The sequence below is a fragment of the Mycobacterium sp. IDUB_9 genome, from assembly GCF_055419505.1.
The window spans coordinates 1-461,373 of record NZ_JBVAXU010000003.1; the positions used below are offsets into that span (position 1 = coordinate 1).

The 461,373-nt window shown below is 66.4% G+C and carries 415 protein-coding genes, 5 tRNA genes and 6 pseudogenes (1 of these 426 only partly in view); 160 read left to right on the forward strand and 266 right to left on the reverse strand.

Going from position 1 to position 461,373, the window contains the following annotated elements:
- Positions 1-1,531 (reverse strand): condensation domain-containing protein (locus ACZY08_RS14465; RefSeq protein WP_463745952.1); only part of this gene is annotated, 1,531 nt, incomplete at its 3' end.
- Between the two features lie 31 nt (positions 1,532-1,562).
- Positions 1,563-1,793 carry an MbtH family protein gene (locus ACZY08_RS14470; protein WP_166904687.1) on the reverse strand — a complete coding sequence of 77 codons (231 nt, stop codon included), beginning with the start codon at positions 1,791-1,793 and terminating at the stop codon, positions 1,563-1,565.
- 661 nt (positions 1,794-2,454) lie between these two features.
- Between ACZY08_RS14470 and ACZY08_RS14475 the strand changes: the two genes are divergently transcribed.
- A complete protein-coding gene (locus ACZY08_RS14475; RefSeq protein WP_463745951.1) occupies positions 2,455-3,861 on the forward strand; it encodes a cytochrome P450 in 1,407 nt (468 codons plus the stop codon).
- A gap of 16 nt (positions 3,862-3,877) precedes the next feature.
- Here ACZY08_RS14475 and ACZY08_RS14480 read toward each other — a convergent pair whose 3' ends face one another.
- From ACZY08_RS14480 to ACZY08_RS14490, 3 genes are all read right to left on the reverse strand, one after another.
- Positions 3,878-5,143 (reverse strand): glycosyltransferase, encoded by a 1,266-nt coding sequence (locus tag ACZY08_RS14480; protein ID WP_463745950.1) that lies wholly within the window; start codon positions 5,141-5,143, stop codon positions 3,878-3,880.
- Between the two features lie 20 nt (positions 5,144-5,163).
- A complete protein-coding gene (locus ACZY08_RS14485; RefSeq protein WP_463745949.1) occupies positions 5,164-6,003 on the reverse strand; it encodes a TylF/MycF/NovP-related O-methyltransferase in 840 nt (279 codons plus the stop codon).
- 217 nt (positions 6,004-6,220) lie between these two features.
- Positions 6,221-7,129, reverse strand: a complete 909-nt coding sequence (locus tag ACZY08_RS14490) for a class I SAM-dependent methyltransferase (protein ID WP_463746003.1) — start codon at positions 7,127-7,129, stop codon at positions 6,221-6,223.
- A gap of 279 nt (positions 7,130-7,408) precedes the next feature.
- Here ACZY08_RS14490 and ACZY08_RS14495 point away from each other — a divergent pair, with 279 nt between their 5' ends.
- A complete protein-coding gene (locus tag ACZY08_RS14495; protein WP_463745948.1) occupies positions 7,409-8,197 on the forward strand; it encodes a GAP family protein in 789 nt (262 codons plus the stop codon).
- Positions 8,198-8,237: 40 nt separating this feature from the next.
- Here the strand turns inward: ACZY08_RS14495 and ACZY08_RS14500 are convergent, their stop codons facing one another.
- Together ACZY08_RS14500 and ACZY08_RS14505 are read right to left on the reverse strand one after the other, a co-directional pair.
- Positions 8,238-9,020, reverse strand: a complete 783-nt coding sequence (locus ACZY08_RS14500; RefSeq protein ID WP_463746002.1) for a methyltransferase domain-containing protein — start codon at positions 9,018-9,020, stop codon at positions 8,238-8,240.
- Positions 9,021-9,180: 160 nt separating this feature from the next.
- Positions 9,181-10,461 (reverse strand): glycosyltransferase, encoded by a 1,281-nt coding sequence (locus tag ACZY08_RS14505; RefSeq protein ID WP_463745947.1) that lies wholly within the window; start codon positions 10,459-10,461, stop codon positions 9,181-9,183.
- A 261-nt stretch (positions 10,462-10,722) separates the two neighbouring features.
- Between ACZY08_RS14505 and ACZY08_RS14510 the strand changes: the two genes are divergently transcribed.
- Positions 10,723-11,478: a GAP family protein gene (locus ACZY08_RS14510; RefSeq protein ID WP_463745946.1), complete on the forward strand. Its 756-nt coding sequence runs from the start codon at positions 10,723-10,725 to the stop codon at positions 11,476-11,478.
- A gap of 21 nt (positions 11,479-11,499) precedes the next feature.
- Here ACZY08_RS14510 and ACZY08_RS14515 read toward each other — a convergent pair whose 3' ends face one another.
- The 9 genes from ACZY08_RS14515 to ACZY08_RS14555 all read right to left on the reverse strand — a co-directional run bounded on the left by ACZY08_RS14515 (position 11,500) and on the right by ACZY08_RS14555 (position 24,176).
- Positions 11,500-12,777: a glycosyltransferase gene (locus tag ACZY08_RS14515; RefSeq protein WP_463745945.1), complete on the reverse strand. Its 1,278-nt coding sequence runs from the start codon at positions 12,775-12,777 to the stop codon at positions 11,500-11,502.
- 108 nt (positions 12,778-12,885) lie between these two features.
- Complete coding sequence (locus ACZY08_RS14520; RefSeq protein WP_463745944.1) at positions 12,886-14,316, reverse strand: hypothetical protein; 1,431 nt, start codon at positions 14,314-14,316, stop codon at positions 12,886-12,888.
- Between the two features lie 3 nt (positions 14,317-14,319).
- Positions 14,320-15,288 (reverse strand): sulfotransferase family protein, encoded by a 969-nt coding sequence (locus tag ACZY08_RS14525; protein WP_463745943.1) that lies wholly within the window; start codon positions 15,286-15,288, stop codon positions 14,320-14,322.
- 49 nt (positions 15,289-15,337) lie between these two features.
- On the reverse strand, positions 15,338-15,676 hold the full coding sequence (locus tag ACZY08_RS14530; RefSeq protein WP_463745942.1) for a hemophore-related protein: 339 nt from the start codon (positions 15,674-15,676) through the stop codon (positions 15,338-15,340).
- A 100-nt stretch (positions 15,677-15,776) separates the two neighbouring features.
- Complete coding sequence (locus ACZY08_RS14535) at positions 15,777-18,644, reverse strand: MMPL/RND family transporter (protein ID WP_463745941.1); 2,868 nt, start codon at positions 18,642-18,644, stop codon at positions 15,777-15,779.
- A gap of 40 nt (positions 18,645-18,684) precedes the next feature.
- Positions 18,685-21,585, reverse strand: a complete 2,901-nt coding sequence (locus tag ACZY08_RS14540; RefSeq protein ID WP_463745940.1) for an MMPL/RND family transporter — start codon at positions 21,583-21,585, stop codon at positions 18,685-18,687.
- Positions 21,582-21,992: an MmpS family transport accessory protein gene (locus ACZY08_RS14545; protein WP_463746001.1), complete on the reverse strand. Its 411-nt coding sequence runs from the start codon at positions 21,990-21,992 to the stop codon at positions 21,582-21,584. The genes ACZY08_RS14540 and ACZY08_RS14545 overlap by 4 nt, the downstream gene beginning before the upstream one ends.
- 491 nt (positions 21,993-22,483) lie before the next feature.
- The gene (locus ACZY08_RS14550) at positions 22,484-23,269 is read right to left on the reverse strand and encodes a hypothetical protein (RefSeq protein WP_463745939.1); all 786 of its coding nucleotides are present in this window, start codon (positions 23,267-23,269) and stop codon (positions 22,484-22,486) included.
- Positions 23,270-23,279: 10 nt separating this feature from the next.
- Positions 23,280-24,176, reverse strand: coding sequence for a hypothetical protein (locus tag ACZY08_RS14555; RefSeq protein WP_463745938.1), 897 nt, complete (start codon positions 24,174-24,176; stop codon positions 23,280-23,282).
- A 266-nt stretch (positions 24,177-24,442) separates the two neighbouring features.
- On the opposite strand from ACZY08_RS14555, the gene ACZY08_RS14560 reads away from it, so the two are divergent.
- Positions 24,443-25,729 (forward strand): adenylate/guanylate cyclase domain-containing protein, encoded by a 1,287-nt coding sequence (locus ACZY08_RS14560; RefSeq protein WP_463746000.1) that lies wholly within the window; start codon positions 24,443-24,445, stop codon positions 25,727-25,729.
- Here ACZY08_RS14560 and ACZY08_RS14565 read toward each other — a convergent pair.
- From ACZY08_RS14565 to ACZY08_RS14600, 8 genes are read right to left on the reverse strand one after another with little or no spacing between them, the layout of a single operon-like run.
- Positions 25,726-26,211 (reverse strand): Dps family protein, encoded by a 486-nt coding sequence (locus ACZY08_RS14565; RefSeq protein WP_463745937.1) that lies wholly within the window; start codon positions 26,209-26,211, stop codon positions 25,726-25,728. The genes ACZY08_RS14560 and ACZY08_RS14565 overlap by 4 nt on opposite strands.
- A gap of 59 nt (positions 26,212-26,270) precedes the next feature.
- Positions 26,271-28,055 (reverse strand): DUF2339 domain-containing protein, encoded by a 1,785-nt coding sequence (locus ACZY08_RS14570; RefSeq protein WP_463745936.1) that lies wholly within the window; start codon positions 28,053-28,055, stop codon positions 26,271-26,273.
- A 43-nt stretch (positions 28,056-28,098) separates the two neighbouring features.
- Positions 28,099-28,758: a response regulator gene (locus ACZY08_RS14575; RefSeq protein ID WP_463745935.1), complete on the reverse strand. Its 660-nt coding sequence runs from the start codon at positions 28,756-28,758 to the stop codon at positions 28,099-28,101.
- Positions 28,758-29,915, reverse strand: coding sequence for a MacS family sensor histidine kinase (gene macS / locus ACZY08_RS14580; RefSeq protein ID WP_463745934.1), 1,158 nt, complete (start codon positions 29,913-29,915; stop codon positions 28,758-28,760). The genes ACZY08_RS14575 and macS overlap by 1 nt, the downstream gene beginning before the upstream one ends.
- Positions 29,916-29,971: 56 nt before the next feature.
- On the reverse strand, positions 29,972-30,829 hold the full coding sequence (locus ACZY08_RS14585) for a sulfurtransferase (protein ID WP_463745933.1): 858 nt from the start codon (positions 30,827-30,829) through the stop codon (positions 29,972-29,974).
- Positions 30,830-30,839: 10 nt separating this feature from the next.
- Complete coding sequence (locus ACZY08_RS14590) at positions 30,840-31,592, reverse strand: amino acid ABC transporter ATP-binding protein (protein ID WP_463745999.1); 753 nt, start codon at positions 31,590-31,592, stop codon at positions 30,840-30,842.
- Positions 31,593-31,609: 17 nt separating this feature from the next.
- A complete protein-coding gene (locus tag ACZY08_RS14595; protein WP_463745932.1) occupies positions 31,610-32,515 on the reverse strand; it encodes an amino acid ABC transporter permease in 906 nt (301 codons plus the stop codon).
- A gap of 7 nt (positions 32,516-32,522) precedes the next feature.
- On the reverse strand, positions 32,523-33,410 hold the full coding sequence (locus tag ACZY08_RS14600) for an ABC transporter substrate-binding protein (protein WP_463745931.1): 888 nt from the start codon (positions 33,408-33,410) through the stop codon (positions 32,523-32,525).
- 207 nt (positions 33,411-33,617) lie between these two features.
- Here ACZY08_RS14600 and ACZY08_RS14605 point away from each other — a divergent pair, with 207 nt between their 5' ends.
- The 6 genes from ACZY08_RS14605 (at position 33,618) to ACZY08_RS14630 (ending at position 40,545) form a co-directional block, all read left to right on the forward strand.
- The gene (locus ACZY08_RS14605; RefSeq protein WP_463745930.1) at positions 33,618-34,208 is read left to right on the forward strand and encodes an HdeD family acid-resistance protein; all 591 of its coding nucleotides are present in this window, start codon (positions 33,618-33,620) and stop codon (positions 34,206-34,208) included.
- Positions 34,209-34,293: 85 nt separating this feature from the next.
- Entirely contained in the window at positions 34,294-35,793 is a 1,500-nt protein-coding gene (locus ACZY08_RS14610; protein WP_463745929.1) for a cytochrome ubiquinol oxidase subunit I, read from the forward strand.
- Positions 35,794-35,804: 11 nt separating this feature from the next.
- Positions 35,805-36,854 carry a cytochrome d ubiquinol oxidase subunit II gene (gene cydB / locus ACZY08_RS14615; RefSeq protein ID WP_463745928.1) on the forward strand — a complete coding sequence of 350 codons (1,050 nt, stop codon included), beginning with the start codon at positions 35,805-35,807 and terminating at the stop codon, positions 36,852-36,854.
- Positions 36,855-36,904: 50 nt separating this feature from the next.
- Positions 36,905-38,458, forward strand: a complete 1,554-nt coding sequence (gene cydD / locus ACZY08_RS14620; protein ID WP_463745998.1) for a thiol reductant ABC exporter subunit CydD — start codon at positions 36,905-36,907, stop codon at positions 38,456-38,458.
- Positions 38,445-39,977, forward strand: coding sequence for an ATP-binding cassette domain-containing protein (locus tag ACZY08_RS14625; protein WP_463745927.1), 1,533 nt, complete (start codon positions 38,445-38,447; stop codon positions 39,975-39,977). The genes cydD and ACZY08_RS14625 overlap by 14 nt, the downstream gene beginning before the upstream one ends.
- A 10-nt stretch (positions 39,978-39,987) precedes the next feature.
- Positions 39,988-40,545, forward strand: a complete 558-nt coding sequence (locus tag ACZY08_RS14630; RefSeq protein WP_463745926.1) for a DUF4190 domain-containing protein — start codon at positions 39,988-39,990, stop codon at positions 40,543-40,545.
- Between the two features lie 6 nt (positions 40,546-40,551).
- Here the strand turns inward: ACZY08_RS14630 and ACZY08_RS14635 are convergent, their stop codons facing one another.
- The 12 genes from ACZY08_RS14635 to ACZY08_RS14690 all read right to left on the reverse strand — a co-directional run bounded on the left by ACZY08_RS14635 (position 40,552) and on the right by ACZY08_RS14690 (position 57,483).
- Positions 40,552-41,424, reverse strand: coding sequence for an acyl-CoA thioesterase domain-containing protein (locus tag ACZY08_RS14635; protein ID WP_463745925.1), 873 nt, complete (start codon positions 41,422-41,424; stop codon positions 40,552-40,554).
- A 15-nt stretch (positions 41,425-41,439) separates the two neighbouring features.
- Positions 41,440-42,858 carry a pyruvate kinase gene (gene pyk, locus ACZY08_RS14640; protein ID WP_463745924.1) on the reverse strand — a complete coding sequence of 473 codons (1,419 nt, stop codon included), beginning with the start codon at positions 42,856-42,858 and terminating at the stop codon, positions 41,440-41,442.
- A 24-nt stretch (positions 42,859-42,882) separates the two neighbouring features.
- A complete protein-coding gene (locus ACZY08_RS14645; RefSeq protein WP_463745923.1) occupies positions 42,883-44,385 on the reverse strand; it encodes a glutamate synthase subunit beta in 1,503 nt (500 codons plus the stop codon).
- Complete coding sequence (gltB, locus tag ACZY08_RS14650; protein WP_463745922.1) at positions 44,378-48,943, reverse strand: glutamate synthase large subunit; 4,566 nt, start codon at positions 48,941-48,943, stop codon at positions 44,378-44,380. The genes ACZY08_RS14645 and gltB overlap by 8 nt, the downstream gene beginning before the upstream one ends.
- An 85-nt stretch (positions 48,944-49,028) precedes the next feature.
- Entirely contained in the window at positions 49,029-49,442 is a 414-nt protein-coding gene (locus tag ACZY08_RS14655) for a DUF2752 domain-containing protein (RefSeq protein ID WP_463745997.1), read from the reverse strand.
- Positions 49,432-49,830 (reverse strand): TM2 domain-containing protein, encoded by a 399-nt coding sequence (locus ACZY08_RS14660; RefSeq protein WP_463745921.1) that lies wholly within the window; start codon positions 49,828-49,830, stop codon positions 49,432-49,434. The genes ACZY08_RS14655 and ACZY08_RS14660 overlap by 11 nt, the downstream gene beginning before the upstream one ends.
- A 27-nt stretch (positions 49,831-49,857) precedes the next feature.
- Positions 49,858-52,350, reverse strand: a complete 2,493-nt coding sequence (gene lgt, locus ACZY08_RS14665) for a prolipoprotein diacylglyceryl transferase (RefSeq protein WP_463745920.1) — start codon at positions 52,348-52,350, stop codon at positions 49,858-49,860.
- The gene (gene trpA / locus ACZY08_RS14670; protein ID WP_463745919.1) at positions 52,347-53,135 is read right to left on the reverse strand and encodes a tryptophan synthase subunit alpha; all 789 of its coding nucleotides are present in this window, start codon (positions 53,133-53,135) and stop codon (positions 52,347-52,349) included. The genes lgt and trpA overlap by 4 nt, the downstream gene beginning before the upstream one ends.
- The gene (trpB, locus tag ACZY08_RS14675) at positions 53,132-54,397 is read right to left on the reverse strand and encodes a tryptophan synthase subunit beta (protein ID WP_463745918.1); all 1,266 of its coding nucleotides are present in this window, start codon (positions 54,395-54,397) and stop codon (positions 53,132-53,134) included. Before trpB ends, trpA begins: the two co-directional genes overlap by 4 nt.
- Positions 54,398-54,434: 37 nt before the next feature.
- Complete coding sequence (trpC, locus tag ACZY08_RS14680; protein ID WP_463745917.1) at positions 54,435-55,253, reverse strand: indole-3-glycerol phosphate synthase TrpC; 819 nt, start codon at positions 55,251-55,253, stop codon at positions 54,435-54,437.
- Positions 55,254-55,336: 83 nt separating this feature from the next.
- The gene (locus tag ACZY08_RS14685) at positions 55,337-55,957 is read right to left on the reverse strand and encodes a TIGR02234 family membrane protein (RefSeq protein ID WP_463745916.1); all 621 of its coding nucleotides are present in this window, start codon (positions 55,955-55,957) and stop codon (positions 55,337-55,339) included.
- Positions 55,954-57,483: an anthranilate synthase component I gene (locus tag ACZY08_RS14690; protein ID WP_463745915.1), complete on the reverse strand. Its 1,530-nt coding sequence runs from the start codon at positions 57,481-57,483 to the stop codon at positions 55,954-55,956. The genes ACZY08_RS14685 and ACZY08_RS14690 overlap by 4 nt, the downstream gene beginning before the upstream one ends.
- A gap of 70 nt (positions 57,484-57,553) precedes the next feature.
- Here ACZY08_RS14690 and ACZY08_RS14695 point away from each other — a divergent pair, with 70 nt between their 5' ends.
- Entirely contained in the window at positions 57,554-58,009 is a 456-nt protein-coding gene (locus ACZY08_RS14695; RefSeq protein WP_463745996.1) for a peroxiredoxin, read from the forward strand.
- On the opposite strand, the gene ACZY08_RS14700 is transcribed toward ACZY08_RS14695, so the two are convergent.
- Positions 57,996-59,654 carry a 2-isopropylmalate synthase gene (locus ACZY08_RS14700; RefSeq protein WP_463745995.1) on the reverse strand — a complete coding sequence of 553 codons (1,659 nt, stop codon included), beginning with the start codon at positions 59,652-59,654 and terminating at the stop codon, positions 57,996-57,998. The genes ACZY08_RS14695 and ACZY08_RS14700 overlap by 14 nt on opposite strands.
- A 242-nt stretch (positions 59,655-59,896) precedes the next feature.
- Between ACZY08_RS14700 and ACZY08_RS14705 the strand changes: the two genes are divergently transcribed.
- Together ACZY08_RS14705 and ACZY08_RS14710 are read left to right on the forward strand one after the other, a co-directional pair.
- Positions 59,897-60,568 (forward strand): FadR/GntR family transcriptional regulator, encoded by a 672-nt coding sequence (locus ACZY08_RS14705; protein ID WP_463745914.1) that lies wholly within the window; start codon positions 59,897-59,899, stop codon positions 60,566-60,568.
- Positions 60,565-61,362 carry an ABC transporter ATP-binding protein gene (locus ACZY08_RS14710; protein WP_463745913.1) on the forward strand — a complete coding sequence of 266 codons (798 nt, stop codon included), beginning with the start codon at positions 60,565-60,567 and terminating at the stop codon, positions 61,360-61,362. Before ACZY08_RS14705 ends, ACZY08_RS14710 begins: the two co-directional genes overlap by 4 nt.
- On the opposite strand, the gene ACZY08_RS14715 is transcribed toward ACZY08_RS14710, so the two are convergent.
- Positions 61,359-62,366, reverse strand: a complete 1,008-nt coding sequence (locus ACZY08_RS14715) for a hypothetical protein (RefSeq protein WP_463745912.1) — start codon at positions 62,364-62,366, stop codon at positions 61,359-61,361. The two genes, ACZY08_RS14710 and ACZY08_RS14715, sit on opposite strands and share 4 nt — an antisense overlap.
- Positions 62,356-64,017, reverse strand: coding sequence for an N-6 DNA methylase (locus ACZY08_RS14720; protein ID WP_463745911.1), 1,662 nt, complete (start codon positions 64,015-64,017; stop codon positions 62,356-62,358). The genes ACZY08_RS14715 and ACZY08_RS14720 overlap by 11 nt, the downstream gene beginning before the upstream one ends.
- Before the next feature lie 457 nt (positions 64,018-64,474).
- Here ACZY08_RS14720 and ACZY08_RS14725 point away from each other — a divergent pair, with 457 nt between their 5' ends.
- Complete coding sequence (locus ACZY08_RS14725; RefSeq protein ID WP_463745910.1) at positions 64,475-64,885, forward strand: hypothetical protein; 411 nt, start codon at positions 64,475-64,477, stop codon at positions 64,883-64,885.
- A 425-nt stretch (positions 64,886-65,310) separates the two neighbouring features.
- Here ACZY08_RS14725 and hisI read toward each other — a convergent pair whose 3' ends face one another.
- Genes hisI through hisD form a run of 8 tightly spaced genes read right to left on the reverse strand, consistent with a single transcriptional unit; the run spans position 65,311 to position 71,745 of the window.
- The gene (gene hisI, locus ACZY08_RS14730; protein WP_463745909.1) at positions 65,311-65,652 is read right to left on the reverse strand and encodes a phosphoribosyl-AMP cyclohydrolase; all 342 of its coding nucleotides are present in this window, start codon (positions 65,650-65,652) and stop codon (positions 65,311-65,313) included.
- Between the two features lie 34 nt (positions 65,653-65,686).
- Complete coding sequence (gene hisF / locus ACZY08_RS14735) at positions 65,687-66,472, reverse strand: imidazole glycerol phosphate synthase subunit HisF (protein WP_463745908.1); 786 nt, start codon at positions 66,470-66,472, stop codon at positions 65,687-65,689.
- Positions 66,469-67,299: an inositol monophosphatase family protein gene (locus ACZY08_RS14740; protein WP_463745994.1), complete on the reverse strand. Its 831-nt coding sequence runs from the start codon at positions 67,297-67,299 to the stop codon at positions 66,469-66,471. The genes hisF and ACZY08_RS14740 overlap by 4 nt, the downstream gene beginning before the upstream one ends.
- Positions 67,296-68,030, reverse strand: a complete 735-nt coding sequence (gene priA / locus ACZY08_RS14745) for a bifunctional 1-(5-phosphoribosyl)-5-((5-phosphoribosylamino)methylideneamino)imidazole-4-carboxamide isomerase/phosphoribosylanthranilate isomerase PriA (protein ID WP_463745907.1) — start codon at positions 68,028-68,030, stop codon at positions 67,296-67,298. The genes ACZY08_RS14740 and priA overlap by 4 nt, the downstream gene beginning before the upstream one ends.
- On the reverse strand, positions 68,027-68,644 hold the full coding sequence (gene hisH, locus ACZY08_RS14750) for an imidazole glycerol phosphate synthase subunit HisH (protein WP_463745906.1): 618 nt from the start codon (positions 68,642-68,644) through the stop codon (positions 68,027-68,029). Before hisH ends, priA begins: the two co-directional genes overlap by 4 nt.
- On the reverse strand, positions 68,641-69,249 hold the full coding sequence (gene hisB / locus ACZY08_RS14755) for an imidazoleglycerol-phosphate dehydratase HisB (RefSeq protein ID WP_463745905.1): 609 nt from the start codon (positions 69,247-69,249) through the stop codon (positions 68,641-68,643). The genes hisH and hisB overlap by 4 nt, the downstream gene beginning before the upstream one ends.
- On the reverse strand, positions 69,246-70,385 hold the full coding sequence (locus ACZY08_RS14760) for a histidinol-phosphate transaminase (protein ID WP_463745904.1): 1,140 nt from the start codon (positions 70,383-70,385) through the stop codon (positions 69,246-69,248). The genes hisB and ACZY08_RS14760 overlap by 4 nt, the downstream gene beginning before the upstream one ends.
- A 31-nt stretch (positions 70,386-70,416) precedes the next feature.
- Positions 70,417-71,745, reverse strand: coding sequence for a histidinol dehydrogenase (hisD, locus tag ACZY08_RS14765; protein WP_463745903.1), 1,329 nt, complete (start codon positions 71,743-71,745; stop codon positions 70,417-70,419).
- A 104-nt stretch (positions 71,746-71,849) separates the two neighbouring features.
- On the opposite strand from hisD, the gene ACZY08_RS14770 reads away from it, so the two are divergent.
- A complete protein-coding gene (locus ACZY08_RS14770; RefSeq protein ID WP_463745902.1) occupies positions 71,850-72,260 on the forward strand; it encodes a nitroreductase family deazaflavin-dependent oxidoreductase in 411 nt (136 codons plus the stop codon).
- Between the two features lie 21 nt (positions 72,261-72,281).
- Positions 72,282-72,917, forward strand: coding sequence for a LysE family transporter (locus ACZY08_RS14775; protein ID WP_463745901.1), 636 nt, complete (start codon positions 72,282-72,284; stop codon positions 72,915-72,917).
- A gap of 115 nt (positions 72,918-73,032) precedes the next feature.
- Here ACZY08_RS14775 and ACZY08_RS14780 read toward each other — a convergent pair whose 3' ends face one another.
- Positions 73,033-73,443, reverse strand: coding sequence for an SRPBCC family protein (locus tag ACZY08_RS14780; protein ID WP_463745900.1), 411 nt, complete (start codon positions 73,441-73,443; stop codon positions 73,033-73,035).
- Positions 73,444-73,542: 99 nt separating this feature from the next.
- On the opposite strand from ACZY08_RS14780, the gene ACZY08_RS14785 reads away from it, so the two are divergent.
- Positions 73,543-74,364, forward strand: coding sequence for a helix-turn-helix domain-containing protein (locus ACZY08_RS14785; RefSeq protein WP_463745899.1), 822 nt, complete (start codon positions 73,543-73,545; stop codon positions 74,362-74,364).
- On the opposite strand, the gene nadC is transcribed toward ACZY08_RS14785, so the two are convergent.
- The 3 genes from nadC to nadA are packed head-to-tail and all read right to left on the reverse strand — an operon-like array spanning position 74,361 to position 77,859.
- Positions 74,361-75,218 carry a carboxylating nicotinate-nucleotide diphosphorylase gene (gene nadC, locus ACZY08_RS14790; protein WP_463745898.1) on the reverse strand — a complete coding sequence of 286 codons (858 nt, stop codon included), beginning with the start codon at positions 75,216-75,218 and terminating at the stop codon, positions 74,361-74,363. The two genes, ACZY08_RS14785 and nadC, sit on opposite strands and share 4 nt — an antisense overlap.
- The gene (locus tag ACZY08_RS14795) at positions 75,218-76,819 is read right to left on the reverse strand and encodes an L-aspartate oxidase (protein ID WP_463745897.1); all 1,602 of its coding nucleotides are present in this window, start codon (positions 76,817-76,819) and stop codon (positions 75,218-75,220) included. The genes nadC and ACZY08_RS14795 overlap by 1 nt, the downstream gene beginning before the upstream one ends.
- Positions 76,816-77,859, reverse strand: a complete 1,044-nt coding sequence (nadA, locus tag ACZY08_RS14800; protein ID WP_463745896.1) for a quinolinate synthase NadA — start codon at positions 77,857-77,859, stop codon at positions 76,816-76,818. Before nadA ends, ACZY08_RS14795 begins: the two co-directional genes overlap by 4 nt.
- A 46-nt stretch (positions 77,860-77,905) precedes the next feature.
- Between nadA and ACZY08_RS14805 the strand changes: the two genes are divergently transcribed.
- The 4 genes from ACZY08_RS14805 to ACZY08_RS14820 are packed head-to-tail and all read left to right on the forward strand — an operon-like array spanning position 77,906 to position 81,277.
- Positions 77,906-78,598 (forward strand): NUDIX hydrolase, encoded by a 693-nt coding sequence (locus ACZY08_RS14805; protein WP_463745895.1) that lies wholly within the window; start codon positions 77,906-77,908, stop codon positions 78,596-78,598.
- Positions 78,599-78,637: 39 nt separating this feature from the next.
- Entirely contained in the window at positions 78,638-79,972 is a 1,335-nt protein-coding gene (locus ACZY08_RS14810) for a lipase family protein (protein ID WP_463745993.1), read from the forward strand.
- A gap of 30 nt (positions 79,973-80,002) precedes the next feature.
- Positions 80,003-80,818 (forward strand): DUF6597 domain-containing transcriptional factor, encoded by an 816-nt coding sequence (locus ACZY08_RS14815; RefSeq protein ID WP_463745894.1) that lies wholly within the window; start codon positions 80,003-80,005, stop codon positions 80,816-80,818.
- Between the two features lie 48 nt (positions 80,819-80,866).
- Positions 80,867-81,277 carry a VOC family protein gene (locus ACZY08_RS14820; RefSeq protein WP_463745893.1) on the forward strand — a complete coding sequence of 137 codons (411 nt, stop codon included), beginning with the start codon at positions 80,867-80,869 and terminating at the stop codon, positions 81,275-81,277.
- On the opposite strand, the gene ACZY08_RS14825 is transcribed toward ACZY08_RS14820, so the two are convergent.
- Genes ACZY08_RS14825 through bioB form a run of 3 tightly spaced genes read right to left on the reverse strand, consistent with a single transcriptional unit; the run spans position 81,258 to position 83,253 of the window.
- Entirely contained in the window at positions 81,258-81,998 is a 741-nt protein-coding gene (locus tag ACZY08_RS14825) for a DUF2567 domain-containing protein (RefSeq protein WP_463745892.1), read from the reverse strand. The genes ACZY08_RS14820 and ACZY08_RS14825 overlap by 20 nt on opposite strands.
- Positions 81,995-82,234: a biotin synthase auxiliary protein BsaP gene (gene bsaP / locus ACZY08_RS14830; protein WP_064930455.1), complete on the reverse strand. Its 240-nt coding sequence runs from the start codon at positions 82,232-82,234 to the stop codon at positions 81,995-81,997. The genes ACZY08_RS14825 and bsaP overlap by 4 nt, the downstream gene beginning before the upstream one ends.
- An 11-nt stretch (positions 82,235-82,245) precedes the next feature.
- Positions 82,246-83,253: a biotin synthase BioB gene (gene bioB / locus ACZY08_RS14835; protein WP_463745891.1), complete on the reverse strand. Its 1,008-nt coding sequence runs from the start codon at positions 83,251-83,253 to the stop codon at positions 82,246-82,248.
- 94 nt (positions 83,254-83,347) lie between these two features.
- On the opposite strand from bioB, the gene ACZY08_RS14840 reads away from it, so the two are divergent.
- On the forward strand, positions 83,348-83,965 hold the full coding sequence (locus ACZY08_RS14840; RefSeq protein ID WP_463745890.1) for a TetR/AcrR family transcriptional regulator: 618 nt from the start codon (positions 83,348-83,350) through the stop codon (positions 83,963-83,965).
- Between the two features lie 8 nt (positions 83,966-83,973).
- Here ACZY08_RS14840 and ACZY08_RS14845 read toward each other — a convergent pair whose 3' ends face one another.
- The 4 genes from ACZY08_RS14845 to ACZY08_RS14860 form a co-directional block, all read right to left on the reverse strand.
- A complete protein-coding gene (locus ACZY08_RS14845; protein ID WP_463745889.1) occupies positions 83,974-84,483 on the reverse strand; it encodes a 2'-5' RNA ligase family protein in 510 nt (169 codons plus the stop codon).
- A 1-nt stretch (position 84,484) separates the two neighbouring features.
- Positions 84,485-85,162: a dethiobiotin synthase gene (bioD, locus tag ACZY08_RS14850; protein WP_463745888.1), complete on the reverse strand. Its 678-nt coding sequence runs from the start codon at positions 85,160-85,162 to the stop codon at positions 84,485-84,487.
- Entirely contained in the window at positions 85,159-86,307 is a 1,149-nt protein-coding gene (locus ACZY08_RS14855; RefSeq protein WP_463745887.1) for an 8-amino-7-oxononanoate synthase, read from the reverse strand. The genes bioD and ACZY08_RS14855 overlap by 4 nt, the downstream gene beginning before the upstream one ends.
- Before the next feature lie 79 nt (positions 86,308-86,386).
- Positions 86,387-87,685, reverse strand: coding sequence for an adenosylmethionine--8-amino-7-oxononanoate transaminase (locus ACZY08_RS14860; protein WP_463745886.1), 1,299 nt, complete (start codon positions 87,683-87,685; stop codon positions 86,387-86,389).
- Between the two features lie 91 nt (positions 87,686-87,776).
- Here ACZY08_RS14860 and ACZY08_RS14865 point away from each other — a divergent pair, with 91 nt between their 5' ends.
- Genes ACZY08_RS14865 through treZ form a run of 4 tightly spaced genes read left to right on the forward strand, consistent with a single transcriptional unit; the run spans position 87,777 to position 96,122 of the window.
- Positions 87,777-89,954: an acyltransferase family protein gene (locus ACZY08_RS14865; protein ID WP_463745885.1), complete on the forward strand. Its 2,178-nt coding sequence runs from the start codon at positions 87,777-87,779 to the stop codon at positions 89,952-89,954.
- Positions 89,955-89,958: 4 nt separating this feature from the next.
- On the forward strand, positions 89,959-92,124 hold the full coding sequence (gene glgX, locus ACZY08_RS14870) for a glycogen debranching protein GlgX (RefSeq protein WP_463745884.1): 2,166 nt from the start codon (positions 89,959-89,961) through the stop codon (positions 92,122-92,124).
- Between the two features lies 1 nt (position 92,125).
- Entirely contained in the window at positions 92,126-94,396 is a 2,271-nt protein-coding gene (treY, locus tag ACZY08_RS14875; protein ID WP_463745883.1) for a malto-oligosyltrehalose synthase, read from the forward strand.
- Positions 94,389-96,122 (forward strand): malto-oligosyltrehalose trehalohydrolase, encoded by a 1,734-nt coding sequence (treZ, locus tag ACZY08_RS14880; protein ID WP_463745882.1) that lies wholly within the window; start codon positions 94,389-94,391, stop codon positions 96,120-96,122. The genes treY and treZ overlap by 8 nt, the downstream gene beginning before the upstream one ends.
- Here the strand turns inward: treZ and ACZY08_RS14885 are convergent.
- Positions 96,116-96,574: a winged helix-turn-helix transcriptional regulator gene (locus tag ACZY08_RS14885; RefSeq protein WP_463745881.1), complete on the reverse strand. Its 459-nt coding sequence runs from the start codon at positions 96,572-96,574 to the stop codon at positions 96,116-96,118. The genes treZ and ACZY08_RS14885 overlap by 7 nt on opposite strands.
- Before the next feature lie 85 nt (positions 96,575-96,659).
- On the opposite strand from ACZY08_RS14885, the gene ACZY08_RS14890 reads away from it, so the two are divergent.
- Together ACZY08_RS14890 and ACZY08_RS14895 are read left to right on the forward strand one after the other, a co-directional pair.
- A complete protein-coding gene (locus ACZY08_RS14890) occupies positions 96,660-97,826 on the forward strand; it encodes an MFS transporter (protein WP_463745880.1) in 1,167 nt (388 codons plus the stop codon).
- Between the two features lie 280 nt (positions 97,827-98,106).
- Positions 98,107-99,708, forward strand: a complete 1,602-nt coding sequence (locus ACZY08_RS14895; RefSeq protein WP_463745879.1) for a M4 family metallopeptidase — start codon at positions 98,107-98,109, stop codon at positions 99,706-99,708.
- Between the two features lie 25 nt (positions 99,709-99,733).
- Here the strand turns inward: ACZY08_RS14895 and ilvA are convergent, their stop codons facing one another.
- Positions 99,734-101,014, reverse strand: a complete 1,281-nt coding sequence (gene ilvA / locus ACZY08_RS14900) for a threonine ammonia-lyase IlvA (protein WP_463745992.1) — start codon at positions 101,012-101,014, stop codon at positions 99,734-99,736.
- 149 nt (positions 101,015-101,163) lie between these two features.
- On the opposite strand from ilvA, the gene ACZY08_RS14905 reads away from it, so the two are divergent.
- Positions 101,164-101,601 carry a lipoprotein LpqH gene (locus ACZY08_RS14905; RefSeq protein ID WP_463745878.1) on the forward strand — a complete coding sequence of 146 codons (438 nt, stop codon included), beginning with the start codon at positions 101,164-101,166 and terminating at the stop codon, positions 101,599-101,601.
- Positions 101,602-101,678: 77 nt separating this feature from the next.
- Positions 101,679-101,909 (forward strand): hypothetical protein, encoded by a 231-nt coding sequence (locus tag ACZY08_RS14910; protein WP_463745877.1) that lies wholly within the window; start codon positions 101,679-101,681, stop codon positions 101,907-101,909.
- Here the strand turns inward: ACZY08_RS14910 and ACZY08_RS14915 are convergent.
- Positions 101,903-102,282: pseudogene (locus tag ACZY08_RS14915) on the reverse strand (SRPBCC family protein). The gene ACZY08_RS14910 and the pseudogene ACZY08_RS14915 overlap by 7 nt on opposite strands.
- An 83-nt stretch (positions 102,283-102,365) precedes the next feature.
- On the opposite strand from ACZY08_RS14915, the gene ACZY08_RS14920 reads away from it, so the two are divergent.
- Positions 102,366-103,199 (forward strand): class I SAM-dependent methyltransferase, encoded by an 834-nt coding sequence (locus ACZY08_RS14920; protein WP_463745876.1) that lies wholly within the window; start codon positions 102,366-102,368, stop codon positions 103,197-103,199.
- 11 nt (positions 103,200-103,210) lie between these two features.
- Here the strand turns inward: ACZY08_RS14920 and ACZY08_RS14925 are convergent, their stop codons facing one another.
- Entirely contained in the window at positions 103,211-103,600 is a 390-nt protein-coding gene (locus ACZY08_RS14925) for a MerR family transcriptional regulator (RefSeq protein WP_463745875.1), read from the reverse strand.
- Positions 103,601-103,655: 55 nt separating this feature from the next.
- Here ACZY08_RS14925 and ACZY08_RS14930 point away from each other — a divergent pair.
- A pseudogene (locus tag ACZY08_RS14930) lies at positions 103,656-104,102 on the forward strand (PPOX class F420-dependent oxidoreductase); the annotation flags it as partial.
- A gap of 17 nt (positions 104,103-104,119) precedes the next feature.
- Here the strand turns inward: ACZY08_RS14930 and dnaE are convergent.
- The 7 genes from dnaE to lspA all read right to left on the reverse strand — a co-directional run bounded on the left by dnaE (position 104,120) and on the right by lspA (position 112,708).
- On the reverse strand, positions 104,120-107,677 hold the full coding sequence (dnaE, locus tag ACZY08_RS14935) for a DNA polymerase III subunit alpha (RefSeq protein WP_463745874.1): 3,558 nt from the start codon (positions 107,675-107,677) through the stop codon (positions 104,120-104,122).
- Positions 107,678-107,755: 78 nt separating this feature from the next.
- The gene (locus tag ACZY08_RS14940) at positions 107,756-108,400 is read right to left on the reverse strand and encodes a TetR/AcrR family transcriptional regulator (protein WP_463745873.1); all 645 of its coding nucleotides are present in this window, start codon (positions 108,398-108,400) and stop codon (positions 107,756-107,758) included.
- 69 nt (positions 108,401-108,469) lie between these two features.
- A complete protein-coding gene (locus ACZY08_RS14945; protein ID WP_463745872.1) occupies positions 108,470-109,672 on the reverse strand; it encodes an RNA polymerase sigma factor in 1,203 nt (400 codons plus the stop codon).
- 29 nt (positions 109,673-109,701) lie between these two features.
- A complete protein-coding gene (locus tag ACZY08_RS14950) occupies positions 109,702-110,079 on the reverse strand; it encodes a YciI family protein (protein WP_463745871.1) in 378 nt (125 codons plus the stop codon).
- 30 nt (positions 110,080-110,109) lie between these two features.
- Positions 110,110-111,009, reverse strand: a complete 900-nt coding sequence (gene rarD / locus ACZY08_RS14955) for an EamA family transporter RarD (RefSeq protein ID WP_463745991.1) — start codon at positions 111,007-111,009, stop codon at positions 110,110-110,112.
- A 50-nt stretch (positions 111,010-111,059) separates the two neighbouring features.
- A complete protein-coding gene (locus ACZY08_RS14960; RefSeq protein ID WP_463745870.1) occupies positions 111,060-111,983 on the reverse strand; it encodes an RluA family pseudouridine synthase in 924 nt (307 codons plus the stop codon).
- Positions 111,983-112,708, reverse strand: a complete 726-nt coding sequence (lspA, locus tag ACZY08_RS14965; RefSeq protein WP_463745869.1) for a signal peptidase II — start codon at positions 112,706-112,708, stop codon at positions 111,983-111,985. Before lspA ends, ACZY08_RS14960 begins: the two co-directional genes overlap by 1 nt.
- 53 nt (positions 112,709-112,761) lie before the next feature.
- Between lspA and ACZY08_RS14970 the strand changes: the two genes are divergently transcribed.
- From ACZY08_RS14970 to ACZY08_RS14980, 3 genes are read left to right on the forward strand one after another with little or no spacing between them, the layout of a single operon-like run.
- Positions 112,762-113,733 (forward strand): asparaginase, encoded by a 972-nt coding sequence (locus ACZY08_RS14970; protein ID WP_463745868.1) that lies wholly within the window; start codon positions 112,762-112,764, stop codon positions 113,731-113,733.
- Positions 113,734-113,756: 23 nt separating this feature from the next.
- Positions 113,757-114,224 (forward strand): hypothetical protein, encoded by a 468-nt coding sequence (locus ACZY08_RS14975; RefSeq protein ID WP_463745867.1) that lies wholly within the window; start codon positions 113,757-113,759, stop codon positions 114,222-114,224.
- A 26-nt stretch (positions 114,225-114,250) separates the two neighbouring features.
- Positions 114,251-114,709 carry a hypothetical protein gene (locus ACZY08_RS14980; RefSeq protein ID WP_463745866.1) on the forward strand — a complete coding sequence of 153 codons (459 nt, stop codon included), beginning with the start codon at positions 114,251-114,253 and terminating at the stop codon, positions 114,707-114,709.
- Here ACZY08_RS14980 and ACZY08_RS14985 read toward each other — a convergent pair.
- On the reverse strand, positions 114,691-116,073 hold the full coding sequence (locus tag ACZY08_RS14985; protein ID WP_463745865.1) for a DNA polymerase IV: 1,383 nt from the start codon (positions 116,071-116,073) through the stop codon (positions 114,691-114,693). The genes ACZY08_RS14980 and ACZY08_RS14985 overlap by 19 nt on opposite strands.
- A gap of 33 nt (positions 116,074-116,106) precedes the next feature.
- On the opposite strand from ACZY08_RS14985, the gene ACZY08_RS14990 reads away from it, so the two are divergent.
- Complete coding sequence (locus tag ACZY08_RS14990) at positions 116,107-116,325, forward strand: RNA-binding S4 domain-containing protein (RefSeq protein WP_463745864.1); 219 nt, start codon at positions 116,107-116,109, stop codon at positions 116,323-116,325.
- 52 nt (positions 116,326-116,377) lie between these two features.
- On the opposite strand, the gene ileS is transcribed toward ACZY08_RS14990, so the two are convergent.
- Together ileS and ACZY08_RS15000 are read right to left on the reverse strand one after the other, a co-directional pair.
- Entirely contained in the window at positions 116,378-119,521 is a 3,144-nt protein-coding gene (gene ileS, locus ACZY08_RS14995) for an isoleucine--tRNA ligase (protein WP_463745863.1), read from the reverse strand.
- A 287-nt stretch (positions 119,522-119,808) separates the two neighbouring features.
- A complete protein-coding gene (locus ACZY08_RS15000; protein WP_463745862.1) occupies positions 119,809-120,375 on the reverse strand; it encodes a hypothetical protein in 567 nt (188 codons plus the stop codon).
- Positions 120,376-120,511: 136 nt separating this feature from the next.
- On the opposite strand from ACZY08_RS15000, the gene ACZY08_RS15005 reads away from it, so the two are divergent.
- The 3 genes from ACZY08_RS15005 to ACZY08_RS15015 all read left to right on the forward strand — a co-directional run bounded on the left by ACZY08_RS15005 (position 120,512) and on the right by ACZY08_RS15015 (position 124,803).
- Entirely contained in the window at positions 120,512-120,880 is a 369-nt protein-coding gene (locus tag ACZY08_RS15005; RefSeq protein WP_463745861.1) for an XRE family transcriptional regulator, read from the forward strand.
- A 48-nt stretch (positions 120,881-120,928) separates the two neighbouring features.
- Entirely contained in the window at positions 120,929-121,663 is a 735-nt protein-coding gene (locus tag ACZY08_RS15010; protein ID WP_463745860.1) for a hypothetical protein, read from the forward strand.
- A 140-nt stretch (positions 121,664-121,803) separates the two neighbouring features.
- Positions 121,804-124,803, forward strand: coding sequence for an MMPL/RND family transporter (locus ACZY08_RS15015; protein ID WP_463745990.1), 3,000 nt, complete (start codon positions 121,804-121,806; stop codon positions 124,801-124,803).
- A gap of 15 nt (positions 124,804-124,818) precedes the next feature.
- On the opposite strand, the gene ACZY08_RS15020 is transcribed toward ACZY08_RS15015, so the two are convergent.
- The 10 genes from ACZY08_RS15020 to mutA form a co-directional block, all read right to left on the reverse strand.
- Entirely contained in the window at positions 124,819-126,036 is a 1,218-nt protein-coding gene (locus tag ACZY08_RS15020; protein ID WP_463745859.1) for a PE-PPE domain-containing protein, read from the reverse strand.
- Positions 126,037-126,086: 50 nt separating this feature from the next.
- Positions 126,087-126,791 carry a GAP family protein gene (locus ACZY08_RS15025; RefSeq protein WP_463745858.1) on the reverse strand — a complete coding sequence of 235 codons (705 nt, stop codon included), beginning with the start codon at positions 126,789-126,791 and terminating at the stop codon, positions 126,087-126,089.
- Between the two features lie 30 nt (positions 126,792-126,821).
- The gene (locus tag ACZY08_RS15030) at positions 126,822-128,546 is read right to left on the reverse strand and encodes an AMP-binding protein (protein ID WP_463745857.1); all 1,725 of its coding nucleotides are present in this window, start codon (positions 128,544-128,546) and stop codon (positions 126,822-126,824) included.
- Positions 128,547-128,582: 36 nt separating this feature from the next.
- Positions 128,583-129,998: a condensation domain-containing protein gene (locus ACZY08_RS15035; protein ID WP_463745856.1), complete on the reverse strand. Its 1,416-nt coding sequence runs from the start codon at positions 129,996-129,998 to the stop codon at positions 128,583-128,585.
- A gap of 34 nt (positions 129,999-130,032) precedes the next feature.
- A complete protein-coding gene (gene pks2, locus ACZY08_RS15040) occupies positions 130,033-136,311 on the reverse strand; it encodes a sulfolipid-1 biosynthesis phthioceranic/hydroxyphthioceranic acid synthase (protein WP_463745855.1) in 6,279 nt (2,092 codons plus the stop codon).
- 929 nt (positions 136,312-137,240) lie between these two features.
- On the reverse strand, positions 137,241-138,506 hold the full coding sequence (gene lipL / locus ACZY08_RS15045) for an esterase/beta-lactamase LipL (protein WP_463745854.1): 1,266 nt from the start codon (positions 138,504-138,506) through the stop codon (positions 137,241-137,243).
- A gap of 74 nt (positions 138,507-138,580) precedes the next feature.
- A complete protein-coding gene (locus ACZY08_RS15050) occupies positions 138,581-138,919 on the reverse strand; it encodes a DUF4333 domain-containing protein (protein WP_463745853.1) in 339 nt (112 codons plus the stop codon).
- A gap of 25 nt (positions 138,920-138,944) precedes the next feature.
- Positions 138,945-139,916 carry a methylmalonyl Co-A mutase-associated GTPase MeaB gene (gene meaB / locus ACZY08_RS15055; RefSeq protein WP_463745852.1) on the reverse strand — a complete coding sequence of 324 codons (972 nt, stop codon included), beginning with the start codon at positions 139,914-139,916 and terminating at the stop codon, positions 138,945-138,947.
- Positions 139,917-139,956: 40 nt separating this feature from the next.
- Positions 139,957-142,218 (reverse strand): methylmalonyl-CoA mutase, encoded by a 2,262-nt coding sequence (scpA, locus tag ACZY08_RS15060; RefSeq protein WP_463745851.1) that lies wholly within the window; start codon positions 142,216-142,218, stop codon positions 139,957-139,959.
- 1 nt (position 142,219) lies between these two features.
- Entirely contained in the window at positions 142,220-144,085 is a 1,866-nt protein-coding gene (gene mutA / locus ACZY08_RS15065) for a methylmalonyl-CoA mutase small subunit (protein ID WP_463745850.1), read from the reverse strand.
- Between the two features lie 138 nt (positions 144,086-144,223).
- Between mutA and ACZY08_RS15070 the strand changes: the two genes are divergently transcribed.
- Positions 144,224-144,979 (forward strand): TVP38/TMEM64 family protein, encoded by a 756-nt coding sequence (locus ACZY08_RS15070; protein WP_463745849.1) that lies wholly within the window; start codon positions 144,224-144,226, stop codon positions 144,977-144,979.
- An 11-nt stretch (positions 144,980-144,990) separates the two neighbouring features.
- Entirely contained in the window at positions 144,991-145,467 is a 477-nt protein-coding gene (locus tag ACZY08_RS15075; protein ID WP_463745848.1) for a nitroreductase family deazaflavin-dependent oxidoreductase, read from the forward strand.
- Between the two features lie 12 nt (positions 145,468-145,479).
- Here ACZY08_RS15075 and ACZY08_RS15080 read toward each other — a convergent pair whose 3' ends face one another.
- The 4 genes from ACZY08_RS15080 to ACZY08_RS15095 form a co-directional block, all read right to left on the reverse strand.
- Positions 145,480-146,106, reverse strand: coding sequence for an RES family NAD+ phosphorylase (locus tag ACZY08_RS15080; RefSeq protein ID WP_463745847.1), 627 nt, complete (start codon positions 146,104-146,106; stop codon positions 145,480-145,482).
- Positions 146,103-146,630: a hypothetical protein gene (locus tag ACZY08_RS15085; protein ID WP_463745846.1), complete on the reverse strand. Its 528-nt coding sequence runs from the start codon at positions 146,628-146,630 to the stop codon at positions 146,103-146,105. The genes ACZY08_RS15080 and ACZY08_RS15085 overlap by 4 nt, the downstream gene beginning before the upstream one ends.
- Before the next feature lie 75 nt (positions 146,631-146,705).
- Positions 146,706-147,902, reverse strand: coding sequence for an SPFH domain-containing protein (locus ACZY08_RS15090; protein ID WP_463745845.1), 1,197 nt, complete (start codon positions 147,900-147,902; stop codon positions 146,706-146,708).
- Positions 147,903-147,943: 41 nt separating this feature from the next.
- The gene (locus ACZY08_RS15095; protein WP_463745844.1) at positions 147,944-148,378 is read right to left on the reverse strand and encodes an NfeD family protein; all 435 of its coding nucleotides are present in this window, start codon (positions 148,376-148,378) and stop codon (positions 147,944-147,946) included.
- A gap of 57 nt (positions 148,379-148,435) precedes the next feature.
- On the opposite strand from ACZY08_RS15095, the gene ACZY08_RS15100 reads away from it, so the two are divergent.
- Positions 148,436-149,293, forward strand: a complete 858-nt coding sequence (locus ACZY08_RS15100) for a hypothetical protein (protein ID WP_463745843.1) — start codon at positions 148,436-148,438, stop codon at positions 149,291-149,293.
- Here the strand turns inward: ACZY08_RS15100 and ACZY08_RS15105 are convergent.
- The 9 genes from ACZY08_RS15105 to ACZY08_RS15145 form a co-directional block, all read right to left on the reverse strand.
- A complete protein-coding gene (locus tag ACZY08_RS15105; protein ID WP_463745842.1) occupies positions 149,290-150,321 on the reverse strand; it encodes a ferrochelatase in 1,032 nt (343 codons plus the stop codon). The two genes, ACZY08_RS15100 and ACZY08_RS15105, sit on opposite strands and share 4 nt — an antisense overlap.
- Before the next feature lie 4 nt (positions 150,322-150,325).
- The gene (gene inhA / locus ACZY08_RS15110; protein WP_463745841.1) at positions 150,326-151,135 is read right to left on the reverse strand and encodes an NADH-dependent enoyl-ACP reductase InhA; all 810 of its coding nucleotides are present in this window, start codon (positions 151,133-151,135) and stop codon (positions 150,326-150,328) included.
- A gap of 64 nt (positions 151,136-151,199) precedes the next feature.
- Positions 151,200-151,976: a 3-oxoacyl-ACP reductase FabG1 gene (gene fabG1, locus ACZY08_RS15115; protein ID WP_463745840.1), complete on the reverse strand. Its 777-nt coding sequence runs from the start codon at positions 151,974-151,976 to the stop codon at positions 151,200-151,202.
- A gap of 98 nt (positions 151,977-152,074) precedes the next feature.
- Positions 152,075-153,082 (reverse strand): VWA domain-containing protein, encoded by a 1,008-nt coding sequence (locus tag ACZY08_RS15120; protein ID WP_166904584.1) that lies wholly within the window; start codon positions 153,080-153,082, stop codon positions 152,075-152,077.
- Positions 153,083-153,218: 136 nt separating this feature from the next.
- On the reverse strand, positions 153,219-154,172 hold the full coding sequence (locus tag ACZY08_RS15125) for a DUF58 domain-containing protein (protein ID WP_463745839.1): 954 nt from the start codon (positions 154,170-154,172) through the stop codon (positions 153,219-153,221).
- Positions 154,169-155,329 (reverse strand): chaperone MoxR1, encoded by a 1,161-nt coding sequence (moxR1, locus tag ACZY08_RS15130; RefSeq protein ID WP_463745838.1) that lies wholly within the window; start codon positions 155,327-155,329, stop codon positions 154,169-154,171. The genes ACZY08_RS15125 and moxR1 overlap by 4 nt, the downstream gene beginning before the upstream one ends.
- Before the next feature lie 136 nt (positions 155,330-155,465).
- Positions 155,466-156,161 (reverse strand): NlpC/P60 family peptidoglycan endopeptidase RipB, encoded by a 696-nt coding sequence (ripB, locus tag ACZY08_RS15135; protein WP_463745837.1) that lies wholly within the window; start codon positions 156,159-156,161, stop codon positions 155,466-155,468.
- Between the two features lie 10 nt (positions 156,162-156,171).
- Positions 156,172-157,590, reverse strand: a complete 1,419-nt coding sequence (ripA, locus tag ACZY08_RS15140; RefSeq protein ID WP_463745836.1) for an NlpC/P60 family peptidoglycan endopeptidase RipA — start codon at positions 157,588-157,590, stop codon at positions 156,172-156,174.
- A 230-nt stretch (positions 157,591-157,820) separates the two neighbouring features.
- On the reverse strand, positions 157,821-158,399 hold the full coding sequence (locus ACZY08_RS15145) for an Rv1476 family membrane protein (RefSeq protein ID WP_463745835.1): 579 nt from the start codon (positions 158,397-158,399) through the stop codon (positions 157,821-157,823).
- Between the two features lie 226 nt (positions 158,400-158,625).
- Here ACZY08_RS15145 and ACZY08_RS15150 point away from each other — a divergent pair, with 226 nt between their 5' ends.
- Positions 158,626-161,466 (forward strand): aconitate hydratase, encoded by a 2,841-nt coding sequence (locus ACZY08_RS15150; protein WP_463745834.1) that lies wholly within the window; start codon positions 158,626-158,628, stop codon positions 161,464-161,466.
- A gap of 68 nt (positions 161,467-161,534) precedes the next feature.
- On the forward strand, positions 161,535-162,113 hold the full coding sequence (locus ACZY08_RS15155) for a TetR/AcrR family transcriptional regulator (protein ID WP_463745833.1): 579 nt from the start codon (positions 161,535-161,537) through the stop codon (positions 162,111-162,113).
- Between the two features lie 29 nt (positions 162,114-162,142).
- On the opposite strand, the gene ACZY08_RS15160 is transcribed toward ACZY08_RS15155, so the two are convergent.
- The 5 genes from ACZY08_RS15160 to ACZY08_RS15180 all read right to left on the reverse strand — a co-directional run bounded on the left by ACZY08_RS15160 (position 162,143) and on the right by ACZY08_RS15180 (position 166,473).
- Complete coding sequence (locus ACZY08_RS15160; protein WP_463745832.1) at positions 162,143-162,337, reverse strand: helix-turn-helix domain-containing protein; 195 nt, start codon at positions 162,335-162,337, stop codon at positions 162,143-162,145.
- A gap of 129 nt (positions 162,338-162,466) precedes the next feature.
- The gene (locus ACZY08_RS15165) at positions 162,467-164,095 is read right to left on the reverse strand and encodes an ABC-F family ATP-binding cassette domain-containing protein (protein WP_463745831.1); all 1,629 of its coding nucleotides are present in this window, start codon (positions 164,093-164,095) and stop codon (positions 162,467-162,469) included.
- A 12-nt stretch (positions 164,096-164,107) separates the two neighbouring features.
- Positions 164,108-164,938: an enoyl-CoA hydratase gene (locus ACZY08_RS15170; protein WP_463745830.1), complete on the reverse strand. Its 831-nt coding sequence runs from the start codon at positions 164,936-164,938 to the stop codon at positions 164,108-164,110.
- Positions 164,939-164,956: 18 nt separating this feature from the next.
- Entirely contained in the window at positions 164,957-165,331 is a 375-nt protein-coding gene (gene trxA, locus ACZY08_RS15175; protein ID WP_463745829.1) for a thioredoxin, read from the reverse strand.
- 44 nt (positions 165,332-165,375) lie between these two features.
- Positions 165,376-166,473 carry an oxidoreductase gene (locus ACZY08_RS15180; RefSeq protein ID WP_463745828.1) on the reverse strand — a complete coding sequence of 366 codons (1,098 nt, stop codon included), beginning with the start codon at positions 166,471-166,473 and terminating at the stop codon, positions 165,376-165,378.
- A 118-nt stretch (positions 166,474-166,591) separates the two neighbouring features.
- Here ACZY08_RS15180 and ACZY08_RS15185 point away from each other — a divergent pair, with 118 nt between their 5' ends.
- On the forward strand, positions 166,592-168,160 hold the full coding sequence (locus ACZY08_RS15185) for an HNH endonuclease signature motif containing protein (RefSeq protein WP_463745827.1): 1,569 nt from the start codon (positions 166,592-166,594) through the stop codon (positions 168,158-168,160).
- 46 nt (positions 168,161-168,206) lie between these two features.
- On the opposite strand, the gene ACZY08_RS15190 is transcribed toward ACZY08_RS15185, so the two are convergent.
- The 10 genes from ACZY08_RS15190 to ACZY08_RS15235 form a co-directional block, all read right to left on the reverse strand.
- Positions 168,207-168,899, reverse strand: coding sequence for a heme peroxidase (locus tag ACZY08_RS15190; RefSeq protein ID WP_463745826.1), 693 nt, complete (start codon positions 168,897-168,899; stop codon positions 168,207-168,209).
- A gap of 102 nt (positions 168,900-169,001) precedes the next feature.
- Positions 169,002-169,529 (reverse strand): hypothetical protein, encoded by a 528-nt coding sequence (locus tag ACZY08_RS15195; RefSeq protein WP_463745825.1) that lies wholly within the window; start codon positions 169,527-169,529, stop codon positions 169,002-169,004.
- A 21-nt stretch (positions 169,530-169,550) separates the two neighbouring features.
- The gene (locus tag ACZY08_RS15200) at positions 169,551-170,531 is read right to left on the reverse strand and encodes a hypothetical protein (protein WP_463745824.1); all 981 of its coding nucleotides are present in this window, start codon (positions 170,529-170,531) and stop codon (positions 169,551-169,553) included.
- A gap of 69 nt (positions 170,532-170,600) precedes the next feature.
- Entirely contained in the window at positions 170,601-170,942 is a 342-nt protein-coding gene (locus ACZY08_RS15205; RefSeq protein WP_463745823.1) for a metal-sulfur cluster assembly factor, read from the reverse strand.
- Positions 170,939-171,391 (reverse strand): Fe-S cluster assembly sulfur transfer protein SufU, encoded by a 453-nt coding sequence (gene sufU, locus ACZY08_RS15210; RefSeq protein ID WP_463745822.1) that lies wholly within the window; start codon positions 171,389-171,391, stop codon positions 170,939-170,941. Before sufU ends, ACZY08_RS15205 begins: the two co-directional genes overlap by 4 nt.
- 2 nt (positions 171,392-171,393) lie before the next feature.
- Positions 171,394-172,650: a cysteine desulfurase gene (locus tag ACZY08_RS15215; RefSeq protein ID WP_463745821.1), complete on the reverse strand. Its 1,257-nt coding sequence runs from the start codon at positions 172,648-172,650 to the stop codon at positions 171,394-171,396.
- Between the two features lies 1 nt (position 172,651).
- Positions 172,652-173,425, reverse strand: coding sequence for a Fe-S cluster assembly ATPase SufC (gene sufC, locus ACZY08_RS15220; protein WP_463745820.1), 774 nt, complete (start codon positions 173,423-173,425; stop codon positions 172,652-172,654).
- Positions 173,425-174,633, reverse strand: a complete 1,209-nt coding sequence (sufD, locus tag ACZY08_RS15225) for a Fe-S cluster assembly protein SufD (RefSeq protein ID WP_463745819.1) — start codon at positions 174,631-174,633, stop codon at positions 173,425-173,427. The genes sufC and sufD overlap by 1 nt, the downstream gene beginning before the upstream one ends.
- Positions 174,633-176,063 (reverse strand): Fe-S cluster assembly protein SufB, encoded by a 1,431-nt coding sequence (gene sufB / locus ACZY08_RS15230; RefSeq protein WP_463745818.1) that lies wholly within the window; start codon positions 176,061-176,063, stop codon positions 174,633-174,635. The genes sufD and sufB overlap by 1 nt, the downstream gene beginning before the upstream one ends.
- Complete coding sequence (locus ACZY08_RS15235) at positions 176,060-176,836, reverse strand: helix-turn-helix transcriptional regulator (RefSeq protein ID WP_463745817.1); 777 nt, start codon at positions 176,834-176,836, stop codon at positions 176,060-176,062. Before ACZY08_RS15235 ends, sufB begins: the two co-directional genes overlap by 4 nt.
- A gap of 116 nt (positions 176,837-176,952) precedes the next feature.
- Between ACZY08_RS15235 and mptB the strand changes: the two genes are divergently transcribed.
- The 4 genes from mptB to ACZY08_RS15255 all read left to right on the forward strand — a co-directional run bounded on the left by mptB (position 176,953) and on the right by ACZY08_RS15255 (position 181,337).
- On the forward strand, positions 176,953-178,629 hold the full coding sequence (gene mptB, locus ACZY08_RS15240) for a polyprenol phosphomannose-dependent alpha 1,6 mannosyltransferase MptB (RefSeq protein WP_463745816.1): 1,677 nt from the start codon (positions 176,953-176,955) through the stop codon (positions 178,627-178,629).
- Positions 178,626-179,558: an ABC transporter ATP-binding protein gene (locus ACZY08_RS15245; RefSeq protein ID WP_463745815.1), complete on the forward strand. Its 933-nt coding sequence runs from the start codon at positions 178,626-178,628 to the stop codon at positions 179,556-179,558. Before mptB ends, ACZY08_RS15245 begins: the two co-directional genes overlap by 4 nt.
- Positions 179,555-180,337, forward strand: coding sequence for an ABC transporter permease (locus ACZY08_RS15250; RefSeq protein ID WP_463745814.1), 783 nt, complete (start codon positions 179,555-179,557; stop codon positions 180,335-180,337). The genes ACZY08_RS15245 and ACZY08_RS15250 overlap by 4 nt, the downstream gene beginning before the upstream one ends.
- A gap of 97 nt (positions 180,338-180,434) precedes the next feature.
- The gene (locus ACZY08_RS15255) at positions 180,435-181,337 is read left to right on the forward strand and encodes a COX15/CtaA family protein (RefSeq protein WP_463745989.1); all 903 of its coding nucleotides are present in this window, start codon (positions 180,435-180,437) and stop codon (positions 181,335-181,337) included.
- On the opposite strand, the gene ACZY08_RS15260 is transcribed toward ACZY08_RS15255, so the two are convergent.
- On the reverse strand, positions 181,338-182,276 hold the full coding sequence (locus ACZY08_RS15260; protein ID WP_463745813.1) for an ATP-grasp domain-containing protein: 939 nt from the start codon (positions 182,274-182,276) through the stop codon (positions 181,338-181,340).
- Between the two features lie 32 nt (positions 182,277-182,308).
- On the opposite strand from ACZY08_RS15260, the gene ACZY08_RS15265 reads away from it, so the two are divergent.
- Positions 182,309-183,283, forward strand: coding sequence for a quinone oxidoreductase family protein (locus ACZY08_RS15265; RefSeq protein WP_463745988.1), 975 nt, complete (start codon positions 182,309-182,311; stop codon positions 183,281-183,283).
- Here the strand turns inward: ACZY08_RS15265 and ACZY08_RS15270 are convergent.
- Both ACZY08_RS15270 and ACZY08_RS15275 read right to left on the reverse strand, forming a co-directional pair.
- Positions 183,280-184,209: a DUF1254 domain-containing protein gene (locus tag ACZY08_RS15270; RefSeq protein WP_463745987.1), complete on the reverse strand. Its 930-nt coding sequence runs from the start codon at positions 184,207-184,209 to the stop codon at positions 183,280-183,282. The genes ACZY08_RS15265 and ACZY08_RS15270 overlap by 4 nt on opposite strands.
- A 60-nt stretch (positions 184,210-184,269) precedes the next feature.
- Positions 184,270-185,202: a heme o synthase gene (locus ACZY08_RS15275; protein ID WP_463745812.1), complete on the reverse strand. Its 933-nt coding sequence runs from the start codon at positions 185,200-185,202 to the stop codon at positions 184,270-184,272.
- 232 nt (positions 185,203-185,434) lie between these two features.
- On the opposite strand from ACZY08_RS15275, the gene tkt reads away from it, so the two are divergent.
- From tkt to pgl, 5 genes are read left to right on the forward strand one after another with little or no spacing between them, the layout of a single operon-like run.
- A complete protein-coding gene (tkt, locus tag ACZY08_RS15280; RefSeq protein ID WP_463745811.1) occupies positions 185,435-187,525 on the forward strand; it encodes a transketolase in 2,091 nt (696 codons plus the stop codon).
- Positions 187,526-187,548: 23 nt separating this feature from the next.
- Positions 187,549-188,664, forward strand: a complete 1,116-nt coding sequence (gene tal, locus ACZY08_RS15285) for a transaldolase (protein ID WP_463745810.1) — start codon at positions 187,549-187,551, stop codon at positions 188,662-188,664.
- On the forward strand, positions 188,661-190,211 hold the full coding sequence (zwf, locus tag ACZY08_RS15290) for a glucose-6-phosphate dehydrogenase (protein ID WP_463745809.1): 1,551 nt from the start codon (positions 188,661-188,663) through the stop codon (positions 190,209-190,211). The genes tal and zwf overlap by 4 nt, the downstream gene beginning before the upstream one ends.
- The gene (gene opcA, locus ACZY08_RS15295) at positions 190,208-191,119 is read left to right on the forward strand and encodes a glucose-6-phosphate dehydrogenase assembly protein OpcA (protein WP_463745808.1); all 912 of its coding nucleotides are present in this window, start codon (positions 190,208-190,210) and stop codon (positions 191,117-191,119) included. The genes zwf and opcA overlap by 4 nt, the downstream gene beginning before the upstream one ends.
- Positions 191,116-191,847: a 6-phosphogluconolactonase gene (pgl, locus tag ACZY08_RS15300; protein WP_463745807.1), complete on the forward strand. Its 732-nt coding sequence runs from the start codon at positions 191,116-191,118 to the stop codon at positions 191,845-191,847. The genes opcA and pgl overlap by 4 nt, the downstream gene beginning before the upstream one ends.
- 9 nt (positions 191,848-191,856) lie before the next feature.
- On the opposite strand, the gene ACZY08_RS15305 is transcribed toward pgl, so the two are convergent.
- A complete protein-coding gene (locus ACZY08_RS15305) occupies positions 191,857-192,006 on the reverse strand; it encodes a hypothetical protein (protein ID WP_463745806.1) in 150 nt (49 codons plus the stop codon).
- A 56-nt stretch (positions 192,007-192,062) separates the two neighbouring features.
- Here ACZY08_RS15305 and ACZY08_RS15310 point away from each other — a divergent pair, with 56 nt between their 5' ends.
- The 4 genes from ACZY08_RS15310 (at position 192,063) to ACZY08_RS15325 (ending at position 196,318) form a co-directional block, all read left to right on the forward strand.
- Positions 192,063-192,440: an ATPase gene (locus ACZY08_RS15310; RefSeq protein ID WP_463745805.1), complete on the forward strand. Its 378-nt coding sequence runs from the start codon at positions 192,063-192,065 to the stop codon at positions 192,438-192,440.
- Positions 192,441-192,609: 169 nt separating this feature from the next.
- A complete protein-coding gene (locus ACZY08_RS15315) occupies positions 192,610-193,902 on the forward strand; it encodes an MFS transporter (protein ID WP_463745804.1) in 1,293 nt (430 codons plus the stop codon).
- Positions 193,902-195,176 (forward strand): ABC transporter substrate-binding protein, encoded by a 1,275-nt coding sequence (locus ACZY08_RS15320; protein ID WP_463745803.1) that lies wholly within the window; start codon positions 193,902-193,904, stop codon positions 195,174-195,176. Before ACZY08_RS15315 ends, ACZY08_RS15320 begins: the two co-directional genes overlap by 1 nt.
- 17 nt (positions 195,177-195,193) lie before the next feature.
- Complete coding sequence (locus tag ACZY08_RS15325; RefSeq protein WP_463745802.1) at positions 195,194-196,318, forward strand: FAD-dependent oxidoreductase; 1,125 nt, start codon at positions 195,194-195,196, stop codon at positions 196,316-196,318.
- 22 nt (positions 196,319-196,340) lie between these two features.
- Here the strand turns inward: ACZY08_RS15325 and ppc are convergent, their stop codons facing one another.
- The 13 genes from ppc to uvrC all read right to left on the reverse strand — a co-directional run bounded on the left by ppc (position 196,341) and on the right by uvrC (position 212,576).
- The gene (ppc, locus tag ACZY08_RS15330; protein WP_463745801.1) at positions 196,341-199,157 is read right to left on the reverse strand and encodes a phosphoenolpyruvate carboxylase; all 2,817 of its coding nucleotides are present in this window, start codon (positions 199,155-199,157) and stop codon (positions 196,341-196,343) included.
- A 52-nt stretch (positions 199,158-199,209) separates the two neighbouring features.
- Positions 199,210-199,443 carry a preprotein translocase subunit SecG gene (secG, locus tag ACZY08_RS15335; RefSeq protein WP_166904538.1) on the reverse strand — a complete coding sequence of 78 codons (234 nt, stop codon included), beginning with the start codon at positions 199,441-199,443 and terminating at the stop codon, positions 199,210-199,212.
- A 45-nt stretch (positions 199,444-199,488) separates the two neighbouring features.
- The gene (gene tpiA / locus ACZY08_RS15340) at positions 199,489-200,274 is read right to left on the reverse strand and encodes a triose-phosphate isomerase (RefSeq protein ID WP_463745800.1); all 786 of its coding nucleotides are present in this window, start codon (positions 200,272-200,274) and stop codon (positions 199,489-199,491) included.
- Positions 200,275-200,296: 22 nt separating this feature from the next.
- Positions 200,297-201,532, reverse strand: a complete 1,236-nt coding sequence (locus ACZY08_RS15345) for a phosphoglycerate kinase (protein ID WP_463745799.1) — start codon at positions 201,530-201,532, stop codon at positions 200,297-200,299.
- A gap of 3 nt (positions 201,533-201,535) precedes the next feature.
- Positions 201,536-202,558 (reverse strand): type I glyceraldehyde-3-phosphate dehydrogenase, encoded by a 1,023-nt coding sequence (gene gap, locus ACZY08_RS15350; protein WP_463745798.1) that lies wholly within the window; start codon positions 202,556-202,558, stop codon positions 201,536-201,538.
- Positions 202,559-202,639: 81 nt separating this feature from the next.
- Positions 202,640-203,632, reverse strand: coding sequence for a phospholipase D-like domain-containing protein (locus ACZY08_RS15355; protein WP_463745797.1), 993 nt, complete (start codon positions 203,630-203,632; stop codon positions 202,640-202,642).
- Complete coding sequence (locus tag ACZY08_RS15360; protein WP_463745796.1) at positions 203,629-205,404, reverse strand: ABC transporter ATP-binding protein; 1,776 nt, start codon at positions 205,402-205,404, stop codon at positions 203,629-203,631. Before ACZY08_RS15360 ends, ACZY08_RS15355 begins: the two co-directional genes overlap by 4 nt.
- Positions 205,405-205,534: 130 nt before the next feature.
- Positions 205,535-206,449, reverse strand: coding sequence for a sterol desaturase family protein (locus ACZY08_RS15365; protein ID WP_463745795.1), 915 nt, complete (start codon positions 206,447-206,449; stop codon positions 205,535-205,537).
- Between the two features lie 5 nt (positions 206,450-206,454).
- Positions 206,455-207,099, reverse strand: a complete 645-nt coding sequence (locus tag ACZY08_RS15370; RefSeq protein ID WP_463745794.1) for a TetR/AcrR family transcriptional regulator — start codon at positions 207,097-207,099, stop codon at positions 206,455-206,457.
- A 372-nt stretch (positions 207,100-207,471) separates the two neighbouring features.
- Positions 207,472-208,449: a DNA-binding protein WhiA gene (gene whiA / locus ACZY08_RS15375; RefSeq protein ID WP_463745793.1), complete on the reverse strand. Its 978-nt coding sequence runs from the start codon at positions 208,447-208,449 to the stop codon at positions 207,472-207,474.
- Entirely contained in the window at positions 208,446-209,507 is a 1,062-nt protein-coding gene (gene yvcK, locus ACZY08_RS15380) for a uridine diphosphate-N-acetylglucosamine-binding protein YvcK (protein WP_463745792.1), read from the reverse strand. The genes whiA and yvcK overlap by 4 nt, the downstream gene beginning before the upstream one ends.
- Entirely contained in the window at positions 209,504-210,418 is a 915-nt protein-coding gene (gene rapZ / locus ACZY08_RS15385) for an RNase adapter RapZ (RefSeq protein WP_463745791.1), read from the reverse strand. The genes yvcK and rapZ overlap by 4 nt, the downstream gene beginning before the upstream one ends.
- A gap of 37 nt (positions 210,419-210,455) precedes the next feature.
- Positions 210,456-212,576, reverse strand: coding sequence for an excinuclease ABC subunit UvrC (uvrC, locus tag ACZY08_RS15390; RefSeq protein WP_463745790.1), 2,121 nt, complete (start codon positions 212,574-212,576; stop codon positions 210,456-210,458).
- Positions 212,577-212,626: 50 nt separating this feature from the next.
- On the opposite strand from uvrC, the gene ACZY08_RS15395 reads away from it, so the two are divergent.
- Positions 212,627-214,570 carry a gamma-glutamyltransferase family protein gene (locus tag ACZY08_RS15395; RefSeq protein WP_463745789.1) on the forward strand — a complete coding sequence of 648 codons (1,944 nt, stop codon included), beginning with the start codon at positions 212,627-212,629 and terminating at the stop codon, positions 214,568-214,570.
- A gap of 10 nt (positions 214,571-214,580) precedes the next feature.
- Here the strand turns inward: ACZY08_RS15395 and ACZY08_RS15400 are convergent, their stop codons facing one another.
- The 4 genes from ACZY08_RS15400 to ACZY08_RS15415 form a co-directional block, all read right to left on the reverse strand.
- Positions 214,581-215,045 (reverse strand): PH domain-containing protein, encoded by a 465-nt coding sequence (locus ACZY08_RS15400; RefSeq protein ID WP_463745788.1) that lies wholly within the window; start codon positions 215,043-215,045, stop codon positions 214,581-214,583.
- A gap of 7 nt (positions 215,046-215,052) precedes the next feature.
- A complete protein-coding gene (gene ribH / locus ACZY08_RS15405) occupies positions 215,053-215,532 on the reverse strand; it encodes a 6,7-dimethyl-8-ribityllumazine synthase (protein ID WP_463745787.1) in 480 nt (159 codons plus the stop codon).
- The gene (locus ACZY08_RS15410) at positions 215,529-216,857 is read right to left on the reverse strand and encodes a bifunctional 3,4-dihydroxy-2-butanone-4-phosphate synthase/GTP cyclohydrolase II (RefSeq protein ID WP_358018203.1); all 1,329 of its coding nucleotides are present in this window, start codon (positions 216,855-216,857) and stop codon (positions 215,529-215,531) included. The genes ribH and ACZY08_RS15410 overlap by 4 nt, the downstream gene beginning before the upstream one ends.
- 95 nt (positions 216,858-216,952) lie before the next feature.
- Positions 216,953-217,552 (reverse strand): riboflavin synthase, encoded by a 600-nt coding sequence (locus ACZY08_RS15415; RefSeq protein WP_463745786.1) that lies wholly within the window; start codon positions 217,550-217,552, stop codon positions 216,953-216,955.
- Positions 217,553-217,626: 74 nt separating this feature from the next.
- Here ACZY08_RS15415 and ACZY08_RS15420 point away from each other — a divergent pair, with 74 nt between their 5' ends.
- Both ACZY08_RS15420 and ACZY08_RS15425 read left to right on the forward strand, forming a co-directional pair.
- On the forward strand, positions 217,627-218,340 hold the full coding sequence (locus ACZY08_RS15420; RefSeq protein WP_463745785.1) for an LppX_LprAFG lipoprotein: 714 nt from the start codon (positions 217,627-217,629) through the stop codon (positions 218,338-218,340).
- Entirely contained in the window at positions 218,340-219,995 is a 1,656-nt protein-coding gene (locus ACZY08_RS15425) for an MFS transporter (protein ID WP_463745784.1), read from the forward strand. Before ACZY08_RS15420 ends, ACZY08_RS15425 begins: the two co-directional genes overlap by 1 nt.
- Positions 219,996-220,000: 5 nt before the next feature.
- Here the strand turns inward: ACZY08_RS15425 and ACZY08_RS15430 are convergent, their stop codons facing one another.
- The 8 genes from ACZY08_RS15430 to ACZY08_RS15465 all read right to left on the reverse strand — a co-directional run bounded on the left by ACZY08_RS15430 (position 220,001) and on the right by ACZY08_RS15465 (position 227,590).
- On the reverse strand, positions 220,001-220,156 hold the full coding sequence (locus ACZY08_RS15430; RefSeq protein WP_463745783.1) for a hypothetical protein: 156 nt from the start codon (positions 220,154-220,156) through the stop codon (positions 220,001-220,003).
- A 153-nt stretch (positions 220,157-220,309) separates the two neighbouring features.
- On the reverse strand, positions 220,310-221,311 hold the full coding sequence (gene ribD / locus ACZY08_RS15435; protein WP_463745782.1) for a bifunctional diaminohydroxyphosphoribosylaminopyrimidine deaminase/5-amino-6-(5-phosphoribosylamino)uracil reductase RibD: 1,002 nt from the start codon (positions 221,309-221,311) through the stop codon (positions 220,310-220,312).
- The gene (rpe, locus tag ACZY08_RS15440; protein ID WP_463745781.1) at positions 221,308-221,985 is read right to left on the reverse strand and encodes a ribulose-phosphate 3-epimerase; all 678 of its coding nucleotides are present in this window, start codon (positions 221,983-221,985) and stop codon (positions 221,308-221,310) included. The genes ribD and rpe overlap by 4 nt, the downstream gene beginning before the upstream one ends.
- A 5-nt stretch (positions 221,986-221,990) precedes the next feature.
- Positions 221,991-223,400, reverse strand: coding sequence for an RsmB/NOP family class I SAM-dependent RNA methyltransferase (locus tag ACZY08_RS15445; RefSeq protein WP_463745780.1), 1,410 nt, complete (start codon positions 223,398-223,400; stop codon positions 221,991-221,993).
- Positions 223,397-224,326, reverse strand: coding sequence for a methionyl-tRNA formyltransferase (fmt, locus tag ACZY08_RS15450; RefSeq protein ID WP_463745779.1), 930 nt, complete (start codon positions 224,324-224,326; stop codon positions 223,397-223,399). The genes ACZY08_RS15445 and fmt overlap by 4 nt, the downstream gene beginning before the upstream one ends.
- A 33-nt stretch (positions 224,327-224,359) precedes the next feature.
- Complete coding sequence (locus ACZY08_RS15455; protein ID WP_463745778.1) at positions 224,360-224,896, reverse strand: LemA family protein; 537 nt, start codon at positions 224,894-224,896, stop codon at positions 224,360-224,362.
- Positions 224,890-226,710, reverse strand: a complete 1,821-nt coding sequence (locus ACZY08_RS15460) for a DUF2207 domain-containing protein (RefSeq protein WP_463745777.1) — start codon at positions 226,708-226,710, stop codon at positions 224,890-224,892. Before ACZY08_RS15460 ends, ACZY08_RS15455 begins: the two co-directional genes overlap by 7 nt.
- A gap of 91 nt (positions 226,711-226,801) precedes the next feature.
- Positions 226,802-227,590 carry an SDR family NAD(P)-dependent oxidoreductase gene (locus ACZY08_RS15465; protein ID WP_463745776.1) on the reverse strand — a complete coding sequence of 263 codons (789 nt, stop codon included), beginning with the start codon at positions 227,588-227,590 and terminating at the stop codon, positions 226,802-226,804.
- Between ACZY08_RS15465 and ACZY08_RS15470 the strand changes: the two genes are divergently transcribed.
- Complete coding sequence (locus tag ACZY08_RS15470; protein WP_463745775.1) at positions 227,589-228,146, forward strand: MarR family winged helix-turn-helix transcriptional regulator; 558 nt, start codon at positions 227,589-227,591, stop codon at positions 228,144-228,146. The genes ACZY08_RS15465 and ACZY08_RS15470 overlap by 2 nt on opposite strands.
- 44 nt (positions 228,147-228,190) lie before the next feature.
- On the opposite strand, the gene ACZY08_RS15475 is transcribed toward ACZY08_RS15470, so the two are convergent.
- Positions 228,191-230,191 carry a primosomal protein N' gene (locus ACZY08_RS15475; protein ID WP_463745774.1) on the reverse strand — a complete coding sequence of 667 codons (2,001 nt, stop codon included), beginning with the start codon at positions 230,189-230,191 and terminating at the stop codon, positions 228,191-228,193.
- Entirely contained in the window at positions 230,188-230,946 is a 759-nt protein-coding gene (locus tag ACZY08_RS15480) for a lysoplasmalogenase (RefSeq protein WP_463745773.1), read from the reverse strand. Before ACZY08_RS15480 ends, ACZY08_RS15475 begins: the two co-directional genes overlap by 4 nt.
- On the opposite strand from ACZY08_RS15480, the gene ACZY08_RS15485 reads away from it, so the two are divergent.
- A complete protein-coding gene (locus ACZY08_RS15485) occupies positions 230,909-231,856 on the forward strand; it encodes an alpha/beta hydrolase (RefSeq protein WP_463745772.1) in 948 nt (315 codons plus the stop codon). The two genes, ACZY08_RS15480 and ACZY08_RS15485, sit on opposite strands and share 38 nt — an antisense overlap.
- A 3-nt stretch (positions 231,857-231,859) precedes the next feature.
- Here the strand turns inward: ACZY08_RS15485 and ACZY08_RS15490 are convergent, their stop codons facing one another.
- Both ACZY08_RS15490 and ACZY08_RS15495 read right to left on the reverse strand, forming a co-directional pair.
- On the reverse strand, positions 231,860-232,426 hold the full coding sequence (locus ACZY08_RS15490) for a cytochrome b (protein ID WP_463745771.1): 567 nt from the start codon (positions 232,424-232,426) through the stop codon (positions 231,860-231,862).
- A complete protein-coding gene (locus tag ACZY08_RS15495) occupies positions 232,423-233,502 on the reverse strand; it encodes a catalase family peroxidase (RefSeq protein ID WP_463745770.1) in 1,080 nt (359 codons plus the stop codon). Before ACZY08_RS15495 ends, ACZY08_RS15490 begins: the two co-directional genes overlap by 4 nt.
- A gap of 239 nt (positions 233,503-233,741) precedes the next feature.
- Between ACZY08_RS15495 and ACZY08_RS15500 the strand changes: the two genes are divergently transcribed.
- Positions 233,742-234,884: a suppressor of fused domain protein gene (locus ACZY08_RS15500; RefSeq protein ID WP_463745769.1), complete on the forward strand. Its 1,143-nt coding sequence runs from the start codon at positions 233,742-233,744 to the stop codon at positions 234,882-234,884.
- A gap of 16 nt (positions 234,885-234,900) precedes the next feature.
- On the opposite strand, the gene ACZY08_RS15505 is transcribed toward ACZY08_RS15500, so the two are convergent.
- Positions 234,901-235,947: an AraC family transcriptional regulator gene (locus ACZY08_RS15505; RefSeq protein WP_463745768.1), complete on the reverse strand. Its 1,047-nt coding sequence runs from the start codon at positions 235,945-235,947 to the stop codon at positions 234,901-234,903.
- An 85-nt stretch (positions 235,948-236,032) separates the two neighbouring features.
- Here ACZY08_RS15505 and ACZY08_RS15510 point away from each other — a divergent pair, with 85 nt between their 5' ends.
- The gene (locus tag ACZY08_RS15510) at positions 236,033-237,412 is read left to right on the forward strand and encodes a cytochrome P450 (protein WP_463745767.1); all 1,380 of its coding nucleotides are present in this window, start codon (positions 236,033-236,035) and stop codon (positions 237,410-237,412) included.
- Complete coding sequence (locus ACZY08_RS15515) at positions 237,412-238,884, forward strand: flavin-containing monooxygenase (RefSeq protein WP_463745766.1); 1,473 nt, start codon at positions 237,412-237,414, stop codon at positions 238,882-238,884. The genes ACZY08_RS15510 and ACZY08_RS15515 overlap by 1 nt, the downstream gene beginning before the upstream one ends.
- Positions 238,885-238,888: 4 nt before the next feature.
- Here the strand turns inward: ACZY08_RS15515 and ACZY08_RS15520 are convergent, their stop codons facing one another.
- Positions 238,889-239,362, reverse strand: a complete 474-nt coding sequence (locus ACZY08_RS15520; RefSeq protein WP_463745765.1) for an SRPBCC family protein — start codon at positions 239,360-239,362, stop codon at positions 238,889-238,891.
- Positions 239,363-239,461: 99 nt separating this feature from the next.
- Here ACZY08_RS15520 and ACZY08_RS15525 point away from each other — a divergent pair, with 99 nt between their 5' ends.
- Positions 239,462-240,061, forward strand: coding sequence for a TetR/AcrR family transcriptional regulator (locus ACZY08_RS15525; protein WP_463745764.1), 600 nt, complete (start codon positions 239,462-239,464; stop codon positions 240,059-240,061).
- A 132-nt stretch (positions 240,062-240,193) separates the two neighbouring features.
- On the opposite strand, the gene metK is transcribed toward ACZY08_RS15525, so the two are convergent.
- The 5 genes from metK to mihF form a co-directional block, all read right to left on the reverse strand.
- On the reverse strand, positions 240,194-241,393 hold the full coding sequence (metK, locus tag ACZY08_RS15530) for a methionine adenosyltransferase (protein WP_029107520.1): 1,200 nt from the start codon (positions 241,391-241,393) through the stop codon (positions 240,194-240,196).
- A gap of 143 nt (positions 241,394-241,536) precedes the next feature.
- On the reverse strand, positions 241,537-242,784 hold the full coding sequence (coaBC, locus tag ACZY08_RS15535; protein WP_463745763.1) for a bifunctional phosphopantothenoylcysteine decarboxylase/phosphopantothenate--cysteine ligase CoaBC: 1,248 nt from the start codon (positions 242,782-242,784) through the stop codon (positions 241,537-241,539).
- A 19-nt stretch (positions 242,785-242,803) separates the two neighbouring features.
- The gene (gene rpoZ / locus ACZY08_RS15540) at positions 242,804-243,124 is read right to left on the reverse strand and encodes a DNA-directed RNA polymerase subunit omega (protein ID WP_463745762.1); all 321 of its coding nucleotides are present in this window, start codon (positions 243,122-243,124) and stop codon (positions 242,804-242,806) included.
- Positions 243,125-243,218: 94 nt separating this feature from the next.
- Entirely contained in the window at positions 243,219-243,812 is a 594-nt protein-coding gene (gmk, locus tag ACZY08_RS15545; protein ID WP_463745761.1) for a guanylate kinase, read from the reverse strand.
- A gap of 11 nt (positions 243,813-243,823) precedes the next feature.
- A complete protein-coding gene (gene mihF, locus ACZY08_RS15550; protein WP_003880790.1) occupies positions 243,824-244,138 on the reverse strand; it encodes an integration host factor, actinobacterial type in 315 nt (104 codons plus the stop codon).
- Positions 244,139-244,636: 498 nt separating this feature from the next.
- Here mihF and ACZY08_RS15555 point away from each other — a divergent pair, with 498 nt between their 5' ends.
- A complete protein-coding gene (locus ACZY08_RS15555; protein WP_463745760.1) occupies positions 244,637-245,179 on the forward strand; it encodes a hypothetical protein in 543 nt (180 codons plus the stop codon).
- 192 nt (positions 245,180-245,371) lie between these two features.
- Here the strand turns inward: ACZY08_RS15555 and pyrF are convergent, their stop codons facing one another.
- The 10 genes from pyrF to ACZY08_RS15605 form a co-directional block, all read right to left on the reverse strand.
- Positions 245,372-246,199 carry an orotidine-5'-phosphate decarboxylase gene (gene pyrF, locus ACZY08_RS15560; protein WP_463745759.1) on the reverse strand — a complete coding sequence of 276 codons (828 nt, stop codon included), beginning with the start codon at positions 246,197-246,199 and terminating at the stop codon, positions 245,372-245,374.
- Positions 246,200-246,201: 2 nt separating this feature from the next.
- Positions 246,202-249,555, reverse strand: coding sequence for a carbamoyl-phosphate synthase large subunit (carB, locus tag ACZY08_RS15565; RefSeq protein WP_463745758.1), 3,354 nt, complete (start codon positions 249,553-249,555; stop codon positions 246,202-246,204).
- A complete protein-coding gene (gene carA / locus ACZY08_RS15570) occupies positions 249,555-250,721 on the reverse strand; it encodes a glutamine-hydrolyzing carbamoyl-phosphate synthase small subunit (RefSeq protein ID WP_463745757.1) in 1,167 nt (388 codons plus the stop codon). Before carA ends, carB begins: the two co-directional genes overlap by 1 nt.
- Complete coding sequence (locus ACZY08_RS15575; RefSeq protein ID WP_463745756.1) at positions 250,718-251,218, reverse strand: PH-like domain-containing protein; 501 nt, start codon at positions 251,216-251,218, stop codon at positions 250,718-250,720. The genes carA and ACZY08_RS15575 overlap by 4 nt, the downstream gene beginning before the upstream one ends.
- Positions 251,215-252,549: a dihydroorotase gene (locus tag ACZY08_RS15580; protein WP_463745755.1), complete on the reverse strand. Its 1,335-nt coding sequence runs from the start codon at positions 252,547-252,549 to the stop codon at positions 251,215-251,217. Before ACZY08_RS15580 ends, ACZY08_RS15575 begins: the two co-directional genes overlap by 4 nt.
- Complete coding sequence (locus ACZY08_RS15585) at positions 252,546-253,502, reverse strand: aspartate carbamoyltransferase catalytic subunit (RefSeq protein ID WP_463745754.1); 957 nt, start codon at positions 253,500-253,502, stop codon at positions 252,546-252,548. The genes ACZY08_RS15580 and ACZY08_RS15585 overlap by 4 nt, the downstream gene beginning before the upstream one ends.
- Entirely contained in the window at positions 253,499-254,056 is a 558-nt protein-coding gene (gene pyrR / locus ACZY08_RS15590; RefSeq protein ID WP_463745753.1) for a bifunctional pyr operon transcriptional regulator/uracil phosphoribosyltransferase PyrR, read from the reverse strand. The genes ACZY08_RS15585 and pyrR overlap by 4 nt, the downstream gene beginning before the upstream one ends.
- A 100-nt stretch (positions 254,057-254,156) precedes the next feature.
- Positions 254,157-255,440 (reverse strand): MFS transporter, encoded by a 1,284-nt coding sequence (locus ACZY08_RS15595; RefSeq protein ID WP_463745986.1) that lies wholly within the window; start codon positions 255,438-255,440, stop codon positions 254,157-254,159.
- Positions 255,441-255,557: 117 nt separating this feature from the next.
- A complete protein-coding gene (locus ACZY08_RS15600) occupies positions 255,558-256,970 on the reverse strand; it encodes an aldehyde dehydrogenase family protein (RefSeq protein WP_463745752.1) in 1,413 nt (470 codons plus the stop codon).
- Positions 256,971-256,987: 17 nt separating this feature from the next.
- Positions 256,988-258,115: an NDMA-dependent alcohol dehydrogenase gene (locus ACZY08_RS15605; protein ID WP_463745751.1), complete on the reverse strand. Its 1,128-nt coding sequence runs from the start codon at positions 258,113-258,115 to the stop codon at positions 256,988-256,990.
- Between the two features lie 158 nt (positions 258,116-258,273).
- On the opposite strand from ACZY08_RS15605, the gene ACZY08_RS15610 reads away from it, so the two are divergent.
- Together ACZY08_RS15610 and ACZY08_RS15615 are read left to right on the forward strand one after the other, a co-directional pair.
- A complete protein-coding gene (locus tag ACZY08_RS15610; protein ID WP_463745750.1) occupies positions 258,274-259,476 on the forward strand; it encodes a serine hydrolase domain-containing protein in 1,203 nt (400 codons plus the stop codon).
- 48 nt (positions 259,477-259,524) lie between these two features.
- Positions 259,525-260,739: an FAD-dependent monooxygenase gene (locus ACZY08_RS15615; protein ID WP_463745749.1), complete on the forward strand. Its 1,215-nt coding sequence runs from the start codon at positions 259,525-259,527 to the stop codon at positions 260,737-260,739.
- 7 nt (positions 260,740-260,746) lie between these two features.
- Here the strand turns inward: ACZY08_RS15615 and ACZY08_RS15620 are convergent, their stop codons facing one another.
- Both ACZY08_RS15620 and ACZY08_RS15625 read right to left on the reverse strand, forming a co-directional pair.
- Entirely contained in the window at positions 260,747-260,950 is a 204-nt protein-coding gene (locus ACZY08_RS15620) for a hypothetical protein (RefSeq protein WP_463745748.1), read from the reverse strand.
- Positions 260,951-261,005: 55 nt separating this feature from the next.
- Entirely contained in the window at positions 261,006-263,612 is a 2,607-nt protein-coding gene (locus ACZY08_RS15625) for a LuxR C-terminal-related transcriptional regulator (RefSeq protein WP_463745747.1), read from the reverse strand.
- Positions 263,613-263,807: 195 nt separating this feature from the next.
- Here ACZY08_RS15625 and ACZY08_RS15630 point away from each other — a divergent pair, with 195 nt between their 5' ends.
- A complete protein-coding gene (locus tag ACZY08_RS15630; RefSeq protein WP_463745746.1) occupies positions 263,808-266,078 on the forward strand; it encodes a hypothetical protein in 2,271 nt (756 codons plus the stop codon).
- Positions 266,075-266,374, forward strand: coding sequence for a hypothetical protein (locus tag ACZY08_RS15635; RefSeq protein ID WP_463745745.1), 300 nt, complete (start codon positions 266,075-266,077; stop codon positions 266,372-266,374). Before ACZY08_RS15630 ends, ACZY08_RS15635 begins: the two co-directional genes overlap by 4 nt.
- Before the next feature lie 75 nt (positions 266,375-266,449).
- Here ACZY08_RS15635 and ACZY08_RS15640 read toward each other — a convergent pair whose 3' ends face one another.
- The 7 genes from ACZY08_RS15640 to ACZY08_RS15670 all read right to left on the reverse strand — a co-directional run bounded on the left by ACZY08_RS15640 (position 266,450) and on the right by ACZY08_RS15670 (position 273,775).
- A complete protein-coding gene (locus tag ACZY08_RS15640) occupies positions 266,450-266,944 on the reverse strand; it encodes a DinB family protein (RefSeq protein WP_463745744.1) in 495 nt (164 codons plus the stop codon).
- Between the two features lie 90 nt (positions 266,945-267,034).
- Positions 267,035-269,731 (reverse strand): fumarate reductase/succinate dehydrogenase flavoprotein subunit, encoded by a 2,697-nt coding sequence (locus ACZY08_RS15645; RefSeq protein ID WP_463745743.1) that lies wholly within the window; start codon positions 269,729-269,731, stop codon positions 267,035-267,037.
- Positions 269,728-270,501, reverse strand: a complete 774-nt coding sequence (locus tag ACZY08_RS15650) for an ABC transporter ATP-binding protein (protein ID WP_463745742.1) — start codon at positions 270,499-270,501, stop codon at positions 269,728-269,730. Before ACZY08_RS15650 ends, ACZY08_RS15645 begins: the two co-directional genes overlap by 4 nt.
- Positions 270,498-271,310 (reverse strand): ABC transporter permease, encoded by an 813-nt coding sequence (locus ACZY08_RS15655; protein ID WP_463745985.1) that lies wholly within the window; start codon positions 271,308-271,310, stop codon positions 270,498-270,500. Before ACZY08_RS15655 ends, ACZY08_RS15650 begins: the two co-directional genes overlap by 4 nt.
- 44 nt (positions 271,311-271,354) lie before the next feature.
- Positions 271,355-272,785 (reverse strand): ABC transporter substrate-binding protein, encoded by a 1,431-nt coding sequence (locus ACZY08_RS15660; RefSeq protein WP_463745741.1) that lies wholly within the window; start codon positions 272,783-272,785, stop codon positions 271,355-271,357.
- Between the two features lie 10 nt (positions 272,786-272,795).
- Complete coding sequence (locus ACZY08_RS15665; RefSeq protein WP_003880761.1) at positions 272,796-273,023, reverse strand: 4Fe-4S dicluster domain-containing protein; 228 nt, start codon at positions 273,021-273,023, stop codon at positions 272,796-272,798.
- A complete protein-coding gene (locus ACZY08_RS15670) occupies positions 273,020-273,775 on the reverse strand; it encodes a GntR family transcriptional regulator (protein WP_463745740.1) in 756 nt (251 codons plus the stop codon). Before ACZY08_RS15670 ends, ACZY08_RS15665 begins: the two co-directional genes overlap by 4 nt.
- A gap of 266 nt (positions 273,776-274,041) precedes the next feature.
- On the opposite strand from ACZY08_RS15670, the gene ACZY08_RS15675 reads away from it, so the two are divergent.
- Complete coding sequence (locus ACZY08_RS15675; protein ID WP_463745739.1) at positions 274,042-275,610, forward strand: HNH endonuclease signature motif containing protein; 1,569 nt, start codon at positions 274,042-274,044, stop codon at positions 275,608-275,610.
- Positions 275,611-275,673: 63 nt separating this feature from the next.
- On the opposite strand, the gene ACZY08_RS15680 is transcribed toward ACZY08_RS15675, so the two are convergent.
- The 4 genes from ACZY08_RS15680 to ACZY08_RS15695 all read right to left on the reverse strand — a co-directional run bounded on the left by ACZY08_RS15680 (position 275,674) and on the right by ACZY08_RS15695 (position 280,182).
- Complete coding sequence (locus ACZY08_RS15680) at positions 275,674-277,929, reverse strand: molybdopterin-dependent oxidoreductase (RefSeq protein ID WP_463745738.1); 2,256 nt, start codon at positions 277,927-277,929, stop codon at positions 275,674-275,676.
- A 91-nt stretch (positions 277,930-278,020) separates the two neighbouring features.
- Positions 278,021-278,506 (reverse strand): transcription antitermination factor NusB, encoded by a 486-nt coding sequence (gene nusB / locus ACZY08_RS15685; protein WP_463745737.1) that lies wholly within the window; start codon positions 278,504-278,506, stop codon positions 278,021-278,023.
- Between the two features lie 2 nt (positions 278,507-278,508).
- The gene (efp, locus tag ACZY08_RS15690; RefSeq protein WP_463745736.1) at positions 278,509-279,072 is read right to left on the reverse strand and encodes an elongation factor P; all 564 of its coding nucleotides are present in this window, start codon (positions 279,070-279,072) and stop codon (positions 278,509-278,511) included.
- A gap of 24 nt (positions 279,073-279,096) precedes the next feature.
- A complete protein-coding gene (locus ACZY08_RS15695; RefSeq protein WP_463745735.1) occupies positions 279,097-280,182 on the reverse strand; it encodes a M24 family metallopeptidase in 1,086 nt (361 codons plus the stop codon).
- A gap of 33 nt (positions 280,183-280,215) precedes the next feature.
- On the opposite strand from ACZY08_RS15695, the gene ACZY08_RS15700 reads away from it, so the two are divergent.
- A complete protein-coding gene (locus ACZY08_RS15700; RefSeq protein WP_463745734.1) occupies positions 280,216-280,785 on the forward strand; it encodes a B-4DMT family transporter in 570 nt (189 codons plus the stop codon).
- Between the two features lie 57 nt (positions 280,786-280,842).
- Here the strand turns inward: ACZY08_RS15700 and aroB are convergent, their stop codons facing one another.
- The 9 genes and pseudogenes from aroB to ACZY08_RS15745 all read right to left on the reverse strand — a co-directional run bounded on the left by aroB (position 280,843) and on the right by ACZY08_RS15745 (position 290,199).
- Complete coding sequence (gene aroB, locus ACZY08_RS15705; protein ID WP_463745733.1) at positions 280,843-281,922, reverse strand: 3-dehydroquinate synthase; 1,080 nt, start codon at positions 281,920-281,922, stop codon at positions 280,843-280,845.
- 181 nt (positions 281,923-282,103) lie between these two features.
- Positions 282,104-282,628: pseudogene (locus ACZY08_RS15710) on the reverse strand (shikimate kinase); the annotation flags it as partial.
- Positions 282,628-283,827: a chorismate synthase gene (gene aroC / locus ACZY08_RS15715; RefSeq protein ID WP_463745984.1), complete on the reverse strand. Its 1,200-nt coding sequence runs from the start codon at positions 283,825-283,827 to the stop codon at positions 282,628-282,630. The gene aroC and the pseudogene ACZY08_RS15710, both read right to left, overlap by 1 nt.
- Before the next feature lie 118 nt (positions 283,828-283,945).
- A complete protein-coding gene (locus tag ACZY08_RS15720) occupies positions 283,946-284,368 on the reverse strand; it encodes a prepilin peptidase (RefSeq protein ID WP_463745732.1) in 423 nt (140 codons plus the stop codon).
- Positions 284,369-284,377: 9 nt separating this feature from the next.
- Positions 284,378-285,211 carry a shikimate dehydrogenase gene (locus tag ACZY08_RS15725; protein ID WP_463745731.1) on the reverse strand — a complete coding sequence of 278 codons (834 nt, stop codon included), beginning with the start codon at positions 285,209-285,211 and terminating at the stop codon, positions 284,378-284,380.
- A gap of 37 nt (positions 285,212-285,248) precedes the next feature.
- A complete protein-coding gene (locus ACZY08_RS15730; RefSeq protein ID WP_463745730.1) occupies positions 285,249-286,493 on the reverse strand; it encodes an endolytic transglycosylase MltG in 1,245 nt (414 codons plus the stop codon).
- On the reverse strand, positions 286,486-287,004 hold the full coding sequence (ruvX, locus tag ACZY08_RS15735; RefSeq protein WP_463745729.1) for a Holliday junction resolvase RuvX: 519 nt from the start codon (positions 287,002-287,004) through the stop codon (positions 286,486-286,488). The genes ACZY08_RS15730 and ruvX overlap by 8 nt, the downstream gene beginning before the upstream one ends.
- 5 nt (positions 287,005-287,009) lie before the next feature.
- Complete coding sequence (gene alaS, locus ACZY08_RS15740) at positions 287,010-289,700, reverse strand: alanine--tRNA ligase (protein WP_463745728.1); 2,691 nt, start codon at positions 289,698-289,700, stop codon at positions 287,010-287,012.
- Positions 289,701-289,809: 109 nt separating this feature from the next.
- The gene (locus ACZY08_RS15745) at positions 289,810-290,199 is read right to left on the reverse strand and encodes a secondary thiamine-phosphate synthase enzyme YjbQ (RefSeq protein ID WP_463745983.1); all 390 of its coding nucleotides are present in this window, start codon (positions 290,197-290,199) and stop codon (positions 289,810-289,812) included.
- Positions 290,200-290,326: 127 nt separating this feature from the next.
- Between ACZY08_RS15745 and ACZY08_RS15750 the strand changes: the two genes are divergently transcribed.
- Positions 290,327-290,947, forward strand: a complete 621-nt coding sequence (locus tag ACZY08_RS15750; RefSeq protein WP_463745727.1) for an antibiotic biosynthesis monooxygenase — start codon at positions 290,327-290,329, stop codon at positions 290,945-290,947.
- A gap of 88 nt (positions 290,948-291,035) precedes the next feature.
- Entirely contained in the window at positions 291,036-291,344 is a 309-nt protein-coding gene (locus ACZY08_RS15755) for a GlsB/YeaQ/YmgE family stress response membrane protein (RefSeq protein ID WP_463745726.1), read from the forward strand.
- Between the two features lie 65 nt (positions 291,345-291,409).
- On the opposite strand, the gene ACZY08_RS15760 is transcribed toward ACZY08_RS15755, so the two are convergent.
- Both ACZY08_RS15760 and ACZY08_RS15765 read right to left on the reverse strand, forming a co-directional pair.
- Positions 291,410-292,717, reverse strand: a complete 1,308-nt coding sequence (locus tag ACZY08_RS15760; protein WP_463745982.1) for a replication-associated recombination protein A — start codon at positions 292,715-292,717, stop codon at positions 291,410-291,412.
- 108 nt (positions 292,718-292,825) lie between these two features.
- Entirely contained in the window at positions 292,826-293,659 is an 834-nt protein-coding gene (locus ACZY08_RS15765; protein WP_463745725.1) for a DUF3097 domain-containing protein, read from the reverse strand.
- Positions 293,660-293,716: 57 nt separating this feature from the next.
- Between ACZY08_RS15765 and ACZY08_RS15770 the strand changes: the two genes are divergently transcribed.
- Entirely contained in the window at positions 293,717-295,033 is a 1,317-nt protein-coding gene (locus ACZY08_RS15770; RefSeq protein ID WP_463745724.1) for a serine hydrolase domain-containing protein, read from the forward strand.
- Here the strand turns inward: ACZY08_RS15770 and ACZY08_RS15775 are convergent.
- From ACZY08_RS15775 to ACZY08_RS15785, 3 genes are read right to left on the reverse strand one after another with little or no spacing between them, the layout of a single operon-like run.
- Positions 295,020-296,045 (reverse strand): zinc-binding metallopeptidase family protein, encoded by a 1,026-nt coding sequence (locus ACZY08_RS15775; RefSeq protein WP_463745723.1) that lies wholly within the window; start codon positions 296,043-296,045, stop codon positions 295,020-295,022. The genes ACZY08_RS15770 and ACZY08_RS15775 overlap by 14 nt on opposite strands.
- Positions 296,038-296,967: a transglutaminase family protein gene (locus ACZY08_RS15780; protein WP_463745722.1), complete on the reverse strand. Its 930-nt coding sequence runs from the start codon at positions 296,965-296,967 to the stop codon at positions 296,038-296,040. The genes ACZY08_RS15775 and ACZY08_RS15780 overlap by 8 nt, the downstream gene beginning before the upstream one ends.
- Complete coding sequence (locus ACZY08_RS15785) at positions 296,964-299,675, reverse strand: circularly permuted type 2 ATP-grasp protein (protein WP_463745721.1); 2,712 nt, start codon at positions 299,673-299,675, stop codon at positions 296,964-296,966. The genes ACZY08_RS15780 and ACZY08_RS15785 overlap by 4 nt, the downstream gene beginning before the upstream one ends.
- A 163-nt stretch (positions 299,676-299,838) precedes the next feature.
- On the opposite strand from ACZY08_RS15785, the gene ACZY08_RS15790 reads away from it, so the two are divergent.
- Entirely contained in the window at positions 299,839-300,558 is a 720-nt protein-coding gene (locus tag ACZY08_RS15790; protein ID WP_463781820.1) for a GAP family protein, read from the forward strand.
- Here ACZY08_RS15790 and ACZY08_RS15795 read toward each other — a convergent pair.
- From ACZY08_RS15795 to ACZY08_RS15805, 3 genes are read right to left on the reverse strand one after another with little or no spacing between them, the layout of a single operon-like run.
- Positions 300,545-301,477 (reverse strand): DUF389 domain-containing protein, encoded by a 933-nt coding sequence (locus ACZY08_RS15795; RefSeq protein WP_463745719.1) that lies wholly within the window; start codon positions 301,475-301,477, stop codon positions 300,545-300,547. The genes ACZY08_RS15790 and ACZY08_RS15795 overlap by 14 nt on opposite strands.
- A gap of 56 nt (positions 301,478-301,533) precedes the next feature.
- Complete coding sequence (locus ACZY08_RS15800) at positions 301,534-302,895, reverse strand: DUF4253 domain-containing protein (RefSeq protein WP_463745718.1); 1,362 nt, start codon at positions 302,893-302,895, stop codon at positions 301,534-301,536.
- On the reverse strand, positions 302,892-303,365 hold the full coding sequence (locus tag ACZY08_RS15805) for a winged helix-turn-helix transcriptional regulator (protein ID WP_463745717.1): 474 nt from the start codon (positions 303,363-303,365) through the stop codon (positions 302,892-302,894). Before ACZY08_RS15805 ends, ACZY08_RS15800 begins: the two co-directional genes overlap by 4 nt.
- Before the next feature lie 96 nt (positions 303,366-303,461).
- On the opposite strand from ACZY08_RS15805, the gene ACZY08_RS15810 reads away from it, so the two are divergent.
- On the forward strand, positions 303,462-304,649 hold the full coding sequence (locus ACZY08_RS15810) for a thiolase family protein (RefSeq protein ID WP_463745981.1): 1,188 nt from the start codon (positions 303,462-303,464) through the stop codon (positions 304,647-304,649).
- Positions 304,650-304,746: 97 nt separating this feature from the next.
- On the opposite strand, the gene ACZY08_RS15815 is transcribed toward ACZY08_RS15810, so the two are convergent.
- Together ACZY08_RS15815 and aspS are read right to left on the reverse strand one after the other, a co-directional pair.
- Positions 304,747-305,208, reverse strand: a complete 462-nt coding sequence (locus ACZY08_RS15815; RefSeq protein ID WP_463745716.1) for a nitroreductase family deazaflavin-dependent oxidoreductase — start codon at positions 305,206-305,208, stop codon at positions 304,747-304,749.
- The gene (gene aspS, locus ACZY08_RS15820) at positions 305,205-306,980 is read right to left on the reverse strand and encodes an aspartate--tRNA ligase (RefSeq protein WP_463745715.1); all 1,776 of its coding nucleotides are present in this window, start codon (positions 306,978-306,980) and stop codon (positions 305,205-305,207) included. Before aspS ends, ACZY08_RS15815 begins: the two co-directional genes overlap by 4 nt.
- A gap of 85 nt (positions 306,981-307,065) precedes the next feature.
- Here aspS and ACZY08_RS15825 point away from each other — a divergent pair, with 85 nt between their 5' ends.
- Positions 307,066-307,998: an oxidoreductase gene (locus ACZY08_RS15825; protein WP_463745714.1), complete on the forward strand. Its 933-nt coding sequence runs from the start codon at positions 307,066-307,068 to the stop codon at positions 307,996-307,998.
- 36 nt (positions 307,999-308,034) lie between these two features.
- Positions 308,035-308,538, forward strand: coding sequence for an SRPBCC family protein (locus ACZY08_RS15830; RefSeq protein ID WP_463745713.1), 504 nt, complete (start codon positions 308,035-308,037; stop codon positions 308,536-308,538).
- A gap of 4 nt (positions 308,539-308,542) precedes the next feature.
- Here the strand turns inward: ACZY08_RS15830 and ACZY08_RS15835 are convergent, their stop codons facing one another.
- Positions 308,543-310,018 (reverse strand): carboxylesterase/lipase family protein, encoded by a 1,476-nt coding sequence (locus ACZY08_RS15835; RefSeq protein ID WP_463745712.1) that lies wholly within the window; start codon positions 310,016-310,018, stop codon positions 308,543-308,545.
- Positions 310,019-310,092: 74 nt separating this feature from the next.
- On the opposite strand from ACZY08_RS15835, the gene ypfJ reads away from it, so the two are divergent.
- The 7 genes and pseudogenes from ypfJ (at position 310,093) to ACZY08_RS15870 (ending at position 317,088) form a co-directional block, all read left to right on the forward strand.
- On the forward strand, positions 310,093-310,986 hold the full coding sequence (ypfJ, locus tag ACZY08_RS15840; RefSeq protein ID WP_463745711.1) for a KPN_02809 family neutral zinc metallopeptidase: 894 nt from the start codon (positions 310,093-310,095) through the stop codon (positions 310,984-310,986).
- On the forward strand, positions 310,979-312,613 hold the full coding sequence (locus ACZY08_RS15845) for a DUF885 domain-containing protein (RefSeq protein ID WP_463745710.1): 1,635 nt from the start codon (positions 310,979-310,981) through the stop codon (positions 312,611-312,613). The genes ypfJ and ACZY08_RS15845 overlap by 8 nt, the downstream gene beginning before the upstream one ends.
- A 153-nt stretch (positions 312,614-312,766) precedes the next feature.
- Positions 312,767-313,648, forward strand: a pseudogene (gene sigJ, locus ACZY08_RS15850) (RNA polymerase sigma factor SigJ).
- A gap of 17 nt (positions 313,649-313,665) precedes the next feature.
- Positions 313,666-314,094 (forward strand): annotated as a pseudogene (locus ACZY08_RS15855) (SRPBCC family protein); the annotation flags it as partial.
- A 32-nt stretch (positions 314,095-314,126) separates the two neighbouring features.
- Positions 314,127-314,711, forward strand: coding sequence for a TetR/AcrR family transcriptional regulator (locus ACZY08_RS15860; RefSeq protein WP_463745709.1), 585 nt, complete (start codon positions 314,127-314,129; stop codon positions 314,709-314,711).
- Between the two features lie 2 nt (positions 314,712-314,713).
- Positions 314,714-316,273 (forward strand): flavin-containing monooxygenase, encoded by a 1,560-nt coding sequence (locus tag ACZY08_RS15865; protein ID WP_463745708.1) that lies wholly within the window; start codon positions 314,714-314,716, stop codon positions 316,271-316,273.
- Complete coding sequence (locus ACZY08_RS15870) at positions 316,270-317,088, forward strand: mycofactocin-coupled SDR family oxidoreductase (protein ID WP_463745707.1); 819 nt, start codon at positions 316,270-316,272, stop codon at positions 317,086-317,088. The genes ACZY08_RS15865 and ACZY08_RS15870 overlap by 4 nt, the downstream gene beginning before the upstream one ends.
- Before the next feature lie 16 nt (positions 317,089-317,104).
- Here ACZY08_RS15870 and ACZY08_RS15875 read toward each other — a convergent pair whose 3' ends face one another.
- Positions 317,105-318,001, reverse strand: coding sequence for an acyl-CoA thioesterase (locus tag ACZY08_RS15875; RefSeq protein ID WP_463745706.1), 897 nt, complete (start codon positions 317,999-318,001; stop codon positions 317,105-317,107).
- A 13-nt stretch (positions 318,002-318,014) separates the two neighbouring features.
- On the reverse strand, positions 318,015-318,851 hold the full coding sequence (locus ACZY08_RS15880; RefSeq protein ID WP_463745705.1) for an LLM class flavin-dependent oxidoreductase: 837 nt from the start codon (positions 318,849-318,851) through the stop codon (positions 318,015-318,017).
- Positions 318,852-318,961: 110 nt separating this feature from the next.
- On the opposite strand from ACZY08_RS15880, the gene ACZY08_RS15885 reads away from it, so the two are divergent.
- The 5 genes from ACZY08_RS15885 to ACZY08_RS15905 all read left to right on the forward strand — a co-directional run bounded on the left by ACZY08_RS15885 (position 318,962) and on the right by ACZY08_RS15905 (position 323,929).
- Positions 318,962-319,600 carry a TetR/AcrR family transcriptional regulator gene (locus ACZY08_RS15885; protein WP_463745704.1) on the forward strand — a complete coding sequence of 213 codons (639 nt, stop codon included), beginning with the start codon at positions 318,962-318,964 and terminating at the stop codon, positions 319,598-319,600.
- Between the two features lie 112 nt (positions 319,601-319,712).
- Positions 319,713-320,942, forward strand: coding sequence for an amidohydrolase family protein (locus tag ACZY08_RS15890; RefSeq protein WP_463745703.1), 1,230 nt, complete (start codon positions 319,713-319,715; stop codon positions 320,940-320,942).
- A 39-nt stretch (positions 320,943-320,981) separates the two neighbouring features.
- Entirely contained in the window at positions 320,982-322,142 is a 1,161-nt protein-coding gene (locus ACZY08_RS15895) for an acyl-CoA dehydrogenase family protein (RefSeq protein WP_463745702.1), read from the forward strand.
- Entirely contained in the window at positions 322,139-323,413 is a 1,275-nt protein-coding gene (locus ACZY08_RS15900) for an acyl-CoA dehydrogenase family protein (protein WP_463745701.1), read from the forward strand. Before ACZY08_RS15895 ends, ACZY08_RS15900 begins: the two co-directional genes overlap by 4 nt.
- An 81-nt stretch (positions 323,414-323,494) precedes the next feature.
- Positions 323,495-323,929 carry an SRPBCC family protein gene (locus tag ACZY08_RS15905; RefSeq protein WP_463745700.1) on the forward strand — a complete coding sequence of 145 codons (435 nt, stop codon included), beginning with the start codon at positions 323,495-323,497 and terminating at the stop codon, positions 323,927-323,929.
- Here ACZY08_RS15905 and ACZY08_RS15910 read toward each other — a convergent pair.
- Positions 323,926-324,936, reverse strand: coding sequence for an Rv2578c family radical SAM protein (locus ACZY08_RS15910; protein ID WP_463745980.1), 1,011 nt, complete (start codon positions 324,934-324,936; stop codon positions 323,926-323,928). The two genes, ACZY08_RS15905 and ACZY08_RS15910, sit on opposite strands and share 4 nt — an antisense overlap.
- 232 nt (positions 324,937-325,168) lie before the next feature.
- Positions 325,169-326,356 (reverse strand): hypothetical protein, encoded by a 1,188-nt coding sequence (locus ACZY08_RS15915; RefSeq protein ID WP_463745699.1) that lies wholly within the window; start codon positions 326,354-326,356, stop codon positions 325,169-325,171.
- 143 nt (positions 326,357-326,499) lie between these two features.
- On the opposite strand from ACZY08_RS15915, the gene ACZY08_RS15920 reads away from it, so the two are divergent.
- Positions 326,500-327,933 carry a hypothetical protein gene (locus ACZY08_RS15920; protein WP_463745698.1) on the forward strand — a complete coding sequence of 478 codons (1,434 nt, stop codon included), beginning with the start codon at positions 326,500-326,502 and terminating at the stop codon, positions 327,931-327,933.
- 61 nt (positions 327,934-327,994) lie between these two features.
- Here the strand turns inward: ACZY08_RS15920 and ACZY08_RS15925 are convergent, their stop codons facing one another.
- Positions 327,995-328,429 carry a hypothetical protein gene (locus ACZY08_RS15925; RefSeq protein ID WP_463745697.1) on the reverse strand — a complete coding sequence of 145 codons (435 nt, stop codon included), beginning with the start codon at positions 328,427-328,429 and terminating at the stop codon, positions 327,995-327,997.
- A gap of 236 nt (positions 328,430-328,665) precedes the next feature.
- On the opposite strand from ACZY08_RS15925, the gene urtA reads away from it, so the two are divergent.
- The 5 genes from urtA to urtE are packed head-to-tail and all read left to right on the forward strand — an operon-like array spanning position 328,666 to position 333,450.
- Positions 328,666-329,934 carry an urea ABC transporter substrate-binding protein gene (urtA, locus tag ACZY08_RS15930; protein WP_463745696.1) on the forward strand — a complete coding sequence of 423 codons (1,269 nt, stop codon included), beginning with the start codon at positions 328,666-328,668 and terminating at the stop codon, positions 329,932-329,934.
- A complete protein-coding gene (urtB, locus tag ACZY08_RS15935) occupies positions 329,935-330,819 on the forward strand; it encodes an urea ABC transporter permease subunit UrtB (RefSeq protein ID WP_463745695.1) in 885 nt (294 codons plus the stop codon). It begins immediately after the preceding gene.
- Positions 330,816-331,946: an urea ABC transporter permease subunit UrtC gene (gene urtC, locus ACZY08_RS15940; protein WP_463745694.1), complete on the forward strand. Its 1,131-nt coding sequence runs from the start codon at positions 330,816-330,818 to the stop codon at positions 331,944-331,946. Before urtB ends, urtC begins: the two co-directional genes overlap by 4 nt.
- Before the next feature lie 56 nt (positions 331,947-332,002).
- Positions 332,003-332,758 (forward strand): urea ABC transporter ATP-binding protein UrtD, encoded by a 756-nt coding sequence (urtD, locus tag ACZY08_RS15945; RefSeq protein WP_463745979.1) that lies wholly within the window; start codon positions 332,003-332,005, stop codon positions 332,756-332,758.
- The gene (urtE, locus tag ACZY08_RS15950) at positions 332,758-333,450 is read left to right on the forward strand and encodes an urea ABC transporter ATP-binding subunit UrtE (protein ID WP_463745693.1); all 693 of its coding nucleotides are present in this window, start codon (positions 332,758-332,760) and stop codon (positions 333,448-333,450) included. Before urtD ends, urtE begins: the two co-directional genes overlap by 1 nt.
- 13 nt (positions 333,451-333,463) lie before the next feature.
- Here urtE and hisS read toward each other — a convergent pair whose 3' ends face one another.
- Together hisS and ACZY08_RS15960 are read right to left on the reverse strand one after the other, a co-directional pair.
- Positions 333,464-334,726: a histidine--tRNA ligase gene (gene hisS / locus ACZY08_RS15955; RefSeq protein ID WP_463745692.1), complete on the reverse strand. Its 1,263-nt coding sequence runs from the start codon at positions 334,724-334,726 to the stop codon at positions 333,464-333,466.
- Entirely contained in the window at positions 334,723-335,403 is a 681-nt protein-coding gene (locus ACZY08_RS15960; protein ID WP_463745691.1) for an MBL fold metallo-hydrolase, read from the reverse strand. Before ACZY08_RS15960 ends, hisS begins: the two co-directional genes overlap by 4 nt.
- A 134-nt stretch (positions 335,404-335,537) precedes the next feature.
- On the opposite strand from ACZY08_RS15960, the gene ACZY08_RS15965 reads away from it, so the two are divergent.
- From ACZY08_RS15965 to ACZY08_RS15975, 3 genes are read left to right on the forward strand one after another with little or no spacing between them, the layout of a single operon-like run.
- The gene (locus ACZY08_RS15965; RefSeq protein WP_463745690.1) at positions 335,538-336,413 is read left to right on the forward strand and encodes a peptidylprolyl isomerase; all 876 of its coding nucleotides are present in this window, start codon (positions 335,538-335,540) and stop codon (positions 336,411-336,413) included.
- 7 nt (positions 336,414-336,420) lie between these two features.
- Positions 336,421-337,422, forward strand: a complete 1,002-nt coding sequence (locus ACZY08_RS15970; protein ID WP_463745689.1) for a peptidylprolyl isomerase — start codon at positions 336,421-336,423, stop codon at positions 337,420-337,422.
- A gap of 19 nt (positions 337,423-337,441) precedes the next feature.
- Positions 337,442-338,542 carry a preprotein translocase subunit SecD gene (locus ACZY08_RS15975; protein ID WP_463745688.1) on the forward strand — a complete coding sequence of 367 codons (1,101 nt, stop codon included), beginning with the start codon at positions 337,442-337,444 and terminating at the stop codon, positions 338,540-338,542.
- Here the strand turns inward: ACZY08_RS15975 and ACZY08_RS15980 are convergent.
- The 6 genes from ACZY08_RS15980 to yajC form a co-directional block, all read right to left on the reverse strand.
- Positions 338,518-340,887 carry a RelA/SpoT family protein gene (locus ACZY08_RS15980; RefSeq protein ID WP_463745687.1) on the reverse strand — a complete coding sequence of 790 codons (2,370 nt, stop codon included), beginning with the start codon at positions 340,885-340,887 and terminating at the stop codon, positions 338,518-338,520. The genes ACZY08_RS15975 and ACZY08_RS15980 overlap by 25 nt on opposite strands.
- 41 nt (positions 340,888-340,928) lie before the next feature.
- Entirely contained in the window at positions 340,929-341,486 is a 558-nt protein-coding gene (locus ACZY08_RS15985; RefSeq protein WP_463745686.1) for an adenine phosphoribosyltransferase, read from the reverse strand.
- Positions 341,453-343,120, reverse strand: coding sequence for an ABC transporter substrate-binding protein (locus ACZY08_RS15990; RefSeq protein WP_463745685.1), 1,668 nt, complete (start codon positions 343,118-343,120; stop codon positions 341,453-341,455). The genes ACZY08_RS15985 and ACZY08_RS15990 overlap by 34 nt, the downstream gene beginning before the upstream one ends.
- Positions 343,121-343,126: 6 nt before the next feature.
- Entirely contained in the window at positions 343,127-344,392 is a 1,266-nt protein-coding gene (gene secF, locus ACZY08_RS15995; RefSeq protein ID WP_463745684.1) for a protein translocase subunit SecF, read from the reverse strand.
- A gap of 4 nt (positions 344,393-344,396) precedes the next feature.
- Positions 344,397-346,211: a protein translocase subunit SecD gene (secD, locus tag ACZY08_RS16000; protein WP_463745683.1), complete on the reverse strand. Its 1,815-nt coding sequence runs from the start codon at positions 346,209-346,211 to the stop codon at positions 344,397-344,399.
- A gap of 72 nt (positions 346,212-346,283) precedes the next feature.
- Positions 346,284-346,637 (reverse strand): preprotein translocase subunit YajC, encoded by a 354-nt coding sequence (gene yajC / locus ACZY08_RS16005; RefSeq protein ID WP_463745682.1) that lies wholly within the window; start codon positions 346,635-346,637, stop codon positions 346,284-346,286.
- 182 nt (positions 346,638-346,819) lie between these two features.
- Here yajC and gabT point away from each other — a divergent pair, with 182 nt between their 5' ends.
- Entirely contained in the window at positions 346,820-348,160 is a 1,341-nt protein-coding gene (gabT, locus tag ACZY08_RS16010) for a 4-aminobutyrate--2-oxoglutarate transaminase (protein WP_463745681.1), read from the forward strand.
- Between the two features lie 4 nt (positions 348,161-348,164).
- Here gabT and ACZY08_RS16015 read toward each other — a convergent pair whose 3' ends face one another.
- Positions 348,165-348,785, reverse strand: a complete 621-nt coding sequence (locus ACZY08_RS16015; protein ID WP_463745680.1) for a hypothetical protein — start codon at positions 348,783-348,785, stop codon at positions 348,165-348,167.
- A 67-nt stretch (positions 348,786-348,852) separates the two neighbouring features.
- On the opposite strand from ACZY08_RS16015, the gene ACZY08_RS16020 reads away from it, so the two are divergent.
- From ACZY08_RS16020 to ACZY08_RS16035, 4 genes and pseudogenes are all read left to right on the forward strand, one after another.
- On the forward strand, positions 348,853-349,488 hold the full coding sequence (locus ACZY08_RS16020; protein ID WP_463745679.1) for a maleylpyruvate isomerase N-terminal domain-containing protein: 636 nt from the start codon (positions 348,853-348,855) through the stop codon (positions 349,486-349,488).
- 180 nt (positions 349,489-349,668) lie between these two features.
- Positions 349,669-353,154, forward strand: a complete 3,486-nt coding sequence (gene car / locus ACZY08_RS16025) for a carboxylic acid reductase (protein ID WP_463745678.1) — start codon at positions 349,669-349,671, stop codon at positions 353,152-353,154.
- Positions 353,155-353,336: 182 nt separating this feature from the next.
- Positions 353,337-356,810, forward strand: coding sequence for a carboxylic acid reductase (gene car / locus ACZY08_RS16030; protein WP_463745677.1), 3,474 nt, complete (start codon positions 353,337-353,339; stop codon positions 356,808-356,810).
- Positions 356,811-356,913: 103 nt separating this feature from the next.
- A pseudogene (locus tag ACZY08_RS16035) lies at positions 356,914-358,180 on the forward strand (HNH endonuclease).
- Here ACZY08_RS16035 and ACZY08_RS16040 read toward each other — a convergent pair.
- The 4 genes from ACZY08_RS16040 to ruvC are packed head-to-tail and all read right to left on the reverse strand — an operon-like array spanning position 358,177 to position 360,777.
- On the reverse strand, positions 358,177-358,563 hold the full coding sequence (locus ACZY08_RS16040) for a DUF1304 domain-containing protein (RefSeq protein WP_463745676.1): 387 nt from the start codon (positions 358,561-358,563) through the stop codon (positions 358,177-358,179). The pseudogene ACZY08_RS16035 and the gene ACZY08_RS16040 sit on opposite strands and share 4 nt — an antisense overlap.
- A 5-nt stretch (positions 358,564-358,568) precedes the next feature.
- The gene (gene ruvB / locus ACZY08_RS16045) at positions 358,569-359,624 is read right to left on the reverse strand and encodes a Holliday junction branch migration DNA helicase RuvB (protein ID WP_463745675.1); all 1,056 of its coding nucleotides are present in this window, start codon (positions 359,622-359,624) and stop codon (positions 358,569-358,571) included.
- A complete protein-coding gene (gene ruvA / locus ACZY08_RS16050) occupies positions 359,624-360,211 on the reverse strand; it encodes a Holliday junction branch migration protein RuvA (protein ID WP_463745674.1) in 588 nt (195 codons plus the stop codon). The genes ruvB and ruvA overlap by 1 nt, the downstream gene beginning before the upstream one ends.
- Positions 360,208-360,777 (reverse strand): crossover junction endodeoxyribonuclease RuvC, encoded by a 570-nt coding sequence (gene ruvC, locus ACZY08_RS16055; protein WP_463745673.1) that lies wholly within the window; start codon positions 360,775-360,777, stop codon positions 360,208-360,210. Before ruvC ends, ruvA begins: the two co-directional genes overlap by 4 nt.
- A 94-nt stretch (positions 360,778-360,871) precedes the next feature.
- Between ruvC and ACZY08_RS16060 the strand changes: the two genes are divergently transcribed.
- A complete protein-coding gene (locus tag ACZY08_RS16060; RefSeq protein WP_463745672.1) occupies positions 360,872-361,531 on the forward strand; it encodes an NAD(P)H-binding protein in 660 nt (219 codons plus the stop codon).
- Here ACZY08_RS16060 and ACZY08_RS16065 read toward each other — a convergent pair.
- The 5 genes from ACZY08_RS16065 to ACZY08_RS16085 all read right to left on the reverse strand — a co-directional run bounded on the left by ACZY08_RS16065 (position 361,500) and on the right by ACZY08_RS16085 (position 365,859).
- Complete coding sequence (locus ACZY08_RS16065; protein WP_463745671.1) at positions 361,500-361,901, reverse strand: hypothetical protein; 402 nt, start codon at positions 361,899-361,901, stop codon at positions 361,500-361,502. The two genes, ACZY08_RS16060 and ACZY08_RS16065, sit on opposite strands and share 32 nt — an antisense overlap.
- Positions 361,901-362,656, reverse strand: a complete 756-nt coding sequence (locus ACZY08_RS16070; RefSeq protein WP_463745670.1) for a YebC/PmpR family DNA-binding transcriptional regulator — start codon at positions 362,654-362,656, stop codon at positions 361,901-361,903. The genes ACZY08_RS16065 and ACZY08_RS16070 overlap by 1 nt, the downstream gene beginning before the upstream one ends.
- 77 nt (positions 362,657-362,733) lie before the next feature.
- Positions 362,734-363,060 carry a hypothetical protein gene (locus ACZY08_RS16075; RefSeq protein ID WP_463745669.1) on the reverse strand — a complete coding sequence of 109 codons (327 nt, stop codon included), beginning with the start codon at positions 363,058-363,060 and terminating at the stop codon, positions 362,734-362,736.
- A 28-nt stretch (positions 363,061-363,088) separates the two neighbouring features.
- Positions 363,089-364,525, reverse strand: a complete 1,437-nt coding sequence (locus ACZY08_RS16080; protein ID WP_463745668.1) for an acyl-CoA reductase — start codon at positions 364,523-364,525, stop codon at positions 363,089-363,091.
- A complete protein-coding gene (locus ACZY08_RS16085) occupies positions 364,522-365,859 on the reverse strand; it encodes a hypothetical protein (RefSeq protein WP_463745667.1) in 1,338 nt (445 codons plus the stop codon). The genes ACZY08_RS16080 and ACZY08_RS16085 overlap by 4 nt, the downstream gene beginning before the upstream one ends.
- A gap of 75 nt (positions 365,860-365,934) precedes the next feature.
- On the opposite strand from ACZY08_RS16085, the gene ACZY08_RS16090 reads away from it, so the two are divergent.
- The 4 genes from ACZY08_RS16090 to ACZY08_RS16105 are packed head-to-tail and all read left to right on the forward strand — an operon-like array spanning position 365,935 to position 368,751.
- Entirely contained in the window at positions 365,935-366,567 is a 633-nt protein-coding gene (locus tag ACZY08_RS16090; protein ID WP_463745666.1) for a TetR/AcrR family transcriptional regulator, read from the forward strand.
- A 48-nt stretch (positions 366,568-366,615) separates the two neighbouring features.
- A complete protein-coding gene (locus ACZY08_RS16095; protein ID WP_463745665.1) occupies positions 366,616-367,008 on the forward strand; it encodes a carboxymuconolactone decarboxylase family protein in 393 nt (130 codons plus the stop codon).
- Entirely contained in the window at positions 367,001-367,891 is an 891-nt protein-coding gene (locus ACZY08_RS16100; protein WP_463745664.1) for an NAD(P)-dependent oxidoreductase, read from the forward strand. The genes ACZY08_RS16095 and ACZY08_RS16100 overlap by 8 nt, the downstream gene beginning before the upstream one ends.
- Positions 367,888-368,751, forward strand: a complete 864-nt coding sequence (locus ACZY08_RS16105) for an SDR family NAD(P)-dependent oxidoreductase (RefSeq protein ID WP_463745663.1) — start codon at positions 367,888-367,890, stop codon at positions 368,749-368,751. The genes ACZY08_RS16100 and ACZY08_RS16105 overlap by 4 nt, the downstream gene beginning before the upstream one ends.
- On the opposite strand, the gene ACZY08_RS16110 is transcribed toward ACZY08_RS16105, so the two are convergent.
- From ACZY08_RS16110 to ACZY08_RS16165, 12 genes are all read right to left on the reverse strand, one after another.
- Complete coding sequence (locus ACZY08_RS16110; RefSeq protein WP_463745662.1) at positions 368,741-370,627, reverse strand: ArnT family glycosyltransferase; 1,887 nt, start codon at positions 370,625-370,627, stop codon at positions 368,741-368,743. The genes ACZY08_RS16105 and ACZY08_RS16110 overlap by 11 nt on opposite strands.
- Before the next feature lie 61 nt (positions 370,628-370,688).
- Positions 370,689-371,270 carry a pyridoxal 5'-phosphate synthase glutaminase subunit PdxT gene (pdxT, locus tag ACZY08_RS16115; RefSeq protein WP_463745661.1) on the reverse strand — a complete coding sequence of 194 codons (582 nt, stop codon included), beginning with the start codon at positions 371,268-371,270 and terminating at the stop codon, positions 370,689-370,691.
- A 22-nt stretch (positions 371,271-371,292) separates the two neighbouring features.
- Positions 371,293-372,141 carry an acyl-CoA thioesterase II gene (gene tesB, locus ACZY08_RS16120; RefSeq protein ID WP_463745660.1) on the reverse strand — a complete coding sequence of 283 codons (849 nt, stop codon included), beginning with the start codon at positions 372,139-372,141 and terminating at the stop codon, positions 371,293-371,295.
- Positions 372,142-372,174: 33 nt separating this feature from the next.
- Positions 372,175-373,086: a pyridoxal 5'-phosphate synthase lyase subunit PdxS gene (gene pdxS, locus ACZY08_RS16125; protein ID WP_463745978.1), complete on the reverse strand. Its 912-nt coding sequence runs from the start codon at positions 373,084-373,086 to the stop codon at positions 372,175-372,177.
- Positions 373,087-373,187: 101 nt separating this feature from the next.
- Positions 373,188-374,246 (reverse strand): NUDIX hydrolase, encoded by a 1,059-nt coding sequence (locus ACZY08_RS16130; RefSeq protein ID WP_463745659.1) that lies wholly within the window; start codon positions 374,244-374,246, stop codon positions 373,188-373,190.
- Between the two features lie 2 nt (positions 374,247-374,248).
- Positions 374,249-375,373 (reverse strand): glycosyltransferase family 4 protein, encoded by a 1,125-nt coding sequence (locus ACZY08_RS16135; protein WP_463745658.1) that lies wholly within the window; start codon positions 375,371-375,373, stop codon positions 374,249-374,251.
- Between the two features lie 34 nt (positions 375,374-375,407).
- Positions 375,408-376,250 (reverse strand): phosphatidylinositol mannoside acyltransferase, encoded by an 843-nt coding sequence (locus ACZY08_RS16140; RefSeq protein WP_463745977.1) that lies wholly within the window; start codon positions 376,248-376,250, stop codon positions 375,408-375,410.
- Positions 376,251-376,315: 65 nt separating this feature from the next.
- A complete protein-coding gene (gene pgsA, locus ACZY08_RS16145) occupies positions 376,316-377,002 on the reverse strand; it encodes a phosphatidylinositol phosphate synthase (RefSeq protein ID WP_463745657.1) in 687 nt (228 codons plus the stop codon).
- Positions 376,999-377,616: an ATP adenylyltransferase gene (locus ACZY08_RS16150; protein ID WP_463745656.1), complete on the reverse strand. Its 618-nt coding sequence runs from the start codon at positions 377,614-377,616 to the stop codon at positions 376,999-377,001. Before ACZY08_RS16150 ends, pgsA begins: the two co-directional genes overlap by 4 nt.
- Positions 377,613-379,673 (reverse strand): threonine--tRNA ligase, encoded by a 2,061-nt coding sequence (gene thrS / locus ACZY08_RS16155; RefSeq protein ID WP_463745655.1) that lies wholly within the window; start codon positions 379,671-379,673, stop codon positions 377,613-377,615. The genes ACZY08_RS16150 and thrS overlap by 4 nt, the downstream gene beginning before the upstream one ends.
- Positions 379,674-379,734: 61 nt before the next feature.
- Positions 379,735-380,166, reverse strand: coding sequence for a TIGR02611 family protein (locus tag ACZY08_RS16160; RefSeq protein ID WP_463745654.1), 432 nt, complete (start codon positions 380,164-380,166; stop codon positions 379,735-379,737).
- Complete coding sequence (locus ACZY08_RS16165; protein ID WP_463745653.1) at positions 380,163-380,795, reverse strand: PaaI family thioesterase; 633 nt, start codon at positions 380,793-380,795, stop codon at positions 380,163-380,165. The genes ACZY08_RS16160 and ACZY08_RS16165 overlap by 4 nt, the downstream gene beginning before the upstream one ends.
- Positions 380,796-380,826: 31 nt before the next feature.
- Between ACZY08_RS16165 and ACZY08_RS16170 the strand changes: the two genes are divergently transcribed.
- From ACZY08_RS16170 to ACZY08_RS16195, 6 genes are all read left to right on the forward strand, one after another.
- Positions 380,827-381,324 (forward strand): DUF1990 domain-containing protein, encoded by a 498-nt coding sequence (locus ACZY08_RS16170; protein WP_463745652.1) that lies wholly within the window; start codon positions 380,827-380,829, stop codon positions 381,322-381,324.
- Positions 381,325-381,443: 119 nt separating this feature from the next.
- Complete coding sequence (locus tag ACZY08_RS16175) at positions 381,444-382,091, forward strand: ABC transporter permease (protein WP_463745651.1); 648 nt, start codon at positions 381,444-381,446, stop codon at positions 382,089-382,091.
- Positions 382,084-383,271, forward strand: a complete 1,188-nt coding sequence (locus tag ACZY08_RS16180; protein ID WP_463745650.1) for an ABC transporter ATP-binding protein — start codon at positions 382,084-382,086, stop codon at positions 383,269-383,271. The genes ACZY08_RS16175 and ACZY08_RS16180 overlap by 8 nt, the downstream gene beginning before the upstream one ends.
- Entirely contained in the window at positions 383,268-384,047 is a 780-nt protein-coding gene (locus ACZY08_RS16185; protein WP_463745649.1) for an ABC transporter permease, read from the forward strand. The genes ACZY08_RS16180 and ACZY08_RS16185 overlap by 4 nt, the downstream gene beginning before the upstream one ends.
- Positions 384,047-385,006, forward strand: coding sequence for a glycine betaine ABC transporter substrate-binding protein (locus ACZY08_RS16190; RefSeq protein ID WP_463745648.1), 960 nt, complete (start codon positions 384,047-384,049; stop codon positions 385,004-385,006). Before ACZY08_RS16185 ends, ACZY08_RS16190 begins: the two co-directional genes overlap by 1 nt.
- Positions 385,007-385,095: 89 nt before the next feature.
- Complete coding sequence (locus tag ACZY08_RS16195; protein ID WP_463745647.1) at positions 385,096-386,163, forward strand: NAD(P)H-dependent amine dehydrogenase family protein; 1,068 nt, start codon at positions 385,096-385,098, stop codon at positions 386,161-386,163.
- Here ACZY08_RS16195 and ACZY08_RS16200 read toward each other — a convergent pair whose 3' ends face one another.
- From ACZY08_RS16200 to ACZY08_RS16215, 4 genes are read right to left on the reverse strand one after another with little or no spacing between them, the layout of a single operon-like run.
- On the reverse strand, positions 386,164-386,961 hold the full coding sequence (locus ACZY08_RS16200; RefSeq protein ID WP_463745646.1) for an SDR family NAD(P)-dependent oxidoreductase: 798 nt from the start codon (positions 386,959-386,961) through the stop codon (positions 386,164-386,166).
- A gap of 10 nt (positions 386,962-386,971) precedes the next feature.
- Positions 386,972-387,904 carry a metal-dependent hydrolase gene (locus ACZY08_RS16205; RefSeq protein ID WP_463745645.1) on the reverse strand — a complete coding sequence of 311 codons (933 nt, stop codon included), beginning with the start codon at positions 387,902-387,904 and terminating at the stop codon, positions 386,972-386,974.
- 57 nt (positions 387,905-387,961) lie between these two features.
- Positions 387,962-388,759: an NADPH-dependent oxidoreductase gene (locus tag ACZY08_RS16210; RefSeq protein ID WP_463745644.1), complete on the reverse strand. Its 798-nt coding sequence runs from the start codon at positions 388,757-388,759 to the stop codon at positions 387,962-387,964.
- Positions 388,759-389,697, reverse strand: coding sequence for a TauD/TfdA dioxygenase family protein (locus tag ACZY08_RS16215; RefSeq protein WP_463745643.1), 939 nt, complete (start codon positions 389,695-389,697; stop codon positions 388,759-388,761). Before ACZY08_RS16215 ends, ACZY08_RS16210 begins: the two co-directional genes overlap by 1 nt.
- Positions 389,698-389,994: 297 nt before the next feature.
- Between ACZY08_RS16215 and ACZY08_RS16220 the strand changes: the two genes are divergently transcribed.
- The gene (locus ACZY08_RS16220; RefSeq protein WP_463745642.1) at positions 389,995-390,927 is read left to right on the forward strand and encodes a LysR family transcriptional regulator; all 933 of its coding nucleotides are present in this window, start codon (positions 389,995-389,997) and stop codon (positions 390,925-390,927) included.
- Positions 390,924-391,940, forward strand: coding sequence for a ketopantoate reductase family protein (locus ACZY08_RS16225; RefSeq protein WP_463745641.1), 1,017 nt, complete (start codon positions 390,924-390,926; stop codon positions 391,938-391,940). The genes ACZY08_RS16220 and ACZY08_RS16225 overlap by 4 nt, the downstream gene beginning before the upstream one ends.
- Here ACZY08_RS16225 and ACZY08_RS16230 read toward each other — a convergent pair.
- Together ACZY08_RS16230 and ACZY08_RS16235 are read right to left on the reverse strand one after the other, a co-directional pair.
- Positions 391,937-393,238 (reverse strand): cytochrome P450, encoded by a 1,302-nt coding sequence (locus ACZY08_RS16230; RefSeq protein ID WP_463745640.1) that lies wholly within the window; start codon positions 393,236-393,238, stop codon positions 391,937-391,939. The genes ACZY08_RS16225 and ACZY08_RS16230 overlap by 4 nt on opposite strands.
- A 119-nt stretch (positions 393,239-393,357) precedes the next feature.
- The gene (locus tag ACZY08_RS16235) at positions 393,358-394,227 is read right to left on the reverse strand and encodes a polysaccharide deacetylase family protein (protein ID WP_463745639.1); all 870 of its coding nucleotides are present in this window, start codon (positions 394,225-394,227) and stop codon (positions 393,358-393,360) included.
- 59 nt (positions 394,228-394,286) lie between these two features.
- Here ACZY08_RS16235 and ACZY08_RS16240 point away from each other — a divergent pair, with 59 nt between their 5' ends.
- Positions 394,287-394,643 carry a MerR family transcriptional regulator gene (locus ACZY08_RS16240; RefSeq protein ID WP_463745638.1) on the forward strand — a complete coding sequence of 119 codons (357 nt, stop codon included), beginning with the start codon at positions 394,287-394,289 and terminating at the stop codon, positions 394,641-394,643.
- Positions 394,644-394,651: 8 nt separating this feature from the next.
- Here ACZY08_RS16240 and ACZY08_RS16245 read toward each other — a convergent pair whose 3' ends face one another.
- Positions 394,652-395,056 (reverse strand): DUF302 domain-containing protein, encoded by a 405-nt coding sequence (locus ACZY08_RS16245; protein ID WP_463745637.1) that lies wholly within the window; start codon positions 395,054-395,056, stop codon positions 394,652-394,654.
- A gap of 90 nt (positions 395,057-395,146) precedes the next feature.
- Here ACZY08_RS16245 and ACZY08_RS16250 point away from each other — a divergent pair, with 90 nt between their 5' ends.
- Positions 395,147-395,860 carry a TVP38/TMEM64 family protein gene (locus ACZY08_RS16250; RefSeq protein WP_463745636.1) on the forward strand — a complete coding sequence of 238 codons (714 nt, stop codon included), beginning with the start codon at positions 395,147-395,149 and terminating at the stop codon, positions 395,858-395,860.
- 3 nt (positions 395,861-395,863) lie between these two features.
- Here ACZY08_RS16250 and ACZY08_RS16255 read toward each other — a convergent pair whose 3' ends face one another.
- Together ACZY08_RS16255 and ACZY08_RS16260 are read right to left on the reverse strand one after the other, a co-directional pair.
- Entirely contained in the window at positions 395,864-398,254 is a 2,391-nt protein-coding gene (locus ACZY08_RS16255; RefSeq protein WP_463745635.1) for a Tex family protein, read from the reverse strand.
- A 105-nt stretch (positions 398,255-398,359) separates the two neighbouring features.
- Positions 398,360-398,434 (reverse strand) — tRNA-Val (locus tag ACZY08_RS16260).
- A 211-nt stretch (positions 398,435-398,645) separates the two neighbouring features.
- On the opposite strand from ACZY08_RS16260, the gene ACZY08_RS16265 reads away from it, so the two are divergent.
- The 5 genes from ACZY08_RS16265 to ACZY08_RS16285 all read left to right on the forward strand — a co-directional run bounded on the left by ACZY08_RS16265 (position 398,646) and on the right by ACZY08_RS16285 (position 399,931).
- Positions 398,646-399,056, forward strand: a complete 411-nt coding sequence (locus tag ACZY08_RS16265) for a hypothetical protein (RefSeq protein WP_463745634.1) — start codon at positions 398,646-398,648, stop codon at positions 399,054-399,056.
- A gap of 109 nt (positions 399,057-399,165) precedes the next feature.
- Positions 399,166-399,238: transfer RNA gene (locus ACZY08_RS16270), tRNA-Gly, on the forward strand.
- 31 nt (positions 399,239-399,269) lie between these two features.
- Positions 399,270-399,343: transfer RNA gene (locus ACZY08_RS16275), tRNA-Cys, on the forward strand.
- Between the two features lie 17 nt (positions 399,344-399,360).
- Positions 399,361-399,435, forward strand: a tRNA-Val gene (locus ACZY08_RS16280).
- A 169-nt stretch (positions 399,436-399,604) separates the two neighbouring features.
- Positions 399,605-399,931, forward strand: a complete 327-nt coding sequence (locus ACZY08_RS16285; protein WP_463745976.1) for a hypothetical protein — start codon at positions 399,605-399,607, stop codon at positions 399,929-399,931.
- A gap of 64 nt (positions 399,932-399,995) precedes the next feature.
- Here ACZY08_RS16285 and ACZY08_RS16290 read toward each other — a convergent pair whose 3' ends face one another.
- On the reverse strand, positions 399,996-401,705 hold the full coding sequence (locus tag ACZY08_RS16290) for a serine/threonine-protein kinase (RefSeq protein WP_463745633.1): 1,710 nt from the start codon (positions 401,703-401,705) through the stop codon (positions 399,996-399,998).
- A 182-nt stretch (positions 401,706-401,887) separates the two neighbouring features.
- Here ACZY08_RS16290 and ACZY08_RS16295 point away from each other — a divergent pair.
- A tRNA-Gly gene (locus tag ACZY08_RS16295) sits at positions 401,888-401,960 on the forward strand.
- 11 nt (positions 401,961-401,971) lie between these two features.
- On the opposite strand, the gene ACZY08_RS16300 is transcribed toward ACZY08_RS16295, so the two are convergent.
- Positions 401,972-402,424, reverse strand: coding sequence for a hypothetical protein (locus ACZY08_RS16300; protein WP_463745632.1), 453 nt, complete (start codon positions 402,422-402,424; stop codon positions 401,972-401,974).
- 38 nt (positions 402,425-402,462) lie between these two features.
- Positions 402,463-404,100, reverse strand: coding sequence for an alpha/beta hydrolase (locus ACZY08_RS16305; protein WP_463781822.1), 1,638 nt, complete (start codon positions 404,098-404,100; stop codon positions 402,463-402,465).
- A 160-nt stretch (positions 404,101-404,260) separates the two neighbouring features.
- Here ACZY08_RS16305 and ACZY08_RS16310 point away from each other — a divergent pair, with 160 nt between their 5' ends.
- The 4 genes from ACZY08_RS16310 to ACZY08_RS16325 all read left to right on the forward strand — a co-directional run bounded on the left by ACZY08_RS16310 (position 404,261) and on the right by ACZY08_RS16325 (position 408,323).
- The gene (locus tag ACZY08_RS16310) at positions 404,261-404,827 is read left to right on the forward strand and encodes a TetR/AcrR family transcriptional regulator (RefSeq protein WP_463745630.1); all 567 of its coding nucleotides are present in this window, start codon (positions 404,261-404,263) and stop codon (positions 404,825-404,827) included.
- A 91-nt stretch (positions 404,828-404,918) separates the two neighbouring features.
- Entirely contained in the window at positions 404,919-405,572 is a 654-nt protein-coding gene (locus ACZY08_RS16315) for a biliverdin-producing heme oxygenase (RefSeq protein WP_463745629.1), read from the forward strand.
- Positions 405,573-405,796: 224 nt separating this feature from the next.
- A complete protein-coding gene (locus ACZY08_RS16320) occupies positions 405,797-407,395 on the forward strand; it encodes a PPE domain-containing protein (protein ID WP_463745628.1) in 1,599 nt (532 codons plus the stop codon).
- Positions 407,396-407,513: 118 nt separating this feature from the next.
- Positions 407,514-408,323, forward strand: coding sequence for a hypothetical protein (locus ACZY08_RS16325; protein ID WP_463745627.1), 810 nt, complete (start codon positions 407,514-407,516; stop codon positions 408,321-408,323).
- Here ACZY08_RS16325 and ACZY08_RS16330 read toward each other — a convergent pair.
- Complete coding sequence (locus ACZY08_RS16330) at positions 408,320-409,378, reverse strand: 3-deoxy-7-phosphoheptulonate synthase (protein WP_463745626.1); 1,059 nt, start codon at positions 409,376-409,378, stop codon at positions 408,320-408,322. The genes ACZY08_RS16325 and ACZY08_RS16330 overlap by 4 nt on opposite strands.
- A 269-nt stretch (positions 409,379-409,647) precedes the next feature.
- Between ACZY08_RS16330 and ACZY08_RS16335 the strand changes: the two genes are divergently transcribed.
- Positions 409,648-410,595, forward strand: a complete 948-nt coding sequence (locus tag ACZY08_RS16335) for a LysR family transcriptional regulator (RefSeq protein WP_463745625.1) — start codon at positions 409,648-409,650, stop codon at positions 410,593-410,595.
- A 64-nt stretch (positions 410,596-410,659) separates the two neighbouring features.
- Here ACZY08_RS16335 and ACZY08_RS16340 read toward each other — a convergent pair whose 3' ends face one another.
- Both ACZY08_RS16340 and ACZY08_RS16345 read right to left on the reverse strand, forming a co-directional pair.
- Positions 410,660-411,793, reverse strand: a complete 1,134-nt coding sequence (locus ACZY08_RS16340) for a TDT family transporter (RefSeq protein WP_463745624.1) — start codon at positions 411,791-411,793, stop codon at positions 410,660-410,662.
- Positions 411,794-411,860: 67 nt separating this feature from the next.
- Positions 411,861-413,114, reverse strand: a complete 1,254-nt coding sequence (locus ACZY08_RS16345) for a CynX/NimT family MFS transporter (RefSeq protein WP_463745623.1) — start codon at positions 413,112-413,114, stop codon at positions 411,861-411,863.
- 47 nt (positions 413,115-413,161) lie between these two features.
- Here ACZY08_RS16345 and ACZY08_RS16350 point away from each other — a divergent pair, with 47 nt between their 5' ends.
- Entirely contained in the window at positions 413,162-413,824 is a 663-nt protein-coding gene (locus ACZY08_RS16350) for a FadR/GntR family transcriptional regulator (RefSeq protein WP_463745622.1), read from the forward strand.
- Between the two features lie 11 nt (positions 413,825-413,835).
- Here ACZY08_RS16350 and ACZY08_RS16355 read toward each other — a convergent pair whose 3' ends face one another.
- Positions 413,836-415,179, reverse strand: a complete 1,344-nt coding sequence (locus tag ACZY08_RS16355; RefSeq protein ID WP_463745975.1) for a sensor histidine kinase — start codon at positions 415,177-415,179, stop codon at positions 413,836-413,838.
- Positions 415,180-415,345: 166 nt separating this feature from the next.
- Here ACZY08_RS16355 and ACZY08_RS16360 point away from each other — a divergent pair, with 166 nt between their 5' ends.
- Genes ACZY08_RS16360 through ACZY08_RS16375 form a run of 4 tightly spaced genes read left to right on the forward strand, consistent with a single transcriptional unit; the run spans position 415,346 to position 417,699 of the window.
- Positions 415,346-416,092: a Clp protease N-terminal domain-containing protein gene (locus ACZY08_RS16360; RefSeq protein ID WP_463745621.1), complete on the forward strand. Its 747-nt coding sequence runs from the start codon at positions 415,346-415,348 to the stop codon at positions 416,090-416,092.
- Positions 416,093-416,131: 39 nt separating this feature from the next.
- On the forward strand, positions 416,132-416,557 hold the full coding sequence (locus ACZY08_RS16365) for a PPOX class F420-dependent oxidoreductase (protein WP_463745620.1): 426 nt from the start codon (positions 416,132-416,134) through the stop codon (positions 416,555-416,557).
- Between the two features lie 46 nt (positions 416,558-416,603).
- Positions 416,604-417,137: a hypothetical protein gene (locus ACZY08_RS16370; protein WP_463745619.1), complete on the forward strand. Its 534-nt coding sequence runs from the start codon at positions 416,604-416,606 to the stop codon at positions 417,135-417,137.
- Between the two features lie 28 nt (positions 417,138-417,165).
- Positions 417,166-417,699, forward strand: coding sequence for a GNAT family N-acetyltransferase (locus tag ACZY08_RS16375; protein ID WP_463745618.1), 534 nt, complete (start codon positions 417,166-417,168; stop codon positions 417,697-417,699).
- Here ACZY08_RS16375 and zapE read toward each other — a convergent pair.
- Entirely contained in the window at positions 417,696-418,733 is a 1,038-nt protein-coding gene (gene zapE / locus ACZY08_RS16380; protein WP_463745617.1) for a cell division protein ZapE, read from the reverse strand. The two genes, ACZY08_RS16375 and zapE, sit on opposite strands and share 4 nt — an antisense overlap.
- Positions 418,734-418,767: 34 nt before the next feature.
- Here zapE and ACZY08_RS16385 point away from each other — a divergent pair, with 34 nt between their 5' ends.
- From ACZY08_RS16385 to aftC, 3 genes are all read left to right on the forward strand, one after another.
- On the forward strand, positions 418,768-419,538 hold the full coding sequence (locus ACZY08_RS16385) for a pyrimidine reductase family protein (RefSeq protein ID WP_463745616.1): 771 nt from the start codon (positions 418,768-418,770) through the stop codon (positions 419,536-419,538).
- Positions 419,539-419,625: 87 nt separating this feature from the next.
- Complete coding sequence (locus tag ACZY08_RS16390; protein ID WP_463745615.1) at positions 419,626-421,203, forward strand: alpha/beta hydrolase; 1,578 nt, start codon at positions 419,626-419,628, stop codon at positions 421,201-421,203.
- 33 nt (positions 421,204-421,236) lie between these two features.
- Positions 421,237-422,529 (forward strand): arabinofuranan 3-O-arabinosyltransferase, encoded by a 1,293-nt coding sequence (aftC, locus tag ACZY08_RS16395; protein ID WP_463745974.1) that lies wholly within the window; start codon positions 421,237-421,239, stop codon positions 422,527-422,529.
- Here aftC and ACZY08_RS16400 read toward each other — a convergent pair.
- Positions 422,521-423,093 (reverse strand): class I SAM-dependent methyltransferase, encoded by a 573-nt coding sequence (locus ACZY08_RS16400; RefSeq protein ID WP_463745614.1) that lies wholly within the window; start codon positions 423,091-423,093, stop codon positions 422,521-422,523. The two genes, aftC and ACZY08_RS16400, sit on opposite strands and share 9 nt — an antisense overlap.
- Before the next feature lie 92 nt (positions 423,094-423,185).
- Between ACZY08_RS16400 and ACZY08_RS16405 the strand changes: the two genes are divergently transcribed.
- Both ACZY08_RS16405 and msrB read left to right on the forward strand, forming a co-directional pair.
- On the forward strand, positions 423,186-423,929 hold the full coding sequence (locus ACZY08_RS16405; protein WP_463745613.1) for a helix-turn-helix transcriptional regulator: 744 nt from the start codon (positions 423,186-423,188) through the stop codon (positions 423,927-423,929).
- 71 nt (positions 423,930-424,000) lie between these two features.
- Entirely contained in the window at positions 424,001-424,417 is a 417-nt protein-coding gene (msrB, locus tag ACZY08_RS16410) for a peptide-methionine (R)-S-oxide reductase MsrB (RefSeq protein WP_463745612.1), read from the forward strand.
- A 9-nt stretch (positions 424,418-424,426) separates the two neighbouring features.
- On the opposite strand, the gene ACZY08_RS16415 is transcribed toward msrB, so the two are convergent.
- The 4 genes from ACZY08_RS16415 to hemE all read right to left on the reverse strand — a co-directional run bounded on the left by ACZY08_RS16415 (position 424,427) and on the right by hemE (position 428,404).
- Positions 424,427-425,170, reverse strand: a complete 744-nt coding sequence (locus ACZY08_RS16415; RefSeq protein WP_463745611.1) for a class I SAM-dependent methyltransferase — start codon at positions 425,168-425,170, stop codon at positions 424,427-424,429.
- 120 nt (positions 425,171-425,290) lie between these two features.
- Positions 425,291-425,986: a hydrogen peroxide-dependent heme synthase gene (hemQ, locus tag ACZY08_RS16420; protein WP_463745610.1), complete on the reverse strand. Its 696-nt coding sequence runs from the start codon at positions 425,984-425,986 to the stop codon at positions 425,291-425,293.
- 4 nt (positions 425,987-425,990) lie between these two features.
- On the reverse strand, positions 425,991-427,346 hold the full coding sequence (locus ACZY08_RS16425; protein WP_463745609.1) for a protoporphyrinogen oxidase: 1,356 nt from the start codon (positions 427,344-427,346) through the stop codon (positions 425,991-425,993).
- Entirely contained in the window at positions 427,343-428,404 is a 1,062-nt protein-coding gene (hemE, locus tag ACZY08_RS16430; RefSeq protein ID WP_463745608.1) for a uroporphyrinogen decarboxylase, read from the reverse strand. Before hemE ends, ACZY08_RS16425 begins: the two co-directional genes overlap by 4 nt.
- 111 nt (positions 428,405-428,515) lie before the next feature.
- Here hemE and ACZY08_RS16435 point away from each other — a divergent pair, with 111 nt between their 5' ends.
- Positions 428,516-429,097, forward strand: a complete 582-nt coding sequence (locus ACZY08_RS16435; protein ID WP_463745607.1) for a DUF3000 domain-containing protein — start codon at positions 428,516-428,518, stop codon at positions 429,095-429,097.
- A 6-nt stretch (positions 429,098-429,103) separates the two neighbouring features.
- Positions 429,104-430,375 (forward strand): HRDC domain-containing protein, encoded by a 1,272-nt coding sequence (locus tag ACZY08_RS16440; RefSeq protein WP_463745973.1) that lies wholly within the window; start codon positions 429,104-429,106, stop codon positions 430,373-430,375.
- Between the two features lie 12 nt (positions 430,376-430,387).
- Here ACZY08_RS16440 and ACZY08_RS16445 read toward each other — a convergent pair whose 3' ends face one another.
- Complete coding sequence (locus ACZY08_RS16445) at positions 430,388-431,287, reverse strand: alpha/beta fold hydrolase (protein WP_463745606.1); 900 nt, start codon at positions 431,285-431,287, stop codon at positions 430,388-430,390.
- Positions 431,288-431,365: 78 nt separating this feature from the next.
- On the opposite strand from ACZY08_RS16445, the gene ACZY08_RS16450 reads away from it, so the two are divergent.
- Positions 431,366-431,872: a phosphate-starvation-inducible PsiE family protein gene (locus tag ACZY08_RS16450; RefSeq protein WP_463745605.1), complete on the forward strand. Its 507-nt coding sequence runs from the start codon at positions 431,366-431,368 to the stop codon at positions 431,870-431,872.
- Here the strand turns inward: ACZY08_RS16450 and dxs are convergent.
- Both dxs and nhaA read right to left on the reverse strand, forming a co-directional pair.
- Positions 431,869-433,782 carry a 1-deoxy-D-xylulose-5-phosphate synthase gene (dxs, locus tag ACZY08_RS16455; RefSeq protein WP_463745604.1) on the reverse strand — a complete coding sequence of 638 codons (1,914 nt, stop codon included), beginning with the start codon at positions 433,780-433,782 and terminating at the stop codon, positions 431,869-431,871. The genes ACZY08_RS16450 and dxs overlap by 4 nt on opposite strands.
- Before the next feature lie 27 nt (positions 433,783-433,809).
- Positions 433,810-435,102 (reverse strand): Na+/H+ antiporter NhaA, encoded by a 1,293-nt coding sequence (gene nhaA / locus ACZY08_RS16460; protein ID WP_463745603.1) that lies wholly within the window; start codon positions 435,100-435,102, stop codon positions 433,810-433,812.
- A 190-nt stretch (positions 435,103-435,292) separates the two neighbouring features.
- Between nhaA and ACZY08_RS16465 the strand changes: the two genes are divergently transcribed.
- Positions 435,293-436,381 carry a GGDEF domain-containing protein gene (locus ACZY08_RS16465; protein ID WP_463745602.1) on the forward strand — a complete coding sequence of 363 codons (1,089 nt, stop codon included), beginning with the start codon at positions 435,293-435,295 and terminating at the stop codon, positions 436,379-436,381.
- 20 nt (positions 436,382-436,401) lie between these two features.
- Here ACZY08_RS16465 and ACZY08_RS16470 read toward each other — a convergent pair whose 3' ends face one another.
- Both ACZY08_RS16470 and ACZY08_RS16475 read right to left on the reverse strand, forming a co-directional pair.
- Positions 436,402-437,631 (reverse strand): class I SAM-dependent RNA methyltransferase, encoded by a 1,230-nt coding sequence (locus ACZY08_RS16470; RefSeq protein WP_463745601.1) that lies wholly within the window; start codon positions 437,629-437,631, stop codon positions 436,402-436,404.
- Entirely contained in the window at positions 437,628-439,622 is a 1,995-nt protein-coding gene (locus ACZY08_RS16475; RefSeq protein WP_463745600.1) for an APC family permease, read from the reverse strand. The genes ACZY08_RS16470 and ACZY08_RS16475 overlap by 4 nt, the downstream gene beginning before the upstream one ends.
- A 108-nt stretch (positions 439,623-439,730) precedes the next feature.
- On the opposite strand from ACZY08_RS16475, the gene ACZY08_RS16480 reads away from it, so the two are divergent.
- Both ACZY08_RS16480 and ACZY08_RS16485 read left to right on the forward strand, forming a co-directional pair.
- Positions 439,731-440,405, forward strand: a complete 675-nt coding sequence (locus ACZY08_RS16480) for a potassium channel family protein (protein WP_463745599.1) — start codon at positions 439,731-439,733, stop codon at positions 440,403-440,405.
- Positions 440,405-441,073, forward strand: a complete 669-nt coding sequence (locus ACZY08_RS16485; protein WP_463745598.1) for a potassium channel family protein — start codon at positions 440,405-440,407, stop codon at positions 441,071-441,073. The genes ACZY08_RS16480 and ACZY08_RS16485 overlap by 1 nt, the downstream gene beginning before the upstream one ends.
- Here the strand turns inward: ACZY08_RS16485 and ACZY08_RS16490 are convergent.
- The gene (locus ACZY08_RS16490; protein WP_463745597.1) at positions 441,070-441,792 is read right to left on the reverse strand and encodes a DUF3159 domain-containing protein; all 723 of its coding nucleotides are present in this window, start codon (positions 441,790-441,792) and stop codon (positions 441,070-441,072) included. The two genes, ACZY08_RS16485 and ACZY08_RS16490, sit on opposite strands and share 4 nt — an antisense overlap.
- The gene (locus ACZY08_RS16495; RefSeq protein ID WP_463745596.1) at positions 441,789-442,160 is read right to left on the reverse strand and encodes an OB-fold nucleic acid binding domain-containing protein; all 372 of its coding nucleotides are present in this window, start codon (positions 442,158-442,160) and stop codon (positions 441,789-441,791) included. Before ACZY08_RS16495 ends, ACZY08_RS16490 begins: the two co-directional genes overlap by 4 nt.
- 134 nt (positions 442,161-442,294) lie before the next feature.
- Here ACZY08_RS16495 and ACZY08_RS16500 point away from each other — a divergent pair, with 134 nt between their 5' ends.
- Complete coding sequence (locus ACZY08_RS16500; RefSeq protein WP_463745595.1) at positions 442,295-443,014, forward strand: alpha/beta fold hydrolase; 720 nt, start codon at positions 442,295-442,297, stop codon at positions 443,012-443,014.
- Between the two features lie 12 nt (positions 443,015-443,026).
- On the opposite strand, the gene ACZY08_RS16505 is transcribed toward ACZY08_RS16500, so the two are convergent.
- Both ACZY08_RS16505 and dut read right to left on the reverse strand, forming a co-directional pair.
- A complete protein-coding gene (locus tag ACZY08_RS16505) occupies positions 443,027-443,833 on the reverse strand; it encodes a DUF3710 domain-containing protein (protein WP_463745594.1) in 807 nt (268 codons plus the stop codon).
- Complete coding sequence (dut, locus tag ACZY08_RS16510; protein WP_463745593.1) at positions 443,833-444,297, reverse strand: dUTP diphosphatase; 465 nt, start codon at positions 444,295-444,297, stop codon at positions 443,833-443,835. Before dut ends, ACZY08_RS16505 begins: the two co-directional genes overlap by 1 nt.
- Positions 444,298-444,322: 25 nt before the next feature.
- Here dut and ACZY08_RS16515 point away from each other — a divergent pair, with 25 nt between their 5' ends.
- Entirely contained in the window at positions 444,323-444,805 is a 483-nt protein-coding gene (locus tag ACZY08_RS16515) for a DUF3093 domain-containing protein (RefSeq protein ID WP_463745592.1), read from the forward strand.
- 19 nt (positions 444,806-444,824) lie between these two features.
- Here the strand turns inward: ACZY08_RS16515 and ACZY08_RS16520 are convergent, their stop codons facing one another.
- Positions 444,825-445,127 (reverse strand): DUF4193 domain-containing protein, encoded by a 303-nt coding sequence (locus ACZY08_RS16520; protein WP_209917335.1) that lies wholly within the window; start codon positions 445,125-445,127, stop codon positions 444,825-444,827.
- A 165-nt stretch (positions 445,128-445,292) separates the two neighbouring features.
- Here ACZY08_RS16520 and cei point away from each other — a divergent pair, with 165 nt between their 5' ends.
- Positions 445,293-445,940: an envelope integrity protein Cei gene (gene cei / locus ACZY08_RS16525; RefSeq protein ID WP_463745591.1), complete on the forward strand. Its 648-nt coding sequence runs from the start codon at positions 445,293-445,295 to the stop codon at positions 445,938-445,940.
- Here the strand turns inward: cei and ACZY08_RS16530 are convergent.
- Positions 445,914-446,771: an inositol monophosphatase family protein gene (locus tag ACZY08_RS16530; RefSeq protein ID WP_463745590.1), complete on the reverse strand. Its 858-nt coding sequence runs from the start codon at positions 446,769-446,771 to the stop codon at positions 445,914-445,916. The two genes, cei and ACZY08_RS16530, sit on opposite strands and share 27 nt — an antisense overlap.
- A gap of 168 nt (positions 446,772-446,939) precedes the next feature.
- Here ACZY08_RS16530 and ppgK point away from each other — a divergent pair, with 168 nt between their 5' ends.
- Together ppgK and ACZY08_RS16540 are read left to right on the forward strand one after the other, a co-directional pair.
- A complete protein-coding gene (ppgK, locus tag ACZY08_RS16535) occupies positions 446,940-447,761 on the forward strand; it encodes a polyphosphate--glucose phosphotransferase (RefSeq protein ID WP_463745589.1) in 822 nt (273 codons plus the stop codon).
- Between the two features lie 205 nt (positions 447,762-447,966).
- Entirely contained in the window at positions 447,967-449,406 is a 1,440-nt protein-coding gene (locus ACZY08_RS16540; RefSeq protein ID WP_463745588.1) for an RNA polymerase sigma factor, read from the forward strand.
- A gap of 65 nt (positions 449,407-449,471) precedes the next feature.
- Here ACZY08_RS16540 and ACZY08_RS16545 read toward each other — a convergent pair whose 3' ends face one another.
- A complete protein-coding gene (locus ACZY08_RS16545) occupies positions 449,472-450,944 on the reverse strand; it encodes a histidine phosphatase family protein (RefSeq protein ID WP_463745587.1) in 1,473 nt (490 codons plus the stop codon).
- Between the two features lie 176 nt (positions 450,945-451,120).
- Positions 451,121-452,767, reverse strand: coding sequence for a flavin-containing monooxygenase (locus ACZY08_RS16550; protein WP_463745586.1), 1,647 nt, complete (start codon positions 452,765-452,767; stop codon positions 451,121-451,123).
- A gap of 204 nt (positions 452,768-452,971) precedes the next feature.
- On the opposite strand from ACZY08_RS16550, the gene ACZY08_RS16555 reads away from it, so the two are divergent.
- Positions 452,972-453,748 carry an SDR family oxidoreductase gene (locus ACZY08_RS16555; RefSeq protein ID WP_463745585.1) on the forward strand — a complete coding sequence of 259 codons (777 nt, stop codon included), beginning with the start codon at positions 452,972-452,974 and terminating at the stop codon, positions 453,746-453,748.
- A gap of 5 nt (positions 453,749-453,753) precedes the next feature.
- Positions 453,754-454,545, forward strand: coding sequence for an SDR family NAD(P)-dependent oxidoreductase (locus ACZY08_RS16560; protein ID WP_463745584.1), 792 nt, complete (start codon positions 453,754-453,756; stop codon positions 454,543-454,545).
- A gap of 31 nt (positions 454,546-454,576) precedes the next feature.
- Here ACZY08_RS16560 and ACZY08_RS16565 read toward each other — a convergent pair whose 3' ends face one another.
- Entirely contained in the window at positions 454,577-455,644 is a 1,068-nt protein-coding gene (locus ACZY08_RS16565) for an acyl-CoA dehydrogenase family protein (RefSeq protein ID WP_463745583.1), read from the reverse strand.
- A gap of 134 nt (positions 455,645-455,778) precedes the next feature.
- Here ACZY08_RS16565 and ACZY08_RS16570 point away from each other — a divergent pair, with 134 nt between their 5' ends.
- Positions 455,779-456,669 carry an IclR family transcriptional regulator gene (locus tag ACZY08_RS16570; protein WP_463745582.1) on the forward strand — a complete coding sequence of 297 codons (891 nt, stop codon included), beginning with the start codon at positions 455,779-455,781 and terminating at the stop codon, positions 456,667-456,669.
- Positions 456,670-456,680: 11 nt separating this feature from the next.
- Here the strand turns inward: ACZY08_RS16570 and ACZY08_RS16575 are convergent, their stop codons facing one another.
- The gene (locus ACZY08_RS16575) at positions 456,681-457,817 is read right to left on the reverse strand and encodes an acyl-CoA dehydrogenase family protein (RefSeq protein WP_463745581.1); all 1,137 of its coding nucleotides are present in this window, start codon (positions 457,815-457,817) and stop codon (positions 456,681-456,683) included.
- Positions 457,818-457,853: 36 nt separating this feature from the next.
- Here ACZY08_RS16575 and ACZY08_RS16580 point away from each other — a divergent pair, with 36 nt between their 5' ends.
- A complete protein-coding gene (locus tag ACZY08_RS16580; protein ID WP_463745580.1) occupies positions 457,854-458,867 on the forward strand; it encodes an acyl-CoA dehydrogenase family protein in 1,014 nt (337 codons plus the stop codon).
- Here ACZY08_RS16580 and ACZY08_RS16585 read toward each other — a convergent pair.
- The gene (locus tag ACZY08_RS16585; protein WP_463745579.1) at positions 458,814-460,253 is read right to left on the reverse strand and encodes a wax ester/triacylglycerol synthase family O-acyltransferase; all 1,440 of its coding nucleotides are present in this window, start codon (positions 460,251-460,253) and stop codon (positions 458,814-458,816) included. The genes ACZY08_RS16580 and ACZY08_RS16585 overlap by 54 nt on opposite strands.
- Positions 460,254-460,400: 147 nt before the next feature.
- On the opposite strand from ACZY08_RS16585, the gene ACZY08_RS16590 reads away from it, so the two are divergent.
- Positions 460,401-461,373, forward strand: partial view of an AMP-binding protein gene (locus ACZY08_RS16590; RefSeq protein WP_463745578.1) — the 5' portion only. The gene runs 674 nt beyond the window's last position; 973 of the gene's 1,647 nt are visible here — the first part of the coding sequence; the start codon lies at positions 460,401-460,403; its stop codon lies beyond the right edge, outside the window.

Below are 461,373 nucleotides of genomic sequence, written 5' to 3' on the forward strand. Positions count from 1 at the left end.
GCGGAAAAAGCACCGCCACCCGCCGACCCGGACCGACACCCAGCTCGACAAGCAAGTGCGCCAACCGATTCGCAGCCGCATCCAGCCCGCGATACGACATCGAACGATCGCCGAAACTGACCGCCACCGCACCAGGATCACGAGCCACCTGCGCGGCGAACAACGCGGGGATTGCGGCTGGAGACCCCGCCGCCGCCCCATTTAGCGCCGCCCGGTTATCCCAGCTGTCCAGCTCGGTGAGCTCATCACGGACGCCGATCGCGGAAATCGACCGTCCTGGGTCGACTGTCATAGCCATCAGCACCCGTTGGAAACGGTCCGCCAAGTCGCTTGCGTCGCAGCCCGCGAACAGCTGGCCTACGCCAGTCATGCTGAGAAGGAGATCTTCACCCTCCTGGAGGAACACGAGACCGAACTGATCCACCAGACCGGTGTGGGTCACCGTCCCCGACCCGAAGGCACTGCCGAAGTAGGCCACGGGGATCGTCGGGATGAAATTGATCGCGGCCCGGGTCGACGGCTGTCCTGTCCCCTGGAAGCGCGCTTTGTTCTCGATCGCGCGGAGCGGGAATCGCTGATGGCGCATCGCTTCCTGGATCCGCGTGTCGACATGCTTGCAGAACTCGGCCACCGTCGACTGCGGTGACGTTGTCAAAACCAATGGCAAAACTCCGGAAACCATCCCGGGCATCAGCAGTACTTCGGGACGCACCCGTCGACTCACCGGAAAGTCGAGTACAACCTCGGATCCTCCGGCCTCGCCATGTACGAGCAGCGCGTACGCCGCGGCGATGACCGACGCTCGACGCACCCCGAGCGCTTTCGAAAGCTCGCGCGCCCTGCCAACGGCGAAACGATCCAACCGGATTGGCGCAGAAGGCTCGTATTCATCGACTGGGTTTGCGACTCCGGAGGCCGGTCCAGGACGAGGCTCAGCTTCAGGCGGTACATTCTTGGACCAATAAGCCTGATCATCGAGGTAATCGTCGGTAGCCTCGTATTCGGACTCGCAATCGATGATGCTCTTCAGTGGCCCGAAGATCGTGGGCGGTATCGGCTCGCCGGCATCGATTGCTGTATAGGCAGCGGCAATCTGGTGAATGACGAGACCCATGCCGATGCCGTCGATCGCGATGTGGTGGCAGCACACAAAAAAGTAGGACTCGTCGGCTCGCGTCTGCATCAACGCGAACTTGAACAGCGGACCGTCAAGCGGCATCGGCGTTCGCCGGATCGCTGCAATCACCCGATAGGCGTCCCCTACCGGGTCGGTCGACCCTGTCAGGTCGTAGCGGGCAAGCTCGACATCGGGATCAACGACCCTCTGGAAAACCTGGCCGTCTGCCTCGAAAAAGGTAGCTCTGAGGGGTTCGGCTTCATGGACGACGTGACGAATCGCCCGCTCGAGCACGTCATGTTCGATGGCGCCGTCGAGCCGCGCGAGCATGCCGAGCTGCCACTTGACACCAGCGCGCCCGGACTCCTCGGAAAGCCAAATGTCCAGCTGGCCCCGGGTGAGCGGAAGTACCACAGGATCACTTCCAGAAGTTCCAGCCGGCGGCTTACTGATCAACAGTCCGACCCTGTGCCAACCTCTCGCGAAGACTCTTCGGCCGGATGTCGGCCCAGTGTTGCTCGATGTACTCCAGGCAGGAGGCGCGATCCGCCTCGCCGTAAACCACGCGCCAGCCGGCCGGAACGTCTGCAAAGGCCGGCCACAAGCTGTGTTGCTCCTCGTCGTTGATCAGGACGAAAAAACTGCCGTTGTCGTCGTCGAATGGATTGATGCTCACCAGTTCTCCAGACCATCTGGGCGAGTTAAATGGAACACGTTCTAAACCTAACCCAAACACGGCGATCAGCAACCAGTTTTAGGAAAATCGTCAATATTTGCTGATACCCGCCCAGCCGACGACGCGCGGTGCCGCGCCACCCGCCACGGGCACCGTTAACATAGGGAATTAGCCACCAGCACTTGACTTGCGACGGGTTACGCCGCTGCGCACGCAGCCACCACCGCTGATCCGCATGGCGGGCCCGGTCGGTCGAAAGTTTGCCGAGTGACGAATCCTCTACCCCCGCCCGCCGGCCTCGCAGCACCGATTCGACCCCTTCGAGTCGCCGGAGAGACGAATTCAACTGATCAAATCTTGCTGAGCACCAGCACAGCATTTCGCTCGAGAAATGCGAACTAGAGGCCGTCACCCGGACCGGTTGCAGACAAACGTGCTCGTCACCCACCGGGGGTCGCCACGGCAGGTGGTGTCTCCGCCCGAAAGCGCCCCGTACCCAACCCGACACCGTACGGTTGGGAACTACCGTAGAACCCGGATCTGCGACCGTGGATCGAGCCGGGGCGGGTGTTCCCCCCGACCGGTGATCGGCGTCAGTTGCAGTCCGAGGCTGTCGGCCCGTCAGCACCCGTACCGTCTAGTAGCTAGGGATCACGAAAAAGTGAGCTATGCCGCGAAAACCGAACTGCCGCCTGGACCGCCCCTTCCCATGGTGGTGCAGTCCGCGTTGATGGCCGGCTTCGGTTTGCGCTTTCTGCGCGGATGTCAGCGTCGCTACGGGAAGATGTTCACGCTGCGTATTCCGCTGTCGGGCACGGTCGTATACCTCGCAGATCCCACCGACATCAAGTCGGTGTACGGCGGCGACCCTCGGGTCTTTCATTCCGGCGAGGCACATTGGTTTTTTCGTGGACTTTTAGGTGAGAGCTCGCTGTTTGTGCTCGACGGGGACGCCCACCACACCCTGCGCCGCCTGACGATGCCGGCGTTTCATCGCGACGCCGTCGCAAACCAGGCTGCTCAGATGGTCGAGATCGCGGCTGCGAACGTCGCCGGCTGGCAGGTCGGCAAGAGCTTCCCGGTGGCGCCCAAGACAACGGAGATCACGCTCGAGGTGATCTTGCGGACAGTCATCGGCGCCAGCGATCCGGCGCGTCTGGCTGCCCTGCGCAAGGTGGTGCCGCGGTTGCTGTACATGAAACCGTGGGAAACACCGGCGATTACGAAGCCGAGCCTGCGGCGCCATCGCCCGTGGCGAGGAGTTGGCCGGCGGTTCGCCGAAGCCGACGCCCTGCTCTACGCCGAAATCGCCGACCGCCGTGCCGACCCGAACCTGGCCGAACGTACCGATGTGCTGGCCATGCTGGTCCGCGCCACCGGCGATGACGGCCGCACGCTGTCTGACAGCGAACTACGTGACCAGCTCCTGACGGCCATCGCGGCCGGACACGAGACCACCGCGACGGCCCTGTCGTGGGCGTTGGAGCGGCTCACCCGCCATCCGGCAGCGCTGGCCAAGGCGGTGCGCGCCGCAGATGCCAGCGCAGCAGGCGACGCCGCCGGAGACGAGTACCTCGACGCGGTGATCAAGGAGACGTTGCGGATCCGCCCGGTTTTGTTCAGCTCGGGCCGGGTTCTCAAGGAGCCGACCGAGATCGGCGGCTACCGGCTGCCGTCCGGCGTCATGGTCGACCCGGCGATCGGCTTGGTGCATTCGAGCGCCGATGTGTACCCGGATCCGGATCGGTTCGACCCGGACCGAATGCTCGACGCCTCGCTGAGCCCGACCACTTGGCTGCCCTTCGGCGGCGGAAACCGCCGCTGCCTCGGTGCCACGTTCGCGATGGTCGAGATACGACTCGTGCTACGTGAGATCCTGCGTCGGGTCGAGTTGAGCACTACCACTGCCGCAGACGAGAAGCAGCGGGCGAAACATGTGACGTTCGTTCCGCATCGTGGTGGGATGATCCATGTCCGCGCGATCCGAGACACCGCGCCGGCATCGCAGCCGGCAATGACGCAGCATTGCCCGGCGAATGTTCACGGGCCGCGCGACTCGCCGCAGTAACGCACGACGACTGGTGTCACGGCCGACCGCGACAAGCCAGTTTCTCCACGAGATCGGCCGTGGTCGCAATACTGTCGGCGGCGTCGGTCATCTGGGTGGACACCTCGCGGGCCCGGACTGCATACTGCGGCTCGAGGATCGTGCGCAGATCCGCGACCAGGGACTTTTCGGTGGTGGTCGAAAAGCGCCGGGCAGTGCCCACTTTCAGTCGTTTGACTCGAGTTCCCCACAGCGTCTGGTCGAGATCCGTCGACAGGATCAACGTGGGGACCCCCGCACGTAAGCCCGCGGCGGTGGTACCCAACCCGCCGTGGTGCACGACCGCGCGGCAGGCGGGAAAGGCGCACGAGTAATTCATCGCACCGACGATCTTGACATCTTCAGAATGCGGGACGTGGCTGAAGTCCGTTCCGGCAGAACACACCAACGCCCGCTCCCCCAGCTGCGCGCAGGCGGAGCTGATCATGGCAAGGGTTTCAGCACCCGATTCCATCGGCAAACTGCCAAAGCCGAAGAATATGGGTGGGGTTCCGGCGGCGATCCATGCAGCAACCTCGTCATCTGAATCCCCGGGCAGATTCATCGTCAAGGCACCGACAAAGGGGCGTTGTCCAGACCATTGGGCCCATTCGGCGGCCAACCCGGGAAAGCAAGCTTCGTCATACCCCTGGATTTCCAGGCAACCGCGTTCGGTGAGCCGCCACGGCGACGGTGACGTGGCCTTCGGCAAAGCCAGTTCGCCGCGCTGAATGCCCTCGACTTTCTTGGCGTTGCGCCAGGCAACCCATTCGGAGGCTTTCATCGCGGTCCGGCCCAACGGCCCCGGCAGGAACGGTATGAACTGGCCATTGGCCCGAAGCGGGAACAGGTGCAGCGTGGCCAACGGAATGTCGTAGTACTCGGCGACGTTGCCCGCGGCATCCTCGAAATTCACGCCGGTGAACAGCAAGTCCGCACCATCGGCGAGCGATGTCAGCGTCGCGATGATGTCCTTCCAGCACTGATGGAAGGGCGCCACAACTTCGCGGCGCAGCCGGATCATTTCGCGGACCTTCCAGAAATTACGGAAGAAATGTGTCCAGAAGTCGCGGTGCGCATCCAGCACCGCCTGCAGATCCGGTCCGTACGGCACCGCCGTCGCCCCGGCCGCCTCGGCGAAGGCGACGAGGTCGGGCGGGACAGCCATGTGCACGTCGTGTCCCCGGCGCAGCAACTCGCGACCCACGGCGACACAGGGTTCGATGTCACCGCGTGTTCCGTAGCTTGCCAAAACGATCTTCATTGCAGACTCTGGTCTCTCACCTACTTGCGCCAAAGCACAGCAGTCCCGTCGATGTCGACGATCTCGGCAGTGATCCCATGTTCCTCCCGGTAGTCGGTGACGGCCTGCCGGCATGGCTTGAGATCGTGATAGTCGTCGATGATGCAGAAGCCCTGCGGGGACAGCCGCGGGTAGAGCGCCTCGAGTGCTTGGATCGTGGATTCGTACAGATCGCCATCGACCCGCAGTACGGCGATGCGATCGATCGGCGCATCGTGCAGGGTGTCCTTGAACCAACCGGGAAGAAAGCGGACCCGCTCGTCCAGGAGTCCGTAGCGCTGAAAGTTTGCCCTGACCTCAGTTTCGGACACACCGAGGATTCCGGCAAGGCTCTGCGTCCTGAGGCCCTTGTCCGCTTTGTAGTTCTCGGGGTCTGCGGGTGGCAGGCCCTCGAATGAATCCGCCACCCAGACACTTCGCGTCTCATCGCCATAGGCGGCCAGTACGGCACGCATCAGGATGCAGGCCCCGCCGCGCCACACGCCACATTCGATCAGGTCGCCTGGGACGTCCTCAGCCAGTACGGTCTCGACGCAATGCTGCAGGCTGGTGAGCCTCTGCATGCCGATCATGGTCTCGGCCTCGGCCGGCCAATCTATGCCCAAGTCTCGCTTCTGCTGAGCGACCGCGCCGTAGTCTCCGTTCGACGTAGCGCGTGCGAGTCGATGTGCCCCGCCGCGAACCATCATGCGATTGAGAGTTTTGAAATAGAGCCGCCGCCGCAGGGTCCACTGGGCGGGCATGCGCTCCGGCATCCCGTACCTGGTGAGGTTGCCTCGGATCAGGTCGAGATACAGAGATCGAACGTCGTGGTCGGTCACGTGAAATGGGGCCCCTAGTTCGTATTCCAGTAGGTTCGAGTGACTCTAGCCTCGAGCCGGCACTACCCGGATCGGTTTGCTGATTGACTCAGCAGAAATTGATGCACCCGTTGCACGGGACAAGATGAGCCAACCGCAGCGCCTCGCACAGAACAGCTGGATCGATTGTGGCAGAGACGTTTTCCGGCATCAGTATCGCTCGCAGTGGTCCGATGCCTCACATCGCCTGTAAGACAAACCCCGTCTGGTCGCCGCGGCTCTGCCGGTTGAGCATTTGTGCGCGTTTCTCCCAGTCCCACAGCTGCTTGGGTCCAAACATCCGAAGAACCTTGGGGTCGGTCACTGGGACGTCCCGTCGATAGGCTTCGCTGCCGAGGAACTGACCCAAATTCGAATCATCGAACGTCCGAACCACGCGCATTCCAGCCCTCTCTGCCGCCATCGCCATTCCCTGTCGTGAAGGTATGACCATGTGACGAGGTGCGTCGGCCTGCACCCAATCGGCCTGGTAGGTGGTCCAGGCTTCTGATGAGGTCGTCGGCACCCGCGCCAGGCACATGCCTCCTACCGCGAGCTTCTCGGAGGCGACCTTGAGCGTCTCGACCGGGTCGGGAACGTGTTCGAGCGAATGATTGAACATGATGAGGTCGTATCTGCCGGCGACATCGGGCAAATCTGCCTTCATCAGTGGCACGCCTTCAGCGGACTCGCCATCGGCCTCGATGAACGGGTCCGCGCCGCACAAATTATTGAATCCAATTCTCGTCAGACGGTCCAACAGTCCCCCGGTGCCGCACCCTACGTCCAGAATTCGCGCGTCGTGCTCAACCGGCAATTGAGCGAGCATCCTTACGACATCACCGCCGAGAAGCACACGGAAGATCCCCTCAGACAGCCTCGACGTCATGAATGCACGGAGTATCGGGTTGCCGCCGCGCAGCTTGCATTCGTCATGCTGTGTGACCAGCCATCGAAAAGTGCCTGGTTGCGCTGATGCGTTGTGCGAGTAGTAATTTGAGGGATAGTGGCGCATGAGCTCGGCGCCCTCGAGCGCATTGTGAATCTGCAATGTGTCGCACTCAGTGCAGCAGAAATATTCAAATGATTCCCGAGTGCCGAACATCATCTCGCGGACTTCGATTGCCGGATGGGGGCCAGTCGATCCGCATAACCGGCAATCTCTGGTTATCGCGGACACTCGGCCATCCTCAGAGAACTCCATGCCACCGCGGCAGCATAACGGGTGCGGCCCGCTGCCGGGCCGAAACCGGCACACCGCCCGAGCCTGTGCATGAGCCAAGTCTGCCCTGGCAAACCGACTTTGGCGTACCGGGACGGGACCGCTGCGGGCACCGGCAGAGTGAAAACAGCTGACCGGTACGAGCAACCGGGTAGTGTTTCGGCCGTGTGGGGATCGGTGCTTGCGTTAGGGATTCTGGTCGGCCTCGATCCCATGCGCATCGGCATCACCCTTCTCGTGATCTCACGGCCGCGCCCCGTGCAGAACCTGCTGATGTTCGGCGCCGGGTGTATGACTGCATGCATTCCCACGCTGATAATTCCGCTGGCACTGTTGCACGCGACTCCGATGTTCAAATCGACTGCGGAAGCCTGGGCCAAGAGTTCCACCGGCGGTTATATACAAATCGGCATGGGTGCCATCGCGCTGACGACTGCGACGCTGCTGACAGTGCACTTCTGGGTGCGCCAGCGGGCGAAGGTGCCGACCACCGACGGTGGGGCGTCGACCATGGTCCTGGACAGCGATACGGCAACGCCCGTCTCGCGGCTCCTGGCCCGCGCGCAGGAAGTACCGGAAGGCGACATGTCCTTCTTCCGGCGCCTCCTCCGGCGCGGCCACGATGCGTGGGAGAGCGGAGCCTTGTGGGTTTCGTTCGTGATCGGCCTCTCGTTTGCCGGGGCACCACCCGACGTAGCGCTGTTCCTGCTCGCGATCGTGGTCGTCTCGGGAGCAGCGGTCGGCACGCAGATCACCGCTGCCATCGCCTTCATCATCGGAATGCTTGCCGTTGTCGAGATCGTCCTCGTCAGCTATCTGGCCGCACCTACGAAAACCGAAGCCGTCCTGCAACGGCTACACGACTGGGCATGGGCCCATCACCGGAAGATCCTGGTGGCCATGTGCGTATTGGCTGGTGTCATGTTGATTGCCAAGGGTTTGAACACCATCTGAGTCGGGACACGAACCGACGTACCGGAAAATTCAACCCCACTCAGCTGTCGCTGTGCCGGGAGCGGCTGGCCACCGCCACCGTCGGACCCAGCCCTCGCCTGGTCCGAAACTCGACGGTGATCTCCGGGTCCGCATGCCGGCCCAGCGCACGCAGCGCCGCCGGACTGTAGGCACGCAGTGAGCTGATGAACCCGTCATGTTGCAGCGGCGAAACCTTGACGAGTGGGAGCACCACCGCCAACAGCGCAACGTGCAAAGGCGCCGGCGGCCTGGGGAGGTCGACGATCAGTAGTTTCCTCGCCGCCCGCGTACCCGCCGCAAACACCCGCGCGGCCAGTTCGGGGGCCAGGTGGTGCAACGACAACGCAAACACCGCCAAGTCGTAATAGCCTTCCGGCGCATCGATTTCGGTGGCGTCCATCTCCCGGACCACCGCGCGCGGGTGACGGCCGAGATCGCCGGCGGCCATACCCGCGACAAACGCGGGCTCGACGTCGGTGACCGTAATCTGAGCGGTGGGATGCATCTCCAGCAGCTTGCGCGACAGCCCGCCGAGGCCCGCCCCGAGTTCTAGGATCTTCGGGGCAGGCACCTCGGCCACCTCGCGAATCACCATTCGAGCACACTTTTCGTGGATACCGATCCTCCGCCGCCCTCCGGCGCGGTCGAGCGAATCCATGACCTTGCGTTTGAGGTCATCGACGTCGTCGCGGTCCAGATACTCCAGCCGGTTGGTCTGCAATCGCCGGTCCAGCCAGGACGCGTCCGGGCCACCCCGGGGCATGTTCGCAATGTCGGAGGTTCTGCTGTTCACGTCGACCATCATGGGTCATCGCGGTGGCGATGAAGAATAGAAGTCGCAAAGTCACCGCGATTACCGACTGCCTGGATCGCCCAACGCGCTAATACTCAGAGATCAAAGGGTTTTGAGGCACGACGAAGGCCCTCCACCGCAGCGATGTCATTGTCGCGGGCTGGGGCGATCAGCCGGCCCGGTTGAGTCGGGCGAACTTTTCCAAGAGATCGGCGGTCTTCGCCACGCTTTCGGCGGGCTTGGTCATGTGAGTGGCCACCTCGCGGGCGCGAGCCCGATACTCCGGCCCGAGTACGGTACGCAGGTCTGCGACCAACGTCTTCTGGGTCGTGGCCGAAAGACGCCGAGCGGTACCTACTTTCAAGCGTTTGATGCGAGCTCCCCACAGGGTCTGATCCAAGTCCGTCGAAAGGATCAGGGTGGGAACCCCGGCACGTAGACCCGCGGCGGTGGTGCCCGCGCCGCCGTGGTGCACGACCGCGCGGCAAACCGGGAAGGCCGCCGCATAGTTCATCGTGCTCACCACCTTGACATGATCGGAATGCGGGACGTCGCTGAAGTCACTCGCGCCGGCGCACACCAGCGCGCGTACGCCCAACTCGACACAAGCGGCACTGATCATCGCCAGTGTCTCAGCGCCGGAGTCGACCGGCATACTGCCGAAACCGAAGCAGATCGGCGGAGTTCCCGCGGCAATCCAGGCAGCGACCTCGTCATCCGTATCGGTCGGCAACTCCATCGTCAATGCACCGACAAACGGCCTTTGCCCCTCCCATTGCGCCCATTCCTCCGCGAGCCCGGGAAAGTAGATCTCGTCGTAGGCCTGTATTTCCAGCGAGCCGCGGGCGGCCACCCGCCACGCTGAGGGACCGGTTGCCTTTGGCAAGCCCAGATCGCGGCGCTGCGGATCCTCCAGCCTTTTCATCATGGGCCAGCTCAGCCACTCCGAGGCCTTCATCATCGCGCGAGCCAGCCGTGCCGGCAGCGCCGGAACCAGCTGCCCGTTGGGCCGCATCGGGAACACATGCAACATGGCCAGCGGAACGCCGCAACCCTCCGCGACATTGCCGGCGGCCTCCTCGCCGATCACCCCGGTAAAGAGCACATCAGCCCCGTCCACCAACGACGTCAGCGTCTTGCTGACGTCCTGCCAGTACTGGTCGAAGAGATGCCAATCCTCGCGCAGCAAATCCGCCAGATCCCGGACCCGCCAGAAGTTCTTCCAGAACTTGCGCAAGAAGCGCGCCCAGAAGTCCCGGTTCAGGTCCTGCCACACCCGCACATCTGGCCCGCAGGCAATGGCTTCCGGGCCGGCCGCCGCCACGAAGTCGACCAGATCGGGCGAGACGGCCATGCGTACTTCGTGACCGCGCCGCACCAACTCACGACCGACCGCCACTCCAGGCTCTACATCACCACGAGTCCCATAGAAAGCAAGCACAAATTTCATCGCGGAGCCTCAAGCCCTTTCAGTTGTCGCACCCGTAAGCCGGCCGAAGACATCGGTCATTATCCCCATCCCCTCTCCGTTGCGTTTCAAAACGGCGGAGCTGAATCCGGAAGAAGCTACGCAAGATTCGAGCGAGCTCCGGGGTGTCCGGCACCCCGTTGGTGGTGTCGACCCGGAGCAAGGTCAACCAGGTTCCAAAAGGCCCAAAAAATAATTAACTACCAGGTAATGTTCCCCGCCGTGTGGGGCTCACTGCTGGGTATGGCGATTCTGATGGCGTTCAATCCCGCGCTTCTGGCACTCATCCTTCTCGTGATCTCTCGCCCGCGGCCGGTACAGAACCTACTCGTATGCTGGATCGGCTGCCTCACAACGAATATTCCCGCTCTCGTGGTCCCAGTGGTGTTGCTGCACCGTGCGCCGATGTTCAGTCCTCAGGCTCCGGCTGCCAGCGCCGCAGCCCGGCACATCCAACTCGGCATGGGGGTGCTCGTGCTGCTGGTCGCTCTGCTCATCGCAGTGCGTTTCTGGGTGCGTCGGCGAGCGCCGGTGCCGGCAGCTGTCGGCAACACCTCCGGCTCGGGGCTGGAATCCGAGGGGCCCGGCCAAATCTCGTCGCCGTTCGCCGGCGTGGGAGATGTGACAGACGGCAAATCTGCAATTCGGCGTCTGTTCGGTCGTCTTCAAAAAGCCTGGGACAGTGGCGCCTTGTGGGTCGCACTGGTGTGCGGCATGGGATTTTTGCCCGGGTTTCCCCTGGTCTTCTTCGTGGCGACCACTGTGGCCTCTTCCGGGGCCACCACGGGCACGCAGATCATTGCCGTCATCATGTTCGTTGTCGCGATGTTCGCAGTTTTCGAGGTCGCTGTCGTCAGCCATCTGATTGCCCCCGTGCGAACCCAAGCTGTGTTGCAGCCCGTGCACGACTGGGCGCTGGCCAACCGGCGCCAGGTGATGATCGGCATCTTCGTGATGATTGGATTACTGCAGGTGGTCAGAGGTCTCGGCATCATCTGAGCGGAAGCTCAGATGGCCGGGTCAGGCAGATCGCCCGGTTCGGGCGAACCGTTCCAGGTGGTCGGCCGTGCTGGCAACGCTGTCGTCCGGTTTGGTCATCTCGGTAGCGATCTCGCGGGCCCGGGCGACGTACTTCGGGTCGAGAATCGTACGCAGGTCTGCCACGAGCCGTTCCGTGGTAGCGGCCGAGATACGCCTTCCGAAACCAACTTTCAGCTGTTCGACGCGGCCTGCCCAGATCGCCTGATCGAGCGCCGTCCAGTAGACGAGCATCGGCACACCGGCGCGCAGACCCGCGGACATGGTTCCCATCCCACCGTGGTGCACAAGTACGCGGCAGGCCGGAAACACGGCCGCGAAATTCATCGTGCCCACGACCTTGACCTGGTCGGAGTCAGAGACCTGGCTGAAGTCGCTGGAGCCGGCGCACACCAACGCCCGCTCCCCCAGCTCCGCACAAGCCGCCTTGATCATCGCCAGCGTGTCAGCGGCAGATTTGACCGGCGTACTGCCAAAGCTGAAGAAGATGGGCGGTGTTCCCGCCGCAACCCACGACGCGACCTCGTCATCCGTGTCGGTTCTCAGCTCCATCGTCAGCGCACCGACAAAAGGCCTTCGGCCATTCCATGGCGCCCACTCCGCAGCCAGACCGGGAAAGCAAACCTGATCGTAGGCCTGTATTTCCAGTGATCCTCGTTCGGTGATCCGTCGTGTCGAGGAACCGGAGGCCTTCGGCAGACCCAGTTCGCGACGCTGCGCGTCGTCGAACTTCTTCACCCCGCGCCAATTCGCCCACTGGTACACCTTCAACGCGGCTCGGCCCAACGAGGGCGGTAGGAACCCCAGCATCCGACCGTTGGGCCGTACCGGTGAGACATGCACCGTGGCCATCGGAATGCCGTAGTACTCGGCGACATTCACTGCGGGCGGCTCGAAGTTCAGAAAAGTGATGAGCAGGTCCGCCCCGTCGGTCAGCGACGTCAGCGTCGAAGTGATGTCCTCCCAGAAACGGACTACCGACTCGCCGATCTCACGCATCTCGCGAGTCAGTTTGATCAGTTCTCCGATCTTCCAGAAATTACCGAAGAACCGGACCCAGAAGTCCCGGTGCGCATCCGCCCACACCGCCGTGTCCGGACCGTAAGGGACTGTCGCCAGCCCAGCCGCCTCAGCGAAGGCGACCAGGTCGGGCGGGACGGCCAAGCGCACGTCATGTCCGCGGCGCAGCAGCTCACTACCCACTGCGACGCAGGGCTCCACATCACCGCGGGTGCCATAGCTTGCCAGCACCAACTTCATCGCGCATCTCTCGACATGAACTCTCCAGTCCGGCCGGTTGCGAACAACCCTGTGGCACTCGATCTTCGGGATTGAACGGTCAAGGCTGACCACACCTCAGCAGGTACGTCAGTGGATCTCGCCGGTGAGGTCGAAATCAGCCAACGTGCGCACAGCCAATTCACGCAACGCGAATGTCGTATTCTCCGCGCCGGGTTGGTAGGCGCCGACGCTGATGAAGATCTTGCCACTCAAACGTCCAGAGAGAATGACCATTCGGCCACCGGTCCGCTCAAGGAGCTGTCGCGATTCTCGCTGACCGGTGGTTCGTGCATTGGCGAATTCGGCTACGGTGCCATCGGCTTGGCTGATCAACGAGCTGAGATCGCCTAGGTAGGAACAAAACACCGCTTGGTCGGGGTCCGCGGGCGCTCTGGCGACCATTTGTTTCAGCATCCGCTTCGGCACAAACGACGGCAGCCACAGGAGCTGCTTGGACTCCTCTGATGTCTCCTTCAATGTCGCCAGCGTCTGCTTGATGGCCGCGCGGACGTCGCGCAGATCCGTTGTGACCGGTGTCGGGTCGATGGTGACACGGGCGTACGACAACGCCATCGCGCGGGTGTCGTCCTCTGTGCGGTCGCTCATCGGGATCTGAAGGGTGACGGCGCCATCCGGCTGGCGTACGCGGCCGATGCGCTCGCCGAACTTCGCGGCAAAAGCTGCGGCCAGGGTGTGGCTCGCTCCGCCGAGAGCTGCTGCTCGCGCGTCCCAGTCAGCCAGGTCAACGTAGATGGTCAGGGCCGGCACGAGGACAACGGCATCGGCATCGGCGACAACTGGCTTACCCGGGACTGGCCGCGGCACCGACGAAGGTTGATCCTCACCCTTGGCGCCTTTGGTGCGAGTCTGCTCGCGGGCCGATTTCACTGCCGTGACAAGTGCTCGGGCGACCTGGGGCACGTCGCGCGCTGTTTGCCGGGCATCTTGGGCCAACGCTCGCAGTCGAGTACGTGACCGTGGGGGCGGGTACCCGAGATCGCGCGTTTTGCCCAGTGTCCCTTCGACTATCACCAGCGCGAGCCCAAGCCCGTCGATCAAGTTGTGCGAGAGCACCAGGCTGATCGCAGTCGAGCCATCATCGAGAGGAAGCACACCGATGTGCCAGCCCCGACCCGATTCGGCATCGACGGGAAGCTGCGAGCGTTCATCGACCCAGTTACTGAGATCAGCGCGTGGGCGGGTCGACTCGGCGATGTCGACATCTGACGGCCCCCGGTCCAGGACCCATCGATGCCGGGCGACGGGCAGCGCCGGACGCTCTATCCGTCGACCCAACAACCCCTCGCCCAGATGGTGGTGAAAGCGTCGTAGCCCATCGAGATCGATGGCGCGGTCGTATAGCCACGTGACCTGTATGACCACGTTCATGCCGGCTGCGTGATGTTCTGCCAACAGCGCTTCGTCTGCCAACGCGAGCCGATTATCCGGTAGCACCGGATCTTTGACTGCGCGCCGCGCTCTCAACGATTCGCGTGCACGCGTTATTCGCCCTGGCACCGGTTAAGCCCAAGTTCCGCGACGCCGGTGGGCCAGTGCAACGGCCTCGTAGCGAAACTTCAGGAGTGACGGCCGGACGAATCTGTTGAGCTTGTTCAAGCGGACGGAATTCTCGAACACCGTCCGGAAACCCTGTTCGCTCGCGCGATATGCCGCATAGACGCGATCCAACGCGGGCTGGTCCAGGGGCTCATCGCGGGCGGCCGCACTCAGTGCCCCGTACACGACGGAAATCCAGTCTGTCCCGAAGGTTTCCGTCACCGGGCCGGTGTGTCGCTGGCGGTGGAGATCCGGGGTGAGGAACTCCTCGATTGCGCCCTCGTCCCGGCTGTCCAGATCGATCCCCAGTGCTACTGAAATCCGTTTGACTTCCCGCCGCCAATCCTCGAGGAGGTTGGCGTACTCGACGAACACACGCGGCAGGTCGCGGGTGTCCCTCTCGGCCAGCAGATTGAATTTCAGCCACAGCGCGCTCCCGAGCTCCGGTGAGGTCAGAAAGTCCGCCGCACCTGAAGCGATGACTTCCTGCGGGGGGCGCACCATGTTCACGACAGCGATATCGAACCCGGCCTGCCGCGTGGCTTCGAACCACAAACTGGACAGCAGCGTTATCTGCAGGTCCTTGATGAGCACGAGAGGCGCATCCGGCAACGTGGCCAGAAACTGTCCAATCTTGTTGATACAGGCGGCCTTCTGGCTGGCATCAAACCCGCCGTCCTCCTGCAGACGCAGCGACGAGTCGAACACCGCGCTCCCGTGGCTGCGCAATATCGTGTTGTTGAGATGGAGGGATGCTCGCGGCTCCCAGTAGCCACGCGGGTTGCGCGGGTCCGCTCCCGACAGCCCGGCCGGGAGCGTAGCGCCGCACAGGGAGAGGACCCGCGTCACCGCAGAGGTTCCAGATCGAGGCACACCCAACACGAACAATGCGACCGGACGGGCCGCGGAACCGCTGTTACCGGCAGGGTTCACAAGCACGACTCCTCGAATGGCGCGGTGGTACGACGCTGCTCACTTCAGATCAGAAGTTGCTGCAGGTGTTGAAGGCTTGTTCGATGGTGCCGAGGTACGGCTGAAACATCGGGGCATTCACCACATCTTGGGCTGTCCTCGCGCGCTTGGCCGGTGCGTCCGTGAGGAATTCACGCAGGCCGCGCTGCAGGATCGGCGATTGGTCAAACGCCATCCGGACTTGTGGATCCTGCGCATCGAGCGCTGACACCAACTGCGGATAAGTGCATGTCGTGTTGATGGCCGAATCCAGATTCGGCCCCGCGGACGCGATCCCGGCCCCAGCGGTCAAGGACAAAGCCAGACCCCCGAGCCCTACGGCCAGTCTGGTCAACGACAGACGGAACATATTCAAAACTCCCTTCCTACCATTGCTCCCGACCAGTCCGACTGTAATCGGCTTGGCCTGATATCACCCGTGGTTTGTGCAGGTCGACGATGGTTCGAAATCAGGCCTCCTGCTTGACCAGTGGATCAGCAGGAACTGTGACCGGGCCGAGAACCGCACTGGAAGGCCGCTGGCGAACCCTCAGCGGCCACCAGAACCAACGCCCCAGCAGCGCGGCGATCGCCGGTGTCATGAATGCACGTACCACCAGGGTGTCGAACAACAACCCCAAACCGATGGTGGAACCCACCTGACCGATGATGCGCAGATCACTGACCACCATCGACAACATCGTGAACGCGAACACCAGGCCCGCAGTCGTCACCACTTTGCCCGTGCCACCCATGGCCCGGATGATGCCCGTGTTGATGCCGGCCCCGACCTCTTCTTTCATCCGCGACACCAGCAACAGGTTGTAGTCGGAACCCACCGCCAAAAGGACGATCACCGACATCGCCAGGACGAGCCAGTGCAATTCGATGCCCAGAATGTGCTGCCACACCAGCACCGAAAGCCCGAACGCCGCACCGAGAGAGAGCGCCACCGTACCCACGATCACCAGAGCGGCAACGAAACTACGTGTGACAGCCAGCATGATGCCGAAGATCAGGCAGAGCGCCGCGACACCCGCGATCAAGAGGTCGTACTTTGACCCGTCTCGTAGATCCTTGTATGTCGCAGCGGTTCCGGCGAGATGGATGGAAGCGTTCTGCAGCGGCGTCACCTTGATGGCTTCCTCGGCTGCCGTCCGCACGGCGTCGACCCGAGAGATGCCCTCGGGAGTTCCAGGATCACCCCGGTGCGTGAGGATCAGCCGGACGGCCTTGCCGTCAGGCGAGAAGAACAGGCTCATCGCCCGTTGGAAGTCCTTGTTCTCGAACACTTCCGGGGGCAGATAAAAGGAGTCGTCGTTCTGGGCGCCGTCGTAGATCTTGCCCATCGCGCTGGCGTTCGACGTCGTCTCCTCCATGATGGCGATCATCCCGGACATGGTGCTGTGCATTGTCAGCATCATGGCTCGCATCGACTTCATGATCTCGATCATCGGCGGCAACTGAGTGACAAGCTGCGCCTGTAACCCGTCGACTTTCACCAAGTTGCCGAGAAGTTTGTGCATCTGAAGGCTGAGCTTGTCGGTGCTGTCAAGCGCGTCGAACACTGATCGAATGGCGAAGCAAATGGGAATGTCGTAGCAGTGGCCTTCCCAATACAGGTAATTGCGAATCGGCCGGAAGAAGTCGTCGAAATTCGAAACGGTGGCCATCAGATCATCAGTGAGTTCGGCTGTCTCCCCGGTCACCTCGACCGTGTTGTGGGTGATCGAGCCGATCAACTTCATCAGATTGTGAGTGCCCTCCATTTGGGTGATCATTCGCTGCATGTCGTCCGCCTGCTTCAACATGCCATCCATGCGATCTTTCGCGAAGGGCACGATCTGACGGAGGCCGGCGCTCTGCAGGCTGATTTGGAACGGTATAGACGTGCGCTCGATCGGGGTGCCCTCAGGCCGGGTGATGCTCTGCACCGTGGCAATCCCGGGAACCTCGAAGATCTTCTTGGCCAGCTTGTGCAGAACCAAAAAATCTGTCGGATTCCGCATATCGTGATCGGCTTCGAGCATCAGAATGTCGGGTGTCATCCGCGACTCGGGAAAATGTCGTTCGGCAGCCGCATACCCGGCGTTGGCCGGGATATCTTGGGGCACATAGAGGCGGTCGTCGTAGCTGGTTTGGTATCCGGGCAACGCCAATAGTCCGATAAACGCCACCGCACATGCTCCGGCGAGAATGGGCACCGGCCATCGAACCACCGCGGTGCCGATCTTGCGCCACCGGCGGACCAAGAGCCTGCGCTTCGGTTCGAACAACCCGAAACGGCCGCCGACGGCAATGACGGCCGGAACCAGTGTGACCGCCACTGCGACGGCGACCGCCATCCCCACAGCGGAAGGAATGCCCATCGTTTCGAAATACGGCAGCCGGGTGAAGCTCAGGCAGTAAATGGCTCCGGCAATCGTCAAACCTGAGGCCACGACCACCTTGGCCACACTGCGATAGGTGGTATAGAACGCTGTTTCGCGATCTTCGCCGGCCTGACGTGCCTCGTGATATCGCCCGATGAAGAAAATGCCGTAGTCGGTACCCACTGCGATTCCGAGCGATACCAGCAGATTGACCGCGAAAGTCGACAGTCCGAGAATCTGGTGATCGCCGAGGAAGGCGACCACTCCCCGAGCCGCCTGCACCTGTATTCCGACCATCGCCAGCAAGAGAACGACGGTGATGATCGAGCGGTACACGAAGAGCAGCACCGTGCAGATCACCACCAGCGTCACCAGCGTGATTTTCATGATGGACGTATCGCCGGCGTGGTTCATGTCGGTGATCAGAGGGGAAGGGCCCGTCACATAGGCCTTCACTCCGGGCGGCGGTGGCGTCCGGTCCACGAGCCCCCGGACCGCTTCCACAGACTCATTCGCCAGGGCTTGGCCCTGGTTACCCGCGAGATTCAGCTGCACATAGACACTCAGATCATCGGCACTCTCAACACCCGATGCGGTGAGTGAATCCCCCCAGTAGTCCTGCACGTGCTGAACGTGTTTCGTATCGGCTCGCAACTGCCGAACCAGATCGTCGTAGTAGCGGTGCGCGTCCTCGCCGAGGGGTTTGTCTCCCTCCAAGACGATCATCGCCACACTGTCGGAATCGGATTCCTTGAACTTCTGCCCCATGCGCTGCATCGCCTGAAACGACGGCGCATCATTGGGAACCAGCGATACGGCGCTTTCCCGCCCGACTTGTTCCAGGGAAGGGACGGCGAATGTGACGACGGCGATGATCGCCAACCAGCCGAGAATGATCGGTACCGACAGCCGATAAATCACCCGAGCGATCAACGGCGGCCGGTCGCTTGTGTGCCGACTGCTCATACGGCCTTCACCGCACAGAAGGAAGACGCATCCATGGCTGTCAGCGCTCTTCCCTCTGCAGGATCGACCGCACAAGCTGGCCGCGCCCCGAGGGGCGCCCCGCTGCACTGAGCGGCCGTGGATGCACCTGCTGAGGCCACCAGAACCACCGCCCCAGCAGCGCCGCGATCGCCGGTGTCATGAACGCGCGCACGATCAGGGTGTCGAACAACAGGCCGACGCCGATGGTGGCACCCAGCTGCCCGATGGTGACGAGGTCACTGACGACCATCACCAGCATCGTGAACGCGAACACCAGGCCGGCGGCCGTCACCACCTTGCCGCTGCCGCCCATGGCCCGGATGATGCCGGTGTTGATCCCGGCACCGATCTCCTCTTTCATCCGGGACACCAGCAGCAGGTTGTAGTCGGAACCCACTGCCAACAGAACGATCACCGACATCGCCAGCACGACCCAGTTCAACGGCATACCGAGGATGTGCTGCCAGATGAGCACGGAAAGACCGAAGGCCGCGCCGAGCGAAAGTGCCACCGTGCCCACGATCACGAGGGCCGCGACAAAGCTCCGCGTGACCACCAGCATGATGCCGAAAATGAGGCAGAGCGCAGCGACAGCCGCGATCAGCAGATCGTATCTGGATGCTTCGACCAGGTCTTTCACCGACGCCGCGGTGCCGGTGAGATAGATCGAGGCATTTTGTAGCGGCGTGCCCTTGAGCGCTTCTTCGGCCGCGGTTTCGATCGGGTCGACCAACGACATGCCCTCAGTCGTCGCCGGATCGCCCCGTTGGGTGATGAGCATGCGGGCCGCTTTCCCGTCCGGTGACAGGAAGATGTCCATGACGCGCTGGAAGTCCTTGTTCTCGAAGACTTCCGGAGGCAGATAGAAGGAGTCGTCGTTCTGAGCGGCGTCGAATGCCTTGCCCATCGCGGTGGCATTGTCGTTCGACGTCGCCATTTGATCCATGATCCCGGACATGGTGCTGTGCATCGTCAGCATCATGGTTCGGGTGGATTCCATGGTCGAGATCATCACCGGAAACTGAGCCGCCAATTGCGGCAGAATTGCGTCGAGTTGATCGAGATTGTCGACCAGGCTGACCATCTTGACGGTAATTTGGTCAATACCGTCGAGCGTGTCGAAAACCCCTCTGATGGACGAACATATCGGAATCGTGTAGCAGTGCGGTTCCCAGTAGAAGTAGTTCCGGATCGGCCGGAAGAAATCGTCGAAGTTCGCAACGTGATCGCGCAGTTGATTGGTCACCGTTTGCAGCTCGTGGGTATCGGCGACCATTTGATGCGTGGTGCTGACCATCTCTTCTGTCAGTGCCTGCATGCGCTTGACGATGGCGATCGTTTTGGTCATGTCGTCGGCCTGCACCAGCAGGTCTTCCATTCGATCCTTCTGGAACGGCATCAAATGTGTCTGAGACGCGTTGCTCATGCTGAGCATGAACGGAATCGTCGAGTGTTTGAGCGGCTCGCCGGCGGGACGCGTCGGCGCCTGGACCATGGAGACTCCTGGCACGGATTGCACACCCTTGGCCAGTTTGTTCAGGACCAGAAAGTCGATCGGATTCCGCATGTCGTGGTCGGCCTCGACCAACAGAATATCGGGCGCCATCATCAATGATTGCGGAAAATGTCGGGTCGCCGCCGCGTACCCCACATTGGCGGGGATGTCCTGCGGGATGTAATTCTGGTCGTTGTAGCTCGGTTTGTACGCGGGCAGCGCCAAAAGGCCGATGAGCGAAACTGCGCATGTCGCTACGAGAATGGGCCCGGGCCAGCGAACGACCGCCGTGCCCACCTTCCGCCACCGACGGGTGGTGAGCTTGCGCTTGGGTTCGAACAGCCCGAAGCGGCTACCCACGGCGATGACTGCGGGAACGAGTGTGACGGCGACCAAGACGGCGGCAGCCATGCCCACGGCAGTGGGAATGCCGAGAGTTTGATAGACGGGCAGCCGGGTGAAGTGCAGACAGAGAATCGCCCCGGCGATCGTCAGACCGGAACCCACGACCACCTTCGCGACGCTGCTGAACGTCGTAAAGAACGCCGCCTCTTTGTCCTCGCCGGCTTGGCGTGCCTCCTGGTAGCGCCCCGTGAAGAAGATGCCGTAGTCGGTTCCCGCCGCGATCGCGAGCGCTACCAACAGATTCACGACGAACGTCGTGATACCGATGACCCCGAGACTGCCGAGTAACGCCACCACCCCTCGGGCCACCGTCAATTCGACGCCGACAACCACCAGCATGAGAATGACGGAGATGATCGACCGATAGACGAGCAGCAGCATCACGAAGATGACAGTGAGGCTCAAGGAGGTGACCAGCCCCACCGTCCTGTTGCCGGCCGGGCCCAGATCCGCGGCGAACGCCGCGGGTCCCGTGACATAGGTCTTGACTCCCGGCGGCGCCGGTATCCGGTCAACGATCGCCCGCATCGCCTCAACGGACTTGACTGCCGAAATGTCCTGGTTGCTGGTGAGGGTCACCTGTACGTAGGTGGCCTTGCCGTCGACACTCTGCGCGGCGCCCTGGGTCATCGGGTCGCCCCAGAAATCCTGGACGTGCACCACGTGCGTGGTGTCGGCCTTCAGCTGACGAACCATCTCGTCGTAATAGCCGTGTGCAGCATCACCGAGGGGTTGATCCCCCTCCAGGACGATCATCGCCACGGCACCCGACCCGGCTTCGCCGAACAGTCGCCCCATGCGCTGCATCGCCTCGAACGACGGTGCGGCGGTGGGATCCATCGCTACCGGATGCTCTTTCTCCACCTGCTCGAGCGAGGGCACGGCAACACTCAGAAGGACCGTGATCGCCAACCATCCCAGGATGATCGGCACCGACAGCACCCGGACCATGCGTGCGATGAACGGGCGGCGCCTGGCTATGGGCAACGGCTCCGTTATCGGCTCACTGTCCGTGCTCATGCGGCCTTCAGCTGACAGAAGGTGAAGGCACTCACGCCAGTCCGGACCTTCTCGTCCTTCACCTCGTCGCCGACGAGGATGCGGCATCCGATCGAGTCAGTATTGCCTTGAGCGGAGATGTTTCCCATCGCCGTCGCATCGGAGATCGGGAAGTCCATCGACCATGGCAGCGGCGCATCCCTGACGAGTTTCGGTTCGGCATCGGCATCGAAATAACTGATGGTCGCCAGCGTCCCCGGAGGACCGAACACCTCGTAAACCAGGTGCTTGGGGTCGTGGGGCCGCTTCTCCTCACGCTCGGCGCTGGTGTACGCGGGGCGGCTCTGGCTGCCGAAGACGCCGTGCAGCCGCGACACAGTGAATCCGCCTGCGACTGCCACAACCACCAGCACGAGCGGAATCCACAGCCGCTTCAGGATCCTGAAAATCGCGCGTTCCTCCGACTGTCTCCGTGCCGGCACCCCGGCGGGTGCTCACTCATGCATTTGCAGATCGGATGCGAACGATCAAGCCCGGAATGCCGTGGCATTCCAGGCCAGACCCTGCACGAAGCTTCCGCAAACGTGCCGCGCCCCTCGATGAGCGCACCCGATCCCGAAGAGTAAACCATGCCCGCGCGTCAATATGGCGCAAACGACTCAGATGATCGGAATCGGTTCAACGCCTTGACAATCACCCAGATGCTGCATCGCTGGCACACCGGCTGGTACCGCCGATGGTCTCCACTGTTCGGGCACTGTTCGGCTGGTGCCAAACGGCCCTGAATATGGGAACCAGCTATGAATCACCGATGAAAGGCCCAGGAAGTGCGCCATTGGTGCAGCCTGCTACCCGGCGGTGATGAATCCATCCAAGCACACGCCTGGAGCCGCAATCATGGCGGCAGCCCCGACGGCACTCAGGTCACCTCGACGGCCGGCGCGAGTTCCCGGATCGCCTGGCGAATAAATCGGGGCCGGGGCACCGCGCCCGCGGGGTACATGACCGTGATGTGTGATCGCGGGTTGATGGTGCGGATCGCCCATACGTGGGTGTACGCCACGCCGCGGGCATCGTGGGACGAGTGGGCGACAGCCGTGACACTGTCCCATCGCCGGAATCCCGGATCCTCCTCGGATGGCGGCGAGTAGCCGATCCCCTCGTGAGACAGCCAGAGGTGGGTTCGCCCGTACGACCGGATGGTTCGCGCTGGTATCGCAACGGCCGCCGCAACCAATCCCAGCACAGCCATCGCGGCGATGACCGTCATCCCGACCGCCGCCAACCCCGTCGTGTCAGGGCGGTCGAGACCACCGTGCTCGATCGCTCTCCGAACGAAACGGCCAACACCGGATGCCGTGACGGCGAGGACAACCGCGGCCATGGTCGCGAAGAGCCAGAACACCAGACCGAGCGGACTGCGAACCTGCAGCATGGCGTCGTCAGGGGCGTCCGGCGGTTCAGCCTTCGGTTCAGCGGTGGACGCGCAACGAAAGGCGACGACACCGAATCCCGTCGCCATGATCAGGACGCCCATCAGCGCGGCCCACGGTGAGCCCGACAATTCTCCGCGAGCCCAACCCAGCACTGCGAGTAGACCCCCGACGACCGAGGTGAGGGCCGCGGCGATGAACACCCAAACCAGTGGACCCATCCGGTACACGTCGGCCGTGGACCGCCTGCGGTCGTGCTTGCCGCGCGTCATCGCGGTGCCGCTATGGCAGGAACCGGGCGATCTGCGGTGACGGCAGCGTCTGCGCGGCACGCGCCTGCCGGAATCCCACAGCTCCACCTGCTGCAGTCATCAACAGCATGCCGCCGAGTCCGGGCAGCACCGCGAACAGCAGGTCACTTGTGCTCGCCATGCGCAGATAGTCGGCGTATCCGAGCCGGAAGGATTCCGGCACGGCAGGTACCGAAAGCGGTTGCGCCGCTGGCGGTTCTGACCGCGGTGCAGGATTGATCGGCGCGCTCGGGACCGCCGGCGGCACCCCTGCCGGCGGTCCCGCGGGCACCGGGACCGAGATGACCGGAGCGGGAGGCGCCACCACCGGCGCCGGAGCGGCCGGGGGTGCAGCGATCACCGGAGCGGGTGCGGCGGGAACCTTGGGCGGGGCCGACCGGATGACGATCGTCCGACTGCTCGGGGCCGTTGGCACCGGCGCGAGGTTGGGTGCCCGGCCGAGGTTTCCGTTGGTCGATACCCCTGCCGCTCCGCCTCCTCCGCCACCGGTGACGGCCGCAGTGGGCGCCTGCGCTGTCCCGCCCGACAGGACTGCCGACGGAGCCTGCCCGCTCGTGCCGACCCGGGCCGACTGCGGCGATTCGGCTAATGTCCCTGAGCGGGCCGCCGTCCCCTGAGCCTCGCCGACGCCCGCCGCGGTGGTTTCGGTCTTGGTGGTCCCGATCTTCGATTCGGGCTTGGAGTTCTTGGAAGCGTTCGGCCCGCCGAGGGCGCCACCGGAATTCTTGACTCCGCCGCGCTGCGGGCCCAGCTTGGCCGCGGGACCGGACTTCTTGTTCTTTTTCTTGTGATCGAAGATGTCGTGAATGTCGATACCGAACAAGTGAGCCGAGGCCACCGCGGTGCCGGTCACGCCAGGTCCGGCCACCATGGCACCACAAGCGATCGCACAGCCAGCTGCAGTGTTACGCACCCATGACTGATCCACGAAAGAGATCCCCCCAGAAGAGATCGGCGGCAGTACTGCCGCGCCCGCTGGAACAAGTTCCCATTCTGACATACCGACATTTCGCCGGGTTTGCTGGACCAGATTCGAAATAGCGGTTGCGTCAATGTCGGCCACCCCGTGGCCCACGGCGATAGGCTTTGTCAGTGGCGGTCAGCGAGTTCCGCCGCTCGGTGTGCATTCCCGAGATGGCGTTGGACAACCGCGTGCCGGCCCGCACTCGGCATTACGCCGAGAGCGTGTCGAGCCGACTTCGGGTGCTGACCATCGCGACGTGGATTGCGGCCGCGGTGTCCGGAGGATTCGGGGTCTTCCAACTGGTCCTCGGCGGGCCGATGTGGCGGTTCGGATTCGTCAACCTCGGATCCGCCGCGTTGTTCCTTCTGGTGCCGCTGCTGTACCGGTTCGGTGAACTGATTGCGCCGCTGGTGTTCTTCCTGTTCGCCTACGTATCGGTGTCGGTGATGTGTTTCGCGGTCGGGACCGGCTCGGGCCTGCAGTTCTACTTCGTGGTAGCGGCGTCACTGGCAGTGCTGGTGTTGGGAATCGAGCGCATCGTGCTGGCGGGAACATTGGCGGCACTGGCAGTGGCCGCCGCGATCGTGCTGGAGGTCCTGGTTCCCAACGATCGGGGCCTGGGGCCAGCGTGGGCGCTGACAGCGGGCTTCGTCCTGTCAGCCGTCTCGGCCGGAGTAATGGTGTTTGCCACAGTCTGGATTTCGCTACGTGAGATCGCTCGGGCCGAGCACGCGATGGAGGCCGAATACCAGCGCTCAGAGCAACTGCTGGGCAATATCCTGCCCATCACGATCGCGCAGCGGCTCAAGGACCCTTCACGGACCATCATCGCCGACAACTACGACGACGCGTCGATCCTGTTCGCCGACATCGCCGGCTACACCGAACGGGCCAGCGACCTCACCCCGACAGATCTGGTGCGCTTCCTCGACCGGCTCTACACCGACCTCGATGCGCTGGTGGACCGCCACGGCCTGGAGAAGGTGAAGACCAGCGGTGACTCCTACATGGTGGTCGCCGGGGTGCCCAAGCCACGCACTGATCACATCGAGGCACTCGCCTGCCTGGCCCTCGATCTGGCCGACGCCGTAGCCGACCTCAAAGACCCGCGGGGACGCGCGGTGCCATTGCGGATCGGCCTGGCAGCCGGACCCGTGGTGGCCGGGGTGGTCGGGGCCCGCGAGTTCTTCTATGACGTCTGGGGCGACGCGGTCAACGTCGCCTCGCGGATGGAGACCACCGACGTGGCGGGCCGAATCCAGGTGCCGCAGAACGTCTATGACCGCATCAGCCACGCGTTCGTGCTCGAGGAACGCGGCGATGTCGAGATCAAGGGCAAAGGTGTCATGCACACCTGGTACCTGGTGGGGCGCCGCGACGACGAAGCGGCACGCGCCCGGCTGGAGAATGCCGGTCCGACGCGTGCCGCCTCCTTCGTGCCGCCGATCAGTGGTTAAACCTTGCGGTTCTCCGACTTGATCAGCCACGCCAGCTTTTCCAAACCGTCGATCAACTGGTGCAGGATGTCGGCGGTGGTCGGGTCGAGCGCATCGACCTCATCGTGTGTCCCGCGCATGGCCTCCACGGCCGCATAGATCCGCGTGGTGATGAGGTCGACCACCTCGTCGGTGCTGCGCTCGTAGGCCGGGAACTCCGGCAACGTGGTGCTGCCGACGACCGTGTCCGACCGACCGTCGGGTACGGCGTCCAGTGCGCGCATACGTTCGGCGATGGTGTCGCTGCCCTCCCTGGCGAAATCTACGAGCTCGTCGAGCTGCAGATGCAGATCCCGGAAGTTGGTGCCGACCACGTTCCAATGTGCCTGCTTGCCCTGTATGGCCAGCTCGATCAGGTCGACCAGCACCTGCTGCAGGCGGCCACTGAGCTCGGGCGCGGCCTGGTACCCCTTGATATCGGATTCGATGCGTCGTGTACTCATGCCACCTACAACGGCCAATAATCTGGAATCACTCCAATTTAGGGTGGATGTGAGCACGTTCACACAGGCCGCTGGTCGGCCACCTGATCCTGCTGATTGAGCAACCGCGCATATCCCGCCCCCATGCCCAGCAGCGCCAAGCCGACCACGATGAACACCGCGACCCGGAAGATTCCGTCAAGAGTCCCCAGATCGAACAGGAACAGTTTGGCCATGGCCGTCGCCACTAGCGCCATGCCGCCGCCGATCGGCAGCGACCGCTGCGCCTTCGGGCGTCGCGCCGCATGGCCGAGCAGGCCGGCCGCCACCGCGATCCAGCAGATGGTCGCCAGCATGTGACCACCGAAGAAACCGGCCCCGGTGCCGGCGATGGCGACACCGGCCGTCACGGCGAACACGGTGACCGCATATCCGGCCACGAGAGCCGCCGCCACCCACACCAGCCGAACCACTTCCTGATCCCCCACTCCCTCGAGAGACCATGCCCAGGAGATCGCAGCGGCCGCGGCGATCGCCAGTACGCTGCCGATCAGCACCGAAACCGTAAGCGCTGCAGACAGTTTCGTGGCTTGGATCAAGGTGTCGGGGCCGCCGGAGTCGAGATAGATCAGGCCCCCGATCACAGCCAGCCCGATCGCAATCCAGCGCGTCACACCCTGGCGACGCCCGGCGACGGCGACCACCGTAGCCATCGCCAACAACACCGGACCCGCCACCGGTCCGTCGAAGGCCACCAGCACCGCGATGAGCGCGGCAACCGCCGCGAGTACAGACCAGATCTGACGGACCACGACGCTCACCCCGGGAATGCGCTCGCCGATCGCCACGATCACCACCAAGGCCGCCGCCAGCGCCATCACCATGAGGGCGGCGATCGCGCGATCGACGCCGGCAGCGGCGACACACAGCACCGGCAGAACGCCGCAGGCGGTCAGCGCCGCCGTCGCCGACGGTCTGGTGCTCCAGCGCAGCACAAGCAGCCCACCCACCAATGCCAGCACTGCAGCCAGCCCGCAGGTCAGCACGAGTACGAGATCATGCCGACCATCGATTGAGGCCCCAGCCAGCGCGATCAACAACGGCAACGTGACCGCGGCGGTACGCGCGGCGTACAACCCGGTCCAGTCCCTGCCGTACTGGACCGGAAGTGCGGCGGCCGACAACGCCAGCATGAAACCGATCAACAACAGCGTCACGCCGTCGGTCACCACGGGCGCCAGCGCGATCAACGGCACCAGGACCAGCAATCCCAGCTGTTCGGAATTCCACCGCCGCGCCAGCATCAGTCCGCCGCCACTGATTCCGGCGGCCAACATCAGACCGACCGGCGCCGACACCCAGTCATAGATCGTGGTCACGGCGATGACGTCCATGTAAGCGGCCGCAACACCGGTCGCAGCCAACGCGATCGCCCCGATCCGGCCACCGGGCCGGCGATACAGCCGCCGCCCGGCCCCGACCAGCCCGGCCGCCAGCACCGCACCTGCCGCGACCCGGAACTCCGGGCGCAGGATGCCCGCCTGGGCGGCCAGCACCAGCAGCAGCACCACACCGGTGAGCGTCACCGCCACCCCGGCCACCGCGAGCGCCTTGCCGATCCAGCCTTCCGAGCGCTCCGGACGGAACGCGGGCACGGGCCTCGGCGGCACCGGCGCGGGAGCGACAGGAGCGGCAGGCCAGGCGACAGGAGCCACAGAAGGCGCCGGGGGCGGTACGGCGGCCGGAGCCTGATCGAGCATTCGCCCCAACTCCCCCAGATCCGCGGACACCCGGTTCATGTACGCCGAGATCGCGGCAAGATCGGACGACATCCTGGCGATGACGGCGCGATGCGGTTCACTCATGGGCTCATCGTGACAACAAAACCGGCTGCCGGGATGAGTAGGACTACTCGTCGAGTCCGTGTTCGATGGCGTAGCGGGCCAATTCGACACGGTTGGCCACCTGCAACTTACGGAACGTCGCCTGGACGTGGTTCTCCACCGTGCGATGGCTCAGGGACAGGCGCGTCGCAATCTGCTTGGCCGTCAACCCCTTTGCCACAAAACGCAGCACCTCGGTTTCCCGCTCGGTCAAGCTGGGGGTGGCCGGACCGTCGTCCGGATGTTGCGCGATGCGTCGGTACTCACCCAGGACCAATCCGGCCAACCCGGGGGTGAACACAGCACGACCCTCCGCGGTGGCCCGCACCGCGTCGGTCAGCTCGGCTTTCGACGCGCTCTTCACCAGATACCCGGTGGCCCCGGCTTTTACCGCTTCCAGAACGTCGTCACGCTCGTCAGACGCCGAAAGCACCAGAACCCGCGACGACGGCGACACGGTGAGCACCTCCGCGGTGGCCGTGGCGCCGCTGCCATCGGACAGGCTCATGTCCATCACCACGACGTCGGGCAGCACCACCCCGGCCCGCCTGCGGGCCGAAGCCACCCCATCGGCGGTGGCCACGACATCGAATCCCTCGTCGGCGAGGTCGCGCGCCACCGCGTCGCGCCAGATCGGATGATCGTCGACGACCATCACCTTCAGTGTGGTCTCCGTCTCCGTCATCACTGTCCTTTCTCGAGCGCGTCACGGCCTCCCGATGAGCGGGGCAGCGTGAGTTCCCATTCCGTGCCACATCCTGGCGCGGTGTTCAAATGTGCCTGCCCGCCCAGCCAATCCATGCGACCCACAATCGATTTCGAGATTCCCACATGACCTTCGCGGGCTGCCTCCGCCAGCCGTCCGTCACCGATACCGACACCGTCGTCGCGAATGCTCACCGTCACCGAATCGCCCAGGTCCTCCAGCAGCACGAAAACCCGGGCGTCCGGCCCGGCGTGTGCGGCGGCATTGTCGAGGGCATTACCGGTCGCGGCGAACAACTCATGGGCGACGTCGTGTTCGAGCAGCACTGGATCGGCCGGCAGGCTGACCGAGACCCGATCTGAGGCCCGCGACCGCAGCAGGGCACCGATATCGGTGACGCCACCGGTGTGAACCTCCGGTTCGGGGGCGCTGACCAACCTGCGCAACGCGCGCTCCTGCTCCCCGGCGAGCTCAGCCAATTGAGCTGTCTCACCACCGATTTCCCGACCTCGTCGCGAAACCAGGGCGAGCACCTGAATGGCGCCGTCGTGGACCCTTCGTGACAACCGCTCGCGCTCTTCCAACGACGCCGCCAACCGCACCGCACGCTCCAATTCGGCATGTGCGCGGCGCGCGGTCTGAGCGGCCATTCCCACGGCGAGGCCCACCGCCAGCTCGATGACGATGGTGGCGTTGCGGCCGAGATTGATGCTGACATAGCCCTTCAACGCAGCCGCGGCAGCCATCACGGCCAGCCCGGCTCCCATGCCGCCGACCGGACCGAATTGCAGCGCCGCCGAAATGGTGGCGTTCGTCGCCCACAAAGTGGTGGGCCACGACTGGTTGTCGGCGATCCAGTGCTCGGGTGCCACCAACTCGGTCGAGAGCATGAGCGCCAGGACCACCACGATCTCCGCGATGACCCACGACGGACGGCGCCCGAAACCCTGCAGGTAGGCCACCGCACACGCGATGCTCCAGGCGATCAATACCGCGCACAGCACGCCGGCAAGTACCGGACTCGTCAGGTCATCGTTGATCGCGATCTGAAACCCCAGCGCGTACAGGCAACTCAGCAGCCGGAAGATCTGCGCGGCACGCCACAACGGAGTGACCGGGTCCGGGCGCCGTTGCATTGGCCCAGCATAAAGTCGCTCACCGCCACGCAGGTGCACCGATCGTGAACCTGCGGCTACTGCTCTCCGAGCGCCACCGGCCGATCCGGATCCGACACCCACTCCGACCATGAACCCGGATACAGCGCGGCATCCACGCCGGCGGCGGCCAGACCGGCCACCGCGAGCGCCGCGGTGACCCCCGACCCGCAGTAGGCACCGAGATGGGCGTCATCGGCCACACCCCGATCGGCGAGCAGCGCCCGTAGCCGGACGTCCGCGACCAATGTGCCATCAGGGGAAAGCAACTCGGTGCTGGGCAGATTGACGGCCCCTGGAATGTGACCGGCCACCGGGTCCACGGGCTCGACATCGCCGCGGAACCGTTCCGGTGCCCTGGCGTCCAACAACACCTCGACCCCGCTCGCCGCCTGTTCGGCGGTCAGGGTGCGCAGTGCCCCGCGGTACAGGTCGTCATAACGCACCACGACATCTCCGGGCTGCGGCGTGACCGGACCGACCTGCAGGGCTTCACCCGCCGCGGACCACGCCGCCAGACCTCCGTCGAGAATGCGGACGTCCTCGATCCCGGCCGCGGTCAACACCCACCAGGCCCGGGCCGATCCGGCACGGTTCCAGTCGTCATAGACCACGGTGGGCACACCCGTCCGCATCCCCCAACCGCGCGCGGCCACCTGCAGGTCGGATCCCGACGGCAGCGGATGACGGCCCCGACCCGTGACGCGATGGTCGGTCAGATCCGCGTCCAGCGAGACATAGACGGCGCCCGGCAGATGACCACTCAGGTAGGCCTGTTCACCATCGGGCTCGGCCAACGACCAACGCACGTCCAACACAGTGACCGGGTCCCCGGAAGCGACGAGCTCACGAAGTTCACCGGCCGTGACGAACACCTTGTTTCGCGCGGAAGCCACATAGTCGAAGCTACATCACCTTCGACAGAAACTCCTTTGTGCGTTCATGTTTGGGGTTGGCCATCACCTCACGAGGATTACCGGTCTCCACGATGACTCCGCCGTCCATGAACACCAACTTGTCGGCGACTTCACGGGCGAAACCCATCTCGTGGGTGACCACCACCATCGTCATGCCCTCGCCCGCGAGTTTCTTGATGACCGTCAGTACCTCCCCGACCAGCTCGGGATCCAGTGCCGACGTCGGCTCGTCGAAAAGCATCAGCTTGGGGTTCATCGCCAGCGCCCGGGCGATGGCCACCCGCTGCTGCTGGCCGCCCGACAGCTGCGCGGGGTACGCATCGGCCTTGGCTGCCAGACCCACCTGATCGAGCAGATCCTTGGCCCGGGCCAGCGCGGCGTCCTTCTTCACCCGTTTGACGCGCATGGGCGCCTCGACGATGTTGTCCAACGCCGTACGGTGCGGGAACAGGTTGAAATGCTGGAACACCATGCCGATGTCACGGCGCTGCCGCGCGGCATCTCGCGGCGCCATCTCGTGCAGCTTGCCGCCACGTTCGCGATAGCCGATCAGGTCCCCGTCGACGTACAGACGGCCGGCGTTGACCTGCTCGAGATGGTTGATACACCGCAGGAACGTCGACTTGCCCGAACCCGACGGACCGACCATGCACAACACCTCGCCCCGGCCGACGTCCAACGTGACGCCTTTCAGGACCTTCAGGGCACCGAAGTTCTTGCAGACGCTCTCGGCCCGCACCATCGGTTCGGCGGCGGCGGTCATGGATGTGGCTCTCCCATCTGCGCTTTGGCCAGGGCCTGCAGCTGCTTGGAGGTCAGCTTGCGGGACGCACCACGCGCATAATGCCGCTCGAGGTAGTACTGGCCGACCATCAGAATGCTCGTGATCGCCAGGTACCAGGTGGACGCCACCAGTAGTAGCGGGACCGGCTGAAACAGACCGACACCGATATCCTTTGAGCGGCCGTACAACTCGAAGCTGTACGGAATGGCGGTGACCAGCGACGTCGTCTTCAGCATGCTGATGAACTCGTTGCCGGTGGGCGGGATGATGACCCGCATGGCCTGAGGAAGCACGGTACGTCGCATGGTCATGGTCCACGACATGCCAAGCGCGACCGAGGCTTCCGTCTGCCCTTCAGGCACCGAGTTGATACCGGCTCGGATGATCTCCGCCATGTAGGCGGCCTCGTTGAGACCCAGGCCGAGAACCGCCAGCCAGAACACATTCGGATCGGACAGGGTGAATTCGAAAAGCTTGGGGCCGAACGGTACGCCGAACTGAATGTTCTTGTAGATCACGGGGACCAGGCCCCACAGCACCAACTGGACATAGATCGGGGTGCCGCGGAAGATCCACAGGTAGGTCCAGGACACCGCTTTGAGTACCGGATTCGGTGACAACCGCATCACCGCCAGGAGCACCCCCAGAACGAGCGCCAGAACCATCGAATAGATGGTCAGTTGCAGCGTGTTCCAAGCAGCTTCCGAGATGCGCTGATCGAACAGGTACTTGCCGTACGTCTCCCACCCGTACGCCTCGTTGGTCGCCGCGCCCCACAGGAACAGCCCGATCAGGACGAGGATGAGGATCGCCGCCACCCAACGCCACGGATGTCTCAGCGGGACGGCGTCGATAGCGGCCGGCGACGATTCATCACTCATGGGCGGCTCAGCTGGTCGCACCGTTGACGACTGGCTTCTCGATCATCCCGTTCTCCGCGCCCCAGTTCGCGGCCACCTGCTTGTACACACCGTTGTCGATCAAATGCTGAAGTGCCTGCTGCAGCGATGCTGCGAGAGGAGAGCCCTTCTGCACCGCCCAGCCGTACGGAGCGGAGTCGAAGATCTCCCCGGCCGCTTCGAGCTTCCCGTTGCTCTGTTTGATCGCGTATGCCGTCACCGGCGAATCAGCCGACATGGCGTCGGCCTGCCCCAGCATCACCGCACTGGTGGCGGCGGTCTGGTCATCGAACTTGACGACGTTGATGGCGGGCTTGCCCGCGTCGACGCATTTCTTGCTGCGCGCCGGCATTTCCTCGGTGTCCTGCACCGTTGCCGTCTGCACTGCGACCTTCATGCCGCACGCATTTTCGGGGTTGATCCCCGCACCGACCTTCTGCGCCCATGCGGAACCGGCGCTGAAATAGGTCACGAAATCAACCTGCTCTTCGCGCTTCTTCGAGTCGGTGAACGACGACATGCCGACGTTGTAGTTCCCGCCCTGAACCGAGGGGATGATCTTGTCGAACAACGACGCCCGGTACTCCGGAGCGAGACCCAGCGTGGCGGCGATCGCATTCATCAAATCGACATCGAAGCCGATGATCTGGCCGCCGGGATCCTTGAATTCGTTGGGCGGATAGGACGGGTCCGTCCCGATGACCAGCTTGCCGCTCGACTTGATCGGCTCCGGCACCGAATTGGCGATCGCATCGACCTTCTCAACCTTGGCCGCCGTCGTCGCCTTGGTTTCGGACCCACCGGATTCGGTATTGTTCGCGCAGCCCGACATCGCGAGCGCGCCACTGGCGGCGACCACCACCGCGAAACGCCACATCTTGCTCCGTCTGGGACGACATCCAACTGTCACGGTTGTCTCTTTTCTCTGTCTGCGGCTGCGGTCGGGCTGTTCCAGATCGAAGACGTTAACGGCCGCCGGGCTCGGATGCAGCGCCGGTAACGGAACCTTAACTACCAGGCTGCAACACCACAGCCTTAACGCAAAAACCGCGATCTACATCTGTGTTTGTGTCAAACTGCCTGCATGGAAACCACTGCTGCCCCAAGCTTGTTGCCACATCTGTGGAAATCGACGCTGGTTTCGGGAATTCTCGCCGTCATCCTCGGCATCCTGGCGTTGGTATGGCCCGGAATCACCATTCTGGTTGCGGCGATCTTCTTCGCCGCCTACCTGTTGATCACCGGTGTCTCCCAGCTCGTCCTGGCGTTCAGCATCCGGTCATCGGTCGGTGGGCGGGTGTTGCTGTTCATCGGTGGCGCCGCGGCGCTCGTGCTGGCCGTGCTCTGTTTCGTCAGCCTGCAGAATTCGTTCGAACTGCTGGCGATCTGGATCGGTGTCGGGTTCATCTTCCGTGGTGTCGCCACGGCGATGTCGGCCATCGGTGATCCCTCACTGCCCGGTCGGGTCTGGGAGATCATCATCGGCATCATCAGCGTGATCGCCGGCATCATCATGTTCGTGGCCCCGAAGGACGGCTTGGTCGCCCTCGCTCAGGTCAGCGGCATCATCCTGATCGTCGTCGGGGTATTCGAGGTGATCTCGGCGTTCGCAATCCGCAGCGAGGCCAAGAAACTCCACTCCTTGATCTCGCCGGAGTCCCCCACCGTGACGTAAGACACCGGTCACGGTCGGCGCTGGGATCCGGGATATCTACTACACTCCGTCGTAGATTGATCTGAGACCTCGAAAGTAGGGCCAGATGGACGCTTTGGACGTATCACGGTGGCAATTCGGCATCACCACCGTGTACCACTTCATTTTCGTTCCGCTGACCATCGGGTTGGCACCGCTGATCGCCATCATGCAGACGGTGTGGGTGGTCACCGGAAACGACAGCTGGTACCGGTTGACCCGGTTCTTCGGCAAGCTCTTCCTCATCAACTTCGCGATCGGCGTCGCGACCGGCCTGGTGCAGGAATTCCAGTTCGGCATGAACTGGAGCGAATACTCGCGATTCGTCGGAGACATCTTCGGTGCCCCGCTGGCCATGGAAGGCCTCGTCGCATTCTTCTTCGAATCCACATTCATCGGATTGTGGATCTTCGGCTGGTCGCGGCTGCCCCGGCTGGTTCACCTGGCCTGTATCTGGATCGTGGCTCTCGCAGTGAACATGTCGGCGTTCTTCATCATCGCCGCGAACTCGTTCATGCAGCATCCCGTCGGGGCGCAGTTCAATCCGGAGACCGGCCGCGCCGAACTGACCAGCATCGTCGCGCTCTTCACCAACAACACCGCGATCGCCGCCTTCAGCCACGCTGTCGCGGGCTCATTCCTGACCGCAGGCACGTTCGTAGCGTGCGTATGCGCGTGGTGGATGGTGCGCTCGCGGCACCGTGGTGAAGACGCGGAGGGCGCAAAAGGCACGGCCGCCGCTAACCCGATTGCCGGCACCGCCGGCTCGATGTTCCGCCCCGCCACGATCCTGGGCTGCTGGGTCATGCTGATCTCCGCGGTCGCGTTGTTCTTCACCGGAGACGCACAGGGCAAGCTGATGTTCCAACAGCAGCCCATGAAGATGGCCTCGGCAGAATCCTTGTGCAACAGCAAGACCGATCCCAACTTCTCAGTGCTGACGGTCGGCACCCACAACAACTGCGACAGTGTCGTACACCTCATCGAGGTGCCCTATGTGCTGCCGTTCCTGGCCGAGGGCAAGTTCACCGGCGTTCACCTCGACGGTGTCAAGGACCTGCAGGCGCAGTTCGAGGAGAAGTTCGGCCCCGGTGACTACCGTCCGAATCTCTTTGTCACGTACTGGTCATTCCGGGCGATGATCGGATTCCTGGCGGTGCCTGGGTTGTTCGCGCTCGCCGCGCTGTGGCTGACCCGGGGCGGGAGGATCCCGCGACACCGCTGGTTCAGCTGGTTCGCCCTGCTGACGATTCCCACCCCTTTCCTGGCCAACAGCGCCGGTTGGGTGTTCACCGAGATGGGTCGCCAGCCCTGGGTCGTGGTGCCGAATCCGACCGGTGATCAAGACATCCGGTTGACTGTCGCCCAGGGTGTCTCCGGGCATTCGGCGGGGCTGGTATGGCTTTCACTGATCACCTTCACCCTCCTGTACGCGGTACTGGCGGTCGTGTGGTTCTTCCTACTCCGCCGCTACATCGTCGAGGGACCGCTGGAACACGACTCCGAACCTGCCCCGCCGACGCCACCGGGCGATGACGAAGTCGCGCCGTTGTCGTTCGCCTACTGAGGAGCGGATCGATGGGATTACAAGAACTCTGGTTCATCCTGCTGACAGTCCTGTTCCTGGGATTCTTCATCCTCGAGGGATTCGACTTCGGCGTCGGGATGCTGATGGCATTCTTCGGCCGAACCGCCGCGGGCCGAGGCGAGGACCCCGAACCGTACCGCCGTGCCGCACTCAACACCATCGGCCCGGTATGGGACGGCAACGAAGTCTGGCTGATCACCGCGGGCGGAGCGATGTTCGCCGCCTTCCCGGAGATGTACGCCACGGTGTTCTCCGGGCTGTACCTACCGCTACTGGCCATCCTGTTGTCGATGATCGTCCGCGTCGTGGCGATCGAATGGCGCGGCAAGATCGACGACCACGGGTGGAGGCGATGGGCCGACATCGCCATCGCGATCGGCTCCTGGGCACCCGCCATCCTGTGGGGCGTCGCGTTCGCCGGACTCGTGCGTGGCCTGCCGGTCGACGCCGATCGGCAGATGCACCTGTCGTTCGGTGACATCCTCAACCCCTACACACTGCTCGGCGGCTTGGCGACCGGTGCACTGTTCGCACTGCACGGCGCGGTGTTCGTCGCACTGAAGACCAGCGGCCAGATCCGCACGGACGCATTCCAATTCGCCACGCGGTTGGCGATTCCGGCCACGGTTCTGGTGGCCGGTTTCGGCATCTGGACACAATTGGCCCACGGCAAGAGTTGGACGTGGTTCCTCCTCGCGGCTGCGGTGCTGGCACAGCTGGCGGCCGTCACCCGGATTTACCAACGCAGTGGCGAGGGATGGGCCTTCATCTATACGACCATTGTGGTTGCCGCCGTGATAATTCTGCTGTTCGGATCGTTGTTCCCGAATCTGGTGCCTTCGACCCTGAACCCCGACTGGAGCCTGACCATCCACAACGCCTCGTCCTCGCCCTACACGCTCAAGATCATGACGTGGGCGGCGCTGGTTTTCGCACCACTGGTGGTGATCTACCAAGCTTGGACGTACTGGGTGTTCAGCAAGCGGATCTCCGCCGATCGGATACCGGCACCGGTTGGACTGTCGCGGCGGTCAGCCTGAATCTCTGGCGCGCACTCGGCATCCGGGGAGCCACCGGGTCCACGGCGGCGCTGCGGCGCCACCTACTGGCGACAGTCGTATGCGGCTTCACCGTCAGTGCCTGCACCATTGCCGCAGCCGTTGTGCTGGCGCACATCGTCGCCGCGATCATCACCGAACCGGGCTCGGCGGCCGGCCACGGCGGTGCGCTCGTCGCGTTGTCGGCGCTCTGGATTCTGCGCGCCGCCGCCCACTGGCTTCAGGGCCGGCTCTCCCAGCGCGGCGCCACCGCGGTGATCGGAGAATTGTCCAGCCAGGTGCTGCGCTCGGTAACCGCGGCACCGCCAAGGCAATTGGCGGCCGACCGTGACGCCGCCGCCGCAGTGGTCACCCGTGGCCTCGACGGGCTCCGGCCCTACTTCACCGGCTATGTGCCCGCAATGGTGCAGGCGGCGGTCCTCACCCCGTTGGCAGTGGTGGTGATGGCGTGCTACGACCTTCAGGCCGCGGCGATCGTGGTGATCGCACTCCCCCTGATCCCGGTGTTCATGGTGCTGATCGGACTGGTCACCGCCGAGCGGTCGGCGGCTTCGCTGGCCGCGATGACGACGCTGCAGGCCCGGCTACTCGATCTGGTGGCCGGGATTCCGACGCTACGCGCCCTCGGCCGGGCTGCCGGTTCGGTCCAACGGATCACTGACTTGGCTGCCGCACACCGGCGTTCCGCCATGGCAACCCTGCGGATCGCATTCCTCTCCTCGTTGGTGCTCGAACTGCTGGCCACTTTGGGTGTGGCGCTGGTAGCAGTCAGCGTCGGCCTGCGACTCGTCTACGGCGAGATGACCCTGACGGCCGGCCTGACAGCGCTCCTGCTGGCCCCGGAGGTGTTCTGGCCGCTGCGCCGCGTGGGCGCGGCGTTTCACGCGGCACAGGATGGCAAAACCGCAGCAGAACAGGCCTTTCGGTTGTGCGATACGCACGCACCGACCGAAGGTGTTGTGCGCCCGAGCAATACCGCACCGACGATCGAGTTGAGCGGCCTGGGTCCAGTGGGCGAACCCGGTCGGGTCACCGTGCTGACCGGACCCAACGGGGCGGGAAAATCGACTGCGCTGCAAGCCATTCTCGGATTGGCCACGCTGCCCTCGGGGCCCGTGCGGGTTGACGGAGTTAATGTCGTGGACCTGGACCTGACGGCCTGGTGGCACTGCGTCGCCTGGCTGCCCCACCGGCCGGTGCTGATCCCGGGGACCGTCCGCGAGAACCTCGAACTACTCGGACCACTGGCCGACCCGGACCGGGCCTGCCGCGATTCGGGATTCGACGACGTGCTCGATGACCTACCCGACGGGCTCGACACCAGGATCGGCCGCACCGGGGTCGGGCTGTCACTGGGCCAGCGACAACGGTTGGGGCTCACCCGCGCACTCGGGTCATCGGCACGGGTGCTGCTGCTCGACGAGCCCACCGCCCACCTCGATCTCGCTCTGGAACAACGGGTGTTGCAGGCCATCGTCGCCCGGGCCCGTGCGGGCGCAACGGTCGTGGTAATCGGGCATCGGGATCCGGTGCTGGCCATCGGCGACCAGGTGATCACGATTGGTGCCGCACATGTTTCGTCGTGACCCGCTGCTGCGACTGACCCTGGACCTGCTGCGGCCCCGGTTGAGCCGGCTGATCCTGGCCGGCGTCCTCGGCGTGCTCTCACTGGGCAGTGCGCTGGCCCTGGCGGGCGTCTCGGCGTGGTTGATCACCCGGGCCTGGCAGATGCCTCCGATCCTGGACCTGTCGGTGGCCGTGGTCGCGGTTCGCGGGCTGGGCATTTCACGCGGGGTACTCGGGTACTGCCAGCGGCTGGCCGCCCACGACACGGCGCTACGGGCGGCGGCTAACGCCCGCACCGGGCTGTACCGCAGGCTCGCGACGGCACCCGACGACGACGCGACGCGGATGGACAGTGGCGAATTGGTGTCCCGAGTCGGTAGTTCCGTCGACGAACTGGCCGATGTAGTGGTGCGCTCTGTGCTGCCGATCGTGGTGGCCACAGTGCTCAGCGCGGTGTCCGTCGGTGTCATCGCGATCATCTCGCCCAGCGCGGCGGCGGTGTTGACGCTCTGCCTGCTGATCGCCGGCGTGGTGGCCCCGGCGCTCACCGCCCGCGCCGTGGCAGCCGCGGAATCCGTTGCTGTCCAACATCGTGGTGACCGCGACTCCGCCACGATGCTGGCCCTGGAGTACGCCCCGGAATTGCGGGTGAGTGGACGGCTCGACGACGTCATCGCCACCGCGGAGCACCACCACCGCGACTGGGGGCACACCGCTGACCGGGCCGCTGCCCCGGCAGCGCTGGCCGCCGCGATGCCCAGCATCGCCATCGGCGCCGGCGTTCTGGGCGCCGTCGTCGCGGGCATCGCACTGGCCCCCACGACCGCTCCGACCACCCTCGCCATCCTGATGCTGCTGCCGTTGTCGGCCTTCGAGGCCACCACCGCCCTTCCCGACGCCGCCGTCGGACTCACCCGATCTCGCATCGCGGCACGGCGTCTGCTCGAACTCACCGAGGGCGATCCTCTGGCCCGACGACGACCCCCGGCCCCCTCGGTCGATCTGCCCGACGGGGGTCGGCTCGCCGTCGTCGGACCCAGCGGCTCGGGAAAAACCACGCTGCTGATGGAGCTGGCCGAGCGGCTCGATGAAACCCCTGGACGCGCAGCATTTTTCGCCGAGGACGCGCACATCTTCGAGACCACGGTGCGGGACAATCTGCTTGTGGCCCGCGGGGATGCCACCGACCCCGAACTGCTGTCCGCGATCGAGCGTGTCGGCCTCGCCGAATGGCTGACCGCGCTGCCAGACGGGCTGTCGACCGTGCTCGAAGGTGGGCACACCGCGTTGTCGGCCGGGCAACGACGCCGGCTACTGCTGGCGAGGGTGCTCCTGTCAGATTTCTCTGTCGTCCTGCTCGACGAGCCGACCGAGAACCTCGATGCGGCCGACAGTCAACGCATCCTGGCCGAAATCCTCACTCCGGGTGACTGGTTCGCCGCAGACCGGACCGTCGTCGTCGCGACCCACCATCTGCCGGATACGCTCGGCTGTCCTGTCGTCCACTGCCCGCAACCCGGCGCCGTCATCGGCGGGTAGCCTCGCAGACATGACCGACGAGCGATCAAACCCGCCCGGGTCTGAGGAGCCACAGCCGACCGGACCTCCCCCACCACCGGCGTATCCCTACGGGCCGCCCCCTGGCGCATTTCCCTGGGCCTACCCGACACCTCCGCAACCGTACGGTGGGTACCCGATGCAGCCCAGCCCGCGCGGGCCGGCCAACGGGCTCGGTACCGCCGCCCTGATTCTGGCCATCGTTGCCCTGCTGCTGACGTGGTCGGTGATCGGTGGGCTGATATTCGGCATCGTCGCGCTGGTTCTCGGATTCCTCGCCCACGGCCGCTGCCGACGAGGAGAGGCCACCAATAGCGGGGTTGCCGTCACCGGAATCGCACTCGGCGCGATCGCCTGTGTGCTGTCCCTGGTATTCGTCGGCATCTGGGTGTACTTCGGCCAGCGCTGGTTCGACGATATCGGCGGCCGCGACTACGTGCACTGCCTGCAGCGGGCGGGCGACGACACCGCGGCCCAGCAGCGCTGCGAGAACGAGTTCGAGCGGCGGGTGGAGGATTCGTTCGGCGTGACGCCGACCACCAGCCGCTGAGCCGGCTCACGACTTGGCGGCGCCTGGGAAATGCTTGACGATTCCTTCTTGCACCACCGTCGCCACCAAGTGGCCCGACGCGTCGAAAAAGTGTCCGGTACCCAACCCCCGGGATTCCGCGGCCACCGGCGACGTGGTCGAGTACAGCACCCACTCGTCGAACTTGATCGGTCGGTGAAACCACACGGAGTGATTCATCGTCACCGCAAAGATCCGATCGAAACCCCATGACAACCCGTGGGTCGTGATGATCGAATCGAGCACCGTGGTATCCGAGGAGTACACCAGCGCCGCACCGTGCAGCACCGGATCGGAGGGCATGATGCCTTCGGTCTTGAGCCACACGCGGTTGTAATCGAGCTTGCCGCCCTTGTCCCGCATCACCCAGGACGGGTCGTTGGTGTACCGCCATTCGATCGGGCGCAACGCCTCGACGAACAACGGCACCGTCTTCTCGTAGCCGCGCAGCAGTTCATCGATCTTGGGCAGCGTGTCCGGATGCGGAACCTCAGGTGCGGGCACGCTGTGCTCCAGCCCGCGGCCGGCGTTCATGTAGGACAGCATCACGGTGGTCAGCAGGTTGCCGTCCTGCATGACATCCACCCGGCGGTTGGCGAACCGGCGCTCGTCACGCAGCCGCACCACGTGGAACTCCAGATCCTTCTCGGGATCGCCACCGGCGATGAAGTGCGCATTCAACGCACTCGGTGCCAGCTTGTGTTCCAGCGTGCGCCCGCCGGCGACGAACGCCTGCGCGATCATCTGGCCGCCGAAGGTACGCACCGGGTTCTTACTCGGATGTGAGCCGGTGAACAGGTTGTCGTCGACGCGATTCAGATCGAGAACAGCCAGCAGCTCCTCGAAATCCGGGTGTGTCAAGGAATGCCTTTCGCGCTAGACGTCGTCCTCCCCGATGCGGTGCACATGGATCAGATTCGTGGAGCCTACTGTGCCCGGAGGAGCGCCCGCGACGATGACCACCAGCTCACCGCGCTTGTAGCGGCCAAGATCCAGCAGCGACTTGTCGACTTGGCGGATCATGTCGTCGGTGCTCTTCATCTGAGCCACGATGAACGTCTCGGTGCCCCAGGTCAGGGCGAGCTGGCTGCGCACCTCGGGAAGCGCCGTGAACGCCAGCACCGGAAGCGGGGTGTGCAGCCGGGCCAAGCGTCGCACCGTGTCCCCGGACTGGGTGAACGCGACCAGCGCCTTGGCGTCGAGCCGCTCCCCGATATCGCGGGCCGCGTACGAGATCACCCCGCGCTTGGTGCGCGGCGTGTGCGTCAGCGGCGGCACCGTCACCGAGTTGTCCTCGACGGCCTTGATGATGCGAGCCATCGTCTTGACGGCCTCCAGCGGGTACTTGCCGACCGAGGTCTCGCCCGAGAGCATCACCGCGTCCGCGCCGTCCAAGACGGCGTTGGCGACGTCAGAGGCCTCGGCCCGGGTGGGCCGGGAACTGTCGATCATCGACTCCAGCATCTGAGTGGCGACGATGACGGGTTTGGCGTTCTCCCTTGCCATCTGGATGGCGCGCTTCTGCACCAGCGGAACTTCTTCCAGCGGCAGCTCGACGCCGAGGTCACCTCGGGCCACCATGATCGCGTCGAATGCCAGCACGATGGCCTCGAGGTTTTCGACGGCCTCGGGCTTCTCCAGCTTGGCGATCACCGGCACCCGCCGGCCGACCCGGTCCATGACCTCGTGCACCAATTCGACGTCGGCGGGTGAACGCACGAACGACAACGCGACCAGGTCCACACCGAGCCGGAGCGCGAACTCGAGATCGTCGATGTCCTTCTCGGACAGCGCCGGCGCCGTCACGTTCATGCCGGGCAGCGACATGCCCTTGTTGTTGCTGACGGGACCGCCTTCGGTGACCGTGCAGACCACGTCGTTGCCCTCGATCTGGTCAACCACCAGACCGACGTTGCCGTCGTCGACAAGGACCCGATCCCCGGGCCGGGCATCCTCGGCCAACCGCTTGTAGGTGGTCGACACGCGATCGTGCGTGCCCTCGCAGTCGTCGACGGTGATCCGCACCGATTCGCCGCTCGCCCAGTACGTCGGGCCCTCCGTGAAACGGCCCAACCTGATCTTCGGCCCCTGCAGGTCAGCCAGCACACCCACTGCGTGGCCGGTGGCATCCGATGCCGCCCGGACCCGCTTGTAGGCGGCCTCATGGTCTGTGTAGTCACCGTGGCTGAAGTTCAGCCGAGCGACATCCATCCCGGCCTCGACCAGGGCCCGTACCGTGTCATCGGTGCTGGTAGCCGGGCCAAGCGTACAAACGATTTTTCCGCGTCTGCTCACGTCGTGCCAGTCTAGTTGATCGATTCAGAGAACGGCCAGAGGCAGGGTGCCGGGCCGTACCGGGGACGGCAGATCCGACTCACCCATCAGGTAGGCGTCCACCGCATGCGCCGCGCTACGGCCCTCGGCGATGGCCCACACCACCAGCGACGCGCCACGGTGCGCGTCACCACACACGAACACCCCGGGTGCGTCGGTCTGCCAGTCCGAACCACAGGACACGGTGCCGCGGGGGGTCAGTTTCAGGTCCAGCCCGTCGAGCAGCGCCATGTGCTCGACGCCCTCGAACCCGATGGCCAGCAGCGCCAGGTCACAGGGAATCTCCAACGACTCGCCCACCGGGGTGATCTCACGGCGCCCCTCCGCGTCGCGGGTCACCTGGACCTCGGCGATCTCGATGGCCCGCACATGACCGCTGTCGTCGCCGATGAACCGCTGCACCGCCACCTCGAACCGGCGCGCACCCCCTTCGGCATGCGCCGGGGAGGTGCGCAGCACCAACGGCCACGTCGGCCACGGCGAAAGGTCGTCGTCGCGGGTCTCGGGCGGCTCGGTGTTGTAGTCGAGCTGAGTCACCGAAGCCGCACCCTGGCGGTGTGCGGTGCCCAGACAGTCCGCGCCGGTGTCGCCGCCACCGATGATCACCACGTGCTTGCCCGCCGCCGAGATCGGTGAGGACGCGTCGCCCTCGCATTCGCGGTTGGCGGGCACCAGATGGTCCATCGCCAGGTGCACGCCGTCGAGTTCACGGCCGGGCACCGCGTTGTCGCGGCCGCGCAGCGCGCCGACCGCCAGCACCACCGCCTGATGGCGCTGACGCAGCTGCTCGACGGTGACATCGACCCCCACCTCGCACTCGGTGACGAATCTCGTTCCCTCCGCCCGCATCTGGGCCAAACGCTGATTAAGTACCGACTTCTCCAGCTTGTACTCGGGGATCCCGTAGCGGAGCAGCCCGCCCACCCGGTCGTCACGCTCGTACACCGTCACCTCATGACCGGCGCGGGTGAGTTGTTGTGCGGCAGCCAGACCCGCAGGGCCCGAGCCGACGACTGCGACGCTCCTGCCCGTGGTGATCGCGGCGGGCTGTGGTTCCACGGTGCCGTTCATCCACGCGTGGTCGGCGATCGTCTGCTCGATCCGCTTGATCGTCACACTGCCGCCGGTCTGCTCCTCCGAGATCGAGAGCACGCAGGCCGATTCACACGGCGCCGGGCACAGCCGTCCGGTGAACTCCGGAAAGTTGTTGGTGGCGTGCAGGCGATCACTGGCCGCATCCCAACGCCCCCGCCGGACCAAGTCGTTCCATTCCGGGATCAGATTGCCCAACGGGCAGCCTGCCTTGCCGGAATGACAGAACGGGATCCCACAATCCATACAGCGCCGCGCCTGCTGCGACACCTCACCGGCGCGCGCATTGGGATCCTCGCGCTCGTACACCTCGCGCCAGTCCCCCACCCGCTCCTCGACCGGCCGCTTGGCCGCCTCGATCTTGGGAACACGAAGAAATCCGGTCGGATCAGCCACGGCTGGCCTCCATGATCGCGCTGTCCACATCACGTCCCTCGGCCTTGGCCATCCGGGTCGCCTGCAGAACACGCTGGTAGTCGGTGGGCATAACTTTGGTGAATTGCGCGCTTCGCCTTGGCCAGTCGGCCAGAAGCGAGTACGCCAGGGTGCTGCCGGTGTAGCGCGCGTGGCCGGCCACCACATCGTGCAGCCAGGCCAGATCCTCTGCTTCCAACTGCTGCAGCTGCACCATTTCGGTGTTGACCTTGGTCGGGTCCAGACCGAGCACGAACGCGATGCCACCGGACATACCGGCAGCCAGGTTGCGCCCGGTCCTACCCAGGATCACCACGCGGCCGCCGGTCATGTACTCGCACGCGTGGTCTCCGACACCCTCGACGACGGCCAAGGCCCCGGAATTGCGGGCGCAGAAGCGCTCACCGACCCGGCCCCGCAAGAACACCTCGCCCGAGGTCGCGCCGTAGAGCAGGGTGTTGCCGGCGATGACGTTGTCCTCGGGCAGGAACAGCACATCGTCGGGCGGCCGCACGATAACCCGACCGCCGGAAAGCCCTTTGCCCACATAGTCGTTGGCATCACCGATCAGATCCAGCGTGACTCCCGGCGGCAGAAATGCTCCGATCGACTGGCCGGCGGACCCGGTGAGGGTGACGTGAACGGTGTTGTCGGGCAGTCCGGCGGCACCGTAGCGGCGCGTGACTTCCGACCCGAGCAGGGTACCCACCGTCCGGTTGACGTTCCGGACGGGAAGCTCCAGCCGAACCGGTAGAGCATCCTCGAGTGCGCCCTCGGCAAGTTGGATCAGGGTCCGATCGAGGGCTTGCTCGAGTCCATGATCCTGATCGCGCACCCGTCGCCGCTGCGTCATGTTGCCGTGGGCATCGAGCGGTACGGCGAACACCGGACTGAGGTCGAGCCCCCGGCTCTTCCAGTGCGCCACGCCGGGTTCGGTGTCGAGCACCTCGGCATGGCCGACGGCCTCGTCGATGCTTCGGAATCCCAGCTCGGCGAGGTATCGGCGGATGTCCTCGGCAATGAACGTGAAGAAGTTCTCCACGAACTCGGGCTTGCCGTTGAACCGCGCCCGTAGTTCGGGGTTCTGTGTGGCCACCCCGACCGGGCAGGTATCCAGGTGACAGACCCGCATCATGATGCAGCCGGACACCACCAGCGGTGCCGTGGCGAAGCCGAACTCCTCGGCACCCAGGAGCGCCGCGACGATCACATCGCGGGCACTGCGCATCCCGCCGTCGCACTGCACGGTGATCCGGTCACGCAAACCGTTGAGCACCAACGTCTGCTGGGTGTCGGCGAGGCCGATCTCCCACGGCGCCCCGGCATGCTTGAGCGAGGTCAGCGGTGCGGCACCGGTGCCGCCGTCGTACCCGGAGATCAGCACCACATCGGCATGCGCCTTCGACACCCCGGCCGCAACCGTGCCGACCCCGACGCTGCTCACCAGCTTCACGTGAATCCGGGCGTCGGCGTTGGCGTTCTTCAGATCATGGATGAGCTGGGCCAGATCCTCGATCGAATAGATGTCGTGGTGCGGAGGCGGCGAGATCAACCCCACACCCGGTGTCGAGTGCCGGGTCTTGGCGATGTTCGGATACACCTTGTAGCCCGGAAGTTGACCGCCTTCACCCGGTTTGGCCCCCTGCGCCATCTTGATCTGGATGTCGGTGGCGTTCACCAAATAGTCGCTGGTGACGCCGAAGCGGCCCGAAGCAACCTGCTTGACGGCGCTGCGCCGCCGCGGATCGTAGAGCCGGTCGACATCCTCGCCGCCTTCGCCGCTGTTCGACCGGCCACCGAGGTTGTTCATGGCGATGGCCATGGTCTCGTGAGCCTCCGCCGAGATTGACCCGTAACTCATTGCACCGGTGTTGAACCGGGTCACGATCGACTCGACCGGCTCGACCTCGTCGAGCGGGACCGGGGGTCGCAGCCCCTGCTTGAACTCGAACAGGCCACGCAGCGTCCCACCTTCCCGGGACAGCCGATCGACCTCCTCGGAGTATTTGGAGAAGATGTCACGGCGCCCGGTACGGGTTGAATGCTGCAGCAGGAACACCACTTCCGGGGTGAACAGGTGCAGCTCCCCTTCCCGGCGGAACGCGTATTCGCCGCCGACCTCGAGACGACGATGCACCCGTTCGGTGGGGTTCTCCGGATACGCGCGCCGGTGGCGTAGCTTGACCTCCTCGGCCAGCACATCCAGTCCCACGCCGCCGAGCTGGCTGGTGGTACCGGTGAAGTACTCATCGACGACTTCGCGGCTCAGCCCGATCGCCTCGAAAACCTGCGCGGCGGTGTACGACGCGACCGTGGAGATGCCCATCTTGCTCATCACCTTGACCACGCCCTTGCCGAGCGCCTTGACATAATTGCGCACCGCGGTGGCGGTTTCGATACCGGTCAGCTCACCCTCGCGGACCAGGTCCTCGATCGACTCGAAGGCCAGGTAGGGATTGACCGCGGCGGCCCCGTACCCGATGAGCATGGCGATGTGATGGACCTCGCGGGCATCACCGCTTTCCACCACCAGCGCCACCTTGGTGCGTTCCTTGGTCCGCACCAGGTGGTGGTGTACCGCCGAAACCGCCAGCAGCGACGGGACCGGAGCCCGCGTGTGATCAGAATCGCGATCGGAGATCACCAGTGTGCGAGCACCTTTGGCGATCGCCTCGGTGGCCCGCAACTGCAGGTCATCGAGCGCTTCGGCCAGCCCCTCGCCGCCGGCCTCGACGTCGTAGAGCGCACGCAGGACGGCCGTCCGCAGACCCGGATGGTCGCCGTCGTCGTTGATGTGGACGATCTTGCTCAGCTCATCGTTGTCGAGAACCGGCCAACGCAAGACGATTTGGCGGCAGGACGCGGCCGAGGGTTCCAGCAGATTCTCCTCGGGCCCCATCACCCGCGCCATCGAGGTGACCACCTCCTCGCGAATGGCATCCAGCGGCGGGTTGGTCACCTGGGCGAACAGTTCGATGAAATAGTCGTAGAGCAGCCGTGAGCGCTTCGACAGCACCGCGACGGGGGTATCGGTCCCCATCGAGCCGAGCGGCTCTCCACCCGACGCCGCCATCGGGGTCAGCAGGATCCGCAGTTCCTCCTCGGTGTAGCCGAACGCGATCTGCCGCCGCACCACCGAGTCGTGATTCGGCTGAATCCGGGACCTTTCGGGCAACGTGCCGAGATCCAGCAAGCCGGCATGCAGCCACTCACCGTAGGGTTCGGCCGCGGCCAGCTGCTCCTTGATCTCGTCGTCTCCGATGATGCGGCCGGCGGCGGTGTCGACCAGGAACATCTTTCCGGGTTGCAGCCGGCCCTTGGCGACGATCTCGCCCGACGGCACGTCGAGTACGCCGCTCTCACTCGCCAGGATGATCCGATCATCAACCGTGCGCCACCAGCGTCCCGGCCGTAAACCGTTGCGGTCCAACACCGCTCCCACCACCGTGCCATCGGTGAAGGTGACGCAGGCCGGCCCGTCCCATGGTTCCATCAGAGAGGCATGGAACTTCCAGAACGCGCGCTCCGCGGCATCCATGGTGGTGGCGTTCTGCCACGCCTCCGGGATCATCGTCAGCACCGCGTGCGGCAGGCTGCGTCCGCCCAGGTGCAGCAGCTCGAGCACCTCGTCAAAGGACGCCGAATCGGAGGCATCCGGGGTGCAGATCGGCGACAACCGGCTCAGGTCACCGGGAATCCGGGCGCTGGCCAGTAGCGCCTCCCGGGCATGCATACGGTTGCGGTTCCCGCGAACGGTGTTGATCTCCCCGTTGTGCGCGACGAACCGGAACGGATGCGCCAGCGGCCAGGACGGAAATGTGTTGGTGGAGAAACGACTGTGCACGATCGCGATCGCACTCATGCAACGCGGGTCTCGCAGGTCCGGAAAGTATTGCGGCAGCTGCATTGTCGTCAGCATGCCCTTGTAGACGATTGTCCGGCTGGACAGCGATGCAAAGTACACCGCGTCGACACCGGTGCCCTGCTCGGCCCGCTTGCGCAGCGGGTAGACCTTGCGGTCCAGATCGATACCGCCCGCCCGGACGCCGTCGGCCTCCGGCGCCGCGATGAACAACTGGGCCATGTGAGGCATGCACCCCAGCGCAGTCAGGCCGATACCGGCCCCGTCGGGATCGACAGGCACCGCGCGCCAGCCCAGCACCTCAAGACCTTCTTCGGCGGCCAGTGCCTCGATGCGGGCGCGCGCGGCACTGCGCGCGTCCTCATCCTGTGGCAGGAAACAGATGCCGGTGGCGAAGGTATTGCTGCCGTCGGCGGCGGGGCCCGGCAGTGCGAAGTCGACCACGTGCCGCAACAACTCGACGGGCAACTGCAGCAGGATGCCGGCGCCATCCCCGCTGTTGGGCTCGGCCCCGGCGGCACCGCGGTGTTCGAGGTGTTCGAGCGCGGTCAGACCGTCACTGACGATGCCGTGGGAACGGCGGCCCTGAATATCGGTGATCATGGCCACGCCGCAGGAATCGGCCTCATTGGCCGGGTCATAGAGCCCCTGCGCGTCTGGCAATGCCGAGAACAGCACTTGATCGCACCTCCGCAAGTCCGGAACATCCTGGTCCCGGGACTGCACCGGCCCGAATTTTCAGTGTATCAGCGCAGGTGGGCTACTACAGAGTGCTTATCGTCGGGACCAACGGAAAGCCCGGGAGGTTCCGCACCACCGTCCAGACCACCACCGTGACCACGATCGTCACCACCGCCGCCACTGGGAACAGCGGCTTGCCCAGCCGCCACCGGACCAGCATCCACACGATCAGGACCGGAAGTCCCACCAGGGCGAATACGTTGTCGACGACAGCCGCACCAATATCACCGTGCAGCAGGTCATGGGTCATCCGCAGACCACCGCAGGCCGGACAATTCCACCCGGTCAGAGCCTTGAACGGGCACTCAGGGAACAGAAAACCCGGGCGGTGTGGATCGGCCACACCGATATAGGTCAACGCGCCGGCACCGAGCACTCCCGCGGTCAGCAGCGAATACCGCCCCGCCGTCGTGGTGGTGAGGCCGCTAGGTTCCATCACGCAGGGGACGCCCGTACGGGTCGCGGACCCTGTCGGTGAGGATCAGGATCGCATCGATGAGCCCCCAGATTATGGCGCCGATGCCACAAGTGGCCAAGCCCACGATCAGCTGGGCGACGCCCAATCCGGTCTGGCCCAGGTAGATCCGCCCGATGCCCACAAACCCGAACAGGCCGACCAACTGCAGCAGACCGGCAACCACCTTCGACTTGTCGGAGAGCGGCTCGCCGGTGAACGGATGACGACCAAATGGCGCACTCGGATCCACAAACGACGGCGGATACGGCTGGTAGCCGGCCGGTGGCGGCGGATATCCTGCGGGCGGCGGAAACCCGCCCGGCGACGGGATATCCGAGGGGCCTTCGGACTGCGACGGATCGGTCATACCGTCAGGATGCCAGACACCGGATCCTTACCGGTTACGGCGCAACCAGCGACGTACCCGGCCACCCTGCTTCACCGGTTCGGGATGCGCGACAGCAGCGTCCGCCTTCGGCTCTGGCTCGGGCTCCCCCGCAACCTCGTCCTCGGATTCGTCGTCCGCTTCATCCGCATCGTCAGCTACTTCGGCCTCAGATTCGTCGTCGACGTCATCGGTCACTTCGGGGTCTGACTCATCACCGGAGACCTCGTCGACTTCTTCATCGGTCTCTTCGGACGTCTCTTCGGCCGGCTCAGCGTCGTCTTCAGCCTCCACCGATTCGACAGATCCGGATGCGTCTTCGGCGTCGTCTGACGCTGCGGCGTCGGACTCTTCGACCTCATCGGTCACCGACTCGTCATCGGTATCGGTCTCCGTCGGAGCCGCACCCTCAGCCACAGCCTCTTCCGTAACGGCAACCTCTTCGATGTCGTCCGCCGATTCAGGCTCAGCCTCGTCTTCGGTGCCCGTGGACTCCTCGTCGGTGCCCGTCTCGGACTCCTCGGTGGCCTGCTCGGCTGCAGCTTCGCCTGCTTCTGCGTCGTCGGGCTCCACGGCTTCGTCTACGGGGACCTCAACCTCGTCGACCTCGTCGGCGACATCCTCGTCGGCCTCAGCCTCGGTACCGGCGACGATTTCTTCGGCGTCGTCCGCCGATTCAGGCTCAGCCTCGTCATCGGTACTCGTGGACTCCTCGTCGGTGGTCTGCTCGGCTGCAACTTCGTCTGCTTCTGCGTCGTCGGACTCTTCGACCTCGTCGGTGCCCGACTCGTCGTCGGCATCGGACTCCGTCGGAGCCGCACCCTCAGCCACAGCCTCTTCCGTAACGGCAACCTCTTCGATGTCGTCCGCCGATTCAGGCTCAGCCTCGTCTTCGGTACTCGTGGACTCCTCGTCGGTGGTCTGCTCGGCTGCAGCTTCGCCTGCTTCTGCGTCGTCGGGCTCCACGGTTTCGTCTACCGGGACCCCAACCTCGTCGACCTCGTCGGCAGCATCCTCGTCGGCCTCAGCCTCGGTACCGGCGACGATTTCTTCGGCGTCTGCCTCCGACTGGGCGGTATCGGCGCCAACGGCCGCCTCGGCAGCCTCTAGGTCTGCGTCCTCGTCAGCTGCCGCACCGTCGGTGACTTCCTCGGATTCGGCGTCCTCGTCGCTTTCAGCTTCCGGCTCACCTTCAGCGGCGTCGGAATCATCGGCCTCTTCGAGGGACTCGTCGACGACGACAGCGTCAGGTTCAGCGGCTTCGTCCTCGGTCTCGGCCTTAGCGTCGGCGGGCTCGTCGTCGTCAGCATCCTCGTCAGCGACCTCATCGGCCTCATCCTCAGATTCGGCTTCGGGCTCACCTTCGGCTTCTGCGGACTCCTCTTCGTCGCCGGCGTCCTCGTCGGCGTCGTCATCAGACTCTGTGCTGATCGCCTTCAGTTCGATGGCCGCGGCCGCCTCGGCTCCGTCGTCTTCGCTGGCGCCGACCTCATCGGGATGCATGTGGTCGGCATCCTCGGCGTCCTCGTCATCGTCTTGCCCCGCCGCCGTTGCCGCCGCGACAACACCGGTGGTGGCCGCCGCGGCAACGAGTTCCTTGCCGAGTTCGTCCAGCGCCGACTCGTCCTCTTCGTCCTCGCGCTTACCTGCCAAGGTCGCCGGGTCTTCCCGGCCCTTGGTCGCCAACATGATGTAGACCACGGCGCCGATGAACACGAAGGTCGAGGTGAACGTATTGATACGGATGCCGGCGAACTCGGTTGCCGGGTCGCTGCGCATCAACTCGACCAGGAAACGGCCCGCGCAGTAGCCGGCCACATAAAGCGCGAACAGCCTTCCGTGGCCGAGTTTGAACTTGCGGTCGGCCCAAATGAGCAGCGCGAAAACCAGTAGGTTCCACAGCAATTCGTAGAGGAAGGTGGGGTGCACCACCCGTAGGACCTCGCCGGTCGACACTCCGTTGAGATCATCGACCCGGCCGAGGGAGTTCACGCGTTTGTAGATCTCCAGGCCCCACGGCAATGTGGTGTCGCCGCCGTACAGCTCCTGGTTGAAGTAGTTGCCGAGCCGGCCGATCGCCTGAGCCAAGATGATTCCCGGAGCGATCGCATCACCGAAGGCCGGCAGCGGAATTCCGTGCGAACGGCAACCGATCCAGGCTCCGACGCCGCCCAGTGCGACGGCGCCCCAGATTCCCAGACCGCCCTGCCAGACCTGGAATGCCGCCCCGAGTCCCTTTCCGGTCGGCCCGAAATAGGTGGGCCAGTCCGTCATGACGTGATACAACCGGCCACCGACGAGCCCGAAAGGCACTGCCCACAAGGCGATGTCATAGATGACGCCGGCCTGCCCACCCCGCGCCTGCCAACGCCGGTCGCCGATCACCAGCGCGGCGATGATGCCGACGATGATGCACAGCGCGTACGCGCGGATCGGCACCGGCCCCAGATGCCAGACGCCCTGCGACGGGCTGGGCAAATACGCGAGCACGGTAGTGGTCAAGCTGAAATCCTCTGCCTAACGCCGATGGCCAGTTCTTCGGTGAGGCGACGGACGGCGTCCAACCCCTCGCTCAGGGCCGACACCAGGGCCGACCCGACGATGACGCCGTCGGCGTAGGCGCCGATCTCGGCGGCCTGCGCTCCCGAGCGCACACCCAATCCGACCCCGACGGGGATGTCGGACACTTCCTTGACGCGCCGCACCAACTCGGGTGCCGCGTTCGAGACCACATCGCGCGCGCCGGTGACGCCCATCGTCGAGGCGGCGTAGACGAAACCTCGCGATGCTTTCACCGTCGCCGCGAGCCGTTCCGGCGTCGAGGACGGGGCGACCAGGAAGATCCGGTCCAGATTGTGTTCCTCGGAGGCGGCGATCCAGTCGACGGCTTCCTCGGGAATCAGATCGGGGGTGATAAGTCCGCATCCACCGGCGGAGGCCAGGTCGCGGGCAAATGTGTCAACACCCTTGCGCAGCACCGGGTTCCAGTAGGTCATCACCACGGCGCGGCCACCGGCGTTGCTGATCGCCTCGACCGCGGCCAGGGTGTCGCGCACCCGGACGCCGCCGGCCAGGGCAGCGTCGGCGGCGGCGGCAATGGTGGGTCCGTCCATTCCTGGATCCGAGTAGGGAACGCCGACTTCCACCAGGTCGCAACCGGACTCGACCATCGCCGTCATCGCTGCGATCGACGTCTGAACGTCCGGGAACCCGGTCGGCAGGTAGCCGATCAGCGCGGCACGGCCCTCGGCGCGGCAGCCGTCGAACATTTCCGCCAGCCGGCTCATCCCGCGCTCCCCTCATCGAGCAGCCCGAACCACGTGGCCGCCGTCTCGACGTCCTTGTCACCACGTCCGGACAAGTTCACCACGATGATCGATCCACTGCCCAGTTCAGGTCCCAGCTTGAGTGCACCGGCCACCGCGTGCGCCGACTCGATCGCCGGAATGATGCCCTCGAGGCGGCACAGCAGCGAGAACGCATCCATCGCCTCGGTATCGGTGATCGGGCGGTACTCGGCACGGCCGATGTCTTTCAGGAAAGCATGCTCAGGTCCGACACCCGGATAGTCCAAACCGGCCGAGATGGAATGCGATTCGATCGTCTGGCCATCCTCGTCCTGCAACAGGTAGGAGAATGAACCCTGGAACGCACCGGGCGAGCCACCCGCGAATGTCGCAGCGTGCCGCCCTGTTTCGACACCGTCGCCGGCGGCCTCGAAACCGACCAGCCGGACCGCCGGGTCATCGATGAACGCGTGGAACACGCCGATGGCGTTCGAACCGCCACCGACACACGCGGTGACCGCGTCGGGCAACCGACCGGCCTGATCAAGGATCTGCGCTCTGGCCTCCAAACCGATCACGCGCTGGAAATCACGCACCATCAGCGGGAACGGATGCGGGCCGGCAGCCGTCCCGAAGCAGTAGTAAGTGTCATCGGCGTTGGTGACCCAGTCCCGGAATGCCTCGTTGATGGCGTCCTTGAGGGTCTTGGAACCAGCCTCGACCGAGACAACGGTGGCTCCCAGCAGCCGCATCCGCGCGACGTTGAGGGCCTGGCGGGCGGTATCCACCGCGCCCATGTAAATGATGCATTCGAGACCGAGCAGCGCGCACGCGGTGGCAGTGGCCACGCCGTGCTGACCGGCGCCGGTCTCGGCGATGACGCGAGTCTTACCCATCTGCCGCGCGAGCAGCGCCTGCCCCAGAACATTGTTGATCTTGTGAGAACCGGTGTGGTTCAGATCTTCTCGCTTGAGGAAGATGCGCGCGCCGCCTGCATGCTCGGACAGGCGGGTGGCCTCGTACAGCGGGGACGGCCGGCCACTGTAGTGACGCTGTAACCGGTCCAGCTCATCGAGGAAGGCTTGATCACCGCGGGCCTTCTCGTAGGCCGCGGTCACCTCCTCGATGACTGCCATCAGCGCCTCGGGGACCAACCGGCCACCGTAAGAACCGAAATGTCCCAGCGCGTCGGGATCGTGAACGGTCGGTTCGGCCACGCCTGCGCTGGAACGGGGCAACTCGGGCCCCGCGAGATCCGCCATCAAACAGCCTTTTCGTGCAAGCGGCTCATCGCCTGGTTCAGCGAGCCGGTTTCGGGCAGGACGGGTGCGTACCGGCGGTGACCAGGTCGGCGACCGCGGTGCGGGGATCCCCGCTGGTCACCAGGCCCTCACCGACCAGCACGGCATCGGCACCCGCGCCGGCATACGCCAGCAGATCAGCGGTTCCACGAACTCCGGACTCCGCGACACGGATGACATTGCTGGGCAATCCCGGCGCGATCCGACTGAAGCAGTCGCGGTCGACTTCGAGCGTCTTGAGGTCGCGGGCGTTGACACCGATCACCGTGGCGCCGGCCTGCAACGCCCGGTCGGCCTCTTCTTCGGTGTGCACCTCGACAAGTGCCGTCATCCCGAGAGATTCCGTGCGCTCGAGCAGCGATTCCAACACCGGCTGCTCCAGCGCCGCGACAATCAACAGCAACAGGTCGGCACCATGGGCCCGGGCCTCATGGATCTGGTATGGCTTGATGACAAAGTCTTTGCGCAACACCGGGATTGACACCGCGGCCCGCACTGCGTCGAGGTCCTCCAGAGATCCGTTGAACCTGCGCTGCTCGGTGAGCACGCTGATCACCCGCGCACCACCGGCCTCATACGCCTGCGCCAGCTTCGCCGGATCGGCGATGTTGGCCAGCTCGCCCCGAGACGGACTTGCGCGCTTCACCTCGGCGATCACGGCAATTCCCGGTTCCCGCAACGCAGCCATCACGTTGAGGGGAGGAGGTGCGTCCTGGGCCCGCGCCTTGATATCAGCCAAGCTGATAACGGCCTCGCGGGCGGCAACGTCGGCGCGGACTCCCTCGATAATGGAGTCGAGCACTGTGGCCGAACTCATCGCCCGTCGGTTCCTTTCTGGTGCCTCCGGGCCGGTCCCGGTTGCCCTCCCTCGAAGGGTAGCCGTCGCCACACCTTCACCATTCACCGGCCCTTACTGTCCGGATCAGTGCCCTCGCCGGTCGGATCGTGACCTTCGTCCAGCGCATCCCACAGCATTCGCTCCGACATCGGCTCATCACCGCCGTCACCCCTGACTGCCTCCCGCCGCGCCGCGGGTGCCGAATAGCGGCCCGCATTGCCGCCCTTCGCGCTGTTGGCCGACCGCATCAGCAGCACCGCACCGACCAATGCACACACCGCTGCCACCAGGGTCAGCACTGCGCCCCCGAAGGAACGACTGGTCCCGCCCCCAGCTGCGGTCAGCTGGGAAACCGGAACAACTGCCAGGTCAGCGGCCCGCTGCGCCACATCCTTGACCACCCACAGGCTGATCCCCAGGTACCCCATCCCGGCGCTGGCAGCAGCGATCAGCAGGGCCAGTAACCGCAACGCCCAGCCGTGCACGGCCAGCACCGCGACCGCGGCCGCCAGCACCAGCAGTGCCAGCGGGATCAAGGCCGTCGACCAGGATGCGCCCGTCAACGCCGTGGTCTTGGGCTTACCCAGCCCATCGAACGACGTCACCGATACCCAGGTCATCCGCGACGCGACCCACAACATCACCGCCGCGACGACGAACAGCGCCTGCGCCACCCGGGTCACGGCTCGGCCAATGTGTCAGCGGCGGCAATGGCGTTGAGCACGGCTTTCGCCTTGTTCGCCGATTCGTTGTACTCGTAGGGGCCGTTGGAATCGGCCACAACTCCCCCTCCGGCCTGCACATAGGCCGTGCCGTCCCGCATCAGTGCGGTCCGGATGGCAATCGCGAAGTCGGCGTTTCCGGCGAAGTCGAGGTAGCCCAGCACGCCGCCGTATAGGCCGCGCCGGGTCATCTCGACCTCCTCGATCAACTCCATGGCCCGCACCTTGGGTGCCCCGGAAAGAGTGCCGGCCGGGAAACATGCCGTCACCGCGTCCAGCGCGGTCTTCCCCTCGGCCAACTCCCCGGTCACCGTGGACACCAGGTGCATCACATGGCTGTAGCGCTCGATATGGCTGTAGTCCTCGACCCGCACGGTGCCCGGGCGGCACACCCGCCCCAGATCGTTGCGGCCGAGATCGACGAGCATCAGGTGCTCGGCGCGTTCCTTCTCGTCGGCCAGCAGTTCCTTTTCGAGCAGCACGTCTTCTTCCTCGGTGGTGCCGCGCCACCGCGTACCCGCGATCGGGTGGGTGGTGGCCCGGCCGTCTTTCACTGTGACCAGAGCCTCGGGACTGGAGCCGACAACCGAAAAGTCCAGTCCGCCATCGGCATCGGGAACGTTGAGCAGATACATGTACGGGCTCGGGTTGGTCACCCGCAGCATCCGGTAGACATCAATAGGATCCGCTCTGGTGGTCATCTCGAACCGCTGTGAGGGCACCACCTGGAACGCTTCGCCGGCCTCGATGTCGCCGACGAGCTTCTCGACGATCGCGGTGTACTCCTCCACCGTGCGCTGCGCGCGGTGATCAGGCACAGGGCGGCTGAACGTCGCCACGGTGGACGACAGCGGCTGCCCGAGGGCGGTGGTCATCACATCGAGGCGTCGCACCGCATCGTCATACGCCTCGTCAACCCGTTCGTCGGTGCCGTTCCAGTTCACCGCATTGGCGATCAAGGTGATGGTGCCCTCGTGGTGGTCGACGGCCGCGATGTCGGTGGCCAGCAGCAGCACCATGTCCGGCAGTCCCAGATCGTCGACAGCGAGCTCTGGGAGCCGTTCCAGCCGGCGCACCATATCGTAGGCGAAATAGCCCACCAACCCCGATGACAGCGGCGGCAGATCGGGCACCGCCTCGGTCTGCAGCAGATCCAGCGTGGCTCGCAAAGCTGCCAACGGCTCGCCGCCGCTGGGTGCGTCCTTGGGTGCCGTACCCAGCCACACCGCCTCGTCGTTGCGGACCGTCAGGGCCGAGGGGGCACCGGCGCCGATGAACGACCATCGTGACCACGAGCGACCGTTCTCGGCCGATTCCAGCAGGAACGTGCCGGGACGGTTGGCGGCGAGCTTGCGGTACGCGGACAACGGCGTCTCGCTGTCGGCCAGCACCTTGCGCGTCACCGGGACCACGCGGTGCTCGGAGGCCAGCGCCCGGAAATCCTCGCGCGATGTGGTGCGGGTGAGGCTGTCGGGGGTGGTTTGCACAGACCAATCCTCCCAGATCGACGTAGCAGGACTGGCATGCAGACGGCTAGCGTGGGCGACCATGACACAGATCAGGACCGGTGACACCGTTCCCGACTTTGAACTCCCCGACCAGACCGGCACGATTCGCAGTCTGACGAGCCTGCTCGCCGACGGCCCGGTGGTGCTGTTCTTCTATCCGGCGGCGATGACTCCGGGATGCACCAAGGAGGCCTGTCACTTCCGCGATCTGGCCGGCGAGTTCACCGCCGCCGGGGCGAACCGGGTCGGGATCAGCACCGACCCGGTCGCCAAACAGGCCAAGTTCGCCGACATCCAGAATTTCGACTACCCGCTGCTCTCGGATGCCGACGGCAAGGTGGCGGCCCAGTTCGGGGTCAAGCGTGGCCTGCTGGGCAAGCTCATGCCCGTCAAGCGGACCACGTTCGTCATCGACACCGACCGCACCGTGCTGGCGGTGATCTCCAGCGAGATCAGCATGGACACCCATGCTGACAAGGCACTGGAAGTGCTCAAGGCGCGTTGACCGCCCGCAGCACCGCCGCCATCGACGCCGCGAGTACCGAATCGCTGCGCCCGCACGCCCATCCGGTGCGAGTGGCCGACCGGTACTCCAGGTAGCTGACGGCGGTGCTGCCGATCGACTGCTGGGTCAGACTCAACACCTCGACCGAATGGCCGATCTCCTCCAGCGCGGCCCGCAGTGCATCCACCGGGCCGATGCCACGATGGCTGCTGGTCACGGTGCGGCCGTCGCACACCAGCGTGAGGTCGGTGACCGCGGCTGCACCGTCGCCGCCGGTGTGCCAGTCCTTGAGGTGCACCGGCCCGGCGGGATCGAGATAGGCCGCTTCGAACAACTCGAACAGTTCGGCGGCGGTGATCTCGGCACCACTCTCGTCAGTGTGCGTCTGGACGTGGCGGGCGAAATCGATCTGCAGGCGGCGCGGCAGTTCCAGTCCGTATTCACCTGCCAGCAGGTACGCAATCCCACCCTTGCCTGACTGCGAGTTCACCCGGATCACCGCGTCATAGGTGCGGCCGATGTCGGCCGGGTCGATCGGCAGATACGGTACCCGCCAATCGATTTCATTCTCCGGCCGCCCCGTGTCCACGGCGCGTCGGCGATGTTCGGCGAACCCTTTCTTGATCGCATCCTGGTGTGTTCCCGAAAACGCCGTGTGCACCATGTCCCCGACATACGGATGGCGCTCGTGGATCGGCATTCGGGTGCAATGACTGACTGTCCGCGCGATCTCGTCGATGTCGGAGAAGTCGATCATCGGGTCCACACCCTGCGCATGCAGATTCAATGCCAAGGTCGCGATGTCGACATTGCCCGTGCGTTCACCGTTGCCGAACACGCAGCCTTCGACCCGCTGCGCCCCGGCGAGCACCGCCAGTTCGGCACACGCGATGCCCGTTCCCCGATCATTGTGCGGATGCACCGACAAGATGACGCTGTCACGGCGAGATACGTTGCGGTGCATGTATTCGATCTGATCGGCATACACATTCGGGGTGGCGACTTCGACGGTGGCCGGCAGGTTCAAGATGACCGGACGATCAGGCGTGGCTTGCCACCGCACCGTGACCGCGTCGCACAACTCCAGCACATAGTCGGGCTCGGTGAGGTTGAACACCTCCGGCGAGAACTCGAATCGCACATTGGGCATGCCGTCGGTGCATTCCAGGACGTCTTGCGCGCCGTTCAGAATGAGATCCCGCAGTTCGGTACGGGTTTTCCCCAGCACCACGTCGCGCCAGGTCGGTGCGGTGGCGGTGTACATGTGGATGACGACGTCGTTGCCGATGCCACGAACCGAGTCCACGGTCCGTTCGATCAGATCGCGGCGCGCCGGCACGAACACCACGATGGTGACATCCGGCGGGGCGATGTCGGATTCCGCCAGCAGCCGGACGAAGTCGAAGTCGGTCTGCGACGCGGATGGGTATCCGACCTCGATCTCCTTGTAGCCCATGGCGACGAGCAGTTCGAAGAACCGGCGTTTACGGGCCGGATCCATCGGCTCGGCCAGCGCCTGGTTGCCGTCCCGCAAGTCGACCGGAACCCACAGCGGCGCGGTAGTGATGCGTGCGGTGGGCCAATCGCGTTGCACCAGAGGGACTTCAACACGGTCGTAGATGCTGGCGTAGCGATGTGATGGCATCTGGGATTGCCGCTGCCGGTTCCACGTCGGTGCGGTCGCCGGGACTTCCCCGGCCGGGGTGTCGATGGTGGGAAATGCTGACGTCATCAGGGTGCCTTCGGTCGGATGGGTTTCGACCGGCGCGACACAGCCCCACGGCAGGGGGCCGGTCGATTCAGGCCCCGCCGCGGCGGCTAAGCAGGAGGACGCGCGTCATGATGCGTAGACTATACACAACTCCTCAGACAAGTAGACAGGTTGTGATGACGTCCCAAGTTCAGCGTCACCCGCTGGCAGCCCAGACCGCCCAGCTCCTCCTGACGCGCATCCGCCAGGGCGAGTGGCCGCTGGGCCATCGCCTTCCCGGCGAGACGACCCTCTCCACACAGCTCGGCGTGGGCCGCTCCACCCTGCGTGAAGCCATCCGTGAACTGTCCGGCAGGGGTGTGCTGGAGAGCCGCCAGGGCGCCGGGGTATTCGTGACGGCGCTCGACGCCGCCGAAGACTGGGACACCGTGCTGCGCCGCGCCACCATCGTGTCGGTGATCGAGGCACGTATCGCCATCGAAGCCGAGGCCGCCGCACTCGCCGCCACCCGGCGCACCCCTGCCGATCTGCGCGCGATCCGTCGCACCCTGGCCGCGCGCGGTGTGCTCGGCCAGTCGGTACCCGACCACGTCGACGCGGATATGGCGTTTCACCGAACGGTGATTGCCGCGGCCCACAATGACGTGCTGACCCAGCTGTTCGACGCCTTCCTCCCCCGGCTGCGCCTGGCGATGATCGACATGCTCAAGATCCGGCCGGTCGCGTCCGAACCCTGCGATCACGACCTGCACCAGCAGCTGGCCGACGCGATCGTCGCCCGGGATCCCGAGGCCGCCGCGGCCGCCAGCCGAACCCATTTGAGCTCATTGAAGGAGTCTTTCGCATGACGCCGGTCCTCGACATCGCCGATGTCACCTTCCGCCGTGACGGCAAGCAGATCATCGACGGCATCTCCCTGACCGTGCAGTCCGGTGAGCACTGGGCCCTGCTGGGACCCAATGGAGCCGGCAAGAGCACGCTGCTGGGTTTCTGTGCCGCCGTGACGTTTCCGACCTCGGGCACCGTGCGGGTGCTCGGCGGTCAGATGGGCCGCACCGACCTGGCGGTGCTGCGGCGCTCCATCGGTCACGTGAATCCGCGGCACCGCCTGCAGTACCCGCTCACCGTGCGCGAGGTGGTGCTTACCGGCATCACCGCCACCATCGACATCGCCGCGCACTGGACGCCCACCACCGAGCAGGCGCGCCGAGCCGAGGAACTGATCGACACCGTGGGACTCTCGGCCCGTACCGACGCGATCTGGCCGACACTGTCACAGGGCGAGCGGGGCCGCACCTTGATCGCACGAGCGTTGATCGCCGATCCTCAGCTACTCCTGCTGGACGAACCCACCACCGGCCTGGACGTCGCAGCCCGCGAACAACTACTGGAAACCCTTGACACACTGGATGACTCACACCCCGACATGGCCTCGATCCTGGTCACCCACCACCTCGAGGAGCTGCCAACCAGCACCACCCACGCGCTGCTGATCGCGCAGGGGCGCACCGTCGCCAGCGGCCCGGCCCGCGATGTCGTCAACACCGAGCATGTCAGCGAGGCCTTCGCTCACCCCGTGGTGGTCGGACATGAGGACGGCCGCTGGAGCGCGCGGGCCAAGGCCAGTTCGCGAGTGCTCTAAGCCTGGCGCTCGGGCTCGGTTGGGGTGTTGCGGCGTCGGCGCGCCTCGCGATGCCGGGTCACCGGAGTGGTGTCGATGACGCGGTTGACCATGGTCGCCAGAAAACGCGACGGCTGCAGCTCGGGCGGAACAACGTCATGCCGAATGGCGATGTCGGGCAATGCCGCCAAGGCCTCGTCGACAGCGGCTGTGGCAACGTCCACGATCTCGAACAGTGCGTCCGGCTCGGCCTTTTCGATGCTGTCGACTTCTTCGTCCGCGGATTCAACGACCTCGGAGTCGTAATCGATCATCACCAGCGCCACGGCGTGATAGGCGTCGTCCTCGGTGCCGAGCTTGCCCAGCAGGTCGATGAGCCACTCAGCCTTGTCCGGTTCCGTAGTCAGGATCGTCGAGCGCAAGCCGTAGACGAATCCCAGCGCCGACAACGGGTGGCGCAGGCGCAGATTCTTGGCGTCGCCGTAGCTTTCCTCGACACGGTTCGCGGCGTTCTTGCCGAAGCTGGAATCCATGCGTTTGGTGCTGATCAGCAATTCCGGGCCGGTGTCCCAGTCCGACATCACCACGTCGACCTGTTTCATGTAGTGCTTGCCCAACACGCTCGCGCTCGACGCGGCAACGCCTTTCATCGACCGCTTGAGCCGTTGCTCGATGAGGTGCCGCTCCTTCTGCGGCAGCGCTTCGAGCAGGCTGGCGATGGCGCCGGGCATGATCCGCGGATCGGTCGCCCTGGGCCACACCGCATCCGTATCGAACCCGGCGCGGCGCAACTCGTAGGCCAGCCACACATCGAGGGCCAGGGCCGGAACCCCGGTGGTGGACGGCGCATCCAGGAACAACGGCACCCCGAGCAGCTTCCGCAGAACCCGGAAATCGGGGACGAAGCTCAGATCGCCGGCCACCCGCACCCAGGGGTTGGTGTGCATGCCCCCGGGCGCGGCGTCAGCCACGATCCGGTCGAAGATGGCCCACGCAGTGGCTTTGGTCGACGGTTCAGCGGGCACGCCGAGACCTTACCGTCCGGCGCGTTGCCAATGAATCGCGCGCCGTCCGAACAGGTTCCAGGACGATCAGGGCCGGTAGTCCCAACGCGTCGTCGACGATGCGGGTCGCCTCCAGCAGTCCGCCGCGTTCCAACAGCGCGCCGACGCGACGACGCACCGCCCGCAGCTCGTCGGCGCGAGCCGCCACCAGATCAGGCGACGGAACCAGCCAACGGTCCGCCTCACGGGGTTCGATCTTGAGGATGCCGCCGCCGTAGGAGCGCCCCACGATCTCGGCGTGCAACACAGTCACCGAGTTCAGCGCGGCCAACCCCAGCAGGTCGCGGCCCAGCGTCCGCGGCCCCTCACGCAGGTACACGCCATGCACCGAATTGAGGTGATGTGCCTTGACCCGGTTGGTGATCAACCGCGGGGTGTCGGCGTTCATACAGGTCAGCAGCAAGTCGGCCGGATTCACCAGTGGGACCAGGTACCAGGGCCGGCGCACCCGGCACTTGTAGGCGAGATGCACGCCGGCGGCGTAACCGGCGTCGATGTAGCGCTGCGCGGCGCCCGACGGTTGCCCGAGCGGCCGGAACAGGTGGATGGACCGGCCGTCCTCCCCCAGTTTGTCCAGCTGGTCGGCGGTCAGTGTCAGCCCGCGAAGGTGCGCGCTGCCGGGCGGGGACAACGGCAGCAGATCGGTGCGCTGCAGACCCAGTTCACCGACGCGTTCCGGGGACAGCGCGAAGAAGCTGTTGTTGCCGGTCACCATGCCCAGAGTCGTGTCACCCCAACTCTCCAGCATCGTGAAATGCCCGTCGGTCTGCAGACCGTGGAGCGCGTCGACCGGTGCGTTGCCGATCAGCCCGCTGACCCATTTGTCGGCGGGATCGCGCGGCGACCAACGACGTTGTGCGAGTTCAGATGTCAGTGATGCCGCGTTGCGGGCCCGATGGATGACCGCGTGGTCACACGGACCGCCACCGTAGCCGTCTGCCAGCAGCAGCACCACGTCGGCCTCGGCCTCGGGAAACACCTGCTCGTCGAACATCACCAACTCGACACTGGTGAACCGCTCGAACAAGAACTTCCGTACTGCCGCCGCGTAGTTCACGCTGAGCAGCTCGGCGGGCAGCACCAGCGCCAGCCGGCCGCCGGGCCGCAGGAAGAGCGCGGCGTGCACGGTGAACGCCGCCCAACTCGAGGCCAGGCCCGACAGGGTGACGCCGGCTTTGAGCGCGGCCCGGCGCGATTGGGCCCGGGTGGCGCCGCGGAAGTCCTGATAACGGATGTAGGGCGGGTTGCCGATCACCGCGGTGTATTCAGCACGCGGGTCGATGGTGAAGAAATCGGCAGTCCTGATGCGGGCCGTGCCGCCGGCCGCGGCGACGCGCCTGCGTGCAGTGGCCGCGCTGGCCGCGTGGAGTTCCACTCCGTCAACCCTCGGCTGGATGGCCCCCAATTCGGTCAGCCTCGTGACGGCCTCGACCACGAACACGGCTTCCCCTGCCGCAGGCTCGAAGACCGCGTCATCAGCGGACCGGATGGCCCATCTGGTGAGGTAACGCGAAATCTCGGGCGGGGTGAAGAACGCACCGCGCGCTTTACGGGTCGCGGCGGTGTCGGTCATCCCGTCATTGTTGCCGATCGCCCCGACAAGTTCGGACATCGCAACGCGATGGTGCGTGATAAGGCGGCCACCGGATAGAACCCCGGTTGATCAGGATCGGGGTCCGGTGGCGGCGGAAGGTGCCAGCTGACCGAAAAGTTCTCAGGTTCGACCGGTGCGTTGATCCACCTCGCGAATGGGCCGGAGCTGAGGTCGTTACCGGCGTCAGGCTGGTCGATGATGTTAAGTTCGGATCGGTCTAATTCCGAGGTGCAACTGAGCGCGACGCCGGCGCGCGCCAGGGGTGACCGGCGATTGGCGCGTTTTCTGCCGCCGTCCCCAAGCTCGGGCACCCTAGCCCTGGCACCCTCAACTCCGACGCGCATCCTGCGCCAGGGCACATCATCGCTCCGCGAGGTTCGTGGCCGATTTGCGTCCTGCAACGACTCGTGGTTGTACTGTTTGCTGCACGGCGGCAAGGGGACAGCGCCGCTGGGCGTAGGCGGGGAAGCAAACAATGAAGACAGACAACATCATTCGTATTGCGCAAACCGTCCTCGCGTCCGCTGTCGCTGCGTTCGCGATATCTGTGGTGGTAGGCGGGCACTGGTGGGAAACCCCCGCCGCCCTTCCGCCGACGACCAATGTAGACGCCGTGGCTGCCCAGGTTGTGTCGCTGGCTCGCGCGCAGTTAGCGACCAGTGAGGGGACAAAGGATCTCGCTCTCACTCTGGGTGACGACCTGCAGCTGATCAACGTCGACCTCAACCAATACCGGGGTCTTCTCACCATCACCACGCCCAAAGGCACGCAGAAATACGTGCAGGTGAACGTTACGGCGGATCCGACCGGCGCAATGTTCTACAACATGGACGGCATGTCGCTGTCGAACTTGGTCGAAGCCGCCAACAAAGAAGACGCGAATTAATGACGATCGGCAGGATTTCAGTCGTGAACTTGTGGCGCAAGATGGTCTTAGTCGGCATCGCCTCAGCGACCCTATCGATGGTTGACGTAGCCGTCGCCAACGCCTACGACACCGTTGACTACGGGACGAATCGCGTGGCCTGCATGGCGGCAGAGAAACAACTAAAGGCCTCCGGTATCCGGTACGCGAATTGCTACGAAACGGGGCCAGGTCACTACTCCCTCGCCTGGGATGATTGACTACCGAACCGCTGAATCAGTGGCGTGTCGTCGGCTTTCGATACCGGCTGCGGAGGATTCGATGACCCACAAGACGACTTGGAGCGATCATGCGTGCCACCGCCACGGTGTTTTCCCGTGGTGGCGGCGTTCATGAGGCATTGGTTAACGCGACCTGCTAGGGCGGTCGTCAAACGAATCGAACCGTCAGTCGGAAAGCAGCACGTCCGCGTCGAAGCACGTGTGCGCCCCGGTGTGGCAGGCCGCACCGGTCTGATCGACCTCGAGCAACACCGTGTCGCCGTCGCAGTCCAAGCGGACCGAGTGCACGTACTGCGTGTGCCCGGATGTCAGGCCCTTGACCCACTGCTCGCCGCGGGACCGCGAAAAGTACGTGGCCTCACGGGTTTCCAAGGTACGGGCCAGCGCGTCGTCGTCCATCCAGGCGACCATCAGTACTTGACCGGTGGACCGCTCCTGCGCCACCGCACTGAACAAGCCGTCGGCGTTCCGCTTCAAGCGTGCCGCAATAGCCGGGTCGAGACTCATCGCGCCACACCTCGATCTGTCCTCTTCGCTGCGCTCATCGGACGATGATCCCTTCCGCCGCCATCGCCGCCTTCACCTCACCGATGGTCAGTTCCCGGAAGTGGAACACGCTGGCAGCCAGCACCGCGTCGGCGCCGGCCTGGACGGCCGGCGCGAAATCGGCCACCGCTCCGGCACCGCCGCTGGCGATCACCGGGACGCCCACCGCCGCGCGCACCGCACGCAGCATCGGCAGATCGAATCCGGCCTTGGTGCCGTCGCGGTCCATCGAGTTGAGCAGGATCTCGCCGACCCCGAGTTCGGCGCCGCGCACGGCCCACTCGATCGCATCGATGCCGGTGCCGCGGCGACCACCGTGCGTGGTCACCTCCCACCCCGAGCGGGTGGGCTGATCGCCGGCCGGCACGGTACGGGCGTCGACGCTGAGCACGATGCACTGGGAGCCGAACTGGCGGGCCATCTCGGCCAGGAGTTCGGGCCGGGCAATGGCGGCGGTGTTGACCGACACCTTGTCGGCGCCGGCACGCAGGAGCACGTCGACGTCGTCGACCGCGCGCACGCCGCCGCCGACGGTCAGCGGGATGAACACCTGCTCGGCGGTGCGCTTGACCACCTCGAGCATGGTGGCCCGGCCCGACGAGGACGCGGTCACGTCGAGGAAGGTCAGCTCGTCGGCGCCTTCGGCGTCGTAGGCCGCCGCGAGTTCGACGGGATCGCCCGCGTCGCGCAGGTTCTCGAAGTTGACGCCCTTGACCACCCGGCCGGCGTCGACATCCAGGCACGGGATGACCCTTGTCGCGACGTCACTGATGGTGTTCACAGGTAGTCCTCCGGATTGCCAGCGGATTTCACGAGTTCCAGCATGCGTTCGTGCACGCCGGGCGCGGCGGCCAGTGCCGACTTCGACTCGGCCGTCCACGGCTCACCGGCCAGGTCTGTCACGATCCCCCCGGCCGCGCGAACCAGCGCTACGCCGGCGGCATGGTCCCAGATGTGATGGCCGAAACTGATGGCTCCACCCAGGATTCCGGCTGCAACATAGGCCAGGTCCACTCCAGTGGCGCCGTGCATCCGCACGCGCGAGCACACCCGGCTGAGGTTCGACAGCACCTCGACCCGGTAGCGCCCGGGGAACCGGCCGCGGGAGTCGATGTTGAAGGTCTGGATGCCGATGATCGAGTCGGTCAGCGTCGGTGATCCCAGCGGTGGCAGCGCGGTGCCGTTGTCGCGCACCGGCCCTCCGGCGAGCGCCGAATAGCGCTGTCCGGTGAACGGCAGCCACGTCAGGCCGGCTACCGGCTCGCCATCGGCCAGCAGGCCGAGCAGGATCGCCGCCATCGGCGACCCGGCCGCGTAGTTGAACGTGCCGTCGATCGGGTCGAGAACCCACACCAACGGCGAATCGATCGGCTCACCGCCGAATTCCTCGCCGTGAACCCCGATCCCGGTGGCCTCGGTCAGCGCCCGCACCACCTGCCGCTCGATCGCGAGATCGACCTCGGTGGCGAAGTCGTTGCCCTGCTTGGTGACCGCGGAATCGGCGCGGTGCCCGGCGATGAACGGCACCGATGCCGCGTCGAGGATCTCGGTCGCCGCGGCAACCAGTGCGGCCAGCTTCGACGGATCCAGGTCACCCACCTCGCTTATCCGCTGACCGCGGCCAGTGCCTGCGGCAGAGTGAATCGTTCGGCGTAGAGCGCCTTCCCGACGATCGCGCCCTCGACACCATGGCCCGTCAGGGTGGCGATCGCCCGGAGGTCATCGAGGCTGGACACCCCGCCGGATGCGATCACCGGGGCGTCGGTGCGGTCGGCGACCGCGGCGAGCAGTTCCAGGTTAGGACCGGTGAGGGTGCCGTCCTTGGTGACGTCGGTGACGACGTAGCGCGAACACCCTTCGCGATCAAGACGATCCAGAACGTCCCACAGATCGCCACCGTCGGTTTCCCAACCGCGGCCGCGCAGCCGCCAGCTGCCGTTCTCGAACTGCACGTCCAGCCCGACCGCCACCCGGTCGCCATATTCGGCGATGGCACCGCGGCACCACTCGGGACTTTCCAGCGCCGCGGTTCCGATGTTCACCCGGGCACAGCCGGTGTCCATGGCGGCCTTTAAAGAGTCGTCATCGCGGATGCCACCGGACAGTTCGACTTTCACGTCGAGCTTGCCGACCAGATCAGCCAGCAGCTCGCGGTTGCTGCCCCGGCCGAAAGCGGCGTCCAGATCGACCAGGTGGATCCACTCGGCGCCGTCGCGCTGCCAGGCCTGCGCGGCCTCCAACGCCGAACCGTAGTCCGTCTCGCTGCCGGCCTTGCCCTGCACCAGACGCACGGCCTTGCCGTCCACCACGTCGACGGCAGGCAACAGAATTAAACTCACAGTCCCTCAACCCAATTCGCGAGCAGCGTCGCACCGGCGTCGCCACTCTTCTCCGGATGAAATTGCGTGGCCGACAACGCGCCGTCTTCGACGGCGGCGATGAACGGCACGTGATGCGTCGCCCAGGTAACCAATGCATCCGGGTTACCGGACCACTCCTGGGCGGCGTACGAATGGACGAAATAGAAACGCGTGGTGGCGTCGAGCCCCTTGAACAGCGTGCTGCCTGCCGCCGCGTCGACGACGTTCCAGCCCATGTGTGGGATCACCGGGGCCTCCAGCCGGGTCACCGAGCCGGGCCACTGACCGCAACCGGTGGACTCCGTCCCGAACTCAACCCCGCGAGCGAACAGGATTTGCATGCCCACACAGACGCCCAGAACCGGACGTTCGTTCTGCAGGCGGTCGGCGATGATCTTCTCGCCCCCGATCGCGCGGAGCCCGGTCATACAGGCCTCGAACGCACCGACACCGGGCACCACCAGACCGTCAGCCGCGGCCGCCGCGCCGGGATCTGCCGTGACCTCGACGTCGGCACCTGTGCGCTCCAACGCCCGCTGGGCCGAGCGCAGATTGCCCGATCCGTAGTCGAGCACGATGACTTTCTTTGTCACAGGGTGCCTTTGGTGGACGGGACGCCGGTTACCCGCGCGTCGTATTCGACGGCCTGACGCAGCGCGCGGGCCACCGCCTTGTACTGCGCCTCGGTGATGTGGTGCGGGTCGCGGCCGTACAACGTGCGCACGTGCAATGCGATGCGGGCATTGAATGCCAGCGATTCGAACACGTGCCGGTTGATCACGGTGTGGTACGGCGCGCTGGACCCGGCGATGGTGAACTCCACCATGAACTCGGGCTCTCCGGTGTGCACGAAGTAGGGCCGACCGGACACATCGACGGCCGCATGCGCGAGCGTCTCGTCCATCGGGATGAATGCGTCGCCGAACCGGCGGATGCCCTTCTTGTCACCCAGGGCCTGGCCCAACGCCTGGCCCAGCACGATCGCGGTGTCCTCGATCGTGTGGTGCCCCTCGATCTCGATGTCGCCCTTGGCGTGCACCGTGAGATCGAAGCTGGCGTGGGTGCCCAGCGCGGTCAGCATGTGGTCGAAGAACGGGACACCGGTGTCGATGTCGACGACACCGGTGCCGTCGAGGTCGATCTCGACGACGATGTCGGATTCCCTGGTCTTACGTTCGACCTTCGCGCGACGGGTCACGATGCTCCTACCGGGCTGTTGGCGGGCTGAAGTTCAGTGGCGGCGAGATCGGCGCTGGCTGCCAGGAACGCGTCGTTCTCCTCAGCCAGACCGATTGTGGTGCGCAGGAAGCCGGGGATGCCGACATCGCGGATGAGGATCCCCTTGTCCAGGTAGCGCTGCCAGCTGGCCGGGGCGTCGGCGAACTCGCCGAACAACACGAAATTCGCGTCGCTCGGGATCACCCGGTAGCCGAGTCGGGTCAGTTCGGCGCTCACCCGGTCACGTTCGGCGGCCAGAGTGGCGACGCTGGCCAGGGTGTCGTCGGCATGCCGCAGTGCCGCGCAGGCGGCGGCCTGGGTGAGCACCGACAGGTGATACGGCAGGCGCACGAGCAGCAGCGCGTCGATCACCGCGGGAGCGGCAGCCAGATAACCGAGCCGTCCGCCGGCGAAGGCGAACGCCTTGCTCATCGTGCGGGTGACGATCAGCTTGGCCGGGAACTCGTCGATCAGGGTGACTGCGCTGGGCTGCGACGAGAACTCGCCGTAGGCCTCATCGACGATCAAGATCCCACCGGTCATCGCCTCAAGCAGACGGCGTAGGTCGTCGACCGAAACGCTCTGTCCCGACGGGTTGTTCGGGCTGGCAACGAACACCACGTCGGGTGTGCGTTCCTTTACTGCCGCCACAGCTACGTCGACGGCAAGCCCGAAATCGTCAGCCCGGGCTGCCTGCAGCCACTCGGTCTGGGTGCCGTCGGAGATGATCGGGTGCATCGAGTACGACGGCACGAACCCGATCGCAGTACGTCCGGGCCCACCGAAGGCCTGCAACAACTGCTGCAGGATCTCGTTGGAACCATTTGCCGCCCAAAGATTGTCGATGGTGAGCTGCACCCCGGTGGCCGCCGTGAGATAGGTAGCCAGATCGGTGCGCAACGACACCGCGTCCCGGTCGGGATAGCGGTGCAGTTCGGCCGCGACCTCACGGACCGAGGCGGCGACGTCGTCGATGAGGGCCTGGGTCGGCGGGTGCGGGTTCTCGTTGGTGTTGAGCCGTACCGGAACCACCAATTGCGGTGCACCGTAAGGTGATTTCCCGCGCAGGTTCTCGCGCAGCGGCAGATCGGCCAGCGTCACATCTTGTGCGCTCATCAGCGTCCTCTGCTCTTCGCGCAAGCGCTCATCACCGCTCGAACCTCCGTCGTACCGCCTCGCCGTGCGAGGGCAGGTTTTCCGCCTTGGACAGCGTGATGACATGTCCGGAAACGTCCTTGAGTGCGGCCTCGTCGTATTCGACGACGTGGATGCCACGCAGGAACGTCTGCACGGACAGGCCACTGGAGTGCCGGGCGCAGCCGGCGGTAGGCAGCACATGGTTGGACCCGGCGCAGTAGTCGCCGAGGCTGACCGGAGACCAGGCGCCGACGAAAATGGCTCCCGCAGAACGGATCCGGCTGGCCACAGCGGGCGCATCTACGGTCTGGATCTCGAGGTGCTCGGCGGCGTAGGCGTTAACCACCCGCACCCCCGCCTCGATGTCGTCGACCAGCACGATCGCGGACTGCTTACCAGAGAGCGCCACCCGGACGCGCTCGACGTGCACGGTGGTGGCCAACTGGCGGGTGAGCTCGCGGTCGGTGGCTTCAGCCAGCGCTTCGCTGTCTGTGACCAGCACGCTGGCCGCCATCTCGTCGTGCTCGGCCTGGCTGATCAGATCCGCGGCGACGTGTACCGGATCGGCCGTGCCATCGGCCAAGATCGCGATCTCCGTCGGACCGGCCTCGGCGTCGATGCCGACCTGCGAGCGGCAGATCCGCTTGGCGGCGGTCACGTAGATGTTGCCGGGGCCCGTGATCATGTCGACCGGCGCGAGTTCGGCGCCATCGGTATCGGTGCCGCCGTAGGCCATCAGCGCCACTGCCTGCGCACCGCCGACAGCCCACACCTCTTCGACGCCGAGCAGTGCGGCGGCGGCCAGGATGGTCGGGTGCGGCAGGCCGTCAAATTCCGCCTGCGGCGGGCTGGCGATCACCAGCGAATCGACGCCCGCGGTCTGTGCGGGCACCACGTTCATCACGACACTCGACGGGTACACGGCGTTGCCGCCGGGCACGTACAGCCCGACACGCTCGACCGGCACCCAGCGTTCGGTGACGGTGGCACCGGGGGCCAGCGTGGTGGTGGTATCAGTGCGGCGCTGATCGGCATGCACGGTGCGAGCGCGGTCGATCGCGACCTGCAATGCAGCGCGTACGTCGGGGGCGAGCTCAGCCAGCGCGGCAGCCAATCGGGCAGCCGGCACCCGCACGGTATCGGGCCGGATGCCGTCGAACGTATGGCCGTAATCCAGGGCAGCCTTCGCGCCGTGCTCGGCGACGGCCTCCACGATCGGGCGGACCTTGGGCACCACTGCGTCCACGTCGACTCCGCCGCGGGGCAGCGCGGATCGCAGCTGCGCAGCGTTGAGTACGCGGTTACGCAGGTCGATTCGGGACATCTGAAACTCGGCCATCGGCTCAATTGTCCCTGATCAGTCCAGTTCATAAAAATCCGTCGCCCGCTGCCGCCGACACGGCCCACCGTAGGGTGGTCACAGACTGCCGAATGGAGCCCTAGATGTCAGCGAAAGACCATCCCAACGACGTTCCCGGTGTGCCGATGCTGGTGCCGCCCGCGCTGGAGCGGTTCCAGATCAAGTACATCAACCCGGCCCTCAGACCGCTCTCCAAGCGCCTGCCCGGGTTCACAGTGATCAAGCACCACGGCCGGAAGTCCGGAACGCCGTACGAGACCATCGTGACCAGCTACCGCAAAGGCAATACGCTGGCGGTTCTGCTGGCCCACGGAAAGACCAACTGGGTGAAGAACGTCCTGTCAGCCGGCGAGGCCGACGTGCACGTGTTCCGCGGCGACATCAAGATCACCAACCCCCGCGTCCTGCCCGCAGGCACCGACGATCCGACACTCCCGCGAATCGCCCGCATCGGCGCCCGCCGGACCGGCGTCTTCGTCGCAGATATCGTTTGACACACTCGCCAGACTGCATACATGACCTGGCAGATCTGGCTGGCGTTTCTCGGCGCGTCGATCGCCATCAGCGTGTCCCCCGGAGCCGGGGCGATTCTGTCGATGGCCACCGGCCTGACTCACAGCGTCCGCCGCGGCACGTGGAGCGTGGTGGGGCTGCAGATCGGACTGATGCTGCAACTGGTGTTGGTGGCCGTCGGGTTGGGCGCCGTCGTCGCCGGCTCGGTCCTGGCCTTCCAGATCGTCAAATGGCTGGGTGTGGCCTATCTGATCTACCTGGCGGTCCAGCAGTGGCGCAGCGCCTCGCAGGACCTGCGCGCCCGGATGGGCGGCACCGTCGAGCGGAGCCGGCTGGCATTGATGATGCGGGGCTTCCTGGTGAACACCACCAATCCGAAAGGCTTGGTGTTCCTGCTCGCCGTGCTGCCACAGTTCGTGGTGCCGACGGCGCCGCTGTTGCCTCAATACCTGACGATCGCGGCAACAATGGTCGCCGTCGACATCGTGGTGATGAGCCTCTACACCGGGCTGGCCGCACGGTTGCTCACCTGGCTGCAGACACCGCGCCAGCAGACCATCCTGGGCCGGGTGTTCTCCGGACTGTTCGCCACCGCCGCGGTGGTGCTGTCGCTGGTCCGCCGTGGCGCGACTGCCTAGGACCGCTCCGTCGTGCACTAAACCGAGGATTCCAGCCACATGTTGACCGAAATCCTCAGTTTAGTTGTCGAGGCCGGGCATGATCTGCGACCGGCGGACCCCACTTCGCGACTGCCTAGCTACCCGTCAAGCCCTCCAACGCGCCCTTGATGATCGGCGCTGCTTGCTCCATCGCAACCCGTAAGGGACCGGCGGCTTCGTGTGGCAGTACATCGCGGGACCAGAGGAAACGGCAGCGCTGTGGCCCTTCTGCCACCACCATCATCACGGCGTTGTCGTGCTCCGGTGGTGCGGTGTCGCCGATCAGTGAATATGCGATTCGGCTGGCCTGATCGTCGCGGCTGACCAGGCGCTCACGGGCGACGAAGCCATCGGCGAACGTCACGATCCGAATATCGCCGTCGGCCTCGGAGGATGTCACGAAGCCCGGCGCCATCCGCACCGGTCCGTCCGCCCAATCACCGATCACCTGCCACACGAGGGAACTGTCCGCTTCAACATCGAATTCAAGGTTGATCCATGCCATGGCACCAGTCTGGCCGGGCGCTGACCTCGTGTCTTGAACATTCTTGCGCGCTGTCGGCGTCGGCCCGGACTGTCGGTCCCGACGGCTACCGTGCAAGAGGTGTTGACCGCCGAGACCCTGATCGCGCGACCTGATTTCAGCGTCGCGACGTGGAACTGCACCGGCGGTGGTGCTGACTGGTCCGAGCCCGAGTGCCCCGTCGACGGACGGTTCGTGCTGGTGCGTTCCGGAGGCTTTCGCCGCCGCGGATCCGGCGATCCGGTGGAGCACGATGCAACGCTGGGCTACCTCGGCGAGCCCGGTGAAAGCGAGCAGTTCGCACATCCGCACGGGGGCGACGCGTGCACGTCAGTACAGCTCAACGCCCAGAACTGGTGGCAGCTCGCCGGCGATCCGGGACGGGCGGGGCCCGCTGCGGTGTATGTGGACGCCCGGCTGGAATTGACGCATCGACGGTTGCTGGCCAGCCATCAACACGATCCCGATTACGAACTTGCCGAGAACCTGGTGCAACTCGTGGGCACAGCGCTGCGCGCCGCCGCGCAACGACCGGTGCCGGCCGCCGATGCGCCGGGTCGGCCCGCCGACCGTCGGATGGTGGCTCAGGCGCGCGACGCCATCAGGCAGGACGATGACACAGCCGCGGGACTGTTCTCCCTTGCCGGTGCTCTCGGGGTCTCCGCGTACCGGCTGAGCCGATCGTTCAGCAATGAACTCGGAATCTCGGTGACGCGGTATCGCAACCGGGTGCGGGTCGGAAAGGCCCTCGACTTGCTGCAACGCGGTGAGTCCACAATGGCCGACGTCGCCGCCGGGCTGGGCTTCGCCGATCAGGCGCATTTGTGCCGGACAGTGCGCCAGCACACCGGCTACACGCCGACCGCGGTTCGGCGCGAATTGCGCCCGGTGTCCCCTCGTTAGGTGTCGAGACCGATGTCGAGCACCCGCACCGAATGGGTGAGAGCGCCGATCGCCAGGTAGTCGACCCCGGTGCCCGCGTACTCGGCAGCGCTGTCCAGGGACAGGCCTCCCGAAGATTCCAGCAGTGTCTTGGGCGAGCGCGTGTCCCGGCGCTGAACCGCGATCTGGGTCTGCCAGACCGGGAAATTATCGAGGAGCACCAGCTCCACGTCGGCGGCGAGCACGTCGTCGAGTTGCTCGAGGGAATCCACTTCGACCTCGCACGGCAGGTCCGGAGCCTCGGCCCGGACGGCCTTGAGCGCAGCCAGGACCGACCCTGCCGCGGCGACGTGGTTGTCCTTGATCAGTGCCGCGTCGCCGAGTCCCATTCGGTGGTTGACGCCGCCGCCGACGCGCACCGCGTACTTCTGCAGTGCCCGCATACCCGGCAGCGTCTTGCGCGTATCGCGGATCTTGGCGTGGGTGCCGGCCACCGCGTCGACCCAGGCCGCGGTCGCGGTGGCGATTCCTGACAGGTGACACATCAGGTTCAGCATGGTGCGCTCGGCGGTCAGCAGACCCCGGGTCGGCGCCTCGACGGTCAGGATCGCCGAACGGGCGTCCAACCGGACACCGTCCTCGACGCGGTCGATCACCCGGTAGCCGTCGGCACCGAGTACCTCGTCGAGGACCAGCAGGGCGATGTCGACACCCGCGGCCACGCCCGGCTCTCGGTTCACCACCGACGCTGTGGTCATCGCATCGGCGGCCACGGTGGCAAGGGTCGTGACATCGGGGCCGTAGCGCAAGTCCTCTTCGAGTGCCCGCGCGATCGTGGCCTGGGCCTCAGCCAACTCGGAATCCGAAAGTGCCATCAGCACACCGCCGTTGGGGCGTCGAGGGCAGGACGGCCGGCTACGGCACGAATCGTCACAGAATGCTCCTGAGCGGGATCGGTTTCGGGATGATCGCCACGATGGTGGCAACCCCGGCTCTCGGTGCGGGCCAGGGCTGAGACGGCAATCGCCTGTGCGGTTGCGGTGAGGGCCGCATCCTCGAAGCTGTGGCGAGTGGCGGGCTGTACGGATCCCGCGTCGGACAGGATTCCGTCGAGACGGCGCAGCCCCTCGGCGTCGCGCACCACCGAGGCACACTCGGACATGTTGCGCTGCAGGACATCTCGGTCAACAAAATCATGGCGGCGGTCCAGCGGTGCCTGCGCCCGCACCGAGCCCGCGGTACTCGCGTGCTCGGCAGCCGCCCGGCCGGCCCGGCCGCCGACGACCAGCCCTTCCAGAAGGCTGTTGGAGGCCAACCGATTGGCCCCGTGCATCCCCGTTCGGGCTACTTCGCCCGCGGCGAAAAGACCCGGCAGTTCGGTACGTCCGTGCACGTCGGTCACCACGCCGCCACAGCTGTAATGCGCACCGGGCACGACCGGGATGGGTTGGCGGGTCGGGTCGACGCCGGCTGCCGCGCAAGCCGCCGCCACCGTAGGAAACCGATTGGCGAACTGGGCCACACCCCGGGCGTCCAGGTACACGCACGGGTCACCGGTGACGCTCAGCCGGGCGTTGACGGCCGCGGCAACAACGTCGCGCGGGGCCAGGTCCCCCATCGGGTGCACCCCGTCGGTGACTGAATTACCGTGCGAATCAATGAGTATGGCGCCTTCACCGCGAAGCGCTTCGGTGATGAGCGGCCGCCGGCCACCACTGTTCGCGGCGTACAGCATCGTCGGGTGGAACTGGACGAACTCGATGTCGCGGACCGCAACGCCGGCCCACAAAGCCAGTGCGATGCCGTCGCCGGTCGAGCCACTGGGGTTCGTGGTCGCCTGGTACACGTGACCGAGGCCGCCGGTGGCCAGGATGACCGACGGTGCGTGCACGATGCCCAGGCCGTCCTCGTTGTGGACCAGCACTCCGGTCACGCCACTGTCGTCGCGCAGGACCTCGTACGCCACATGGTCACGTCGGATGTCGAGTTCGGCCGCCGCCGAATCGAGCGCCCGCTGCACCTCGGCCCCGGTCGCGTCGCCGCCGGCGTGAATGATCCGGCGTCGGGTGTGCCCGCCCTCTCGCGTCAATGCCCAGCGCCCGGGAGCGGTCTCGTCGAACTGGGCGCCGTCGGTCACCAGATCGGCTACCGCGCCGTACCCCGCCGCGACGATCGAGCGCACGGCGTCCGGATCGCACAGGCCACCACCGGCGGCAACGGTGTCCGCGACATGGGCCTCGACCGAGTCGTCGGTGTGCGGCAGAACCACGGCGATCCCGCCCTGGGCATGAAAAGTCGCCGTCTCACGGGCCTTGCTCAAAACCACCACCCGGCGGCCACGGCGATGCGCCGCCAAGGCCGCCACCAGTCCGGCGACACCGGTGCCGACCACAACGACGTCAGCACGCTGCTGCCACAGCGTCGAACTGCCGCAGGCGAAGCGGCTCGGTCCCCGGGCGCTGCCCGTCGGAGTCATTCGCCGCCGCCGGGCTGACCAATCGCTATCATCCGCTGCACGCTGGCACGACCCAGCCGGGCGGTTTCAGGATCGACATGCACCTCGTCGGCACCCTCGATCAGGCAGCGCAGCAGCGCGGCCGGAGTGATCATCTTCATGTAGCTGCACGAAGCCCGGTCGTTGACGGCCAGGAAGTCGACTTCCGGTGCGGCCCGGCGCAACTGGTGCAGCATGCCGACCTCGGTGGCGACGAGAACCTGCTTCGCCCGGGTCTGCCGCGCCGCGTCGAGCATGCCACCGGTGGACAGGATCTTCACCCGATCCTCGGGAACCGCGCCCTCACCCGCCAGGTAGAGCGCCGAGGTGGCACAACCGCATTCGGGGTGCACGAAGAGTTCGGCGTCGGGGTGTGACCGCGCCTGGGCCGCCAACTCGTCGCCGTTGATCCCGGCGTGCACGTGGCATTCGCCGGCCCAGACATGCAGGTTCTTGCGGCCGGTGACGCGACGCACGTGCGCTCCCAGGAACTGATCCGGGCAGAACAGCACCTCACGGTCCTCGGGGATGGACGCCACGACCTCGACGGCATTCGACGACGTGCAGCAGATGTCTGTCAGCGCCTTCACCGCTGCGGTGGTGTTGACGTAGGACACGACGACCGCGCCCGGGTGCTCGTCCTTCCACTCCTGCAGTTCGTCGGCGGTGATCGAATCGGCCAGTGAGCAACCAGCCCGCTGGTCCGGGATCAGCACCGTCTTGTCAGGGCTGAGGATCTTGGCCGTCTCGGCCATGAAGTGGACACCACAGAACACGATGGTGTCTTCGGGGGCCTCGGCGGCGATGCGCGAGAGCGCCAGGGAATCGCCGACGTGGTCGGCGACGTCCTGGATGGCCGGCAGCTGGTAGTTGTGCGCCAGCAGCGTCGCGCCGCGCAGGTCGGCCAACCGGCGGATCTCAGCGGCCCATTGCTCGTCGCCGTCAACGCCGGAATAGCCACCGGGACCATCGACGATCTGTTCTGCCAAGCCCCCCGAGAGGGTGTCATTGAGAGCGGTCACGCCGACCTCCTCCACTACGTCAGGTTTTCGACTTATAATCGAAAACATGCCACATCGTAACACCGCGCACGAAGTACTCGCCGCTGTGTTCCAGGTTCGCGGTCTCGACACCCGGCAACCCGCCCTCAACGTGCTGTTATGGCAGCGGGCACTGGACCCGGAGCGGGGCAAATGGTCGCTGCCGGGCGGTCAACTGGAGGACGACGAGGACCTGATCAGCTCGGTTCGGCGTCAGCTGGCAGAGAAGGTCGACCTGCGTGAACTTGCCCACCTCGAACAACTGGCCGTGTTCTCCGATCCACATCGGGTTCCTGGCGTGCGCACCATCGCATCCACATTCCTGGGCCTGATGCCCTCCCCCTCGACCCCAGCCCTACCGCCGGACACCCGGTGGCATCCGGTCAGCGACCTGCCCCCGATGGCCTTCGACCACGCGCCGATGGTCGAGCACGCGCGCAACCGGCTCGTGGCCAAGATGTCGTATACCAACATCGGATTCGCTTTGGCACCAAAAGAATTCGCCCTGTCCACGCTGCGGGACATCTACAGCGCCGCGCTCGACTATCAGGTCGACGCGACTAACCTGCAGCGAGTCCTAGAACGCCGCAATGTCATCACCCGCACGGGCACCACCGCTCGATCGGGCCGCAGCGGCGGACGCCCCGCAGCGCTCTACCGCTTCACCGAATCCCGGTACCGCGTCACCGACGAATTCGCCGCACTGCGCCCGCCTGGGTGAGTCGGCTGGCTTCTTAGACCCTCCTTAAGTAACAATGCCCTGATGGACTTGGGCAGCGCGGCCACCGCCACCAGAGCCGAATGGATCGGTCGAGCACCTCACGAGGATCTCGACCCGACCGCTCGCCCCCTGCTCCCCCACAAGGATCCGTTCTACGACCCGCCGGCGGGGTTCCAGCACGCCGTACCAGGCACCGTCCTGCGCAGCCGCGACGTCGAGCTGGCCTTTCTGGGCCTGATCCCGCAGCGCCTGCAGGCAACACAGCTGCTGTACCGCTCCACCGACCGCAACGGCATCCCCGAAGCCGCCGCCACCACCGTCATAGTCCCGGTCGACGCCGCCCCGGACTGCCCGGTGGTGTCCTACCAGTGCGCGATCGACGCCATCTCGGCCCGGTGCTTCCCGTCCTACGCGCTGCGCCACCACGCCAAGGCCACCGGTTCCCTGGCCCAACTCGAATTTCTGCTGATCTCGGCCGCCCTGGCCGAGGGCTGGGCGGTCTCGGTGCCCGACCACGAGGGCGTCAACGGCATGTGGGGCGCGCCCTACGAGCCCGGCTATCGAGTACTCGACGGACTGCGGGCAGCGATCAACACCGAACAGCTGTCGTTGTCACCATCGACGCGCATCGGTCTGTGGGGATACTCCGGCGGCGGTCTGGCCAGCGCCTGGGCCGCCGAGTTGGCCGGCAGCTATGCCCCTGAACTCAACATCGTCGGCGCCGTCCTCGGCTCCCCCGTCGGCAACCTCGGAAACACCTTCCGCCGACTCAACGGCACCGTGTTCTCCGGGCTCCCGGCACTCGTGGTGGCCGCCCTCGCCGACATCTACCCCAACCTCAACCGCGTCATCGCCGAACACGCCACCACCGAGGGACGCAAAGTCCTCGATCGGCTGCACCGGATGACCACCGTGGAGGCCATCGTGCGGATGTTCCGCACCGATATGGCCGACCTGGTCGACCTGCCTCTGGAAGAGATCCTCGACGGGCCCGAGGTCACCGAGGTGTTCCAGGACACCAAACTCGGCGTGGCCGTGCCCGTCCCGCCGGTTCTGATCGTGCAAGCGGTGCACGACGAGATCATCTCGGTCGACGACATCGACGAACTCGCCGACACCTATCTGGCCGGCGGCGCCGACGTGACCTACCACCGCGACATGTTCAGCGAACACCTTCTGCTGCACCCGTTCTCGGCACCGATGGCGCTGCGTTGGCTGACCGACCGGTTTGCCGACCGCCCGTTGACCGCCAACATCGTGCGGTCCAAGTGGCCGGCGCTGCTCAACCCGATCACCTACATGGGTATGGCCCGATTGGCCGGAATAGCCACCAAGGTCGCCCTGGGCCGGACGGTTCAGCGACGCCCGCTCTGATCTGCCGAAAGGCTGGCAGAATGGGGGTAGATGCGTTACATCCGTCAGCCCCCGACGGTGGCCTTGCGCGACAGCGTCGACCACCTGTGGTGCATTGCGGACGGACCGACGTACTCGGCCGAACGGATCTTGCCCACCGGGACGGCCGAATTGGTCATCAATCTCGGTACTGACGTCATCGCCATCACGAACCATCAAGTATCACAACGCCTTTCGGGAACCGTGGTCTCAGGTCCTTACACCAGGCCGTTCGATATCGACCCACGCGAACACACCGCCATGGTGGGGGTGCATTTCAGGACCGGCGGTGTCCGTACAGCCCTCGGAGTCGCATCGCACGAACTGCTCGGGTCGCATGTCGATCTCGACGCGTTGTGGAACAGCGCAGCCCGCGACCTCCGCGCCGAGATCTGCGAGAACAAGTCGGTCACACAACGTTTTGCCGTGCTCGAACGGGCATTGCTCACCCGATTACGCGGTGGCGGCGCACTGACACGTGAAGTGGCCTTCGCCGTCAACGCGCTCAGCCACAGCCGCCAGCCCTCGATCGCAACGCTCGCGCGCGAAGTGGGCTTCAGCCACCGCCGGCTGATCCAGCTGTTCACCACCCAGGTCGGCATGCCGCCCAAGCGGTTCGCCCGCCTGCAACGGTTCCGGCGCGCACACGACGCCATCTCATCAGCGGTGTCCCCGCCGGACTGGCCTATCTTCGCCATCGACCACGGATACGCCGACCAGCCCCACATGATCCGCGAGTTCCAGGAATTCTCCGGAATGACTCCCGGGGAGCAACTACGCCAAAGTCGATATGTGGCGAAGGACGACCACATCGCGCTCAGGCCGTAGGTCAATTTCGTTCAATACATCGGCCGCGAAGTTCGGCAGACTGCGGTCATGTCTGGACACATCACTTACCGCACCGGGGCGGTCCGCTACCAGGTCACCGACGTCGAGCGCGCGATCGCCTTCTACACCGAGCACCTAGGGTTTGATGTCGCCCTCCGCGGAGGACCGGCCTTCGCGTCCGTGGTCAACGGCAATCTCACCCTGTTCTTGAGCGGGCCGGGCAGCTCGGGCGCACGTCAACTGCCTGACGGGACTCCACAGATCTCTGGGGGCTTCAACCGATTCGTGCTCGAGGTCGATGACCTCGACGCTGCCGTCACCGAGTTGCGCGGCGCCGACGTCGCGTTTCGCAACTTAGTCGAGACGGGCCCCGGCGGACGCCAGATCCAGGTCGACGACCCCGACGGCAATCCCGTCGAGCTTTTCGAACCAGCAGCCGTCAGGCGCCCGGCGGACTGACCACCGGCGGGATCACCGGATAGGTCGGCGTCTGTACCGGAGGCCAAGCGCCCAGATCGTCGCGCACCGTCGAGACCGCGATCAGCGCGTAGACCATGGCCGCCGCGGCCGCCGGGAACAGGATCGTGCCCGCAATCTGCAGCGGCGTGTGCCCGAAGAAAACCGACGCCGCCTCCACCACATAGTGGACCCGGTGTTCGGGGGTGACTGGCGCACCCGCGATGTCGAGCGAGCCGAACCGCACGTGAGCCAGCGCCACACCGACGCCGGCAGCGGCCCCGGTGGCCAACGCACAACCGGCGCCCAATGCAGCGACCAGAACCGGCCCGCGATGCGGGGCCCACTGCCACAGCGCCACCGCGGCCACGACTGCCAGCACGACGAGCATGCCGACGAACATGAATGCCGACGTGAAGAAATGGTCGGATTCGCTGCCGAGATAGGCGTGCACCCGCTCACCGCTGCGGGTCAACGCGACCACCCCGTGCACACCTGGGGCCAGCCAAGCCCACAGCGCGCCGAGCACCACACCCGCCACCGCGAGGGCGACCATCACGATTAGCACTGCCCGTCCCCGCGAAACACGGGGTGCGCCAGGGAAATTAGCGGGAACCGGACCGGCCGGGGCAACCCGCTCTTCGCCCGAGAGGCTCATCGGTGCCTTCTGCTCTTCGCCCGAGAGGCTCATCGGTGCCTTCTGCTCTTCGCCCGAGAGGCTCATCGCCGCGTATCCAGGTCCATCGAATCAACCTGCCCATGCCGCGAACACTTGGCCCACCACCCAGTCGGCCGCACCTGGACGATCATCCGGCGACCGCACTCGGCACAGAACCGGGGCGGTTCAAGGCCGAGCTGGGCGGCGGTGGGGACGACGTTCCCGTCCGCCGCGTCCGCCTGGACCCCGGTGTAGACGTTGTATAGGCCGGCGCCGACGGGCGCGGGCAAGTCTTGAACCATCACCACCAGTTCTACAGGCTGGCGTTCAGCGCCTTGATGGGCATCTGCAGATCGTCGAGCAGTTCCAGGTCCGACTCGGCCGGGCGGCCCAACGTGGTCAGGTAGTTGCCGACGATGACGGCATTGATGCCGCCCAGGATGCCCTGCTTGGCGCCGAGGTCACCGAGGGTGATCTCACGGCCACCGGCGAAACGCAGCATGGTGCGCGGCAGAGCCAGGCGGAACGCGGCGACGGCCTTGAGCGCCTCCGACGCCGGCAGCACCTCCAGATCGCCGAAGGGCGTGCCCGGGCGCGGGTTGAGGAAGTTCAGCGGCACCTCGTGCGGGTTCAGCTCGGCCAGGTTGGCGGCGAACTCGGCACGCTGTTCGAGCGTTTCTCCCATGCCGAGGATGCCGCCGCAGCAGACCTCCATGCCGGCCTCGCGCACCATCTCCAGCGTGCCCCAGCGCTCCTCCCACGAGTGGGTGGTGACGACGTTGGGGAAATACGACTGCGCGGTCTCCAGGTTGTGGTTGTAGCGGTGCACGCCCATGTCCTTGAGGCGGTCCACCTGCTCCTGGGTCAGCATGCCCAGCGAGCACGCGATCTGGATGTCGACCTCGTTGCGGATCGCCTCGATACCTGCGGCCACCTGGGCCAGCAGCCGCTCGTCGGGACCGCGCACAGCGGCAACGATGCAGAACTCGGTGGCACCGGTTTTGGCCGTCTGCTTGGCCGCCTCGACCAGGCTGGGGATGTCGAGCCAGGCGCTGCGCACCGGTGAGGCGAACAGACCCGACTGCGAACAGAAGTGGCAGTCCTCCGGGCAGCCGCCGGTCTTGAGGCTGATGATGCCCTCGACCTCGACCTCGGGGCCACACCACTTCATCCGGACCTCATGGGCCAGGGCGAGCAGCTCTTCGAGTTGGTCGTCGGGGAGCTGCAGCACCTGCAGGGTCTGGTCTTTGTCGAGGCCGACGCCACGCTCCAGAACCTGCTCGCGAGCTACGCCCAATACGTCCACGGCTGCCTGCGTCACGAAATGTCCTCCTGTGGATCATGTGGTCGGCGGGCCGACACTTGAACACGTCGGCGGGCCGACACTTGAACACCGTTCAGGCTAGGGTAACGGTGTGCAACTCCACAAACCCGACGTGGTGGATGCGGCGACGGCCATCCTCGACAATTACGGCATCGCCGATCTGACGATGCGGCGCCTGGCCCGTGAGCTCAACGTCAGCCCGGGTGCTTTGTACTGGCATTTCGCCAACAAACAGGAACTGCTCGGCGCGGTCGCCGACCGCATCCTGCAGCCCGTCGGCGTCGAGGACAACACCACAGCGTGGCCGAGCCGGATCCACCAGATCTGTGTGGCGTTACGTGACGCGCTGCTGTCACACACCGACGGAGCCGAGTTGGTGTCGTCCAGCTTCGCGGCCGGGCAATCCCAGATCGTCGGTGGAATCGTCACACAGCTTGCCGAGGCCGCCCAGCGTGCCGGCGTGATGTCACCCGACGACGAGTTGGCCGCGAGGACGGTGCTCTATTACGTGCTGGGCTTCACGGCCGACGAGCAGTCCCGGCTGCAGTGGGACGCCGCCGGAGCACTGGTCGACGATCAGTCGGTGATTCACCGCGACACGTCACGGCAGTTCGCGTTCGGCCTGCAGTTGCTGGTCGACGGATTGGCGGTGCGCGGTACGAGCACGCTCAGCGCCGGACCCGACATCCTGCAGCGCGGCCGGAGCTGACCGTCCCGTCAGCCAATCGCGTATTCGACGCGTTCGTCGCCATCCCAGTGCCGTAGTCCGGTGACCTGGCCGACGATCTCTGCGGGCCGTCCGGCGATCCGCACGGCCGTGGACAGACTTGCCGGCGCGATCCGCCGGGCCAGTGTGACGTGTGGGGTCCAGTTCCCCGGTTCGGTGTGCGGCATCGGAGCCGGGTCCATGAACGGCAGGCACCGCCGATACGCCTCGGCCTGGATTTCGAGCAGCTCATCCGTCGGGACCAGCAGTCGCGCCAATACTCCGGCCGAGTGCCCGAAGATCAGCGTCGCGCCGAGGCGGCACGGCAGCGGGAACCGGTCGACGAGTTCGGTGAGCACGGCATCGGCCCCGGTATCGATGTGCTGTGCGACAGTCAGCGTCGCGTGGGGCCGGCTGGCCGGCGCCTGGCTTGGAATATCCTTGTTGCGCAACGTGTCCCAGATGCCGCGGACCACGGCTTCGGTATCGGGGTCGAACACCAGCTCCACGGAGTGCACCACGTCAGGTCAGACCGATCAGCCAGTCCGGGTCGAACGCCTCGGCGCATATCTTCTCGAACTCGGCCACACTGGCGGTTCCTGCCCCCGCCGGCAGCACCGCGCGCAGCGGCGCCAGTTGCGCCAGCGATTCTCGGTTGCCCGACTCCGCCACGCCGGGGTTCTCGGGCCACGCGCCGATGACCAGACCGGCGCAGGTAATGCCCTGCCCAGCAAGTGATTCCAACGTCAATGCGGTGTGGTTGAGCGTTCCCAACCCCGCGGACACAACCACCAGGACGGCAGCGGAGAGCTCGGAGGCCACGTCACGCAGCGTGACACCGTCGGCGCCCAACTCGACCAGAAGGCCACCGGCGCCCTCGACCAGAGTCAGCCCGTCGGCAACCTCGGCGTCACGCACCGCCCCCACCAGCTCGGCACGCGTCGGCAACGGAAGTCCGGCACGCTGCGCGGCCGCCGCCGGCGCCAGCGGCTCCGGATAGCGCCATCCCCCATGCAAGTTCGCCACGCCGGACAGCCGGTTCACCTCAGCGAGGTCGTTGTCACCGTCGGCAGTGCCGGTCTGTACCGGCTTGCACACCGCGACCTCGATCCCGGCCAGCCGGGCCGCGCAAGCCAACGCGGCGGTCGTCACCGTCTTTCCGACGCCGGTGTCGGTTCCGGTGACGACCAGCGTGCTCACAACCGGGCCCCGGACAGGACTTCGGTCAGCACCTGACGGGCCAAGCTCATCTCGTCGGCGGTCAGCGAGGCTCTGGCGGTCAGACGCAGCCGCGAGGTTCCCTCGGGAACCGTCGGCGGACGGAAACATCCCACCCGGACGCCGCGCTCCAGGCAGGCGGCGGCCGCAGCCACCGCGACCTCCGGCTCGCCGAGGATCACCGAGACCACCGCAGAATCGGGCACCGCGGTGCCACCGGAAATCCGGGCCAGCTCGGCGGCGTGGTCCAGCACGGCCTGCGCCCGCCGGGGCTCGGCGATCAGTACCCGCAGCGCAGCCAAGGCCGCACCGACGGCCGCCGGCGCCAGTCCGGTGTCGAAGATGAACGGGCGTGCCGCATCGATCAGGTGCGCGCGCACCGCCTCCGGGCCGAGCACCACTCCGCCCTGGCTGCCCAGCGCTTTCGACAGCGTCGTCGTCATCACCACGTCCGGCGCCCCGGCCAGCCCGACCTCGTACAGCAGACCCTGCCCACCCGGCCCGCGCACGCCGAGCCCGTGCGCCTCATCGACCAGCAGCAGTGCTCCGTGGCGGCGGCACACCCCGTGCAACTCGCGCAGCGGCGCCAGCACCCCGTCTGTGCTGAACACCGATTCGGTCAGCACCACCGCACGTTTCTCGGTACGTGCAGAGAGCACGGCCTCCACCGCTTCGACGTCACGGTGCGGAGTGACATTGACCCGGGCACGGGACAGCCGACACGCATCAACCAGAGAGGCGTGGGTCAGAGCGTCGGACACCAGCAGCGAACCCGGACCGGACAACGCGACAACGGCGCCCAGGTTCGCTGTGTAGCCCGACGAGAAGACCAATGCCGACTCGGCACCGACGAACGTCGCCAGCGCGGTCTCGAACTCTTCGTGCAACTCGGTGTTTCCGGTGACCAGCCGCGATCCGCCGGCGCCGGCTCCCCAGGTGCGCAACGCTTCGATGCCCCCGTCGAGCACCTCGGGATGTTGAGACAGCCCGAGATAGTCGTTGGAGGCCAGATCCAGTTCCGTTGCCACAGCCGGGCGGGTACGCAGCTCACGACGAAGCCCCGCCTGCCGGCGCTGTGCTTCCACATCGGCCAGCCAGGCCAGCGGTGATAGATCGGTGCGCGTCACGGTTGCTCCTCGCGGCAATTGAACACGTCGGCCGGGCCGACAATTGAACACGTCGGCCGGGCCGACAATTGAACACCGTTCAGGTTAGTGCACGAGCCACGCCGACCATGCCCGCGGTGATCTGTTCCACCTCCGCAGGGGTGCAGATGAACGGTGGCATGGCATAGATCAGCTTGCCGAAGGGGCGTAGCCAGAGCCCGTGACGCAGCGCCGCGAGCGTCGCCACCCGCATGTCTACCGGCTCACTCATCTCGATCACGCCGATGGCGCCGAGCACCCGGACATCGGCGACACCGGGCAATCCGCGGGCCGGCTCCAGCCCCTTCCGCAGGCCCACCTCGATCTCGGACACCCGGGCCGACCAATCACCGCTGACCAGCAGTTCCACCGCGGCTACCCCGACCGCGCAAGCCAGCGCGTTGGCCATGAACGTCGGCCCGTGCATGAGCGCGCCGGGCTCCCCTGCACTGATCGTCCGCGCGACCTCGCGGGTACACAGCGTCGCGGCCAAGGTGATGTAACCGCCGGTCATCGCCTTGCCGACGCACATGATGTCCGGGCTGACGCCGGCGTGTTCGGCAGCGAACAGCTTTCCGGTGCGGCCGAATCCGGTGGCGATCTCGTCGAAGATCAGCAGCACATCGTGGCGATCGCAGATCGCGCGCAGGTCCGCGAGGTAGCGCGGGTCATGAAAACGCATTCCTCCGGCACCCTGCACGACGGGTTCGACGATCACGGCGGCGAGCTCATCGGCGTGCTCGGCCAGCTGCCGCTCGAACGCCTCGATGTAGGACAGCTGGTAGTCGGCGGGTACCGGCGGCGCGAAAATTTGAGACACCAGGACGTCAGTCCAGAGGGAGTGCATGCCGCCGTCGGGATCGCACACGCTCATCGGGGTGAACGTGTCGCCGTGATAGCCGCCGCGCCAGGTCATCAGGCGGTGTTTCGAGCCCCGGCCCAGGCTGCGCCAGTACTGGAGCGCCATCTTGACGGCCACCTCGACCGACACCGACCCGGAATCGCTGAAGAACACGGTCTCCAGGGGCGCGGGGGTCAGCTCGACCAGCAGCTGGGCCAGCCGTGCAGCCGGCTCATGTGTCAGGCCGCCGAACATGACGTGGTTCATGGTGGCGAGCTGGTTGTTGATCGCACGGTCCAACACCGGATGTCCGTGTCCGTGCACGGCCGTCCACCAGGACGCCATCGCATCGAGAACCTCGATCGGTGCGCCGTCGGTAGGGTCGATCACAGTCAGCCACGCGCCCTTGGCCCCGACCGCAACCACGGGCGGCAATGCGTCCGCGTCCATGGCGCTGTAGGGGTGCCAGATGTGGGCCGCGTCAATGGCGCTGATCTGCGCCGGGGTCAGCTCAGCCACAGTCGGGCAGCCTAGCTCTTTGCTCACAGGGTGTGACGCACGCATCCGAAATGTGAGCGGCAGGCCGATGTTAGGTAAATTGGCCTCGACCATGAAAACCCTTGACGCCCCCCGGACGGAGCCCGGCACCGAATCCGGTTCCGTTCCGCACGCCGTCATGGGCACCCGAAAATCGGGCTTCTACCGCCATGATCTGGACGGACTGCGTGGTATCGCCATCGCCCTGGTCGCGATGTTCCACATCTGGTTCGGCCGGGTTTCCGGTGGTGTCGACGTTTTCCTGGCACTGTCCGGATTCTTTTTCGGCGGCAAGATGCTGCGCATCGCCCTCAACCCGGAGGCGCCGCTGTTGGTCCTGCCCGAAGTGGTCCGACTGGTGCGACGGTTGTTGCCCGCCCTGGTCGTGGTGCTTGCCGCAGGCGCGGTACTGACCATCCTGGTGCAGCCCGAGACGCGATGGGAAGCGTTTGCTGACCAAAGCCTGGCAAGCCTGGGCTACTACCAGAACTGGGAATTGGCCAACACCGCCGCCGATTACCTTCGCGCCGGTGAGGCGGTCAGTCCGCTGCAGCACATCTGGTCGATGTCGGTTCAGGGGCAGTTCTATGTGGCGTTCCTGGCGTTGGTCTTCGGGTTCGCTTTCCTGGGCCGCCGGATGTTCGGCCGGCACCTGCGGACCGCGTTCATCGTGTTACTGGGCGCGCTGACCATCGCATCGTTCGTGTACGCGATCATCGCGCACAACAACGATCAGGCCACGGCCTATTACAACAGCTTCGCGCGCGGCTGGGAGCTGCTGGCGGGCGCACTCGCCGGCGCACTGGTACCGGCCGTCCGCTGGCCGATGTGGCTGCGCACGATTCTGGCCACGGTGTCACTGGCCGCCATCCTGTCGTGCGGTTGGTTGATCGACGGCGTCAAGGAATTCCCCGGCCCCTGGGCGCTGGTTCCGGTCGGAGCCACCGTCATCTTCATCCTCACCGCCGCCAACCGGATGGACGATCCGAATACGGCCGAGCGGCTGCCCGCGCCCAACCGGATGCTGGCGACCAAACCGTTCGTGTCACTGGGCTCGATGGCCTACTCCCTCTACCTGTGGCACTGGCCGCTGCTGATCTTCTGGCTGTCCTACTCGGGCCACGCCCACGCCAACTTTCTCGAGGGCACGATCGTGCTTCTGGTCTCGGGTGTCCTGGCCTGGCTCACCACCCGCTACATCGAGGATCCGCTGCGCCCGCAGAAATCAAAGGACACCGCGCCGACTGCCTCCCTGCCCGCCGTCCCACTCCGCGTCCGGTTGCGCCGGCCCACCATCGTTCTCGGCTCCATCGTCGGACTGCTCGGCGTCGCGTTGACGGCCACCTCGTTCACCTGGCGCGAGCACGTCACCGTGCAGCGCGCCAACGGCAAGGAACTGTCCGGGCTGTCGGCCCGCGACTACCCGGGAGCCCGCGCGCTCATCGAGCATGCCCGGGTGCCCAAGCTGCCGATGCGTCCGACGGTCTTGGAGGCCAAGGACGATCTGCCCGCGTCCACGACCGACGGCTGCATCAGCGATTTCGGCAACACCGACGTGATCAACTGCACCTACGGTGACAAGGACTCGCCGCGGACGGTCGCGGTGGCAGGCGGATCGCATGCCGAGCACTGGATCACCGCGCTGGATCTGCTGGGTCGCCTCCACAACTTCAAGGTGGTCACCTACCTGAAGATGGGTTGTCCGCTGACCACGGAGGAGAACCCACTCGTAATGGGCGACAACCGCCCGTACCCGAAATGCCGTGAGTGGAACGAGAAGGTGATGTCCCAGCTCATCGCCGATCGCCCCAGCTTCGTTTTCACCACCTCGACCCGCCCGTGGAACATCAAGCCCGGCGACGTGATGCCCGGCACCTACATCGGCATCTGGGAAACCCTCTCCGAGAACAACATTCCCATCCTCGCGATGCGCGATACGCCGTGGCTCACGCGAAACGGTAAGCCGTACTTCCCGTACGACTGCCTGGCCAATGGTGGCGATGCCATCTCCTGCGGCATCGACCGGTCCAAGGTACTCTCCGACCACAACCCCACGCTGGATTTCGTCGGGAGGTTTCCACTGCTCAAGCCACTCGACATGAGCGATGCAGTGTGCCGTAAGGACTATTGCCGCGTGGTGGAGGGAAATGTGTTGCTGTACCACGATTCCCACCATCTCTCCACGACCTACATGCGCACGATGACAGGTGAACTCGGCCGTCAGATGGCGGTTGCTACCGGTTGGTGGTGAAACCATGACGTCATCGTCACCAACGCCTCCGCCGATCCCGACGCCGATGTCGACGGTCTGGCCGGGTGAGGCCTACCCGCTCGGCGCCACCTACGACGGCGCCGGAACCAACTTCTCGCTGTTCTCAGAGGTCGCCGAACGCGTCGAGCTGTGCCTGATCGCCAAGGATGGCACCGAACACCGGATCAACCTCGAAGAGGTCGACGGCTACGTCTGGCACGCCTACCTGCCCACGGTCACACCCGGTCAGCGTTACGGATACCGCGTGTACGGCCCGTGGGATCCCGGCACCGGACACCGGTGCGACCCCAGCAAGCTGCTGCTGGACCCCTACGGCAAGTCGTTTCACGGCGACTTCGACTTCAGCCAGGCCCTGTTCTCCTATGACCTGACCGCCGAACCACCCGGCACCGGCACCCCGCCCCAGGTCGACTCTCTGGGCCACACCATGAGCAGCGTGGTGATCAACCCGTTCTTCCAATGGGGCTCCGACCGGGCACCCAAGACGCCGTACCACGACACGGTGATCTACGAGGCACACGTCAAGGGGATGACCCAGACCCACCCCGGTATCCCCGAAGAGCTCCGGGGCACATACGCGGGGCTGAGCCACCCGGTTGTCATCGAGTACCTGCAGTCGCTGAACATCACCGCGATCGAGTTGATGCCGGTGCACCAGTTCATGCACGACCACCGACTGCTGGACCTCGGACTGCGAAACTACTGGGGCTACAACACGGTCGGCTTCTTCGCCCCGCATTTCCAGTACGCGGCCACGCGGCACGCCGGCGGTGCGGTGGCCGAGTTCAAGACCATGGTCAAGGCGTTCCACGATGCGGGTATCGAGGTGATCCTGGACGTGGTCTACAACCACACGGCCGAGGGCAACCACCTCGGTCCGACCATCAATTTTCGCGGGATCGACAATGCCGCTTACTATCGACTGCTCGACGGCCAACCCGAGTACTACAAGGACTTCACCGGAACCGGCAACAGCCTCAACGCCCGGCACCCGCACACCCTGCAGCTGATCATGGACTCGTTGCGGTACTGGGTCCTGGAGATGCATGTCGACGGGTTCCGGTTCGACCTGGCCTCCACTCTGGCGCGCGAATTCTATGATGTGGACCGGCTTTCGGCGTTCTTCGACCTGGTCCAGCAGGACCCTGTCGTCAGCCAGGTGAAGTTGATCGCCGAGCCGTGGGACATCGGTGAAGGTGGCTACCAGGTCGGCAATTTCCCAGGTTTGTGGACCGAATGGAATGGGAAATACCGCGATACTGTGCGCGATTACTGGCGGGGCGAGCCTGCGACCCTGGGCGAGTTCGCCTCCAGGCTAACCGGTTCCTCGGATCTGTACGAGGCCACCGGACGCCGCCCCGGCGCCAGCATCAACTTCGTCACCTGCCACGACGGATTCACCCTCAACGACCTCGTGTCCTACAACGAGAAGCACAACGAGGCCAACGGTGAGGACAACCGAGACGGCGAGAGCCACAACCGGTCCTGGAACTGTGGTGTCGAGGGGCCGACCGACGATCCGGAGATCCTGGCCCTGCGTACCAAGCAGATGCGTAACATCACCGGCACCCTGATGCTGTCCCAGGGGACCCCGATGATCGCCCACGGCGACGAGATCGGCCGAACCCAGCTGGGCAACAACAACGTGTACTGCCAGGACTCCGAGTTGTCCTGGATGGACTGGTCGCGGTTGGAGACCAACGCCGACCAGTTGGAATTCACGCGCAAGGTGCTGGCATTCCGTAAGCGCCACCCCGTGTTCCGGCGGCGCCGGTTCTTCGACGGCAAACCGATCCGCAGCGGCGATCAGGTTCGCGACATCGCCTGGCTGACCCCGTCGGGTACCGAGATGACGCCGGAGGATTGGGGCACGGGCCTGGGCACGTGTGTCGCTGTGTTCCTCAACGGCGACGCGATCGAGGCTCCCAACGCCCGGGGCGAGCGGGTGGTCGACGATTCATTCCTGTTGTGTTTCAACGCCAACGACCACGAGCAGGATTTCGTCACGCCGAACGGCGACTACGCCAAGGAGTGGACGGCCGACCTCGACACGGCCGACCCGACCGGAACCTCCGAACTGGTCGTGGCCGCGGGCGAGAAGATCTCGCTGCAGGCCCGGTCACTGCTCGTGTTGCGCAAGACGGCCTGACATGCGTCGCCCGGTTCTTTCCACGTATCGGCTCCAGATGCGTGGTGATTGCTGCACCTTCGATGACGCCGTGAACCTCCTCGACTATCTCGATCGCCTCGGGGTGTCTCACCTTTACCTGTCCCCGATCCTGACCGCCGCACACGGATCCACGCACGGGTACGACGTCACCGATCCCACCACGGTATCGGCGGCCCTCGGCGGGCCGGAGGGTCTGCGGCGGCTCTCGGAGGCCGCACGGTCCCGGGGTATGGGGCTTGTTGTCGACATCGTTCCCAACCACCTCGGGGTCGCTCACCCCGAGCAGAACCGCTGGTGGTGGGATCTGCTGCGGTACGGCCGAGCGTCGGCATACGCCGAGTACTTCGACATCGACTGGGATCTCGACGGCGGCCGGGTTGTGTTGCCGGTCCTGGGTTCCGACGACGACGTGGCCGATCTCGTGGTCGAGGGGGACGTGCTGCGCCTGGGCGATCTGGTCTTCCCCATCGCACCGGGAACCGGCACAGGCACGGGCAGCCAGGTGCATGACCGCCAGAACTACCGGCTGACCGGTTGGCGCAGCGGGATCTGCGGCTATCGTCGCTTCTTCTCGATCACGTCGCTGGCCGCGCTGCGTCAGGAGGACCGGGCCGTTTTCGACGCCAGCCATGTCGAGATCAAACGCTGGTTCGATGAGGGGCTCGTGGACGGCCTACGCATCGATCATCCCGACGGATTGTCCGACCCTGCAGGCTATCTGCGCTGGTTGCGTGAGCTCACCGGCCCCGACGCCTGGATCGTGGTGGAGAAGATCCTGGCCGCCGACGAGTCCCTCGACGCGTCACTGCCTGTCGACGGCACCACCGGATATGACGCACTGCGCGAGGTCGGTGGTCTGTTCATCGCCCCCGTCGGGGAAACCAGGCTGAGCGCCGTGAGCGGCCGCCCGGATCTCGACGCCGAACTCATGCTCAAGACCGCGGCGGTCACCGAAACCCTGGCCAGCGAGTTGGGCCGGCTGTGCCGATCCATCACGGCGGTGACCGCCCAGCAGGACCCTCGGCTTCCCGGAGCCGTCACAGCACTGATCAGCCGGATCGGCGTGTACCGAAGTGACTATCCGGCACTGGGCACGATCCTCCCGGTGGCGCTGCAGGAAACCGCGTGCACCACACCGGAACTCGCCGACGCGTTGTCCACCATCTCGGTGGCGATGTCGAGCAGCGTGGAGGTGGTGACCCGGTTCAATCAGCTGTGCGGGGCCGCGACCGCGAAAGCGGTCGAGGACTGCCTGTTCTACCGCGACGCCCGACTGGTCTCACTCAACGAGGTCGGTGGCGCACCCGAGTTGTTCGGGGTCACGACAGCCGAGTTCCACCAACGGGCGTCGACGCGCATGCGCACCTGGCCGTCGACGATGACCACGCTGTCGACCCACGACACCAAACGCGGCGAGGACGCCCGCGCCCGCATCGGGCTGCTGTCCCAGGTACCGGACACGTGGGCGGACTCCGTCGACCGGTGGAACAACCTGACCGCTCCCCCGGACCAAGCCACCGCGTTATTCCTGTGGCAGAACATCTTCGGCGTCTGGCCGGTCAGCGGCGAGGTTACCGACGAGCTCCGCATCCGGCTGCACAGCTACGCCGAGAAGGCGATCCGCGAGGCAGCCACCCGCACCTCCTGGCACGACCCGGCCCGCGACTTCGAGGACGAGGTACACCACTGGCTGGATCGAGTGCTCCACGGGCCGGTCGCAGCCGAACTGACCGCGCTGGTCAGTCGGCTGCACGTGCACGCCCGAAACGACAGTCTGGGCCAGAAACTGGTCCAGTTGACGGCACCCGGAATTCCCGACGTATACCAGGGCACCGAGACCACCGAGGACAGTCTGGTCGATCCCGACAACCGGCGTCCGGTCGACTACCCTGCGCTGCGCGATGCCTTGGAGCGTGGGGATGATGCGAAGCTGCGGGTAACCGAGTCCGCGCTGGCGCTGCGCCGGACGCGTCCGGAATCCTTCCTCACCGGGTCCTACGTCCCATTGTCTGCCACCGGCCACGCGGCGCGGCACGTGCTGTCCTTCTGCCGCGGCGGAGATGTCGTGGTGGCCGTGAGCCGGTGGACCGTGGCGCTCGCCGAAACTGGTTGGGCCGACACCGCATTGCCATTGCCCGCCGGCCGGTGGACGGATCGCCTCAGTGGCCGCCCTTGGGCCGGTGGACCGGTGCCGCTGACCGAGTTGCTCGCCGATTCTCCGGTGGCCTTGCTGGAGCGCACCGATGGCTGAATTCGCGGTGTGGGCGCCCATACCGGACCGGGTGCGTGTCGACGTGGACGGGACGCTGCACGACATGGCGCGCTCCCGAGACGGATGGTGGCGCGCCGAGGTCGCCTGCCGCACCGACGCCAGGTACGGGTTCGTCCTGGACGAGAATCCCGAGGTCTTGCCAGACCCTCGGTCACCGCGTCAGCCCGACGGCGTGCATGCCCGCTCGCAACTGTGGGCTCCGGCCCCCGATGCGTGGACAGACGCCACCTGGGCCGGCCGGTCCATCTGCGGCGGGGTGATCTACGAACTGCACACCGGAACCTTCACGCCCGAAGGTACTTTCGATGCCGCGATCGACAAGCTCGACCATCTGGTGGAACTCGGCGTCGATTTCGTGGAACTGATGCCGGTCAACGCGTTCAACGGTCCCCATGGCTGGGGTTATGACGGCGTGCTGTGGTACGCGGTACATGAACCGTACGGCGGTCCCGACGGCCTCATCCGGCTCGTCGACGCGTGCCACGCACGTGGGCTCGGGGTGCTGATCGACGCGGTGTTCAACCACTTCGGACCGTCCGGCAATTACCTTCCGAGGTTCGGCCCGTACCTGTCGTCCGGCCACAATCCGTGGGGCAGTTCGATCAACCTGTCCGATGCCGATGCCGACGAGGTCCGTGCGTACATCATCGAGTGCGCGTTGCGCTGGATGCGCGATTTCCACGCCGACGGGCTGCGTCTCGATGCGGTGCACGCACTCGTCGACAACACCGCGATCCATCTGCTCGAGGAACTGGCAGCCGAAACCGACGCCCTGGCCGACGAACTCGGCAGACCGCTGTCGCTGATCGCCGAAAGCGACCTCAACGATCCCCGGCTGATCACCCCGCGGGACCGCGGCGGGTACGGCTTGACCGCTCAGTGGGACGACGATATCCACCACGCCATCCACACTGCGGTATCCGGCGAACGGCAGGGCTACTACGCCGATTTCGGATCGCTGACCACACTGGCAGAAACGTTGAAGCACGGATACTTCCACGCCGGCACCTACTCGTCTTTCCGCCACCGCAGGCACGGTCGGCCGTTGGACACGGCCACCATTCCGGCCACCCGCCTGCTGGCGTACACCCTCACCCACGATCAGGTCGGCAATCGCGCCGTCGGCGACCGGCCCTCGCAGCGTCTGACCTTCGGCCAGCTCGCGGTCAAGGCCGCACTGGCTCTCGGATCTCCTTACACCGCCATGCTTTTCATGGGTGAGGAATGGGGATCCTCCTCGCCGTTCCAGTTCTTCAGTTCGCACCCCGAACCGGACCTGGCGCGTGCCACCGCCGAGGGACGCAAGGCCGAGTTCGCCGAACACGGCTGGGATGCCGACGAGATCCCCGATCCACAGGACCCAGCGACGTTCCTACGGTCCAAACTGAACTGGAGCGAGGTCACCGAGGGCGAGCATGATGCACTCCACCGAACCTATCGCGAGCTGATCGCATTGCGGGGCAGCGAACCTGACCTCGCCGATCCGTGGCTCGACCACTTGTCGATCGACTTCGACGAAGACCAACGCTGGATCGTGCTACATCGGGGCGCAGTGTCCATCGCCTGCAATCTGGGCACCGAGCCAGTAGCGGTACCGGTCTCCGGCGAGCTGCTGCTGGCCTGGGATCACCCTGACGTCTGCACCGACGCCACGATATTGGCCGGGCACTCCTTCGCGATCCTGCGCAGCGAGGGCGATCAGTAGTCCTTCTGCACGGATGTTCCGTCGAGGTCCAATACGGCGCCACGCGAGCTCTTCGGCCGTAGCTCCGAAACCTGCTCACCGCGCCGGTCCACCAGTATCGAGTGCGACTCGCCCGATGCGAACGCGTGCCGCTCACCCCATTGACGCAGCGCCACCACGACGGTGAAGAGATCACGACCGGCCTTCGTGAGCGTGTACAGCTGCCGCCGGCCCGACGCTGCCGGCTGCCGGTCGAGGATGCCGCGATCCACCAGTCGACGCAGCCGGTCGGTGAGGATGTTGCGCGCGATGCCGGTGCGCTGCTGAAAGTCGGTGAATGCGCGCGCGCCGTCCATGGCATCGCGGACGATCAGCAGGCTCCAGCGGTCTCCGACCAGGTCGAGCGTGCGCGCGACCGGACACGTGGGATCCGTCCAGGTCACGCCGTCCGTACTCAGCACCGACTCGGTCATCACGCCCCCTAAAGAGTTGCTGAATGAAACCATTCTGCCGTAGCCTCCAAATAGTTGCAATATGCAACCATTGAGAGGAGCGTGGATGGAGCTGACCTTCGGCCGCAGAGTGTTTTTCGCCACCGTGTGCGCAGTGGCTGTGGCCACGATCTACGCGGCACAGCCCGTCCTCGCGCAGATCGGCAGCGACCTCGGCGTGCCGGAGGCGCATCTGGGGTGGATCGTCACGGCCGGGCAACTCGGCTATCTGGTCGGATTGGTCCTTCTCGTCCCCTTCGGCGACATGATGAACCGCCGTAATCTGATCAGCGGGCACCTTCTACTGGCCGCGCTGGGTGTGGCGCTGGCCGCGACAGCCGCACAAACCTGGCAGCTGCTCGCCGGACTGGCAGTCGCCGGCCTGTTCGCCGTCGTCGTCCAGACCACGGTGGCTTTCGCTGCCGCCCTGTCCACACCCGAGCAACGCGGCCGCACCCTCGGCGCGGTCACCTCCGGGGTTGTCATCGGCATCCTCGGTTCCCGGGTGGCCGCAGGCGCTTTCGCCGCCGCGTGGGGGTGGCGCGGCGTCTATGCCGGGCTGGCCGTGCTGCTACTCGCCCTGGCATGCCTCGCCCCGAGGCTCCTGCCGGCCGATCCGCGGCGCGAATCAGCCTCCTACGTCGATATTCTGGCGTCACTGGGCCAACTGTTCGGTGACCGCCTGTTCATCTCACGCGGGCTGATCGCGTTCTTCCTCTTCGCCTCTTTCGGCACACTGTGGAGTGGCCTGGCACTGCCACTCGCCGCGGCTCCGTGGCATCTCAGTACCGCTCAGATAGGGCTTTTCGGAATCGCCGGTCTCGCCGGCGCACTCGGCGCCGCCCGGGCGGGACGCTGGGCTGACGCCGGCTTCGCACGTGCCGTCACCGGCGGGGCGCTCGCGCTGCTGACGGCCTCCTGGCTGGCCATCGGGCACGCATCATGGTCGTTGGCGCTGATCGTGGTCGGTGTGATCGTGCTCGACTTCGCGGTACAGGCCGTACATGTGAGCAACCAGCACCTGCTCACCACCGCCCATCCGCACCGCACCAGCAGCGTTATCGGCGGCTACATGTTCTTCTATTCACTCGGCTCGGCCCTCGGGGCGGCCGCCACGACCGCGGCGTATTCGGTTGCGGGATGGACCGGCTCGAGCATCCTCGGCGCCGCCTTCGCCACCTGCGCTCTCATCGTCTGGGCTGTCAGCCCAGCGGCGCACCGAGTGCCCAGATGACCCAACGCGCGTAGATCACTACCTGTGTTCAGCGCCGACGCGAACAGCGCGTGGCACCACGTGGGCACCGCAACGCCTGATCGCCGCGAATTCGAGTAGGGCACTACGCGCGCAACGGTGTCGCGCTCGACGCATGATCAGGTCATGCCACGCTGCTGACATCCGGCGGTCCGAAGCGAGACAGCCCAACCCACCAATGCGGGAGATGTGAGAACTGATGAACGACAACGGGTTAGAGAGTTTTGCGTTGCACAGTGCAGACAGGTTCCAGGGCCCTGCAGTGCAGGCCATCAATGACGAAGCAGTCGTGCCCGGCGCAGCGCCGGCAGTCGACGTGGCGACGCTCGATCCGGAATCGGCTGCGCGCCGCTACCTCAACCAGATGATCGCCAGCCCCGAGGTGCCGTCGATCACCGACAGCAGCGCGGGACCCGGGACCGAGTACCTGGCCCTCGGCACCGAGTCCGTTCCGTTGACCGACTCGACCGTCGTCAAGTTCGCCCAATACCGCCAACGCATCCCCGTATACGGATCGCTGGTCACGATCGAGCTGGATGACGCGAACAACATGCTGGCTGTCAATTCGGCGATCGGCAATCCCGATGGTGTCGATGCAGTCGCGACCATATCGCCGGCGCGGGCCCAGGATGTGATCGTCAAGGACGCAGGCAAAGACGCATTGCCACTGTCGGAACCACCCCGGCTCTACTTCTACTTCGACAAGAATTCGGACCCCGGGGTTTGGCACTTGGTGTACATCGCCAAGAACGTACAGCGCCACCGCAAACGCACCTCCGACGGTCACCCGGAGACGCTGCCGGAGCTCTTCGACTACGTCGTGGACGCTCATTCCGGTGAACTGATCGCCAAACTTCCTCGCACCCAGACGATTTCGTGGACACTGGAAGAACTGGACTCCACCGATGCCCTCGGCCAGACTCGCCGCATCCGGGCCGAACGGGACGAGAACCACAACACGCGACTGGTGGACCCCACCCGGCGCATCGAGACCTACGATTTCGGGTTCCGCAAGATCGAATCGCAGTTCCGCTCGCTACCGGGTGCGGAGCCGATCTCCAATCCGCCGGCACCTTGGAGCCCGGCCGCGATCAGCGCCCACGCCAACGCCCAGGAGGTCGCCGACTATCTGGTGAACACCTTGCAGCGCAACGGCCTCGACAACCAGGGCAGCCCGTTCATCTCGTCCATCAACTGCACGTCCATCCAGGATCCGACGCCCCAGCAGTGGCGCAATGCCGCCTGGATCGGCACCCAGATGGTGTACGGCCAGCGCAGCGTCGGCGGCGAGCTGCGGTCGTACGCGGTGGCCATGGACGTGGTGGCCCATGAGATGACGCACGGACTGACCGACAACACGGCCCGACTCGAGTACAAGGACGAGTCCGGCGCACTCAACGAGTCCTATTCGGACATCATGGGGATAATCATCGCCAATGCCCAGAAACCCGACATCGACAGCTGGAACTGGGAGATGGGCGAGGAGCTCGACGGCACCGGGGTGCCTCTGCGGGATCTGAGTGATCCGGCCCGACGCGGCCAGCCTGCGCACGTTCACGACTACGTACACACGACCCGGGACAACGGCGGTGTGCACACCAACAGTGGCATCCACAACAAGGCGGCGTTCAACGTCATCAGCGCGAAGAACGGCCAGGGCCATCTCTTCACCCCGCAGGATGTGGCGGTTCTGTTCTATCTCGCGCTGACACTTCACCTTTCACGAACGTCAGGCTTCAGTGACAGCCGCCGAGCCGTTGAGCTGGTGGCCAAGTCCCTCTTCCGCGGAAACCCCGAAAGCGTCCGGGATGAGAAGGTCGCCGCAGTGAGCGCAGGTTTCGAGGCGACCGGAATCAGCGCCTGAGTGCACCGCCGTCAGGCCGGGTTTCTCAGGTGAGGTACCGGTACGTCGGTGACCCTGGTTCGAGCAACTCGACGTGGATATCGGAATCCTCCATACGCGCCAGCAGGCCTTCGAGGTCTGTCGCCGCGCTCAACTGGACGCCGCACAGCGCCTCGCCGGTCTCGCGGTTGTTGCGCTTGACGTACTCGAACAGGGTGATGTCGTCACCGGGCCCGAGGACCTCATCGAGGAATCGGCGCAGCGCGCCGGGTTCCTGCGGGAAATCGACCAGGAAGTAGTGCTTGAGGCCCAGGTGCACCAGTGAGCGCTCCACCACCTCGATGTAGCGGGAGACGTCGTTGTTTCCGCCGGAGATCAGGCACACCACGGTGGAACCGGGCTCGATGTCCGCCTCCAACAGCGCCGCAACCGACAGCGCACCCGCGGGCTCGGCAATGATTCCGTCGTTCTGGTACAGGTCGAGCATCGCGGTGCACACCGCGCCCTCGTCCACCGTGGTGAGGGTGACCATGTCACCGGCCGCGGCCAACACGGCGTAAGGCAGCGCCCCGGCCCGCGCCACGGCCGCGCCGTCGACGAACTGATCGACGTGATCCAGGGTCACCGGTTCGCCCGCGGCCAGGGCGGCGATCATCGACGCCGCGCCCGCCGGCTCCACACCGAGTACCGAGGTTTCCGAAGCGCGCTCGGCGAGATACGTGGTGATGCCTGAGATACAGCCGCCGCCACCGACGGGGACGATCACCAGGTCCGGCTCGTCGTCGAGCTGGTCGAGCAGCTCGGCGCCGATGGTGCCCTGTCCGGCCATCGTGCGCAGGTCGTCGTACGGGGGTACGAGGGTCGCCCCGGTGCGTGCGACGTCTTCGAGCGCTGCGGCGGCGGCCAGATCGTAGGTCGAACCAACTGCGATGAGCTCGATGAACTCACGGCCGTGATAGCGGATCCGGTCCTGCTTCTGCTTGGGGGTTTTGGCCGGCACGTAGACGCGGCCATGGGTACGCATCGACCGGCAGGCCATTGCGAAGCCCTGCGCGTGGTTGCCTGCCGAGGAGCACACCACGCCGGCGGCCAACTCCTCGGGCGAGAGCTGCGCCATCAGGTTGAACGCCCCGCGCACCTTGTAGGAACGCACCGCCTGCAGGTCCTCACGTTTGAGGTACACGTTGGCTCCGGTGGCTTCCGATAGCCGCTCGTTGAACTGCAGCGGGCTGCGCGTGACCACCCCGGAAATTCGCTTGGCGGCCTCGTCGATGTCGGCCGCGGTCAGGGGCGCGGCCAGCGGGGAGACTCGGGAGCCTTTGCTCAGATCGGCAGTCACCGTTCAATGGTGCCACTGGCCAGGCGTTTCACTGCAGTTGGGTGGGGAGACACACTGGAATCCCACCAGTTGTGCCGCCAAATCGAAGAAATCCCGCGCATGCGGTTGAGAGGCCTCCGAACTGGGAAAACAACCTCATGCGGCACATCCAGCAGCGGGTGCGGCGGGCGGTAGCGCACACCCTGACGATCGGCGCGCTGGCAACGTCGGCCTGCTCGGCGGGCACCGGTACCCCGGCAGATGCGTCCACGGCGCGCGTATTCATCAACGGCCAGGAGATGCCGACGACCTACTCGGTGCTGTGCACGCAACGATCCTGGCTGTGGACCATCGAAACTCAGCCGGAAGCGCCCGGCTTCACCGCCATCATCCAGACCGGCACCACAGTCGAACCGAAGGTGATGCGCCTGACCGACATGTCGGGTTTCACCGGCGGTTCAGCCAACGTGGCGGCGTCCGCCGATGCCGGCATCGACGGCACCACATTCCACATGAGCGGCACGGCCCGCGGCTGGTTCGCGGACCGTCCCACCAGGCCAACCGAGGTCCAGTACCGGGTGGAAGCCCGTTGTTGAGCATTCTGGACCGATAAAGTGAGCCTCAACGAAGGTTTCGGCTACCCGAAATCATGGTTACGAGCTATCGTCAATACATGACCACCGCCGGGAACTTTCGTAGCGGCACCTCCCGGGCCGATCATCAGGTCGACATCGCCGGGGTGCCCTGGCCGACGTACAAGCTGATCGCCCTGGCGATCGGTGCCCTGGTCTTGGTGGTGGTCGGCGTGGCGACGATGAGCGCCGCCCCAGCAGTGCTCTCGGCCGCTGCAGCCGCCATCGTGGCCTGGCTGGGACTCGGCCACGTTTCACCCTCTGATCAATGACCTTCCAGCAGCCGCCGCAGCGTTTCTAGATCGGCGGCTACCGCGGCCACATCTGCCTCGAACTCTTCGTCGGTCATCCCGGGCCGCTGCCGGACCGTGAACACGACTTCGCACGACGTTGCGTCACCGCCTGCCGGTACCACCCGCATCGGGTTGTAGACGGCCTCACCCGAGGGCAGATGCACCACGTGATCGAGCACTCCCAGTGCGTTCGGTGCAGCAAATTCGACAGTGACCTCACCCATCGGGGAGTCCGCAACCCACCCTCGGCCAGGCCCGCCGCCCAGTTGACCATCTGTCGCGGATCCGCGGCATAGGCGTACACCGCGTCCGCGGCAACCTCGATCCAGACGCTCACATGCGTGCTGCGCATGCTCCCACCGTAGGCTGGATCGCAAGGGCGGTAAACGTTTTCGCCCAATTGTTCAGCCGCCGACCGGGTGTACCGTCGGGCGTGTGGGTATTGCGACGACGGGCCTGACGCCGGTAGAGGAAACCGCATTCCTGACCCTGTATGCCAGGGCTCTCGACAACCGGTGGGCCCGCCCAATCCTCGGCGACACGATGGCCGACGAGACGGTGGCCAGACTCGACTACGACTTCGCCGGCCTCGGGGTGCAGACCAGCGTGGTGTGCCAGTCGGCGTTACGCGCCAAGATGCTCGACGACCGGGTCCGTGCGTTTGTCGCCGACCATCCCGACGCCGTCGTGGTCGATCTCGGCGGAGGTCTCGACAGCGGCGTCCACCGCGTTGCACCACCGGCCACGGTCGATTGGTACAGCGTCGACCTACCCGGGATCAGCGAGCTGCGCGATCGGGCGATGCCCTCACTCCCCCAGGCACACACTGTCTCCGCGTCGTTGGCCGATCCGGACTGGACCGACCCGATTCATTCCGATCGACCCACCATGTTGGTGGCCGACGGACTGTTCGCATTCCTCAGCGAACCGTTGATCGCCGGCATCTTCCGGACGATCACCGAACACTTCGATTCCGGCGAGCTGGCGTTCAACGACTACGGCCGGATCGGCTGGATGAGCAGGGCCGCGCTGAAGTTCTTTCCTGCCAAAATGTTCAAGGACGTCGGAAGTCAGTGGGGCTACCCGGGTTTCAAGGATGCCCACCATCCCGAAACCTGGAACCCGCGGCTGCGACTCGTCGAGGAGTCCAGCCTCGCTCACCAACCGGAGGTCGATCGCTTTCCCGGTGCACTGCGGCTCGCAACGCGGGCCTCCGGCCTCAGCAAGGCGACGGCCCGTAAGGCGCGCATCCTGCGGTACCGGTTCTGACCGCTGCTGCGTCAGGCCGGTAGCTCGTTGTGAATCCCGCACGTGCACAACTCGATTGACGGACATGTGCACCGCATCCCCCACTCGATGATGGCGCGCGCCTGGGTCAGCGCCTCCATTTGTGCGTCGATCTCGGCAAGCTTGGTCTGCGCCAGCTCACGCGCCACCGGCCGGCCCGTGGTGTCATCCTGCAGCAGTTGCCCGATCTCGGTCAGCGAGAAGCCGGCAGCCTTGCACAACCTGATCACCTCAAGACGCATCAGGACAGATTCCTGATAGCGACGCTGCCCACCCAGGCGCTGCGGGGCGGGCAACAGCCCGACCTGCTCGTAGTAGCGGAGCGCGGTCTGAGCGACCCCACTCCGCTGCGTGACGTCTCCGATGGTCAGCGTCGCGGCCATCTGCCCTCCTCACCGAGCTTGACTTAGAGTCAACTCTAAGTCGTTGACTGGCTACATGCCACACACCGACACCACACTGGAGACCTTGAGTCGCTCCCATTACGCGTTGCTGCGCAGTTTTCGCCGCGACGGAACCGCTGTCGACACCCCGATCTGGTTCGTGCTCGACGGCCGAACGGCATTCTTCCGCACCAAGATCGGCCCGAAGACCCGCAGACTCGCGGTGCGGCCCGATGTCGAACTGGTGGTCTGCGACTACAAGGGACGAATCACCGGCACCACCTGGCTGACCGGCCGGGCCACTGTCCTGGGCGGTGAGGACGCCGAACAGGCCAACCGAGCGCTGCACCGGCGATACGGATGGCAATGGAACATCGTGCCGCTGCTGAAGATCCCCGGCGTCACCAACGTGCACCGCGACCTGCCGTTGCGGGAGAAGCTACGACGCGCCCGCACCCGCGGCGTGTGGCCCGACAGCGCGATCGTGAGGATCGATATGGCGCCGCAGGATGTCCCGGCTCAGCCCAGACAACCGGGGCCGAGCAGTGCCTTGAGGTCGCCCATCAACGCCGAGGACGGTGTCACCCGCAGCGACTGATCCAGCTCCAGCGTGGTGATGCGCTCACCGCTGATCAGCCGCAGATGCACCTGGGACGTGCCGGGATGATTGGCCAGCACCTGTTTGAGCGCACTCACCTTGTCGATCGTGCACTGGCGGGTGGGCAGACTCACGGCCAGCGGCCGGTCGGCCTGGGCGCTGCTGAAGTCGGGTACCACCAGTTCGTGCGCGATCAGCGAGATCCGGTCATCGCGGGCAGCCACCTTTGCCTTGACCAGCACCACGACGTCGTCGGCAATCTCATGACCGAACAGTGAGTAGGTCTGCGGGAAGAACAGCACCTCGATACCGCCGGTGAGGTCTTCCAATTGAGCTGACGCCCAGGGCAAGCCGTTTTTGTTCACCCGACGGTTCACCGAGGCCAGGATGCCGCCGACCACCACCTGCGCATCGTTGGCGACATCTCCGTCGAGAATCGCCGGGATCTGGGTATCGACCTGGTTGGCAAGCAGGTGGGCAACCCCGTTGAGCGGATGCCCGGACACGTACAGCCCCAGCATCTCGCGTTCGAGCGCGAGCTTGTGCTTGTCCTCCCACTCCTCCTCGGGCACGCGGATGGTGAACGCGGAATCGCCGGTGTCAGCGCCACTACCATCGGCACCGCCGAACAGGTCGAACTGGCCCATCGCCTCGGCCTTCTTGGTACCGAGCACCGAGTCGACGGCATCGGTGTGTACCAGGAACAACCCCTTGCGAGGGTGGCCGAGCGAGTCGAATGCGCCTGCCTTCACCAGAGATTCGGTGACCTTCTTGTTGCAGGCCGCGATGTCGATCTTGTTGAGGTAGTCGGAGAAGTCCGCGTATTTACCCTTCTCGGTACGGGTACTGATCAACGACGCAACGACATTCGCGCCGACGTTGCGGATGGCGCCCAGACCGAACCGGATATCGTCGCCAACCGACGCGAAGTTCTGCACCGACTCGTTGACGTCGGGCGGCAGCACTGTGATGCCGAGCCGACGGCAATCGGCCAGATAGACCGCGGCCTTGTCCTTGTCGTCACCGACCGAGGTGAGCAGGCCGGCCATGTACTCGGCGGGGTAATTCGCCTTGAGGTAGGCCGTCCAGTACGACACCAGGCCGTAGCCGGCCGCGTGCGACTTGTTGAACGCGTACCCGGCGAACGGAAGGATGGTGTCCCACAGGGCTTTCACCGCAGCCTCGGAGAACCCGTTGGCAGTCATGCCTTCCTTGAAGCCCTTGTACTCGGCCTCGAGCACCTCAAGCTTCTTCTTACCCATGGCCTTACGGAGCGCATCGGCCTTACCCATGGTGTAGGAGGCGACCTTCTGCGCGATGAACATGATCTGCTCTTGGTAGACGATCAGGCCGTAGGTCTCGGCCAGGATCTCCTTGAGCGGTTCCTCGAGCTCGGGATGGATGGGCTTGATCGCCTGACGGCCGTTCTTGCGGTCGGCATAGTCGTTGTGGGCGTTCATGCCCATCGGACCGGGTCGGTACAGCGCCAGCACCGCCACGATGTCGTTGAACCCGGTGGGCTGCATGCGCCGCAGCAGGTCACGCATCGCACTGCCGTCGAGCTGGAACACGCCCAGCGTGTCGCCGCGGCCGAGGAGCTCGTAGGCGGCCGGATCGTCGAGCGCCAGCGTTTCGAGATCCAGATCGATCCCCCGGTTCGCCTTGATGTTCTCCAGGCAGTCACCGATGATCGTCAGGTTTCGCAGACCCAGGAAGTCCATCTTGAGCAGACCGATGGCCTCACACGACGGGTAGTCCCAGCCGGTGATGATCGCGCCGTCCTGCGGACGCTTCCACAGCGGGATCGCGTCGACCAGCGGCTCGGAGCTCATGATCACCGCGCAGGCGTGCACGCCCGCGTTGCGCACCAGCCCTTCCAGGCCGCGCGCCGTCTCGAAGATGGTCCGCACGTCCGGATCGGTGTCGATCAGGGCGCGGACCTCGGCGGCTTCCTTGTACCGCTCGTGGTTGGGATCGGTGATCCCCGACACGGGGATGTCCTTGGCCATGATGGGTGGCGGCAGCGCCTTGGTGATCCGGTCGGCGATCGCGAAACCGGGCTGGCCGTAATGCACCCGGGCCGAATCTTTCAGCGCCGCTTTGGTTTTGATGGTGCCGAAGGTGATCACCTGGGCCACCCGGTCGCTGCCCCACTTGTTTGCCGCGTAACGCAGCATCTCGCCGCGGCGACGGTCGTCGAAGTCGATGTCGATATCGGGGGCCGACGGACGTTCCGGGTTCAGGAAGCGCTCGAACAGCAGCCCGTGCGGGATCGGGTCGATGTTGGTGATACCCAGCGCGTAGGCCACCAGTGACCCGGCGGCCGACCCACGGCCCGGCCCCACGCGGATCCCGACCGACCGGGCGTAGTTGATCAGGTCGGCCACGATCAGGAAGTAGGACGGAAAGCCCTTGTCGCAGATGACCTTGATCTCGTACGCCGCGCGGTCGGTGTACTCGGGTGGGACAGGTGCGCCACGAAACCTGCGCTCCTCCAGGCCGGCCTGGACCTCATGGGTCAGCCATGAGCCCTGGTCGTGTCCGTCGGGAACCGGGAACACCGGCATGCGGTCGCTGGGCGTCCACACGTCGGCGTAGGACTGCACCCGCTCGCCGATGAGCACTGTGGAATCGCACGCGCCCGGCACCTGGGCATCCCACAGGGCCCGCATCTCGTCGGCCGACTTGAGGAAGTAGCCGTCGCCGTCGAACTTGAACCGGTTCGGGTCCGACAGCGTCTTGCCCGTCTGAATGCACAGCAGCGCCTCGTGATTCTGCGAGGCCTCACGCGTGACGTAGTGACAGTCGTTGGTGGCCAACGGTGGGATGCCGAGCTTCTGCCCGACCTCCAACAGGCCCTCCCGGACGCGGCGCTCGATATCGAGACCGTGGTCCATCAGCTCGAGGAAGAAGTTGTCGGGGCCGAAGATGTCGCGCCATTTGGCGGCGGCCTCCAGCGCCTCCTGGCGTTGGCCCAGCCGTAGCCGGGTCTGCACCTCGCCGGACGGGCAACCAGTGGTCGCGATGATGCCTTCGGCATGCTCGGCGATGATCTCGGCATCCATGCGCGACCACTTGCCGAGCTGGCCTTCGAACGACGCCAGCGAGGACAGCTTGAAGAGGTTGCGCAGACCGGTGGCATTCTCGGCGACCATCGTCATATGGGTGTAGGCGCCGCTACCCGAGACGTCGTCACTCTTCTGGCTCGGGTCACCCCACTGGATCCGCTTGGTGTCAAAGCGCGACGCCGGCGCGATGTACGCCTCGATGCCGATGATCGGTTTGATGCCGACCGTGGTCGCGGAGTTGTAGAACTCACTGGCGCCGAACATGTTGCCGTGGTCGGTCATACCTATCGCAGGCATGCCCAGCCGCTGGGCCTCGGCCAGCATCGGCGTGATCTTCGCGGCCCCGTCGAGCATCGAGTACTCGGTGTGGTTGTGCAGGTGTACGAAGGACCCCGAAGATGAACCGCTCATAGGGGTGCCAGTCTATGGCGACCCACTGACACTTCTCGTACTTCCCGGCGTGTCGCCACTCGTGTCTTCGTCGGCGCGTCAACGATCCCGGTCGGCGATCGACAGCAACCCATTTCCGATCACAAGATGTAGTTGCTTGGCAATCTGCGGTACATCGACGGGCCTGCCCTGCCAACCACTGTAGGCACCCACTCCCCACAGCATCGCGTACAACAGTTCGACCATCGTTCCGTGCTCGGTGTGCGGCGGCAGTTCGCGCCGCACGATGGCCTCGGTCACCACCTCGCCGAGGAACCCGCGGGTGGCCGCGACGGTAGCGCAAGGCAGGTCCGGGTGGCGGTAGGCCTCCAGCCGCGCGTTGGCCAGGAATCCGACGACCGCGCGGTCCCGATGCCACACGGCCACCACGGCATCGATGTAGGCATGTAACCGATCCAACGGTCCATCATGCTGTTTCGCCACGCGGATGCACGAACTGATGACGTCGTGCGCCTGCTTGAGCAGTGTGCGGTAGAGATCCTCGCGACTGGCGAAGTAGTAGTTCAGCGTCGGACGGCTCAGACCGCTGCGCTTGGCGATCTCCTGGAATGTCGCCGCCGCGTATCCGCGCTCGTTGATGACTTCGTAGGCCGCCTGCACGATGCGCTCACGGGTTTGCGCGGCATCGGCGCCAACCGGTCTACCCGGCCGACGAACGGTGCGAGGACCGCTACGCCCAGTCATTCAGCAAACACTATGGCATTGCCAGAATGAGGTCAAAAGATGAGTTCGCAAATAACTTCCCGAGTCGGGTCACGACCCGTGTCCGGCGCGGCCGGTCGATTGCAGACTCCCCAGACGTCCGGTCAGGTACGCCCGGACCGCGTTGTCTGTGGTCAATTCGATGGCCCGGCGGTATGCCGCCGCTGCCTCGCCGACCCGTCCGGCCCCGGCAAGGAGGTGCCCGCGGGTGACCCACGCCGGCTGAAACGTACCGGCCGAGCGGTCCGTGATCCTGTCGAGGGCACGCAGTCCGGCATCGGGACCGTCGATTTCGCCCTCCAAGGCCGCCAGCGCCACCGCGGCACCCAGCGACGGACCGACCTGCATCAGCGCTCGATACAACTTGCGCAGCGCATGCCGGTCGACGTCGGGGGCGCAGTACGCCGATTGAATCGCCGCCTCGTACTGGAACCGACCCGGACGGGCGAAGCTGTGGGCACGGGCCAGCAGGCGTTCCCCTCGCACGTGCAGCGCGGAGTCCCACCGACCCCGGCTCTGATCCTCCAGCGCAACGAAGTTGCCCTCCGGATCGAGCCGCGCCGGACGCCGCGCCTCACACAGACACATCAGTGCCGCCAGTCCCAGAACCTCGGGTTCCTCCGGCAACAACTCGACGAGCACCATGGCGAGGTGCAGGGCCTCCGATGCCAGGGATTCGACGGCCGTACCCTGCGGGACGGACAGCCAGTCGATCGAATATGCGCCGTAAACCGCTTCGAGTACCTCGGGCAGCCGCGCATCGAGGTCGGCACGCGCCGGCAGGGTGAACGGGATTCCGGCGTCGCGAATGCGCTTCTTGGCCCGCACCAGTCGCTGCGCCATGGTTGCCGGAGCGACCGCGAATGCCGCGGCGATGACGGCCGCGTCCACTCCCAGCACCGTCTGCAGCATCAACGGGGTTCGGATGTCGGCAGCGATGGCCGGGTGTGCGCACACCAGCATGAGCTCAAGCCGGCGGTCGGGAATCGCCGCCGGTTCGGCTACGTCCCAGGCGACGTCGTGGCCCTCGGTCCACGGCCCGCTCAGCCGGTAGGCGGGTGATTTCCACATGTCCCGCAGTCGATTTCGTGCCACGGTTAGCAACCACGCCTCCGGATTACCCGGCACGCCGTCGCGCGGCCAGCGCTGTAGAGCACGTTCCGTCGCGTCTGCCAACGCGTCCTCGGCAGCGGCGATGTCGCGGCCCTGGGCCGCCAGCAGCGCGAGCAGCCGGCCGTAGGACTGGCCGACCACCTGCGCGAGCCGCGCTGAAACCTGCGTGTTCAGGGGGTGTACCAGCCCCGGCCTCGGCCGTAGGTGACTGCGACGGGTCTGATCTCGATCGAACCCCACGCCGCGGCCGGACACTTCTGCGCCCAGCCCAGTGCCGCGTCGAGGTCGGGCACCTCGATCACGAACACTCCGCCCAGGCGTTCCCTGGTATCGACGAACGGCCCGTCCTGGATCTCCGCCGCGCCGGTGCGTGCGGTATAGGTCGTTGTCGCCGACGCCGACTGCAGCACCTGCGTGCCGACCAGCACGCCGGCCGCATCGAGGTCATCGGCATATCGGGCGAACGCGGCCTGGGCGGGTTTCATGTCCTCCTCGCTCAGGCCAGCCTCTGGTCCTTCCTGGTAATGCATGAGTAGGCAGTACTGCACGGTGTCCTCCTGGTTGTCGATTCCAGCCTGTCACCGTGATGACGATTCCGGTTCGACCCGATCGACAATGTCGGCCACCCGACCAGCCGGCTTTCTGCGCAACGCACCGACCGTCATGATCATCAACGCCACCCAGATCAAGGCGAACCCGATCCACCGGCCCACTGGCATCGGCTCGTGACCGATGAACACACCCCAGGCCATCTGCAACCCGGGGTTCAGATAGAACAGCAGGCCCAGCGTGACCATCGGGAGTCGCTGTGCGGCTGCGGCGAACAGCAGCAACGGCACCGCGGTCACCGGGCCGGCGAGCAACAACAGCAGCGCGTGCCAGGTGCCGTGGTTGAGAAAGTTTCCCCGGCCCAGCACCTCCAGCGTGATCACATAGCCGGCGGCGAGCGGAAGGGCGAGCAGGGTCTCGACAGCCACGCTCACCCGTGGGTCGGCCTGCACCACTTTCTTGATCAGGCCGTACACGCCGAAGGACAGCGCGAGCACGACCGCGATGTAGGGCGGCGCGCCCAGCTCGACGGTCAGGATCACCACCGCGATCAGCGCGAGGACCAACGCGACCGCCTGCCATCGGCTGATCCGCTCGCGGAACACCAGTACCCCCAGCAGCACGCTCACCAGCGGATTGATGAAGTACCCGAGCGCCGCATCCACAACGTGGCCGGTCGTCACGGCGTAGATGTAGGTCCCCCAGTTGATGGAGATCAGCGCGGCGGCCGCCAGCAGTTGCAGCCACGTCTTGAGCGTCAACCTACGGAGGTCGCCGAGCCGCCGGGCCACCGCCAGCACCAACAGCAAGAACAGCGCGCTCCACACGATGCGGTGGGCCAGCACCTCCGGCGCACCCGCGGGGAGCAACAGCAGGAAGAAGCCGGGGCACAACCCCCACCAGATGTAGGCACCCGCACCGTAGAGCACGCCGGAGCGAGTGGCACCGGTCTGCTGTGCAGGTGTCGGCACAGCCACAGCTAGTGGCGGCGCAGAACGTCGAGGGCGGCCTGCAGGTCAGCCGGATAGGGACTGATGATCTCGATGCGCCGGCCGTCAGCCGGATGCGCGAAGGCCAGTGAGCGTGCATGCAACCATTGACGTTCCAGCCCAAGCCTTTTCGCCAACGTGGGATCGGCCCCATAGGTCATGTCGCCGCAACACGGGTGGTGCAGCGCGGCGAAATGCACGCGGATCTGATGCGTACGGCCGGTCTCCAGATGGACGTCCAGCAGGCTGGCGGCCTGGAACGCCTCAACGGTGTCGTAGTGGGTGATGCTGTGCCGTCCGCCATCGACGACTGCGAACTTCCAGTCGTGACCACGATGCCGCCCGATCGGGGCATCGATGGTTCCGCTCGACGGATCGGGGTGCCCCTGCACCAGCGCGTGATAGCGCTTGTCCACGGTGCGTTCCTTGAACGCCCGTTTGAGCACGGTGTACGCCCGCTCCGACAAAGCCACCACCATGACTCCGGAGGTGCCGACGTCGAGTCGGTGCACGATGCCCTGCCGTTCGTGGATACCCGAAGTGCTGATCCGGAACCCGGCAGCCGCCAGCCCGCCCAACACCGTCGGACCGTGCCAGCCCACCGTGGCGTGCGCCGCCACCCCCGGCGGCTTGTCCACCGCCACGATGTCGTCGTCGGAGTAGAGGATGCCCATCCCCTCGATGTCGACCGGGGTGTTCTCGACGGGGGCCGGCGCCGCCGGCAGCCGGACCTCCAGCCAGGCCCCCGCGACGAGCTTGTCGGACTTCGCTGCCGGCACACCGTCGATATCGACACCGCCGTCCTCGGCCATGGCGGCCACCGCAGTGCGTGACAGCCCCAGCAACCGGGCCAGGCCGGCGTCGACTCGCATTCCCGCCAGGCCCTCAGGCACCGGCATCGACCGGGTAGTCACTATGACGACTCGGCCTGGCGCCCGACCGCGCTCGACTCGTCCGAGGAGCTCACCGGCTCGGTGTCACCGGCCTTTGCGGCCTGCTCGTCAGGAGCGTCGTCGGCGGGAGCGTCGTCACCGTCAGCCGGTTCGGATTTCGCCGGTGCATCGTCGCCCGGCTGGCGCCGGCCGACGGTATCGAAGTCGAAGCCGAACAACGACAGCGCCACCAACAGGATCGCGCCGCCGACCACAGCCGGATCGGCCACGTTGAACACCGGCCACCATCCGACCGAGAAGAAATCCACCACATGACCGCGCAGCGGCCCGGGCGCACGGAAGAAGCGGTCGATCAGGTTTCCGGTCGCACCGCCCAGGATCATGCCGAGACCGATCGCCCACCACGGAGACACCAGTCGGCGACCCATCCAGACGATTCCGATCACCACGCCGGTCGCGACGAGCGTCAACACCCAGGTGTATCCGGTAGCCATCGAAAACGCCGCGCCGGAGTTGCGTACCAACGTCCACGTCACAGTGTCACCGATGATCGAGACCGGCTGCCCGGGCGTCAGCAGGCGCACCGCGAGCACCTTGGTCACCACGTCGATGAGCAGCACGACCGCGGCGACGGTGAGCAGCAGACGCAGCCGCCGCCGGGGCGGAGCAGCGGTTACAGGGGCTGGTTTGGCACCCCCGGTTGCGTCGGTCACCGGCTCTGCCGGGCCAGACGTTTCATCAGTCACTCCCCCATCATCCCAAACAGTCCAGCTGGAACAATTGCGGGACAATCTGGACCGTGACGGAGACCGTGACAGGGCCAGAGGTCCCGCCCAGACGAATCGTCGTGATCACCACCGGCGGCACGATCTCGACCAGCACCGACGATGCCGGAATCCGGCATCCGACACGGACCGGCGCTGAGTTGACGGCCGGGCTTGCCCTCGACCCGGACGTCGAGGTCGTGGATCTGTTGGCGACGGACAGCGCGCTGCTGACACCCGCGGACTGGGACCGGATCGGCGAGGCCGCCCGCGCCGCGGCGGCCCGGTCCGACGGCGTCGTCATCACCCATGGAACCGACACCATGGAGGAAACTGCCCTGTGGCTGGATCTCACTTACGGCGGAGACGTGCCCGTGGTGCTGACCGGGTCGCAACGCAGCGCGGACGCGCCCGACTCCGACGGCGCGGGCAACCTGCGCGACGCCGTCGCCGTCGCGTCCAGTCCGCAGGCCAGGAAGCTCGGGGTGGCGGTGTGCTTTGCCGGCGCCCTGTGGCAGCCGCTGGGCCTGCGCAAGCGGCACACCCATGAGTTGAACGCCTTCACCGGCCACAAGCTCGGAACCATCACCGACGGCCGGTGTGAGATCACTGCCGCCAAAGACCGCGTCTACCTCGGCGCTCTGGCCGCGGCGTCGGCCCCACGCGTCGATATCGTCGCGGCGTATCCGGGAGGTGATGCGACCGCCCTGGATGCCTGCGCCGCCGCCGGGGCACGCGCCGTCGTACTCCAGGCGATGGGCTCGGGCAATGCGGGAAGCGAGCTGATCGACGGGGTCCACAGGCACTGCCGCAATGGTGTCGTCATCGCGGTATCGACCCGGGTTCCCGACGGACCGGTCGCCGCGCAGTACGGACCCGGCCGGCGGTTGGTCGACGCCGGCGCCATCATGGTCCCCGCTCTGCGCCCGGCGCAGACGCGGGTTCTGCTCATGGCTGCGCTGGCGTCCGGCCGGCAGGTGGAAGAGGTCATGGACGCCTGCGGTTGACGGCCTGTGCTCAAATAGAGAACGTGCGTTTCCACATTGCAGCGGCAGCAGCCTCCGGCTTGTTGCTGATCGGCCCACTCCCGACCGCGGCGGCCCTGCCCTCACCGCCCGGCGTCGCGGAAATCGACGGCTATCCCATCGCGGAGGGCAATTACAGCTCGCCCACCGACTCCTATGGGCTGTTCTTCCGAACTCCGGACGGCCGATCCTGCGGAATCCGTCCCAACCGCGGCCCGGTCGGCTGCGACGCGGTGCCGGGGGACGCTCCGGCGGGAACCAACCAGACTTTCGCCGAGAGCGGCGCACCCGCTTCCTACCGATACTCCGGGACCGCGTCCTTCACCCGCGATGGCGTCGACGTGCTTCCCGCCGGACACCGGCTGGAGAACTGGGGCGCCAGCTGCGGCATCGGCGATCAGGGCGCAGTGATCTGCAAAACCTCCGGCCGGCATGGCTTTTCGCTGGATTCCGCTTCCGGCGTCCTCTGGTAGTTGACGCGATCGGTTGAATGGAAGCTATGCGCCACATCTGGGCAATTGCTGCGATCGGTCTCTTGACGCTCGGCGCCGCGCCGACCGCTACCGCCGAGCCACCGCCGGGCGCCGACGACATCGACAGCTATCCCGAAGCAGAGGGGCATTACAGCTCGCCCACCGACTTCTACGGTGTGTTCTTCCGGACCCCGGATGGCCGTCATTGCGGCATCGGCCCCAACGGCGGTCCGGTGGGTTGTGATGCAGTGCCGATCGACGCGCCGGCCGGCAGCAACCAGATCTTCGTCAACAGTGGCGGACCCGCCTCCTACCGGCACTCAGACACCGCGTCCTTCACCCGCGACGTCGACGTGCTGCCAGAGGGGCATCGGCTGGAGAACTGGGGCGCCAGCTGCGGAGTCGGCTATCAGGGCACCGTGACGTGCAAGACCTACGGCGAGCACGGCTTCATCCTCACCGCCACCTACGGCGTGCTCTGGTAGTCCGCCAATCCGCTCAGATAGTCACCCCAGTCCAGGCTGGCGATCGGATCAGCCCGGCTGAAACCCGGCGTGTCGTCGGGAAACGTGCGGGCCGGCCCGGGTCCGCTGGCCCGGGTTTCGAAACGGACGGTCATCACGCCGTGTCCGGCGCCCTGAACCCAGCCGTGACCGTGCTCGGGGTGCGCCACATCGTCGCCGATGCGCCATCCGCTTTGGGTGACCTGGGCCGCTTCCGTTGCCTGGTGGTGGGCGTCGAAGTCCTCGTCAGGTTGCTCGAGATCTGGAAACAACGACTCCTGCCTGCTGTCGGACAGTCCCGAAAAGCCCACGCCGACAAGGCGAATAGGGCCGATCTCCACTGGGTCGAGCAGCAGCCTGCGTGCGGCGCCGATCAGGATGGCGGCCTCGGTGGTGGCATAGGCCAGCGTGGCCGACCGAGTCAGCGTGCTCATGTCCGACTTTTTCAGCTTGACCGTCACGGTGCGAGCGCCGCGGCCGTCCTTCTCCAGGCGCCGATGCGCATGCTCGCCGATCGGGCCGATCGCATCCTGCAGCTGGCGCAACGTGGTGAGATCCTCGGCAAATGTCGACTCGGCGCTGATCTGCTTGGCCTCAGCGCGCTCGGCCACCGGACGATCGTCGATTCCGCGGGCCAGCCGATGCAGCGCAGTGCCGACCGCCGTACCGAGCACGCTGGTGGCCTCGGCATCCGACAGCGCGGCCAGCGCACCCACCGTCTCGATGCCCAGCCGGTGCAGCCTTTCCTCGGCCACCGGCCCGATCCCCCACAACTTGCGCACCGGCAGGCCGTGGAGCAACAGCGCCTCCTCGTCGCGGCGGACGATCCGGATCCCGTCCGGCTTGGCCAGCCCGGAGGCGATCTTGGCGATCTGCTTTCCCGAGCCCGCTCCCACGGAGGCCACCAGGCCGGTCTGCTCGCGCACTTTGGCGCGCAACTGCTGGCAGAACTGCTCGACGTCAGTCGCGGAGGCGCCGGCAAGTTCAACAGGCTCGCCGAACGCCTCGTCGAAAGACAACTGCTCGAGCACCGGGACGACGCTGCGCACGGTATCCAGGGCGCGACGGCTCGCCACGCCGTAGACCGCCCCGCGGGGCGGCAGCACCACCGCGGGGGCACCGATGAGCCGTCGGGCCTGGTGCATCGGCATCGCCGAACGTGCGCCCCACCGGCGCGCCTCATAGCTCGCCCCGGCCACCACGCCGCGCCCGCCCAGTCCACCGACCAGGACGGGCCGGCCGCGCAGGGTGGGGCGGGTCAACTGCTCGACCGACGCGAAGAACGCATCCATGTCCAGGTGCAGCACCCAGCGTCCGCCCGCGCCGTTGACCTCGGCGCCGTTCATAGCTGCTGATGCTATGGCGCTAGCCTGACCTGCATGACGCCGGATGACGTACCGATCAGGGACGAGTCGATTCGCCTGGGACAGTTTCTCAAGCTGGCCTCCCTGATCGACAGTGGAGCCGACGCCAAGGGAGTCATCGCCGACGGTCTGGTCAGTGTCAACGGCGAGGTCGAAGTCCGCCGCGGCCGCCAGCTACGTCCGGGCGACACCGTCACGCTCGCCGGCCGCACCGCGCGGGTCGCCGGTCCCTGATCGACCACTGCGCCGAACGTGAACATGTTCACGCTCGGTGTGGCCACGCGCCTCACGCTCTTGCGATCGCGACCCGTACCGCGTCTCCGATCTCCGTGCCCTCCGCCAGCGCAGCCCCGTCGACGAATTCGAAACTGGTCGCCAGGATTTCGCCGGCGATCAGGTCTCGGTGGGTCCGGGCCCACGGCTCGTACCGAGCAGGTACCGACATCTGTACGGAGATCCGGTCGGACACTTCGAGGCCGGTCGACTTGCGCAGTTCCTGCAGTTCGCGGATGCGGTCCTTGGCCCAACCCTCGGCCTCGAGTTCCTCGGTGACTGTTCCGTCGAGCACCACCAGGCCCGCACCTTCGGGCAGGGCCGCGGTCCATTCCGGATCGGCGGCAACCAGTTTGGCGGTGTACTCCTCGGGTTGCAGCACCACCGGGCCCGCGGTCAAGGTGCCGTCGGGGTTGACGACGCCCTCCCCCGCCTTGACGGCCTTGATCGCGGCCTGAACGTCCTTGCCGATCCGCGGGCCGGCGACGCGGGCGTTGACGGCCAGGTCGAACTTGCCATAGGTGTCGATGTCGTCGGTCAACTCGACCGCCTTGACGTTGAGTTCGTCGGCAATCAGATCCGCGAACGGCGCGAGTGCCGCCGGGGCGACCGAATCATTCAGCGCCACAGTCAGCTTCGGCAGAGGCAGCCGCACCCGCAGCTTCTTGGCCTTGCGTAGCGACGACCCGACCGAGCACACCTCGCGCACCTGGTCCATCGCGGCCACCAGATCGGGATCCTTGGGCAGCACGTCGGCTTCGGGCCAGTCGGTCAGATGCACCGAGCGCTCACCGGTCAGGCCCCGCCAGATCACCTCGGTGGCCAACGGCAACAACGGTGCAGCCAGCCTGCAAGTCACCTCGAGCACCGTGTGCAAGGTATCGATGGCGCCGGAGTCCTCTTCCCAGAAACGCGAACGCGACCGGCGCACATACCAGTTCGTCAATGCCTCGGTGAACTGCCGTAGTTCGTCACAAGCCCCCGAGATGTCGCACGTGTCCAACGAGACGGTGAGATCGTCACGCAGCTGGGCCAGCTTGGCCAGGATGTAGCGGTCGAGCACATTGTCCGAATCGGTCCGCCAGGTGCCCTTCTGCGGCGCGTACAGCGCCAGGAAGCTGTAGGCGTTCCACAGCGGAAGCAACACCTGCCGCACGCCTTCCCGGATGCCCTGCTCGGTGACGATCAGGTTGCCGCCGCGCAGGATCGGCGAGGCCATCAGGAACCAGCGCATGGCGTCGGAGCCGTCACGGTCGAAGACCTCGCTGACATCGGGATAGTTGCGCAGCGACTTGCTCATCTTCTGACCGTCGTTGCCCAGCACGATCCCGTGGGCCACACAGGTTTTGAATGCCGGCTTGTCGAAGAGTGCAGTGGCCAGCACGTGCATGGTGTAGAACCAGCCGCGCGTCTGGCCGATGTACTCGACGATGAAATCACCCGGGAAATGGGCGGCCTCACCGGTCTCGTTCCCGTCGAACCACTCCCGGTTCTCGAACGGATAGTGCACCTGCGCGTACGGCATCGACCCGGAGTCGAACCACACGTCGAACACGTCCTCGATCCGGCGCATCGTCGACTTGCCGGTCGGGTCGTCCGGGTTGGGCCGCGTCAGCTCGTCGATGAACGGCCGGTGCAGATCGGTCGGCCGCACGCCGAAATCGCGCTCGAGCTCATCGAAGCTGCCGTAGACATCGATCCGCGGATAGGCCGGATCATCGGACTTCCACACCGGGATGGGGCTGCCCCAGTATCGGTTTCGCGATACCGACCAGTCGCGGGCATTCGAGAGCCATTTGCCGAACTGCCCGTCCTTGACGTGTTCGGGATACCAGGTGATCTGCTGGTTGAGCTCGACCATCCGGTCCCGGAAGTCGGTGACCTTGATGAACCACGACGACACCGCGCGGTAGATCAACGGGTTCCGGCACCGCCAGCAGTGCGGATACGAGTGCTCGTAGGTTTCGTGCCGCAGCAGCACCGCGCCATTAGCAGCTGCGCCCGCGGCTCGATTCTTGAGGTCGCGGATGATCTGCGAGTTGGCCTCGAAGACGTGCAGGCCCGCGTAATCGGGCACGGACGCGTCGAAACGTCCCTTCGAGTCCACCGGGGTGACCGCGACGATGTCGGCGGTGTCAGCGGTGGCCTTGTCATCCTCGCCGTAGGCCGGCGCCATGTGCACGATTCCCGTTCCGTCCTCGGTGCTGACGAAATCAGCCGCGAGCACCTGGAACGAGTTGGGCGCGTCCATGAAGTATCGGAACGGCGGCAGGTAGCGGGTCCCGAGCAGATCCCGCCCGGCGTAACAGCCGAGAACCTCGGGTTCCTCCCCCAGCTCGCGGGCGTAGGCCGCGAGCCGGGCCTGGGCCAACACGTAACGACGCCCGTCGGTGCCCGCAACCAGGACATAGTCGATGTCCGGGTTGACGGCGACGGCCTGGTTGGACGGCAAGGTCCACGGCGTCGTGGTCCAGATCAGCAGGTGCGCACCCTTCAGCGGGCCGTCGGTCACGGTGAAGCCGACCGTCACCGCCGGATCCTGCCGGCTCTGGTAGACGTCGTCGTCCATGCGGAGCTCATGGTTGGACAACGGGGTCTCGTCGTTCCAGCAGTACGGCAGGACGCGGTTGCCCTCGTACGCCAGACCCTTGTCCCACAACTGCTTGAAGGCCCAGATCACCGACTCCATGAACGTCGGGTCGAGGGTCTTGTAGTCGTTGTCGAAGTCCACCCAGCGGGCCTGCCGGGTGACGTACTCGCGCCATTCGTCGGTGTACTTCAGCACCGAGGCACGGCAGGCCGCATTGAACTTCTCGATGCCCATCTCTTCGATCTGGGCTTTGTCCGCGATGCCGAGCTGGCGCTGCACCTCGAGTTCGGCGGGCAGACCGTGGGTGTCCCACCCGAACCGGCGCTCCACCTTGTAGCCGCGCATGGTGCGGTAGCGCGGCACGATGTCCTTGACGTAGCCGGTCAGCAGGTGGCCGTAGTGCGGCAGGCCGTTGGCGAACGGCGGCCCGTCGTAGAAGACGTATTCCTCGGCATCCTCGCGGCGCGCAATGCTGGCCCGGAAGGTGTCGTCGCTGGCCCAGTAGTCCAGCACCTCAAGTTCGCGCTCCGGAAAATTCGGTGCGGCGGGCTTGGGATAGGCGCTCACGTCTCGTCTCCTGTGCCGGTGCCGAGCTCAACAGCTCAACACGCTCAAGGCACGGGGACGACGTCGCGCGGGTGCGCAAGCGCCGCGGTACCACCCCGCTTGCACGCTGCACCGCAGCGCGCCGCTCAACTTGCAGGCGATCACGGGCCCAACCGTCCGGTTCTACTGGACTGCGGATCCACGCATTCGAATCCTGCAGCTTTTCTTCCGAAGGCTCCCCGGTGATGGCCGGATCAGCGCCGATGCGCCCAGTCTAATGAGCACCGCAAATCGTCGGGAAATCACACCTAGCCGGAGGTGACCTCGATGAGCGCCAGCGGGAACTGCTCGGCCAGTTCGTGAACCGTGCAATGGTCGAACCCGCGGCTGTCGAACCGCCAATCCAGACGCATGGTGGTCGCGCTGTCGTGATGGATGTGCAATGCGAGCGGATGTTCGCACTGCACCGCCCGCGGCCCATCGCCATAGGCGAAGCCCATGTCGGCCGAGGGATGGTCACCGCTGTCGACTCCTGGACGTGCCGCGTCGAGCAATTCCGAACCCGACAGGCCACGATGCGACATGCAGGCCACGCCGACACGCCGATATCCGGCGCGCTCGGGACCGCTCACGACGTCGACGATCAGGACACCGTCACCGATCGTGCGGGCGACGGTCCGGCCCAAAGCGGCCAACAGCAGCTCCTCGGCGGTGCAACCCATCGCGATCTGAGCTTCGTGCAGTTCCGCGGACAACACGTCGTCCAGCGAGCTCGACACAGTTGCCATATCGGCGGCGACGGGAGGCCCTGCGGTGCCGTAGTCGGCAATCCACGAACTCGTGCCATATGCGTCGGGCAGGACGGAAACAGACATGTATGCAACGTTAGCCAGAGAGTCCCAGAAATGGGAGAGTTGTGCCAAAAGTCTGACACCCTTGTCAATAACGCCGTTGCTGACTTTGCTGCGGTTGGTTGTGACCAGGCGCGGGTCAGGGGTCTATGGTGTTCTGATGCCGCGTACCGACGAGAACGGCAGGCAGCTCAAGGCCCTGCTCGACTATCTACTGGACGGCGAGGTCGATGCCAAGGCCGTGTACAGCGCCCTTGGCGTGTCCAGCAGCACGTATTACCGGCGGGTCAAGGAAGCCGATTATCCGAATGCCGAGGAATTACGGCAGGTGGCCGACCGCTTCCATCTCAGCTACCCCGACCTGCAGATCCGGTTCGGGCTGATGAGCCGCCAGGAGGTCTGGCACTACATGGAATCGTCGCCGGTGACGGTGGCGCCCGGGGACACGGTCACCCGAGTTCGACCGGCCGTCCACCGGCACAAGAAACTGTCCGAACTGACCCCACGATCCGACGCTCCCCCGCTGTAGGCAACCCGCACGTCAGCTCAACCGCAACACCGTCCGAGGCAAAGTCTTATGTCCGTCGCCACGCTCATCCTCATCACACTGGCCTGCGTCCTGTGGAGCCTGTGGATCAGGAGAGTCACCTGGTCGTGCCGGTGGGAGGTGGCCGCCACCCTGAACATCGCGCTCCAGGGACTGGCCGTGCTGCTGATGTCGCCCTGGGCGTCGGCAACCATCGGGCACGTGCTCTACGAGCTGACGGGCAAGTGGAACGTCGAGGACTACATCGGGCACGACTGCTACATCGTCGCGGCATCGGCCATCGTCTACAACTCTCTGGGCCGGCTCCAGGACGACAGCGCCATGCAGCGCTCGTTCAAGCAGTACGTCGAGCGCCCGGCCACGATCTGCATCCCGGTCCTGCTCGCCACCTTCTCGATGGGCAACGGCGCCGCGGTGTACCGGGCCGACTTCTTCCAGGTACCCACCGACTTCTGGCTCAGCGTGTACTGGATCATCCTGTGCGGCACCTTGATCTATCTGCTGGGCTATGGGGCCCGCGCCATGCTGATTCTGCGTAAGGATCCGAGGTCACGCCGGATCGCCAACATCTACCTGTTCGCCTCGATCAGTGGCGTGCTCGCGTGCGCGACCCGGATCATCACATCGCTGGTACCAGCGCTGCAACCCATCGAGAACGGCCGTCTGGTATGGGTTTTCGCCTGTGGCTGCGGCGCGATCTTCGCACTCGCGTCCGCCCATTCCTGGCGGATCAAGACGCGGTGGCTGTCGTCGAGCAATCGGTGAGGTCGGGACACACATCATTTCACCGCCACCGCGGCGCCGCCTACTGCCCTACCGCTCGCCCGTAGGATCGTAAAGTGCCGTCGCAGACAAAATCTACGAGCACGGCCGAACACTCCTCGCTGTTCGTCCGGCTCGGCTCGGTGATCGTGCGATGGCCGTGGCTCGTCGTCGGAATCTGGCTGGCCATCGCGGCCGCCCTGCCCCTGACGTTCCCGTCGTTGACGCTGATGGTGCAGCAACGTCCGGTCGCGATCCTGCCGTCGCACGCGCCCGTCACCGTGGCCACCCGCGAGATGACCGAGGCGTTTCACGAATCCGGCTCGGAGAACGTCCTGTTGGTCGTCCTCAGCAACGACAAGGGCCTGGGCCCGGCCGATGAAGCGACGTACCGCACGCTCGTCGACAATCTGCGCAAGAACCACACCGATGTAGTCATGCTGCAGGACTTCATCAGTGCCCCGCCCCTGCGCGAATTCATGGCCAGCAAGGACGGCAAGGCCTGGATCCTGCCGGTCGGCATCGCGGGCGATGTCGGTTCGCCACAGTCGTACGCGTCCTATACCCGCGTCGCCGACATCGTCAAAGACAGCGTGCACGACGCCTCGCTGACCGCGAGCCTCACCGGACCCGCCGCCACCGTTGCCGACCTCACTGATATCGGCGAACGCGACACGACGGCCATCGAGATCGCCACGATCGGAATGGTTCTGGTGATCCTGCTGATCATCTACCGCAACCCGGTCACGATGCTGCTGCCCCTGCTCACCATCGGGGCGTCGCTGATCACCGCCCAATCGGTGATCGCCGGCCTCGCCTATCTGGGCATGGGCATCTCCAACCAGACTGTCGTGTTCCTGACCGCCATGATGGCCGGCGCCGGGACCGACTACGCCGTCTTCCTCATCAGCCGCTATCACGACTATCTGCGTGACGGACTGGAATCCGACCGCGCGGTCGAACAGGCACTCGGCTCGATCGGCAAGGTCATCGCCGCGTCCGCCGCCACGGTGGCCGTCACTTTCTTGGGCATGATGTTCGCTCAGCTGGGTCTGTTCTCCACCGTCGGCACCGCACTGGCCGTCGCCATCGGCATCGCCTTGCTGGCTGCGCTGACGCTGTTGCCCGCCGTGATGGTGTTGGTCGGGCGCCGGGGTTGGATCTCCCCGAGACGTGACCTCACAAGCCGGATCTGGCGACGGTCCGGTATCCGCATCGTGCGCCGGCCATGGTCCCATCTGGCCGCCAGTTTGGTCGTCCTCGCGGCACTGGCCAGTTGTGCGACCCTCGTCCAGTACAACTACGACGACCGCAAGGCGCTGCCGGCGCACGCTGAGAGCTCCATGGGTTATGCGGCCCTGGAGGACCACTTCCCGATCAGCTCGGCCATTCCGCAGTACCTCATCATCCAGTCCCCGAACGAGTTGCGTACGCCCCAGGCACTGGCCGACCTGGAACAGATGGCCCAGCGGGTGAGCCAGCTTCCCGGGATCGCGGTCGTGCGAGGGATCACCCGGCCGACGGGAGAATCGCTGCAGCAGGCACGACTGAGCTATCAGGCCGGCGAAGTCGGAACCAAGCTGAACGACGCGTCGACCCAGATCAACGGGCGCGCAAGCGACCTCAACCGGCTCACCGACGGTGCCGATACGTTGGCCACCAGCCTGCTCGATGTGCGCACTCAGGTCACCCGCGGCGTGGCCGGAGCGCGTGGCCTGGTCGATGCCCTGGCGACAATGCAGAAGCAGGTCGGCGGCAACAAGACGCTCCAGCAGATCGACAGCGCGGCAAAGCTGGTCAGCAGCATGCGGGCGCTCGGCGACTCGCTCGACACGAACTTCGCCGATCTGACCAACGGTATGCCGTGGATCGATCCAGTCCTGCGGGGACTGGACACCAGCCCCGTCTGTCTCACCGACCCGGCCTGTCTCGAGGCCCGCGGATCACTGCGCCGACTGGCCGCGGCCCGAACCGACGGTACCTTCGATCAGATCGCCGCCCTGGCACGGGATCTGCGGGCAACCGATTCCATGCAGACCCTCGATGACACCGTCAAGAAGCTCAGCGCCACCATCGACACCGCGAGCAAAGCCATGCAGTCCATGGGGCTGGCCAATCCGACCCAGGCGCGATCACAACTCAGCACCCTGCAGACCGGTGCCGACACGCTCGCCGACGCCAGCAGGCAGATCGCCGACGGAGTCTCGCAGCTGGTCACCGAGACCAAGCGGATGGGATCAGGGCTCGACGAGGCGTCGGCATTCCTGCTCACTATGAAGACCGACGCCGCCAGCCCACCGATGTCCGGGTTCTACGTGCCCGCACAGATTCTGACCCAGGACGAATTCCGTAAGGCCGCAGCGACGTTCATATCACCGGACGGCCATACCGCGCGCTACCTGATCCAGACCGATATCAACCCGTTCGGCACCGAGGCGATGAACCTGGTCAACTCGATCGGTGACACCGCGCGGGGCGCCCTGCCCAACACGGCGCTCGAGGGGTCTTCGGTGTCGATCGCCGGATATCCGGCGATGCTGCGCGACACCCGCGACTTCTACAACCACGACATCCGGCTCATCATCGCGATCACCATCGCGGTCGTGCTGCTGATCCTGGTGGTCCTGTTGCGTGCGTTTGTCGCGCCGCTCTACCTGATCGCCTCGGTGGTGATCTCTTACCTGTCGGCCCTGGGCATCGGTGTCGTGATGTTCCAGTATGTCCTTGGCCAACAGTTGCATTGGAGCGTGCCCGCACTGACTTTCATCGTGCTGGTGGCCGTCGGCGCCGATTACAACCTGCTGCTGATCTCTCGAATTCGCGACGAGTCGCCCAATGGCGTGCGCTCTGGCGTGATCCGTACCGTCGGATCCACCGGCGGCGTGATCACCGCGGCCGGGCTCATCTTCGCCGCGTCGATGTTCGGGCTGTTGTTCGCCAGCATCAGCACGGTCGTCCAAGCCGGATTCGTGGTGGGTGTAGGGATCCTGTTGGACACGTTCCTGGTGCGCACCTTGACCGTACCCGCGATCGCCACGCTGATCGGCACCGCGAACTGGTGGCCCTCGGATTTCGTCACCCGTCAGCTCGACCGGCTACGGAGCCGCCTCAAGGCCACGAGGGAAGCCGAGCCCGGCAGCTGAGCCGGTATCGGCTGGCTAGCCGATACCGGGGAACAGGTTCTTGACCTGCTGAGCGGCGTTGTCCATGTTGGCCTGATCAGTGGGGCTCAACTTGATGCCCTGCACCGCCTTGTCGATGTTCTCCTGGTCCGTGCGGCTCAGCTTGATCGTGGGCTGCGGCGCGGGCGCCTGCTGTGGCGGCAGTTCCGACAGGCCCGTGCCGGCCTGCCGCAACCAGTCCTCGACGTTGGCCCGGGCCACGGGATCGATACCGGTCGCCGGGGCCCCCGGATAGTCGTTACGCGAGTATCCGGCGTCCACCATCGGCCGCAACACGCCGTCGAGCTGGTCGACCAGTTCGTTGGGAACTCCGTTGTCACGAAGCGGCCTGGTCAGCGGGAGGAGTTTGGTCGGCAGGAAATACGTCGTCTGTGCCGCTCCCTTGGAGTTGACCGTGACGACGACGTTCTGCAGCGGTACGTCCTCACGCGTGGAGTACGAGGTTTCGGTGTGCAGATACTCCAGGGCGACAAGAGAATTCGCCAACGCCAGCCAATTGTCCGGCCGATCGGGGAAGTCGGCGATGAAGTCGTATTCACCCACCACCATGGTTGTGTCGTACTGACTTTCCACCGGACCACGCACGGTGTAGTCGATCAGCGGAATGTAGGTCCCCGGCGTCAGCGACGACAGGACCGAGTGGCTGAACGGTGTCACCGCCTGCGGCGGGCCGAACAGGGTGAAGGACACGCCTTCTGGAGCGCGCGCACCAGGATCCTGCGACAGGCGCGCCAGCGCCTCGCTGAGTACCAGGGCCCCCTCGGAGTTGCCGACCACCACGGTCTGGCCGGGGGTGCCCTGCAACGCGGCCTTCAGGTTGCGGGCACCGGTGTCCACCGACAGGCCCACGCTGTCGGTCGAGATGTCGTTGCCGGGCCACAACTTGTCCGGCAAGCGGCCATACACCATTCCGGCGGGATACTCGACGATGCGCCGGTTCGCATTCGGGTAATAGCCGCGCCCCACCCGGTTGGTGATCTGGTCCCAGGGAATGCCGGGTCCACGAGCGCCACCGAAGATCAGCGCGGTTTCTGCGGAGGCGGTTCCGGCACCGAACACCGTTCCCGCAGCGACGAGACCGACCGCAAAGGATCCGGCCAGCAGGCCTCGGGGCACCCGGCGGAGGGCGTCTTGTGACCGGCGCCGCGCGCGGACGGCTTCGCGACGCCGACGTCCTCCGTTGACTCCAGGCATCCTGCCGTCTCCCTCCTGAGCACCGCCCATCGGCGGTGTCATGCCGTCGCTCATATCCCGAGCAGGCCGATAGTGATGAACAAAGCCCCTGCCGCAGTGAGAATCATCGCTACGTCGCGCCGCGTGCAGGAACGGATCCAGGTGTGCACGCGGGTCATCCACACCAGCGTACGTTGCGGGGCGATCAGGTAACTCAGGAGTGGGATCTCCACGAGTGCAAAGGCCACCAGGTTGAAGGCGATCACCGCACCCACCTGTGTTCCGGGCGCCACGTCGGAGGCGTGTATGACGGCCAGTGCCGCCAGGTAGTCGACCGACGGCAATGCGATACCCAGCCCGCTCACGCCGGCTACCCACAGTGAATTGCCTTGCATGACCGCACGTATCCGGCCGCGCAGCCCCACTCGGGGCGCTGCGAGTGCCACCCTGCCGGCGGCAGACTCCTCCGCCTCCAGCTGTGATGGCCGGGCGCGGCGCGAACCCACGTTGGCGGCCACCAACACGGCGGCGACCAAGGCGAGGATGCCGATCCCGATCTGCATCCTCGGCACGGTGAGCGTGCCCGCGGCCAGCGGTGCGGCGTCGAGGACGAGCAACGCCGTCCCGCCGACCACCAGGCCCATGAGGAACCCGCCGCACAGGAACGCCAGCAACTGATGCACGGGTCGCGGCCGGTTCAGCATCAGCACGGTCAGCCCGATCCGCACCGGTTCGAGGCTGACCGCGACGGCCATCAGTAAAAGGGTTGCCCACATGGTGTTTTCAGCGCTTCGGGTCAGGCCCGATCAGGCGTCCAACCTCGCAAACTCCTGCCGACGGTACAGCTCCGCGCTTGCCTGACGGCGGACCTTGCCGCTGGTGGTGATCGGGAGCGAGCCGGGAGCGACCAGTGCGAGATCGGCGGGGTTGAGTCCATGCGTCGTCGAGATGGCGGAGATCACTTCGCGTTTCATCAATGTGAGACGCTCGGACAGGTCCTCCGGGGTTTCGTCGGAACGCTTCTTGACCTCGATGACGGCGACCAGTTTTTCTTCCTCGTCGTGGTTCACCGCAATCGCGGCGACGCGCCCGCGGGAGATCGCCGACACCGTGGCCTCGATGTCGTCCGGGTAGTGGTTGCGCCCGCGGACGATCAGGAGATCTTTGACCCGGCCGATGATGAACAACTCGCCCTCGGAGATGAAGCCCAGATCGCCGGTCCGCAGCCATGTTCCGCCGGGTACGCCGTCGACCGTCGCGCCGAATGTCGCCTGCGTCTCTTCGGGCCGGTTCCAGTATCCGGCCGCGATGTTCTCGCCTTGCGCCCAGATCTCACCGATCATCCCGGCGGGCATCTCGGTGAGGGTTTCGGGATCGACGATCCTTACCGCCGGGCTCTGCGGGGTCCCGTAGCTGATCAGAGCGGTTCCGCCAGCACAGCGCTCGGCGTGCCCGGCGGCGAGCTTCTCGGGCTCGAAGTGTGCCACCACCGGCGGCTTCCCCGGCTCGCGTGTCGCGACGTAGAGCGTGGCCTCGGCCAGACCGTAGGACGGCCGGATCACCTTGCCCTGCAGATTGAATGCGGCGAACTTCTTGGTGAAGCGTTCGATCGTGGCATGGTGAACGCGCTCGGCGCCGCTGATGATGCTCAGCACGTTCCCCAGGTCGCAACCCGCCATATCGTCATCGGTGGTCTTGGCCGAAGCCAGATCGAAGGCGAAGTTGGGTCCGGCGGTCAAGCCGGTGGTCACACTGCCGAGCTGCTGCATCCAGCGTGCCGGCCGGGCCAGGAACGCCAACGGACTCATCATCACGGTGCGCCATCCACCCAGGATCGGCGCGACGATACCCGCCATCATTCCCATGTCGTGGTACAGCGGCAGCCACGTCACCACCGTCGTGTCGGCCGGTGGCACCCGGTTGTAGTCCGGGTAGAAGCTGGCCATCATCTGTTCGAAGTTGGCCGTCAGGTTGCGATTCGACACCATCACGCCCGCGGGAATCCGCGTCGAGCCGGAGGTGTACTGCAGGTAGGCGGTCGCCGGCGCAGCTTCGCGCCGCAAGCGAACCGCTTTGCGGGCATCGAGGTCGAGTTTGTCGACCTCGAGCAGGACAGGCGCCGGATTGCCGTCCTGCGCCACCGCATACGGCGCCACCGTCTCGGAGATGGCGGATGTGGTGAGGATGACCGCGGGTGCGGCATCCCGGAGGACTGCGGTGACGCGCTCGTCGTGCGCGCCGATCATCGGCGTCGACAGCGGGACACAGACCACGCCGGCTTCCAGCGACGCCAGGAACGCGACGATGTAGTCCAGGCTCTGCGGCGCGAGGACCACCGCGCGGTCACCGACCGCGGCGTGAGTCTGCAGCTCCCCCGCCAGATTTCGGATGCGCCGGTAGAGCTGACCCCAGGTCAGGGTCTCCTCTACGCCGTCCCAGTCGCGTTCGTAATCGACGAAGGTGTAGGCGACGTCGTTCGGCTGCATGCTCGCCCGATCACGCAGCACGCTGTTGAGTGTCGACTCAGTCATCGAGTGTGCCTTCCTGTTCTGACTTCATTCCGCTACTCACCTGCGCGACCCTGCGCCGAGGTTTTCCAGCACCCGAGCACACGTCGACTTCAGCACCTTGACGTACCGGCCGACCGATTCATGTGCCTCGGGATTGTTCGGATAGACCACCGAAACCGCCGTGCGGTCCTTCAATCGCACCAGGAACACCGTCATCTGGTACGAGTACACGCCGTCGCTGAACATGCCGATCCGCATTGATTCCAGCTCGGTGGTGAGCAGCACCGACAGTGGCGCCGCCCCGGCATCCAGGAAGTTGATCACCTGGAAATTCGGCCTGGGCCAATCCAGTTCGGGCCGCAACTCAAGCACCCGGTAGAACGGGACGTCCACCAGTTGATGTCCGGCGTCGAAGGATTTCTGTGCCGCAACGGCCGATTCGGCAAAAGACCGGCCCGCGATGGGAACGGTGATCGGGACCAGCCCGGTGAACCAGCCCATCGTCATCAGATCGGCGGTGGTCTTGCGGGTGTCACTCGGAGTCAGCCCGTAATAGGTGTCCGCCCCGGTCAACTCATGCTCGGCCAGCCCGGTGCAGGCCAGCATGCCGCCGATGAAGCGGGCCCCGGCATCGACGCACAATGACTCGAACTGAGCGGTCTGCTCCTCGTCCATGAGGGTCTCGACCCACATCTCCGCTCCACACGGTTGGAGTGGATCACCCAGGGGCAGCGGGAAGTCCGGCAGGCTGCCGTTGTTGCTCGACGCGAAATCGGCCCAGGCCGTGACCTCCGGCGAGTCCGGTGTCAAGGAGCCGAGCAGCTCCTTCTGCCGCAGGCAGAAGGCGTCGTAACTGCCGGCCTCCGGAAGTGCCAGCGGCGCACCGCCACCGACGAGGGTGGTGTACATCGCGTGGAACTCCATGAGAGTCACCCCCGCGAACGTCGCATCCATGTGGAGGTGGTCGATGCTCACATAGATCGTGAACCGATCCGGGTACTGAACGATGCCGTAGGTGAAGCAATCCCAGTGCAACGGATCCGGTGTCGACAGCGTCAACTGCCGCAGTTCCTCTGACGTGAGATCGCCGTGCCGCGTGGGCACGAACTTGATGTCGGCCGGATTGGGCATCGTGTGCCGCACGATGTTGTGGACATCGTGGTACTCGAACCAGCTGCGGAACGTGTCATGCCTGCGCACATGGGCATTGACCACATAGGTCATTGCCCTGATATCGCATTGCCCTGGGATATCACACGTCACGATCACCAGACGGGAGTAGTCCAAGCCCTTGGCTCGCTGATCGACGAACCCGCGCAGGTGCTGGGCCTGCATGTAGCTGACCGGGATGTCACTGACGGGCGCTTCGGCCGCCTTGGCGCACGAGGCCGGCGAGGCTCGCCAGGAAACGGCAGAACCGGGCGGTGCTTCCCACTCTTCGATCGAACCGATCGAAACGGACCCTAACAGCAACGTGACTCCTCTATAAACTCAACCGAATTCGGCATCAAGCCGTCGGTGTCAGCTCCGTGTCGGCATTGGCGATCAACTTCTCGCACAGCTTGTCGGCGAGCCCACGAACGGTCGTGATGTCCGCCGGGCTGATCCGCACCCGGGTTTCGGTCTCGATCCTTGTACGTACCTCGAGGTTGCCCAGCGAGTCGATGCCGTATTCGGCCAGCGGACGGTCGGGGTCGATCGAACGACGCAGCAACACGCTGATCTGGTCGGAGACCAGACGGCGCAACCGCGAAGGCCATTCGTCCTGCGGAGTGGCGTACAGCTCGGTGAGGAAGCCGCTGGCGTCGGAATCGCCGGAACTCGCGGGACGGAACGATTCGGCGAACGGGACCCGCTTGGCGAAGTCGGCTAGCCAGGACACCCCCACAATCGGCGTGTAGCCGGCGTATCCACGGTTGTGCCGCAACATCGTCTCGAAAGCATGGGCACCTTCGTCGGGCGCGATCGCCGAGTCGGAGGCTTCGGCAAATCCGGTGCCCTTGCCGATCTCGGTCCACGCACCCCAGGCGATGGCGCTCGACGGCAGTCCCTCACTTCGTCGCCACCGGGTGAATCCGTCCAACCAGCTGTTGGCCGCCGCGTACGCACCCTGCCCGGGTGAGCCGACCAGGGCCGCGGCCGAGGAGAAGCAGCAGAACCAGTCCAGCGACTCCGACCGCGTGGCGTCATGAAGGTTCCACGCACCCACAGCCTTTGGCGTCCAATCTCGGGCCACCAGGTCATCGGTGATGTTGGCCAACGTGGCATCTTCGACGACAGCCGCCGCGTGCAGGACACCCCGTAGCGTCAGTCCGGTGGCCGTTGCCGCCGACACCAGCGCCGCGGCAGTGGCGGGGTCGGCGATGTCGCCGGTGACCACCTCGACCTCGGTACCGAGAACCCGCATCCGGTCGAGATCCGCCGTCGCTTCGGCGGAGGGCTGGGACCTGGCGTTGAGCACGATCCGGCCGCAGCCGGCCGACGCCATCTTCTCGGCGAGGAACCGTCCCAGGCCACCCAGTCCGCCGGTGATCACGTACGCCCCGTCGGCTCGGAAGACCGGTGCGTGTTCGGGCGGCACCACCGCCATGTCAGAACCCGACTCGGGGATCTCCAAGACGAGCTTGCCGGTGTGTTCGGCCGCACCCATCAGTTCCATCGCCGCCGTCCATTCGGTCAACGGATAGGTGCTGACCTCCGGGAGCGGCAGCGCGCCGTCACCGATCTTGCCGAACACGTTCTGCAGTACGCGACGAACCGCGTCTGGCCTGCGTTGGCTCAGCGACGACAGATCGACCGCGTGGAACGACAAGCCGTCTCGGATCATCGCCGGCGTGAGGGTGGCATCACCGCGAACGTCGGCGACTCCGGTCTCGATGAACCGGCCGCCGAAGGCGAGCAGTTCCAGGCCGGCACGTTGCGTCGATCCCCCCGCCGAGTTGAGGACGACGTCTACACCGTATCCGTTGGTGTCACGTCTGATTTCGTCGGCGAAGCTCAGCGTGCGCGAGTCGTAGACGTATTTGATGCCCATGTCGCGCAACAGTTGTCGACGCTCCGGACTGCCCGCGGTGGCGAACACCTCGGCTCCGCTCTCGCGTGCGACCGCGATCGCAGCCAGACCGAGACCACCGGTCGCCGAATGGATCAGCACCTTGTCCTGTGCCGATATCCGCGCCAGCTCTCGCAACGCGTACCACGCCGTGGCATGCGCGGTGGGTACTGCGGCGGCTCTGTCCATCGCCAACCCGGCGGGCAGTGCGACGGCAAGGTCGGAGGCACACGTGACGAACGTGCCCCAGCAACCTGTTGCTGCCACACCGGCCACCCGATCGCCGATCTTGTGGTCGGTGACATCGGGGCCGACCGCCGTGACAGTTCCGGCGAAATCACGGCCCAGCGTTGCGGATTGCTCGGCCAGACCTGGGTACCGGCCCGAGGCCGCCAGGATGTCGACGAAATTCAGGCTCGACGCGCTGACCCGCACCTCGATGCACCCGGCCTCGGGCGCGGTCCGCTCAAAGGTGGTGAGCTCCAGGGAACTGAAATCCCCTGGGGTACGGATGCTCAGGCGGACGGCATCGGTGGACATGTCGACAATGGTTGAGTGCCGCTCACCGGCGGCAAACGGGCTGGCCCCCAGCCGCGCGGCATACCACTGACCGTCACGCCAGGCGGTCTCGTCCTCAGGACTTCCCGCGAGTAGTTGGCGGGCAATGTCTTTGGGATCGGTGCGCTCATCGACGTCGATCTGAGTCGCACGCAGTTGCGGCTGCTCGTTGCCGATCACGCGGAGCAATCCGCGCAACCCGATCTGGTCGAGGTTGAGTGCGTCGCCGGGTAGCACCGCCTGCGCGCCACGCGTGACGAGATGGAGGCGAGGCGCCTGATCCTCGACGTCGATGAGTTCACGCACGATGTGAACCACACGCTGGACCAGCTCAAGACCCCGGGAAGCCGATTGCCGGTCCCCCGTTGCCGCCGCGCCGGCCAGGACCAAGGCCACATCGCTGTAGGCCTCTGCACCGAGGTGTTTGCGCAGCGAATCGGCATTGGTCGGTTGGTTCGCCCCTTCAGACCAGACCACCGTCGACACGTCACCGAGATCGGGTTCGAGTGCATCGGCCAACTCGGTGGTCAGCAGATCCGAGGCGTCGGACGTGATCAACAACCATTTGCCCGTCCCGGATGTCTGCGCCTCCGGCAGGTCCTGCTCGTGCCACTCGACGGCGAGCAGCCGCTCATTGAAGATGCGTTCCAGATGACCGCTTTCGGACATACCGGTGCCCAACCGCAGGCCGCGAACGCTGAGCAGAACGTCGCCGTCCTCATCGAGGAGGTCGAGATCGGCTTCCACGTTGGCGGGGTCGGCGTTGGTGACCTGGAGCAGGCAGTAATGCGCCGCACGGGTAGAACCGGATGCGCGCAGGCTCTTCACACCCAGAGGGAGCAGCAGACCGCCGGGGGCCTCACCTTCGGCGTACGCCGCCACGGACTGGAAGCACACGTCGAGCAGGGCCGGATGGATCTGGTAGGCACCCTGTTGGGACCGGATGGCACTGGGCAGGGCCACCTCGGCCAGGACACTGGTGACGGGCCCGTCGGCGGTGTATGCCGCGGCCAGACCAGAAAACGCAGGACCGTACTGAATCCCTTTGTCCCCGAACCATTTCCGCAGCGCGTCCCCTTCGACGCGACGGGGATGGGTCGCCTTGAGTTCGGCGAGATCGTGCCGGGCCGGGGCATCGGAGCGCTCCACCTCGACGATCACCGCCGCCGCACGCCGGATCTGCTCGCGTTCCCCGGCCGTCTCGACCAGGAATTCCACCGCGCCCTCGGGGTTCACCTTCGCCTCGGCCGAGATCACGGTCTCGTCGTCGAGCAGCAGCATCTGTTCGAAGGTGATGTCACGCACCTCGCAGGCATCGCCCAACAGTGAGCGGCCCGCCGCCAACGCCATCTCGCAGTACGCGGCACCCGGAAGCGCAGCCACGTTGTGAACCTGATGATCGGCCAGCCACGGCTGGGCGTCGACACCGACGTCGGCCTGCCAGACGTGGCGCTCGGGATCCTCGGGAAGGACGACATGCGCCCCCAGCAACGGATGGACGCTGAGCAGATGTCCACCGCCCGGAAGGTGCTCGCGTGCGTCCCGGCTGACGGTCAGGGGCAGGCGAGTCCAGGTGGGCAGTGGCGCGTCGGCGAGGGCGCCCGACGGGTACAACGTCCCGAAGTCGACGGCGGCACCTGCACTGTGCAGGTCGCCGACGTACTGCAGCAGACCGGAGGGCATCTCGGTCTCGCGTCGCATACTCGGCAGTGCCGCGATGTTGATGTCCAGGCTCCGGGCAACCTGTTGGGCCGGGTGGACCAACAATGGGTGCGGGGCCAGCTCACCGAACACCCGGTAACCGTCTTCGAGAGCGGCCTGCACCGCGGCCGAGAACCGCACGGCGTGGCGCAGATTGTCGACCCAGTAGTCGGCGTCGGTGTAGGGCTCGTCGCGTGGGTCGTAAGAGGTTGACGAGTAGTACGGCACCGTGGGCGTGAGCGGGGTCAGGTCAGCGAGCACCTCGGCGAGATCGTCGAGGATCGGGTCGACCTGCGGCGAGTGCGACGCGACGTCAACCGCGACCTCGCGGGCCATGATGTCGCGCTGTTCCCAGTCGGCGACGAGCTCTCGGATGCGTTCGGTGGTCCCGCCGACCACAGTGGACTTCGGCGATGCGATCACCGAGATCACCACGTCCTTGATGCCGCGCGCGGCAAGTTCGGACAACACATGCTGTGCAGGCAGTTCGACTGAGGCCATGGCACCCGAACCCGAGATGCGGGTCATCAGTGCCGACCGCCGGCAGATCACGCGCACAGCGTCCTGCAGCGACAACGCGCCCGCGACCACGGCGGCTGCGGCCTCGCCCATGGAGTGGCCGATCACCGCTCCGGGCTGCACTCCCCTGGACTTCAGTGCGGCAGCGAGTGCGACCTGCATTGCGAAGATCGTCGGCTGCACCCGGTTGATGCCCTCGACCGGCTCGGAATCCGAAATCGCCTCGGTCACAGAGAATCCCGACTCTGCGGCAATGAGAGGTTCCAGTTCGGCGATGGCCGCCGCGAAGGCTGGCTCGGTGGCAAGCAGTTGCGCACCCATCCCCGCCCACTGCGAACCCTGGCCGGAGAACAACCACACCGGTCCGCGCTCGCCGGTCCCGACAGCCGGCTCGTAGACCGCATCGCCCTCGGCGACCTCGCGCAGCGCCGCACCGAGTTCGTCGGTGGTCGCCGCGGTCACCGTGGTCCGGAACGGCCGGTGGGCCCGGCGCCTCGTCAGCGTGTAGGCCAGATCCGGCAATGGCTGCTCGCCGGCCTCGTGGATCAGCCAGTTGGCCAGCCGGCCCGCGGTGCGACGAAGTTCGTCGGCCGAGGTGGACGACACCGGGAACATCATCGGCTCGCCGTCACTATCCGGCGCACCGGCCGGCTCAGACCCGGCAGCGGGCGCCTGCTCGAGCACCGCGTGCACGTTGGTACCGGACAACCCGTAGGACGACACGGCCGCGCGGCGCGGGTGTTCCCCGTCGACCGGCCACGGCATCAGATCGGTCGGGACGACCAGTGAGCTGTTGAGCCGGGCCATCGCCTCGGGCAACTCGGTGAAATGCAGGTTGGCCGGAACGGCACCGTGCTGCAGGGCGAGGACGGCCTTGATCAGACCGATCGCCCCGGATGCCGACTGGGCGTGCCCGATGTTCGTCTTCACCGACCCGAGGGCGCACGGGCCCTCGGTGCCGTAGACCGCGGCCAAACTGGCGAACTCGATGGGATCGCCGACGGGTGTTCCGGTTCCGTGGGCCTCGATCATGCCTACGGTGACCGGGTCGACCCCGGCTGCGGCCAGTGCAGTGCGGTAAACCGCGCTCTGCGACTCCTCCGAAGGGGTCGCGATGTTGATCGTGCGGCCATCCTGGTTGGCGGCGGTCCCGCGGATCACGGCCAGTACCCGGTCACCGTCACGCTCGGCATCGGCCAAACGCTTCAGCAGCACCATCGCGACGCCCTCGCCCGAGACGAACCCGTCGGCGCCGACATCGAACGCGTGGCAGCGACCGGTGGGCGACAACATTCCCTGCGCCGAGCCGGCCACCATCTTCTTCGGGTCGAGCAGGAGCGAAGCGCCGCCGGCCAGGGCCAGGTCGCTCTCCGACTCGTGCAGGCTCCGGCACGCCATGTGAATCGCCAGCAAGCCCGATGAGCACGCTGAGTCGACCGTCAGCGCGGGTCCGTGCACACCCAGTGCGTAGGCGACGCGGCCCGACGCCAAGCTGAAGTTCGTCCCGGCGAAGCCGTAGGCACCGTCGAGCGCGTCGGCCTCGGCGGCGACCATCTGGTAGTCGTTGTGCGTCATGCCGAGGAAGACGCCGGTCAACGAACCGGAGATGTCCGCCGGGGCCAGGCCCGCGTGTTCGAGGGCCTCCCACGACGTCTCGAGCAGGAGTCTGTGCTGCGGATCGATGGACGGCGCCTCGCGCTCGCCGTAACCGAAGAAGTCTGCGTCGAATCCCGCGACGTCGTCGAGGAACGCACCCCACTTTGACACCGAACGACCAGGAACTCCGGGCTCCGGATCGTAGTACTCGTCAGCATCCCAACGATCGAGCGGAACCTTCGTGACGAGGTCGTCACGCCGCAGGAGGGCCTGCCAGAACCCGGCCGGTGAGTCGATCCCCCCGGGCAGACGGCAGCCCATGCCGACAACGGCAATCGGGGTGACTGGTGTCTCGGCCAAGTTGGCTCACCTCTCTCGATGCGATCGATCAGCAAAGCGTCGATCAACATACTTAGAACGCGGAAAAGAATGTGCGCTACGTCGCCCACGACGCACGGTACCGAATCCCCGTATCCGGTTCGAGTCGTTGCCAACGCGGGTCCGTAGCCTAGCGCGTGACCCAACCAGATGTTGGAAACACCCGATCGCAAAAACGTTCATGCGTTCGCTGCGCCGACCAATTCTTGAGAAATGGCAGCACCGGCCAATTTCCCCAGCGAGACACCGGATAGTTGTCGGCGATGCCGCTGTGAACCGCTAATCCCGCTGTCGCACAGCGCTATTCGTGATCCTGTTGCGCACCGCCGCCCCTCGGGACGAATTATCCCGCTAACTAACAGTGAACCGATCTCGGATCCGAAAGCACATTTTCACAGGTTGTCCATAGTTTGAAAACGGTGTTCAGTTCATCACTCACAGTTAATTCGTAGGCTGCCTGTCAATAGTTAGCTGGCTACCCGCACGCAAACTACCGAAACCGTAGTTGAACCGAATTCATGTTCTGCCGGTTGGATGCTCGGTAATGGTACGAATGTGTACCCAAATGACACATCAGCTAATGGTCATTGTTGACTATGCAACCTCATAACCAGCATTGATCACCCGGACCGGCCAAAGTGTCGCAACCCCCGGGACATCGGCGTACCAAACTTCGGGGCCGGGACGGGCCGTTTGAGATCCAGCCCACGCCGAAGCTGGATGCGTGACAGAAACCACATTCTGTCCACTGAGGCAAAGAAACCGAGGTTAACGGTGGACATGCGCTGCAATGCCGGGAGGATCGTCCCATTACTGGGACAATATGTGATGTATATCACTGCAGGTAGAAGCGGTACGGCGATGTTCCGGCCGGGCGATCAACCCCCCGCAACGAACAGAGCCGACCAGGACTAGCCCGCAGCGGGCTTGGGGAGCTCGTACGGTGACGCACCGAGATCCGGCACGGCCTCGAATCCGCGCTCACGTGCGCGAGCGACATCCTGACGAATCAGCGCGTTCAGGCCGACGAAGGCAGCCATGTCCAACACCATCGGTGTCAGCAGCCGGTTGTGCACGAATCCGATCGCCAGCCCGCTGGCCGGGTCCGCCCAGCCGACCGACCCGCCGAGTCCGACATGGCCGAATCCCGGCATGATCCCGAACGGCACCGAGTGATACCCGAGGTGGAAGCCCAGCGGCACCCCGAGATTGCGGTCCGCGCGTAAACCGGACGGACCGGCCAGACCGGCCACGGTGCGCTCGGACAGGTAGTCGACGCCACCCAAGCGGCCCTGGTTGGCGATGGCACCGTACATCCGGGCCAGGCCGCGGGCTGTCGCGACACCGTTGACGGCGGGCGCCTCGGTGTCCAGGAACGGGGTGTCGCCCTGAACCAGCGACATCACTCCTGGGAAGTACATGGAGCCGAAGGCGCCCGAGAAGTTCAGTCCGGCGACGCGCGGCGCCACGAAGTCGAAGACATGGTTGGGCCACCGACGTTGTGGAACGAGGATCTGTGCGGCCCGAGTCGGGGCGTCTGCGGGCGGACGCCCCAGGTGCAGACCGTCGGTGCCCAACGGCTCGGCCAACTCGATGCGGAACAGCTCACGCATGCCCTGCCCCGTCACCGCGCGCGCCAGACCCGACAACAGCCAGCCATAGGTGAGCGCGTGATACGCGGACTTGCCGAACAGAAGTGCGTTCACCGGAGCCGCCGCGACCCGGCTCTCCATCACTCGGTGATCCAACAGATCGGCTTTGCTGACGCCGTTGAGCTGAGACAGGCCGGCCTCGTGCGCCATCACCTGACGCACTGTGACCGCGGATTTGCCGTTGGCCCCGAATTCAGGCCAATATTCGCTCACCGCGCCGTCGTATTCGATCAGACCGCGGTCGACGAGGCGGTGGATGACCGTCGAGGCCATACCCTTCGTCGCGGAGAACACCATCGCACCGGTATCGGCCGACCAGTACTGCGTCCCGTCACGGTCCGAGTAGCCGGTCCAGACATCGACGACCGGTTGTCCGCCTTGGAGGATCACCAGCGCGCCGCCGCCGTACTTTCGGCCCGGGAACAGTTTCGAGAAGCCTCGAACGGTGCAGGAGAAGTTCCTGTCCGCCGCGCCCTGGACGCCGTGTGGAAGCGCCTCGTCGCGCTCCCCGTTGTGATCGGTCACACACTCGAATTTACCTGGAACCCCGGCAAATTCCATAAGCGTTACCCACCTGTTAGCCCAGATGGGCCGCCCGCTCACGAGGTCGGCTTGTCGTCCACCTTGAAGTCGACATTGACCTTGCCGGACTCGACGGCCTTGACCGTAGCCGTAACGCCGTACTTGCTGCCGTCCTTGGCTGTCAGCACACAATGTTGAGTCGCCCCGACTTTGCCGTCGATGCCGTCGTCGCAGGTCACAGACTTGGCCTTGCGCTTGGCCGCGGCTTCCAACTTCTCTTTCGCCATGGTTTGCAGCTTGGTCTTGGCCACCGTGGGCTGTACACCGGTCGACGCGCCGCCACAGCCGGTCAGCAGCACTGGGCCGACCATCGCGGCAGCTGCCAACACACGCAGTTTCGCCTTCACGTCCCTCATCTCTGGTCAGCCCAGCCTTTCACTTTCAGTCGGCCGCGTCGAGAATTTCCTGCGCGGCCAAGGCCGGAGTGAGTTCCCCCTCGCGCACCCGGCGCTCCACCTCGTCGCGGATGCTGCGCACACCGGGATGCGACATCACGCGGTCCAGCACGGTGTCGCGCACCATCGACCAGGTCCAATCGACCTGCTGCGCGCGACGCCTGGCCTCGAACTCGCCGGCCTCGGTGAGCACCTTACGATGCTTGAGCACTGTCTCCCACAGCTCGGTCAGGCCATGTCCTTCGATCGCACTCATCGTGAGAACCGGTGGCCGCCACAGCGTTTCGCGGGGATAGATGAGGCGGATGGCGCCCGTCAGTTCGCGGGCGGCAGCCTTGGCCTCGATCGCATGCTCGCCGTCGGCCTTGTTGACGACGATGACATCGGCGAGTTCCAGCACGCCCTTCTTGATGCCCTGCAGTTGGTCACCGGTGCGGGCCAGGGTGAGGAACACGAACGTGTCGACCATGTTCGACACCGTGACCTCGGACTGCCCCACCCCGACCGTCTCCACGAGGATGACGTCGTAGCCGGCCGCCTCCAGCAGGACAATGGTCTCTCGGGTGGCCTTGGCCACTCCACCGAGCGTCCCGGACGTCGGCGACGGCCGGATATAGGCATCCGGATGGACTGCCAGACGGGCCATTCGGGTCTTGTCACCCAGGATCGAGCCACCGGTCCGGGTGGACGACGGGTCCACCGCCAGGACCGCGACCCGGTGTCCGGCCTCGATGAGGTACATGCCGAGGGCTTCGATCGTGGTCGACTTGCCGACTCCGGGCACCCCGGTGATACCGATGTGCTGCGCCTTGCCTGCGTCCGGCATGAGCTCCAGCAACAACTGTTGGGCCTGGTCACGATGGTCGGCCCGGGTGGACTCGACCATCGTGATGGCCCGCGCCAGCGCGGCGCGGTCCCCCTCGCGGATGGCCGCCGCCAGTTCAGGAACCGAAGTCATATCCCGGGTCGCTCCGCTCCTGCCCTCCGAACGGAAGCCACTACTGGCTCAGCTGGTAACCGAGCCGCTGCGCCAGCTTCTGCAGCAGACCGATGGCGGCATCGGCGATCACGGTGCCCGGCGGGAAGATCGCGTTCGCCCCGGCCTCGTACAGCTCGTCGAAATCCCCGGGCGGGATGACCCCGCCGACGACGATCATGATGTCGGGACGGCCGACCTCTGCCAACGCGTCACGCAGCGCGGGCACCAAGGTCAAGTGCCCGGCGGCCAGCGATGACACCCCGACCACGTGAACATCGTTGTCGGCGGCCTGGCGGGCCACCTCCTCGGGGGTCGAGAACAGCGAGCCCACGTCGACGTCGAAACCGATGTCGGCGAATGCCGTCGCAATCACCTTCTGACCACGGTCGTGCCCGTCCTGACCCATCTTGGCCACCAGGATGCGCGGACGGCGGCCGTCGGCCTCGGCGAACTTACCGACCAGCTCCGTGGCAGTAGACATTCCGCCGACCTTTCCAGCTCCCCCAATTTCGTCGCGGTAGACGCCCGAAATCGTACGGATCTCAGCCTGATGCCGCCCGTAGACCTTCTCCAGCGCATCAGAGATCTCGCCGAGGGTGGCATTGGCCCGAGCCGCATTGATCGCCAGGGCCAGCAGGTTGTTGCCCAGCCCGTCCTCCCCTGCCGAGCCGGAGGCCTCGGCGGCGCGGGTCAGCTCGGCCAACGCAGCCTGGGTGGCCGACTCGTCGCGGTCGGCTCGCAGCTGCTGCAGCTTGGCAAGCTGTTCGGCCCGCACCCGGCTGTTCTCGACCTTGAGCACCTCGATCTCTTGATCCTCGGTGACCTGGTACTTGTTGACGCCGATCAGTGGCTGTGCGCCCGAGTCGATGCGGGCCTGCGTACGGGCGGCGGCCTCTTCGATGCGCAGCTTCGGGATTCCGTCGCTGATGGCCTGCGCCATGCCGCCGTGCTCGGCGACCTCTTTGAGATGGGCTCGCGTGCGCTCCGCCAATTGGTACGTCAAAGACTCCACAAAATACGAGCCGCCCCACGGATCGATCGGCCGAGTGGTGCCCGACTCCTGCTGCAGCAGCAGCTGAGTGTTTCGGGCGATCCGCGCCGAGAAATCGGTGGGCAACGCCAGCGCCTCGTCGAGCGCGTTGGTGTGCAACGACTGGGTGTGGCCCTGGGTGGCCGCCATCGCCTCGATGCAGGTACGGGCCACGTTGTTGAACGCGTCCTGCGCAGTCAGCGACCACCCCGAGGTCTGCGAATGGGTACGCAGGGAGAGCGACTTGTCGTTCTTCGGGCCGAACTGGGCCACCAGCTCACTCCACAGCAGCCGGCCGGCACGCAGCTTGGCGACCTCCATGAAGAAGTTCATGCCGATGCCCCAGAAGAAGCTCAGCCGCGGCGCGAATTTGTCGATGTCCAGCCCGGCGTCCAAGCCGGCCTTGATGTACTCGACACCGTCGGCCAGCGTGTAGGCCAACTCCAGATCGGCTGTCGCCCCGGCCTCTTGGATGTGATAGCCCGAGATCGAGATGGAGTTGAACTTCGGCATCTTGGTGCTGGTGTAGGCGAAGATGTCCGAGATGATCCGCATCGACGACTTCGGCGGATAGATGTAGGTGTTGCGGACCATGAACTCTTTGAGGATGTCGTTCTGGATGGTCCCGGCCAGCTTCTCCGGTGGCACCCCCTGCTCCTCGGCGGCGACGACGTAGAGCGCGAGGATCGGCAGCACGGCACCGTTCATCGTCATCGACACACTCACCGTCGACAGGTCGATGCCGTCGAACAGCTGGCGCATGTCGAGGATGGAATCGATCGCCACCCCGGCCATTCCGACGTCACCGGCCACCCGCGGATGATCCGAGTCGTAGCCGCGATGGGTGGCCAGATCGAATGCCACCGACAGACCCTTCTGACCGGCGGCCAGGTTGCGTCGGTAGAACGCGTTGGATTCGGCGGCGGTGGAGAAACCGGCGTACTGACGGATGGTCCACGGCTGGTTGACGTACATCGTCGGGTACGGCCCGCGCACGAAAGGCGGTGCGCCGGGGAAGGTGTCGAGCGGGTAGCCCGCCGCGGCCGCGTCGTCCCGGTCGGCAGAGATGTAGACCGGCTTGACGTCGATGCCCTCGGGTGTGGTCCACGTCAGCTGTTCAGGAGCGTAGCCATGGGCCGCCGCAGCCTCGGCGACGTGCGCCTCGACAGCCTCTGGAGTGGCAAGCTCACCCGTGCCTTCGCCGTGCAGCGGTACGTCCGCAAAACTTCCGATTCCAGTTGTGGCAGTCATCTCAGGCCCCCAGTCCGGTGAGCAGGTTCGACAAAGCTTCGACCGCATCGATCTTGGCGGTGAGGTATCCGTCAGGCTTCGAATCAGCCTCGGCGACAGCCTTTTCCGGGCCGGCCAGGAGCACCTGACGCACCCCGGCGGCGTGCGCGGCAGCCACTGCGCCGGACGCCTCGGCGCCGTAGCGGGCGTCGGTGCCACACAGCACGGCCACCGCCGGGGCACCGGCATCGGCCACCGCGGCGGCGACCGCCGCTGCGTCCAGGGGCCCGGGGTTGACCGCCTCGATCCCGCCGGAGGCCAACAGGTTCGACGCGAATGTGGTGCGGATGTTGTGCTCGGCCAGCGGCCCCAGCGGCAGCAGCAGGACCCTGGGTCGCGCTCCGTTCGCATCCAGGAAGGCGTCCGAGCGGTCGCGCAAGGCCTCAAATCCGGCCGCGTACCGAGCGATCGACGACGCCGAACCACCTTGCGGGAGCGGCTTTTCGTCGAGGTTGGGGAATTCGTTGACACCGGTGATCGCGGTGCGGCGGTGCGCGATGTCGGCACTGCGCCGAGCAGCGACCTCAGCGATCTGGGCGGCGATGTAGTCGCGGGCCGCGACGAATCCGCCACGCGCCTCGATGTCCTGGAAGTGCGCCCAGGCCTGCTCGGCGAGCTGAGCGGTCAGATCCTCGACGAACCACGAGCCACCCGCCGGGTCGAGCACCTGACCGATGTGCGACTCCTCCAGCAGCAGCAGTTGGGTGTTACGGGCGATACGGCGGGCGAAGCTCGCCGATGTCCCGTCCAGTCCGCCCGGAATCGCCGCGTCGAACGGATGCACCTGCACGGTGTCGGCACCCCCGACGCCCGCCGAGAAGGCGGCCAGCGTGGTACGCAGCATGTTCACCCAGGGATCACGCTGGGTCATCATCGGCAGCGAGGTCACCGCGTGAATCCGGGCGGCGCCGGAGGCACCGACCACCTCGGCGACCCGCGCCCAGAGCTGCCGCGCGGCGCGCAGCTTGGCGATTGTCATGAACTGGTCGTCGTCAGCGGCGTAGCGGAAGCTGATCTGCCGCAACGCATCCGGTGTGGCAACCCCGCCGTCGCTGAGGATACGCAGGTAGGCGACCGCCGCCGCGACCGATCCTGCGAGCTCCCAGGCCGCGCTGGCTCCCAGGTTGTGGAACGCCGGACCGTCGACGGTGATCGCCCGAACCCCGCCGGCGTAATCACCGAGCTTGGCAACGGTGGCCGGCAGGTCGGCCTCGTCCGTGGCGGATTTCCCCGACAGCGGTGCAGTCAGCGGGTCGGCTCCCAGGTCGATCGACAGCCGCGAGCGCTGGTCGTCGTCAAGGTCTGCGAGCAGTGGCAACACCGCATCGGCGATGGCGGACGCGTCAGCCCCGGTGTTCGCAACGGGTTCGAAGATGACCGGCACCAGATCCAGGAAAACGCCGTCGAGCAGGCGGTCCAATTCGCTGACGGCGATACCGCCCTCGTGGCCGACCCGCAGGGCGAGGGCGCTGGCCCCTTCGGTCAACGCCACCAATACGGCACCGTTGACGGTGCCGACCTCGGTACCCGCGACAGCGGGGAAGCTCTCCACGACCTTCCAGCCGGACTTCACGTCACGCAGGGCGTCTCCGCCGCGCACGAACGGCCACTGCCCCGGCAGAGTTGGCTCGGGGCGCGCGTCGAGGCTGGTGTAGAGCGGCCGGATGGCGAAACCCTCGTACGTCTGTGAATCCAGTAGGCGTTCCGGCTCGGCCGGCAGATCGGCCACGTCCCGCCGACTGCTCTTGGCCAGCACGCCGGCAACCGCCGTCCGCCACTGTGCGCGGTCCGACTCGATCGCACTCGTCCCCTGTAACGACACCCGCATCTCCTGTTATCGCAGCGTGTGACATACCCACTCGCGCTAAAGGCTAAATGATCGCCATCACGGCCCTGACCGCTGGTAGGTGGAATCACGGCCGCGCCCAGCGGAGTTCCCCGCCCGTGGCCCGTACTGTTGTAAGACATGAAACCCGTCGTCAGAACCCTGCGCATGGTGCGCGCCGCGGTGCTCACGACGGCTTCCCAATTGCCGACCAGGCGGATCGTGGGGCTGCTGGCCGGCATTGTGATTCTTGTCGCAGTTGCCGTGCTGGTTCCGTTGCCGACGGCGATGCAGATGCGGGACTGGGCCACCTCGGTAGGTCCGTGGTTCCCGCTGGCCTTCCTCTGTGCCCACATCGTCGTGACCGTCTTCCCATTCCCCCGCACTGCGTTCACCCTGGCCGCGGGCCTGCTGTTCGGGCCGGTACTGGGCGTGGCGATCGCGGTTGTGGCCAGTGCGGTGAGCGCCGTGCTCGCGTTGTTCTTGATCCGCGCGGCCGGTTGGCAGCTCAATCGGCTGGTCCCCCATCCTCGGATCGACATGCTGGATACCCGGCTGCGCCGGCGCGGCTGGCCGGTGGTGCTGTCCATGCGGTTGATCCCGGCAGTGCCGTTCTCGGTGCTGAACTACGCGGCCGGCGCCTCTGCAGTGCGGGTCCTGCCCTACACGCTCGCGACGCTGGTCGGCTTGTTCCCCGGCACGGCGGCCGTCGTCATTCTGGGCGACGCGTTGACCGGGAACATCAGCCCGGCGCTGGTTCTGGTGTCGGTGAGCACCGCCGCGCTCGGGGTTGCCGGCCTCGTCTACGAATGGCGCCTCCACCACCGCGAACGTGCGCGTCTGCACGCCGACACGCCGCCATCGGTGGGCATTGCACGCACGCTCACGGAACCCTGAGGAGTCAACGGATGGCCGCGCTGCCCGATTTCGGTGCCAAACTCCTTCGCAACCGCCGGCTCGTGCGTGCCCCGATCTGGCTCTACCGGATGCGGGCCGGGGCACTGTTCGGCGCGAGGATGATGATGCTCGAGCACATCGGTCGCACCTCCGGCGCACGTCGCTACGTCGTGCTCGAAGTGGTGGGCCGGCCGACCCCCGACACCATCGTCGTCGCCTCGGGTTTCGGCGCAAAGGCCCAGTGGTTCCGCAACGTTTCCGTCAATCCGCAGGTCCGGGTGTGGCTCGGTAGCCACCGCCCGGCCCCCGCTGTCGCGCAGGTACTCGGTCAACAGGCCGTCGACCAGGTACTGGCGGATTACCGCACGCAGCATCCGAAGACGTGGGACCAGTTCAAGCTCGTCCTCGAACAGACGCTCGGTCAACCGATCACCGATACGAACGCACCGCTGCCGATGGTGGAGCTGCGGTTGCAGCCCCGCCGCTGATCCCCCGCCTTCCTAGCCGGGTGGAGGTTGGATGCGCACCTGACGCCGGGTGGGCCGATGCGCGACGACGATACCGACGGTCACACAGGCCTGCACGCCGCCGGTCGGTGACGGGTCGACGGCCCAATCACGTTGTCCCGCATCCTCGAACAGGGCGACTGCATTCGCGCCGGCGCCGGTGCTGAACCGGGTCTGATAGCGAATTCCGCTGTGACGCCCGGTCGCGAAGAAGGCCGCCGCCCAGGCTTGCGGCAGTTCATAGACCGGGCACGTACCGATCTCGCGGGTCATGCCGACGAACGAAGCCGCCCGCGGCGAACATGTGTTGGCCAACCATCTGGGGGCCGGCACCCGCACCCTCGACAGCGCGGTGCGGGCCGCTGCCTCGAACGTGACCACGCCCTGACGCACCAGGTCGTGACCGAAGCGCTCCCGCAACGCCGTCGTGACATCGGTTGCCAGATAACAGGTTCCGTTCGGCGGGAGCAGATCGAAGCGTCCGGTCAGATCTGAGGAGAACCACCACGGCGACCTGTCCACGGTGTGGGCCCGGTACAGCTGATGGTCTGTGCGTAACCGGGACCGGGGGAACCCGGCGACATCCGGTGGTGAACCGAGTGCGGGCCGTTGACGGCTCATGCGCTCCAGCTCGCGGCGGTCTCCCGCGCCATCTCGATCACCCGTTGCGGATCTCCACCGCGGCGCAACCAGTCCGCGGGGCAGGACCCGTCGAGTCGGTCACTGGGCGCCCGCATCCACAGCGCTGCCATCCACGGATCGTCGGTGCCCTCGGTCAGCACGGTCAGCACGTCGCGCAGCGAGGGAATGGTGGCGCCGCTGTCCAGAAACTGCCACGTCGGGTACACGACCCCGCCGTCGTCGAGCGGACAGGCCAGTACCGCGTACCGCGCGACCTTCTGGTGCAGCGCCTGGCGGGTGACACCGAGCCAGCGGGCCAGCCCTGCCGTGTCGTAGAACGGCCCCGTGATCTCGTCGAACACATGCCCCAGCGGCAACGCGGCGACCATGGCATCGGCGATCTCCTCCGGGTCTCCGAATGCCTCCGGGCCGAGGCTGGCCTCGTCGGCCCGACGCAGCCGCTCATGGACCTTCCGGCTGACCGACCGCATGATCTGACGCTCGAACAATGCGAGATCGGTCATCGAGGCCTCCCAGGTGCGTCAACTCCGTCAAGTCTACTGCGTCAAGGAGGTCAAGCAAGGCTGCCAACCCGATGGCTATGCGCGGTGTGCGCCGCCATCCAGCTCATTCGGCGGGAACCCGGACGGATTCCCCAATGACTGCTGCGGTGGTGCGGCACCCAGCGGCGGCGCGGTGGCCCGTGCCGCTTCCTCGGCCTTCGCCACGGCCCGCGCGATCTCCGGGTCGGTTTCGGTGTTGAACCATCCGGCGACCTCGTCGCTGTCATCCTCCGGCTTGGGCAGATCCTGCTCCACCGGCGGTGGGGTGTAGCGGAAGACCCCGTCCTCGCCGGGCGCCCCCAGCATCTTGGTGAATCCCTGCAGGGCCGAACCGAAGTCACTGGGCACCAGCCACACCTTGTTGGCCTCGCCCTTCGCCATCTGCGGCAGCGTCTGCAGGTACTGGTAGGCCAGCATCTCCGGTGTCGGCCGTCCCGCCTTGATCGCGGCGAAGGTCTTCTCGATGGCCTTGGCCTGACCCTGGGCCTGCAGATACTGGGCAGCCCGTTCACCCTGGGCGCGCAACATCCGGGACTGCCGGTCGGCTTCGGCCGCCAGGATCGCGGCCTGCTTGGCCCCCTCGGCTGCCAGGATCTGCGACTGCTTCTGGCCCTCGGCCTGTTTGATCGACGACTCCCGCACACCCTCTGCGGTGAGGATCATGGCCCTCTTGTCGCGGTCGGCCTTCATCTGCTTTTCCATCGACTCCTGGATCGAGGGTGGCGGGTCGATGCTGCGCAGCTCGACCCGCGCCACCCGCAGCCCCCAGCGACCTGTCGCCTCGTCCAGCACACCCCGCAACTGGGCGTTGATCGAGTCGCGTGAGGTCAGCGTCTGCTCGAGAGTCATCCCGCCGACGACGTTGCGCAGTGTCGTGGTGGTCAGCTGCTCCACACCGACGATGTAGTTGCTGATCTGGTACACCGCCTTGGCCGGGTCGGTCACCTGGAAATAGACCACGGTGTCGATGTTGAGCGTCAGGTTGTCCTCGGTGATCACGGGCTGCGGCGGAAAGGACACCACCCGCTCACGCAGGTCCACGCGTGCCCGGATCCGATCGATGAACGGCACCAGCAGCGTCAGCTGACCACTGACCGTGCGGCTGTACCGGCCGAGACGCTCGATCACCGCCGCCTCGGCCTGCGGAATGAGCGCAACCGACTTGGCCACGATGATGATCGCGAACACCACAAGCACAAGCAGCAAGATCAGCCCGGCTACGGCACCTTCCATGGTGAATCCCTCCTGAGGTACTGAGTCGTTTTGCAGAGCTACTACATCGTTCTGAAGACCACCGCGGTGGCGCCGTCGATCTTGACGACGGTCACGTGATCACCCGGCTCGTACACATCGTTGTCGTCGAGAGGCCGCGCCGTCCAGATCTCTCCGTCGAGCTTGACCTGCCCCTCGTGCTGCGCCACCCGGTCCAACACCAGTGCGGACTTGCCTTCCAGCGCCTTGACCGGTTCCGGAAGTCCCCGGCCGGCCTCGAAACGGCGCCGCAGCGTCGGCCGAACCAGAACCAGCAAAAGGACGGAGACCACGAGAAAGACCACGCCGTCGGCCCAGAGCGGCAGGTCGAACAGCCAACTCGATCCGGTCGCGGCCAATGCACCGCCGGCCAGCATGAGCAGGAACATGTCGCCGGTCAGCGCCTCTGCCCCGGCGAGTCCCAGCGCCAGGATGAGCCAGATCAGCGGAAGGGGCATACGGACACCCTAGCGAATCCGACCTCATCGGCGGCCGACAATTACACTGCCAGGATCATGTGGTGTCCAAGTGCAACTCTTTCGATGTGGGCCAACGCCTGGCTCGCGGGCGCAGCCGCGCCGGACGACGTCCTCGACGCGTTATCCCAGTGGGCACCAATGCATTCTGTGACTGCCTATGACTCGCAAGCCGCGGTCCGGACCGGGCTGCCCTGGCCTGAGTTGGAAGACTCGGGTTCGGTGTCGTTGCTGCAGACCCTGCGCACCGCCGTCGGCAGGTCCGGCACCAGGCCCTCCATCAGAGTCGCCCTCCCGGTGCCCGGCGATGTCCGCGGACTGCCCGCCGGTTCGCAGTTTCAGCGCGATGCACTGACCGTGGGTGAAGCGGTGCTGGTGACCCATGACGAGCTCGACGGCGTCGGGCTCGTGCCGGAGTTCGAATACTTCGAATTTGACGACGTGGAAACCGAATCCACGTTCGAGCCCGAGCCTCGGGCACTGTCGTGGACCGTGTACTCACTGCCCGTTCTGCCGCCGCCTCAGCACTACGATCTCGGCGAGGCCGAGTATGAGTTGCGCTCAGCCGTGCGCTCGGCCGCGGACACGCTGGTCGCATTGCGGGCCGGTATCGGTGTGGATGTCGACGATCCCCGCGGCATGGTCGAGGACATCCTCGAAGCCGGACGGCTGCACCACATCCCCGACCACGCCCCCACCCGGGCCGTGCGGGTGCTGGAGAACGCCGCCCACGTGGAAGCGATCATCACCGTGAGCTCTGGCCTGATGCCGATCGGCCTCCAGAGTTCCTCGGAGGTTCAGATCGCCGGCGACGCCATGCGGCCGCTGGCTCAGGTGGTGCGCTCGGCACGGTTGGCCGCGCTCGAGGCCATTCTTCAATCTGCTTGGCGTGACTAGCTTTTCGTGCCGCAGCAGTACGGTGAGCACGGTGCGCCGTTGACGCTGGATCCGTAGCCGGCGACCGGATCTGGGCCCGCTACCCGCAGGGGGGCCGCACCGGTACGCAGCTCGTCGATCAGCCCGGCGGCCAACTGCGCGAAACGCGGATCCGCGTTCGGGGTACGCGCCCGCGCGAAGGCCACACCGGCCTGTTCGGCCTGCAGTCGCAGCTCGTAATCCAGATCCCACACCACCTCGATGTGGTCGGCGACGAACCCGATCGGGCAGACGATCACTGCCCGGGTTCCCTTCTGGTCCAACATGGTCAGGTGATCAGCCACGTCAGGCTCCAGCCACGGTATTCGGGGCGGACCCGACCGCGACTGCCAGACCTGGTCGTAATCGTCGTAACCCGCGGCGGCGGCCACCAGACGCGTCGCGTACTCCACCTGACGGCTGTAGAGCCGCGGGCCGTGGCGTTCATCGGCGGCGATGGGAATCGAGTGGGCGGTGAACACCAGCCGGGCCTCATCCCGCAGTTCGGCCGGCAATGTGGCGGCCGCTGCCGCGATCGAGTCGGCGAACATCTCCACCAGGAGCGGGTGGTCGAAGTACTGGCGCAGTTTGACCAGCTCCGGTGCGGTCGCACCTGCCGCGGCGCGAGCCCGGGCGATGTCCTCGACGTACTGGGTGCAGCCGGAATACCCGCCCCAGGCCGACGTGGTGAACACCGCCGCCCGCCGAATGCCGTTGTCGCGCATCGCCGCAACCGTGTCCTCGACGTACGGTTCCCAATTCCGGTTGCCGAAATAGACCGGCAGGTCGGGCAACTGCAACCTCAGCTGCTCGATCAGTGCCCGATTGATCCCGTTGATCGGCGACACCCCACCGAAATGCAGGTAGTGCTCGGCGACGTCGGCCAACCGCTCGGCCGGGATTCCGCGCCCCCGGGTGACGTTCTCCAGGAACGGCATCACCTCGTCCGGCGCCTCCGGTCCCCCGAAAGACAGCAGCAGGACAGCGTCGAAGGAATCCGGGCGTTCCATGCTTCTAGAGCAGCTGGGTGCTGGCGCCGCCGTCGGCGTAGACGATGGTGCCGGTGGTGGCGGGCAGCCAGTCGGACAGCAGGGCACACACGGTCTTGGCAACCGGCTCGGGGTCCTTCATGTTCCAGCCGACCGGCGCCCGCTGATCCCAGCCCTCTTCGAGCAGCCGCATCTGATCACCGGCTTCGGCGCCCAGCGCACCGCCGACGATGGCGCTCATGGCCAGGGTCCGGATCGGGCCCGCCGCAACGAGGTTGGAGCGGACACCGAACGGGCCGGCCTCACGAGCGACGAACCGGTTGACCGACTCGAGGGCGCTCTTGGCCACCGTCATCCAGTTGTACGCGGGCATCGCGCGGGTCGGGTCGAAGTCCATGCCGACGATGCTGCCGCCGGAGTTCATGACCGGCAGCGTGGCCTTGGCCAGCGAGGCGTAGGAGTACGCCGAGATGTGGATGCCCTTGGCAACGTCCTCGTACGGGGCGTCGAAGAAGGGGTTCACACCCATGCCGGTCTGCGGCATGAAGCCGATTGAGTGGACAACGCCGTCGAGCTTGTTGCCCTCGCCGATGACGCCGGAGATCCGGTCGGCCAGGCTCGCCAGGTGCTCCTCGTTCTGCACGTCGAGTTCCAGCAGCGGCGCCGGCTTGGGCAACCGGTCGGCGATGCGCTGGATCAGCTTCATCCGGTCGAATCCGGTGAGCACCAACTCAGCCCCGGCCTCCTGGGCCACCTTCGCGATGTGGAACGCGATCGACGAGTCCGTGATGATTCCGGTGACGAGGATGCGTTTGCCTTCGAGCAGACCTGCCATTATTGCGACTCCTTCTTGAGGAAAGTTTCAGTAGACCAATATCTTTGGGTCAGATCCAGGTGGATCAGTGGCCCATACCCATGCCGCCGTCGACGGGGATCACCGCACCGGCGATGTAGCTTGCATCCTCGGAGGCAAGGAAGCTCACCGCGCCGGCGACCTCCTCGGCGGTGCCGACCCGCTTGGCGGGGATGAATTCCAGAGCACCCGCCTGGATCCGGTCGTCCAGGGCACGGGTCATCTCGGTGTCGATGTAACCCGGGGCCACCACGTTGGCGGTGACACCGGCCTTGGACAGCTCCCGGGAGATCGAGCGGGCCATACCGATCAGGCCGGCCTTGGCGGCCGCGTAGTTGGCCTGATTGCCGATGCCCCACATGCCCGAGACCGAACCGATGAAGATGATCCGGCCGAATCGCTTGCGCTGCATGCTGCGCGAGGCCCGCTGCGCCACCCGGAATGCTCCGGTGAGATTGGCGTTGATGACGTTCTCGAACCGCTCCTCGGTCATCCGCATGAGGAACGCGTCCTGGGAGATGCCGGCGTTGGACACCAGCACCTCGACCGGCCCCTGGTGCTCCTCGACCTCTTTGAACGCGCGGTCGACGGCCTCGTTGTCGGTCACGTCGCACACGACGCCGAACAGCCCCTCCGGTGCTCCGGACCCGCGGTGTGTGACGGCAACCTTGTGCCCGTCGGCGGCCAGCCGCTGCGCGATCGCCAGCCCGATCCCCCGGTTTCCGCCCGTTACCAGCACGGAACGGGGAACGAACGCGGGCCGGCTGCCGGCTTCTGCAACTGCGGTTTCGGTGGCACTCTCGGTGGCGACACTGTCACTCATGCCCGCCAACTTAACGTGTCAGCCATGGATCGCCGAAATCGACACCAGGGCTGTTGTACGTGCGAATTCACAACCATGACGTAGATCTCGACGTCGGCTCAACCGGGCAGTCTGCGGTTGATCAGCAGGGCCGCCACCCCGGCCAGGGCCAGCACCAACGCGCCCAGCCGCAGCCAGCCAAGACTGGCATCGCCCTTGATCGTCTCGTAGCCGATCTGCTGCTGCAGCGAGGTGAACACCTGCTTGAGCTGTTCCAGGCTGGACGCGGTGAAGGCATCACCTCCGGACAGCTTGGCGATCTTGCCCAGCATCTCGTCGTCGACCGGAACCGGCTGGCGCTGGTCATTGATCTCGACATAGCCGTAGGGCGTGCCGAAGGACACCGTGGAGATCGGCACCCCCTGGTCCTTGGCGGTGCGCGCCGCCGTGTAGGCGCCCTTGGGATTGTCTGGATTGGACGGCACGGTCTCCTTGCCGTCGGACATCAGCACGATGCGCGCGGGCGGCTTCTCGTCACCACCGCCGATCACCGCACCGACGGTGGCGATCGCCTGCAATGCGGTGAAGATGCCCTCACCCGTGGCGGTCCGGTCGGCCAATTGCAGCTTGTCGAGGCCGTTCTTGGTGGCATCACGGTTGGTGGTCGGCTGCACCAGGACGGTCGCCGTCCCGGCATAGGCGATGAGGCCGAGGTTGATCCCGGGGGTGAGCTGATCGGCGAACTGCTTGGCAGCTTCCTGCGCGGCAGCCAACCGGCTGGGCGCGACGTCGGTGGCACGCATCGACTGCGACACGTCGATCACCAGCATCACGACCGCGCGATTGCGCGGAATCCGCACATCATGGGTCGGGCCGGCCATCGCCACCGTCAGCAGGACGAGCGAGACCGCCAGCAGCGCCGCGGGCAGATGCCGCCAGCGAGTCGGCTGTTTGGGCGCCACACTCTCGAGCAGCTCCATGTTGGCGAACCGCAGGATCCGCTGCTTGCGCGCGCGCTGCACGATGACGTAGTACGCCATCAGGCCCAGTACGACGAAGAGGAACAGGAACCACCACGCGTGCGCGAAGCCCGTCAGGCTCATCGGACCGAGAATCGGTAAAGTCATGTGCTAGAAGTCATTTCGGTTGGTTGCTGATCAAGCGTTCATCGGTGTTGGTTTCCTCTTCGCGCAAGCGCTCATCGGTGTTGGTCTCCTCTTCGCGCAAGCGCTCATCGCACGTGTCTCCTCTTCGCGCAAGCGCTCATCGGCCGGCCAGGGCGCCGCGCCGCCGGCTCGCCACGAACCGCACCACATCGGCGATCCAGTCCCGGTCGGTGCGCAGACTCAGCAGCGGTGCGTCGCAACGCCGCAGGGTGCGAGCCACTTCCTCGCGATGAGCCGTGGCGGCCCGCTCGAAGTCACTGCGGAGCTGCTCGTCGATGGTGAACTCGCGGGTGACACCGGTCTCGGTGTCCTGCAGCACCACGTCGCCCACGGCGGGCAGTTCGACGTCGCGCGGATCGAGTACCTCGATGCCGAGCACCTCGTGCCTTCCGGCGATCGCCCGCAACGGGCGCATCCAGTTGACCGGTCCGAGGAAGTCGCTGATGATCACCGCCATGCCGCGGCGGCGCTCGGGACGGCGCAGGGCGTCGATCGCCGCGGCCAGGTCACCGCGGACCCCGGTCGGGGCCTTGGGCATCGTGGCGATGGCCCGCAGCATTTCCTGCTCGTGAACGCGGCCGGACAGCGCGGGCACCCGCCGCACCGATTCACCGTTGGCGATGATCGCGCCGATCCGGTTGCCACCACCGCTGTTGAGGAACGTGATCGCCGCGGCGGCTGCCACCGCGAGATCGCGCTTCTCGCAACCGGTGGTTCCGAAGTCGAGACTGGCGGACATGTCGACGACCAGCCAGGTCTCCAGCTCACGGTCGGCGATCATCTGCCGCACATGGGGCGTCATCGTCCGCGCTGTCACCGACCAGTCCATCCGGCGCACATCGTCGCCGGGCTGGTAGATCCGCGAGTCCCCCGGCTCCGATCCCGGGCCCGGGATCAGGCCGAGGTGGTCGCCGTGGAGCACGCCGTCGAGCTTGCGCCGTACCGTCAGCTCAAGCTTGCGTAACGCCGCCGTCAACGCCGGGTCCCGAATCTCCCCGCGCTTCAGAGACGGCAGATCCACAGAGCGTCGGGCCCCGGAAGAACTGGTCACCGACCACCAGCCGCGGCAGCCGCGGCAGGAACGGCGGGCGGAACCGAATGCCCTTGCTGCGGAAGCGCATTCACCTGCGGCAGGGCGACGGTCTGCAGGATCCGGTTGACCACGGTCTCGGCCGACACCTCGTCTGCCAGCGCGTCGTAGGTCAGCACCAGCCGGTGACGCAGCACATCGGGGATCACCTCGACGACGTCCTGCGGGATCACGTAATCACGGCCCCGCACCAACGCCAGCGCGCGGGCCGCCGAGATGATGCCCAGCGAGGCACGCGGCGAGGCGCCGTAGGCGATCCACGCCTTGGCATCGGGCATGCCGAACTTCTCGGGCTCGCGGGTCGCGGTGACGATCCGTACCACGTAATCCACCAGCGCGTGATGCACGAAGGTGTTGGCCGCGAGTTCCTGCAGCCGCAGCAGGTCGCCCGTGTCCAGGATCTGCTTGGGCTCCGGGGGCTTCACACCCATCCGGTAGATGATCTCGCGCTCTTCCTCCGGCGTCGGGTAATCGACGTTGAGCTTGAACAGGAAGCGGTCGCGCTGGGCCTCCGGCAGCGCGTAGACGCCTTCCTGCTCGATCGGGTTCTGGGTGGCCATCACCAGGAACGGGCTGGGAAGCGGGAAGGTCTTACCGCCGATGGAGATCTTGCGCTCGGCCATCACCTCGAGCAGGGCGGACTGCACCTTGGCCGGTGCACGGTTGATCTCGTCGGCGAGCAGGAAGTTGACCACGACCGGGCCGAGCTCGATGTCGAAGTCTTCCTTGCCCTGCCGGTAGATGCGGGTACCGATGATGTCGGTGGGCACCAGGTCAGGGGTGAACTGGATGCGGGCGAAGGTTCCGCCGACCACCTTGGCGAACGTCTCGACGGCCAGCGTCTTGGCCACACCGGGCACGCCCTCGAGCAGCACGTGGCCCTTGGCGAGCAGACCGACGAGCATCCGCTCGACGAGCTGGTCCTGGCCGACGATGATCCGCTTGACCTCGAAGATGGCGCGTTCCAGGGTGTGCACCTCGGCCTGCAGGCTGCCGTTGGTCGCGGCCGGGGCGGCCGGGGCGGCGTGGGAGCCGGCCGACCCGGGCGGAAAGCCCGGCGCCGGGCTCGAACCGGGATAACCTCCGGAGCCCTGCGGCGGTCCACTCGGTGACGTCATCAACTTCCTCCCACGGTGTTCGACTACAGAACGCTGGTAACGCGCACTTGCTCTATCGGGCAATCGGGTGCCCGTCGTCAACTATTCCAGGCACTTCGAGATCCGTCGACGCCGCCCGGAAGACTTCAGGTTCCCCTCAGGATTCGATGATGCGGGCCGCATAGGGCTGGATGCCCGACATCCGGACCGGGCTCACCGTCACTTTTTCCGCGCTGCCCGATGCCTCCAGCATCTTGCCGCCGCCGAGGTACATCGCCACGTGCTGACTGCCGCCCGGCCCCCAGAACAGGAGGTCGCCGCGCTTGGCCTGGGCCACCGGCACCTTTCGGCCGGTGTTGTACTGGTCGCCCGAGTACTTCGGGACCTGCACGCCCACGCCGGCGAAGGCGTAGCGGGTCAGCCCCGAACAGTCGAAGCCCATTTTTCCGGCGTCGTAGTCCACGCCCGGGCCGGGTCCGGTGAGCGTGCCGCCGCCCCAGGAATACGGCACACCCATCTGGCTGCCGCCCCTGCGGATCGCGTATTCGATGGCCTGCGGTCCGCGTACCCGTCCGCCGGGGAATGTCGAGGCGGCCTGTTTGGGGGCCAGACCGATGGTCTGCAGGAACTGCGAACCGAGACTCTGTGTGGTCTGCAGCGCGATCTGGCTGACCTGGAACGAGGCGTTGGCGATGGCCACCGGATCCCCCGGCGCGCCCGAGCTGACGATCTTCGGCAGGGTCGGATCCCATTGGCCGTCGTCTGGCGCAGCGTTGGCCGGCGCCACCAGGCTGATCGCCGCAAACGCGGTTGCGGCGATCAGGATCAGGCAACGTAAGGCGAAGGAGCGCAATGTATTCCCATCAGTATTCGATGTAGCGGACGACGTACGGGGTCATCCCGCTCGTGCGGACCGGGGAGATCTTGACCTCCGAACCCGTGTAGGGCGCTTCGAGCATCTGGCCGTTGCCGAGATAGAGCGTCACGTGCTGGCTGCCGCCGGGGCCGTAGAAGATGACGTCGCCACGGCGCATCTGCGACGACGGGATCTTGCGGCCGGCGTTGTACTGCGAGCCCGAGTAATGCGGCAGCTTGATTCCGACGCCGGCGAACCCGTAGAGGATCAGGCCCGAACAGTCGAACCCGACCGTGTTGGCGCCCGAATCGATGCCGCGACTCGGACCGGCAGCGTTGCCACCGCCCCAGGAGTAGGGAACGCCCATCTGCGAGCCGGCCCGCTGGATCACATATTCGGAGGCCTGCCGTCCGTACACCCGCGGGATGGCCCCGTTGGTGTAGCCGGTCGGTGTGGGCAGGATCCCCATCTTCTGCAGGAACTGCCGCCCCATGTTCTGGGTGACCTGCGCCGAAGTCGACGAGATACCGAGAATGGTGTTGATGATGGCGACCGGGTCACCACTGACGAATGCACTGGGGATCGCCGGCAGCGTGGGATCCCACGCGCCGTCCCAGTTCTGGCCCGCCTGCACGGGCGCGCCCGGGGCACGGTCCCAGTTGTCCGCCGCGGCGGCAGCGGCGGGTGCCGGCGCCGCGGGGGCGGTCGACGCCGACGCCTTGTGCACGTGAGCGAGTTGGGCTTGGGCCGAGGCGCGTTCGGCGGTCAGCCGCTGGAGCTCACCTTGCTGCGAGCTGAACGTCTGCTGCGCGGTTTGCAGCGCCGCGACCGCAGTGTCCTGGCTCGTCTGGGCGTTGACCGTGGCCTGATCGGCGTTCTGCTTGGCCAGGCGTGCGGCCGACTCTCGGTTGACCTGCTCGGTACGGGCGCGCTGTAGATCGGTGATCACCTTGTCGCTGCTGGCGGCCAGGGTCTGACCGGTGGCGGCGGCGCTGACGATGTCGGTCGGGTCGGACGCGGTCAGGTACGAACTGGAGGGGCCACTGACATAGGTTGCGGCGGCGAAGGTGTCGAAGCGCTTCTGCGCCTGGGTGATGGCGTTGTTGGCGTCGGTGATGCCTTGCTGGCTGGCATCGACCTCTTGCTGCGCCGTGGCGGCCGCATCACGGGCATCCTGCACGTCGACAATTGCCTTGTTGACGGCTTCCTGCTGGGTCTGGATGGCGGCGCCGAGCTCCTGGAGCTTCTGGTCGGCGTTGGCCACCGCGGCGACGAGCGTTGCGACCTGATCGGGTGCTCCCGGATCAGCGGCGGCGGCCGGGACACCTCCCGACATGGCCGTGGCCAACAGCATCCCGGCGGTCACCGGCACGGCCAAGAAACGGCCGTACAGCCGGGACGCCGAGGCGCCAACGGTGCGTCTCATTCGACTCAAGTCTCCTATGGCTCAACGACGGCGTACCGGCGTTTGCTCGGGGCCATTGCACAGAAGTCACAGGAAGCACAACTGCAACAATGGGTACCGATTGCACCGTACGTCACATCCAGAACTAAAGAAACTTTAGTCACGAATTACAAGATTGTAATTGCGAATAGTGTGACCAATTAGTGATATTGAGCGTTATTCCGAACGACTGTTCGATGGATTTCCGGCACCTACTCCGAGGGTGCGCTCGACGCCTCTGACCCGGCCAATTGTTTGCTGCGGCGCTGCAGAACCCGGGTGAGGGTGGCTGCCCCCGCGACGCCGACAATCAATGCGAGAGCGAGCGCGGTCCAGGGGAAATCCGGCGTGGAAATCTCGCTGACGAAATTCTTCGCGGATAAGACCGGATCACCGGTCTTGGCGACGTCCTGACCGGCCTCCAAAGTCACCCGATCGATCGTCGGACTGTAAGTACCGGCGAACGACGGGCTCAGCGCGAGCACGGTCGCACCCGGATTGGCCTGCCCGACCTCGGTGGCGATATCCCGCAGCGGGGTGTCGATACCCGGGTTACTCGGCAGCACGACGATCTTGAGGTCGACACCCTCCTGCCGGGCATCGCTGACCACCTGACGCAGAGCTTCGACATCTGCGGCGGGGGCACTGACCCCGTCGTCGCGAACATCGGACTGCACGGCCGCCATGCACTTGGCCACCCCGTCGGGTTGCGCCGCATCGAGCCCTACGGTGTCGCACACCTCGACCGGAATGTAGGCCGGCAGGGATGGGATGACATGGGGTCCGGTCACGTCAGGCACGGTACGCTGCGCCCACCCGCCCCCGGAAAGCGACACAGGAATCGTCATCGCATCGGTATGCGGACGGATCCGACGCATTCACCCGACTCCGTTGGCAACGAGCACCCGACAGGGAAGACTGGACCCCGGCCCACTGAGCCTTGCAGGACAAGCGTACTGTTAAGATCGGAACGCCGCCGACACAGCCCGTCGCGGCGAGATCGAGCCGGGAGTTGATGTGAGCAGCGAGAATACGGAAAATTCGTCCCTTAACTCATTTGGTGCCCGCGACACACTGACTGTCGGGGACCAGAACTACGAGATCTATCGACTGGACGCGGTACCCGGTACCGAAAAGCTCCCGTACAGCCTCAAAGTACTTGCCGAGAATCTGTTGCGCACCGAAGACGGCGCCAACATCACCAAGGACCACATCCAGGCCATCGCCAACTGGGATCCCTCGGCCGACCCGAGCATCGAGATCCAGTTCACCCCGGCCCGGGTGATCATGCAGGACTTCACCGGCGTGCCGTGCATCGTCGACCTGGCCACCATGCGTGAGGCCGTCGCGACCCTCGGCGGCGACCCGGACAAGGTCAACCCCCTGTCACCCGCCGAGCTGGTCATCGACCACTCCGTCATCCTCGATGTGTTCGGCAACGCCGGCGCGTTCGAGCGCAACGTCGAGCTCGAATACGAGCGCAACGGCGAGCGCTACCAGTTCCTGCGCTGGGGCCAGGGCGCCTTCGACGACTTCAAGGTCGTCCCGCCCGGCACCGGCATCGTGCACCAGGTCAACATCGAATACCTCGCCCCCACGGTGATGGTCCGCAACGGTAAGGCCTACCCGGACACCTGTGTGGGCACCGACAGCCACACGACCATGGTCAACGGCCTGGGCGTGCTGGGCTGGGGCGTCGGCGGTATCGAGGCGGAGGCGGCCATGCTGGGCCAGCCCGTCTCGATGTTGATCCCCCGCGTCGTCGGCTTCAAGCTGACCGGTGAGATCAAGCCCGGCGTGACCGCCACCGACGTGGTGCTGACCGCCACTGACATGCTGCGCAAGCACGGCGTGGTCGGCAAGTTCGTCGAGTTCTACGGCAAGGGTGTTGCCGAGGTGCCGCTGGCCAACCGCGCCACCCTGGGCAACATGAGCCCCGAATTCGGTTCCACCGCAGCGATCTTCCCGATCGACGAGGAGACCATCAACTACCTGCGACTGACCGGGCGCACCGACGAGCAGCTTGCGCTGGTCGAGGCTTACGCCAAGGCGCAGGGCATGTGGCACGATCCGGATCACGAGCCGGCCTTCTCCGAGTACATCGAGCTGGATCTCTCCACCGTGGTGCCTTCGATCTCGGGCCCCAAGCGCCCGCAGGACCGCATCGAACTGTCAGATGCCAAGAACGCCTTCCGCAAGGACATCCACAACTACGTCGAGGAGAACCTGCCCGTCGAGCACACTCAGCTCGACGAGGCGATCGAGGAGTCCTTCCCGGCCTCGGATCCGGCCAAACTGTCCTTCGCCGACGACGGCGCCGTCGACGTCCGTCCGTCGGCCGCCAACGGCTCCACCGGCCGCCCCTCCAAGCCGGTCACCGTCAAGTCCGCCGAGCGCGGCGACTTCGTGCTGGACCACGGCGCCGTCGTTGTCGCAGGCATCACCTCGTGCACCAACACCTCCAACCCGTCGGTCATGCTCGGCGCGGCACTGCTGGCCAAGAAGGCCGTCGAAAAGGGCCTGACCACCAAGCCGTGGGTGAAGACCAACATGGCGCCGGGCTCGCAGGTCGTCACCGACTACTACAACAAGGCCGGGGTGTGGCCCTACCTGGAGAAGCTCGGCTACTTCCTGGGTGGCTACGGCTGCACCACGTGCATCGGGAACACCGGCCCGCTGCCCGAGGAGATCTCCAAGGCGATCAACGAGAATGACCTCTCGGTGACCGCGGTGCTCTCGGGTAACCGCAACTTCGAAGGCCGCATCTCCCCCGACGTCAAGATGAACTATCTGGCCTCCCCGCCGCTGGTCATCGCCTACGGCATCGCGGGAACCATGGACTTCGACTTCGAGGCCGACCCGCTCGGTCAGGACCAGGACGGCAAGGACGTCTTCCTCGCAGATATCTGGCCGACAGCCGCCGAGATCGAAGAGACCATCGCGTCGTCGATCAACCGGGAGATGTTCACCGACTCGTACGCCGACGTGTTCAAGGGCGACGAGCGCTGGCGGTCGCTACCCACCCCGGAGGGCAACACCTTCGAGTGGGACGAGAACTCGACCTATGTCCGCAAGGCACCGTACTTCGACGGTATGCCCGCCGACCCGCAGCCGGTCAAGGATATCTCCGGCGCCAGGGTCCTTGCGCTGCTTGGCGATTCGGTGACCACCGACCACATCAGCCCGGCCGGCGCCATCAAGCCGGGCACCCCGGCCGCCCAGTACCTCGACGCCCACGGTGTGGAGCGCAAGGACTACAACTCGCTGGGCTCGCGACGCGGCAACCACGAGGTGATGATCCGCGGCACCTTTGCCAACATCCGCCTGAAGAACCAGCTCCTCGATGATGTCTCCGGTGGCTACACGCGCGACTTCACTCAGTCCGCTAGTGCGAAAGACGCGCCGCAGGCGTTCATCTACGACGCGTCGGTGAACTACCAAAAGGCCGGCATCCCGCTGGTGGTGCTGGGCGGCAAGGAGTACGGATCCGGCTCCTCGCGTGACTGGGCGGCCAAGGGCACCACCCTGCTCGGCGTGCGTGCGGTCATCACCGAGTCCTTCGAGCGCATCCACCGGTCGAACCTGATCGGCATGGGCGTCATCCCGCTGCAGTTCCCGGCCGGAGAGTCGGCCGCGAGCCTCAAGCTCGACGGCACTGAGACCTTCGACATCTCCGGGATCACCGCGCTCAACGAGGGCAAGACCCCGAAGACGGTGAAGGTGACCGCCACGCGTGAGAACGGCGAGAAGGTGGAGTTCGACGCGGTGGTCCGCATCGACACCCCCGGTGAGGCCGACTACTACCGCAACGGCGGCATCCTGCAGTACGTGCTGCGCAACATGCTGAAGTCGAAGTAATCCCCATCAGACCGACCGAAGCAGCCATGGGACGTCCGACGAGCGCTTGCGCGAGGAGTGTGGGTTAAGTGCCCCGGGTGACGGACGACCACCTCGCAGCCCGGCGCCGTCAGATTCTTGACGGCGCCCGGCGCTGCTTCGGTCAGTACGGATACGAGAGTGCGACCGTGCGACGGCTCGAAGAAACCATCGGGCTGTCGCGCGGCGCAATCTTTCACCACTTCAAGGACAAGGACACCTTGTTCTTCGAACTGGCTCGCGAGGACGCCGAGCGGATGGCCGAAGTGGCCGCCCGCGAAGGGTTGATTCAGGTGATGCGGAACATGCTGGCCGCACCCGAGCAGTTCGACTGGCTGGCCACGCGGCTGGAGATCGCCCGAAAGTTGCGTAACGATCCGGCTTTTCACCAAGGTTGGGCCGAACGGTCAGCCGAGTTGGATGCGGCCATCACCGAGCGTCTGCGTCGCCAGAAGCAGGCCGGTCGACTACGCGACGACGTGCCGAGTGCGGTCCTGCACATCTACCTGGACCTCGTGCTCGACGGTCTGGTCGCCCGGATCGCCTCCGGCGAGGACCCGAAGAACCTCACCGCGGTGCTCGATCTGGTCGAGGACAGCGTCCGGCAACCGACACCAACCGATAGCTGAATCCCGCTACCGCGCAGCGGTTGTGCGTGTCACGCCCTGGCCCGGGTGCGGTGATTGGGCCCGCCGCGGCTGCGCATGGTCGTTCCGGACTCACGCAGCAGGCTGTGGATCGAGCCGTACGAACGTCCGGTCTTGGCGACGAGCGAGCGGATACTCGCACCCCCCTCGTATGCCTTGCGAAGCTCTGCCAGCAGCTCGCCGCGATTCTTGTTCATATCCCTCATCGACATCTCCCCGCTTGTGATGTCCCGACGGGTACCCACACTAGAAACCACGCACACACCCATGTGCCGATTTGTCCAACGTCTTATATTGACGTCTTCGAAAGTGCGGTGGTTCTTGAGAATTCGCCGTCAGGCGAGCTCGATGAGATCCCGGTACTCGTTGGACCAGAAGTCCTCGGTACCGTCCGGCAGCAGCACCACCCGTTGCGGATTCAGCGCCTCGGCGGCACCCGGATCGTGGGTCACCAACACGACGGCACCCTGGTAACTGCGCAGCGCTTCGAGCACCTGCTCACGGGATGCCGGGTCGAGGTTGTTGGTGGGCTCGTCGAGCAACAGCACATTGGCCTTGGAGGCGACCAGCCCGGCCAGCGCCAGGCGGGTCTTCTCGCCGCCGGACAGCGTGCCGGCCGGCTGATCGAGCTGCGGTCCGGTGAACATGAACGCACCCAGCAGACCGCGCAGATCCTGTTCGCCGGTATCCGGGGCGGCGTGGCGGATGTTCTCCCACACCGACGCATGGTCGTCGAGCGTGTCGTGCTCCTGGGCGAAGTACCCCATCTTCAGCCCGTGACCGGGTTCCAGGGCACCGGCGTCGGCGGTTTCTGTGCCGGCCAGCAGGCGGAGCAGGGTCGTCTTGCCCGCACCGTTGAGCCCGAGCACCACCACCCGTGAGCCTCGGTCGATGGCCAGGTCGACGCCGGTGAAAATCTCCAGCGAGCCATAGGTCTTGGTCAGGCCCTTGACCACCAAGGGGGTCTTCCCGCACGGATCCGGAGTCGGGAACCTGATCTTGGCGACCTTGTCGGACACACGCTCGGCGTCCAGCTCAGCGATCATCCGCTCGGCGCGGCGCAACATGTTCTGGGCCGCAACAGCTTTGGTGGCCTTGGCGCCCATCTTGGCGGCCTGGGCCCGCAATGCACCGGCCTTCTTCTCGGCATTGGCGCGTTCACGGCGGCGACGCTGCTCATCGGTGGCGCGGGCGTCGAGGTACTTCTTCCAGCCCATGTTGTAGACGTCGGCCTCACCGCGTACCGCGTCCAGGAACCAGACCCGGTTGACGACCTCGTCGAGCAGCTCGACATCGTGGCTGATGACGACTAGTCCACCGGTATGGCTGTGCAGGTAGTCCCGCAGCCAGCCGATCGAGTCCGCGTCGAGGTGGTTGGTGGGCTCGTCGAGCAGCAATGTGGTGTCAGATCCCGAACCGGTGTCGCTGGCCGCGAACAGGATGCGGGCCAGTTCGACGCGCCGGCGCTGACCACCTGAGAGGGTGCGGAGCGGCTGTGTCAGCACCCGATCGGGCAGGCCGAGGCTCGCACAGATCCGGCCGGCCTCGCTCTCGGCGGCGTACCCGCCCAGAGCCGAGAACCGCTCCTCGAGCTGACCGTACTTGCGGACCGCCTTGTCCCGGGCTGCGTCGTCGGCAACCTCGGCCATCAAGACCTGCTGCTTCTCGAGGTCCGCCAGCAGCGTGTCGAGACCGCGGGCCGACAGCACCCGGTCGCGGGCCAGGACATCGAGATCCCCTTCTTTGGGATCCTGTGGCAGGTAACCGATTTCACCGGTCGTGGTGACAGCTCCGGCGTACGGCTCACCCTCGCCTGCCAGAATTCGCATCGTGGTGGTCTTGCCTGCGCCGTTACGCCCGACAAGTCCGATCCGGTCACCGGGCTGCACCCGCAGTGCCGAGCCCTCGAAGGACAGCAGCGTGCGCGCTCCGGCGCGGACCTCCAGGTCCGTTGCGGTGATCACGCTGCAGTCCTCCTATTTGTCGTCAGTAAAAGCTGCGGGCCGCTTCTCCGCGCGCGCGGCAACCGCTTCCTCAAAGTTTGCGGTGAGCAGGCGCACGAAGAGTTGTCCCAGGCCCTCGGCCTGCATGTGCCCCTCCAGGCTAGCGGCGTCCAGTCCACTCCAAAGTGTGCGCTTGGTCAACTCGATACCCGGCCGGGAGAATGCCGCCATCCCTTCGGCCATGCCGTAACAGGTCTCCAGAAGTGCTTCCTCGGCCACCACGCTGGACACCAGACCGATGCGCGCAGCCTCCTGAGCATCGACGTCACGACCGGTCAACATGATCTCAAAGGCACGCGACGAGCCGATGGCGCGTGGCAGCAGGTAGGACAATCCCAGCTCACTGGCGGTAAGCCCGTTGTTGATCCCCGCGGCGCGGAAGTAGGCGCCCTCGGCTGCCACCCGGATGTCACAGGCCAGGGCCAGGCAGAGGCCGCCTCCGATGGCCGCGCCGTTGACGGCGGCGATCACCGGCTGATGCAGCCGTCGTAGGGCGAGAATCACATCGTCGAGGATCTCCATCGACCGCAGCGCGTACGTCGGTCTGGTCAGACCGGCGACGTGCGGCACCGACCCGGCCGACTTGTGGTCGGCTCCGGACGAGAATCCCCGACCGGCGCCGGTCAGCACCACCACGCGCACGCTGTTGTCGTAGCGCAGCTCTTCCAGAATGGCCTTGAGCGGCACCATGACGTCGAACGCCATGGAGTTCATCCGCTCAGGCCGATTGAGGGTCACCAGGGCCACGCCCGGCTGGGGGCGGTCGACCAGTACGAATTCGTTCTGCGCAGTCACGGACAGCACGCTATCGCGTGCCGGTGATCACACTTGCTGTGCGTCGTCCGCAGCAGCCTGCTCTTTCATGGCCGCGTCGATGTCGAACTCTTTGATCTTCTGAACCAGATCCTCGAGCGCCGCCGGCGGCAGCACTCCGGCCTGGTTGAAGACCAACTTGCCCTTCTTGAAGGCCATCAGGGTGGGAATCGACCGGATCTCGGCTGCGGCAGCCAGCCCCTGCTCGGCCTCGGTATCCACCTTGGCGAAGACAACATCGGGGTGGTTCTCGGAAGCGGCCTTGAATGTCGGCGCGAACGCCCGGCACGGTCCGCACCACGACGCCCAGAAATCAACAAGCACGATTTCGTTGCCGTTGACGATGTCGTCGAACTGTTCTGTGGTGATGTCCTGCGTACTCACGCTCTTCCTAACGTTGGGGCGTAGCGGCCTGTTCCCAGCCTATTTCAGTAGAGCCTGGCCAGCGCAGTTTCGGCGTGGTAGCCGGCGAAGCCGCCCAGCGTGTCGTCACGCAACCGGTTCACCCAGCCCGGATCGGCAAGCAAGGCCCGGCCGATCGCCACGATGTCGAACTCGTCCGCCTCGAACTGCGCCAGCAGCCGGTCGATCGGGGCCGGTTCGATCGGGTCACCGCCTCGTTTTCCGGGTTGGAACTCGGTGGCCAGCCCAACCGAGCCGACCCCGATCACCGGCACACCGGCAACCTTCTTGGTCCATCCGGCCAGGCTCAGATCCGAACCCGGGAACGCGGGTACATATACGCGGCGAGTCGACGAATGCAGCACGTCGACGCCGGCGCCTACCAGCGGAGCGAGCACCTGCTCCAACTCAGCCGGGCTCCCGACCAGTTGCGCGTCGTAAGCATTGGCCTTCCACTGCGAGAAGCGGTAGATGATCGGAAACCCGGAGCCGACCGCATCGCGCACCGCCGCAACGACCTCGACTGGGAAGCGGGTCCGAGCCGCCAGCGACCCGCCATAGGAATCGGTGCGCAGATTTGTTTTCTCCCAAAGGAATTCGTCGAGCAGATAACCGTGGGCGCCATGCAGTTCGACCGCATCGAATCCGGCAGCCTTGGCATTGCCGGCGGCGTCGGCGAACTGCGCTGCAACCCCGGCCAATTCATCGGTTCGCAGCGCCCGGCCTTTCACCACCCCGACACTGTTGACTCCCGACGGACTGACGGGGACCAGCCCGTCACTGTCAGCCCGCTCGGCGCCCTGATGCCACAGTTGCGCGGCGATCACGGCGCCTTGCGCGTGCACCGCATCGGTGACGGCCCGCCAGCCGGCGAGTACCTCGTCGCCGGCCAGCGTCGGAATGCTGAACGGCCAACCCGCGGCCGGATCGGCCAGCCGCACCCCCTCGGTGATGATCAGGCCGACACCACCGGCTGCGCGACGGGCGTAATAGGCCGCCACGTCGGCCCCGGGCACCCCGCCGGGTGACGCCGCTCTGGTCATCGGCGCCATCGCGAAGCGATTCGGGACCGTCAGCGATCCGATGGTGAACGGGCTGAACAGATCGCGGAGAGGTTGGCTCACGTGTGCGTCAACGCCCGGCAGGGCGGTGGGATTCCAGCTGAGCCTCGGGGCAGAAGTGTCACCGATGTCCTGATAGATAACCGCGTGCGTGTCCGGGGCGTGTGGCATAATCGAACATGTGTTCGACGCCGATTCTGCTGCTGACCTGATCGACCGGGTCAGTGTCGGGGCGCGGGCCGAATCCTCCGCGATCGCGGGCCGCCTGGCGGCGATCGGGGAACTCGACACCCGCCGCGCACACGAACTGGCCGAATCGATCTTTTGGACCACCGACCCCTTCGCCGAAGTGTCTGCTGAAATCTCGGCTGCCCTGCGGATCAGCCGGCACCGGGCCGGCACCCAGATCCACCACGCCCGCGTCCTGCGCGACAAACTGCCCCTGGTCGCAGCCAGGTTCGCTGCCGGGGACATCGACTATCGGGTGGTGCAGATGATCATCGCCCGCACCGACACCGTCGATCCCTCGGTGTGGTCAGGGCTGGATGAGGAACTGGCCACCCGCGCACACCGGTGGATGCGCCTGTCCGAAAACCAGCTCCGCGACCGGATCGATCAGTGGATCGCCAAACTCGACCCCAACGGGGTACGGGTGCCACCCAATGTGGCTGAGGAACGGTTTGTTCAGGTCGAGGTGGGCAGCCCGGGCAAGGCCACGGTGTGGGCCAATGTGGATGTCACCGACGGGGCCGCCCTGGATCAGCGGCTGGATGCTTTGGCCGACACCGTGTGTGAGCACGATCCCCGCACCCATGCCCAGCGCCGGGCTGATGCGATCGGTCCGCTGGCCCGCCTGCAGTCCCAGCTGCAGTGTCTGTGCGGGTTACCCGACTGCCCGGCCGGCCAGAAGCGGGCCGCGGCCACTGCCGCGGTGGTCCATGTGTTGGCCACCGAATCGACCCTGGACGGCACCTCCGATGATCCGGGCTATCTGCCCGGCTACGGGATCCTGCCCGCCGAGACGGTGCGTGACCTGGCCGCCAACGCCAAACACAAACCGGTCGTGGTGCCCGCCACTGACACCGGCACACACACCGGCACCGACACCCACACCGAGAACGCTGACGCCGGCACAGCCAACCCGACCGATAGCGAACCGGTCGATGACGCGCCAGGCGCCGAGCACACCGACACCGAGAACACCGCCGACGCCGGCGCGGCTGAGCCGCAGTACCGCCCGTCAGCAGCATTGTCGGAGTTCATCCGGTTCCGCGACCTCACCTGCCGCTTCCCCGGCTGTGACGCCCCGGCGGTGGTTTCCGATATCGACCACACGGTGCCCTACCCCCTGGGCCCGACCCACCCGTCGAACACCAAGCTCTATTGCCGCGCACACCACCTGGTCAAAACGTTCTGCCCCGGCTGGTCGGACCGCCAATTTCCTGACGGCACCATCGAATTCACCACACCCACCGGACACACCTACACCACCGAACCCCACGGCGCCGCGATGTTCCCCACCCTGGCCCAACCCACCGGGAACCTGAACCTCCCCGAACCCGAACCGCACGCCCCAGAGACCAACCGCGGCGCCAAGATGCCCACCCGCAACCAAACCCGCGAACAAGACCGCCAAGACCGCATCGCCGAAGAACGACGGCTCCGCGCCGAAATCAACAACGACCTCAAATTCGAACGCGACTTCCAAGCCTGGATCGCCGAAGAATACGGACCGCCACCACCCTTCTGAGTGGGACGGGTTGCGCCGCTCGGTTCGACCGCGAGCGGCGACACCGTCATGACACGAGATCGCGTTGATGTGGCCGTCCGGAGTCGAAACGCCATATCGCGTGATCGAGCGCAAAGACATCCCAGCCCGCGGATGCAGCAACCTCACGCACCATCTCAGCTGCGCGTTCGGCACTGACGGCGCCGACTTGGCGGCCCACGTAGTCCGTCACCACACGGCCGGCCCTCGCGCCAGGAATCTGTGTGAGCTTCAGCGCGTACTCCCATGTGACACCCGACCGCTGCCCGGGCACTGCGCACCACGCCTTCTTGGCCTGTTCCCGGCGGTCCTCCTCCTCAACTACGGCACGCAGGTCAGCGGACGTGTGAACGCCCAGTGCGACAAGCGCTTCCGCGACCTGCTCGACGGCAACCGACTTCAACGGAGCGTTTGCCGTAGTCGAGGTGGGCCGGCGGTTCCCGATCTGTGTCGCCCATGGGTCGGGCCCGCCCAGCTCGGTGATGTTCTGCAGGAGTTCGGCGGCGCCATCGGCGTCGGCGTTCGCGCCCTGCACCGCCCGGTAGCCGCGGTACCGGGCGACGATCTTCTCGACGGTGGCATACTGCGCCCCGGTCGAATAGATCGAATCAATCACACACAGTGCCAATGAATCTGGATATCCGATCGGGCTGAACCACCGCTGTGGATCACCGAGATCGCGCAGGCATGCTTCGTGCAATTTTTCGACGTCCGAGCACATTGCAATTCCTTCCGGCTGTTCGGAACCCCTTCGGTTCCTGATGAGCTGGAAGCTAGCGAGGTCGGCCGACAGAAACCGGCCGGAATTCACGCACTGGCCAAGTTATCCACAAGCCTGTCGGACATTTGCCAGCAGCTGAGCCTCGCGCTTGGGCCACCAGACCAACTCCAAGACCAGTGCCGCCAAGTAGACGACCGAGACCACGGCATTGCCGACCGACCCGAATGCCGCGTCCCACAACGCGCTCGCCACCGCGACGACGAGCGCCAACGGCAAGAGCCAGCGAAACGGGCGGGCCGCCTGGGCGGCCTCAAGCACGCCCCGGCCGTAGTCGCGGGCAGCCTCGACCAGTCGCGGATCATCGATCCGTTCACCGATGCGGGCCGTGCGCACCACCGTGACCCGATCAACGCCGGTCAATTGTTTCGACATCGGCCAATACCGTGCCATGCGTCGCGCCATCCAGACGCCGTAGAACGTGCCCACGATGACGAGGACCAGCACGCCGGAGATCCAGAACCCCGAGTCCAGCCAGGCAAGCACACCCAACACGAAGCCCACGCTGCCGCCGATCATCAGCGCTCGGCCCCAGAAGCCGCTGCGCCAGATGAACGCCGGGACGGTCACCATGAACACATACGGTATCCCCCGTTACCAGCCTCCATCGGCAACGACGTCACCAGCCCCATCCTTGAGCGTGACAACTGTCGCGGGATCAACAGGAACAAAAGGCATTTCGCCTTCGCCGAACCACTCGCCGACACTCTTGACGTTCGTCAACGCGTCGGTGGCCGCCAAGTCTTGGGCGTCCGCGTCGTAATAGTCGAACCATGGCAGACCAGCTTCGACATAGGCGTCGCGGTCCACAGGAGTCGGTGGCGGCACCTCACCCGTGATCGCGGTCCACTGCGCCGCACTGCACAGATGCACAAACACCCGCCAGGAGCGGTCCTCGTCGTAGTCGGACAGCGGACGGTCGTCGGCGTAGACCTCCTGGCGCATCCGGCCGCCGGCACCCAGACCCATCGCCGGCGCAGCACAAGTCACCGGGAGAATGTCGCAAGAGTCGTAGTCGACAAAAACGTCCTCGAACCGAGGACGTGCCCGCCACTCCCGAAGTGCCTGCGGCGTCAGGCCGACAGCGCGCAGTTGGACACCGCCATGGACTTCCTGCCCGGTGACCTGTCCTTCGACCGTCGCCCCGGAACCGAGCGGCACGGCCACGAACTGGCGGATGAATCCGTCACCCGCGTTGATGCCGTCGAGCCACGGCTGATCGGGCAATGCGACATAGTTCTGCGGATCCCGGCCGAGGCGGTCGCTCCAGCCCTCGCCACTGACCGCACAAACCTTGCCGATGCCGACCTGGAGCGCGGCAGGTTCGGCCGAGTGGAACGACAACCACATCGCCTCACGTTGATAGACCGGAAGCATGACCCCGCCGCGTGCCAGCCACTCGGCCGGCACGCTGTCGGGGTAATCCTGAACTCGGCGCAACGGAAACGAACCGAGACTCGGTGGGAGCGGGTGTAATCCGGTGTTCGGGATCCGGAGCGTCCGCTCGAACGCCACTGTGGCCGGCCCCAACACCAATCCGTCATCGACGACCTTTACCTCAGGGCTGTGTCCCATCCGTGCCTCCATATTCGCCTGTTGGCGATATTGGTAGCACCGGGTACCGACAGCCCGAGGATTCAGGCGTCAGACAGTGAATCCGAGAGCACGCAGCTGTTCGCGACCGTCGTCGGTGATCTTGTCCGGGCCCCACGGCGGGTTCCATACCCAGTTGAGCTTGATGTCGCTGACCAGACCGGCACCGACCAGCGCGGTGCGGGTCTGATCCTCGATCACGTCGGTCAGCGGACAGGCCGCCGAGGTGAGGGTCATGTCGATCAGTGCGACCGAGCCCTCGTCGCCATCCTCGAGGTTGAGGCCGTAAACCAGGCCCAGGTCGACGACGTTGATGCCGAGCTCGGGGTCCACCACGTCGCGCATGGCCTCCTCGACGTCGGCGAGCAGTTCGTCGGAAGTGGTCTCGCTCATCGCTGTTCCTTCACGTCATCGCTGGCCTGCACCAGCGCGTCTTTGAATGCCATCCAACCCAGCAACGCGCACTTCACCCGCGCCGGGTATTTCGCGACGCCGGCGAACGCGATGCCGTCACCGAGTACATCTTCGTCCCCCTCCACGTTTCCGCGGGAGGAAATCATCTCGGTGAAGGCCTCGACCGTCTTGAGGGCATCGCCGACGCTCTGGCCGATCACCTGGTCGGTGAGCACCGAGGTCGCGGCCTGGCTGATCGAACAGCCCTGCCCGTCATAGGAGATGTCCGCCACCGTCTCGGCGTCGTCGGAGAGCGTTACCCGCAGAGTCACCTCGTCACCACAGGTCGGGTTGACGTGATGCACCTCGGTGGCGAATGGCTCGCGCAGTCCGCGGTGATGCGGATGCTTGTAATGGTCCAGGATCACTTCCTGGTACATCTGTTCCATTCTCACGAGAAGAACTCCACAGCACGTTTGATGCCGGCCACCAGGCGGTCCACTTCGTCGAGCGTGTTGTACACCGCGAAGGATGCCCGAGCGGTGGCCGCGATCCCGAAGCGACGATGCAGCGGCCAGGCGCAATGGTGCCCGACGCGCACCGCGATGCCCTCGTCGTCGAGCACCTGCCCGACATCGTGAGCGTGGATCCCGTCGACCACGAAACTGACCGGCGACCCGCGATGTTCCATCGACTGTGGCCCGATGATCCGCACCTGCGGAATCCCGGACAGCCCTTCCAGCGCAGCCGCGACCAACTCGGCTTCATGCGCCTCGACCGCATCCATCCCGATCGCAGTCAAATATCGTGCGGCAGCGGCTAATCCGACCACCTGTGAGGTCATCGGCGTACCAGCCTCGAACCGCTGCGGGGCCGGCGCGTAGGTGGTCTGCTCCATCGTGACGGTCTCGATCATGGAGCCACCGGTGATGAACGGCGGCATCGCATTCAGCAGATCCTGCCGTCCGTACAGAACTCCGATGCCGGTGGGCCCCAGCATCTTATGACCGGAGAACGCCGCGAAATCGACGTCGAGCGCGTGGAAATCAACCGGCTGATGCGGCACCGACTGGCAGGCATCCAGCACGGTGAGCGCACCGACGGACCTGGCCCGCGACACCAACTCGTCGACCGGCGCGACCGCACCCGTGACGTTCGAATGATGACTGAAGGCAACGACTTTCACTCGCTCGTCGAGCTGCAGCGAGTCGAGATCGATACGGCCGTCTTCCGTGACGCCATACCATCTCAGCGTCGCACCGGTCCGCTGGGCCAACTCCTGCCACGGAATCAGGTTCGCGTGGTGTTCCAACTCGGTGGTGACGATGACGTCCCCCGGGCCGACTCCGCGGTCGAACCGCTTGTCTCCCAGCACATACGACACCAGGTTGATCGACTCGGTGGCGTTCTTGGTGAACACCAACTCGTCAGGCTCCGCACCGACCAACGCCGCGATGTCGGCACGGCCCTGCTCGTAGGCGTCGGTCGCCTCTTCCATCAGCTGGTGTGCACCGCGGTGCACCGCGCCGTTGGAAGTGGTGAGGAATTCCCGTTCGGCGTCGAGGACCTGCAGGGGCTTCTGCGACGTCGCACCGGAATCGAGGTACGCCAACTGCTTTCCGCCGCGCATGACCCGGCTCAGAATCGGGAAATCAGCTCTGATCCTGGCCAACCCGGCTTGGTCCAACGTCGTCGCCGAAGTGGTCATATCAGGCTCCGACGGCTTGGGTGAAGCGCACGTATCCGTTCTCTTCGAGCTCGTCGGCGAGTTCCGGCCCGCCCGATTCCACGATGCGGCCGCCGACGAACACGTGCACGAACTGTGGCTGGATGTAGCGCAGGATGCGGGTGTAGTGCGTGATCAGCAGGACGCCGCCGTTCTCGGCCTCGGCGTAGCGGTTGACGCCCTCGCTCACGATGCGCAGTGCGTCGACGTCCAGACCCGAGTCGGTCTCGTCGAGGATCGCGATCTTGGGCTTGAGCAGACCGAGCTGAAGGATCTCGTGCCGCTTCTTCTCGCCACCGGAGAAGCCCTCGTTGACGCTGCGCTCACCGAACGCCGGGTCGATGTCCAGTTCGGCCATCGCGCCTTTGACTTCTTTGACCCAGTGCCGCAGCTTGGGCGCCTCGCCCCGGACAGCGGTGGCCGCCGTGCGCAGGAAGTTCGACATGGACACCCCGGGCACCTCGACCGGGTACTGCATGGCGAGGAAGAGACCGGCGCGCGCACGCTCGTCGATGCTCATCTCGAGGACGTCCTGTCCGTCGAGGGTGATCGAACCGGAGGTGACGGTGTACTTGGGGTGCCCGGCGATCGCGTAGGACAACGTCGACTTGCCGGAGCCGTTGGGACCCATGACCGCATGGGTCTCCCCCGACTTCACGGTGAGGTCGACGCCCTTCAAAATCGGGATCTCGGTGTTCTCAGCGCCTTCGGTGGCGTCGACCGAGACGTGCAGGTCCTTGATTTCCAGAGTGGTCATTAGTGCGATGCTTTCGATTCGGTGATGGCAAGTTCTCTTTCGATGGCTGTGGTCAGGCGCTCACGCACCTCCGGGACAGCGATCTTGCCGATGATTTCGTTGAAGAATCCGCGCACGACCAGGCGTCGGGCCTGATCCTCGGGGATGCCGCGGGCGCGCAGGTAGAACAGCTGCTCGTCGTCGAAACGTCCGGTGGCACTGGCGTGTCCGGCGCCGACGATCTCGCCGGTCTCGATCTCGAGGTTGGGCACCGAATCAGCGCGGGCGCCGTCGGTGAGCACCAGGTTGCGGTTCACCTCGAAGGTGTCGGTACCGGTGGCCTCGGCCCGGATCAACACGTCGCCGATCCACACTGTGTGTGCATCGGGCTTTTTGGAATCCGGATCTCCCTGCAACGCACCCTTGTAGAGCACATCGGACTTACAGTGCGGCTGCGCGTGGTCGACCAACAGCCGGGACTCGAAGAACTGACCGTCGTCGGCGAAGTAGGTGCCGAGCAACTTGGCGTCACCGCCGGGCCCGGTGAACCGCACCGTGGCCGAGGTACGCACCACATCGCCACCGAGCGTGACGTTGACGTGTCCGAGTACCGCATCCTTGCCGAGCTTCGCGTGGTGGGCGCTGACATGCACCATGTCGTCGGCCCAGTCGGCGATCCAGATGACGCCGAGGCCGGCCGAATCACCGACGATGATCTCGACGTTGTCGGCGTAGGTTCCGCTGCCCCGCAGGTCGACCACCACGATCGCCCGGGACAGTTCCTCGACCCGGATCTGAAGATGCCCGTAGCCCACGGTGTCCACACCCGGGCCATCGATGACGATCTCGATCGGCTCGACCACCTCGGTGTCACGCTTGACCGTGACCACCGTCGCCGTCTCGAACGACGAGAAAGCTTGGGCTGCAACGCGATCGGTGGGCGTACCGCCCTCGCCGAGTCGTTTGTCGTCACGGCCGACGGTCTCCACGGTGACTCCCGGCCGCTCGGTCACGGTGACGCCGGCTTTGCCATTGGCGACGGCGGAGCCGTCGTGCAGGCCGCGAAGCCGCTTGAGCGGGGTGAACCGCCACAGCTCGTCGCGGCCGCCGGGCACCTCGAACGCGTTGACGTCGAACGACGCGAAAAGCTCGCCCTTGTTGGCCGCAGCCAACGTCGAGCCTGAGCCGCCGGCGGCCCCCTCGACTGCCTCTGTCAGGTTTGAACTCACTAGCCGACCGCGCCTTCCATCTGCAGCTCGATGAGCCGGTTCAGCTCAAGCGCGTATTCCATGGGCAGTTCCTTGGCGATGGGCTCGACGAAGCCGCGCACCACCATCGCCATTGCCTCGTCCTCGGTCATACCGCGGCTCATCAGGTAGAACAGCTGATCCTCGCTGACCTTGGACACCGTGGCCTCATGGCCCATCGTGACGTCGTCCTCGCGGATGTCGACGTAGGGGTAGGTGTCGCTGCGGCTGATCGTATCGACCAGCAGCGCATCGCATTTCACGCTCGACTTGCTGCCGTGCGCACCCTTGTTCACCTGGACCAGGCCGCGGTAGGACGCCCGGCCACCGCCGCGAGCCACCGACTTGGAAACGATGTTGCTCGACGTGTGGGGGGCCAGGTGCAGCATCTTGGCACCCGTGTCCTGGTGCTGGCCCTCACCGGCGAACGCCACCGAGAGCACCTCACCCTTGGCATGCTCACCGGTCATCCAGACGGCGGGGTACTTCATGGTGACCTTGGAACCGATGTTGCCGTCGATCCACTCCATGGTGGCACCGGCCTCGGCCCGGGCGCGCTTGGTCACCAGGTTGTAGACGTTGTTCGACCAGTTCTGAATGGTGGTGTAGCGCACGCGCGCACCGGGTTTCACGATGATCTCGACGACCGCGGAGTGCAACGAATCGGACTTGTAGATCGGCGCGGTACAGCCCTCGACGTAGTGCACGTAGGAGCCCTCGTCGGCGATGATCAGGGTCCGCTCGAACTGGCCCATGTTCTCGGTGTTGATCCGGAAGTAGGCCTGCAGCGGGATGTCGACGTGAACACCCTTGGGCACGTAGATGAACGAGCCACCCGACCACACGGCGGTATTCAGCGCCGAGAACTTGTTGTCACCCGCCGGGATCACGGTGCCGAAGTACTGCTTGAACAGCTCCGGATGCTCCTTGAGAGCGGTGTCGGTGTCCAGGAAGATGACGCCTTGGGCCTCGAGATCCTCACGGATCGAGTGGTAGACCACCTCGGACTCGTACTGCGCGGCAACACCGGAGACCAGGCGCTGCTTCTCCGCCTCGGGGATGCCGAGCTTGTCGTAGGTGTTCTTGATGTCGGCGGGCAGGTCATCCCATGTGGCGGCCTGCTTCTCGCTCGAACGCACGAAGTACTTGATGTTGTCGAAGTGGATGCCTTCGAGGTTGGAACCCCAGTTGGGCATCGGCTTCTTACCGAAGGTGCGCAGCGCCCGCAGTCGAATGTCGAGCATCCATTCGGGCTCACTCTTCTTGGCCGAGATGTCACGCACGACGGCTTCGGACAGGCCGCGCTGCGCGCTAGCGCCGGCGACGTCGGAGTCCGACCAGCCGTAGCCGTAGTTACCCAGCGACGCGATGGTCTCTTCCTGGGTCAATGGCGTTTCGGGCGTGATGGTCATGTCGCCGCTCCTTGTTTGCTCGCTGTCGTTTGGCTTGTCGCTGCGTCCGTCCGGGCTGGGACGTCCGCATCGAGTGGAACGTGGGTGGTGCAGGCGCAGTCACCGTTGACGATGGTGGCCAGGCGCTGGACGTGGGTGCCCAGAATCTCGGCGAACGCCTCACTCTCTGTCTCGCACAACTCCGGGAATTCCTCGGCGACGTGCGATACCGGACAGTGATGCTGGCAGATCTGCACCCCGTGAATCGGGCCGTCCACCGGATTCGTCGTGGTGGCATACCCGGCCCGGGTCAATGCATCCGCGACACGCTCGGCCGCGTCGGCGACTCCGCCGGGCCCCTCGCTGACGCCGGCCAGGATGGTGTCCATCCGGCGCCGCGCGAAAGTCCGCACGGCATCCTTGCCGCCGATCTCACGCAGTTGCCGAATCGCGGCGACGGCGAGGTCGTCGTAAGTGTGGCCGAGCTTGGCCCGACCTGCAGCCGTCAACCGGTAACGCTTGGCCGGGCGGCCCCGGCCGTTGTGCTGCCACGCGGCGGCGGCACTGGCCTGCGCGTCCCCCGCCTCGATCAGAGCGTCGAGGTGTCGCCGTACGCCGGCCGCCGAGATACCGAGCCTGTCGCCGATCTGCCCCGCGGTGATGGGACCCTCGAGCAACAGGTGGATGATCGAGCGCCGGGTGTGCCCGTCAGATGCCGGCACGACATCGTTGACCGACTTCGGCACACCAGCCGAAGCAGGGCTCGAAACCAAGCCCGTAGTCTCCCGACGCATTTTCACAACACCATTGTGACGGAATTCCACTCCTGGTTCTAGCAAGGGCACCCTTACGTGATCTGGGCCACCGCTGCCCGGCGAAGACCGCCCCGGCCGACGGTTAGGCTGCCCTGGTGGCAAGCCGCCTGTCGACCTTCAGCACATCGATCGCCCGGTGGCACGGCGACGAACGGGCTGTCGGGTCCCCACTCAACGCCGCCGAGGTCGTCGCACAACGTCGCACCCGGCTTTTCGGCGCCACCGGCACCGTACTGATGGCGATCGGCGCACTCGGTGCGGGCGCCCGTCCCGTCGTACAGGACCCGACCTTCGGGGTGCGGCTGCTCAACCTGCCCTCCCGCATCCAGACCGTGTCACTGACCATGACCACGACCGGGGCAGTGATGATGGCGCTGGCCTGGCTCATGCTCGGGCGATTCGTCCTCGGCCCACGCCGGATGTCGCGCAGCCAACTCGACCGGACGCTGCTCCTGTGGGCCATCCCGCTGCTGGTCGCGCCGCCGATGTACAGCAAGGACGTCTACTCCTACCTGGCCCAGAGTGAGATCGGCTACATCGGCCTCAACCCGTATCAGGTCGGCCCGGCCACCGGCCTCGGCCTCGATCACGTGTTCACGTTGTCGGTACCCAGTCTGTGGCGCGAAACTCCGGCGCCGTACGGCCCGCTGTTCCTGTGGATCGGCGAGAGCATCTCCGCGCTGACCGGTGAGAACATCGTCGCCGCCGTGCTCTGTCACCGCGCGGTTGTGCTGCTCGGCGTCGGGCTCATCGTGTGGGCGACGCCCCGGCTGGCCCGCCGTTGCGGTGTCGCCGAGGTCAGCGCACTGTGGCTCGGCGCATGTAATCCGCTGCTCTTCATGCACCTGGTGGCCGGGATCCACAACGAGGCACTGATGCTCGGCCTGATGCTGGCGGGTACCGAGTTCGCACTGCGCGGCATCGACGCCGCAGCACCGCTCATCCCCCGGCCGTTGACCTGGCCACATTCACGCGAGGACTGGGACCACTGGTATCCCGCGGGGATGCTGCTGATCGGCACGGTGCTCATCACGCTCTCCTCCCAGGTCAAGCTGCCGTCACTGCTCGCACTCGGATTCGTCGGGATGGCGCTGGCCTGGCGCCTGGGCGGCACGATCAAGGCGTTCTTCGTGGCGAGCGTCCCGCTCGGCGTGATCTCGCTGGCGGTGATGGCCGTGATCGGCTGGGCCAGCGGGCTGGGCTTCGGCTGGCTGTCCACCCTCGGCACCGCCAACGTGGTGCGCAGCTGGATGTCGCCGCCGACCCTGCTGGCGCTGGGCACCGGTCAGGTCGGCATCCTGCTGGGCCTCGGCGACCACACCACCGCGGTGCTCGCACTCACCCGCGCCATCGGCGTCTTCCTGATCGCGATCCTGGTCAGCTGGCTGTTGTGGGCCGTGATGCGCGGCCGGTTGCACCCCGTCGGCGGACTGGGCGTCGCTCTGGGCGGCACCATCCTGCTGTTCCCGGTGGTGCAACCGTGGTACCTGCTGTGGGCGGTGATCCCGCTGGCCGCGTGGGCCACCCGACCGGGCTTCCGTGGGTCCACGATCGCCATCACGCTGGTTGTCGGGATCTTCGGACCGACGGCCAACGGCGACCGGTTCACCCTGTTCCAGATCGTGATGGCCACCCTGGCGAGCACGTTGATCGTGCTGATCCTGATCGGGCTGACATGGCGCCGACTGCCGTGGCGCCCGTCACGCGAACCGGACACAAGCCCACCGCCGACACCCACACAATCCCCCGACGCCTACGCTGAATCCCCGTGACCTCGCGTTCTGATCAACCTGTGCTGCTCCGCGGCGTCAGCAAGCGCTACGGATCGACGACAGCGGTCGCCCACCTGGACCTCGATGTTCAGCGGGCCGAGGTTCTGGCCCTGCTCGGCCCGAACGGCGCGGGCAAGACCACCACCGTCGAAATGTGCGAGGGATTCATCCGCCCCGACGACGGCCGGGTCGAAATCCTCGGGTTGGATCCCGTTGCCGACAACGCCCAGGTGCGCGAGCGAATCGGCGTGATGCTGCAGGGCGGCGGCGGCTACCCCGCCGCCCGGGCCGACGAGATGCTCAACCTGGTTGCCTCCTATGCTGCCGATCCACTCGATCCGGCCTGGTTGATGGACACCCTCGGCCTCACCGAATCCGCCCGCACCACCTACCGGCGACTGTCGGGCGGACAGCAACAACGCCTGGCGCTGGCCTGCGCCGTGGTCGGTCGACCCGAGCTGGTGTTCCTCGACGAGCCGACCGCCGGGATGGATGCCCACGCCCGAATTGTGGTGTGGGAGTTGATCGATGCGTTGCGCCGTGACGGTGTGACGGTGGTGCTGACCACCCATCACCTGGCCGAGGCCGAAGAACTGGCCGACCGGATCGTGATCATCGATCACGGTGTGGCGGTAGCCACCGGCACACCCGCCGAGCTGACCCACAGCGGAGCCGAGAACCAGTTGCGTTTCAGTGCGCCGCGCAAGCTCGACCTGTCCCTGCTGACCGCGGCCCTGCCCGAGAAGTACAAGACCACCGAGACGGCACCCGGCGAATACCTGGTCGAGGGGCACATCGATCCGCAGGTGCTGGCGACCGTGACGGCGTGGTGCGCCCGACTGAACGTGCTGGCCACCGACATGCGGGTGGAGCAGCGCAGCCTCGAAGATGTATTCCTCGACCTCACAGGACGGGAGCTGCGGTCATGACGAGCGCTCCGAACCGATTCGCCCCGGGCACTTTCTCCCCCGATCCCCGCCCGGCCAAGGTCCCGGCCATGCTGGCGGCGCAGTACGGGCTGGAACTGAAGTTGCTGCTGCGCAACGGCGAACAACTTCTGCTGACCATGTTCATCCCGATCACCCTGCTGGTGGGGATGACGTTGCTGCCGCTGGGCTCGTTCGGCGACGATCGGGCGGGAACCTTCACCCCGGCGATCATGGCCCTCGCCCTGATCTCCACGGCGTTCACCGGCCAGGCCATCGCGGTGGCTTTCGACCGCCGGTACGGCGCCCTGAAACGCCTCGGCGCCACCGCACTTCCGGTGTGGGGAATCATCGCCGGCAAGTCACTGGCGGTGGTGACCGTTGTCTTCTTGCAGGCGATCCTGTTGGGCGCCATAGGCTTTGCGCTGGGTTGGCGGCCGTCGCCGCTGGGGCTGGCGCTGGGTGCGGTGATCATCGCACTGGGTACCGGCACCTTTGCCGCGTTGGGACTGCTGCTCGGCGGCACCCTCAAGGCCGAGATCGTGCTGGCGTTGGCGAACCTGCTGTGGTTCGTGTTCGCGGGCCTGGGCGCGCTGACCTTGGAAGGCGGCCCGGTGCCGTCGGCCTTGCGCTGGGCTGCCCGGCTGACTCCGTCGGGAGCCCTCACCGAATCCCTGACCCAGGCGATGACGCTGTCGATGGACTGGTTCGGCGTGGCCGTACTGGTGGTGTGGGGTGCCATCGCCGCGATCTGCGCCCTGCGCTGGTTCCGGTTCACCTGATCCACGCGGGCCCTACTACAGGCTGTAGTTCCTGATCAACTACGATCAGGCCGTGCCCGGCGGAACAGCTTTCCAGCGACTGGTCGACCTGCTGCCCATGCCGAGCCTGCGGGCCCAGCGCCTGATCGCGTTCCTGGTGATCCTCACCCAGGGCGGTATCTCGGTCACCGGAGCGATCGTGCGGGTCACCGCGTCCGGCCTGGGCTGTCCCACCTGGCCCCAGTGCTTCCCCGGTAGCTTCACCCCCGTCCCGCACGCCGAGGTCGCCGTCGTGCATCAGGTGGTCGAGTTCGGCAACCGGATGATCACGTTCCTGGTGGTGCTGACCGCCATCGCCGCCGTGCTGGCAGTGACCCGGGCCCGCCGACGCCGCGAGGTGTTGATCTACGCCTGGCTGATGCCCGCCTCCACCGTGGTCCAGGCCGTCATCGGCGGTATCACGGTGCGGACCGGCCTGCTGTGGTGGACCGTGTCGATCCACCTGCTGGCGTCCATGGCCATGGTGTGGCTCGCGGTGCTGCTGTTCGTCAAGATCGGCCAGCCCGACACCGGCGCCCCTACGACCACCGTGCCGAAACCGTTGCGGCAGTTGACCGTCCTGAGCGCCGTCATCCTGGCGGCAGTGCTGGTGACGGGCACGCTGGTGACGGGCGCCGGTCCGCACGCCGGGGACAAGAGCCTCGATCGGGTGGTGCCGCGCCTGCAGGTCGAGATCACCACGCTCGTGCACATGCATTCGTCGCTGCTGGTCGCCTATCTGGCCCTGATCGTCGCGCTCGGCTTCGGTCTCGCCGCGGTGCGCGCCGCCCGCCCGATCATGATCCGGCTCGGCGTCCTGGTCGCGCTGGTGTGTGCGCAGGGGCTCGTCGGGATCGTGCAGTTCTACACCGGGGTGCCGGCCGTGCTGGTCGCCGTGCACGTCGCCGGTGCGGCCACCTGCACCGCGGCTACCGCTGCGCTGTGGGCGTCGATGCGGGAGCGGGTCGAACCCGGCGCCTAGCTAGATCCCGCGGTGCGACAGCGGGCCCAGCCCGAAGCGCTCCAGCGCATTCTCGACGCCCACCGCGAACTGACGCTGGGCATGCTCCCGGTCCATCTGATCGAGCTGGCGGAATCCCAGTCCCGGCTCAACCAGCTCCAACTCGAGCAGGCGTGGATCGTCCGGTCCGCCGATCACGTCGACCCGCGCGTACAACAGATCCTGCGGCAACAGGTCGAACCTGCGTATCACCGCGTCGAGCGCCTGGCGACCGACCGCCCAGACCTCGTCGCCGGGATTCGCCGGCGACAACGACTCCTGCGCGTAGGTGCCCGTCTCCTCGAACTCGGGTGACTGTCCGGCCGCAGGCAGGATCGGCCCCTTGGTGAATGCGTGCGATTCCTCGCCGTCCAGGAACACCAGCGCGGTCTCACCGTCCGCGATCCGGGGGTCGTACGGCTGCACCAGCACCGCGCGGCCCTCGGCCTGCAGGGCCGCCGCGTGGGCCAGGGCCTCCGATGCGTCGACGAACCGCTGCGCGCCGGTCGAGCCGGCACCCACCGCCGGCTTGACCACCACTTCGCCATCGCGAACGCTGACCGGCTCACCGACCGCGAAATACCGCGTCGGCACCACGGGAACCCCCATCCGGTGCAGATCGCCGAGGTACCGCTTGTCGGTGTTCCACTCGACGATCTGCGCCGAGTTGATCAGGTGGGGCACCGCGCGCGCCCAGCCGAGGAACTCGTCGAGACGCTCGGCGTAGTCCCACGTGGCCCGGAGGATCACCAGGTCGGCATCGAGCGTGGCCGGGTCGTCCCACGGCAGCCAGCGGGCGTGCAGACCGCGATTGCGCAGCGCCATGACCAGGCCGGCGTCGTCGCCGTCCCCGTCGGGCAGTGCTGCGCAACCGGCCAGCACGATGCGGGGATGGAACACATCCGGGCGGGCGAGCTTCACCTCCGCGATGATAGGTGTGGATGATGGATGGCGTGTATGCCATCGAAGTTGCCGAGACCGGCGGACCGGAAGTCCTGAGCTACGTCGAGCGGCCAGAACCCGCTCCCGGCCCCGGCGAGGTACTGATCAGAGCCGAGGCCGTCGGCGTCAACTTCATCGACACCTACTTCCGCTCCGGGCTGTATCCGCGGGACGTACCGTTCATCGTCGGGTCCGAGGTGTGCGGCACCGTCGCCGCCGTCGGCGACGATGTCGCCGCGCTGGCCGTCGGAGACCGCGTCGTGACCGCGAACGCGACCGGCGCATACGCCGACTTCTGTGTTGCCCCAGCCGATTTCGTCGCCTACGTGCCTGACGGTGTGGCTCCCGACGCGATCGCGTCAGCACTGCTGAAGGGCATGACCGCGCACTACCTGATCAAGTCCACCTATCCGGTGCAGCCGAGCGACACAGTGCTGGTGCATGCCGGGGCCGGCGGCGTCGGCCTGATCCTCACCCAGTGGGCCACCAGCATCGGCACCCGCGTGATCACGACGGCCTCGACGCCCGAGAAGGCGGAGTTGTCCCGCCAGGCCGGCGCGATCGAAGTGCTCGAGTACCCCGAGGATCCGACCGAGTTCGGGGACAAGATCCGCGACCTCACCGGCGGGGCGGGCGTGGCCGCGGTCTACGACGGAGTGGGCGCGTCGACGTTCGACGCCAGCCTGGACAGCCTCGCGGTGCGTGGCACGCTGGCCCTGTTCGGTGCGGCCAGCGGCCCGGTACCACCGGTGGACCCGCAACGGCTCAACGCGGCCGGCTCGGTGTTCCTGACCCGGCCGACGCTGGCCCACCACACCCGCACGCCCGACGAGTTCTCCTGGCGTGCAGGTGAATTGATCAACGCCATCGCGGACGGATCGATCACCATCACCGTCGGCGGCCGGTACCCGCTGGCCGAGGCGGCCCAGGCCCACACCGACCTGCAGGGCCGCAAAACTGTCGGCTCGGTCGTCCTGGTCCCCTAGATCGGCTGCGCGTCGGGGAACGTCCACGAGCCGTCGAGGATTTCGGGGCGCGGGCGATAGAGACGCACGAGGTAATTCCAGCCCTCGGTGACCGGCAACAGGTTGGCTGCGCCGGTACCACCGAACTGCACCGTGGCGGCGCCGTCGGGATCCTTGACCGCGGTGACGTTGTTCACCGAGTAGGCGTTCTGCGGGTTCGGCGTGAAATAGCCGTCCTTGTTGTAGACGGTCACCGACCAGAATCCGTCCACCGGGACGTCTTTCACGGTCAGTCGGTGCACCGTCGTGCCGTCGTTACGCGGTGGCACCACGGTGAGATACAGCGCGTCGCGTGCCGGGTTGCCACCCCACGCGAAGGCCGAGCCGATCAGGTGACGTACCGGCTCCACTGCGTACCTGGGTCCGAACATGGATTTGGTGTCGCCGAGGGTGGTCGACAGGGTGATGAGTGCATCCCGAACCGTCTTCTGGCTGACCGGATCCCACTGCGGGATCTCGAAGAAGCCCGGCTCGACCTGTGACACGCCGATCGCGTCCTGCAGGGCGTGCACCGCGGCCAGGTCGGCGGCGTCGGCGGGATCGGCCAGGATGCGTACCGCCACGGCCGCATAACGGGTGTCCACGAAGTCGCGACTGAACGTCAGCTCGGCCGGCGCGTAGACCACGTTGGTGGTGTAGTGGTCCTCGCTGATGACCTGCAGTGACATGAACCTGCCCCCGACGTCGGGCAGCGTGATGGTGACCGGTCCGGCGTCGAGGTCGAACACCGCCGCGGAGTAGAGGGTGTCGCGGTTCTGCCGGATGACGATCTGGTGGTCGATCGAGCTCATCTCACGGTTGTGGAAGAACTGTCCGAAGCCGCCGTCGTTGACGATGCCGGCGAAGTACAGGTCGGATTCGGCGCGCGCGAAGTTGTCGGAGCTCACCAATTCGGTCATGGCCGCAACGCTGCCACACCGAGGAAGTGCCGGCAGCGGTTCGCGGGCTCAGTGACCGAAGATCGTCGGCAGCGCCAGCGCCGAGTCGATGGCCAGTGCGCAGAACACCACGGCCAGGTAGTTGTTCGACTGGAGGAACAACCGCAGCGGCTTCACCGGCTCGCCACGCTTCACCCCGGAGTACAACTGGTGGGCCATTACCAGGAACCACGCGCCCGCCAGCAGGGCGACCGCGCCGTACAACCATCCGGTGGTCAGCGCCAGCGCCAGCGTGGTGAGGACCGTCAACCAGGTGTAGATCAGGATCTGGCGAGTGACCTGACGCTCGGTGGCCACGGCGGGGAGCATCGGCACCCCGGCCGCCTTGTAGTCGTCCTTGTAACGCATCGCCAGAGCCCAGGTGTGCGGCGGCGTCCAGAAGAAGATGATCAGGAACATCACCAGTGCGGGCCACTGGATCGTGCCGGTCACCGCGGACCAGCCGATCATCACCGGCATGCAGCCGGCGGCCCCGCCCCACACCACGTTCTGCGAGGTGCGGCGTTTGAGCAGCAAGGTGTAGACGAAGACGTAGAACGCGATCGTGGCCACCGCCAGCACCCCGGACAGCAGGTTCGACGTCCAGGTCAGCCAGCAGAACGAGGTAACTGTCAGCACCAGTCCGAAGATGAGTGCGTGCCGCGTCGGTACCGAGGCCAGAGCCAGCGGGCGGCGGGCGGTGCGCTTCATCACCTTGTCGATGTCGGCGTCAGCCACACAGTTGAGGGTGTTGGCGCCGGCCGCGGCAAGCATGCCGCCCACCAACGTGTTCAGGATCAGGAGCGGGTCAACGGTGCCACGGTCCGCCAGCAACATTGCCGGAATGGTGGTGACCAGCAACAACTCGATCACACGTGGCTTGGTCAACGCCAGATACGACAAAAGGGTGGACCGTACTCGGCTCGGCGCCCCATGGATGAGCCGGCGCTCGCGAATGCTCACGCAAATAACTCCTCGGGTGGCGTCACGCGGCTTCTACTACAGACGATGGTAGACCGCGGCCCGCACGCCTCGGCACCGCAGGGTCTGTTCGGGGCAACAACCGGGTAAACGAGCGGGTATCGGTGCGAGAACCAGTCTGCATCGGATGAGTCCGCCCTACTAGGGTGTTTGTCGTAGCAGCATGGCAACCGCGCGCACCTGCCAGCAGATAGAAGACGAGGAAGTGAGCTTAGTGACCACCGCCGAAGAGATCACCGCTCTCACCCAGCCCAACCACCCGGAGGATTGGACCGAAGTCGACAGCGTTGCCGTCGACACCGCCCGGGTGCTTGCGGCTGACGCGGTGCAGAAGGTCGGCAACGGCCACCCGGGAACCGCGATGAGCCTGGCTCCCCTCGCCTACACGTTGTTCCAGCGGCAGCTGCACCATGATCCCAGCGACACTCATTGGATCGGCCGGGACCGTTTTGTGCTGTCCTGTGGGCATTCCAGCCTCACGCTGTACATCCAGCTGTACCTCGGCGGTTTCGGCCTGGAGCTGGCCGACATCGAGGCGCTGCGCACGTGGGGCTCGCTGACCCCGGGACATCCCGAGTACCACCACACCAAGGGTGTCGAGATCACCACGGGCCCGCTGGGCCAGGGTTTGGCGTCGGCGGTCGGGATGGCGATGGCCGCGCGCTACGAGCGCGGGCTGTTCGATCCGGACACCGCCCCGGGTGAGAGCCCGTTCGATCACTACATCTACGTGGTGGCTTCCGACGGCGACATGGAAGAGGGCGTCACCAGCGAAGCATCGTCGCTCGCGGGCACCCAGCAGCTGGGCAATCTCATCGTGTTCTGGGACGACAACAAGATCTCCATCGAGCACAACACCGACATCGCGCTGAGCGAGGATGTGCCCGCGCGTTACCGCGCCTACGGCTGGCACGTCCAGGAGGTCGAGGGCGGCGAGAACGTCGTCGGTATAGAAGAAGCCATCGCAGCAGCCAAAAAGGTCACGGACAAGCCGTCGTTCATCGCGCTGCGCACGATCATCGGCTACCCCGCACCCACCAAGATGAACACCGGTGGTGTGCACGGCTCTGCGCTGGGCGCCGACGAGGTGGCGGCCACCAAGAAGATCCTCGGCTTCGACCCCGACAAGAGCTTCGAGGTGCGTGACGACGTCATCGCCCACACCCGCGAGCTGGTGGACCGTGGCAAGAAGCTGCACGCCGATTGGCAGGTGGCCTTCGACGCCTGGGCCGAGCGCGAGCCCGAGCGCAAGCAGCTGCTGGACCGGCTGCAGGCAGGCAAGCTTCCTGAGGGCTGGGACGCCGACCTGCCGCATTGGGAACTCGATTCCAAGCCGGTGGCCACCCGGGCCGCCTCCGGGGCCGTGCTGGCCGCCGTCGGGCAGACGCTGCCCGAGTTGTGGGGTGGTTCGGCCGACCTGGCCGGCAGCAACAACACAACCATCAAGGGCGCGAACTCGTTTGGCCCGCCGTCGATCTCGACCGAAGACTGGAACGCGACCTGGTACGGCCGCACCCTGCACTTCGGCATCCGTGAGCATGCGATGGGCGCGATCCTGTCCGGCATCGTGCTGCACGGCCCGACCCGGCCTTACGGCGGGACGTTCCTGCAGTTCTCGGACTACATGCGCCCGGCTGTGCGTTTGGCCTCTTTGATGAACATCGATCCCATCTACGTCTGGACGCACGATTCGATCGGCCTCGGCGAGGACGGCCCGACGCACCAGCCGATCGAGCACCTGGCCGCGCTGCGCGCGATCCCGAATCTGTCGGTGGTCCGGCCGGGCGATCCGAACGAGACCGCCTACGCGTGGAAGACCGTCCTGGAGCGCACCGCGAGCACCGGCCCGGTGGGATTGATCCTGACGCGCCAGGGCGTCCCGGTGCTCGAGGGCACCAGCGCCGAAGGCGTCTCCCGCGGCGGCTACGTGCTGGGCGGCACGCCGGAGGACAACCCCGACGTGGTGATCATCGCCACCGGCTCCGAGCTCCAGCTCGCCGTCGCAGCGCAGAAGCTGTTGGCGGACAAGGAGATCAACGCCAGCGTGGTGTCGATGCCGTGCGTCGAGTGGTTCGAATCCCAGCCCAAGGAATACCGCGATTCGGTGCTGCCGCCCGCAGTGTCGGCCCGGGTGGCGGTCGAGGCCGCGGTGGCGCAGAGTTGGTACAAGCTGGTCGGAGACACCGGCGAGATCGTCTCGATCGAGCACTACGGCGCCTCCGCCGACGACAAGACGCTGTTCCGCGAGTTCGGTTTCACCGCCGAAGCTGTGGCAGCCGCGGCGGAACGATCCCTGGACAACTAGCAGACGACGAGGAGAAGGCGAACATGACTCAGAATCCGAACCTCGCAGCGCTGAGCGCCGCGGGGGTATCCGTCTGGCTCGATGATCTGTCGCGCGAGCGGCTGCAATCAGGGAACCTGACGCAGCTCATCAATACCCGCAGCGTCGTGGGCGTCACCACCAACCCGTCGATCTTCCAGGCTGCGCTGTCGAAGGGCACCGCCTACGACGCCCAGGTCAAGGAACTGGCCGAGCAGGGAGCCGACGTCGACGCCACCATCCGCACCGTCACCACCGACGACGTCCGCAACGCGTGCGATGTCCTGGCCAAGCAGTACGAGGCCTCCGACGGCGTCGACGGCCGGGTATCCATCGAGGTCGATCCGCGGCTCGCACACGACACCGACAAGACGATCCTGCAGGCCATCGATCTGTGGAAGACCGTCGACCGGCCCAACCTCCTGATCAAGATTCCGGCGACGCTTGCCGGCCTGCCCGCGATCACCGCGGTGATCGCGGAAGGTATCTCCGTCAACGTCACGCTGATCTTCTCGGTCGAGCGGCACCGCGGCGTGATGGACGCTTACCTCGCCGGGTTGGAGAAGGCGCGCGACGCGGGCCACGATCTGTCCAAGATCCACTCGGTCGCGTCGTTCTTCGTGTCCCGCGTGGACACCGAGATCGACAATCGGCTGGAGAAGATCGGTTCCGATGCGGCGCTGGCCCTGCGAGGCAAAGCCGGTGTGGCCAACTCGCGTCTCGCCTACGCGGCCTACGAAGAGGTCTTCGGGGCCGAGCGCTTCGCCGCGCTCAAGGCCGACGGCGCCCGGGTGCAGCGCGTGCTGTGGGCGTCCACCGGCGTCAAGAACCCGGACTACTCGGACACGCTCTACGTCACCGAGTTGGTGGCCCCGCACACGGTGAACACCTTGCCGGAGAAGACGCTGGAAGCCGTCGCCGACCACGGCAAGATCACCGGTAACACCATCGCCGGGACCGCGGCAGCATCACAGGAGACCTTCGACCAACTGAGCGCCGTCGGCATCGACCTGGTCGACGTGTTCAAGGTGCTCGAAGACGAGGGTGTCGACAAGTTCGAGAAGTCGTGGCAGGAATTGCTCGACGCGACACAGGGCCAACTCGACGCTGCCACGCGATGAGCCCCGCCGACGGCAGGCCGAATACCGCCTGGCGTAATCCGCTGCGGGACAAGCGCGACAAGCGCATGCCCCGCATCGCGGGGCCGTGCGCGGTGGTGATCTTCGGCGTCACCGGCGACCTGGCCCGCAAGAAGCTGATGCCGGCCATTTACGACCTGGCCAACCGCGGCTTGCTGCCACCCAGCTTCGCGCTCGTCGGTTTCGCGCGCCGGGATTGGGCGGACGAGGACTTCGGCAAAGTGGTCTACGACGCCGTCAAAGAACACGCCCGCACCCCGTTCCGCCAGGAAGTCTGGGACCGGTTGGCCGAAGGCTTCCGATTCGTCCAGGGCACGTTCGACGACGAGTCCTCATTCGAGCGGCTGAAGGCGACCCTGAACCAACTCGACGTCGAGCGCGGCACCAGCGGCAATCATGCGTTCTACCTGTCCATCCCGCCGAAGGCGTTCCCCCAGGTCTGCGAGCAACTGTCGAAGTCGGGGCTCGCCGACAAGCCCGAGGGCAGCTGGAGCCGGGTGGTCATCGAGAAGCCGTTCGGGCACGACCTCAAGAGCGCCGAGGAACTCAACGGTGTGGTCAACAGTGTCTTCCCGGAGTCGTCGGTGTTCCGCATCGACCACTATCTGGGCAAGGAGACCGTCCAGAACCTCCTGGCACTGCGGTTCGCCAACGAGATGTTCGAGCCGGTTCTGAACTCGCACTATGTCGACAGCGTGCAGATCACGATGGCCGAGGACATCGGTCTCGGCGGGCGCGGCGGCTACTACGACGGTGTCGGCGCTGCCCGTGACGTCATCCAGAACCATCTGCTGCAGCTGCTGGCGCTGACGGCGATGGAGGAGCCGGTGAGTTTCTCCCCCGCCGAGCTGCAAGCCGAGAAGATCAAGGTGCTCTCGGCGACGCGGCTCGCCGAGCCGCTGGACGAGACCACTTCCCGCGGGCAGTACGCCGCGGGTTGGCAGGGCGGCGAGAAGGTCGTGGGCCTGCTGGACGAAGAGGGCTTCTCCAAGACCTCGACCACCGAGACGTTCGCCGCCATCACACTGGACGTGGACACCCGTCGCTGGGCCGGTGTGCCGTTCTATCTGCGCACCGGAAAGCGCTTGGGCCGCAGGGTTACCGAGATCGCACTGTTGTTCAAGCGTGCGCCGCACCTGCCGTTCGATGCCACGATGACCGATGAGCTCGGTCAGAACGCTCTGGTGATCCGGGTACAGCCGGACGAAGGCATCACCCTGCGGTTCGGGTCCAAGGTTCCGGGTCACATCATGGAGGTCCGCGATGTCAGCATGGACTTCTCCTACGGCTCGGCCTTCGCCGAGGAGTCTCCGGAGGCGTACGAGCGCCTGATCCTCGATGTGCTGCTGGGCGAGCCGTCGCTGTTCCCGGTCAATGCCGAGGTGGAATTGTGCTGGAAGATCCTGGATCCCGCACTGGAGTACTGGGCGACCCACGGTAAGCCCGATTCGTACGAGTCCGGAACGTGGGGCCCAGATTCGGCGTTCGAGATGTTGCGCCGGTCGGGCCGGGAATGGAGGCGACCGTGATTGTCGATCTGCCCGAGACCAATACCGGCGCGATCAACAAGAAGATCGTCGCTCTGCGCGAGGAAGGCGGCGCGATCACCCTCGGCCGGGTGCTGACGCTGGTCATCGCCCCCGATACCGAAGCGGTGCTCGAGGAGTCGATCGAGGCGGCCAACGCAGCCAGCCGCGAGCATCCGTGCCGCGTGATCGTGGTGATCCCCGGGGATCGCTTGACCACCGAGGCCCGGCTGGATGCCCAGCTGCGGGTGGGCCGCGACGCCGGCGCCAACGAGGTTGTGGTGCTTCGATTGTCCGGTCCGCTGGCCAACCACGCCAGCAGTGTGGTGACGCCGTTCCTGCTACCCGACACCCCGGTCGTGACGTGGTGGCCCGATCTCGCGCCTGCCGTCCCCGCGCAGGATCCACTGGGCAAGTTGGCGATTCGCCGGATCACCGACGCCACCAACGGCGCCGATCCGCTGGCCTGCATCAAGAGCAGGCTCAACGGTTACACCGCCGGTGACACCGATCTCGCCTGGAGTCGGGTCACGTACTGGCGTGCGCTACTGGCCGCGGCGATCGACCAGCCGCCGCACGAACCCATCACCGCGGCGCTGGTGTCCGGGCTCAAGGATGAACCCGCGCTTGACATCCTGGCCGGCTGGTTGGCCAATCGGATCGACGGACCGGTGACCCGGACAACCGGCGAGCTGAAGGTCGAGCTGACCAGGCCCAGTGAAACCGTGACCCTGGTCCGTCCGCAGACCGGTGTCACCGCCGTGCTGAGCCGCACAGGCAAGCCAGATGCGTTGGTGCCCTTGGCCCGCCGCGAGGCCAAGGAGTGCCTGGCCGAGGATCTGCGCCGCCTTGATGCCGACGAAATCTATTACGACGCACTCACGGGAATCGACAAGGTCCAGTACGTATGAGCACTGTTATCGAGCGTTACGCCGACACCGACGCGCTGGTGGCCGCTGCCGGCGATCGGTTGGTGGCTGCCATCACGTCGGCGATTTCGGCGCGAGGTCATGCGAACATCGTGCTCACCGGCGGAGGCACGGGAATCGGCCTGCTCAAGCGAGTCGGTGAACGCGGCGGCGATATCGACTGGTCGAAGGTCCACGTGTACTGGGGCGACGAGCGTTTCGTGCCACAGGACGACGACGAGCGCAACGACAAGCAGGCCCGCGAGGCACTGCTGGATCATGTCGGGATCTCGGACGTCAACGTCCACGCGATGGCCGCCAGCGATGGCGAATTCGGTGACGATCTGGCCGCGGCCGCAGCCGGGTACGCACAGCTGCTGGCTGCCAACTTCGACGCTCCCGGGCCGGAGTTCGACGTACATCTGCTCGGCATGGGCGGCGAGGGACATGTCAATTCGCTGTTTCCCGACACGGCCGCGGTGCGGGAAACCGACCGCATGGTGGTGGGTGTGCCGGACTCCCCCAAGCCACCGCCACGCCGAATCACGTTGACGCTGCCCGCGGTTCGCAACTCTCGCGAAGTGTGGCTGGTCGTCGCTGGTGCGGCCAAGGCCGACGCGGTCGCCGCCGCGATCAATGGTGCCGATCCGGTGGACATCCCGGCCGCCGGCGCTGTCGGTCGCGACCGGACGGTCTGGTTGCTCGATGAGGCGGCCGCAAGCAAGCTGTGAGTCGACCGACTAATCGTCGGTGACACTCCCCGGCCGCTCGCCTGCCCGGTCGGCCAACGCCTCGGCATAGCCGGCCAGGTAGTCGGCCACTTCATGGTTCGTCGTACCCCTGTCGGCCGGCACCACCGGCCGGGCCCGGTATTCGCAGAATTGCCCCACATCGATTCAGACGCAGTTGGTCCGCGCTTGGTTCCGTTCCGGCCATACTGTCTGCCATGGCAGACAAAGGGGACGGCCGTGCTCGCCCTGCTTCAGGGCGGCAACGCATCCGGACACTGACGCAGGCCGCACTCAATGCCGATATGACAGTCGAGCAGGTCGACACCCTGCTCACCGATCTGAGCACCACCCTCGTCGACCTGAACAAGTCGACCGGCGGCCTCGATGCCACGCTGGACCGATTCAACGACACCATCACCCGCATCGATGAGCTCGCGCCACGCCTCATCGGCGTGGTCGAGCGCCTGGAGTCGATCGTGGATCGGGTCGAGGCCATCGTCGGGATCGGCGAGGCGGTGATGTCGCCACTGGCGGCGACGGAGAGCGCGGTGCGCGCCGTGGTCAGCCGGATTCGCAAGAGCGCAGGCCTGTAGGGCTGGTCCGCTCCGCGCCTCGGCTACAGTGGTCGCCATGGGTGCCGGATTCGATCGCGCAGACGCACACGCCGCGTCGATCTGGAACCGGGCACGTCTGGCGCCGCTGAAGAGGATCTCGGGTTAGCTCTCGCTGCCCATTTGATCCTGCTATCAGCTTCGAGGCGTCATGAAGCCGTCCCTATACGCCGTTGCGGCGTCGCTCTACCTGACCGAATACACCCTCTACTCCAACTCGTCGTCGGCTGTGCTGTTGAACTCGGCGATTGGCGACTACTTCGGCATCCCGTTCGCACAGGCCGCCTACATCGGCGTGGCGTTCCTGGCCGGATTCTGTCTGGCGTTGCTCCCCGCGGGCCTGCTGTCGCACCGCTACCAGCCCACGGCCGCGTTCTTCGCCAGTTCGGCGGTGCTGGTCGTCCTCGGGATCGCCGCCGGTCTCAGCCCTGAGTTCTGGGTCCTCCTCGCGTTGCGGTTCTTGCAGGGCATCGCCTCGGCGGTGCTCGCGCCCCAGATATTCCGGATCATCCGGGCGCAGTTCTATCCCGACCACCACTCGGCGGTCCTGGGCGCGTGGGGCCTGGTGGTGTCGGCATCGGCACTGTGTTCACCGCTGATCACCGCGTTGCTCAACGACCTGTGGGGCTGGCGTTCGTTCCCCTACGAGACGGTGGTGACCACTGTCGTGGCGATGGCGCTGCTCGCCATTTCGCCAGGCGCGGCAGATTCCGACCACGACACCACGACCACCCGGGCAGCAACTCCGGTAGTGGCTCTCGCGGTGGTGCAGCTCGCGATCTTCCTGGCGATCGGATGGTCTACCGCGCTGCACACCAAGGTGACGCTGCTTGTGGTGGCGATCCTGCTCGGGATCACTGCGATCGCTCTGCGCGGCCGGTCCCAGCCGCGGGTACTGTCCCGAAGTCTGGTCGTGGTCTTCGTGGCCGGCATCGCCACCAACGTGTTCACCCTGTCACTGGTGTATGTCCTACAACAGGAGCGCGGGCTGAATTCCTATGGCTCGGCACTGTTCCTGTTGCCGATGGCGTTCTTCGCCGGGCTGATCCCGATGCTGAAATTCGGTAGGCCCGGCGACAGTCGGAAGAGCACCCGGCTGGTGTGCATCGGCTCGGCGTTCCTGATCGTCGCCGGTCTGAGCCTGTTCGGACACGTGCCGCTGAGCAGTGCCGCGTTGATGGGCTGCGCGATGGGGTTCCTGTGGAGTTCGTTGGCCGGCAACGTGCTGGCCAATTCGAGCGAGATAGCCTTCGATTCCAGCCTCTACCACTATCTTCGGGCGCTGGGTGCCGCGATCGGAGTGGCAGCCGGGGCGACGATGATCGACGGCCTCGGCGGCCGGCTGTTCAGCGGCGTGGCCGTGCTGGTGGCGGTGGCCGGGTTGGCGGCGGCGCTTGCGGCTGGTTCGGCCTGGCAGGCAACGCGATTGGCGCCGGTGCGATGATGCGCAATTTCACGTTCGGCTGGCCGACCCATCAGCTCACCGACGATCCACGGCTGGCCTACAACAGCATCTCCAAGACGTATTGCCGGCTGATCTATGAGAGCCTGCTCGACACCGATCCGGAAACCGGCAAGCTCCTCCCCTGGCTGGCCACTTCGTGGCACTACCGCGACCCGTTGACCCTGGACCTGTCGATTCATCCTGACCGGCATTTCTCCGACGGCACACGGCTCACCCCGGACGCCGTCGCACAGAGCTTCGCCGGCATCGCTGCGCTCCAAGCGGTTTCACCGCTTCCGGCCGCCGTGACGATGCTCGCCGGGCTCGAGTCGGTCGAGGCGGGGACTGACACCGTGACGTTTCACTTCGCGCATCACAATGCCGCGTTCCTGCGTTCGCTCGCCAGTGTCAGCCTGGCGATCCGCAACACGCACGGGCTGGGTACCGGCCGATGGCAGGCTGTCACGGGCGGGGTGACCGACGGATCGCGCCGATTGACGTTCGAGCAGGCCGACGTCGGTGACCTGTACGCCGGTTCGGTCGACGGCTACCACCTGGCCGAAATACACAACCCGGGGATCAGTTACGGGTTGTGCCCCAACGCTTCCCGTGGCCCCTTGGCCGACCCCCGCGTGCGGCGTGCCCTGTCGCTGCTGATCGACCGCCCCGCACTGACGCCGATCCTCGATGCCGAGGGGTATTCAGTCGCCTCGTCGGTGCTCACACCGACCACCGACGGGTATCGGGACTACTCCGCTGAGCTGGCCTACGATCCGGTGGCGGCCCACCGACTCCTTGCCGCCGCAGGCGCGCAGCGGCTTTCGTTCGAGGTGGTGTTCAACAGCACGTTCTCCCCCATCGACGCCGCTGTCCTCACCGCGGTCGCGGAACAATGGAGCGAGCATGGCATCGACCTGGCGCTCACCGACGTCGACTTCGCGGAACTGCGCAGCCGCCAGCAGGCCGGTGACCATGACTTCCGGTTCTTCTACTTCACCGGCAGTGACCCTGACCTGCTGCGCTACCAATTCGCCGTGACGCAGCGAAACATGAACCGCCGCACAGAATCAGATCACCTGGACATCCTGCTCGACGCCCAGCTCACCTGTGCGGACCCCGACGCCCGCCGCAAGTTGGTGGACGACATTCAGCGCCGGATCCTCATCGGCGGCCTGTGGCTGCCGCTCTGCAATGTCCGAACCGTCGCCAGCTACCGGCCCGGCGCGCTGTCCGGTGTCTACCTCGACGCCGAAGCGCTGGCCCGGATCCCGTGAACCCGAGAGGAACCTCCATGGACATCGCCATCATCGGCGCCGGCCTCGGTGGCCTGGCAGCGGCCGTCGCCCTCCAGCACCACGGCCATCGTCCGGTCATTTTCGACAAGACCCGCGCACTCGGCGAGGTCGGCGGCCCACTGGGCATCTCGCCGCAGACCCTGCGATTGTTCCGGCAGTGGAACGTCGGCGCTGCGTTCGACGAGATATCCTCGGCCACCCGGTACTTCGAGAACCGCGATCAGCAGGGGCGGCTGGAGAAGATCACCGACTACGCGGCGACGCCAGAGGCCGGCGCCGAACACGGCCGGTTCGGCTACGCCGACGCCGACCTTTCTCCCCGCACCGTGCACCGTGCGGATCTGCACGCCCTGCTGGTCTCGACCGTGGAGCCCCAGCGGCTGCGGCTTTGCCATGAACTGTCCGGCATCACCGAGCGTGACGATCATGTCGAGCTCGCCTTCACCAACGGTGAGGTCACCCGGGCCGGTCTCGTGATAGCAGCCGACGGACTGCGCTCGAGAGCACGGAAGCTGTTCAGCGACGACGACATTCACTACTGCGGGTCGGTGATCTTCCGGGCCGTCAGCCCCGCCGCCTGCCTCGATCTGCCCAACGACCGACTGCGCTCCTGGCATTCGGCGGACTATGCCAAACACGTCATCTCCATGCCGGTGCGGGCCGGGCGACTGGTGGCCGTCGACGCTACCCTCGGGGTGGACGAGCCGCCGCGGCATCTGTGGTCGGCGCAGGCCGATCTGCCGGCGTTGGCCCGCCAGTTCGACGAGTTCGCCCCCGTGGTCGGTCGGATGCTGCGTGCCACGACGAGCCCGGTCTACATGCATCCGGTGTATGACCGAGACCCGATCACCCGGTGGACCACCGCGCGGGTTGCCCTCCTCGGGGATGCGGCGCACCCGATGACGCCGTTCGGTGGCCAAGGTGCCAATCAAGCCATCCAGGATGCCGCCGAGCTGGCCACCCAGATCGCGACGGTCCACGATGGCGACCACGCCGAAGCGCTGCAGCGTTATCAATGCGTCAGGACGGAACAGACCGCGGAAATCCAGCGTGCCGCACGCGGTTACGCCGAGCGCCGGGCCAGGGTGTCGCTGCGGCTGGCCGAGATCCTGGTGGGTTAGCCACCGTCGCGACAGCGACAATTCAGCCACTATTGCGTAGCGCTGTCGCCAATCCGCTCATGGTGAGCAGGATTCCGCGCTGCACCAGTTCATCCGTGTCCCCGCCGCGATACCTGCGCAGCAGCTCGACCTGCAGGTGATTGAGCGGTTCGAGGTAGGGGAACCGGTTGAACACGGAGCGGGCCAGGGACGGGTTGTCGGCCAATAGATCGTCCTGGCCGGTGATCAGCTTGTACATGTCGATGGTGCGGGCGTGCTCGGCAACGATCTTGTCGAACACCCTGGCCCGCAATTCCTCGTCGTCGACCAGCTCGGAATACCGTGCCGCCAAACCCATGTCCGACTTGGACAGCACCTGGGCCATGTTCGACAGCACCGTGCGGAAGAACGGCCATCGCTGATACAGATCCTGCAATACCGAGACTCGGCTCGCGTCGTCGCCGATCCACTGCGCGAACGCGGTGCCCGTGCCGTACCAACCGGGCAGCATCACGCGGGATTGGCTCCAGGCCAGCACCCACGGGATGGCCCGCAGATCGGCGATCGAGGTGGTCGGTTTACGTGAGCTGGGCCGGCTGCCGATATTGAGTGCACCGATCTCGCTGACCGGTGTCGAGGCCTTGAAGTACTCGACGAATCCCGGTGTCTCATGGACCAATTCGGCGTAGGCCCGCTGGGCCAGGGCTGCCAGCTCATCGAGCACCTGATAGGCGGGGCCGGCCTCATCGCCGAGCCCTTCGACGTCGAGCAGGGTGGACTCCAGCGTCGCGGCCAGCAGCGTCTCCAGGTTGCGGTGCGCGATCCGCGGCTCCGCGTACTTCGCCGCGATCACCTCGCCCTGCTCGGTGATCCGCAACGAACCCTTCACCGCGCCGGGAGGCTGCGCCAGGATCGCGTCGTAGCTGGGTCCACCACCGCGACCCACGGTGCCGCCCCGACCATGGAACAGGCGCAACCGGATCCCGGTGGTGCGCGCCGCTTCGACGAGGTCCAGTTCGGCCCGGTAGAGCGCCCAGTTGGCCGCCAGGTAGCCGCCGTCCTTGTTCGAGTCCGAGTAGCCCAGCATCACTTCCTGATGTTGTCCGCGTGCGGTGATGATGCTGCGGTAGACCGGCAGGGCGAGCGCCGCCTCCAGGACCGTCGAACCCTGCTGCAGATCCTCGATGGTCTCGAACAACGGCACGATTCCGACCGGTGCGTACACCTCGCCGTGCGCTGCACCCGAAACATCGAGCAGGCCGGCCTCTTTGAGCAGGATCGCCGCCTCGAGTAGATCAGACACCGACTGGCACATGGAGATGATGTAGTTGGGCACCGCCTGTGCACCGAAGACGGTGACTGCCCGGGCCGCCGCCCCGACGATGTCGAGTTCCTTGCGAGCCAACTCCGACAACTCGGCGCCCTCGCCGATCAGCGGGCGACGGGTGGAGATCTCGGCCGCGAGCAGTTCGACCCGCCGCGCTTCGGGCTGGGATGCGTAGTCGGGATGCACTCCGGCCCAGGCGAGCAACTCGGCGACCACCTGCTCGTGTACGTCTGAGTTCTGTCGCATGTCCAGGCCGCACAGGTGAAATCCGAATACCCGCACCGATTCTCGTAGCCGAGCCAACCGGTCGTCGGCTAGCACTGTGCTGCCGTGGCGACGCAGTGAGGCGTCCACGGCGTCGAGGTCGGCGAGGAACTGTGCCGGGGCGCGGTAGGCCGCAAGGCCAAGATCTAGCTCGTGTTCGGGCTGTTCATCGAGGATTTCGCGGCCGGTAGCCGTCAGGCGGGCATGGATCACCCGCAGTGCCCGTCGGTAGGGCTCGTCGGCACGCGCCGGCTCGCCGCAGGCATCGGCCAGCACGGTGAGCTCGTCACTGACCGTGACCAGCCGCGCCGACATCGACAGCTCTTCTTCCAGCGCGGTGAGCTCGGTGAAGTAGTGCGCGAAAGCCATGTGGGCGGCGCGACCGGTGGCCAGCCGCACCACGCCCGCATCAACATTGGGATTGCCGTCACGGTCACCGCCGATCCAGCTTCCCGGCCGCAGGATCGGTTGCTCCAGCAGTTCCGCCCCGGGCCAGCGGGCCTGCAACGCGGTGCGCACCTCGGCGTTGACCTGTGGGATGACCTCGAAAAATGCTGCCGGGTAATAACGCAGCCCGGTTTCGATCTCGTCGGAGATCTTGAGTCTCGACAGGCGTACCAGCGCGGTCTGCCACAGCGTGAGGATGTGGCGGCGCAATTCGACTTCGATGTCGCGGCCATCGGCGGTGTGGGTCAGGCCGTGCATGCGCATCCGCATCAACTCGGTGATCCGGTGCTGGGTGTCGAAGACGGTCCGGCGCCGGGTTTCGGTGGGATGCGCGGTGATCACCGGCGCGACCAGGGCACCGTTCAAGGCGTCGGAGACGGTCGCCGAGCTCAGTTCCGCAGTTGAGATCGCCCGGTCCAGCTTGAGATACGTCGCTTCCAGGCTGCTGTCCTGTGGCGGCTCGCCGGCCGCCACGTGCACTGCGCGTCGCCGCTCGCGGTGGATGTCCTCGGCGACGTTGGCCAACAGCACGAAGTGGGTGAAGGCACGGATGACCGGGATCGCCTGGTGGACATCGATACCGGAGAACAGGTCGGCCAGCTCGGCCCGGTCGATCTCAGAGCGGCGGACCCGGAAGGATTCCACCCGGGCCCGCTCGACCAGGTCGAAGACCTGGGCTCCGTTCTGTTCGCGCACGGTGTCACCGAGGATCGCACCGAGCAGCCGGATGTCGTCGCGCATCGGCTCGGTGGCCTCGCGGCCCACCGGAGTGCGCTGAACCGCACCGATCGGGTCTAGTGCAGTGTCGGTACCGTCAGCCATGTACCCAGTATCAGTGCCGCCACGACGCGCCGCATGGTGGCCGGGTAGCGGTTTAGCCGTACTTGATCAGCAGCGCGACGCCGACGATCGAAACCACCCAGATGCCGGTCACGAACAGCGTGAGCCGGTCGAGGTTCTTCTCGACCACCGTGGAGCCGGACAGGCTGGACTGGACACCGCCGCCGAACAGGGTGGACAGACCGCCACCTTTGGCACGATGCAGCAGCACCAAGAGCACGACCAGCACGCTGGTCACGACCAGAGTGATCTGCAGAGCCAATTCCATGGCTGTAAGACTACCGGGTGCGGTGCCCGCCCCAGGCCCCCGGGGTTACGGCAGCGGTCCGCCTGCGGCGATCGCCGACAGCGTCGCGAACTGCTCGCCGTCCAGCGAAGCACCGCCGACCAGGGCCCCGTCGACATCACCCTGAGCGACGATCTCGCCGACGTTCTTGGCATTGACCGAACCGCCGTAGAGCACCCGCACACCGGCCGCGAGCTGCGGCGACGCCAGGTTCCCCAGCTCGGCGCGGATGGCCTTGCAGACCTCCTGGGCATCGGCCGCGCTGGCCACCCGGCCGGTGCCGATGGCCCACACCGGCTCGTAGGCGATGACGGCCTGACCGATCTGCTCCGCGGTCAGTCCGGCCAGGGACCCACGCAGGGAGTTCACGTTGAATTCGACGTGATTGCCCGCCTCGCGCACCTCAAGCTGCTCGCCGATGCAGATGATCGGCGTGATGCCGTGTTTGAACGCCGCAGCGGCCTTGGCCGCCACCAGCTCGTCGGTTTCGCCGTGGTAGGTACGCCGCTCGGAGTGCCCCACCACCGCGAAACTGCATCCGAGCTTGGCCAGGAACGCCCCGCTGATCTCCCCGGTGTACGCGCCCGAATCGTGCTGCGACACGTCCTGGGCACCATAGGTGAGCCGCAGCTTGTCCCCGTCGACCAGGGTCTGCACGCTGCGCAGATCGGTGAACGGCGGGATCACCGTCACATCCACCTTGTCGAAGTACTTGTCCGGCAAGGCGAATGCGATCTTCTGCACCAGGGCGATGGCCTCGAAATGGTTGAGGTTCATCTTCCAGTTGCCGGCTATCAGCGGCTTACGAGGCATAAGTAACCTTTGTCCAGTACTACTATTTCAGGATTTCAATGCCGGGCAGGGTCTTGCCCTCAAGGTATTCCAGCGACGCACCGCCGCCGGTTGAGATATGGGAAAAGCCGTCCTCGCCGAGGCCCAGTTGACGCACCGCGGCTGCCGAATCGCCACCGCCCACGACGCTGAACGCGCCCTTTTCGGTGGCACCGATGATCGCCTCGGCCACACCCTTGGTGCCCGCTGCGAACGCCGGGAACTCGAACACACCCATCGGGCCGTTCCAGAACACGGTCTTGGCGTTGGACAGCAGCGCGGTGAAACGCTTGACCGACTCAGGACCGATATCCAGGCCCATCTTGCCTTCGGGGATGCGATCAGAGGCCACAGTCTGCGCTTCGGCATCGGCGGCGAACTTGTCGGCCACCACGATGTCCACCGGCAGGTGGATCACATCGGCGTAGGTGTCGAGCAGCCGCTTGCACGTGTCGATCATCTCCTCCTGCAGCAGCGAGGTTCCCACCGAAACCCCTTGTGCAGCAAGGAAGGTGAAGCACATGCCGCCACCGATGACGATGCTGTCGGCCTTGGTGGCGAGGTTCTCGATGACCGCGAGCTTGTCCGAGACCTTGGAGCCGCCGAGGACGACCGCATACGGGCGCTCGGTCGAGCTGGTCAGCTGCTCGAGCACCTTGACCTCGGTCGCCACGAGCGTGCCCGCGTAGTGCGGCAGCAGGGTGGCGACGTCGTAGACGGAGGCCTGCTTGCGGTGCACCACCCCGAAGCCGTCGGAGACGAAGGCACCCGGCGAGCCGTCGGCACCCTCGACCAGGGCGGCCAGGGCCTTGGCCAGTGCCAGCCGCTCGGCGTCGTCCTTGCTGGTCTCGCGCGGATCGAAGCGGATGTTCTCCAACAGCAGCACGTCACCGTCGGTCAGGCCTTCGGCGCGGGCCAGCGCATCGGTGCCGACGACATCGCCGGCCAACTGCACGTGACGTCCCAGCTTCTCCCCCAGCGCCGCGGCAACCGGGGCGAGCGAGAACTTGGGATCCGGGCCGCCCTTGGGCCGGCCCAGATGTGCGGTGACGACGACCTTGGCACCGGCCTCTGCCAGCGCTTTGAGCGTCGGCACCGAGGCGATGATGCGACCCGGGTCAGAAATTCGAGCGATGTTGCCATCCTGGTACTCCAGGGGCACGTTCAGGTCGGAGCGCACGAGCACGCCCCGGCCCTCAACACCCTCTTTCAGCAGATCTTCGAGCGTTGCGACAGCCATGGGTTAGAGCGACTTCCCGACGAGCGCGACCAGATCGGCGAGGCGGTTGGAGTAGCCCCACTCGTTGTCGTACCAGGAGACGACCTTGGCCTGGTTGTCGATCACCTTGGTCAGGCCCGAGTCGAAGATCGAGCTGTGCGGGTCGGTGACGATGTCACTCGACACGATCGGTGCGTCGTAGTACTTGAGAATGCCCTTCATCGGGCCCTCGGCGGCGGCCTTCATGGCCGCGTTGATCTCGGCGGCACTCGCCGGCTTGGCCAGCTCGGCGGTCAGGTCGGTGACCGAGCCGGTGGGGATCGGCACTCGCAGGGCGTAGCCGTCCAGCTTGCCCTTGAGCTCCGGGAGGACCAGGCCGATGGCCTTGGCGGCACCGGTAGACGTCGGCACGATGTTCAGCGCGGCGGCGCGGGCACGGCGCAAATCCTTGTGCGGACCGTCCTGCAGGTTCTGGTCCTGGGTGTAGGCGTGGATGGTGGTCATCAGGCCCTTGACGATGCCGAACTCATCGTTGAGGACCTTGGCCAGCGGGCCGAGGCAGTTCGTGGTGCACGAGGCGTTGGAGATGATGTTCTGGCTGCCGTCGTACTTGTCGTCGTTGACGCCCAGCACGATGGTGATGTCCTCATCGCTGGCCGGCGCGGAGATGATGACCTTCTTGGCTCCGGCGTCGAGGTGACCCTGCGCCTTGGCGCGGGCGGTGAAGATGCCGGTGGATTCGACGACGACGTCGACGCCGAGGTCGCCCCACGGCAGTGCCGCCGGGCCTTCCTTAACTTCCAGTGACTTGATCTTCTTGTCGCCGATGACGATGGTGTCTTCGCCCTCGAGGCTGACGTCCTGCGGCAGGCGGCCCAGGATCGAATCGAATTTCAGCAGGTGAGCCAGGGTGGCGTTGTCGGTGAGGTCGTTGACCGCCACGATCTCGATGTCAGTGTTCTTGCCCTCGGCCTGCTGCGTTGCCAGGGCCCGGTAGAAGTTGCGCCCGATGCGGCCGAAGCCGTTAACGCCTACCCGGATGGTCACGTGATTCTCCCTCAGTTGCCGGTAACTGCCCGCCGCCAGCCTAGTGGTGATGCTCACTCTCCGTGCGGCCTGGTCAGTGCATCAGATGTCGGGGTCGCGTAGGGCGAGTTGGTCGAGTTCGCGCGGGTCCTGGCCGACCAGATCGGCGATGAGTCCGTCGTCCGACAGGTCCATCGGTTCGGAGTGTTTCCAGTCGTGATGGGCCACCTCGTTCAGGCGTTTGATGATGTGGTGGTCGGTCACCTGGATGGCCAGTTCACGGCGATGGTCGAAACTGCCCGGGGAGAAGTTGATCGAGCCGACGATGGCCCGTTCGTGATCGGCGAGAATCATCTTCGCGTGCAGCTTCATGTGCTTGAGGCGGTGAATCTTGATACCCACGTCGTCCAGGATGCGCATCCCGCTCACGCCTTCGAGGAGCTTGCCCGACTTGAGATGGTGGGCCGCGCGGGCCATGACGTGAACCTTCACCCCGCGGTGCGCCGCGCGGACCAGACGCTCGATGATCACCGGGTCCTGATAGCGCTCGTTCTGGACGAACAACGTGTGTTTGGCGGTGTCGATGAACTCGGCGATGCGATGCCTGCCGTTGGTCGGGCACCAGATCAGGTGTGCCCCGCCACCGGGATCAAAGTCCTCCCGCGCCCAGTCGGCCTCGAAGCAGTCGATGATCTCGGCGACCTCGTAGGCGCTGGGCGTGACGACGGCGTAGTCCCTCGTCACGGTGAAGTTCTCCTCGGTCCAGTTCAGGGACTCGACAAACGCGCACTCGTCGTCCACGACCATGGACTTCTCGTGCGTCAGGTCGAAGGCGGGGTTGCTCTCGCGGACCGCGATACCGAACCGCTGCAACATCTCTCGGGCGACGTCGTTATCGGTCTCCCCGTCGCGTCGCTCGGGATTGAGCATGACCTTGACGTCCACACCGCGCCGGTGGGCGGCCACCACGGCCTCCAGCAGCGGCAGGTGGTTGAACGCGAACATCTTGATGCGCACCGACCGCGTGGACTCGCCGATCGCATCGATCACCGGCTGTGCGGAGTCGTCGGGCAGGATGATCAGCGAACGTGTCACGATGGCTCGTCCTCGTATTGGATGCGGTGCAGGTCGGCATATCTGCCGCCCGCGGTCAGTAGCTCGCTGTGCGTGCCCTGTTCGACGACCCGGCCCTCCTCGAGCACGACGATCTTGTTCGCGTCACGAATTGTGCTGAGCCGGTGGGCAATCGTGATCACCGTGCGGTCTTTCATCAACCGCTGCAGCGCGGACATCACCAGACGCTCGGACTCCGCGTCGAGGGCCGCGGTCGGTTCGTCGAGGATGAGGATCGGGCTGTCCCGGATGAGGGCACGCGCGATGCCGATGCGCTGACGCTGGCCGCCGGAGAGGGTGAGCCCGCGCTCGCCCACCGGGCTGTCGTAGCCCTGCGGCATCGCGGAGATGAACTCGTGGGCGTTGGCCAGTTTGGCCATCTCGACGATCTCGTCATGGTCGGCGTCGGGCCGGCCGAAGGCGATGTTGTCACGGATGGTGCCTCGGAACAGGACCGTGTCCTGCAGTACGTAGGCGATCTGGCGGCGGAGTTCGTGGAGTTTGTAGTCGCGCAGATCGACTCCGTCGACGCGGACGGTGCCCGTGCTCGGGTCGTAGAACCGCGGAATCAGGCTGACCAGACTGGATTTTCCGCTTCCGGTGTGTCCGACGACGCCGACGAGTTGGCCCGGTTCCACCTCGAAGGTGACATCGCGCAACACGGGCGTCTCGCTGTCGTAGCTGAACGCCACCCGCTCGAAGCTGATCGCACCCCTGATGCGCTCGGCATCGATCGCATCAGTTTTCTCCTCGACCGACGTCTCCGCGGTGAGCAGGGCGTTGACGCGGTCCACCCCGACGGACGCCATGGCGATCGTGTTGGTGAGCTTGGCGAGATCCTGCACCGGTTTGAAGAACGACGCCAGGTAGGAGATGAACACCGTCAACGTGCCTGCCGTCATCGCACCGGCGAGGATGAGCGCCGAACCCCGCCACAAGACCACCGCGGTACAGGCGGCCACCACGACGCCGACGATCGGCGAGACCACCGATTTCACGCGCCGCGCGTTGAGTGCGGCGTCGACGGCCTGCTGGCCGGCGATCGCCAGTTCACGTTCCTGCATGTCCTCGCGATCGAACGCCTTGACCACCCGGATGGACTGCAGGCCCTCCTCCGCGACCGCGACGATGTCGGATTCCCGTCTGCGCACTTCGTGGGTCGCGGCCTTGACGGACTTCCGGATCCGGGACACGAACAACAGCAGCAGCGGCGCCACCGCGAGCGCGATGAGCGTGAAGTCCCACTGCAGCCACAACATCATCGCCAACATGCCCACGATGGTCAGCAGGTCGGTTGCGATGCCGAGGGTCGAGGACGACGCGAAGCCCTGGATGGTGTCGACGTCGTCGGTGAGCGTGCTCAAGATGGGGCCGACGCGGTGGGTGTCGAAGTAGTTGAGGGACAACTGCTGCAGGTGGTGGTAGGCGCGGGTTCGCAGGTCGTTGCCGATGCGCTGGCCGACGGTTTCGGTCAGGTAGTTCGCCACGTACGTCGCGATTGCCGCCACCACGGCGATGATGACCACCATGATCGCCGCGAGGCCGGCGATGTGCATCTTGCCTTCGCCGCCCAGCAACGGCTGCAGCAGTCCGTGCAGCCATCCGGGTAGCGGGTGGTGGCCGACCACGCTGTCCAGCACGACCTTCAGCGGCCATGGCGCGGCCAGGCCGGTGGCGATCTGCAGCAGCAGCACGGCAAAGATTCCGGCGATCAGCAACCGGTACGGGCGGATCAGCTCAAGAATCAGTCTCATCGCGAGCGCCGCCTCGATTGTTGGTGTTGACGTCGAAGTTTGTCGCCACACATTACAACGCCGCAGTGACGTCGGAGTGACGCAAGCAGGACAATCCGGCCGGTGTCGGCAACTTTGGCGCCCGACGCGCCTAAGTCATCGCACTGTGGACCGGCAACTCCTGCGCGTTGGAGCCGATTGTCGTTGCGGTGTCGGCCTTTTCGCTCCATCCGGGCGGGCCGAACAGGTAGCCGAGCCTGCCGCGCCAGGTCTGCGCCCGCCAGACGTCGCCGACCATGGCGGCGAACTCGTGGTAGTTCACCTTGATCGGGTTGTAGGTATCGATGTTCTTGGTCAGGCCGTAGCGGACGGGTTCGCCTTCGGCGACGAAGCTGCCGAACATCCGATCCCACAAGATGAAGATGCCTGCGTAGTTCTTGTCGAGGTAGGGATTGTTGGCGCCGTGGTGCACACGATGGTGCGACGGGGTGTTGAACACGTACTCGATCACGCGGGGAAGCCGGTCGATGCGCTCGGTGTGGATCGGGAATTGGTACAGCAGCACGATGGCCTGTGACAGGAAGACCAACCAAGCCGGAATGCCGATCAGTGCCAACCCGACATAACCGATGGCGGGCAGGAAGTTTCCGGGAATCAGCCAGGACAACCGCAGGGCGGTGGACAGGTTGAAGTACTGGCTCGAGTGGTGCACGTTGTGCGCGGCCCAGAACATGCGGATGCGGTGCGACATCCGGTGTTGCGCGTAGTAGGCCAGATCGGCCAGCACGATGGCCAGCACCCAGACCCACCAGTGTGACGCCGAGAGATGCAGCGGCGTCAGCGATGCGGCGATCGCGACCATCGGAACCGCGATGAATTTGCCCAGCGGCCGCAGTACGAAGCCCAGTGCATAGATCGAAAGATTGGTGACGCTGTCGCGCCAGGAGATTCCTGTCCGAGGCCGGGTGGAATCCTCAGCTTTGTCAAAGCAGTAGGTGAGGAACTCGACCGCCATCAACACGAAGAACGCGGGCATGGCGTAGAGCCCGATGCGCACTGGGTCCATCGGGGTTACCTCGCACCTTTCTTGGGCATGCCGGCGACCTGCCAGGCCAGCGCCTGGCCGAACAGTTCGCCGGGCACCCGGTCAGTGTCGATGCGCCGCTGCCGGATCAAGCCCTGGAAAAGCGCGAGGACCACGACGGCGAAGCCCTCCACGGAGACACTGTCGTCGATGTTGTTGCGCTCCAGCGCATCGGCGAGGATCTCGCGCAGTGCGGCCAGCGTGCGCGCCGACCGGCCCCGCAGAATCTGCATGGCGTCGGGATCGCGCACGGCGTGCAACCAGAATTCGGCCTGGATCGCCTCGAACTCGATGTCGTTGTCGGCGATCTCGACGAGCATCCGGCCCAGTGCGGTCAACGGACCGCGGTCGGCGTTCTCTGAAATGGTCTGCACCACCTGGTCGATCCGGCCGGACGCACGTTCGTTCATCAGCTCGGAAAACAACTGCTCCTTGCTGGAGAAGTTCGAATAGACGGCGCCGACCGAATACCCAGCTGCCGCCGCGATCTCGTCCACCGACGCCGCGGCGTAGCCCTTCCGGGCACAGGTCTGGGCGGCCGCGTCCAACAGCGCCGCACGGGTCCGTGCCTGATTCTCAGCCCGCGTCAGCCGTACCGGCGTCGCGTCCTTGTCACTGCGGTCATCGATCATATTTCAGATAGTAGTGATTATTCGAATAATAGTCACTATTCGAATGGCGTGACCCGGCGCAGCAGGCGGCTGTCGGCAATGCCGCATGGCCGTCGTGGCAGCACCGATGGTCATCCGCACCCTGGCGTCCATGACGACAGACAGGGTCCCCGATCCGGAACATTCTCGTGAACTTCATGGGATCGATCGGACTGGCACGATCGTCGTCAACACCGGTCCAAGTTGATGGCCATGCGCCCGGGTGACTACACCACGAGAAAGTCTGCGGTATTCGGCATCCCGCCGGCTGCGGTATGCCTGATCACCGCGACCAGCGAGTGCTGAACCGCGCCGACGCCGTAGCCGCTTGCAGCGCTGTCGATTTCGCGTAGCTCAGGCGTCGTCGAGCAGGTCCGGGGTCACCGCCGACTCGGTGTCGGGCAACCCTTCCTGCTTGGCCTTGCGATCGGCCATCGAGAGCAGGCGCCGGATACGGCCGGCCACAGCATCTTTCGTCATCGGCGGATCGGCGAGCCGGCCCAACTCTTCCAGAGACGCCTGCCGGTGCTCGACCCGCAACTTGCCCGCCGCAGCGAGGTGATCGGGCACCCCCTCACCGAGGATGTACAACGCACGCTCCACCCGGGCGGCCGCCGCCACCGCGGCCCGGGCCGACCGGCGCAGGTTCGCATCGTCGAAATTGGCCAGGCGATTGGCCGTGGCCCGGACCTCGCGGCGCATGCGCCGCTCCTCCCATGTCAGCCGGGTGTCCTGGGCGCCCATCCGGGTGAGCAGCGCGCCGATCGCCTCCCCGTCGCGCACCACAACGCGGTCAGCGCCACGCACCTCACGGGCCTTGGCACTGACTCCGAGCCGTCTGGCCGCACCGACCAGTGCCAGGGCCGCCTCGGGACCGGGGCAGCTGACCTCGAGCGCCGAGGACCGCCCCGGTTCGGTCAACGAGCCGTGGGCGAGGAAAGCGCCACGCCAGGCCGCCTCGGCGTCACCGACGCTGCCGCCGACCACCTGTGCGGGCAGGCCACGCACCGGGCGTCCACGAAGGTCGAGCAATCCGGTCTGCCTGGCCAACGCCTCGCCGTCGGCGGCCACCCGCACCACGTAGCGGGTGTTCTTGCGGATGCCGCTGGCCGACAGCACGTGCACCACCGCGTTGTACCCGTACAGGTCGTAGATGTCCTTGCGCAGGCGGCGCGCGATGATCCCGAGATCCACCTCGGCTTCCACCACCACCCGGCCGGCCACGATGTGCAGGCCGCCGGCAAAACGCAACAACGACGCCACCTCCGCGCGGCGAGCGCTCACCGAGTTGACTACCAGGCGGCTCAGCTCGTCCTTCACTTCGGCTGTCATCGCCACGGATCGTCCCCTCTCGGTGTATTCGGCGCCGGCTCCTGCTGCGCAACGTCGACCGACCTCGCAGCGGGCGTGGGAACGGTGGACTCCTGCACTCCCCGGCCAGGCCCCGTCGCGCGCAACCGGACCCCCTCCAGCACCGCGGCCAACTTCGCCGGGTCATGTAAAGGTGTACCAGGTCGGGACACGTCAGCAAACTCAACGCGGGCATTGAGGATGTTGGCTGTGCGGCTGAGTTGCTCCCGTTCACGGTCGCTCGGCACTCGGCTGGCATCGACGATGATGTCATGCACGCTGAAGTCCGGAGCATGCTGGGCCAGAACGTGGATGTGACGCTCGGCGGAGAACCCCGCCGTTTCGCCCGGCTCCGCAGCCAGATTCAATACGAGCGCACGCCGTGCCGTCGTCGCCCGCAATGCCGCCGCCAACTGCGGCACCAACACGTGCGGGATCACACTGGTGAACCACGACCCCGGACCGAGCACCACGAGATCGGCACTCATGATGGCCTCCACCGCCTGCCTGGTGGCCGGCGGATCCCCGGGCAGCAACCGCACCCGCCGCACCTTGCCCACGGTGGTGGCGATCGCCACCTGACCGCGGATCACCCGGCTCATCCGAGGGTCGGACTCCAGACCCGCGACATCGGCTTCGATCTGCAGGGCGATCGGGCACATCGGCAGCACCCGGCCCTTCACCCCCAGAATCCGTCCGAGCTCGTCGAGCGCCGCGACGGGGTCGGCCAGTACCTCGCTGAGGCCCGCCAGAATCAGATTGCCGATCGGATGCCCGGCCAGCGCGCCGCTGCCACCGAACCGGTGCTGAATGATGGTCGCCCACAATCGGCCATGCGGACTGTCAGAAGCCAAGGCCGCCAACGCCATTCGCAAGTCACCGGGCGGCACCACGTCGAGTTCGCTCCGCAGCCGACCCGATGAACCGCCGTCGTCGGCAACCGTCACGACAGCCGTCACATGCGGGCTGAGCCGCCGGGCCGCCGACAGCGTGGCGTATAACCCGTGCCCTCCACCGAGGGCGACGATGCGCGGGGTCATTCGCGACCCAGATCTCGATGCAGCACGTGGACGGTGAGCCCGTCACCGCCCTGCAACCGTTCCGCCAGTGCCTCGGCCATCGCCACGCTGCGATGTTTGCCGCCGGTACACCCGATGGCGACGGTCATATAACGCTTCCCCTCCCGGCGGTAACCGGCGATCACCACGTCCAACAGACGATGGTAGGTGTCGAGAAACTCTCTGGCGCCCGGTTGGCCCAGCACGTACTCGCGCACATCCGGATGTTGACCGCTGTGCGGGCGCAATTCGTCGACCCAATGCGGGTTCGGCAGAAAACGCACATCCATCACGGTGTCCGCATCCATCGGCAGCCCGTACTTGTAGCCGAAAGACTCCACGGTCACGTTGGTGTAGGCGACAGTCTCGCCGCCGAAGGCCCGCTCGATGCTCTCACGCAAGGCCGGCACCGGCAGTGCCGAGGTGTCGATCACCAGATCGGCCGCCGCGCGCACCGGGGCCAGCAACGTCCGCTCGGCGGCGATCCCCTCGGCCAGGGTCTGCGTGCCCTGCAGCGGGTGGCTGCGCCGGTTCTGCTCGTAGCGGCGCACCAGAATGTCGTCGGACGCCTCCAGGAACAACACCCTCGGTGTGATGCTCCGCGCCGCCAATTCGTTGCGCACCCAATCCAGATCACCGGTGAAGCCCCGGGACCGGACATCCATCACCACGGCCAGCTGGGTGATCCGCGATCCGGCGGCCAACCCCAGCTCGACCATGCGGGCGATCAGCTCCGGCGGCAGGTTGTCCGCCACATACCAACCGAGGTCCTCCAGGACCTTGGCCGCGGTACCTCGGCCCGCTCCCGACAAGCCGGTGACGAGAACCACGTCGATGCCAGAATCCGCGTCCGCGCCACCCACGATGCCGCCCTCGCGCAGATGTTCATTCATGCACGATCCGCCTGGCTGCTCATATCCCCGTTACCTGTCATCCCGACACCCTGTGTCGATCATCCTCGATAACCGTTGCAGGCGTCCCTGAATCGCCCAGTCCGGCGCTGTTCTCGCTTCGCGGATCACCACTTTCGACGAGTGGGGGCTGACCGTTTTCGGGTGATGACGGCGCGCCGTGCTTGATTGGCGGCTCGCCGCCGAGCGCCTCGAGGACGGCCTTCGCCGTCGCCACCCCGATCCCCGGCACCGCGGTGATCTCCTCCACGGTGGCGTCCTTGAGGCGCGCCACCGAGCCGAAATGCGTCACCAATGCCTTGCGCCGCTGTTCCCCCAGCCCACGTACCGAATCGAGTGCCGAGGCGGTCATCCGTTTGGAGCGCTTGCTCCGGTGGTAGCTGATCGCGAACCGGTGCGCCTCGTCGCGCACCCGCTGCAACAGATACAGGCCCTCACTGTTGCGCGGGAAGATCACCGGATCAGGTTCTGACGGCACCCACACCTCTTCCAATCTCTTCGCCAATCCGATCACCGCGACATCGGTGACACCAAGCTCTTCGAGCACCGCCGACGCAGCGTTGACTTGTGGGGCACCGCCGTCCACCACGAACAGATTGGGCGGATAGGCGAACCGGCGCGGACGCTGATCGGTACCGACCTCGGGCTGTGTATCGCTGACATGCCGCAGGAAACGACGTCGTGTCACCTCGGCGATCGAGGCGACGTCGTCCGAGCGGCCGCCACCGGCAGCCTCACGGATCGCGTAATGCCGGTAGTCCGACTTACGCGGCAACCCATCCTCGAACACCACCAGTGAGGCCACTACATCGGTGCCCTGCACATGGCTGATATCCACGCATTCGATCCGCAGCGGCGCAGCGGCCAGCCCCAGGGAATCCTGAATGCTCTGCAGTGCTTCCGATCTCGCGTTGAAGTCGCCGGCCCGCTTGAGCTTGTGCTGGGCCAGCGCCTCGTGCGCATTGCGTTGGACGGTCTCGGCCAGGGTGCGTTTGTCGCCGCGCACCGGCACCCGAAGACTCACCCGCGAACCACGGAGCCCCGACAACCATGCCGCGAGTTCATCGGAATTGGGCGGCAGCACCGGCACCAGCACCTCACGCGGCACCGGGTTGGTGGCCTCATCGGCCGCGCCGCCCAGTTCGGCCTGCTCGCCGTAGAACTGGGTGAGGAACTGCTCGACCAATTGTTGTCGCCCGGACTGTTCGGGACCCGAATCACGGGTCGCCTCCAGCTCCGAATCACGGGTCGCCTCCGGCTCCGAAGACTTCTCGACGATCCAGCCACGCTGGCCCCGCACCCGGCCACCCCGCACGTGGAACACCTGCACGGCCGCCTCAAGATCGTCGTCGGCGAACGCCACCACATCGGCATCGGTGCCGTCACCGAGCACCACGGCCTGCTTCTCCAGGGCACGCTTGAGCGCCGCGATGTCATCGCGCAGCCTGGCGGCGCGCTCGAAGTCCAACTCCTCGGCGGCAGCCGTCATCTGCTGTTCCATGTCGCGGGCCAACCGGTCGGTCTTGCCTGCCAGGAAGTCGCAGAAATCGAGCACGATCCGTCGGTGTTCCTCGGCGCTGACGCGACCGACGCATGGCGCCGAACACTTGTCGATGTAGCCGAGCAGGCACGGACGGTCGATCTGCCTGTGCCGCTTGAATACTCCCGCCGAACAGGTTCTGGCCGGGAAAACTCGGGTCAGCAGGTCGAGTGTCTCGCGGATGGCCCAGGCATGCGAATAGGGGCCGAAATACCGCACACCCTTGCGCCGCGGCCCGCGGTACACCATCAGCCGCGGATACTCCTCGTTGAGCGTCACCGCCAGCACCGGGTACGTCTTGTCGTCGCGGTAGCGGATGTTGAAGCGTGGATCGAACTCCTTGATCCAGTTGTACTCGAGCTGCAGGGCCTCGACCTCGGTGGCGACCACGGTCCACTCGACACTGCCCGCTGTCATCACCATCTGCCGGGTGCGCGGCGCCAGGCTCGCAATGTCGGCGAAGTACGACGTCAGCCGGCTGCGCAGGCTCTTGGCCTTACCGACGTAGATGACCCGGCCGTGCGGGTCCCGGAACCGGTATACGCCTGGCTCCACTGGTATCGATCCGGGCGCCGGCCGGTACGTCGCTGGATCAGGCACGGTTTCCAGGTTACTGCCGCGCGCCGACTGAACTCCGCTACCGTCGAACTGTGCGGTTGCTGGCGTCCACCCGTTCGGTCATCACGCTGCTCAGTGTCGTCGCTGTGATTCTTGCCGGATGCGCAGATGGCAGTCGGCGCCCGGCGAGGACCGACGCCGGGCCGTGCCAGATCCTGTCCAACGGCACCCCGGAACCCAAGGCCCCGCAGGCCCCGACACCGACCCGGGACCTGGCCACCAACCCCGAGGTCGGCACCGGATATCGCAGCGACATGACGGCCGTCCGCACCTCCACCTATGCGGTGGCCACCGCCAATCCGCTGGCCACCGAAGCCGCCTGCAAGGTGCTGCGCGACGGTGGCACCGCGGCCGACGCGCTGGTGACCGCGCAGGCAGTACTCGGCCTCGTCGAACCGCAGTCCTCCGGGATCGGCGGCGGCGGCTTCCTGTTGTACTACGACGCCGCGGGCAATGCGGTGCACACGTACGACGGGCGTGAGACGGCGCCGGCCGCGGCGACCGAGAACTACCTGAGATGGGTATCGGACACCGACCGCACCGTCCCCAAACCCGATGCACGGTCATCGGGCCGCTCGATCGGGGTGCCCGGCATCGTGCGGCTGCTCGACGATGTCCACCGCCAGTTCGGTAAGAAGGCCTGGCGCGATCTCTTCGACCCGGCAGTGTCGATGTCCGATCAGGGATTCGACGTCAGTCCGCGCCTGGCTGCCGCGATCGACGATGCCGACGGCCAACTCCGGCTGGACCCCGCCGCCGCCGGCTACTTCCTCAATCCCGACGGCAGCCCCAAGCCGGTGGGTACCCGCATGACCAACCCGGCCTACGCGAAAACCTTGGGTGCCATCGCTTCCGGGGGCGCCCAGGCCTTCTACACCGGCGACATCGCTCGCGCTGTCGTTGCCGCGGCCACCGATACCAGCGGTGGCCGCACGCCAAGTGCCATGACCGAGCCGGACCTCGCCGGCTACGCCGTCAAACAGCGCGACCCGGTGTGCACCACCTACCGTGGCCGCGAAGTCTGCGGGATGCCGCCGCCGTCATCGGGCGGCATGGCGGTGGCGGCAACCCTCGGCATGCTCGAGCACTTCCCCATGAGCGACTACAAGCCGGCCCGCGTCGATCGCAACGGCGGTCATCCTTCGGTGACGGGGGTACACCTCATCTCAGAGGCCGAACGGCTCGCCTACGCCGATCGCGACCGCTACGTCGCCGACACCGATTTCGTCCCGCTACCCGGTGGATCACCCGAAACCCTGCTCGACGGCGCCTACCTCACCGGCCGGGCCGCGCTGATCTCCCGCAACCACACGATGGGCGTGGCCGCGCCCGGGGACTTCGCGCCACCGATAACCATGCCGCCGGCGCCGGAGCACGGCACCAGCCAGATCAGCGTGATCGACCGTTTCGGCAATGCGGCGTCCCTGACCACCACGATCGAGTCGGCGTTCGGTTCGTTCCACATGGTCGACGGATTCCTGCTCAACAACCAGCTCACCGATTTCTCGGCCGAGCCGACCAGCGCCGAAGGCAGCCCGGTACCCAACCGGGTACAACCCGGAAAGCGCCCACGCAGCACCATGGCGCCCACCCTGGTCTTCGACAAGGCCGGGCCACAGCGAGGTGCCCTGTATGCGGTCCTGGGTTCCCCCGGCGGCTCGGTCATCATCCAGTTCGTCGTGAAAACCCTTGTCGGCATCATGGATTGGAACCTTGATCCGCAACAGGCGGTTTCGATGATCGACTTCGGCGCGGCCAACACGCCCGTCACCAACGTGGGCGGCGAGCATCCGTCGGTCGACACCGTCGCCAACGGCGACCGCGATCAACTGGTCGAGGGCCTGCGCGCGCTCGGACATCAGGTTTCGCTGGCCGATCAGTCCAGTGGGCTCTCAGCCCTCGTGCGCACGTCGCCGGGCTGGATCGGCGGGGCCGACCCCCGCCGCGAAGGTCTGGTGCTGGGCGACGCCGGCTGATCGCCCGGGGTCAGCCCAGATTCGAGCGGTACCGGTCGATCAGGTCACGCACCTCGTCCATGGCCGCGACTGCACGCCCCTTGTCGATCGCCTGGATCGCCATCACCGGAATGTACTCGTCGTCGGGCAGATCCACTCTGGCCCAACGAGCTCCGACCGGAAAGGACACGCCGATCACGTCGGACCAGGGAATCACCTTGAACCCGATCAGATTCCGGACCGCGACACCCGCGGGACCGACCTTCAGACGAGGCCGCGCGAACATCAGCACCACTCCGCCGATGATCGCTCCCAGCAAGGCGATGGCCACCTGATCCGAGGTTTGGAAGAGCACTCCGGTCGAACCGACCTTCAGCAGCACGCCCACCGCGACGTGCGCCAGAAAGATGACCAGTGCCGCCCCGTAGGCGAAATAGGGTGTGCGGTAGGGCCGGATATCGAGATCCCAGGTATCCGTCGTCATGTCTTTGGTCATCGGCGTGTCATGCGTTTGCGCGCAGTTCCCGCAGGGTCAGCGCCGTGGACAACGCCGCTGCCGCCGCCTGGGCGCCCTTGTCCTCCCTGGAATCCGGCAGACCGGCGCGATCCAGGGCCTGCGCCTCGTTGTCGGTGGTCAGCACTCCGTTGGCGACAGGAGTCGACGCATCCAGCGACACCCGGGTCAAGCCCTGCGTCACCGCATCGCACACGTAGTCGAAATGCGGGGTCTGCCCGCGGATCACCACGCCCAACGCCACCACCGCATCGTGGGTGGCCGCCAATTCCTGTGCCACCACCGGGATTTCGATGGCCCCGAGCACACGCACCACTTTCGGCTCGTCGATGCCGGCCTCGGCGGCGACCTTGCGTGCACCGTCGAGCAGCGCATCACAGATCTGCGTGTGCCAGGTGCTGGCCACGATCGCCAGCGTCACGTTCGAGGCATCGACCTGGGGCAGATCGGGGACTCCGTGGCCGCTCACAGGCTCGAACCCGAATCGGTGGGGCTGGGCGGCCGACGGTCGCCGAGCAGGTACACCGCCTCGTCGTAGTCGTCCATGCTCACCGCTTCGTCGTAATCCTCGAGGCCGACGAGGTCGTGACCCATCCGGTCCCTCTTGGTCATCAGGTAGCGGATGTTCTCCGAGTTCGCCCGCACCGGCAGCGGAACCCGCTCGATGATGTGCAGCCCGTAACCGTCCAGACCGACCCGCTTGGCGGGGTTGTTGGTCAGCAGTCGCATGGACCGGATACCCAGGTCGACCAGGATCTGCGCGCCGATGCCGTAGTCCCGAGCGTCGGCAGGCAGGCCGAGCTTCAGGTTCGCGTCGACGGTGTCCTCCCCGGCGTCCTGCAGCTGGTACGCCTGCAGCTTGTGCATCAGACCGATACCCCGGCCCTCGTGCCCGCGCATGTACAGCACCACACCGCGGCCTTCTCTGGCCACCATCGCCATCGCAGCGTCCAGCTGGGGCCCGCAGTCACAGCGCCGGGAGCCGAACACGTCACCCGTCAGGCATTCGGAGTGCACCCGGACCAGGACGTCGTGGCCGTCGCTGGCGGGTCCGGAGATGTCGCCGCGCACCAACGCGACATGTTCGACATCCTCGTAGATGCTCTTGTAACCGACGGCGACGAACTCGCCGTGCCGGGTCGGGATCCGCGCCTCGGCGATGCGCTCGATGTGCTTCTCGTGCTTGCGCCGCCACTCGATCAGATCCGCGATCGAAATCAGGGCCAGGTCGTGATCGTCGGCGAAGACCCGCAGCTCATCGGTGCGCGCCATGTCGCCTTCGTCCTTCTGGCTGACGATCTCGCAGATGGCCCCGGCGGGCTGCAGCCCGGCCAGGCGGGCCAGGTCCACGGCGGCCTCGGTGTGTCCGGGGCGGCGCAGAACGCCACCGTCCTTGGCCCGCAGCGGAACCACGTGGCCGGGCTTGGTGAAATCGTCGATCGCGGAGCCGGGATCGGCGAGGGCACGCATCGTGGTGGCCCGGTCGGACGCCGAAATGCCGGTTCCCACATCCTTTTTCGCATCCACTGTGACGGTGTAGGCGGTGCCGTGCTTGTCCTGGTTCACCGCGTACATCGGCAGCAGGCCCAACCGGTCGCAGATCTCACCGTCCAGCGGCACGCACAGGTAACCGGAGGTGTAGCGGACCATGAACGCCACGAGTTCGGGGGTGGCCTTCTCGGCAGCGAAGATGAGGTCGCCTTCGTTCTCGCGGTCCTCGTCGTCGATCACCACCACGGCTTTGCCCGCCGCGATATCGGCTATCGCCCTCTCGACGGAATCGAGCCTGGTCATCTGCGCCACCTTGCCTGTTCGAATGCCAGGTCCCGATGCTGGACCCGACGCCACTCCAGTATGAACCACCGAAATCCAGCGGTTATTGCCAGCTCTTACTCACCGGGACCGGCCATCAGCCGTTCCACGTATTTGGCGATGATGTCGACCTCGAGGTTGACCGTCGTTCCCACGATCGCCTGACCCAACGTGGTGAGCTCGCGCGTGGTGGGAATCAGCGACACCTCGAACCAGTCGTCAGCCACGGCGGAGACCGTCAGTGAGACTCCGTCGACGGTGATCGAGCCCTTCTCCACCACGTAGCGCGACAGCGCGGCCGGCAGGCCGATACGCACCACTTCCCAGTGGTCGAAGGGCGTGCGGGAAATCACAGTGCCGGTGCCGTCCACATGACCCTGCACGATGTGGCCACCGAGGCGGCTGTTGACTGCGGCAGCCCGCTCCAGATTGACCTGGCTGCCGACGCCGACCCCGGCCAGGCTCGACCGGTTGAGCGTCTCCCCCATGACATCGGCGGTGAACGCGCCGTCGGGCAGCACGTCGACCACGGTCAGGCAGACCCCGTTCACCGCGATCGAGTCGCCGTGACCGGCATCGGCAGTAACCACAGGGCCGCGGATGGTGAACCGGGCGGCATCCGTCAGCTCCGCCTTGTCGACCAGGACACCCAGCTCTTCAACGATTCCGGTGAACACGCCGACCAGACTATTCGGCCCCATGGTGGGCGAGAGAAAACGCCCCGGTGCCGCGAGCCTCTACGATGCAAGTCATGCAGACGCGCCCACGCTTCGCAGTCCAGTCCTTACTCGCAGTTCTCTTCGCAGCGGCCGCGCTCGTCGCGGGTTGCTCGTCCTCCTCGGAGACGTCCAACGCCCCGCTGCCCGATGCGACCCAACTCCTGCAGGAGTCCGCGACCAGCACCAAGGCCCAGCAGAGCGTGCACCTGCTGCTGACCGTGCAGGGCACGATCGAAGGCCTTCCCGTCGAGAAACTCGATGGTGACCTGACCAATGCCCCCGATGTCGCTGCCGAGGGCACCGCCGATCTGATCTTCATGGGTCAGAAACTGGCTGACGCCAAGTTCGTCGTCTCCGGTGGCGACCTGTATGCCGCGCTGACGCCCGGCGACCCGCTGTCCAATTACGGACCGGCCGAGAAGATCTACGACATCTCGGCCATCCTGAACCCCGAAACCGGACTGGCCAACGTGCTGGCGAACTTCAGCGACGCCAAGGCCGACGGCCGGGAATCGATCAACGGCACCGAGGGTGTCCGCGTGACCGGCAATGTCAGCGCCGACGCGGTCAACAAGATCGCCCCGCAGCTCAAGGCCACCGGCCCGGTTCCGGGAACCGCCTGGATCACCGAGGACGGGAACCACACCCTGCTGCAGGCCAAGCTCGAGCCCACCCCCGGAAACAGCGTCACCATGACCCTGACTGACTGGGGCAAGCAGGTCACCGTCACCAAGCCCGCACCCTGATGCGGGCCGCGCAGGCGGTGAGCACCGGCCGCAGCCGCCACATCGCGATCAGCGCGGGCAGCCTCGCCGTGCTGCTCGGCGCCCTCGACACCTACGTCGTGGTCACGATCATGACCGACATCATGTCCGACGTCGGGATCGCGATAAACAAGATCCAGCAGGTCACGCCGATCATCACCGGCTACCTGCTGGGCTACATCGCCGCCATGCCACTGCTGGGCCGGGCCTCGGACCGGTTCGGCCGCAAGATGCTGATCCAGGTCGGTCTGGCCGGTTTCGCGGTCGGCTCGGTGATCACCGCACTGTCCGGCGACCTGACCACCCTGGTCATCGGCCGCGTGGTGCAGGGCACCGCGAGCGGCGCGCTACTGCCGGTGACGCTGGCGCTGGCCGCCGATCTGTGGGCTGCCCGTAACCGGGCGGCCGTGTTGGGCGGCGTCGGTGCCGCACAGGAGTTCGGCAGCGTCCTGGGCCCGCTGTACGGCATCGGCGCGGTAGCGCTGTTCCATCACTGGCAGGCCGTGTTCTGGATCAATGTGCCGCTGGCCGTCATCGCCATGGCGATGATCCACTTCAGCCTTCCGGGCAAGCAGCCCAGCGACCGTCCCGAGAAGGTCGACGTCGTCGGCGGCATCCTGCTGGCGATCGCGTTGGGTCTGGCCGTCGTCGGCCTGTACAACCCCGAACCGGACGGCAAGCAGATCCTGCCCAGCTGGGGCCTTCCGGTCCTGATCGGTGCGCTGGTGGCAGCCGTCGCGTTCTTCGTGTGGGAAAAGATGGCCCGCACCCGGCTGATCGAACCCGCAGGTGTGCGGTTCCGGCCGTTCCTGGCCGCGCTGGCCGCCTCGTTGTGTACCGGTGCGGCGCTGATGGTCACACTGGTCAATGTCGAGCTGTTCGGTCAGGGTGTGCTCGGCAAGGACAAGTACGACGCCGCGTTCCTGTTGCTGCGGTTCCTGATCGCGCTACCGATCGGCGCGCTGATCGGTGGCTGGATCGCCACCCGCGTCGGGGACCGCATCGTCACCTTCGTCGGCCTGATGGTCGCGGCCGGCGGCTTCTGGCTGATCACCAAATGGTCGATCACCGTGCTCGACGAGTACCACGACCTGATCCTGTTCCGGCTGCCGGCACTGGACACCGATCTCGCGATCGTCGGGCTCGGGCTCGGGCTGGTGATCGCCCCGCTCACCTCCGCTGCGCTGCGCGTGGTGCCTGCCGCACAGCACGGTATCGCCTCGGCATTCGTGGTCGTGGCTCGGATGATCGGCATGCTGATCGGCATGGCGGCCCTGTCTGCCTGGGGCCTGTTCCGCTTCAATCAGCACCTGGCCAGCTTGGCGGCCGCGGCGAACACCAGCCAGATGTCACTGCAGGAGCGGCTGGCGTCGCAGGCGGTCCGCTACCGCGAGGCATATGTGTCGATGTACGGCGATATCTTCGGGATCACCGCGATCGTCTGCGTGGTGGGTGCGGTGCTCGGGCTGCTGATCGCCGCGCGCAACGTTCACGTCGACGAGGTTGACGAGTTGACCGGTTCTCCCGAGAGCGGCGACACCAGCGGCGGGCACGTTTACCTACCCGGCGAACTGGTGGATCCTGATGTGGAGACGCCGCAGAACCAGGAACCTCCAGGCCGTCACCGGTCGGGCTGACGAGCTCAGCAGCGTTCGACCCCGGGGGTCAGCAATCGTGGTGCCCGGTCGGTCTCAACGGGCCGGCCGGGCATCACCATGCGTAGCGGGACACGCACCAGCGCCCGAATCGTGCGGGGAGTCCACGGTGTGATGGGGAGCCAGTCCTGCAGTGCAGTCATGCTCGCGTCCTTTGCTCGTGTTCACTCGGCGCTTATTCGGCAGTGAACGCGCTCTGGTACGAGTGTACCGATTACGACCGACAAGGCCCGGCATTCAACCAGCGTTAATTAGGTCACCCTAACTTCCGCTGGCTATCTGCTGCGAGCCCGCTATCAGTTGGGTACGAGGCTCAGGCGAACATCCGGCCCGATGGCGTTGATGCCGTCGAACCGCCACCGCTGCGCGTGCACCATGCTGAGCACCCCGATGTCATCGACCGCGGTGATCGGTCCGCCCAGCAAAATCGGCGCCACATAGGCCACGATCCGGTTCACCACGCCCGCACGCAGGAACGCCCCGGCCAGAGTCGGGCCGCCCTCGAGAAACACATCGGTGCGATCGCCCAGGGACCGCATCACCTCGTGTGGATCATGAGTACGGATCAGCATCGTGTGCGAATCCTCGTTGAGCACCTTGGCATCCGGTGATACCTCGCGCATACCCACCACCACCCGCAGCGGCTGGTGGCTGGTAAGTGAGCCGTCGGCCCGCCGCGCCGTCAGCGTCGGATCATCGACGAACACCGTTCCGGTGCCGACCACGATCGCATCGGCCGCCGCTCGCTTGCGATGAACATCCGCCCGGGCGGCCTCACTGGTGATCCACTGACTCGAACCGTCGGCGGCGGCGCTACGGCCGTCCACGCTGGTGGCGAATTTCCATGTGACATGGGGTAACCCGGTGCGCTGCTTGTGCAGCCACTCACGTAGTGATCCCAGCTCGACCTGATCGGCCAGCACGCCGGCACTGACGGTGACGCCGGCTTCGGCGAGGCGCTGCGCCCCGCCTTCGGCTTCCGGATTGGGATCGGACACCGCAAAGTTGACAGTCGAAATCCCTGCTGCCAGAAGCGCATCCACGCATGGCGGGGTGCGGCCGTGGTGATTGCACGGCTCCAGCGTGACGACGGCGGTGCCGCCCTTGGCGCGGTCTCCGGCCGCCTGCAATGCCACCACCTCGGCGTGCGGGCCGCCGACCGGTTGCGTCCCGCCGACCCCGGCGATCTGACCGTCGCGGTCCAGGATCACGGCACCGACGGGCGGGTTGGGATAGGTCGAGCCCTTGACCTGTTCGGCTTGCTCGATGGCCAGCCGCATCGCGGACTCGGGTGTCATAGCGTCAGATGTCTCGAGGCGCTCGCTGCCTGCCGGCGCAGGGATTTCACCGCGTCCGCCGGATCGGCCGCGCTGTAGACCGCGGACCCGGCGACGAAGCAGTCCACGCCGGCCTCGGCTGCCTGCTCGATGGTGTCGGCATTGATGCCGCCGTCGATCTCGACGACGATGGTCAATTCTCCGGCGTCGACGAGCCGGCGCACCGTGCTCACCTTCGAGAGCACCTCCGGGATGAACTTCTGCCCACCGAACCCGGGCTCCACCGACATCACCAGCAAGGTGTCGAACTCCTTGAGGATCTCCAGATACGGCTCCAGCGGCGTGCCCGGTTTCACCGACAGACCGGCCTTGGCGCCGGCGGCGCGGATATCGCGGGCCACGCCGACCGGGTTGTCGGTGGCCTCGGCATGGAAGGTGACGTTGTAGGCCCCCGCCTCGGCGTACGGCGGGGCCCAACGCTCCGGCTGATCGATCATCAGGTGGCAGTCCATCGGGATGTCGGTCACCTTGAGCAGTGACTCCACCACCGGCATGCCCAGCGTGAGGTTGGGCACGAAGTGGTTGTCCATGACATCGACATGCAACCAGTCGGCCCCGGCCACCGCGGCGACCTCATCGGCCAGCCGCGCGAAATCTGCGGACAGAATGGACGGGGCGATCAGGGGTTCTGCCATGGCGATCACCCTACTTTTAGCGCGGCGGCGAACATCGCATCGGTCCCGTGCCGGTGCGGCCACAGCTGGACGTGCGGTCCGCCACCGAGGTCGTCGGCCGGGGCAAACAGCTCCCGCGCGTCCAGTTGAGTCACCGGATGCCGGCGCACCGCGTCGGCCACCACCCCGACCGTCTCGGCCAGGTGCGGCGAACAGGTCGCGTAGAGCACCACCCCACCGGGGCGCGTCAGCTTGATGGCCGCCGCAAGCAACTCACGCTGCAGTTTCGCCAGCCCGGGCACGTCCCCCGGCTGGCGACGCCACCGCGCCTCCGGGCGACGGCGCAGCGCACCCAACCCGGTGCAGGGGGCATCGACGAGCACCCGGTCGAATCCGGGTTCCAGGCCGGACTCCCGCCCGTCCACGCGGCGCACGTCGACGTCGAGCCCGCGAACGTTCTCCTCGACCAGATCGGCGCGGCGCGGCGCGGGCTCGACCGCGGTGACCCGCGCACCCGACGCCGCACCCATGGCGGCCAGCAGGGCGGTCTTGCCGCCCGGTCCGGCGCACAGATCGAGCCAGCGGCCGGTGTCGGGGCCGTCGAGTTCGGCCAGCGTCAGCGCACGGGCCACCAGCTGGCTGCCCTCGTCCTGAACTTGGGCACCGCCGTCGCGCACGGCCGGCAACTGTCCGGGATCACCACCGGGCAGGTACACCGCGTACGGCGAGAAGCGGCCGACCGTGCCGTTGCACTGGGCTGCCAGTTCGGCCGCGGTCAGGGCGGGGGGCCGCGCCGCCAGGTGCACCAGGGGACGCTCGTCGTCACTGGTCAACAGGGCGTCGAGTTCACCCGCCCTGGCGCCGAGCCCGTCGGTGAACGCCTGGGCGATCCACCGGGGGTGGGCGTGCACGAACGCCGCATGCCCGACCGGGTCGGTGGCCGCCGGTGGCGCGAGCTGCTCCATCCACTCCTGTTCGCTGCTGCGCGAAATCGTGCGCAGCACACCGTTGACGAAACCTGCTCGGGCCGTGTCGAATTCGATGCCGGCCTGTTCAACGGTGGTGGATACCGCGGCGTGCGGCTCGACCCGGGTGCGCAGCAGCTGGTATGTGCCCAGCCGCAACAGGTCGAGCAACACCGGATCGATCTGTTCAGGCGGGCGCCCGGCCGCGGCGGCGATGACCGCGTCGAGCAGGCCGCGGGTGCGGCAGGCGCCGTAGGTCAGTTCGGTGGCGAAGGCCGCGTCACGCCCCTCGATCCCCCGCTCGCGCAGCAACGCGGGCAACGCCAGGTTGGCGTAGGAGTCACGCTCCGATACGGCACGCAGGACGTCGAATGCCGCCCGGCGGGCCGGGTCCAGCGGGGTGCGCCTTGTCGGGCGCTTGCCTTGTGTTTTCCGGTCGGGCCGGTTCGGGCGGTGTGATGGCCTGCTCATGATGCGCGCACCGTTTCCTCCAGCCGTGCGCCGCGGGCCCAGTCGGCGGCGTTCATGAGTTTCTTGCCGGGCGGCTGGATCTGCCCGAGCCGTACCGGTTGCGAGCCCGTACCGACCAGCACCGTGTTGCGTTCGACCCGGATCTCGCCTGGGGCCAATGCAACCTCCGACTGCTCCACCGTGACCGGACCGACCTTGACCCGCAGGTCCCCGATCGTCGTCCAGGCACCGGGATTCGGGGTGACCGCGCGGATGCGCCGGTCGATGACGTGGGCCGGGAGATCCCAGCGCACCCGGGCCGACTCCACCGTGATCTTGGGCGCCAGGCTCACCCCATCGGCCGGCTGTGGCACCGCGGTGAGTGCTCCCTCGGCAATGCCGTCCAGAGTGGACTCCAGCAACGCGGCTCCCGAATCAGCAAGCCGCCCAAGTAGTTCGCCCGCGGTGTCGGTGTCGCGTACCCGCTCGGTAACCACTCCGTAGACGGGGCCGGAATCGAGCGCCGGTTCGATCAGGAACGTCGTGGCTCCGGTCACCTCTTCGCCCGCCGCCAGGGAGGCCTGTACCGGTGCCGCCCCGCGCCAGGCGGGCAGCAACGAGAAGTGCAGATTGATCCAGCCGTGCTTCGGCACGGCGAGCAGCCGTTCGCTCAGCAGCGCACCGTAGGCGACCACGGCACAGCAGTCCGGTGCCAGCTCTGACAGCTCGGCGATGAACTCGTCGGAGTTGGGCTTGGCCGGTTTCAGAACGGGGATGTCGTGCTCGAGCGCCAGCTGCGCGACCGGTGACGGCGCAGGTTTCCCACGACGACCGGCAGCGGCGTCGGGCCGGGTCAGCACCGCAACCACATCGTGGCGGGACGAGTCGATCAGCCGCTGCAACGACGGGAGGGCTGGCTCTGGAGTTCCGGCAAAGACAAGACGCACCGCCCCAGTTTAGGGATCCCGCCCGTCACATCCCTAATGCTGCGAGCGGTAGTACTCCCGTTCCGATACGCCGGCCAGCGGCGCCAGGTACACCCACGGGATGGTTCCGACGAGCCGGTTGAGGGTGGCCACCGCATCGTTGTAGTACTGCCGGGCGAACGCGAGCTTGTTCTCGGTGTCGGCCAGGTTCTCCTGCAGGTTCAGGAAGTTGTCGGACGAATTGAGTTGCGGGTAGGTCGATCCCAGCGCCATCACGCCGGTGAGTGCGTCGCCCAGATCGCGTTCGGCCGCGCTGCGCTGCACCACCGACGGGCCACCGGTGGCCGAGGCCAGTGCGGCCTGGGCGCTGCTGACCCGACCGAGAACCGCCGTCTCGTGTGAGGCGAAGGTCGCCACGGTGTGCACCAGCGCCGGGATCAGCGCAGCCCGGCGGGTCAGCTCGACGTCGATGCCACCGAGCGCCTCCGCGACGTGCACGTCGGCCGCCTTCAACTTGTTGTAGCCGACGACGAATCCCACCAATGCCGCCACCGCGAGTACCAGCACCACAACCAACAGCAGTCTCACCACGATCCGCCTCCTCCACCACCACCGCCGCCACCGCCGCCACCGGACGACGACGACCCGCCGCTCGACGATGATGACGACGATTGCGAGGCCGTGTACGCCCCGATCGATGATGACAGCGCCGATTCGAAACTGTCGAAGTCCGCACCGCCCGAACCGCCCGTGAACCCGTGGCCACTGTCCGACGAAGTCGACGAGTTGTACCAATCCGGTTGGGGCGGGGCAGCGCCCATGGTGTCCTGGTACCTCTTGGCCCAGAGCGCGGCTGCACCGCCGGCTACCGCGAATGGAATGTAGGCCAGGTAGAGATCCTTGCGGGCCGCGAAGTCAAAACGCGACTCGGCCGAATCGGTGGAGAGCAGACGGTGGAATCCCTCCGCCCGCGACCACAGTTCCCGGCCGGCGGCGGTTCGGCGGGTCCCCACGCCGCCGGACCAGACACTCACCGAGCACACGAAGAACGCCGCAAAAGGCAATCCCCACAACGTGATCGGGATTCCGAACCACAGCCAGAAGCAGGCGACCGCGGCCAGAAATGCCACCACGTTGGCGACGAGAACCCACCATTCCTTGCGGCGCTTGACCATGAAGCCGCCGTCGAAGGCCCATTTCCGCACCGCGACCGCCATGTCAGCTCTGGCCTTGGCCAGCTTCTTTCCCGACGTCGCCGTGTTCTTGGCGGAGAATTCGGCACCCGGCGACATCACCTTGAGCGCTGCCCCCACGTCGATGGCCACCGGATCAACATCGGCCCACTCTGCCGGCTTCGCGAGACCTTTGATCTCCCAGTGCTTGTCACTGACCTGCCGCAACTCGACGAGACCACGCTCGGCGAGGTGGAACAGCGTCGCGCTCAGCCCGTTCTTGGGGATGTTTTCGGTTCGGATGTACTCGACCTGCACCGGCCCCAACCCTTCCGGCGGCGCGTACTGCACCGGAAATCCCGGTGACTGTTCGACGGTGGTCCGCGACCAGAAATAGGCGAGCAGCCCCATTCCGGCGGTCAGCGCGGCCATCCAGACCAATGCGCTCACCGAGCGGCCGAGGATCCGGTCCCAGGTGTACGGCCATGGCAGGGTGATCTGCGGTGGCGTGGCCACGTCGACGCCGGCCCGCACCGTCACCGGGGTGTGCGGCTCCAGATCGGTGGCCCCGAACCGCACGGTGTTGCCTTCGGTGCGCAGATCCGTGCAGGCGCTGCCCACGCCCGATCCCACGCTGCAGCCCGCACCGGTCATCTCGCCGGGCAGGGTGACCGAGATATCGGCCCGCTCGATTGTGTTGTTCCAGGCCGGAGCGATCACGTTCCAGTAGAAGGCCGAGCGGGCGTCGGGGTTGCCGGTGCTCGCGGCGAACGTCCGGTTGGCACCGACGGTGCCCGGATCGAGGACACCGTCGATCGTGTAGCGGATCTCGAAGACGTGGGGTCCCCAGTCCAACGTGGTGTCGGGGTCACCGATCTTGGCCACCCGGAACCGCTTACCGTTCTCCCACAGCAATTCATACGGCACGGATGCGCCATCCACGGTGATCGACGAGATCTCCGGCACCTGGCGGAGCCGGGAGTTGTTCTGGTTTGCCACATCCCAGTAGCGGAAGAGTCCGTGCCGGCCGGAAGGAAAATTGCCGGTGATGGTCTCGACCGCGGTCATCCGCCCATCGGCGTCGACGGTGAAATCGGCCCGGTAATCGGTGATGATCACCGGATCGGCCGGTCCCCCGGCCCCCGACCCGGAACCGCCGGTGAAGATCAGCGGCCACAGTAGGCCAAAAGCGATGAGCCCCAACGTGAACAACCATGACAACACCCGGCGCATGGCAGCCTCCTGGTTCGGGACTCACCGATAACGGGTGAATATCGGCCTCAGCCTATGCGCAACGGGTCGATTTGGTTCGAAACTCGCACGTCTAACGAGTCGTCCACTCGCCGCCGTTGACGGCGATGGCCTGACCAGTTATTTGACGTGCGCCGGGCGAGGCAAGGAACCGTACGGTCGCCGCAATATCACCCGGCGCCCCCGCCCGACGTGTCATCGCTGCGTCAATCAGAGCGTTCTTACGGTCGTCAGTGAGCTTGTCCCGGAAGAATTCCGTATCGGCGATGTACCCCGGTGAGACGATATTTGCGGTGATGCCTCGATCGCCGATCCGCCGGGCAAGGTCGACGTTCCAGGACGCGACGGCCGCTTTGGCGGCTCCATATGAACCAGCCCCTTTGTCCGCGGCAATCGAACCGATCGTGATGACAGCCGACCCACTGGGCATGGCTGGAAGCAGCGCCGTCGTCATGAGCACCGCGGTCATCACGTTGCTTTCCACGTTCAGACGCCATGCGTCGGCGACTTCGCGCAATGTCTGCGGTTCATTCTGGTCGAAGTCGGTGTTACCGCCGGCGTTGTTGACCAACACGTCGACGGCTCCGATGTCTCGTGCCGCGTCGGCAGTTTTCTCGGGGTCTGTTCCGTCCATGGCGATGGCGCGAACCGAGCCGTCAATCGCGTCCACCGCCATCTGTAGAACGTCATCACGGCGCCCGGTGATGACAACATGGCAACCCTCCGCAGCGAATTGGGCGGCAATCTCGCGGCCGATTCCCGTGCCGCCACCGGTGACTACGACAGTGCGCATTGGTGCATCTCCTGCTATGTTCAGACTAGATCGTTTAGGTCTAAACAACACACTAGCAGGAGAACTCATGAAGGCAACGCCAGACGATGCCGTCGATGCGATCGCGGCCGCCTGGAAGCGTGAATTACCCGATGTTCCAGTGCATTCCATCGGGATTGTGACGCGGATATGGCACCTCGCGAAACTTCTCGGTGACGACCGGGCCCGCCTGTTACGCGACCATGACGCCGACATGGCCACCCTGGATCTGCTGTCCACGTTGCGCCGCCACGGAAAGCCGTACCGCATGACCACCCGCGAGCTGGCGACTGCCTCACTCATCACTGCCGGGGCAATTACGCAACGCGTGGATCGGGCGGAGGCACAGGGTCTGGTCAAACGAACTGGTCGTCGCGAGTCACGTGCGGTTGACGTCGAACTCACCGCGCTTGGCCGGGCTACAGTCGACGACCTCGTCGGCGCCGTCCTGGCGCGCGAGTGTCAGCTACTCGATGGCCTACCGAGGCAACAGCAAGAACACCTCGAGCGCACCCTCAGACTGCTGCTCGACCACCTGTCGACATTTCTGGGCGCCGATCGGCAACCTGGGCATGTCGGGCACTCCGGCACCCGGCATGGCACGTGATGACCCGCCGCAGCCGTCCGCTGTGAATCATGTGGTGCCGCCGATCACCCGACGTGCAACGGGTCGATTTGGATGCGACATGGTTGCTGATCCTTGCGCGCGCTGAGCACCGCGGTGGCCCGGCGCAGTGCTGCCGCCAACTCCAAACCCGCATCGCGCGGTACCCGGACGAGCATCCGGCTCACCTCGGCGTCGGGCTCCAGCCCCGGCGGGCGACGCGCGCCGGGCGGCAGTTCCACCGGCCCGAGGGTTTCCGCGACGTCGGGCAATTGGGCGGTCTCGAGCAATGCCTCGACCGCTGCGGTCGTACCATCGATGGCTGCCATGTGCACCGCCGGCGGCAGTCCCACCTCACCACGGCTGTCGAGTTCGGCATCGGCATGTGCGACCGGATCCCAGCGGATCAGCGCCTGCACGGTGGCGATCCCCGACTCGGCGACCACGGCCACCACGCCGCCTTCGGTGCGCGGCCGCACCAGGGCCGCCGCGGCCATCCATCGGCGCATCGTGTCCTCGGCGGCACGCAGATCCTGCCGGCCCAGCAGCGCCCACGCGTCGAGCAGCAGGGCTGCGCCGTAACCGCCTTCGGCGATCGGCTCCGCGCCGGGCGTGCAGACCACCAGGGCCGGGCCATCCTTCACCGCATCGACCATCGCGTCGCCGCCAGAGGTGATCACCGAGGTACCGGCAAAGGCACGACCCAACTCCTCCGCAGTCCGCCTGGCCCCCACCACGACCGCCCGTACCGCATCCGAACCGCAACGCGCACAACGCAATGCGGGCTCCACCCGACCGCACCACCGACATTCCGCAGCCGCACCGCCCCGGTCCGGCAAGGCCAGCGGACCGGTGCAGTGCCGGCAGCGTGTCACCGCGCGGCACCGCGCACAGGCCAGCGCGGGCACGTACCCGCGACGCGGAACCTGGATCAGCACCGGGCGCTCCGCCTGCAACGCCGAGCGGGCCGCCTGCAGCGCCATGGACGGCAGCCGCGCGGTGTGTGCTGCCGGATCGCGCTCCTGGGCGTACCCGCTGTCTTCCAAGGCGACCACCCGCGGTGCGGCGGCCCGGACGACCGGCCGGGGCGCCACCACGTCGTGGGCCCAGCGCGTCCGCACCAGCGCCTGCGCCTCGGCGGTGCGCGCGTAGCCGCCGATGATCGCGGCGCAGCGCAGCTGGTGGGCCCGCAGCATGGCGACCTCGCGGGCATGCGGATAGGGCGCACGGGGCTCGGCGAGGTTGTCGTCGCCGTCGTCCCACACCAGGACCAGCCCGAGGTTGGCCACCGGTGCGAACACTGCGCTGCGGGTGCCGATCACCACCTGCGCCTGTCCCCGCAGCGCCGCCAGCCAGCGGCGGTACCGCGCCGACGGGCCCAGCCCGGCCGACAGCGCCACCACGCGTGACTCGGCCACCTGTTCGATCGCCGCGGCATACAGCGCGTCCACATCGCGTTGATCGGGCACCACCGCAACCACGCCCAGCCCCGCATTCACCGCCACCGCGGCCGCCTCGGCCAACCGCTGTGCCCAGTTCTCCCCCGGCAGTGCCTGCCACACCGCCCGCGCCGCACGGCCCTCACCGACTGCGGTCAGGAACTGTTCACCGCGGCCGTAGCGGGCCCAGGCACTGGTGTCGACGGGAACGACCGAGACCGGTTCCGGCTCCTCCAAGGTCTGCTTCTCGACCCTGGCGTGGCGCGGTGGCACCGCCAGGCGCAGAACGTCGGCACGTGTCCCCGCATAGCGGGCGGCGACGGCGTCGACGAGCCTGCGGACCTCGGGGGTGAGCACCGGCTCAGGCGAGACGACGCGATCGAGCCAGCCGAGCTTGCCGGTGTGGTCGGTGTCGGATCGTCGCTCCAGCACGTAGGCGTCGACCAGCCTGCCGTTGAACCGCACCCGGACCCGCACACCGGGCTGGGCGTCGTCGGACTGTTCCTCCGACACCAGATAGTCGAACTTCCGGTCCAGGTGCGGAACGGTGAGAAGGGGAAGCACCCGCGCGATGGGTTCATGATCCGCGGCGCGACGGGTGATGGTCACTGCACAGCTTTAGCAGACTTGTCCGACGTCCGGCCGAAGAACAAACCCGCCGTGATCAGCACCAGTGACGCCGCGTACCCCCACCAGATCGGGACGGCGAGCAGTTGGTCACCACGCACGAACTGGCTGATGCCGATCATCGCGTCCGACACCGCGAAACACACGGCCCCGAGCGCGGTCCACGGCGTGGGCAGCCGGGCCAGGAGGGCGGCGCACACCATCGCCCCCAGCACCGCGATGTACGCGACCACCGGGACGGCCATCCCCTGCTCGACGAGCCGGGGCCAGAACCAGGTCAGCAGCGCCACACAGGCGAGGACGGTGAGCGCGACGGCGATCATCCGCGGCGTCGAACGTCGCGCCAGCGGCACCAGCGCGCCGAGAAAGCACAGGTGCGCGACGAGGAAGGCGGCCAACCCCAGCACGAACGACGGTTCCCACCACGGGATCGCCAGCAGAAAGTCCCCGAGGGCCGAGAACACCAGCGCACCGACGAGCCAGCGCCGCTCCCGCACGATCGGATGAGCGCACGCGGCCACCGCCAGCAGGATCGCTGCAAGCGCCTTCACCGCAGGTTGGAGGGTGAACTGACCCGTCAGATCGGCACCCGTCGGCAACCGCATCGCCGTGACGATCAGAAACACCCCGTAGCCCGCCGCGACGGCCACGGCCGCCACCCACATCCACACCGTGACACGGTGTGCGTACGGTTGCGGAATGTCCGTTGCTGACGAGAAACCAGCTGTCGATGCCATCCTGCAGAAGGTACTGGAGGCGGTGCCGTTCCAACTGTCGACCGACATCAGTGTCGAGGAAGCCCGCCGCCAGTTCAGCGAGATCCCGCGGCTGCCGGCCCATCCCGAGGTGAAGACCGAGGACCGAGAGGTCCCGGGCCCGGCCGGCCCCATCCCGGTGCGGGTGTACCGGCCACCGACCGCCGACGGCACGACCCTGCCGGTGGTGGTGTTCATCCACGGCGGCGGCTGGGCACTGGGTGACCTGGACAGTTACGACGGCACCGCGCGCCAGCACGCCGTGGCCGCCGACGCGGTCGTGGTGTCGGTGGAATACCGGCTGGCCCCCGAGCATCCCTACCCCGCCGCGGTCGACGATGTGTGGGCGGCGACGCAGTGGGTGGCCGCCAACGCGGAAGAACTGGGTGTCGATGCCGACCGGATGGCCGTGGCCGGGGATTCGGCGGGCGGCAACCTCAGCGCCGTCGTGGCGCAGCTGACCCGCGACACCGGCGCTCCCGCGCTGCGCTTCCAGCTGCTCTGGTACCCCGCCACCACCTGGGACACCAGCCTGCCGTCGTTCACCGAGAACGCCGAGGCGCCGATCCTGGGGCTCGACGCGGTCCAGGGGTTCTCCCGCTGGTATGCCGGACATGTGGACCTTTCCGATCCGCCGAGCACGCTGGTGCCGGCGCGCGCGGCGGACCTGTCCGGACTGCCGCCGGCCTACATTGCGGTGGCCGGGCATGACCCGTTGCGCGACGACGGCATTCGTTACGCCGAAATGTTGGCTGCCGCCGGTGTTCCCGTGCAGCTGGACAACGCCGAGACCTTGGTGCACGGCTACCTCGGCTACGTCGGCGTGGTCCCGGCTGCCACCGAATCGTTCGACCGGGCAATGGCTGCCCTGCAGGCGGCGCTGCACGGCTGACCGCTAGCGCTTCGTCTCAGTTCTGCCGGGCCACAACGACATTCGACGGATGATCCCATCGCGTAGCGCCAGAGTGTGGAACACGACGGCACAGATGTGCGCGGTGAACGTCGCGAACAGCAGGTAGGCCGCCACGGTGTGGGCGGTGCGCAATACCGCGTAAAGGGTGATGTTGTGCGGGGCGATCGCCGGAAGGTGCAGCGTCCCGACCAACACGACAGGTGACTGGGCAGCCGACAGCATCGCCCACCCGATCATGGGCTGCACCAAAAGCAGTGTGTACAGCAGATATTCGGAGTAGCTGGCGACGCGACGTTCCAGCGGTCCCATCGTCGTCAGGAACGGCGGCAGCCGGCGGGTGAGCCGGTTGATCAGCCGCACGACCGCGAACACCAGGATCGCGATCCCCAGCGGGCGGTGGATCGCGAGCAACAACGGGTAGTAACTGAGCGCCGCGATCATCGTCACACCTATGAAGAACTGCGCGATCACCATGATCGCCATCGACCAGTGCAGCAGCCTGGCGGCCAGGTTGAACTTCGTGATCGGCGGTTTCGTCTCGGTGGTCATCGCGCATCCCCGGGGACGACGACTGCGCTGGGCGACTTGGGTTCTCGGGCCCTCCGGTTGAACGAGCGGGCGTATACCGCCGACCGCGCAGCCGGCAGCGGGTCATCGGAGGGGGCCAACCCGTCGGGCAGCACCAGCGGGTCGAAGTTGGTGTCGCGGGCGTTGCCGGGAGCCTCGGTCTGCACGGCGTCGATGGTGATGGTGCCTGCGTCGATGGTTTTGCGGTCTGCCGGCCACGGCAGCGTGGCGTCGTGGGTGGGATCGGCGGGATCGGCCAGGGTGAGGATCAGCTTCCAGCTCACGGGGCCGCGGGCAACCGTGTCGATGAGTGCGTCGAACAGAGCGTTCTTGTCGTTGCCGTGGGCCTGCCCGGCGGGCTGCTCCCCTGCGACCGGCACCGCCGCCCACCGGATCGCCGCCGTCTCGCCCTGGGCGTTGGTGGCGCGAAAAGCGTTGAGACCGCAGTACGTATCCTCGGCGAACCCTGCACTGGGCGGAGCCTGCTTGATGATCTTCATCGCCGCTGCGGTTTCCGGATGGGCGGCCAGAAACGCCGCCATCGCCTCCGGGTCCGGCTTTCCGGTCTCGGGTACGGGCCGCGAGGCCAGCATGCGATCGAAGAAGCCCTGCGGCGTGCTGTCGGGGAACACCGGAAGATTCACCATCGCGATGCGCCACTGCTCGCCGTCGGGCAGCCGGAACATCAGACCGAGTCCCCGGACCGTGTCGGGTTTGTCGGGTTGGTCGGGCAGCCCACCGGACAGCGAGAACCGTCCGACGACGGGCACAGTGCCGGGTTTGAACACCGCGGCCTTGCTCACCCGGGTGCCCGCACCGGTGCTGGTGAACGTTCCCGTCGCGGCCAGACCCTTGGCGTGGTTGCGCCGGAATCCGTCGTGGCGGCCGGAGATCTGCTCGAAGCGGTCGGTGAACCGGGCCGGTGTCAGGGCGTCCTGCCGCAGCCAGCCCGCTGCCTCGGCCAGGCCGCCCACGCCGACGGCGACGACTCCGCCGACCGCGGCCAAACCGAGCAACGCCCTCCGGCGGTTGAGCTCCGGAACGTCATCGGATTCCATCGTGATCGCACCTCTCCTCGCCACCGGACTCCGTCCAGTGTGAAACGGTATGCCGTTGCGCGCCGTTCAATCGGGCGAATGCGATGCCGTGCGGGTGTCTGCGGGGGCTTCTACCCCCTTAGATGCATGCATTGGTTGACGCAACGGTGCTAGCGTCCGCTGTGATCTCAGCCGTCAGTGGAGGAGACGGCGGAACTCAAACGGTTCCGTACACAACCGAATAATCGAGCAGAGGACCAATGACCCGCAACGAGGAAATCTCGTCCGGCACGGAGTACCCATCCGATCCACTCGGCGCGACCGATCCGCGCGACCTCACGCTGCCGCTGTACGGGGCCACCTTCGGCCAGGCAGTGTCGCGCTTCTTCCGCAGCTACGCCCGCTTCTCCGGACGCGCGTCGCGCAGCGAGTACTGGTGGGTCCAGCTGGCCGTCGCAGTAGCCGCCGTTTTCTGCTTGGCCGTCGTCGCCGTAGCCGGCGATGCCAGCGCGCTCGGGCGCCTGTCCCTTGTACCCGTGGCGGTATTCGTACTGGGGTGCGCGATTCCAAGCTGGGCACTCCTGGTCCGCCGACTCCACGACGCCGACTTGTCAGGATGGCTGTCCCTGCTATTCCTGTTGCCCTACATCGGATCCGTGTTCCCGATCATCTTCGGCGTGCTACCCGCAAAGCCGCTGGGTGAACGTTTCGACCGCCGTGATGTCTACGATGACGACAACGATGACGACGACGACGATTCGGCTCCCGGATGGGACGCAATCGATTCCGCCTTCGCACGGCTGTACCCAGGGCTCGGTGATGTCGCACCTCATTTCGGACGCACCGATGCGCGTCTGCCCGGTGAGGGAATCTGGGGCATCACCGCCTACCCGAATACCACGGCCCCTCAGCCGCATTGGCACCTGGTCACCTACGGGTTCTCCAACGTGTTCGCTTCCCACCCATCCCCCGACGAGGACGAACCCTGGGCAGACTTTGAGTGGACCTTCCGAGTAGCTGCCGACATCGACGTCACTCAGCCACTTGCACCGCAAGTCCCCACGTGGTCCCTTCGGCTGCTGCAACGGCTCGGCGACCTGGTTTTCAGCGGAACAGATACGCTCGACATCGGTCACCGCATCAAAGTCGGCGGCCCGATCACACTAGGCGAACCCCAAACCGACCTGACCGCAATCATGTTCGGCGAGGATCCTCAACTCGCTCCGATCGACACCGGATACGGTCGCCTGCGCTTCGTCCAGCTCGTCGGGGTTACCGATGACACTGTCGCTGCCGCACAATCGCTAGGTAACGGTACCGCCGGCACATTGCAGATACTCGAGAAGATGGCCAAGACCAATCCCCTGCTGGTCACCGACATCAACCATTCCGCAGCAACGTGAGCGTGCGCATGAGCATTCAAGTGTGGAATGCACTCGGCGGCACACCGTGCCAGCGTTTGAACGCATGGCAGAACGTCGAGATCTCGGTGTAGCCGAGACGTCGCGAAACCTCCTCGACGGTAAGTCCCACGCTGCACAACAGATCGACTGCCAACGCTGACCGCGCCTCGTTGATCAGGGCCCGAAATGAGGTGCCCTCGTCGGCCAGCCGCCGCCGCAGGGTTCGCGGGTGGACACCCAGTTCGGCGGCAACCTCCGGCAAGGCTGGAAACCGGCCGGGGTCGCGAAACAACTTGCTGCGCACCACAGCTGTGATACCGCGACGTTGTTCATATCGCTGCATCAACACATCGCACTGCGCGATACACAGATCGAGGGTGTACGGATCAGCTTGCGGCAACTGCTCGTCGAGCATCGCGCGGGGGAAGTGCAAACGGGAGTGTGCGCGGCCGAACGCCACATTCGGTAGCGGCATCAAGACCAGCAGCGGCTGCATCACTTCCTCGTCGATCGACACCTCGGCAGATATCCGGTCGGCGTACTGCGACACCACCGGATACGCAAAACTCGTTGTGGTGGCTACTATTCCGGCGATATCCCGTTCGACAAAGAAGCGCTGGACATCGCTGGGTAGATGGCCGGCGTTGATTTCCAGTAGGCACTCGTCGGCACCGTCGAACAGCTGCAGGTCGATCTGCAGCGTGGTCAGGGCGAAGTAGCGCATCGCGATGCTGAACAGTTCTCGCAGCGTGGCACAGGACATGACCGCGAACCCGAAGAGGCCCATGTGCGTCAGGGCCGACCGGCCACCGACGTCCACCCCCAATCCGGGTTCATCGGGCAGCCGAGCCTGCAGGTGACGGACCGCGAGGATCTCGTCGTGCGCGCTGATCACCCCGTCGGGATCATCTAGGTCCGCCGGCGTGACGCCGGTTCCGGCCAGGACCTGCGCCGCCGGGACACCCCGCTCGGCCGCCACCTCACACAACACCCGGGTGGCATGGATCGGATGGCACACATCGGCCGTCCAAGTTGATCCCGAGATCGATCCTGACCTGGCCATCAGCCCCCAGCCTGTGTCCCAAAATCACAACTCTGTGTCCGATAGTCCCATTCCTCGGCAGTCCTGTCACTCATACGCTGGATTCATGGCGGCACCCGCGGCACGACTGAGCACCTGGACCATGACCCGCGAGGCGATTACGGTCGGATTCAGCACCGACAGCGGTTTCCTGACCCGGACACAGGGCCGGAACATCACCAGATACCGCTGCGCGGGAAGACGTTTCGTGTCGATCGCACATCCCGACTACGTCGACCATGTGCTGCACCAGGCCCGCCTTCGCTACGTCAAGTCCAACGAATACGAACCGATCCGCGCCGCGGCCGGAATCAACCTATTGACTGACGAGGGCGACTCCTGGGCCGGCCACCGGGCGGCGCTGAACCCGACGTTCGCGCGCCGTCACCTCAACGAGATGGTCGACCTCATGATCGATCCGGTCCAGCGCGCTACCGACGAGCTCACCGAACAGGGCGATGGCGTGCGGTTCGACATGCACACGGCGATGGTGGAAACGACCCTACGGGTGGTCTCCAACGCCCTGTTCAGTCAGGATTTCGGACCGATTGTGCACAGCATGCGCGATCTCACCACGCGTGGGCTCAGGCGCACCGAGAAGCTGGCCCGGCTGGGCCTTTTGGGCCTGCTCCCCCGCCCGGTCTACGAGGCCATGGCGGCGAGCACGTACTCCGGGATCCCGCTGCCCCCACCGCTGCGCGAAGGGCAGCGGATCGCCTTGGCCCTGGATGAAGCGGTGAACACCGTGCTCGACGAGCGCCTCGCGCATCCCACGGAATCGGCGGACCTGCTCAACGTGTTGTTCGGCGCCGACCACGGAAGCTGGCCCCGCCAGCGCGTCCGGGACGAGGCGCTGACGTTCATGCTCGCTGGGCACGAGACGACCGCCAACGCAATGTCGTGGTTCTGGTACCTGATGGCGCGCAATCCCGACGCCCGGGACCGGATGCTGGCCGAGGTGGACTCTGTAGTAGGTGCGGGACGTCCGGCGGCCGCCGACCTGACCCGGCTCCCGTGGACCACCGCGTGCCTCCAGGAGTCGCAGCGGTACTACTCCGCCGTGTGGATCATCGCGCGCGAGGCCGTCGAGCCCGACGACATCGACGGCCACCGCATCCGGCCAGGCACGACAGTGATCATCCCGATCCACCAGATCCACCACGACAAACGGTGGTGGCCCGACCCGGAAACCTTTGACCCCAACCGATTCCTCGGTGACGCTTCCAAGAGCCGGCCGCGCTCGGCGTACCTGCCGTTCGGGGGCGGGCGCCGGATCTGCATCGGACAGAGTTTCGCGCTGATGGAGATGGTGCTGATCGCCGCGATCATGAGCCAACGGTTTGTTTTCGATCTCGATCCTGGCCACTCGGTGGAGATGGAGGCTACGTTGACATTGCGACCCAAACACGGCGTCCACATGGTCGGACGCAGCCGAGAGGTGGCCTGATGCCCGACTTTCACACCCTCATCGTCGGCGCCGGATTCTCCGGTATCGGCACTGCCATCGCGCTGGACAAGGCCGGCCTGCACGATTACCTGATCCTCGAAGCCGGGGACGGAGCAGGCGGCACCTGGTACTGGAACACCTATCCCGGTGTGGCCGTGGATATCCCGTCGTTCTCCTATCAGTTCTCGTTCGCACAGTCACAGAAGTGGTCCCGTACCTACGCCCCAGGAAACGAGCTGCGGGGCTACGCCGACGACTGCGTCGACAAATACGGTCTGCGGCCCCGCATCCGGTTCAACGCCACCGTCGCCCGCGCGGTCTTCGATGACGACGAGAGCATGTGGCGGCTCGAACTCGATTCCGGCGACGCACTCACAGCCCGATTTCTGGTCAACGCCAGCGGGGTGCTGACCATCCCGAAGTTGCCCGAGATCGACGGCGTGGACTCCTTCGCCGGGACCACCGTGCACACCGCCCGGTGGGACCATACCCAGGATCTGACGGGCAAGCGGGTCGCGATCATCGGGACCGGCGCCTCTGCGGTCCAGGTCATCCCCGAGATCGCGCCGAAAGTAAAGCAGCTCACCGTGTTTCAGCGCACCCCCATCTGGTGCTTCCCGAAATTCGACGTACCGATCCCGCCGGTCGCCCGGCGGCTGATGCGGCTCCCCGGCGGGAGGACGCTGCACCGGCTGATCAGCCAGGCGTACGTGGAGTTCACCTTCCCGCTGGCCGCCCAGTACTTCACGATCAATCCGTTCGCCAAGCGGGCGGGCGCGGCCGGGCGGGCCTACCTACGCCAACAAGTGCGGGATCCGGAGGTACGCGACAAGCTCACCCCGCGCTACGCGGTGGGATGTAAACGACCGGGCTTCCACAACAGCTACCTGGCCACCTTCAACCGGGACAACGTGCGGCTGGTCACCGAGCCGATCGACAAGATCACCGGTTCCGGTGTCGCCACCACCGACGGGGACAGCCACGACGTCGACGTGCTCATCCTGGCGACCGGTTTCAAGGTGATGGATGTGGACGCGCTGACCTTCGACATCGTGGGGTCGGGCGGGCAGTCACTGAGCGAGTTCTGGATGCAGCACCGGATGCAGGCCTACGAAGGCGTGAGCGTGCCCGGCTTCGCGAACTTCTTCTCGGTGATGGGCCCATACGGCTATGTCGGGTCGTCGTATTTCGCGTTGATCGAGGCCCAAACCCGCCATCTGGTGCGCTGTATCGCCCAGGCCGACCGGCGTGAGGCCCGTCGCGTCGAGGTCCGCCAGGAGGCCAACGACCGGTACTTCGCCGAGATGATGCGCAAGCGTCACCGCCAGATCTTCTGGCAGGACAGCTGCTCACAGGCCAACAGTTACTACTTCGACCGCAACGGCGACGTGCCGTTGCGGCCCGCCACCACAGTGGAAGCCTACTGGCGTAGCAGAACTTTCGACCTCGACGATTACGCGTTCACCTCGTAGCCATTCAGGACTCGGCGCATGCCTTGATCGCGGCGAGGGTCTGCTCCATTCCGGCTTCCAGCAGTTGGGTGAAGGCCTGCTGTCCACCGAGGTGCGACTCGGTCAGTTCGAGCGAAAGTTGCGATATTCCGTCGGGGGTCTCGCGCCGTTGTGTGAGCACCGTGGCAGCAGCACCGTCAGCGCTGATCGAGAACGACCAGATCGCGTAGTTCTCGGTGATGCGGAAGGCGACCTCTTTCTCGGACTCGTACCGCACTACCTCTCCGTGCGTGACCCACTCGAGCTCACCCTGGCGGTTGAGGTTGGTGAACGTGGAACCGAGCCGGATTTCATCGTCGGGTTCGCGCAGCTTCACTGATATCACCTGCGGACTCCACTGTGGCATGCGTCGGATGTCGCGGATGATGTCCCAGACCACGGAAGGTGTTGTCTCGATGGTGATCCGGCGTTCCAGTAGCGCCTTGAAGCTGGTGGTCATTACCCCTCCGATCTATACGACCGATCGGTCGCATATTGGTCAACGCCGACCGTACGCGACTCGGCCGCCCTACGTCCAGAGTGTGGCTACTGTGACCTGATGACCGTTTTGCCTGCAGCTGACGGGCGGAGAGCGCGTGGCGATGCCACCAGGCGGCTGGTCGCGCGTACCGCTGCAGACATCGCCACCACACACGGCCTGGACGGGATCACCGTGGGTGGCTTGTCCACATCGACCGGGGTGAGCAAAAGCGGAATCCTCACGGTCTTCGACAACCGGGAGGCGATCCAGCTGGCCGCAGTAGCTGAAGCGCGCCGGGTCTACATCGACGTCGTAATCCGTCCGGCGCTGAGCTGTCCGTCCGGAGCCGCGCGGCTCGACGCCCTTCTCGATTCCTGGTTGGCGTACCTGCGTGCCGAGGTGTTCCCCGGCGGCTGCTTCGTATCGGCGACATCGGTCGAGTTCGGGCATCGCACCGGCACCGTGGCCGATGCGGTGCGAAACCTGAAGCGGGAGTGGCTGGATCTGCTGGAAAACGAGTTCTCCGTGGCAGGTTCACCCGATCCCGGCGAAGACGCCTTCCGGTTCGATGCCTACCTGACTGCGGGCAACACTCGCCGCGAGCTTTTCGGCACCGATGCCGGACTGGAGTGGGCACGCATACTCGCCGGTCGCGTTGTCGAGCCCTACCGCACCTGATCGACCCCGCCCAGATCAACGCAATGGTCGCTGCGCCCTAGGAATCACAACCATGGCGTAGATCTCGCGGCGATGCCGCCCGGGCAACACAACAGCCCCCGATCAGCGATCGGGGGCTGTTCGCAGGAAAAGTTACACCGAGGCCTTCAGGTCGTCGACCTTGTTGAGCTGCTCCCAGGGCAGCTCGATGTCGGTGCGCCCGAAGTGGCCGTAGGCCGCAGTCTGGGCGTAGATGGGCCGCAGCAGGTCCAGGTCGCGGATGATCGCGCCGGGGCGCAGATCGAACACGCTGCTGATGGCCTTCTCGATGCGGGCCGGGTCGACGGTCTCGGTGCCGAATGTCTCGACGAACAGGCCGACCGGGGCAGCCTTGCCGATCGCGTAGGCGACCTGCACCTCGACGCGCTCGGCCAGGCCGGCGGCGACGACGTTCTTGGCCACCCAGCGCATCGCGTACGCGGCGGAACGGTCGACCTTTGACGGATCCTTGCCGGAGAAGGCGCCGCCGCCGTGGCGGGCCCAGCCGCCGTAGGTGTCGACGATGATCTTGCGACCGGTCAGACCGGCATCACCCATCGGGCCACCGAGCACGAACTTGCCGGTCGGGTTGACCAGCAGACGGAAATCGGAGGTGTCCAGCGTCTCGTGGTTGAGATCGGCCAGCACGGTGTTGACGACCTTCTCCCGGATGTCCGGGGTCAGGGTGCCGTCCAGGTCGATACCGTCGGCGTGCTGGGTGGACAGCACCACGGTGTCGAGCCGCACCGGCGTCTTGTCGTCGTACTGGATGGTGACCTGTGTCTTGCCGTCCGGGCGCAGGTAATCGAGCACGCCGTTCTTGCGCACCTCGGTCAGCCGCCGCGACAGCCGGTGGGCCAATGCGATGGGCAGCGGCATCAGCTCGGGGGTGTCACCGATCGCATAGCCGAACATCAGGCCCTGGTCGCCGGCGCCCTGGGAGTCCAACGGATCGCCGGCGCCCTCGACGCGCGCCTCGTGGGCGGTGTCCACACCTTGGGCGATGTCAGGCGACTGTGCGCCGATCGCGATGTTCACACCGCACGAGGCGCCGTCGAAACCCTTGGTCGACGAGTCATAGCCGATCTCCAGGATGCGATCGCGCACGATCTTGGGGATGTCGGCGTAGGCGGAGGTCGTGACCTCTCCGGCGACGTGTACCTGACCGGTGGTGACCATGGTCTCCACCGCGACGCGCGACTTGGGATCCTGCTCCAGCAGCGCGTCGAGCACCGAGTCGCTGATCGCGTCACAGATCTTGTCGGGATGTCCTTCGGTTACCGACTCACTGGTAAACAGGCGACCTTGGCTCACGGTCTGCTTCCTTCCTTGCCGATCTGAAAAAGTTTTCAGTATCAAACTACTTAGTTAGGCGAATGATATCTATGCCCTGTTGCACCCAAGCGCGTGGGACGCCGAAGCGCAACCCTTATCCGCACATCGATGCGTGCGTGGCGTCACCCGTCGTGCGTGCCCAGAAACGCCCCGATCGCGTCCACGATACGGGTGGCCATCAGAGTCTTCGAACCGTGTTCCAAGGCGGCCTCCGCGCCATCGGCGCTCAGTAACCAACCGTCGTTGCTGTCCACCTCGAACGCACGATTCTCCCCCACTGCGTTCACCACCAGCAGGTCACATCCCTTGCGCCGGAGTTTGGCCCTGGCGTGGAACAGGACGTCGCCATTGGCATCGCCGGTCTCGGCGGCGAAGCCGACGATGGCCCGCATGTTCGGCAACTGCCCCTCGGTCCGGGCGCGCACCGCTCCGGCGAGCACGTCGTCATTGCGGACGAGGTCGATGGAATTGGGCTCCGAGGCGCTGCCCTTCTTGATCTTGCTGGTCGCCACCTGCGCAGGCCGGAAATCCGCGACGGCCGCGGCCATCACCAGGACATTGGACTCGGGGGCGTACTTGGACACCGCATCACGCAATTGCGCGGCCGAACCGATGTGTACGACGTCGACACCGGCCGGGTCGACCAGACCTGCGGTGTTACCGGCGACAAGGGTCACCTCTGCGCCCCGCTGAGCCAGGACGCGGGCCACCGCATATCCCTGCTTGCCGGAGCTGCGGTTGCCGATGAACCTCACCGGATCGATGGGCTCACGCGTACCGCCGGCAGTCACCAGGGCCTTGACCCCGGCCAAGTCGTAGGGCAGCCCGTCGCTCCGCTCGAGCAACAGATGCGCGAACGTTGCGATCTCTTCGGCCTCAGGTAGCCGCCCCGCACCGCTGTCAGCCCCGGTGAGCCGTCCCGATGCGGGTTCCAGCACCACGGCGCCCCGACCGCGCAGAGTGGCGACGTTGTCGACCGTGGCCGGGTGGAACCACATCTCCGTGTGCATGGCGGGGGCGAACAGCACCGGACATCGCGCCGTGAGGAGCGTGGCAGTCAGCAAGTCGTCGGCGCGGCCGGCCACGGCACGCGCCAACAGGTCGGCCGTGGCGGGTGCGACGACAACGAGATCGGCCTCCTGGCCGATACGCACATGCGGTACCTCGTGGACGTCGGTGAAGACGCCGGTGTGCACCGGATTGCCCGACAGGGCTTCGAACGTGGCGGCCCCGACGAAGCGCAGCGCCGACTCGGTGGGCAGCACGCGCACCGAGTGGCCGGCCTCGGTGAGCTGACGGACCAGGGTGCACGCCTTGTAGGCGGCAATGCCGCCGGCCACACCGACGACGACTCGCTTACGCGCGCTCACGTGCCCAGTCCTGGCCTGACTACTCGGCGCCCTCGGTGTGCTCGAGCAGGTCCTCGTGGATCTCCCGCATCGCGATCGACAGCGGCTTCTCCTGCAGACCGGGCTCGACCAGGGGGCCGACGTACTCAAGAATGCCGTCGCCCAACTGGTTGTAGTAATCGTTGATCTGACGTGCGCGCTTGGCGGCGTAGATCACCAGCGCGTACTTGCTCGACGCGCGGTCCAACAACTCGTCGATGGGCGGGTTGGTGATGCCCAGCGGAGTGTCGTAGGCGCTGGCGGCGGACGAATCGATGTCGTCCGCAGCGGCCAGCTGCGCATCGGCGTGCGGGGTGCTCACTAAAAAGTCTCCTGGCGGTTATGGCGAAAATGCGTTTTGAGAACAGCCTGCTGGTGGCTCGCGGATCCGATCGCGTCGGTCCCGCCACGATGAGTCAGCGACTGTCCACCAGCAAGGATACCAATTCAGCACATGCAGTATCCAACTGGCGGTTCACCACGACCTGGTCAAAATCAGATTTGGCGGCCATTTCGGCCCGCGCCGTCTCCAAGCGCCTGGCCATGACCTCGGGCGTCTCGGTCCCACGGCCGGACAGCCGGCTGACCAGCTCGTCCCAACTCGGCGGTGCCAGGAACACCGATACCACCTCGGGCATGGCCTTCTTGACGGCCTGTGCTCCGGCCAGATCGACCTCGATCAGCACCGGGCGCCCGGCCCGGGTGGCGTCCCGAACCGGCTGGGCCGGCGTCCCCGAGCGGTGCAATCCGCCGTGGATGTCGGCCCATTCGAGCAGCTCACCGCCATCGATCAGCTGCTGGAACCGCTCTTTGGACACGAATGTGTAGTCGACTCCGTCGACCTCCCCCGGCCGCGGTGCCCTGGTCGTGACCGAGACGGAGAAATACAGGTCGGGAAGCCGCTCCCGCAGACAGCGGACCACGGTGGACTTCCCGACGGCGGAGGGGCCGGACAACACGACGACCGGAGCCGTCGCTGTGCGTTGCCCAGCCCCCCTACCAGCGCTCAATGCGGGAGCCTCTACTGGTCGAACTTCTCCAGAAGGGCCTTGCGCTGACGATCACCGAGGCCGCGCAGACGGCGGGTCGGGGCGATCTCCAGCTCGGTCATGATCTCCTGTGCCTTGACCTTGCCGACCTTGGGCAGGGCCTCGAGCAGCGCGGAAACCTTCATCTTGCCCAAGACCTCATCGGTCTCGGCATCGGTGAGCACCTGCTTGAGGTTGGTGCCGCCACGCTTGAGCCGATCCTTGAGCTCGGCTCGCGCTCGACGTGCGGCAGCAGCCTTCTCCAACGCTGCCGCGCGCTGTTCGTCGGTCAACTGGGGAAGGGCCACGGTTTCCTCCGTCTCCTGGCGATTTCTCTTCGGCCATCTCTTGTTTTTTACGGCTGGAGTGCAAACCAGCCAGCGACGACGAACCTACCCACGCTGGCTGACTAAAGCGAACGCCACCCCCTGGTTACGACGCCAAAAGCCCAGCGTGTAGTGCGCGCAGACGACACCCGACTTCCCCGCGAAAACGTCTCCTGGCATCGCCTCCGGCGCCGCACAGGGCCGGATATTCCTGCAAGTCAAAGGGTTTCGAGCGACCGATAGCTAATTAGCCAGGCGTCCAGCAGCGGTTCCGGCACCCCCACACCCGGTTACCGCCGGGTATTCGAGAAAATTTTCGCTGGTCACGGCGTGTCGGGCGTGTCGGAGCCCCTGACACGCACGTCAAGGCGATGCGTTTCATGACGCCTAAGCCGCGCCTAGTTGCCACATAGCGATTACACAGCTTGGCTAAATAGCCTCCCCAGGTCGGGTATCCATGACCCCGAAGGGAAGCTGGACATGAACATCAAGCGTCTGACCTGCATTTCTGCCGTCGCCATAGCTCTGGGAACCGCCACCTTGGCAGCGGGAGCCGGCGCGGCAGCCGCGCAACCCGGGCCGCCATGCGGATTCGGCAACTGCCAGGGCCCCGGCGGGCCGGGTGGACCGGGCGGCCCCGATCATCCGGGCGGACCGGGTGGACCGGGCGACCGTGGCGGACCAGGTTGGCAGGGTGACCACGGCGGACCTGGTGGGCCCGGCGGGCCTGGTGGGCCCGGCGACCGCGGTCCGGGAGGACCAGGTGACCGGGGCCCCGGAGGACCGGGTGACCGCGGCCCTGGCGGCCCTGGCGGACCGGGATGGCCGGGTGACCACGGCGGACCTGACGACCGCGGCGGACACTGGGGCCCGCCACCCCCCGATCTGTCCTGGCGCGGGATGGACCAGGGCAGGTTCGACCATCAGCCGTTCAACTACAACGGCAGGTGGGTGACACCGCTGTTCAATCCGGACTTCAACGGATGGGGCTTCTGGTTCTTCGGAATCTGGATTCCGCTGTGACCCGCTGCGCCGCAATGATTCTGACGGCCGTCTGACCAATCCGATTGCGCTCAGTGGCTTTTCGAGTCATCGCTTTCCACGACCGGGTCGCGACAGCGCGACGACCGCGACCCAGGCGTGGAAAACGGCGCTGGGACACGACGGAAGCGTCGGCTGGGCCCCCACCATGGGCCTGCCGACGCTTCACCGCGCTCAGGCGAGATAGGCGACCTCGTCGCGCAGCCGTTCGGCCGCCGCGCGCAGATCGGCCACCGCCGGGCCCTTACGCAGCACTTCACGTGACACTGCGGGCAGCACCAATCGGGCACCGCCGAACCCACGCAGTGCGTCGGCACGCCCGCCCTGGGCTCCGACACCGGGAACCAACACCGGCCCGCCCAGCGCAGTGAGATCGGGCAGTTCGGTCACCGTCGCCCCGACCACGACACCGACCGATCCGGTGGACGGGGTGGCGGCCCGATTCACAGCGGCTCGATTGATACGGGCCACGTCATCGACGACGGACTGTGCCACGGTGCGTGACCCGGCCATCGCGCGCTGCACGCTCGGCCCTTCCGGGTTGGAGGTCGCAGCCAGCACGAACACCCCCCGGCCATGGGCCGCGGCAGTGTCCAGCAGCGGCTGCAATGACCCGAAGCCCAGATACGGCGATGCGGTGACCGCATCTGCCGCCAGCGGCGAATCTCCGGCCCACGCCGCGGCATAGGCCGCCATGGTCGAGCCGATATCGCCGCGCTTGGCATCGGCCAACACCAGTACCCCGGCCTCGCGCAGAGCCGCCATCGTGCGTTCGAGCACCGCGAAACCCGCTGAGCCGTAAGCCTCGAAGAACGCCACCTGCGGCTTGACAATCGCGAATCCGGCGAACGCCGTCACACAGATGTCGCTGAACGCAGCCAGGCCCTCGGCGTCGGTGGACAGACCCCACGCCCGCAGCAGTTCGGGATGCGGGTCGATGCCGGGACACAGAGGCCCCCGCTCCGACACCGCGTCGGCCAGCCGCTGCCCGAAAGCGTCCATCGTCAGCGCGATTCCAGCGTGCTGTGCAGTTCCTGCAGTGACATCACGCCGATGTCGCCGCGGATAGCCGCCTCTATACCCTGTACCGCGGCCGAGGCGCCCTGCACCGTCGTCACACACGGGATGCTCATCGCCACTGCGGCCGAACGGATCTCGTAACCGTCGACGCGCGGACCCGAGTTTCCGTACGGCGTGTTGATCACCATGTCGACCTCACCGGCCTTGATGGCATCCACCGAGGAGGGTAGATCGCCGGTTCCACTGGGTTTCTCCGAATGCTTGCGCACCTCGTCGCAGGGAATACCGTTGCGGCGCAACATCTCCGCGGTACCTTCAGTAGCCAGCACCCGGAATCCGAGATCAGCCAGCCGCTTGACCGGGAACACGAGGGAACGCTTGTCGCGGTTGGCCACCGACACAAAGACCGTGCCCGAGGTCGGCAGCGACCCATAGGCCGCGGTCTGGCTCTTGGCGAACGCGGTACCGAAGTCGTGGTCAATACCCATGACCTCACCGGTCGACTTCATCTCGGGTCCCAGCAGCGAGTCGACCTGGGCGCCGTCGGCCCGCCGGAACCGGTGGAACGGCAGCACGGCTTCCTTGACCGCCACCGGCGCGTTGCGGGCAATGTTGGCCCCGTCGCCGGTCTTGTTCAGCACACCCTCCGCCCGCAACTCGGCGATGGTGGCACCCAGCATCACCCGGGCACAGGCTTTTGCGAGTGGTACCGCCGTAGCTTTTGAGACGAACGGCACCGTGCGGCTGGCGCGCGGGTTGGCCTCCAACACATACAGCACGTCGTCCTTGAGCGCGTACTGGACGTTGAGCAGTCCGACCACACCGATGCCGTGGGCGATGGCCTCGGTCGCGCGGCGTACGGCTTCGATGTCGCTGCGGCCCAACGTCACCGGGGGCAGCGCGCACGCCGAGTCGCCGGAGTGGATACCGGCTTCCTCAATGTGTTCCATGATGCCGCCGATGTACACCTCGTTGCCGTCGCACAGGGCGTCGACGTCGATCTCGATCGCATCCTCGAGGAACCGGTCCACCAGCACCGGGTGCTCCGGGGACAGCTGGGTGGCCCGGGCGATGTAGCCCTCCAGAGTCGCTTCGTCGTAGACGATCTCCATGCCGCGTCCGCCCAGGACGTAGGAGGGCCGGACCAGCACGGGATAGCCGATGTCGGAGGCGATCCGCCGGGCCTGCTCGAAGCTGGTGGCGGTACCGAACCGCGGTGCGGGCAGGCCGGCGTTGACCAGGACCTCGCCGAAAAGCCCACGGTCCTCGGCCAGGTCGATGGCGTCGGGCCCGGTGCCCACGATCGGAACCCCGGCTTCTTCGAGGCGCTTGGCCAGGCCCAGCGGCGTCTGGCCGCCGAGCTGAACGATCACACCGACGACGCCGGGACCGGCTCCGTCCTCGCCCTTGCCCGACGTGTCCTCGGCGTAGTAGACCTCCAGCACGTCCTCGAAGGTCAGCGGCTCGAAGTACAACCGGTCGGCGGTGTCGTAGTCGGTAGACACCGTCTCGGGGTTGCAGTTGACCATCACTGTTTCGAAGCCGACCGCACTCAACGTGGTCGCGGCATGCACACAGCTGTAGTCGAACTCGATGCCCTGGCCGATCCGGTTCGGACCGGAACCCAGGATCAGTACCTTGGGCTTCTCGGTCTGCGGGGCCACTTCGGTCTCAGCAGCGGGGTCGAGCTCGTAGCTGCTGTAGTGGTAGGGCGTCTTGGCGTCGAACTCGGCGGCGCAGGTGTCGACTGTCTTGTACACCGGGTGGATACCGAGCCGACGACGCAGTGCACGTACACCCTTCTCTCCGGCCAGTTCCGGTCGCAGCGCGGCGATCTGGCGATCCGAGAGCCCATTGTGCTTGGCCCGCCGGAGCAACTCAGCGTCCAGCACCGGCGCTTCCAGCAGTTCGACGCGCAGCGCGACCAGACTGGCGATCTGCTCGATGAACCACGGGTCGACGCCGGACGCTTCGGCCACCTGTTCGACGCCGGCACCCAGCCGAAGCGCATGTTCGATGTCGTAGAGCCGACCGTCGACCGCGGTACGCAGCCCGGTGAGCAACTGCTCGACCGTGAGATCGGGGTCCGGGCCGGTCCAGAACCCGGCCCGGCTGGTTTCGAGGGACCGCATCACCTTGCCGAGTGCCTCGATGAAGTTGCGGCCCAAGGACATCGCCTCACCGACGGACTTCATCGTGGTGGTCAGCGTGGCGTCGGCACCGGGAAACTTCTCGAAGGCGAATCGCGGCGCTTTGACCACCACGTAGTCCAGCGTGGGCTCGAAACAGGCGGGGGTCTCTTTGGTGATGTCGTTGATGATCTCGTCGAGGGTGTAGCCGATGGCCAGCTTGGCCGCGATCTTGGCGATCGGGAAGCCCGTCGCTTTCGACGCCAATGCCGAGGACCGCGATACCCGCGGGTTCATCTCGATGACGATGAGGCGGCCGTCGCGCGGGTTGATCGCGAACTGGATGTTGCAGCCACCCGTGTCCACACCCACCTCACGCAAGATCGCGATCCCCAGGTCACGCATCTTCTGGTATTCGCGATCGGTCAGCGTCATCGCCGGCGCCACGGTCACCGAGTCGCCGGTGTGCACACCCATCGGATCGAAGTTCTCGATCGAACAGACCACAACCACGTTGTCGCGGTGATCGCGCATCAGCTCGAGCTCGAATTCCTTCCAGCCGTAGATCGATTCCTCGATGAGCACGTTCGCGGTCGGCGAGGCGGCCAGGCCCTCACCGGCCATCCGATCGACGTCCTCGGCCGAGTACGCCATGCCCGAGCCCAGGCCGCCCATGGTGAAGGACGGACGCACCACTACGGGCAGGCCCAGTTCGCCGACCGTCTCACGGACCTCGTCCATCGTGAAGCAGACACGCGACTTCGCGGACTCGCCACCGACCTTCGCAACGATGTCCTTGAACTTCTGCCGGTCCTCACCGCGCTGGATGGCATCGAAATCGGCGCCGATCATCTCGACCCCGTAGCGCTCCAGGATTCCCCGGTCGTGGAGGCCGACCGCGGTGTTCAGCGCGGTCTGCCCGCCGAGCGTGGCCAGCACGGCGTCGATCTTGTTGCCCCGCTCGGCCTGCTGCGCCAGCACCTTCTCGACGAACTCCGGCGTGATCGGCTCGACGTAGGTGTGGTCGGCGTACTCCGGGTCGGTCATGATCGTCGCCGGGTTCGAGTTGATCAGACTGACCTGGATGCCCTCGGAACGCAGCACCCGGCAGGCCTGGGTGCCCGAATAGTCGAACTCGCAGGCCTGGCCGATGACGATCGGGCCGGACCCGATCACCAGAACGTGGTTGAGGTCAGAGCGGCGTGGCATTACTTCTCTCCTGCCATCAGGTCGACGAACTGGTCAAACAGGTACTCGGCGTCGTGCGGGCCGGCTGCGGCCTCCGGGTGGTACTGGACCGAGAACGCCCGGCCGTCGGCCAGCCGGATGCCTTCCACCACACCGTCGTTGGCGCAGGTGTGGCTGACCTCGGCCGAGCCGAAGGGAGTGTCGAACTTCTCCCCCGCTTCTCCTTCGAGGGCGAAACCGTGGTTCTGGGCGGTGATCGCCACCCGACCGGTGATGTGGTCGATCACCGGAATGTTGATGCCCCGGTGGCCGAACACCATCTTGTAGGTGGACCGACCCAGTGCCCGGCCCAGAATCTGGTTGCCGAAGCAGATGCCGAACAGCGGGATGCCCGCGCCGAGCACCTCCCGGGTCACCGCGACAATGTGGTCGGCGGTGGCCGGGTCGCCGGGTCCATTGGACAGGAACACGCCGTCGGGTTTGAGATCGGCGATCTGATCGAAGGTCACCGATGATGGCAGCACGTGGCTGCGGATCCCACGCCGCGCGAAGTTGCGCGGAGTGTTGGTCTTGATACCCAGGTCGATCGCTGCGACGGTAAACCGTTGGGTGCCTTCGGCTTCCACAATGTAGGAGCTATCAGTACTGACCTGTCCGGCCAGATCGGCACCCAGCATCGACGGCTGGTCGAGAACCCGGGCCACCAGTTCGTCCAAGGACGCGGCACCTGAGCCCGATGTCGCCGCTAGCGCGGCTCCGCCGAACACCCCGGCCTTCATCGACCCGCGGGTGCGCAGGTGGCGCACCACCGCCCGGGTGTCGATCCCCGCGATGCCCACGATGCCCTGGCGGATCAACTCTTCGTCGAGCGTCCCGCTGGCGCGCCAGTTCGACGCCCGCGGCGAGGGGTCACGCACGGCATAACCGGCGACCCAGATCTTGTCGTCGCGGCTCTCGCCGTCCTCGCTGTTCCACCCGGTGTTGCCGATCTGCGGCGCGGTGGCGACCACGATCTGGCCGTGGTAGCTGGGATCGGTGAGCGTTTCCTGATAGCCCGACATGCCGGTGGAGAACACCGCTTCCCCGAGGGTCTGCCCGACCGCACCGAATGTCGTACCCGTGAAGATGCGCCCGTCCTCAAGTACCAGGACCGCCTTGCCGTTGCTCGTTTTCGCCTTGTTCGTCATGCCTCTTCCTCCAGCCAGCGGTCGTACTCTGCGCGATTGTCGGCGCGGAACCCGGTGTCGATCTCGGTGCCCGAGGGCAGCCGCCACCTGATGGCCAGGATTCCGTCGTAAGTTAGTGCCTTGCCTGCGATTCCACGCTCGGTCCTGATCGCAGTGACCGACTCGGCGGGAATCCAGATCGGCCCGGCCCCGCTGCGCTGCATCATGATTCCCTCGGGGTAGCGGGTCAGCACGGCCTTGGCCCGGAAGCCCAGACTGGCTGCGGCCACCTTGTCGTTCCAGTGCGGTACCACCGTGCTGCCGACATACATGCCTTTGACGGGCGGGATGATGGCCGCGCCGACGGAGTCGGGCAGCGACGGCAGGGTGCCGATCAATTCGGCCTGCCGCTGTGCCCGGTGCAGCCATCCGCGCATCATCTGGCGGATCAGGAACGCGATCAGGACGGCCAGCACGGCGGCCAGGACCAGCGACGCGATCAGCGTGGGGGTGTTCACTCTGCCGATCCCCCGGTCGCTGCGCTCCTGCCCGCCGGAAGACACTTCCCGTGCAGCGCGGTGACCTTGCCCCGCAGCAGTGTGGCGGTCACGGTCGCCGGCAGCGTCATCGATTCGAAGGGCGTGTTGTCCGAGCGGCTGGCCAGCTCATCGCCTTCGACTGTCCAGGTCGCGTCGGGATCGATCACCGTGAGGTTGGCCGGCTCGCCCACTTCCAACGGCCGGCCCTGATCGGGCAGCCCGACGATGGCCGCGGGGGCCTCGCTCATCACCTTGGCGACCCCGCGCCAGGTCAGCAGGCCGGGGCGCACCATGGTCTCGGCCACCACCGACAGCGCGGTCTGCAGGCCGAGCATGCCCGGGCGGGCGACCGAGAATTCGCAGCACTTCTCGTGCTCGGCGTGCGGCGCATGGTCGGTGGCCACGCAGTCGATGACTCCGTCGGCCAGCGCCTGACGCAGTGCGACGGCGTCGCTGGATTCCCGCAACGGCGGGTTGACCCGGTTGCGCCCGTCGTAACTCGCCAACCGGCCGTCATCGAGCAACAGATGGTGCGGGGTGACCTCGGCGGTGATCGAAATACCTTGCGCTTTGGCCCATTTCAGCAGCTCAACGGTTCCCGCGGTGGACGCGTGGCAGATGTGCACCCGGGCCCCGGCATCGCGGGCCAGGATCGCGTCGCGGGCCACGATCGACTCTTCGGCAGAACGCGGCCAACCCGCCAAGCCGAGCTTCGCGGCGTTGGGCCCCTCGTGCGCAACGGCGCCGACGGTCAGGCGCGGCTCTTCGGCGTGCTGTGCGATGAGCACCCCGAGGCCGGTGGCGTATTCCAGCGCCCGCCGCATCACCAGCGGGTCATCCACGCACAGACCGTCGTCGGAGAACATCCGCACCTGGCCGACACCGTCTGCCATCAGGCCCATCTCGGTGAGCTGCTTGCCTTCCAGGCCGACCGTGACCGCGCCCACCGGGTGCACGTCGACCAGGCCGACCTGCTGGCCGCGGTTCCACACGTGGTCGGTGATCACCGCGGAGTCGGCCACGGGGTCGGTGTTGGCCATCGCGAACACCGCGGTGTAACCGCCCAGAGCCGCTGCCGCCGAACCGGTTTCGATGTCCTCGGCGTACTCGCGACCCGGTTCACGCAGATGGGTGTGCAGGTCGACAAAGCCCGGCAGCAGCACCTGGCCGGAAGCCTCGATCACCTCGGCGTCCTTGGGAGCTGTGAGAGCCGAACCGATCTCGGCGATCTGTCCGTCGGCGATCAGCACGTCGAGCGGCTCGCCCTCGCCGTAGAGCCGGACCCCGCGAATGAGTACCTGGTTCGTCATACGCTGATCGCCTCCCGATCCGCGCCCACCAGCAGATGGAACAGCACCGCCATCCGCACGTGAACACCGTTTGAAACCTGTTGCAGAACAGCCGATTGCGAGGAATCGGCAACCGGGAACGCAATCTCCATGCCGCGCAGCATCGGGCCCGGATGCAGTACCACGGCGTTGCCGGGCAGCATCGCCTGACGCTTCTCGGACAGCCCGTAGCGCACCGAGTACTCACGCGCGGACGGGAAGAACGCACCGTTCATGCGCTCGGCCTGGACCCGCAGCATCAATACCGCGTCAGCGGCGGGCAACTCGGCATCCAGATCGTGCGACACCGTGACCGGCCACCCGGACACCCCGACCGGCAGCAGTGTCGGCGGCGCCACCAGCACCACCTCTGCGCCCAGTGTGCTCAGCAGCGACACATTCGATCGCGCCACCCGGCTGTGCAGGACGTCCCCGACGATCACCACCCGTCGGCCCTCGACAGAGCCCAGCCGTTGACGGATGGTCAACGCGTCGAGCAGGGCCTGGGTCGGATGCTCATGGGTGCCGTCACCGGCGTTGATCACGCTGGGCCCGCCGCCGCTCTCCTCGGTGGTCCACTCGGCGAGCTGTTGCGCCGCACCCGAATGCGGATGGCGGATGATCAGTGCGTCGGCTCCGGCAGCGCGCAAGGTCAGCGCGGTGTCGCGCAGCGACTCCCCTTTGGCCACCGAAGATCCCGACGAGCTGACGTTGATCACGTCGGCGCTCATCCACTTGCCGGCGACCTCGAACGACACCCGGGTCCGGGTGGAGTTCTCGTAAAACATCGTGATGATGGTGCGGCCGCGCAACGTGGGCAGCTTCTTGACCTCACGGCCCAGCAGTGCCTCGCGGAAACGGTCGGCGTCATCGAGGATCGCCGTCGCGTCGTCACGGGTGAGGTCCTGCGCCGAAAGAAGATGACGTGTCGTCATTTTGCAATCACTACCCCATCACGGTCATCGTCCTCGGACAGCAGCACATGGACGCTCTCGGTCCGCGAGGTCGGCACATTCTTGCCGACGTAATCGGCGCGGACCGGAAGCTCACGGTGCCCGCGGTCGACCAGCACCGCCAGTTGCACCACCCGCGGACGGCCGATGTCACGCAGTGCGTCGAGCGCTGAGCGCACCGAGCGCCCGGAGTACAGGACGTCGTCGACGAGGATCACGACCGCGTCGTCGATGCCACCGGGCGGGATCGATGTTGCGGCCAGTGGTCGCGGAGGCTTGAAGTTGAGGTCGTCGCGATAGAGCGTGATGTCGAGCGCACCGACCGGCAACGCCACATCGGCGAATTCGTTGATCTTGTCGGCCAGCCGCCTGGCGAGTGTCACACCGCGCGTGGGGATGCCGAGAAGGACGACCCGCTCACGTTCGGCGGGATCGTCAAGAGCGGTCTTTTCGATGATCTGATGGGCGATCCGGGAAATGGTGCGGCCGACGTCCGCCGCAGACAACAATTCCCGGTCGGCACTTGAAGAGCCCATGAGGTGACCCTGACCTCCTTCTCCGCCTCTCGGGACGGATCGTTAAAGGACGTCGAACTGCCGCGTAGCTTAGCAGGCCGCAAACGCGAGCCCGCCACGATCACCTCGCAGAGTCGCTGATGACGGCGTCCAATTCGGTTCCCTTTGTCTCGGGCAACAGCACGGTCGAGACGATGCTGACGACGACGAATGCCGCCATCATCGCCCCAACAGCCCAGCTACCCAGCGTGGCCACCAGAACTCCGGCGACCAACGGCGGAATGGCCCCGCCCACGATGCCGGCCAGATTGAACGCGAGACCCGCGCCGGTGTAGCGGTAGCGGGTGGCGAAGATCTCAGGCAGGAATGAGGCGATCGGCCCGTAGGACAGCCCGAAGATGCAGAAGATTCCGGCGATCGCGACCGCGAAGCCCACCGCGGAACCCGAGTCGATCAGTGGCATCACCACGAACGCCCACGGCAGGGCAAGGACGAAGCCGGCCAGGATGACGCGTCGCCGGCCGTACCGGTCACACAACACCGCCGATATCGCCGAGAAGATCATCAGTGCGACGCCGGCGAGCACACCGATACCGAGGATCAGGCTGCGCGGGTGCCCGATGCGGGTGCTGGCGTAGCTCATCAGGTAGGTGCCGCCCAGAAAGCTCATCGTGAAGATGCCCACCATGCACCCAGCCGCCAGCGCCACCTGCCTGGTCTGGGCGCGGAACAGTTCGGCGAGCGGGGCCTTGGGCACGCCACCGGTTACCTGCTCCCGGGCGAAGACCGGGGTCTCGTCGATGCTCAACCGCACATACAGCGCCACAATCAGCAGTACGGCGCTGAACAGGAACGGCAACCGCCAGGCCCAGTCCAGGAACATCGCGCTCTTCTCGCCGATGGTCACACTGACCGTGAAGACCACCAGGTTGCTCACCGCAAGCCCGGCACCCGCACCGAGTTGGGTGAACATTCCGTACATGCCGCGTTTCCCGGCCGGTGCGTACTCGGCACTCAGCAGCGCCGAACCTGCCCACTCCCCGCCGACGGCGAAGCCTTGCAACAGCCGCAGCGCCAGCAGGATGATCGGTGCGGCGACACCGATCGTCGCCGCGCTGGGCACCAAACCGACGCAGACGGTCGACAGACCCATGATCAGCAGCGTCGCGATCAGAGTCTTCTTGCGGCCCAGTCGATCTCCGAAATGGCCGAACACCGCGGCACCGATCGGGCGGGACAGGAACGCGACCGCGAAGGTGCCGAGTGAGGAGATGGTCGCCATGGTCGGCCCCATGTTCGGGAAGAACACGTGGGGAAAGATCAGCGCGGCGGCGGTGCCGTAGATGTAGAAGTCGTAGAACTCGATGGCGGTGCCGACGAAACTCGCGAACGCCACCCGCCTCATGGGATTGCGCTCGCTGCCGGGCGCCGAACTCGGTTCGTCCTCGACCTGATCCTGCTGGGTCATCTGCCTCTTCTCACACCGGGATATTCGCCAGAGAAGTATTCACTTCCGCGCCGCTCACCGCTGTATCGACTTGATCTCCAGGAACTCCTCGAGGCCGTACACACCTGCCTCACGCCCGTTGCCCGACTGCTTGTATCCGCCGAACGGTGCGTTCACGTTGAAGGCACCTGCGTTGATCTGCACCTGGCCGGCACGGATCCGGCGGGCGATCTTCTCGGCCCGATCCTGCGACCCGGACCAGACGGCGCCGGCCAGGCCGTAATCCGTGGCGTTGGCGATGCGTATCGCGTCGTCCTCGGAGTCGTAGGCCTCGATCACCAGAACCGGACCGAAGACCTCCTCCTTGTGGATCGTCATTTCCTCGGTGACGTCGGAGAACACCGTCGGCCGCACGAAGGCGCCCGGCGCGCCGGTTTCGGTCTCACCACCGGTGACCAGGCGTGCCCCTTCGGTCACCGCCGCGCGGATATGGCCGAGCACCCGTTCCTGCTGCGCCCGAGACGACAGCGGGCCCAGCGCGGTGCCTTCGTCGGCCGGATCGCCCACCGGCAGCGCATCGGCAGTCGCCTTCGCGAGTGCCTCCACCTCGGACAGCTTGTCGCGCGGGACGATCATCCGGGTCAGCGCCGAGCAGGTCTGTCCCGAGTTGAGCATCATCGTCTTGACCGATGCGGGTACGACCGATTCCAGGTCGGCATCGTCGAGAATGACATTGGGGCTCTTGCCTCCCAGCTCCAGCGAGACACGCTTGATGGTGCGGGAGGCGACTTCCTGCACCCGCCGGCCGGCCCGCGTGGAGCCGGTGAAGCTGACGATGTCTACGTCGTCATGCCCGGCGATCGCCTCACCGACATCCGCCCCGGTACCGAACACCATGTTGAAAACACCTGGGGGAAGCCCGATCTCGTCGATGATCTTGGCGAGCTTGATCGCGCACAGCGGGGTGATCTCGCTGGGTTTGACCACGACGGTGTTGCCGGCGGCCAGACCGTAGGCGACCTTCAGAGCGATCTGGTGCAGCGGGTAGTTCCAGGGCGTGATGGCACCCAGTACCCCGAACGGCTCGCGCACGATCGTCGAACCCCGGTACTCGCTTTCGAACTCGTACTCGCGCACGATGTTGGCGGCCTCGGCGAAACTGTTGAGCGGCAGCCCCAACTGGATCGCCCGGGAAATCGAGATGGGACAACCCATCTCGGAGGAGACGGTACGGGCCAGGTCCTCGGCGCGCTCGGCCAGCTTTCCGGCGATCGCGGCGAGGTAGTCGGCACGTTCACCGACCGAGGTCGCCGACCACGCCCCGAAGGCGGCGCGCGCGGCCGCGACGGCGGCATCGACATCGGCCGCGGTGCCGGCCACGACCTCGGCGATCACCTCGTCGTTCGCCGGGTTGATCACGGGTATGCGGGCCGTGCCACTCGAAACCGCCCACTTGCCGTCGATGTAGTTGCTGTCGTGGATCTGCATGGTGTCCCTTTTCCGGTTCAGTAGTCGGCGTCGGAGTAGACGATCAGACCGCGAAGGTTCTTGCCGTCGAACATGTCTCGGTAACCCTGGTTGATGTCCTCCAGGCGGTAGCGAGTCGTCACGAGCTCATCGAGCTTGAGATTCCCGGAGCGGTAGAGATCGAGCAGCTTGGGTATCTGGGTGCGGGGCCCGACGCCTCCGAACACGGCACCCTGCACCCGCTTCTGCAGCAGCGTCAGCTCGAACAGGTTGAGGTCGACGGTCGACTGGGTGAAATCGCCCATGCCGGTGACGATCACCTGTCCGCCCTTTCCGGTCAGGCTCAGCGCCTGCTGGATGTGTTCGCCTTTGATCTCACCGACCGTGATGATCGAGACCTGGGCCATCTTTCCCCAGGTGAGATCGGGTAGTTCAGCTGCGGCCGCCTCGACGGACGCGAAGGTATGGGTGGCGCCGAACTCGAGCGCCTTCTTCCGTTTGAAGTCGACGGGGTCGATCGCGACGACAAAACGGGCACCCGCGAACCGCGCACCCTGCACGGCGTTGATCCCGACCCCGCCGATCCCCATCACGACGACAGTGTCCCCCGGCCGGGTGTCACCGATCTCGGTCGCCGAGCCCCAACCGGTGGAGACACCGCAGCCGAGCAGCGCGGCCACCTCCAGCGGCACGTCATTCTCGATCTTGACCACCGACGCCTCGCTCACCGTGACGTAGGGCGCGAAGGTGCCGAGCAGGCACATCTGGATGACGGGCTGACCGTCGCGGGTGACCCGATAGGTCTTGTCGGAGACGGACAGCCCGGTCAGCAGGCCGGCGCCCTCGTCGCAGAGGTTCTGAAGCCCGGTGGCACACGACGGACACGTGCCGCAGGCCGGGACGAAGGCGAGCACGACGTGATCGCCTTCAGCGAGCCCGGTGACTCCGGGGCCGACCTTGGTGATCACGCCGGCCCCCTCGTGGCCGCCGAGGACCGGCATGAAGGGCACCGGGCTGCTGCCTGCGACGACATGTGCGTCGGAGTGGCACAGGCCCGATGCCGCCAACTGCACCTGAACCTCGCCGGCAACAGGATCGCCGAGCTCGACCTCACAGATCGTCCACGGCGCGTCGATCTCCTCGACGACAGCTGCCTTTACCTTCACGGGAATCTCTTTTCTCGTGGTGCCGGACACACTATTGGATCAACTGAGATGTAGATCACTACTCGAACCGTAGAGGCAAGGCGCCAACTCCCCTGGCCCGGGTCGAGGTATTCGGGCTAGGGCCGATGGCAATGCCGCCGCTGGATAGGCTGCTCCGGATGAACCTCGACGGCAATCAGACGTCCATCCGTGAGGCGATCGATGCCGGGCTGTTGGCCGGCGCGGTCACGCTGGTGTGGCAGGCGGGCAAAGTGCTTCAGGTGAATGCCCTGGGTTACCGCGACGTCGATGCCCAGTTGCCGATGCAACGGGAGACCATCTTCCGGATCGCGTCCATGACAAAGCCTGTCACGGTGGCGGCGGCGCTGGCGCTGGCCGAGGAAGGCGAGCTCGCGCTGAACGAGCCGGTCACGCGATGGCTGCCCGAGCTGGCCGACATGCGGGTGCTGCGCGACGCGCGCGGCCCGCTGGACCGCACCGAGCCGGCGCGGCGGCCCATCACCTTCGACGACCTGATGACCCACCGCAGCGGGCTGGCCTATGTGTTCTCGGTCCTCGGGCCGCTTGCCTCGGCCTACGGCAAGCTGTCGCTGCGCCAGGATCAGGACCGCTGGCTGGCTGAGGTGGCCGCATTGCCGCTGGCGCATCAGCCCGGCGAGCGCCTCACCTACAGCCACTCCACCGATGTACTGGGGATCGCGCTGTCCCGCATCGAGGGCAAGCCGCTGGCCCAGGTGCTCGATGAGCGGATCTTCCAGCCGCTGGGCATGGCCGACACCGGGTTCTCGGTCGACGCGGCAGGCCGGCGGCGCACCGCGACGATGTACCAACTGACCGCCGACAACAAGCTCACCCACGATGTGATGGGCCCGGCACCGATCACCGATCCCCCGTTCTGTACCGGTGGAGCAGGATTGTTCTCCACGGCCGACGACTATCTGAAGTTCGCCCGAATGTTGTTGGGTGGCGGCATGCTCGACGGCGTGCGGGTACTTTCCGGGGAATCGGTGCGGTTGATGCGTACCGACCGGCTGACACCCGAGCAGAAGCAATTCCAGTTCCTCGGCGCTCCCTTCTGGGTGGGCCGGGGCTTCGGCCTGAACTTGTCGGTGGTGACGGATCCGGCGAAATCGCGACAGTTGTTCGGTCCGGGCGGGCTGGGCACCTTCAGTTGGCCCGGCGCCTACGGCACCTGGTGGCAGGCCGACCCCTCAGCGGACCTGGTTCTCATCTATCTGATCCAGAACCATCCGAACCTGGGCGTGGACGCCGCGGCCATCAGTGGCAACACGTCGCTGGCGAAACTGCAGACCGCGCAACCCAAATTCGTTCGACGGACGTATCATGCGCTCGAGCTCTGACCATCTGATCGACTCGTAGTCACGGCCGCTGCGCATACGCTGTGGCGCATGACGCAGCCCACCGTTCTTGTCAGCGGCGCCGGGGTCGCCGGACCCGCACTGGCCCATTGGTTGAGCGACTACGGCTACCGGGTGGTCGTGGTGGAATCCGCGCCCGGGATCCGGCCGGGCGGGCAGACTGTCGACTTGCGTGGCGCCGGTCGCGACGTGGTGACCCGAATGGGCCTGATGGACGAAATGCAGCGCCGATTGATCGATCAGAAGGGAATCGCGTGGGTCCGGGCCAACGGCACCCGTCGCGCCGAGATGCCGGTGACGGCGTTTCACGGCAACGGCGTGGTGTCGAAACTGGAGTTCCTGCGCGGTGATCTGGTGGACGCGCTGTACGAATACACAAGGGCACGCACCGAATTCCGGTTCGACACCCGCATCACCGCGCTGCGCCAGTCCGGCGGTCGAGTCGAGGCCACGTTGAGCGACGGCGCCATGGTGACCGCGGATCTGGTGGTCGGGGCCGACGGGCCGCACTCCGCGGTCCGGCGGCTGGCGTTCGGACCCGAGGAGCAATTCGTCAAACTGCTCGGCGGCTACAACGCCTGGTTCACCGCTCCTGACACGGCCGGCCTGGACGGCTGGTACCTGATGTATCAGGCGCCCGGACTCAACGCGTCGATGCGCCCGGCACATGACCCGGCACTCTGCAAGGCCGGTTTGGCGTTCCGGTCAGGGCCCCTGTCGTTCGACCGCCGCGATCCCGACGAGCAACGGACTTTGCTGGCAAGACATTTCGCCGGCGCCGGGTGGCATTGCGAAACGCTGCTGGCCGCAGCGGCCGACGCCGGCGACTTCTACTTCGACGCCTTCCTACAGGTGCGGATGCCGACCATCTCGACCGGCCGCGTGACGCTCGTAGGTGATGCCGGCTACTGTGCCTCACCGTTGTCCGGGATGGGTACCAGCCTGGCCCTGGTCGGCGCTTACGTCCTGGCCGGCGAACTCGGTCCGGCCGAGTCCCTTGATACCGACAAAATCCCGGATGCGCTGACGCGGTACGAGGCAGTGATGCGGCCCTACATCGACCGGTGCCAGGCCCTGTCGCAAGGCATTGACGGCTACCTCCCCAAGTCGTCCAGCGATGTCGCGGTGACCGCTCAGGTGATGAACTGGATGCAGCGCCGGCCGTTCCGTGGGTTCGCCGAGCGCAAATGGTTCACCACCGCCGACGCGGTCGACCTGCCGCACTACCCGTTGCCGTCGCGCTGAGGCGCCGCTAGGCGTCCGCCCGGTCCGCCGACGCCGCGGCCAATTTGGCCTCGGCGATCCGGTAGAAGCCGTCGAGCGCGGGCTCTTCGATGCTGAGGTACTCGCACACGACGTCGCGTGCGACCCCGGCGTCGCGCAGCCGCAAGGCCAGCGAGTACGGCAACGGAAGCTGCCGCAGCGCCCGTTCGTGTTGCTCGCCCTCGTCGGCCATGCGATCCAGCATGGGACTACTCAGCGGAGCCGGAGCGAGTAACCCCCTACCCGAATCATCGGTGCCGTCGGGGTAGCAGGCCGATCAGCTCGTCCCGGGTGGACACACCGGTTTTCGCCATGGCGCGGTAAATGTGTCCCTCGACGGTGCGCACCGAGAGTTGTAACCGGTCCGCGATGGCCCGGCTGGACAACCCCGTGCCGATCAGCATGGCGATCTCACGTTCGCGGTGGGTCAAGGGCAGATGCGCCGCCGCAGCGAGCAACGCCGGCGTGGCCGCACCGCCGCAGGCCTCGGCCAGCGCCGTGGCCCGCGCCGCCGCAGCCATCGCCGAGCCGCGCATGTCCTTGCGCCGAAACGCCACCGCGGCCAGACCCGCCGCGTCGGCGGCGGCCACCAGGTCGCCTAAAACCTCGAATTCGATTGAGGCCTTTGCCAACCCATCGCCGTCATCGCGGGCAAGGGCCCGGCACAGCGCGGCCGCGGCGCCTACCCGTGGCCCCTCGACCAGCCTGGCCAAGTCATCGAGCCGGTGCCTGCGGGCATGGTCTCCGAACTGCGCCGCGATCTGCAGGCACCACACCTCCGCCGCCAATTGCCCGTTGGCCCTGGCGGTGTCGGCGGCAGCGAGCGCGATCTGGACACCCTCCGACACCGCACCCTGGGTTGCAGCGACCCATGCCCGCACCAGGGAGTGTTCGTAGGCGAGGTAGTGCCAGCTCGCGTGACGGCAATCATCGAGTTCGGCCAGGGCGGCGTCATCGGCCAGACCCGCGATGGCCAATGCCGTGACCCTGGGCAGGTGAAACCGGTAGCCGAACCCGTTCGACTCCCCCGCGGCCCGCATCATCTCGACCGCCGGGTCCAGCAATCCGGATGCCACAGCGAGGTCACCGGCTGCGAAGGCGGCACGGCCTGTCAGCGCGACACCGAATACCTGTGCCGCACCCGGCCGCCCGGCGGCTCGACGGCTCATCTGCTCGGCCTCCTCGCGCGCCTCACGGATGCGCCCGGCCAGCAGCAGCGCGCCGATGTGGGCGTCGGCAATGACGAACCGCGTATGTGCGGCATCGAAGGAGTTGTCCGTGATGCGGTAACCGACATGCGCGGCGGCCACTGCGTCGTCTGTGCGCCCCGCGTCGCCGCACGACGCGGCCACCGCCCACGCGGTCACCGCGCCGACGATGGCAGGCAGCGCGTCCAGATCCAGGTCGCGGGATGCGGCCTTCGCGCGCTCAGGATCGCCGTGCGCGGCCCAGTGCACCGTGTAGAACGCGTCGATCGCACCCCGCGCGTCCGCCGGGATGCCCGCCGCCGCATCGTCGACGTGCCGCTTGGCGCCCGCGGGATCGGCAAGCGACCACAGCATGTTGGAGGCACGTAGGAACGCCAGCCGGGCGCGACCGTCGTCGGTGAGGCCGGTGGAGTCGATCGCATCGAGCACCGCATCCGATTCCTCGCCGCGGCTGAGCCACGACAGGGCATGGGCGCGAATGAAATTCGCCTCGGTGTCGGCTCCGGCGGTGATGGCCCCCTGGGCCAGCCGGTCGGCCAGTGCCAGATCGGACAGCCAGACCGCGCCTTGCGCCGCGCGGGTCAGCAGCTCGGGATCGACCGGTAGATCGGAATCGAGCATCAGTGTGGCGCGCCGTACCAGCACCGGCATCGCGTCGCGATCTCTCCGATCTCCGAGTGCGGTGGCCACCAGCCCGCGCAGCCGGCGCAATCGAGCGCCCGCCAGCCGGTTGCGGCGCACCTCGGCGTACAGCGGGTGAGCGACGCGGACCTCGTGGTCGGCGGTATCGATCGTGATCAGTCCACGCGTCTCGGCCGCGGCCACCGAATCGGCATCGGTGATCGCGGTCAGCTGATCCAGCTGGACCGGCTCAGCCACGGCGAGCACATCGACGACCTCGCCCACCGCCGGTGGTAGCGCACCGATCCGGGTCTCGATCAGTTCGACCAAACCGGGCGGCATCACCGGATCTCCTGTCCACCGCCAGACACCGTCGCGGCAGGCGAGCCGCCCCTGAGTGACCTCCTGCTCGACGATGTTGCGCAGATAGAGCACGTTGCCCCGGGTAAGCCGCCACAACCGATGCGCCGCTTCGGCATCGAGTGAGCCACCGAGCGCCGCAGCCAGCAGCCGGGTCGACTCGTCCCGGGACAGTGGTTGCAGATCCAGTCGCTCGAACCGGCCGCCGTCACATGCCGCCATCACCTCCGCCGGTAGCGGTGCACCGGAGCGCACCGTCAGCAGGAGCTTGGCGGCGCGGCGCTGCACGGTCTGCTGCAAGACGAAACCCGACAACCCGTCGAGCAGGTGCGCATCATCGACGCCCACCAGCACCGGTCGGCCATTCGACGCGGAGGTCAGTCCGTCGATCACCCGGCCCACCAATTCCGCACTGTCGGCGTCCGAGGTTCCCACCCACCGGGCGAACGTTCCCAAGGGCAGGGTACGGGCAGCCGATGTGCCTACCGCCCAGCGCGTTTCGTCCCCCTTGGCGTGCGCCGCCGAAAGCGCTTCACGGGCGATACGGCTCTTGCCGACCCCCGCACTTCCATAGATCACGACCCCGGACAGCTCGGCGGAGGCCAGCGCGGCGCCGATCAGCCGGGTCTCCTCCAACCGCCCTGTCAGCGGCCAGGCGAGTCGCACGCATCGAGATTAAGCCGAGGTCCGGTCGTTAGCGGCGTTAACGACGAACTTCGAGTCAATACGTTTGAGCGTCGGCACGGGGTCTGCCGGGAAATTGAAGTAGTGCAGTACGCGCGTCACCTCTGGGCCTGCGGTGGAACGGTGATGATCTGTCGATCCATGAGGGATCCGGCGCGAGTCGAGAGGGCCGAAGAGATGACTTACATCGAAATTCCCGAGAGCCGCAGCCGGGACAAAATCGACATTGCCGGCGGCGAGACAACAGAAAGTCTTGACGAGCTCGACGCTCCGGTAATTCCTATTCCGCCGTGGCTCATCCCCGCCGCAAGCGGGCTCTACACCTGGCGGCTCGTGGATGTCCTGAATCTTCCTCCTACCGATGCAGGGGTGGACGGACAGGCGAGGGGTAACGGACAAGAATCATCGCTGCCTCCGATTCTCTTGCGGCGCGAGGAATTACGTCTCGACATCGATCGGCAGTACCCGCAGATGACAGCGAGTGGGACATCGTTCGCCGTGACAGAGCGCTATCACTGGGTAGCGTCGCTGGCGAAGATCGGAGTCAACCATTGGTCCGGTCCGATTTGGTTCAAGGACGGCGATGTTGCGGCCTTCGGATACACCAATGTCGATGTCAGGGCTGTGAAGAGTCCCTTTGTCAATCAGCGGTCGGCGAAGGTCACGTTCAGTGGCGGCGGGCAGAGAATCTTTACTCGGATCTACCGGTGGACATCGTCAGCGTTTCACCCGGTCGAGTTCGAGTTCGACCACACGCCTGATGCCAACCCGGTGTATGCCATTGACACCCATGCGCATCCGAACCGGCCGGTGTCGTTGCCGTCGGAGAATTTGTCGATCGAGGATGTGTTCGCCCGCGCGGGCTTCAGTGTGACGAAGTCAAGCGGCGACAGTGTCGTTCCCGTCGGTGGAGCCGGCGCCAACGGAATGTGGAGCGACGCGGAGATGCACGATGCCATGCAGACCTACTGGTCGCGTTTCAAGAATGCCCCGCAATGGTCGATGTGGACCTTCTGGGCGGCACTGCATGATCAGGGAACTTCGCTGGGCGGGATCATGTTCGACGATATCGGCCCCAACCACCGCCAAGGTACGGCAATCTTCACCGAAGCATTCATCAAAGACCCACCCACCGGCGATGCGGCTCCCGACGCCTGGGTGGCGCGTATGCGGTTCTGGACTGCGGTGCACGAGATGGGTCATGCTTTCAATCTGGCCCATTCGTGGCAGAAGGCTCTCGGCACGCCCTGGATCCCGCTTTCCAACGAGCCCGAGGCCCGTTCGTTCATGAACTACCCCTACAACGTCCAGGGCGGACAGGGGGCGTTCTTTGCCGACTTCCCATTCCGGTTCAGCGATCCTGAGTTGCTGTTCATGCGCCACGCGCCGGCTCGCTTCGTACAGATGGGTAATGCCGACTGGTTCGACCACCACGGGCTTGAGCAAGCCGAGCTCGATGCACCGTCGACGTATCGCGTGGAGGTGAGGGTCAATCGGGACAGGCCAGTGTTCGAGTTCCTTGAGCCCGTCATATTGGAAGTCAAACTCACGAATACCGACAGCCAGCCAAAGCTTCTGCCCTCAACTGCCATCGACCCGCAGGACGTGCTCGTAATCCTCAAACAGAAGGGCAAGCCGGCGCGCCAATGGATGCCGTACTCACGGCAGTGCCTCAAGCTCGACATCACTGTCCTGCAACCGGGTGAATCGATGTACCAAGCGCTGCCGGTTTTCGCCGGGCTCAACGGATGGGACGTTTCGGATCCCGGGGTCTATCAGATTCAGGTTGCGGTCGACGTCGGCGGACGGGTGGTTACCAGCGCCCCGCTCCAGCTGAGAATCGCGCCGCCCCGAACCTGGGACGAGGAAGACGTTGCGCAGGAGTTCTTCTCCGAGGATGTGGGCCGCACGCTGGCGTTCACCGGTACGGCAGTCTTGACGTCGGCCAACGAAGTGCTGCGTGACACCGTCGAACGGTTGCCCCAGAGCCGGGCAGCCATCCATGCCGCGGCGGCTCTGGCGGCCCCGCTCGCAAAGGATTACAAATTGCTGGTGATCCCGGAGGCGCCGATCTCGACGAACCGCGTGGCTGAGGCAGGCGGCATCGTCGAGCAACGACCGGCGCGTGTCGATGATGTGGTGAAGCTGATCGGGGATAGTGTGCCGACACTTGAAGCTGCAGAAACCTTTGGCCACATAACCTTCCGCCGCAACGTGGAGGCGATCAACCAGGCTCTGGCATCCAGTGGCGCAGTCCAGCCCGCCGCGGCGATGCAGAAGTCATTGGGCGACATCCTGGGACAACGCGGCGTTCTGCCTTCCGTGGTCGACGCAGTCGACGACAAAGCCAAGGCGCTCGCTGCCGTGGCTTCGAGGGGGGCCGGGAAGAATCGACGGGCCAACGGCAGCAATGGGGATCGGCAAGCACAGAAGCGGCGGGACTCGTGAAGCTGCACATCGAACTGCAGGAGGGGTGGGGCGGCGATCTCGTCGAGGTCACCGTCGCCGGCAAGCGAGCCTACGACGGCCGCCCCACGACCCGAATGCAGACGGGCTATGCCGCCGGCGTTGAAGTTGATCTACCGGACACCGAGGAATCGGTGCCTGTCGAGGTCCGTCTTCCTGATCGCGGCATAGTCGCCCGCCACGAGGTGAGCACCCGACATGAAACGTGGGTCGGCCTGAGCCTGGAGGGCGAGGTCGTGCGGGTACGCGAACAGCCAAATCAGTTCGGCTACGTCTGAATCGACTTGGGCGGTGATCGAGCTCGTCCGCACGAATTGATCGTGCGGAGTCGCGAGTGCATTGCGCCCGCGTGTTCACCGACCGGTGGTGCCGTCGATCAGTTCGCGCAAGATGTCCGCGTGACCCGCATGGCGGCCGGTCTCTTCGATCATGTGGGCCATGGCCCAGCGGACGCTGGCCGCGGGTCGCCCCGGCCGGGATCGCGGAAGCGGTGCCGCGAGGTCGGTGCAGTCGTCGAGCACCTCGTTGGCCTGCTCGACGGCATCGCGATAGCGGGCCACCACATCGGCCATGCTGTCCGACGGTTCGACCGAGAACGTGGCCTTCCAGTCGGCGACGTCTTCGCCGAGAAAAATCCACCGTTCGACGTGGGTCAGGTGATTGAGAAGGCCGAGCAGTGTGGTGCCCGACGGCACCGAGAACGCCCGGGCCGCCGGCTCGGGCGCGCCGTCGACCTTTGCGGCGATGGACGTGCGGAGATAATCGAGAAATCCCCGCAGCACCTCGGATTCGCTGTTGCCCGTCCCAGGCGGCGGGCTGTCGCGCCTGCGTTGCTGACTGGTGTGCACGATGCCCAGTATCAGCGTGATCGCGCCTCACGGCACGGAACTTGCTGTCCGGGCAAGGTGCCGCTCAACCAGCCACAGCGGCGGTGCCGCTCATCCAGCCAGCGCCTGACGCGCATAGGCGCGCACGTCGGCGTCACTGTCGTCCAACGCCACGGTGAGGGCCTGACGGGCCGTCGATTCCGATCCCGCCCACCTGCTCAGGCTCAGTACCGCCGCCTTGCGGACATCGAGGTGCTGGTCCTCCAGCGCCCGCGACAGGGTGGGTACCGCGACCGCGGGCACCGCCCCGGCCAATGCCCGCGCCGCGCCCTGGCGGATCTGCCAGGCCGATTCGGTGAACGCCTTCTCGACGCTGACGACGTCATCATCGGTGCAGCCGACGGCGCCGAGAGACGCCAGCGCCGCCGCCCGCACGAGCGGGTCGGGGTCATCCAGCGCAACCCGCACCGCTTCCGCGCCGGCCCGCAGGGTCGCCAGGCCTCCCACCGCGGCGATCCGCACTTCCCGGTTCTCGTCAGTGGTGGCCGCGGCCACACCCACGTGGTCGTCGACCGATACGAGGGCCCGCACCGCTTCGATCCGGACCCGGTGGTCGGCATCGGTCGACGCGTCCCGGTACGCCTGGGCGCTGCCGACGCGCCGGGAACTCGACAGGTACACCGTGGCCGCCCGAACCACCGGATCGACGGAGCCCAGCCGGTCGACGAACGCAACCGGATCGGGCAGGACCTCGACGAGTTCGCGAACCGCATCCGAGGTTTCCCGCCGCACCCCGGCGTCGTCGTCGGCCAGTGCGGCCACCAGCGCGGGCTGGTACCCGTCGGGCAGATGCTCGACGAGCGTGGCGACCGCGGTACGGCGCACGCCGGCGTCCGCGTCGGTCAGGTAGGTGTTCAGATCCTCCAGCGTGGGTTCTTCCAAGGCCAGCACCGCGGCGATACGCGGTGACGGCGGCTGGGCCGATCCCGCGCGGACCCGGGAGTGCTCGGCCGACGGAGCCCTGCCGCCGTGCAGATGGGGTTGTTCGACTCTGGTCACCGGATCCTGCGACGTCAGGTGGTCCAGCTCGGGCACTGCGACGAAATACGGTGCCACGGGACGTTTCACGAACTGCATGACACCGTCGGCGTCCTTGTAGAGGTTGAGGTGGTAGCGCCACTCCTGATCGTCCCGCTGGGGCAGATCGGCACGGTCGTGGTAGAGGCCCCAACGTGATTCGGTCCGGGTCAACGAGGACCGGGCCGCCATCTCCGCGCAATCACGGATGAAGGACACCTCGGCGGCACGCATCAACTCGTGCGGGGTCCGGGCGCCGATACCCTCGACCTCGCTGACCATGCGCTCAAAGGTCTGCACTGCGATCGACAGCTTGGTGGCTGTCTTCGGCGGTGCCACATAGTCGTTGACGAACCGCCGCAGCTTGAACTCGACCTGCGGTTGCGGCGGGCCATCCGGGTGCCGCAGCGGCCGGTAGATGAGCTCGTGGGCCTGGGCGATCTGATCATCCGGTAGTTGCTCGGGTGCAGCAACTTCCGACAGCGTCGAAGCCGCGTGCTCACCGGCCAGATCCCCGTAGACGAACGCGCCGATCATGTAGTTGTGCGGAACGCATGCCAGGTCGCCGGCCGCGTACAGACCGGGCACCGTGGTGCGGGCATGCTCATCCACCCACACACCCGACGCGGAATGCCCGGAGCACAAACCGATCTCGGAGATGTGCATCTCGATGTCGTGGGTCCGGTAGTCATGCCCCCGGTTGGCGTGGAACGTTCCCCGGGTGGGACGTTCGGTGGTGTGCAGGATGTTCTCCAGCGTGGTCAGCGTTTCATCGGGCAGATGGCTGACCTTGAGGTAGATCGGTCCGCGGGCCGATTCGATCTCCTCCTTGACCTCGGACATCATCTGACCCGACCAGTAGTCGGAATCGACGAACCGCTCCCCCAGTGCATTGACCTGGTAGCCGCCGAACGGATTGGCCACATACGCGCACGCCGGGCCGTTGTAGTCCTTGATCAGCGGATTGACCTGGAAGCACTCGATTCCGGAGAGTTCGGCGCCGGCGTGATAGGCCATGGCGTATCCGTCACCGGCGTTCGTCGGGTTCTCGTACGTGCCGTACAGATAACCGGACGCGGGAAGCCCGAGTCGACCGCACGCCCCAGTGGACAGGATCACAGCCTTCGCCGCCACAGTGACGAATTCGCCTGTGCGAGTGTTGAATGCCGCGGCGCCGACCGCGCGGCCCTGATCGGTGAGCACACGCACCGGCATCAACCGGTTCTCGATGCGGATCTTCTCACGCATCGAGCGTTGGCGCAGCACCCGGTACAGCGCCTTCTTGACGTCCTTGCCCTCGGGCATCGGCAACACATAGGAGCCCGATCGGTGCACGCGCCGTACCGCGTACTCACCGTGCTCGTCCTTCTCGAACTTGACCCCGTACCGCTCGAGCCGCTGCACCATGGCGAATCCACGGGTGGCCGTCTGATAGACGGTGCGCTGGTTGACGATTCCGTCGTTGGCGCGGGTGATCTCGGCGACGTAGTCCTCAGGCTCGGCCTTGCCGGGGATGACGGCGTTGTTCACGCCGTCCATCCCCATGGCCAGCGCACCGGAATGCCGAACGTGGGCTTTCTCCAGTAGCAGCACCTGGGCACCGTTCTCGGCTGCGGTCAGCGCCGCCATGGTGCCCGCGGTGCCACCGCCGATCACCAGTACGTCGCAGTCGATCCGGACGGCCTGCGAAATTTCCGGGGCGGCGTTTGAATGCTCGGTCAATTCAGTCACGGTTGCTCCAGTGCGGCAATGATCTCGGCACGCAGCGCGGATCGTTCGGGATGGTCGGTTCGGGGCTGAGCCACCTCGATGAGCGCACGCAACGGCTGCCCGGCACGACCGAGCACCGCGACGCGGTCACCGAGCGTGAGCGCTTCATCGACATCGTGGGTGACGAACACGATCGTGGTCGGATGGGCCTTCCAGGTGTCGATCAGCAATCGCTGCATGGCCGAGCGGGTCTGGGTATCCAGGGCGGCGAACGGCTCGTCCATCATGACCGCGCGCGGTGCACCCGCCAGACCGCGCGCGAGTTGAACCCGCTGCCGCATACCGCCGGACAGATTCTTCGGCAGGAAGTCGGCGAAGCCGGACAGGCCGACCTCGGCGATCCAGCGGTCGGCCCGCTCCCTACGGCTGTTACGCGGCTCGCCGCGGCGACCGGCCTTCGGCTCCCCGCGGAGCTGCAGTGCCAGTTCGATATTGGACCGCACCGTACGCCACGGCAGCAGCGCGCTGTCCTGGAACACCATGCCGCGGTCCCGTGAGGTGGTGGTGACCGGGTCGCCGTCGGCAAGCACTCGGCCACCGTCAGGCCGCAGCAGTCCGGTCAACGCACGTAGCACCGTCGACTTACCGCAGCCCGACGGACCGGTGAGCACCAGGATCTCGCCGGGTTCGACGGTAAGGCTCAAGTCCTCGATCACCGGAGCACCGGTGTAGGACAACCGGATTCGATCGAGTTCCAGCCGCATCCCCGTACTGGTCAAGGTTGTGGTCATCGCGTCGCCTCCTCACCACGCGGCAGCCACCTGGTCGCCCGGCGGCCGATAAGCTCTACCGCCGCGGCGGTGAGGAAACCGAGCACACCGATCGTGATGATGCCCACGAACACGTCGGGATAGTTCAGGACCGTGTAGGCCTGCCAGGTGCGATAGCCCACACCGAGACGGCCCGAGATCATCTCGGCCGAGATCACGCAGATCCAGGCCACCCCCATTCCGACCGAGAGCCCGCCGAACAGTCCCGGCAGGATGCCGGGCAGCACCACCTGGCGGAGCACGTCGAGGCGGCCACCACCCAGGGTGCGAACCGAGTCTTCCCAGATGGTCGGTAGGGCGCGCACCGCATGCCGGACGCTGACCATGATCGGGAAGTACGCCGCCAGGAACGTGATGAACACGATCCCCGCCTCATCGCTGGGGAACAACAGAATTGCCACGGGCACGATGGCGATCGCCGGGATGGGCCGCGCGAGTTCAGTGAGCGGTCCGAAGATATCGGCGAACCATGCGGTGCGTCCCAACAAGATTCCGGTGATCACACCGACCACTGCGGCGATACCGAACCCGGTGAGAATCCGGATCAGCGACTGGCCGAGGTCCAGCCAGTACTCCGGTGTGCCCAACCGGTTCACCAGGGCTGCAGCGATTTCGGTGACGGTGGGCAGGGTGTCGAACCGCAGACCGAAGCGCACGTCGTTGGCCGTCAACAGCTGCCACAGTACGATCGCGCTGACCACCGACGCCAGGCGCACCAGGCGGTGCGGCCAGGCAGAGGGCGTGCGACGGGTACGGACATCCTCCGGCACGGCCGGCGGGTCGCTTACCGCCGCCGGAGCGGTGTCGGTGGTGGTCACACCGCACCTGCGAGTGCTTGCTGATAGTCGACGATCGCCGCACCGGGATGCGTCGCCGTGTAGCGCTCGGCACCGGCCTGAGTTCCGAACGGCAGATAGCCCTCACTACCTGGAGCGGGCAGACGCACCCACACAGACTTGTCGGCGAACCAACGGGTACCCAGTTCAGCGTCGGAGATGTAGGCGGCGCGGACCTTCTTGCCCTCGCCTTGTGCCTGGCGGATCGCCTTGAGCAGGCAGACCGGGGTCGCGGCCGCCGTGGTGGCATCAGATCCGTCGAGCCAGAGTTCACCAGCGGTGGCAGGATTGTCGACCGTGCTGTGGCACACCGGATCGGTGCCGCTCAACGCCGACGGATTGGCGTTCGAGGCCAGCGCTTTCTCGTAATCCTGGCCCCGCGCGGCGAACGCCGCACGCAACGGCGCGTCTTGCACGAAACCGGGCACATCGAGATCGGCGAAGTTGTCGATCGACTTCAGGTAGGGCACATCACCTTTGAGCGCATCGACCAGCGATGGCTTGAGCGTGGCGTCGAACGAGGTGCCACCCGGCCCGTTGTACAGGTAGACGACCTCCTGTGGCAGCCCACTGCCCTCGGCCACGAGGCGGGCCGCCTCCAACGGCTTGGTGTTGAGAAAGTCGGTGGCATCCAGTTGGGCCTGCAGGAAGGCGTCGAGGACCTCCGGATGATCAGCCGCATACGCCCGGCGCACCACCACGCCGTGCAAGGTCGGATAGTTCAGCTCGGCCCCGTCGTAGAGCAGCTTGGCCTTGCCCTGCTGGACCAACAACCCCGGCCACGCGACGAACTGTGAAAGCGCCTGAACCTGGCCCGATTCCAGCGACGATGCGCCGACCTGCGGCTGCTGGTTGAGCACCTCTACCCCGGTCTTGGCATCGAGACCGGTCTTGCCGAGTGCTTGCACCAGCATGCCGTGGCCCGCCGAACCGACGCTGGCCGAGACCTTCTTTCCGGCCAGGTCGGTCAAGGACTTGGCCGGCGAATCAGGTGCCACCACAACCATGTTCAGCGCGCCTTTCGGGTTGTACCCGGTGACCGAGACGATCTCGGTCTTGGCGCGTTCGTTGGCCTGCGTCTTGGACCCGTTGATGAGCATCGGATAGTCGCCCATGGAACCGATGTCGATCTTCTCGGCGACCATCTGCGCGGTGATGGGTGCGCCGGTGTCGTAGTCCTGCCACGTCACGTTGTACTTGGTGCCGGTACGGGTGGTGATATCGGCCAGGCGGCGTTCCAGGTATCCCTGGGCGCGCAGCAAGGTTCCGGCGGTGACGGTGTTGATGGTCTTGGATTGGTAGCCGACGACCACATCGACTGTGTCGGAAGATTTCGTCGCCGAGTCCAGGGAGCAGCCGGCGGTCACGAGTGTGAGACCGGCGGTGAGGGCGATCAGGGCTGTTTTCACGTCGGGTCCTCTAGCGGATGAGATAGGGCATGTTGACGGTCACGGCGCCGGTGGGACAGCGGGCCGCGCAGGGCCCGCAGTACCAGCACTCGTCGACGTGCATGAAGGCCTTACCGTTCTCAGGATTGATTGCCAGTGAATCGAGCGGGCACACGTCGACACACAATGTGCAGCCCTCGATACACAGGGACTCGTCGATGGTCACCGGGACATCGGCGCGTTGATTGACCAGCGTCATGCGTCTCTCCTAATAAGGTTGCCGCGCATGGTGATTCGGTCACCACGCATCCTGATGTACTCCAGGTCGACGGGCGTTCCGTCATCCAGACTGGTCAGCCGTTCGGCCATCAGCAATGCCGATCCGGCCGGCACCTGCAATGTCGCTGCGGAATGCGGGTCGGCCGAAACCGCTTCCAGGGCAAGGCTCGCCCCACCCAGGCGCCGCCCGCTGACCCGCTCGATGAGCGCGAAGATGTCATTGCTCTCCAGCGGATGGCCGATCACCTCCTCACCGATGTCGGGAGCCAGGTAGGTCAGATCCAGCGACAGCGGCAGATCGGCGAGGTAGCGCAGGCGCTCGATGAACACCACTTGCGTTCCCGGCTCAAGCGCCAGCTTTCGAGCCACTGCCGGTGGGGCCGAGAGTCGCTGGACGGCACGGACTTCGTTGCGCACGTCGCCGTAGTCCTTGAAGGTCTCTTTCAGACCCACCAGCGCGTCGAGGCCGTGATCGTACTTGCGGGCCGCCACGTGCGTGCCCACCTTGGTGCCGCGGTCGATGAGACCCTCGGTCTTGAGCACCGCGAGGGCTTCACGGATGGTGTTGCGGGAGACGAAGAATTCGGCGGCCAGGTCCGCCTCGGCCGGTAGGGCACCGTCATAGGTGCCTTCGTAGATCTGATGGCGGAGCACGTCAGCCACCTGGCGGGCCTGATCGGCGCGCGCACGCCGGCTCGGCAGCGATAAGGGATGGGCTTCGGGCTGCGACACGCACTCAAGGTAAGGGGCGAACCAGGCGCCGCGCAGTGCCGCGAATTCACCGTCGGCGCAGGTTAACGGATTGCGCCGCCGACGGACGTGCCGTACCTGGCGAAACCGACGTGCCGACCGTTATTACGCCACCTCGCGCTCGAGGAGAATTTACAAATCGCGATGATCGAAATGTCGTTTGGGTCGGCTCAAAAACTTTGGCCACTTTGGTCTCACCAGTCCCAAACAGCGTTTTCTTGTCGGCGTATCGAACTAGTGTTCGAATCATGAACATCGGGTTGGTGCAGAGTCGGGACGCAGCGCAGACCGCGCTGGCCGGCCACCTGGCAGCAACCGCGACGCTGGCCGATGTTGATTTCACCGGTTTCGACACCGCGGAGTTGTTGGCGATCCAGTCCGGACGCGAACGGCAGGCCCGCTCCCAGGCCATGATCGATCACCGCATCCAGTCCGCACTGATGGCCCGGACCAGCCCAGCCGAGATCGGTGCCAAATCATGGACCGATGCCCTTGCCACCCGGATGCGGATCAGCCGCAAGGAAGCATCACGCAGAGTCGCCGCGGCAACAGACTTGGGGCCGCGCTACGGCCTCACCGGCGAGGTGCTCGAACCGTCGCTGCCCGCCTGCGCCCAGGCGCTCGGCTCGGGAACGATCAACACCGAACACATCACGATCATCGGCGGCATACTGGCGAAAGCCGAAAAGTACGTCAGCACAGCTGAACTCGCCCAGATCGAATCCGACCTGGTGAGCGCAGCGGCCCGAGACACTCCCGAAACACTGAAAGCCGCCGCCGACAAGCTGCTGTATCTGCTCAACCAGGACGGCGATAGCCCCGACGTCGCAGCACATCTGCGTGGGCTAAGTATCGGCAAACAGGACCCAGACGGACTGGTGCACGTGCAGGGCTGGCTGGATCCCGAGACCGCTTCGTATCTGACAACCGTCACCGGCGTGTGGGGCGCGCCCGGCCTCAACAACCCCAGTGACCAACAACCGGTCCATAACCCCACACCCAACCCACTAGATATTCCCGATGCCCCTGACGCCGAGGCTGCTGACGTTGAGGCTGCTGACGTTGAGGCTGCTGACGTTGAGGCCGAGCCCGAGGCGGCTGCTACCGAGATCCCGGACACCGGCATCGATTCGGCCGATCCACAGGCCCGCGCCACCGGCACATCCCCAGACCAGCAAGCTCAGCAAGAGCAGCAGACCGCCGCCGACCGCGACACCCGAACCCAGGCTCAACGCAACCACGACGCACTCAAGGCCGCGCTGCGCGAACTACTGATGTCCAAACGACTCGGCCAACATGGCGGGCTCCCGGTCACCGTGGTCGTCTCCACCACACTGGCCGAACTGGAAGCCGGAGCCGGCGTCGCCGTCACCGGGGCGGGCATCCGAATACCGATGACAGACCTCATCCGGCTGGCATCGCACAGCTTCCACTACCTCATCGTCTACGAACACCACACCGCCGAACCGCTCTACATGGCCCGCACAAAACGATTGGCCACCAAAGCCCAACGACTCCTGCTCTACAACCGTGACCGCGGCTGCACCCGCCCCGGATGCACCGCACCGGCCGACCACTGCCAAGTCCACCACGCCAAGACCGACTGGCAACACGGCGGCCACACCGACGCCCCCGACCTCGCACTGAGTTGCGGACCCGACAACCGCCTCGTCGGACTGGGCTGGACCACCAGCGTCGATCCCGACACAGGCCGGATCCACTGGCACCCGCCACCCCTGATGGATACCGGGCAGGACACCCTCAACCACCACTTCCATCCCGAGGAACTACTGGTTGCACCGGAACAAAGTTCTTGACGCAACGAACGCCCCCTCGACTCATCTCGACCACGCAGGCGTGCACCGCGATTGAGTTCCGCCCTAACCTTCGGTCAGCGTCCGGCTGACTGTCACCGGTATGCCGTTGAGTGCACCGTTTCCGGACGGTTCATCGATGAAGTCCGGCAGCGACAGGATGTTGGTGTTCACCCCCGGTGCCGCGTTGGCGACGCCGAGCCGGGTGCCGGTCTGACCGTGCCCCCAGCCGTGCGGCATCGACACCACTCCCAGCTTGATCGCGTCGGTCACCTCGACGGGCACCACGATTTTTCCGGCGGTCGACGCCACTTCCGCATTGTCGCCATCGGCAATCCCGCGAGACGCCGCATCCTGGCTGTGCATCAGCAGGGTGCACCGATCGCGGCCCTTCATCAACGAACCGACGTTGTGCAACCAGGAGTTGTTGGACCGCAGATGCCGGCGGCTGACCAGCACCAGATCCTCGGGAGCGCGGTCGAGTCGCTCGGACAGCCGGGGCAGGTCGTCGAGCAGGTACTGCGGCGCCACTCGGATCTTCTGATCGGAGGTCCCGAGTACCTCGGGCACTCGAGGCACCATCGGGCCGTAGTTGATCCCGTCCGGATGCGCCTTGAGCTTGTCCAGGGTCAGGCCGTCCGGGTTATCGCCGTATCGGTCGCCGAACGCGGCGGTGCGCAGCGTCAGGTCGAGCATCCGTTCGGGACCACCGCCGTCGTAGTGCTTGCGGATCTCGGCGCCGTCGAGCCCCTGGGTGAAGCACAGGTAGTCGAACCAGCCGTCGTCGAGCGCGGCGATGTCGACGTCCTCGGCCGGGGTGCCGGTGCACAACCCGGTCAGCCGGATCAGGATCTCCCATTCCTCCGGTGCGTCGGGATCCTCGCGATGGAACACCGGCGGCGAGTAGCGCGCGAAGCTGTTGATCGCCGCGCCCAAAAGCATATCGGCGGAATGGGGCTGCTCGAGCGCCGAGGCACCGGGCAGGATGACATCGGCGTGCTTGGTGGTCTCGTTGAGCCACAGGTCCACCGAGATCATGGCGTCCAACTGCGGCAGCGCCTCGTCGAGTTTGTCGCCGCCCGGAGTCGACAGCACCGGGTTGCCGGCCACCGTGATGAGGGCCTTGAGCTGTCCCTCGCCGGGGGTGGTGATCTCTTCGAGCATGCACGACACCGGGACCTGACCCATCACCTCTTTGGCCCCGCGGACCCGCGTGCGGTAACGGCCGAAGTTCGGCGCCCCGTCCTCCAGCCCCGGGATCGGCTGGCTGGTGACCGTCCACGCGGTCGGGGTGGCGAACATCGCGCCGCCGGGGGTGTCGAAGTGACCGGTGACGATGTTGACCACGTCGACCAGCCAGCTGGCCAGGCTGCCGAACTCCTGGTTGCAGGTGCCGATCCGGCCGTAGACCACCGCACGCGGTGTGCCCGCCAGTTCACGGGCCAGTCCGCGAATCCGCTCCGCAGCGATACCCGTTGCGGCAGAGACCCTTTCGGGCGACCATTCGGCAACCACCCGCTGTAGCGTCGACACCCCGTCGAGGTGGCGCTCCAGGTCGCCGAGATTGACCAACCCTTCGTCGAACACCGTGTGGACGATCCCGAGCAGCAGGGCCGCATCGGTGCCAGGGGTGATCGGCAGCCATTCGTCGGCCTTGGCCGCTGTGGCGGTGCGCACCGGGTCGATGACGATCACCTTGCCGCGCTTGCGGATACCGCCGATGATGCCCATCACGTCAGGCGCGGCCAGCAACGAGCCCTGCGAGGCAGCGGGGTTGGCGCCCATGACCACCAACAGGTCGGTGCGCTGGATGTCCGGTGTCGGAAACGCCCACCAGCTGCCGTACATCAGGTGCGACGACAGGTTCTTGGGCCACTGGTCGATGGTGCCCGGCGAATAGGTGATCGGCATGCCGGACAGGCCGAGCAGGATCGCCGCATACCTGGACAGCGAAAATGAGTGTGCCAGTGGGTTTCCGGTGTACGCGGCGACCGCGCCGATGCCGTACTTCTCGATGACGGGCGCGAGCAGTTCGGTGCAGCGACGGAACGCGGTATCCCAGTCGACCTCGTGCCACTGCCCGTCGACCTTGATCATCGGCCGGCGGATGCGGTCGGGATCGTCATGCAACGCGGCCAGCGAGGCGCCTTTCGGGCAGATGTGCCCCGCGCTCCACTGGTCGGCCTTGTTCGGCCGAACGCTCGCCACCTTGCCGTCGGAGACCTGAATCTCCAAGCCGCACATCGCCTCACACAGCGGACAGGCGTGCAGATGCAGGCCGTCCTGGCCGATATCCGCGATTTTTCTCGGCTCGTGTCCCATCAGCGGCCTCCGATGTTGTTACGTGTGCCAACACACGTAACAGCATCGTGGCACCGAATGCACCGGTGATCCCGATGTTCGGGACAGGTACCTACTGGTCGGAGTTGTCCTGGACGCCTTGTACGGCGGCGGCGGCCGCGCGGATCTGCGGCGTCACCAACATCACCTGGCCCAGCACACCGTTGACGAACCCGGGCGATTCATCGGTGGACAACTCCTTGGCCAGTTCGACGGCCTCGTCCACTGCCACGGGCTCGGGAACATCCTCGGCGTGCAGCAGTTCCCACACGGCCACCCGCAGGATGGCCCGGTCCACGGCGGGCAGCCGCTCCAGCGTCCAACCCTGGAGGTGCGCCGAGATGAGGTCGTCGATGTGCGCGGCGTGCTCCGTGACGCCGCGCGCCACCAACACCGTGTAGGGGTTCAGCGGGCTGACGTCGTCCTGATCCTCGGCCAGCGCGGCACGACCATCGGCCACCGCCTCAGCCGTCAAACCGCGGGCCTCGGCCTCGAACAGCAGATCGACGGCCCGCTTACGGGCCTGGTGACGGCCCCGGTCACCACGACGGTCAGGCATGGTCAGCCATTCACGCGGCCCAGGTAGCTACCGTCACGGGTGTCAACCTTGAGCTTGTCGCCGGTGTTGATGAACAACGGAACCTGGATCTCGGCACCGGTCTCCATCGTGGCGGGCTTGGTGCCGGCGCTGGAACGGTCACCCTGCAGGCCCGGCTCGGTGTGGGAAACCACGAGCTCGACGGACACCGGCAGCTCCAGGTACAGCGGAACGCCGTCGTGGAAGGCGATCTGCACCGGCAGACTCTCCAGCAGGAAGTCGGCCAAACGGCCGACGAGCGCCTCGGACAGCGGATGCTGGTTGAAGTCTTCGGAATCCATGAAGACGAAGTCGTTGCCGTCGCGGTACAGGTACGTCGCGTCGCGGCGGTCCACGGTGGCGGTCTCCACCTTGACACCGGCGTTGTAGGTCTTGTCGACGACCTTGCCGGACACGACGTTCTTCAGCTTCGTCCGCACGAAGGCCGGGCCCTTGCCCGGCTTGACGTGCTGGAATTCGACGATCTGCCACAGCTGTCCGTCGATCTGCAGGACGAGCCCGTTCTTGAAGTCGGCAGTCGATGCCATGAGGGTGTAGCTCCTAAGCTTTTGTCACAAAATGGCCAGTTCTTTGGGGAACCGGGTAAGCAGGTCGGGCGCCGCCTCGCCGACGACCAGGGTGTCCTCGATGCGGACACCGCCGCGATCGGGCAAGTAGACACCTGGCTCGACGGTCACCGCAGAGCCAGCAAGCAGTGTACCGGCGGCAGCGGCATTGATTCCCGGTGCTTCGTGGATCTGCAGTCCGACGCCGTGTCCGAGGCCGTGACCGAAGTTCTCGCCGTAGCCCGCATCGGCGATGACCTGGCGCGATGCCGCATCGACCGAGCTCAACACAACGCCGGGGGCCAGCGCGTCGCGCCCGGCCTGCTGCGCGGTGGCGACCAGGTCATAGATGTCGCGCTGCCACTGCGCCGCCGGGCCCAGCACGAACGTGCGCGTCATGTCGGAGTGGTAGCCGGCCACCAGGGCACCGAAATCGATCTTCACGAAGTCCCCGGCGGCCAGCACCGCATCCGTCGGCCGGTGGTGCGGGATGGCGGAATTCGCGCCCGTCGCCACGATCGTCTCGAAGGAAGGCCCGTCGGCGCCGTGATCGAGCATCAGGGCCTCCAGCTCGTTGCGGACCTCCCGTTCGGTGCGGCCGGGCCGCAGACCACCGCGTTCCAGCAGATCGGTGAGCGCGGCGTCGCCGGCCTCACACGCCAACCGCAGCATGGCGATCTCGCCGGCGTCCTTGACCTCCCGCAGGGCCTCCACCGTGCCGGCCGCGCGTACCCACTCGACCGAGTCGCCGGCTGCCTTCGTAAGCGCCGTGTAGGCGTCCACGGTCACCACGTGGCTCTCGAAACCCAACCGCACGGCTCCGGCTCGGGCGGCCCGCCCGGCCAAGTGCGACCCGCAGGCCCGCTCGATGACCACCTCGGCGTCCGGCGACTGCTGCGCGGCCTGCGTGCGGTAGCGCCCATCAGTGGCCAGCACCGGCACGACGTTCTCGGCGAGGATCAGCAGGGCCGCGTTCGAACCCGTGAATCCGGACAGATAACGCACGTTGACCAGGTCAGTTACCAACATTGCGTCCAGGCCCGAGTCGGCTAGTCGACGCCGCAGCCGGTCCCTGCGCTGGGAAATAGTCACGGTCGGTGACGCTACTCGCTACAGTGTGCCCCCATGAGCAAGTGGTTACTGCGTGGAGTGGTGTTCGCAACAGCGATGGTCATCGTGCGCTTACTGCAAGGAGCACTGATCAACGCCTCGCCGGGTAATGCCACCTGGTTCAGCCTGGGGCTCGTCACGTTGTTCGGGATCGGAGTGCTGATCTGGGGTCTGCTTGACGGCCAGAGGGACGCGCGTAGCAATCCGGATCCGGATCGTCGTGCCGACATGGCGATGATCTGGCTGATCGCCGGCCTGTTCGCCGGCATCGTCAGCGGCGCGGTGGCGTGGTTCATCGGGATCTTCTACAAGAGCCTGTACACCGATGCGCTGTTGAACGAGGTCACCACGTTCGCGGCGTTCACAGCGCTGCTGGTGTTCCTGCTCGGCGTGGCAGGCGTGACCGTGGGCCGCTGGCTGGTGGACCGCAAGGCCCCGCCGCAGCCCCGCCAACGCCACCACGGCCTGGCCGCCGACGATCGCGCCGACACCGACGTGTTCGCCGCCGTGAGCGCCAACGGCGCCGCCGAGACCACCGACGACACCACTCAGACCATCGAGTACCCCGAGCAGCCCAAGCAGTAGCCATCCCCTGCCTGTGAGGGGCAGAGCAGAATTCTCAGTCGTAAGTGGCGCGGGCGATCAGGCCCGCGCCACTTCTGCGTATGCGGCCGCCAACAGCGACGGGTCAGGGCCTTCCAGTCGGCCCGGCTTCGCCAGTCCGTCGAGCACGACGAACCGCAGAATCCCCGAGCGGTTCTTCTTGTCGCCCGCCATGTAGTCCATCAACTGGGGCAGTGCTGCGGCGTCGTAGGTGACCGGCAATCCGAGCGCCGTCAGCACCGAACGGTGCCGGTCGGCGGTCTCGTCGTCGAGACGCCCGGCCAGCCGGCCCAATTCGGCCGCGAACACCAATCCCACCGACACGGCGGCGCCGTGGCGCCACTTGTACCGCTCGCGGCGCTCGATGGCGTGTGCGAGGGTGTGGCCGTAATTGAGGATCTCACGCAACTGCGATTCGCGTTCGTCAGCAGCAACTACCTCAGCCTTCACCGTGATCGCGCGACGGATCAGTTCGGGCAGGACGGTTCCGGTGGGATCGACGGCCGCCTCCGGATCAGCCTCGATCAGATCGAGGATGACGGGGTCGGCGATGAAGCCGGCCTTCACAATCTCGGCCATCCCGGCGACAATCTCGTTGCGCGGCAAGGTTTCCAGGGTCGCAAGATCCACCAGCACCGCGGCCGGCTGATGAAACGCGCCGACGAGGTTCTTGCCGGCATCGGTGTTGATCCCGGTCTTTCCGCCCACCGCCGCGTCGACCATACCCAGCAGCGTGGTGGGTACGTGCACGATGTCGACGCCGCGCAACCAAGTGGCCGCAGCAAAGCCTGCGACATCAGTGGCCGCTCCCCCGCCCAGGCTGACGACGGCGTCTTTACGGCCAATGCCGATGCGCCCCAGCACTTCCCAGATGAAGCCGACGACGGGCAGTTCCTTACCCGCCTCGGCATCTGGAATCTCGATGCGGTGGGCTTCAATTCCCTTGTCGGCCAAGTGTTGCCGCACGGCTTCGGCGGTCTGGGTCAGCACCGGCTGATTCAGGATCGCCACCTTGTGGCGCCCCTCCAGCGTGTTTCCCAGCTCGCCCAGCAGGCCGGTTCCGATGATGACCGGGTAGGGCCGGTCCACCAGTACCTCGACGATTACCGGGTCAGTCATCATGTCGCTCCGCGTTGCGAGCGGCCAGGGCCGCTGGGGTGGGTATGGCTTTCGATTCAGTATCGGAAGAGGTAGCTGGGGGTTTGCCGCCGGTGGACTCAGAACCAGATGTCGCCCCCGAAGCCGGACCGCGCCGCCAGGGCGGGCGACGCCGCCGCCGCTTGCCGGTCCGCGGCTGCTCGGCCTGTTTCTGGGGTGGGGAGTCTTCCAGTCGCGTGACGATCGTGCGCACCACCGCGCCCGGATTGCGCCGGTTGGTGTTGATCCGCATGGTCGCCACCCGCCGGTACAGCGGCACCCGCTCGGACATCAGGGCACGGAACTTCTCGGCCCGGTCCGGCCCGGCCAGCAGTGGCCGGACCGTGGAACCGCCCGTCCGGCGCACCCCCTCGGCCGCGCTGATCTCCAGGTACACCACGGTGTAACCGGCCAGGGCGGCACGCACTCCAGGGGTGGTGACGGCGCCGCCGCCCAGCGACAGCACGCCGTCGTGGCTGGACAACGCCGAGCGGATGACCTCTTCTTCGATACGGCGGAACTCCGCCTCACCGTCGGTGGCGAAGATGTCGGCGATCGTGCGGCCGGTGGTCTCCTCGATCGCGGCGTCGGTGTCGAGCATCGTGAGGTTCAGCGCCTTGGCAAGCCGGCGGCCGATGGTCGACTTGCCCGAACCCGGCAGGCCGATCAGTACCGCCTTGGGGGCCATCAGCCCAGAGCCTGCGCCGCCGGCTCGCGCTCGGCGACGGCCCGCAGGTAGGCGTCGATGTTGGCGCGGGTCTCGGCCAGCGAGTCCCCGCCGAACTTCTCCAGCACGGCACGGGCCACCACGAGGGCGACCATGGTCTCCACCACCACACCTGCCGCCGGCACCGCGCACACGTCGGACCGCTGGTGAATGGCGACGGCTTCTTCGCCGGTGGCCATGTCGACGGTCGCGAGTGCCCGAGGGACGGTCGAGATCGGCTTCATCGCGGCCCGGACCCGCAGCGCCTGGCCGTTGGTCATGCCGCCTTCGAGGCCGCCGGCCCGGTTGGTCGAGCGGAGGACTCCGTCGGGGCCCGGGTACATCTCGTCGTGTGCGACGCTGCCGCGACGGCGTGCAGTCTCGAAGCCGTCGCCGATCTCCACGCCTTTGATCGCCTGGATGCCCATCACCGCGGCGGCCAACTGGCTGTCCAGGCGGTTGTCACCGCTGGTGAACGAGCCCAAACCGATCGGCAGACCCGCCACGACGACCTCGACGACACCACCGAGGGTGTCGCCGTCCTTCTTGGCATCCTCGATCTCGGCGATCATCAACGCCTCGGCGTCCTTGTCGAACGCCCGGACCGGGCTGTCGTCGATCGCCTCCAGATCGGAGAACTGCGGCGGCGGGCCGTCATACGGCGCCGACGCTCCGATGGAGATGACGTGGGAGACCACCTCGACACCGAGCGCCGCTCGCAGGAAGGCCCGGGCCACGGTGCCTGCCGCCACGCGTGCCGCGGTCTCGCGGGCACTGGCACGTTCCAGCACCGGGCGGGCGTCGTCGAAGCCGTACTTGAGCATGCCGGCATAGTCGGCATGCCCGGGGCGGGGACGGGTGAGCGGGGCATTGCGTGCCACATCGAGGTCGGCCGGATCGACCGGGTCCGGCGACATCACGGTCTCCCATTTGGGCCATTCGGTGTTGCCGATCTCGATCGCGATCGGCCCGCCCAAAGTGGTGCCGTGGCGCACCCCGGCCAGCATGGTGACCTGGTCCTGTTCGAACTTCATCCGGGCGCCTCGGCCGTAGCCGAGACGACGACGCTTGAGCTGTACCCCGATCTCCTCAGAGGTGATGGGCACGCCGGCAACCATCCCTTCGAGCATGGCCACCAGGGCGCGGCCGTGGGATTCACCAGCTGTGGTCCATCGCAACACGGCTGTCATTCTCCCACGTCGGGGTTTGCCTCCCGAAATCCGTGGTCCTCGGCGACGAACGTCGGCTTGTGGGCGAGATTCCGGCCGAGGGTCGAACACGAACCGGAACTCGGTGCGGCTAGGCGAGAACCAGCGCCACCGCGGCCGCGCTGGCCGCACACATCGACGGTCCGTGCGGCACTGTCCTGATCCCGCGCACGGCCGCGCCGAGTGCCAGGAATGCGGTGACCAACGGTGCGGCCAACGCCGCCAACAACCACACATCGGCACCGAAGGCGCCGGTCATCGCACCCAGCCCGACCGCAAGTTTGACGTCGCCACCGCCCATGGCCCGTGGCGATGCCAGATGCACCACCAGATACAGCACCGACAGAGCCGCGGCGCCGGCCACTGCGGCGGGGCCATGTCCACCCAGTGTCGCCGCACCCAGAATCAGCGCCGCCCCGGGAAGCGTCAGCCAGTTCGGCAACCGCCGTTCCCGAATATCGAACGCGCTCAACGTCACCAGCCACACCACGATGACGGCTACCCCTACCCCCATCAACCGAGGCTAAGGCCGGAGCAGCGCGTCTCTCATCGCCTCTTTGGGTGCAGGCATTCCGGTGAACTGCTCCACTTGGGCGAAGGCCTGGTTCAGGAGCATCTGCAGCCCGCTGATCGCCTCGCCGCCTGCCGCCTCGACGGCCTCGGCCAGCGGGGTCGGCCAGGGGTCGTAGATGGCGTCGAGCACCCGCGGCACCGCGGCCAGTTTGCCCGCGTAGGCGGCCGCCACGTCGGCCGGGATGGTGCTGACCGCCGCATCCGCGGTGGCCACCGTGTCGCTCAGCGCCGTGCCGCCGATGTCGCACCAGCTGCCCTGCGCTCCGCACCGACCGGCCAACTCCACCAAACGCAATGCCTTGGTCTCGTCGCGGGCGACGATGGTGATCTGCCGCGCGCCGAGTTCGGCCAGGGCGACCACAGCGGCCGGAGCCGTACCGCCGGATCCGATGACCAGTGCCGAGTCGCCGGCCGTGCCGAGCGCGCCGATCACTCCGTCGATATCGGTGTTGTCGGCGCGCCACCCACCCGTGGACGCCCGGACCAGGGTGTTGGCCGAGCCCACCAATTGGGCGCGGTCGGTGCGCTGATCGGCAAACTCCAAGGCGGCGAACTTGCCGGGCATGGTGACCGACAGGCCGACCCATTCCGGGCCCAGCGTCCCGACGAGGCCCGGCAGTTGTTCGGCCGTGCACTCGATGCGCTCATAGGTCCATGACGGCAGCCCCAGCGCGCGGTAGGCGGCCAGATGCAGCTGCGGCGAACGCGAATGGGTGATCGGCGAGCCGAGGACTGCGGCTTTGCGGCCGCTATCTGGCACGGCGGCGGGCCGCCTATCTGGCACGGCGGCGGGCCGCCTATCTGGCACGGCGGCGGGCCGCCTATCTGGCACTGTCGAGGACACCGTTGTGCTGCGCCTGTTCGATGTTGGCCAGGTGTTGTTCGTAGTCGCGGGTGAACAAGGTGGTGCCCTGCAGATCCACGGTCACGAAGTACAACCAGTCCCCTGCCGCCGGATGCTCGGCCGCGGCGAGTGCATCGGTGCCGGGCGAGCAGATCGGTGTCTGCGGAAGCCCTTGACTCATATAGGTATTCCACGGGGTGGTCTTGGCCCGGTCGTCATCGGTGGTCGCCACTTCCTGGCGGTCCAGCGGATAGTTCACCGTCGAGTCGAACTCCAGCTTGCGGTGTTCGGCGAGTCGGTTGTAGATCACCCGGGCAACCTTGTCGAAGTCCTGCGGCTTGGCCTCGCGTTGCACCAGAGACCCGACCGTGAGGATCTCGTACGGCGACATCTGCATGGCCGCGGCAGTGTCCAGCAGTCCGCTCTGGGTATACATGGTGGCGCTGCCGGCGATCAGGGTGGACAGGATGTCCTGTGGCTTCCCGGCCGGGTCGACGTTCCAGGTGCCGGGCGCGATCAGCCCTTCGAGCCGCCGGTGATCGTTGGGCATTGCCGCAACCGGACCAGCAGCCCAGTCGGGTACCGCCAAGGCTGCGGCGGGCGCCGTCTGCGCGGCCGCCCGTAGCTCCTCGACGGGTACGCAGCGCTTCGCGCCGTCGAGTTCGACGCAGGAGGCCTGCGAGATCAACGTGAAGATGCCTTCGGTGACGGCCTTGGTCCTGACATCCGCGGTGTCGTCGAGCTGACGACCCTCCGGGATGGTCAGCTTGCCCACCCGGCTCTCCGGATCAGTCAGGCGCTCAACGGCGTTCGCCGCCGGGATCTCGGTGCGCAGCTTGTAGAACCCGGGTTGGATCGCCGAGATCGCCTCGTTCTTGTGGGCCGCGTCGACGAAGGCCTTGATCGTGGCGACCACCTTCTGTTCCTGCAGGGTCTTGGCGATGGCTGTCGTGGAATCGCCGTCGTGGACCTGGATGACGACATCGGCGACACCGTCCCCCGCGTAGTCGCCGGCCGACCCTGACATGCCGTGCCACAGCCTGGACCCGAGGAACACCGCGCCGATCACCACCACGATGAGCGCTGTGAGTGAGAAGCCCCTGGTGACGCGTCGCTTCCGGTCATTGCGGGCTTTGCGGGCCCGCTCGGCCTTGCTCAGCCCGCGGCGCGGTGGTCCGACCACCTCGGGCTTGGCCTTGTCGGCGCCCCACTTCTCAGCCATCCATGCCCTCTCCGCGCGCAGCCAGTGCCGCACGCCGCTGATCGAGCCAGCTCTGCAGAATGCCAACCGCAGCGGCCTGATCGATCATCGCCTTTTGTCCCTTTGCCCGAACCCCCGCTTCACGCAACGATCGCTGCGCCGAAACAGTAGTGAGCCGCTCATCGGCCAACCGCACCGGTATCGGGGCGATCCGACGGGCCACCAGATCCGCCAGTTCGATGGCGTCGACTGCGGATGAGCCGGCCCGGTCGGCGAGTGTGCGTGGCAGTCCGACGACGACCTCGACGGCCTCGTACTCGCCGATCAACGTCACCAGTCTGCGCAGGTGTCTACCCGACCTGTCCCGCTTGTCCCGCTGAACGGTCTCGACCGGGGTGGCCAGAATCCCGTCGGGATCGCAACTGGCCACACCGATCCGAACGGTTCCGACATCGATGCCGATACGCCGACCCCGTCCGGGGTCATCGTCCCCTGGGCGGTCCGGTAGTCGATCGTCGACCGTGTCGGACACGAGGCTTAGCCTCGGCCGATCTCGGCGCGCAGCGCAGCCAATGCCGCGTCGATACCCGCCGCCCCCTTACCGGAACCTTGTGCCATGTCAGCCTTGCCGCCACCGCGGCCGTTGACCGCCGCGCCGAACTGCTTGACGAGTTCGTTGGCGCGTAGGCCCAGATCCTGTGCGGCCGGGTTGACCGCCACCACGAAGGGCACCGAGTCGTCCTCGCCCTCGGCGATCAGCGCGACCACTCCCGGGTCGGAACCGAGCTTGCCCTTGATGTCGCCGACGAGGCTGCGCAGGTCACCGGCCGACATGCCGCCGGCCATGCGTTGTGCGACCAGTCGGACCTTGCCGATGGTCTCCGCACCGGCGGCCGCGTTGGCCGCCGCGGCGCGGGCGTTGGCCAACCGGGCCTTGTCGAGTTCCTTCTCGGCCGCCTTGAGTCGTTCCACCAGGTTCGCCACCCGGGCGGGCACCTCTTCGGAGGGCACCTTGAGCGACGAGGCGAGTCCTGCCATCAGGGCGCGTTCCTTGGCCAGATGGCGGAAGGACTCCAGCCCGACGTAGGCCTCGACCCGGCGGATACCGGAGCCGACCGACGATTCCCCGAGGATGGTGACCGGGCCGATCTGGGCCGAGTTGTGTACGTGGGTACCGCCGCAGAGCTCCAGCGAGAACGGGCCGCCGATCTCGACCACCCGCACCTGGTCGGGATAGTTCTCACCGAACATCGCCATCGCACCCATCGCCTTGGCCTTGTCCAGTGCGGTGAGGAAGGTGTTCACCTGGTAGTCGGCCTCGACGGCCTGGTTGGTGACTTCTTCAATCTGTGAGCGCTGGTCGTCGGTGAGCGCGCCCTGCCAGTTGAAATCGAACCGCAGGTAGCCGGGACGGTTCAGCGAACCGGCCTGAACGGCGGTGGGGCCCAGCACCTGTCGCAGCGCGGCGTGCACCATGTGAGTACCGGAGTGGCCCTGGGTTGCGCCGTGGCGCCACTTGGGATCCACTGCGGCGGTGACGGTGTCGCCCTCGACGAACTCCCCGGACTCAACCGAAACGCGATGCGCCCACAGGGTTTTGGCGATCTTCTGCACATCGGTCACGGCCGCCTTGGCGGTGGCCGACGACCCGGTGCCGGCGATGGTGCCTTCGTCCGCGATCTGGCCGCCCGCCTCGGCGTAGAACGGGGTGCGGTCCAGGATGAGCTCGATCCGCTCGGCATCCAGCCCGTCGTGGGTCACCACCGGTACCCGCTTGCCATCCACGAAGATCCCGAGAATGCGTGCCTCGGTGGATAATTCGTCGAATCCGGTGAACTCGGTGGGGCCGGTATCGACCAGCTCGCGGTACGCCGAGAGGTCGGTGTGGGCCTGCTTGCGCGCGGCGGCGTCGGCCTTGGCGCGCTGTCTCTGCTCGGCCATCAACGACCGGAAGCCCTGCTCGTCGACAGACAGACCCGCCTCGGCCGCCATCTCCAGGGTGAGGTCGATCGGGAAGCCATAGGTGTCGTGCAGGGTGAACGCGTCACTCCCCGACAGCACGGTGGCCCCAGATTTCTTCGTCGCCGCGGCCGCATCGTCGAACAGCCGCGAACCCGACACCAGGGTGCGGTTGAACGCCGTTTCCTCGGCCACCGCGATGCGCTGGATCCGCTCGAAATCGGCGACCAGCTCGGGGTAGGACGGGCCCATGGCGTCGCGCACGATGACCATCAGGTCGGCCATGATCGGCTGATCGACACCGAGCAGCTTGGCGGCGCGGATGATGCGCCGCAGCAGCCGGCGCAGCACGTACCCGCGGCCCTCGTTACCGGGGCTGACACCGTCGCCGATGATGATCGCCGCGGTGCGCGTGTGGTCGGCGATGATGCGGTAGCGCACGTCGTCCTCGTGGCTGCCTTCGCCGTATCCGCGGGGCGCCACGGCGGCGACGGCGTCGATCACGGGACGCAGCAGATCCGTCTCGTAGACATTGTCCACGCCCTGCAGCAGGCAGGCGACGCGCTCGATACCCATCCCGGTGTCGATGTTCTTGCGGGGCAGCGGCCCGAGTATCTCGTAATCCTCTTTCGAGGTGCCCTCACCTCGCTCGTTCTGCATGAACACGAGATTCCAGATCTCGATGTAGCGGTCCTCGTTGGCCACCGGGCCACCGTCGACGCCGTATTCCGGCCCGCGGTCGTAGTAGATCTCCGAGGAGGGGCCGCACGGCCCCGGGATGCCCATCGACCAATAGTTGTCGGCCATGCCCCGGCGCTGGATGCGCTCGGCGGGCAGGCCGGCGACTTCCTGCCACAGCTCGATCGCCTCGTCGTCGTCGAGATAGACCGTTGCCCACAGTTTTTCCGGGTCGAATCCGTAGCCACCTTCGCTGACCGGGTTGGTCAGCAAGCTCCAGGCGAGCTCGATGGCGCCCTTCTTGAAGTAGTCGCCGAACGAGAAGTTGCCGGCCATCTGGAAGAAGGTGTTGTGCCGGGTGGTGATGCCCACCTCGTCGATATCGGGCGTGCGGATGCACTTCTGGACGCTGGTGGCCCGGTCCCACGGCGGGGTACGCGCGCCGAGGAAATAGGGCACGAACTGAACCATGCCGGCATTGACGAACAGCAAGTTCGGGTCGTCGAGGATCACCGAGGCGCTGGGCACCTCAGTGTGACCCGCCTTCACGTAGTGATCGAGGAAGCGCTTCCTGATCTCGTGTGTCTGCACGTCGCCTCTGTCCTCGTGTTCGTGGGTGGCTGAGGTTGCGCGAGCAACCACCAGTTCGACCGCCTTACATTACCGTTCTGCGCGTTCGCCCCGAACAGGGCGACAAGCCTCACGCGCCCAGGAAGCTCAGCCGCACCGAACGTTGCGGGTTGTCGCGGTTGAGATCGACCAGCACCACGCTCTGCCAGGTTCCCAGCAGCGGGTTCCCACCCTGGACCGGCAGGGTGACCGACGGCGACACCAGGGCGGGAAGGACGTGATCTGCGCCATGGCCCCTCGACCCGTGGCTGTGCCGGTAGCGATCGTCACGCGGCAACAACCGTTCCAGGGTATCGAGCAGGTCGTCGTCGGAGCCGGCGCCGGTCTCGATGATGGCCACACCTACCGTCGCGTGCGGGACGAACACGTTGCACAGGCCGTCACGGTGTTCACCGCAGAACTGCCGCACGGTGTCGGTGAGGTCGACGATGCGGCGCCGCGAGGTGTCCACGTCGATCACGTCGGTATCCATCCGCCCAGCCTACGAGGCACCCGCCGACCCATTGCCACCTGCGACGTACCGGAGGAAGGTGGGGATGGAGCCGGTGGCGCCACCGGGGCGCCGCCCTGGCAGGAAGGGGTGGATCGTGTTCGCACGTTCAACCACGATCGCGGCGCGCAACCAGGCCATCGACGCCGGTATCGCCCATATCCGCGATGATGTGATGCCGGCCCTCGACGACATCGACGGCTGCGTCGGCCTGTCCCTGATGGCGAATCGGGAATCGGGCGAGTGTGTCCTCACGACGGCATGGCGGTCCGAAGAAGCCATGCATGCCAGCGCCGCCGCGATAGCGCCGATGCGCCATCGCGTCGTGCAGACATTCGCCGGCACCGCCACCGTCGACGAATGGGAGATCGCGGTGGTTCACCGCGAGCAGTACTCGGCACCCGGCGCGTGTGTGCGGGCGACCTGGCTGCGGACCCGCCCCGAACTGTTCGACCGGGCCGTGGAGTTCTACCGGACCTCGGTGTTGCCGGCGATGGAGGACCTCGAGGGTTTCTGCAGCGCCAGCCTCATGCTTGACCGCGGATCGGGCCGGGCAGTGTCCTCGGCCACCTTCGACAGTGCCGAGGCGATGGACCACAACCGCGACCAGGCCAGGGCGTTGCGCACGGCCCGGCTACGCGATCTGAGCGCCGATCAGATCGACGTCGGTGAGTTCGAACTCGTACTGGCCCACCTGCGCGTACCCGAGATGGCCTGACCGAGAACGCGTCCAGAATTGACGGCACCGTTTGGGCGGTAGTCGCCGGGGGTATCTCCCCTCCAGCCCAATACCGCCTGGAGGAGAAATGACCATCACCGGCATCATCAGCGCGATCTTGATCGGCATTGTCGTCGGCCTGATCGGCCGGCTGATCGTCCCCGGCAGACAACCCATCGGCATTCTGGTGACGATCCTGGTCGGCATCGTGTCGGCATTCATCGGCAGCGCCATCGCCCGTGCACTCGGCATCCCCACGATGACCAACGGCATCGACTGGCTCGAATTGCTCGTCCAGGTCATCGTCGCCGCCATCGGCGTGGCACTAGTGTCCGCCTTCATGGGACGTGGAAGGACAGGCATTTTCGGTACCCGACGGTCCGGCCTGCTGCGCTGACCATCGAACCCACACCACGGCCCCGGTTGAATATTCAACTGGGACCGTGGTTCTCGATTGGGCCGTCAGCGACGGATGTTGCGGATGATGGCCCGCAGCTTGCCCACCCGGGTGACGAGCTCGCGTTCGAACCCGCGCCCGGTCGGCTGGTAATAGTCCGTCCCCACCAGATCATCTGGTGGATACTGCTGCGCCACAACACCATCGGGATGATCGTGGGCGTATCTGTAGCCCACGGCGTTGCCGAGTTTCTGTGCACCCGAATAGTGGCCATCCCGCAGATGCGGAGGCACCAACCCGGCATTGCCCGCCCGGATGTCGTTCATCGCCGCGCCGAGCGCCGTGGTCACCGCATTGGACTTCGGCGCGGTGGCCAGGTGCACGGTCGCATGGGCCAACGTCAACTGAGCCTCGGGCATGCCGATCAGCTGCACAGTCTGGGCCGCAGCGACCGCGGTCTGCAGCGCGGTGGGATCGGCCATCCCGATGTCCTCGCTGGCCAGGATCATCAGCCGGCGCGCCACGAACCGCGGGTCCTCCCCCGCCACCAGCATCCGGGCCAGGTAGTGCAACGCGGCGTCGACATCGGATCCGCGCACGGACTTGATGAAGGCGCTGACGACGTCGTAGTGCTGATCGCCGTCGCGGTCGTAGCGCACCGCGGCCTTGTCCAGCGACTGCTCGATGGTCTCGACGGTGACGACGCCACCCGGCGCTCCGGCTGTTTCAGTTGCCACCTCCAACGCCGTCAACGCCCGACGGGCATCGCCGGCGGAGAGCTGCACCATGAGGTCCACGGCGTCATCGGTGACCTCGACCGCGCCACCCAGACCCCGCGGGTCGGTGATCGCGCGGCGTAGCACCATCTCCACGTCCTGCGGGGCCAGCGGCTGCAACTGCAAGATCAGCGAGCGCGACAACAGCGGCGCGACCACCGAGAACGACGGGTTTTCCGTGGTGGCCGCCACCAACAGCACGACCCGGTTCTCCACCGCGGCCAGCAACGCGTCCTGCTGGGTCTTGGAGAAGCGGTGCACCTCGTCGATGAACATCACGGTCTGTTCGCCGTGGTGAACGAGGGCCGTCCGCGCCTTTTCGATGACGGCGCGCACCTCCTTGACCCCGGCGCTCAGTGCCGAGAGCGCCTCGAACCGGCGGCCGGTGGCCTGCGAGATCAACGACGCCAGGGTGGTCTTGCCGGTGCCGGGCGGGCCGTACAGGATGACCGATGCCGCGCCGGATCCCTCCACCAGCCGGCGCAAGGGCGAGCCAGCCTGCAACAGATGCGATTGGCCGACGACCTCATCGAGTCCGGCTGGACGCATCCGCACCGCCAACGGCGCCGACGAGCGCTCGCGCGAGGAGCCGACCAACCCCGTGCCGGGCGCAGCGAGCGAGCCGGGGGCATCCGGCCCCGGGTCACCTGGCACGTCGAACAATCCGTCGGACACGCCTTCTGCTTACCACGCCGCCACGACGGCCTACGCCGGTGCGGTGACGAAGTCGATCAGTTCCTCGACCCGGCCGATCAGCGCGGGCTCCAGATCATTCCAGTCGCGAACCCGGCCGCGGATCCGCTGCCATGCCCGCGCGATGTCGGCCTGGTCCTGGTGCGGCCAGCCCAGCGCATCACAGATGCCGTGTTTCCACTCCACGCTGCGCGGGATGGTCGGCCAGGCTTTGATCCCGAGGCGGGCCGGCTTGACGGACTGCCAGATGTCGACGAACGGGTGCCCGACCACCAGCGTGTGCTCGCCTCCGGGGCCTCTGCGCACCGCCTCGGCGATGCGCGCCTCCTTCGAACCCGTGACGAGGTGATCGACCAGCACGCCGAGCCGCCGGCCCGGTCCGGGTGCGAACTCGGCCACGATGTCGGCCAGGTCATCCACACCGCCCAGATATTCGACGACGACGCCTTCAATGCGCAGATCGGCACCCCAGACCTGCTCGACGAGCTCGGCGTCGTGCCGGCCCTCGACGTAGATCCGGCTGGCCAGCGCAACCCGCGCCTTGGCCTTCGGTACCGCGACCGATCCAGATGCCGTGCGCGCCGGCGCCGCGGCCCGCTTGGGCACCACGAGGCTGACCGGCTTGCCGTCGATCAGGAAGCCCGGGCCCATCGGGAAAGTCCGCACTTTGCCGCGGCGGTCTTCGAGCTCGACGCGGCCGCCCTCGATCCGCACCACCGCACCCACGAAACCGCTCTGGGCATCCTCGACGACCAGGCCCTTCTCCGCGGGCTGTTCTTTCGATCGAGTCAGCTTGGGCGTGTGCGGGTTTCGGGACAGGATGTCGGAGCCGTAGCGATCAGTCACGCCGCGATCCTAGAAACGCCTGCGGCGATAGCGGGGTTGCGACATACGATCGTGATCGTGCTGTTAACTCGCACGCTGGCTGCCGCATCAGCGCTGATGCTGGTGGCTTCGGCGGGTGCCTGCAGTTCGCGAACTGAACCCGCCTGTGGGATCGCGGGAATGACCGTGTGCCCCAAGCCGCTCGATCATGAGCTGCCGAATGTGGCGGACATGCTCACCTGGAATCAGACGCAGCGGGTGGTCGGATTCCGCAACGATTACCGGGCCTACCCCGGTGATCTGTTCCGCCACGGCGACCCGTTTCCGCTGCCCAGCGCCGATCGTCAATTGACCGACACGTCCTACACCGTCGGCGGCGTCAGCCACGATCTCGACGACTATCTGGAACGGCAGAGTGTCACCGGGATGCTGGTGCTCAAGGACGGCAAGATCGCCTATGAGCACTACGGCGCCGGAAACGACCCTTCCACGCTGTGGACGTCGCGCTCGGTCGGCAAGTCCGTGGTGTCCACCCTGGTCGGCGTTGCGGTCAAGGACGGTGCAATCGGTTCTCTCGACGACCTCGTCACCGAATACGAGCCCGACTTCGCCGGTACCGCCTTCGACGGTGTCACGCTACGACAGCTCATCACGCACACCTCCGGGGTCGAATGGAACGAGGACTACACCGACCCGGGTTCGGATTTCGCCAAACTCACGGCGTGCGAGGCTGCTGACGACACCTACCGGTGCGTGTACTCGCTCGTCCACGGTCTCAGTCGGAAACCCGGCGTCAAACCGGGTGAGGTGTGGTCGTACACCACGGGCGGCGCCTGGTTGCTCGGCGACATCCTGGAGAAGGCCACCGGAACCAATATCGCCACGTATCTGCAGGACAAGATCTGGAAGCCGTTCGGCATGGCCGACGACGGTGTCTGGCATTCCTACGAACTGGGTCGTCACGACATGGGCGGGCACGGGTTCAACGCCACCCTCACCGACTGGGGACGCTTCGGGCTGTACGTCATGCGCAACGGCGAACTGCCCGACGGCACCGAGACCCTGCCCGACGGCTGGATGCGCGATGCGCGGACGTGGACGACAGCCCGGGGTTCGGTGACCGCGAGCCATCCCGAGGGCACCTACGGCTACCAGTGGTGGAACAACAGCATCGCGGCCGATGCGGGTGAGGTGAGCCCGCCACGAACTGCGGGGATGGACGAAAATCTCTGGGCACTCGGCATATTCGGGCAGGTGATCATGGTCGACCAACGGCAGAACCTGGTGCTGGTCCAGTGGTCGACATGGCCGCAGGCCGAACCGGCCTTCAACACCCTGCCGCTGGAGACATCGCTGATGTTCAGCGCGATCGCCCGGGAACTCAGCCGGCCGTGACCTCGTCCACGACGGCATGGACGAAGCGCATCTTCTCCAGCACCGCGGGCGCCAGCACGAACGGGTACAGATCGTCGTGGCCCATCGACCGGTTCACCATGTTCAGCGACCAGGCGAGCGGCAGCCACATCTCGATGATGGTGTCGAACCCGGCGGGCCCCAGAAAGCGTCGTCCGAAAGCCGCCCCGGCGGGGGCGAACCCGAAAGCCGCAGCGGTGTCGAGGGTGTCGCGGATGTGAAGGTAGTGCGCGAAGGTCTCGGCCCAGTCCTCGGCGGCGTGCATGGTCGCATAGGACGAGACGCAGTGGTCCTCCCATCCCGACGGGGGACCCTGTGCGTAGTGGCGGTCCAGCGCCGCCTGATAATCGGCGTCGGCATCCCCGAACAGTCGGGTGAACCGCGTGCGGTAGTCCGCTGACGGGGTGATCAGCCGATAGAAGTAGTAGTGACCGATCTCGTGGCGGAAGTGGCCCAGCAGCGTGCGGTACGGCTCGTCCATCGCGATGCGTAGCTGTTCACGGTGTACATCGTCGCCCTCGGCCAGGTCCAGGGTGATGACACCGTTGTGATGGCCGGTGAGCACCTGCTCGAACCCGCTGGAGAGCAGGTCGAACGCCAACCCGAACCGAGGGTCCTCGTCGCGGCCCACGATCGGCAATTTCAGTTCGTGCAGTTCGGCGATCAGCCGGCGCTTGGCCTGTTCGGCCTCGGCGAACGACGCCAACGCCGCGGTATCGGCATCGGCGGGGCGGGTCCTGGTGAGCCGGCACGACGCGCACAACGGATGTTCACCGATGCGTACCAGCCAATTGCATTCGGCCAGATGAAGATTCGCGCACAGCCGGTACTGATTCTCATCGACGGCACCGGCGTGGCCGCTCCGGGTGGAGTCGGTGATCACCAGCAGCGCCATGTCACCGAGTGAGAAGCCGAGCGCACTGCGGCACGACAGACACAGGCTGTTCTCGAATGCCAGCCGCTGGCCGCAGTTGGGGCAGTTGAAATCACGCATGCAGCAACCGTCCTCGGTCCGGTGGGCACGGCGCCACGTCGACCGACACCTCGATCACGCTGCTGTCCGAGTCCGTGTAGATGATGCCGCGGACCGGGGGGATGTCCGCGTAATCGCGGCCGAACCCGGCCACGATGTAGCGCTCGTCGACCATCTGATCGTTGGTGGGATCCATTCCCAGCCAGACGTTCTGCGGCGTCCACACGGACGCCCAGGCATGCGTGGCGTCGACCCCGATCATGCGTTCCTTACCGGGCGGCGGATCGGTGGCCAGGTAACCCGAGACATAGCTGGCCGCCAGGCCGTTGGCCCGCAGACAGGCGATGGCCAGCCGGGCGAAGTCCTGACAGACTCCCTCGCGCGCCGCCAGCACCTCGGCCACCTGGGTGGACACCGTCGTCGATCCCGACCGATACGTGAAATCGCGGTAGATCCTCGACGTCAGCTCACGAAGCACCTCGATCAGCGGTCGCCCGGGCACGAAACTGGGTGCGGCGTACGCGCGCACAGCGTCGGTGATCTCCGGCGGCGCGAGGTCGAGGGTGAACTCCGCGGCCAGCGCGCCGTCGCCGCCGATCGGGCGGGCCAACTCCCACGGCGCCCTGGCTGATGCGCCCGAATAGTGTTCGGGTGCAAACGGATCCACCTCCACCACGGATCGGCTGGTGATACTCAGGGTGCGGTGGCGTTCGGTGACATGAAAATACGAACTGATGTTGCCGTAGGCGTCGCGGCTGGTGGAACGGTCGGCCGCGTCCGGGTCGATCACCAAGAGGTGGGACAGACACCGCTGCCATGGCAACTCACGCGGTGTGAGAAAGCCGCGCCCGTAGGAGCTGGTGACATCGTCCGAATAGCGATAGACGGTGCGATGGGTGATCTCGTAACACCGGTTGCCCGCCGCGCCCGTGGGTCCGGTCATGGCACCACCCGCCGTTCGTCGGGCCCCCACAGCGGTTGCATGCCACCGGGCAGCGACAGGTGCGCCTCGGTGATGACACCCGCGAGATCGCTGAGACCGGCGTGCACGGCGTCGAGCAGACCGGCGAGTGCGGCCCGGGTCCTGTCCTCGGCGACCTCCTCCAGATCTGCCGGGTCGAGACGACGCAATCGGGTGGCCAGTTCGTCGATCAGGCGTTCCGGGCGCGACGAGCCCGACGCTCCGGGCAGGGGCTTGAGGTCCGAACGGATGCGCTCCAACTGGTAGATCAGCGATCTGGGGTTCTCGGCGTCGAACAACAGCAGTTCGGCCACCGCGGCAATGCTGATCTGTCCGGGGTTACGCCGCCGGTAGATCACCGCGGATTCACAGACCACCAGGGTCGACTCGGTCACCGCGCGTTCGGCTGCCGCAGTACGCACCGTCGTCAAGGTGGCTCGCAGTAGTGCAGTCAGCGTGAGCCCGCGCTCGATGCGCTTGCCGAGATCCATCGTGGTCCAGCCGACGTCCTGCACCATCGATTCCGCGGTCACCCCGGACAACGCCAACATCCCGGCCAGGGTCTGGCTGTGCGCGGTGGCAAGGTATGCCTCTGCGACATTGGGCGACTGGGGCGGGACGGCCGATGGCCGTAGCACGGCACGTTCGACACCGGCCAGCACCATCCAGGTGTCGTTGGACATCTGGTCGCGGACCGCCCGGGCGGCCAACCCGAGCCGTTCCACCGATTGGGTGAGCGATCCCGGCCGATGCCGGTCGACGGTGGCCGACCACAGCGTGGTCGGGGCGATCGCGATCATCTCGTGGACATCCGCGGCGTCACCGGTGTCGGTACCGGTGATCGAACCGAGCGCGGTCAGCAGCACCGGAACACACTGACTCTCTTCAAGATCCCGACGGTAGCGGTATTCGTGGTAGCGCTCCCGGGTGACGGTGAGCAGTCGCGCCATGCACTCGGCACGTTCGGCGTACCGGCCCATCCAGAACAGGTCGGCGAGCACCCGCGGCGAGCTGACCGCCCGGGTCGGGCTGGAAACCGCGCCCGGTGAGACCAGCTCGTCCGAGACCGTCGGGATGCGCTCGGCCGTGACGCGTTGCGGGCTGCGCACCCAGACATCCTTGGCGGCAAGGGTGTTCATCCGGTATGCGGTGTTTCCGGGAGCTACGACGTAGCCCAGTCCACCGATCATCGGCGCGTACCCGCCGCGCTGGGCCACGGTGAACAGCCGCATACCGACATTGCCTGCGGAAAACCCTCTGGACCGGTAACTGGTCGGTGCAGTGGAGAACTGGGGCAGTTCCTGGCCCACCCACTGCGCGGGATCGGCCTCGATGCGCGCCGCCAACTCCTCGCGATCCGCGCCCGAGAGCATGGGCCCGACGATCGTGGCGCCGCCGGTCACCGGCCGGATCAACAACGATGACAGTTTGGTGAGCAGATGGGAACGCTCGATGTCGATGCCGCCCCAGTACATCGGCGCGGTCGGCAATTGCGGTGTCTCACCGACCAACAGATCGGCCAGCTGCGGCAGAAACCTTGCCAGACCGGGACTTTCGAGAATGCCGCTGCCCAAGGTGTTGACCACCGTCACGGACCCGCGACGCAACGCCTCGACCAGTCCCGCCACGCCGAGCCGAGAATCGGGCCGCAGATCCAGTGGATCCACGTAATCGGCGTCGACCCGGCGTAACACCACGTCGACAGGTTTGAGCGTGCCCAGCGACCGCATCCACAACCTGCCGTCCCGGACCACCAGGTCGGCACTCTCCACCAATGGGAAGCCGAGTACCCCCGCCAGGTAGGCCTGGTCGAAGGCGGTCTCGGAATGGCTTCCCGGGGTGAGCACGACGACCGTCGGCTCTTCGGCGGCCTCGGGGGCCGCGTCGAGCAGCGCGAGCCGCAAGGCCTGAGCCCACGGTGAGGAGGGCCGGGGACCCACCCGCTCGTACAGGTCGGGGGCCGCGTGCGCGATGACGCGGCGATCAGCCAACGCGTAGCCGGCACCCGAGGGTGCCTGGGTCCAGTCGGCATTCACCATGAACGCGCCGTCGTCGCCGCGGCTGATGTCGCAGCCGTGGAGAAACAGCTGGTGACGGCCGGGCACCACGATGCCGCGCGCGGCCCGCAGGTACCCGGGATGGGCGAACAACAGCCGGGACGGCAGAACCCCGCTGGTGATCGAGCGGCGGGCCCCGTACAGATCGGTCAGCACCGCATCGAGCAGCCGGGACCGCTGCACCAGGCCTGATTCCAGGCAGTCCCAGTCCGCGGCGGAGACCACCAGGGGCAGGGCGTCGAGATGCCAGGGGCCCGGCACCGCGGTGCCGTCATCGTCGGTGACCACGTCCCCGTAGGGATCCAGCTCGATGTAGGTGATGCCGTCGTTGTCGACGAGGCTGCGCACCATGACACGCAGTCGGTCCAGGCCGTCACGGCCCCGCTCGCCGACGCCCGCGGCCAGCTCACGCCAGGCCGGCCGGACATTGCCCGAGCCGTCGACCAACTCGTCGTAGCCGGCACCGGCGCCGTCGTCCCGAACGTCGAACAATGCTCGTTGGGCCCTGGAACGGCGGTAGCCGGCCAGCACACCGTCGACGTCTGTCCCGTAGGCAGCACGACTCGCACCGGTGTCCAGGGCAACACCGGCGGCCTGAGCGGACTCCGGTGAGCCGTTCGCGCGAAGAGCCATCAGTGAAGAACGGTACGCACCCGACGATGATCCGGGCTTGCTGGCGCACCGGGCCGAGTGAATCGGCGACAGTCGGCCCGCGTGCGCACGATCACGCCGCCCAGATGCGGCCGGATTTGCCCGACGCTGGTTGAATTCAGCGGTGAGGTAACCGAGCGAAGGGATGTGGCCGCCCGCGATGTGGAGCACCGTGCTGGTGATGGCCGTCGTGGCGGCAGTCGATCCGCTCAGAATCGGGGTCGTTGCCTTCATGCTGTCGCGGTCACGGCCGGTGCGGTTGTTACTCCCCTTCTTTCTGTTCGCCTTCACCGCCAATGTCGCGGTGGGCGCCGCGGTGGTGTTCGTGTTCAAGAACGTCACCGGCGACGGCGGACGCACCATGCCCCCAGGACTGGAGATCGGCATCGGTGTCGTGGCGCTGGCGATCGCCGTGCTGTCCATAACCGGGGTGCTCGAACGCCTTGTCAATCGAATACGGACGCGCCGGACGGTGCCGGCCGCACCCACGGCGGACTCGGTGCCGGGCCTGTCGAACCTGCCGGCCGGGATGCAGGCCGCGTTGCGCGGCGAGGCGCCATGGGCAGCTGGACTGCTGGGCCTGATCAACGGTTTTCCCACCCCGTACTACCTGGCCGCGATGGCTGCCGCCCTGACATCGGGCGCCGCGGTGGCCGAGCAGATGGCCGCGATGGTCGTGTTCAATCTGGTCGGTTTCCTCGCGGCCATCATCCCGATAATCAGTTTCTGGGTCGCCCCGGCGGCCACCAGGTCCGGCGTCGAGCGGATCTACGAGTGGATGGGAATCCACCATCGACTCGTGGTCGCCGTGATCGCCGGCGCGGTCGGCATGTACTTCCTGGCCACCGGCATCAGCCACCTGTGACGGCGCGGCGGCGCACCTGGGCGCGACGATAGACCGACAGCACCAACAACCCTGCCAGCGTGATACCCACCAGGTTCACCACCAGTTGCAGGACGGACTGGGCGGCCACATCCCACTCCCCGACAGTCGCCGCGACCACCGCGAAACCAGCCGCAGGCACGGTCGTGACCGAGATGAAGACGCCCACCAGAGCTGCCGACTTCGACGACACCAGCGACAGCATCCCGGCCGCTCCGGCCAGCAGCGCCACGACGAAGGAGAACGGGCCGACCTGGAAGATGAAGTCGACATCCTGCAGTTCCCGCGTGCTGGTCAGCGTGACCCAGCCCAGCGCCTCGAACCCGAGCGTGGCCACGGCGGTCACCACCATTGCCAACGGAAACCCGATCGCCAATGCCGCCGACGCGCGTCGCGCCAATGACGTCCGCCGCTGGACGAGAGCGACGGCCAGTGCGGCGAGCGGACCGAACTCGGGACCGACGACCATCGCCCCGACCACGGTGACGGGTGAATCGGTGAGCACGCCGACCGCTGCCAGCATGCAAGCGATGCAGAGGAACATCATGTAGGTGACGTTCAGATGAGATTCCTCGCGGGTCCGGGAGACGAGTTCGTCCCACACCACCGCATCGGCACCATCTCCTTCCGCGGCATCCTCCGCGTGGTACGCCAGACTGGACAACACGGTGTCGAGCGGCTCCAGGGTGATGGCGCCGAAGTGGTGCACGTCAAGGGATTTCAGCCGCTCGACGACGTCGTTGGCCGCCTCCCTGGCGACATCGGCGGTGATCTGGTCACCGGCGGGTTCAACCGCTGCGTCGGCGAGCAACACGATGTTGGCGACACCGGGCTGGGCGTGCAGGACATGGAGAATCGGTTCGCGCAGATCTGCCGGCGCTATGACGCGTAAGTGCAGCACAATCCGACAGTATCGGCAGTGCGGCCGGTTCCCGCTGATCGGCGTTCGTCAGTTGCTCAGTCCCACCAGAAGACCCACAACGGGTGCGCCAGCCTGCGCGCGAGCGCATCGAGTGAACCCGCCTCGGTGTTGACCGAATCGTCGCAGTACAGGTAGGCCTCCAGGGCCGCGGTGAGCGCCTCGGGCCGGCTGGACGGTGGCTGATTCGCCACGAGCACCAGAAACTCGTCGTCGAGAGCCAACACTTCGGTCCGATAGCGGGCGGACCAGCGGCGCAAGATCGCCGCGTGTTCGACGCCGAGGACGTCGGAATTGATTGCTCCCGACCACTGGAGCAGCCCGGGAACCAGCCAATCCGCGGGCGTGGGAATCAGCGCCAGCCGTGAGTACTCACCGCGGGAATCGAAGTCGGCGAACGGCTGCCGCCAGTCCCCCGGGTCTGCACCGTCGAACCCGGACGGATGGCGCGGGATGTCGCACTCGGCGGTACGGGTGGCGAATTCTCGTTCCAGCCAGCGGGCGCCGTCGAGTTCTGCTGCCAACAACGGTGTTTCGTCGGCGATGCCGTCCATCCCGATCCGGTGCCAGGCCATGTCGGTGAGCAGCACGGGCCACAACCCCGTCGCCGGGAACCGCGCCCGGGCCGCAAGCCACGCCTCCGTCGCCGGAACACCCGGCGGCACAGGTACCGACCACATAGGCGCTCGGTGGGCCAGCACGTCATCGTGGCGTTGCAGTTCACCCACGACTATCCCCGCCTCGGCGAGGGCCGCGGCGGGATCGCGGGGCGGGGCCACCGCCACCGGCGGCGCCATCACCGGATCCGGCGCGAAAGGCGGTGCCTCCAGCGCCGGGACACCCGGACTGGCCGCCGGCGCCGGCGCCGGCAGGAACGGTGGGTCACCGGCGGACGCGGGTGGCGTCACGGGCCGGCCGGTGAGCAGTTGAGCCAGCCCGATCAGATCCGCGGCCACGGCGGTCACGGCCATGCCGTGACCGTCGTCTTCGACGGCCCACACCGTGGGATCACCCGGACCCTGCTTCAGAAAAGCCACCCCGTAAACCGGTATGACCCTGGGTTCTTCGGCGAGCTTCGCGCTGGCCAGCTTCCACGCCGCGTCGCCACCGGGGTTGTCGCCCCATGCGGGATGCCACAGCGCACCCGCGCGCACGGCGTGCAGCAACTCGCGCACCGGCCGGCCGATGTGTGCCCGAAGCGTCACTTCGTCGGCGTTGCGCCAGTCCGGCCAGCCGGACCCCACCGGTAGCCCGGCCGACAGAAAGCCGCGGTGATCATCGCTGAACCACAAGGAAAACCGTGATTCGAGGGCGTTCAGTTCGGCCTCGGTGAGCCCCGGCTCGATCCGCCATGGGCCGTGTTCGGCCAGGATCTGCAACGCTTCGGCTGCGCGGCTCACGAGGTGGGACGTTCGAAGCGGACGACGAGTTCGTCGGCCGGCACGTGGTGCCCTTCGTCACAACGGATTTCGACTCCGGCCAGCGCGCCACACCCGTCGTGTGCGAGCCGCAGCCCAGTGTCGCCGAGATGCTTGCGACCCCACTCGAACATCGCCCACACCACCGGCATGAAGTCGGTACCGGATGCGGTGAGGACGTACTCGTCGCGCTCCCGCTGGCCCGGCTCGCGGTAGGGCCGCTTTGCCAACAGGCCGGCCGCCACGAGGTCAGAAAGCCGCGCCGAGGTTGCCGCCTTGGTGATCCCGACCCGACGGGCGAAGTCGTCGAACCTAGTGGTGCCGTAGAAGGCCTCGCGCATGATCAACATCGCCGACTTGGTGCCTGCGAACGCCATGGTCCGCTCGACCGGACAGTGCCCCACCGCCGACCAGCTGTCGCGATCGGCCAGCTTGCCCTGCAGCATTCCCACGGAATCAAACTCCCTATCTGAGTTGTTCTAACTATACCCAGGTGCTATATCTGGGTAGCCATCACAATACTCAGCGTGGAGCATCAGGAGGCCAAGATGACCGGATATGCAGACCGGGACGCAGTCATCGTCGGAGCGGTCCGTACCCCGATCGGCAAGGGCAAGGCCAGCGGCGCACTGCACGGCGTCTTGCCTGCGGACCTGCTGGCGCACAGCCTGCGGGAGCTGATCACCCGCACCGGCGTCGACCCGGCACTGGTCGACGACGTCATCGCCGGGGCCGTCACCCAAGTAGGCGATCAGGCGGTCAACATCGCCCGTAACGCCCTGCTGGGCGCGGGCTTCCCGGAAACCGTTCCCGGAACCACGGTGGACCGGCAGTGCGGCAGCAGCCAGCAGGCGATCAGCTTCGCCGCCCAAGGCGTGCTGGCCGGCGCCTACGACATCGTGATCGCCGCAGGCGTGGAATCCATGTCGCGGGTACCGATGGGCAGCTCGGTATTGCCGGGCAGCGACCCGTTCGGCCTGGCCTTCGCCGAGCGATATTCCGAAGGCCTTGTCCCGCAAGGGATCAGCGCAGAGCTGATCGCAGCCAAGTGGGGCTTCTCCCGCGCCCAGCTCGACGAGTTCTCCGCGAGCAGTCACGAGAAGGCAGCCCGCGCCACCAAGGACGGACTGTTCGAGGCCGAACTCGCCCCCATCGCCGGACTGAGCACCGACGAGATCATCCGGCCGGGGACGACGGTGGACACGCTGTCCGTGTTGAAGCCGGCGTTCTACAACGAGGCCTACGCCGCCCGATTCCCTCAGATCAACTGGGAGATCACCCCCGGTAACTCGTCACCGCTGTCCGACGGCAGTGCCGCCGTGATGATCACCAGCGGTGCGACGGCCAAGAAGCTCGGGCTCAAGCCGCTCGCCCGGATCCACACCACCACGGTGGTCGGGTCGGACCCGCTCTACATGCTCACCGGTGTCATTCCGGCCACCGAAAAGGTCCTGGCGCGTGCGGGTTTGACGCTGGCCGACATCGACCTGTTCGAGGTCAACGAGGCGTTCGCGCCGGTGGTGCTGGCCTGGGCTCACGATGTCGGAGCAGACCTCGCCAAGACCAACGTCAACGGCGGAGCCATCGCGATCGGCCATCCGCTCGGCGCCAGCGGTGCGCGCATCATGACCACTCTGGTCAATGCCCTGGCACAGCGGGGTGGACGCTACGGCCTGCAGACGATGTGTGAGGGCGGCGGCATGGCCAACGCCACCATCATCGAACGGCTCACCTGATCCCCGCCTGATGCCCACCTGATCCCCGCCGAAACGGCATTCCGGCAGAGAATGTTCGAATAGGGCCCTGCTGGAATGCCGTTTCGGCGCGAAGAGGTTAGGCGCGGACCAGTTCGAACAGCGGGATGGCCCGAGTGGTCTTCGACTGGTATTCGGCGAACACCGGGGCGCGCTCGATGATCTTCGGGTACGCCGCGTCGCGCTCGTCGGCGGGCAGCTCCCGGCCCGTCGCGTCATAGGCATCGGTGCCCACCTCGATGCGCACCTTCGGGTTGGCCCGCAGGTTGTGCACCCAGGCCGGATCCTTTGGCCCACCGGCGTAGGAGCCGACGATCAGCATCCTGCCGTCGACTTCCAGGTAAGCCAGCGGCGACATCCGGGGCTGACCCGACTTGGCACCGATGGTGTGCAGCAGCAACAGCGTGCCGCCTTCGAAAGGCCCACCCACCTTGCCGCCGTTGGCCCGGAATTCCTCGACGACGCCGCGGTTGAAGTCATCGAGGGCCGCCACGTCGGCGACCAGTTCACTCTTGTCGAAGTTCGGATCGGTATCGGTCATGACTTCTTGAGCTCCTCGGGCTTGGCGTCTATTCCCGATTCCTTGCGCTGCTGCGCGGTGATCGGAGCCGGCGCGTCGGTCAACGGGTCGACGCCGCCGCCGGACTTGGGGAACGCAATGACCTCGCGGATCGAATCCACCCCGGCCAGCAGTGCGGTGATGCGGTCCCAGCCGAAGGCCAGGCCGCCGTGCGGTGGTGCACCAAAAGCGAAGGCGTCCAACAGGAATCCGAACTTGTCCTGGGCTTCGGCATGGTCGATACCCATCATCGCGAACACCCGCTCCTGGATGTCGCGGCGATGGATACGGATCGAACCGCCGCCGATCTCGTTGCCGTTGCAGACGATGTCGTAGGCATCGGACAGCGCGTTGCCGGGATCGGTGTCGAAGGTCCCCTCCGATTCGGGCTTCGGCGCGGTGAAGGCGTGGTGCACGGCAGTCCAGGCACCCGAACCCACGGCGACGTCGCCCGAGGCGGTCGCCTCGTCGACGGGTTCGAACATCGGGAAGTCCACCACCCAGGTGAATGCCCAGGCGGCCGGGTCGATCAGGTCGAGGCGCTTGGCGATCTCGATGCGGGTGGCGCCGAGCAGCGAACGCGCCGACTTGACCGGGCCGGCCGCGAAGAACACGCAGTCACCCGGCTTGGCGCCGACGTGGGCGGCCAGGCCGTCCCGCTCGGCGTCGGTGAGGTTCTTGGCCACCGGACCACCCAACGTTCCGTCCTCGGCGACCAGTACGTAGGCCAACCCTTTGTGACCGCGTTGCTTGGCGAACTCCTGCCAGCCGTCGAGGGTGCGGCGCGGCTGCGATGCCCCGCCTGCCATGACGACAGCACCCACGTAGGGCGCCTGGAACACCCGGAACGGGGTGTCCTTGAAGTACTCGGTGCACTCGATGAGCTCGACGCCGAATCGCAGGTCGGGCTTGTCGGAACCGAACCGGCGCATCGCGTCGGCGTAGCTGATCCGGGGCAACGGCAGCGGCAGGTCGTAACCGATGGTCGACCAGACCGACTTGAGCACCTGCTCGGCGATGGCAATCACGTCGTCGGCGTCGACGAAGCTGAGCTCCATGTCCAGCTGGGTGAACTCCGGCTGGCGGTCGGCACGGAAATCCTCGTCGCGGTAGCAGCGCGCGATCTGGTAGTAACGCTCCATGCCCGCCACCATGAGCAGCTGCTTGAACAGCTGGGGGCTCTGCGGCAGCGCGTAGAACGAGCCGGGCTGCAGTCGCGCGGGCACCAGGAAGTCGCGGGCGCCCTCGGGGGTGGAGCGCGTCAGGGTCGGGGTCTCGATCTCGACGAAGTCGTGCTCGGCCAGCACGTTGCGGGCAGCGGCATTCACCTTGGAGCGCAACCGGATTGCGTTGCCTGGTCCTTCGCGGCGCAGATCCAGGTAGCGGTACTTGAGCCGGGCTTCCTCGCCTGCGGTCTCGTCGAGCTGGAACGGCAGCGGAGCGCTCTCGCCCAGCACCGTGAGCGACGTCGCGTTGACCTCGATTCCTCCGGTCGGGATCTCGGCGTTCTCGTTGCCTTCGGGACGTACCTCGACGAGGCCGGTGACGGCGATGCAGAACTCGGCGCGCAACCGGTGGGCGGCGGCGAGCACGTCGCCCTCGCGGAACACCACCTGGGACACGCCCGACGCGTCGCGCAGATCGATGAAGATGACACCGCCGTGGTCACGGCGACGCGCCACCCAACCCGCCAGGGTCACCGTCTGTCCGGCATCGGTGGCCCGCAACGAACCGGCGGCATGACTGCGCAACACGAAAACTCCTGAATGTCGAGTCGGAAGAGACTGGTGGTGACGAGTGAACAGTCTAGAGAGTCGCTTGTCCCGGTAACTTGGCAGCGTGGATGAGCGCTCGCGCGAAGACCCGGCATCACTGAACAACTCCCCCATCGCGGTCATCGGCCCGGGCGCCATCGGGTCCACCGTCGCGGCGCTGTTGCATGCCGCCGGACAGCCGGTCCTGCTGTGTGGACGCACCCCGCGCGACGGCATCGAAGTTCGGCCCGACGACGGGCAGCCCATCCGGGTGCCCGGCCCGGTGCACACCGATCCGGCGGCCGTCGACGGCCCGCTCGACGTCGTGTTTCTCGCGGTCAAGGACACCCAGAACGCGCAGGCGGCGCCGTGGCTGGACCGGCTGTGTGACGAGAAGACCGTGGTGTGCGCGTTGCAGAACGGCGTCGAGCAGGTCGAGCGCGTCAGCGCCGTCAGCCGGTGCACCGACCCGGCTCACGTGGTGCCCGCGGCGGTCTGGATGTCATCGGAAGTGCAGCCCGAGGGCTGGGTGCGGTTGCGCAGCGAGGCCAGACTCGTGCTGCCCGACACGCCGGCGGCCGCGACCGTGGCCGACGCCGTGCACGGCACCGCGATCACCGTCGAACACGATCCCGATTTCCGCCGCGCGGCCTGGCGCAAGCTGCTGGTCAATGCCGTGGTCGGGTTCATGGTGCTGGCCGACCGGCGCGCGGGAATGTTCCGCCGTGACGATGTGGCCGCACTGGCCCGGCGCTATCTGACCGAATGTCTGGCGGTGGCGCGGGCCGACGGCGCGGATCTGGGTGATGAGGTGGTCGACGAGATCGTCGGCATGCTCGCCTCGGCCCCGGAAGACCTGACCACCTCGATGCTGACCGACCACCAGGCCAGCCGGCCGCTGGAGTGGGATGTGCGTAACGGTGTCATCGCCCGCAAGGCAGCCGCACACGCGCTGTCCACCCCGATCAGCGATGTGGTGGTACCGCTCTTGGCGGCCGCCGGCGACGGCCCGGGCTGACCCACCAGTAGACACTCTGCCCTAGGGTGTCTACCCATGGCCCGGACCTACCCGTGTGAGCGCGTCGAATTGGACTTCTTCGACCGCGCTCCGTTCCGTTTCGTCAGCACCGTCGACCTCGCCATCACGCCCGAGCAGCTGTTCGAGGTGCTCAGCGACGAGACCTCCTGGCCGCACTGGGCGACGGTTATCACCAAAGTGGAGTGGACCAGCCCCGAGCCCCGCGGCGTGGGCACCACTCGGACGGTCACGATGCGCGGGCACATCACCGGCGATGAGGAATTCCTGGCCTGGGAACCTTTCTCCCACATGGCTTTCCGCTTCAACACCAGCACCTCGAACGCGATCTCGGCCTTCGCCGAGGACTACCGCGTGGTGGAGACGGCCGACGGTTGCCACCTGACCTGGGTGATGGCCATGGAGCCCAGCGGGCTGGCCGGGCGGCTCGGGATGACCATGGGCCAGCCGGTGATGGCGTGGCTGTTCCAGCGATTCCTGTACAACCTCCGCCGTTACAGCAACGAGCGCTACGGCAAGTAGGGCGCTAGCCCAGGCCTTCCCACACCTGGCGTCGCACCGCGTCGGGATCGGCCACGGTCTCGTCCCGCGTGGAGCGGATCACCCGGGTCAGGCGCTGCCCGACGTCGTATTCCGGCCAATCGGCAACCTCGGCCCGGGCGAAATCGAGCCAGGTGCGTTGCATCCGCCGACCGACCGAGGGCTGCACCCGGCGACCCAACGGGTGAAGCTTGCGCCCCAGATACGACCCGTAGCTGTGCTGGACGTGCACGATCTCGCTGCCGTGGGTCGCGCCCAGTCCCAGCACCTTGAGCGTCCAGGTGGTGTGGTCGAACCGGTACACGTGGGTCGGCGCGTGCCCGCTGTACGCGTCGGCGAACGCCCAGGTCGGTGCGCCGAACATCACGTCAGAGCCGAACGCGATCAGCGCCCGGCGGCGCGGGAAAGCGGGATAGGCGGCCAGCACCCGATCCCTGGCCTGCGGGTCGTGGCGGCGGAGATAGTCCTCGACCCCCGCCAGCGTGGTCGGCAACATCGGCGGCTTGCCCCAGGCGAACATCGACGCCTCGTGACTGTTGGTGCCGATGATCAACGGAATCGCGGACACCGCACCCGCGCGTGCCGCCTCGATCGGGTGCAGCGGCAACAGGTCGACGCCGTGCGTCAGCCCGTAGGCCAATGTCGGTGTCCGCTGGGCACTTTCCAGTTGCAGCTGCCCGGCAGCGCGGCGCAGCTGCCGTTGCGGCAGCACTTTGAGTTGCTCGGCCCCCACCCCGAGGAGCTGCATGAAACGGCGCGACTGACGGGCCCGCTCTTCCCGGTCGGCGATCAGCGGCAACGCCGGACTCTGCGCGATGCCCCGGGCGAACAGCCCGTCGGCCGCGGGGCTGGCCAGCAGGGCCAATACCGATGTGGCACCGGCTGATTCACCGAACACCGTCACCTGTTCGGGATCGCCGCCGAACGCGGCGATGTTGTCGCGTACCCATTGCAACGCGGCGATCTGGTCCCGCAGACACAGGTTGTCGTCGAATCCCTCACCCAGGTCACCGAGTTCGAATCCGCCGAACACGCCGAGCCGGTAGGTGACATTGACGACCACCACGTCGCCGTTCTCGGCCAGCCGCGAACCGTTGTACAGCTGCAACTGGCCGGCGCCGTAGACGAACGCCCCGCCGGGGATCCACACCATCACCGGTAGCGACCCGCCCGTATCCGGAGACCAGACGGTGACGGTCAGGCAAGCCTCGTCGCGCACCTTGGGGTCGTCACGGCCTCCCCCGACGAACGAACGGCCTTGTGGCGGCAACGGGCCGTGCTCCACAGCTTCGCAGACCCCGGACCAGGGCACCACGGGCTGCGGCGCCAGGAAGCGCAGCGCGCCGATGGGCTGCTGGGCGTACTCCACACCCCGCCAAACGCTGACCCCGCCTTCACGGGTGCCGCGTAACCGCCCCAGCGAGGTGTGGGCGATGGTCGAATGTTCCGCAACGACGGACACGTCTGAATCGTAGTGTGAAAAGCTTAACGGGCTGTTGAGCACGCACCTACCGGCGAATGCGATGGAGTGACGGGATGACCTTCAACGAGGGTATGCAGATCGACACGAGCACCACGTCCAGTTCCGGCGGTGGCCGCGGCCCCGGCCGTGGCATCGCGATCGGCGGAGGTCTCGGCGGTCTGTTGATCGTTGTGCTCGCGATGTTCCTGGGCGTCGACCCCGGCACCGTCATGCCTCAACAGCAGCAGCCGATAGACACCAGCAGTGCCGGGGGCGAGGGATTCGACCTGAACCAGTGCAAGACCGGTGCCGACGCCAACAGCAAGGTCGAGTGCCGAGTGGTCGCCACCGGCAACTCGGTCGACGGCGTGTGGCAGCAGCTGTTGAAGGGATACACCCGTCCGCACGTCCGGCTGTTCAAGGGGCAGGTCCAGACCGGGTGTGGTCCGGCCACCAGTGACGTCGGCCCGTTCTACTGCCCCGTGGACAAGACGGCGTACTTCGACACCGACTTCTTCCAGGTGCTCGTCGACCAGTTCGGTTCCAGCGGAGGCCCGCTGGCGCAGGAGTACGTCGTCGCCCACGAGTTCGGCCACCACGTGCAGGACCTGCTGGGTGTTCTCGGCCGGGCCCAGCGCGACCCTGAGGGCGCCACCGGCGCCGGTGTCCGCACCGAACTGCAGGCGGACTGCTACGCCGGCGTCTGGGCGCATTACGCGTCGATCACCCGGCAGGAGGGCACCGACGTGCCGTTCCTGGAACCACTGAGCGACAAGGACATCACCGACGCGCTGTCGGCGGCCTCCTCGGTGGGCGACGACCGCATCCAGAAGCAGGCCACCGGCCGGGTCAACCCGGAAGCCTGGACCCACGGTTCCTCCGAGCAGCGACAGAAGTGGTTCACCATCGGCTACCAGACCGGTGATCCGAACAAGTGCGACACCTTCGCCGCGAACAACCTTGGCTAGGGCAACCACTGCCGTCGACGCGGTAGCAGAGCGCTACCTCGATACGTATGCACGGCTGGATCCGTGCGCCGCAACAGAACTGGGCATCACCGGCCACGACGATGACGTGACCGACTACTCCCCGCAGGGGGTGGCCGCCCGCGCCGAAGCTGCCCGCGCGACCTTGCGGGAGCTCGAGGGGGTCGAGCCCGCAGACGAGGTCGACGTGGTCACCGTGGCCGCGCTGCGCGAACGCCTCGGCGCGGCCGTCGACGTGCACGATGCCGGCCTGGATATGGGTGAGATCAATGTCATCGCCTCGCCGCTGCAAGCCATGCGCGACGTATTCGACCTGATGGCCACCGACACCGATGACGACTGGGCGCTGATCGCCGCGCGGTTGGCGAAGGTGCCCGAACGTGCCGCAGGCTACGCGGATGCACTCCGTGCAGCGGTCCGCGGCAGTCACGCCCCGGCCCTGCGTCAGGTGACGCGCGGCGTCACCCAGGCCCGGCAGATCGCCCAGTTGTTCGCCGAGATGGCTACCGGCGCGGCACCCGGAAACCGGCGGCTCCAGGCGCAGCTACGGCAACGCACCGAAGCCGCGGCCGATGCCTACCGGCAGTTGGGCGACGTGTTGTGTGAGGACATCGCCCCGCGTGCCCGCCAGTCCGACGCCTGTGGGCGCGACACCTACCGCCTGATGTCACGGTTGTTCCTGGGCAGCGCCGTCGACCTCGACGAGGCCTACGAGTGGGGTTTGGGGCTGCTCGATGCCGTTGTGGCCGAACAGGAATCGATCGCCCAGCAGCTCTATCCGGGCGCCACGGTGTCCGAGACTCTCCGTCGGTTGGACGATGAACCGCGATACGTCATCACCGGCACCGATGCACTGCAGGCCTGGATGCAGGACCTTTCCGATCGCACAGTGGACGCGCTGGCCGGCACCCACTTCGACATCGACGGCCCGCTTCGCACCCTGGAGTGCCGGATCGCGCCGACCCAGACCGGCGGCATCTACTACACCGGGCCGTCCGAGGACTGGTCGCGACCCGGACGCATGTGGTGGTCGGTTCCACCCGGCGTCGAAGAGTTCCACACCTGGCAGGAAACCACCACGGTGTTCCACGAAGGTGTCCCCGGCCATCATCTGCAGATCGGCCGCGCGGTGGCCCTGGCCGACGAGCTCAACCGGTGGCGCCGGCTGGGCTGCTGGGTATCGGGGCACGGCGAGGGCTGGGCTCTGTACGCCGAGCGGTTGATGGCCGAGCTGGGCTGGCTCGACGATGCCGGCGACCGGATGGGAATGCTTGACGCGCAACGGTTCCGCGCGGCCCGCGTGGTCATCGACATCGGCGTCCACTGCGGTCTCACGGCTCCCGACGGGGAGGTGTGGGATGCCGAACGGGCATGGAACTTCCTGACCTCGCATTCGGCCATGGCCGAGGAGAACCTGCGCTTCGAACTGGATCGCTATCTGGGCTGGCCGGGCCAGGCGCCGTCATACGCCATCGGTCAACGGATCTGGCACGAGCTCCGCGACGAGGCCCTACGCCGCGGATCGTCGCTACGGGAGTTCCACAGCCGGGCACTCGATCTGGGCGGGCTACCACTCGATGTGCTCAGATCGGCGTTGTCGGCGGATTGACCGGCTGAGAGGACCGTGGCCAACCATGCGCACGACGTCTCACATATGTGACACAGCCACTGTGTGACGCGGTTCACAGCCGAAGGCTGTCACGGTTCGGCCTATCGGCGGTGTCTGAGAGTGTGACTGTGCCGACGCCGAAAGGGGGCTGCACTGAACACGACCGAGGTATTCGCCGGCTACCGTCCCCTGCTGTTCACGCTTGCCTACGAAATCCTGGGCAGTGCGACCGATGCCGAAGATGTCGTGTAGGACAGTTACCTACGCTGGATCAAGGCGGGCGAGGTCACCCATCCGCACGCCTATCTCGTGGAGATCGTCACGCGGCAGGCCCTCAACGCACTGCGCGCCAGCAGGCGCCGACGCGAAGATTATGTCGGCAACTGGCTTCCCGAGCCCATCCAGACCGCCCCGGATGTGAGCGAGGACGCCGTCCTGGCCGAATCCGTTTCCATGGCGATGCTGCTCATCCTGGAGACGCTCAGCCCCGACGAGCGCGTGGTGTTCGTCCTGCACGAGGTGTTCGGCTACAGCCAACCCGAGATTGCGCTCATGGTGGGTAAGTCCGATATCGCGGTGCGCCAAATCGCCCATCGTGCACGCGAGCACGTGCAGGCTCGACGACGGCGCTACACACCGGACAGGCAACTGGCGCGGGCCACAGTGACGAAGTTCCTGCGGGCCGCCCGCACCGGGGACATCGACGGTCTCGTCGCGGTGATGGCGCCCGAGGTCGTTGCGCTGTCCGACGGTGGCGGACAGGTATCAGCTGCGCGTCGTCCAGTCGTCGGGCCACAGCGAGTCGCGCAGTTCATGGTAGGACTGGCCCAAGGTGGCATGGCCGGGTTCGACGTCTCGTTCGGCAGCTACAACTCGATGCCGGCCGTGTTGTTCGGCCGGCACGGTGTTTTGGACTCGGTCCTGCTCATCGATGTGACCGATGGACTCATCACTGCGCTCTATGCGATGCGCAACCCCGACAAACTCCGCGGCGCCGCCGCAACCCGCACCCTGACCAGACAGCAGGAGGACTGATGTAGACCGTCACCGTCGAACGGACCATCGCGGCACCGCAGGATGAGGTGTTCGACTTCATGAGCAACGCAGGCAATTTCACGCGCTCTCCGCTCGTGCTCCGGCAGCGGCTGGCCGAACCGGGTCTGCACGCTCCCTACGGACAAGGAGCGGTGCGCATCCTGCTGTGGACCATCGGCTGGTTCCGGGAACGCATCACCGCCTACGACGCGCCGCATTCCTTCGACTACACGGTCGAACGCAGTTTCCCGCCGTCGGAACACCGGCACGGTCACGTCGGCTTCACCGCCGTGGACGGAGGCACCCGCGTCGTATGGACCACGACGTTCCGGGTGAAGTTTCCACTCATCGGCGAGGTACTGACCCGGTGGGTCGGCCGGCCGATGCTGACCAGGGTGTTCAACGACGTGTTGGATGCCGCTGCGGCAGATTTGTCCAAACGCTGACCACATTGAACACATTTCGATAATGTGTTCAAATGCCCGAAGCGGACCGAGCGGTGTCACCCGTGCTGCTCGCTGCCACAGCTGAGACGCTCAGGCGTTTGGGCCCAAGACAATTCAGTCTGACAGCGGTCGCCGAACACGCGGGGGTATCCCGTGGCACCGTCCACAATGCACTGGGCAGCCGTGACAACGCGATCAGAAACGGGCTCGATCACCTGGCCGGCGCGTTCATCGAGACCATCGCCGCCGAGGCCGGCCGGCACGACACCCTGGCCGGCCAGGTCGCCGCGGCCGCGGCCGTCATCTGCGCGCACCGTCAGCAGTCGGACTCCGTGGCACCGCGCGGCATCAACGAGAGCATCCTGGTGTTGCTCCTGCGCAATACCGGTGACGATCTGATGCGACGCTCGATCGAGCTGTGGAAACCGCGGGTCCGGGCCGCCCAGGAGCGCGGCGAGGTCGGCGCGGGCGTCACCCCGGCGCGGGCCAGTGAATGGATCGTGCGCCTGCTGCTGAGCTTCGAACTTCTCCCACCGATCGGCGTGAACCTCGACAGTCCGCGTGCGGTGAAACGATTCGTGTCCGACCACATCGTCGTCGGCCTGACCGGAAGGTAGTCATGACGGAGCCAGATTACGAGGTGGCGATCATCGGCGCCGGCCCCGGCGGCATCGCAACGGCACACCTGTTGCGCCAGAGAGGTATTCACGACTTCGTCATCATCGAACGCGGAACCGACTTCGGCGGCACCTGGCGCGACAATCACTACCCCGGCCTGGCCGTCGACATCCCCACCCTGTGGTATCAGCTGTCGTTCGCCCCCAACCCGAACTGGAGCAGGTTCTTCGCGCCCGGCCCGGAGATCCATCGCTACCTGCAGGACACGGCGGCCGGTCTCGGGCTCTACGAGCACCTGCGTCCCAACTCCGAGGTGATCCGCCAGCAGTGGGACGACGAGCACGGCTTGTGGCGACTCCAGATCCGCGGCGGCGCGCCGGTGACGGCACGTTTCGTGGTCAGTTCGGTAGGCGGATACGTCAACGCCAAGAACACCGTCGACATCGACGGCGTCGAAGACTTCACCGGAACGATCCTGCGCCCCAACGCCTGGGACGACAGCTACGACACCGACGGGAAGCGCATCGCGGTGATCGGCACCGGATCCTCCGGCGTCCAGATCACCGCCGCCGTGTCCGCCGAAGCGGCCAATCTCGACGTCTACCAACGCACCCCGGCGTGGGTGCTGCCCAAGATCGACTTCGACATCACGCCGCGGATGCGCCGGTTGTTCCGGCTGCCTGGATTCGTCCCACTCGTCAACGCGGCCGGCCGGCTGGCGATGGACGTCTTCATGGTGGCGCCCATCGTGCACATCTTCTCCCGACTGCCCGACAAAGTGCTGCGCCGCATCATGCCGCTCTACGACGGCTGGTCCCGACTGCTGTACCGGCTGCTGCTGCGCGCCGTCGTCGACGATGCGGCGACGCGGCGAAAGCTGGTGCCGCGTTACGGCATCCTGGCCAAGCGGCCGGTGATCTCCAGCGCATTCCTACCGGCGCTGAACAATCCCAACACCAACCTGATCACCACACCGATCGACCGGATCACCGCGACCGGGATCCGCACCACCGACGGCGTCGAGCACCCAGCCGACCTGCTGGTGCTGGCCACCGGCTACGAACTGTGGATCGACCCCGAAACCTACCGACCGGATACCGTCCTGGGCGCGCGCGGTTTCGACCTCGCCCAGTACTACCGCGCGCACGGTCTGCACAGCTACGCGGGCACGGCCCATCCGCGCCTGCCCAACCGCTGGGAGATCGTCGGCCCGCTCGGCTTCGTCGGGTTCGCCTGGCTGGACTATGTCGAGACCGTGGCCGCACATGCCGTGCGGATCATCGATGAGACCCGGCGCCGCGGCGCGCAGGCCGCCGCCGTCAGTCAGGATGCGTTCAACCGGTGGAATGCGCGCATGCGCCGGGATGGCCGTGTCGCGCACCTGTACTACACCGCGACTTCCGGGCTGAACACCTATTTCGTCAACTCGCAGTACGAAACCCCGTACTACCGACCGCAGACGATCACCGGATCACGGCAGTTCGCCCGTCACTCTCCACTGTCCGACTACGAATTCACCAATGTCCGCGTCGCGGCATTACCCGAGGAGCAGCTCGCATGACTACCCCATTGGCCGGCCGGGTTGCCTACGTCACCGGCGCCGCACGCGGGCAGGGCCGCTCGCATTGCGTGCGACTGGCCCGCGCCGGCGCGGACATCGTCGCGCTCGACGCTTGCGCACCAGTCGCTGAACACAACGGATATGCCGCCGCCACCCCGGAGGATCTCGCCGAGACGGTGGCATTGGTCGAAGGCGAGGGACGCAAGATCCTGGCCCGTGAGATCGACGTGCGCGATGCCGAGGGCCAACAGCGGCTCGTGGCCGACGCGGTCGAGCAGTTCGGCCGCCTCGACATCGTCGTCGCCAATGCCGGCGTGCTCAATTGGGGCCGATTGTGGGAAATCTCGGCCCAGCAGTGGCAGGACATCCTCGACATCAACCTCACCGGCGTGTTCAACACCGTGCAGGCGACGGTGCCGGCCATGATCGCGGCGGGCAACGGCGGATCCATCATCGCGGTGAGTTCGGCCGCCGGGATCAAAGCCGTGCCGGGGTGCGGTCACTACTGTGCCAGCAAGTTCGGCGTCGTCGGGCTGACCAACTCACTCGCCGTCGAGCTGGGTGAGTTCGGCATCCGGGTGAATTCGATCCACCCGTACGGCACCGACACCCCGATGGGCAACGACCTGTCGATGTATCAGATGTTCGCCGACCATCCGACCTACATCCACAGTTTCTCGCCAGGCGCGCTGCCGACGGATTCGCTGGCCCCGCCCGACACGATCTCCGACATCGTGGTGTGGCTGGCCGGCGACACGTCGTCATTGGTCACCGCCGCCCAGATCCCCGCAGACAAGGGCTATTTGAAGATCTGAGCGGCGGGCACCGGACTCACAACCGCGAGTGCTCGGAGATACTCGTATCGGTGGTGCGCAGCGGGCGGATCAGCCCATCCTGGCTGAACGACGCGATCAGTTCACCTTCCTCGGTGTGCACTGCACCGCGCACGTACGACATGCCCGAGCCGACCTGGGTGCTCTCGTGGCTGTAGAGCAGCCAGCCATCCCAGCGGACCGGCTCGTGGAAACTCACCGTGACCGTCATCGGCGCGGTCGAGACGGTGAGGTGGGCCTGGGCGGTACCGATGCCCTCATGCGCGCGCATGGTGGTCGAAATACCAAGGTGTCCGGTGAAATACGCGATCAGCGCCTTGGCCAGGTCGTCGCGGACCGGCACGGGGTCGTAGTGCAACCAGGCGTACAGCTCCGGCGGTCCGACCTCGTCGGGGCTGTTGACGTCGACCACGTCGACCAGTCGCAGCTCACGTCCGATCATCGGCATGGGCGAGACGTTCGAGTCGCCGGGGCCGGCGACCTCTGGCCGCGGCAGATGATGACGGATGACGTCACCGGACGGCACGTCGGCGAACACCGTGATGGTGATGCACCGCTTGCCGTTCTGCGAGGCGGCGATCACCGCGGTGGCCGTCGAGCGGCCCTCACTGATCACATCGATGTCGAGCTCTACCTGCGGACCCACCATGACCGCGCGGGCGAATACCGCGTGTGCCGAGCGGATCGACTTGCCCGGGAAGCGTTTCGCTGCCGCGACGATCGCGGCACCGACGATCTGGGTTCCTTCGACCACCTGGCGCTCGTCCACACCGGCGATACCGGTCGGCACCGTGAAACGGTTCTCCCCCGCCGGTTCGGCATCGAACAGGTCGAGCAACATCTGCAGCGTCCACTGCGTCGGTTCTGCCTCTTTGGGTTCAGCTTCTGCGGTCATGAGCATCTTCCTTTCACGCGTTGATGACTGTCTCAGCGAATTCTGAAATGGTTTGGGGTGCAGCGAAGTCGGCGAACCACACGTAGAAGCGCTCAACACCCTGCGCGGACAATCCAGCGAAGTGGGCGGAGAGTTCCGCGGCGTCGCCGCACACCAAGCCGTCACCGAGATGCCCGAACAGTCGGGCGCTGCGCTCGGTCACCGCAACGCGGTCGGAGTCGCGCCCCACGAAGCCGACCATCTGTTGCAGGGAAACCCGCACCGTACCGACGGTCGGAAGCAGTGCGGGCAGCCGGTCCAGCTGATGCGAGGGAATGTTCCACCAGTCGGCATGGGTGCGTACGAGGTCCATCATGCGCTTGCCAGTTCCACCCAATACCAACGGAATTGGATGGGCAGGCCGAGGCGTTTGGGCTTTTTCGTCGTCGCCACCCCAATACTGGTGCAGCAACTGCAGATTCTCGCCGAGCCTGCCTACTCGCGCTGCGGCGTCACCCGTCTCGATGCCGAACCGCTCGAACTCCTGTGGCCACGACCCCGAGCCCAACCCCAGCTCGAACCGGCCGCCGCTGGCCGCCGAAAGTGTGACGGCCTGTTTGGCCAGCACGGCCGGATAACGGAACGCATCGCACAACACCAGATGCCCGATCCGCAAGCGCTCGGTGCGGGCGGCCACCCAGGTGGCGACAGTCATTGCCTCCCAGATGTTTTGGTGGGTCGCGCCCGGGGCTTCCAGATGGTCGATGAAGGCGATGCCATCAAATCCACTGGCCTCCGCCACCCGCGCCCGTTCAACGACGTCATCGACGCCGAGCCGCACCTGGGGCAGGAACAAAAACCACTGACTCATCGCTGCACCGCCCGCAGTCGATCCAACACAGTAATCACAAGCCGCCTATTGCTTCTACAGAAACGGTAACGTCATTCTCGCAAGTGCAGCATGACGGAGGTGATGGCGCAATGGCCAGTCCGGCCGGACGACCGACCGAAGGCGCGCGCGCCGAGGCGCAGGCGGACCGGGCCCGCCGGTTCATGAAATCGGCACTCGCCATCCTAGGCGAGACGGGGCGCACCGACTTCACCGTGCTGGAGGTCGTGGAGCGCTCCAAGACCTCACTACGGTCCTTCTACCAGCATTTTTCAACCAAAGACGAGCTGCTCCTGGCCCTCATCGACAAGATCATGGCCGAGTCCACACTGCGTTGGCGCGCGGACACCGACGGCCTGACCGGACCCGAGGCGCTGCGGTCGCTCATCGAGCGCATCACCGTCCCGGCGTCCTCGAGCACTCAGGACAGCATCAACCGCGGCCTGACTTTCTACAACGACCATCTCGCCGAGTCCCTGCCCCGTGAATACGCACGGGTGCTCACACCGTTACACCAGCTCATCGGCGACATCCTACGGCGCGGAGTGAACTCGGGAGCCTTTCGGCCCGACATCGATGTCCAGAGCACCTCAGCCTTGATCATGCAGTCGGTACTGGGTGCGATGAGGCTGCGATCGCTGGGCGTCGAACTCAACGGCGCACCGATCGACGGCGAGCACATCTACGAGTTCTGCGTCCGCGGCCTACTGGCACCCGAATCCCCCGCCTGACCAGCAAATTCCCACCTTCCTGAGCGGTCGCCCGAATGCCCTCGTCCGCGCCGGTCGTCCCGTGGTAACGTCATTACCAGTTTCGAAAACACGACTCTCCCAGGAGGCGAAGATGCCCTCACGCGAGCTTCCCTATCCGGTGTTCGACGCCGACAACCACTTTTATGAGCCCAAGGAAGCGCTCACGAAATTCCTGCCGGAGCACCGCAAGGGCGTCATCGACTACATCGATGTCCGCGGCCGCACCAAGATCATGGTTCGCAACGTGGTCAGCGACTACATCCCGAACCCGACGTTCGAGGTGGTCGCCCGCCCCGGCGCACAGGAGGACTACTTCCGGCACGGCAGCGGCGGCAAGAGTTACCGCGAGGTGATGGGCAAGCCGATGAAGGCCATCCCTGCCTTCCGCAATCCGCAAGCGCGCCTTGAGGTTCTCGACAGCCTCGGCCTGGACTACACCCTGATGTTCCCGACGCTGGCCAGCCTCGTCGAGGAGCGCCTCAAGGACGATCCCGACCTGATCCTCGACATCGTGCACGCACTCAACGAGTGGATGTACGAGACCTGGCAGTTCAACTACGAGGGCCGCATCTTCTCCACCCCGGTCATCAATCTGGGCAACGTCGACCGCGCACTCGAAGAACTGGAATGGTGCTTGGAGCGCGGCGCCAAGACCGTCCTGGTCCGGCCCGCGCCGGTGCCGGGTTATCGCGGTAGCCGCTCCATGGGTGTGGAGGAGTTCGATCCGTTCTGGGACGCCTGCGTGAAGGCAGGTATCCCGGTGTCGATGCACGCCTCGGACAGCGGATATTCCAATTACCTCAACGACTGGGAACCGGCCACCGAGTTCAAGCCGTTCGCGCCCACCTCGTTCCGGATGGTCGCCATGGGCAAGCGTCCGATCGAGGACACCATGGCCGCACTGGTCTGCCACGGCGCGCTGACCCGCAACCCGGACCTGCGCATCCTGTCGGTGGAGAACGGCGCCTCCTGGGTGCCTTACCTGCACTACCAGTTCAAGGACGTCTACTCGAAGATGCCCGATGGATTCCCGGAGGATCCGATCGAGGCGTTCAAGCGCTGCGTGTACGTGGCACCCTTCTGGGAGGACGACTTCAAGAAGATGGCCGACCTGTGCGGCGTCGACAGGGTGATCTTCGGTTCCGACTGGCCGCATCCAGAGGGCCTGGCCGATCCGATCAACCTGGTCGACGACCTGCAGGCGCACGGCCTCGACGACGAGGGCGTCCGAAAGGTGATGGGCGGCAACCTCGTCGACCTCTTCAAGGTCGAGAACAAGAAGGTCTACCGGCCCGATGTCCCGGCACTCGTACTGAACTGATCCAGTCCCCTCCTCTACCTACGAAGCTGGGCCGACTACATGACAGATGTGGCAAATCCCGAACAGATGCTGTTCACCTCCACCGCGCAGGCCTTCCTGGAAAAGGAGGTGCCACTGAGCCGAGTGCGTGAACTACACGCCGCGCACATTCCGTTCGACACCGGATGGTGGGGCCGCGCAGCCGAATTGGGGTGGGCCAGCCTTCTGGTACCCGAGGAACTCGGCGGCGGCAGCCCGTCCGGGGACGGTGTCACCGACCTGGCGTTGCTCGCCGAGCAGGCCGGCCACACCGTGGCCCCCGGTCCCCTGCATCCGGTCAGTGTCGTGCTGGCCGGCCTCGTCGAATCACCCAGCGGGCACGAGGAACTGATCGAATCGCTGGTCGCCGGCGAGACCGTGGGGTCGTGGGCGGCCTATGAACCCAAGCGGCCGTTCGGAGCTCTCCAGGCCGTCACCGGGATCGGCACCACGGCCACCCGGACCGACGCGGGCTACCGCATCGACGGCGTCAAGGACCGCGTCGAAGCCGGTGACCAGAGTGACACGTTGCTGGTGGTGGCCGCCTGCGACGGCCAGATCCGGCAGTTCGTGGTGCCGACCGACGCCGCCGGGGTAACGGTCAGTCCCCAGAACTCGGTGGACCTGGTCAAGCGTTACGCCCGAGTGCAATTCGACGGCGTCGCAGTCGGCGAGACCGCCGTGCTCGGCACCGCCGAGGAGACACCGGCGATCATCGAACGCCAGCGCGAGGTCGCCCTGGTGCTGCAGTGCGCCGAGATCGTCGGAATTCTGGACGTTGTGCTCACCATGACCAATCAATGGCTGGCAGACCGGCACAGTTTCGGCCGCCCGCTGGCCTCATACCAGGCCCTCAAACATCGTGCCGCTGACATGAAGATGTGGTTCGAAGCCGCGCGCGCCACCACCGCGGGAGCCGTCGCCGCGGTGGCCCAACGCTCCCCGGAAGCACCCAAGCTCGTCAGCGTCGCGAAAGCCTATGTGGCCGAACGTGCTCCCGTGATGCTGCAGGACTGTGTGCAGTTACACGGCGGAATCGGCGTGACCTGGGAGCACGATCTGCACCTGTACCTGCGGCGGGTTGCGTTGTATCGCGCGTTGTACGGATCACCCGAAGACCACCACCGCGCCGTATATGCGCTGAGCCGCAAGACCCGCGCAGCCGAGGAGATCGGGGCATGACCGACACCGTGAGCACCACCGCAACCACAGAGTCCGTCGAGGAGTTCGCGCTGCGTGCCCGGACCTGGCTGGCCGAGAACATGCCGGCCATCGATCCGGGCAATCCTCCGTTCGCGGTACGCGCGGAATCCGAATCCTGGGAACGGGCAAAGGAACTGCAGAAGCGCCTGTACGAAGGTGGATTCGCCGGAATCTGCTTCCCACGCGAGTACGGCGGCCTCGGCCTGGACTACGCATACCAGAAGGCATTCAACGACGAGTGCCGAAACTACGAGATGCCGCTGATCCTCAACACGCCCTCGTTCACCATTTGCGGCGCAACGATTCTCGACATGGGCAGCGAAGAGCAGAAGCGCGAACGCATTTCGGCTGCGGTCCGGGGCGACGAGGTGCTCTGCCAGCTGTTGTCCGAGCCCAGCGGAGGCTCGGATCTCGCCGGCGTGATCACGCGCGCCGAGCTCAAAGGCGACACGTGGATCATCAACGGCGCCAAGACGTGGAGTACCAGCGCGTTTGCCGCCGACTACGGATTGATGCTGGCCCGTACCGACTGGACCGTGCCCAAACACGAGGGCCTGACCATGTTCCTCGTCCCGCTGAACGCACCGGGGATCACGATGCGCCGGATCACCGAGGTGAACGGCAATGAGGAGTTCTGCGAGGAATTCTTCGACAACTTGGAGCTTCCGGCGGACGCCGTCCTGGGCGAGGTCAACGACGGCTGGACCGTCGCCTCTCGCCAGCTGCACCACGAGCGTCGGGCTGTCGGTGGCGGTTCCGAGTTCGCCAGCGGGACCGGTGCCGAGAACGCGAACGAGATGCCGCCCGATCATGTCGGGCTGGCCGAGGCCACCGGGCAGGGTGACGACGCCCGGGTCCAGGATCTGGCCGGGCGCGCCCTGGTGCGGCGCATCGTCAAGAAGCAGCTCATCGATCACGTCGGCAAGGCGATCGGAAACGGTTCACTGCCACCGAATGCGGGCACGTTGATCCGGCTGTTCCATGCCGAGACCACCGAGCTGGAGGTGGACACCGCACTGGCGATCGCAGGCACGGCCGGTGTGGTCGACGAGGGTTCGGAAGGTAGCCCAGAGTTGGCCGGTTTGATGGAGATCGGTGTTCGCTATCTATCTCGGCAGACCGGGTCCCTGGGCGGTGGCAGCTCGGAGATGGCGCGCAACGTCATCGGCGAGCGGATCCTTGGCTTCCCACGCGAACAAGCGGCCGACCGCGGCGTGCCGTTCAATCAGGTCAGGCGCAACAAGAGCTGACTGTCTTTCGGCGCTGAGGCACGGTCATCTCGACAGGTTTGCCGCGTACGGTGGGGACCAGCCTACGCAGGGGGAATCCTGATGCCGACCATTCATTTGGAACGAGTGATCGCAGCACCGCTCGAGCAGGTTTTCGACTGGATGGCCGACCCGGCGGGTCTGGCCACCGCACCGCTGGTGCTGCGGGCGGGATGGGCGGCGGGTTCGTCGGAACCTGCGGTGGGGGCCGTCCGGGCGGTGACCGGAGCCGGCATGTGGTTCCGGGAGGAGATCACCGCGTACGACCGCCCGAACAGTTACTCGTATCTGATCATCGGGTCATTCCCGCCGTTCGATCATGACGGCGGCACACTGACTTTCGCACCCCGCGGCGACCGTACGCATATCGACTGGACGACGAGCTACACCCACCCGGCACGCGCCGGTGGAAAGGCGATGGAGGCCATCAGCTCACGGCTGCTCCCGTGGAATTTCCGCGTCATCCTCGCCAATTGCGCCAAGGCACTGGAGCACTAGAAGAGGGCTGGTTGCGTCGGTGCCGCGATTTCACGTACGGCACCGATGCGCGCCATGGGCGCCGGCCCAGTCAATCCGTACCGGGCAACCAGCGGTGCCACGCGGGTACGAAGCATGTCGCGATAGTCCGGTGGCAGATACGCCCCCCGCCGGTACAACCGCTGATAGTCGGCAAGCAGTTCAGGATGTTCACGCTGCAGCCAGGACATGAACCAGCCACGGGTCGACCCCCGCAGATGCAATCCGAACACCGTCACTCCGGTGGCCCCCGCCGCAGCGATGCGGCCGAGCAGTCCGTCGAGTTGTTCGGCCGAATCGGTGAGATACGGCAACACCGGCGCGACCATGACATGGCAGCGCAACCCGGCGTCGCGAATAGCGGCGATCAAGCCCAACCGCGCTTCGGGGGACGGAGTGCCGGGTTCGACGGTGCGGTGCAGCTCCGGATCACCGACTGCCAGCGACACCGCAACACTCACCTCGACGCGACGCGATGCCTCCACGATCTGCGGAAGGTCACGCCGCAACAGCGTGCCCTTGGTCAGGATCGAGAACGGCGTCCACGAATCTGCCAACGCCGCAATGATTCCCGGCATCAAAGCGTATCGGCCTTCGGCGCGCTGATAGGGATCGGTGTTGGTGCCGAGCGCGACGGTCTCGCGCGTCCAGGACCGGCGACGCACCTCCCGCGCCAATACGTCGGCGACGTTGGTCTTCACCACCACCTGGGTGTCGAAGTCTGTGCCGCTGTCGAAGTCGAGGTACTCATGGGTGGGGCGGGCGAAACAGTACCGGCAAGCGTGGCTGCAGCCGCGATAGCCGTTGACGGTGTACCGGAAGGGCAGCATCGACGCCGCCGGCACTTTGTTCAGGGCCGACTTGCACAGCACCTCGTGAAATGTGACGCCGTCGAACTGAGGTGTACGAACGCTGCGGACGAAACCGAGCCGCTGCAGCCCGGGCAGCGACCCGTCGTCAACGCCCACCGCCTGACCGTCCCATCGCACATTCATATCGAACAATTGTTCGATATGAATGTCAAGGTGATTCCCACGTTCGACCTCGAAGGAGACTGGGTGCGCCGGTGCCGCGGTTTCGGGTACGGCACCGGCGCCCGCCGTGGGCGAACGCCCAGCCACTTGCGCAATCAGACGGCAGTGAAACCGTCTCGGCGCATACGTGCATCGAACAACAGTTCGAACATCATCGCAACCCTGATCCCAATCCGTGGGATCCGGATCAGGCCGAACCGGACCCAGGCTCGAGCGCCAGCCGAACCTGCGACTCGATCGCGGCGACGACCGGACGAGGCAGGTGCACCCGGCCCCGCCCATCGAGGTCGACCACTATCTGCTGCACCTTGCGCAGGTAGGACGTCTTCTCCCCCGGCTGGTCGGTGGCCTGCGCATGGTTGTAGAGCTTGGCGGCGGTGTCGAGGTCCGCACGGTCGTCGTCGGCCAGGTAACTGGTTCCCGTGGCTTTGCCGTCGCGTTCGCACCGTGCCCACTGGCGCCGCAGTGCATCGACCGCCGCGCGGTAACGCCCGGCGAATCCGGCGTCGCCCGGGTAGGTATCGGTGGCCAGTGCCTGGGCCTCCTCCAACGCAGTGTGGAAATCCATCACGTGATCGCGGGTGATGTCGGTGACTCCCGGATAACGCAGGTACAACGCGGGATCCAACTCGTAGGTGCCGTATTCGGACAACACCCGCCGGTGCACGACGCGTGCGGCCTCCCACAACCGGAGATCGGCCGCCGGCGACGCGCTGGTCCCGGCCACCGGGGACACAGACGGCTCGGCCGTCGCGACCTCCGGTGCGGCGGGCTCGAGCGGTGGTTCCTGCGCGGTAGCAGAGTCTTTGGACGTGCCGCGCGGACCCGCCGGCCTCATCGGCTTGTACCTGCGCGGCTCGTCGGGAACCGCGCGCCGCAGTCGCCGCAGGATTTCGGCGCCAACAGGATCGGCCTCCAGGACTGCGACGTGATAGCTGGCGTCATCGCCGAAGGTTAATTGCAGATAGTGCGCGCCTTTGACGCGAAGGTCGCGGTCAGCGGGTGCGATGCGGGTCTCCGTCGACACGTCGGCGGACAGACCGACGTCAACGAGGTCTGCCAGCGGGCGCACCACATCCTTGCTGTCCTCGGTGCCGATCAGAACCTGCCCGTCGACCAGGGCGAGCCGCACCGCGGCTCGCCGCCCGGTCATGCGCCCGGCGATGCTGAACAACACCGAACCCGTCAATGAGCCGCCCACCACGAGCATTACGAGCTGAGGGGCGACCCCACTGACGACTAGGACGAAGAGCAACGGCACCGCCGCAAGCACCAGCGCCGCACAGACGCCCTTGCGGACGCGAGTCCGGGTATCGAGGTATTCGGTGCGGGAGATCAGCGCGAGATTCTCACCGGCCGGCGCGTCAACGCTCATGCTGCCGCAACCATCCAACGCACCCCGACGACACTACCGTGCAGCTACTGGCCAGTGGCCTCTGCGTATGGTTGACCCATGCCTGAAGACCCGCAGCAACGCCGACGGGCCAGGTTTGACCGCCGAAAGGTGGTTGGGCAGAGGTGAATCCGATAGTTCGCGCGATCCTGGGCGGCGTGTGTGTCGGTAGCGGCATCGCAATTGGGGCCTATTCCGGGGGCTGGTTCCTCCTGCTCGCGGTCGTTCTCGCCGCGATGGGGGTCGGGATGATCGCCGGTGCGTTCACGCGATCGATCACTGCCGGTTCCGCCGGTGAACTGGTCCCGGTGACCGTCGACCTGATCGACCGGTCGGCGCCGAGTCCCGCGTTCGCGTCGACCCTCGTCGCCGGCGAGGCACGCCCGCGCGGAGACGTACCGTTCCGGTTTCACAATCTCGCGAACCTCTCGCGCTCGCAGATCGCCGGCATCGTCGCCGACGGTCGGGGCGAGTTGCCGTCCGAAGCGCTCGGCAGTCCCGGCAGCCCTGCCATCACCGAACACCGTGCCGTGCGGGCACACGCACCGGCGGCCCTGACGGCGGTCGCGGCGATGTGGGCCACGATGCTGCTGCCTCCGACCGACATCTGGGACCTCAAGCCGCTGACGCGGAGCGCCTCCTCGGCCGAGGTACCGTCCGTCAGCACCGGTGACCCCGACGCGCGACCACTGTGGCAGTGGTACGACGAAGCACTCGACCATCTGCGCGCCGAGGCGCACGAATCGCTCGACTCCCTGCTGAGCTTCGACATCCGCGACACCCGCGTCGACGTAGAGGTGTACCTGGGCGGCGACCGGATGCGGGCCTATCAGGGCGACATCGACGGTTGGGAGACCAGCGAAGAGTCCACCAACTCCCGCAGTCGCGACACGTTCACCATCGACGACCTACAGGGATTCTCCGCACGCGACTTCCTGACCGGTGCGGCCGCGATGCTCCCTCCTGACCGAAGGGAGATATCCCGCTTGGAGATCGAACGCAACACTGACGACATTTTCGGCGCCGCGCGTCCGGTCCTGGCCGAAGCCACGTTCGGCGACCCGAGCATCCCGATCGACGGAAAACTGGACGGCACCATCGCGACGTGGTGGCCAAAAGACGACGTTGCGGCCGGACTGCACCAGGTCGAGGCTGCACTGGCCGCCAGAGGGGTAGCCACCGACGCCGCGGTGATCAAAGAGCTTGAGCTTTCCGCCGACCACGGCTTCACCCTCGACTTCTACCGGGGCACTCCGTATTACCGGACCAGGGCACACGCCGGCAGGTTCGCCAGTCCCGACGACCTCATCGGGGAAGGTGTCTTCTCTCGCTTTCGGTTCTCCGACGTCTCGGCAGACGTGGTCACCGCTTCGCGCGACGACGCGATGCGCCGGTACGACGTCGATCTGGTGGACCGCGGCAAGGCCGACATCACTATCGGCGAATGGGGCAGCGAGGGCGGTGACCGCGAGGACGAGGTCGTGATCGAGGTGGACTACAACGACGCGCACGGCGGGAAAGCGGTGTATGCGTTATCCGGCGAGTACCTCACCGGATAGCGCGGGTCGGATCACCACACCCGCGGGCGGGTCAGATCACCACACCCGCGGGCGGGTCAGATCACCACTGGCCGAGCTGGCACCGCGGGCTGTACGGATGATCGTTCTGGACGGCGATCTGACCGTCGACGGCGATCTCACAGTGAGCGTTCGGCTGGGCCTGGCCGCCGTGCGTCGTGCTCGCGACGGTGAAGATCGCCCACTGCGGGTCGGCAAGCGTGGTCTCGAAGACCCAGGGCGCGTCAGGGCCGACGTTCACCGTCGCCTTCTGCAGGTACTTGTACGCGTCAGCGTTGTAGGCGTCTTTGCTCGCAGGCTGCGTCGTCAGGTAATAGAGGTCGAATTCGTAAGGCGCGCCGGACGTGAGCGTGTACTTGACCTGATGGCCTTGGCCCGCCGGGTCCGCATACGACGTTGCGTTGGAGACCGCCATACCCGCGGCCGCCAGAACCAGCGCCGCACCCACCGTGGTTGTCGCTTTTCGCATGTTCCTCATATCGACGCAGGCTACCGCCTTGTTACAGGTGCGACCAACGGGTCTCGTGACACCGCGCCAACGGCAAACCAACTCGGTCTAGCTTGAGGTTAATTTGTTTGTCACACACAGACATTTCCCAGTAACAGCGGCGCTCTAACGTCCCGATTCGACACCACGCACCGTGTGTTCAAGCTCTTGCACGCCGCCGACCGTGATCGGCCGAGAAGCGCTGCAATCAAAGGGAAAGGTCGCCCATGCGAGATCCAGGACGTGCCCCGTTGCGCCGGTCGACGTTGGCTGCAGGGAGTTTGATTGCCGTCGCCGGTTTGTTACTGGCGGGCTGCGGCAGCCGGGCGAGCGACAGCGACACAGCAAACGCGGCATCCTGTGTGGACACATCCGGCCCGAATATCAAGGTCGGGTCGTTGAACTCGCTGTCGGGCACGATGGCCATTTCCGAGGTAACGGTGCGCGACTCGATCAAGCTCGCGGTCGAGGAGATCAACGCCAAGGGCGGCGTTCTGGGCAAACAGATCGAGCTGATCGGTGAAGACGGCGCTTCGGAGCCCACAGTGTTTGCCGAAAAGGCCGAGAAATTGATCAGCAGCGACTGTGTGGCGGCGGTGTTCGGCGGCTGGACGTCGTCGAGTCGCAAGGCAATGCTTCCGGTGTTCGAGAGCGCCAACGCGCTGCTGTACTACCCGGTGCAATACGAGGGCCTTGAGTCGAGCAAGAACATCTTCTACACCGGCGCCACCACCAATCAGCAGATCGTCCCGGCGCTGGACTACCTCAAGGAGAAGGGCGTCAAGTCGCTCTACCTCGTGGGCAGTGACTATGTGTTCCCCCAGACGGCCAACCGGATCATCAAGGCCTACGCCAAGGAGAACGGCATCGAGATCAAAGGCGAGGACTACACCCCGCTGGGCTCGACCGACTTCTCCACCATCGTCAACAAGGTCCGCAGTGCCGACGCCGACGCCGTGTTCAACACGCTCAACGGCGACTCGAATGTGGCGTTCTTCCGCGAATACAAGAACGTGGGGCTGACCCCGCAGGAGATGCCGGTGGTCTCGGTCTCGATCGCCGAGGAAGAAGTCGGCGGGATCGGTGTGCAGAACGTCACCGGCCAGCTGACCGCATGGAACTACTACCAGACGATCGACACCCCGGTGAACAACGCGTTCGTCCAGGCCTACAAGGACTTCGTCAAGGATCCCAAGAAACCGACCTCGGATCCCATGGAAGCCGCCTACGTCTCGGTCTACCTGTGGAAGAACACCGTCGAGAAGGCCAAGTCGTTCGATGTCGCGGCGATTCAGGAGAACGCGAACGGAGTCAGCTTCGACGCCCCTGAAGGCAAGGTCACGATCGACGGCGAGAACCACCACATCACCAAGACCGCACGGATCGGCGAGATCCGCCCTGACGGTCTGATTTACACGATCTGGGAGTCCAAGGGCCCGATCGATCCGGACCCGTACCTGAAGTCCTACCCGTGGGCTGCGGGGCTGTCCGGCTAGATGGATATCCTTATCGGCCAGCTGGCAACAGGATTGAGCCTCGGCTCAATCCTGTTGCTGGCCGCGCTCGGCCTGTCCCTGACCTTCGGCCAGATGGGCGTCATCAACATGGCGCACGGCGAGTTCATCATGGCCGGCTGCTACACCGCCTATGTGGTTCAGCAACTCATCACCAATGCAGGTGCCTCACTGCTGATCTCGCTCGTGGTCGGCTTCCTTGTCGGCGGTGCGATGGGCGCACTCCTCGAGGTGACGCTCATCCAGCGGATGTACGGCCGTCCGCTTGACACGCTACTCGTCACATTCGGTGTCGGCCTGATCCTGCAACAGGTGGCCCGCGACATCTTCGGTGCGCCTGCGGTCAATGTCGTTGCTCCGGAATGGCTCTCGGGTGGGGTCGAGATTCTCGGCGCCGTGGTGCCCAAGACCCGCATATTCATCCTGGTGCTGGCTGTCGTGTGCGTGGCGGTGCTGGCCACCGTGCTCAAGACCAGCCCGATGGGCCGGCGGATCCGGGCAGTGGTCCAGAACCGGGATCTGGCGGAGACCAGCGGCATCTCTTCGCGCAGAACCGATATCACCACCTTCTTCATCGGGTCCGGCCTGGCCGCGGTGGCCGGTGTGGCACTGACGCTGATCGGCTCCACCAGTCCGACCATCGGCCAGAGCTTCCTGATCGATGCGTTCCTGGTGGTCGTGGTCGGCGGTCTCGGTCAGATCAAGGGCACCGTGATCGCGGCGCTGACCCTGGGCTTCCTGAACTCGTTCATCGAGTACAGCACCACAGCGTCGCTGGCCAAGGTGATCGTGTTCGTCATCATCGTGATCTTCCTGCAGGTGCGCCCGCAGGGGCTGTTCACCGTTCGAACGAGGAGTCTGGTGTGACGAGATTCTTGGGACGTTGGCAAACCTGGGCAGGTTTCGCGCTCGCCGCGGTGGTGCTGTTCGGGGTGGCACCGGTGGCGCTGTCCGACTTCCGGCTCAGCCTGCTCGGCAAGTTCCTGTGCTTTGCCATCGTGGCGGTGGGTATCGGATTGGCTTGGGGCCGTGGCGGAATGCTGGTGCTTGGGCAGGGCGTGTTCTTCGGCCTCGGTGGCTACCTGATGGGTATGCACCTCAAGATCGCCGATGCCCAGATCCGTGGCCATGATGTGCCCGACTTCATGCAGATCGCCGGGGTGCGCCAACTGCCCGGCTACTGGGCACCGTTCGCCTCCCCGGCCTTCACACTGTTCGCGATCCTGGTGATCCCGGCGGGTATCGCGGCGCTGCTGGGATTCGGCGTGTTCAAAAGACGCGTCAAGGGCGCCTATTTCGCGATCCTGTCGCAGGCACTGGCTGCGGCACTGGCGATCCTGCTCGTCGGCCAGACGAGCCTCGGCGGAAGCAACGGGTTGACCAATTTCCGGACCTTCTTCGGGTTCAACCTCAATGACCCGGCCAACAAGCGGATGGTGTACTTCATCGCGGCAGCCACGCTGCTGATCGTGGTGGCCGTGGTCCGTCAACTGATGTACAGCCGCTACGGCGAGTTGCTGGTTGCCGTGCGTGACGGTGAGGAGCGCGTGCGGTTCCTGGGTTACGACCCGGCCAACATCAAGGTCGTGGCGTACACCCTGGCCGCATTGTTCGCCAGCATCGCCGGTGCCTTGTTCGTGCCGATCGTCGGATTCATCGCGCCATCGCAAGTCGGCATCGTGCCATCCATCGCGTTCCTGATCGGGGTCGCGATCGGCGGGCGCACGACACTGCTCGGCCCGGCCCTCGGCGCCATAGGCGTCGCTTGGGCGCAAACCCTGTTCTCCGAACGGTTTCCGTCCGGATGGATCTACGCCCAGGGCCTGCTCTTCATCGTCGTGGTCGGCTTCTTCCCCGCCGGCCTGGCCGGCCTCGGTGTGCTGTTCTCCCGGTGGCGGCGCAAGCGGTCTGCCGAAAACGATGCCGACGACTCCCACCCTGAGACGGCACCGGACACCGATTCCGATGCCGAGAAAGTAGGTGCCGCATCGTGACGGAAACCGAGCAGGCGGAATCCACACCGAAGCCGTTGGCCGGCGGCAACGCGGGCATGGGTGCCGAATACCTTGAAGTCCGGGGCCTCACGGTCGATTTCGATGGATTCAAGGCGGTCAGCGATGTTGATCTCACGCTGTTCCAGGGAGATCTGCGCTTCCTGATCGGACCCAACGGTGCGGGAAAGACGACCGTCATCGACGCCATCACCGGACTGGTGGGCGCCACCGGTTCGGTGAACAAGTCGGGGGTGGAACTGCTCGGCAAGAAGGTGCACCAGATCGCCCGGGCAGGTGTGGTCCGCACATTCCAGACCGCCAGCGTGTTCGAACAACTGACTGTGTTGCAGAACCTCGACATCGCCGCGGGTGCCGGTCGCTCCTCCTGGGCCCTGCTGCGCCGGCGGCGCGGCATCCTGCCCGCCATCGAAGAAGCCCTGGAAACCACCGGGCTGGTAGATCTCGCGGACCAGCCGGCCGGCGTCCTGGCTCACGGGCAGAAACAGTGGCTGGAGATCGGCATGCTGCTGGTGCAGAACGCCGATGTCCTACTGCTCGACGAGCCGGTGGCCGGGATGAGTCACGAGGAACGTGAGGAGACGGGAAACCTGTTGCGCCGCATCGGCGGAAAGCGCACCGTCGTCGTGGTCGAGCACGACATGGACTTCATGCGGGCATTCGCCACCTCGGTGACGGTGCTGGCCCGCGGCAAGGTGATCGCCGAGGGGTCAGTTGCCGAGGTACAGGCCAACCCGAAGGTCCAAGAGGTCTACCTCGGCACCGCCGCGGCCGGCGTGGAAGGAATCGCCTGATGCTCGAAATGCTTGATGTCCGGACCGGTTACGGTCGCTCCGAAGTGATCCACGGCGCCAGCATCGCAGTGCCGTCCGACGGTGTCGCGGCGGTGATGGGGCACAACGGCGCCGGTAAGACGACGCTGTTGAGGGCGGCTGTAGGACTACTCAAATGCACTGCGGGCAAAGTCCTTTTCGATGGCGAGGACATCACCAGATTGCGACCGAGCGCGCGCGTGGCCCGCGGCCTGGCGTACGTGCCCCAGGGACAGCAGTCGTTCGGCCAGCTGACCACCGCGGAAAACCTGCAGGTGGTCGCCGACGGCCGTCGAAACGGCAAGGCGCTGATCGACGAGCAACTGGACCTGTTCCCCGCGCTGAAGGAGCTGCTCAACCGGCGGGCCGGCCTCCTTTCGGGCGGACAGCGGCAGCAGCTCGCGATCGCCAGGGCGTTGATCACCACGCCCAAGTGCCTGATCCTCGACGAGCCGACAGAGGGGATCCAGCCGTCGGTGGTCGCCGAGATCGAAGCCGCGATCACCTCACTGACAGCAGGCGGCGATCTGGGCGTGTTGTTGGTGGAGCAGCACATCGGGTTCGCACTGGAATCCGCTCAGCGCTACTACATCCTGGAGTCCGGCCGCGTCACCTCCAGCGGCGCCGGTGGCTCGACTTCGGAGGCCGACGTCCGCGCCGCCATGGCCATCTGATCCCCCGTGACGGTCAGGCGAGGCGGGAAAGGACCTCGGCGACAACGGAATCGGCGGCGACATCGATCTGCTCGCCGGTCGAGAGATCCTTGAGGCCGACCGTGCCGGCTTCGATGTCGCGGTCGCCGGCCACCAGAGCGTATTTGGCTCCGGAGCGGTCGGCCGCCTTCATCGCGCCCTTGAGCCCGCGGTCACCGTAGGCGAGGTCGACGCGCACGCCGCCGGCCCGCAGCCGCGCGGCCAGCTTGGCGAGCTCGAGCTTGGCCGCATCGCCCAGCGGCACACCGAACACGTCGATGCCCCCCACCCCGGCCACCGTCTTGCCCTCGGCCTCCAGCGCCAACAGCGTGCGGTCGACACCGAGGCCGAAGCCGATCCCCGAGACGTCCTGACCACCGAGCTGACTCATCAGACCGTCATAACGGCCACCGCCGCCGATGCCGGACTGTGCGCCCAGTCCGTCGTGCACGAACTCGAAGGTGGTCTTGGTGTAGTAGTCCAGCCCGCGCACCATCCGCGGGTTGATCACATAAGGCACGCCGAGTGCGTCGAGGTGTGCCAGCACCACCTCGAAGTGGGCCTTGGCGCTGTCGGACAGATGGTCGAGCATCAGCGGGGCGCCGGCCGTCATCTCCCGTATGTGCGGCCGCTTGTCGTCGAGCACCCGCAGCGGGTTGATCTCGGCGCGTCGCCGAGTGTCTTCGTCGAGATCCAGCTTGAACAGGAATTCCTGCAGCAGCTCCCGGTACGCGGGCCGGCAGGAGTCATCGCCCAGCGAGGTGATCTCCAACCGGAACCCGTCCAGGCCCAACGACCGGAACCCGGCGTCGGCCACCGCGATCACCTCGGCGTCAAGTGCCGGGTCGTCGATCCCGATGGCCTCGACGCCGACCTGCTGAAGCTGACGGTAACGCCCGGCCTGGGGGCGTTCGTAGCGGAAGAACGGGCCGGCGTAGCAGAGCTTGACCGGCAGCGCGCCCCGGTCCAGCCGGTGCTGGATCACCGCGCGGATCACCCCTGCGGTGCCCTCGGGGCGCAGGGTCACCGAGCGGTCACCGCGGTCGGCGAACGTGTACATCTCCTTGGACACCACGTCGGTGGACTCGCCCACACCGCGGGCGAACAGCGCGGTGTCCTCGAAGATCGGCAGCTCGATGTCGCCGTAGCCGGCGCGACGCGCCGAGGCCAACAGACCGTCTCGCACCGCCACGAACTGTGCCGACTCGGGCGGAAGATAGTCGGGCACGCCCTTGGGCGCCTGGAATGCAGAAGTCACAGAGTCAAACCTTCGAGAAACGGGTTGGTACGGCGTTCTTGCCCGATGGTCGTGCGCGGGCCGTGCCCTGGTAATACCACGGTGTCGTCGTCGAGTACCAACAGCTTTGTCACGATCGACTCGAGAAGGTCACGTCCGCTGCCACCGGGCAGGTCGGTGCGACCCACCGAGGACCGGAACAGCGTATCGCCCGTGAACACGGTCTGGGCGTCCGATGCTTTCTCCGGCCCGCCCGAGACCCGGAACACCACCGATCCCCTGGTGTGGCCCGGCGTGTGGTCGACGGTGACCGAGACGCCGCCGAGATCGAGTACCTGGCCGTCGCGGTCCAGCTCGACAACCTGTCTGGGCTCGGAGAACAGCACACCGAACGCCAGTTGGGCGAGGCGCGGCCCGAATCCCTTGATCGGATCGGTCAGCATGAAGCGGTCTTCGGGGTGGATGTAGGCGTGGCAGCCATAGGTGTCGGCGACCTTCTGGGCCGACCAGATGTGATCGATGTGACCGTGGGTCAGCAGGACCGCCGCCGGGGTCAGGCGGTTTTCGTCGAGAATCCGGCGCAGCCGGTCCATCGCCCGCTGACCCGGATCGACGACGATCGCGTCGGCTCCTGGTCGCTCGGCCAGGACGTAGCAGTTGCACGCCAGCATCCCGGCCGGAAATCCGGTAATGAACACGGCCCCAGTTTCCCACGTGGCCACTTCCCCGATGTGCCGCGACCTTGCGGTTCCCGCGGGTCGCAGAACCGGCATCCAGATTCGCCTGGCAGACTCGTGGCCAACCTCACCCGCCTACAAGGAGGACTGCCGCGGTGCCGACCAACGAACAACGGCGTGCGACGGCCAAGCGCAAGCTGGAGCGCCAGCTGGAACGTCGCGCCGCCCAGGAACGCAAACGACGCATCCTGACCATCACGGGGACCGCGGTCGCGGCCCTCGTCGTCGTCGGGGCCGTCGTGGCCACGTTCGTCTTCACCAGCAAGGACTCGGGCAGTACCACCGCCTCGGCGTCCACCACCACCGCAACGTCGGGCACGCCTGCCCAGCCTGCCGCCGAAGGTCAGCTGCCGGCCTTCGCCGCACCCGCCGACCTGGGCGCCAACTGCCAGTACCCGGCCGCCGCGGCTGCCAGCAAGTCGGCCACCCCGCCGCGCACCGGAAAGGTCCCCACCGATCCGGCCACGGTCAGCGTCAGCATGGTCACCACCCAGGGCAATATCGGGCTCCAGCTCGACAACGGCAAGGCACCGTGCACGGTCAACAGCTTCGCGAGCCTGGCCGGGCAGAATTACTTCAACGACACCCCGTGCCACCGGCTGACCACCAGCGGTATCTCCGTGCTGCAGTGCGGTGACCCGACCGGCCAGGGCACCGGTGGCCCCGGCTACCAGTTCGCCAACGAGTACCCCACCAACCAGTTCCAGCCGGACGACCCGGCGCTGCAGAAGCCGGTCGTGTATCCGCGCGGAACGGTGGCGATGGCCAACGCCGGGCCCAACACCAACGGCAGCCAGTTCTTCCTGGTGTACCAGGACTCCCAACTGCCCCCGAACTACACGGTGTTCGGCAAGATCGATGACACCGGCCTGGCCACCCTCGACAAGATCGCCGCGGCCGGTGTAGCCGGAGGCGGAGCCGACGGTAAGCCGACGCTCGATGTTCAGCTGAAGTCTGTGGCTCTGGATTAGTCCCCCATTGACTGTCCCGCCACCCTACGGCGGTTACCAGCCGGAGCATCCCAGTTACCCGTCGGAATACCCGGTGGGATATCCGGCCGGGTATCCCCCGCCTGCCCACACCAACAGCATGGCGGTCGCCGCACTGGTGTGCTCGGTCGTGTTCGCGCCACTGGGCATCGTGTTCGGGCACATCTCGCTGTCGCAGCTCAAACGCAGCGGTGAGCAGGGTCGCGGCCTCGCGATCACGGGCCTCGTCATCGGGTACGTGATGACGGCACTGGCCCTCGTGGCGGTCGTGCTGACGGTGGTCTTCGCCGTCATCGTCGTCAAGGCCGCGGAGAACATGCCGCGCCAGGACCGCTACACGGCCTCCCCGGGTACCGGCCAGGAACTCCCCGAATTCGCACCGCCACAGAACCTCGGCGCCAACTGCCAGTACCCGGCCACCACCGAACCTGCCACCAAGAGGGCCACCCCGCCGCGCACCGGCACGGTGTCGACCGAACCTGCCACGGTGCCCGCAGGCATCGTCACCGACCGCGGCAGCATCGGCCTCAAGCTCGCCAACGGCAAGGCGCCGTGCACGGTGAACAACTTCGCGAGCCTGGCCGGGCAGGGATTCTTCGACGGCACCCAGTGCCACCGGCTGACAACCGGCGACCTCGCGACACTGCAGTGCGGCGACCCGTCGGCCAGTGGAACCGGCGGGCCCGGCTACCGGTTCCCCAACGAGTATCCGACCAACCAGTACCGGCTCTCCGACCCAGCCGTGCAGCGGCCGGTGATCTACCCGCGTGGCACCGTCGCGATGGCCAACGCCGGCCCGGGCACCAACGGCAGCCAGTTCTTCCTCGTATACGAGGATTCGTTCCTGCCGCCGACGTACACGGTGTTCGGCACCGTCGACCAGACCGGACTGGCCACACTCGACGCGATCGCCGCGGGCGGGGTTGCCGACGGCAGCGACGACGGCAGGCCCGCCGCGCCGGTGACGATCACATCGGCGAGCGTGGACTGACCCGGGCGAGGAGATTGCGGTGTCCTATCCAGTTCCATCCCAGTTCCCACCACCACCGCAGCCCAACGGCACCACCGCGTTGACCCGCACGCTCGGGGTGCTGTTCCTGGCGGTACTGATGTGCGGCTACGCGACAGCGGTGTTTCTGACGCGGCACATCTGGGAGAACCGCGAAGCCACCCGGATGACGTATTCGACCGAGACGGCAGACGGCTCGCCATCGTCACCTGACGCCGTGGCGAGAGCGCGGGCGGTCGTCGAGAAGCGCCTCTACGAGATCGGGTTCTCCGGATCCGAAGTGGGTGTCGACGGAGACACCCTGGTGGTGACGGTCCCGAGTCGCGACCCCGACGCGCTCCGGGACATCGCCATGCCGGGACGGCTGACGATCCGTCCGGTGGTCCACGCGATGGCCGCCAAGACCGGATCCTCGTCACCCCCGGCGACACCCGCCCCCGGCGTTCCGAAACCCGCTCAGGCACAACGGATTTCCGACGAGAAGGAACTCCGGCAGAGCACCAACCCGTCGATCCAGATCCTGGCGCTGCAGTACCAGGCCAGCCGCTGCGGCGATGACGACGACGTGCTCGCCGGCCACGACGACCCCAACCTGCCGCTGATCACCTGCTCCACCGACGGGGAAACCGTCTACCTGCTCGGCAAATCCGTGATGACCGGCGCGGAGATCAGCGACGCCGATTCGGGCTACCGCAGAGACGCGGGACAGTACGCCGTCGATGTGGCGCTCAGCGGCGCCGGAACGAAGACGTGGGCCGACTTCACCTCCGCCAACATCGGCACCCAGACCGCATTTACCCTGGACACTCGAGTGGTCAGCGCACCAGAGATCCGTGAAGCCATCGCCGGCGGCCGGGTTCAGATCACGGGTAACTTCACCGCCGATTCGGCGCGCGAACTGGCCGGCGTCCTGAAATCGGGCTCGTTGCCGTTCTCGTTGTCGCTGGAAACCTCCCAGGACGCGACGCTGCCGGCGGCGGCGATCGCCAAGATGCTGCGCGTGCTCATCATCGTGGTCGGGATGGGCGTCCTGGCGATCACCGTGGCCGGGGTGGTCTACCTGGCACGGCGGCGCGATCAGGCCGCACTGGTGATGCGGTAGACGTCGTAGACGCCTTCCACATTGCGCACCACGCTCAGCAGGTGGCCGAGGTGCTTGGGATCGCCCATCTCGAAGGTGAACCGGCTGATCGCCACCCGGTCGTTGGAGGTGGTCACCGATGCCGAGAGGATGTTGACCTTCTCGTCGGCCAGCACCCGCGTCACGTCGGACAGCAGACGGTGCCGGTCCAGCGCCTCGACCTGGATGGCCACCAGGAACACCGACGACGGCGACGGCGCCCAGTTCACCTCGATGATGCGCTCCGACTGTTGTTGCAGCGAAGCCGCATTCGTACAGTCGGTGCGGTGCACGCTGACGCCGCCACCGCGGGTCACGAAGCCCATGATGGTGTCGCCCGGCACCGGGGTACAACACTTGGCGAGCTTGGTCAGAGTTCCGGGTGCTCCCGGCACCGCGACGCCGGTGTCGTCGGTGCTGCGCTGACGCACCGGCATGGTCAAAGGTGTGGAACGCTCGGCGAGTTCGTCCTCGGCCGCGTCGTCGCCGCCGAACTGGGCAAGCAGACGCTGCACGAGGTGGCGCGCCGAGACGTGGCCCTCACCGACCGCGGTGTAGAGGGCGGAGACGTCGGTGTAGCGCAGTTCGCGGGCCAGCGCGCCCATGGAATCGGCATTGATCAAGCGCTGCAACGGAAGTCCGCCCCGGCGGACTTCCCGCGCGATGGCGTCCTTACCGGACTCCAAGGCTTCTTCGCGGCGTTCCTTGGCGAACCACTGCCGGATCTTGGCCTTGGCCCGCGGCGACACCACGAACGTCTGCCAGTCGCGTGACGGTCCGGCGTTGGGGGCCTTTGAGGTGAACACCTCGACGACTTCGCCGTTCTCCAGCTTGCGCTCCAGCGCGACGAGCCTGCCGTTGACCCGGGCCCCGATACAGCGGTGCCCCACCTCGGTGTGCACTGCATAGGCGAAGTCGACCGGCGTCGACCCGGTCGGCAGGTTGATCACGTCGCCCTTGGGGGTGAAGACGAAGATCTCCTTGACCGCAAGGTCGTAACGCAGGGACTCCAGGAACTCGCCGGGGTCCGCAGCCTCCCGCTGCCAGTCGAGCAACTGGCGCATCCAGGCCATGTCGTCGATCTCGGTGGCGGCGTGGCTGTGCGGAACTCCGTTGCGGCCCTTGGCTTCTTTGTAACGCCAGTGCGCCGCGATACCGTATTCAGCGGTGCGGTGCATGTCGCGGGTGCGGATCTGCACCTCCAGCGGCTTGCCCTCTGGCCCCACCACCGTGGTGTGCAGCGACTGGTAGACGCCGTAGCGAGGCTGGGCGATGTAATCCTTGAACCGGCCCGCCATCGGTTGCCACAGCGAGTGCACGACGCCGACAGCCGCGTAGCAGTCCCGGATCTCGTCGCACAGGATCCGCACGCCGACCAGGTCGTGGATATCGTCGAAGTCGCGGCCCTTGACGATCATTTTCTGGTAGATCGACCAGTAATGCTTGGGCCGGCCCTCGACCACCGCGTTGATCTTCATCGCGCTCAGTGCCACGCCGATCTCGGCGCGCACCTTGGCCAGGTACGTGTCACGCGACGGCGCCCGGTCGGCGACCAGTCGCACGATCTCCTCGTACTTCTTCGGATGCAGGATCGCGAACGACAGGTCCTCAAGCTCCCACTTGACCGTCGCCATGCCGAGTCGATGGGCAAGCGGCGCAATCACTTCCAGTGTCTCGCGGGCCTTGCGGGCCTGCTTCTCCGGTGGCAGGAACCGCATGGTGCGCATGTTGTGCAGCCGGTCGGCCACCTTGATCACCAGCACCCGCGGGTCGCGGGCCATCGCGATGATCATCTTGCGGATCGTCTCGCCCTCGGCGGCCGAGCCGAGCACCACCTTGTCCAGCTTGGTGACCCCGTCGACCAGGTGACCCACCTCGGCCCCGAACTCGGCGGTCAACGCCTCCAAGGTGTATCCGGTGTCCTCCACCGTGTCGTGCAGCAGGGCAGCCACCAGCGTGGTGGTGTCCATGCCGAGCTCGGCCAGGATGTTGGCCACCGCCAGCGGATGGGTGATGTAGGGATCACCCGATTTGCGCAATTGGTCGGCGTGGCGCTGGTCGGCCACGTCGTAGGCCCGCTGCAGCAACTGCAGGTCAGCCTTGGGGTAGATCTCGCGGTGTACCGCGACAAGCGGTTCCAGGACCGGGTTGACCGCACTGCGCTGCGCGGTCATCCGGCGGGCCAGGCGCGCGCGCACCCGACGGGAAGCACTGGACTTGGTCGTATCGGGGACTTGAGCGGGGTCGGATCCGGTGGCTCCGGGCAGCGCCGGGGGCAACTGGGCCGTCTGGCTCGTGCCCGGGTCCGTAACCGGTTCGCTGGCCATCCTCACCTCCCGCTGTTGACCTGAGATATCGAGGATATCCCTCACACGGTGTGCAGGCTGCTGACCCTCAGCGGTGCCACCACGTCCCGGCCGCCCAGGGCCGTCAATTCCAGCACCACGGCGGCACTCAGTACGTTGGCACCGCCGGCCTCGAGCAGCCGTGTCGCTGCTGCCAGTGTCCCGCCGGTGGCCAGGACATCGTCGATGATCACGATGTTGCGACCGGTGATGTCAATCCCGTCGGCGGGGATCTCCAGCGTCGCGCTGCCGTACTCGAGCTGATAGGTCACGCTGTGCACCGGAGGCGGAAGTTTCCCGCCCTTGCGTACGGCCAGGACGCCGGTACCGAGTCGGGTCGCAACGGCGGCACCCAGCAGGAAACCGCGCGCGTCGAGGCCTGCGACCAGATCGGCGTCGGCCGCGGTGGCGGCCAATGCGTCGGTCACCGCGCTCAGGCCCTCGGCGTCGGCCAGCAACGGGGTGAGGTCTTTGAACTGCACGCCGGGCTCGGGAAAGTCGGGGACCTCCCTGATCAGTTTCTCGACCAGCCGGGAAACATCCCGGCTCACGTGGACAACTTCCAGCGGTCCATGTTCCATCCCGCGCCCCACCGCGTCGGATTGCTGCTCACGGCATACATCTTGTTCGATGTCAGCACGGTGCGCTGCTGGCGATACAGCGGCAGGGTCGGCATGTCGTTCCACAGGATCGGCGCGCCCTCCCCCGCCAATCGGGCGAGTTCCTTCGGATCGTTCGTGACGGCCTGCGCATCGATGATGCCGTCGATCCGCTCGTTGAAATACGCGGGCAGGTTGTTGCCGTTACCGGAGTGGAAGGCGTAGGCATCGATCGCCGAAGAACCCGAGGAACCGCTGCCCGCCGCGCCGCCGGTGCCCGCCAGCAATCCGTCGATCTCGTTGTTGCGCAAGGCCACCGGCCCGGCCGTCGCTGATCCGGCGTCCTGGACGGTGATGCCCGCGGCGGCGCACGATTTCGCGATGGCGCCGACGGTCGCGGCCAGTCTGGCGTTGGGCGTCTGGTACCCGATGCGTACGGTCAACGGCTTGTTGTTCAGGGCGGCGCGGGCCGCGCCAGGGTTGGCCACAGCGTATTGCGCGGCCTCGCCGACATTCTCGGCCGCGCTGAACGCGTCGTCGCTGACCGGGCTGAGCCGCGAGTTGACGATCGGCGTCGCGGCGTTACGGGCGATCACGTCACGCGGGGTGCACAGCGCGACGGCCCGCCGGGCCGGTGGGGCGGCCAGCGGACCACCCGGCGCGAAGATCAACTGCTCGATACCGGCGGACGGGCTTTCGGTGCTGACGTAGTCGTCGGGCAGGTTGAGCAGGCCCGAGGATCCGGACTCGATGTCGACGACGTCGAAGGAGCCCTGGTTGACCCGCTCCTGGATGTCGGCCCCGCGTGGCCATACCGCGATCCGGTTGGTGACGGGCGGGGTGCCCCACCACTTGTCGTTGGCGACCAGGACCACCACGCCGTCCTTGGACACCGAGTCGATCCGGTAGGGCCCCGACGACGGGAACCGCTTGAGGTCGAGGTCCGGCTTGAGATCCCAGATGGTGTTCCACGCCTTGGCGATGCGGTCGATGGTCGGCTGGTCGCCGTTCTGCAGCGCGGTCGCCACACCTCCGTCGCCAAGGTCGAGTTCGTCGGCGAGCACGTGCGCGGGCATCAGCGCGGTGGCCGCGAACAGCTGGCCGTAGTCGAGGAATCCGCGGTCCTGGGCGAAGGACACCCGGGCCCGCTTCTGGCCGGGTGCGCAGTCCACCGAGGCGATGTCGCGGTAGCCCGCTTGGCTGGCGGCATCGAACACGGGGAACCGGCCGGACTGAGCGCCCCAGGTCAACACCAGATCGTCACAGGTGACGGGCTTGCCGTCGGAGTAGACGGCCTTGTCGCTGATCACGTAGTCGAGCACCAACGGGGCGCGGCCCACCACCGACACCGAACCGAAGTCGTTGTCGGCGACCACCTGGCCTTCGGGACCGTGATAGGCGAACCCGGTCAGTGCCCGGGCGAACGCCTGGGGTCCGGCGGACGCGGCTCCGGCCACCGTGTTGGTGTTGTAGGTGGTCAGTGTGCCGTCCACGGCGTAGTCGATCTCGTCAGCCGAGCCGCCCGAGCATGCCGCCAGTCCTATCCCGGCGACCATGGACACCGCGACCACCGTCGCCGTTGTCCGGCCCCGGGCCATGGCCCGCCACTGCACCATCGACGTTTACCGCCGGGTGTTCCGCTTGCCCGACGGACGTCCGGTCCGCGGTCCCGGACGCGCGCCCGGGGCCGGCTTGGCCGGGGCCGGCTCGGCAGCGACCGACACCGACACCGTCTCGCCGGCGGTCTCTTCCGCCTCGGTGGCATCGGAGACGTCCTTGGCCGGCGCCGGTTTGGCGCCCTTCTCCCGGCGGTTGAGAACCCGCTTGGTGTGCTTGCGGACCAACTCGGTGCGCTCGCGCAACGTGACGAGCAGCGGCGTGGCGAAGTAGATCGACGAGTACGTACCCACGATGACGCCGACCAGCTGGACCAGAGCCAGGTCCATCAGGGTTCCGACGCCCAGGAGCCACACCGCCACGACCATCAGCGCCACGATCGGCAGAACCGAGATCAAGCTGGTGTTGATCGAACGCATGAACGTCTGATTGACGGCAAGGTTGGCCTGTTCGGCGAACGTTCGGCGAGTGGTGTGCTCGAAGCCGTGGGTGTTCTCCTCGACCTTGTCGAACACGATCACCGTGTCGTAGAGCGAGAAGCCCAGAATCGTGAGCAGGCCGATCACGGTGGCCGGGCTGACCTCGAATCCGACCAGCGAATACACGCCGGCGGTCACGACGAGGTCGAAGACCAGGGTGGCCATCGCGGCCATCGCCATGTAGCGCTCATAGCGCCAGGCGATGTAGATCGAGGCCAGCACGATGAACACCACGAGCGCGATCAGTGCCTTGTCGGTGATCTGGCCGCCCCAGGTCTCCGACACTTTCGAGTCGCTGATTGCCTGCTTACTGGGCTGGCCGTCGCTGCCCTTGGGGTGGAACTCGTCGAACAGCGCGGTCCGCAGCTGCTCGATCTCGGGTTCGGACAACGTCTCCGAACGGATCTGGACCGTGGCCGAGGCGCCGCTGCCGACCAACACGACCGACTCGGGCGTCCGGTTCAGGGTCTTGTTGTAGACGTCCTCGACCTGTTGGACCGAGACGATCCCCCCGGAACCGGCCGACGGCATCGACACCTTCGTGCCGCCCTCGAAGTCGATCCCGAACGTGAACCCACGCAGCACCATACTGGCGATGCAGATCGCGACCATGATGCCGCTGACCGCGTACCAGAGCTTGCGACGGCCGATCACCTCGAAGGCGCCGGTTCCGGTGTAGAGCCGGACGAAGAACCCGTGCTTGGGCATTGCCGCAGAAGTGGATTCGATGCTCGGCGTCTCCACCGAGGTGTCCTTCACGTCCTCGACGGTGGTGTCGTCTTTATCTGCCATGTGCTTATCCCCGTCCCGCGGTCGCATGCGAAGCCTCACGGCGTTCCCGCGCGATCTGCTGCACCGCGCCGAGACCGTTGAGGGCAGGTTTTGCCATCGTCGGGGACTTGGACGCCAGGTACACCAACGGCCAGGTCACCAGGAACACCACCACGATGTCCAGGATCGTGGTCAACCCCAATGTGAACGCGAAGCCCTTGACCTGACCGATCGCCAGGAAGTACAGCACCGCGGCGGCCAGGAAGGTCACTGCGTTGCCGGACACGATCGTCTTGCGGGCGCGCGCCCAGCCTCGGGGCACCGCCGACCGGAAGGACCGGCCCTCGCGGATCTCGTCCTTTATTCGCTCGAAGAACACCACGAAGGAGTCCGCGGTGGTGCCGATACCGATGATCAGACCGGCAATACCGGCCAGGTCCAGCGTGTAGCCGATGTATCTGCCGAGCAGCACGAGGATCGCGAAAACCATTGCGCCGGCAGCGACCAACGACAGGGCCACCAACAGACCCAGTACCCGGTAGTACAGCAACGAGTACAGCAGCACCGCCGCCAGGCCGACCGCGCCTGCGATCAGACCAGCCCGCATCGAGGACAGGCCCAGGGTCGCCGAGACGGTCTCGGCTTCAGACGACTCGAACGACAGCGGCAGTGACCCGTACTTGAGCACGTTGGCCAGTTCCTTGGCCGTGTCCGAGTTGAACTGGCCGGTGATCTGAGTGTTGCCACCGGGAATGGCTTCCCGGATCTCAGGGGCGCTGACCACCTGCGAGTCGAGGGTGAACGCTGTCTGCGTGCCCACGTTGGCCGCGGTGAAGTCGGCCCAGGTCTTGGCTCCGCCACTCTTGAAGGTCACGTCGACGACGTACTGGCCCTGCTGCTGGTTCAGGCCCGAGGTGGCGTTCTCGATCTCCTCACCGCTCATGATCGAGGGGCTCAGCAGGTACACCGTCTGGCCGTCGGTGGAGCAGGTCACGAGTGGCAACTTCGGATCGTCGTTGCCGGCCAGCACGTCGTCCTTGTCGCAGTTCTGGGCTCGCTCCATGATCGCCTGGATCTGCATCATCGGGTTGGTGCTCTGGCGAATCGTTTTCGCCAGCGTGATCAACGCGGCCCGAGTCTGCGCCTCGCTGACTTCTGTGGGCGCACCTTGCGCCGGAGGCTGCGGGGCTGGTTGTGGCGCCGGCTCACCGGGTCCCGGTGCCGGTGCGGGCGCCGGTGCAGGGGCGGGTTCCCCTGGCGTCGGTGCCGGATCCAGCGGGTACGGCCGCGGCTGCGGCGCCGGCTCAGGTGCACTCACCGGCGGCGCTGCGGGCGCCTCGGCAGGCGCACCCGGTGCCTGACCCGGAACCGCGCCAGGCGAGCCGGGCACCGCTCCCGGTGCGCCCGGTGCGCCCGGTGCACCTGGTGCCCCGCCTTGTGCGAGTTGCTTGAGCTGTGCGACCGGCACGGCGCGGGCGACCGGCCGGATGTACAGGCGGGCGGTCTGGCCCAGGTTGCGGGCCTCGCTGCTGTCATTGCCGGGAACGGTGATCACCAGGTTGTCGCCGTCGATGACGACCTCGGAGCCCGAGACGCCGAGACCGTCGACGCGGGCACTGATGATCTGCTGGGCCTGGTTGAGTGCGTCTCTGGTCGGCGTCGAGCCGTCCGGGGTGCGCGCTGTCAGCGTCACCCGCGTACCGCCCTGCAGGTCAATGCCGAGTTTCGGCTTGGCCTGCTTGTCGCCGGTGAGGAACACCAGCAGATAAACGCCGATCAGAAGGACCAGGAAAAGCGTCAGGTAGCGCGCAGGATGCACCGGCGCCGAAGACGATGCCACGTTTCTAGGGTCTCCTCGAGATCAGTTCGTCAGCACCGCAAAGGGTACGTGCTTGTCCTGGGTGCTCTGCGGTCAGTCTTTTTTGAGGCTGTCGGTGTCGGAGACACCGGTGCTCTCGGTCAATTCGGTCGCCGCTGTCGAGACGTCGGGATCGGCGTCTTCGTCGACATCCGGCTCGATGCGGTCGCGCACGGCGAGCTTCATCCAGGTGGTGACGACGCCGGGAGCAATCTCCAGGTCGACGTTGTCGTCGGTGATACCGGTGATCGTGGCCAGCAGGCCCGAGGTGGTGTGCACCCGATCGCCGATCTGCAGCGATTCGTGCAGGTCGATGGTGGCCTGCATGGCCTTCTTCTGACGACGCGACGCGAAGAACATAAACGCGCCCATGACGATCAGCAGGGGCAGGAAAATGACGAGATCCATGTCAACTATGTCTTTCGTGTTGTGTCATATGTCAGGGCGACCGAGGCCACGATACCGCCGACGACCCGGGCGACCCCATTCGCCGCCGACAGGCGGGTGAGACGGCTACGCTCGAAACGCGTTCTTTCCGACGCCGCCCTTGCAGTAACCGGCAGTGCCGTTCCAGTTTTCAGGAGGCAGTGTTGAGCCATCCCGAGCAGAGCCGCCATCTGGCCACCGCGATTCCGGGCCCGAAATCCGAGGCGTTGATCGGCCGGAAAAAGGCCGCCGTCGCCCGGGGCGTCGGCACGACCATGCCGGTGTACGCCGCCCGCGCCGGGGGCGGCATCGTCGAGGACGTCGACGGCAACAGGCTCATCGACCTGGGCTCGGGCATCGCCGTCACCACCATCGGCAATTCGTCGCCGCGCGTGGTCGAGGCGGTGGCCGCGCAGGCCGGCGAGTTCACCCACACGTGCTTCATGGTGACGCCGTACGAGCAGTACGTCGCGGTCTGCGAGCATCTCAACCGGCTCACGCCGGTGCGCGGCGAGACGCGGTCGGCCTTGTTCAATTCGGGTTCCGAGGCCGTGGAGAACGCGGTCAAGATCGCCCGGTCCTACACCCACAAGACCGCCGTCGTCGCGTTCGACCACGCCTATCACGGGCGCACCAACCTCACGATGGCGCTGACCGCCAAGGCCATGCCGTACAAGCACGGCTTCGGCCCGTTCGCGCCCGAGATCTACCGGGCGCCGTTGTCCTACCCGTATCGCGACGCCGAGTTCGGCAAGGAGTTGGCCACCGACGGCGCTCTGGCGGCCGAGCGGGCCATCGATGTGATGGACAAACAGATCGGCGCGGACAACCTGGCCGCGGTCATCATCGAACCCATCCAGGGCGAGGGCGGGTTCATCGTCCCGGCCGACGGGTTCCTGCCCGCGCTGTTGGGATGGTGCCGCGACAACAACGTGGTGTTCATCGCGGACGAGGTGCAGACCGGGTTTGCCCGGACCGGCGCCATGTTCGCCTGCGAGCACGAGGGCATCGATCCCGATCTCATCGTCACCGCAAAGGGAATCGCCGACGGCCTGCCGTTGTCGGCGGTGACCGGTCGTGCCGAGATCATGGACTCGCCGCACGTCTCCGGGTTGGGCGGCACCTACGGCGGCAACCCCGTCGCGTGTGCCGCGGCGCTGGCCACCATCGAGACCATCGAGACCGACGGCCTGGTCCAGCGGGCAGCCCATATCGAGGTGCTGATGAAGGACCGGCTGGGCCGGTTGCAGGCCGAGGACGATCGGATCGGCGACGTGCGCGGCCGGGGCGCGATGATCGCCGTCGAACTGGTCAAGTCCGGCACCACGGCGCCCGACCCGGAGCTGACCAAGGCACTGTGCGCCGGTGCCCATGCGGCTGGGGTGATCGTGCTGTCCTGCGGTACCTACGGCAACGTGCTGCGCTTCCTGCCGCCGCTGACCATCAGCGACCAGCTGCTCGTCGAGGGGCTCGACGTGCTCGAACTGATCCTGCGCGACCTCTGACGCGTCAATGCGCGTGTGTGTGACGCCGGCCGAACATGCCGCCCCAGGGCCGGCGTTCATGCGCGTCCACCACTTCGGTCGGCTGAGCGTCGGCGACCGCTTCGGGCTCGGCTGACGCAGACGATGCGACGGGCCGTTGCAGGTACTCGACGTCACGCACGCTGCGGACCGACAGCCGGCCCACCGCGACGGCTCCGAGGAACACGATCAACGCGCCCAGTCCCGAGAAGTAGGCCAGCTCGAGGCTGACGCGCTTGGCGTCGGTGACGGCTATCGGCATCCCGGCGTCGCCGATGCCCAGCGGTCCGGCCAGCGCACGGCCCACCACGAACCAGGCTCCGCCCGCCACCGCCAGCCACCCACCGAATACCGCCGTGGCACGGTTCCCCGAACCCAGCAGCAGTAGGCCGCCCAACGCCGTCGCCGCGCCCGGAAGCACCTCCAACCAACCACGCGCGGACGTCCAGAACCAGCTCTGATCCGGCGTGAACGCAAAGTCGAAGTACGGCCCGACGAACGGGATCAGCGCACCCCAGATTCCCAGTAGCACCAGCAAGAACCCACTGGCCGCTCCGCGGCTGCGGGGCATGCGCAGCCGACTGCCCCGGCTATCGAATTCGGTCATGATGCCTCCTTTGACACACCGGTGGGTACCCCAAACCGAGCGGGAGTAACGCTCCTAACCTGAGGAGATGCGTCTCGTCGACGGTGCTCTGCGCGACACATTGGCCGACGCCTGGGAACGGTGGTCGCAGCGGTGCACCGAACTCACCGCGTCTCAGTGGCGCACCGCTACCCGGTGTGAGGCCTGGGATGTGCAGGCTCTGGTCGCTCATGTGTGCCCGGAGGCCGCCACATTCGACTCCCTGGCAAGTGCTCGGGTAGACGGGCCGGCGGCAGTGACGGACGCGGCCGAGTTGCTGCGCATCTTCAACCAACCCGACGGTGTCGCCAATACGACGGCGGACCGGATCGCCGAACAGGCCGCGGCACAGGCTCCGACCCTGACCTCGGCAGCAGCGGCGGCGCGATTCGCCGAAGCGGCCGAGCGGATGCGTCGCATGCCCGAGATGGACCGCGCCGGCGAGATCGTGATCCGCTACCCGGTCGTCGGCAGCGCCACGTTCGCGGTGGTGGCCGAAGTCGCGCTGGCGGAAGCCACCGTGCATCTGCTGGACCTGGCCGATGCCGTCGGCGGCATCGCGCCATCGGCGCTCGCCGTGGCTGCGACGCGCGACCTTCTGATCGCAGTGCCCGATCCCACCGCGGCGGTGGAGGTCCTCGCCGGGCGAACCACTCCACGATCGGCGATTCCAGCAATCCGATGACGCGACCCGCTGGGCCCTACCGCAGGCCGTTGGGCCGTACGACGGAACGATGAAACTCACAGCACATTGACAGCTGAGAAGCTGGTTTTCCGGAAATAAGTTTAGCTTCACTAACGTAGTAGTTCGGTAGCGCAACGTCGCGCCGGTGATAATTTCCGCTATCTGTAAAGAGGGTTTTTGATGTCGTTTGACACTCGCGATGAACAACTGGCGATCCGTATCGCCGATCTGACCGCCACCGATCCGCAGTTCGCCGCCGCGATACCCAGCGACACCGTCACCGCCGCCGTCGACGCCCCCGGCCTCTTGTTACCCGAGATCGTCGAGACCCTCCTGCAGGGATACGCCGACCGGCCGGCCCTCGGGGAACGCGCCCAAGAATTCGTCACCGACCCGGCAACCGGTCGGACCACGGCCCGCCTGCTCCCCCGATTCGACACCATCAGCTATGGCCAGCTCGCCGACCGCGTCCGCGCCGTCGCCGCGGCCCTGCACGCCTCGGGTGTGGCGGCCGGCGACCGGGTGGCCATCCTGGGATTCACCAGCGCCGACTACACCGTGATCGATACTGCACTGGGCCAGATCGGTGCGGTGTCGGTCCCGTTGCAGACCAGCTCTTCGCCCGAGGCGCTGGTGCCCATCGTGACCGAAACCGAGCCGCGGGTGATCGCCGCAAGTGTCGACCACCTCGCCGATGCCGTCGAGCTGGCGCTCACCGCCCACGCTCCGGCCCGCGTGGTCGCCTTCGACCACCATGCGCAGATCGACGACCATCGCGATGCCGTGGCATCAGCTGCCCAGCGACTGGCCGGGGCCGGCGTCGCGGTCGAGACCCTGGCCGACCTGCTGGCCCGCGGCAGCGAGCTGCCCACGCCTCCGGCCCCCGAACATGACGGCACCGATCCGCTCGCGTTGCTGATCTACACCTCCGGCAGCACCGGCGCACCCAAGGGCGCGATGTACCTGCAGAGCGCGGTCGCCAAGTTCTGGCGCCGCAACAGCAAGGCCTGGCTCGCACCGACCAGTTCGGCGATCAACCTGAGCTTCATGCCGATGAGCCATGTCATGGGCCGGGGCATCCTGTACGCCTCACTGGCCGCGGGCGGCACCTGCTACTTCGCTGCCCGCAGCGATCTGTCGACGCTTCTGGAAGACCTCGCCCTGGTGCGGCCCACCGAGCTGAACTTCGTCCCCCGGGTGTGGGAGATGATCCACAGCGAGTACCAGAGCCGGGTCGATCAGCGCCTGGCCGAAGGAGGCCAGGACCATGACGCGGTCGAGGCCGAGGTGCTGGCCGAGGTGCGCGACGGGGTTCTCGGCGGACGGTTCGTCGCGGCGATGACCGGATCGGCACCCATCTCGGCCGAGCTGAAGACCTGGACCCAGGACATGCTGGGCATTCACCTGCTCGAGGGTTATGGCTCCACCGAGGCCGGAATGGCGTTGTTCGACGGTGTCGTCCAGCATCCGCCGGTGATCGACTACAAGCTCGTCGACGTCCCTGATCTCGGGTACTTCGGCACCGACCAGCCGCACCCGCGCGGAGAGCTGCTGATCAAGACCGAGAATCTGTTCCCCGGCTACTACAAGCGTCCCGAGGTCACCGCGTCGGTGTTCGACGAGGACGGCTACTACCGGACCGGCGACGTCGTCGCAGAGATCGGCCCGGATCAACTTCGCTACGTCGACCGGCGCAACAATGTGCTCAAGCTCGCCCAGGGCGAGTTCGTCACGCTGGCCAAGCTGGAAGCAGTCTTCGGCAACAGCCCTCTGGTGCAACAGATCTACGTCTACGGCAACAGCGCGCAGCCGTACCTGCTGGCCGTGGTGGTGCCTACCGACGCAAGCATCTCAAAAGAAGCGATCAGCGAATCCCTGCAAGAGGTCGCCAGAGATGCCGGTCTGCAAAGCTACGAAACTCCTCGTGACTTTCTTGTAGAGACCACACCGTTCAGCCTGGAGAACGGCCTGCTGACCGGCATCCGCAAGCTGGCGTGGCCGAAGTTGAAGGCACACTACGGGGATCGGCTGGAGCAGCTGTACACCGATCTGGCCGAGACTCAGGCCGCTGAGCTCAAGGCGCTGCGCTCCTCGAGTGCCGACACTCCCGTCCTGGAGACCGTGAGCCGGGCTGCCGGCGCCCTCCTGGGTGCCGCGGCGTCCGATCTCGCCCCCGACGCCCACTTCACCGACCTGGGTGGAGATTCCTTGTCGGCGTTGACCTTCGGAAACCTGCTGCGCGAGATCTTCGACGTGGACGTGCCCGTCGGCGTGATCGTCAGCCCGGCCACCGATCTGGCCGGCATCGCCGGCTACATCGAAACGCAGCGCAGCGGATCGAAGCGTCCCACCTTCGCATCGGTGCACGGCAGGCACGCTGCCGAGGTCGGTGCTGCCGACCTGTCGTTGGACAAGTTCCTCGACGCCGACACCCTGGCCGCCGCACCGTCGCTGCCCAAGGCTCCGGCCGAGGTCCGCACCGTGCTGCTGACCGGCGCCACCGGCTTCCTGGGCCGCTATCTGGCCCTGGAATGGCTGGAGCGCATGGACCTCGTCGACGGGAAGGTCATCGCCCTCGTGCGTGCCAAGTCCGACGAGGAGGCCCGGGCCCGGCTCGACGCCACCTTCGACAGCGGTGACGCGAAACTGCTTGCCCACTACCAGGATCTGGCCGCCGACCACCTCGAAGTGATCGCCGGCGACAAGGGCGAGGAGAACCTCGGCCTTGATCAGCAGACCTGGCAGCGACTGGCCGACGAGGTCGATTTGATCGTCGACCCCGCTGCCCTGGTCAACCACGTGCTGCCCTACAGCGAGCTGTTCGGGCCCAACGCCCTGGGCACGGCCGAGCTGATCAAGATCGCGCTCACCACGAAGATCAAGCCGTACACCTATGTGTCGACCATCGGCGTGGGAGATCAGATCGAACCCGGGAAGTTCGTCGAGAAGGTGGACGTCCGGGAGATGAGTCCCATCCGCAAGATCAACGACGGCTATGCCAACGGCTACGGCAACAGCAAGTGGGCCGGTGAGGTCCTGCTGCGCGAGGCCAACGATCTCTGCGGGCTGCCGGTGGCGGTGTTCCGCTGCGACATGATCCTCGCGGACACCAGCTACTCGGGCCAGCTGAACCTGCCCGACATGTTCACCCGGATGATGTTCAGCCTGGTGGCCAGTGGTATCGCGCCCGGCTCGTTCTACGAACTGGACTCCGAAGGCAACCGCCAGCGCTCGCACTACGACGGGCTGCCGGTGGAGTTCATCGCCGAGTCGATCTCGACGCTGGGCGGGCAATCGGTGGAGAGCTTCGAGACGTACCACGTGATGAACCCCTACGACGATGGCCTCGGCATGGACGAGTTCGTCGACTGGTTGATCGAGGCCGGCTATGCAATCGAGCGCATCGCCGACTACGGCCAGTGGATCCAGCGGTTCGAGAGCACCCTGCGGGCGTTGCCGGACAAGCAGCGCCAGGCCTCCCTGCTGCCGCTGCTGCACAACTACCAGAAGCCCGAAAGGCCGATGCTGGGCGCGCTGGCCCCGACGGACCACTTCCGGGCCGCGGTGCAGGAAGCCAAGATCGGGCCCGACAAGGACATCCCGCACGTCAGCCCGGCGATCGTCGTCAAGTACATCACCGACCTGCAGCAGCTCGGGTTGCTCTAAGTCCCCCGTGAGGTCCCCCGTGCGCCCGTCCCACATCGGAGTGGGACGGGCGCACGTCGGGCGTGACGAATCTCGCAGCCGCGGGACTGGCATCTCGAAATATAATTAGTTTTACTAACGTAGTAATTAGTAGGCGCGGCAAACGCGCCGACCGATTTATTTTGATTGCTCAGGGGACCGATATGACCACCGAAACACGCGAGGACCGGCTCGGACGCCGGATCGCCAAGCTCTACGAATCCGATACCCAATTCGCCGGCGCGCGCCCCAGCGACGCCGTCAACACCGCCGTCGCCCAGCCCGACCTGCGACTGCCCGCCGTCGTCAAGGGTGTGTTCGCCGGCTACGCCGACCGCCCCGCGCTCGGACAGCGCGCCGTCGAATTCGTCACCGACGCCGATGGCCGCACGTCGGCCGCGCTGCTCCCCCGTTTTGACACCATCACGTACCGGCAGCTGGGCGACCGCGTCCAGGCGGTGACCAACGCCTGGCACAACCATCCGGTGAAGCCCGGCGACCGCGTCGCCATCCTCGGGTTCACCAGCGTGGACTACACCACCGTCGACACCGCCCTCATCGAGCTGGGCGCCGTGTCGGTTCCGCTGCAGACCAGCGCCCCGCTCACCACGCTGCGTCCCATCGTCACCGAAACAGAACCGACCGTGATCGCGGCAAGCATCGACTTCCTCAGCGACGCAGTGGAATTGGTCCGCTCCGGACCCGCGCCTCAGCGCCTGGTGGTGTTCGATTACCGGCCCCAGGTGGACGCTCAGCGTGAGACCTTCGAAGCGGCCAAGGCCGCCCTGGCGGATAGCGGCGTGGTCGTCGAACCGCTGGCCGACGTCCTCGACCGCGGACGGTCGCTGGCCGATGCCCCGCTCTACACCCCGGGCCTGGCCGACCCGCTGACCATGCTGATCTACACCTCCGGCAGCACCGGCACCCCCAAGGGCGCGATGTACCCGGAGAGCAAGGTCGCCAACATGTGGCAGCTCGCGTCGAAGGCCACGTGGGACGAGAACCAGGCTGCGCTGCCCGCGATCACCCTCAACTTCATGCCGATGAGCCACGTCATGGGCCGCGGCATCCTGATCGGCACGCTGAGTTCGGGCGGCACCGCATACTTCGCCGCACGCAGCGATCTGTCGACCTTCCTGGACGATCTCGCCCTGGTCCGGCCCACCCAGCTCAGCTTCGTGCCGCGGATCTGGGACATGCTGTTCCAGGAGTACCAGAGCCGTGTCGACCGTGCCGGAGCAGGATCCGAGGACGCAGTCCTCGCCGAGGTACGCAACGACCTGCTGGGCGGACGGTTCGTCTCCGCGATGACCGGTTCTGCACCGATCTCTGCCGAGATGAAGACCTGGGTGGAGCGCCTGCTCGACATGCACCTGCTGGAGGGATACGGCTCGACCGAGGCCGGTTCCGTCTTCGTCGACGGCCATATCCAGCGTCCGCCGGTGATCGACTACAAGCTGGTCGACGTCCCGGACCTGGGGTACTTCCGTACCGACCGGCCGCACCCGCGTGGTGAGCTGCTGGTGAAGTCCGAGCAGATGTTCCCCGGGTACTACAAGCGCCCGGAGATCACCGCCGAGATGTTCGACGAGGACGGGTATTACCGCACCGGTGACATCGTCGCCGAGCTCGGCCCGGACCACGTCGAATACCTCGATCGGCGCAACAACGTGCTCAAGCTTTCGCAGGGCGAGTTCGTCACCGTGTCCAAGCTGGAGGCAGTGTTCGGCGACAGCCCGCTGGTGCGGCAGATCTTCGTCTACGGCAACAGCGCCCGTTCGTATCTGTTGGCCGTGGTGGTGCCCACCGATCCGTCCGCGTCGAAGCAGGCGATCAACGATTCACTCCAGGACGCGGCGCGTATCGCCGGCCTGCAGTCCTACGAGATCCCGCGGGATTTCGTCGTGGAGACAACACCGTTCAGCCTGGAGAACGGCCTGCTGACCGGCATCCGCAAGCTGGCGCGGCCCAACCTGAAGGCCCACTACGGCGAGCAGTTGGAACAGCTCTACGCCGAGCTGGCCGACGGCCAGGCCCACGAGCTGAGTGAACTGCGGCGCAACGGCGCGCAGGCTCCGGTTCTGGACACCGTCGGCCGTGCCGCCACCGCCCTGCTGGGCGCCGCGAGCTCCGATGTCGGACCGGATGCGCATTTCACCGATCTTGGCGGAGACTCGTTGTCGGCGTTGACCTTCGGAAACCTGCTGCAGGAGATCTTCGACGTCGAGGTTCCCGTGTCGGCCATCGTCAGCCCGGCGTCGGATCTGCGGACCATCGCCGAGTACATCGAGGCTCAGCGCTCCGGTACCAATGTGCGGCCGACCTTCACCTCGGTGCACGGTCGCAACGCGACCGAAGTCCACGCGTCCGATCTGACGCTGGACAAGTTCATCGACGCCGCAACGTTGGCCGCCGCACCGAGCCTGCCGGGCCCAGCCAGTGAGATCCGCACCGTATTGCTCACCGGCGCAACCGGTTTCCTGGGGCGTTACCTGGCCCTCGAGTGGCTCGAGCGCATGGACCTGGTCGACGGCAAGGTGATCTGCCTGGTCCGCGCGAAGTCGGACGAGGAAGCGCGGGTCCGCCTCGACGCCACGTTCGACAGCGGCGACGCGAAACTGCTTGCCCACTACCGCGAACTCGCCGCCGACCACCTCGAAGTGTTGGCCGGCGACAAGGGTGAAGCCGATCTCGGACTCGAGCCCGAGACCTGGCAGCGCCTTGCCGACACCGTCGATTTCATCGTCGACCCGGCCGCCCTGGTCAACCACGTGCTGCCCTACAGCGAACTGTTCGGTCCCAACGCACTCGGTACTGCCGAGCTCATCCGCATCGCACTCACCACGCGGATCAAGCCGTTCGCCTACGTGTCGACAATCGGCGTGGGTGGGGGCATCGAGCCCGGAAAGTTCGTCGAGGATGCCGATATCCGCGAAATCAGCGCGACCCGTCGCGTGGACGACAGCTACGCCAACGGCTACGGCAACAGCAAGTGGGCCGGCGAGGTCCTGTTGCGCGAGGCCCACGACCTCGCCGGTCTGCCGGTGACGGTGTTCCGCTGCGACATGATCCTGGCCGACACCACCTATGCCGGACAGCTGAACCTGCCGGACATGTTCACCCGCATGATGTTCAGCCTCGTCGCCACCGGTGTCGCGCCGCGCTCGTTCAACCAGCTCGACGCGGACGGCAACCGCCAGCGTTCGCACTACGACGGCCTGCCCGTCGAGTTCATCGCCGAGGCCATCTCCACCCTGGGCTCCCATGTTCAGGACGGCTTCGAGACGTACCACGTGATGAACCCGCACGATGACGGCCTCGGCATGGACGAGTTCGTCGACTGGCTCATCGAGGCCGGTTACCCGATCCAGCGCGTCGCGGATTACCAAGGGTGGCTGTCCCGCTTCGAGACCACGCTGCGGTCCCTGCCGGACCGGCAACGGCAGGCCTCACTGCTGCCGCTGCTGCACAACTACCAGCAGCCCGGTGTGCCGGTGAACGGTGCGATGGCACCGACCGACGTGTTCCGCACCGCGGTGCAGGACTCGAAGATCGGTCCGGACAAGGACATTCCACATGTCACCCCGGAGATCATCGTCAAGTACATCAGTGATCTGAAACTGCTCGGATTGCTGTAACAGACTTCCCCACAAGGGAAGATCCCCTGAGCGGCCGCGGTCCCCACCAGGACCGCGGCCAATCAGTATGTGCGTGTCGCCCCCCTGATATAAACTCGAACACATGTTCGAAACATTCTCGTATGTCGACCCCGCTGCCGGTGAGGCCGAGCTGCGGGATCGCATCACCGAACTCGAACGCCTCAAATCGGCCGCCGCAGCCGGCCAGGCGCGCGCCACCGCCGCTCTGGATATCGCCCGCCGCGCCGCAGAATCTGCGGCCGGGGTACCCATCGCCCGACGGGGCCGCGGGCTGAGTTCCGAGATCGGGCTGGCCCGCCAAGAATCCCCGACCCGTGGTCACCAATACCTCACCGACGCCCGCATTCTGGTCCACGACCTGCCGTGCACCCTGGCAGCCCTGGAGCGTGGGGTGCTCACCGAGTGGCGAGCCGGATTGATCGCTCGGGAAGCCGCTTGCCTCTCCCCCGCCGACCGGCACCGCCTCGACGAACAACTCTGCGCCGACCCCACGACGCTGATCGGCCTTGGCGACAAACGCATCAGGGGCGACGCCAAAACCATTGCCTATCAACTTGATCCACAAGCCGTCATCGACCGGGCCACCCGTGCTCCAGAAGACCGCACCGTCACCTTCCGGCCCACCGCCGACAACATGGCCATCATGACCGCCCTGCTACCTGCCGCCGAGGCGGCGACTGTCCACGGCTCGCTCAACGATGCCGCCGACCGTTGCACCGACGGTCGCAGCCGTGGCCAGGCCATGGCCGATACGTTGGTAGCACGCACCACAGGACGCGACACCACAACGCCAGTTCCTGTCTCGGCCAACCTCGTGCTCTCCGACGAGACCCTGTTCGCCGGGTCAGCCCAACCCGCGCGGCTGGAGGGCTACGGACCCATTCCCGCCTCCATGGCGCGCCGACTGATCAGAGACGCCGTCGCCAACGACGATTCCTGGGCCACCTTGCGGCGGCTGTACGCCGCCCCCGACACGGGAGCCTTGGTCGCCATGGAATCCCGCACGACGCTTTCCGAAGCGCCTCGCCCAATTCATCGCATTGCGCGACGACATCTGCCGGACCCCGTACTGCAATGCCCCGATAAGACACATCGACCACGTCACCCCGCATCACCGCCATGGGCCGACCAGCGCTGCCAACGGCGAAGGATTGTGTGAGCGTTGCAACTACGTCAAAGAAGCACCCGGCTGGCGCGTCGTGGCCGCCGTCGACGAGTTCGGCCGCCACTGCACCGAACACATCACCCCCACCGGCGCCGTCTACCGCTCGACCGCGCCGCCACTGCCCGGGGGGATCCGAAGACTCACCCGCGAAATCCACGTGGTGATCAACAGGGGCGCCGCTTAGATCAGCAACGCCGCGACCAGCAGCACAACCGCGATCAGCGGGAAAACGCCCTGGGTGATCGCTGCCCGCGCCTTGTCCGGCGAGGTGATCAGCAGCACCGCCGCAGCGGCCAGCATCGACCCCACCCCGGCGAACACCAGAGCAGCCCCAACCCCGTTGTGCCCCAGGCTCATCGCGACGATGCCCACCACGGTGACGATCGCCAGGAACAGGTTGTAGAAGCCCTGGTTGAACGCCAGCTCTTTGGTTGCCTGAGCCTCCTCCGCACTGATCCCGAAGGTGGCGCGGGTGCGTGGTGAAGTCCAGGTGAGCGACTCCATCACAAAGATATAGACATGCAGAGCCGCCGCGAGTGCGGCAAACACCAAACCGGCGATGACCATGTGGTCTATTCAAACAGCCCGGTCTGTCCAAGTCCGGTAATCGGCGGTTGCATGCCAAGATGCGTCCATGCCAGCGGCGTGGCCACCCGGCCTCGTGGGGTGCGGGCCACCATGCCCGCGCGCACCAGGAAAGGTTCGCAGACTTCCTCGACGGTGGTGGCTTCCTCGCCCACGGCCACTGCCAGCGTCGACACCCCGACCGGACCGCCACCGAAACTGCGGGTGAGCGCCGACAGCACGGCACGGTCGAGGCGATCCAGCCCGAGCTCGTCGACGTCGTAGACCTCCAGCGCGGCCTTGGCGATATCGCACGTGATCACCCCATCGGCGCGGACCTCGGCGTAGTCGCGAACCCGGCGCAGCAGCCGGTTGGCGATGCGGGGCGTGCCACGGGAGCGCCGGGCGATCTCAGTACCGGCCTCACTGCCCAAGTCGATTCCGAGGATGCCGGCCGACCGGGCCAGCACCCGCTCGAGTTCGACAGGTTCATAGAAGTCCATATGCGCGGTGAATCCGAACCGGTCCCGCAGTGGGCCGGTCAGCGCGCCGGACCGCGTGGTCGCCCCCACCAAGGTGAAGGGTGCGACCTCGAGCGGGATCGACGTGGCGCCAGGGCCTTTGCCGACCACCACGTCGACACGGAAATCCTCCATCGCCAGGTACAGCATCTCCTCGGCCGGCCGAGCGATGCGGTGGATCTCGTCGATGAACAGCACGTCGTGTTCGACGAGGTTGGACAGCATCGCGGCCAGGTCCCCCGCCCGTTCCAGGGCAGGCCCCGAGGTGAGCCGCAGTGAGGAGCCGAGCTCAGCCGCGATGATCATCGCGAGCGATGTCTTGCCCAGCCCCGGTGGGCCGGACAGCAGGATGTGATCCGGTGTGCCACCGCGATTCTTGGCGCCTTCGAGCACCAGCGACAACTGCTCACGCACCCGCGGCTGACCGATGAACTCCCCCAGTGAGCGCGGGCGCAGGCTGGCGTCGACATCACCCTCACCGACCGTCAGGGCGGGTGAGACCTCCCGATCCTCGGGCTCGTCGGCGTCGTCGAAGCGACCCATTACTTCTTACCCAACATGGACAGCGCCGCCCGCAGTGCGGAAGCCGTCGTCGCCTCGGGATCGTTGGCCAGAACCTTGTCGGTGGCCTCCTCTGCCTGTTTGGCCGCAAAGCCAAGTCCGACAAGGGCTTCCACCACCGGTGCGCGTACTGCGTGACCGACGGACCCACCGATGGCCCCTGGGGTGACCGGCCCGATCTTGTCGCGCAGTTCGAGCACCATGCGTTCGGCTCCGCGTTTGCCGATGCCCGGAACCCGGGTCAAGGCCGTCACGTCACTGTCGGCCAGGGCCTGACGCAGGTGCTGCGGGTCGTAGACCGCCAGGGTCGCCAATGCGATCTTGGGGCCGACGCCGGATACCCCCAGCAGGGTGAGGAACAGGTCCCGGGCCTCGCCGTCGGCGAACCCGTAGAGCGTCATCGAATCCTCGCGGACGATCATCGCGGTGATCAGCCGTGATTCGGTGCCACGGCGCAGGTTGGCCAGAGTCGACGGGGTGGCCATCACCTTGTAGCCGACGCCGGCGGCCTCGATCACGGCATGGTCGAGGGCGATGTCGATGACCTCACCGCGAACCGACGCGATCATGCCCGCGCCGCCTTCGCGGTGGATTTCAGCTTGGCCTGATACTTGCGGCGCTGCTCGGCGGCCATGGCCTCGGCGGCTGCCATACGCTCGATCATGGGGGCCCGCCAACAGTGACAGATGGCGAGGGCCAGCGCGTCCGCGGCGTCCGCCGGGGTCGGCTTGGCCTGCAGCGCAAGGATTCTGGTGATCATCTCGGTGACCTGCGCCTTGTCGGCGCGGCCGTTGCCGGTGACCGCCGCCTTGACCTCTGAGGGGGTGTGAAAGTGCACCTCGATGTCGCGCCGGGCGGCGGCCAGTGCGATCACTCCGCCTGCCTGGGCGGTACCCATCACGGTCGAGACATTCTGTTGGGCGAAGACCCGCTCGATCGCGATCACGTCGGGCCGGTGGGTGTCCATCCAGTACTCGGCCACATCGCTGATCTCCAGCAACCGTTTCTGCAGCGGTGCGTCGGCCGGGGTGCGGACCACGTCCACATCCAGCGCCGTGACCTGCCGACCACGGCCGCTCTGGACCACCGACAAGCCGCAGCGCGTCAACCCGGGATCCACTCCCATCACCCGCACACGAACCCCTTCGTCAGAACATCTGTTCGAGAGCCTAGCGTGATCCGGCGACAGCCTGCGGCAGGGACACGCAGACATCCGTAGGGTCGAAACCATGCGCGTAGTGATAGCCGGCGGACACGGCAAGATCGCCCTCATCCTGGAACGCCTGCTCGCCGAGCGCGGCGACGAAGTGGCCGGGCTCATCCGCAACGCCGCCCAGGCGGCCGACCTCCAGGCTGCCGGCGCCACCGCCATCGTGCTCGACCTGGAGCAGGCGTCGATCTCCGAGGTAGCCGACGCGGTACGCGACGCCGATGCCGTTGTGTTCGCCGCCGGCGCCGGACCCGGCAGCGGGGCGGCCCGCAAGCAGACCGTGGACCGCGATGCCGCCATCCTGCTGGCGGACGCCGCCGAAGCCGCGGGTGTGGACCGCTACGTGATGGTGTCGGCGATCTCCGCCGACGACCGTTCACTGGACGACAACTACGACGACGTCTTCCGGGCCTATATCCGGGCCAAGTCCGAGGCCGACGCCGACGTGCGGGGCCGCGCCGGATTGCGGACCACCATCGTGCGCCCGGGCGGGCTCACCGATGATCCGGGTACCGGAAACGTGACGATCGCGGAGTCGACCGGCCGGGGAAGCATTCCGCGCGAGGACGTGGCACGCGTACTGCTCGCCGTGCTACACGAACCCGAGACTGCCGGACGGACCTTTGAGGTGATCTCGGGCGAGACGCCTATCGACGCAGCGCTGCACCCGACGCGATGAACGACGTGATCTGATCGATACGGGCCTTGGTCGCGCCCCAGCCGCGCACGGCTTCCTCACCGAGAGTCCTGTGGTCACGGCGAATCACGATGATCCACGGCGTGCCGAACAGCGAGCGGGCCAACACCCACAGCGGCAGCAGGAGCAGCAACAGCAGGAACTCCGCGGCCACCAGCAGCGCCAACACCAGCACAGGGATCAACAGCACCACAAGGGCGATGTTCAGCACGATGCTGATGATGTCGTCCCCATCGGTGAAGGATGCGTCGCCAAAACCCCAGTCGTCGGGCATCTTTCGGCGCGGCCGCCACGGCAACCAACGCCGGCGCACCGTCCACTTGACACCCTCAGAGTCGAGGACGCTCGCCACTACTCTTCGTCGAGCAGTGCGGCGACATCATCGGGGATGTCGATGTTGGTGTACACGTCTTGCACGTCGTCGCTGTCCTCCAGCGCATCCACGAGCTTGAACACCTTCCGGGCGCCCTCCAGGTCGACCGGCACGCTCACCGACGGCTGGAAGCTGGCCTCGGCCGAGTCGTAGTCGATGCCGGCATCCTGCAGCGCGGTGCGCACCGCGACCAGGTCAGTGGGCTCGGAGATGATCTCGAACGAGTCGCCGAGATCATTCACCTCTTCGGCGCCGGCCTCCAGGACGGCCATCAGCACGTCGTCCTCGGTCAGACCGTTCTTCTCCAGCGTCACCACGCCCTTGCGGGAGAACAGGTAGGCCACCGAGCCCGGGTCCGCCATGTTGCCGCCGTTGCGGGTCATCGCGACCCGCACCTCGCCGGCTGCCCGGTTGCGGTTGTCGGTCAGGCACTCGATGAGCACCGCGACACCGTTCGGTCCGTAGCCCTCGTAGGTGATGTTCTGCCAGTCGGCCCCGCCGGCCTCTTCACCACCGCCACGCTTGCGGGCGCGCTCGATGTTGTCGTTTGGCACCGAGCTCTTCTTGGCCTTCTGAATGGCGTCGTAGAGGGTCGGGTTACCAGCCGGGTCTCCCCCGCCGACACGCGCCGCGACCTCGATGTTCTTGATCAACTTGGCGAACATTTTGCCGCGCTTGGCGTCGACGACGGCCTTCTTGTGCTTGGTGGTGGCCCACTTGGAATGGCCGCTCATGCAGGTACGCCCCTCTTCCGGTTAAAACTCCGGCCCTCCAGTTTACGTGGCGGGCCCTCATGCGCTCGATACGACGTCTACAAGGCCTTCAGCAAGACGAATGTCGTGCCCGCCGCGGCGGTACACAGCACCGGCCAGTACCAGATGTGCCAACGCCGCCAGTGCCCGATCACCATGCCGATCGGGGCGAGGACGACGGTCGCGAGGGTCAGCACCACCCATCCGGCCATCGTCGACGCCTCGTCGGCGTGTTCGGGATACGCGCCACTGAAGCCCATCGGAAAGATCGCGGCGAACGCCAGCAACACGGCAAGCAGACCGACGACGACCCATGCGGCCCAGCTGATCACCGACTCCGCGACACCAGGCCGGCGCCGGACGGACGCTGGCGACGACGCAGACATGCAGGCAGCGTACGCCGACGCGCGGGCGTCACCCGGTACTTGCCGGCAGCGCCGCATTGGCGTCCGAGCCGCAAATGTCATCGTCCCCCATCCAGTGCACCAAACGGGCCAGCGGGTACATGGCGTCGTGCGGGCCACCGGCGACGTGACCATTGGCGGTGCCCACCCGGCACACCCGCTGACCACCCGCGCCGGCCAAGGCGTCACGCAACTGCGCCTTGCGGTCGAACGGGTATACACCGACGGTCTGGGTTGCGACGTTGACATGGCGGACCGCGTCGTCCAGCGATCCCACCATCACCACGTTGGAGATCTTGTTCGACGGATGAAAGTCCACCGGCGCGTCGGATAACAGCACCATGCCGCGGCCGTCGAAGCGGCCGAACACCTCGAGTTCGTCACCCATCGCGCCCATCACCTCGATCTCGTCCCGGATGTCGGTGGGCGGCAGCGGCGCCTCGGCCGATCCGAACAGTCGGTCAACGCCCAGACGTGGCAGCAGCGTGGCGCAGAACCGGCGAGCCTCGGCCCGATCGGTGGTCTCGAGGAACACGAATCGGCTGGCCAGACAGGCCTCCTGGTTGAAGACACAGGTGTCGGCCGCGACCCGCTCGGCCACCTCGGCGAGCGCCTCGTCGGAGGCGAACACCTCACGGCCGATCATCGAGATCGAGCTCTTGGGGTCGAAGGACACCAGTTGGATGCCGGGGCCGAGGTATTTGATGACGTTGTTGATGGCCGGACCGCCGCCCCAGGCCACGATCTTGTCGAAGTACTGGGGGCGGTAGATGGCGCGCTCGACCGCCTCGTCACCGCCGGCCCAGTACACCGCCGACATCGACTGCACCACAGGATGATTCGGATCGACCTCGGCCATGGTGCGCAGCACCGCCACGGTGGTGAAGGGATCCGAGGAGGGCATCTTGAACAGGCTGACAGCCTTGACGAGAGCGCCTTGGGCGATCGAGGCGATGCAGCCTGCCGGGGCGTTGCCGGCCAGCATGTGCACCATGCGGGGCGGGAAAGCCCGAATCGCACCGGCGTTGCCGGCCGCATCCGTCCGGCTCACCCAGCCGTCGAGCACCGCCGGGTCGGCGAAGTTCGACTCGACCTGTGCCCACAGACTGTTCCGGCTCAACAACGCCGGCGCGCTCCGGTAGAGATTCTCCACCACCCGGCGCGGTAGCGGATTGGTCTCGGCCACCAGATCCAGACAACGCTGCAGGTGCGCGTTGTCGTCGAGCGCCAGGCGCTTGCCGGTTTCGACGAGGAAGTCGACGATCTCGGCCAGCGGCACGTTCAGCAGCGGGGGAAGCTCCGCCCGGGGAGTGATCAGGGCATCGAGATCGATTGCCGGCGTGACGAAGTCGATGCCGAGGTCACGCGAGCTGTGCGGGATGGCACCGTCCTCCGGCGCATCCACCAGCGCCCCTCGGATGATGAACGGGGCCCGCAGCACGCTCATGCCTCGCCCCGCACGTAGGCGTCGATGGTGCCCGAGCAGGTGATTTTGTCCCCACCCAGATCGGCATAGCGGGTGATGTCGGGACCGACGGTCGGCCCCTGGTGCCCGCAGCCGCACGGCCCGAAATCGGCGTCGATGCGATCACCGGAGATGACTCCACCCCAGCGGCCGTCCAGCGACAGGTCGAAGAACGCGCCTCGCGCCTGCACCGGCCCCGCCGAGGTGTCGATGAGATTCTCGCCGGGTTCGTCCAACGGCAGCAACAACACCCACGGCGGCACGTGGTAACGCCCGGCCCGGCACTTCGGGAACGGGGTGTTCAGTTCCTGCATCGTGTAGAAGTGATACACCCGCTCGTCGGCGATGTTGAAGGTGCCGAAGATGAACTCCCGGTAGTCCGGCGGCAGTGCCGCACCTTTGAGACCGCCGGCCACCAGCAGCGCCGTATCGTCGCGGAAGTCATTACCGGAGAATCCTTTTGCCCGCACCCCCTGCGCCACCTGATAGAGCGAGGCGAACATTCCGGTAAGCAGCAATTGCCGGTCGCGCCCGGCGATCAGCTCATCGACCGCTGCGGCGGTCGCAGTGTCCATCGCGCTCTGCCGGCCGGCACTGGTGGTTTCGAAGGAGGCGATCTCCGAAGGGCCTGCGCTGCCGTCGGCGATGCGGCGGCGCAGGTCGATCATCGCCATGATGGAGCCGACCGAGATGGGCTCGACGGGCAGCTGATAGCTGTCGGCCTCGGACGAGAATGCCCCCACCAGCGCGATACGGGTACGTTCGTTCCGCTCGACATTGGTGCGTGGCCCCAGGCCGAACATCTTCCGGCTGCCGTCGGCCGGTATGCCGGTGGCCCAGGTCAATCCGGTGACATTGGCGCGCGAGGCAACCTCCAGGTCGGACTCCGAGCAGGCGATCATGGCCGGTTTTCCGCTGGTACCACTGGAGCAGGTCAGGTAGCACCCCACGGACTCCATCCTGGCCACGAAGTCGTCGAGCCCGGCCACGCCGTCGACGTCGACACCGGACGGATCGCAGGCCGATACCGTGCCGACCCACTTGGCCATCCGGTCCCACCTGCCCTCGGTCAGCCAGTTCTGTGCGTAGCTCTTGTAGGCGCCGTGCGCGAAGAGTAGTGGAACCAGCTCTTGATACTCGACCACCTTGGTGATCTCGGCAGACTGAGAGCGGTTGCGCAGCAACGGGATCTGGTCGACGTGCGCGGAGAACCGCTCGTTGACCGCATCGAGCTGCAGCTGCCGCACGTCGGCGGGTGCGATGTCGTAGCGATCGGGCGCCGTCTGCAGAGCAAGTAGTTGATCGACCGCGGTCATGACGACTCCTGAGAGAAAGGGGCGAACCCGCATTTAATAGCACCTAATGCGTTTCATTACTGCTACTGTGACGTGGTGGACCGAATTCGTCAAGTGGGCCGCCCCACCCGGGAGCAGGCTGCGCAGCGCCACGTCGAGTTGCTCGACTGCGCGCTGGAAATGTTCTTGGAGAACGGATTCGAGCGCTCCAGCATCGACGGAATCGCGGCGGCCGCCGGCATGGCAAAGCGCACCATCTACGGCCTGTATCCCGACAAGGCCGCATTGTTCGAAGCCTCGGTGCAACGCGCGGTGGACCGGTGGCTGGTCCCGATCGAGACGCTACGTGCGGCCGAGACCGACGATCTGGAGGAAACCCTGCTCGCGATCGGCCGGATCCGGTTGGCCGGTATCACCAGTCCGGCCGGTATCGCGTTGCAGCGCATCCTCAATGCCGAGGGCAACCGCTTCCCACGACTGTTCCGGCTCGTGTACGAACAGGGCACCCTGCCGGCGCTGACATTCATCGCCGAGGTCCTCGCCCGCCACGCCGAGGCCGGAATCATCGAGATCGACGACCCCGCGGTGGTCGGCGGCGCGTTCTTGAGCATGGTCGTCGGCGGGCCCGCCACCGGCGCACTCTGGGGTGTGTCCTGGGATCCTGACGACCTTGAGAAGCGCATGCGGATCTTGGTGCGGCTGTTCCTCGACGGGGTACGACCGCGATGACCGGAACGCGGCAGTACGACAACTGCCCGAACCTCTGAAAGGCACGCCATGGATCAAGACACGTACGACAAGGGATTGGCGATCCGCACCGCCGTCCTGGGCGAGGACTATGTCCGTAAGGCGGCCGGCAACGTCGACGCCTTCTCCAAACCGCTACAGGACCTGGTCACCGAATACTGCTGGGGCGCGGTGTGGGGTCGCGAAGGCCTGGAACTGAAGACCCGCAGCATGCTGAACCTGGCGATGATCGCGATACTCAATCGACCCAACGAATTGAGCACCCACATCCGGGGCGCGCTCACCAACGGCGTCACCCGCGAGGAGATCTGCGAGATATTCCTGCAGGTCGGCATCTACGCGGGTATCCCGGCCGCCGTCGACAGCTTCCGGCTGGCCCGCGCCGTGTTCGCCGAGCTCGACGAGAGCCCGGCCGATGAGTGAGCCGATCGGCTTCATCGGCTTGGGCAACATGGGGTTTCCGATGATGGGCCGGCTGCTGAGAGCCGGCCACCCGGTGGTCGCCTTCGACGTCCGCGAGGACGTGCTCGCCAAGGCGACCGCGCTGGGTGCCCAGCCGGCCCACTCGGTACGCGATGTGGCAGACCGGGGTGAGACGGTACTGGCCAGCCTGCCGACCCCGCAGGTCTCCGAGTCCGTGGTGGCCGACGTCGCGGCCGGGTCCCGGGTCAAACGCTTCGTCGACCTGTCCACGGTCGGAGGCGCCGCCGCGCAACGCAATCACGCCGTTCTGGCCGCACACGGCATCGCCGCGCTGGACAGCCCGGTCAGCGGCGGGATGCACGGCGCCCAGGCCGGCACCCTGGCGGTGATGGTGTCCGGTCCGCGCCACGAATTCGACGCACTGGAAACGGTTTTCGAGACCCTCGGTCGGGCGATCTTCGTCTCCGAACAGCCCGGCGCCGCGCAAACCATGAAGCTGATCAACAACCTGATGGCCGCCACCACCCTGGCCGCGACCGCCGAGGTGATGGTGATGGGCGTCAAGGCCGGACTGGACGCCGACGTGATGATCGATGTGCTCAATGCCGGGTCGGGCGGGACACACGCCAGCCGAGACAAGTTTCCGCGCGCCGTACTCCCCCGCACCTTCGACTACGGGTTTGCCACCGGCTTGATGGCCAAGGACGTCGGACTGTACCTCGATGAGGCCGCCTCCCTGGGCCTGCCGGTCGAGATGGCCACTACCGTGCAACGGATCTGGGAGCAGACACTGCGCACCGAAGGCGCCGAATCCGACTTCACCTCCGTCATCAAACCGATGGAGGAGGCCGCCGGCGTCGTGGTCGAGGGACAACACCGATGAGCATCCGTGGGAAGACGTGCGTGATCACCGGAGCAACCTCCGGACTGGGCCGTGAGTCCGCCCGGGCCCTGGCTTCGGCCGGTGCGCACGTGGTGTTGGCGTCCCGCAACGCCGACACACTCTCGCAGACCCGTGACGGGATCCTCACCGAAATGCCCGAGGCACACCTCTCCGTCGTCGTCGTCGATCTCGCCTCAGTGGCCAGTGTTCGCACGGCCGCATCGCAGATCGCCGACATCGCCCCGGTGATCGACGTGCTGATGAACAACGCCGGGGTGATGTTCACCCCGTTCGGCCGCACCCAGGACGGCTTCGAAACACAGTTCGGGACAAACCATCTGGGACATTTCGCGCTGACAAACCTATTGCAGCCGCAGTTCGTCGAGGGCACCCGCATCGTCAATCTCTCCTCCGAGGGCCATCGTCTCGGTGACATCGATCTGGGCGATCCGAACTGGGAGCGCCGCGATTACGACAAGTTCGCCGCGTACGGCGCGGCCAAGACCGCCAACATCCTGCATGCCGTCGAGCTCGACCGGCGGCTTCGTGGTCGGGGTATCCGTGCGTTCGCCGTGCATCCGGGAATGGTCGCCACGAACCTGGCCAGGCACATGTCGCGCGAGGATGTGATCGCGGTCAGCGGGCAGGCCCGCTCACGGGTCATCGAGGTGTCCACGCCCGAGCAGGGCGCGGCCACCCAGGTGTGGGCGGCGGTCAGCACCGACCTCGACGGCCGTGGCGGGCTGTACCTGTCCGACTGCGCGGTGCGCACCGATGCCGAGCCCTATGCCACGGATCCGGACCGGGCCGAAAAGCTCTGGGAGGTTTCGGAATCCCTGTGCGCGACGGCTATTTCCTAAGCGGCGCGCTCAAGTCGTACACCGTGTCCGAGCCCACCTTGGTCGAGGTGAAGTTCGCCTTCACCCAGTCGGAGATATCGGTGTGCGAATTGTTGGTGAAGAAACCGCCGTGGTCCTTGTCCTTGGGCTCGGGCAGGATGTAGTAGCTGACCTGCCGGTCGGCGACGTAGGTCTGGAACTGCGCCAGCGTGGGCACCGGATCACTGCCGGTGAAGCCACCGATCGCCATGACTGCTGTGCCGGTGGACAATTCGAGGCCGGCCGCGGCCCCGGACCGGTTGATGGCCGCCGACCACTTGGTGGTGGTGGCCCGCAGCATCGCATTCACCTCGGGATTGTCGGAATGCCAACCGTGCCCGTGGCCGTCGTCGGGATCGGCCGGTCCGACGCTCGGCCCGCCTCCGGTGTGCGGCTGCCCCAGGGTGGCCACCGTGTATCCCGTCGTGCCGCTCAGTCCACCGATCAGCGCCGCCACCAGCGCGACGGTCGCCGCGGTACGGTTTCCGCCACGCAGCGCCCACAGCAGGCCGGCAGTGGCCACCACGGTCACGATCAGGATCGACCACCGCAGGGGTGGAAGCCACGACGCATTGCGGCCCAGAATCCAGAAGCTCCACACTCCCGTGCCCAGAAGCATCGTGATCAAACCGATCTGACCCAGCCGGTCGTCGCGCCGCCGCCACATCTCGTGGATGCCGATCGCAAACATTGCCGCCACCGCGGGCACCAGAGACAGGCAGTAGTAGGCGTGCACGCTGGTCTTCATGAAGCTCAGCACCAGACCGTCGATCACCAGCCAGGTGCCGAACAAGATGGCCCCGGCCCGCACGATGTCGGTGCGCGGCGCTCGACCGCGTGACACCAGCACCAGCACCACCGCCAGCAGGGCGGCAGGCACCAGCCAGCCGATCTCGAAACCGAACTCGCCGGTGAACAATCGCGGCAGGCCCTGGGTCTGGTTGCCGAACCCGCCGAAACCATTCCGCTCGGCGGCGTGGGCCACCGGATCGACGTCCACGTGCGTGCCGTAGTGGTTGTGACCGAGGACCCGGCCGAACCCGTTGTAGCCCAACACGAGATTCATGAAGTTGTTGTCGGTGGACCCTGCGAGGTAAGGCCGCGACGAGGCCGGCCACACGAGGGTGAGCAGCACGAACCAGCCCGACGACGCGAGGAACGCGGCCAGTGAGCCCAGCAGGTGCAGCAGCCGGCGCCGGACCGTGACGGGTGCGGCGAACAGGTAGACCAGCCCGATGGCAGGCATGACCATCAGCCCTTCGAGCATCTTGGCCAGGAACGCGAACCCGAGCGCGACACCGGCCAGCGCCATCCAGCGTCCGCCGTTCTGCTCCAGTGCACGCACCGCGAAGTAGGCGGCGGCCGTCATCAACAGGACCATCACCGCATCGGGATTGTTGAACCGGAACATCAGCGCCGTCACCGGCGTGACGGCCAGCGCGGCACCGGCCAGCAGCGCGGCGCGCGGGCCGCAAATCCAGCGCACGGCCCCGTAGATCAGCGCGACGGCGCCGACGGCCATCAACGCTTCCGGGATGAGCATGCTGGCGCTGCTGAATCCGAACAACTGACCCGAGAACGCCATCACCCACTGCGATACCGGTGGCTTGTCCACGGTGATGAAGTTGTTCGGATCCAGCGACCCGAAGAGCAGTGCCTCCCAGTTGGTCGATCCGGCCTGTACCGCGGCGGCGTAGAAGTCGTTGCCCATCCCGTTGACGGTGATGTTCCACAGGTAGGCCGCGGCCGTGGCGATCAGCAGCGCTGCGAACGCCAGGCGCTCACGATCGACTCGCGGGGCACTGGGCGGGGCTTCGATCGCAGGCTCAGTGGAGGCATCCTCCAACGTCGTCGTCACACGTCCATTAAGTCGGCGCCGGCTATGACTGAGCTATGCGGCCGCCGTGGGTTTGCTGGGGTCAGAGCGAATCGACGAACAGTTTGTGGATGCGACGGTCCCCGGTCATCTCCGGATGAAAAGACGTCGCCAGCATCGAGCCCTGGCGCACCGCGACGATGTGATCGGCGGCACGGGCCAGCACCTTGACGTCGGGGCCGACCCGCTCGACCCACGGTGCCCGGATGAACACCGCATGCACCGGGGTGTCGAGCCCCTCGAAGTCGATGTCACCCTCGAAGGAATCGACCTGACGACCAAAAGCGTTGCGCCGCACCGTCATATCGATACCGCCGAGAGGCAGCGCGGCCCGGCCCGGCACACCGGCATCGGCGATCTCACCGGCCAGCAGGATCATGCCCGCGCAGGAGCCGTAGCAGGGCAGCCCCGCAGCGATCCGTGCCCGCAACGGTTCGAGAAGTTCGAACTCGCGCAGCAGGTGGCTCATCGCAGTGGATTCCCCACCGGGGATCACCAGGGCGTCGACCGCGTCGAGTTCGGAAAGTCGCCGCACAGTGCCCGCTTCGGCACCCGCCGCACGCAGCGCGGCCAGGTGCTCGCGAGTGTCACCCTGCAACGCGAGCACCCCGACCCGGGGGCTCACGACCCCACTCCGACCCGGAGGGTCATGAGCCCTCCGGCGGGACGAAATTGCGTTGGAAGCGGGTCAGACCCTCCTGCATCACCGCGGCCACCATCTCGCCGTAGCGGTTGAAGATCTTGCCCTGGGTCAGTGAACGCCCCCCACACGCCGAAGGTGAGGACTGGTCGTAGAGCAGCCATTCGTCGGCCCGGAACGGCCGCATGAACCACATCGCATGGTCGAGGGACGCCACCATCAGATGCTTACGTACATCGAGATGGCTGACCTGGGCCGAACCCAGCAGGGTGAGATCGCTCATGTAGGCCAGTGCGCAGATGTGCAAGACGTGATCGTCGGGCAGCGGGTCACGGTGGCGGAACCACACCTGCTGCTGGGAGGCCTTGCCGGGAATGCGCGTCACCCGATCCCGCGGAACGATCCGGACGTCCCATTCGTCGAACTGGGCGAAGCCGGCGTCATCGAACGCTCCACCGGACCGGAATCCCGGCAGGTCGTCCGGCGCCGGGGCCTCCGGCATCGCGTCCTGGTGTTCGATGCCGGTCTGGTCCGTCTGGAAGGACGCCGACATCGTGAAGATCGTCTCGCCGTGCTGGATCGCACTCACCCGGCGCGTGGCGAACGAACCGCCGTCGCGGATGCGTTCGACGATGTAGACCGACGGTGCCCTGGCGTCGCCGGGCCGCAGAAAGTAGCCGTGCAGGGAGTGCACCTGAAACCTCGGATCCACCGTGCGCACCGCCGAGACCAGCGATTGGCCCGCTACGTGGCCGCCGAAGGTGCGCTGCAGGAAGCCCGACTCGGGGCTGAACACCCCGCCGCGATAGATGTTGACCTCGAGCTGCTCCAGATCGAGGATCTCTTCAATCGCCATGCAGTTAACTTTGCCCTTCGCGCAAGCGGCTCATCACCAACCGCGTTCGGCGAGCCGATGCGGTGCGGCGATCTCCTCGACATTGATGCCGACCATGGCCTCACCGAGACCACGCGACACCTTGGCCAACACATCGGGATCGTCGTAGAACGTGGTGGCCTTCACGATGGCCGCGGCACGCTGCGCCGGGTTGCCCGACTTGAAGATGCCCGATCCCACGAACACACCCTCAGCACCGAGCTGCATCATCATCGCCGCGTCGGCGGGGGTGGCGATGCCGCCCGCGGTGAACATCGTGACCGGCAGCTTCCCGGCCCGGGCCACCTCGACCACCAGGTCATAGGGTGCCTGCAGCTCCTTGGCCGCGACGTACAACTCATCCTCGCTCATCGAGGTGAGCCGACGGATCTCGCCGCCGATCTTGCGCATGTGGGTGGTGGCGTTGGAGACGTCCCCGGTGCCGGCCTCGCCCTTGGAGCGGATCATCGCCGCGCCCTCGGTGAGACGACGCAGGGCCTCGCCCAGGTTGGTGGCACCACACACGAACGGCACGGTGAACTTCCACTTGTCGATGTGGTTGGTGTAATCGGCCGGGGTCAGCACCTCGGACTCGTCGATGTAATCCACACCCAGGCTCTGCAGGATCTGCGCCTCGACGAAGTGGCCGATGCGCGCCTTGGCCATCACCGGGATGGTGACCGCGGAGATGATGCCCTCGATCATGTCGGGATCGCTCATCCGCGACACCCCGCCCTGGGCCCGGATATCGGCGGGGACGCGCTCCAGCGCCATGACGGCGACGGCTCCCGCGCCTTCGGCAATCTTTGCCTGCTCGGGGGTGACGACGTCCATGATCACGCCGCCCTTGAGCATCTCAGCCATCCCCCGCTTCACGCGTGCGGTACCGGTCTGGTTGCTCGAACCGTTCTGCGCTGCGGCAACGATTCCCCGGTCGCTGCGCTCCTGCCCACCGATATCCATCGCAATTACCTCCAAATTCCCACTGATTCAGTCTAGTAAAGCCGCCAAATCCATTAAATCCGCAATCACCGGATGGCTTGCAGCTCCCGATGCGCGTTTCCACGCGTATTCGCCGGCGGCGCTGTCGACTGTTCGGCCAGTTCATTGGCCTGAGCCAGCAGCTCACCCAGTTGAAGCGGATACACGGCCTCCCCGCCGGCAACCAACTCGGCGATCATTGTTGCATCGCACCAGCGGTGGCCGTGAATGTAGTGCCGTTCCAGCGTCGTGCGCCCCGTTACCGACGGTTCGAACCGGGCGGTCCGGTGGATGAAGAAGAACTCCTCGCTGCGGATCACCGAGGCGTTGAAGTCGATGACGGCCTCGCGCCGCCACACCGGCCCCACCAGCTGGGCCGGCGCCGCCTGCAACCCGGTCTCCTCGGCGAGCTCACGCACCGCCGCGGCCGCCATGTCCTCCCCGGGGCGGACGGCGCCGCCGACGGTGAACCACCACCGCGGCGCCGGATTGTCCGGGTTGTCGATCGCGGGGTCGCTGCCGTGCAGCAGCAACACCGCACCGGTCTCGTCGAGAAGCACCACACGGGCGGAGGTCCGGCGGCTCACCGGGTTCATCTCGGCTTGAGAGTCCGGGCGTTCCACGATCTCGAAATAGGTTGGCAACGCGGCTGTTCCACCGAGCCGGAGCGCCCGCACCATCGGACGCTCCCGCAGCGCCAGGGTGTCGCGGACGGCGTCGTTGTGGAAGCGTCGGGCCAGCAGCACCCGGGCTTCGGCATCGGCGAGTTCGGCGACCAGCGCCACCGGCAGATCGGCCGGGTCGACTGCCGTCAGTGCCGCCGACAGATCGTTCTCGGCCGCCTCACGCGCCGCACGGGGCGCCCGCTCGGCGACGTCCGCCAGCTTCGCCAGACGTTTGCCCTCGGGAGCGCCGGCATAGGCATCGACCGCGACGGCACGAGCCACGACGGCACGACGGGCCAGTGCGCCGTCCAGCGCCAGCCACGACAGGTCGTAGCGCACGTGGAGCCGGTCGAGCCGGTTGGCAGTCTGGTACGCCCATCCGCCGACGAGCAGCAGAACGACCACCAGGGCCACTGCCGCGATCACAATCCAGGTCGACATGGTTAGTCGCCCACCTGCACTTTCACCCCGGGGCTTGCCACCGTCTCATAGACCCGCAGGATCTGGCCGGCCACCACCGACCAGTCGTATCGTGCCACCCGCCCGGAGGCCGCCTCGATGTACCGCTCGCGCTGTGCATCGTCGCCGAGGACCTCGATGAGCGCGTCGGCCAGGGCGTCGGGGTCACCGACCGGCACCAGGCGCCCGGCCTGACCCTGATCGAGAACGCGGGCAAAGGCATCCAATTCACTGGCCACCACGGGCGTCCCGGCTGCCATCGCCTCGACCAGAACGATGCCGAAGCTCTCCCCGCCGAGGTTGGGTGCGCAGTAGACATCGGCGCTGCGCATGGCCGCGGCCTTGGCGTCGTCGTCGACCTGCCCCAAGAAATGCAGGTGCCCGGCGAGCTCACCGGCCTCCGCACGGAGCGCGTCCTCATCGCCGCGCCCCACGACCAGAATCTCGATGTCGGCGAACCGCCGCACCAGTTTCGGCAGGGCGCCGAGCAGAACCGGCATCCCCTTTCTGGGTTCGTCGAAGCGCCCGAGGAACAACACGCTGCGGCCGGGCCGCGGATAGCCTTCGAGCCGGGGCGCATTCGCGAACGACGGCACATCGACACCGTTGGGGATCTCGACCGCATCCGAGCCGAGAGCCTCCATCTGCCAGCGCCGCGCCAGGTCCGACACCGCGATCCGGCCGACGATCTTCTCGTGATAGGGACGCAGAATCCCCTGAAAAACGCTGAGCGTCAACGATTTTGTCGTCGACGTGTGAAAGGTCGCCACAATCGGCCCTTCGGCGGCCTGCAGCGCCAGCATGGAGAGGCTGGGTGCATTGGGCTCGTGCAGGTGCAGTACGTCAAACTCACCCTCGGCGATCCACTTCTTGACCTTGCGGTGGGTGGCCGGACCGAACCGCAGCCGGGCCACCGAGCCGTTGTACGGGATCGGTACGGCCTTTCCGCCCGACACCACGTAATCGGGCAGCTTCACATGCGGCGACGACGGCGCCAGGACGCTGACGTGATGCCCGCCCGCGCGCATCACCTCGGCCAGTTGCAGCACATGGGATTGCACACCGCCCGGGACATCGAACGAGTACGGGCAGACCATCCCGATACGCATGGCTAGCTCCGTCGCCTCTTCGCGCAAGCGCTCATCAGGTGGTACCCAGTCGGGCACGACGCTCGTGGGACAGATCGGCCAACCACTGCGGCTGCAGCATGTGCCAGTCAGCCGGATGCGCGGCGATGTTCGCCGCGAACCGGTCGGCCAACGCCTGGGTCACCGCGGCGACATCCCCCGAAGAAGTGTCGAGGGCGTCGAAAATCTCGACCACACAATCGTCCCCGTCATAGTGAACATGTGCCGGGTGGAGTGGGGACCCGGTTTCGATCGCCAGTTTGGCCGGCCCCGCGGGCATCCGGGTCGGCTCACCGAAGAAGTCGACCTCCACACCGTTGCGGGTGAGATCCCGGTCGGCCATCAAGCAGACGAACTTGTTGTCCCGCAACCGCTCCGAGAGCACCTCGAACGGTGGACGCTCGCCACCGGACAACGGGAATACCTCGAATCCCAGGCTCTCCCGATAGTCGATGAAACGCCGGTACAGCGACTCTGGCTTGAGCCGTTCGGCGACAGTGGCGAAGGTGCCGAACTGCTGAGCCAGCCACACCCCGGCCATGTCCCAATTGCCGCTGTGCGGCAGTGCCAGCACCGCGCCGCGGCCCGCCGCGTGGTCGGCCCGCAGTTTGTCGGCGCCGATGAACACCTCATCCACGCGCTCGGCCACGGCGATCAAATCCATCGACGGCAACCGGAACGCCTCCCGCCAGTACCGGGCGTAGGAGGCCAACGCGGCGCGCATCAGCTCATCCGGGACCTCGGCCGGGGCCACCCCGACCACTCGTGCCAGGTTCTTGCGCAGCTGCTTCGGGCCGCCACCGCGGGAGGCGTACAAGGCGCCCGCGTCGAACACGTTGCGCGCCACGATCTCCGGCATCGCGCGGACGAGCTGCCAACCTGCCGCATAACCCAGATCGGTCACCTGCCCGGACAGCGGAATGTTCACGAGTCTCCCGGATCCGTTGTGTCGCTACCTTCGGGCTGTGAGGGCTGCAGTGGTTGCAGCAGGTCCATGGCGCCCGCCGAAGTACGCACCGCGTGCAGCCGCTGCGCCACGGTGATGACGCTGGCCACGGCAAGCAGCCACGCGGCGACGTGCAGCAGCCACGGCACATGCAGGATCGGCACACCGGACAGTCCGGCTCCGACCAGCACGATGACCAGCCGCTCCGGGCGCTCGATGATGCCGCCGTCGCCGCGCAGGCCGCTGGCCTCCGCGCGTGCCTTGATGTACGAGATCACCTGTGAGGTGACCAGGCAGATGAGGATCGCCACCACCAGCGTGGCGCTGTGGAGGCCGAATGCAGCCCACCACAGCAGGCCGGCGAAGATGGCACCGTCGGCTATCCGGTCACACGTCGCGTCCAGCACGGCGCCGAACCGGGTGCCGCCACCGCGTTCTCGGGCCATTGCCCCGTCGAGCATGTCGGCCAGGACGAAGACGAACACCGCGAACGCGCCCCACCACAACTGGCCCATCGGGAAGAGGGTCAGCGCGGCGGTGACCGACCCGGCGGTGCCGACGATGGTGACGATGTCCGGAGTCAGGCCTGCGCGCAGCGCCGCCTTGGCCACCGGCCGCGACAGCTTGGCGTAGGCCGCCCGGCTCATCAGGAACAGATTGCTCACGGCCGACGGGCCCATTCTGTCGCCAGCAGTTCCCGGGTCTCACTCAGGAGCTGCGGAATGACCTTGGCGCCGCCGATGATCGTGATGAAGTTCGCGTCGCCACCCCAGCGCGGCACCACGTGCATGTGCAGGTGCTCGGCCAGCGATCCCCCGGCCGACGTGCCCAGGTTCAGGCCGACGTTGAATCCGTGGGGGCGCGAGACGGCCTTGATCACGCGAATCGCCTTCTGCGTGAACGCCATCAGCTCGGCGCTCTCGGCCTCGGTGAGGTCCTCCAGTTCCGACACCCGCCGGTATGGCACCACCATGAGATGGCCCGGGTTGTACGGGTAGAGGTTGAGCACGGCGTACACCAGTTCGCCGCGGGCCACCATGAGCCCGTCCTCGTCGGACATCTCGGGGATGTCGGTGAACGGCTGCGACGAACCGGCCGAGCCGATCTTGTTGTCGCTCTTGACCGCATCGACGATGTAGCTCATCCGGTGCGGGGTCCACAACCGCTGCAGGTGGTCGGGTTCACCCACACCATGGTCGATGATGGCGTCTCCGCCGCCGTGGTCCGTGTTGGCGTCTCCGCCGCCGTGGTCGACGAACGACCGCTCGTCGTCGGTCACTGGCTGGTTCCCACTTTGACCAGATCGGCCGTCGGCACCGCATTGTTGCGGTCGGCGATCCACTTCACGATCGCTTCCACGGCGTCGTCGAGAGGCACTCCGTTGATCTGGGTGCGGTCACCGAACCGGAAGCTGACGGCTCCGGCTTCAAGGTCCTTGCCCCCGGCCAGCAGCATGAACGGGACCTTCTGGTTGGTGTGGTTGACGATCTTCTTCGCCATCCGGTCGTCGCTGCCGTCTACCTCGACCCGCACGCCGCGCGACTTCAGTTGGGCGGCAACGTCATACAGGTAGTCCAGGTGGGCATCGGCGACCGGGATACCGACCACCTGCACCGGCGCCAGCCAGGCCGGGAACGCACCGGCGTAGTGCTCGGTGAGCACCCCGAAGAAGCGTTCGATCGAGCCGAACAGGGCGCGGTGGATCAGCACCGGACGCTGCCTGCTTCCGTCTGCCGCCGTGTACTCCAGCTCGAACCGGTCGGGCATGTTGAAGTCCAGCTGAATGGTCGACATCTGCCAGTTACGACCCAGCGCGTCCTTGACCTGAACCGAGATCTTGGGTCCGTAGAACGCCGCGCCGCCCGGATCCGGCACCAGATCCAGACCAGAGGCCTCGGCCACCTCACGTAGCGTCTGAGTCGCCTCCTCCCAGACGTCGTCGTCGCCGACGTACTTCTCGGGATCCTTGGTGGACAGCTCCAGGTAGTAGTCGTCCATCCCATAGTCCGAGAGCAGGTCGAGCACGAACTGCAGCAGGGAGGTCAGCTCGTCGCGCATCTGCTCACGCGTGGTGTAGATGTGCGCATCGTCCTGCGTCATGCCGCGCACGCGGGTCAGGCCGTGCACCACACCGGACTTCTCGTAGCGGTACACCGAGCCGAACTCGAAGAGCCGCAACGGAAGTTCGCGGTACGAGCGGCCCCGCGCCCGGTAGATCAGGTGGTGCATGGGGCAGTTCATCGGCTTGAGGTAGTAGTCCTGCCCGGGCTTGCGCACGGTGCCGTCGTCGTTGTACTCCGCGTCGATGTGCATCGGCGGGTACATGCCGTCGGCGTACCACTCCAGGTGACCCGACGTGATGTAGAGCTGTTCTTTGGTGATGTGCGGGGTGTTGACGAACTCGTAGCCGGCCTCGGAGTGCTTGCGCCGCGAGTAGTCCTCGAGCTCCTTACGGATCACACCGCCCTTGGGATGGAAGACCGGCAGACCGGAGCCGAGCTCGTCGGGGAAGCTGAACAGGTCCAGCTCCACGCCGAGCTTTCGGTGGTCCCGGCGCTGCGCCTCCTCGATGAGCTCGAGGTGACGGTCGAGGGCCTCCTGGGACTCCCAGGCCGTGCCGTAGACGCGCTGGAGGCTGGCGTTGTTCTGGTCACCGCGCCAGTAGGCGGCGCTGCTACGGGTCAACTTGAACGCCGGGATGTACCTGGTGGTCGGGATGTGCGGGCCGCGGCACAGATCGCCCCAGACCCGTTCCTTGGTGCGGGCGTTGAGGTTGTCGTAGGCGGTGAGCTCGTCTCCACCGACTTCCATGACCTCGGGATCGTCCGCGCCCGACTTGTCGTCGACCAGCTCGAGCTTGTACGGCTCACCAGCCAGTTCCTCGCGCGCCTGATCCTTGGATTCGTAGACGCGCCGGGAGAACAGCTGACCGTCCTTGACGATCTTCTGCATCCGCTTCTCGAGCTTTTCCAGGTCCTCTGGGGTGAACGGCTCGGCGACGTCGAAATCGTAGTAGAAGCCATCGGTGATCGGCGGCCCGATACCCAGCTTGGCCTGCGGAAACAGGTCCTGCACGGCCTGAGCCAGCACGTGGGCACACGAGTGCCGGATCACGCTGCGCCCGTCGTCGGTGTTGGCGGCCACCGGCGTCACCTCGACATCGGTGTCCGGGGTCCAGGAAAGATCACGCAGGCGCCCCTCGCCGTCACGCACCACCACGATCGCGTCGGGGGTCCCCCGACTGGGCAGATCCGCCTCGCGCACCGCCGCGCCGGCGGTAGTCCCGGCCGCGACCCGGATCGGGGCAGCGGGGGCTGGGCTGGGGGCGGCGCTCATCGGGGAGTCTCCTACCATGCGAGGGCTAGTGCGAACGCTGTCATGCTATCGGTGGCCCTGATCAGGACCCCAGCCCGATAGGGCTCTCGAGCCACTGTTGCTCCAGTCCGACCAGTCCGGCGCTCCAGCCGATGACGCCGAACAGCCACAGTGTGCCCACCACGACCAGTCCGGTGAACGCCGCGCTGAGCCCCTTGACCGCGATGTGCTGGCGATCGAACCAAGCCATCACGGCGTCGTAGCGGGCCCGGACGTAACGCAGCGCGCGTTTCGCGAAGTCGAATTCGCTGGCCAGGATCGCCAAGCCGAGAAACACGATGGCCCAGCCGGGACCCGGATACGGGATCGCCACGATGCCCACCGCCAGCACGAGCGTGCCGACGACACCGACGACGATGCGGTAGGTGAATTCGGCGGCCGGGCGTGACCGCAAACGCTCCCGCCAGCGCGTCCAACGCTGCTTCACCGCGGTGAGATTGGCGGCCAGGCTCATGGCTGCCCCGGCTTGAGCCGGACGAACAACGCTTCAGCGTCCGCGAGCACGTCGTCGCCGTCGAGCAGGCGGCCCTCGACGAAGATCTTGCGTCCCTCGATCCGGTCGATGCCTGCCTGCACCTGTAAGTCCTTCTCGATCGGGGCGATCTTGCGGTAGTTGACATGCAGATACGCGGTGCGCTGATACATGCTGCCGGTCAGCTTGGCGGCGGTGTAGCCGAGCAGCGAATCGAACAGCAGGGCCAGCGAACCGCCGTGTACCGCACCGTTGCGCCCCAGGTGAAAGCGCCGGAAGTGGGCGGTTCCGGCGATCCGGTTGTCGGCGGTCCGTTCCAGATGCACCGGCACGTTGTTGACGTTGCCACGGTTGGGCAGGTCCATTCGGCGACCGGACGGTGAATTCCATTCGTCTGCTTCATACGGCGCCAGCAGCGCCGACACCTTCTCGATCAGGTCGGCGGCCTCGGTGATCACCTCGTCGGGTGCGTCGGCGCTGCGTGCATGGTCGCCAAGCGTGCGCACCGCTTCGATGAACCGGCCGTAATCGGGGCCGCCGCGATCGGTGGGATCTGGCGGGTTGAACCCACCGCCGGGGTGGTTGCCGGCGGTGTCGATGTCTGGGGCCACACCGCCACCGTATTGGTGTCATGGTGGTGACGTGAAACTGCACGACCTGGCACGGCTGTCTTTGACTTATCCGGAGGTGGGCGCCACAGCGGGTGACCTGCCCGCGGGTTACCACCACATCCGGGCGTCGGCGGAGATCGGCACCGGCCGCGATCGCTTCGAGCGGGCGGGCGCGGACGTGTTGCGATGGGGTATGCAACACGGCGCGGGCTTGCGGGTGCGGGCCACTTCTGAAGCCGCCGAGCAGGGCACCGAACTGATCGTCCGGCTGGGCCCGGTACCGGCGCCATGCCGGGTGGTCTACGTGCTCGACGAAGCCGACCGGCGGGGTTTCGCCTACGGCACGCTGGCCGGACATCCCGAGTCCGGTGAGGAGCTCTTCTCGGTCCGGTACGACCCGGCGACCGACACCGTGCACGCCGAAGTGGTTGCGTTCTCCCGTCCCGCCACCTGGTGGAGCCGGTTGGGCGGGCCGGTGACCCGGCTGCTCCAGCGGGTCGTCACCGGCCGATATCTGAAAGCGGTCTGACGGCGTGCCGACGCCGCCCGTAATGCGCCGGCGACCGCCCGGCCTTGACTAGGCTCCTATTTGCCCGGCGACGGGGAGCTGCTGTCCCCGGGTAACCGACTGGAGGCGCTGCGTCGTTCATGGGCTTTTTCGAGTTTGTACGAGACCGCTGGTCGGTCCTGTCCTTTCTCGCCTATCAGCACATGAGCCTGGTGGTGCAGACGCTGCTCATCGCAACCGTGGCAGCACTGTTGGTCGGGGTATTGATCTATCGCTCGCCTTGGGGCAGCGCGCTCGGAAACACCCTGACGTCGGTCGGCCTGACGATCCCCTCGTACGCATTGCTCGGCGTGCTCGTCGGCATCGTCGGTATCGGGGTGCTGCCGTCGGTCCTCATGCTGGTGTTCTTCGGCTTCCTGCCGATCCTGCGGAACGTGCTGGTCGGCCTGGCCGGCGTGGACCGCGCCCTCATCGAGTCCGCCCGCGGGATGGGCATGGGCCGACTGGCCACCCTCGTCCGCCTCGAACTGCCACTGGCCTGGCCGGTGATCATGACCGGGGTACGGGTGTCCGCGCAGATGCTGATGGGCATCGCCGCCATCGCCGCATATGCCCTCGGCCCTGGCCTGGGCGGCTACATCTTCTCCGGCATCTCCCGCACCGGAGGCGCCAACGCGACCAACTCGATCGTGGCCGGCACTGTCGGCATCCTCATCCTGGCAGTCATCTTGGACACCGTCCTCAACGTCATCACCCGCCTGACCACACCGAGGGGGATCCGTGTCTGACCCGGCCACCAATGATTCCGAAACCGTCGAGACAAGTGGCGTGCGGATCCTGCTCGACGGCGTGAGCAAGCGCTACGACGCGAAATCCGCTCCGGCAGTGGACAACATCACGATGGAGTTCCCTGCCGGCGAGATCGTGATGCTCGTCGGCCCGTCCGGTTGCGGCAAGACCACCACGATGAAGATGATCAACCGGCTGATCGAGCCGACCAGCGGACGCATCCTGATCGGCGACGACGACGTCACCCGTCACGACCCCGACCAACTCCGGCGCCACATCGGCTACGTGATCCAGGGCGCGGGATTGTTCCCGCATTACACCGTCGGGGAGAACATCGCGATCGTCCCGAGGTTGCTGAAATGGGACAAGGAGCGGATCTCCGCCCGTATCGACGAGCTGCTCGAGCTGGTGAATCTCGATCCGGCCCAGTACCGCGACCGCTACCCGCGCGAGCTGTCCGGCGGCCAGCAGCAACGCGTGGGCGTGGCACGGGCGCTGGCCGCCGACCCGCCGGTGCTGCTGATGGACGAGCCGTTCGGCGCGGTCGACCCCATCACCCGCCAGCGACTGCAGGACGAACTGCTGCGCCTGCAGGATGAGCTGCGCAAGACAATCGTCTTCGTCACCCACGATTTCGACGAGGCGGTCAAACTCGGCGACAAGATCGCGATCCTGCAGCAGGGCTCGGAAATCGTTCAGTACGACACACCCGAACAGATCCTGGCCAACCCGGCCAACGACTTCGTCCGCGGATTCGTGGGACACGGTGCGGCGCTGAAACAACTCACCCTGACCCGGGTCCGCGACGTCGAGTTGCACGAGGCGGCCGTCGCCCACGTCGGCGGCGATCCGGCCCAAGCGATCCGCGCCGCACAGGCCATCGAACGCGAACACGTCATCGTGTTGGACAACCAGGACCGGCCGCTGCGCTGGATGTCGCTGGCCGAACTGGACGACCCGCGATCCCTTCAACAGGTGCGCCGGGACGAGGATCTCGAAAAGGTCAGCCTCGCTTCGACACTCAACGATGCGCTCGACGTCATGCTGACCTCGTCGCACGGTGTGGTGGTGGTGACCGGGCGGCGCAACGTCTACAAGGGCGTGATCCGGGTGGAGACCATCATGGACGCAATGGCCGACGTGCGCAGCACAGCACACCCCGCGGAGCCCACCACATGACCGCCAGCGCACCGGAGTTCGAGGCCTCGGCCCTACCGGCGGAGCCGTCGACCCGGTTGGGGCTCGGACGGTGGCTGGTGCAACCGCTGGCCTGCATTGCGGCCGTGGTGGGTTCACTCGTCTACGTCAACGTCGCGCACGTGTCGGAATCCGAGCAGCGGTCACTCGGCATCAGCCAGCTACTGACGCTGCTGCGCCAGCACATGATGATCAGCGTGGCCGCCACGGTGCTGACGTGCCTGGTGGCGATCCCGCTCGGGATCGCGCTGACCCGCGGCCCGATGCGGCGCTACGCCAAACCGATCATCACCGTCGCCGGGTTCGGGCAGGCCGCACCGGCAATCGGATTGATCGCGCTGGGCGCGGTGCTGTTCGGGATCGGCAGCCTGGGCGCCATTGTCGCGCTGACGGTCTACGGCGCGCTGCCGATCGTCGCCAACACCGTCATCGGACTCGACGGCGTCGATCGGCGACTGGTCGAGGCGGCGCGTGGCATGGGTATGTCAGCGTTCGCCACGCTCGTCAAGGTGGAGCTGCCGCTGGCGCTGCGGGTGATCGTCGCGGGTGTCCGCACGGCGCTGGTGCTCATCGTCGGCACCGCGGCGCTGGCCGCGTTCACCGGCGGCGGCGGGCTGGGCCAGCTCATCACCACCGGCATCAAACTGCAGCAGACCGTGACCCTGGTAGTGGGCGCGATCCTGGTGGCGGCGCTGGCGCTGTTCATCGACTGGTTGGCGCGCATCGTCGAAATCGTGGCCGCACCAAAGGGACTCTGATGCGAGGTCCCCTGCGCCTTCTTCTCGCCGTGGCCGTGGTGGTTGCGGTGGCGGCGGGGTGCGGGCTGCGGTCGGCGAGCGGGGCGGTGCTCGAAGCCAGGCCGGGCACCATCCAGCATTACGACTCGCTTGAGGGCGTGCCGATCACGGTGACCGCGAAGGATTTCACCGAGCAGCTGATCCTGGGCAACATGGTGTCGATCATCCTCAACGCGGCGGGCGCGGATGTCACCAACATGACCAACACCCCGGGCAGTTTCGGTGTGCGCCAGGCGATGCTGGACGGCACCGCGAATGTCTCGCCGGAATACACGGGCACCGGCTGGATCAACTACCTGGGTAACGAGCAACCCATCAAGGACCCGGTGGCGCAATGGCAGGCCGTCAACGAGGCCGACAAGGCCAACAACCTGACCTGGCTGCCGCCGGCACCGATGAACAACACCTATGCCTTCGCGATCCGCGCATCGGAGACCCAGCGGCTCGGGGTGACCAAACTCTCCGACCTCAAGCGGCTCCCCCGGCACGACCTGACGTTCTGTGTGGAAAGCGAATTCGCCAACCGCAATGACGGATTCGTGCCCATGCTGCAGACCTACGGGCTGACCCGCGGCGACCTGGGCCGGGTGACCCATCTGGACACCGGCGTCATCTACACCGCAACCGCCAACGGTGACTGCAACTTCGGAGAGGTGTTCACCACCGACGGCCGCATCCCCACCCTGAATCTGCGGGTGCTGGAGGACGACAAGCAGTTCTTCCCGCTCTACAACCTCACCGAGGTCATCGCCACCGACCTGCTCGACGCCCATCCCGAGCTCGCCGAGATCTTCGCCCAGCTCAATCCGCGGCTCACCAACGAGACCATGATGATGCTCAACGCGAAAGTGGACAGCGACGGCGACGATCCGGCCATCGTGGCGCGCGAGTGGCTGATCGCCGAGGGGCTGCTGACGTAGCCCGATTTCTCCGACCGCCGTACACCGGGACGCAAAATGGCTAGCCTGTCGAACCATCGCACTGCGGCGAAATCGAAGGCGGAAAACGTATGGCATACCGGGTAATTCAATGGGGTACCGGCGCGGTGGGCGTGGAGACGCTGGGGGCGACCCTCGACGACCGCCCTGACCTGGAGCTGGCCGGGGTCCGGGTGTACTCGGCATCGAAGGACGGCGTCGACGTCGGCGACCTGCTGGGCCGGGAGCCGATCGGTATCCGCGCCACCACCGATGTGCAGGCGATCCTCGCGCTGGACGCCGACTGTGTCGTCTACACCCCGCGGATCGCCGTTCTGGATGACGTGTGCGCGATCCTGGCCAGCGGCAAGAACGTGGTGACGACGGCATTCCTGTTCCACCCGCGGCGTCTGCCCGAGACCGACCGCGACCGACTGCTGGCGGCCTGCACGGCAGGGGGCACCACTGTGCACGGCAGCGGTATCAACCCGGGCAATCTCTCGGGCGCGTTGCCGTTGGTGCTGTCGGGGATGAGCCGCACGATCGACAAGGTCACGCTGCAGGAACGTGCCGACTGGTCGGACTACGACAGCACCCACATCACGTTCGACAACATGTCGTTCGGGAAGCCCGTCTCCGACATCGGAGCGGACGCCACCGAGTTCCTGGCGTTCAACAACGAGATCTTCTCCCAGCAGGTGTGGCTGCTGGCCGATGCGCTGGGCGCCGGCATCGACGAGGTCACCACGTCGGTGGATGCTGTCGCCGCGCGCCACGACCACCAGATCTTCGACCACGTGCTGGCCGCCGGAACCACTGCCGGGCAACGGTGGAACTGGGTGGGAGTGCGTGACGGTGAACCGCTGATCGAGATCGAGGCGCTGTGGACCGTCGGCAACGAGTACCCCGATCATTGGCCGCGGCCCAAGCACGGTTGGACGCTGACCATCGAAGGTGACCCGTCCATGCAGACCCACTTCGTCAGCCTGGCGAGCTTCACCCGTGAGGCCACGATGGCCGAGCACGTGCGGTCGGCCAACGTCGCCACGGCGATGCAGGTCCTCAACGCGGTACCCGAGGTGTGCGACGCCGAGCCCGGTTTCGCGACGCTCGCGACGCTGCCACTGATCCGCAGCCACACCGGTTTTCGGCGGCGCTGATTACCTGACGATGGCCGAGCTGGGTTCCCTCGGCGCCCCCAGCATGTCGCGGTGGGACGGCGGCACCCGCCCGCCTTCGTCGGTGATGCCGTAGCGGGTCGCCAGTTCGGCACCGATCACGGTGTGACCGGACAGCTGCGCCAGCTCCGGGTCCCGATACAGCGCGTCGATCAGATACCCGGTGAACTCAGGGGTTTCCGCGTGCTCGGCGGTCTTGGCCAGCGCATCGGGGTGTCCGGCGAACGCAGCCTTGAACTTCTCGGTGAGCAGGATGCCCATCCAGATCGACACCGTCGACACCCCGGTGTCGGCGAAATCGACCGCCATATCCGCGGCGAGCTTGTCCACGCCGGCCTTTTGGGCTCCGTAGGCGGGTCCGTGCATGTAGGCCACCGATCCGGGTGACGACGTGAACGCGATCAGGCCGTGCTCGGCGGCCAGCAGCAGCGGTGCGGCATACCAGGACGCCACGTACGACGACCGCAAGCCCACGTCGAGGACATCAGCCAGCTCGATCGGCTTCTCCCAGAAGGGTTTCGGGTTGACCAGATCGTCGTGGACCGAGGCAGCGTTGTTGACCAGGAGATCGAGCCGACCCTCCTGCTCTCCGATCCGCTCGAACAGCGCTCCCACGGCGGCGTCGTCGGAATGGTCGAGCTGCACCGGGATGCCGCCATCGGCATCTGTCACGGTGCGGCCGGTGACGTATACCCGCCACCCCTTCGCGATCAAGGCCGTGGCAATCCCGCGGCCAGCCCCGCGGCTTCCTCCCGTGACGACGGCAACCGGTGTATCCACAGGGTCCAACCTACGGTGCGCCGTTTCTCGTGTGCGTGAAGGACGTCATGTCGGTGCCGCGTTCGTATTCGGCCATCCAGGTATCGGCCCACGCGGGCAGCGGCTGAGCGGCCGGGTTGTGGTTGGGCATCTGGGACAACGCCAGCCGCCACACCATCTTGGCCAGGTCTCCGGTCGGCACCGTGCCGAACAGGGTCGCGGGACCCCGTTGCCGCGCCTTGCGGCGACTGCCACCGGGACCGCGGTAGGAGAACTCGTCGACCAGGAGGCGGATCGACATCAGTTCCTCGGCCGATACGGCGCGTTGTTCGAAGGGGACGACCTCGTCGACGACCCGCGCGATCGCCGCGGCCACCTCACCGATGTGGCGGAACGTGGCGCGCACGTGACGAACGCGGTACCACGCGTCGTCGCTGAGGTGCCGGTACAGCAGGAGCCCGGAGCTACGGTGCTCGATCTCCTCGACGAAATGCCACGTCATCAAGGCGGCCACGCGCCCGTCCGATCCGTCGAACAGCGAATTGCGGTTGTCCAGTATGACTTTGAACAGCGGGGTAAAGGTGGCTTCCAGGTTGGCGATATAGGCGGCGTGGAACTCGACGGGGTGGGCAGCGATGAGATTGTCGAAGGACCGCGTCGCCGCATCGTAGGCCCGCTGCAGCCCCGGGTATTGCGCGATCAGTGCAGCCATGTGCTTGCGATGCGCCGCGGCGTGCTGCCCCTCCTGGCGCAGGAACGCGTCCGCCTCGACGGCGACCTCGGGCGACTCATCGAGCCTGTCCTGCGCCGTACGCAGCGCCTTGATCAGATACCGCTCGAACGGGACCGCGATGAAGGTGAACACATTGCAGAACATGCCGAAATTCGGGTTGCACGGTTGCCACAGGAACGGCACCGTCGGGTCGAACTCCCAGCGGATCTTGCGTACAACCAGGTCGGTCATCTCTCGAGCGTGGCAGTTCCGCGCCCGTGCGTAAACCCGGCGATTGGACCCGACCGGTCACCGCGAGGGCAGGCCGAGGCGTTCGAGCTGCTCACGCAGGCGGTGTCGTCCGGACAGGGAGTGCGGGCCGGCCAACCGGCTCAGCACCCGTTCGCTCCAGCTGCCCGACAGTCCGTAGCGCGTGTTGTAGACGGCCAACCGCTCGTCATAGGCGGACAGATGCGAGTCGGCGGAGCCTGCGTCGTACTGCTCTTGGTGCAGTACCGCAGCCTGGGGCAGCCGCGGTTTGATCCCGGCGTTCTCCGTCGGATCGGGGTTGCCGACGGCCAGCCCGAACGTCGCCACGGCGTGCGGCGGCAGACTCAGCTCTGCCGCCACCTCCTCCGGATGGTTGCGGACGGCACCGACGAAAACTGTTCCGAGACCCTGCGATTCGGCCGCCACGACGGCGTTCTGCGCGGCCAGCGCGGTGTCGACGAACCCGGTGATCGTGGTTTCGAGGTAGTCCGCGCCGTCCAAGGCCACGCGGAACCGCTGCGCCAACCGGCGGGCCCGCCCCAGATCGGCCACCCAGACCAGGAACAGCGGGGCCTCGTTGACGAACTGCTGGTTGTTGGCCAGAGCGGCCAACCGGGCTTTGCGCAGCGGGTCCCGCACGGCGATCACGCTCCACGGTTGCAGGTTCGACGAGGTCGCCGCGGACTGAGCCGCGGCGACCAGCGCCGCCAGTTGCTCATCGCCCACGGGTTGCGCGGTGAACTTGCGTACCGAACGGTGCGCCAGTTGCAGTGCCAGCGTGGGGTTGTGGACGTCGAGCGTCGCATCGACATCGCCGTAGCGCGCGATAACCGTCATCAGGATCCCAGGAACGGCACGCCGGAGACCGATTCGGACTCGCGGCCGTCGACACCCTTGGGGATGTCGCCTTCGAGGGTGACGCGGTAGAGCACCCGGTCGTAGTCGAGGTGCCCGGCGTCGGGAATTGCCAGGTGTGCGGTCGCCCGGTTGTCCCAGAACGCGATACTGCCCGGGGCCCAACGGAACCGGACGGTGTACTCGGTGCGGGTGGCCTCGTCCCACAGCAGTTTCAGGATCGCCTCGCTCTGCGACGGGGTGTAACCCCGGATCTTGCGCGCACCCCGGGTGAAGCCAGGGCTCACGAACAGGGCGCGCTCCCCCGTGACGGGATGTACCCGGACGGCAGGGTGGTACGACACGAGATTCGCCTCACGCACCTTGCGATCGCGCTGGCTGCCCTCGACGGCCTGAGTGTTGAACTGGTGCTTGATGTCGAGCTTGTCGGCGAAGTCACGGAGCTCCTTGGGCAGGTTCTCGTAGGCCGCGACAAGGTTGGTCCACGCGGTGTCACCTCCGTACGGCGGCAGGATGTGGGCCCGCAGAATCGAGGCAGCCGGCGGATTCACCAGTGCGGTCACATCGGTGTGCCAGCTGCTGTCGTACGACGTGCGCTTACGGCCGAGATGACGCTCGTAGCGGCGGCTGTCGATCGGAAGGATCTCGGGGAAACCCTCCGGCGGCTCCTCCTCGTGCGGGTGGGCCGGGGTCACCTTACCGAAGTGCCGGGCGAAGGCGATCTGCTCGGCGTGACCGATCTCCTGATCGCGGAAGAAAATCACCTTGTAGGTGTGCAGCGCAGTGCGGATCTCCTCGATCACGCTGGGCTCCAGCGTGTTACGCAGGTCGACTCCGCGGATCTCGGCACCGATGTATCCGGCTTGTGGAACGACGTCCAGACCGGTGTCGGTGAGTCGCTTTTCGGTGACGTCGGTCATCTGTGGGCTCCCTTGTGGTGGTGTGATCGTGGGCCGAGCGAGGCGGCATTGCCCGCCTCGCTCTCGTCAGCGTCAGCGCGGAGGCGACCCTGAACAAGCGTCTTTCGCTACCGGAACCTTTCAGTGCGACTTAACATCTCAGGCGATGCCGGCAGGCACGAGAATTACAACCGCCGTGATTCCTACGCTCCACGCCGCACAAAGCCCTGATCAGAGCCTCGGCGCTGGTCAGAGGACGCGACACAACGGCCGTACCCCTCCGCCGGTCTGCGACCATCACCTCGCAGGAGGTAAGAGATGCTGGACTTACGTCGGATGATGTTGTTGTCCGATCTCGCAGACCTCGGCTCGGTGACCGCCGTGGCCGAACACCGCAACATCACGAGTTCTGCGGTATCCCAACAGCTTCGCGTCCTCGAAGAGGAAGTGGGTGCGGTGCTGTTCCGCCGGGACGGGCGAACCCTCGGACTCACCCGTAGCGGTCAGGTCCTCGCCGAACACGTGCGCCGCGTTCTGGCCGCCGTCGACGAAGCCATGAGCGCGGTCGCCGAAACCAGGGATCGGGTGGCGGGGCAGGTTGCGATCGCCACGTTCAACATGGGGATCCCGACCCTGGCTGTTCCCCTGATGCAGCAGCTCGGTGCCGAGGAGCCGAATCTGCGGGTGCAGGTTCGACAGGACACGAGCGTGGCCGCAATACGGTTGCTGCGTCAGAGCGAGGTCGACGTCGCGATCACGTGCCAATACGACTTCCTCGGGCCTGATTCCACCGGCGGCCTGACCACGGTGCCGTTGCTGTTCGAGCCGTTCGTGCTGCTCGCTCCCACCCAGTCGCACCTGCGTATCCGCACGCAGGGCCTGTCCGCACTTGCCGACGGGTTCTGGGTGACCGGCCCGCAGAGTTCCGGCCTGGACATCGCCGCCACAAAGGCATGCGAGAAGGCCGGTTTCACCCCGCAGGTCAAGCATCGGCTGATCGGCGCCCAGAACATCTGCGAGCTGGCGGCCACCGAGGTAGCGTCGGCCATCGTGCCCAGGTTGTCTGTTCCGTCCAAGCTGCACGGACTGATCGTGGATGGCCTCGCGCTCGGCGGACGCACCATCAGTGCTGTGGTCCGCGCCGGCCGGCAGCGCGATCCCAACATCGCACTGATCCTGCGCACCCTGCGGACGATCGCGGATCAGGCGCTACCCGGGCAGTCCGCCGAGTCGCTGGGCGTCGCATCGTGACAACGCCTCGACCACTCGTGGTGTACGGAGTCGGCGCGATCGGCGGTGTGATCGCCGCCCGACTGTGGCTGGCCGGTTTCGACGTTACCGCCGTCGCCCGGGGCGAGCACCTCGACGCAATCCGCTCCCGCGGCCTCACTCTGGTGACGCAAGCCGGGGCGGACACCGTGGCAATACCGACCGCGGCGGGCGCCGGCGAGGTCGACTGGTCGACCGACCCAGTGGTGATACTGGCGGTCAAGAGTCACCAAACTGCCTCGGCCCTGGACGATCTCAGTGCGCACGCCCGGCCGGAAACGCCGGTGCTCATCGCTCAGAACGGCGTCACCAACGAGGCTGCCGCCCTCCGGAGGTTCGCCAACGTGTACGGCGTGACGGTGATGCTCCCGGCCGCCCACCTCGAACCCGGTGTGGTCATCCAACAGAGCCATCCGGTGGCGGGGATTCTCGATCTCGGCCGCTACCCCACCGGCCATGACAGGCTGGCCGAACAGACGGCCGCGACGCTGCGCGAGGCCCGGTTCCATTCGCTGGTTCGCGATGACATCGTGGCCTGGAAATACCGCAAGCTGATCGCCAATCTCGGTAACGGGGTGATCGCGGTGTACCGTCCGGGACCCGACGCTGACGAATTGGTCGCCCGCGCCCACTCAGAGGCCGAACATGTACTCACCGCCGCCGGGATTCCCTTCGTCACTGCCGAACAGGACGCACTGCGCCGCGGAGACCTGCTGCAAGGCCGGGTCAACGGCGACTACTTGAGCTCCACTTGGCAGAGCGTGGCCCGGGGTCACACTCAGGTCGAAACCGACTGGTTCAACGGCGAGATCGTGTTGCAGGCCCGCCTGCACGGTTTGCGCGCACCCGTCAACGAGCTGATCCAGCGGGTCACCGCCGACCATGCCCGGGTAGGGCGTCCGGTGCGTTCACTCGACGCCGCCGCCGCGCTCAAGAAACTCGGGGCCGCCACGATCCCATCGCGCCCCAACGGCATCCCTATCGCGTCGGCCTAGACAGCCGTGGTCCAGGCGACCGGCAGGTGTTTGACACCGTGCACGAATGCCGACCGCAGGATGGCGGGTTCACCGATCGCCACGATGTCGGGCACCTGGCGGCGCAGTTCGTCGAAGGCCACCCGGATCTCCCGCCGGGCGAGATTGGCTCCCAGACAGAAGTGCACGCCACCCCCACCGAATCCGATGTGCGGATTGGGGTTTCGCAACACGTCGAACCGCCACGGGTCAGCGAAGGTCTGCTCGTCACGGTTGGCCGAGTTGTACCACATCGAGACCTTGTCGCCCGCCTTCATCTGGACGCCGCTGCGCTCCACGTCCCCGGTGAGCGTGCGCCGCATGAAGATGATCGGTGTCGCCCAACGCACGATCTCTTCGACTGCCGTCGGCGATACCGCGTCGAAGTCGTTCCACCACGTGGCACGTTCGTCGGGATAACGGCTGAGCGCCACCATGCCGTGGCTGATCGCGTTGCGCGTCGTATCGTTGCCCGCGGCGGTCAACAAGATGAAGAACGACGCGATCTCGTTGGACGACAACCGTTCTCCGTCGACTTCGGCCTCGACGAGACTGGTCGTCAGGTCGTCGCCGGGGTGTTCACGGCGCTGTTCGGCCAATGCGACGCCGTAGCCGGCCAGCTCGGTGGCCACCTGCAGATACGAGCTGAATTCGTCGGTGGACACCTCGTCGTCCCCGGCCCCCATGAGGACCGATGTCCAGTGGAAGAGCTTGGCCTGATCTTCTTCGGGGACGCCCATCATGTCGCAGATGATCTGCAGTGGCAGAGGCGAAGCCACCGCCTCGACAAAGTCTGCGGTGCCGCCCGGATGTGCGTCCACCATCTCCGAGACCAGGCGATGCGCGCGGTCCCGCACACTCTGCTCGATCCGCGCGATCACCTTGGGTGTGAAGGCACGGTTGACGATGCACCGCAGCCGGGTGTGGCGGGGGTCGTCCAGCGTGATCATCGACCCGAAGAACTCTGCGATCTCGGCGGGGACGTCGTTGAGGGTCGTGCTCGTGGGACTGGAGCTGAACAGCTCCGGATGCCGGCTGACGAAGTGCACGTCGTCATGGCGGGTCAGCGCCCAGTGCCCGGAGCCACCGGGGAATCCGGCGTACTCAGCCACCTCGAAAAACGAGATCGGGGCGTCGCGCCGGAGGGTGGCGAAGGCTCCATCCCTGACATCGTCGTCACGCCCCCAGAAGTCGAGCGATCCGAGGTCGATCTCGGCGAGCGGCACCGACGGTGGCGTGGCGCCGTTGGTGCGGTGGGCGATGCCGGTGATTGCTGTCATCGTGGTCCTCTCCGCGTTACCTGGCGACACGAACCAGCGATTATCGGCCCCGCCGCTTATCCGCAGTGTGACATCCACCACAGCGCGGGTCCAGCATTGTGAGCCCAATCGTGCTGCGGTTACTGGCGTTCGCAATCAATCCGTTGGGTTGCCGCGATCTCGTCGCTGGTCGTCAACCACGCATCAGGTTGCGCGGCAAGGTACTCCAGGACCTGCTCGAGGTACTTGTGCCGGAAGGGTTGTCCGATCACGAACGGATGCAGCGCCAACGCCATTACCCGACCACTGGTAGCGGAGTCCGCATGCAGCTGCTCGTACTGGTCGATCACCATCTGCACGAACTCGGGCCCGGTGAAACCTTTTCCGAAAATCAGAAGGTCGTTGAGTTCCACCGAATACGGCACGCTGAGCATGTCTGGGACTATCAGCGGGTACGGCTGGTCATCGTTGGTCCAGTCGAGGACATAGTGAAAACCGAGTTCGGCCAACAATTCCGGGGTGTGAGCGGTTTCGGTCAAGCCCGGCCCCATCCAGCCGCGCGGGCGCCGGCCCGTCGCATCCGTGATGTCGTCCGCGATCCTGGCGAGAATCCGACGCTCCTCCCCGACGCCGAAACCGGTGTGCAGTATCGAATTGGTCTGCCCGTGCGCCAGCCATGTCCAATTGCGTTCCACACCGGCGGCCACGATCTGCGGATGGTGTTCGATGACAGCCGAATTCAGCAGCACACTGGGTTGTACACCGTACCGGTCGAGGGCCTCGATCATGCGCCAAATCCCCACTCGGGCGCCGTAATCGCGCCAGCCGTAGTTGAGCGCATCCGGGGTCAGCTCCGCGGTGCCCGGCCAGATACTCGTCGAGGGCCGGTCGGCGAGGAAGTGTTCGACGTTGAGTCCGATGTACACCGCGACACGCGCGCCACCGGGCCAATGGATCGGCGCGCGTTCAGTGATGGGGCTGTAGGTGAAAGGCGGCTGCGACGTGGTCATGACGAACGGTACGAGCTGACACCGATGTCAGGGTCAAGTCACGTCGGTATAACTGGCATATGCGTATAGGCGAACTCGCGCACCGCACCGGGGTCAGCCAACGGTCGCTGCGCTATTACGAGGAGCAGGGCCTGTTGGTGTCCGACCGCACCCCGGGCGGGCAACGCGAGTATCTGGAGAATGCCGTCGACCGCGTGATACGCATCCAGGAGCTCTACGCGGCAGGGTTGCACAGCCGCACCATCTCATCGCTCCTGCCGTGTATGCGCGATGCCGACGGCGGACCTGCCCCGGAGGCCACACCCCGCCTACTGAGCGAGCTTTCCGCCGAACGCAACCGGCTCGAGCAGGCGATCCGGGACTTGTCGACGTCACGCGAGATTCTCGACGGGGTGATCGACGCGGCGTCGGGGTGACTCGGCTCCTACAGAGTGTCGAGTGCTGCCTGCAGGCGTCGGCCGACTTCGGCCGCGATATCGACCAGGGCCGGCGCGTCAGTCACCTCGGGCATCAGGCTGGGATTCATCGCCTCGACGACGATCACCGCGTCATCACCAGGACCGGCGCGCAGCACCACATTGCACGGCAACAGCACGCCGATCTGCGGAAACGCGTTGAGCGCCTGCTGCGCGAACTGAGGGTTGCAGGCACCCAGGATCAGATAGTCCCCCAAGGCCTCGCCGGCACCACCGCCTAGTTTGGCATTCAGCGTCGCCCTGATATCGATCTCGGTCAACACCCCGAACCCCTGGCCGGCCAGCGCTTCTCTCGTGCGAGCGACAGCCTCGTCGAACGGCCCTCTTGTGGTGGTCACCAATGCGATGTCCATCTCCTATTCCTTCCGTCCTCTCGTCGCACCCGCATCTGACCTCACGCTACGCGTCGAGATGTCGCACGATGCGGAACAATCGTGGCCGACATGACTGACGCCAATCCCCCCGCCATCAACCGGCGACCGCACATACTGCGGCTCGTCGCCTTCGCGGCATTTCTGTTCGGCCTGTTCTACCTGGTGGCCGTGGCCCGCGTCATCGATGTCGACGACATCCGGGCCCTGGTCGCCTCGACGGGACCCGCTGCACCACTGGCCTACGTCGTGGTCTCGGCCTGTCTCGGCGCGCTGTTCGTCCCCGGCCCGATCTTGGCCGCGGGAAGCGGTGTGCTGTTCGGCCCGGTCCTGGGCACCTTCGTGACCTTGGGCGCCACGGTGGGCACGGCCGTAGTGGCCAGCCTCGTTGGTCGGCGCGCCGGCCGTGACAGTGCCCGGGCCCTACTCGGGGCGCAGCGGGCGGACCGGCTGGACCACCAGATCCAGCGGGGCGGCCTGTGGGCGGTCGTCGGGCAGCGTTTTGTTCCAGGCCTGTCCGACGCCCTGGCCTCCTACGCCTTCGGGGCATTCGGTGTGCCGTTGTGGCAGATGGCGGCCGGGGCCTTCATCGGCTCGGTGCCGCGCGCATTCGTCTACACCGCACTGGGCGCGTCCATCGGTGACCTTTCGGCACCGTTGGCCTACACCGCGATCGGCGTGTGGTGTGTCACCGCCGTCATCGGGGCGTTCGCCGCCCACCGCGGCTACCGCTCGTGGCGTCGCCACCACTCCGGGGCCGACCAGGCCCCGGAGCAGACGTCGTAACCGCTACTTTCCGAAACCGGCGTTACGCAGCGCCTCGGCCATCGACCCCGTCGGTTGGCTGGTCTCGCGACGCCCGGAGTTGTTGCCGCGGTTCTGGTTTCGCCGATCCCCGCCCCGGCTCTGATTTCCGCCGCGGTTCTGGCCTCCCTGACCACCCTGGGCGCCTTGGCCGCCCCGGTCGGGCCGCTTGCCCTGCTGCGGGGTGTCGTTGAGCCTCAGGGTCAAGCCGATGCGCTGCCGCTCCACGTCGACTTCGACAACCTTGACCTTGACCACCTGTCCGGACTTCACCACCTCGTGTGGGTCGGAGACGAACCGGTCGGCCATGGCCGAGACGTGCACGAGCCCGTCCTGGTGCACACCCACGTCGACGAATGCACCGAAGGCCGCCACGTTGGTCACCACACCCTCCAGGACCATGCCGGGCTTGAGGTCCCCGACCTTCTCGACACCGGCAGCGAAGGTGGCCGTGGAGAACGCCGGACGCGGATCACGCCCCGGCTTCTCCAGTTCGGCCAGGATGTCGGTCACCGTGGGCACACCGAACCGCTCGTCGGCGAACTCGGCAGGCTTGAGCTTCCGCAGGGTGCGCTCGTCACCGATCAACTCGGCCAGCGTCACGTTGGAGCGGTCCAGGATGCGCCGCACCACCGGGTAGGACTCGGGGTGCACCCCGGAAGCGTCCAGTGGGTCCTCACCGTCGCGGATCCGCAGGAAGCCCGCGCACTGCTCGAAGGCCTTGGGGCCCAGGCGCGGAACATCCAGCAGCGCCTTACGGCTACGGAACGCGCCGGCGCTCTCGCGGTGCGCCACGATGGCCTCGGCCAAGGATTCGGTAACCCCCGAGACCCGGGCCAGCAGCGGCACCGAAGCGGTGTTGAGATCCACTCCCACCGCGTTCACCGCATCTTCGACAACCGCATTGAGGCTGCGCGCCAACGAGCCCGGCGTCACGTCGTGCTGGTACTGCCCCACCCCGATCGACTTCGGATCGATCTTCACCAGCTCCGCCAGCGGATCCTGCAGCCGGCGGGCGATCGAGACCGCGCCGCGCAGCGTCACATCGAGGTTCGGCATCTCGCGGGCCGCGTATTCCGACGCCGAGTACACCGACGCACCCGCCTCGCTGACCATGGCCGTCACCGGCGCCTTCGCCCCCGCGGACCGGATGTCGGCGATCAGCTCACTGGCCAGGGCATCGGTCTCACGCGAGGCCGTCCCGTTGCCGACGGCGATCAACTCGACGTTGTGCCGGGCGATCAGCGCCGCCAGGACGGCTTTCGACTGGTCCCACTGCTTCTGCGGCTGGTGCGGGAAGATCGCGCAGGTGTCGACGACCTTGCCGGTCGCGTCGACTACGGCGACCTTGACCCCGGTGCGGAAACCCGGGTCCAAGCCCAGGGTGGTGCGGGTGCCGGCCGGTGCGGCCAGCAGCAGGTCCTTGAGGTTGCGGGCGAACACCGCCACCGCCTCCTCCTCGGCGCGCTGACGGAGCCGGATGCGGGCGTCCACCGCGGCCGAGATCATCAGCTTCGCGCGCCAGGCCAGCCGCACGGTGGTGGTCAACCACGGAGTGGCCGGGGCCTTGGCGGCCATGTCGATGCCGAGCGATTGGGCGATCATCGCCTGGTACAGCTCGTCCTCGCCACCGTCGAAGTTCAGTGACAGTGCCTGTTCCTTCTCGCCGCGCAGCACGGCGAGCACCCGGTGCGACGGCATGTTCTCCAGCGGTTCGGAGAACTCGAAGTAGTCCCGGAATTTTTGCGCGGCGGGGCTTTTCGCCGCTTCCTCGGACCACGGCGCAGTGCGCAGCGATCCGTCGGCCCAGAACTTCTCGCGAGTCGCGCCGACCAACTCGGCGTCCTCGGAGGCCCGCTCGATGATGATGTGGCGAGCCCCTTCGAGCGCCGCCGGCGCGTCGGCGATCTCGTCGTTGAGGAACTCGCCGGCAACCTCGTCGGGCACCAGCGTCGGATCGGCCAGCAGCCGCTCTGCCAGCGGTTCCAGGCCGGCTTCCTTCGCGATCTGCGCCTTGGTGCGACGTTTGGGCTTGTAGGGCAGGTAGATGTCCTCGACCCGAGCCTTGGTGTCGGCGGCCATCAGAGCCGTCCGCAGCTCGTCGGTGAGCTTGCCCTGCTCCTCGATGGAGGCCAGCACTGCCTCTCGACGCTGGTCGAGCTCACGCAGGTAACCCAGGCGCTCCTCCAGGAGGCGCAGCTGGCCGTCGTCGAGGCTGCCGGTGACCTCCTTGCGGTACCGGGCGATGAACGGCACCGTTGCGCCCTCGTCCAGCAGGGCCACTGTGGCGACGACCTGCCCCTCACGCACGGCGAGTTCCTCGGCCAGACGGGCAGTTACGGATTTGATGGTTCCGACGGTCACGCTCTGAGTCACGTCGGAGGACCCTACCGAATCGGACGGACAACACTCGGTCACGCCGACGTGTGTGTCCGGCCACTAAAAAACGGCCCCGGATTTCTCCGAAGCCGTTTGTGATGATGGTGGTCCCGGCTGGTATCGAACCAGCGACCTTCCGCGTGTGAGGCGGACGCTCTCCCACTGAGCTACGAGACCGTGGGAACGACGTCGAACACTAGCACGCGTGGGCGGTCAGCCCCGAATCGGCGCCCACGCATTCGACTTGTTTGATTTGCCAAATATGCACGCCGATGCGGGCGTATGGTCACCCGTCATGGTTCACCTGCAGGTCCGCTGGCCGGCGGTCGGCGGCGCCGTTTTTGCTGCTAGTGCACTGTTTTCGGGCTGCCACAGCGCCCCAGACCCCATGACAGATCGAGTTCCGGCCGTAACGCCCAACATCCAGAGCGTCGCCGACCTGGTGAACCGGCAGGTCACGGGGCCGACCGGCTTCAGCTCACCCTCGGGCAACGTGCGGTGCCACCTTGATGCCACGACGGCGCGCTGCGACATCGCCGAACGTAACTGGGCCCCACCACTGCGACCGGCCAGCTGTGCGTTCGACTACGGCCACGGGATCACGCTCAGCCCGGGGCGTCCCGCGCAATTCGTCTGCGCCGGCGACACCACGCCGAGTGCGGGTGTCCAACTGGGCTACCGAGACTCGATCACCGCCGGCACGCTCCGCTGCGAGAGCGCTGGGACCGGCATCACATGTGTCGACACCAAGACCCGCCATGGATTCACCCTCTCGCAGGCGGCTTATCACCTGTTCTGAAACACCGTTTTTGGCCGCACGTTGCCCGCTCGTAATGGGGATTTGTGTCTGCGCACTTCGGTGGACTAATGTTCTGCATCGCGACGGGCGACGATCTCGCTCGTGGCGCGCGGATGTAGCGCAGTTGGTAGCGCATCACCTTGCCAAGGTGAGGGTCGCGGGTTCGAATCCCGTCATCCGCTCGAAGGTGCGATTTGTGGCATCAACCCCATTGGTGGAGTGGCCGAGTGGTGAGGCAACGGCCTGCAAAGCCGTGCACACGGGTTCGATTCCCGTCTCCACCTCCAAGAAAGAGATTCAACCCGCGCGATTAGCTCAGCGGGAGAGCGCTTCCCTGACACGGAAGAGGTCACTGGTTCAATCCCAGTATCGCGCACCATATCTTCGCAGGTCAGGCCCGGTATTCCGGGCCTTTCTTGTTTGTCTGCACAAGTTCGACTTCCCTGCAGCCCTCGATAATTCGCGAACACACAGACTGATGGGCCGACGTCATACGCGATGGCATCTCGTTCGATCACCTTCGAACATATGATCGATATGTGGGTGACATGCAGGCGATCGGCTACGGCGGGCAACCCGTCCGTGACGCGTTCCGCGTCGTACGGCCACCCGCGCCCGTCCTGGTCGATCTGGTCGCTCTGTTCCCCCGCGAACCACACCTCACGGGCCGCTACCACCCGCTGGGGATCCAGATGAACAAAGTTGTCGAAGGCACGTTGACCTGCTGGGCGCTGTGTGAACAAGGCCAATGGTGGGGCCTCGTCACGTACCCCATTCGCTTTGGCGCGAACGAGAAGACAGTGACCCACTGGATCCCCGCATGGACACTCAAGCCTTATGAGGGACCGGGGGCAAGAGCGTCGGCCAGCACGTAAGTAGCACCCGGGCGGCGCTTTTCGGCAGAGCGGCTGAATTCCTGTTGCCGCCCGGCCCCGGCATCTACGCCGGCGGGAGTGGCGGAGCGGCGGGTGGCATGGGGTTCGGCAAGATCGCGCCGATCGCCGGCGGCGGCGCCAACGGAGGGGCGGCCGGCAGCGGTGGCGGAGGCGGCGCAAGCGGCGGTGGCGGGCCAGCCGGTACCGGCGGGGGCAATTGAGGAGCGGGTGGCGGCAATTCGGCGACCGCGGCAGGGTCGGCGACCGGGTTGCCGGGTGGAACATCCTCGAGCCGGGTGGCACGAACGGGCACGGTGATCACCGCGCCTTGCAACCCGCACTCGTTGGATTGGATGGTGGTGGTTTGAGCGCCGGCCAGCCCGCCGTCCGGCTGCGGCGTCAATGCCAACGCCGTGTCCATTGCCTGCGCCTGGCCGGCGTTCGGCGCCTCGCAGGGCAGTGAACCCCGCCCCGGATCGCCCAACCAGGAATTGTTGACGAAGCGGAACACGGCCGTCATGCCGCCGCCCTCGAGGTAGGGGACGGCATGGTTGGTGCTGTCCATACGCGTCGACGTCGCAACACATCCCGAGGGTTTGCACGTCGATCGGGAAGCCCACCAGTAGCTTGCGATTTGATTGCCGGCCGCCGGCCACGGATTGCCGTTGAGGGTCGCGTGGGGGTTGTCGTAGTCGAGTCGGTAGAGGCCGTCGAAGACCGGACTGCTGGGCGCCGGGGTCGCCACCGCGTTCGTGGCGCTCGCAACGGCTGTGCTCGGCGGCGGGCTCGCCTGCTCACTCGCTGCGGCGTCGGCGGACGGCCAGAGCTGCCACATGCCGACGCCGGCGATGACACAGACGGCGGCGGTCACCGCGATGGGCACCCAGCCTGGTTTCTGAGGTAACCGAAACTCGGGCGCGGGCGTCGGGGCGGCCGGCGCAGGCACCAAAGTCAACGCGGGCAACGGGGTTTCATCGGCCAGGGCATGTGCGAACGCACCGCAGCTGGCGAACCGGTCAGCCGGGTTCTTGGCCAGAGCTTTGGCCAGCACGGGGTCGAGATCGGCCAACTCGGGCCGGATCTCGGCCAACGCCGGCGGCTTGGAGTTGACGTGGCGGCTGACCACGACGGCGGGATTGGCGTGGGCGAACAGTTGCGTACCGGTCAATAGGTGGTACGCGGTGCAGGCCAGGGCGTACTGGTCTGCACGGCCGTCGACGTCCTCCCCCATCAGCTGTTCGGGTGCGCGGTAGCCGGGCCCGTCCTCGGCCCGGAGGTCGCGAGCGATACCAAGACCGACCAGAACGGCGCACGACTCGGCATCACCCTCGATGTCGGTGAGGATGATGTTGGCCGGCCCGACGTCGCGATGCAGCAAACCGTGCTTGTGTGCGTAGTCGAGCGCCCCGGCCACCGCGATGACGATGCGGAAAACCTGCTCGCGCGGCAAGCCGTTCGGGTACCGCTGATCGAGGAGACCCGCGAGATCCGCGCCATCGACGAAGTCCGTCGATATCCAGAACTGACCGTCGTGTTCCCCGCGACCACGAACCCTGGCGATGATCGGGTGCCACAACGTGGCGGCCCCATCCGCCTCGCGGTGAAACCGCTCCCGGTAGCCGGGCTCGGTGCACCAGTCCTCGGGCAGCACCGTCAACACCTCACGGCCACCACGCCTGGGATGCTGGGCGAGGTAGACCTCCCCCGTCCCACCTGACTCCAGCGGTCGAACGATCCGGAACACGGAGAACGTCTCACCGACGTTGAGCGGCATCCAGGAATCCTACGAACTGCCCTCCGACGCCTGCCGCCGGCATCCCTATCACCGAGGTCCTCGGCGCGGTGCGCACTTTTCTCCTTGCCCCACAATGCAAGTCAGACCGACGAATTTGTGCCTGCGCGCATCGGTGGGCTAGTGTTCGGCTTCGCGACGGGCGACGATCTCGCTCGTGGCGCGCGGATGTAGCGCAGTTGGTAGCGCATCACCTTGCCAAGGTGAGGGTCGCGGGTTCGAATCCCGTCATCCGCTCAAAGGTGCGATCAACGCTTGACCGCGTACCGCTCGGTCGTCCATCGGCCCAGCTCTGTGCGCCACGTCAGCTCAACCTCGGTGTCGCCTGCAGCGGCCAACACAACACCCAGGCTGACGGAGTCCCCCGGACCCACCGAACTCACGGTCTTTTCGGCCGACCCGGAGGAATTCGACGTCTTGGCTGTGACCGAGCGAGCCTTGTCACGTCCGGTGTTCTGCACTCGCATGACACCGTCTTCGGCCCAGTCGACGCGCCATGCGACGAACGATTTCTCCGTACCCAGCTCGCGACCGCGCGCAGCCTCCTCCATCGCCTGTCCGACGAGGATCCCGAGCTGAGCCTGGTTCACGCGAATCCGCTTGGCGAGCACTTCGTTGCGCCACGCAACAGCACCGATCGCGAGCAAGACCGGCCAGAACAAAAACACCACACCGATGACCCACCCGAACAGTCCATCCACGGATGCGCAGCCTATGCGAAGTCCGCCGGACAATTGGGTCACTCGGGCAGCGCGGCCCCCACGATCGCGTCCTGGATCCGCTGGGTCAGCGCCGGGTCCCATCCGCGCGGTGCCAGGATGTCGACCCACAGGTCAGCGGCATCCGGACCGAAGGCATGTCCGTACCCGTAGGGCACGTCGGCGGAGAAAATCATGTCGAGCGTCACCTGCCAGAAGGTGACCAACGGCAGCCACCGCATCCCCGGGTCCACATCGGGTCCCAGCGGTTCCCGCAACCAGTCCGGGCGGTGCAGCAACAGGTCGAACGACCACCACGTGATCGGATCGCTGGCGTGCTGCCAGAACACCACGCGCGGAAAATCCCAGGGTCCAGCCAGATTCACATCAGAGGTCCGGGAGGCAAAGCGGATGTGGCGGCCTCCGTCGATCACCGGGAGGCGTTCGGGCGAGCCGGGGTCCCGGCTGGCGGTGAGCCTGCCCCACGGCTGCGCGAAGTTGGGCGTTCCCACCAACAACGCGCCATCGGTGCGGCTGACGATATCGGCGCCGGAGGCGAACGCCGACTGGCCGCCGAAGGAACCCAGGCTCTCACCGAACACAACCAGTTTCGGCCGCTTGGCTTCCGGCAGCGCTGCCCAAACCCGGTGCACCGCTTCGAACAACGCCTGGCCGGCCAAGGACGGAGTCTCCCGGTCGGCGATGAAGGAGAGCGCGCTCGGCAGGAACGAATACTGCATGGACGCGATCGCGGTGTCCCCGCCGTTGACGTATTCGAGGGCAGCCGCCACGTTCGGGTTCACCCAGCCCCGCCCGGTGGTGGTCACCACGGCCAGCACCTTGCGCTCGAAGGCATGTGTACGACGTAGTTCGGCGACCACCTGCGCGGCGATGCCCTCGACGCTGTCGGAGGAGGTGCGTCCGGCGTACACCCGGATCGGGGTACGCGCCGGGGCGCCCGTGACCTTCGAGATCTGTTCGGCGCCAGGTCCGTCGGCCACGAACGTACGGCCTTCGCGCCCCAGGGTGTCCCACGCCTGCGCCGAGGCCGGCGAACCCGAGCGTTCGGGCGCGGTCGGCCGCACCACTCCCTGCGCCGTGGTCTTGTCGGCCACTTTGGCCGAACGTTCAGCCATGCTCAGCAGGCCGCGATGTAGCGCTCCGTCGAGCCCCATCACCACCAGCGCCACCACGACCACCACCGCGGCCAACCGAGCCACCGGGCCGGGTACGACCCGGCCGCCGAGATCGGTCAAACGATTGGTGGCCCACCGTAATCCACGCCCGGCAGCCACGAGCGCCAGCGCAATCGCCAGGGCGAGGAACAGCACCACGATGTAGAACGACCGCTCAGCACGCGGCATACCGATCAGGTCGCGCAGGATCTGCTGCCACCACGACCCGAGCACCAGAAACGTCGGGACGACCACGACGGCGGCACCGGCCAGCGTCCACCACCCGATCCGTCGGGTGCGCGAGGACCATGGCGGACTGATGCCGCAACGCCGCACCACCCACGCCGTCGCGCACCCCAGCCCGTATCCGATCCCGACGCTGATGCCCGTCGCGACCCCCTGCAGATACCAGGCCCGCGGCAGCAGTGACGGGCTCATCGACCAGGCGAAGAACAGCAGCGCGACCGACAATCCGACCGGATGCAGGGCGCGAGCGGCGGTCACCACGCGCCCACGGAGGGGAAAATCCCGCAGGGCACGCAGCACGAAGTACCGCCCTTCGATTGGTTGGGGTATCGAGACTGTAGTGGACCACCCGGGCACCGCCCGGCAGCTAAGCCTGGACTAACAGAATCCGCTGGCAGAGCCGGCGTTAGAGTCGAGCGTGCCCAGGATCAGCGCCTCATCGGTCGAAGAACACCGCGAGCTGGTCCAACAGCGCATCTTCGAGGCTTTCGCGGCACTGATGGCCGACCACAGCTTCGACGCGATCACGATGGCCAAGCTCGCGGCCGAGGCCGGGATCGGGCGGACGGCCATCTATCACCACTTCCCCGACAAGGAATCGGTGGTGATCGCGTTCGCCTCGCATGAGACGACCCGTTACCTCGACGGATTGCGGGCCGTCCTGTCCGAGGTCGACGACCCCGCCGAGCGTCTGAAGGTCTACATCCGTCACCAGCTGGAGGCCGGGCAGGAATTCCACATGGGCATGGGCATGCAGCTCTACGGTGCGTTGTCGACCGAGACCATGCTGGCCATCCGCGACCACGTGGTCGCCGTCGAGGACGTGCTGCGCGAGATCCTGTCCCAGGGCGTGGCTTCCGGGCAGTTCGCCATCGACGACGAGGCCGCCACGATGTCGCTGATTCATGCGTGCCTGGCGCCACGCCACCTTCCGGTGACGGCCATCGAGCAGTTTGTCCTGCGCGCACTGTCCGCGAAAACGTAGGACCCCACGCCGCGCGACCCGGTGCTAGGTTTCCTGACAGATTGTCGGCATGATGTTGACAACCTGTCGTTAAAACACCTGGAGCCAGAGTATGCCGAGCGCCGTTGCCCCCGAGACCGTCCGATCGCTGTCCGTCGCGATGCGCGAGGACTCGCGAAGCGAACACGCCGCCGCCGAGCAGTCGTCGTTCATGTCGGAGTTGCTCAACGGGCGGCTCAACAGCCAGGGCTACGTCGACTATCTGCTGCGACTGCGCGCGGTCTATCGCACGTTGGAGGACACGGTCCGGGCCCGGCGGACCGACCCCGTCATCGGCGCTTTCCACGACCCGATGCTGGAACGGTCGGGCACCATCGAGGCCGACCTCGACCATTGGGCACCGGACTCAGCACGCGAAGTCTCCTCCCCCGCCGCCCAGGCCTACTGCACCCGGATCGCCGAATCTGCTTGGGGTGGCGCCCTTCTGGCCCACCACTACACCCGCTACCTCGGTGACCTGTCGGGCGGCCAGGCCATCGGACGGGTGCTCGACCGGTCCTTCGACCTAGAGGGCGCCGGCCTGTCCTTCTACGAATTTCCGATGCGCCCCAAGCCGTACAAGGATGCCTACCGGGCCCGCCTCGACGGCCTCGACCTCGATCAGGACGACATCGACCGCGTCGTCGATGAGGTCAAGGTGGCCTTCGCGCTGAACCAGGCGTTGTTCGACGAACTCACCGCCAACCTGCCCGCTTACCGCCGCTGATCTCGCCCGCCCCAAATTGACGATTACGGCAAGTACATAGCAAGTTCATACCCCAAATCGGCAAAAGTTAGCTTATGCTAACCATACTTAGCCACCGGGGGGCAAAGCGATCGAGAGGAGAACCGGGCCACCTGCACGCACTGCCCGGACAATGCGATGACTATCTGCACCCCCATCCCCACTTCGGCAAACGACGCCACTTCGCCCGTCTTCGGTGGTCTGCGATGACCGCCCCGGTGTGGATGGCGCTGCCACCCGAAGTGCATTCAGCGCTGCTCAGCAGTGGTCCTGGCGCCGGACCACTGCTGGCGGCGGCGGGGGCATGGAGCTCGCTGAGTACCGAATACTCCTCGGCTGCAACCGAATTAACTACATTAGTGGGCGCCGTGCAGGCCGGGGCGTGGGAAGGTGCCAGCGCCGAGCGGTACACGGCGGCACACCTCCCCTACCTGGCCTGGCTGGGCGCCTCGAGTGCAAGTAGCGCACGGGTGGCCGCCCAGATCGAGACCGCGGCGGCCTCGTACACCGCCGCCCTGGCGGCCATGCCGACACTGGCGGAGCTGGCCGCCAATCGCGCGACCCTCGGTGTGCTGGTGGCCACCAACTTCTTCGGGATCAACACCGTACCCATCGCGGTCAATGAGGCCGACTACGTCCGGATGTGGATTCAGGCCGCGACCACGATGACCGTCTACCAGTCGTCCACCGAGGTTGCGGTGGCGACCGCACCGCCGTCCACGGCGGCACCGGTACTGCTCGCACCGGGGGTTGGGGAAGCAGGTTCCGCATCGGCCACGATGATGCAGTCTGCCGCCGTGGCCCGGGCCGGCGAATCGGGCTCTTCCCTCAGCTTGAGCGACGTGATCAGTTCGTACGAGGAGTTCATCGAGTGGATCAAAGCCAACGACCCGATCGGGAACTGGCTGGCCGGGCAATCTGAGCACTTCTACGGAATGTACGACCAGCTCAGGCAATTCATTCTCGAGCCTTGGCGAATCCCGCAGGTCCTCGCCGAGATCATCGCCGATCCGTCCTTGTTGTTCAGCACATATATCAACGTGTTCTTCCTCGGTGCCTACACGGCAGTGTTCGCCGTACTGGGCACCCCGCTGTACGCCGCGGCGGTCGCCGCGGCCTCCCCGGCGATGCTCGGCCTGCTCGGGATCGTGGGGCTGGCACAGGCTTACGACATTCCGATCGACACGCCCACCGAGGCGGCCACCCCCGCCGAGCAACCCGCGGTCGCCGCGCTTCCCGGCTCCTCGGCACCGGCATCGGTGGCTGCGGGCGCCGCACCAACGACGGCGCCTACCTCGGCGCCTGCCGCCCCTGCACCGTCAACTCCCACTCCGATGCCCGCCGGGGCCGAGACCGCCCTCTATGCCGTGCCGGGCGGGGGCGCAGGATTCGGATTCGGCTCGACGTCGAAATACAGCGCCACTGCCCAGGCCTCGGACTCCGTCGGGGCCTCTGCGGCAGCCGCGGCGACCGCCGCCGCCATCAACAAGCGAAGGGCTCAGGCCCGCAAGCGGCGCGCGGGGACAGCAAAGGACCGCGGTTACCGCTATGAGTTCATGACGGCCGACGGTGCCACTGCCGCAGCGCCGCCCGAGCAGCCCGTCACCACGAGCGCCTCCGACAGCGGCGCCGGAAACCTCGGATTCACCGGCACCGCAGTGAAGTCCACCGTTGCCGAACCGGCCGGCATGACCACGTTGGCCGACGACACCTTCGGAAACGGCACCACGATCCCGATGATGCCGGGAAGCTGGCAGGTCGACACCGGCACGCCACTGGGAGCCGACCGCGAAGGCGATGCCTAACCGATCCATGTTGAGGCTGTGAACAATTCGTGAGAACCGGCGGAATCAGCCGTCCACGGGGCGCGATACTCCGGAGCTCACGGCAATACTGGTGATTCCGGGAAGTAGGGAGCACCACGTGACCAGTGACATCACCCAGTCCTCCACGTGGGAGAGCACGCTCCCACACTTCTCCGCCATCGAGAAGCACGGTCGCATCACGGTGCCGATCACCAAACCGTCGGAGACACTGCGATTCTTCGCCGTGCTCACCTTCATCCTGTGGATTCCGGTCGCCGTCGGAGCGGCTTTCTGGTTTCACAGCATGCAGACTCACAATCCGTCGACGTGGGTGGGCGTCGCCTCGATCGTCGGTTCGTTTCTCCCCGCCATCCTCGCGAGCATCGTCGCCGACGAGGCCCGCGATACGTTTGGGCAACGCAGGACCGGCAATTGGATCGCATGGATACCAGCCTTGTCCGGTGCCGCAGTCGGGTTGCTCGGCGCCGCGATCTGGTTCAGAGATTTCACCGGCGGGGTGCTGGCGGTGGTCAGCGTGGTGTGCTCGGCCGGCGCGGCGATCGCCACAATCGCGGCGTGGCGGGGCGTCCGGTACACCCGTCGCCGCCAGGACCGGTTGGCGGCGCTGCGCCGGCACGGTGTGCGTTCGCCGGGTGTACTGCGCAACGTGAAATTCCTGAACCGCTGGACCGGCGACGAGCCCGAATTCACCGTCACCGTCGCATTCGAGGGTTCGACCGGACGGCGGACGGTGATCGCGAACATGGTCGCCAATCACGCTCGCGTTCCGCTGGCGGGGTCACGCCTCGTCGTCTTCGGTGCGCCGCACGACACCGGCGACGACGTCCTCATCGAACTCGACCCCACTGATCCGCCCCACTTCGACCGTGATCCCAGCGGCCGGTACCGCAAGCCGACCGGGAATTAGCCCTCGCGCTTGGCCAGCTCTCGCAGCACCAGGTCGGTTGCGTCCCAATCCATGCACTTGTCGGTGACCGACTGGCCGTAGGTGAGCGGCCGGGCCTCGGGCGACTGCGCACCGGCGACCAGGAAGCTCTCCAGCATCACACCACTGATCGGCAGCCCGTCGCGCACCAGCTGGGCCACTTCCGCGGCCACCGATGCCTGGCGGACATGATCCTTACCGGAATTGGCATGGCTGCAATCGATCACAACCCGACCGGGCAGCCCGGCGCCGGTCAGCTTGGCGGCGGCCTCGGCCACTGCGTCGGCCCCGTAGTTGGGTCCGTCGGTTCCACCGCGCAGGATGACGTGGCAGTCCTCGTTGCCTTCGGTGCTCACCACAGCGCCACGGCCCAGATCATCCATGCCGAAGAAAACATGCTCGGCGGCAGCGGCTTTCACCCCGTCGACCGCGACCTGGATGTTGCCGTCGGTACCGTTCTTGAACCCGACCGGCATCGACAGGCCCGATGCCAACTGGCGGTGCACCTGAGACTCGGTGGTCCGGGCCCCGATGGCCCCCCACGCCACGGCATCGGCAATGTACTGCGGGCTGGTCGGTTCCAGGAACTCGCACCCGACGGGCAGGCCGATGTCGATGATGTCGAGCAGCAGTTGACGGGCGATACGCAGCCCGCGGGCCACATCGAAGGTGCCGTCCATTCCCGGATCGTTGATCAGGCCCTTCCAGCCGATGGTGGTGCGCGGCTTCTCGAAGTACACCCGCATCACGATCTTGAGCCGGTCTTTGAGCTCATCGGCCACCTTCACCAGGCGGCTGGCGTACTCCAGCGCGGCCGCCGGGTCGTGTACCGAACACGGGCCGACGACGACCAGCAGGCGGTCGTCACGACCGGCCAGGATGTCAGCGATCTCATCGCGGTCGCGGGCCACCCGCTCCGCACGGCGCTCCCCCAGCGGGAATTCGGTCAACACATCGTGCGGGCTGGGTATCGCGCTGAAACTGCGGACCCGACGGTCGGATGTGGCGGGGGCTTTGGCGATCTGCGCCAAGTTCATCTTCAGGTGCCTTCCTGGTGGTGGGCACCTGGCAAAGGTTCCGGCGCCCTGTAACGACGAAAGGCAGCGACCGATGGTCACTGCCTGGGCTCCGGGTGGATGCGTGCTTAGTGCTGCGCTTTATCGGCTCCGCCCGGAGCCTCGATAAAGCGCCAATAGCTGGCACACACACCGATAGTCACGTCGGCCAGGCTACACCACGTCCCGCGCCGCGCCACAACCGGTGCGTTCACAACCGCGAATTGTGACCACGCCCTACGATCCTGGGCATGCCGCTCAGCCCCCGGATGCCCGAGCTGGCAGCGTTCGAAGTGCTGCTGGCAATCGCGCGTGCCGGCAGCCTCGGAGCCGCCGGACGTGAGCTGGGTCTCACCCAGCAGGCGGTATCCGCGCGGCTGGCGTCGATCGAATCGCAGACCGGGGTGCGGCTGGTACAGCGCAGCCCGCGTGGATCCCAACTCACCGCGGCCGGCGCGGTGGTCGCCGAGTGGGCCGACCAATTGCTCGACGTCGCAGGGCGGGTGGATGCCGGGCTGGCCTCGCTGCGCACCGAGAGCCACGGTCGCGTCACCGTCGCGGCCAGCCTCACCATCGCCGAACAACTCATGCCACGCTGGCTGGTATCGCTGCAGGCCGATGCGGCACGCCGCGGCGCGCGCACACCCGAGGTCATCCTCACCGCGGCCAACAGCGATCAGGTGATCGCTTCCGTACAAGTCGGGTCGGCCGACCTCGGATTCATCGAATCACCCGGCGCACCAACCGGACTGCACAGCCGGGTGATCGCCCATGACGAGCTGGTCACCGTCGTGCCCCCGGATCACAAGTGGGCGCGCCGATCGGCGCCGGTCAGCCCCGACGAGCTCAACGAAACCCCGCTGGTATCGCGCGAAACCGGTTCGGGAACAAGGGATGCCCTCAGTTCTGCGCTGCGCGCCGCACTGGGACCGTCGAGTAGCCAGGCCGACCCCGCGATCGAATTGTCCTCGGCAACCGCGATGCGCGCCGCGGTGCTGGCCGGCGCCGGGCCGGCGGTGATGAGCCGGCTGGCCGTCGAGGACGATCTCATCCTGGGCCGGCTACGTGAGGTGCCCGTGGCCGGGCTGGACCTGCGCCGCGAGTTGCGCGCCATCTGGTCGGGAGGCCGCACTCCGCCGGCTGGTGCGGTGCGAGATCTGCTCAGCCACATCGCGTCGCATCAGTACCGCCGAGAGTGACGCAAAGGTTCGATCCCGGAACGATTTACGACATCTGCGTCACACTCGACGCAGCTGTGAACGGTCAGCCGCGCAGGAGCCGGCCCGACCGCACACCACGCAATGTGTTGGTGGCAACGGTTCCCCAGGCGCCCAGCAGCACCACGTACAGCACGACGGCGAGCCAGGAGATCACGACCGCACCGGTGGCCGCACCCAGAGCAGACGCACCCGTGACGCAGGTTCCGACCGGGAAGGTGAAGCTCCACCAGGTCAGGCTGAATGACAGTCCACGGCGCGCACCGTGCACCGTGAGTGCCGTCGCGAGGCAGAACACGAACGCACCGAAGCCACCCATCACCAGGCCGTACACGACGCCGAAGGCGTGCAGCGCGGACACCGTGGCCGCATCGGTGAGCACCGACCCGGCATGGGACGCCAGCAGATTGGCCGCGGTGATCGACTGGCCGACAACGCCGAGCACGATCCACACCGTGGGAATCGCCTGCACCTGGCTGAAGCCGCCGTGCATGAGCCGCGAGTACACCATGGTGGTGGTGATCAGGCCGGCCAGTAGGCTCAACCCGAACATCCCGTAACAGGCCACCAGCAAGGTGATCCCCGCCTGCCCGGGCCCGAGGTGCGACAGGAGCAGGGCACCGGTGGAGGCCGAGACCATGGGCGAGACCACCGGCATCATCCAGGCCGGCACCGCCTCCACATCGGTGTGATCTTCACGGGTGATCATCGCGAACGGAAGCCACAGGCTGACAACCAATCCCAGCACCGTGCCGGCGATCCACAGCGCCACGTCGAGGGCCAGCGCCGCGGACGGGCCGATGATGCCCGGCCCGAACAGCAGCGCGCCCGCTCCGACGGTCAGCAGCGCCATGGCCGGCGCGCCGTAGAACTGCCCCACCACCTCGTGGGCGGCATAGGCTTTCGCCTGTTCCCGGTGCCGGATCCAGTGCGTGGCAAACGCCACGGTCAGGATCACCAGCACGATAGCGGCGAGAATCCATACCGCAGTGGCGAATTCGTGCAGTCCCGGCAGGCGCAGCGGCAGCGTGGCCGCGGCCGTCGCAACGATTCCGGTGCCCATGACCGACGCGAACCAGTTCGGCGTGATGTGACGGAAGGCCGAACCGGCGCTGTCCAGTTCGGCCAGCAGGGCGGTGTGGAACGGCCTCGGCGCGATGTAGGTGGTCACCTCACCCATGCTGGTGGCTGCGACCGATCACCGGTAGGCACCACAACGTTGTGGCGTCACAAATCGAGCTTGTGACTCACACGTATCGGTTCCGGCCGGCCAGCGCACCCGCCACCATTTGCACCAGGTAGATGACGAGCACCATGGCAAACGGCGCCGTCCAGCCGGCGGTCATATCGTGAAGCAACCCGAACGAGAACGGACCCACGCCCGCCAGCAGATAGCCGAAGCCCTGCGCCATCCCGGACAGCCGCGCGGTGTCCTCGGCGTTGCGCGCGCGCAGAGCAATCACCGTGAGCGCCAACGAGAACACGCTCATCCCGATGCCCACGAAGAAGCTCCACAGCAGCGGCGCCGCGCCGGGATCGACGAGCAGACCGATCATGCCGATCATGCCGACCACACCGAGCCCCACGATCCAGCCACTCTGGTTCTTCTGCTTGGCCGCCAGCGGCGGAACGATCAGGCTGATCGGCACGGCCAGGATGGACACCAACCCGAGCAGCAGGCCGGCGTCGGTTTTCGCGACCCCGCTGTCGATGAACACCTCGGGCAGCCAGCCCATGATGATGTAGGCCAGGAACGACTGGCAGCCGAAGAACAACGTGATGGTCCACGCCAACGGACTGCGCAGCAGTGAGCGACCGGCCGTCCCCGCCGCGGCCGCTTCGGTGCGGGCCGTGCTGATTCCCCGCGCGCCGATCAGCCAGAACAGCAGCGCAAGAATGGCGACCAGGGCCCAGGAGCCCAACGCCCCCCGCCAGCCGCCGAGCAGCGGCTCCAGCGGCGGGGTGACCGCTGAACCCAGCGCTCCACCGCCCTGCAGTGCCGCGGTGTAGACACCGGTCATCAGACCGATCTGGGCCGGGAACGAACCCTTGATCACGACCGGGATCAGGACATTGACCAGCGCGATACCGCCGGTGGCCACCAGCGTTCCGCCGATCACCACGTACGGTCCGTCCAACACGCGGACGACGAGGCCGATGCTCAGGATTACCAGGGCAACCGAGATCGCCCGGCCCAATCCGATCCGCCGTGCCAGCCACGGCGCGGTCAGGCCCGCGGCGGCGAAGCACAGCCCGGGCAGCGTGGTCAGCACGCCGGCCCAGACGGCCGAGGCGCCGAGCGACTCACGCATCTCGCCGAGAACCGGTCCGATGCTGGTGATCGCCGGGCGCAGGTTCAGCGCAGTCAGGACCACCGCAACGACCAGCAGCGCACCGCCCGCCGCCATCTGGGCGGGGCGGACCTCTACGGCACCGTCGAGCTCGAGCTCCAGATCATGCTCGTAACTGTTCGGGGTTTTGTTGCGCAGGGTCCTACTCACCCGGTTATGATGCCATACATCCTATGATTGGATGAAAGGATTTTAGAGTGCCGCTCGCCACAACGCGACGCACGGGCCTGGTCGACCAGGTGATCGAGCAACTGCGCACCCTGGTCACCTCGGGCGAATGGCCGGTCGACAGCCGCATCCCCACCGAGTCCGAACTGGTCGAAGCCCTCGGCGTCGGCCGCAACACGGTGCGCGAGGCGGTCCGAGCCCTGGCCCACAACGGCATCTTCGAAGTACGACAGGGCGACGGCACCTACGTGCGCGCCACCAGCGAGGTATCCGCGGCCTTGCGCCGACTGTGCGGATCCGAACTGCGCGACGTGCTTCAGGTCCGACGCTGCCTCGAGGTGGAGGGGGCCCGACTGGCCGCCGTCGCCCGCACCGAAGAGGACCTGACCGAGCTGCGTGCCCACCTGGCCCACACCGACACCACTGACCACGCACGATTCACCCACTCCGACACCGAATTCCACCTGGCCGTCGTGCGCGCGTCGCACAATCCGGTACTCATCGAGATCTACCGCGGACTCCTGGAGGCGATCACCGCCAGCGTCGCGACGGCAAGCGCGGGCCCCGGCGGGATGTTCCCGCATGACGATCTGGTCGAAGCGATCGCCGACGGCGATGTCGACCGTGCCGGGCGGGAGGCCGCAGGGTTCCTCGATGAACTCCTGGAACGGGCTCCGGCTCAGGGCCGCTGAGCACCCCTGACTCAGAAGGGCGCATCCTCCACCCGCGCCCGGGTCAACGGCAGCTGGAGCAACAACCGCGCACCCCCCAGCGGGCTCTCGGTCAAAGCAGCTGTGCCCCCGTGCAATTCGGCTTGTTGAGCGACCAGCGCCAGGCCCAGTCCGGATCCCGAGCGCGATGCCGTCGATCCGCGGGCGAACCGCTCGAACACCTCGGCCCGCTCAGCCTCGGGCACCCCGGACCCGTTGTCGTCCACCACGATCTGCACATCATCGGCCGAACTGACTGCGCTGAGTCGGATTTCGGTGGCCCCACCGTGCTTGACGGCGTTGGCGATGGCGTTGTCGATCACCAACCGCAGACCCGCGGGCATACCCAGCATCAGCACCGTCGGCGAGGGCATCAGCGTGGTCCGCAAGCCCGGATAGGTCCGCAGAGCGTCGTGCGCCGCGCGGTCGAGCAACTCGGTGACATCCATCGGCACGAAATCCTCGACCGTGGTCAACTCCCCCTGAGCCAGCCGCTCCAGGGCGGTCAGGGTGCCTTCGATGCGGCTCTGCGTGCGCATGACGTCCCCGATCACCTCCTGGCGCTGGTCGTCGGTCATGTCCAGGGTCGAAAGCACTTCCAGGTTGGTGCGCATCGCGGTGAGCGGGGTCCGCAGCTCGTGGGAAGCCACTGCGGCGAAATCGCGAGCCGATTCGAGTGCGGCCTTGGTGCGCTCCTGCTCGTTGCCGATGCGCGCGAGCATGCCCTCGACCGCCTCGGCGATCTCCACCGCCTCACGCACACCGCGCACCTGCACCTCGTCCGGTTTGGACTGGGCATTGATGGCGCGGGCCTGTTGAGCCAGCAGGCGGAACGGCGTGATCATCACCAACGAGATCATCCAACCGACCACGATGGTGCTGCCGATCACGCCGCCACAGATCAGCAACACCCGCAGGTGCAGTTCATCGATCCGGCGCTGCGTCTCGGCCAGCGGCGCCCCCAGGGCGATGGTCGCCGGGCCCGCCGTGAACGTCCGCACGCGGTACTCGACCCCGTCGATGGTGGTGTTGGTGTAACCGTTCTCCAGCTTCGGCAGGACGATGTCGCTGGGTACCGAGACGCTCACGCCGCCGATGTGCGCGGTGCGGACCAGACCGCCATCGTCGGGCATGGCCTTGTCCGCCGACCCCTGCTTCGTGGCGGTCAGCAGCGTGCTGACATCACCGAGACTGCTCAGTGAATCCAGACGCCGGTCCAGCTGGCTGTACTGGTCGTTGGTGACGCCGATCCACACCCAGGTGCCGAGGGTGATGACGGTGACCACCACCGACAACGCGCCCACGATGACGATCGTGCGCAACGACAGCACGCGCATCACCGGCCGCAGCACGGGCCGCAGCAGCGCAAGCACGCGATCTTCGAGATTCACCGGCGCTATCTTGCCCGATCCGCGCGGGCCGGCGCCCCCAGCATCGTGCCTCCGACGAAATCATCGTCAACTCACGGTTGACGATCGCCAGTCGTCAACCTACAGTTGACGCATGAGCAAACCCGTCACCATCTCCAACCCCGTCCGCCTCGACGACCTCATCGGTGCGATCAAGAAGGCTCATACCGAACCGCTCGAGCAGTTGATCGACGCCGTGATCGCCGCCGACGCCCTCGGCGAGATCGCCGACCACCTGATCGGTCATTTCGTCGACCAGGCCCGACGCTCGGGCGCCTCCTGGACCGACATCGGCACAGCCATGGGCGTCACCAAACAGGCAGCCCAGAAGCGGTTCGTGCCAAAGGTTCCCGATTTCGACCCGGCCACACTCGACCCCAACGCCGGATTCGGCCGATTCACCCCGCGGGCCCGCAATGTCGTCGTGGTCTCCCAGAACACCGCACACGCAGCCGGTAACGCCGAGATCACCCCCGAGCACCTGCTGCTGGCACTGTTCGCCGAACCCGACGGACTCGCCGCCAAACTCCTTGCCAACCAAGGCATCACCGCCGAAACCGCCCGGGCCGCCATCACGCTCCCCCCGCCCGCGGGGACTGTCCCGGCTCTCATCCCGTTCAATGCGGGTGCCAAGAAGGCGCTGGAACTGACATTCCGCCAAGCACTTCGACTCGGCCACAACTACATCGGCACCGAGCACATCCTGCTCGCCCTGGCCGAGGCCGAAGGCGAAGACGGCCCACTGCACCGGCTCGGCGCCGACCCCGACCGGTTCGAGACCGAGCTGACCGCGGCCCTGGCACAGTTCACCACCGGCAGTCAGGACAACACCGAGGACTGAGCGGGGAATGAAACCGCCGGCGCAACCGTAGAACCTGACGTGTTACTCAACGACGCCGCACGCGATTTCATCGGCGCAGGGGCCGACGCCACGCTCGTGACCCTGAACCCTGACGGCAGCCCGCAGGTCACCCTGGTCTGGGTGGCGCTGCAGTCCACCCCGGACGGCGACGAGCTCGTCACCGCGCACCTGGCCGAACACAAAAAGGTCCGTAACGTCCGTCGGGACCCACGTGTCGCCCTGACGATCGTCGATCCGGGTCGGGTGGGCGAGGCGATGCGCCCGTACCTGTCGATCACCGGCACCGCCCGCGTCGTCGAGGGCGGCGCACCGGAACTCCTCAGGGGACTGGCGCAGATCCTCGCCGCCCCCGGCGTTCCGTTCCCACCCGAGGACGCGCCGCCCGGTTGGCTCACCCGCATCCGGATCGACAAGGTCGGCGGCGTCGGTCCCTGGGTGTCCTGAGCCCATCCGGCTGTAACACGTTTCAGTCTGTGCGATCATGCCTGGCATGCCTCGCTGGTTTGCGCTCATGTTCACGGCCTTGGTGGTGGCGGCCACCGCCCTGGTTACCCCGACGGCGGCCTCGGCCGAAAGCACACCGATCGGCAACATCGGCGACACGCTGCGCGTCGAGACCGCCAACGGCATCGTCGCCGACGTCACCGTGCACGACGTGCTCGCCAGCGACGTACCGCCCGGCTGGGGCTGGAACGGTTCGCCGCGGTGGCGCGCACAGGGCGGCCCGTGGCGGGCTCCGATCACGGTGACCACCGTCGCGGCACCCAACCCGTACGCGATGGCGCTGGCGTTCACGTTCAACGGCGTCACGCCCTACGCCGACGCATACGCGCCCAAACACACCGATGCGCCCAACCGACTCGAAGCAGCACTGCGCAACGCACCGCCTGGTGCCACCGTCAACGGCGACGTCTACTGGGACGTCTATCGGGCACTGGTCACCAACGTGGTGTTGACCGACACCAAGACCGGCGCACACCTGGCGCAGTGGAATCTGTGGCAGCCGGGCGCGCCCCTGCCCTGATAACCGACGAGCGCTCGCGCGAGGACCCATGGAGATAGCGCGTGCCACGGCGAGCGACCTCGCGGAACTCGCCGTGGTCGCGGCCGCCACTTTTCCACTGGCCTGTCCCCCCTCGGTGACACCGGACAACATCGCCGCATTCATCGCTGAAACCCTGTCCGAGGAACACTTCGGCGACTACCTCACCGATCCGAACCGGATCGTGCTGGTGGCCCGCGACACCTCGATCACCGGCTACGCCATGCTGATTCACGGTGTTCCCGAGGACGCCGATGTGCAGCGGGCGGTGAGGCAACGCCCCGCGCTCGAACTGTCCAAGTTCTACGTGCTGCCCGATCGCCACGGCGGCGGTGCGGCCCGGGCCCTGATGGCCGAGATCCTGCAGACCGCCGCCGATTCCGGCGTCGGCTGTGTATGGCTGGGGGTCAACCAGGAGAACCGGCGTGCCCTGCGCTTCTACGCCAAGAACGGTTTCACCGTCAGCGGCACCAAGACCTTCCGGCTCGGGACCGGTGTGGAGAACGACTACGTGATGGTGCGGCCGGTCGCACCGCCGAACTAGGCCGTCTTCTGCGCGGCGGCGGTCAACGCCAGCAGGCGCGAGGTAGCCCGCAGGTACTTCTTCCGGAAACCGCCGGCCATCATCTCCGGGCTGAAGATGGTGTCCAGCTTGGTCCCTGACGCCAGCACCGGGATGCCCGCGTCGTAGAGCCGGTCGGTCAGCGCCACCAACCGCAGCGCCACGCTCTGATCCTCGATCGGGTGCACCCCGGTGATGAAGACCTCGGTGACACCCTCGATCAGCGCGTGATAGCGCGACGGATGCATGGTTGCCAGATGCGCACACAGCACGTCGAAGTCGTCGAGGGTCGCGCCGGTGACACCATCGGCCCGCTGCGCCACGTCCTCGTCGGACAACGGCTCGGGGGCCGGCGGCAGGTCACGATGCCGGTAGTCGGGGCCCTCGATCCGGACGGTGGTGAAGATCTGGGCCAGCGTGTTGATCTCGCGCAAGAAGTCCTGGGCGGCGAACCGGCCCTCACCCAGCTGCTCGGGCAGTGTGTTCGAGGTGGCCGCGATCGACACGCCGCGCTCCACCAACGCCGAGAGCAACCGCGAGATCAACGTGGTGTTGCCCGGGTCGTCGAGCTCGAACTCGTCGATGCACACCACCGAGTAGTCGGAGAGCAGGTCGATGCACTCGTTGTAACCGAACACACCGGCCAGCTGGGTCAGCTCACCGAAGGTGGCGAACGCGGTCGGGGCATCGCCCTGCGACAGCGTGTAATACGTGGAGGCCAGCAGGTGGGTCTTGCCGACACCGAACCCACCGTCCAGGTACAGGCCAACCCCGGGCAGCACCTCACGCTTGCCGAACAGCTTCTTCTTTCCGGCCCGCCGAACTGCGGCCTGTTCACAGAAACTGCGGCAGGATTGCACCGCCGCGGCCTGGGACGGTTCGGCCGGATCAGGGCGGTAACTGTCGTAGCTGACGTCGGCGAACGTCGGCGGCGGAATCAACTGTGCGACCAACCGCTCCGGCGTGACGGTGGGATGACGATCGGCGAGATGAGCGACGCCGCTGGACCCGTGCATTCAGGCAGCGTAACGACGTGCTCCAATTCAGTTCATGTCCGATCACACCGCCGGGACAGACCTGACCGTGCTGGGAAACGTCGACAAAATCGCCGACGGACAGCTGGCCGACTACTACGCCTACCCCGATGACCTGCAACGATGTTGGGTCCGAGGCAACATGATCAGCAGCCTCGACGGCGGCGCCACCGAGGACGGTAAGTCCGGTGGTCTGGGCGGGCCGGGCGACCGGGCTGTGTTCAATCTCATGCGCCAGACCGCCGACGTCATCCTGATGGGCGCGGCGACGGTGCGGATCGAGAACTACTCCGGTGTGCAGCTGTCAGTGGCACAACGGCAGGAACGCCAACGACGCGGACAGGGCGAAGTGCCGCCGATCGCCGTCGTCACCGCCTCAGCCGCGTTCGACCACGACGCCAAGTTCTTCACCCGCACCGAGACGCCACCGCTGATCCTCACCGCCACAAAGACCGTCGCCGACGCGCGCCGCCGACTCGGCGCGGTCGCCGAGGTGCTCGACGCCTCCGGAGCGGACCCGACCCGCGTCGACCCGGCCGTGGCATTGCGAATCCTCGCCCAACGCAAGCTCTTCCGGGTGCTGACCGAGGGCGGCCCGTCGCTGCTGAGCCTGCTGATCGAAAGCGATCTACTCGACGAGTTGTGCCTGACCGTGGCACCGATCATGGTCGGCGGGGTGGCCCGGCGCATCGCGACGGGTCCGGGCCAGGCGCACACCCGGATGCGGCCCGCACACCTGCTCACCGACGACGACGGCTACCTGTACACCCGCTACGTCCGCGCGTAGAGGCGCCGACGAGCGCTCGCGCGAGGAGCATCGAAACCGACGAACGCTCGCGCGAGGAGCATCACAACTGTCGCTACTGTGGTCAGCATGCGTCATCAGCTGGTGAAAGCCCTGAGGAGGTCGGCGGTCGCCGCTCCCGTCCTGTCACTACTGCTCACCGCATGTTCACCTCTGCTTGCCGCTGATCCGCGCTATGCCACCAACTCCGGCGCTCACCCGCAGGGACAGCCCGAGACCACCTCGGCAGCCCCACCCGGGCCCCCAGGCATCGAAGCACCCAAGAACGACCTGTCGTGGCGGGACTGCACCCCGCGGGTGTTCAACGGCGCCGGCATCCAGCCGCTACCTGACATCACGCTGGACTGCGCGACCTACGATGCAGACCTCGACTCGATCAACGGAGCCACCGGCACGCTCAGCATCGGCGTGGTGCGGGCGCGCTCCTCGCAGACCCCGCCCGATGCCGGCCCGCTGGTGATGACCACCGGATCCGATATCCCCACTTCGGTGCAGCTGCCGACGTGGCTGGCGCGCTCGGGAACCGACATCCTCAAATCGCATCCCATCGTCGCGGTGGACCGGCGCGGCATCGGCATGTCCGGCGCGGTGGATTGCCGCGACGTCTACGACCGTCAGGAAATGCTGGACCAGACACAGTTTCAGGCCGGCGACGATGCGGTGGCCAACCTCGGTGCGGTCACCATGACCGCGACCACCAGTTGCACCGACACGATCGCCCCCGGCGACTCGGCCTACGACAATTCGCACACCGCCGAAGATCTGGAACGGCTGCGCAGCACCTGGGACGTGCCCACTCTCGCGCTGCTGGGCGTCGGCAACGGTGCCCAGGTGGCACTTGCCTACGCCGGTTCGCACCCCAACAAAGTGTCCCGGCTGATCCTGGACTCCCCGCTACCGTTGGCAATCGGTGCCGAGGCCGCGGCCGAGCAACGCGTCAAGGGTCAGCAGGCCGCACTGGACGCGTTCGCCGCGCAGTGCGTGGCCACCAACTGCCCGCTGGCGCCGGATCCAAAGGGGGCCGTCGACGCACTGCTGGCCGAAGCCCGGGCCGGCCGCGGCCCCGGTGGGGCCTCGGTGGCCACCCTGGCCGACGCGATCACCACGGGGCTGGGTTTCCCACAAGGTGACCGGGTGGCGGCCACCAACAACCTGGCGGGCGCCCTGGCCGCGGCGCGCGCCGGTGACGCCGGCCCGATCTCGGGCCTCATCACCCAGGCCGACAACCTGCGCCAATCCGACGGGCAATTCGTCAACTCGTGCAGCGACGCACTCAACCGGCCCACCCCGGACCGCGTCCGCGAACTGGTGGTCGCCTGGGGCAAGCTCTACCCGCAGTTCGGCACGGTCGGTGCGCTGAACCTCGTCAAATGCCTCAACTGGCCAAGCGGCACCGCACCGAAAGACCCGCAGAACCTCAAGATTCCGGTGCTGCTGCTCGGCGTACACAACGATCCGATCGTCGGCAATGAGGGCGTCGCCGCCGTTGCCGCGACCATCATCAACGCCGGCGCCAACAACCGGCGGGTGATGTGGCAGGGCATCGGCCACGGTGCCAGCATCTACACCGCGTGTGCGCTCCCGCCCCTGACGAGTTACCTCGACAGCGGCAAACTGCCCGAGACCGACACGTACTGTCCTGCCTGACGCCGGGCTCGATCGGCGTCGGTGTACGGTTCGCTGGTGGCCGAAGCAGAACCCCCGACCAATTCAGTCAGAGTCGGTCTTCTGAACTCCTTCCGTCCCCGCACCTCAGCGCCGAGCACCGGTTCGGTGCTGCGCTCGGTGTTGTGGCCGATCGCGATCATGTCGATCATCCACCGCAGTTACGTGCTGGCCACCAACGGTTACATCACCGATGACTTCGGTCCGGTGTACCGCGCGGTCTCGAATTTCCGTCGGCACTGGGCCATCTACAACGAGCACTTCAACTTCGTCGATCCGCACTACCTGTACCCGCCCGGCGGCACTCTGCTGCTGTCTCCGTTCGGGTTCCTGCCGGAGTTCGCGTCGCGCTTCTGGTTTGTCGCGTTCAACACGGTGGCCGTCATCATCGCCGCCTGCCTTCTGGTACGGCTGTTCAATTTCTCCCTGACCTCGGTGGCGCTGCCGGCCCTGCTGCTGGCCATGTTTTGCACCGAATCGGTCACCAACACACTGGTTTTCACCAACATCAACGGCTGCATCCTGCTAGGCGAGGTGCTGTTCTTCTGGTTCCTGCTCAAGGGCGGCACCCGCAACGAACTGCTGGCCGGGGCGGCGATCGGCCTGACGCTGGTGGTGAAGCCGTCACTGGCGCCCCTGCTGCTGTTGCCGTTGCTCAACCGTCAGTGGCGCACCATGATCACCGCGTTCGGCGTGCCCCTGGTGTTCAACGCCGTGGCCTGGCCACTGTCGGCTGACCCGATGGGCTTCGTGCGCAACACGGTGCCCTACATCTTCGAGACCCGTGATTACTTCAACTCCTCGATCCAGGGCAACGGCGTCTACTACGGCCTGCCGATCTGGCTGATCCTGGTGCTGCGACTGACGGCGGCCGTACTTGCGGTTGTCAGCCTGTGGCTGCTGTACCGCTACTACCGCGAGCGCGACCAACTGTTCTGGATGCTTACCTCATCGGGCGTGCTGCTGATCGCCTGGTGGCTGGTGCTCGGGCTCGCCCAGGGCTACTACTCGATGATGCTGTTCCCGTTCCTGATGACGGTCGTGCTGCCGAACTCGGTGATCCGTAACTGGCCGGCCTGGCTGGGGGTCTATGGGTTCATGACGATGGACCGCTGGCTGTTGTGGCGCTGGCCGACCACCGGCCGGTTCCTGGAGTACATGAAGATCACCTACGGCTGGTCACTGTTGTTGGTCGTGGTGTTCTGCGTGCTGTACTTCCGCTACCTGGACGCCAAGCAGGACGGCAGGCTCGATGAGGGCATCGACCCGCCGTGGCTGAGCCGTCCCAAGGAAGCCGAATCAGTCTGACGTGAACTGCATGACCTGACCCGCCAGCCGGGTCCGGGTCTGCATCGCCAGCCCGTGCTGCGCGCAGACCTCGTCGAGTTCATCGGGATTCACCAGCCGGAACGGCGACCGGTCGAGCCGATGGATCGCCGTCGCCACCGGCGTGCGGGTCAGGTCATAGCCGGTGAACACACCGCCGGGCCGCAGCACCCGGGCGATCTCGGCTATTGCCTTCTCCCAGTCCACGATGTGGTGCAGCATCAGGCAGCTGAGCACCGAATCGAACGAGTCGTCGGAGAACGGCAGATCGGTGGCATCGGCCCCACGCACGGTCACACCTGGAAACGCCTGCAGCCGGCGGGCCGCGGTGCGCACCATCGCCGGGTCGAAGTCTGTAGCGGTGATGGCCAGCTCCGGATTGGCCTGCCGCAGCCGGGCCGCGATATCGCCACTGCCCGAACCGATTTCGAGAACATCACGGCCCAGGCGATCGACCGGGATGCTACCGAGCACGGCCTGCCCGGTTCCGCCCCGCCACAGCGCCGTCTTGCAGAATGCGCGCTCGATCTGTGACATTGCCGGCATGTGAGCTCCCGTCCTCGATGTGCTGATACTCCACCCTGACCGGTTGTCGCCGTCAACGCTTGTACCGATCGGTCGTATGAGAGATTGAGGTGATGAGCGAGGACCGCGCCGCATGGTCAGGTGCATTGGCGGTCGTCGCGGGCGCCTTGTGTTACACCGGCACGTTGTCCGACGCGCAGCGACATCACCACGCGGCCGCCCAGGTGGTGCGGGCGTGGGCAGGTCCGTTCGAGCTGGCCGATGCGCACGGACGCCGGGAGGTGACCTCCGCTGCGGTCATCCCATCCGGGCGTGAGCATTCGATACGGATCCTCACCCCCACATCGGGGATGCTGGTCTTCCTCGACCCGAGCGTCTTCAGCCGTACCGCCCCCGACAGTGACGACGTGGCCGAATGGGTGGCGACCGGTCGCGAACTTCCCTGCTGGACAAGCCCGTTGCCACCCGAACAGCTGCTCGACGAGCTGATGGCCGCCCCGCCCACCGGATACGCCCGGCCGACGGCAGACGTCTGGCACGCCAGCGTGCTCGCCGCGGTCGAGTTGATCCCGCGCCTGCTTCCGGACCCGGTCCGGCTCACCGACGTCGCACAACAGGTCGGACTGTCACCGAGCCGGCTCGGTCGGCTGTTCAATGGACAGGTGGGACAGTCGTTTCCGACGTACGTGCGCTGGGCGCGCCTACGCTGCGCGGTGGAAGCCCTGCGCGACGGGGCATCGCTCACCGACGCAGCCCATGCGGCCGGGTTCACCGACAGCGCGCACGCCAACCGGGTCTGTCACGAGATGTTCGGAATGGCACCGAGCCAGGCCAGCCGAGAACTGGTGTGGGCGTAGAGGGCGATCTGTCCGATCGCCGCGGGCGAGACCAGTGGCGCCGACCACCGGGCAGAACGTAGCTTGGGAATATGACGACCGAGGGCCCCAAGGTGCAACTGACCGACGACGAGTGGCGCGAAAAGCTCACCCCCGAGGAGTTCGCGGTGCTGCGCCGGGCCGGCACCGAGCGCCCTGGCGTCGGTGAGTACACCGACACCAAGACCGAAGGGGTGTACGAGTGCCGGGCCTGCGGCGCCGAGCTGTTCCGCAGCACCGAAAAGTTCGAATCCCACTGCGGCTGGCCGTCGTTCTTCGACCCGGCCGATTCGGCGGCGGTGATCCTGCGGTCGGATACCTCGCTGGGCATGCGCCGGGTCGAGGTGCTCTGCGCCAACTGCCACAGCCACCTGGGGCATGTTTTCGAGGGCGAGGGCTATCCCACCCCGACCGATCAGCGGTACTGCATCAACTCCATCTCACTGAAGCTGGTGCCCAAGACGGAATGACGCCGGGCCTCAGTCCGCGCGCGTGGCGTGCACCTCCCAGAACGGCATGTGCACCCGACCGTCGACCAGCCACGGCTCGATCACCCGCAACCGCTCCAGAAGCGGGGTCATCTGGTCGGCCATGTCGGGATTGCGGGCCGCCATCATCTCGAAGACCTCGACGCTGACGTTGCCCTGGTAAGTGGTCGTGCCCAGATAGGTGATCTCCCAACCGGCATCGGGAAGCACCCCGCGGAAATCGTCGGCCGTCATCGATCGCGGCATCTTGAAGCCGTTGACGGTGTGCTCACCGAACTCGTACATGTACAGCCGCGCACCGGGTTTGGTGGCCCGGTGCAATGCCCGCGCGTACGAGTTCTGCAGCTCGGGTTCATCGGTGAAGACGTGATAGAAGGCGGTGTCGACGACAGTGTCGAACTTCCCTTCCAGGCCCTCCAGCTTGGTGGCATCGGCCACCCGGAAGTCCACCGTCACCCCGGCGTTCTGCGCGTTCTGCCGAGCCCGCTCGATGGCGGCCGGGGACGCGTCGATACCCGTCGCCGACAAGCCTTTTGACGCGTAGTGGATGGCATGGTGACCGGGCCCGGTGCCAGGATCGAGAACTTCGCCCTTGACGGCGCCCAGCGCGACGAGTTGCTGCACGACCGGCTGCGGCCCACCGATGTCCCACGGTGTGGCGGCGGGCAGTCCGTGCGCCGTCCGCTCGTCGCGGTACATCTCTTCGAAGCGATCGGATTCTTGCGGAGCAGTCATGTCCGCGAGGGTAGACCCGCTAGCCGAAATCCCTGGTCAACTCCTATGCCGAGCAGACACAAAACTGCCCATTTTCGCGGGGAAATGGACAGTTTTGTGTCTGCTCGCGCAAGGGAGAAGCTACGGCAGTTTGGCGACCAGATCCTCGACGCTGACCCGCGGGCCGGTGAAGAACGGCGTCTCCTCGCGGGTGTGGCGACGGGCATCGGTGGCCCGCAGGTCACGCATCAGGTCGACGATGCGGTGCAGCTCGGGCGCTTCGAAGGCCAGGATCCACTCGTAGTCGCCGAGCGCGAAGGCCGGCACCGTGTTGGCCCGTACGTCCTTGTAGCCGCGGGCGGCCATGCCGTGCTCGGACAGCATGCGGCGGCGCTCCTCGTCAGGCAGCAGGTACCACTCGTAGGACCGCACGAACGGGTACACGCAGACGTAGTTGCCCGGGTCCTCGCCGGCGATGAACGCGGGCACGTGGCTCTTGTTGAACTCGGCCGGCCGGTGCAGGGCCACGCCGCTCCACACCGGGTCGCTGATCCGGCCCAGCGCAGTGGTGCGCCGGAAGTCCGAGTAGGTCGCCTGAAGCGCCTCGATGGTCTCGGCGTGGGTCCAGACCATGAAATCGGCGTCGGCCCGCAGGCCGGCCACGTCGTACACGCCGCGCACGACCACACCACGCTCTTCCTGGGTCTTGAAGAACGACGCCGCCTCGTCGGTCACCTGGGTGCGTTCTTCGCCCAGTTCCCCGGGGTTCACGGCGAACACCGAGAACATCAGGTAGCGGATGGTGGAGTTCAGTTCGTCGTAGTCGAGCTTGGCCATGCGCCTATCGTGCCACGCCGCCGCGCACCACTTTCGCGGCCGCCCGAGTGGCGGTGCCCACACATGCCGGCACCCCGATCCCGTCGAGATAACCGCCGGCCACCGCGAGCGTCGGGGGCAACCCGGCGCGCAGTTCGGCGACCAATTCACCATGGCCCGGCCCGTACTGCGGCATCGCGTCGATCCAGCGGTGCACATGGCTGTCCACCGGATCCACGGTGACACCGAACAGCGTGTTCAGATCGCGCGCCGACCACGCCAGCAGATCCTCATCGCCGGTGTTGGCCGCCATACCGTCGCCGTAACGGCCGAAGGACAGCCGCACCATCTCGACGTTCCCGCGCCGGCCCCACTTGCGTGAGGACATCGTGATCGCCTTGGCGTTGAGACGCTCCCCCGCGGCCACGAGCACACCGGATTGCTGCGGCAGCGGTGTCCCGCCCGGCAGCGCCAGGGCCACTACCGCCGCCGACGCCACCCGGATGCGGCGGGCCGCAGCGGCCGTCTGCGGCGCGATGTGCTCGATCAGCGAGGGCAGGTGCGGCGCCTGGACCGCCAGCAGAACCCCGTCGGCGTACCAGCTCGCCCCCTCGTCGTCGAGCACCGACCAGCCGGGTCCGCGGCGATCCACCCGCACCGCGGTGACCTGGGCCCACCGCACATCGGCCCGGCGGCGCAACTCCTCGAGCAGCACGGTGTAGCCGCCGTCGACCGCGCCGAACACCGGTGCGGTGGACGGCGGCGGCAGCGCCTCGCGCACCGCCTCGGTGAGGCTACGGGCCCCGCGGTCCAACGCGGCAGCCACCGACGGCACCGCCGAACGCATCCCGATCGTGGCCGATGACCCGGCGTACACACCGGTGAGCAGCGGGTCGACGGACCGCGTCACCACCTGCGGGCCGAATCGGTCACCGACCAACTCGGCGACTGACGGATCGGCGCCCGGGGTCCAGTTCAGTGGCCGGGCCCGCTCGTCGAGGATGCGCGCCACGGTCTCGTCGTCCACGAGCCCGAGCAGCGACGACGCCTGCGCCGGAATGCCCTGCACGGTGCCTTGCGGCAACTGATGGAGCCGCGCGCCGCTGTAGATCAGCGGACGGGTGCCGGTAGGACTGAGCCGGCGCCCGGCCAGCCCCAGCTCACCCAGCAGATCGAGCATCTCGGGCCTGCGCACGATGAATGCCTCGGCGCCGACATCGAACGGCTGCCCGCCGACCCTCTCGGTGCGCAGCACGCCGCCGAGCCGGTCAGCCGGATCCAGCAGCGTGATCTGCGCCCGGGGCCCGGCCGCGAGCCGCAACCGATACGCCGCGACGAGACCTGAAATCCCGCCGCCGACAACACAATAGGTAGCACTCACAGGGAGTGCACCAGGGTCACCGCCTCGGTGATGATGCCGGGGTCGGTCGCCGGCAGCACACCGTGGCCCAGGTTGAAGACGTGACCGGCAGCTCCCGCGGCCACCGCGGCCTGCCCGTCGTCGACCACCCGACGCACCGCCGCCTCGGCCACCGGCCAGCCCGCCAACAACACCACCGGATCCAGGTTGCCCTGCAGGGCGGTGCCCGGCTTGACCCGCGCCGCGGCATCCACCAGCGACGTGCGCCAGTCCACCCCGACCATGGTGGCCGGTGCCGAACCCAACGCCTCCGACATCGCCCCCAGCAGTTCTGCGGTGCCGACGCCGAAGTGCGTCATCGGCACGCCGGCCGCGGCCATGGTGGCGAACACCCGGGTGGTGTGCGGAAGCACGTAGGTGCGGTAGTCGGCCAGCGACAGCGTCCCGGCCCAGGAGTCGAACACCTGAACGGCATCCACCCCCGCGTCGACCTGGGCCTGCAGGAAGGCGATGGTCAGATCGGTCAGCGAGGACATCAGGGCGTGCCAGGTGGCCGACTCCCCCAGCATCATGGCCTTGGTGCGTTCGTGGTGACGGCTCGGACCCCCCTCGACCAGGTAAGAGGCCAGCGTGAACGGGGCGCCCGCGAAGCCGATCAGCGGCACCTCGCCCAGCTCGCGCACCAGCATCGAGACCGCTTCGGTGACGGGCGAAACCTGTGCCGGATCAAGGGGCTTCATGCCTTCGACATCAGCCGTCGTCCGGATCGGCTGTTCGATCACCGGGCCGACGTCCGGGACGATGTCGAGGCCGATCCCGGCGGCCTTCAAAGGCACCACGATGTCGGAGAACAGGATCGCGGCATCCACGCCGTGCCTGCGCACCGGCTGCAGCGTGATCTCGCAGACCAGTTCGGGGTCGAAGCAGGCCTCCAACATGCGGTGCTGGGCACGCAGCGCCCGGTATTCCGGCAACGATCGGCCGGCCTGCCGCATGAACCACACCGGCACACGGTGCGGGGTGCGGCCACTGGCGGCGGCAAGGTAGGGGGATTCGGGCAGCTCCCGGCGGGTACTCATCGGCTCCTATGGTGCCACGAGCCCGCTGACGCGGGCCGTTGCCGGTTCGTGACGGCCTCACTCCGGCGCGCCTGCGAACCGTCCTCGCCTTATCAGCTAGCGTCAGATGCCGTGACCTCTGCCGAACCGGCCCAGTTCCGGACGGCGGTGGCGGCGATGAGCGCCACCACCGTACGGCCGGAAATCGAGCTGGGTCCGATACGACCGCCCCAGCGGCTGGCGCCCTACAGCTACGCGCTGGGCGCCGAGGTTCGGCACCCTGAGACAACGGTTGTCCCGGAGCGTTCCGAGGGTGACGCCTTCGGGCGGTTGATCCTGCTGCACGACCCCGACGGCACCGAGGCCTGGGACGGCACCATGCGGCTGGTCGCCTATATCCAGGCCGACCTGGACTCCACCGAAGCCGTCGACCCGCTCCTGCCCGAGGTCGCCTGGAGCTGGCTGGTGGACGCCCTGGAAGCGCGCGCCGAGCACGTGACCGCCCTGGGCGGCACCGTCACCGCCACCACCTCGGTGCGCTACGGCGACATCTCCGGCCCGCCACGGGCACACCAGCTCGAGCTGCGGGCCTCCTGGACCGCCACCGATCTGGAGTTGGGTCCGCACGTGGAGGCATTCTGCGAAGTTCTCGAGCACGCCGCCGGGTTACCGCCCAGCGGCGTCACCGACCTGAGCTCCCGTACGCGCGCATAAAAGATGATGAACGAGGACCCTCAAGTCTCATCCGGCCTGGAAGCTGCCGAGCCCGAAGAGGGCGAAGAGGCCGAATCAACCCCGCTGCTCTCCCCCGCCGACGGGGTGCCCGAGCTCTGCGTCACCGCCGGTGAAATATCATCTGCAGCAGCGTCTCTGGCGAAAGGCAGCGGTCCGTTCGCGATCGATGCGGAACGCGCATCGGGCTTTCGCTACTCGAACCGCGCGTACCTGGTGCAGATCCGCCGCTCCGGCTCCGGCACCGCACTGATCGATCCGGTCAACCACGGCGGCTCACCCATCGACGCAATGGCGCCGGTAGCCGATGCCCTGTCGCAGGACGAATGGGTGCTACACGCCGCCGATCAGGACCTGCCGTGCCTGTCGGAGATCGGCCTGCGCCCGGGCAAGCTGTACGACACCGAATTGGCCGGCCGGCTGGCCGGTTTCGAGCGGGTCAACCTGGCCGCGATGGTGCAGCGGTTGCTCGGCCTGCAGTTGATGAAGGGCCACGGTGCCGCCGACTGGTCCAAGCGCCCGTTGCCGGCCGAATGGCTCAACTATGCCGCCCTGGACGTCGAGGTGCTGGTGGAACTGCGCGACGCGATCGCCGCAGTACTCGAAGAGCAGGGCAAAACCGATTGGGCAGCACAGGAATTCGAGTATCTGCGCACCTATGTCGCACAACCCACGCGGCGTGACCGCTGGCGGCGCACCTCCGGTATCCACAAGGTGCGCAACCCGCAGACACTGTCTGCCGTACGCGAGTTGTGGACCACCCGCGACACGATCGCCCGCGGTCGCGACATCGCGCCCGGCCGGATCCTGCCCGACGCCGCGATCATCAACGCCGCCACGAGTGACCCCAAGACGATCGACGAACTGACCGCACTACCGGTGTTCGGCGGCTCCAAACAGCGCAAGAGCGCGAAGGTGTGGCTGGACGCGCTGGCCCGGGCCAGGGACAACACCGACCCGCCCGAGGCCAATGACGCTCAGAGCGGCCCGCCGCCGGCGGCGCGATGGGCCAGGCGCAAACCGGAAGCCGCGGCCCGCCTCGAAGCCGCCCGGGCCGGCCTGGCCGAACTGTCGCAGCGGGTCTCGGTGCCCGCCGAAAACCTCATCACCCCGGAAGTGGTGCGCCGCCTGTGCTGGGATTGGCATCCGGTCGGCGACGTGGCCACCGCAGTGGAGGAGTTCCTCGTCGAGGCCAATGTCCGTCCGTGGCAGCGGGTACTGACGGTGCCGGTGCTGACCGCCGCCCTCAGTACCGACTGAACCGCCGACGATTCACCCGCCCACGCGGTCGATGTGGGCCAGGAAATGCGTCAGGACTCCCTGCGGATCCTCGATCTGCGGCCAGTGCGCGATGTCTTCAGGCAGCATCACAATGTCGGGATCGGGAATGACCTCGAGGTAACGCTTGGCCATGTGCCGCCCCGAGTTCGGGTCCGACGGCCCGTCGATCAGCCGCATCGACACTTCAGTCTCCCGCATGGCCCGCACCCACCGATTGCGGTGCGTGTAGCGGTCGTTGACGAACCGGCCGACTTTGTGGACGACCCGCTTGCCGTCGTTGTATTCCAGGATCTGGTGGAACTTCTCCATCAGCTCCGGCGACGGTTTGGTTCTCACCCCAAACATCTCCCTGATGGTGGGCTCCACGAGCCGGCGCGACAACCGGCTGCCCTGCAGCGGACTCATGATGTCGCCCAACGGGGTTCGTGACATCACCTTCTGAAGCAGCCGAGGAGTGTAGGCCTCGTTGAACAGCCCGCCGTTGAGCCAGGTGATCGACTCGATGTCCAGTGCCCCGTAGGACCGGTCGCCGAATTCGTGCCGGGCCAGCATTTCCTGACCGACCGAATCACCCAGGTCGTGAGCCAGAATGTGGGCAGTACCGACACCGAGGTGATCCAGCAGCGCCTCGTGCATGTCGGCGTGGTCGGACACCGTGTACCCGTAGGCGACCGGCTTGTCGGAGAACCCCATCCCGATCATGTCCGGCGCGATGACGGTGAACCGGTCGGTCAACGTGGGCCAGATCAGCGACCAGTCCCAGGAGTTGAACGGATAACCGTGGATGAGAAGGAGATTCGGTCCGCTTCCCTCGACCCGGTAGAAGATGTCGAAGCCCAGGTAGTCGAAGAACTGCCCGGCGTCCTTCCAGTTCTGCAATTCGGCGTCCATGTCTGCAACTTAGGCGGTGGCGGACGTTCGCGGTGAATTCGCGCGTGTTCGGAGCCGGACCGGAATAACGTCAGTACAGTGGCGCAGTCGAAAGAAACCGAAGCGGAGCAGGAGCGGGAGCGCTTCGCCGACCGGGTCCTGAGGATCGCCGAGGACGCGGTCTACTGGTCGATCGCCGTCCTGCTACTCGCCGGGTCGGCCGTGCTGATCGCCGCGCAGGTCAACACCTTGCTGCGACTGGGTAGCAGCCCGGCCACCCCCATCATGCTGGAACTGTTGGACGGCCTGCTGCTGGTCTTCATCTTTGTGGAACTGCTCTATGCGGTGCGCACCTCACTGCGATCTCGCGAACTCGTCGCAGAGCCGTTCCTGATTGTCGGCATCTTGGCCTGCATCAAAGAAATCGTGGTGGTGTCGGTGGACGCGGCCAAGTTGCTCGACAAAGGGCCGGAGTTCGCCCGCGCCATCGTTCAGGTCGGCGTGCTCGGCGGCCTGGTACTCGTCCTGGCAATCGCCATCTTCGTACTGCGGCTGCAGCACCGCGGCGCCGACCACATGCGCGACAAGCCGGACGACGACTGCTAGTCGACCTGGTGGCTGACTTCCCGCTCGCCCACCGGTGCACCGATCGCGGCGATCCACCCGGTGATCTGGCGAGCGATGTGCTGGTCGGTCAGACCGACCGCGGCCAGCACCTCCCCACGCGAGGCGTGCTCCTGGAACACCTGCGGGACACCGAGATCCCGGCACGGCACGTCGATCTCGGCGTGGCGCAGCGCGGCCGACACCGACGAGCCGATGCCGCCGTGCACGCCGTTGTCCTCGATCGTCACCACCAGTTTGTGACGGCGGGCCAGCTGACCGACGGCTTCCGGAACCGGTAGCACCCAGCGCGGATCCACCACCGTGACACCGATGCCCTGATTGCGTAGCCGCTCGGCGACCGCAAGCGCCATCGACGCGAACGAGCCAACTGCCACGAGCAGCACGTCCTCGGTCAAACCCTCCGAGGGGACGGCGAGCACGTCAACTCCACCGCGCCGCTGAAGCGCCGGAATATCTTCGCCCACATCACCTTTGGGGAACCGGAGGGCCGTAGGGCCGTCGTTGACCGCCAGCGCCTCCCCGAGCTCCTCCCGCAGACTGGCACCGTCACGGGGGGCGGCGACCCGGATACCCGGGATGATGCCGAGGACCGACAGGTCCCAGACCCCGTTGTGGCTGGCCCCGTCGGGCCCGGTGACACCGGCTCGGTCCAGCACCATGGTGACCGGCAGCTTGTGCAGCGCCACATCCATCATCAGCTGGTCGAACGCGCGGTTGAGGAACGTGGAGTAGAGCGCCACGACCGGATGCAGGCCACCCATGGCCAGGCCCGCCGCCGACGTCATGGCGTGCTGCTCCGCGATACCCACGTCAAAGAACCTGTCCGGGAACCGATCCCGGAACGCACTCAGCCCCGTCGGCCCCGGCATGGCCGCAGTGATCGCCACGACGTCACGCCGTTTGGCACCGACCTTGACCAGCTCGTCGGAGAACACCGACGTCCAACCGGGGGCCGAAGCCTTCGTCGGCAGTCCCGTCTCCGGGTCGATGACGCCGCAGGCGTGCATCTGATCGGCCTCGTCGTTCTCGGCATGCGCGTAGCCCATGCCCTTGCGGGTCACCACGTGCACGATCACCGGGGCATTGAAACCCCGGGCGTTGCGCAGCGCATTCTCCACCGCAGACTCATCGTGACCGTCGATCGGGCCGACGTACTTGATGCCCAGATCGGTGAACATCACCTGCGGGGCGACCGCGTCCTTGATGCCGGCCTTGATGCTGTGCATGCACTGGTAGCAGAACTCCCCGACGACGGGCAGGCCGCGCACGGCCTTGCGGCCCTCTTCCAGGATCCGCTCGTAGGCCGGCTGCAGCCGCAACCCGGCGAGGTGGTCGGCGAAGCCGCCGATGGTGGGCGCGTAACTGCGGCCGTTGTCGTTTACGACGATGACCACCGGGCGGCCACCGGTGGCGATGTTGTTCAGCGCCTCCCAGCACATGCCGCCGGTCAGAGCGCCGTCACCGACGACGGCCACCACGTGGCGATTGCGGTGCCCGGTCAACTCGAACGCCTTGGACAGACCATCGGCATAGGACAGCGCCGTGCTGGCGTGGCTGGACTCCACCCAGTCGTGCTCGCTCTCGCTGCGCGACGGATACCCCGAGAGGCCACCCTTCATCCGCAAGCTGTCGAAATCCTGTACGCGCCCGGTCAGCATCTTGTGCACGTAGGCCTGATGACCCGTGTCGAAGACGATCGGATCGTGCGGCGAATCGAACACACGGTGCAGCGCCAAGGTGAGTTCGACGACCCCCAAGTTGGGGCCGAGATGTCCACCGGTTGCAGCGACCTTGTGGATCAGGAACTGACGGATTTCCTGTGCCAAATCAGTCAGCTCGGACTGTGACAGGTGCTGCAGATCAGCGGGACCGCGGACCTGTTCAAGCATCCAGCCAGTGTACGCACGCATGCCGCGTCAGTCCTGTCGAGGCTGATAGACATCGGGCACACCGTCATGGTCGGCATCGACGCTCTCCAGCTGGTGAATGCGGCGATATGCGGCATTGCGCGACACCAGCACCACCGACGCGAGCAGACCGGCCACCACCGATCCGGTGACCACCGCGATCTTCACGTCATCGTCGGCAACGCTGCCGTGCCCGAATGCCAGCTCACCGATGAGCAGCGACACCGTGAATCCGATCCCGGCCAACAACGCGACGCCGAGCACGTCGCGCCAGGCAATGTCCTCGTCGAGGCTCGCGTGGGTGAAGCGGGCCAACAGATACGTGGTCCCCAGCACGCCGATGGGCTTGCCGAGCACCAGGCCGGCGATCACCCCGATGGTCACCGGATGCGACAGGGCATCGGCGAAGCCCGACCATCCGCCGACCGTCACGCCGGCGGCGAAGAACGCGAACACCGGCACGGCGAATCCCGCCGAGAGCGGCCGGACGATGTGTTCGAAGTGTTGGGCTGACGCGTGGCGGCCCAGCACCGGGACGGTGAAACCGAGCACCACACCGGCCACCGTGGCGTGGACGCCACTGGCATGCACGAGTGCCCAGGCGAGAATGGCCGGTGGCAGCAGGATCCACCACTGACGCGCACCCCGCTGCACCGCGAACGCATACGCCGCTATCGGGATCAGCGCCCCGGCCAACGGTCCGAGCGCCACGTGATCGGTGTAGAAGACGGCGATCACGGTGATCGCCAGCAGATCGTCCACCACCGCCAGCGTCAACAAGAAGATCCGCAGCGCGGCGGGCAGGTGGGTGGACACCACGGCCAGTACCGCCAACGCAAACGCGATATCGGTGGCGATCGGTACCGCCCACCCGTCGATGGTCTCGGGATGGCCCGCGAACAGGTTGATCCCGACGAAAATCGCCGCGGGCACCACCATGCCGCCGACGGCTGCCGCGATGGGCAGCGCGGCACGCGCCGGGTCCCTCAGGTCCCCCGCGACGAATTCCCGTTTGAGTTCCACACCCACGACGAAGAAGAAGATCGCCAGCAGACCGTCGGCCGCCCAGGCCGACAGGCTCAGATCGAGGTGCAGCGACTGCGGGCCGACGACGAATTCCGAGAGCCGGTGATAGCCGCTCGACCACGGAGAATTGGCCCACACCAGCGCCGCGCCCGCGGCAGCCAGCAGCAACGCCCCGCCGACCGTCTCGGTGCGCAGCAGTTCGGAGACCCGCTGAAACTCCGGCCATGACCCGCGGGCCAGCAGACGTCGGCTGCTGTGTTCACGGCGATTGCTCATCGGGCTCCCTGAAATCGGCATGGACTTGAACGCCGACCAGACTTCCCGGCACACCTGCGGTTCACGCTAACAGGTGCGGTACGTGAGCAAATATCGACGAAGTCCGTGGCAGCGCCTCAAACGGGCAGTAAAACGCCGACCATCATGATTACGTAAGGTGTAGACGAAGTCGATTACTCCGGGGTGCGGGTTGAGTCCATTCGATCACTATTACGCGCGTACCGCCCTGCTTGCTGCGCAGGGCAAGCGCACCCGGATGCAGCGCCTCATCGGGGTCACCATCATCGGGTTGAGCCTGGTCCCACTGCTGTTGCTGGTCAGCCCCAAGGGTCCACACGGCGGCCTCCAGTACGTGGCAGTGGCCGTGGCCATCGGCGGGCTGACCCTGGCGCAGTGGTGGTGGCGGCGGCAATGGCCCAGCCGCACCCAGTCGTGGACCGTCGTTTCCATCGGAACGGCCTGTATCGGCGCCACCTGCATCCTGCTGGTGGACCCCGTCGTCGGCCTCATGGGTTCCAGTTCATTGAGCCTGATCACCGCCTACACGGCATTCCTGCACAGCCGCCGGGTACTGCACCTCACCTGGGTGGCCTCCGGCGCGATAGTGGCTTTCCTGGGTGTGCGGGTCGCGCTGACGGATGTCTGGCTGGGTGTGGTGGGCACGCTGGTGGCAGTGCTGGTGATCCTGAGTACCTCGGCGTTGTGCCGGATGGCCGTCGAGTTGATCGAACCCGATCGCGTCCAGCACCCGGGCGAGATCGACCCGCTGACCGGGCTGCTCAACCGCGAGGCATTCGACATGCACACCGCCACGATGCTGGGCTCCCACAGTCGCCACGACGATCAATACCTGGTGGTCGTGGCGGTCGGGATCGATGACATGGCGCTGCTCAGCGATATGGACGGTAGCCACAGCACGTTGCACGCCCGCGTCGCCGTCGCCCAGGCCATCCGCGAGACCGTGCGCCACAAGGTCCCGCTGGCGCATGTGTCCGACAGCGAATTCCTGATCGCCGACGTGTTCAAGACCAACGATCCGTCACCTCTGGTGAACCGGATCCGGATGGCCATCACCACCACGCCCATGCGGCTCACGGCCAGCATCGGCACGGCGTGCAGCCAACTGCGCCCGCTGACGGAGCTGCCCACCCAGCAGATCGTCGACGCCCTCGTGGCACTGGCCGATACCGCGATGAACCAGTCGAAGGCCCAGGGCGGCAACCGTGCCACCTACGCGCACTTCCCCACCCCGACCATGGGCCCCGACACGCAGGAGTGACCCGGGCCCGGTCCATCGGCTCAGCGCGTCAGCACCGCGATGCACTCCACATGGTGGGTGAGCGGGAAGGAATCGAACACCCGCAACTCCTCCACGGTGTAACCCTGCCGTAGATACAACCCCACGTCACGTGCGAAGGAGGCCGCCTCGCAACCGATGTGGACGACCCTCGGTACCTCGGTGGCCGCCAGCGCGTCGATCACCTCGCGGCCGGCGCCGGTGCGCGGCGGATCGAGCACCACGACGTCGGGGCGTCCTGACTCGGCAGACAGGGCCCGGCGCACCGAGTCGGTGACCACCGATACCCAGGGCAGGTCTGCCAACGCGCTGCGGGCCGCACGCGATGCTCCCCGGGACGTGTCCACGGTGAGCACCCGTCCGTCCGGCCCGACCTGTTCGGCCAGCGCGGCGGCGAAGACCCCGGCACCGCCGTACAGGTCCCATGCCGTCATGCCCGGCTGCAGCCCGGACCAATCGGCCACCAGCCCGCTGTAGAGGGCCGCTGCGCCACGGTGGGCCTGCCAGAACGCCGTCACCGGCAGCATCCACTGCCGCCCGCCGATGCGCTGCACCGTCTCGTACTCGCCCTCGATGACGCGCGTGGCATTTTTGGGACCGCCCGCGCGGCTGCCTTTGCGGCCGGTCGTCTTGGGGCCGGACTGCACGACGTGTCTGCGGCCGTCGGAATCCAGCACCGCATGCACATGGGCGCCCGGGGTCCAACGCATCTCGGCCAGTCCGTCGGTCAGCTCGGGAGGCAGTTGTGCGCAGTCGATATCGGTGACCAACTCGGCGCTGTGGTAGCGGTGGAATCCGGCCCGGCCGTCGGCGGTCGTGTCCAGCCGCACCCGGGTGCGCCAGCCGGTCACCTCACCGGTACCCACCGGTTCGGCCGCGGGAGGCTCGTCGCACTGCTCATCGCGCCAGGTGTATCCGCCCAACCTGGCCAACTGGTTGGCCACCACCGAGCCCTTGAGCCGACGCGCCGCACCCGGCTCGGCGAATGCCAGATCGCAGCACCCGGCACCGTCCACGCCGGCGATACGGCACAGCGAAGCGACCCGATCCGGCGAAGGAGCGATCACCTCGACAACCTCTGCGTGCCAATATGATCCGCGCTCATCGAGCACCCTGACCCGTACCGTCTCGCCGGGTAGTGCGTACCGGACGAACACCACCCGGCCGTCGTGGCGGGCCACGCAACTGCCACCGTTGGCCGCCGGACCCGTGGTCAGCGTCAGTTCCGTCATTCCAGGAATCCCCGGCGCGCGTCCCCCGGAGTGGCCCGAGGCTGCAGCGCCTTCAACCGCTCCGACGAACTCAATTGCCACGGAACCGATGTCACCATCACATTGGGCATGAACAGCAGCCTGCCCTTGAGCCGCAACGCGCTCTGATTGTGCAGCACCTGCTCCCACCAGTGCCCCACCACATATTCAGGGATGAACACCGTGACCACGGTGCGCGGCGATTCCTTGGTCACCCGTTTGACGTAATCCAGTACCGGCCGGGTGATTTCGCGATAGGGCGAGGCGATCACCTTCAGCGGCACGCTGATATCGCTGTCCTCCCACTGGTGCACCAGAGCGCGGGTTTCGGCATCGTCGACACTGACCGTGATGGCCTCCAGCACATCCGGCCGGGTGGCCCGCGCATAGGCCAGCGCCCGTTTTGTCGGCAGATGCAGCTTCGACACCAGCACCACCGCATGGTTGCGGCTGGGCAACACCACGTCGCCCTCGTCCTCGTCTTCCCGTTCGAGTTCGCGGGCCACGGTGTCGTAATGCTTGTGGATGAGCTTCATGGTCACGAACAAGGCGCTCATCGCCAGGATCGCGATCCAGGCGCCGGCGACGAACTTGGTCACCACCACGACCACCAGCACCGCGCCGGTAGCGGTGAGCCCGACCGCATTGATGACGCGCGAGCGCATCATGTGGCGACGTTGTGCCGGATCGGTTTCGGTGCGCAGCAATCGGGTCCAGTGGCGGACCATGCCGATCTGACTCAGCGTGAACGACACGAACACGCCGACGATGTAGAGCTGGATCAATGCGGTCACCTCGGCCCGGAACGCCACCACGAAAGCGATTGCGGCGAAGGCCAGGAACAGGATGCCGTTGGAGAACGCCAGCCGGTCACCGCGAGTGTGCAGCTGCCGCGGCAGGAAGCGGTCCTGGGCCAGGATCGAACCGAGCACGGGGAAGCCGTTGAATGCGGTGTTGGCGGCCAAAACCAGGATCAACGCCGTCACGCCGGCGATCAGGTACAGACCCACCGGGAAGTCGTGGAACACCGCATCGGCAAGCTGGGCGATCAGGGTCTTCTGGTGATAGTCCGGTGGTGCACCGATCAGCTGCTCGTGAGGCCGCTCGGCCATCTGCACGCCGGTGGCCTTGGACAGCAGGATGATGCCCATGAACAGCGTGACCGAGATCACCCCGAGAAGCAGCAGGGTGGACGCGGCGTTGCGCGACTTGGGTTTCCGGAACGCCGGCACGCCGTTGCTGATCGCCTCGACACCGGTCAGCGCCGCCGACCCGGACGAGAACGCCCGGGCCACCAGGAACACCAGTGCAAAGCCGAGTACCTCGCCGTGTTCGGGACGTATCTCGAAACCCGCGGACTCCGCGCGGAGCGGATGGTCCAGCACGTAGATCTGGAACAGCCCCCAACCCAGCATGATGTACATGCCGACCATGAACGCGTAGGTGGGAATCGCGAACGCCGTGCCCGATTCCCGCAAGCCGCGCAGGTTCATCGACGCCAGCAGCAGAATCGCCGCCACCGCGAACATCACCTTGTGCTGGGCGACGAACGGGACCGCCGAACCGATGTTCGACATCGCCGAGGACATCGACACCGCAACGGTCAGCACGTAATCCACCATCAGTGCGCTGGCCACCGTGAGGCCTGCGGTCGGCCCGAGGTTCGTGGTGACAACTTCGTAGTCACCGCCGCCGGACGGATAGGCATGCACGTTCTGCCGGTAACTGGCGATCACGATCAGCATCACGGCCGCCACTGCCAAGCCGATCCACGGAGTCAGTGAGTAGGCCGTGACTCCTGCCACCGAGAGCACCAGAAAGATTTCCTCTGGCGCATAGGCCACCGACGACAACGCATCGGAGGCGAACACCGGCAGGGCGATCCGTTTGGGCAGCAGGGTGTGAGAGAGCTTGTCGCTGCGGAACGGCCGCCCGAGGACCAGACGGCGCGTCGCCGTCGAAAGCTTGGACACGAGAGCCAAGACTAAGCCCGAACGCGGAAAGTCGTGACAAAGCGGTAGCGTTCCGGGTGCACGGATTGAGAGCAACCGCGCTTTTCTGCCACCGGAAAGGACCAACGGGTGCGTGTAGTCGTCATGGGGTGCGGCCGGGTGGGCGCGTCCCTCGCAGACAGCCTGGCCCGGATCGGCCACGAGGTCGCGGTCATCGACCGTGACAGCACCGCGTTCCACCGGCTCTCGCCGGAGTTCGCCGGTGAACGTGTGCTCGGTATGGGGTTCGACCGCGACGTGCTGCTGCGCGCGGGCATCGAGGAGGCCGGTGCGTTCGCGGCGGTGTCCTCTGGCGACAACTCCAACATCATCTCGGCCCGGGTGGCCCGCGAGACGTTCGGCGTCGAGCGCGTCGTGGCGCGTATCTACGACGCCAAGCGTGCCGCGGTCTACGAGCGGCTGGGCATCCCCACGGTGGCCACCGTGCCGTGGACCACCGATCGTCTGCTCAATGTGTTGACCAGGGAGACCGAGACCACCAAGTGGCGGGACCCGTCAGGCAACGTGGGCGTGGCCGAACTTCCGCTGCACCAGGATTGGGCCGGGCACCTGGCCACCGACCTGGAGGCTGCCACGGGCGGCCGGGTGGCCTTCATGATCCGGTTCGGCAACGGCTACCTGCCCGAACCCAAGACCGTGATCCAGGCCGGCGATCAGGTGTACATCGCCGCGGTATCCGGACACATCGCCGAGGCGCTGGCCATCGCCGCACTGCCACCGAGCGAGGACTTGGAGTCTCACTGATGAAAGTTGCCATCGCCGGGGCCGGGGCCGTGGGCCGCTCCATCGCCCGTGAGCTGCTTGAGAACGACCATGACGTGACGCTGCTAGAGCGCAACGCCGGCCACATCGACGTCGACGCCATCCCGGCCGCGCACTGGCGGCTGGGCGACGCCTGCGAGCTCACCGTGATGGAGTCGGTCAAGCTCGAGGAATTCGACGTGGTGATCGCAGCCACCGGTGACGACAAGGTCAACGTCGTGGTCAGCCTGCTGGCCAAGACCGAGTTCGCGGTTCCACGCGTGGTGGCCCGCGTCAACGATCCTCGCAACGAGTGGCTGTTCGACGAGAACTGGGGCGTGGACGTGGCGGTGTCGACGCCGCGAATGCTCGCCTCGCTCGTCGAGGAAGCCGTCGCAGTCGGCGATCTGGTGCGCCTGATGGAGTTCCGCAAGGGACAGGCCAACCTGGTCGAGATCACGCTGCCCGACGACACCCCGTGGGGCGGCAAGCCCGTCAAGCGGCTCGAGCTGCCCCGCGACACCGCGTTGGTGACGATTCTGCGTGGATCCCGGGTGATCGTGCCCGAATCCGACGACCCTCTGGAGGGTGGCGACGAGTTACTGTTCGTCGCAGTCACCGAGTCCGAGGACGAACTGCGCGAGCTGCTCTTGCGCGCAGCGCCGCGCTAAGACGGCGCTCCGGCGCAGTCGGGGCCGTCGGTGTCCTGATCCGTGTCCTGGGCATGTACGGCACGCTGCGCGGCCCGGATGGCCAGATACGTCACCAAGGCGGCGACGGCGGTCAGCGGCCAGCCCATCGCGATGCGCGCGAAGCCCAACCAGCCCGTCTCGTCGGCGTCGTACAGATACTGCTGCACCAGGAACCTCGACCCGAACACTGCGACCCAGGTGAGGGTGGCGATGTCGAATGCCGCCACCGCCTTACGTACGTCACGCCAGGCCCGGTCGTGGGTGTTGACCCAGCCCCAGATGTAGCCGACCACCGGGCGCCGGACGATCACCGACACCCCGAACAGCACGGCGTAGACCAGCGAGCTCCAGATGCCAAGCAGGAAATAGCCTTTCGACTCCCCCACCACGTAGGCGATCAGGGCGCTGACGCCCACGGCGAAGAATCCCGACACTGCGGGCTGAACGGATTCGCGGCGGATCAACCGCCAGATCAGGATCAGTGTCGCCACGCCGAGCGCGGCAACGATTGCCGGCATCAGCCCGAAGGCCGTGGACACCGGGACGAACACCAACACCGGCAGCGACGAGTAGATCAGGCCGCTGATGCCACCCATCTGGTCCAGCACTGCACGTCCGCCGCCATGGGCAGGGGCCGGCGCCGGATCACTGTCGGGCGGTTGAGGTGCGCTGCCTCTGTTCTCTTCGGCCTGACTCACTTCTGTATTTCGTAGCGGGGGTTGTAAATCGCCTTGGCGCCGTTCTCCAGTTTGCCCACCCGGCCGTGCACCCTCAGGGTGCAACCGGATTCGATGCCTGGAATGCGGCGCTGTCCCAGCCACACCAACAACACCGTGTCAGTACCGTCGAACAACTCGGCCTTGATGCCGCCGGAACACCCCTTGCCGTTACATTCCACGCTGCGCAGAGTGCCGACCATCGTCACTTCCTGGCCGCGCTGGGCGTCGATCGCCTTCAGCGCGCCGGTGTTGGCGGCCTCTTCGCTGAGCTCTTCGACATCAAGCTGTTCGGGGTCTTCCGTCAGGCGTCGCGTAAGCCGGCGCAGATACCCTTCGGCCGTAGCCATGGCCTCTCCTGACCTTCTGCGGATCCTCTGTGAATCCGCCCAACCAACGCCACCGTAGACCTCTTGTTCACCGAATGCCACGTGGGGTGCGGGTCGGCACGCCGACGATTTGACGGGGCAGGCACGATCATGTGATGAGCGTCATCCTGCGCGGTGTCCCAACCGTTCTGCTGCCCGGCACCGGGTCCGACGACAACTACGTCTACCGGGCATTTTCCGATGCGCTGCATGACGCGGGCGGACTGGTGGTGACCCCGCCGCCGACTCCGGACCGGCTCGTCGAGGGCTACCTGCAGGCGCTTGACGACGCCGCTCGGTCTGGCCCCATCGCGGTCGGCGGGGTGTCCATCGGCGCAGTCGTGGCAGTGCGGTGGGCGTTGGACCATCCCGGCCGCAGCGTGGCCGTACTGGCCGCCCTGCCGCCGTGGACGGGCACCTCCCAGCATGCCCCCGCCGCGCTGTTGGCCCGGCAGTCGGCGGACCTGCTGCGGCGGGAGGGACTGGCGGCCACAGTGGCACAGATGCGGGCTTCCAGCCCGCCGTGGCTGGCCGACGAGTTGGCCCGCTCCTGGGTCGGCCAGTGGCCCACTCTGCCCGACGCGATGGAGGAAGCGGCCGGTTACCGCGCGCCCGGCAGTGCCGACCTCGAACAGCTTCGGGTACCGATGGGCGTCGCAGTCGCAACCGACGATCCCGTGCACCCGGCCGAGGTCGGCTATGAGTGGGTGGCCGCCGCGCCGCAGGCAGCGCTGCGGTCGGTCACGCTCGAACAGATGGGGCTCGATACCGGTGTCTTGGGTGCCGCATGTGTGGCGGCGCTACAGGAGGCCGCCAGCGACAGCGTCGCGACCTGAGGGGCGGACCGGCTAGCCCCCGGTGATGGTGCGCAGCTGCTGCATCGCCGAGCCCTGCACACTGCGCCGCGCCACCGGTTCGGCCGGCGGCTGGTCCTGCGGCAGGTCCGGTGACGCAGCGGCCTGCTGCTGGGCCGCCTGCTGCATCGCGGCCTGCTGCGCCGCGGTACGAAGTTGGGCCGCCATCGGCTCTGGCAGCTCCACCTGCAGCGGCGTACGCACCGGGAGCGGCGTGTCCCCGCGACGAATCACGGTGTCGGCCAAAGACGCCCGCGCCTCGTCGGCCAACGCATCGACGGTCTCCGGTGCGCCGTTGACCACACAGCGCACCATCCAGCGGTAGCCGTCGACGCCGATGAAGCGCACCACACCGCCATTACCCGCGCCGACCACCTCACGACCCCACGGGCCGTCCTGGATGACCACCGAGCTGGCGTCCTTGCGCAGCGACTCGGCGAGCTCACCGGCCACCTCACGCCACAGGCCGGCGCTCTTGGGCGCGGCGTAGGCGGCGATGGTGAAACGCCCGCTGGGAGTCACCACCCACACCGCACTCGGCGCCCCGGCCTCGTTGAGCTCAACCTGCACCTGGCCGCCGTCGGGCATGGGGATCAGCACCGAGCCGAGGTCGAGCCGACCCTGCACCGCAACGGCGGGGTCGTCGAAGTCCTCGACGTCGAACGGGCCCTGGTCGTCAGGCCAGTCCTCGCTCAGGTCCTCGTCAGCCGTGTCTGCCGGAGCCGGCTGCTCAACCCGCTCGTCGTCGTTCTGATCAGCCTTGTCATCAGCTGCATCGTTCTTGCGTTTTCCGAATGCCATCACAAACTCGCATGTCCGCCGGAGGAACCGTGGCCGCCGTCGCCACGGGAGGTGTCAGCCAGGCCCGCCTCGTCGAACGAGGTCACCTCGACCAACTCGGGCAGTTCTACCCGCTGAACCAACAGCTGGGCAATCCGGTCACCGCGGTTGATCACGATCGGAGTGTCGGGATCGAGGTTGATCAGCGAAACCTTGATCTCGCCGCGGTAGCCGGCGTCGACCGTGCCCGGACTGTTGACGATCGAAAGACCCACGCGTGCAGCCAAACCCGAGCGCGGGTGGATCAGGCCCACCATTCCGTGCGGGATGGCCACCGCGACGCCCGTGGGCACGAGCTCCCGCCGGCCGGGGGCCAGCTCGACATCGAGCGCGCTGTAGAGGTCTACGCCCGCGTCACCATCGTGCGCCCGGCTGGGCATCGGTAGTTCGCGGTCCAATCGGACGACCGCCAGAGAGGTGGACACGACGTCACAGATTACTCTGAGCCGCGTGTCAGACACGCGCGCAACCGCCCAAAGCGTTCACTACCGCGAACGTTTGTGGGTGCCGTGGTGGTGGTCGCTACCCGCTGCGGTGCTGGCAGGGGTGATCGCATTCGAGATCGGCCTGGCCGCCCCGGCCATTCCGGCATGGTTGCCGTACGTGCTGCTCTTCGGCGTGGCGGCGGCCGTGCTGATGTGGTTCAGCAAGACCGAATTGAAGGTGGCACGCGACAGCGCGGGCGACACCGAATTGTGGATCGGTGACGCACACCTGCCGACGAGCGTCATCTCCCGCGCGGCGGAGGTGCCGCGGTCAGCGAAGTCCGCCGCACTCGGCCGCCAACTCGATCCCGCTGCCTACGTGGTGCACCGGGCCTGGGTCGGCCCGATGGTCCTGGTGGTGCTGGACGATCCGGATGACCCCACCCCGTACTGGTTGATCAGTTCCAGGCATCCGGATCGTGTCCTCGCTGCGCTCAGCCGCGACTGAGCCGCGAATCGAGCCGCCCTCAGGCGGCGCAGTCCGTGCAGATCATCACGCCGTTCTTCTCGCTTGCCAGCCGGCTCCGGTGATGCACCAGAAAACAGCTGGAGCACGTGAACTCGTCGGCCTGCTTCGGGACCACCCGAACCGACAATTCCTCGCCGGACAGGTCTGCGCCGGGCAGCTCGAACGACTCGGCAGATTCTGTTTCGTCAACATCCACCACTGCGGACTGCGCCTCGTTGCGCCGCGCCTTGAGCTCCTCGAGCGAATCCTCAGAAACCTCGTCTGCTTCGGAACGCCGCGGAGCGTCGTAGTCGGTAGCCATCGTCTGTGTCCCCTCCCTTACCTTGCAGCAGAGCTTTGTACCAGCGTCGAACGCATTCCCCAAATGATTCGTGCCCGTATTGCCACACGTTTCACTGTGATTTACATCACAATAGCGTCTGAGCTCTGCTGCGTCGGCGAACGCGGTTGGCCTTAGAGTGCAGGTGTGGTCGCACAAATCACCGATGGCGCTGCCTTCGACCGTCACGGTCGACCGTTCCGTCGGCGCAGTTTCGTTCCCGGCATTGTGCTGTTCGTCGCACTGGCGGTGGTGACGATGATCGTGTGGATCATCGCGCTCAACCAGCCGACAGATGTGCACGAGGCCACGGTGTGCAACAACCCGCCCGCCACCGATCCGGCAGCCCCCAAGCTCGGCGAACAGGTGGCCGGCTCGGCGATGACCGAAGTCACGCCGGCACCGCTGGCCGAGGCCCGGATCCGGGTGCTCAACGCCAGCGGCCAGGGCGGCCAGGCCGGCGAGGTGGCCGGCGCGCTGCGCGATCTGGGCTTTGCCCAACCTGAGGCGGCAAACGACCCGATCTACGCCAACACCCGGCTGGAATGCCAGGGCCAGATCCGGTTCGGCCCGTCCGGCCGCGCCGCCGCCGCAGCGGTATGGCTGGTGGCCCCGTGCACCGAACTGTTCCAGGACGAAAGGCCGGACGCCACGGTCGACCTGTCCCTGGGCACCGAGTTCAGCGAACTCACCAGCAACGACGACATCAAGGCCGTGCTGGCCAGCCTTCGGCCCGACGCCACCGCCCCGTCGGATTCCGCGCTGCTGTCAAAGATCCATACCGGCACCTGCTAGCGCGTCGCGCAGGGCATCGGCGACGCCCGGCGCCGATGCCGCCGCGAACTCGGCACCCGGAGCGTCCGGCAACCAGACCGTCGCACCGGCTTCGGCGGCGATGAGCGCCGCCGCGGCCCAGTCCCATACCTGGACACCCTCTTCGTAATAGGCGTCCAACCTGCCGGCAGCGACCATGCACAGGTCGAGGGCACACGAGCCGATACGGCGCACGTCGCGCACAGAGGGCAGAACCCGTGCCAACACACCGGCCTGCCTCGCCCGCCGGGCGGGCTCATAGGCGAACCCGGTGCCCAACAGCGCCATCGACAGTTCCTCGACGGCACTGCACCGCAGCGGGGTCCGCACCCCGCCCCGCACGACGTCCGCGCCGTGTCCGAGGGCGGCCGAGTACACCTCACCGGCAGGCACATTCGCCACGGCTCCGGCCACCGACCGGCCGTCGTACTGCACGGCCACCGACACCGCATAGGCCGGGATCCCATAGACGAAGTTCACCGTGCCGTCGATCGGGTCGATCACCCAACTCAGTCCGTCACGGCCCTCCACCTGACCGCCCTCCTCCTCCCCCAGGATCGCCTCTGACGGTCGCAACACCGCCAGCCGCTCGCGCAGCCACCGTTCGGTCTCGGTGTCGACGATCGTGACGGGGTCGGTCGGGGTGCTCTTGGATCTGACGGTCGGCGCATCGTCACGTACCCCGTCACCGTCGGGGTTTGCGACGGTGCCGAACACCTCGGCACGCCGGCGCGCGACGAACTCTGCTGCTTCGGTGGCGAGTTGCTCGGCCACGGCCCTCAGGGCGGGAGCATCGAAACTGTTGTCGGTCACCGCTCTATCGCAACACCTTCTGACCGAAAAGTCGCTTCACAAGACGCCGGACCGGGATGTCGGACCGCACGCGCAGGCGTTGGCGAACTACTAGGGTGGGGGCGCGCCTTGGTTCGTCCCTCAGCTGTCCGACAGCCTCCTCACCGCCTGTCCCACAAAGGAGCACCCATGACCGCACCCGACGCGCCCGCCGCGGATCCGGTACCCGCCGCAGCGCCCCAACGCCGGGGATTCGGTGTCGATGTCGGCGGCAGCGGCATCAAGGGCGGCATCGTCGACCTCGACACCGGGCAACTCGTCGGCGACCGGTTCAAACTCGACACGCCGCAGCCGGCCACCCCGGAATCGGTGGCGAAGTCGGTGGCTGCGGTGGTGGCCGAGTTCGGCTGGACCGGCAGGGTGGGCGTCACCTACCCGGGCGTGGTCACCGAAGGCATCGTGCGTACCGCGGCCAACGTCGACAAGGGCTGGATCGGCGTGAACGCCTCCGAGGTGATCAGCACCGCGCTCGGCGGCCTGCCGGTGCGGGTCCTCAACGACGCCGACGCGGCAGGCCTGGCCGAGGAGCACTACGGGGCGGGCAAGGACAACTCCGGTGTCGTGGTCCTGCTGACCTTCGGCACCGGCATCGGCTCTGCGGTGATCCATAACGGTGTGTTGTTGCCCAACACCGAATTTGGCCACCTTGAGGTGGACGGCAAGGAGGCCGAGCACCGCGCCGCGTCGTCGGTCAAGGAGCGCAAGGAATGGAGTTACGCGCGCTGGAGCGAAGAGGTGAACAAGGTTCTCGTGACCATCGAGAACGCGATCTGGCCGGACCTGTTCATCGTCGGCGGCGGCATCAGCCGCAAGTCGGACAAGTGGCTACCGCTGCTGAAGATCCGCACCCCGATCGTGCCCGCGACGTTGCTCAACTCCGCCGGCATCGTGGGGGCGGCCATGGCCAGTCAGGATCCGGGACCGGCCGGCGCCCAAGCTACCGCCGGGTAACTTTGCCGTGTCGGGTTGGTCCGGTGGCAAAATTCGCCGCTCGGCACGGCGAACCCTCACACTGTCGTTACAATGGTCCTCGGCGGCCGCCTACCGAATAGCGGTGAATATCCCAGCCGATAAGAACGCCAACATTCGATAGCAGACGCATTCGGTGGAGTATGCCCATATCCACCGAGAATTTCGTGAGACCGAAAGGGTGTACGTGGCAGCGACAAAAGCAAGCCCGGCGACCGAAGAGCCGGTGAAGCGCACCGCTACCAAGACTCCCGCCAAGAAGGCCCCGGCCAAGCGGGCAGCCAAGAGCACGGCGGCCAAGGCCGAGGGCGGCACCGCCACCAAGCGCGCTCCTGCCAAGAAGGCGCCCGCAAAGAAGGCGACCAAGGCCGCGGCGGGCAAGCCCGAGGACGTCAACGACGACGCGGAGACCACCGACGACCTGGAGGCAGGTCCGGGCGAGGATCTCGACGTCGAGGACACCGAACTCGTACTCGACGAGGATCTCGACACCGACGACGACGTCGAGGATGCCGCCGACGACGAGGACGACGAGGCGGAGGAAGGCAAGGACGCCAAGGCCTCCGCGCCGGCGACGGCCAAGGCGGCCAAGTCCGACGAAGACCACCCCGAGCCGTCCGAGAAGGACAAGGCCTCCGGCGACTTCGTGTGGGATGAGGAAGAGTCCGAAGCGCTGCGACAGGCACGCAAGGACGCGGAGCTGACGGCCTCGGCCGACTCCGTCCGCGCCTACCTGAAGCAGATCGGTAAGGTCGCCCTCCTCAATGCCGAGGAAGAGGTCGAGCTCGCCAAGCGCATCGAGGCCGGGCTGTTCGCCACCCAGAAGATGGCCGAGTTCGCCGAGAAGGGCGAGAAACTCACCACTCAGGTGCGGCGCGACTTCCAGTGGATCTGCCGTGACGGCGACCGCGCGAAAAACCATCTGTTGGAAGCGAACCTGCGTCTGGTGGTGTCGCTGGCCAAGCGCTACACCGGCCGCGGCATGGCGTTCCTGGACCTCATCCAGGAAGGCAACCTGGGCCTGATCCGCGCGGTCGAGAAGTTCGACTACACCAAGGGCTACAAGTTCTCGACGTACGCCACCTGGTGGATCCGTCAGGCCATCACCCGCGCCATGGCCGATCAGGCCCGCACCATCCGCATCCCGGTGCACATGGTCGAGGTCATCAACAAGCTCGGTCGCATTCAGCGTGAGCTGCTTCAGGACCTGGGTCGCGAACCCACGCCCGAAGAGCTGGCCAAGGAAATGGACATCACGCCGGAGAAGGTGCTGGAGATCCAGCAGTACGCGCGTGAGCCCATCTCGCTGGACCAGACCATCGGCGACGAGGGCGACAGCCAGCTCGGTGACTTCATCGAGGACAGTGAAGCCGTCGTGGCCGTGGACGCCGTGTCGTTCACGCTGCTGCAGGATCAGCTGCAGTCGGTGCTGGAGACCCTGTCCGAGCGCGAGGCCGGCGTCGTCCGGCTGCGGTTCGGGCTCACCGACGGCCAGCCCCGCACGCTCGACGAGATCGGCCAGGTCTACGGCGTCACGCGTGAGCGCATCCGCCAGATCGAGTCCAAGACCATGAGCAAGCTGCGCCACCCGTCGCGCTCGCAGGTGCTGCGGGACTACCTGGACTAGCGCCACAACATCGCCTGACGATATCGGCCCCCTCCGGATGAACGGAGGGGGCCGATGTCTGTTGATCAGCTGTCGGAATCGGCGGACCCGGCACCCGATGCGCTCGGGGCACCGGCCTTCGCGGTCGCCTTCTCCTTGTCGGCGCCCGGCTTGCGGATCGACGACTTCACCGACGACGCGATCTTCTCAGCCGCACCCGAAACAGCCTCGCGCACTTCGTCTCCCGCACGGTGGGTGCCCGACCACGCCTTACCCGGCCTGGCCATGTTGCCGTCCTTGAGATGGGCCCCACGGTTGAGGGACCCGGCCGACTTCGCGCGGTCGACCCTGGAATCGACAATCGACCGGGAACCGAGGGCGGACTCGGCACTGCGGGCGGTCTCGGAATCGGCGGCGGCCTTGGCCGCGCCACTGTCGGCAACGGCAGCGGCGAGCGGCTTGAGCATGTCGGCCGCCGACCCGGTGTTGGACGCAACCGATTTCACCACGGGGGCGTCCGGCACCTTCTCGGTGCCGCCGGAATCGGGATCGGACTGGTGCCCGAACGCCTTGTCGACCCGCTTGATCACCTCGGCGCTGAACGCGCGATTGAACTTCGTGACCGAGAATGAGGCTTCGGCGACGCTGTGGTTGATCGCGGTGACGATCTTCGTCACGTCACCGGTGCCGAACGCGTCGGTCACCTGCCGCGCGGCCGCATCGAGTTGCCGCGTGAGCGTCCGCACCTGGAGTCCGATCTCGTGCTCGAACGACGGCTCCGGGGTGAACCGCTGACCGTTCCAATCGGTCAGCACCCAGCCGTCCTCGGGATTACCTTCGACGACCACATAATCGGTGTTGCCCAGCGCATGGTTGGTCAGCAGCCCGATCTTCTCCGGCGTGCTCAGATTCGTGGCGTTCATCATGGTCCAGAACATCATGGTGCCGCCGTGCGAAAACACGATGACGTTGCGGTCGCCCTTGTCGTACATGGTCTTCAGCGCACCATCGACACGCGCATCGAACTCATGGCCGTCGATCGATCCCGGGATCCGCTCATCGAGGGCACCTTGGAACGCCCAGGCGATCGGGGCCTTCAAGTAGCCGCCGAGCGCGCCGCTCTCAGGCGTGCCCTCGTAGTCGCCGGCCTCGATCTCCTGCAGTCCGGGCAGCACCTGGATGGGCAGACCGAGGTAGGCCGACATCGGCCCTGCGGTCTGCTGGGTACGGATCATCTGCGACGCATAGATGGCGTCGTAGTTGTTGTCCCCCAGCTTGTCGACCACGGCCTGCGCCTGCTCCCGGCCGAGCGGGGTGAGCGACGGACCCGGCGTCGAGGTGTCGATGTTGCCCGACGTGTTGCCCGCGGACTGGCCGTGACGCACGAAGGTGACCCTCATCGTCTCGGCCGCCCATGCGGGCAGTGCCGACATGAAGAAGAAGGCCATGGCGGTCAGTACGACACCGAGGCCTTTCCATCTTCCGCGGGTCCGTCTCCTCCTCGGACGGTGTTTCCTGGGATACGCAATGTCGTTGTCGGACTGGTTGCTTTCGGCCATTCCCTCTCCTCTGGACCTCATCCACGAACGGGTGTGACGACGGACGCATCATCCGGCGCGCTGTGATGGTGCCCACTGCCGTCAGGGCCGGGAGGTGGGAGTCTCGCTCAGCGGTACAGGTCGGTGCGAGGTGAGAGCCTGCGCGCCGAGATCGGCGCGTTGTTGCCGCCGGCCGGTTAGGCCGGCAACTCACGGTGGATGTCGAAGCCCTTGTAACCGGCCGCGGCGACATCGGCGATGATCTCGCTGTACACCCCGAAGCCGCCGACGAACGGCATGAACACCCGGGGCTTGCCGGGGATGTTGGCCCCCAGGTACCACGAATTCGCCTGCGGCATAAGTGTTCCGGCAGCACGGCGGGTGCACTCCTGCACCCACTCGGCGGCCGAGTCCTCGCGCGCCTCGATTGCGGGGGCACCCTGGGCGTCGAGGTAGGTGATCGCATCGGCCACCCAGTCCACGTGCAGCTCCGAGTGCAGCACCATGTTCGCCAGCACCGAAGGGGCGCCCGGACCGGCGATGTTGAACAGGTTCGGGAAACCGGCGACGCCGAGCCCCAGATAGGTGGCCGGTCCCTCTGCCCACGCCTCGTTGAGGGTGCGGCCGCCGCGGCCCACGATGTTGAGCTTCTGGACCGAGCCGGTCATCGCGTCGAATCCGGTGGCCAGGACGAGCGCGTCGAGGTCGTAGTGCGCGTCGGCGGTTTCGATACCGGCAGCGTCGATCCGCTCGATCGGCGTTGCCCGCAGGTTCACCAGTTGCACATGATCGGCGTTGAAGGTCTGGAAATAGTTGTCGTCGGTGCAGATTCGCTTGGCACCGATCGGGTGGTCCTTGGGGATCAGCAGGTCTGCGACGGCCGGGTCGTCGATGACGGCCCGCACCTTGCCTTCCCAGAACCGCCGTGCCGTGTCGTTGGCTTCGATGGTGACGAGCTGATCCGGGAAAGCCTTCGAGAACAGGACCCCGCCCAACTGCCAACGGCGCTCGTAGGTCTCGCGGAGTTCGTCATCGGAGACGGCCAGTGCGGACTTGGGGTGGGGCTGATGTGGTGAGCCACCGCCACTGAGCCGCGACAGCCTGCGCCGCTCGGCATAGTCGGCTTTCTGCGCGGCGCGCGTCTCTTCGTCGAGCGGCATGTTGCCGGCGGGCACGCTGTAGTTCGGGGTGCGCTGGAAGACGTACAGCTGTTCGGCCTCTTTCGCGATGCACGGGATCGCCTGGATGCCCGAGGATCCGGTACCGATCACTCCCACCCGCTTGCCGGTGAAATCAACGCCCTCGTGCGGCCAGTGCGCGGTGTGGAAGACATCGCCGGCGAACGAGTCGAATCCGTCGATCGCCGGGATGTTCGCGTTCGACAGCGGTCCGACCGCCAGGATGCAGAAGCGGGCGGACACCACATCGCCCCGATCCGTGCGGACCTCCCAGCGCAGCGTCTTCTCGTCGAGCACCATATCGGTGACCCGGGTCTGCAACGAGATGTCGTGCCGCAGGTCGAACCGGTCGGCGACATGGTTGAGGTAGGCCAGGATCTCCGGCTGGGTGGCGTACTTCTCGGTCCAGTTCCACTCCTGCTCAAGCTCGGGGTCGAACGAGTAGGAGTAGTCGACGCTCTCGACGTCGCACCGAGCACCTGGATAGCGGTTCCAGTACCAGACGCCGCCCACGCCTGCCGCGGCCTCGAACACCCGGACCGAAAGTCCTTGGCCGCGAAGGCGGTGCAGTGCGTACAGGCCCGCGAAGCCCGCGCCCACCACCACCACGTCCACCACGTCCGGGGTGTTGTCGGCGATATCGGAAGGTGTCGGTCGGGCTGTCACAATCAATGCCTTTCGCTTGGCGCTTCGGTTCGTCACGTTACGAACGACGATGTGCCACTGGCTGCCGTTGTCTCACTCACCGGCACAAACTCAGGCCGACGTGAACGCCGGGAATATGGTGGCGTTCGGGTCAGGGGCGACGCTGAGATCGACTTCCGCCGCGATCCACACGAAAGCCGATCCACACGAAAGGAAGTTGTTGGGATGCAGGCAGGTCCGGATACCTTGTCGGATGTGGTGGCGATCGTCACCGGCGGTGCACGCGGCCTCGGCGAGGCCTTCGCCCGGCACATCGTCGCGCACGGCGGCAAGGTCGTCATCGCCGATGTGCTGGACGACGACGGCGCGAAACTGGCATCCGAGTTGGGCGGCAACGCCCGCTTCGCCCACCTCGACGTGACCGACCCGGCGCAGTGGCAATCGGCAGTCACACTCACCACTGCCGAATTCGGTGCAGTGAACGGCCTGGTGAACAACGCCGGCGTCTCAACCGGGCAGTTCATCGAGCACGAGCCGCTGGATCATTTCCGCACGGTGCTCGAGGTGAACCTCGTGGGCGTCTTCAACGGCCTGCAGGCCGTCATCGCGCCGATGCGCGCCGCGGGCGGCGGCTCCATCGTCAATATCTCGTCTGCCGCCGGCCTCATGGGCCTGGCGCTGACGGCCGGGTACGGCGCGTCCAAGTGGGGCGTGCGCGGACTGAGCAAGATCGCCGCGGTGGAATTGGCGCCCGACCGGATCCGGGTGAACTCGGTGCATCCCGGCATGACCTACACGCCGATGACCGCACAGATCGGCATCGCGCAAGGTGAGGGCAACTACCCCAACACCCCGATGGGCCGCGTCGGTGAGGCCGATGAGATCTCCGGGGCCGTAGGTTACCTACTGTCCGGTGCCTCCACCTACGTCACCGGTGCCGAGATCGCCGTCGACGGCGGCTGGACCGCCGGGCCGACCGTCAAATACGTGATGGGACAGTGACAATCATGAAGCGACTTGAGGGCCGCCGGATCCTGGTGACCGGTGCAGGATCCGGAATCGGTCAGGCCACCGCGCTGCGACTGCTCGACGAGGGCGCCGCCGTGGTGGGCGCCGACATCTCTGCCGAAGGCCTGGAAGCCACCCGGCAGAGCGCGCAGCAGGCCGGCACCGCTGACCGGCTCACCGCGCTCACGATGGACATCGGCGACGAGGCATCGGTGATCGAGGGCGCGCGCACCGCGGTCGAGGCGCTCGGCGGCCTCGACTCGGTGGTCAACGCCGCGGGCATGCTGCGCGCGGTGCACACCCACGAGATGAGCCTGCAGGCCTGGAACCAGATCATCGGCGTCAATCTCACCGGGACATTCCTGGTGATCCGCGAGGCGCTGCCGGCGCTGCTGGAGAACCCGCAGAGTGTCATCGTGAACTTCAGTTCGACCTCGGCGGCGTTCGCCCATCCCTACATGGCGGCCTATGCAGCGAGCAAGGGCGGGATCCAGGCCATGACGCACGCACTCGCGCTCGAGTACGGCAAGCAGGGTCTGCGGGCGGTCAGTGTGGCACCCGGCAGCATCAAATCCGGAATCACCGATGCCACACCGGGACTCGTCCCCGCTGACAGCGACTGGTCGTTGTTCGCAAAGTTGTCGCCGATCATGCCGACCACCCTGGCTTCCGGTGGGGCCGGAATGGGTGACCCGTCCGCGGTCGCCGGGGTGATCGCGATGCTGGTGTCCGACGACGGTGCGTTCATCAGCGGCACCGAGATCCGCATCGACGGCGGTACCCACGCCTGATCAAGGTGACGAAGGTCGTCGTACCGTTCGGTTACGGCGCGACGACCTTCGACTCGGTGACGACAGCCGCCAGACCGACGTGGGCGTCCCGCCACAACCGCTGCACCGGGTTGCCGCGGCGCAGGGCGTCAACGTTTGAGTGACAGACGATCTCATCGATCGCCCGCACCGCCCGGCGGGCCGCGGCGATCTGGTCGCGGCGTGCACGTGCCCGCATCCCCGTGTCGATCGGCCCGTCTAGCACCCGGTTGAAGGACGCCGTGAGCGTGTCGAGCAGGACCAGCCGCGACGCCCTGATCTCGGCGGCCGCGTGTTCTTCGACCGGACCGGGTGCGCCGGCGGCCTCGAGATGGTGACCCAGTGCGCCCTCGGCCATGCCGATCACCGCGGCCGTGATTCCCAGCGGCGCAATGGTGCTGAGCGGAATGTGGTAAATGGGATTGCGCAGGCCCGCGTGTCCTGCCGCGGTGCCGTCGACGATCCTGTTGTGGTTCAGCAGGCGATGCCCCGGGATGAACACGTCATCAATCGTGATGTTCTTACTTCCGGTGCCGATCAATCCGATGGCATTCCAGGATTCGTCGTCGATGCGCAGATCTTCCCGCGGCACAAGCGAATACCCGAGTCCGTCGGTGTCGCCGGCACCGACCACGCGGGCGCCGACGACAACCCACTCGCAATGGTCGATGGCCGCCACCGATCGCCACTCGCCGGAGAGCCGGTAGCCGCCGTCGACGGGCAGGAGCAGTCCGGCCGGCGCGTGCGCCGAGGCGATCCAGACGTCTGAGTCGGCCTCCCACACCTCGTCGCGCAGGCGCCGGTCTGCAGAGGCCAATGCCCACGGCGGCACACCGACCGAACCGGCAACCCAGCCCGCCGCCCCGTCCAGCCGGGCGATCTCGAGCACGGCTTCGGCGAAGTCGCCCGGATGGGTCTCGATTCCGCCGAACTCCTCGGGCTGCAGCATGTGCATCACGGCGGACTCGCGCAGCGCCTCGACGGCCCGCTTCTCGAGCCGGCCGAGCTTCTCGTTGACGGGTCCGAGCGCCTGTATCCGATCGGCATTTTCGTTGATTCCGTCCAGAACGTCCCTGGTCATTTCAACACCACGCATCCAGAACTCCCTTGTCTGCCCTCGACCATGGTCAGGTACCGCGCCAAATGCTTGCGGCCGGATCTCGCTGAGTGGGATCGTGGGTGACTCAGTGTTCGACGTCCGAGGAGCATCAACTGGTGCCGGATTCCATCAGCAAGGCGGCCTCACCGCCACCCGCCGAGCAGCGTGACACCGCTGTGTCGATGGTGGATCGCGTCGCCCTGATCCTCAACACCTTCGACGAACCGGGCAAGCATCTGAGGCTGGACCAGATCGCCGGCCGGACCTGCCTGCCCCGGTCCTCGGTACACCGGATCCTCAAACAGCTGCACAGCGCCGGGCTCCTGCAGCACCGCCCCGACGGCTATGCGCTTGCCGCCTCCCCGCTGCCGGTGACCAGGATGGTCGACCACTCGCAGTTGCGCAGCGTGGCATCGCCGACCCTGTCCCGTCTGCACGCGGACACCGGTTTGGTGGTTCACCTCGGGGTGCTGTTCGGCGGCGACGTCGTCTACCTCGACAAGGTGGCGGGACGCAACAGCGCGGTGGTGCCCACCCGCGTCGCCGGGCACACACCCGCACATGCCAGCGCACTGGGAAAGACCATGCTGGCCCAGCTGCCCGCCGAAGAGGTCGACGCCGTCCTGGGCCAACGGCTGGCACGGCACACCCGGTCCACCATCGCCGATCTGGAGACGCTGCACCGCGAACTGGCACGGATCCGGTCCCGGCACGGGCTCGCCTACGACAACGAGGAACTGGCGATCGGCCTGACCAGTGTCGCGGCCCCGCTGCGCTCGACCGACGGCGAGGTGGCCGGCCTGTCGCTGACGGGCGCGGTTCCGTTGCACCGACTGCAGCGCACCGCACCGTTCGTCATCCGGGCGGCCCGGCACATATCCCAGCAACTCGGCTCCCGGCAATCCAGCGCGCGCGACTCCGCATCGACAGCGACGTCACAAGCGCAGGCGACCGACAACATGCTGTCCCGCGTGCTGCGGACGCTCACCTCCGACGCGTGGGTGTGACTTCCCATCGGCTACCAGATGATCTCGTCGACCTCCATGCCGAATGAGTGGCGGCCGACGAGCGCCAGCACCTGCTGCACATTGCTGGCAACGTGGGTCTGCGCGGTCTGGATGTCGCGCCACACCCGTTCCACCAGCGAGTCCCCGGTGTCGCCACCTCCCGAGTGCGCCATGAATGTCCGGACGGCCGCGACGGCACGTTCGGAGGCCAGTACCTGGTCGCGGCGCGATCGAAGCACCAGGTCGTTATCCGGGGCAAGGTCGGCACGCACACAGTCCATGAGGTCGCCGAGGTTGCGTTCGATCTGCTGGATCGACAACTCCAGATCGCTACACGCCATGGCCACCGGATCGACCGACGAACCGGCCCGGGGCCGCAACGCGCCGAGGATGTTCTCGGCCGCTCCGAGCAGGGGAACCGTGCCCGTGTGGGTGTACATGGTCGGCTGCGGCAACCGGTACAGCGGAGCCAATGAGCTGAGCTGGTCACCGCTGACCCAGCCGAACGTGCGGTACCGCGGCACCACCGCACCCGAGACGACGACGTCGTGCGCGCCGATACCGCGCAATCCCACGCTGTCCCAAGTGGATTCCACGACGTAGTCCTCACGCGGTACCAGTGCCACCAGGAAATCCTGGGCCGCACCATCCTCACCGACCAGCACCGCAGCGGCCATCAGCCACGACGAATGGAGGATTCCGGTGCATCTGCTCCACCGGCCCGACAACCGGAATGCGTCACCCACGCGTTCGAGCCGACCGGTCGGGGCGTATGACTCACAGAGCAGGGTCCGCGGATCCCGGCCCCACACATCGCGCTGGGCACGGTGATCGAACAGCGAGAGATGCCAGGTGTTGACACCCAACCACCCGGCGAGCCAGCCCGTGGAGGTACAGGCCGCGGACAGGTCACGGGTGACCGCCAGGTACTCGGCCGGGTCGGCCTCCATCCCGCCGAACGCCTTGGGCCGCAGCATCGCAAAGAAGCCGGCATCATGCAGGCCGGAGATCACCGAGGGGTCGACGGCCGCGGCGCGGTCGACATCGGCTGCCGCCGCGGCGATCGCCGGCAGTGCCTGGCGCACCGCGCCGCGCACATTCTGCGTCATCGCTGCCGCCCTGTTCTGCCCGTCGGAGTGTGTCACCATCGTGAATACCATTCGTCGCCCCTCCCAGGAGGTCATATGGCTGAGCCGCCCGGTGTACCCGGCGTCGAGCCCAGCATCTCGGCCGTTGAATCGATTGCCGTCGTGCGTAATTCAGAATCGGGTCGGTTGCTGCAGCCGGTGCGGTACGGCGGACGCGCGGTGTCACCGGGCGAATACGTCGCGGCGGTGGCCGACCTCGCCTCGCGCGACGGATCGGCGGGATGGTTCGCCGCGGCCGTCAACGCCGCGGCTCATGCGGTGACCGCACTGGGCGACGATGCCGCCGAACGGGTGTGGAACGCCGACGCCGGAGCGTTGGTGACCGCGTGCGCAGCACCGACGGGACGGTTGGCTCCCGTGCGCGGGCAGTTTCGGCTGACCGGTCGCTGGGAATCGGTGACCGGTGCCGACGTCGCAGACTGGCTGCTGCTCAGCGCCTTGGAAGGGGATGCCGGGGATTCCGTGCGCCATGTCCTTCTCCCCCGTCGTGTCGCGCAGGTGGACGGCGGCGTCGACCGGCGTGGCCTGGACGCAGCGGGAATCGGCGACATCACGGTGTCGGACGCGGTTGTCGACGAGAGCTCCGTGTTTTCGCCATCCGATGACAATCTTTGGGGCACCGGCGAATTCGATCAGAAACCGCTGCCCTACCGGATCCTTGCCGGAGCCGGACAGGCCGCTGCCGTCGTCGGCGCAGCGTCCGGTGCGTGGCAGGCGCACGTCGGTCAGGTCCGTCGGCGGCTGGCCACCTCCTACGGCAGTGAGGACACCACCGAACTGACCGCCTCGGCGGTACTGGTGGCCACGGCGGAATCCGACATCGATGCCGCCCGACTGCAACTCACCGCAGCACTGAGCGCCGATGACGACGGCGCCGCCACAGCACTGCGACAGGCCGTCACCCGCGCGCGCAACGCCGCCGACCAACTGCTCAGCAGCGGCAGCCGGCACGCGCTCGACGCAACGGACCCGGTGGCCCGCCTCTGGCTCGACGTCCTAGCCGGATACCGCCTGACGATCCGAAGCATCGACCGGCCCGCCGGCGGCTGAACCCGCCCGCGCCGACAACTCGGCCAGAACCTGCGGCACACGGTCGGCGATACCGTACGGGTCCGACACCTGATCACCGCAGGTGAGCACGCAGATCGCCATCTCGTCGCGGTAGCTCCACCCGGTGAAGTTCAACCCCATCGGGAACACGATCGGCCCGGACGAGATCAGCTGCTCGATCTGGGCACCACCCCAGTACAGCGTTTCCTGCGGGCCGCGCATGTTGGACGCGATCAGGCTGAACATCGGGCGGCGCTTCATCTTGGCCCCGAGGATCGGCAGTACCCGCGAGTACAACCAGAACAGCGGCCAGTACTCCATCCAGTCGTGCTGCAGCCAGGCGTCCCGCTCTGCCTGCACCTCGCGCGCGGCCCGGGTCGCCGACGCGACCGCCGCCAATCTCTCCACCGGATCGGCGATGTTCGTCGCGAGTTCGACGTTCCATCTCGCCACCTTGTTGCCCCACTCGGCCTCGGTTTCCGTCGGGCGCATCGAGACGGGCACGACAGCGGTCAAGCTCTCCTCACCGGCCTGCCCGCTCTCGACCAGGTAGTCACGCAGGGCGCCGCCGCAGATGGTCAGGAAAACGTCGTTGATGGTGACTCCGAATGCCTTCGACACCCGCTTGATCTCCGTGACGTCGCAGCGCCGGTAGGCGAATCGGCGGCTGGCCGAGAACGGCTCGTTGAACGGCATCGCCGGCGCGGCGAAAGCTCCTGCGTAGCCGGGCTTTCCGGCCTTCTGCCGGCGGCGGATCACCCGGGTCACCGCCGCGGTACGGGCGATGATGCCGGGAAAACGGGCGAGCGCCGCAATCTGGTGACGCAGTACCAGCGGCCACCAGACCCACGGCGCGGGGCGTTGCTCGTTACGCAGTCGGGTCTGCCCGGGCTGCGGGAGCGGTGTCGCCGGATCGGTGCTGTACAGGGTTTCGAGCAGGCGCAGCGATGCGGTGCCGTCCGCGACGGCGTGGTGAATCTTGAGCACCAGGGCGACCCGGCCGTCTTTGAGGCCGTCGACGTACCACAGCTGCCACGCCGGTCGGTCGCGGTCGAGCGCCACCTCGAAGATCTCACCGATGGTCGCGGCGAGCTCCTCGTCACCGCCGGGTGCGGGCGCGGTCGTCCGCTGGACGTGATGCTCGATGTCGATCTGCGGCCGCGACACCCACCACGGCCGGCCGAACCCCACTCGCGGGGACAGCAACTGCCACTGCAACGGTTCGATCTGATCGACCCAGCCCTGCACGGCGGTCTTGACCCGATCGAAGGTGAGCGGTTCCGAAACCTGGTCGGGGTCCAGCACGACGGCCTTCATCGTGTGCTGCGGTTGGACCGAGCTTTCCCATGCCAGGAAGCTGTTGTCCTCACCCTTCAAACGCCGCATTCTCAACCTCGCTTGTCCGGCCGCCGACACGGCTCTTTCTGTGGCTGCCATCACTCTTATCGAATCGTGTGTCCCACCAGACAAGCTGTCCCGCCCAGCGAGACTTCGGGGCCCGCTGCCGGACCGGTGCGACCTACGGTTTGCGCCATGAAGCGAGCCATTCCGCGCCCTGCCAGCCTCGCCGCCAGGGTCAACCGGTTGCGGGTGATCGCCCGCAGCATCGCCGTGCTGCGCAAGTCCGGCCTGTCCGGCGGAGCGTCCGACGGCATCCGGCAGGCGAAGCTGGTCCGCCAGTTCGGCGGTTTCGCCGCCGTCATCGACAGCGCCGCCACCCGCGATCCCCACGCCATCGCCATCACCGACGAATGGGGCGACGTGACGTTCGCCCAACTGAACGACCGGGTGAATGCACTCGCCCGGGCCTGGCACTGCCGGGGAATCGGAGCGGGCTCGGTCATCGCGGCGCTGTGCCGGGACCACCGCGGGCTGGTCACCATCCTGGCCGCGGCCGGCAAGGTCGGGGCGCAGCTACTGCTGATGAACACCGGCTTCGCCAAACCGCAATTCGCCGATGTCGCGACCCGCGAGAAGGTCGACGTGCTGATTTACGACGAGGAGTTCACCGACCTGGTCAGCGCCATCGATCCGGGCGTGCGCCGCTTCCTGGCCTGGACCGACGAGCGCTCGAGCACCGACATCGAGGGCTCACTGGAGGGCCTGATCGCCGCCACCTCACCGGCTCCGGTCGCCGCACCCGCCAAGCCAGGCGGCACGACGCTGCTGACCAGCGGCACCACCGGTACTCCCAAGGGCGCGCCGCGCGGCAAGACTTCTCCCCTGTTCTCCGCGCAGCTGCTGGACCGGGTGCCGCGCCGCCGCGGTCAGACCTGCATGCTCGCCGCACCGATGTTCCACGGGACCGGGCTCGGCCAGGCCGTGCTGTCACTGGCATTGGGCAACCGCCTGGTGCTGCGACGCAAGTTCAACCCGGAAGAGACCCTGCGCGCCGTGCAGAACCACCACTGTGACGTGCTCGTGGTGGTACCCACGATGCTGCAGCGAATCCTGGCTCTGCCCAAGGATGTTCGCGACAGCTACGACACCTCGTCGCTGAAGATCA

Coding starts and splice junctions, on each gene's coding strand:
- ACZY08_RS14480 (WP_463745950.1), bottom strand. CDS start 5,143: ATGAAGATCGTTTTGGCAAGCTACGGAACACGCGGTGACATCGAACCC.
- ACZY08_RS14490 (WP_463746003.1), bottom strand. CDS start 7,129: ATGATGTTCGGCACTCGGGAATCATTTGAATATTTCTGCTGCACTGAG.
- ACZY08_RS14500 (WP_463746002.1), bottom strand. CDS start 9,020: ATGGTCGACGTGAACAGCAGAACCTCCGACATTGCGAACATGCCCCGG.
- ACZY08_RS14505 (WP_463745947.1), bottom strand. CDS start 10,461: ATGAAATTTGTGCTTGCTTTCTATGGGACTCGTGGTGATGTAGAGCCT.
- ACZY08_RS14510 (WP_463745946.1), top strand. CDS start 10,723: ATGGCGATTCTGATGGCGTTCAATCCCGCGCTTCTGGCACTCATCCTT.
- ACZY08_RS14515 (WP_463745945.1), bottom strand. CDS start 12,777: ATGAAGTTGGTGCTGGCAAGCTATGGCACCCGCGGTGATGTGGAGCCC.
- ACZY08_RS14530 (WP_463745942.1), bottom strand. CDS start 15,676: ATGTTCCGTCTGTCGTTGACCAGACTGGCCGTAGGGCTCGGGGGTCTG.
- ACZY08_RS14535 (WP_463745941.1), bottom strand. CDS start 18,644: ATGAGCAGTCGGCACACAAGCGACCGGCCGCCGTTGATCGCTCGGGTG.
- ACZY08_RS14540 (WP_463745940.1), bottom strand. CDS start 21,585: ATGAGCACGGACAGTGAGCCGATAACGGAGCCGTTGCCCATAGCCAGG.
- ACZY08_RS14550 (WP_463745939.1), bottom strand. CDS start 23,269: ATGACGCGCGGCAAGCACGACCGCAGGCGGTCCACGGCCGACGTGTAC.
- ACZY08_RS14560 (WP_463746000.1), top strand. CDS start 24,443: ATGGCGTTGGACAACCGCGTGCCGGCCCGCACTCGGCATTACGCCGAG.
- ACZY08_RS14565 (WP_463745937.1), bottom strand. CDS start 26,211: ATGAGTACACGACGCATCGAATCCGATATCAAGGGGTACCAGGCCGCG.
- ACZY08_RS14570 (WP_463745936.1), bottom strand. CDS start 28,055: ATGAGTGAACCGCATCGCGCCGTCATCGCCAGGATGTCGTCCGATCTT.
- ACZY08_RS14575 (WP_463745935.1), bottom strand. CDS start 28,758: ATGACGGAGACGGAGACCACACTGAAGGTGATGGTCGTCGACGATCAT.
- macS (WP_463745934.1), bottom strand. CDS start 29,915: ATGCAACGGCGCCCGGACCCGGTCACTCCGTTGTGGCGTGCCGCGCAG.
- ACZY08_RS14590 (WP_463745999.1), bottom strand. CDS start 31,592: ATGGTGCGGGCCGAGAGCGTCTGCAAGAACTTCGGTGCCCTGAAGGTC.
- ACZY08_RS14595 (WP_463745932.1), bottom strand. CDS start 32,515: ATGAGTGATGAATCGTCGCCGGCCGCTATCGACGCCGTCCCGCTGAGA.
- ACZY08_RS14600 (WP_463745931.1), bottom strand. CDS start 33,410: ATGTGGCGTTTCGCGGTGGTGGTCGCCGCCAGTGGCGCGCTCGCGATG.
- ACZY08_RS14605 (WP_463745930.1), top strand. CDS start 33,618: ATGGAAACCACTGCTGCCCCAAGCTTGTTGCCACATCTGTGGAAATCG.
- ACZY08_RS14610 (WP_463745929.1), top strand. CDS start 34,294: ATGGACGCTTTGGACGTATCACGGTGGCAATTCGGCATCACCACCGTG.
- cydB (WP_463745928.1), top strand. CDS start 35,805: ATGGGATTACAAGAACTCTGGTTCATCCTGCTGACAGTCCTGTTCCTG.
- ACZY08_RS14625 (WP_463745927.1), top strand. CDS start 38,445: ATGTTTCGTCGTGACCCGCTGCTGCGACTGACCCTGGACCTGCTGCGG.
- ACZY08_RS14630 (WP_463745926.1), top strand. CDS start 39,988: ATGACCGACGAGCGATCAAACCCGCCCGGGTCTGAGGAGCCACAGCCG.
- ACZY08_RS14655 (WP_463745997.1), bottom strand. CDS start 49,442: ATGGAACCTAGCGGCCTCACCACCACGACGGCGGGGCGGTATTCGCTG.
- ACZY08_RS14660 (WP_463745921.1), bottom strand. CDS start 49,830: ATGACCGATCCGTCGCAGTCCGAAGGCCCCTCGGATATCCCGTCGCCG.
- trpA (WP_463745919.1), bottom strand. CDS start 53,135: ATGAGCCGGCTGGCGGAAATGTTCGACGGCTGCCGCGCCGAGGGCCGT.
- trpB (WP_463745918.1), bottom strand. CDS start 54,397: ATGGCGGATCTCGCGGGGCCCGAGTTGCCCCGTTCCAGCGCAGGCGTG.
- trpC (WP_463745917.1), bottom strand. CDS start 55,253: ATGAGTTCGGCCACAGTGCTCGACTCCATTATCGAGGGAGTCCGCGCC.
- ACZY08_RS14700 (WP_463745995.1), bottom strand. CDS start 59,654: ATGCCATCACATCGCTACGCCAGCATCTACGACCGTGTTGAAGTCCCT.
- ACZY08_RS14705 (WP_463745914.1), top strand. CDS start 59,897: ATGACGTCCCAAGTTCAGCGTCACCCGCTGGCAGCCCAGACCGCCCAG.
- ACZY08_RS14710 (WP_463745913.1), top strand. CDS start 60,565: ATGACGCCGGTCCTCGACATCGCCGATGTCACCTTCCGCCGTGACGGC.
- ACZY08_RS14720 (WP_463745911.1), bottom strand. CDS start 64,017: ATGTCCGAACTTGTCGGGGCGATCGGCAACAATGACGGGATGACCGAC.
- ACZY08_RS14725 (WP_463745910.1), top strand. CDS start 64,475: ATGAAGACAGACAACATCATTCGTATTGCGCAAACCGTCCTCGCGTCC.
- hisI (WP_463745909.1), bottom strand. CDS start 65,652: ATGAGTCTCGACCCGGCTATTGCGGCACGCTTGAAGCGGAACGCCGAC.
- ACZY08_RS14760 (WP_463745904.1), bottom strand. CDS start 70,385: ATGAGCGCACAAGATGTGACGCTGGCCGATCTGCCGCTGCGCGAGAAC.
- hisD (WP_463745903.1), bottom strand. CDS start 71,745: ATGGCCGAGTTTCAGATGTCCCGAATCGACCTGCGTAACCGCGTACTC.
- ACZY08_RS14770 (WP_463745902.1), top strand. CDS start 71,850: ATGTCAGCGAAAGACCATCCCAACGACGTTCCCGGTGTGCCGATGCTG.
- ACZY08_RS14775 (WP_463745901.1), top strand. CDS start 72,282: ATGACCTGGCAGATCTGGCTGGCGTTTCTCGGCGCGTCGATCGCCATC.
- ACZY08_RS14780 (WP_463745900.1), bottom strand. CDS start 73,443: ATGGCATGGATCAACCTTGAATTCGATGTTGAAGCGGACAGTTCCCTC.
- nadC (WP_463745898.1), bottom strand. CDS start 75,218: ATGGCACTTTCGGATTCCGAGTTGGCTGAGGCCCAGGCCACGATCGCG.
- ACZY08_RS14795 (WP_463745897.1), bottom strand. CDS start 76,819: ATGACTCCGACGGGCAGCGCCCGGGGACCGAGCCGCTTCGCCTGCGGC.
- ACZY08_RS14805 (WP_463745895.1), top strand. CDS start 77,906: ATGCCACATCGTAACACCGCGCACGAAGTACTCGCCGCTGTGTTCCAG.
- ACZY08_RS14815 (WP_463745894.1), top strand. CDS start 80,003: ATGCGTTACATCCGTCAGCCCCCGACGGTGGCCTTGCGCGACAGCGTC.
- ACZY08_RS14820 (WP_463745893.1), top strand. CDS start 80,867: ATGTCTGGACACATCACTTACCGCACCGGGGCGGTCCGCTACCAGGTC.
- ACZY08_RS14825 (WP_463745892.1), bottom strand. CDS start 81,998: ATGAGCCTCTCGGGCGAAGAGCAGAAGGCACCGATGAGCCTCTCGGGC.
- bsaP (WP_064930455.1), bottom strand. CDS start 82,234: ATGGTTCAAGACTTGCCCGCGCCCGTCGGCGCCGGCCTATACAACGTC.
- ACZY08_RS14865 (WP_463745885.1), top strand. CDS start 87,777: ATGAAAACCCTTGACGCCCCCCGGACGGAGCCCGGCACCGAATCCGGT.
- glgX (WP_463745884.1), top strand. CDS start 89,959: ATGACGTCATCGTCACCAACGCCTCCGCCGATCCCGACGCCGATGTCG.
- treY (WP_463745883.1), top strand. CDS start 92,126: ATGCGTCGCCCGGTTCTTTCCACGTATCGGCTCCAGATGCGTGGTGAT.
- treZ (WP_463745882.1), top strand. CDS start 94,389: ATGGCTGAATTCGCGGTGTGGGCGCCCATACCGGACCGGGTGCGTGTC.
- ACZY08_RS14885 (WP_463745881.1), bottom strand. CDS start 96,574: ATGACCGAGTCGGTGCTGAGTACGGACGGCGTGACCTGGACGGATCCC.
- ACZY08_RS14890 (WP_463745880.1), top strand. CDS start 96,660: ATGGAGCTGACCTTCGGCCGCAGAGTGTTTTTCGCCACCGTGTGCGCA.
- ACZY08_RS14905 (WP_463745878.1), top strand. CDS start 101,164: ATGCGGCACATCCAGCAGCGGGTGCGGCGGGCGGTAGCGCACACCCTG.
- ACZY08_RS14910 (WP_463745877.1), top strand. CDS start 101,679: ATGACCACCGCCGGGAACTTTCGTAGCGGCACCTCCCGGGCCGATCAT.
- ACZY08_RS14925 (WP_463745875.1), bottom strand. CDS start 103,600: ATGGCCGCGACGCTGACCATCGGAGACGTCACGCAGCGGAGTGGGGTC.
- dnaE (WP_463745874.1), bottom strand. CDS start 107,677: ATGAGCGGTTCATCTTCGGGGTCCTTCGTACACCTGCACAACCACACC.
- ACZY08_RS14940 (WP_463745873.1), bottom strand. CDS start 108,400: ATGACTGGGCGTAGCGGTCCTCGCACCGTTCGTCGGCCGGGTAGACCG.
- ACZY08_RS14980 (WP_463745866.1), top strand. CDS start 114,251: ATGCGCCACATCTGGGCAATTGCTGCGATCGGTCTCTTGACGCTCGGC.
- ACZY08_RS14985 (WP_463745865.1), bottom strand. CDS start 116,073: ATGAACGGCGCCGAGGTCAACGGCGCGGGCGGACGCTGGGTGCTGCAC.
- ACZY08_RS14990 (WP_463745864.1), top strand. CDS start 116,107: ATGACGCCGGATGACGTACCGATCAGGGACGAGTCGATTCGCCTGGGA.
- ACZY08_RS15000 (WP_463745862.1), bottom strand. CDS start 120,375: ATGTCTGTTTCCGTCCTGCCCGACGCATATGGCACGAGTTCGTGGATT.
- ACZY08_RS15005 (WP_463745861.1), top strand. CDS start 120,512: ATGCCGCGTACCGACGAGAACGGCAGGCAGCTCAAGGCCCTGCTCGAC.
- ACZY08_RS15010 (WP_463745860.1), top strand. CDS start 120,929: ATGTCCGTCGCCACGCTCATCCTCATCACACTGGCCTGCGTCCTGTGG.
- ACZY08_RS15020 (WP_463745859.1), bottom strand. CDS start 126,036: ATGCCTGGAGTCAACGGAGGACGTCGGCGTCGCGAAGCCGTCCGCGCG.
- ACZY08_RS15025 (WP_463745858.1), bottom strand. CDS start 126,791: ATGTGGGCAACCCTTTTACTGATGGCCGTCGCGGTCAGCCTCGAACCG.
- ACZY08_RS15030 (WP_463745857.1), bottom strand. CDS start 128,546: ATGACTGAGTCGACACTCAACAGCGTGCTGCGTGATCGGGCGAGCATG.
- ACZY08_RS15050 (WP_463745853.1), bottom strand. CDS start 138,919: ATGAGGGACGTGAAGGCGAAACTGCGTGTGTTGGCAGCTGCCGCGATG.
- meaB (WP_463745852.1), bottom strand. CDS start 139,916: ATGACTTCGGTTCCTGAACTGGCGGCGGCCATCCGCGAGGGGGACCGC.
- scpA (WP_463745851.1), bottom strand. CDS start 142,218: ATGACTGCCACAACTGGAATCGGAAGTTTTGCGGACGTACCGCTGCAC.
- mutA (WP_463745850.1), bottom strand. CDS start 144,085: ATGCGGGTGTCGTTACAGGGGACGAGTGCGATCGAGTCGGACCGCGCA.
- ACZY08_RS15070 (WP_463745849.1), top strand. CDS start 144,224: ATGAAACCCGTCGTCAGAACCCTGCGCATGGTGCGCGCCGCGGTGCTC.
- ACZY08_RS15075 (WP_463745848.1), top strand. CDS start 144,991: ATGGCCGCGCTGCCCGATTTCGGTGCCAAACTCCTTCGCAACCGCCGG.
- ACZY08_RS15080 (WP_463745847.1), bottom strand. CDS start 146,106: ATGAGCCGTCAACGGCCCGCACTCGGTTCACCACCGGATGTCGCCGGG.
- ACZY08_RS15085 (WP_463745846.1), bottom strand. CDS start 146,630: ATGACCGATCTCGCATTGTTCGAGCGTCAGATCATGCGGTCGGTCAGC.
- ACZY08_RS15090 (WP_463745845.1), bottom strand. CDS start 147,902: ATGGAAGGTGCCGTAGCCGGGCTGATCTTGCTGCTTGTGCTTGTGGTG.
- ACZY08_RS15095 (WP_463745844.1), bottom strand. CDS start 148,378: ATGCCCCTTCCGCTGATCTGGCTCATCCTGGCGCTGGGACTCGCCGGG.
- ACZY08_RS15100 (WP_463745843.1), top strand. CDS start 148,436: ATGTGGTGTCCAAGTGCAACTCTTTCGATGTGGGCCAACGCCTGGCTC.
- ACZY08_RS15105 (WP_463745842.1), bottom strand. CDS start 150,321: ATGGAACGCCCGGATTCCTTCGACGCTGTCCTGCTGCTGTCTTTCGGG.
- inhA (WP_463745841.1), bottom strand. CDS start 151,135: ATGGCAGGTCTGCTCGAAGGCAAACGCATCCTCGTCACCGGAATCATC.
- fabG1 (WP_463745840.1), bottom strand. CDS start 151,976: ATGAGTGACAGTGTCGCCACCGAGAGTGCCACCGAAACCGCAGTTGCA.
- ACZY08_RS15120 (WP_166904584.1), bottom strand. CDS start 153,082: ATGACTTTACCGATTCTCGGTCCGATGAGCCTGACGGGCTTCGCGCAC.
- moxR1 (WP_463745838.1), bottom strand. CDS start 155,329: ATGACGTCACCGAGTGGACCGCCGCAGGGCTCCGGAGGTTATCCCGGT.
- ripA (WP_463745836.1), bottom strand. CDS start 157,590: ATGAGACGCACCGTTGGCGCCTCGGCGTCCCGGCTGTACGGCCGTTTC.
- ACZY08_RS15160 (WP_463745832.1), bottom strand. CDS start 162,337: ATGAGGGATATGAACAAGAATCGCGGCGAGCTGCTGGCAGAGCTTCGC.
- ACZY08_RS15190 (WP_463745826.1), bottom strand. CDS start 168,899: ATGTGCTCGGACGTCGAAAAATTGCACGAAGCATGCCTGCGCGATCTC.
- ACZY08_RS15195 (WP_463745825.1), bottom strand. CDS start 169,529: ATGGTGACCGTCCCGGCGTTCATCTGGCGCAGCGGCTTCTGGGGCCGA.
- ACZY08_RS15200 (WP_463745824.1), bottom strand. CDS start 170,531: ATGGGACACAGCCCTGAGGTAAAGGTCGTCGATGACGGATTGGTGTTG.
- ACZY08_RS15205 (WP_463745823.1), bottom strand. CDS start 170,942: ATGAGCGAGACCACTTCCGACGAACTGCTCGCCGACGTCGAGGAGGCC.
- sufU (WP_463745822.1), bottom strand. CDS start 171,391: ATGGAACAGATGTACCAGGAAGTGATCCTGGACCATTACAAGCATCCG.
- ACZY08_RS15215 (WP_463745821.1), bottom strand. CDS start 172,650: ATGACCACTTCGGCGACGACGTTGGACCAAGCCGGGTTGGCCAGGATC.
- sufC (WP_463745820.1), bottom strand. CDS start 173,425: ATGACCACTCTGGAAATCAAGGACCTGCACGTCTCGGTCGACGCCACC.
- sufB (WP_463745818.1), bottom strand. CDS start 176,063: ATGACCATCACGCCCGAAACGCCATTGACCCAGGAAGAGACCATCGCG.
- ACZY08_RS15235 (WP_463745817.1), bottom strand. CDS start 176,836: ATGCGTCGGGAGACTACGGGCTTGGTTTCGAGCCCTGCTTCGGCTGGT.
- ACZY08_RS15250 (WP_463745814.1), top strand. CDS start 179,555: ATGACGAGCGCTCCGAACCGATTCGCCCCGGGCACTTTCTCCCCCGAT.
- ACZY08_RS15255 (WP_463745989.1), top strand. CDS start 180,435: ATGCCGAGCCTGCGGGCCCAGCGCCTGATCGCGTTCCTGGTGATCCTC.
- tal (WP_463745810.1), top strand. CDS start 187,549: ATGACTCAGAATCCGAACCTCGCAGCGCTGAGCGCCGCGGGGGTATCC.
- zwf (WP_463745809.1), top strand. CDS start 188,661: ATGAGCCCCGCCGACGGCAGGCCGAATACCGCCTGGCGTAATCCGCTG.
- pgl (WP_463745807.1), top strand. CDS start 191,116: ATGAGCACTGTTATCGAGCGTTACGCCGACACCGACGCGCTGGTGGCC.
- ACZY08_RS15310 (WP_463745805.1), top strand. CDS start 192,063: ATGGCAGACAAAGGGGACGGCCGTGCTCGCCCTGCTTCAGGGCGGCAA.
- ACZY08_RS15315 (WP_463745804.1), top strand. CDS start 192,610: ATGAAGCCGTCCCTATACGCCGTTGCGGCGTCGCTCTACCTGACCGAA.
- ACZY08_RS15320 (WP_463745803.1), top strand. CDS start 193,902: ATGCGCAATTTCACGTTCGGCTGGCCGACCCATCAGCTCACCGACGAT.
- ACZY08_RS15325 (WP_463745802.1), top strand. CDS start 195,194: ATGGACATCGCCATCATCGGCGCCGGCCTCGGTGGCCTGGCAGCGGCC.
- ppc (WP_463745801.1), bottom strand. CDS start 199,157: ATGGCTGACGGTACCGACACTGCACTAGACCCGATCGGTGCGGTTCAG.
- secG (WP_166904538.1), bottom strand. CDS start 199,443: ATGGAATTGGCTCTGCAGATCACTCTGGTCGTGACCAGCGTGCTGGTC.
- tpiA (WP_463745800.1), bottom strand. CDS start 200,274: ATGCCTCGTAAGCCGCTGATAGCCGGCAACTGGAAGATGAACCTCAAC.
- ACZY08_RS15345 (WP_463745799.1), bottom strand. CDS start 201,532: ATGGCTGTCGCAACGCTCGAAGATCTGCTGAAAGAGGGTGTTGAGGGC.
- ACZY08_RS15360 (WP_463745796.1), bottom strand. CDS start 205,404: ATGAGACTGATTCTTGAGCTGATCCGCCCGTACCGGTTGCTGATCGCC.
- ACZY08_RS15365 (WP_463745795.1), bottom strand. CDS start 206,449: ATGGACCCAGTGCGCATCGGGCTCTACGCCATGCCCGCGTTCTTCGTG.
- ACZY08_RS15370 (WP_463745794.1), bottom strand. CDS start 207,099: ATGATCGATGACCGCAGTGACAAGGACGCGACGCCGGTACGGCTGACG.
- whiA (WP_463745793.1), bottom strand. CDS start 208,449: ATGACAGCCGAAGTGAAGGACGAGCTGAGCCGCCTGGTAGTCAACTCG.
- yvcK (WP_463745792.1), bottom strand. CDS start 209,507: ATGACCCCGCGCATCGTCGCCCTCGGTGGAGGGCACGGGTTATACGCC.
- rapZ (WP_463745791.1), bottom strand. CDS start 210,418: ATGAATGAACATCTGCGCGAGGGCGGCATCGTGGGTGGCGCGGACGCG.
- ACZY08_RS15400 (WP_463745788.1), bottom strand. CDS start 215,045: ATGACCAAAGACATGACGACGGATACCTGGGATCTCGATATCCGGCCC.
- ACZY08_RS15410 (WP_358018203.1), bottom strand. CDS start 216,857: ATGACCAGGCTCGATTCCGTCGAGAGGGCGATAGCCGATATCGCGGCG.
- ACZY08_RS15420 (WP_463745785.1), top strand. CDS start 217,627: ATGCAGACGCGCCCACGCTTCGCAGTCCAGTCCTTACTCGCAGTTCTC.
- ACZY08_RS15425 (WP_463745784.1), top strand. CDS start 218,340: ATGCGGGCCGCGCAGGCGGTGAGCACCGGCCGCAGCCGCCACATCGCG.
- ACZY08_RS15430 (WP_463745783.1), bottom strand. CDS start 220,156: ATGACTGCACTGCAGGACTGGCTCCCCATCACACCGTGGACTCCCCGC.
- ribD (WP_463745782.1), bottom strand. CDS start 221,311: ATGACACCCGAGTCCGCGATGCGGCTGGCCATCGAGCAAGCCGAACAG.
- rpe (WP_463745781.1), bottom strand. CDS start 221,985: ATGGCAGAACCCCTGATCGCCCCGTCCATTCTGTCCGCAGATTTCGCG.
- ACZY08_RS15445 (WP_463745780.1), bottom strand. CDS start 223,400: ATGAGCAGGCCATCACACCGCCCGAACCGGCCCGACCGGAAAACACAA.
- ACZY08_RS15460 (WP_463745777.1), bottom strand. CDS start 226,710: ATGCGCCGGGTGTTGTCATGGTTGTTCACGTTGGGGCTCATCGCTTTT.
- ACZY08_RS15470 (WP_463745775.1), top strand. CDS start 227,589: ATGAAGGCAACGCCAGACGATGCCGTCGATGCGATCGCGGCCGCCTGG.
- ACZY08_RS15465 (WP_463745776.1), bottom strand. CDS start 227,590: ATGAGTTCTCCTGCTAGTGTGTTGTTTAGACCTAAACGATCTAGTCTG.
- ACZY08_RS15485 (WP_463745772.1), top strand. CDS start 230,909: ATGTCCGTTGCTGACGAGAAACCAGCTGTCGATGCCATCCTGCAGAAG.
- ACZY08_RS15480 (WP_463745773.1), bottom strand. CDS start 230,946: ATGGCATCGACAGCTGGTTTCTCGTCAGCAACGGACATTCCGCAACCG.
- ACZY08_RS15490 (WP_463745771.1), bottom strand. CDS start 232,426: ATGACCACCGAGACGAAACCGCCGATCACGAAGTTCAACCTGGCCGCC.
- ACZY08_RS15495 (WP_463745770.1), bottom strand. CDS start 233,502: ATGGAATCCGATGACGTTCCGGAGCTCAACCGCCGGAGGGCGTTGCTC.
- ACZY08_RS15500 (WP_463745769.1), top strand. CDS start 233,742: ATGACCCGCAACGAGGAAATCTCGTCCGGCACGGAGTACCCATCCGAT.
- ACZY08_RS15505 (WP_463745768.1), bottom strand. CDS start 235,947: ATGGCCAGGTCAGGATCGATCTCGGGATCAACTTGGACGGCCGATGTG.
- ACZY08_RS15510 (WP_463745767.1), top strand. CDS start 236,033: ATGGCGGCACCCGCGGCACGACTGAGCACCTGGACCATGACCCGCGAG.
- ACZY08_RS15515 (WP_463745766.1), top strand. CDS start 237,412: ATGCCCGACTTTCACACCCTCATCGTCGGCGCCGGATTCTCCGGTATC.
- ACZY08_RS15520 (WP_463745765.1), bottom strand. CDS start 239,362: ATGACCACCAGCTTCAAGGCGCTACTGGAACGCCGGATCACCATCGAG.
- ACZY08_RS15525 (WP_463745764.1), top strand. CDS start 239,462: ATGACCGTTTTGCCTGCAGCTGACGGGCGGAGAGCGCGTGGCGATGCC.
- ACZY08_RS15555 (WP_463745760.1), top strand. CDS start 244,637: ATGAACATCAAGCGTCTGACCTGCATTTCTGCCGTCGCCATAGCTCTG.
- pyrF (WP_463745759.1), bottom strand. CDS start 246,199: ATGGACGCTTTCGGGCAGCGGCTGGCCGACGCGGTGTCGGAGCGGGGG.
- carB (WP_463745758.1), bottom strand. CDS start 249,555: ATGCCACGCCGCTCTGACCTCAACCACGTTCTGGTGATCGGGTCCGGC.
- carA (WP_463745757.1), bottom strand. CDS start 250,721: ATGACGAACAAGGCGAAAACGAGCAACGGCAAGGCGGTCCTGGTACTT.
- ACZY08_RS15580 (WP_463745755.1), bottom strand. CDS start 252,549: ATGACGAACCAGGTACTCATTCGCGGGGTCCGGCTCTACGGCGAGGGC.
- ACZY08_RS15585 (WP_463745754.1), bottom strand. CDS start 253,502: ATGACGACACGTCATCTTCTTTCGGCGCAGGACCTCACCCGTGACGAC.
- pyrR (WP_463745753.1), bottom strand. CDS start 254,056: ATGGGCTCTTCAAGTGCCGACCGGGAATTGTTGTCTGCGGCGGACGTC.
- ACZY08_RS15595 (WP_463745986.1), bottom strand. CDS start 255,440: ATGAGGCGGGTGGCGTTCGCGAGTTTCGTCGGCACCGCCATCGAGTTC.
- ACZY08_RS15600 (WP_463745752.1), bottom strand. CDS start 256,970: ATGCAGATCCACGACAGCAACTACATCGACGGCAAGTGGGCGGTTTCG.
- ACZY08_RS15610 (WP_463745750.1), top strand. CDS start 258,274: ATGAACCTCGACGGCAATCAGACGTCCATCCGTGAGGCGATCGATGCC.
- ACZY08_RS15615 (WP_463745749.1), top strand. CDS start 259,525: ATGACGCAGCCCACCGTTCTTGTCAGCGGCGCCGGGGTCGCCGGACCC.
- ACZY08_RS15620 (WP_463745748.1), bottom strand. CDS start 260,950: ATGGCCGACGAGGGCGAGCAACACGAACGGGCGCTGCGGCAGCTTCCG.
- ACZY08_RS15630 (WP_463745746.1), top strand. CDS start 263,808: ATGACTTACATCGAAATTCCCGAGAGCCGCAGCCGGGACAAAATCGAC.
- ACZY08_RS15650 (WP_463745742.1), bottom strand. CDS start 270,501: ATGACCACAACCTTGACCAGTACGGGGATGCGGCTGGAACTCGATCGA.
- ACZY08_RS15665 (WP_003880761.1), bottom strand. CDS start 273,023: ATGACGCTGGTCAATCAACGCGCCGATGTCCCGGTGACCATCGACGAG.
- ACZY08_RS15675 (WP_463745739.1), top strand. CDS start 274,042: ATGAACATCGGGTTGGTGCAGAGTCGGGACGCAGCGCAGACCGCGCTG.
- ACZY08_RS15680 (WP_463745738.1), bottom strand. CDS start 277,929: ATGGGACACGAGCCGAGAAAAATCGCGGATATCGGCCAGGACGGCCTG.
- nusB (WP_463745737.1), bottom strand. CDS start 278,506: ATGCCTGACCGTCGTGGTGACCGGGGCCGTCACCAGGCCCGTAAGCGG.
- efp (WP_463745736.1), bottom strand. CDS start 279,072: ATGGCATCGACTGCCGACTTCAAGAACGGGCTCGTCCTGCAGATCGAC.
- ACZY08_RS15700 (WP_463745734.1), top strand. CDS start 280,216: ATGAGCAAGTGGTTACTGCGTGGAGTGGTGTTCGCAACAGCGATGGTC.
- aroB (WP_463745733.1), bottom strand. CDS start 281,922: ATGACTGACCCGGTAATCGTCGAGGTACTGGTGGACCGGCCCTACCCG.
- ACZY08_RS15720 (WP_463745732.1), bottom strand. CDS start 284,368: ATGGGGGTAGGGGTAGCCGTCATCGTGGTGTGGCTGGTGACGTTGAGC.
- ACZY08_RS15730 (WP_463745730.1), bottom strand. CDS start 286,493: ATGGCTGAGAAGTGGGGCGCCGACAAGGCCAAGCCCGAGGTGGTCGGA.
- ACZY08_RS15755 (WP_463745726.1), top strand. CDS start 291,036: ATGACCATCACCGGCATCATCAGCGCGATCTTGATCGGCATTGTCGTC.
- ACZY08_RS15775 (WP_463745723.1), bottom strand. CDS start 296,045: ATGCGTGATTTCAACTGCCCCAACTGCGGCCAGCGGCTGGCATTCGAG.
- ACZY08_RS15780 (WP_463745722.1), bottom strand. CDS start 296,967: ATGACCGGACCCACGGGCGCGGCGGGCAACCGGTGTTACGAGATCACC.
- ACZY08_RS15785 (WP_463745721.1), bottom strand. CDS start 299,675: ATGGCTCTTCGCGCGAACGGCTCACCGGAGTCCGCTCAGGCCGCCGGT.
- ACZY08_RS15790 (WP_463781820.1), top strand. CDS start 299,839: ATGTGGCCGCCCGCGATGTGGAGCACCGTGCTGGTGATGGCCGTCGTG.
- ACZY08_RS15810 (WP_463745981.1), top strand. CDS start 303,462: ATGACCGGATATGCAGACCGGGACGCAGTCATCGTCGGAGCGGTCCGT.
- ACZY08_RS15815 (WP_463745716.1), bottom strand. CDS start 305,208: ATGACCGATACCGATCCGAACTTCGACAAGAGTGAACTGGTCGCCGAC.
- ACZY08_RS15830 (WP_463745713.1), top strand. CDS start 308,035: ATGGCCCGGACCTACCCGTGTGAGCGCGTCGAATTGGACTTCTTCGAC.
- ypfJ (WP_463745711.1), top strand. CDS start 310,093: ATGACCTTCAACGAGGGTATGCAGATCGACACGAGCACCACGTCCAGT.
- ACZY08_RS15860 (WP_463745709.1), top strand. CDS start 314,127: ATGCCCGAAGCGGACCGAGCGGTGTCACCCGTGCTGCTCGCTGCCACA.
- ACZY08_RS15865 (WP_463745708.1), top strand. CDS start 314,714: ATGACGGAGCCAGATTACGAGGTGGCGATCATCGGCGCCGGCCCCGGC.
- ACZY08_RS15870 (WP_463745707.1), top strand. CDS start 316,270: ATGACTACCCCATTGGCCGGCCGGGTTGCCTACGTCACCGGCGCCGCA.
- ACZY08_RS15875 (WP_463745706.1), bottom strand. CDS start 318,001: ATGACCGCAGAAGCTGAACCCAAAGAGGCAGAACCGACGCAGTGGACG.
- ACZY08_RS15880 (WP_463745705.1), bottom strand. CDS start 318,851: ATGAGTCAGTGGTTTTTGTTCCTGCCCCAGGTGCGGCTCGGCGTCGAT.
- ACZY08_RS15885 (WP_463745704.1), top strand. CDS start 318,962: ATGGCCAGTCCGGCCGGACGACCGACCGAAGGCGCGCGCGCCGAGGCG.
- ACZY08_RS15890 (WP_463745703.1), top strand. CDS start 319,713: ATGCCCTCACGCGAGCTTCCCTATCCGGTGTTCGACGCCGACAACCAC.
- ACZY08_RS15895 (WP_463745702.1), top strand. CDS start 320,982: ATGACAGATGTGGCAAATCCCGAACAGATGCTGTTCACCTCCACCGCG.
- ACZY08_RS15900 (WP_463745701.1), top strand. CDS start 322,139: ATGACCGACACCGTGAGCACCACCGCAACCACAGAGTCCGTCGAGGAG.
- ACZY08_RS15905 (WP_463745700.1), top strand. CDS start 323,495: ATGCCGACCATTCATTTGGAACGAGTGATCGCAGCACCGCTCGAGCAG.
- ACZY08_RS15915 (WP_463745699.1), bottom strand. CDS start 326,356: ATGAGCGTTGACGCGCCGGCCGGTGAGAATCTCGCGCTGATCTCCCGC.
- ACZY08_RS15925 (WP_463745697.1), bottom strand. CDS start 328,429: ATGAGGAACATGCGAAAAGCGACAACCACGGTGGGTGCGGCGCTGGTT.
- urtA (WP_463745696.1), top strand. CDS start 328,666: ATGCGAGATCCAGGACGTGCCCCGTTGCGCCGGTCGACGTTGGCTGCA.
- urtB (WP_463745695.1), top strand. CDS start 329,935: ATGGATATCCTTATCGGCCAGCTGGCAACAGGATTGAGCCTCGGCTCA.
- urtD (WP_463745979.1), top strand. CDS start 332,003: ATGGGTGCCGAATACCTTGAAGTCCGGGGCCTCACGGTCGATTTCGAT.
- urtE (WP_463745693.1), top strand. CDS start 332,758: ATGCTCGAAATGCTTGATGTCCGGACCGGTTACGGTCGCTCCGAAGTG.
- ACZY08_RS15980 (WP_463745687.1), bottom strand. CDS start 340,887: ATGGCCAGCGAACCGGTTACGGACCCGGGCACGAGCCAGACGGCCCAG.
- ACZY08_RS15985 (WP_463745686.1), bottom strand. CDS start 341,486: ATGGAACATGGACCGCTGGAAGTTGTCCACGTGAGCCGGGATGTTTCC.
- ACZY08_RS15990 (WP_463745685.1), bottom strand. CDS start 343,120: ATGGTGCAGTGGCGGGCCATGGCCCGGGGCCGGACAACGGCGACGGTG.
- secF (WP_463745684.1), bottom strand. CDS start 344,392: ATGGCAGATAAAGACGACACCACCGTCGAGGACGTGAAGGACACCTCG.
- yajC (WP_463745682.1), bottom strand. CDS start 346,637: ATGGATCTCGTCATTTTCCTGCCCCTGCTGATCGTCATGGGCGCGTTT.
- ACZY08_RS16015 (WP_463745680.1), bottom strand. CDS start 348,785: ATGACCGAATTCGATAGCCGGGGCAGTCGGCTGCGCATGCCCCGCAGC.
- ACZY08_RS16020 (WP_463745679.1), top strand. CDS start 348,853: ATGCGTCTCGTCGACGGTGCTCTGCGCGACACATTGGCCGACGCCTGG.
- car (WP_463745678.1), top strand. CDS start 349,669: ATGTCGTTTGACACTCGCGATGAACAACTGGCGATCCGTATCGCCGAT.
- car (WP_463745677.1), top strand. CDS start 353,337: ATGACCACCGAAACACGCGAGGACCGGCTCGGACGCCGGATCGCCAAG.
- ACZY08_RS16040 (WP_463745676.1), bottom strand. CDS start 358,563: ATGGTCATCGCCGGTTTGGTGTTTGCCGCACTCGCGGCGGCTCTGCAT.
- ruvB (WP_463745675.1), bottom strand. CDS start 359,624: ATGGGTCGCTTCGACGACGCCGACGAGCCCGAGGATCGGGAGGTCTCA.
- ruvA (WP_463745674.1), bottom strand. CDS start 360,211: ATGATCGCGTCGGTTCGCGGTGAGGTCATCGACATCGCCCTCGACCAT.
- ACZY08_RS16060 (WP_463745672.1), top strand. CDS start 360,872: ATGCGCGTAGTGATAGCCGGCGGACACGGCAAGATCGCCCTCATCCTG.
- ACZY08_RS16070 (WP_463745670.1), bottom strand. CDS start 362,656: ATGAGCGGCCATTCCAAGTGGGCCACCACCAAGCACAAGAAGGCCGTC.
- ACZY08_RS16075 (WP_463745669.1), bottom strand. CDS start 363,060: ATGTCTGCGTCGTCGCCAGCGTCCGTCCGGCGCCGGCCTGGTGTCGCG.
- ACZY08_RS16080 (WP_463745668.1), bottom strand. CDS start 364,525: ATGAGCGTGCTGCGGGCCCCGTTCATCATCCGAGGGGCGCTGGTGGAT.
- ACZY08_RS16085 (WP_463745667.1), bottom strand. CDS start 365,859: ATGACCGCGGTCGATCAACTACTTGCTCTGCAGACGGCGCCCGATCGC.
- ACZY08_RS16095 (WP_463745665.1), top strand. CDS start 366,616: ATGGATCAAGACACGTACGACAAGGGATTGGCGATCCGCACCGCCGTC.
- ACZY08_RS16100 (WP_463745664.1), top strand. CDS start 367,001: ATGAGTGAGCCGATCGGCTTCATCGGCTTGGGCAACATGGGGTTTCCG.
- ACZY08_RS16105 (WP_463745663.1), top strand. CDS start 367,888: ATGAGCATCCGTGGGAAGACGTGCGTGATCACCGGAGCAACCTCCGGA.
- tesB (WP_463745660.1), bottom strand. CDS start 372,141: ATGGCGATTGAAGAGATCCTCGATCTGGAGCAGCTCGAGGTCAACATC.
- ACZY08_RS16130 (WP_463745659.1), bottom strand. CDS start 374,246: ATGTCGACCTGGATTGTGATCGCGGCAGTGGCCCTGGTGGTCGTTCTG.
- ACZY08_RS16135 (WP_463745658.1), bottom strand. CDS start 375,373: ATGCGTATCGGGATGGTCTGCCCGTACTCGTTCGATGTCCCGGGCGGT.
- ACZY08_RS16140 (WP_463745977.1), bottom strand. CDS start 376,250: ATGCCGGAGATCGTGGCGCGCAACGTGTTCGACGCGGGCGCCTTGTAC.
- thrS (WP_463745655.1), bottom strand. CDS start 379,673: ATGAGCGCCGCCCCCAGCCCAGCCCCCGCTGCCCCGATCCGGGTCGCG.
- ACZY08_RS16160 (WP_463745654.1), bottom strand. CDS start 380,166: ATGAGCCTGGCCGCCAATCTCACCGCGGTGAAGCAGCGTTGGACGCGC.
- ACZY08_RS16175 (WP_463745651.1), top strand. CDS start 381,444: ATGGGCTTTTTCGAGTTTGTACGAGACCGCTGGTCGGTCCTGTCCTTT.
- ACZY08_RS16185 (WP_463745649.1), top strand. CDS start 383,268: ATGACCGCCAGCGCACCGGAGTTCGAGGCCTCGGCCCTACCGGCGGAG.
- ACZY08_RS16190 (WP_463745648.1), top strand. CDS start 384,047: ATGCGAGGTCCCCTGCGCCTTCTTCTCGCCGTGGCCGTGGTGGTTGCG.
- ACZY08_RS16195 (WP_463745647.1), top strand. CDS start 385,096: ATGGCATACCGGGTAATTCAATGGGGTACCGGCGCGGTGGGCGTGGAG.
- ACZY08_RS16205 (WP_463745645.1), bottom strand. CDS start 387,904: ATGACCGACCTGGTTGTACGCAAGATCCGCTGGGAGTTCGACCCGACG.
- ACZY08_RS16210 (WP_463745644.1), bottom strand. CDS start 388,759: ATGACGGTTATCGCGCGCTACGGCGATGTCGATGCGACGCTCGACGTC.
- ACZY08_RS16215 (WP_463745643.1), bottom strand. CDS start 389,697: ATGACCGACGTCACCGAAAAGCGACTCACCGACACCGGTCTGGACGTC.
- ACZY08_RS16220 (WP_463745642.1), top strand. CDS start 389,995: ATGCTGGACTTACGTCGGATGATGTTGTTGTCCGATCTCGCAGACCTC.
- ACZY08_RS16230 (WP_463745640.1), bottom strand. CDS start 393,238: ATGACAGCAATCACCGGCATCGCCCACCGCACCAACGGCGCCACGCCA.
- ACZY08_RS16235 (WP_463745639.1), bottom strand. CDS start 394,227: ATGACCACGTCGCAGCCGCCTTTCACCTACAGCCCCATCACTGAACGC.
- ACZY08_RS16240 (WP_463745638.1), top strand. CDS start 394,287: ATGCGTATAGGCGAACTCGCGCACCGCACCGGGGTCAGCCAACGGTCG.
- ACZY08_RS16245 (WP_463745637.1), bottom strand. CDS start 395,056: ATGGACATCGCATTGGTGACCACCACAAGAGGGCCGTTCGACGAGGCT.
- ACZY08_RS16250 (WP_463745636.1), top strand. CDS start 395,147: ATGACTGACGCCAATCCCCCCGCCATCAACCGGCGACCGCACATACTG.
- ACZY08_RS16265 (WP_463745634.1), top strand. CDS start 398,646: ATGACAGATCGAGTTCCGGCCGTAACGCCCAACATCCAGAGCGTCGCC.
- ACZY08_RS16285 (WP_463745976.1), top strand. CDS start 399,605: ATGCAGGCGATCGGCTACGGCGGGCAACCCGTCCGTGACGCGTTCCGC.
- ACZY08_RS16290 (WP_463745633.1), bottom strand. CDS start 401,705: ATGCCGCTCAACGTCGGTGAGACGTTCTCCGTGTTCCGGATCGTTCGA.
- ACZY08_RS16315 (WP_463745629.1), top strand. CDS start 404,919: ATGCCGAGCGCCGTTGCCCCCGAGACCGTCCGATCGCTGTCCGTCGCG.
- ACZY08_RS16320 (WP_463745628.1), top strand. CDS start 405,797: ATGACCGCCCCGGTGTGGATGGCGCTGCCACCCGAAGTGCATTCAGCG.
- ACZY08_RS16330 (WP_463745626.1), bottom strand. CDS start 409,378: ATGAACTTGGCGCAGATCGCCAAAGCCCCCGCCACATCCGACCGTCGG.
- ACZY08_RS16335 (WP_463745625.1), top strand. CDS start 409,648: ATGCCGCTCAGCCCCCGGATGCCCGAGCTGGCAGCGTTCGAAGTGCTG.
- ACZY08_RS16340 (WP_463745624.1), bottom strand. CDS start 411,793: ATGGGTGAGGTGACCACCTACATCGCGCCGAGGCCGTTCCACACCGCC.
- ACZY08_RS16355 (WP_463745975.1), bottom strand. CDS start 415,179: ATGCGCGTGCTGTCGTTGCGCACGATCGTCATCGTGGGCGCGTTGTCG.
- ACZY08_RS16360 (WP_463745621.1), top strand. CDS start 415,346: ATGAGCAAACCCGTCACCATCTCCAACCCCGTCCGCCTCGACGACCTC.
- ACZY08_RS16370 (WP_463745619.1), top strand. CDS start 416,604: ATGCCTCGCTGGTTTGCGCTCATGTTCACGGCCTTGGTGGTGGCGGCC.
- ACZY08_RS16375 (WP_463745618.1), top strand. CDS start 417,166: ATGGAGATAGCGCGTGCCACGGCGAGCGACCTCGCGGAACTCGCCGTG.
- zapE (WP_463745617.1), bottom strand. CDS start 418,733: ATGCACGGGTCCAGCGGCGTCGCTCATCTCGCCGATCGTCATCCCACC.
- ACZY08_RS16385 (WP_463745616.1), top strand. CDS start 418,768: ATGTCCGATCACACCGCCGGGACAGACCTGACCGTGCTGGGAAACGTC.
- ACZY08_RS16390 (WP_463745615.1), top strand. CDS start 419,626: ATGCGTCATCAGCTGGTGAAAGCCCTGAGGAGGTCGGCGGTCGCCGCT.
- ACZY08_RS16400 (WP_463745614.1), bottom strand. CDS start 423,093: ATGCCGGCAATGTCACAGATCGAGCGCGCATTCTGCAAGACGGCGCTG.
- ACZY08_RS16405 (WP_463745613.1), top strand. CDS start 423,186: ATGAGCGAGGACCGCGCCGCATGGTCAGGTGCATTGGCGGTCGTCGCG.
- msrB (WP_463745612.1), top strand. CDS start 424,001: ATGACGACCGAGGGCCCCAAGGTGCAACTGACCGACGACGAGTGGCGC.
- ACZY08_RS16415 (WP_463745611.1), bottom strand. CDS start 425,170: ATGACTGCTCCGCAAGAATCCGATCGCTTCGAAGAGATGTACCGCGAC.
- hemQ (WP_463745610.1), bottom strand. CDS start 425,986: ATGGCCAAGCTCGACTACGACGAACTGAACTCCACCATCCGCTACCTG.
- hemE (WP_463745608.1), bottom strand. CDS start 428,404: ATGAGTACCCGCCGGGAGCTGCCCGAATCCCCCTACCTTGCCGCCGCC.
- ACZY08_RS16440 (WP_463745973.1), top strand. CDS start 429,104: ATGAACGAGGACCCTCAAGTCTCATCCGGCCTGGAAGCTGCCGAGCCC.
- ACZY08_RS16445 (WP_463745606.1), bottom strand. CDS start 431,287: ATGGACGCCGAATTGCAGAACTGGAAGGACGCCGGGCAGTTCTTCGAC.
- dxs (WP_463745604.1), bottom strand. CDS start 433,782: ATGCTTGAACAGGTCCGCGGTCCCGCTGATCTGCAGCACCTGTCACAG.
- nhaA (WP_463745603.1), bottom strand. CDS start 435,102: ATGAGCAATCGCCGTGAACACAGCAGCCGACGTCTGCTGGCCCGCGGG.
- ACZY08_RS16470 (WP_463745601.1), bottom strand. CDS start 437,631: ATGACGGAACTGACGCTGACCACGGGTCCGGCGGCCAACGGTGGCAGT.
- ACZY08_RS16485 (WP_463745598.1), top strand. CDS start 440,405: ATGAAAGTTGCCATCGCCGGGGCCGGGGCCGTGGGCCGCTCCATCGCC.
- ACZY08_RS16495 (WP_463745596.1), bottom strand. CDS start 442,160: ATGGCTACGGCCGAAGGGTATCTGCGCCGGCTTACGCGACGCCTGACG.
- ACZY08_RS16500 (WP_463745595.1), top strand. CDS start 442,295: ATGAGCGTCATCCTGCGCGGTGTCCCAACCGTTCTGCTGCCCGGCACC.
- ACZY08_RS16505 (WP_463745594.1), bottom strand. CDS start 443,833: ATGGCATTCGGAAAACGCAAGAACGATGCAGCTGATGACAAGGCTGAT.
- ACZY08_RS16520 (WP_209917335.1), bottom strand. CDS start 445,127: ATGGCTACCGACTACGACGCTCCGCGGCGTTCCGAAGCAGACGAGGTT.
- ppgK (WP_463745589.1), top strand. CDS start 446,940: ATGACCGCACCCGACGCGCCCGCCGCGGATCCGGTACCCGCCGCAGCG.
- ACZY08_RS16545 (WP_463745587.1), bottom strand. CDS start 450,944: ATGGCCGAAAGCAACCAGTCCGACAACGACATTGCGTATCCCAGGAAA.
- ACZY08_RS16555 (WP_463745585.1), top strand. CDS start 452,972: ATGCAGGCAGGTCCGGATACCTTGTCGGATGTGGTGGCGATCGTCACC.
- ACZY08_RS16560 (WP_463745584.1), top strand. CDS start 453,754: ATGAAGCGACTTGAGGGCCGCCGGATCCTGGTGACCGGTGCAGGATCC.
- ACZY08_RS16565 (WP_463745583.1), bottom strand. CDS start 455,644: ATGACCAGGGACGTTCTGGACGGAATCAACGAAAATGCCGATCGGATA.
- ACZY08_RS16575 (WP_463745581.1), bottom strand. CDS start 457,817: ATGGTGACACACTCCGACGGGCAGAACAGGGCGGCAGCGATGACGCAG.
- ACZY08_RS16580 (WP_463745580.1), top strand. CDS start 457,854: ATGGCTGAGCCGCCCGGTGTACCCGGCGTCGAGCCCAGCATCTCGGCC.
- ACZY08_RS16585 (WP_463745579.1), bottom strand. CDS start 460,253: ATGCGGCGTTTGAAGGGTGAGGACAACAGCTTCCTGGCATGGGAAAGC.